The 461,373-nt window shown below is 41.3% G+C and carries 360 protein-coding genes, 1 tRNA gene, 1 other RNA gene, 3 pseudogenes and 1 riboswitch (2 of these 366 running past the window's edge); of the genes and pseudogenes, 184 read left to right on the plus strand and 181 right to left on the minus strand.

What is annotated here, in order from left to right; genetic code table 11:
* Positions 1-1,031 carry the 3' portion of a TRAP transporter permease gene (locus tag A9267_RS14865; protein WP_082972405.1) on the plus strand. It extends 928 nt beyond the left edge of the window, so the window shows 1,031 of its 1,959 coding nt (coding positions 929-1,959); its start codon lies beyond the left edge, outside the window; its stop codon occupies positions 1,029-1,031.
* A gap of 76 nt (positions 1,032-1,107) precedes the next feature.
* On the opposite strand, the gene A9267_RS22175 is transcribed toward A9267_RS14865, so the two are convergent.
* Positions 1,108-1,644, minus strand: a complete 537-nt coding sequence (locus tag A9267_RS22175; RefSeq protein WP_055022777.1) for a prepilin-type N-terminal cleavage/methylation domain-containing protein — start codon at positions 1,642-1,644, stop codon at positions 1,108-1,110.
* A gap of 479 nt (positions 1,645-2,123) precedes the next feature.
* Here A9267_RS22175 and A9267_RS14880 point away from each other — a divergent pair, with 479 nt between their 5' ends.
* Entirely contained in the window at positions 2,124-4,955 is a 2,832-nt protein-coding gene (locus tag A9267_RS14880; RefSeq protein ID WP_065109737.1) for a hypothetical protein, read from the plus strand.
* A 208-nt stretch (positions 4,956-5,163) separates the two neighbouring features.
* Positions 5,164-7,839, plus strand: a complete 2,676-nt coding sequence (locus A9267_RS14885) for a TonB-dependent receptor domain-containing protein (RefSeq protein WP_065110042.1) — start codon at positions 5,164-5,166, stop codon at positions 7,837-7,839.
* A gap of 285 nt (positions 7,840-8,124) precedes the next feature.
* On the opposite strand, the gene A9267_RS14890 is transcribed toward A9267_RS14885, so the two are convergent.
* The 6 genes from A9267_RS14890 to A9267_RS14915 all read right to left on the minus strand — a co-directional run bounded on the left by A9267_RS14890 (position 8,125) and on the right by A9267_RS14915 (position 15,864).
* Positions 8,125-10,059: a B12-binding domain-containing radical SAM protein gene (locus A9267_RS14890; RefSeq protein ID WP_065110043.1), complete on the minus strand. Its 1,935-nt coding sequence runs from the start codon at positions 10,057-10,059 to the stop codon at positions 8,125-8,127.
* Positions 10,060-10,542: 483 nt separating this feature from the next.
* A complete protein-coding gene (locus tag A9267_RS14895; protein WP_065109738.1) occupies positions 10,543-11,283 on the minus strand; it encodes a cupin domain-containing protein in 741 nt (246 codons plus the stop codon).
* Positions 11,284-11,549: 266 nt separating this feature from the next.
* On the minus strand, positions 11,550-12,629 hold the full coding sequence (locus A9267_RS14900) for a hypothetical protein (protein WP_156669179.1): 1,080 nt from the start codon (positions 12,627-12,629) through the stop codon (positions 11,550-11,552).
* 170 nt (positions 12,630-12,799) lie between these two features.
* A complete protein-coding gene (locus tag A9267_RS14905) occupies positions 12,800-13,930 on the minus strand; it encodes a hypothetical protein (protein ID WP_119967721.1) in 1,131 nt (376 codons plus the stop codon).
* A 42-nt stretch (positions 13,931-13,972) separates the two neighbouring features.
* A complete protein-coding gene (locus A9267_RS14910) occupies positions 13,973-14,341 on the minus strand; it encodes a cytochrome c3 family protein (protein ID WP_055022773.1) in 369 nt (122 codons plus the stop codon).
* 11 nt (positions 14,342-14,352) lie between these two features.
* Positions 14,353-15,864: a flavocytochrome c gene (locus A9267_RS14915; protein ID WP_065109739.1), complete on the minus strand. Its 1,512-nt coding sequence runs from the start codon at positions 15,862-15,864 to the stop codon at positions 14,353-14,355.
* Between the two features lie 323 nt (positions 15,865-16,187).
* Here A9267_RS14915 and A9267_RS14920 point away from each other — a divergent pair, with 323 nt between their 5' ends.
* Positions 16,188-16,964 carry a TetR/AcrR family transcriptional regulator gene (locus A9267_RS14920; protein ID WP_065109740.1) on the plus strand — a complete coding sequence of 259 codons (777 nt, stop codon included), beginning with the start codon at positions 16,188-16,190 and terminating at the stop codon, positions 16,962-16,964.
* A 34-nt stretch (positions 16,965-16,998) separates the two neighbouring features.
* Here the strand turns inward: A9267_RS14920 and A9267_RS14925 are convergent, their stop codons facing one another.
* Positions 16,999-17,598 (minus strand): protein tyrosine phosphatase family protein, encoded by a 600-nt coding sequence (locus A9267_RS14925; protein WP_231919159.1) that lies wholly within the window; start codon positions 17,596-17,598, stop codon positions 16,999-17,001.
* A gap of 8 nt (positions 17,599-17,606) precedes the next feature.
* Entirely contained in the window at positions 17,607-18,623 is a 1,017-nt protein-coding gene (locus A9267_RS14930) for an aldo/keto reductase (RefSeq protein WP_065109741.1), read from the minus strand.
* A 514-nt stretch (positions 18,624-19,137) separates the two neighbouring features.
* Between A9267_RS14930 and A9267_RS14935 the strand changes: the two genes are divergently transcribed.
* The gene (locus tag A9267_RS14935) at positions 19,138-20,412 is read left to right on the plus strand and encodes a glycerophosphodiester phosphodiesterase family protein (RefSeq protein WP_065110046.1); all 1,275 of its coding nucleotides are present in this window, start codon (positions 19,138-19,140) and stop codon (positions 20,410-20,412) included.
* Positions 20,413-20,475: 63 nt separating this feature from the next.
* Here A9267_RS14935 and A9267_RS14940 read toward each other — a convergent pair whose 3' ends face one another.
* A complete protein-coding gene (locus A9267_RS14940) occupies positions 20,476-20,823 on the minus strand; it encodes a DUF4156 domain-containing protein (RefSeq protein ID WP_065109742.1) in 348 nt (115 codons plus the stop codon).
* A 118-nt stretch (positions 20,824-20,941) separates the two neighbouring features.
* Here A9267_RS14940 and A9267_RS14945 point away from each other — a divergent pair, with 118 nt between their 5' ends.
* Positions 20,942-21,262 carry a GRAM domain-containing protein gene (locus A9267_RS14945; RefSeq protein ID WP_065109743.1) on the plus strand — a complete coding sequence of 107 codons (321 nt, stop codon included), beginning with the start codon at positions 20,942-20,944 and terminating at the stop codon, positions 21,260-21,262.
* 109 nt (positions 21,263-21,371) lie between these two features.
* Here the strand turns inward: A9267_RS14945 and A9267_RS14950 are convergent, their stop codons facing one another.
* Positions 21,372-22,292, minus strand: coding sequence for a manganese-dependent inorganic pyrophosphatase (locus A9267_RS14950; protein ID WP_055022767.1), 921 nt, complete (start codon positions 22,290-22,292; stop codon positions 21,372-21,374).
* Between the two features lie 352 nt (positions 22,293-22,644).
* Positions 22,645-24,987, minus strand: a complete 2,343-nt coding sequence (locus A9267_RS14955) for an aminotransferase class V-fold PLP-dependent enzyme (protein WP_065109744.1) — start codon at positions 24,985-24,987, stop codon at positions 22,645-22,647.
* A gap of 244 nt (positions 24,988-25,231) precedes the next feature.
* Here A9267_RS14955 and A9267_RS14960 point away from each other — a divergent pair, with 244 nt between their 5' ends.
* Positions 25,232-26,638, plus strand: coding sequence for a sugar porter family MFS transporter (locus A9267_RS14960; RefSeq protein WP_065109745.1), 1,407 nt, complete (start codon positions 25,232-25,234; stop codon positions 26,636-26,638).
* A gap of 105 nt (positions 26,639-26,743) precedes the next feature.
* On the opposite strand, the gene A9267_RS14965 is transcribed toward A9267_RS14960, so the two are convergent.
* The gene (locus A9267_RS14965) at positions 26,744-27,205 is read right to left on the minus strand and encodes a YhcH/YjgK/YiaL family protein (protein ID WP_065109746.1); all 462 of its coding nucleotides are present in this window, start codon (positions 27,203-27,205) and stop codon (positions 26,744-26,746) included.
* A 216-nt stretch (positions 27,206-27,421) separates the two neighbouring features.
* Between A9267_RS14965 and A9267_RS14970 the strand changes: the two genes are divergently transcribed.
* From A9267_RS14970 to A9267_RS14990, 5 genes are all read left to right on the plus strand, one after another.
* Complete coding sequence (locus A9267_RS14970; protein ID WP_065109747.1) at positions 27,422-28,477, plus strand: alpha/beta hydrolase; 1,056 nt, start codon at positions 27,422-27,424, stop codon at positions 28,475-28,477.
* Positions 28,478-28,859: 382 nt separating this feature from the next.
* The gene (locus tag A9267_RS14975; RefSeq protein ID WP_055022760.1) at positions 28,860-29,438 is read left to right on the plus strand and encodes an LON peptidase substrate-binding domain-containing protein; all 579 of its coding nucleotides are present in this window, start codon (positions 28,860-28,862) and stop codon (positions 29,436-29,438) included.
* An 87-nt stretch (positions 29,439-29,525) separates the two neighbouring features.
* Positions 29,526-30,470: a pseudouridine synthase gene (locus A9267_RS14980; protein ID WP_065109748.1), complete on the plus strand. Its 945-nt coding sequence runs from the start codon at positions 29,526-29,528 to the stop codon at positions 30,468-30,470.
* A 57-nt stretch (positions 30,471-30,527) separates the two neighbouring features.
* Complete coding sequence (locus tag A9267_RS14985) at positions 30,528-32,054, plus strand: EAL domain-containing protein (RefSeq protein ID WP_082972409.1); 1,527 nt, start codon at positions 30,528-30,530, stop codon at positions 32,052-32,054.
* 285 nt (positions 32,055-32,339) lie between these two features.
* Positions 32,340-33,344, plus strand: coding sequence for a lipid A deacylase LpxR family protein (locus A9267_RS14990; RefSeq protein ID WP_231919160.1), 1,005 nt, complete (start codon positions 32,340-32,342; stop codon positions 33,342-33,344).
* Between the two features lie 112 nt (positions 33,345-33,456).
* Here A9267_RS14990 and A9267_RS21805 read toward each other — a convergent pair whose 3' ends face one another.
* The 5 genes from A9267_RS21805 to A9267_RS15015 form a co-directional block, all read right to left on the minus strand.
* Positions 33,457-45,888, minus strand: a complete 12,432-nt coding sequence (locus tag A9267_RS21805) for a VCBS domain-containing protein (protein ID WP_065109750.1) — start codon at positions 45,886-45,888, stop codon at positions 33,457-33,459.
* An 8-nt stretch (positions 45,889-45,896) separates the two neighbouring features.
* Positions 45,897-47,222 carry an HlyD family type I secretion periplasmic adaptor subunit gene (locus A9267_RS15000; protein ID WP_065109751.1) on the minus strand — a complete coding sequence of 442 codons (1,326 nt, stop codon included), beginning with the start codon at positions 47,220-47,222 and terminating at the stop codon, positions 45,897-45,899.
* Entirely contained in the window at positions 47,215-49,296 is a 2,082-nt protein-coding gene (locus A9267_RS15005; RefSeq protein WP_065109752.1) for an ATP-binding cassette domain-containing protein, read from the minus strand. Before A9267_RS15005 ends, A9267_RS15000 begins: the two co-directional genes overlap by 8 nt.
* Entirely contained in the window at positions 49,293-50,975 is a 1,683-nt protein-coding gene (locus A9267_RS15010) for an ABC transporter transmembrane domain-containing protein (protein ID WP_065109753.1), read from the minus strand. Before A9267_RS15010 ends, A9267_RS15005 begins: the two co-directional genes overlap by 4 nt.
* Positions 50,976-51,251: 276 nt before the next feature.
* Positions 51,252-51,971, minus strand: a complete 720-nt coding sequence (locus A9267_RS15015; protein ID WP_065109754.1) for an SDR family oxidoreductase — start codon at positions 51,969-51,971, stop codon at positions 51,252-51,254.
* A 192-nt stretch (positions 51,972-52,163) separates the two neighbouring features.
* Between A9267_RS15015 and A9267_RS15020 the strand changes: the two genes are divergently transcribed.
* Positions 52,164-53,072: a LysR family transcriptional regulator gene (locus A9267_RS15020; protein ID WP_065109755.1), complete on the plus strand. Its 909-nt coding sequence runs from the start codon at positions 52,164-52,166 to the stop codon at positions 53,070-53,072.
* 120 nt (positions 53,073-53,192) lie between these two features.
* The gene (locus A9267_RS15025) at positions 53,193-54,419 is read left to right on the plus strand and encodes a conjugal transfer protein TraF (protein WP_065109756.1); all 1,227 of its coding nucleotides are present in this window, start codon (positions 53,193-53,195) and stop codon (positions 54,417-54,419) included.
* A gap of 43 nt (positions 54,420-54,462) precedes the next feature.
* Here A9267_RS15025 and A9267_RS15030 read toward each other — a convergent pair whose 3' ends face one another.
* Both A9267_RS15030 and metJ read right to left on the minus strand, forming a co-directional pair.
* Complete coding sequence (locus tag A9267_RS15030; RefSeq protein ID WP_065109757.1) at positions 54,463-55,203, minus strand: sulfite exporter TauE/SafE family protein; 741 nt, start codon at positions 55,201-55,203, stop codon at positions 54,463-54,465.
* 109 nt (positions 55,204-55,312) lie between these two features.
* Positions 55,313-55,630: a met regulon transcriptional regulator MetJ gene (metJ, locus tag A9267_RS15035; protein ID WP_055022728.1), complete on the minus strand. Its 318-nt coding sequence runs from the start codon at positions 55,628-55,630 to the stop codon at positions 55,313-55,315.
* Positions 55,631-55,852: 222 nt separating this feature from the next.
* Here metJ and metB point away from each other — a divergent pair, with 222 nt between their 5' ends.
* The 8 genes from metB (at position 55,853) to A9267_RS15070 (ending at position 64,829) form a co-directional block, all read left to right on the plus strand.
* The gene (metB, locus tag A9267_RS15040) at positions 55,853-57,013 is read left to right on the plus strand and encodes a cystathionine gamma-synthase (RefSeq protein ID WP_055022727.1); all 1,161 of its coding nucleotides are present in this window, start codon (positions 55,853-55,855) and stop codon (positions 57,011-57,013) included.
* 53 nt (positions 57,014-57,066) lie between these two features.
* Entirely contained in the window at positions 57,067-59,460 is a 2,394-nt protein-coding gene (locus A9267_RS15045) for a bifunctional aspartate kinase/homoserine dehydrogenase II (RefSeq protein WP_065109758.1), read from the plus strand.
* Positions 59,461-59,762: 302 nt separating this feature from the next.
* On the plus strand, positions 59,763-60,482 hold the full coding sequence (locus A9267_RS15050; protein ID WP_082972410.1) for a c-type cytochrome: 720 nt from the start codon (positions 59,763-59,765) through the stop codon (positions 60,480-60,482).
* A 9-nt stretch (positions 60,483-60,491) separates the two neighbouring features.
* The gene (locus tag A9267_RS15055) at positions 60,492-61,541 is read left to right on the plus strand and encodes a c-type cytochrome (protein WP_065109759.1); all 1,050 of its coding nucleotides are present in this window, start codon (positions 60,492-60,494) and stop codon (positions 61,539-61,541) included.
* A gap of 289 nt (positions 61,542-61,830) precedes the next feature.
* Complete coding sequence (locus A9267_RS21635; protein WP_082972411.1) at positions 61,831-62,100, plus strand: cysteine-rich CWC family protein; 270 nt, start codon at positions 61,831-61,833, stop codon at positions 62,098-62,100.
* Between the two features lie 81 nt (positions 62,101-62,181).
* Positions 62,182-62,712, plus strand: a complete 531-nt coding sequence (locus A9267_RS15060; RefSeq protein WP_065109760.1) for an SRPBCC family protein — start codon at positions 62,182-62,184, stop codon at positions 62,710-62,712.
* Positions 62,713-63,016: 304 nt separating this feature from the next.
* Positions 63,017-64,381, plus strand: a complete 1,365-nt coding sequence (locus tag A9267_RS15065) for an alanine/glycine:cation symporter family protein (protein ID WP_055022722.1) — start codon at positions 63,017-63,019, stop codon at positions 64,379-64,381.
* A gap of 52 nt (positions 64,382-64,433) precedes the next feature.
* Complete coding sequence (locus A9267_RS15070) at positions 64,434-64,829, plus strand: hypothetical protein (RefSeq protein WP_156669180.1); 396 nt, start codon at positions 64,434-64,436, stop codon at positions 64,827-64,829.
* Positions 64,830-64,859: 30 nt separating this feature from the next.
* Here A9267_RS15070 and A9267_RS15075 read toward each other — a convergent pair whose 3' ends face one another.
* From A9267_RS15075 to A9267_RS15100, 5 genes are all read right to left on the minus strand, one after another.
* Entirely contained in the window at positions 64,860-65,042 is a 183-nt protein-coding gene (locus A9267_RS15075) for a hypothetical protein (RefSeq protein WP_055022720.1), read from the minus strand.
* A 350-nt stretch (positions 65,043-65,392) separates the two neighbouring features.
* The gene (locus A9267_RS15080; protein WP_065109762.1) at positions 65,393-66,085 is read right to left on the minus strand and encodes a TorF family putative porin; all 693 of its coding nucleotides are present in this window, start codon (positions 66,083-66,085) and stop codon (positions 65,393-65,395) included.
* A gap of 295 nt (positions 66,086-66,380) precedes the next feature.
* Positions 66,381-66,653, minus strand: a complete 273-nt coding sequence (locus A9267_RS15090) for an HU family DNA-binding protein (RefSeq protein WP_055022718.1) — start codon at positions 66,651-66,653, stop codon at positions 66,381-66,383.
* A 185-nt stretch (positions 66,654-66,838) separates the two neighbouring features.
* Complete coding sequence (locus A9267_RS15095; RefSeq protein WP_055022717.1) at positions 66,839-67,636, minus strand: response regulator transcription factor; 798 nt, start codon at positions 67,634-67,636, stop codon at positions 66,839-66,841.
* A gap of 91 nt (positions 67,637-67,727) precedes the next feature.
* The gene (locus A9267_RS15100) at positions 67,728-68,135 is read right to left on the minus strand and encodes a hypothetical protein (RefSeq protein ID WP_065109764.1); all 408 of its coding nucleotides are present in this window, start codon (positions 68,133-68,135) and stop codon (positions 67,728-67,730) included.
* 104 nt (positions 68,136-68,239) lie between these two features.
* Here A9267_RS15100 and A9267_RS15105 point away from each other — a divergent pair, with 104 nt between their 5' ends.
* Positions 68,240-68,749 (plus strand): DUF4240 domain-containing protein, encoded by a 510-nt coding sequence (locus tag A9267_RS15105; protein WP_055022715.1) that lies wholly within the window; start codon positions 68,240-68,242, stop codon positions 68,747-68,749.
* A gap of 65 nt (positions 68,750-68,814) precedes the next feature.
* On the opposite strand, the gene A9267_RS15110 is transcribed toward A9267_RS15105, so the two are convergent.
* Entirely contained in the window at positions 68,815-69,135 is a 321-nt protein-coding gene (locus A9267_RS15110) for a hypothetical protein (protein ID WP_065109765.1), read from the minus strand.
* 315 nt (positions 69,136-69,450) lie between these two features.
* Between A9267_RS15110 and A9267_RS15115 the strand changes: the two genes are divergently transcribed.
* Positions 69,451-69,981 carry a DUF3016 domain-containing protein gene (locus tag A9267_RS15115; RefSeq protein WP_065109766.1) on the plus strand — a complete coding sequence of 177 codons (531 nt, stop codon included), beginning with the start codon at positions 69,451-69,453 and terminating at the stop codon, positions 69,979-69,981.
* A 46-nt stretch (positions 69,982-70,027) separates the two neighbouring features.
* Here A9267_RS15115 and A9267_RS15120 read toward each other — a convergent pair whose 3' ends face one another.
* Together A9267_RS15120 and A9267_RS15125 are read right to left on the minus strand one after the other, a co-directional pair.
* Positions 70,028-71,770, minus strand: a complete 1,743-nt coding sequence (locus A9267_RS15120; protein ID WP_065109767.1) for a GGDEF domain-containing protein — start codon at positions 71,768-71,770, stop codon at positions 70,028-70,030.
* 221 nt (positions 71,771-71,991) lie between these two features.
* A complete protein-coding gene (locus A9267_RS15125) occupies positions 71,992-72,303 on the minus strand; it encodes a hypothetical protein (protein ID WP_055022711.1) in 312 nt (103 codons plus the stop codon).
* A gap of 49 nt (positions 72,304-72,352) precedes the next feature.
* Here A9267_RS15125 and A9267_RS15130 point away from each other — a divergent pair, with 49 nt between their 5' ends.
* Both A9267_RS15130 and A9267_RS15135 read left to right on the plus strand, forming a co-directional pair.
* Positions 72,353-73,267, plus strand: coding sequence for a TraB/GumN family protein (locus A9267_RS15130; RefSeq protein WP_065109768.1), 915 nt, complete (start codon positions 72,353-72,355; stop codon positions 73,265-73,267).
* Between the two features lie 156 nt (positions 73,268-73,423).
* Entirely contained in the window at positions 73,424-74,293 is an 870-nt protein-coding gene (locus tag A9267_RS15135; protein WP_065109769.1) for a MaoC family dehydratase, read from the plus strand.
* A gap of 77 nt (positions 74,294-74,370) precedes the next feature.
* Here A9267_RS15135 and A9267_RS15140 read toward each other — a convergent pair whose 3' ends face one another.
* Positions 74,371-75,996: a mechanosensitive ion channel family protein gene (locus A9267_RS15140; RefSeq protein WP_065109770.1), complete on the minus strand. Its 1,626-nt coding sequence runs from the start codon at positions 75,994-75,996 to the stop codon at positions 74,371-74,373.
* Between the two features lie 107 nt (positions 75,997-76,103).
* Here A9267_RS15140 and A9267_RS15145 point away from each other — a divergent pair, with 107 nt between their 5' ends.
* Positions 76,104-76,427, plus strand: a complete 324-nt coding sequence (locus A9267_RS15145) for a hypothetical protein (RefSeq protein WP_055022707.1) — start codon at positions 76,104-76,106, stop codon at positions 76,425-76,427.
* Here A9267_RS15145 and A9267_RS22180 read toward each other — a convergent pair.
* Positions 76,424-76,549, minus strand: coding sequence for a hypothetical protein (locus A9267_RS22180; RefSeq protein WP_259651232.1), 126 nt, complete (start codon positions 76,547-76,549; stop codon positions 76,424-76,426). The genes A9267_RS15145 and A9267_RS22180 overlap by 4 nt on opposite strands.
* Before the next feature lie 270 nt (positions 76,550-76,819).
* Between A9267_RS22180 and A9267_RS21640 the strand changes: the two genes are divergently transcribed.
* The 6 genes from A9267_RS21640 (at position 76,820) to rraB (ending at position 81,416) form a co-directional block, all read left to right on the plus strand.
* A complete protein-coding gene (locus tag A9267_RS21640) occupies positions 76,820-77,059 on the plus strand; it encodes an ABC-type zinc uptake system zinc chaperone (protein ID WP_231919162.1) in 240 nt (79 codons plus the stop codon).
* A 90-nt stretch (positions 77,060-77,149) separates the two neighbouring features.
* Positions 77,150-78,364: a hypothetical protein gene (locus A9267_RS15150; protein WP_065109771.1), complete on the plus strand. Its 1,215-nt coding sequence runs from the start codon at positions 77,150-77,152 to the stop codon at positions 78,362-78,364.
* Complete coding sequence (locus A9267_RS15155) at positions 78,348-79,256, plus strand: metal ABC transporter solute-binding protein, Zn/Mn family (protein ID WP_065109772.1); 909 nt, start codon at positions 78,348-78,350, stop codon at positions 79,254-79,256. The genes A9267_RS15150 and A9267_RS15155 overlap by 17 nt, the downstream gene beginning before the upstream one ends.
* 3 nt (positions 79,257-79,259) lie before the next feature.
* Positions 79,260-80,030 carry a metal ABC transporter permease gene (locus A9267_RS15160; RefSeq protein ID WP_065109773.1) on the plus strand — a complete coding sequence of 257 codons (771 nt, stop codon included), beginning with the start codon at positions 79,260-79,262 and terminating at the stop codon, positions 80,028-80,030.
* Between the two features lie 208 nt (positions 80,031-80,238).
* Entirely contained in the window at positions 80,239-80,970 is a 732-nt protein-coding gene (locus tag A9267_RS15165; RefSeq protein WP_065109774.1) for a 1-acylglycerol-3-phosphate O-acyltransferase, read from the plus strand.
* Positions 80,971-81,026: 56 nt separating this feature from the next.
* Complete coding sequence (gene rraB / locus A9267_RS15170; protein ID WP_055022702.1) at positions 81,027-81,416, plus strand: ribonuclease E inhibitor RraB; 390 nt, start codon at positions 81,027-81,029, stop codon at positions 81,414-81,416.
* 136 nt (positions 81,417-81,552) lie between these two features.
* On the opposite strand, the gene A9267_RS15175 is transcribed toward rraB, so the two are convergent.
* Together A9267_RS15175 and A9267_RS15180 are read right to left on the minus strand one after the other, a co-directional pair.
* Positions 81,553-82,518, minus strand: coding sequence for a GGDEF domain-containing protein (locus A9267_RS15175; protein ID WP_055022701.1), 966 nt, complete (start codon positions 82,516-82,518; stop codon positions 81,553-81,555).
* Between the two features lie 62 nt (positions 82,519-82,580).
* Positions 82,581-83,576 (minus strand): response regulator, encoded by a 996-nt coding sequence (locus A9267_RS15180; protein WP_055022700.1) that lies wholly within the window; start codon positions 83,574-83,576, stop codon positions 82,581-82,583.
* Between the two features lie 374 nt (positions 83,577-83,950).
* Between A9267_RS15180 and A9267_RS15185 the strand changes: the two genes are divergently transcribed.
* Positions 83,951-84,757 (plus strand): crotonase/enoyl-CoA hydratase family protein, encoded by an 807-nt coding sequence (locus A9267_RS15185; protein ID WP_065109775.1) that lies wholly within the window; start codon positions 83,951-83,953, stop codon positions 84,755-84,757.
* A 145-nt stretch (positions 84,758-84,902) separates the two neighbouring features.
* Positions 84,903-85,403: a YqhA family protein gene (locus A9267_RS15190; RefSeq protein WP_065109776.1), complete on the plus strand. Its 501-nt coding sequence runs from the start codon at positions 84,903-84,905 to the stop codon at positions 85,401-85,403.
* 329 nt (positions 85,404-85,732) lie between these two features.
* Here A9267_RS15190 and A9267_RS15195 read toward each other — a convergent pair whose 3' ends face one another.
* Positions 85,733-86,599 (minus strand): DUF3530 family protein, encoded by an 867-nt coding sequence (locus tag A9267_RS15195; RefSeq protein WP_065109777.1) that lies wholly within the window; start codon positions 86,597-86,599, stop codon positions 85,733-85,735.
* Between the two features lie 82 nt (positions 86,600-86,681).
* Positions 86,682-89,588 (minus strand): RNA polymerase-associated protein RapA, encoded by a 2,907-nt coding sequence (rapA, locus tag A9267_RS15200; protein WP_065109778.1) that lies wholly within the window; start codon positions 89,586-89,588, stop codon positions 86,682-86,684.
* Positions 89,589-89,933: 345 nt separating this feature from the next.
* Here rapA and A9267_RS15205 point away from each other — a divergent pair, with 345 nt between their 5' ends.
* The 3 genes from A9267_RS15205 (at position 89,934) to A9267_RS15215 (ending at position 97,795) form a co-directional block, all read left to right on the plus strand.
* A complete protein-coding gene (locus tag A9267_RS15205) occupies positions 89,934-91,328 on the plus strand; it encodes a PhoH family protein (protein ID WP_055022695.1) in 1,395 nt (464 codons plus the stop codon).
* Between the two features lie 318 nt (positions 91,329-91,646).
* A complete protein-coding gene (locus tag A9267_RS15210) occupies positions 91,647-95,357 on the plus strand; it encodes a response regulator (RefSeq protein WP_065109779.1) in 3,711 nt (1,236 codons plus the stop codon).
* Positions 95,358-95,416: 59 nt separating this feature from the next.
* Complete coding sequence (locus A9267_RS15215) at positions 95,417-97,795, plus strand: zinc-dependent metalloprotease (RefSeq protein ID WP_065109780.1); 2,379 nt, start codon at positions 95,417-95,419, stop codon at positions 97,793-97,795.
* Between the two features lie 68 nt (positions 97,796-97,863).
* Here the strand turns inward: A9267_RS15215 and A9267_RS15220 are convergent, their stop codons facing one another.
* The gene (locus tag A9267_RS15220) at positions 97,864-99,687 is read right to left on the minus strand and encodes a protein kinase domain-containing protein (protein ID WP_065109781.1); all 1,824 of its coding nucleotides are present in this window, start codon (positions 99,685-99,687) and stop codon (positions 97,864-97,866) included.
* A gap of 304 nt (positions 99,688-99,991) precedes the next feature.
* Here A9267_RS15220 and A9267_RS15225 point away from each other — a divergent pair, with 304 nt between their 5' ends.
* Positions 99,992-100,342 carry a hypothetical protein gene (locus A9267_RS15225; protein WP_055022691.1) on the plus strand — a complete coding sequence of 117 codons (351 nt, stop codon included), beginning with the start codon at positions 99,992-99,994 and terminating at the stop codon, positions 100,340-100,342.
* A gap of 136 nt (positions 100,343-100,478) precedes the next feature.
* On the plus strand, positions 100,479-101,135 hold the full coding sequence (locus A9267_RS15230) for a thiopurine S-methyltransferase (RefSeq protein WP_065109782.1): 657 nt from the start codon (positions 100,479-100,481) through the stop codon (positions 101,133-101,135).
* Positions 101,136-101,224: 89 nt separating this feature from the next.
* Here the strand turns inward: A9267_RS15230 and A9267_RS15235 are convergent, their stop codons facing one another.
* A complete protein-coding gene (locus tag A9267_RS15235) occupies positions 101,225-102,280 on the minus strand; it encodes a porin (protein WP_065109783.1) in 1,056 nt (351 codons plus the stop codon).
* 485 nt (positions 102,281-102,765) lie between these two features.
* The gene (locus A9267_RS15240; RefSeq protein ID WP_055022756.1) at positions 102,766-103,824 is read right to left on the minus strand and encodes a porin; all 1,059 of its coding nucleotides are present in this window, start codon (positions 103,822-103,824) and stop codon (positions 102,766-102,768) included.
* A gap of 428 nt (positions 103,825-104,252) precedes the next feature.
* Between A9267_RS15240 and tcdA the strand changes: the two genes are divergently transcribed.
* Positions 104,253-105,047, plus strand: coding sequence for a tRNA cyclic N6-threonylcarbamoyladenosine(37) synthase TcdA (gene tcdA, locus A9267_RS15245; protein ID WP_065110050.1), 795 nt, complete (start codon positions 104,253-104,255; stop codon positions 105,045-105,047).
* A 301-nt stretch (positions 105,048-105,348) separates the two neighbouring features.
* The gene (locus A9267_RS15250) at positions 105,349-105,960 is read left to right on the plus strand and encodes a superinfection exclusion B family protein (RefSeq protein WP_065109784.1); all 612 of its coding nucleotides are present in this window, start codon (positions 105,349-105,351) and stop codon (positions 105,958-105,960) included.
* Between the two features lie 128 nt (positions 105,961-106,088).
* On the opposite strand, the gene A9267_RS15255 is transcribed toward A9267_RS15250, so the two are convergent.
* Positions 106,089-106,220 (minus strand): DUF3149 domain-containing protein, encoded by a 132-nt coding sequence (locus A9267_RS15255; RefSeq protein WP_065109785.1) that lies wholly within the window; start codon positions 106,218-106,220, stop codon positions 106,089-106,091.
* Positions 106,221-106,560: 340 nt separating this feature from the next.
* On the opposite strand from A9267_RS15255, the gene A9267_RS15260 reads away from it, so the two are divergent.
* Positions 106,561-106,645, plus strand: a tRNA-Leu gene (locus A9267_RS15260).
* A gap of 116 nt (positions 106,646-106,761) precedes the next feature.
* Here A9267_RS15260 and A9267_RS15265 read toward each other — a convergent pair.
* Together A9267_RS15265 and A9267_RS15270 are read right to left on the minus strand one after the other, a co-directional pair.
* Positions 106,762-106,992, minus strand: a complete 231-nt coding sequence (locus tag A9267_RS15265) for a hypothetical protein (protein WP_065109786.1) — start codon at positions 106,990-106,992, stop codon at positions 106,762-106,764.
* A 516-nt stretch (positions 106,993-107,508) separates the two neighbouring features.
* A complete protein-coding gene (locus A9267_RS15270; protein ID WP_065109787.1) occupies positions 107,509-108,069 on the minus strand; it encodes an outer membrane beta-barrel protein in 561 nt (186 codons plus the stop codon).
* 531 nt (positions 108,070-108,600) lie between these two features.
* Between A9267_RS15270 and A9267_RS15275 the strand changes: the two genes are divergently transcribed.
* A complete protein-coding gene (locus tag A9267_RS15275; RefSeq protein ID WP_055022685.1) occupies positions 108,601-109,923 on the plus strand; it encodes an anaerobic C4-dicarboxylate transporter in 1,323 nt (440 codons plus the stop codon).
* A gap of 69 nt (positions 109,924-109,992) precedes the next feature.
* On the opposite strand, the gene A9267_RS15280 is transcribed toward A9267_RS15275, so the two are convergent.
* The 5 genes from A9267_RS15280 to A9267_RS15300 form a co-directional block, all read right to left on the minus strand.
* On the minus strand, positions 109,993-113,868 hold the full coding sequence (locus A9267_RS15280; RefSeq protein WP_065109788.1) for a S8 family serine peptidase: 3,876 nt from the start codon (positions 113,866-113,868) through the stop codon (positions 109,993-109,995).
* A 254-nt stretch (positions 113,869-114,122) separates the two neighbouring features.
* Positions 114,123-114,584 (minus strand): transcriptional regulator AsnC, encoded by a 462-nt coding sequence (asnC, locus tag A9267_RS15285; protein WP_055022683.1) that lies wholly within the window; start codon positions 114,582-114,584, stop codon positions 114,123-114,125.
* Positions 114,585-114,984: 400 nt separating this feature from the next.
* Complete coding sequence (rluA, locus tag A9267_RS15290) at positions 114,985-115,662, minus strand: bifunctional tRNA pseudouridine(32) synthase/23S rRNA pseudouridine(746) synthase RluA (RefSeq protein WP_065109789.1); 678 nt, start codon at positions 115,660-115,662, stop codon at positions 114,985-114,987.
* A 128-nt stretch (positions 115,663-115,790) separates the two neighbouring features.
* Positions 115,791-116,081 (minus strand): hypothetical protein, encoded by a 291-nt coding sequence (locus A9267_RS15295; protein WP_055022681.1) that lies wholly within the window; start codon positions 116,079-116,081, stop codon positions 115,791-115,793.
* 36 nt (positions 116,082-116,117) lie between these two features.
* Positions 116,118-116,537 carry a hypothetical protein gene (locus A9267_RS15300; RefSeq protein ID WP_055022680.1) on the minus strand — a complete coding sequence of 140 codons (420 nt, stop codon included), beginning with the start codon at positions 116,535-116,537 and terminating at the stop codon, positions 116,118-116,120.
* 188 nt (positions 116,538-116,725) lie between these two features.
* On the opposite strand from A9267_RS15300, the gene A9267_RS15305 reads away from it, so the two are divergent.
* Together A9267_RS15305 and A9267_RS15310 are read left to right on the plus strand one after the other, a co-directional pair.
* Entirely contained in the window at positions 116,726-117,715 is a 990-nt protein-coding gene (locus A9267_RS15305) for a 2-hydroxyacid dehydrogenase (RefSeq protein ID WP_055022679.1), read from the plus strand.
* A gap of 98 nt (positions 117,716-117,813) precedes the next feature.
* Complete coding sequence (locus tag A9267_RS15310; RefSeq protein WP_065109790.1) at positions 117,814-118,551, plus strand: dienelactone hydrolase family protein; 738 nt, start codon at positions 117,814-117,816, stop codon at positions 118,549-118,551.
* 104 nt (positions 118,552-118,655) lie between these two features.
* Here A9267_RS15310 and A9267_RS15315 read toward each other — a convergent pair whose 3' ends face one another.
* Positions 118,656-119,213, minus strand: a complete 558-nt coding sequence (locus tag A9267_RS15315) for a mechanosensitive ion channel domain-containing protein (protein WP_055022677.1) — start codon at positions 119,211-119,213, stop codon at positions 118,656-118,658.
* Positions 119,214-119,363: 150 nt separating this feature from the next.
* Between A9267_RS15315 and A9267_RS15320 the strand changes: the two genes are divergently transcribed.
* From A9267_RS15320 to A9267_RS15365, 10 genes are all read left to right on the plus strand, one after another.
* Positions 119,364-120,107 carry a spermidine synthase gene (locus A9267_RS15320; RefSeq protein ID WP_065109791.1) on the plus strand — a complete coding sequence of 248 codons (744 nt, stop codon included), beginning with the start codon at positions 119,364-119,366 and terminating at the stop codon, positions 120,105-120,107.
* Positions 120,108-120,287: 180 nt separating this feature from the next.
* On the plus strand, positions 120,288-120,857 hold the full coding sequence (gene ahpC, locus A9267_RS15325; RefSeq protein ID WP_055022675.1) for an alkyl hydroperoxide reductase subunit C: 570 nt from the start codon (positions 120,288-120,290) through the stop codon (positions 120,855-120,857).
* A gap of 204 nt (positions 120,858-121,061) precedes the next feature.
* Positions 121,062-122,675, plus strand: a complete 1,614-nt coding sequence (gene ahpF, locus A9267_RS15330) for an alkyl hydroperoxide reductase subunit F (RefSeq protein WP_065109792.1) — start codon at positions 121,062-121,064, stop codon at positions 122,673-122,675.
* A gap of 261 nt (positions 122,676-122,936) precedes the next feature.
* Positions 122,937-124,046: a GGDEF domain-containing protein gene (locus A9267_RS15335; protein WP_065109793.1), complete on the plus strand. Its 1,110-nt coding sequence runs from the start codon at positions 122,937-122,939 to the stop codon at positions 124,044-124,046.
* A 195-nt stretch (positions 124,047-124,241) separates the two neighbouring features.
* Entirely contained in the window at positions 124,242-125,861 is a 1,620-nt protein-coding gene (locus tag A9267_RS15340; protein WP_065109794.1) for a methyl-accepting chemotaxis protein, read from the plus strand.
* 440 nt (positions 125,862-126,301) lie between these two features.
* On the plus strand, positions 126,302-129,979 hold the full coding sequence (locus A9267_RS15345; protein WP_065109795.1) for an ATP-binding protein: 3,678 nt from the start codon (positions 126,302-126,304) through the stop codon (positions 129,977-129,979).
* Positions 129,979-130,668: a hypothetical protein gene (locus tag A9267_RS15350; protein WP_065109796.1), complete on the plus strand. Its 690-nt coding sequence runs from the start codon at positions 129,979-129,981 to the stop codon at positions 130,666-130,668. Before A9267_RS15345 ends, A9267_RS15350 begins: the two co-directional genes overlap by 1 nt.
* Positions 130,665-131,885 (plus strand): phosphoenolpyruvate carboxylase, encoded by a 1,221-nt coding sequence (locus A9267_RS15355; protein WP_065109797.1) that lies wholly within the window; start codon positions 130,665-130,667, stop codon positions 131,883-131,885. The genes A9267_RS15350 and A9267_RS15355 overlap by 4 nt, the downstream gene beginning before the upstream one ends.
* Before the next feature lie 592 nt (positions 131,886-132,477).
* Positions 132,478-133,722, plus strand: a complete 1,245-nt coding sequence (locus tag A9267_RS15360; protein WP_055022669.1) for a dicarboxylate/amino acid:cation symporter — start codon at positions 132,478-132,480, stop codon at positions 133,720-133,722.
* A 130-nt stretch (positions 133,723-133,852) separates the two neighbouring features.
* Positions 133,853-134,608, plus strand: a complete 756-nt coding sequence (locus A9267_RS15365) for a thioredoxin family protein (RefSeq protein ID WP_065109798.1) — start codon at positions 133,853-133,855, stop codon at positions 134,606-134,608.
* Positions 134,609-134,694: 86 nt separating this feature from the next.
* Here A9267_RS15365 and A9267_RS15370 read toward each other — a convergent pair whose 3' ends face one another.
* Entirely contained in the window at positions 134,695-135,687 is a 993-nt protein-coding gene (locus A9267_RS15370; RefSeq protein WP_065109799.1) for a class 1 fructose-bisphosphatase, read from the minus strand.
* A 234-nt stretch (positions 135,688-135,921) separates the two neighbouring features.
* Between A9267_RS15370 and A9267_RS15375 the strand changes: the two genes are divergently transcribed.
* Entirely contained in the window at positions 135,922-138,192 is a 2,271-nt protein-coding gene (locus A9267_RS15375) for a S9 family peptidase (RefSeq protein ID WP_065109800.1), read from the plus strand.
* 51 nt (positions 138,193-138,243) lie between these two features.
* Here the strand turns inward: A9267_RS15375 and A9267_RS21810 are convergent, their stop codons facing one another.
* A complete protein-coding gene (locus A9267_RS21810; RefSeq protein WP_156669181.1) occupies positions 138,244-138,387 on the minus strand; it encodes a hypothetical protein in 144 nt (47 codons plus the stop codon).
* 48 nt (positions 138,388-138,435) lie between these two features.
* A complete protein-coding gene (gene arcA, locus A9267_RS15380) occupies positions 138,436-139,152 on the minus strand; it encodes a two-component system response regulator ArcA (RefSeq protein ID WP_055022666.1) in 717 nt (238 codons plus the stop codon).
* A gap of 682 nt (positions 139,153-139,834) precedes the next feature.
* Between arcA and A9267_RS15385 the strand changes: the two genes are divergently transcribed.
* From A9267_RS15385 to A9267_RS15395, 3 genes are all read left to right on the plus strand, one after another.
* Positions 139,835-140,269 (plus strand): DUF3293 domain-containing protein, encoded by a 435-nt coding sequence (locus tag A9267_RS15385; protein WP_055022665.1) that lies wholly within the window; start codon positions 139,835-139,837, stop codon positions 140,267-140,269.
* A gap of 451 nt (positions 140,270-140,720) precedes the next feature.
* Positions 140,721-140,897, plus strand: a riboswitch (Lysine riboswitch).
* A 143-nt stretch (positions 140,898-141,040) separates the two neighbouring features.
* Complete coding sequence (lysC, locus tag A9267_RS15390; protein ID WP_055022664.1) at positions 141,041-142,390, plus strand: lysine-sensitive aspartokinase 3; 1,350 nt, start codon at positions 141,041-141,043, stop codon at positions 142,388-142,390.
* 53 nt (positions 142,391-142,443) lie between these two features.
* The gene (locus A9267_RS15395; protein WP_065110051.1) at positions 142,444-143,583 is read left to right on the plus strand and encodes a succinylglutamate desuccinylase/aspartoacylase family protein; all 1,140 of its coding nucleotides are present in this window, start codon (positions 142,444-142,446) and stop codon (positions 143,581-143,583) included.
* Positions 143,584-143,643: 60 nt separating this feature from the next.
* On the opposite strand, the gene A9267_RS15400 is transcribed toward A9267_RS15395, so the two are convergent.
* From A9267_RS15400 to A9267_RS15450, 11 genes are all read right to left on the minus strand, one after another.
* Positions 143,644-144,774: a site-2 protease family protein gene (locus A9267_RS15400; RefSeq protein WP_055022663.1), complete on the minus strand. Its 1,131-nt coding sequence runs from the start codon at positions 144,772-144,774 to the stop codon at positions 143,644-143,646.
* A 99-nt stretch (positions 144,775-144,873) separates the two neighbouring features.
* The gene (locus A9267_RS15405; RefSeq protein WP_065109801.1) at positions 144,874-145,254 is read right to left on the minus strand and encodes a DUF4144 family protein; all 381 of its coding nucleotides are present in this window, start codon (positions 145,252-145,254) and stop codon (positions 144,874-144,876) included.
* Between the two features lie 177 nt (positions 145,255-145,431).
* A complete protein-coding gene (locus A9267_RS15410; protein ID WP_065109802.1) occupies positions 145,432-147,099 on the minus strand; it encodes a DUF342 domain-containing protein in 1,668 nt (555 codons plus the stop codon).
* Between the two features lie 177 nt (positions 147,100-147,276).
* Positions 147,277-148,308: a methyltransferase gene (locus A9267_RS15415; RefSeq protein ID WP_065109803.1), complete on the minus strand. Its 1,032-nt coding sequence runs from the start codon at positions 148,306-148,308 to the stop codon at positions 147,277-147,279.
* Between the two features lie 161 nt (positions 148,309-148,469).
* Positions 148,470-149,975 (minus strand): alkaline phosphatase, encoded by a 1,506-nt coding sequence (locus A9267_RS15420; protein WP_231919172.1) that lies wholly within the window; start codon positions 149,973-149,975, stop codon positions 148,470-148,472.
* 71 nt (positions 149,976-150,046) lie between these two features.
* A complete protein-coding gene (gshB, locus tag A9267_RS15425) occupies positions 150,047-151,000 on the minus strand; it encodes a glutathione synthase (RefSeq protein ID WP_065109804.1) in 954 nt (317 codons plus the stop codon).
* A gap of 37 nt (positions 151,001-151,037) precedes the next feature.
* Positions 151,038-151,772, minus strand: coding sequence for a 16S rRNA (uracil(1498)-N(3))-methyltransferase (gene rsmE, locus A9267_RS15430; protein WP_065109805.1), 735 nt, complete (start codon positions 151,770-151,772; stop codon positions 151,038-151,040).
* A gap of 9 nt (positions 151,773-151,781) precedes the next feature.
* Positions 151,782-152,495, minus strand: coding sequence for an endonuclease (locus A9267_RS15435; protein ID WP_065110053.1), 714 nt, complete (start codon positions 152,493-152,495; stop codon positions 151,782-151,784).
* A gap of 216 nt (positions 152,496-152,711) precedes the next feature.
* The gene (locus tag A9267_RS15440) at positions 152,712-153,221 is read right to left on the minus strand and encodes a SprT family zinc-dependent metalloprotease (RefSeq protein WP_231919193.1); all 510 of its coding nucleotides are present in this window, start codon (positions 153,219-153,221) and stop codon (positions 152,712-152,714) included.
* 221 nt (positions 153,222-153,442) lie between these two features.
* Positions 153,443-154,612: a pyroglutamyl-peptidase I family protein gene (locus A9267_RS15445; RefSeq protein ID WP_065109807.1), complete on the minus strand. Its 1,170-nt coding sequence runs from the start codon at positions 154,610-154,612 to the stop codon at positions 153,443-153,445.
* 53 nt (positions 154,613-154,665) lie between these two features.
* Positions 154,666-155,577 carry a LysR family transcriptional regulator gene (locus A9267_RS15450; RefSeq protein ID WP_055022654.1) on the minus strand — a complete coding sequence of 304 codons (912 nt, stop codon included), beginning with the start codon at positions 155,575-155,577 and terminating at the stop codon, positions 154,666-154,668.
* 124 nt (positions 155,578-155,701) lie between these two features.
* Between A9267_RS15450 and A9267_RS15455 the strand changes: the two genes are divergently transcribed.
* From A9267_RS15455 to A9267_RS15465, 3 genes are all read left to right on the plus strand, one after another.
* Positions 155,702-160,258, plus strand: coding sequence for an ATP-binding protein (locus A9267_RS15455; protein ID WP_065109808.1), 4,557 nt, complete (start codon positions 155,702-155,704; stop codon positions 160,256-160,258).
* A 435-nt stretch (positions 160,259-160,693) separates the two neighbouring features.
* Entirely contained in the window at positions 160,694-162,778 is a 2,085-nt protein-coding gene (gene fusA, locus A9267_RS15460) for an elongation factor G (RefSeq protein ID WP_065109809.1), read from the plus strand.
* A 199-nt stretch (positions 162,779-162,977) separates the two neighbouring features.
* A complete protein-coding gene (locus A9267_RS15465; protein WP_065109810.1) occupies positions 162,978-163,442 on the plus strand; it encodes a GNAT family N-acetyltransferase in 465 nt (154 codons plus the stop codon).
* Positions 163,443-163,544: 102 nt separating this feature from the next.
* Here A9267_RS15465 and A9267_RS15470 read toward each other — a convergent pair whose 3' ends face one another.
* The 5 genes from A9267_RS15470 to A9267_RS15490 all read right to left on the minus strand — a co-directional run bounded on the left by A9267_RS15470 (position 163,545) and on the right by A9267_RS15490 (position 171,509).
* Positions 163,545-163,970, minus strand: coding sequence for a nitrate reductase cytochrome c-type subunit (locus tag A9267_RS15470; protein WP_055022651.1), 426 nt, complete (start codon positions 163,968-163,970; stop codon positions 163,545-163,547).
* Positions 163,971-164,077: 107 nt separating this feature from the next.
* Positions 164,078-166,561: a nitrate reductase catalytic subunit NapA gene (gene napA, locus A9267_RS15475; RefSeq protein WP_065109811.1), complete on the minus strand. Its 2,484-nt coding sequence runs from the start codon at positions 166,559-166,561 to the stop codon at positions 164,078-164,080.
* A gap of 427 nt (positions 166,562-166,988) precedes the next feature.
* The gene (locus tag A9267_RS15480) at positions 166,989-168,215 is read right to left on the minus strand and encodes a lipocalin-like domain-containing protein (RefSeq protein WP_231919174.1); all 1,227 of its coding nucleotides are present in this window, start codon (positions 168,213-168,215) and stop codon (positions 166,989-166,991) included.
* Positions 168,215-170,848 (minus strand): FtsX-like permease family protein, encoded by a 2,634-nt coding sequence (locus A9267_RS15485; protein WP_082972414.1) that lies wholly within the window; start codon positions 170,846-170,848, stop codon positions 168,215-168,217. The genes A9267_RS15480 and A9267_RS15485 overlap by 1 nt, the downstream gene beginning before the upstream one ends.
* Positions 170,841-171,509, minus strand: coding sequence for an ABC transporter ATP-binding protein (locus A9267_RS15490; RefSeq protein WP_065110056.1), 669 nt, complete (start codon positions 171,507-171,509; stop codon positions 170,841-170,843). The genes A9267_RS15485 and A9267_RS15490 overlap by 8 nt, the downstream gene beginning before the upstream one ends.
* A 397-nt stretch (positions 171,510-171,906) precedes the next feature.
* Here A9267_RS15490 and A9267_RS15495 point away from each other — a divergent pair, with 397 nt between their 5' ends.
* Both A9267_RS15495 and A9267_RS15500 read left to right on the plus strand, forming a co-directional pair.
* On the plus strand, positions 171,907-177,186 hold the full coding sequence (locus A9267_RS15495; protein ID WP_065109812.1) for a PAS domain S-box protein: 5,280 nt from the start codon (positions 171,907-171,909) through the stop codon (positions 177,184-177,186).
* Between the two features lie 70 nt (positions 177,187-177,256).
* Positions 177,257-178,276: a response regulator gene (locus tag A9267_RS15500; protein ID WP_055022647.1), complete on the plus strand. Its 1,020-nt coding sequence runs from the start codon at positions 177,257-177,259 to the stop codon at positions 178,274-178,276.
* Between the two features lie 95 nt (positions 178,277-178,371).
* Here the strand turns inward: A9267_RS15500 and ygfZ are convergent, their stop codons facing one another.
* The gene (gene ygfZ, locus A9267_RS15505; RefSeq protein WP_065109813.1) at positions 178,372-179,334 is read right to left on the minus strand and encodes a tRNA-modifying protein YgfZ; all 963 of its coding nucleotides are present in this window, start codon (positions 179,332-179,334) and stop codon (positions 178,372-178,374) included.
* A gap of 182 nt (positions 179,335-179,516) precedes the next feature.
* On the minus strand, positions 179,517-180,746 hold the full coding sequence (gene serA, locus A9267_RS15510) for a phosphoglycerate dehydrogenase (protein WP_065109814.1): 1,230 nt from the start codon (positions 180,744-180,746) through the stop codon (positions 179,517-179,519).
* Between the two features lie 151 nt (positions 180,747-180,897).
* Here serA and A9267_RS15515 point away from each other — a divergent pair, with 151 nt between their 5' ends.
* Entirely contained in the window at positions 180,898-181,503 is a 606-nt protein-coding gene (locus A9267_RS15515; RefSeq protein ID WP_065109815.1) for a DUF2238 domain-containing protein, read from the plus strand.
* A gap of 227 nt (positions 181,504-181,730) precedes the next feature.
* Positions 181,731-182,396: a helix-turn-helix transcriptional regulator gene (locus A9267_RS15520; protein ID WP_055022643.1), complete on the plus strand. Its 666-nt coding sequence runs from the start codon at positions 181,731-181,733 to the stop codon at positions 182,394-182,396.
* Positions 182,397-182,531: 135 nt separating this feature from the next.
* Here A9267_RS15520 and A9267_RS15525 read toward each other — a convergent pair whose 3' ends face one another.
* Positions 182,532-184,070 carry a hypothetical protein gene (locus A9267_RS15525; protein ID WP_065109816.1) on the minus strand — a complete coding sequence of 513 codons (1,539 nt, stop codon included), beginning with the start codon at positions 184,068-184,070 and terminating at the stop codon, positions 182,532-182,534.
* 636 nt (positions 184,071-184,706) lie between these two features.
* Here A9267_RS15525 and A9267_RS15530 point away from each other — a divergent pair.
* The 6 genes from A9267_RS15530 to A9267_RS15555 all read left to right on the plus strand — a co-directional run bounded on the left by A9267_RS15530 (position 184,707) and on the right by A9267_RS15555 (position 194,172).
* A complete protein-coding gene (locus A9267_RS15530; protein WP_065109817.1) occupies positions 184,707-187,208 on the plus strand; it encodes a S8 family serine peptidase in 2,502 nt (833 codons plus the stop codon).
* A 141-nt stretch (positions 187,209-187,349) separates the two neighbouring features.
* A complete protein-coding gene (locus A9267_RS15535; RefSeq protein WP_055022640.1) occupies positions 187,350-187,796 on the plus strand; it encodes a PaaI family thioesterase in 447 nt (148 codons plus the stop codon).
* A gap of 59 nt (positions 187,797-187,855) precedes the next feature.
* Positions 187,856-188,107, plus strand: a complete 252-nt coding sequence (locus tag A9267_RS15540) for a YgjV family protein (RefSeq protein WP_055022639.1) — start codon at positions 187,856-187,858, stop codon at positions 188,105-188,107.
* A gap of 596 nt (positions 188,108-188,703) precedes the next feature.
* Positions 188,704-190,167, plus strand: a complete 1,464-nt coding sequence (gene katB, locus A9267_RS15545; protein ID WP_065109818.1) for a catalase KatB — start codon at positions 188,704-188,706, stop codon at positions 190,165-190,167.
* Between the two features lie 425 nt (positions 190,168-190,592).
* On the plus strand, positions 190,593-191,798 hold the full coding sequence (locus tag A9267_RS15550; protein ID WP_065109819.1) for an amino acid permease: 1,206 nt from the start codon (positions 190,593-190,595) through the stop codon (positions 191,796-191,798).
* A 217-nt stretch (positions 191,799-192,015) separates the two neighbouring features.
* Positions 192,016-194,172 carry a S46 family peptidase gene (locus A9267_RS15555; RefSeq protein ID WP_065109820.1) on the plus strand — a complete coding sequence of 719 codons (2,157 nt, stop codon included), beginning with the start codon at positions 192,016-192,018 and terminating at the stop codon, positions 194,170-194,172.
* Between the two features lie 21 nt (positions 194,173-194,193).
* Here A9267_RS15555 and A9267_RS15560 read toward each other — a convergent pair whose 3' ends face one another.
* The 8 genes from A9267_RS15560 to A9267_RS15590 all read right to left on the minus strand — a co-directional run bounded on the left by A9267_RS15560 (position 194,194) and on the right by A9267_RS15590 (position 204,057).
* The gene (locus A9267_RS15560) at positions 194,194-194,895 is read right to left on the minus strand and encodes a pseudouridine synthase (protein ID WP_065109821.1); all 702 of its coding nucleotides are present in this window, start codon (positions 194,893-194,895) and stop codon (positions 194,194-194,196) included.
* 14 nt (positions 194,896-194,909) lie between these two features.
* Entirely contained in the window at positions 194,910-195,557 is a 648-nt protein-coding gene (locus tag A9267_RS15565) for a hypothetical protein (RefSeq protein WP_082972416.1), read from the minus strand.
* A 211-nt stretch (positions 195,558-195,768) separates the two neighbouring features.
* Positions 195,769-197,097 (minus strand): Na+/H+ antiporter NhaC family protein, encoded by a 1,329-nt coding sequence (locus A9267_RS15570; protein ID WP_055022634.1) that lies wholly within the window; start codon positions 197,095-197,097, stop codon positions 195,769-195,771.
* A gap of 351 nt (positions 197,098-197,448) precedes the next feature.
* Positions 197,449-200,625, minus strand: coding sequence for a bifunctional proline dehydrogenase/L-glutamate gamma-semialdehyde dehydrogenase PutA (gene putA, locus A9267_RS15575; protein WP_065109823.1), 3,177 nt, complete (start codon positions 200,623-200,625; stop codon positions 197,449-197,451).
* A gap of 107 nt (positions 200,626-200,732) precedes the next feature.
* Positions 200,733-200,873, minus strand: coding sequence for a hypothetical protein (locus A9267_RS21815; RefSeq protein WP_156669182.1), 141 nt, complete (start codon positions 200,871-200,873; stop codon positions 200,733-200,735).
* 373 nt (positions 200,874-201,246) lie between these two features.
* Positions 201,247-201,768, minus strand: a complete 522-nt coding sequence (locus A9267_RS15580) for a TIGR04211 family SH3 domain-containing protein (protein WP_231919176.1) — start codon at positions 201,766-201,768, stop codon at positions 201,247-201,249.
* Positions 201,769-202,079: 311 nt separating this feature from the next.
* On the minus strand, positions 202,080-203,348 hold the full coding sequence (locus A9267_RS15585) for an inorganic phosphate transporter (RefSeq protein WP_065109824.1): 1,269 nt from the start codon (positions 203,346-203,348) through the stop codon (positions 202,080-202,082).
* A 25-nt stretch (positions 203,349-203,373) separates the two neighbouring features.
* Positions 203,374-204,057, minus strand: coding sequence for a TIGR00153 family protein (locus A9267_RS15590; protein WP_055022631.1), 684 nt, complete (start codon positions 204,055-204,057; stop codon positions 203,374-203,376).
* A gap of 224 nt (positions 204,058-204,281) precedes the next feature.
* On the opposite strand from A9267_RS15590, the gene A9267_RS15595 reads away from it, so the two are divergent.
* A complete protein-coding gene (locus A9267_RS15595; RefSeq protein ID WP_065109825.1) occupies positions 204,282-205,763 on the plus strand; it encodes a CYTH domain-containing protein in 1,482 nt (493 codons plus the stop codon).
* Between the two features lie 60 nt (positions 205,764-205,823).
* Here the strand turns inward: A9267_RS15595 and A9267_RS15600 are convergent, their stop codons facing one another.
* The 8 genes from A9267_RS15600 to A9267_RS15635 form a co-directional block, all read right to left on the minus strand.
* A complete protein-coding gene (locus tag A9267_RS15600; protein WP_065109826.1) occupies positions 205,824-206,648 on the minus strand; it encodes an ion transporter in 825 nt (274 codons plus the stop codon).
* A 124-nt stretch (positions 206,649-206,772) separates the two neighbouring features.
* Entirely contained in the window at positions 206,773-207,096 is a 324-nt protein-coding gene (locus A9267_RS15605) for a hypothetical protein (RefSeq protein WP_055022628.1), read from the minus strand.
* Positions 207,097-207,126: 30 nt separating this feature from the next.
* Positions 207,127-207,783, minus strand: a complete 657-nt coding sequence (locus tag A9267_RS15610; RefSeq protein WP_055022627.1) for a hypothetical protein — start codon at positions 207,781-207,783, stop codon at positions 207,127-207,129.
* Between the two features lie 7 nt (positions 207,784-207,790).
* Entirely contained in the window at positions 207,791-208,480 is a 690-nt protein-coding gene (locus tag A9267_RS15615) for a PspA/IM30 family protein (RefSeq protein WP_065109827.1), read from the minus strand.
* A 10-nt stretch (positions 208,481-208,490) separates the two neighbouring features.
* Positions 208,491-208,904, minus strand: a complete 414-nt coding sequence (locus A9267_RS15620) for a YjfI family protein (protein ID WP_055022625.1) — start codon at positions 208,902-208,904, stop codon at positions 208,491-208,493.
* An 81-nt stretch (positions 208,905-208,985) separates the two neighbouring features.
* Positions 208,986-210,734, minus strand: a complete 1,749-nt coding sequence (locus A9267_RS15625; RefSeq protein ID WP_082419823.1) for a polyamine aminopropyltransferase — start codon at positions 210,732-210,734, stop codon at positions 208,986-208,988.
* A 4-nt stretch (positions 210,735-210,738) separates the two neighbouring features.
* Positions 210,739-211,638: a DUF350 domain-containing protein gene (locus A9267_RS15630; protein ID WP_055022624.1), complete on the minus strand. Its 900-nt coding sequence runs from the start codon at positions 211,636-211,638 to the stop codon at positions 210,739-210,741.
* A 9-nt stretch (positions 211,639-211,647) separates the two neighbouring features.
* Entirely contained in the window at positions 211,648-212,616 is a 969-nt protein-coding gene (locus tag A9267_RS15635) for a hypothetical protein (protein ID WP_065109828.1), read from the minus strand.
* Between the two features lie 238 nt (positions 212,617-212,854).
* On the opposite strand from A9267_RS15635, the gene glnE reads away from it, so the two are divergent.
* The 3 genes from glnE (at position 212,855) to A9267_RS15650 (ending at position 217,356) form a co-directional block, all read left to right on the plus strand.
* Entirely contained in the window at positions 212,855-215,716 is a 2,862-nt protein-coding gene (gene glnE / locus A9267_RS15640; protein ID WP_065109829.1) for a bifunctional [glutamate--ammonia ligase]-adenylyl-L-tyrosine phosphorylase/[glutamate--ammonia-ligase] adenylyltransferase, read from the plus strand.
* A gap of 210 nt (positions 215,717-215,926) precedes the next feature.
* A complete protein-coding gene (locus A9267_RS15645) occupies positions 215,927-216,895 on the plus strand; it encodes a sensor domain-containing diguanylate cyclase (protein ID WP_065109830.1) in 969 nt (322 codons plus the stop codon).
* Positions 216,896-217,074: 179 nt separating this feature from the next.
* Positions 217,075-217,356 carry a DUF3081 family protein gene (locus A9267_RS15650; RefSeq protein ID WP_055022620.1) on the plus strand — a complete coding sequence of 94 codons (282 nt, stop codon included), beginning with the start codon at positions 217,075-217,077 and terminating at the stop codon, positions 217,354-217,356.
* 70 nt (positions 217,357-217,426) lie between these two features.
* Here the strand turns inward: A9267_RS15650 and zapE are convergent, their stop codons facing one another.
* Positions 217,427-218,623, minus strand: a complete 1,197-nt coding sequence (gene zapE / locus A9267_RS15655) for a cell division protein ZapE (protein ID WP_065109831.1) — start codon at positions 218,621-218,623, stop codon at positions 217,427-217,429.
* 294 nt (positions 218,624-218,917) lie between these two features.
* A complete protein-coding gene (locus A9267_RS15660) occupies positions 218,918-219,538 on the minus strand; it encodes a helix-turn-helix transcriptional regulator (protein WP_065109832.1) in 621 nt (206 codons plus the stop codon).
* Positions 219,539-219,764: 226 nt separating this feature from the next.
* Here A9267_RS15660 and A9267_RS15665 point away from each other — a divergent pair, with 226 nt between their 5' ends.
* From A9267_RS15665 to aroG, 6 genes are all read left to right on the plus strand, one after another.
* A complete protein-coding gene (locus tag A9267_RS15665; protein WP_065109833.1) occupies positions 219,765-221,123 on the plus strand; it encodes a polymer-forming cytoskeletal protein in 1,359 nt (452 codons plus the stop codon).
* A gap of 450 nt (positions 221,124-221,573) precedes the next feature.
* Complete coding sequence (locus A9267_RS15670) at positions 221,574-221,912, plus strand: P-II family nitrogen regulator (protein ID WP_055022618.1); 339 nt, start codon at positions 221,574-221,576, stop codon at positions 221,910-221,912.
* Between the two features lie 10 nt (positions 221,913-221,922).
* Entirely contained in the window at positions 221,923-223,173 is a 1,251-nt protein-coding gene (locus A9267_RS15675) for an ammonium transporter (RefSeq protein WP_055022617.1), read from the plus strand.
* Positions 223,174-223,340: 167 nt separating this feature from the next.
* Positions 223,341-223,625: a hypothetical protein gene (locus tag A9267_RS15680; RefSeq protein WP_119967653.1), complete on the plus strand. Its 285-nt coding sequence runs from the start codon at positions 223,341-223,343 to the stop codon at positions 223,623-223,625.
* A 186-nt stretch (positions 223,626-223,811) separates the two neighbouring features.
* Positions 223,812-225,032, plus strand: coding sequence for a tetratricopeptide repeat protein (locus A9267_RS15685; RefSeq protein WP_065109835.1), 1,221 nt, complete (start codon positions 223,812-223,814; stop codon positions 225,030-225,032).
* 386 nt (positions 225,033-225,418) lie between these two features.
* Entirely contained in the window at positions 225,419-226,471 is a 1,053-nt protein-coding gene (gene aroG / locus A9267_RS15690) for a 3-deoxy-7-phosphoheptulonate synthase AroG (protein ID WP_065109836.1), read from the plus strand.
* A gap of 41 nt (positions 226,472-226,512) precedes the next feature.
* Here aroG and A9267_RS21820 read toward each other — a convergent pair whose 3' ends face one another.
* A complete protein-coding gene (locus A9267_RS21820; RefSeq protein ID WP_119967651.1) occupies positions 226,513-226,686 on the minus strand; it encodes a hypothetical protein in 174 nt (57 codons plus the stop codon).
* A gap of 367 nt (positions 226,687-227,053) precedes the next feature.
* On the opposite strand from A9267_RS21820, the gene A9267_RS15695 reads away from it, so the two are divergent.
* Both A9267_RS15695 and A9267_RS15700 read left to right on the plus strand, forming a co-directional pair.
* Positions 227,054-228,841: an ABCB family ABC transporter ATP-binding protein/permease gene (locus A9267_RS15695; protein WP_065109837.1), complete on the plus strand. Its 1,788-nt coding sequence runs from the start codon at positions 227,054-227,056 to the stop codon at positions 228,839-228,841.
* 138 nt (positions 228,842-228,979) lie between these two features.
* Positions 228,980-229,228 (plus strand): hypothetical protein, encoded by a 249-nt coding sequence (locus A9267_RS15700; protein ID WP_055022612.1) that lies wholly within the window; start codon positions 228,980-228,982, stop codon positions 229,226-229,228.
* A gap of 98 nt (positions 229,229-229,326) precedes the next feature.
* Here the strand turns inward: A9267_RS15700 and A9267_RS15705 are convergent, their stop codons facing one another.
* Together A9267_RS15705 and A9267_RS15710 are read right to left on the minus strand one after the other, a co-directional pair.
* Entirely contained in the window at positions 229,327-229,527 is a 201-nt protein-coding gene (locus A9267_RS15705; RefSeq protein ID WP_231919181.1) for a hypothetical protein, read from the minus strand.
* Positions 229,528-229,739: 212 nt separating this feature from the next.
* Positions 229,740-231,221 (minus strand): FMN-binding glutamate synthase family protein, encoded by a 1,482-nt coding sequence (locus A9267_RS15710; protein ID WP_065109838.1) that lies wholly within the window; start codon positions 231,219-231,221, stop codon positions 229,740-229,742.
* Positions 231,222-231,513: 292 nt separating this feature from the next.
* Here A9267_RS15710 and A9267_RS15715 point away from each other — a divergent pair, with 292 nt between their 5' ends.
* The 6 genes from A9267_RS15715 (at position 231,514) to A9267_RS15740 (ending at position 238,029) form a co-directional block, all read left to right on the plus strand.
* Positions 231,514-232,116, plus strand: coding sequence for a DUF5610 domain-containing protein (locus A9267_RS15715; RefSeq protein WP_065109839.1), 603 nt, complete (start codon positions 231,514-231,516; stop codon positions 232,114-232,116).
* Between the two features lie 58 nt (positions 232,117-232,174).
* A complete protein-coding gene (locus A9267_RS15720; protein ID WP_055022608.1) occupies positions 232,175-232,924 on the plus strand; it encodes a ferredoxin--NADP reductase in 750 nt (249 codons plus the stop codon).
* Positions 232,925-233,246: 322 nt separating this feature from the next.
* Positions 233,247-234,266 carry a Fe(3+) ABC transporter substrate-binding protein gene (locus A9267_RS15725; RefSeq protein ID WP_065109840.1) on the plus strand — a complete coding sequence of 340 codons (1,020 nt, stop codon included), beginning with the start codon at positions 233,247-233,249 and terminating at the stop codon, positions 234,264-234,266.
* Positions 234,267-234,319: 53 nt separating this feature from the next.
* A complete protein-coding gene (locus A9267_RS15730; protein ID WP_065109841.1) occupies positions 234,320-235,951 on the plus strand; it encodes an ABC transporter permease in 1,632 nt (543 codons plus the stop codon).
* 1 nt (position 235,952) lies between these two features.
* A complete protein-coding gene (locus A9267_RS15735) occupies positions 235,953-236,981 on the plus strand; it encodes an ABC transporter ATP-binding protein (RefSeq protein WP_065109842.1) in 1,029 nt (342 codons plus the stop codon).
* Between the two features lie 109 nt (positions 236,982-237,090).
* Positions 237,091-238,029 (plus strand): Dyp-type peroxidase, encoded by a 939-nt coding sequence (locus A9267_RS15740; protein ID WP_055022604.1) that lies wholly within the window; start codon positions 237,091-237,093, stop codon positions 238,027-238,029.
* Positions 238,030-238,147: 118 nt separating this feature from the next.
* Here A9267_RS15740 and argR read toward each other — a convergent pair whose 3' ends face one another.
* The gene (gene argR, locus A9267_RS15745) at positions 238,148-238,618 is read right to left on the minus strand and encodes a transcriptional regulator ArgR (protein ID WP_055022603.1); all 471 of its coding nucleotides are present in this window, start codon (positions 238,616-238,618) and stop codon (positions 238,148-238,150) included.
* A gap of 316 nt (positions 238,619-238,934) precedes the next feature.
* On the opposite strand from argR, the gene mdh reads away from it, so the two are divergent.
* The gene (mdh, locus tag A9267_RS15750; RefSeq protein ID WP_055022602.1) at positions 238,935-239,870 is read left to right on the plus strand and encodes a malate dehydrogenase; all 936 of its coding nucleotides are present in this window, start codon (positions 238,935-238,937) and stop codon (positions 239,868-239,870) included.
* A gap of 62 nt (positions 239,871-239,932) precedes the next feature.
* Here mdh and A9267_RS15755 read toward each other — a convergent pair whose 3' ends face one another.
* The gene (locus tag A9267_RS15755) at positions 239,933-240,793 is read right to left on the minus strand and encodes an SDR family NAD(P)-dependent oxidoreductase (protein WP_065109843.1); all 861 of its coding nucleotides are present in this window, start codon (positions 240,791-240,793) and stop codon (positions 239,933-239,935) included.
* Positions 240,794-240,796: 3 nt separating this feature from the next.
* The gene (locus A9267_RS15760) at positions 240,797-241,186 is read right to left on the minus strand and encodes a thiol-disulfide oxidoreductase DCC family protein (protein WP_065109844.1); all 390 of its coding nucleotides are present in this window, start codon (positions 241,184-241,186) and stop codon (positions 240,797-240,799) included.
* A gap of 141 nt (positions 241,187-241,327) precedes the next feature.
* Between A9267_RS15760 and A9267_RS15765 the strand changes: the two genes are divergently transcribed.
* From A9267_RS15765 to A9267_RS15795, 7 genes are all read left to right on the plus strand, one after another.
* Positions 241,328-242,413, plus strand: a complete 1,086-nt coding sequence (locus A9267_RS15765; RefSeq protein ID WP_055022599.1) for an efflux RND transporter periplasmic adaptor subunit — start codon at positions 241,328-241,330, stop codon at positions 242,411-242,413.
* 1 nt (position 242,414) lies between these two features.
* A complete protein-coding gene (locus A9267_RS15770; protein WP_231919183.1) occupies positions 242,415-243,530 on the plus strand; it encodes an efflux RND transporter periplasmic adaptor subunit in 1,116 nt (371 codons plus the stop codon).
* Between the two features lie 67 nt (positions 243,531-243,597).
* Positions 243,598-246,666, plus strand: coding sequence for an efflux RND transporter permease subunit (locus A9267_RS15775; protein ID WP_065109845.1), 3,069 nt, complete (start codon positions 243,598-243,600; stop codon positions 246,664-246,666).
* 129 nt (positions 246,667-246,795) lie between these two features.
* A complete protein-coding gene (gene folX, locus A9267_RS15780; protein WP_055022743.1) occupies positions 246,796-247,152 on the plus strand; it encodes a dihydroneopterin triphosphate 2'-epimerase in 357 nt (118 codons plus the stop codon).
* Between the two features lie 67 nt (positions 247,153-247,219).
* A complete protein-coding gene (gene folE, locus A9267_RS15785) occupies positions 247,220-247,864 on the plus strand; it encodes a GTP cyclohydrolase I FolE (protein ID WP_065109846.1) in 645 nt (214 codons plus the stop codon).
* A 115-nt stretch (positions 247,865-247,979) separates the two neighbouring features.
* A complete protein-coding gene (gene folM, locus A9267_RS15790; RefSeq protein WP_065109847.1) occupies positions 247,980-248,705 on the plus strand; it encodes a dihydromonapterin reductase in 726 nt (241 codons plus the stop codon).
* A 188-nt stretch (positions 248,706-248,893) separates the two neighbouring features.
* Complete coding sequence (locus A9267_RS15795; RefSeq protein ID WP_065110058.1) at positions 248,894-250,186, plus strand: O-acetylhomoserine aminocarboxypropyltransferase/cysteine synthase family protein; 1,293 nt, start codon at positions 248,894-248,896, stop codon at positions 250,184-250,186.
* A 96-nt stretch (positions 250,187-250,282) separates the two neighbouring features.
* On the opposite strand, the gene A9267_RS15800 is transcribed toward A9267_RS15795, so the two are convergent.
* Positions 250,283-251,047, minus strand: coding sequence for a 5-formyltetrahydrofolate cyclo-ligase (locus tag A9267_RS15800; protein ID WP_082972418.1), 765 nt, complete (start codon positions 251,045-251,047; stop codon positions 250,283-250,285).
* A gap of 68 nt (positions 251,048-251,115) precedes the next feature.
* Here A9267_RS15800 and A9267_RS21825 point away from each other — a divergent pair, with 68 nt between their 5' ends.
* Complete coding sequence (locus A9267_RS21825; RefSeq protein WP_156669183.1) at positions 251,116-251,265, plus strand: hypothetical protein; 150 nt, start codon at positions 251,116-251,118, stop codon at positions 251,263-251,265.
* Between the two features lie 55 nt (positions 251,266-251,320).
* Here A9267_RS21825 and A9267_RS15805 read toward each other — a convergent pair whose 3' ends face one another.
* The 5 genes from A9267_RS15805 to A9267_RS15825 form a co-directional block, all read right to left on the minus strand.
* Positions 251,321-253,207: a hypothetical protein gene (locus A9267_RS15805; RefSeq protein ID WP_065109848.1), complete on the minus strand. Its 1,887-nt coding sequence runs from the start codon at positions 253,205-253,207 to the stop codon at positions 251,321-251,323.
* A gap of 54 nt (positions 253,208-253,261) precedes the next feature.
* Positions 253,262-255,745 carry a hypothetical protein gene (locus tag A9267_RS15810; RefSeq protein WP_065109849.1) on the minus strand — a complete coding sequence of 828 codons (2,484 nt, stop codon included), beginning with the start codon at positions 255,743-255,745 and terminating at the stop codon, positions 253,262-253,264.
* A gap of 58 nt (positions 255,746-255,803) precedes the next feature.
* A complete protein-coding gene (locus A9267_RS15815; RefSeq protein ID WP_065109850.1) occupies positions 255,804-257,255 on the minus strand; it encodes a glycerophosphodiester phosphodiesterase in 1,452 nt (483 codons plus the stop codon).
* 328 nt (positions 257,256-257,583) lie between these two features.
* A non-coding RNA gene (gene ssrS / locus A9267_RS15820) (6S RNA) lies at positions 257,584-257,766 on the minus strand.
* A 57-nt stretch (positions 257,767-257,823) separates the two neighbouring features.
* Positions 257,824-258,129 carry a cell division protein ZapA gene (locus A9267_RS15825; RefSeq protein WP_055022592.1) on the minus strand — a complete coding sequence of 102 codons (306 nt, stop codon included), beginning with the start codon at positions 258,127-258,129 and terminating at the stop codon, positions 257,824-257,826.
* 541 nt (positions 258,130-258,670) lie between these two features.
* Between A9267_RS15825 and A9267_RS15830 the strand changes: the two genes are divergently transcribed.
* The 6 genes from A9267_RS15830 (at position 258,671) to gcvP (ending at position 266,847) form a co-directional block, all read left to right on the plus strand.
* Positions 258,671-259,246 carry a UPF0149 family protein gene (locus A9267_RS15830; protein ID WP_065109851.1) on the plus strand — a complete coding sequence of 192 codons (576 nt, stop codon included), beginning with the start codon at positions 258,671-258,673 and terminating at the stop codon, positions 259,244-259,246.
* 76 nt (positions 259,247-259,322) lie between these two features.
* Positions 259,323-260,663, plus strand: a complete 1,341-nt coding sequence (gene ubiH, locus A9267_RS15835) for a 2-octaprenyl-6-methoxyphenyl hydroxylase (RefSeq protein WP_082972419.1) — start codon at positions 259,323-259,325, stop codon at positions 260,661-260,663.
* A gap of 52 nt (positions 260,664-260,715) precedes the next feature.
* Positions 260,716-261,927, plus strand: coding sequence for an FAD-dependent oxidoreductase (locus A9267_RS15840; RefSeq protein ID WP_065109852.1), 1,212 nt, complete (start codon positions 260,716-260,718; stop codon positions 261,925-261,927).
* Positions 261,928-262,158: 231 nt separating this feature from the next.
* Positions 262,159-263,253, plus strand: a complete 1,095-nt coding sequence (gcvT, locus tag A9267_RS15845; protein ID WP_065109853.1) for a glycine cleavage system aminomethyltransferase GcvT — start codon at positions 262,159-262,161, stop codon at positions 263,251-263,253.
* A gap of 123 nt (positions 263,254-263,376) precedes the next feature.
* Positions 263,377-263,766: a glycine cleavage system protein GcvH gene (gcvH, locus tag A9267_RS15850; RefSeq protein WP_055022588.1), complete on the plus strand. Its 390-nt coding sequence runs from the start codon at positions 263,377-263,379 to the stop codon at positions 263,764-263,766.
* 177 nt (positions 263,767-263,943) lie between these two features.
* Positions 263,944-266,847 (plus strand): aminomethyl-transferring glycine dehydrogenase, encoded by a 2,904-nt coding sequence (gene gcvP / locus A9267_RS15855; protein WP_065109854.1) that lies wholly within the window; start codon positions 263,944-263,946, stop codon positions 266,845-266,847.
* Positions 266,848-267,071: 224 nt separating this feature from the next.
* On the opposite strand, the pseudogene A9267_RS15860 reads toward gcvP, so the two are convergent.
* The 4 genes and pseudogenes from A9267_RS15860 to A9267_RS15875 all read right to left on the minus strand — a co-directional run.
* A pseudogene (locus A9267_RS15860) lies at positions 267,072-267,311 on the minus strand (IS4 family transposase); the annotation flags it as partial.
* Positions 267,312-267,689: 378 nt separating this feature from the next.
* Positions 267,690-268,829, minus strand: a complete 1,140-nt coding sequence (locus A9267_RS15865) for a nuclear transport factor 2 family protein (protein WP_065109856.1) — start codon at positions 268,827-268,829, stop codon at positions 267,690-267,692.
* 89 nt (positions 268,830-268,918) lie between these two features.
* Positions 268,919-269,941: an AraC family transcriptional regulator gene (locus tag A9267_RS15870; RefSeq protein ID WP_065109857.1), complete on the minus strand. Its 1,023-nt coding sequence runs from the start codon at positions 269,939-269,941 to the stop codon at positions 268,919-268,921.
* A 113-nt stretch (positions 269,942-270,054) separates the two neighbouring features.
* The gene (locus tag A9267_RS15875) at positions 270,055-270,255 is read right to left on the minus strand and encodes a hypothetical protein (RefSeq protein WP_065109858.1); all 201 of its coding nucleotides are present in this window, start codon (positions 270,253-270,255) and stop codon (positions 270,055-270,057) included.
* 744 nt (positions 270,256-270,999) lie between these two features.
* On the opposite strand from A9267_RS15875, the gene A9267_RS15880 reads away from it, so the two are divergent.
* On the plus strand, positions 271,000-271,311 hold the full coding sequence (locus A9267_RS15880; protein WP_065109859.1) for a hypothetical protein: 312 nt from the start codon (positions 271,000-271,002) through the stop codon (positions 271,309-271,311).
* A 292-nt stretch (positions 271,312-271,603) separates the two neighbouring features.
* Here the strand turns inward: A9267_RS15880 and A9267_RS15890 are convergent, their stop codons facing one another.
* The 5 genes from A9267_RS15890 to A9267_RS15905 form a co-directional block, all read right to left on the minus strand.
* A complete protein-coding gene (locus tag A9267_RS15890; RefSeq protein ID WP_065109861.1) occupies positions 271,604-271,969 on the minus strand; it encodes a hypothetical protein in 366 nt (121 codons plus the stop codon).
* 634 nt (positions 271,970-272,603) lie between these two features.
* The gene (locus tag A9267_RS21830) at positions 272,604-272,777 is read right to left on the minus strand and encodes a hypothetical protein (RefSeq protein ID WP_156669184.1); all 174 of its coding nucleotides are present in this window, start codon (positions 272,775-272,777) and stop codon (positions 272,604-272,606) included.
* A 112-nt stretch (positions 272,778-272,889) separates the two neighbouring features.
* Positions 272,890-273,582: a transposase gene (locus A9267_RS15895; RefSeq protein ID WP_065109862.1), complete on the minus strand. Its 693-nt coding sequence runs from the start codon at positions 273,580-273,582 to the stop codon at positions 272,890-272,892.
* Between the two features lie 142 nt (positions 273,583-273,724).
* Positions 273,725-274,246 carry a hypothetical protein gene (locus A9267_RS15900; RefSeq protein ID WP_065109863.1) on the minus strand — a complete coding sequence of 174 codons (522 nt, stop codon included), beginning with the start codon at positions 274,244-274,246 and terminating at the stop codon, positions 273,725-273,727.
* Positions 274,247-274,569: 323 nt separating this feature from the next.
* Positions 274,570-275,112: a DUF2726 domain-containing protein gene (locus A9267_RS15905; protein ID WP_065109864.1), complete on the minus strand. Its 543-nt coding sequence runs from the start codon at positions 275,110-275,112 to the stop codon at positions 274,570-274,572.
* A 139-nt stretch (positions 275,113-275,251) separates the two neighbouring features.
* On the opposite strand from A9267_RS15905, the gene A9267_RS15910 reads away from it, so the two are divergent.
* The 4 genes from A9267_RS15910 to A9267_RS15925 all read left to right on the plus strand — a co-directional run bounded on the left by A9267_RS15910 (position 275,252) and on the right by A9267_RS15925 (position 278,193).
* On the plus strand, positions 275,252-275,959 hold the full coding sequence (locus A9267_RS15910; protein WP_065109865.1) for a hypothetical protein: 708 nt from the start codon (positions 275,252-275,254) through the stop codon (positions 275,957-275,959).
* A 134-nt stretch (positions 275,960-276,093) separates the two neighbouring features.
* A complete protein-coding gene (locus A9267_RS15915) occupies positions 276,094-277,161 on the plus strand; it encodes a hypothetical protein (RefSeq protein ID WP_065109866.1) in 1,068 nt (355 codons plus the stop codon).
* Positions 277,162-277,164: 3 nt separating this feature from the next.
* The gene (locus A9267_RS15920) at positions 277,165-277,503 is read left to right on the plus strand and encodes a hypothetical protein (RefSeq protein WP_065109867.1); all 339 of its coding nucleotides are present in this window, start codon (positions 277,165-277,167) and stop codon (positions 277,501-277,503) included.
* A 111-nt stretch (positions 277,504-277,614) separates the two neighbouring features.
* Entirely contained in the window at positions 277,615-278,193 is a 579-nt protein-coding gene (locus A9267_RS15925) for a hypothetical protein (protein WP_065109868.1), read from the plus strand.
* Positions 278,194-278,673: 480 nt separating this feature from the next.
* On the opposite strand, the gene A9267_RS15930 is transcribed toward A9267_RS15925, so the two are convergent.
* Both A9267_RS15930 and A9267_RS15935 read right to left on the minus strand, forming a co-directional pair.
* The gene (locus A9267_RS15930) at positions 278,674-279,822 is read right to left on the minus strand and encodes a lipase family protein (protein WP_065109869.1); all 1,149 of its coding nucleotides are present in this window, start codon (positions 279,820-279,822) and stop codon (positions 278,674-278,676) included.
* Positions 279,823-279,845: 23 nt separating this feature from the next.
* Positions 279,846-280,277, minus strand: a complete 432-nt coding sequence (locus A9267_RS15935) for a DUF6795 domain-containing protein (RefSeq protein WP_065109870.1) — start codon at positions 280,275-280,277, stop codon at positions 279,846-279,848.
* A gap of 157 nt (positions 280,278-280,434) precedes the next feature.
* Here A9267_RS15935 and A9267_RS15940 point away from each other — a divergent pair, with 157 nt between their 5' ends.
* Together A9267_RS15940 and A9267_RS15945 are read left to right on the plus strand one after the other, a co-directional pair.
* Positions 280,435-280,938 (plus strand): hypothetical protein, encoded by a 504-nt coding sequence (locus A9267_RS15940; protein ID WP_065109871.1) that lies wholly within the window; start codon positions 280,435-280,437, stop codon positions 280,936-280,938.
* 429 nt (positions 280,939-281,367) lie between these two features.
* Positions 281,368-283,482 (plus strand): TonB-dependent siderophore receptor, encoded by a 2,115-nt coding sequence (locus A9267_RS15945; protein WP_065109872.1) that lies wholly within the window; start codon positions 281,368-281,370, stop codon positions 283,480-283,482.
* 765 nt (positions 283,483-284,247) lie between these two features.
* Here A9267_RS15945 and A9267_RS15950 read toward each other — a convergent pair.
* The 16 genes from A9267_RS15950 to A9267_RS16025 all read right to left on the minus strand — a co-directional run bounded on the left by A9267_RS15950 (position 284,248) and on the right by A9267_RS16025 (position 307,201).
* Positions 284,248-286,482 (minus strand): ATP-binding protein, encoded by a 2,235-nt coding sequence (locus tag A9267_RS15950; protein ID WP_065109873.1) that lies wholly within the window; start codon positions 286,480-286,482, stop codon positions 284,248-284,250.
* On the minus strand, positions 286,451-287,131 hold the full coding sequence (locus tag A9267_RS15955; RefSeq protein WP_065109874.1) for a response regulator: 681 nt from the start codon (positions 287,129-287,131) through the stop codon (positions 286,451-286,453). Before A9267_RS15955 ends, A9267_RS15950 begins: the two co-directional genes overlap by 32 nt.
* 257 nt (positions 287,132-287,388) lie before the next feature.
* A complete protein-coding gene (locus tag A9267_RS21835) occupies positions 287,389-294,597 on the minus strand; it encodes a choice-of-anchor U domain-containing protein (protein ID WP_065109875.1) in 7,209 nt (2,402 codons plus the stop codon).
* A gap of 495 nt (positions 294,598-295,092) precedes the next feature.
* Complete coding sequence (locus A9267_RS15965) at positions 295,093-295,566, minus strand: Fur family transcriptional regulator (RefSeq protein ID WP_055022573.1); 474 nt, start codon at positions 295,564-295,566, stop codon at positions 295,093-295,095.
* Positions 295,567-295,872: 306 nt separating this feature from the next.
* Entirely contained in the window at positions 295,873-297,573 is a 1,701-nt protein-coding gene (locus A9267_RS15970) for a Na(+)/H(+) antiporter subunit D (protein WP_065109876.1), read from the minus strand.
* The gene (locus tag A9267_RS15975; protein WP_065109877.1) at positions 297,560-297,910 is read right to left on the minus strand and encodes a hypothetical protein; all 351 of its coding nucleotides are present in this window, start codon (positions 297,908-297,910) and stop codon (positions 297,560-297,562) included. Before A9267_RS15975 ends, A9267_RS15970 begins: the two co-directional genes overlap by 14 nt.
* The gene (locus A9267_RS15980; protein WP_055022570.1) at positions 297,900-299,390 is read right to left on the minus strand and encodes a monovalent cation/H+ antiporter subunit D family protein; all 1,491 of its coding nucleotides are present in this window, start codon (positions 299,388-299,390) and stop codon (positions 297,900-297,902) included. The genes A9267_RS15975 and A9267_RS15980 overlap by 11 nt, the downstream gene beginning before the upstream one ends.
* Entirely contained in the window at positions 299,387-300,865 is a 1,479-nt protein-coding gene (locus A9267_RS15985) for a monovalent cation/H+ antiporter subunit D family protein (protein ID WP_065109878.1), read from the minus strand. The genes A9267_RS15980 and A9267_RS15985 overlap by 4 nt, the downstream gene beginning before the upstream one ends.
* Positions 300,865-301,227 (minus strand): cation:proton antiporter subunit C, encoded by a 363-nt coding sequence (locus tag A9267_RS15990; RefSeq protein ID WP_055022568.1) that lies wholly within the window; start codon positions 301,225-301,227, stop codon positions 300,865-300,867. The genes A9267_RS15985 and A9267_RS15990 overlap by 1 nt, the downstream gene beginning before the upstream one ends.
* The gene (locus A9267_RS15995; protein ID WP_269454733.1) at positions 301,208-302,203 is read right to left on the minus strand and encodes a Na(+)/H(+) antiporter subunit B; all 996 of its coding nucleotides are present in this window, start codon (positions 302,201-302,203) and stop codon (positions 301,208-301,210) included. Before A9267_RS15995 ends, A9267_RS15990 begins: the two co-directional genes overlap by 20 nt.
* 26 nt (positions 302,204-302,229) lie before the next feature.
* Entirely contained in the window at positions 302,230-302,571 is a 342-nt protein-coding gene (mnhG, locus tag A9267_RS16000) for a monovalent cation/H(+) antiporter subunit G (RefSeq protein ID WP_065109879.1), read from the minus strand.
* A complete protein-coding gene (locus A9267_RS16005) occupies positions 302,568-302,864 on the minus strand; it encodes a monovalent cation/H+ antiporter complex subunit F (protein WP_065109880.1) in 297 nt (98 codons plus the stop codon). Before A9267_RS16005 ends, mnhG begins: the two co-directional genes overlap by 4 nt.
* On the minus strand, positions 302,864-303,364 hold the full coding sequence (locus tag A9267_RS16010; RefSeq protein ID WP_055022565.1) for a Na+/H+ antiporter subunit E: 501 nt from the start codon (positions 303,362-303,364) through the stop codon (positions 302,864-302,866). The genes A9267_RS16005 and A9267_RS16010 overlap by 1 nt, the downstream gene beginning before the upstream one ends.
* 80 nt (positions 303,365-303,444) lie before the next feature.
* Positions 303,445-303,897, minus strand: coding sequence for a hypothetical protein (locus A9267_RS16015; protein ID WP_055022564.1), 453 nt, complete (start codon positions 303,895-303,897; stop codon positions 303,445-303,447).
* A 485-nt stretch (positions 303,898-304,382) separates the two neighbouring features.
* Positions 304,383-305,912 carry a DUF3360 family protein gene (locus A9267_RS16020; RefSeq protein WP_065109881.1) on the minus strand — a complete coding sequence of 510 codons (1,530 nt, stop codon included), beginning with the start codon at positions 305,910-305,912 and terminating at the stop codon, positions 304,383-304,385.
* A gap of 314 nt (positions 305,913-306,226) precedes the next feature.
* On the minus strand, positions 306,227-307,201 hold the full coding sequence (locus A9267_RS16025) for a methylenetetrahydrofolate reductase (RefSeq protein WP_065109882.1): 975 nt from the start codon (positions 307,199-307,201) through the stop codon (positions 306,227-306,229).
* 487 nt (positions 307,202-307,688) lie between these two features.
* Between A9267_RS16025 and A9267_RS16030 the strand changes: the two genes are divergently transcribed.
* The 5 genes from A9267_RS16030 (at position 307,689) to A9267_RS16050 (ending at position 312,065) form a co-directional block, all read left to right on the plus strand.
* Positions 307,689-308,327: a trimeric intracellular cation channel family protein gene (locus A9267_RS16030; RefSeq protein ID WP_065109883.1), complete on the plus strand. Its 639-nt coding sequence runs from the start codon at positions 307,689-307,691 to the stop codon at positions 308,325-308,327.
* A gap of 613 nt (positions 308,328-308,940) precedes the next feature.
* A complete protein-coding gene (locus tag A9267_RS16035; protein ID WP_197495550.1) occupies positions 308,941-309,726 on the plus strand; it encodes a YrhK family protein in 786 nt (261 codons plus the stop codon).
* A 96-nt stretch (positions 309,727-309,822) separates the two neighbouring features.
* Positions 309,823-310,254, plus strand: coding sequence for a CBS domain-containing protein (locus A9267_RS16040; RefSeq protein WP_055022559.1), 432 nt, complete (start codon positions 309,823-309,825; stop codon positions 310,252-310,254).
* A gap of 73 nt (positions 310,255-310,327) precedes the next feature.
* Positions 310,328-310,696 (plus strand): DUF333 domain-containing protein, encoded by a 369-nt coding sequence (locus A9267_RS16045; protein WP_065109884.1) that lies wholly within the window; start codon positions 310,328-310,330, stop codon positions 310,694-310,696.
* A 598-nt stretch (positions 310,697-311,294) separates the two neighbouring features.
* Complete coding sequence (locus A9267_RS16050; protein WP_065109885.1) at positions 311,295-312,065, plus strand: glycoside hydrolase family 11 protein; 771 nt, start codon at positions 311,295-311,297, stop codon at positions 312,063-312,065.
* Between the two features lie 179 nt (positions 312,066-312,244).
* On the opposite strand, the gene A9267_RS16055 is transcribed toward A9267_RS16050, so the two are convergent.
* The 5 genes from A9267_RS16055 to A9267_RS16075 all read right to left on the minus strand — a co-directional run bounded on the left by A9267_RS16055 (position 312,245) and on the right by A9267_RS16075 (position 317,515).
* Entirely contained in the window at positions 312,245-314,155 is a 1,911-nt protein-coding gene (locus A9267_RS16055) for a methyl-accepting chemotaxis protein (RefSeq protein WP_065109886.1), read from the minus strand.
* Positions 314,156-314,702: 547 nt separating this feature from the next.
* The gene (locus A9267_RS22090; RefSeq protein ID WP_065109887.1) at positions 314,703-315,353 is read right to left on the minus strand and encodes a heavy metal-binding domain-containing protein; all 651 of its coding nucleotides are present in this window, start codon (positions 315,351-315,353) and stop codon (positions 314,703-314,705) included.
* A gap of 114 nt (positions 315,354-315,467) precedes the next feature.
* Positions 315,468-315,887 (minus strand): hypothetical protein, encoded by a 420-nt coding sequence (locus A9267_RS16065; RefSeq protein ID WP_065109888.1) that lies wholly within the window; start codon positions 315,885-315,887, stop codon positions 315,468-315,470.
* A gap of 241 nt (positions 315,888-316,128) precedes the next feature.
* Positions 316,129-316,680, minus strand: coding sequence for a hypothetical protein (locus tag A9267_RS16070; RefSeq protein WP_065109889.1), 552 nt, complete (start codon positions 316,678-316,680; stop codon positions 316,129-316,131).
* Positions 316,681-316,690: 10 nt separating this feature from the next.
* Positions 316,691-317,515 carry a cytochrome c3 family protein gene (locus A9267_RS16075; protein ID WP_055022551.1) on the minus strand — a complete coding sequence of 275 codons (825 nt, stop codon included), beginning with the start codon at positions 317,513-317,515 and terminating at the stop codon, positions 316,691-316,693.
* A 496-nt stretch (positions 317,516-318,011) separates the two neighbouring features.
* Between A9267_RS16075 and A9267_RS16080 the strand changes: the two genes are divergently transcribed.
* The 4 genes from A9267_RS16080 (at position 318,012) to A9267_RS16095 (ending at position 320,741) form a co-directional block, all read left to right on the plus strand.
* Positions 318,012-318,761, plus strand: coding sequence for a winged helix-turn-helix domain-containing protein (locus tag A9267_RS16080; RefSeq protein ID WP_065109890.1), 750 nt, complete (start codon positions 318,012-318,014; stop codon positions 318,759-318,761).
* Positions 318,762-318,824: 63 nt separating this feature from the next.
* Positions 318,825-319,343, plus strand: a complete 519-nt coding sequence (locus A9267_RS16085) for a hypothetical protein (RefSeq protein ID WP_055022549.1) — start codon at positions 318,825-318,827, stop codon at positions 319,341-319,343.
* 227 nt (positions 319,344-319,570) lie between these two features.
* Positions 319,571-319,819 (plus strand): DUF3297 family protein, encoded by a 249-nt coding sequence (locus tag A9267_RS16090; protein ID WP_055022548.1) that lies wholly within the window; start codon positions 319,571-319,573, stop codon positions 319,817-319,819.
* A 280-nt stretch (positions 319,820-320,099) separates the two neighbouring features.
* Positions 320,100-320,741, plus strand: a complete 642-nt coding sequence (locus A9267_RS16095; protein WP_197495551.1) for a LysE family translocator — start codon at positions 320,100-320,102, stop codon at positions 320,739-320,741.
* A gap of 194 nt (positions 320,742-320,935) precedes the next feature.
* Here A9267_RS16095 and A9267_RS16100 read toward each other — a convergent pair whose 3' ends face one another.
* Together A9267_RS16100 and A9267_RS16105 are read right to left on the minus strand one after the other, a co-directional pair.
* Positions 320,936-321,988, minus strand: coding sequence for a flavin-containing monooxygenase (locus A9267_RS16100; protein ID WP_065109891.1), 1,053 nt, complete (start codon positions 321,986-321,988; stop codon positions 320,936-320,938).
* A 178-nt stretch (positions 321,989-322,166) separates the two neighbouring features.
* Positions 322,167-322,775 carry a hypothetical protein gene (locus A9267_RS16105; RefSeq protein WP_055022545.1) on the minus strand — a complete coding sequence of 203 codons (609 nt, stop codon included), beginning with the start codon at positions 322,773-322,775 and terminating at the stop codon, positions 322,167-322,169.
* A gap of 154 nt (positions 322,776-322,929) precedes the next feature.
* On the opposite strand from A9267_RS16105, the gene A9267_RS16110 reads away from it, so the two are divergent.
* From A9267_RS16110 to A9267_RS16130, 5 genes are all read left to right on the plus strand, one after another.
* Positions 322,930-324,330: a TolC family protein gene (locus A9267_RS16110; RefSeq protein ID WP_065109892.1), complete on the plus strand. Its 1,401-nt coding sequence runs from the start codon at positions 322,930-322,932 to the stop codon at positions 324,328-324,330.
* Positions 324,327-325,619: an efflux RND transporter periplasmic adaptor subunit gene (locus tag A9267_RS16115; protein ID WP_065109893.1), complete on the plus strand. Its 1,293-nt coding sequence runs from the start codon at positions 324,327-324,329 to the stop codon at positions 325,617-325,619. The genes A9267_RS16110 and A9267_RS16115 overlap by 4 nt, the downstream gene beginning before the upstream one ends.
* Positions 325,619-328,813, plus strand: coding sequence for an efflux RND transporter permease subunit (locus A9267_RS16120; protein WP_065109894.1), 3,195 nt, complete (start codon positions 325,619-325,621; stop codon positions 328,811-328,813). The genes A9267_RS16115 and A9267_RS16120 overlap by 1 nt, the downstream gene beginning before the upstream one ends.
* 152 nt (positions 328,814-328,965) lie before the next feature.
* The gene (locus tag A9267_RS16125) at positions 328,966-329,673 is read left to right on the plus strand and encodes a response regulator transcription factor (protein ID WP_065109895.1); all 708 of its coding nucleotides are present in this window, start codon (positions 328,966-328,968) and stop codon (positions 329,671-329,673) included.
* Positions 329,670-330,926, plus strand: coding sequence for a sensor histidine kinase (locus A9267_RS16130; protein ID WP_065109896.1), 1,257 nt, complete (start codon positions 329,670-329,672; stop codon positions 330,924-330,926). Before A9267_RS16125 ends, A9267_RS16130 begins: the two co-directional genes overlap by 4 nt.
* Before the next feature lie 102 nt (positions 330,927-331,028).
* Here the strand turns inward: A9267_RS16130 and A9267_RS16135 are convergent, their stop codons facing one another.
* The 4 genes from A9267_RS16135 to A9267_RS16150 all read right to left on the minus strand — a co-directional run bounded on the left by A9267_RS16135 (position 331,029) and on the right by A9267_RS16150 (position 336,567).
* The gene (locus tag A9267_RS16135; RefSeq protein WP_065109897.1) at positions 331,029-333,452 is read right to left on the minus strand and encodes a S8 family serine peptidase; all 2,424 of its coding nucleotides are present in this window, start codon (positions 333,450-333,452) and stop codon (positions 331,029-331,031) included.
* 516 nt (positions 333,453-333,968) lie between these two features.
* Positions 333,969-334,673, minus strand: a complete 705-nt coding sequence (trmH, locus tag A9267_RS16140; protein ID WP_065109898.1) for a tRNA (guanosine(18)-2'-O)-methyltransferase TrmH — start codon at positions 334,671-334,673, stop codon at positions 333,969-333,971.
* Positions 334,674-334,879: 206 nt separating this feature from the next.
* Entirely contained in the window at positions 334,880-335,707 is an 828-nt protein-coding gene (locus A9267_RS16145) for a mechanosensitive ion channel family protein (RefSeq protein WP_065109899.1), read from the minus strand.
* 209 nt (positions 335,708-335,916) lie between these two features.
* Entirely contained in the window at positions 335,917-336,567 is a 651-nt protein-coding gene (locus A9267_RS16150) for a DedA family protein (protein WP_055022534.1), read from the minus strand.
* An 833-nt stretch (positions 336,568-337,400) separates the two neighbouring features.
* Here A9267_RS16150 and A9267_RS16155 point away from each other — a divergent pair.
* From A9267_RS16155 to A9267_RS16180, 6 genes are all read left to right on the plus strand, one after another.
* On the plus strand, positions 337,401-338,954 hold the full coding sequence (locus tag A9267_RS16155; protein ID WP_065109900.1) for an ammonia-forming cytochrome c nitrite reductase subunit c552: 1,554 nt from the start codon (positions 337,401-337,403) through the stop codon (positions 338,952-338,954).
* Between the two features lie 250 nt (positions 338,955-339,204).
* The gene (locus A9267_RS16160) at positions 339,205-339,765 is read left to right on the plus strand and encodes a sugar O-acetyltransferase (protein ID WP_065109901.1); all 561 of its coding nucleotides are present in this window, start codon (positions 339,205-339,207) and stop codon (positions 339,763-339,765) included.
* 18 nt (positions 339,766-339,783) lie between these two features.
* Complete coding sequence (locus tag A9267_RS16165) at positions 339,784-340,176, plus strand: ribosome recycling factor family protein (RefSeq protein ID WP_065109902.1); 393 nt, start codon at positions 339,784-339,786, stop codon at positions 340,174-340,176.
* 197 nt (positions 340,177-340,373) lie between these two features.
* The gene (gene mepA / locus A9267_RS16170) at positions 340,374-341,234 is read left to right on the plus strand and encodes a penicillin-insensitive murein endopeptidase (protein ID WP_082972423.1); all 861 of its coding nucleotides are present in this window, start codon (positions 340,374-340,376) and stop codon (positions 341,232-341,234) included.
* A 298-nt stretch (positions 341,235-341,532) separates the two neighbouring features.
* Positions 341,533-341,898, plus strand: a complete 366-nt coding sequence (locus tag A9267_RS22275) for a pentapeptide repeat-containing protein (RefSeq protein WP_082972424.1) — start codon at positions 341,533-341,535, stop codon at positions 341,896-341,898.
* Between the two features lie 82 nt (positions 341,899-341,980).
* On the plus strand, positions 341,981-342,412 hold the full coding sequence (locus A9267_RS16180) for a GNAT family N-acetyltransferase (RefSeq protein WP_065109904.1): 432 nt from the start codon (positions 341,981-341,983) through the stop codon (positions 342,410-342,412).
* 137 nt (positions 342,413-342,549) lie between these two features.
* On the opposite strand, the gene A9267_RS16185 is transcribed toward A9267_RS16180, so the two are convergent.
* Positions 342,550-343,566 carry an SDR family NAD(P)-dependent oxidoreductase gene (locus A9267_RS16185; protein ID WP_065109905.1) on the minus strand — a complete coding sequence of 339 codons (1,017 nt, stop codon included), beginning with the start codon at positions 343,564-343,566 and terminating at the stop codon, positions 342,550-342,552.
* A gap of 101 nt (positions 343,567-343,667) precedes the next feature.
* On the opposite strand from A9267_RS16185, the gene A9267_RS16190 reads away from it, so the two are divergent.
* Entirely contained in the window at positions 343,668-344,276 is a 609-nt protein-coding gene (locus A9267_RS16190; protein WP_065109906.1) for a TetR/AcrR family transcriptional regulator, read from the plus strand.
* A 74-nt stretch (positions 344,277-344,350) separates the two neighbouring features.
* Here the strand turns inward: A9267_RS16190 and A9267_RS16195 are convergent, their stop codons facing one another.
* Positions 344,351-345,253: a LysR family transcriptional regulator gene (locus tag A9267_RS16195; RefSeq protein WP_065109907.1), complete on the minus strand. Its 903-nt coding sequence runs from the start codon at positions 345,251-345,253 to the stop codon at positions 344,351-344,353.
* Between the two features lie 158 nt (positions 345,254-345,411).
* Between A9267_RS16195 and A9267_RS16200 the strand changes: the two genes are divergently transcribed.
* Together A9267_RS16200 and A9267_RS16205 are read left to right on the plus strand one after the other, a co-directional pair.
* A complete protein-coding gene (locus A9267_RS16200) occupies positions 345,412-346,284 on the plus strand; it encodes an SDR family oxidoreductase (protein ID WP_065109908.1) in 873 nt (290 codons plus the stop codon).
* 468 nt (positions 346,285-346,752) lie between these two features.
* Positions 346,753-348,360 carry an ABC-F family ATPase gene (locus tag A9267_RS16205; RefSeq protein ID WP_082972425.1) on the plus strand — a complete coding sequence of 536 codons (1,608 nt, stop codon included), beginning with the start codon at positions 346,753-346,755 and terminating at the stop codon, positions 348,358-348,360.
* 216 nt (positions 348,361-348,576) lie between these two features.
* Here A9267_RS16205 and A9267_RS16210 read toward each other — a convergent pair whose 3' ends face one another.
* Both A9267_RS16210 and A9267_RS16215 read right to left on the minus strand, forming a co-directional pair.
* Complete coding sequence (locus tag A9267_RS16210) at positions 348,577-349,821, minus strand: 4Fe-4S binding protein (protein ID WP_065109910.1); 1,245 nt, start codon at positions 349,819-349,821, stop codon at positions 348,577-348,579.
* Between the two features lie 375 nt (positions 349,822-350,196).
* On the minus strand, positions 350,197-351,051 hold the full coding sequence (locus tag A9267_RS16215) for a PA4780 family RIO1-like protein kinase (RefSeq protein ID WP_065109911.1): 855 nt from the start codon (positions 351,049-351,051) through the stop codon (positions 350,197-350,199).
* Between the two features lie 179 nt (positions 351,052-351,230).
* Here A9267_RS16215 and A9267_RS16220 point away from each other — a divergent pair, with 179 nt between their 5' ends.
* From A9267_RS16220 to A9267_RS16275, 12 genes and pseudogenes are all read left to right on the plus strand, one after another.
* Positions 351,231-351,746: a VF530 family DNA-binding protein gene (locus tag A9267_RS16220; protein ID WP_065109912.1), complete on the plus strand. Its 516-nt coding sequence runs from the start codon at positions 351,231-351,233 to the stop codon at positions 351,744-351,746.
* A 206-nt stretch (positions 351,747-351,952) separates the two neighbouring features.
* Positions 351,953-352,243 (plus strand): hypothetical protein, encoded by a 291-nt coding sequence (locus tag A9267_RS16225; RefSeq protein ID WP_443018803.1) that lies wholly within the window; start codon positions 351,953-351,955, stop codon positions 352,241-352,243.
* Positions 352,244-352,531: 288 nt separating this feature from the next.
* The gene (locus A9267_RS16230; protein ID WP_231919187.1) at positions 352,532-353,920 is read left to right on the plus strand and encodes a DASH family cryptochrome; all 1,389 of its coding nucleotides are present in this window, start codon (positions 352,532-352,534) and stop codon (positions 353,918-353,920) included.
* Complete coding sequence (locus tag A9267_RS16235) at positions 353,920-355,371, plus strand: FAD-binding domain-containing protein (protein ID WP_065109914.1); 1,452 nt, start codon at positions 353,920-353,922, stop codon at positions 355,369-355,371. The genes A9267_RS16230 and A9267_RS16235 overlap by 1 nt, the downstream gene beginning before the upstream one ends.
* A pseudogene (locus A9267_RS22100) lies at positions 355,371-355,517 on the plus strand (DUF2256 domain-containing protein); the annotation flags it as partial. The gene A9267_RS16235 and the pseudogene A9267_RS22100, both read left to right, overlap by 1 nt.
* 107 nt (positions 355,518-355,624) lie before the next feature.
* A pseudogene (locus tag A9267_RS16245) lies at positions 355,625-357,196 on the plus strand (cryptochrome/photolyase family protein).
* A gap of 119 nt (positions 357,197-357,315) precedes the next feature.
* On the plus strand, positions 357,316-358,026 hold the full coding sequence (locus tag A9267_RS16250) for a flavin reductase family protein (protein ID WP_065110064.1): 711 nt from the start codon (positions 357,316-357,318) through the stop codon (positions 358,024-358,026).
* A gap of 230 nt (positions 358,027-358,256) precedes the next feature.
* Positions 358,257-364,136 (plus strand): response regulator, encoded by a 5,880-nt coding sequence (locus tag A9267_RS16255; RefSeq protein ID WP_065109916.1) that lies wholly within the window; start codon positions 358,257-358,259, stop codon positions 364,134-364,136.
* Between the two features lie 32 nt (positions 364,137-364,168).
* Entirely contained in the window at positions 364,169-365,260 is a 1,092-nt protein-coding gene (locus tag A9267_RS16260) for an HD-GYP domain-containing protein (RefSeq protein ID WP_065109917.1), read from the plus strand.
* A gap of 166 nt (positions 365,261-365,426) precedes the next feature.
* On the plus strand, positions 365,427-366,962 hold the full coding sequence (locus A9267_RS16265; protein WP_082972426.1) for an ATP-binding response regulator: 1,536 nt from the start codon (positions 365,427-365,429) through the stop codon (positions 366,960-366,962).
* 168 nt (positions 366,963-367,130) lie between these two features.
* Positions 367,131-369,317: an OsmC domain/YcaO domain-containing protein gene (locus A9267_RS16270; RefSeq protein WP_065109918.1), complete on the plus strand. Its 2,187-nt coding sequence runs from the start codon at positions 367,131-367,133 to the stop codon at positions 369,315-369,317.
* A 509-nt stretch (positions 369,318-369,826) separates the two neighbouring features.
* Positions 369,827-370,819 (plus strand): hypothetical protein, encoded by a 993-nt coding sequence (locus tag A9267_RS16275; RefSeq protein ID WP_156669185.1) that lies wholly within the window; start codon positions 369,827-369,829, stop codon positions 370,817-370,819.
* 151 nt (positions 370,820-370,970) lie between these two features.
* Here the strand turns inward: A9267_RS16275 and A9267_RS16280 are convergent, their stop codons facing one another.
* The 5 genes from A9267_RS16280 to A9267_RS16300 form a co-directional block, all read right to left on the minus strand.
* A complete protein-coding gene (locus tag A9267_RS16280; RefSeq protein ID WP_065109920.1) occupies positions 370,971-371,459 on the minus strand; it encodes a TFIIB-type zinc ribbon-containing protein in 489 nt (162 codons plus the stop codon).
* Between the two features lie 409 nt (positions 371,460-371,868).
* The gene (katG, locus tag A9267_RS16285) at positions 371,869-374,049 is read right to left on the minus strand and encodes a catalase/peroxidase HPI (protein WP_065109921.1); all 2,181 of its coding nucleotides are present in this window, start codon (positions 374,047-374,049) and stop codon (positions 371,869-371,871) included.
* Positions 374,050-374,729: 680 nt separating this feature from the next.
* Positions 374,730-375,620 (minus strand): sterol desaturase family protein, encoded by an 891-nt coding sequence (locus tag A9267_RS16290; protein ID WP_082972427.1) that lies wholly within the window; start codon positions 375,618-375,620, stop codon positions 374,730-374,732.
* 9 nt (positions 375,621-375,629) lie between these two features.
* Entirely contained in the window at positions 375,630-376,217 is a 588-nt protein-coding gene (locus tag A9267_RS16295; protein WP_065109923.1) for a hypothetical protein, read from the minus strand.
* Between the two features lie 72 nt (positions 376,218-376,289).
* On the minus strand, positions 376,290-376,874 hold the full coding sequence (locus tag A9267_RS16300; protein ID WP_065109924.1) for a TetR/AcrR family transcriptional regulator: 585 nt from the start codon (positions 376,872-376,874) through the stop codon (positions 376,290-376,292).
* A gap of 130 nt (positions 376,875-377,004) precedes the next feature.
* Here A9267_RS16300 and A9267_RS16305 point away from each other — a divergent pair, with 130 nt between their 5' ends.
* From A9267_RS16305 to A9267_RS16315, 3 genes are all read left to right on the plus strand, one after another.
* Positions 377,005-377,205 (plus strand): hypothetical protein, encoded by a 201-nt coding sequence (locus tag A9267_RS16305; RefSeq protein WP_065109925.1) that lies wholly within the window; start codon positions 377,005-377,007, stop codon positions 377,203-377,205.
* A 12-nt stretch (positions 377,206-377,217) separates the two neighbouring features.
* Positions 377,218-378,384: an aromatic ring-hydroxylating oxygenase subunit alpha gene (locus tag A9267_RS16310; RefSeq protein WP_065109926.1), complete on the plus strand. Its 1,167-nt coding sequence runs from the start codon at positions 377,218-377,220 to the stop codon at positions 378,382-378,384.
* Between the two features lie 135 nt (positions 378,385-378,519).
* On the plus strand, positions 378,520-379,011 hold the full coding sequence (locus A9267_RS16315; RefSeq protein ID WP_065109927.1) for a phosphatase domain-containing putative toxin: 492 nt from the start codon (positions 378,520-378,522) through the stop codon (positions 379,009-379,011).
* 369 nt (positions 379,012-379,380) lie between these two features.
* On the opposite strand, the gene A9267_RS16320 is transcribed toward A9267_RS16315, so the two are convergent.
* A complete protein-coding gene (locus A9267_RS16320) occupies positions 379,381-379,599 on the minus strand; it encodes a DUF7661 family protein (protein WP_065109928.1) in 219 nt (72 codons plus the stop codon).
* 255 nt (positions 379,600-379,854) lie between these two features.
* On the opposite strand from A9267_RS16320, the gene gloA reads away from it, so the two are divergent.
* From gloA to A9267_RS16335, 3 genes are all read left to right on the plus strand, one after another.
* Complete coding sequence (gene gloA / locus A9267_RS16325; RefSeq protein WP_065109929.1) at positions 379,855-380,232, plus strand: lactoylglutathione lyase; 378 nt, start codon at positions 379,855-379,857, stop codon at positions 380,230-380,232.
* A 56-nt stretch (positions 380,233-380,288) separates the two neighbouring features.
* Positions 380,289-381,389 carry an alkene reductase gene (locus A9267_RS16330; protein ID WP_065109930.1) on the plus strand — a complete coding sequence of 367 codons (1,101 nt, stop codon included), beginning with the start codon at positions 380,289-380,291 and terminating at the stop codon, positions 381,387-381,389.
* Between the two features lie 458 nt (positions 381,390-381,847).
* On the plus strand, positions 381,848-382,699 hold the full coding sequence (locus A9267_RS16335; RefSeq protein WP_065109931.1) for a DMT family transporter: 852 nt from the start codon (positions 381,848-381,850) through the stop codon (positions 382,697-382,699).
* Positions 382,700-382,974: 275 nt separating this feature from the next.
* On the opposite strand, the gene A9267_RS16340 is transcribed toward A9267_RS16335, so the two are convergent.
* Positions 382,975-383,523 (minus strand): hypothetical protein, encoded by a 549-nt coding sequence (locus A9267_RS16340; protein WP_065109932.1) that lies wholly within the window; start codon positions 383,521-383,523, stop codon positions 382,975-382,977.
* Between the two features lie 118 nt (positions 383,524-383,641).
* Entirely contained in the window at positions 383,642-384,220 is a 579-nt protein-coding gene (locus tag A9267_RS16345; RefSeq protein ID WP_065109933.1) for a hypothetical protein, read from the minus strand.
* 1,473 nt (positions 384,221-385,693) lie between these two features.
* Here A9267_RS16345 and A9267_RS16355 point away from each other — a divergent pair.
* On the plus strand, positions 385,694-386,032 hold the full coding sequence (locus A9267_RS16355) for a cytosolic protein (protein ID WP_065109935.1): 339 nt from the start codon (positions 385,694-385,696) through the stop codon (positions 386,030-386,032).
* On the opposite strand, the gene A9267_RS16360 is transcribed toward A9267_RS16355, so the two are convergent.
* The 3 genes from A9267_RS16360 to A9267_RS16370 all read right to left on the minus strand — a co-directional run bounded on the left by A9267_RS16360 (position 386,029) and on the right by A9267_RS16370 (position 391,395).
* Positions 386,029-388,536 (minus strand): bifunctional diguanylate cyclase/phosphodiesterase, encoded by a 2,508-nt coding sequence (locus A9267_RS16360; RefSeq protein ID WP_065109936.1) that lies wholly within the window; start codon positions 388,534-388,536, stop codon positions 386,029-386,031. The two genes, A9267_RS16355 and A9267_RS16360, sit on opposite strands and share 4 nt — an antisense overlap.
* 139 nt (positions 388,537-388,675) lie before the next feature.
* Positions 388,676-389,518: a polysaccharide deacetylase family protein gene (locus A9267_RS16365; RefSeq protein ID WP_065110066.1), complete on the minus strand. Its 843-nt coding sequence runs from the start codon at positions 389,516-389,518 to the stop codon at positions 388,676-388,678.
* A 323-nt stretch (positions 389,519-389,841) separates the two neighbouring features.
* A complete protein-coding gene (locus A9267_RS16370) occupies positions 389,842-391,395 on the minus strand; it encodes an amidohydrolase family protein (protein ID WP_065109937.1) in 1,554 nt (517 codons plus the stop codon).
* A 329-nt stretch (positions 391,396-391,724) separates the two neighbouring features.
* Between A9267_RS16370 and A9267_RS16375 the strand changes: the two genes are divergently transcribed.
* The gene (locus tag A9267_RS16375) at positions 391,725-392,132 is read left to right on the plus strand and encodes a hypothetical protein (RefSeq protein WP_065109938.1); all 408 of its coding nucleotides are present in this window, start codon (positions 391,725-391,727) and stop codon (positions 392,130-392,132) included.
* A gap of 88 nt (positions 392,133-392,220) precedes the next feature.
* Here the strand turns inward: A9267_RS16375 and A9267_RS16380 are convergent, their stop codons facing one another.
* The 4 genes from A9267_RS16380 to A9267_RS16395 all read right to left on the minus strand — a co-directional run bounded on the left by A9267_RS16380 (position 392,221) and on the right by A9267_RS16395 (position 399,060).
* Positions 392,221-393,123 (minus strand): LysR family transcriptional regulator, encoded by a 903-nt coding sequence (locus A9267_RS16380; RefSeq protein WP_065109939.1) that lies wholly within the window; start codon positions 393,121-393,123, stop codon positions 392,221-392,223.
* Between the two features lie 285 nt (positions 393,124-393,408).
* Positions 393,409-394,881 carry a phospholipase D family protein gene (locus tag A9267_RS16385; protein ID WP_065109940.1) on the minus strand — a complete coding sequence of 491 codons (1,473 nt, stop codon included), beginning with the start codon at positions 394,879-394,881 and terminating at the stop codon, positions 393,409-393,411.
* Between the two features lie 94 nt (positions 394,882-394,975).
* Complete coding sequence (locus A9267_RS16390) at positions 394,976-397,039, minus strand: carboxylesterase family protein (RefSeq protein ID WP_065109941.1); 2,064 nt, start codon at positions 397,037-397,039, stop codon at positions 394,976-394,978.
* A gap of 338 nt (positions 397,040-397,377) precedes the next feature.
* Positions 397,378-399,060: a hypothetical protein gene (locus tag A9267_RS16395; protein WP_065109942.1), complete on the minus strand. Its 1,683-nt coding sequence runs from the start codon at positions 399,058-399,060 to the stop codon at positions 397,378-397,380.
* 677 nt (positions 399,061-399,737) lie between these two features.
* Here A9267_RS16395 and A9267_RS16400 point away from each other — a divergent pair.
* A complete protein-coding gene (locus A9267_RS16400) occupies positions 399,738-400,913 on the plus strand; it encodes a patatin-like phospholipase family protein (protein ID WP_065109943.1) in 1,176 nt (391 codons plus the stop codon).
* Positions 400,914-401,122: 209 nt separating this feature from the next.
* Here the strand turns inward: A9267_RS16400 and A9267_RS16405 are convergent, their stop codons facing one another.
* Positions 401,123-401,983: a patatin-like phospholipase family protein gene (locus A9267_RS16405; RefSeq protein ID WP_065109944.1), complete on the minus strand. Its 861-nt coding sequence runs from the start codon at positions 401,981-401,983 to the stop codon at positions 401,123-401,125.
* Between the two features lie 298 nt (positions 401,984-402,281).
* Here A9267_RS16405 and A9267_RS16410 point away from each other — a divergent pair, with 298 nt between their 5' ends.
* On the plus strand, positions 402,282-402,941 hold the full coding sequence (locus A9267_RS16410) for a nitroreductase family protein (RefSeq protein WP_065109945.1): 660 nt from the start codon (positions 402,282-402,284) through the stop codon (positions 402,939-402,941).
* 158 nt (positions 402,942-403,099) lie between these two features.
* On the opposite strand, the gene A9267_RS16415 is transcribed toward A9267_RS16410, so the two are convergent.
* Positions 403,100-404,302, minus strand: coding sequence for an ammonium transporter (locus A9267_RS16415; protein WP_065109946.1), 1,203 nt, complete (start codon positions 404,300-404,302; stop codon positions 403,100-403,102).
* A 724-nt stretch (positions 404,303-405,026) separates the two neighbouring features.
* Positions 405,027-405,521, minus strand: coding sequence for a type II secretion system protein (locus A9267_RS22185; protein WP_065109947.1), 495 nt, complete (start codon positions 405,519-405,521; stop codon positions 405,027-405,029).
* Between the two features lie 187 nt (positions 405,522-405,708).
* Here A9267_RS22185 and acuR point away from each other — a divergent pair, with 187 nt between their 5' ends.
* Both acuR and acuI read left to right on the plus strand, forming a co-directional pair.
* Positions 405,709-406,353 (plus strand): acrylate utilization transcriptional regulator AcuR, encoded by a 645-nt coding sequence (gene acuR, locus A9267_RS16425; protein WP_065109948.1) that lies wholly within the window; start codon positions 405,709-405,711, stop codon positions 406,351-406,353.
* 47 nt (positions 406,354-406,400) lie between these two features.
* Positions 406,401-407,384: an acrylyl-CoA reductase (NADPH) gene (gene acuI / locus A9267_RS16430; RefSeq protein ID WP_065109949.1), complete on the plus strand. Its 984-nt coding sequence runs from the start codon at positions 406,401-406,403 to the stop codon at positions 407,382-407,384.
* Between the two features lie 76 nt (positions 407,385-407,460).
* Here the strand turns inward: acuI and A9267_RS16435 are convergent, their stop codons facing one another.
* On the minus strand, positions 407,461-409,542 hold the full coding sequence (locus A9267_RS16435; RefSeq protein ID WP_065109950.1) for a M13 family metallopeptidase: 2,082 nt from the start codon (positions 409,540-409,542) through the stop codon (positions 407,461-407,463).
* A 477-nt stretch (positions 409,543-410,019) separates the two neighbouring features.
* Here A9267_RS16435 and A9267_RS16440 point away from each other — a divergent pair, with 477 nt between their 5' ends.
* A complete protein-coding gene (locus A9267_RS16440) occupies positions 410,020-410,703 on the plus strand; it encodes an energy transducer TonB (RefSeq protein ID WP_197495554.1) in 684 nt (227 codons plus the stop codon).
* Positions 410,704-410,796: 93 nt separating this feature from the next.
* On the opposite strand, the gene A9267_RS16445 is transcribed toward A9267_RS16440, so the two are convergent.
* On the minus strand, positions 410,797-411,696 hold the full coding sequence (locus A9267_RS16445; protein WP_065109951.1) for a LysR family transcriptional regulator: 900 nt from the start codon (positions 411,694-411,696) through the stop codon (positions 410,797-410,799).
* A 168-nt stretch (positions 411,697-411,864) separates the two neighbouring features.
* On the opposite strand from A9267_RS16445, the gene A9267_RS16450 reads away from it, so the two are divergent.
* Both A9267_RS16450 and A9267_RS16455 read left to right on the plus strand, forming a co-directional pair.
* Positions 411,865-412,872: an aldo/keto reductase gene (locus A9267_RS16450; protein ID WP_065109952.1), complete on the plus strand. Its 1,008-nt coding sequence runs from the start codon at positions 411,865-411,867 to the stop codon at positions 412,870-412,872.
* Between the two features lie 56 nt (positions 412,873-412,928).
* Entirely contained in the window at positions 412,929-414,755 is a 1,827-nt protein-coding gene (locus A9267_RS16455) for an alpha-amylase family glycosyl hydrolase (protein ID WP_065109953.1), read from the plus strand.
* A gap of 286 nt (positions 414,756-415,041) precedes the next feature.
* On the opposite strand, the gene A9267_RS16460 is transcribed toward A9267_RS16455, so the two are convergent.
* Positions 415,042-415,221: a PA3496 family putative envelope integrity protein gene (locus A9267_RS16460; protein WP_055024806.1), complete on the minus strand. Its 180-nt coding sequence runs from the start codon at positions 415,219-415,221 to the stop codon at positions 415,042-415,044.
* A gap of 623 nt (positions 415,222-415,844) precedes the next feature.
* Between A9267_RS16460 and A9267_RS16465 the strand changes: the two genes are divergently transcribed.
* Positions 415,845-416,834 (plus strand): hypothetical protein, encoded by a 990-nt coding sequence (locus tag A9267_RS16465; protein ID WP_065109954.1) that lies wholly within the window; start codon positions 415,845-415,847, stop codon positions 416,832-416,834.
* Positions 416,835-416,949: 115 nt separating this feature from the next.
* Here A9267_RS16465 and A9267_RS16470 read toward each other — a convergent pair whose 3' ends face one another.
* The gene (locus A9267_RS16470; RefSeq protein ID WP_065109955.1) at positions 416,950-417,825 is read right to left on the minus strand and encodes a radical SAM protein; all 876 of its coding nucleotides are present in this window, start codon (positions 417,823-417,825) and stop codon (positions 416,950-416,952) included.
* Between the two features lie 146 nt (positions 417,826-417,971).
* Between A9267_RS16470 and A9267_RS21840 the strand changes: the two genes are divergently transcribed.
* Positions 417,972-418,148, plus strand: a complete 177-nt coding sequence (locus A9267_RS21840; protein WP_156669186.1) for a hypothetical protein — start codon at positions 417,972-417,974, stop codon at positions 418,146-418,148.
* A 45-nt stretch (positions 418,149-418,193) separates the two neighbouring features.
* Here A9267_RS21840 and A9267_RS16475 read toward each other — a convergent pair whose 3' ends face one another.
* A complete protein-coding gene (locus tag A9267_RS16475; RefSeq protein ID WP_065109956.1) occupies positions 418,194-419,000 on the minus strand; it encodes an SDR family NAD(P)-dependent oxidoreductase in 807 nt (268 codons plus the stop codon).
* A 404-nt stretch (positions 419,001-419,404) separates the two neighbouring features.
* On the opposite strand from A9267_RS16475, the gene A9267_RS16480 reads away from it, so the two are divergent.
* The 3 genes from A9267_RS16480 (at position 419,405) to A9267_RS16490 (ending at position 421,181) form a co-directional block, all read left to right on the plus strand.
* On the plus strand, positions 419,405-419,956 hold the full coding sequence (locus A9267_RS16480) for a type II secretion system protein (protein WP_269454734.1): 552 nt from the start codon (positions 419,405-419,407) through the stop codon (positions 419,954-419,956).
* A gap of 165 nt (positions 419,957-420,121) precedes the next feature.
* On the plus strand, positions 420,122-420,442 hold the full coding sequence (locus tag A9267_RS16485) for a hypothetical protein (RefSeq protein WP_065109957.1): 321 nt from the start codon (positions 420,122-420,124) through the stop codon (positions 420,440-420,442).
* A 340-nt stretch (positions 420,443-420,782) separates the two neighbouring features.
* Positions 420,783-421,181: a YgiW/YdeI family stress tolerance OB fold protein gene (locus A9267_RS16490; protein ID WP_065109958.1), complete on the plus strand. Its 399-nt coding sequence runs from the start codon at positions 420,783-420,785 to the stop codon at positions 421,179-421,181.
* A gap of 105 nt (positions 421,182-421,286) precedes the next feature.
* On the opposite strand, the gene A9267_RS16495 is transcribed toward A9267_RS16490, so the two are convergent.
* The 3 genes from A9267_RS16495 to A9267_RS16505 form a co-directional block, all read right to left on the minus strand.
* The gene (locus A9267_RS16495; protein WP_065109959.1) at positions 421,287-421,814 is read right to left on the minus strand and encodes a hypothetical protein; all 528 of its coding nucleotides are present in this window, start codon (positions 421,812-421,814) and stop codon (positions 421,287-421,289) included.
* A 65-nt stretch (positions 421,815-421,879) separates the two neighbouring features.
* Positions 421,880-422,917, minus strand: coding sequence for a YHYH protein (locus A9267_RS16500; protein WP_065109960.1), 1,038 nt, complete (start codon positions 422,915-422,917; stop codon positions 421,880-421,882).
* 209 nt (positions 422,918-423,126) lie between these two features.
* On the minus strand, positions 423,127-424,161 hold the full coding sequence (locus tag A9267_RS16505; RefSeq protein ID WP_065109961.1) for a putative porin: 1,035 nt from the start codon (positions 424,159-424,161) through the stop codon (positions 423,127-423,129).
* A gap of 289 nt (positions 424,162-424,450) precedes the next feature.
* Between A9267_RS16505 and A9267_RS16510 the strand changes: the two genes are divergently transcribed.
* Entirely contained in the window at positions 424,451-425,125 is a 675-nt protein-coding gene (locus tag A9267_RS16510) for a Crp/Fnr family transcriptional regulator (protein ID WP_065109962.1), read from the plus strand.
* 79 nt (positions 425,126-425,204) lie between these two features.
* Here A9267_RS16510 and tsgA read toward each other — a convergent pair whose 3' ends face one another.
* On the minus strand, positions 425,205-426,368 hold the full coding sequence (gene tsgA, locus A9267_RS16515; protein ID WP_144430181.1) for an MFS transporter TsgA: 1,164 nt from the start codon (positions 426,366-426,368) through the stop codon (positions 425,205-425,207).
* 39 nt (positions 426,369-426,407) lie between these two features.
* Positions 426,408-427,112: a purine-nucleoside phosphorylase gene (deoD, locus tag A9267_RS16520; protein WP_055024784.1), complete on the minus strand. Its 705-nt coding sequence runs from the start codon at positions 427,110-427,112 to the stop codon at positions 426,408-426,410.
* Positions 427,113-427,274: 162 nt separating this feature from the next.
* Between deoD and A9267_RS16525 the strand changes: the two genes are divergently transcribed.
* From A9267_RS16525 to A9267_RS16535, 3 genes are all read left to right on the plus strand, one after another.
* Entirely contained in the window at positions 427,275-427,805 is a 531-nt protein-coding gene (locus A9267_RS16525) for an NUDIX hydrolase (RefSeq protein ID WP_065110069.1), read from the plus strand.
* A 203-nt stretch (positions 427,806-428,008) separates the two neighbouring features.
* Positions 428,009-428,506, plus strand: a complete 498-nt coding sequence (locus A9267_RS16530) for a type II secretion system protein (protein ID WP_065109963.1) — start codon at positions 428,009-428,011, stop codon at positions 428,504-428,506.
* Positions 428,507-428,810: 304 nt separating this feature from the next.
* Positions 428,811-430,007: an alginate export family protein gene (locus A9267_RS16535; RefSeq protein WP_065109964.1), complete on the plus strand. Its 1,197-nt coding sequence runs from the start codon at positions 428,811-428,813 to the stop codon at positions 430,005-430,007.
* 105 nt (positions 430,008-430,112) lie between these two features.
* Here A9267_RS16535 and pdxY read toward each other — a convergent pair whose 3' ends face one another.
* The 4 genes from pdxY to A9267_RS16555 form a co-directional block, all read right to left on the minus strand.
* Complete coding sequence (pdxY, locus tag A9267_RS16540) at positions 430,113-430,967, minus strand: pyridoxal kinase PdxY (protein WP_065109965.1); 855 nt, start codon at positions 430,965-430,967, stop codon at positions 430,113-430,115.
* Positions 430,968-431,314: 347 nt separating this feature from the next.
* Complete coding sequence (locus A9267_RS16545; RefSeq protein ID WP_065109966.1) at positions 431,315-432,931, minus strand: bifunctional aspartate transaminase/aspartate 4-decarboxylase; 1,617 nt, start codon at positions 432,929-432,931, stop codon at positions 431,315-431,317.
* A 105-nt stretch (positions 432,932-433,036) separates the two neighbouring features.
* Positions 433,037-434,740, minus strand: a complete 1,704-nt coding sequence (gene aspT / locus A9267_RS16550; protein ID WP_065109967.1) for an aspartate-alanine antiporter — start codon at positions 434,738-434,740, stop codon at positions 433,037-433,039.
* A 421-nt stretch (positions 434,741-435,161) separates the two neighbouring features.
* Complete coding sequence (locus A9267_RS16555) at positions 435,162-436,049, minus strand: LysR family transcriptional regulator (RefSeq protein WP_065109968.1); 888 nt, start codon at positions 436,047-436,049, stop codon at positions 435,162-435,164.
* A gap of 406 nt (positions 436,050-436,455) precedes the next feature.
* Between A9267_RS16555 and A9267_RS16560 the strand changes: the two genes are divergently transcribed.
* From A9267_RS16560 to A9267_RS16580, 5 genes are all read left to right on the plus strand, one after another.
* Positions 436,456-436,659, plus strand: coding sequence for a DUF1656 domain-containing protein (locus tag A9267_RS16560; protein ID WP_055024777.1), 204 nt, complete (start codon positions 436,456-436,458; stop codon positions 436,657-436,659).
* A gap of 24 nt (positions 436,660-436,683) precedes the next feature.
* A complete protein-coding gene (locus A9267_RS16565) occupies positions 436,684-437,547 on the plus strand; it encodes an efflux RND transporter periplasmic adaptor subunit (RefSeq protein WP_065109969.1) in 864 nt (287 codons plus the stop codon).
* Between the two features lie 82 nt (positions 437,548-437,629).
* Positions 437,630-439,132: an FUSC family protein gene (locus tag A9267_RS16570; protein WP_065109970.1), complete on the plus strand. Its 1,503-nt coding sequence runs from the start codon at positions 437,630-437,632 to the stop codon at positions 439,130-439,132.
* 624 nt (positions 439,133-439,756) lie between these two features.
* Complete coding sequence (locus A9267_RS16575; RefSeq protein WP_065109971.1) at positions 439,757-440,707, plus strand: hypothetical protein; 951 nt, start codon at positions 439,757-439,759, stop codon at positions 440,705-440,707.
* Between the two features lie 226 nt (positions 440,708-440,933).
* A complete protein-coding gene (locus tag A9267_RS16580; RefSeq protein WP_065109972.1) occupies positions 440,934-441,467 on the plus strand; it encodes a hypothetical protein in 534 nt (177 codons plus the stop codon).
* Between the two features lie 14 nt (positions 441,468-441,481).
* Here A9267_RS16580 and A9267_RS16585 read toward each other — a convergent pair whose 3' ends face one another.
* Complete coding sequence (locus A9267_RS16585; RefSeq protein WP_065109973.1) at positions 441,482-442,429, minus strand: LysR family transcriptional regulator; 948 nt, start codon at positions 442,427-442,429, stop codon at positions 441,482-441,484.
* Between the two features lie 174 nt (positions 442,430-442,603).
* Here A9267_RS16585 and A9267_RS16590 point away from each other — a divergent pair, with 174 nt between their 5' ends.
* On the plus strand, positions 442,604-442,819 hold the full coding sequence (locus A9267_RS16590) for a hypothetical protein (RefSeq protein WP_065109974.1): 216 nt from the start codon (positions 442,604-442,606) through the stop codon (positions 442,817-442,819).
* Positions 442,813-443,775, plus strand: a complete 963-nt coding sequence (locus tag A9267_RS16595; protein ID WP_065109975.1) for a sodium-dependent bicarbonate transport family permease — start codon at positions 442,813-442,815, stop codon at positions 443,773-443,775. Before A9267_RS16590 ends, A9267_RS16595 begins: the two co-directional genes overlap by 7 nt.
* A 32-nt stretch (positions 443,776-443,807) precedes the next feature.
* Here A9267_RS16595 and A9267_RS16600 read toward each other — a convergent pair whose 3' ends face one another.
* From A9267_RS16600 to A9267_RS16615, 4 genes are all read right to left on the minus strand, one after another.
* A complete protein-coding gene (locus A9267_RS16600; RefSeq protein ID WP_065109976.1) occupies positions 443,808-445,877 on the minus strand; it encodes a putative bifunctional diguanylate cyclase/phosphodiesterase in 2,070 nt (689 codons plus the stop codon).
* A gap of 4 nt (positions 445,878-445,881) precedes the next feature.
* Positions 445,882-446,421 carry a YfiR family protein gene (locus A9267_RS16605; RefSeq protein WP_065109977.1) on the minus strand — a complete coding sequence of 180 codons (540 nt, stop codon included), beginning with the start codon at positions 446,419-446,421 and terminating at the stop codon, positions 445,882-445,884.
* A gap of 8 nt (positions 446,422-446,429) precedes the next feature.
* Positions 446,430-448,463 carry a TonB-dependent receptor plug domain-containing protein gene (locus tag A9267_RS16610; RefSeq protein WP_065109978.1) on the minus strand — a complete coding sequence of 678 codons (2,034 nt, stop codon included), beginning with the start codon at positions 448,461-448,463 and terminating at the stop codon, positions 446,430-446,432.
* A 469-nt stretch (positions 448,464-448,932) separates the two neighbouring features.
* The gene (locus A9267_RS16615) at positions 448,933-450,756 is read right to left on the minus strand and encodes a polysaccharide lyase family 7 protein (protein ID WP_065109979.1); all 1,824 of its coding nucleotides are present in this window, start codon (positions 450,754-450,756) and stop codon (positions 448,933-448,935) included.
* Positions 450,757-451,799: 1,043 nt separating this feature from the next.
* Here A9267_RS16615 and A9267_RS16620 point away from each other — a divergent pair.
* Positions 451,800-453,266, plus strand: a complete 1,467-nt coding sequence (locus A9267_RS16620) for a carbon starvation CstA family protein (protein WP_065109980.1) — start codon at positions 451,800-451,802, stop codon at positions 453,264-453,266.
* 70 nt (positions 453,267-453,336) lie between these two features.
* On the opposite strand, the gene A9267_RS16625 is transcribed toward A9267_RS16620, so the two are convergent.
* On the minus strand, positions 453,337-453,813 hold the full coding sequence (locus A9267_RS16625; RefSeq protein ID WP_065109981.1) for a hypothetical protein: 477 nt from the start codon (positions 453,811-453,813) through the stop codon (positions 453,337-453,339).
* A 208-nt stretch (positions 453,814-454,021) separates the two neighbouring features.
* Complete coding sequence (locus tag A9267_RS16630) at positions 454,022-455,950, minus strand: putative bifunctional diguanylate cyclase/phosphodiesterase (RefSeq protein WP_055024763.1); 1,929 nt, start codon at positions 455,948-455,950, stop codon at positions 454,022-454,024.
* A gap of 574 nt (positions 455,951-456,524) precedes the next feature.
* On the opposite strand from A9267_RS16630, the gene A9267_RS16635 reads away from it, so the two are divergent.
* A complete protein-coding gene (locus tag A9267_RS16635) occupies positions 456,525-457,775 on the plus strand; it encodes a sensor histidine kinase (RefSeq protein WP_065110070.1) in 1,251 nt (416 codons plus the stop codon).
* A gap of 13 nt (positions 457,776-457,788) precedes the next feature.
* Positions 457,789-458,331 carry a response regulator transcription factor gene (locus A9267_RS16640; protein ID WP_065109982.1) on the plus strand — a complete coding sequence of 181 codons (543 nt, stop codon included), beginning with the start codon at positions 457,789-457,791 and terminating at the stop codon, positions 458,329-458,331.
* 28 nt (positions 458,332-458,359) lie between these two features.
* Here A9267_RS16640 and A9267_RS16645 read toward each other — a convergent pair whose 3' ends face one another.
* Positions 458,360-459,274, minus strand: coding sequence for a LysR family transcriptional regulator (locus A9267_RS16645; RefSeq protein ID WP_065109983.1), 915 nt, complete (start codon positions 459,272-459,274; stop codon positions 458,360-458,362).
* 143 nt (positions 459,275-459,417) lie between these two features.
* Between A9267_RS16645 and A9267_RS16650 the strand changes: the two genes are divergently transcribed.
* Entirely contained in the window at positions 459,418-459,858 is a 441-nt protein-coding gene (locus tag A9267_RS16650; protein ID WP_065109984.1) for a PACE efflux transporter, read from the plus strand.
* Between the two features lie 57 nt (positions 459,859-459,915).
* Here A9267_RS16650 and A9267_RS16655 read toward each other — a convergent pair whose 3' ends face one another.
* Positions 459,916-460,404 carry a hypothetical protein gene (locus A9267_RS16655; RefSeq protein ID WP_065109985.1) on the minus strand — a complete coding sequence of 163 codons (489 nt, stop codon included), beginning with the start codon at positions 460,402-460,404 and terminating at the stop codon, positions 459,916-459,918.
* Between the two features lie 219 nt (positions 460,405-460,623).
* Between A9267_RS16655 and A9267_RS16660 the strand changes: the two genes are divergently transcribed.
* A protein-coding gene (locus A9267_RS16660) for a M14 family zinc carboxypeptidase (RefSeq protein WP_065109986.1) crosses the window boundary here: on the plus strand, positions 460,624-461,373 show its 5' portion. The gene runs 270 nt beyond the window's last position; only the first 750 of its 1,020 coding nucleotides appear in the window; the start codon lies at positions 460,624-460,626; its stop codon lies off the right edge, out of view.

Here is a 461,373-nt window from a genome sequence, read left to right on the forward strand (position 1 = left end):
CAGGTGCCTTTGTAATGGCGCAGTTTACGGGGGTGCCTTATAGCGACATCATGTTGGCCTCGATTGCGCCTGCAATTTTGTACTTCTTTTGCACCTTACTTTATGTGCACTTAATGGCATGTAAGTTAAACCTTCAAGCGGCGAGTCGTACAGAAGCGGTGATTGAAGTGATGAAACACGGTGCTCATCATCTTATTCCATTGGTGATTATCACCGTGTTATTGATGATGGCCTACTCACCATTACTGGTTGGCGTAGCGGGTTGTGCGGCGATTTTAGTGACAGCTGCACTGCGAAAGCATAGCCGTATTGGGATTAACAAGTTTATCGAAGGCATGAAAAACGGTGCACTATTAGCCTTACCCATTTCGGTGGCTTGTGGCGCCGCTGGGATTATTGTTGGTGTGGTAGGGCAGACGGGGATTGGCTTACAGTTTACCCAATTTGTGATGGATTTTTCTGGCGGTTATATGTTGGTCGCGCTGGGGCTTATCAGTATTGTGGCACTGGTTTTAGGGATGGGCTTACCGGTTACCGCAGCTTATATTGTCMTCGCTGTCATGGCTGTGCCTATGCTGGGTGACTTTGGCTTACCATTATTAACTGCTCACTTAATCGTGTTCTGGTTATCACAAACCTCAAATGTGACTCCGCCGATTGCGCTGGCTGCATTTGCAGGTGCAGGGGTTGCCAATGCTAATCCGATGAAGTCATCCGTTGAGGCATTTAAGTTGGCAGGCGGTTTGTTCATTATCCCAATTATGATGGCTTACACTGACTTACTTAACCCTGAAGCTAGTATGCTGGCCTTTACATTCGCTATTGTTCAAACGGCAAGTATCATAGTCGCGATAGCAATTTCGATTGAAGGTTATTTGTTACGTTCGCTTTCAACGGTTGAGCGCTTGGTTGCAATCACCACTGTCCCTTGGGTGTTATTTAATCCATTTGGCACAGGCGTTATTGGCGTGGTGGTTGTACTCGGGTTATTAGCTGTGCAGTGGAAAACACAAGATAAAGCTACGGTTTAATAGGGTGAGTTAACAAAAAATAGGTTTAGCTTGAACGGCTAAACCTATTTTTTATACCTAATAAGCACATTGATGGTTAACAGCCAGTGATATCGACCGTTAATGTGTAGGTCGTTGCTGAGCCACCAGTGCCAGTCGGTTCAATATAGCGTACATGACAGTTAATGGTTTCATCATCTAAATCATAGCCGTAGCGCACATTTGACGAGCCTACTTCTACGTTTGGTGTACAACTTCCACTACCAAAACAAAAGTCTATCTCAGAGCCGATTTCGAGCATTTGCGGTAACCCGCCGCCATCATTTTCGCCAAAGGCTTCTGGGTAGCCCAGTTTCATCTCTATTACTTCGCCGTTGTAATCAATCAAACTGCGGTCATCTTTTTCGACGCCATCAATAGCAGCGCGTGAATAGGCTAAATCAAGTGAAGACTGAATCGCGGCTTTTACCCCTTGTACGGTCGCGATTTTTGCATCACTTTGAAGGTTAATAAATTTAGGTGCAGCAATAACAGCGAGGATCCCTAAAATAATGATAACAATCACTAATTCAATTAACGTAAAGCCTTTAGTGCTTGTGAGTTTAATTGAGCCTGAGGTTGAGTTAATCGCCATCTTCTGTCCTTTAAAGTGAATTAACAGCTTGTTTATTAGGGTTTACTTATGTCTTGTATGTTAAAACACATTGACTAAGATGCATAAGAAAAACTTCAATTAACCTATTTAGGGTAGTAAATCCTCCCCTATTTTGATTGCTAATCTGTGACTTTTTATTGTCATATTGCTTCAATATTTCGTGTAAATAGAGTTAAAAAAGCGTGCTGTTTTTTGGTTTTTTGGTCCAATTATAGTTTGCTCACCCCCTCCTAAATAATTACTTTTGGCGACCTTGGTGAAATATTTGTTAAATATGTGACTAATTAATATCAAGTGTTTATCTGTGTAAGCTATTGTTTTTTTAATGATTTTAATATTTCCTTCATTATTCTGAAATCTTGTTGTCACTTAGGCGAAGTCTTTTTGTCATTTTTGCAGGTTAATTTGTCGACCAGCCAAATTACTTAACACGCTTAATTCCGTCCTCGGAGATGACAATGGAACTGAAAAACATTTTTAAACTTAACGCTGTATCTGCTGCACTTTCTGCAACCTTATTACTTGCAGGTTGTGGTGGTGATATCAATATCGATACAGGTTCAGACACTGAAACGCCAACAACTCCAGATACGCCAACGACTCCTGACGTATCAGATCAAGAAGCGGCTTACGGTGGATTTGCTGAGAAGAGTGCAACAATTGCTGCAATCGACGGTAAAGAAGTTTGGGTATTATCTGGCACACTTGCTCCTTCAACAGGGGCGTCAACGGTTAACGTTGGTGGTCAAGACGGTGACAAGATTATCCTAGGCAATGATGTTGTTTGGATGCTTGATGGCGCAGTTATCGCTGGTGGTGATAAAGCAGATTCAGTTGAGCTATCTGTCATGGCGGGCACTAAAATTGTAGGTGGAAGCGAGTCTTACCTAGTGATTAGCCGTGACTCAAAAATTATGGCAGAAGGTACTGCTGAAGCGCCTATCGTGTTTACATCATTGGAATCTGCACTGGGTCAAGAAGGCCAAGCGGGTCAGTGGGGCGGTTTAGTATTACTTGGTAACGCACCGGTTAACTCTTGTCCTGATTTAACAAGTTGTGATGCCGCTTTTGAAGTTGGCAGTCACAGTTACGGTGGCGATGACACAGAAGATAACTCGGGTGTTATTCAGTATGTTCGTGTTGAGTTTGGTGGCTTTAAAATCAACGACACACAAGAAATGAATGGTATTAGCTTTGCCGCAGTCGGTGCGGGCACCACAGTTGACCATATTCAAATTCATAAAAATAACGATGATGGTGTTGAATTTTGGGGCGGTAACGTTTCGCTTTCACACGTAGTGTTAACTGAAAACTTTGATGATTCGTTAGATTGGACTAACGGTTGGCAAGGTAGTGCACAACACGTTTATATTCGCCAAGAAGATAACGGCTCTAACCGTGGTATTGAAGCTGACAGTAACAGCAGTGCAGAAGCTGAACCACAATCTCGTCCTGCGTTAGCTAACTTTACTATTCAAGTGGCTAACGGCACTAACAGTGGCGGTGATGATGCCGAAGGTATTTTATTCCGTAAAGGTACAGCAGTAGATGCTTACAACATGCTTGTAAAAGGCGATGTTGATTCTGGTGAATGTTTAGAAGTTAATGATGACAACACTGTAACCACAGCTGAAGCGGGTAACTTAAACATGCAACACAGCTTAATTGATTGTGTTGAGCCGTTTAAAGATGCCAAACCTGATGCGGATGAAGGTCGTGAGTTAGCACTTGATGTTGAGCAATGGTTCCTAGAGCAAGATGGTAACTTAGCTGGTGCATCTGATTTATCAGGTTATATGCCTAATTCATCATCAGTCGCACTGACTGGTGGCGCTGCAGATTTAGCTAATATGGATGACCGTTTAGTTGATGCGCAGTACATTGGTGCTTTCGATGGCACAACTGACTGGACTACAGGTTGGACGACAGCTATTCACGAAGATGCTGCGCCTGCACCGACTGAACTGCCAGTATTAACATCTTGTCCTGTTGGCACAACGTCAGAAGAAGTGGTAGCTGGGCTTTATAAAGATGCTAGCGTCACTTTAGTGTGTTCAATTCAAGGCAATATCACTTCAAATACCACGCTACTTGCTGGTCAAAACGTGATGTACAAAGTGGATGGTGGCGCGGTCGTTGTAGGTGGTGATAACACTGATTCTGCAACGTTAGCCATTCAAGCTGGTACGCAAATTTTTGCTACAGATAACAGCTACATTGCGATTAGCCGTGGCTCTAAAATCATGGCGCAAGGCAGTGCAGAACACCCAATCGTGATGACTTCACAGCAAGATGTGATTGCTGGTGCTGAAGGTGAGCGTGGTCAATGGGGTGGTTTAGTGTTACTGGGTAACGGCGAAACCAATACTTGTCCTGATAAAAATGCATGTGACGCTTCATTCGAAGTTGGCGATTTCCCATACGGCGGTAACGACAACACAGATAACAGTGGTCAAATTAGTTATGTGGTTGTTAAGTATGCTGGCTTTAAAGTAAATGATACCCAAGAAATGAACGGAATCTCGTTCGCAGCAGTGGGCAGTGGCACGCAAGTAGACCACATTCAAGTTCATGCGAATGGCGATGATGGTGTCGAGTTCTGGGGTGGTGCGGTCAATCTTAAATATGTTTACCTAACCGACAACTTCGATGACAGCTTAGATTGGACTAATGGCTGGCAGGGTAAAGCACAATACGTGTATATCACTCATGAAGATGGTCAAGCTAACCGTRGTTTTGAAGGCGATAGCCACAAAGGCGCTGACGATACGCCAGTTTCAAATCCTACTATTTCTAATGTAACGATTCTGCCTGGTACCGATATTGAAAATGCCAGTGGCGACAAAGGTGAAGGCATTATCCTTCGTGTTGCAACGGCAGCTTCAATTCACAACTTATTGATTCAAGGTCGTAAAGGGTCAACCTCTGATACTGAGTCGGGCGAGTGTCTAGAGCTAGACGGGACTTATGCAGGTCTTGTGGACAATGTTAACGATGGGTCATTAATGATTTCTCACTCAGTTATCGATTGTAACGAGCCATTCAAGTACAGCTCTGATAATGCAGCCACAACGGATGCTGTTGATACAGAAGCATGGTTCCTTGCTCAAACGGGTAACTCAGCACAAGCAGTAACATTAACAGATGGCATGCCAGCAGGTACTGACACAGTATTGCTAGGTACAGGTCTGGATATGAGTACTGAAGACAGTTTCTTCGAATCAACTGACTACATCGGTGCATTCGACGGTCAAACTGACTGGCGTGAAGGCTGGGCATTTATCAAGTAACTAAAGAGGTTACTTGCTAAGCCCTAAACATCAGGGAGCACCTCCCTGATGTTGCATAAGCGCTCAGTAAGACTCAATTACTGAGCGCTTTTTAAAGTTTGACCAATGAATTAATAAGTTTCTTATCTGCCATTGATACCGTAGACATAAGAGTCAAAGCGATATCGAGATGGCGCTACCTGAACTGTGGACAGGATTGAAAAACGCTATGAAAACCAAGCCGAGTTTTATCGCTAACAAGCTAAGCCTAGCTGTTGTAACTGCTATTTCAGCAGCTTCACTTTTTACAACATTGCCTGCTTACTCGGAAGAAACACCTGAAGTTGATGCAGGTGAAGATTTCCCAATTGAAGTTATTGCTGTTACTGGTCGTTTACGTACCTCTGCGTCAGCTGCTGTTGAAGAACGCCGTGAACAGCCAACGGTTGTGGACATCATGGGATCTGAACAAATTTCCCGTACTGGTGACAGTGACGCCGCAGCGGCGCTTCGTCGTGTAACAGGATTAACCCTAAAAGATGGCAAGTTTATTTATGTACGTGGTTTAGGTGAACGCTATTCAAGTACTTCTTTAAATGGTGCGGTTGTACCATCACCAGACCCTACTCGTAACGTGGTTCCGCTGGATATGTTCCCAGCGTCGATTATTGAATCACTGTCGGTTCAAAAAGCGAGTACCGCAAGTACGCCAGCTGCTTTTGGTGGTGGACATGTTGATATTCGAACTAAATCTATCCCGGCTGATTTTTTCTTCAAAGCATCAATCGGTGGTCGTTACAACACTAATGATTCAGATGACACATATACCTATAACGGTGGCGGCGATGATTGGTTGGGTCAAGACGACGGCACACGCGCCATGCCAAGTAGCATTAATGATGTCACTAATATGTATGGCGGCATTAGCCCAATTGATATCGTGACCGGCTCAAATGGCACCGTTACCTTTCCTGAAGCGCAAGCGATTAACCGTGGTTTAGCCAGTGATATGTACCGTGATATGACGGTATACACCGAAGGTACAGATCCTGGGTTACGCGGAAATATCGCCATTGGCGATCGCTGGGATATCACTGACGATATTATTTTTGGTGCCATGACAGCTGTGTCTTATAAAGAACAAGCAGAAAACTACACCAAAACCGAAGTTGAACTAGCGGGTGATGCTGATAACGTTCAAATCGAAAACGCTAAAGATGTGATGGGAACTGACTCAATTGTGCAGATGTCAGGCATGTTGAATTTAGGTTTAGAAATTGGCTACGACCATAAAATTGAAACCTTCTCAACTTACTTACGTGATACCTCAGATGACGTGTCAGTGGCCATCGAAGAAACCATCGATACCATTTCAGAGCCTAACGCACTGCAGGTTTATGATATGTCTTATGAAGAGCGTAACCTTATCAGTAATCAAATTAAAGGGACGCACTTCTTTGAGTACCTGTGGGATTTAGAAGCCAATTGGATGTATTCCAATGCCAGCTCAAAGCGTTATGCACCTAACGAGCTGTCTTACACTTACAACGTTGTTTTTGACGATGCTAACAACATGACAAGTCGTAACTTGAATACACAAGATGCGCCAAAGTATGTCTATAGTCGTCTTGATGATAATACTGAAAATTACAAAATCGACTTAGCATTGCCGATTGAATTTGGTGATGCAAATATCCTTAAAATTAGCGGTGGTTACGAATACTTTGAACGTACTCGTGAAAGCTATGCGACCCGTTTAGGTTTCGATGTGGGCTTAAGCCCAACCGATCCTAATGGCGACATTTTATCGAGTGATTTTGACAAGATTTTCTCAGATGAAAACATCGCTAACGATACATTAGATTTAGAATTAAAAGACGCATCGACCGATACCGAAGACTATGTCGCAGCAGAAATGATTGATGCTGGTTTCGTTAACTTTGATTTTGATTTTGATGATGTATGGCGCTTTGTTGCGGGTGTGCGTTATGAAGACTTCCGCCGTGTCACTCTACCATTAACTCCAGATGGCGAAATCTCTGATGAAAGCGGTCGTTATGACATTGAGGATTATGCGATAGCAGAAGATGGATGGTTCCCGTCGATGTCGTTAACATGGAAGTCATCAGATCAAAGCCAGTGGCGTCTCGGGGCGAGTAAAACATTGGTTCGTCCTGATTTACGTGAAGTGGCGCCAGTTCGATTCCAAGATCCAGTGACTGGATTCGATTTCTTTGGTAACCCAGAACTAGAAAGTTCAGATATCTACAACTTAGATTTACGTTGGGAATACTACTCAGATGACGGTGCTAACTTAAGTGTTGGTGGTTTCTATAAAGACGTTGATGCGCCGATTGAAGCGATTCAACGTATTTCAGAAGCAGGTCGTCAGCTTAAGTTTTATAACGCAGAATCGGGTGTCATATACGGTATTGAAACAGAGTTCTTACATGACCTTGGCTTTATTGGTCGTGAAGGTGGATTCTGGGAAGACTTCTTTGTGGCTGGTAACGTGACCTTAAGTGATTCAGAAATTGAAATCCTAGGTAATGGTGAAATTGACCCAACCAACAATAAGCGCCGTATGACAGGCCATTCAGAGTGGGTTGCTAACATGCAATTAAGCTTTGATTCTCCTGATGAATCTCACAGTGCCACACTGGTTTATAACGTATTTGGAGAGCGTATTGCCTACGGTGGTCGTGGTGGATTAGATGATGTCTACGAGCAACCTTTCCACAGCTTAGATTTTACTTACAGCTTCTTACCAACAGAAAGTTTTGGAGTGAAATTTAAAGTGAAGAATATCCTTGGTGAAACAACAGAGTACGATCAGCAAGATGTGGTGGTATATGCAAAAGAGCCAGGAACAGAATTTACCTTACAGTTTAATTACGAGTATTAATGGGTAATTAGCAAGGTAAACCAAGTACGGGCTATTGGCATTTTTACTCATCCTTTAAATGCCAATAGCTGTGTACATAGTGTGAGGTGCAATATGACTTCTGGAACAAGTTAAATTGGTTATGCCGAACACGTTTATTTAAGACAAATGTAAGACCAGTGCAATTGGTAACGGTATTACTTCATCCTTTTACTTTTATCAATGCGCGAGGCCACTTTCTTCTGGAACAAGAAAGTGGCCATTTTTATTGTTAGCTTTGGTAAATTAACTGCGTTTTAGCAGCAGTTAAGCTTGGTTGCTGTCAATAAAGTTACTGATAGCCTTTGATATTAAATCTTTTTTCATTTGAGTTTTTGCCACAGGTTGATCAAACCAAAAACTCATTGGCTGATCAAAACCAATACCATGCATGTAGTTGTAAATAGCCTTTCGTAAGCCTTCACCTAGCATTTCATGATCGGTATTGGTTGGGTCTGTAAACTCAACATCATTTTCGGCAAACAAAATTTCTGGCCGTTCGACCAATGTAATTCCGAATTGGTCTGGGTTCATACCGATAGGGCTGTGGACTGTTGCGACAAAACGATGCCAGTACGCCGATTGAAAACAACCTTGAGCCATCATTTGACGAACCATTTCGAGCGAATCAACGGTTTCTTGTTCGGTTTGTGTAGGAAAGCCATACATGAGATAGGCGTGAACCATAATGCCTGCATCGCTAAATGATTTAGTGACTTGTGCAACTCGTTCAACACTGACACCTTTCTTCATGAGTTTTAGTAGTCTGTCTGATGCTACCTCTAAGCCGCCGCTCACAGCAATACAACCAGAGTCGGCCAGTAATTGGCAGCGAGCTTGGCTAAAGGTTCTTTCAAAACGAATATTACCCCACCAACTGATCACTACATTTCGCTCAATAAGGCGTTTGGCAAATGCAAATAAGGTTTTTGGTGGCAGGGCTTCATCAACAAAGTGAAATCCTGTTTGGCCTGTTTCTTCAATTAACTGTTCGATGCGATCCACTAAAATATCAGCGCCTGCAGTATCGTAGCGATCGATGTAGTCGAGACTAACATCGCAAAAACTACATTTTCGCCAGTAGCAACCGTGGGCAATGGTTAACTTGTTCCAACGTCCATCACTCCAAATTCGGTGCATCGGGTTAAGCATTTCGCACAATGACAAGTATTCATCTAAGGGGAGGCCATCATAAATTGGCGCGCCCACATCGACTTGTGGAATATCGTGCAAGGCAGTATTTTCGTTAAAATGCACATACGGATGACCATGCTCATTTTCTGCGAGAAAATACGTTCGGACTAAATCGTCGACTTCCCGCTGACCTTGAAAATATTCAAGTAAGGTCAGAAAAGGGCGCTCGCCATCATCAAGACAAATAAAATCTACAAATTCGAATACACGAGGATCTTTCAGAGCACGTAGCTCTGTATTAATAAAGCCGCCACCAAGTACGACTGGTAACTCAGGGTTAATGGCTTTACAGGTTTGCGCAATACGCAGTGCACCAAGCATATTGCCTGGAAAAGGCACCGTTAATGCAACCACACTTGGCTGAGTATCTTCAAGATAATGCTCAACCAGTTGTTCTAGAATCTCTGAGCTGAAAGTGGGCTCATCCATTAAGGTGTCGTAGAGGTTATCAAAGCTTGGATTCGCTGCAGCAAGTTGCTCGCCATAGCGGCTGACTTCAAAGTAAGGATCAACCCCTTGAGTAATGACATTGGAAAGATCATTTATAAATAACGTGGCTAAATACTTGGCTTTATCTTGTACGCCTAAGTTACCAAAGGCTGCTTGGAGAACATCGCCAGAAACGGCTTCCATCTGCGCAATGGCATCAAAAGCTGGGCCTTCAGGTAAAAATCGTCGTGAGTTGATCCGTAGCGCTAAACTAGGATCTTTACCTTGTAAAAAACGGATCGCAGCTTCAACACACTGATGATAACGTTCAAATTCTGCTAAAAATGCATGTACTGCAGGTGGGAGTTCATCGTCTTCAAAATGCTCGAAATTTGCTTCTACATGTTGACGAATAATTTCCAGTGCAGGGGCGGTCATCATTTCTAAAAACAGCTCAATGGCAGGATCTCGTTGCACCGCTTCATAGCCCTGAGAGCGAAGGAACCCGGTTAAATAGGCCGTAGCTGGATAAGGCGTATTTAGCTGAGTCATGGGTGGGGTCATTAGAAGTACGGTCATAGCCTGCCTTTGAATAATAAAACTTTGCTGCTTTTCTAGCATAGTCATAACACAAGCCCTTAGTAAGCTTTTGAGTTATACATAGCCGCAAAGTCAGGCAGCCGATACAGTTGCCATCAATAATCGAGGGATTCTAGCAAATGCGCTAAAGGGGTTCTACTTCAAGATGAAAGTGGTGGCGAGTCAATGGGAGTTTACTGGTAAAAAAAATGGATTAGCTGATATAACCAATTGCTAGTGAGTATATTATTAATGGTGATTACAGCGACTTGAATTTTAAAGCTGAATGCTTTTATTTAATAACAAGGGGTAAAGTTAAGCCTTGTTGAATTTATATTTAAGGCGCTTGGTTTTAAGACAGTGAGATATTATTGGGGGGACAAGTTTCTGAACGAGTTTTATATAAGAGAATGTAACGGCCAAATATAAATAATAGACCAACTTAGGATATATAAGCTGGCCTATTTTATATTGACGATTTAATTATTTTTTAAAGAATGCTTCGTTAGTGCCATATGGGCCTAAGTTAAGATCGCGCTTACGAATTTCATCAACACGATCAAATGCTTCTTCTGCAGCGTGAAGGTTTTTCACATCACGACGCCAGTAATATTTGAAACCATTAAAGTTAGCATTGTTTGGGTACCAGTAGAATACACCAAGCCCTTCATCATCAAGGATTGGAGTGTTATGGATGGCATTACCCGGAATATAAAAGTACTGTCCTTTCTTTAATGGTTGGAACGTATTTTGAGCTAATGTTTTACTGCCGCCGTTGACCACGTAGTAACATTCAGGTTGTCCGTGGAAGTGAGGCTCATGATCAGATTTACCACCATTAGTAATACCAATAACCATTGGCGAGTCTGCTAGATCTTTCCAGATGTAACCCACTGGAGAGTTCGCTACGTCGCAGTTTTTTGCTTCAAGTACGTTACCTTCATCATCCAATGTTTTACAAAAACGTTGATCTTTAGCGATGCTGTCATTTGCTTGAATAGTATTAAAGTCAATTTTACCCGCTTCCCAATCGGCAATGTATGCTTCAATTTCTGGGTTACTACATTGCACTGGCATCGTGTCTTGTGGTGCATGCACACTGCTGTCAAATGGGACTGGTGTCATTTGTTGGTAAGGGAGCTGTGCATGGTTACATTGAGGACCTTGTGCAACAGCAGCTGTTGATGCTAGCGCAGCAATACCAAAAATCATCTTTAATTTCATTGTTAATCCTATTTAGAACTGTGATATTTGAATGTTAAATTCGTTTTTTATTAATATGTTTTTACTATAAATACAAAAAGGTAAATTAAAGGTGAAATAGATCACGTACCTTTTTCAGTGACAATTTTATTCGTGACAGCTATCGCGATTTTTTATTAATTGAGAATATCTTCAAATAATCTATTTAATTGGGTTTTATGTTTACAAATAATAAAAACACACGTTAATGCTTTTATTATTTTGTTAATTGCAGCAAGACTTAATCATTATTGAAAAGAAAACTGCATACTGAGCTGCAAGTATTGCGATTGACCGTTTTGAACAAGCTCAGTGCTTTCTAACCTAGCTTTGTCATTAATGGCATATTGGCCCACCTCGACACCGACACTGAGTTCGGGTGTTAGGTTAGTGAATAAATTCACCCCCACATGGGTCCGTCGATTGCGTTGTACTTCGGTAGCGGTATGACCGATAAACAGGCTAGTTCGCCAGTTGTGATCCCAAAAGTGACGATAAGCTGCCATGGCTGACAAGGTGGTTTCTAATTCGCCTTCGATCATGTCTTTTGCAGCATCGGTACCCACATAGCGGCCTAAGTTGCCATAGTGCAATTGAATACGTAAATCGTCTTTGCCGAATGTACGCAGTTTGCCTGCAACTGACATTCCAGTGCTGACTTGCTGGGTCTGATCTGGGTCTAAGTAGCGAATAACACCAGAGGCTGAAACATTACCCCAATCGCCTTTCGTGTTATAACGCACAATAAAATCAGGTACATAATCATTGCGAGTGTCAATCCAGTCTGGCTGTTCATTAAGCGATGAACCTGGATTAGTGCCATAGGTATAAGGGTTTTCAAGTGCAAACTGCCAATGATTAAAGGTATAACGTACTAAAGCCTGGCGCACCATGGCTTGACCAACGAGTGGGCCACCAAGATCTGCGGTTTCTGCAAAAGCTGTCGTATTGACTAGTGTCGACCAAGTTTGTCCTGCAACGACATCTTGGTATTCAATAAAAGCATGCCTTAATCTCGGGCTGTATGAGTTAGAGATAATGGCATTACCTTGAGATGAGCCTACGAAGTCAATCTCAATAAAGCCACGAACATCATTAGACGACACGCCAAGGTTTAAGCGACTTTCTTGGGCGCTAAATTGTGTGCGTTGAGTGGGTTCAGATACCGAGCCGCCTCCGGTCCAGCTGTCTTGGAACGCAATATCACCGTTAACATGGCGTGCATTCATTTTAAGAAAACCACCCAGTTCAACTTCCATTGCCTCTGAAAATGGTGCGCAAAAAGCTAAACAGGCACACAAAGGTGTGACAATAATCCGTTTATTCATAGTTAGCGTGTCGGAACGAAATGAGCCCAGTAAAAAGTGATGACAACAAGTGGTCACTCAAAACGGTTGGTTAATAGAAAGAGCACCAGCAAAACGTGGGAGTATGAAAGTGTTTTGCTGATACTCAGTATATTGTCGTTACGCTGGCGTTAATGGCCAGAAGTCATGACTTAGAAGTAATAACCAAAGTTAATGTTGATACGTTTGTCCCAGTCATCTCCGATTTCTGGTAAACCAACATGGTCATTATTTGCCGTTGAGAAGGTCATGTTTTTACCTAAGATGAAGTCAACCATAGTGTAGGTGGCTCCAGCTGCGATAGCACAACCTGTCACGTTTTGCATGCTGTTGTCATAGCTGTCGTCAGCAACGTCAGGGGTCATTAAACCGAAGTCGTTGTAACACTTCACGCTACCAAAGTCAGTGGCGAAAGTTTTAGCTATGTTAGCGCTGTATGCTTGGCCTTTTGAGGCAATTTCGTATTGCCAGCTAACCACTGCGATACCGATTTTATTGTCATCAGCCGAATCGGCAGCGTCATACTCGTATTGCATGGCTTGTAACTGTAGGTTCCATCCTTTATAGGTGCTGTCTAAATGCAGTGCTACAGCATAACGGTCGCCCATGTTGCCTGTTTCACTGTTATAGATTTGACCATATTGAGCTGAACCGCCAAATGTTGTCGAACCACCTTCGTACTCTGCGGTATAGGTTTGTCTGAAGTTAAAACCGTTAGTTTCTTCGTTATGGTATTCAGTGCCATTAATTTCGCCACTGAATAACGAAGCTGAATAACGTTTGTTTTCAGTTGCGCTATAAACTGGGTTTTTGTAGAACGCGATATCAGTATTCCAGCCATTATTGTCGTAAGACGCTTTAATACCCACATCATGGTTGTCTTCAAAACCTAGGTAGTATGGTAGGCCAAACCACCAGCTGTTAGAGATAAACTCTGGGTTACCAAAAGGCACTTTGTTGATACCAAACTGCAGTTGCCAATTGGGGTCAATATCATAAAAGCCGTAACCGTATTTGATGTAGTTGCTACCTGATGTAAAACGGTATTCCGCGGCTAAGCCCCAATCCCCTTTTTTACCATCAAACTTAATTGCAGCCATATCAAAATCAAGTTCACCTAACTTGTCTTTATTTGATTCATCGTAGTCTCTGTAAGCGTAATTAACGCGCACAGCACCTCCGATGTTAATACCGTCTTCCTGCTCTTCAGCCATGACATTTACAGAAGACATTGCTACTGCTGTGGCCACCATCGACAACATAAACTTGGCGGTTTTTTTCATTCTCATTTCCCTTTATATACGTAAATTTTTTATATTTTTTATTTACATTTCTTCAAACCAAGTGCGATGACAATCAGCACAAATCGGTGCTTTTTTAGTGTGCTCGCTATGGCAGGCTAAACAGCTTGCCCCTTCGTTGTAATGTAAAGATTTATGCGGATGTGCTTCAGGTACTGCCAAAATTGATTCATCAATTTCAATTGTTTCAACAGTGCCGTGGCAATCCACACAGGCCGCATCTGTGGTATTCGCTTTTGGTGAACCTTGATGACAGGTATTACAGCCATCTTGGTACAACATTTCATGGTTCACTCTGCCTTGGGTTTTCCCTTTGACGGTATAAAGCTCTCCCGCGTGGGCGGTGGCTAAAAACGCTGACGATACAAAAGCGAGTAATAATAATTTTTTCATGGTGATTCAGCCTACAGATCAGATTTAATGGTTTCAGAAACGATGATGCCCATCGCTAAGCACTCAAGACATGACGTTGAGCTCAAGCGGGCTTCACCATGAATACCGCCAGTGGCTTCACCGATGGCATACATTTTTCTGATAGGTTCCATAGTGCGGCCATCTATCACGCGGCCACCTAAATCTGTTTTTAATCCGCCCATGCAGTAATGCACTTTTGGCCAAATTCGTGAGACAACAAATGGACCTGTCAGTACTTCAGCGGTATCCATTTTGCGGTTAAACAAGGGATCTTTTCTGTCAGTAACATGCTGGTTGTATTCTTTTATTGTCTTTTTCAATTCCGCTGCAGGAATAGTAAATTGCTTAGCAACGTCATCAAGTGTGTCGAGTTTCCACGCCATTTTGTCGCGTAGTGAACGCACTACACGGTCATCTTCGGCGTAGTTTTCGTAGTTAAACAATACAATCGGGTAGGCTGGACTGTTGTCTGCATAACGATTTTTCATAATGGCTTCTGAACACGTTTTACGGTCAGCACGCTCGTCCATAAAGCGTTTACCATTTAGCACACTGATTGCAGCGCCTTGATGCCAACCAATCGACAACAGGGCATTTGACCAGCCGAAACCACCCTCATCAGGAGAACCCCAATGGCCTGTTTGAATCAAATTCATATGCACGGGTAGCGCACCATTAGCCATAGCGGTTAACGTGACTTCGCCTGTCGCGCCATGGGCATTAGTACAATCGAGTGTTGGATCAAGTGAAGGATCGACTGCTTCACGCAGTTTCATGTTTTGGGCAAATCCACCGTGCGCGAGAATAACGGCTTTGTTGGCTTTGATATAGATTGTTGTTCCAGTATTGAGATCTGGGAAGCGATAATTTTTTCTTACCTTAACGCCTACAATTTCTTGACCATCCATAATGAAGTCTTCGATGTAGTGTTGTAAGCGGTATTCAACGCCTTCTTTTTTACCAGCTTCAAACAACTTAGTGGTGATATCACCGCCTGTACCATGTTGGGTTCTAATCGCACGGGCTTTGTTATGTCCGCCCACTTGGATATTAAATCCTTCACGGAATTTAACGCCCGTTTCGATACATAAATCGTAAGAATCAAGAGCACGATCGGCGATCACCTTTAGCATTTCAACGTTTTGCATGCCGCGACCTGAGATGATTTGGTCGTTGACTAACTCTTCTGGTGAGTCATCGTTAATGCCTTGTGCTAATTGGATTGGGTTTTTAGGAATTGCTAACCAGCCACCATTAATGGCTGAGTTACCACCAATAACCTGCATTTTTTCGAGTACAAGTACGCTGCCGACTTGTTGTCTTTTTGCATTAATCGCTGCTGATAGACCAGCAAAACCAGAGCCGACAACGAGTACATCTACTGACTCATCCCAGTTAATTTCATTGCATTGGCGTTGCTGTGCACTTGCTGGCATCGCTGCTGTCAGGCCGCCGATTGCTGCGCCTGCGCTTAATTTCAAAAAGTTACGTCTGTTGTGCATTTATCTTTCCTCGCATTTAGATGCGATTAAGATAAACAAATTGAACTAGGCCAAATTTGAATGGCATCACGCTTTTTTTGGGGGGGCAATATTATTCGTGAACTGGCTCAAGAACATTGTTCATGAGCTGCTGGCTTATCAGCCCTATTTAGCGGGCGAACTTTAGAGGGAGATATCAAAAGTCAGTTAAGTTATGAACTGAATCACAAAGCCTAATAAAACCGGCCCATCAGCGTGAAGTGAATCCCGATTATCTACTGAGTTTATACCTATAAAGTGCAGTAAAGATGATAATTGCGATATTCAAATATTAGGTATTTATTATGAAATGTCCTTCAGAAACCTTGACTCAATTACGATGTGATCAAATTTTAGATGTCGCAGAATTATTGATCGAATCTCAAGGTATAGTGTCATTTAAGTTTTCACAAATTGCTAAGGACGTGGGCTGCTCAACAGGGACACTGTATAAGTTATTTGAGCGCAAAGAAGATGTATTAGTGTGCTTGTTTTTGCGCAGTGCAACATCCAATTATATGCCATTATTTGTACAGAAGAACCCAGAACTGACGGCGCAAGAAAGATTGCTCATGCCGATATTATTTACCTTCGAGACCATTAAAAGAAGCCGCAGCTTTTTTACCTTACGCTCTGTGTCGGTCAATGCGATGATTTGGAAACTGGCCAGTGATGAAAAGGTTAAATTGTTTAAACAACGGATTAATTCATTTTGGCAATGGATGGCTGATGCGGTTCAACTGGCGATTGATAATGACGAGTTAGTTGCTACTCCTTTGCAAGCCAAAGAGTTGGTTCAAGGCATTGCATTTTATTTGACGGGGTCATTGACACAATTTGAAAGTAAACTGATTTCACCTGAGTTTCTGTCCGATCAATCCACAACCTGTTATCGACATTTATCGAGATTAATGGCGCAATATCAATGGAAAACACCACTGAATCATGAGCTATTTACTTGTCTTGAAACTCGCACGGCAGATTTTTTTGAAGCAAATTTTAAAAAGCATCTTAGTTGCAGTTCATGTAAAGCATTATCGATGTCATTGAATGCAAAACAAAGTGGCTGTAACGGCTGTTAATACTACATCTAGCCACTTTGTGTTCGAGTACGGGTTATTGTGGGCTGTACTTGTGTTTTACATCTTCAATCAGTTGTTGCCACTGAGGGTATTTGACAAAGCTTTGTTGTAAGTCTCCCCAAGGAGATAGGGTGTCGTCTAACATTTGCCCTGATACATCGATACCTTGTGTGGCAAGATACAAATAATAGAATGCTGATGCGCGGTAGTTTGCTGCACAGTGCACTAAAATAGATTTATCGTTATGACTGTCCATCACCGTAAAGAATTGTTCAACATCCTCGATGGTGGGCTGTTGCCAGTCGACTTCAATATTTTCGTACTTCATTCCTAGATCTGTGACCAATTGAGATTCTTGCGCTAAATAATTGGGATTATTCTTAGGGATCAAATTGATGACAACTTCTACTCCCGCTTGTTGCAAGGTTTCAAATTCCTCAGCCTTAGGTAATCCGGCAGTGATAACTTGCGTATTATTAATTTTAATCGCTTTAATATCATCTAGCTGGGTTGGATCTATCTCAGCCGCAACGGGATTAATTAATGCCAGCGAAACCATAGCTATTAGCGTTGTCATTTTTAAGGCATTAACTCCAAATTTGTTGAGTGTAGCTTGCGATATAAACTGATACATAGTGATTCCTATTCCTTTAGGATGTGGTTGATGGTGGTGATTTCTTGTGGGGTAAAATGGAGGTTATTGAGTGCATTTACCGAGTCAACAATTTGCGCTGGACGACTCGCGCCAATAAGACAGCTTGTTACCGCATCATTATGTAAGGTCCAAGCTATGGCCATTTGTGCTAACGATTGCTGACGATTTTCTGCCAATGTATTTAATGCCGATACTTTGGATAATTTAGCCGGTGTAAGGTCTTTATCTGCTAAGTAAACTTGATGCTCAAGTGCTGCTCTTGAGTTTTTAGGGATCCCATTTAAATACTTATTGGTTAATACGCCCTGAGCTAATGGTGAGAATACGATTGAACCGACGCCTTCATTTTTAAGTACGTCAGTTAGACCATTTTCAATCCAACGATCAAACAGGTTATATCGAGGCTGGTGGATTAATAATGGCGTGCCAAGTTGCCTTAATATCTCAATTGCTTGTTGAGTTTGTTGGGGTTGGTAGTTAGATATCCCCACATACAAAGCACGTCCTGAACGGACGATATAGTCAAGCGCTTGCATTGTTTCTTCTAAGGGGGTGTCAGGATCCATACAGTGGTGATAAAAGATGTCAAAGTAATCTAATCCTGTGCGTTTAAGGCTTTGATCACAGCTGGAAATTAAATACTTACGAGATCCTCCTACACCATATGGCCCTGGCCACATGTCATATCCTGCTTTACTCGATATTAATAATTCATCACGATAATGCTTAAAATCTTGCTGGTAAATGCTGCCAAAACATGACTCGGCAGCACCATAATGAGGGCCATAGTTATTGGCAAGATCAAAGTGAGTTATACCATGATCAAATGCAGTATTGAGCATATGACGGGCGTTACGTTGTGAGTCATTAGCGCCGAAGTTTTGCCATAACCCTAACGACAATTGTGGCAAGCGGATACCGCTACGACCACAAGCTGAGTATGTCATCTTGCTATAGCGCTCTGGCGCAGCAACGTAGAGTGGGTTAGGTTCGTGAGTAATCATTTCTCTTCCTACAAATGAAATGGAGCAGCAGTATTATTTTTAAGCTAATACATTATTACAGTTAGTCTAAAACGTCACCTTAAACAAAAATGTTTATATTATAAAAACTAGGGCCTGTTGAGCTTTGTTGGTTAAGTTTTGTTCGAAATAAAAGCGTTTTAATTTAGGCGGATGGATTGATGCCTAGTCATCTAAGCAAAATTCATCCAACAAAGAGTAAAGCGCTTTTACTCGAACCCGTTGGGTAGCGCTTGTTGGCCATTTTTACTGCGTTATTAACTTTTTATGTAGAATAACTACACCACAAAGTCTCTTCCTTGTATAAATGGCCAACAATTCGCTGCAAAAATAACCTTGAAAGCTCAACAGGCCTTAATATTGTCATATTTCATTGATTTTATGGTCACACTTCGTCTTTAGCTTAAGCGATTGTTGATTCAGTCATCGACTGAATTTTTCATTCATATCGATATTAAGTTGTCAGAAGATGGAGCTAAAAATGATTAAGGAAGGGATGCACTTGCATGTGCTAACAAGTTTGTTTATGAGCCTGCTACTTATAACAGGTTGTAATGATGATAATGATACGAATACTGATGCTACAGACGAACAGCAAGTCATAGCGGAAACCATTGTCGTCAGCGTTGGCCCTAGGCCGTCATATCTAGTTGGACAAATGCAAGACAGCGATTTAAAAACGCAGCTTGCTCAATGCACGAATAAAACCATGTATCGTCATGATTTTTCTATCGGTCATCGCGGCGCTGCGATGCAATTTCCTGAACATACTAAAGAGTCATATCAAGCGGCAATTGATTCTGGCGCTGGTATCGTAGAATGCGATGTCACTTTTACCCAAGATAAAGAGCTCGTCTGTCGTCATTCGCAATGTGATTTAGCCACTACAACTAATATCTTAGCGATTCCAGAACTGGCCGCAAAATGCTCCGTTCCTTTTAGTCCTGCCGATCTGGTAAATGGTGTGATGGCAACAGCCCAATGTTGTACCAGTGATATTACCTTGGCGGAGTTTAAAACCTTAAAAGGGAAAATGGATGGTGCCAATCCAGCAGCGACAACAGCAGAAGAATTTATGGATGGCACTGCGAATTGGCGAACAGACTTATACTCGTACCATGGCACATTAATGACTCATGCAGAAAGCATTGAGCTATTTAAAACAGCAGGCGTACAGATGACGCCTGAACTTAAATCTGCAAGTGTAACCATGCCGTTTGATGGTTTTAGTCAGCAAGATTATGCTCAAAAAATGCTCGATGAGTACGTTGCCGCTGGAGTTAGCCCTGCATTAGTGTATCCGCAATCATTTAACCTTGAAGATGTGAAATATTGGATTGCGAATACGCCAGATTTTGCCGATCAAGCAGTATATCTTGATGATCGATATGACCTTGCTGATTTTGACCCGCAAAATAACATGACTTGGTCACCAACAATGGACGAGCTTGCTAATGATGGAGTGAAAATCATTGCGCCGCCATTATGGGTACTCGTCACTGTCGATGCGGACAATCAAATTGTGCCATCTGCCTATGCATTAGCCGCTAAAGCTGCTGGATTAGATATTATCACTTGGACACTTGAGCGTTCAGGCGTGTTATCTGACGGTGCTGGTGGWTGGTATTATCAGTCAATCACGGATGCGATTGATAATGAAGGCGATGCATTTGAGCTGCTGGACGTGTTAGCCAAAGACGTTGGTGTGATTGGTGTGTTCTCTGATTGGCCTGCGACAGTGACTTACTATGCTAACTGCATGGCGCTGTAAATATGACGCTTAACCATAGCGGCTAAATTAGGGCTTAGTAAGGTCTGTATTTGTTAACGAAAACTAATTAGGACAGTCATAAGCATTTGCTACAAAAGTCACTGATGTGGCAAATGCTTTTGGCTTATAAAGATAAACAGTATTCGCACCGAGTGTGATGGCTTCATTTCGTAACTGATTAAGCGCACCTTGAGTGAGGTCCTTATTTGAAATAAATAAGTAATCGTACCAATGGCCTTGGGATCCCACTAAGGTTCCTTTTAATTCGCAAACGTCCATATCCCCTTGTTCAGACCATAAAATCGCAATAGCTTCAGTTTGAGGGTTTGGGGTCGTTATACAGCCTGTTAGTCCGATAATCATTATCAGAAATAGCGATTTTGTATAGCTCAAAGACGGGATATATTTCATTATTTTCTCATTCAATGGCTGTTCAGCAGGAGGAAGCTATACTTATAACGTTAACGCACTGATTAAATTATTCAAGTTGGTTTAGTGGTGATAATCGCTAAATAATATGGAGTGGCAAATGAGCACGCTAGATTTTGGTAATGAAACTATTATTAAATCCACCTTTGCGACAGTGCAAAGTGGTGCTTTTAGCGGTGATGGTCAGCTATCACTGACAGCAACACGTTTGTGTTTCGAAGCGTCGAATAAGATTTTTGAAATGGGCCCTTACGAAATCGACTTAGCCGACATTCATAAAGTTGAAAAGTGCTGGGGCACTGGTGGCGGTGTATTACCCGTGACTGCTGATGCCATTAAAATAGAGCTTAACAATGATAAACATTACAAATTCATGGTGGCTGACTCAGAAGCCTGGATAAACTTGTTATTGCCTAAGTAGAAAAGTGGACAGTATTGTTTGCGATTGAATTCATTGCGAAATAGGCAATAAAAAAGCTGAATCTAGGATTCAGCTTTTTTGGTTTTACCTGCTTAAGGCATCATATCAATTAAGCAAATGCATCTTGTAACGGCGGTACAACTTGCTTTTTACGGCTTAGTACGCCATCTAACCAAACTTTGTTGTCTGCTAAAGTTTTACCGTAAGCCTTTTCAACAATGCTAGTGTCATCTGACACGACTAACATTTCAGAGCCTTCTTTCATGATATCGGTTAGCAGTAGTAATACGCTATGACGGTTGCCTTCAGCTTTAAGAGCAGCAATATCGGCTTCTAACTCGGCTTTGATATCATCAAATACTGATAAATCGATGACTTCTAATTGGCCAATACCAACAAGATTACCGTTCATGTTGAAGTCTTTAAAGTCACGCATAACAAGGTCGCGCGCTGGAGTACCATCGACCGCCGATTTCACTTTGAACATTTCCATGCCCACAGCTTTGTAATCTTCAATGCCCGCGATTTCAGCTAATGCTTCAACACAGCGGATGTCTGCCGTGGTGCAAGTTGGTGATTTAAAGATAACAGTGTCGCTTAAAATTGCGCACATCATGATACCAGCGATATTGGCTGGAATCTCAACTTGATAGAAGTCATACATCATCTTGATGACCGTGTTTGAACAGCCCACTGGGCGGATCCAACATTCAAGCGGTGTTGATGTGGTTAAGTCACCTAATTTGTGATGATCAACAATACCGACAATGGTCGCTTCGGCGATATCATCTGGTGCTTGGGTAAGCTCAGAGTGATCAACGATGTAAACTTCTTCACCTGCATAGCTTTCTTTGAACTCTGGCGCTTCAAAGCCAAATCTATCAAGGATGTAAGCCGTTTCAGGTGAAAGCTCACCAAGACGGGCTGCAATTGCAGGCTCATCGATTTGATTTTTTAAGTAAGCTAGTGCGATTGCACCGCAGATTGAATCTGAATCTGGGATCTTGTGACCCACTACATACATTGCCATTTGAAACGCTCCTATAAATTTGCAGCGATTTTAACAAGAAATAACCAAGTGACCAATAACTAAAAAGCTGGAAGTATACACCTTGGGAGATATTTGAAGGTGAACACGGTATTTGGGCTGATATTAAGCGGAATTCCATTGACTGATGAGTTAGTAATTAGGCCCTTGAGATTGGCCAACAACGAAGACCCTTTGCAAAAGAGGGTGGTATCACTGCTTGATGTTGAGTGATATTGAACATGACGTTAATAGGTGTTCAAGCTTGAAAAGGGTTAAACGGTAACTACGCTGAGTGAATATACATTAAGGGAAAGCAGGTTTCCCTTAATATCTAGGTTTTAAACTAAAGCTATCAACTGCTTAATGCATAACCCCCTTTTAAATGAGCGACATTATCAAATCCTAAGCGTTTCATTGCCTGTGCCGCGATAAATGAGCGACTGCCACTGCGGCATACCAATACCCATTTATGTTGTTTTTGATCTTGCTGCTGTTGAATAAATTGCACTAAGCGAGTGAGCGGGACGTTTTCGTTAGAGTCGTCAGTATGTTGTAGAGCATATTCATGGGGTTCACGAATATCGATTAAGGTGACGTTTTCTTGCTGTAATGCAGCGTTCAAACTCTGATGGTTGTATTCAATAATTGATTGCCCATTTAATTGATCGTCAGTTAGTGCTCCGCACATGATTTCGCTGCCGTTTTGATCGCATAGGTGGCTATCTAATTCGGCTTTAAGGCGCTCAAACTCAGTGACATGTAACTGGCCATTTAAAGTGTTTCTTAATAGTGGGTTACGCCCACATTCTGCAGATAGGTGAGTGGTGAATTCATTGTTGTAGTCATGACTTGCGCAAATTAAGTTATTACTGCCAATCAAGCTGTGTAGTCGTTTTAAGCTTGAAAACATGTCGCTTGCACTGCTCGAGGCAAAGTTAGTTCGCCCTAAACTGCCCATTAAAATCGTGTCGCCGCAAAATGCGAACTGGCATTGGTGCTTTATTTGATTAATGTCGGTAAATGGCTGACACAGTAGTAATGACATACTGTCAGCGGTATGGCCTGGCGTTGGCACATTTACCAGCCATTGCTGACCAATTTTTATGTATTGTAATTGGACATCATCAACTGAATTTGTGTCTTTTGGGCTATGTTTTGGACTATTTGGGGAGCTATGTGTCTGGCAATCTTGTGGCCAGCCTAGTAGGTTTGTTTGCTGAGTGGGTAAGTGTTTGTCAGCAAGAAAAGTACGCCCTGATTGGTGATCTGCGTGACCGTGGGTGTCGATGATGGCGACCAATTCTAACTGTTGGCATTGCAATAGGGTATCTAAACGATCGTTAAGCTCTGGCAGAGGATCGATGATAAAGGCTTGTTTACTTTGCTGATCGGCATAAAGCCAAGTGCAATTTGAGCCTGAACGAAGCTGAAGTAAGCCGTTAACTGGCTGCTTTTCATCAATCTCACCAGTGTCTAATATCATGCAGCTGTGGGTGAGTGCTTTTGCTGCTGATTGGATACGTGAGCAAGCAGCATTCACTTGGTCTTGTGTCATTGCAGGGCCAAATGACATTCGAATAGCCGACTCACTTTGCCAAGCTGGTAACCCCATCGCATCAAGAACAAAGCTGCGAGTGACTTTAGATGAGCAAGCTGAGCCAGAGCTTACGCGGATATTGGCGGCGTCAAATAAGTCCATGATCTCTTTGCTGCTAAATCCAGCAATAGCAAAATTAATTGTGGTTGGGACACTGTTTTCAATACTATGATTAAACACAACGTCAGGGAAGGCGCTTTTAAGCGTATCCATTAATTGTGTTTGGTACCCTCTTAACGTATTGATATCGGCAAATTCACTGTGCTGCTGATTCAATAGCATCTCAAAGATGACATTAATAGCAGCCATGCCTGGTAGGTTCTCGGTACCTGAACGAAGGCCGCTTTCTTGGCCACCTCCGGCAATAATCGATGTAAAGGGTGCCGATTGACGAATATAAACAAAACCAATGCCTTTAGGTGCATAGAGTTTATGACCACTAAATGGGGCGTAATCGATTGTCGTTTGGGCAAGCTTTAATGGGGTCTTACCTAAGGCTTGTACGCAATCCACCATCCAGAAAATATCGTTATTTGCAGTGCGTATGATCTGCTCAAGTTTGCCTAAGTCCTGATAGACTCCGGTTTCATTATTGACTGCCATCGTGCATATCATGAGTGCATTGGGCGCTTCAGCTGCAATAAATTGGCAGTCCAAATGACCTAAACGATCAACTGGAATAGCTTTTAATTCTGCATTAATACCTAATATTTCATTCCAGTGTTTTAAGGATTCTGGCACGGCTTTATGCTCGGTTGCGCCATACAATAAACTGTATTTTTTGCTTGGCTCATTCTGCTTATCAATATTGAGTCGTTTTTTGGCTTCCACTAACGCTGAAATAATTGCTGTTTGAATCCCTTCTGTTGCACCACTAGTAAAGATGACTTTGCCATCGTCTGCACCGATAACTTTTTTAGCGTTGTTGCGCGTTGTTTCCATGACATCTTTGGCTTTTAAGCCAGTGATATGGCTACTGCTTGGATTACCAAATAACACTCTCATGCTATTTAAAGCGGCTTCAGCAGCTTGGGGTAATACAGGGGTAGTTGCATTGGCATCAAGGTAGATCTGGCTTAGCGGCGAATGATTTTTCATGGATAGCGGCTCATCTGTTGATTAGTTGTTATATAGCTTTTAGTTATAACTAATTTCATGGGGTTATATTAGCAGTTTGTGATTATTGATCAAGATCACATTTTATTTTGCTGAAAAATCCACGCTGATATTGTCTGCTGGTACAAAAAGACATTCTTATTTCTAAATGTTACCGATAACAGTGTTTTCTAGTAAGGTGATAAAAATCAGAAAGACATGGCGTTATTCGAGAGGGAGAAAGTCATTGAAAACAGCAGAACAACAAGAAGAAAATACCCTGTTTGTGATTCTAGTCAGTTGTGTGGCTACCATAGGTGGTTTCCTGTTTGGATTTGATAGTGGCGTGATTAATGGCACTGTTGATGGGTTAAGGTCGGCGTTTGACTCAGACAGTATGGGAACAGGCTTTAATGTGGCGTCAATGCTATTGGGCTGTGCGGTAGGGGCATTTTTTGCCGCGCGTTTAGCGGATAAATATGGACGACGAGCCACACTGATTACAGCTGCAATCTTATTTATTGTGAGTGCTTGGGGATCAGGTATTGCTGACAGCTCTATGGCATTTATTGTCTACCGTATCTTGGGTGGTTTAGCTGTTGGCGCAGCCTCGGTTATGACACCTGCATATATTGCTGAAGTTGCCCCTGCACGTTATCGTGGGGCACTGGCGACTGTGCAACAAATTGCCATCATCACAGGGTTATTTGCTGCGTTTGTTAGTAATTATTTTTTAGCACAAACCGCTGGTTCGTCGACGGACAGTTTTTGGCTGGGATATGATGCGTGGCGATGGATGTTTTGGATAGAGTTGGTGCCAGCAGGTGTGTTTTTTGTGGCATTATTTTTTATTCCTGAAAGCCCACGTTTTTTAGTGACAGTTGGACGTAAAGAGCAAGCGATGACGGTCTTAACTAAGCTATACGGTAGCACTGTCGCTAAAACCAAATTCATGGAGATTCAACAATCTTTAGACTCTGATCATCAACCTAAACTGGCAGACCTCATTGATAAGCATTCTGGCAAAGTGCGAAGTATTGTTTGGGTAGGGATTGGATTAGCCACTTTTCAACAGTTAGTGGGCATTAATGTGGTGTTTTATTATGGCGCTGTGTTGTGGCAAGCGGTTGGTTTTTCGGAATCTGATGCGCTGTTGATTAATATTATTAGCGGTGCGGTCAGTATTGCAGCCTGCGTGATAACGATAAGTTTGATTGATAAAGTGGGTCGTAAACCATTTTTAATGATTGGTTCTATTGGAATGGCTGTGACTTTAGCCTTGATGGTCTTTGCTTTCGCATCGGCACAGGTCGATATCAATGGCAATTTGGACCTCGGTGAATTAGGCACATTGGCGTTAATTGCCGCAAATGGTTACGTGTTCTTTTTCAACTTGTCTTGGGGCCCTGTAATGTGGGTGATGTTAGGTGAAATGTTCCCAAATCAAATTCGAGGCTCGGGTCTTGCGGTTGCTGGGCTTGCGCAGTGGGGCACTAACTTTGCTATTACCATGACCTTCCCGATTATGTTGGCATCAGTGGGCTTAGTGGGCGCTTATGGTTTCTACTGTATTTGTGCTGTGCTATCGATTGTGTTTGTTGCGAAATATGTATACGAAACAAAAGGTCGAGAATTAGAGCAAATGCAGGGATAAAAGATAAGCACGCATAGTGAAGGATATGAGTGTCGTAATCAGAATGATTTAACCTTAAACATATAAGGCCACGATGATGTGGCCTTTTTGTTTGAGAAAATCCGTTTATATTTTAACTTTAATGACGACTTTTCTTACTGGTACTTCTGTGTCCAGAGTGCCTGGCATATGCATATCACCAGGAAAGAATAAGGCAAACATGCCAGCTTTTAAGGGAATGAAAGCGGCGTCTTCTTTATTTGATTCATAATCAAACTCAGTAAAGTCATGCTCTTGATGGTAAGGCGCCAACAGTGTTTGATTGGCAAGGGGCAAATAGCCAAACTCTTCTTCACCACTCACAACAAACTGCACATCAATATATTGTTGATGAACTTCAAAAGGTTCTGTTTCTTTCGGTTGAGTAAGGTAGTCGTTAACAATCACAAAAATATCTTTTCCATCAAGCGGGTAGGTGCCGACTTCAACTTGAGTAAAGTCTGTTTCTGCTAAATGGGTTAAGGCTTTTGCTAATCTTGGGCTTAAGCCGTGATATAGCGAGTGATGAGCAAGGCTGTCGACAACCATAGTAAACTCTCTGAAAATGAATGAGTCATGATTATCGCTCATTCATTTTGTCGGCGCTATGATTTATCTACAACCAGTAGGGTTACGGAAATAAATTCAACCATGAGGTGGTTTAACCTGCTGACAAACTTAGTTAAGATGCAATGGAGCGTGAAACTCTGCATGGGTTTCATCCTTAAAAACCGATGGAAAATGGATTGATTCATAGGACGCTACGTGACTGCATTACGATTACTCGCCGGTAAAACTGCTTACCAACAAATTGAACAAAATGGTTTGTCTGCATCTATGTTTAGCCAGCTATTTGCTGCATCAGGTGGCCCCAAATGGATTGGGGTTGCTGGGCTTGATAAATATTTATTCGGTGAGTTTTTTGCTAATAGACAAGCGCCACTTTATACCATGGGAGCTTCCTCTGGGGCTTGGCGACTGGCTTGTTTAGCACAGCAAGATCCATTAGCAGCCTATGCACGCCTCGAAGAGCATTACATTGGTCAGCGATATGATCATGTTCCTAGCCGACAAGAAGTGACCGAGCAAGTTGAACGAATTATTGGTGGTATTTTAGGTAAACACGGTGCCCTTGATATTGTTAATAATAGAATGATTCAAAGTCACTTTGTGGTGTGTAAAGCCAAGCACTTAAATGCCAGTCGTTCAAAGGGGAAGTTAGCATTAGGTTTGGCGGCGACAGCGCTAAGTAATGCAGTGAGCCGTCGCAGTTTAGGTTGGCATTTTGAACGGGTGGTTTTCAGCCATCAGCAGGTAAAATCGCCTTTTTCTCAGTTGTCTGATCTCCCTACCGAGCATGCGCAGCTGACACGCAATAATATTAATCAAGTACTGTTAGCAACAGGCTCTATACCTATGCTATTAGCACCAGTGAATAAAATTAATGGTGTGTCAGATGGAGCATATTATGATGGTGGCATTACCGACTATCATTTTGATATGCCAACCAATGAGCCGGAAGGATTAAGTTTATACCCACATTTTTATCCTCATATGAGTCCTGGGTGGTTCGATAAATCCCTTAAATGGCGAAGAGCACGTCAGCATTATCACAATGCGTTGGTATTAACGCCTTCTCAGGAGTTTATCTCGTCGCTACCTTATTCAAAGATCCCAGACCGTGAAGATTTTAAGCAGCTAAGCAGTGATAGTCGAATTGCCTATTGGCGTGAAGCATTGAAACGCAGTGAGCAGCTGGGAGAGATCTTTGCCTCAATTGTAGATAAGCAATCAATAATGGATGTGATTGAGCCGCTATAGTGCGTGTTAACTTGTTAAACTTTCCATTACGATCCCGATCATTAAATTGTGATCATCTAATGAAACTATTTCGTAAAATCCTCTGTCTAATTATTGACCAGGTTGTGAATCTTGTGATGAGTTTTGCGATTGCCTTGATGGTGGTATTTAAACAGTAACCTCAAGCAATACAAGGCGGTATTACAACTAATCATAAAGTGTGATAACCACTTAGCTGGCTGGAAAACTCCATTTTGCCTGCTACACTTGATTATCACGATATGAATGACAACTTGTTGATTTTTATTGGTCCTTGATAGCAGAAAGCTATCGAATCTGCAGCATTCTGTGGCTTACACAGCCTTATAGGGAATTGGTGAAACGCTGTAGTTTGGAGGTTGCAATGCAAACGATAGAAATGGCGTTACTCATCCAAGATACTGTGCTTCTGCCAGGTGGTCGTCAAGAGCTACGGATGGTCACACCTAATCAATTATTGATGGTGGCCAATGTGCTCAAAGGCCATTATCGATTAGCGCTAGCTGCGTCAAAAAGCAACAGTTTTCCTCCATGCTACGAAACAGCAACCGAATGTGAAATCATCGATTTTCATCAACTTGAAGACAATTCTCTCAGTATTGTTGTCGAGGGACGTCAACGAGTAAAAGTGCTCTCGGGCGCGCAATTACGCGATCAAAGTTGGATCGCCAGAACCTTACCTTGTCAAAATTGGCAGCATGAACCCATTGCTGAAGAGTTCGAAATCATCAGTGCTGCACTTGAGCAATTTTATGAAGTGAATCCTGATTTACTGGAGCTATACAGTCAAACTCATCTTGAAGATGCTGCATGGGTCAGTCAGCGTTGGTTAGAAGTCTTACCTATGTACAATAAAGATAAGCTGCTGTTAGTTGAGCAGCCAGATTGTCATAAGACCATGGATTTTGTACTGCAATTATTAAAATCTCATGTGGATGTGTAATGCGGATAAGCTAAAACATGTTTTTTCTTTAGCTGATAAGGCTTTGTTGGGTATACTGTATCAAAATGTAGCTATATAGTATTTTACATGTCTGCTGAACATGCTGCCAAAGCCGCACAACCGTCATATATTGTTTTACCGCAATCTCAAACAACGCCGGAAACTGTGCTGGCGTTTTTAGTTTCTCATTTTAAGCAAATTCCAGAATCAGTGTGGATAAAACGTGTTGTTGATGGAAAGGTTCACTGGGCAGATGGTGAACCTGTAACGCAAACAACAAAGTACCGCCCAGCGACTCGAGTGTATTACTACCGCGAGGTTGAGAGCGAAACAAAAATACCGTTTCAGCAGCAGATATTGCATCAAGATGAGCACTGTATTTTAGTTTTTAAGCCTCATTTTTTGCCTGTCACACCCAGCGGTAATTTTGTCAATGAGTGTCTAATCCATCGCTTAAGAATTACAACAGGTATTGATACGATTTCTCCTGCACATCGGCTTGATAGGCCAACAGCTGGGGTAATGTTAATGACTGTCAATCCAGAATCTCGACATGCTTACCATGCTCTGTTTACTGATGGAAAAATTAATAAACAGTACCAAGCAATTGCAAAGCTCACCCCCGAGCTTTTAACGCGACATGAGCAAGGGAAGTTAAGTTTACCCCTTAAATGGACTGTGAAAAATCGTATGGTGCGATCAACGCCGAGCTTTTTGATGAAAATCACCGAAGGGGAAGCAAATACGCATTCTGAGATCAGATTAATCGCTGTTAATGGCTCAAGAGGCTTGTTCGAGCTGAGTCCAATAACGGGAAAAATGCATCAACTTAGAGTGCACATGATGTCATTGGGAATGCCGTTAGAAAACGATACCAATTACCCAAGGCTACAGCCCAAAGCCACTGATGATTTTACTAAGCCGCTGCGCTTAATCGCCAAGTCACTGACATTTGAAGATCCATTCAGTCAACAAATGATGTCTGTCAATTGTGAAGGCTATGATGTTGAATTCGGCTTAGGTAAAAATTGATAAATGGTTTGTTGATGAATTGACAAGCGTGGCTCATTTACAAAGGACTAATTGCACATGGAAAGAGTGAAATGTTGCGCAATATTTATAGTGAGTTTTTTCGTTTTAATTTTTGGTTTTAAAGCGTTAGATGAGCTAGTTGCCGAAATGCTTATTAAGCGTGACGCTCAAATACTGTCTGAAAAATTGACCATGTATATTGAAGATACTGCAATAGAACTCAAAAGTTTACCAGCAATTAATGATACCTATGTTTGTGACAGCCAAAATGAAGACTTGCTGACTAAGTCGGTATTTAACTCTACGTTTATTCGTTGGTTAGCTGTGATGGATCAATTAAAAGTGATTTGTCGTTCGCAGATTATTCCCCGCCACGTAGAGAAGTTAGTCAGACACCGAATTGGCTCTGATGTAAAACTGGCTGTACTGAATCAGCCAGACTCAGATGTGCACGAGTTATTCTTATCATACGAATCAGGTAAAAAGCAGTATGTGGCGAGCATTGTGCCAATGAATCCTCGTTATTTTATCCCTGTAAATTGTGAAGATTGCCTAGAGTACACCATCACTATTGATGGCATTTATGACTCGTTAGCAGCAGTGCCTGTAATGGAGTTTGGCTTTGAACAGTTTGAAGGTGACCATGTCATTTTAGAAGAAGTGGTTCATAAAAATGATTATTACATTGCCAAGTTTAGCCTGTCTGGCAATGACGACTTTTTTGCTCAGTATAAATCGTTAAATTGGCTGTATAGTGCGTTGGTTAGTTTTGTGGTGGCGTTGGCGTTATCAATTGGCTATTGGTCTTGGAAACAGTCTTATGGTTCAACTCGAGCTCACATAAAAAGTGCTATCAAACATAAAGAGTTTATCCCTTTTTATCAGCCTGTTATTGATACGCAAACAAATGAAATCGTTGGTGTTGAAGTATTAATGCGCTGGCGTCAATCAAGTGGAGAGTTGATCCCACCAAACCAATTTATTCCCTTTGCAGAATCTGATGGGTTAATTGTAGATATGACCTATTCGATGCTTGATGTTATGGCTGAGGATATTGAACAAGCTGGTGAACAAGTTAAGCCGTTATTTATCAGTATTAATATTGTTCCTGAGCATTTAGAAAGTGATCAACTTTACTTGTATATTAAGGCGCTTAAAGAGTCTGGAAAGCTAGGTAAGCATCGGATTTCGCTAGAAATCACTGAGCGGCAACCCATTACAGATTTAGCCAAAGCCCGCGCTATGCTAGATAAATTTTATGCTATTGACGTTGATTTAAAGCTTGATGATGCCGGAATGGGATATGGCGGTTTTAGTTATGTGCAAAACCTAGGTATCAGTACCCTTAAAATAGATAAAGCTTTTATCGATACCATTGGTGTAAAAGATAACTTTAATGAAAAAACCTTAGATGCAATTATTTCTTTTGCCAAAAAGTCGGGCTTGAGCGTCATTGCTGAAGGGGTGGAAACTGAGTCTCAAATTAGCTATTTGAAAGTGCAGGGCGTGGATTTAGTCCAAGGTTATTTTTTCTCTAAACCACTAGAAGCAAAAGACTTTTTTAATGCCTATCAGAATGTATGATGATTGGGTTTTATTTTAGTTAGATGGCTTTTGATAAATACGATAATTGATGTATTCCCAGCGTTAGTGATTAATGTTGGGATACATTTTAAGAGGTTTGCTAGTGTCCAGTTACTGGTGTCGAATGAGATAAGTAAAAGTGCCTAATTGTAATTTGCTGGTAGCGAGTAAGTAATGGCTATTATTTGAATTAAGTCTTTATTTCAAAGGACGTTGTGTGATGCTGATGTTCGGTTAAACTGAATTATCTGGTGCTTTTCACATACTGAACTGAAAGAGGTTAATTTGAGTCAACATCACTTAAAGGGATTACCTGTTCCACTATCAGTATTGGCTGCCATGTCATTAATTTGTGTAGCCTCGCAAGCCTCAGCAGAGCAGATTTATTTTAGTTTTGATAATGATGTGATTATTGGTTCAGATGGTGATTACTCTAGTGGTATTTTACTGGGGTGGCATGCAACACCTGAGCAAGATTTCTCCTCTGCTTCTACAGCTTTTCAGTGGCAATCAGCTTTATTATTTCCGCAACAAAGCCAGCAAGTTCACCGTGGGGCAAAGCTTTATAGCCGAATGTGGACGCCTACTGAAATCGCTTATGACTTTCCTCAACCTGCAGAAAGGCCTTATGCTGGCTTTTTAGAGTTAGAAAGTTATACCGGTGTGTTTAGTTCAAGCCTTGCACAAAAAAACTGGCTGAGTTTGGGCGTTGTTGGCCCTGCATCTGGCGCAGAGTACATGCAATCTTTTGTACATAAAATTACCTCATCGACGACGCCTGAAGGCTGGGATTACCAGATTGAAAATCAGTTGACGTTGCAAGTCGCTTACGAGGTGGAGGCATTGTTGTTTCGTCAGCAAGCATTCGAAAATAGCCAATGGGATGTGAGTGTATTTAACCATACCATGGCAGGTAACTTTCGTTCTCAATCTAGCCTTGGGTTAACTGTCCGTTGGGGCGATGAGCTAAGCCAAACATTTGGTCAGTTATCTAGCCAAGCAGGACACTTTGGCGATTTTACTTCTTCAGCTAATCAATATGGAAGCTGGATGGCTTATGCCAGAATGCAGGCTGGATACCGCTTTAATGACTTAACGATTGAAGGTGATCTTCCCTATGAATCGCCGCTTGAAATTAACAACCAGCAAGCTCAAGCAAGCTTAGGTGTCATTTGGGCTTTTCCCACTTGGTCAGTGCGCTGGAGCTTTGACTTTTACAGCAAAGAATACCAGTCAGATGTGGATGACTGGCATGGCTATGGCGTGATTAGTTATAGCAAGGTGTTGTAAAGAAAATACAATTATAAATGCCCTTAACACAATGTACAGGAATACAAGGTGTTAAAGGCTTTTATACATTAAAGTCACGTCCATGTTTACCGTATTAGATGTTTTGCCACACTTAAAACTGATTATGCATATCGTTTAGCGCTTGGTGTAGCATGTCATCATCGTTATCTTGATTATTGTCACTTTGCTCTGTTGGCGCATCAATTACGCTGTCAGCATCATGAGCTGCATGTTGCGGGTGTTCTTTATGCTCGTCATCTAATGGGTTTTCAAATGCATCGACTTCAACAATATCAAGCATGTCTGCTTGTGGATCAGCAGTGTTAAGCTCATGCATTGTTGGCAACTCCGCTAGGTCTGGAATGCCAGTATCAGGTTTAAGCTCATCATGGCTTAATCCAACCATCTGTAAGTAATGATCGATAGGTGCTGGTGCGGCTAGACTATCGGTACTGTCAATGACTAAACTAACGTCGATATCATCACTTTGATTTAACGTATCTGGTTCATCGCTTTGTGATACTGGTGCTGGAGTAGATATCGGTGCAGGGATAACTTCCACTGCAATCACTTGGCTTGCAGAGTTGCTTGAGCTGCCATCATGGGACGTGGCGCTAATCGTCAAATCAAAATGACCATGAAAGTCAGCTTCAGGAATAACTTTGAGGTTAGTTAATTCGCTTTGTTGTAGTGTCCAAATACCGTTCTTTTCAGTTCCCGCAGATAGCGAAGCCCCTGGTGGAACGCCTGTGATTTCAACTGTGAGTGTTTCATTTATATCAGGACTGGATACGTTAATATTAAGCGCTAAATCAGTATTTTCATTACCCGAAATCGCCATAGTATCGAGTGGCGAAGCTAAATCTCCGACATGCTTAGTAAATATCATGGTAGGAGTATCGGCATCAGGCGACACATGAATTGCCATACTGTTATCTATCGCGACATGACCATCGGTCACCGTATAATTTAAGCGTAATTCCCCATTATAATTTACCCCTGGATTAATAACCCAATGGTCACCTTGTTGGGTAATAGTACCACCACCGACTATTGATAAATGGCTTACATCAAGCACATCTTTAGCGTCTGTATCGTGAACGTTAGCAAGTAAATCAGCTTTACTCAGAGTGAGCAGATGATCTTCAACAACCGTACCCGAAAGCGCGTGGCCAACAACAGGTACATCATTGGTACCGATGATCACTAACTTCATTGCCTGGTCTACACTGTGACCAAGAGAGTCGGTAGCGGTCACCATGACAGTTTCTTCAAGTCGCTCACCCTGAGCCAAGGCCTGCACACGAGCCGAATCGTTGTGGGCCTGATATTGCCAACTGCCATCGCTACTTAAGGTTAGGTCACCGTATTGCGGACGTGTTCCGGCTTGCAATGCCCAGGTGACACCGCTGGCGACTTTGACATCACCAACTAATAAATCGAGTAAACCGTGCGAGCGTGTGACTTTATCTTCGGTGATGACAGACTCAGAAGCGCCGAAAATTTGCGGCCCGGTTTTACCGTCACCAATATGCACGGTCAGATGTTCTTCCCGGCTCTCACCGCTGCTATCGGTAACTTTGATGGTGACGGTTTCGGTATGACTTTTACCTGCAGCCACCTCCTGATTGAGTTTGTCTCGTTCTGGACCACTGTGGCTAAAGGTAAAATCCCAGCGACCGTCAGCATCAATATTAAAGTGACCAATGCCCTGCACATCAATTTTATTGCGGTTGCCTGGCGTGAAATCCAATTGATGGTGACCACCTTGACTATCTATGTACTCGACGTTGAGGTTGTCAGCGTTATCAATGTCATCAATATTGATATAGCCGTAAGAGTGAGTGTGGGTCATTGAGCCCGTGGTAATTGAACGGGATATCTCAAAGGTGCCTGTTAATAGAGGGGCGTCGTTGGTGCCATGAATACCAATATTGACCACGGCATGCTTGGTGTCGCCATGGTTATTGGTGTAACTGATGAAAAAGTTATCTGCATGGCTATCGGTTTGCCCCATTTGCTGAATCGCGGCAGTTTGGTTGTCCAATGTGTAGTGATAGCTACCATCGGCGTTCATGTGTAAGGTGCCATAGTTGCCTTGTAATACGCCTGTAGTGGTAACAGTTTCACTGGCGCCAACAGCAAATAACGTTCCCGTCGCAGTCGTCTTACTGTCTTCCTCGACGGCTTGAGTTTGTATCAGCGTACTGAGATCGGCTGAAACCACCAGTTGTCGCTGGTCATGAGCGCTATCGCCAGTTGCTGTCGCGACAACCTCTGCATGAACTTGATAGGCGTTGTCGCCGATATTAGCAACTTGGTTGGCAGGAATGATCAGTTGCCAATGATCGTTGCTTACGGTGGCGCTATAGTGTTTGCCTGCCACAATCACATCAACCGAATTGCCATCTGCCACATGGGTTGTGGTGCCTGTAATGGTTAAATCCTGCTGGTGGTCATGGTGGTTGACCCAATCGTCGTCCGAAATCGGGTCGATAGATAGAGTGGGTTTAGCTGTATCTATAGTGATTTTATGATGGACTTGGACACAACTGCCGTCGGCTTTGGCTTCAAATACGGTCATGGTATAGGTGCCATCGGCGCGATCTGTTGCGCTAACATCCAATTTCCAATAACCATTTGCATCGACAGTTGCTTTCGAGTGGCTGAGAAGCCCACTTCCCATGATAGTGCTACCGGGCTCGCCAGTACCATATAAGATAATGTGACCGTCACTGGTAACAAAGTCACTATCACTGACACCGGTATCATATTCTAACCGGGTAATTGCCAGAGGCGGCGTGACATCAATTATGGCGTTGGCATCAATCGTGTTATGACCATCGCTGACTTTGAAACTAATGGCTAAATCGTTACCAACAAAGCCTGGGTTTGCAGTAAAGCTATAGCTGCCGTCAGGATTGGTTACTACCGTTCCATGGGGAGAGAGCAGTGAACCTGCCACAATCGATAATCCCGCGGTGCTGGTATCAACATCGGTAACATTCGCAAGTAAATCAGTTGCTTGAAAGTCGTGTGTGTGGCCAGATTCAACCTTGCCTAAATCGGTGGTGACGGTGGTTGGGGCGGTGTCGCTACCAGTGAGGTCGACGCTGATTTGATGTTGGGTGCCATCGGCAGTCTTAACTGTAACGATATCGGTGGCACTTTGGCCCTGTGACAGCGCTTGTGCGGCTTTGTTAGGCGTATATTGCCAATGACCACTGGTATCGATACTTAATTCCCCGTGGCTGCTAGGCAGCACTTGAGCGATGAAGTGATCTTGGTTGGTATCGGGGTCGGTCACCGTAAGTTGACCCGAAACGGCATGGGTTTCGTCGGTAGTTAGCTTGCTATCACCGGTGATGCTGGCATTCCCCACTTGAACTGTTAGGTGCGCTGGTAGTGTTTCTTGCCCATCGGTCACGTCGACTTCGATTTTCAATTCACCGCGATAGTTGGATTGAGGGGTAACGGTCCAAGTGCCATCACCATTATTGTGAATCGTGCCGTGATTCCCAGCAATGGATACGTGGGATACCGATAAGGTATCGCCATCAATATCAGTGGCTTGGTTTAAAATATCATCTTGATTGATGGTAAAGCTTTGATTGACGTTAACTGTTGCGTGAAATTGGTCGTGGTCTATTTGATCGTACTTATGTAGCAGATCATTCAAGTTACTTGCTGAAGCAAGTGCTTTAATTTGTGCAGGAGAAATGACCTGATCAAACACCGCAAAGTTATCAAAAGCACCATGCAGGTTACCATCTTGTGACCAATGGCTCTTGCCAATGAAATTTTGACTTCTAGCGGTAGCGGGAAGCTCTGCACCGCTATCGGTTTCCCCTAATAGCTGGCCATTATTATACAGTGCCATATGCCCATCATGACTAATGGTCGCGGTCAGTTTCATCCATTGGCCCGGGGTGACCCCATGAGGCACCATTAGGTCATGCTTTTGACCCGCAGCGTCGATGAATTCGAGCTGCAGTGTATCGGTGGTGCCACTATGGGTGAGTAAAATATTGTCTTTGGCTTGGCCATTACCAAAATCAAACACTCTGGAATAACTGTCAGCTATTGAGTCAAATTTTACTGTGGCGGATACCGTAATACCTTGGCCATATTGTAAATCCGGGACTTCGATTTTGGCACCGCTATCACCATGAAATTGCACTGCTGAATCTGGCGTGCCATCAGCACCTGTGGTGGCAGTGATGGTACCACTTAGCACGGCATGATTATTTCGGCCTGATAGATCTGTGCCTTGATTACCCGAAAATTCGTAAGCCGCCGAGATGGGCAGTGATGCAAATTGCCCACCTGCTAAGAAAGTTGGCGCATCGTTATCTGCTGAAATGTGGATTGCGCCAGTGTACTCTTTCGAGTCTAGGCTGCCATCGCTTACTGAGTACTTAAACGCAGACTCGCCATTAAAATCTGTTACCGGCGTAAAGACCAATTTATCGATGTTATCAGCATCAATTTGCTGGCCAGCAACCACTGCTCGACCATCTAATAACAAACTACCGTGTGCAGGGTTGGGCAGGTGAGTAATGGTAATGTGCTGCAATGTATCGCCCGTATCAACATCAGCAAAACTGAACTCATTTTTACTGAAAGTATGGCTATGGTCTTCAACATCCCTAACACTTAGATGAACTGAGGTCGGTGCATCATTTCTTGCTGCAATATCAATTTCAGCCGTTGCTACCGATGAGTTGTCATGGCCATCATTAACTGAGTACTTAAAGTTAACTCTACCGTTAACGTCCTGTTCAGGGGCAAATATCAGGTTAGCAATATCCGTTTGGCTAATAACTTGGTTAACCGTTACGGCAGCACCATTTAGATGCAGTACACCTAAACTGGCAGCGGGTAATTCAGTAATGGTGATACTGCTTAAACTGCCGCCATCGCTGTCAGTAAAACCAAAGTCAACATTAGTAAAGTGATAATTAACATCTTCAATAGCATGGATGACTTGTGTCGCAATCGTTGGTGCTTCATTGCTACCTTGTACGTCAAAGTGCATAGTGTGAGTTGTTTGACCACCTTCATTATCGGTAACGACTACATTAAATGTTTCGGTAACGTGTTGCCCTTCGATTAAGGCTTGAGTAGCAGCTAAAGCATTATCAAGTTCGTAATGCCAGCCGCCATTGGCTGCAATTGTAAAGTGTCCATATGTACCCAGTACATCGGTTTGTTCGGTAATGCTATGGGTGTCTCCAGTATCTGGATCGCTGATACTTAGCATGCCTGAAGTGCGAACGTGGTCGTGTCCGCCGTCTTCAATAACGGTTTTAGGTGCTGCGAGTTCAGTAACGATTGGGTTATCGTCACGGCCATCAATGTTGATGGTGATTTGGTGTTGGGTACCATCAATACTAGAAACGGTATAGGTTTCGTGTACCTGATCATTTTTCGTTAACGCATTAGCGGTGGCATTCGGTGTGAAAGTCCAATGACCATTGCTTGACATGTCGAGGTGGCCATAGGTGCCATCTAGAGCAGCAACATTGAAATGCATTTGCGCGGTATCAGTGTCTTGCACACTTAGCACGCCAGAGACGCTGGTATCTTCATCAGTATTGGCAAGATCATCACCACTAATTTGGGCATTGGGAACTGGTTTGGTTGGATCCAGAACTAATGCCTGAAAATGGCTGTCTATCGCTTGAGTATTGTCTGGTCCTTGGGTGGTGACAATGAGTCCTATATTCATATTGTGACTATTGCCACCAGGCAATTGTGCAGTTAAATCGGCTAACGACCAATCTTTAACATCGACTTTATCTGTCATTCCATTAATAGTGTGACTATGCCCATGTCCATCACTGATAACAGTACCTTTTAGTAATCCAGTAATCTCTGTTTTGACAATTTTGTCGTCAGTATCGGTAGGGGGAGTGATGACCGGATTTAAGCGAATGAGCGCATCAGGATTTGGTGGGACCAAGGTGCTGTCGACTTGCACGACTTCTGATATCACTCCAGCAGTTGTTGTTGTGATTTGATGATGGCCAGTAAGATCACTCGCGACCCCATTTGCCATCCTAATATCAATTACCAAGCCATTATTTTTATCCACAACGCTATTTAACGGGGCTTGTGATAATAAGCTGGCATCAACGGGATGATTAGTGACCATTGCAGCACTGAATATTTGCCCATGGAATGCATCTTTGGGCTGAAAACCATGATTTTGATGGTGGCCATCCTCATGGACTAAGCTGCCATCTTGATCCTGCGCCAGCGACAGCATCCCCTTACCTGGCATCGTATCGCCTTGATGTACGTTATCTTGGGTGAATTTTACTTTACCGTCTTGCAATACTTGTAAGATGCCAGAGTGGGAGTCCCACAATAGTGTGTAACGGTGGGTTAAATTGTCAGCTGTAGTGTCAATACCTGTTGCATACTCAGTGCCACAAATCGATACGGTTAGATTTGATGGTTTCCAAGCATAAAGTTCGTTGGTGGAATGGCTGTTACCATAACTAATAAACGTTGCCCCATGTATACCTTGTGTGGCAACCTGGTTGCCACCGATGACGTTGAACTCCAAGGCAATATTGGAGATAGTGTCACCTGTTTGTAGTTCGCCATTGTTCATTACTGAACCTTGACCACTACTATCAAACCTCATTACCTGTTGTTCAGTGGTAAAGCTTAGTGTTGCATGAGCACTATCGGTCACAGAGGCAATGTCTATACTTGCGTGCGCCGTGCTATGGCTGGTGCCATCAGTAACTTGGTAAATAATATCGACATTGTCGCCATGAAAGTTGGCAGTAGGCGTATACGTGTAGCCGTGAATTGCGTCGCCACTAAAGGTTCCGTGGGGTGAAGTTGGGGTACCAACAATCTGCAGTGACCCGTCAGGGTCCGACAAATGTTCAAGTAGCTGCGCTTGTGTAATATGAATTGAATGGTCTTCATCCGTTGTGCCTAAATTGCGGGCGCCACTGTCAGTTAAGGGGTCATTCACTGCTGCGACATTTATGGTTGCCTGAGCGGGAGCGGAATCGGCATGGCCATCATTCACGGTATAACTGAAATGAACATCACCATTAAAGTCTTTCGCTGGAACAAATTGCAGCTTACTGATATCTCCGGCATCGATAATCTGATTTACAGACACATCATGTCCATCAAGTACAAATTTACCTGCTGCTAAGCTTGGCAAGTTAGTTAAGGTAATAGCCTGTAAGGTGTCACCAGTATCTATGTCGGTAAAGCCAAACTGACTTGCTTGCATCTGGTAACTGACATCTTCAGTACCGTTGGTTAAATGTACCTGATTGATCGTTGGTGCATCATTGGTTCCGGTGACATTAATATGGAGATCGTAAGGCGTACCGTCTTTACTATGCACACGATATACTACGGTTTCAGTTTGGCCTTGTGCTAGATGCTGCAGGTTGGCGTTATCAACGCTGTAGGCCCAGCTACCAGCACTGTCAATGCGTAGCTGACCACCAAACGGGTCATGAATTTTTGTTTCGCCAAATTGATTATATCTAAATGCATTTTCACCGCTATCGGGATCAACGACATTGAGGGTACCATTAGCAATCTCGGTGACGGTGCCATTAACATTACTGCTGTGGGCCCCATCTTCAGTAATACTGCCACTGCTGACCTCTGTGATGACAGCAGAGTCTCTCATCGCACTAAGCGTTGTTGTCGCTCCAGTGTGAGTGACGCCGCCATGGGCATCTTTTACGTCATACCTGAAATGGACTTGACCGTTGTAGTCTCTGTCTGGGGTAAAGGTAAAGGTTCCATCTTGGTTAGTGAGAATAGAGCCATGATCAGCATGTAGATTGGCAATGGTGAGTTTGCCTGCATCATTGGCATCCACGTCAACGGTGTTTGCTAACAGATCAACGACAGATATGGTTTGAGCTAGATCTTCTTTGCCACTAGCAAGCAGCACTTCTGAAGAGCAATATGGGCGGTCATTATCACCATGAATGGTAATGATAATATCGTGAGATGTGCCATCTTTAGAGTACACAGTAATGGTATCAGTTAACGTTTGATGCTCACCTAATTTATCAATGACAGTGCCGATCGTTGTCTTACGATTTCCGACCCAATCAACACTCCCTACGGTAACATCGTAATGCCATGTTCCATCTGGGTTTAATAGTAAGTGTCCATATTGTCCATGGTAAGAGTTATTCCAGGCACCGCCTCTAGGGTCAAACTGAGATTCTCCTGTGTCGGGGTCAACAATATCTAACTTACCATCAGCTGTTAATGCTGCTTGACCTAGCTTAGCCATGCCTGGCTGAGCATAGTCTGGCGACATATCTTGTCCAGCAGTTCCCTCGGTGACATCGCCAGTATCAACGCCACCAATAATGGCTTTATCATCACTGCCATTAATAGTAACTGTTATGGATTTTTCTGTGCCATCTACAGTTCGGACGATGATGGTATCTTTGAGCGAATCTTTGCTGGTGAGGGCCTGAATATTAGGGCTATTATTATCAACAACGTATTGCCAATGTCCGTCATTATTTATTGAAAATTGACCGTAAGCTGCGTGATTAACATCCACAATAAATTGGGATTCACCGTGATCGATATCAGTGGCGACGAGCTGGCCTTGTGCGACTAGATTTCCTTGGTGGTTATGAGTGTCTTCTTGAAGCACTGCAGAGATATCGCCGGTGATCTTAGCAATGTCATTACTGCCATGTATATTGACTTCAACTTTGTGGGCGGTGCCATCAATCGAGTGGACTACAAATACTTCTTTAAGCGCTTCAGTTTGAGATAGTTGCTGTATCTGAGGTTGATTGTTGTTAGCAATGTACTGCCATTGGCCATTATTACTGATAACAAGTTGACCGTAATGCCCTTGTTGTAGTCCTGAAGGGTATAAATCTTGGCCGCTATCTATATCGGTAATGGTCAATTGACCTTTGGTTATCAGTAGGCCTGAACTCAGTTTGTCCTCAACGACAACACCCGCATCTACCCCATTTATATTGGCTAAGTCATTGGTCCCAAGTATTTGTATTTGAATACCATGTGGAGTGCCATCGTGACCTTTAATAAAGAACAAGTCATCAACGGTTTCGCCACTTTTAAGACTTTGAACTGCTACACCTTGATTATTGAGCGCGTAATGCCATAGCCCTTTGTCGTCGATGTGTAATTCGCCATATTTGCCTTGTAGCGTTTCAGGCTTGAAATGCTCATCGCCAGTATTAGGGTCGAGAATGTTCAATTGTCCTGTCGCTGTTTGTTTAGTGCCGTCTTCTTTAAATAGTGCGACATCAGTACCTGTGATGATCGCTGGCGTGTTATCACCGACAATGGTGGTTGAGATAGTATGCTCGGTACCGTCAATGGATTTTACGGTAAAGCTTTCGGTTAGCTGCTGCCCATGGGGTAACTTGATCACATTAGCATTGTAATGATCGACTGCATATTGCCATTCACCATTTGGCTTAATCGTTAAAAAGCTCCCATAAGCACCTGCTATTACTTGTGATTGAAAATGCGCTTCTCCTGTATCAACATCAGTGATGTGAAGTTGACCATTAGCGTACAAAATATTGGGCGCGCCAGAAGCATTTGAAATCACTCCAGTATTTGTGCCTGAAATAACTGCACTATCATTGGTGCCATGAATATGAACACAAAGAGTTTGTTCAGTGCCATCAGCAGTTTTGATTATCACCGTATCGGTAATTTCATGCCCTGCATTAAGAGATTGTATTGCCGTTTGTTTGTTGTCTGAGGTGTATGTCCAAGCGCCAGAAGGGGCGATAGTAAAATGGCCATACTGGCCAGTGAGAGTTCCAGCGATAAATTGGGCTTCACCTAAGTCGGGATCTGAAACAATGAGCTGACCATCTGCTCTCAACTGTCCTTGGAAAAGGTTTTTATCTTCAGTGACATCTAATGTGGAAGAACCTGAGATAACTGCTTTATCATCTTGGCCATTGATGATGATTTTTATTTGATGTTCGCTGCCATCGATAGATTTAACAACTATCGTATCAATTAACGACTCACCTGTTTTGAGTTGATTAATTGCAGGTTGATTATTATCAGCGGTATAAGTCCAGTGACCATTATTATTGATGATTAATTCGCCAAATAAACCTTGTGAAGCATTGGCCTGAAACTGATTATCTCCAATATCAGCATCTTTTACTGCCAACATACCGTCTGCATGTAAAAAGCCAGCGTGTAGGTTTTTATCTTCAACTAGCGAAACGATTGATATACCGCTGATGATGGCTTTATCTTCGGTTCCATTAATATTTATCTTGAGAACTTTCTCTGTGCCATCAATCGCATGCACATATAGTGTTTCAGTTAGCGTGGCTCCAGCTTTTAAGCCTTGAATGGCGGCGCTGTTATTATTAGCAGTGTAGACCCAATGGCCAAGCTGATTAATCGATAAGTAACCGTAATTACCTTGATAGCTATCGGCAACAAATTGGTTTTGGCCGTTATCGATATCAGTAATGGTCAATGCACCATCAACCCTTAATAATCCCGAGTGAACACCTTTGTCTTCAGTGAGTGAGGCTGTTGCAGTGCCGACAATCACGGCTTTATCATCGGTACCATTAATGGTGACAGTGATTTGTTGTGATGTACCATCAATGCTGTGAACGATTAAGGTATCGGTGAGTGACTCACCAGAATTAAGACTTTGAACAGCCAGTTGGGAGTTATCAGCAGTATAAATCCAATGACCCAACTCATTGATACTCAGTTGACCAAACTGGCCTTGCAGTGATGCCGCTTGGAATTGATTTTGACCACTATCAACATCGGTCACAGTCAATGCACCATCGACCCTTAATAATCCCGAGTGAACGTTTTTATCTTCAGTGAGTGTTGCAGTTGAAGTGCCTGCAATCAAGGCTTTATCGTCAGTACCGTTAATGGTGACGGTGACTTGTTGCTCGGTGCCATCAACCGAATGAATTAGAACCGTATCAGTTAACGACTCACCCGTTTTCAGTCCTTGAATACTCGGCTGCGAGTTGTCAGCAGTATAAGTCCAGAGGCCTAAATTGTTAATCGATAACGTTCCAAATTGACCTTGCAGGATTTCTGCATTGAATTGCGCCTGACCGCTATCTGCATCGGTAACTGTTAACGCACCATCGACTTGAAGCTCTTGTGATGAGATGCCTGAGTGGAGGTTTTTATCTTCAGTAATACTTCCTGTCGTTACACCGCCAATTTGCGCTGACTCATTACTGCCAGTCACTTGAATTGTTACCTGCTGAGTAACAGGCTGTCCTGAGTTATCTGTGGCTATGACTGTAAAGGTTTCTGTTGCTATCTGACCTTGATTCAGCGCTTGTGTTGCGGAGTTTTGATTGTTGAGATGATATTGCCAAGTACCTGTATCTGGATCAATAGTTAACTCACCCAGTTGGCCGCGTCCATTGGCAATTGACCAATTGATATTATCACCAGTATCGGGATCTGTGGCGATCAAATTACCAGATGCGCTATCTATAGCCCCGTCAGCATTAAGTGCTGCGTGATGGACTCCTGATATACTAGGAAGATCGTTGCTACCTTCAACTTCAACAGAAATGCTTGTTTGTAATTGGTTACCCTCAACATCAGTTGCTGTAACGGTAAATTGCTCTGTGTGGTGCTCATTTTCACCTAGTGCATTAGTGGCTTGGGAAGCGTTGTTGAGTTGGTAGTGCCACTCGCCAGTTATTGGATCGATATTTATCGCTCCAAATTGCCCCTGTGGTTGACTGATACTCCAATTAATTAGATCAGAATGCTGACCTTGAGCGTGTAATGTACCAGTCACCACATCGGTGTTTGAATCTTCTTTAACTTGTTGAATTTTAAATTGACTGTCGATAGTTAGTGGCTTTTCATTCGTGCCAGTGCCAGTGCCAGTGCCAGTGCCAGTGCCAGTGCCAGTGCCAGTGCCAGTGCCAGTGCCAGTGCCAGTGCCAGTGCCAGTGCCAGTGCCAGTGCCAGTCGCTTGGGCTGCTCGAAATTGACTGATATCTTCTGTTGCAGTATTGCCTGCTTTAAACGGCTCAGCATTGCCAATTCCTGTTGTTTCGGTTGAACCTGTCTCTTTGATTAGTTTATTTTCAGGCGTTGCTTGAGTAACCTCTAAAGCGTCATCTGACTGTTCTGCCGATGCAATTTGGCGAGTGGCAGTGTTAGTCTCTGTCGCTTCGGTGGTTTGATTGGTTACTAGTGATTCAACACTCTGTGGGATTTGATCAGAGGGTAAGTTTGGTTTTGTTTTACCATGCGCCAGTGAAGAGCTAACCGATTTATCGGCAACAAGATCCTGATTAATACCTACAGTTGTTTGTGGGGTATCTCGAGCTTCTTTTGCTAGGAGTTTTTTGGCTTCAACGGCAATTTTATTGGCCGCAACCTTTGCTTTTTTATCTCGTTTAATTTGTTCAGTTTGCTTAGCCGTGTTGGGCTTATTGACCTGTTTAGTATCCGTTTTTTGCTCACTATTAGGTGGAGTCTTGCCTTGGTTGTCTTGAGTCATGCTAACCTCTACCTCTCACCGAATGCTTCATTAATATTAGTAAACACGGGTTTCCATAAATATTGGAAAACACTTTTATCCCCAGTCACTATGTCTGCTTCTCCTGTCATGCCTGGGATTAATTCAAATTGACCAGGCGTGTCAAAAAAGTAGGGCTTTTCGATGGACAGTTGCACCTTGTAAAAAACGCCGCCTTTTTCATCTGAGTCAGTGCTGGGAGAGATGCGTTTGACGATGCCATCAAGCGCGCCGTATCGACTGTAATCAAAGGCATCAATTTTGATACGAGCACTTTGGCCCACTCGAACAAAGCCGATATCTCTTGGGGACAGTTTAATTTCCATTAACCCTGTTTTAGTCATAGGAACTATCACTGCAACAGTGCCTCCTGGTTGAATTACACTACCAGTAGAACTCGTAGGAATGGATTGGATAATACCGTCAACAGGCGCTGTCACTGTATTTTGAGACACCAAAGAATCAGAAGATTTAAGTCTTGCGATAACCCCCAATAACTCTGCTTGAGTGTCTGTTCGTTTTTCTCCGACATCTTTAAATAGTGAGGCTTGTTTTTGCTTGAGTTGACGTTCTAAATTAACTAGATTTTTGGAGAGCACTTGCTGTTTACTTTCCATTGATTTTAGCTCACGCATGTAGGAATCAAGCTTTTGTTGTGACTCTAAAATACGCAACTTAGATACCGCTTGTTCAGCAGTAACGGACAGCATCATTTTAAGGGTTTGTTCAGCTGTTTGTATTTGATCGCTTAATGGCGGGATTTCTGCTTTAAGACCGTCAAGTTCAGCTTGGGTTTTGGCAATATCGGATTCTGATAATTGCTCCATTGCAACACGCTCTTCATTCATACGTCTTAAAGCGGAAATATGAAGTCGCAGTAACTCAGGGTACTCGATAGCAAATTCGCTAAAGTCGGCCTCTCTTTGTTCCGTAAAGGCATCATAACGCTCAATTCGCATGATTAAATTGGCACGTTTACTGGTGAGCTCTTCTTCTGCTGATAAGCTATCAATAGAGACAAAGCTTGCTAAAATATCGCCTTTTTTGACGACATCACCCTCTTCAACAACGACTGAGGCAATCGTGCCACCTGCACGGCTTTGGATCACTTGTCGATGACCTAGTGGTACGACTTGTCCTTTAGACTTTGATATTTCTTCAACATCAGTAAAAACAGACCAAATAAGCATACATAATATTGATCCTGTGATGATTAAAATGACATTGCGGATCATTTTGCGTTCAGCAGGTGCTTCAATCGCTTCAGCAAATTCATGCTTAGGCCATATTCGATTAGCTAATTGACGATTATCCATTGATTGAAGACTCCTGTTCGGCACTTGAAGTGGGCTGCTCTTGGGGCGTTTTATCTGGAATAGGGCCCGCGTAAACCACCGCGCCTTTATCTAAAATGATGACTTTATCTGCTTGTTGAATTAAGTCTTGATCGTGGCTAGTAAATAAGACGGTTGAATGTCCTTTTAGGTTTGTTAACGTATTAATCAGGGTGGCTTTTGATGTCGGGTTTCGGTGTGGTAATGGTTCATCAAGCAGCAAAAGTGGAGATTGTTTCACTAGCGCTCTAGCGAGATTAATATAGCTGCCTTCAATGGCCGAAAGCATGGCATTGTTTTCGCCCAAAAGGTCGACAGATAAATCATTATTGATGCTGTTAAAAAAGCTTTGTCCGCCAGCATCAATTAGAGCTTGAATAATTTCTTGGTCTGTAGCGTTAGGTTTAGCAATACGAATATTTTCGGCCAAGGTGCCAGGGAAAATATCCGGTTGTGAGGGACTATAACCAGCCCATTGTCTAAAAATGGCAGTATCATATTGTTTTAAATTTTTACCGTTGATGGTTACAAAGCCTGCTTGGGCATCTAATACTCCTAATGCACTCAGTAGTAAAGTGGATTTACCACATGCGTTTGGTCCAATAATGGCCACTAATTCACCCGGTTCAATCTCTACATTTACCCCTGCTAGTGCAGGTTCACCTTCTGCGCTGTATCGAAGCGTGACATGCTGAAAAGCAACTGCTGGTGGCTTGCTATTATCTGGTGTATCCAACCTAAGTTCTGACTGCTCGGTATTGGCCTGCATGAACCGATCAAACTGTTTGACCGCAATATCCATCATGGTGAATTTTTGTTTAGAGGAAAATGCTAATTGAGCAGGACCGGTAATACGCCAAATCATCATCACGCAGGCAATTAATGCCCCCGGAGAGATGCTCTGATCTAACACTAAAAATATGCCAGTAAATACCGTAATTAATGCGGTAAAAAGACTAAGTGAATGAGCAACTGCTGCATTTAAACCATTACGTTTAGCGTATAAAAAATTCTGTCGGCTATTTTCTCTTGCTTGGCGAATAAACTTTGTTTGCCAGCCTTCGGTGTCACCAGCGGCCTTTAATTGCAGTAAGTTTTTAGATAATTCGCTCATAGCATTTTGATATTCGCCACTGATTGTCGGAGACGCTGCCTGAACATAACGAGTTAATAGTTTCRTCACAAGGTAATAGAGCAGCAACATACCAATAGGCACTAAAACTAACCAACCGCTTAAAAACATGATGGCGAGTAAGGCGATGAGGGTGAATGGTAAATCCACCAAGCCTCCACCGCCGGGGCCTGACAGTAACATCCTGACCTTTTCAGCATTTCGCATTCGGGCAATATGATTGGAAATACCGACTCGTGATAGCACCATAAGAGGCATATGCAACAAACGATAAAAGGTTATTTCAGATAAGTCCCTGGCAAAGCGGTTGCTGGTTGTAGCCAGTATTTGTGCCCGTACTAAACGAGTGCTGACTAAAACACCAATTGCCAAGACACTGCCTAGTGCGATGCTAGGTAGTATTGACGGTGTTTGCCCGCCAATGACTCGATCATATACGGCCATGGTAAATAATGGCACGGCCAGACCTGTAATACTTGAAAGTAAACTGAGCCAAAATACAGGTCGGTACCATTTTGTCCGTTTACTCATTTGCGCGGCAAAAGCTTGCACGTTTTTTTTACTGCTCGGTAATGATTCAACCAGAAAAACATGAGCTTTGTCATTGAGTTGGGTTAAGTCTATTGGTTGCCATGTATTCTCACTTTGCAGTTTCTCGAAAATATTTCCTTGTCGCCTGACAATGAACCCAGCTTCGTTTTCTGGAATCACAAGAAATGGATGAATCGCAAGGTGAAGATTTTTAGCTGAAGGGTGAATGACTGAAAAGCTAATTTGGTGCTTTTTAAGCAAGCGAGAGACTTCAAGAGTGTTAAAGTCATCTTGGCTATTATCACTGGCGATATTGCTGGCCTGTGTATATAAGCCAAGCTGTTTGAACAGGGTGATAATGAGTGGTTTTAATTCTAATGATGCTTGGCTCATGAGCGGTTCTCCTTATTAGCTTGGCTAACCGCTTGGGAAGGCGTTTGCTCTGAAGAAGGCTCGCTATGGCCGATGATATCAATGTTTTGATCGCATATTTGGCTAAGCGCTACATAATGTGATGCGGTCACTATAGTCATGTGCTGTTTAAGCTCTTTGAGTAAAGCGATTAAACGATTTTGCGCATCGGCATCTAATGAAATCATGGGCTCATCTAGAAGCAGTATTGAAGGTTGCTGAACCACAGCTCGCACTATGGCGATAAGTTTTATCGCCCCTTTGTTGAGCATTTGGCTATCACTGTCTGCGACGAGCGTTTGATAACCGTTAGGCAGTTGGGCAATGGCATTAGTTAAACCTAGACTATCAGCAACAGCCATGGCCTGCGGTTCATACTCAGCCCGAAACATGGTCATGTTTTCTAATAAGCTTCCCGCAAATAGTGTCGGCCAAGGCGCAACGTAAGTGACTGATTGTCTAAATTCTGTGGCGCTATGCTGATAGATTGGTGTGCCATCAATAGTCACCGCACCTGAAGTAATCTGCTGAAATCCTGCAATCATGCTTAAAATATGGCTTGCATGACTTAGCGGATTAGATTGAAGATTCACCAAGCTATTAGGTTCAATTTTCGTAGTAAAATTATCAATTACAGTCCCGAGGTTTTGACTACACACGGTCGTAAATTGAATGGGGCCAAAAGGAAGCTTTTGATGATACAGGGTTTCGCCTGTAAAAGGCTCTGCGGGAATTTCAGTTAAGTCATTAACGTGTGACATCGCCGTTTGAGCACTAACAAGTCTTGAGCGTAAACTAATGATGGCACTTAATGGGGCAATAGCTCTACCTGCTAAAATTGAACAAGCGGCAAGCCCACCCGTTGTGAGAGAGCCATTTAACACTTCCAGACAACCAAGCATGACCAGTATCAACGTGGTTCCCTGAGATGCTCCTTGAATGACTTCTTGGAGTTTTGCTGATAGCCAATCTACTCGTTGTTGGTTATCTAATCGTTGATAATTGATATTGTTATAAATACCAGAAAGTCGGTCTTCAAGTGATAAAGCTTTGGCTGTAGTTAAACCTGACAGCACTAAAATCAGCATTCGAGTTCGCTCTGCATCTGACAGTGCTAAATCATGGGTGGCTAAGGCTAATTGTTTGCCTATGTAATAAACTAATGCGCCTACAACAACCCAAACAGCTATTGGAATAAAGACTAAAGGGCCGCCTATATAGGCGACTAAGGCAAGGAAAATCAGGACGAAAGGGAAGTCCATCAAAGCAACGATAGCTTGTCCTGAGTAGAGTTCTCGCATACTAGAAATACTGGCGAGGCCGTTGGCAATACGACCAGTACCCATGGCTTCAACATGGCGATAATTAGCTTTCATGAGCTTATCAACGACATCAGATGTTGTTGATAACTCGAAGTTGGCTGCTGATGCTGCAAGAATCCAACTACGACCATACCTAAGTAGCAGTTCAAGCAAAATAGCGACGGCGACTCCAGATACTAAAATAGTCGCAGTCCCGTAACCTTGATTAGGTAAAATTCGGTCATAAATTTGTAGCATGGTGAAAGGCAAGGCGAGCGACAATAAATTAATAAATGTCGAAGAAAGAAAAAGCTCGGGAAATGCCTTGTTCTTAGAAAGTAAACTGAAGTTTTCCTGCATCTATTCAACATCCTTATAAACACTAATTTCAATCAATTAAGCGTAGTTCACTTTGTGCGAATTACCTTTTAAATTAGTCTTGTGCGGTTAATTTTTCAACAGGAAATATGTTGTATTGGTGGTTATTTGCTTGTTTTAGACTAAAGGCTGAGTCTAAAAATATAAAATGAATGCTAAGTGCTTGGCTAAAAAGGTAAAACAAATATAGAAGTGTATAAAAAAGCCATTCACTGATTGGAATGGCTTTGGTTAGTCATGAGTTAGTTTATCATAGCGTTAAGGCTGCTGACGTGTTGCGGCAAGCGCGATTTCACGAACACAAACGCTTTGTGGCATTTCGTAGGCAAATACAGCCGTTTCAGCAATGACTTCTGGTGCGACTACGCCGCCCATGTCTTCTTTCCAGTCTGCGTAGCCATCTTTAATCGCTTGATCTGTTGTGTGGCTTAATAACTCAGTTTCTACCGCTCCTGGTGCAATGGTCACCATGCGAACATCGTCCATAGCAACTTCTTCACGGATATTTTCCGTTAATGCATGTACAGCAAATTTAGTTGCACAATAAGCCGCATGGTTTGGAAAGGTTTTACGGCCAGCAATTGAACTTACGTTGATGATAGTACCTGTTTTACGGGCTTTCATGCTGGCTAAAACAGCATGAATACCATTGAGTACACCCATTACGTTGATGTTGAGCATCTTGGTCCATTCTTGTGGATCTTGCACATCTGCTTGACCTAGTAACATCACACCAGCGTTATTGATTAAACAGCCAACAGGGCCGTATTGTGTTTCAGCTTCAGTAATGGCTGCTTTCATCGCTTCAGTATCTGTCACATCAACGCTAATTGCTAAACTATTTTCAAGTTGCAATGCCTGCATGGGTTCAAGACGGCGAGCCAATAATAGTAATGGATGTCCCTTAGCGCTGAATGCTTTGGCCATTGCTGCACCAATACCTGAAGATGCACCAGTAATTACGATAAGTTCTTTCATGATTTCGACCTCTCTTTGTTAATGAGAGAATTATAGAGCGCGATTTATTGTTGATATATAATCGATAAAGAACATAATTGTTTACGTATGGCTTCTAATGAGCCAGCGTTAGCGATGACTCATTGACGTATATAGGCGGTGGTTACTGCAGAACTGTTACCATCTTATCTGCAAATGGATATTGAGAGTTAAATGAATACAGAGATAAATTTAGTGGATATCCGTGCTTTTGTGGTGATTGCAGAACAAGGTAACTTTACTCAAGCTGCGGAAGTATTGGGCTGTTCACGCTCGCACTTATCTAAACAATTATTGAGTTTAGAAACATTTCTAGGTGTCAGTTTGATTATTCGCACCACCAGAACGCAACGATTGACAGATCAAGGCGCGCTGTTTTTACAACAATGCCAGCAAGCATTACATCAAATTGAGCAAGCTGTGGCTACCACAGTAGATAGTGCGGAAAAATTATCAGGTAATATTTATATCAATTGTGTGGGTGGTTTTTTAGGGGAAGACATTATCGTTCCCTTAGTGAATGACTTTATCCAACTATATCCCGATATCACTATAGATCTCGATTTCAGTAGCCAACGAGTCGACTTAATTGAAGATCATTTTGATGTGGTATTTAGAATGGGCGATTTATCGGATTCAGGATTAATAGCACGAAAGCTTATTGATATTAAAAACTGTACCTTGGCGTCACCTGCCTATCTTGAAAGATATGGACAGCCGACACATCCGAGCCAACTCAATAAGTATGCTTGTATCGTTGGTTCGATTAATCATTGGCGTTTTAGTCAACAGGGAGCTGTGAAAGAGCATATTGATGTTGCGATTAAAGGTAAGTTTCGGTGTAAAAATGGCCGAGCAATGAAGATTAGCGCATTAGCTGGTAATGGTATTGTCAGGTTGCCTTATTTATATTGCCATCAAGAGATACAAACTGAGAAATTAGTCGAAGTATTTACAGATTGGCAAATACCCGACACACCGTTTTATGTGCTTTATCACAAGGACAAATTTCAACCTGAGCGCCTGAAGAAATTTATACAGTTTACCCATGAACGTTTCAAATCTTATCTGCCTGATTTATAAAAATTTAGTCAATGCAGTTAATTGAAACAAGGTAAAAATGAAAATTTAGTTTGCTGATATGACATCCTTTTTTGATTATTTCTACTATCTTTATTAAACAATAAAAATAGGAAAACTGGGATGCTATCAAGACTAGCGCTACCTTTCTGTTTACTCTTGCTTGCCAATAATGTGCAAGCTAGCGGGCTTTATTTTGAAGCTCGAAGCGACAGTATGGGTGGTACTGGTGTTGCTGCCTCTAATCGAGTTGGCGCCAGTTTCATTAATCCTGCTTTATTGGCCATTCTTATTCCACATAACACCTATACCAATGATGAAATCAACAAGACCCAAGCATTTTCTTTATTACTGCCAACAATTGGCGCCGAAGGTTCTGATAGCGATAATATGATTGATAAGTTTGATTCGTTACAGGACTCTTATGATGGCCTTGAAACGGCAATCAATAACGGTGATTCCGCCGAGGTTGAAGCCTTTCGAGACGACTTGGTGTTAGATTTAGAATCACTCAAAGGCAATGTGGCGAATGTATCAGCAGGAATTGGTGCAGCCTTGGTGATACCAAATCAACGTATGCCGATGGCGGTTTTTTATAAAAGTTATATTGACGCAGTGGGTGTGGCCGATATTGCCCAGTCAGACATTGATACTTTGAACGTGCTTGACCCTAATAACCCGCCAACTGAAATCACTGACCTCGATTCTCAAGGTGTCGTGCTAGCTGGTAGTGTGACTGATTTTGGTGTGGCACTCAGCTTTCCTTTGTCGATTGTAAATATGCCTGTCAGGGTAGGGGTTTCACCGAAGTTTCAACGAATTGATACTTACCATTACTCAGTTAATGCTAACAATTTCGACGCCGATGATTTTGATGATGACAAATATCGTAACGATGAAAATCTCTTTAATTTGGACGTTGGTGTCGCATTTGAACCTATTGAAAAATTAACTATTGGGCTATCTGCCAGAAACTTATTCAGTCAAACCGTCAAAACGGTTGAAGCGCAAGGACGAGAGTTTCACTACCAAGTGGAACCATTAATTACCGCAGGCGCTGCCTACGATTGGTCATCGGTAACCTTGACCACAGATATTGATTTAGTCGATCAAACCCGATTTAAAGAGTTTGATCCTGTGCAGTATTGGCGTGTAGGCGGTGAACTAAAAGCCACTGATTGGCTCTCGTTGAGAATGGGTTATCGACATGACTTAAAAGACAACAGTGTTGATATATATTCATTTGGTACAGGTTTTGCGATTGGGCAAGCATTTAAGTTAGACATGAGTGGTAGCTATGGTGAAGATGACGCCGTAGGGGCAGTATTACAAACCTCTTACCACTTTTGAGTGTTAACTTAGCAGATCGTCAGCGACTTTAATTATGGCGTGATTAACTGATAGATAAAGCTAACGTTGACTTAATTGTTAGCACGATAGCACTCAGGCCACACAGCATTAATGTTGCCATTCTGGTTTTTTCTTTGTCGACTTTATTGGTTAGTTTTCCTGCCACTAGGCTACCTAAAAACACCGACGGCAATAACATCAATGAAAGCCAAACATGTTTTAGCTCAACGAGTCCCGCCAAAATGAGTATCAACATCGCAATCATAGAACTAAAGACAAAAAATATGGATAAGGCTGCACGAAACTGTGGTGCGTCTTTTCCGGCAAGTAATATTGCTAGAGGTGGGCCACCAATTGCTGCGATATTGCCAAATACTCCTGATAAAACCCCTGCTATAAACAAAGTGATCTTATTTACTGGTGCGGTAATTTTATAGATGCTAAGAATGACTGCAGTAGCCACAATAAAGGCTATCGCTAGCCCTAATACTGCTTGTGGGGCAAAAATTAATAATCCAGCACCAAGAAAACCACCAGGGACTCGACCGAGCAAGGCGTATTGTAAGCCATTAAACTTGAGCGGGGTTCGCTCTCGCAATAACGTTATTAATGCAATGGAAAATCCACATGCAATAACTGGAACAGGAACAAGTTGAGGGTCAATAATGTAAAGCAGTGGACTGGCGACCACTGCTAAGCCAAAACCTATTAGCCCCTGAGTTAGTGCGCCCAGAAATATGATAACCGATGCAAGCATCAAGGTTTGCGGATCGATAAATGCCATTCTGTGCTCGTTGACTTAATTAAGGTCGGTGCAAATTTGGTGCGACAAATTTATGCGAATAGAAATGCAGAATAAAATTGAGCTTACATAAAAGTAAGCTCAATAGTGGTTATTCGTCTAAATCTTCCCACTCGATGCCCATTTTATCCATAAGAGCTTTAGCCTCACTTGGAATGCTATCTGGGCCTTCTTTAGATAAATCTTCATCGTTAGGGAGTGGCTGACCAGTATATGCGTGCAAAAATGCTTCACATAATAGTTCACTGTTAGTGGCATGGCGCAAGTTATTCACCTGACGACGAGTACGTTCATCAGTTAGTACTTTAAGCACTTTTAACGGAATGGATACCGTAATTTTTTTAACTTGTTCGTTTTTTTTGCCATGTTCGGCATATGGGCTGATATAGTCGCCATTCCATTCAGTCATTAACTCACCTTTATACGATAGATTCGTGGCAGATTTTAACTGCTTATTTATTACAGTCAAATTATTGCTGCTATTCTATAACGAATACAAATAGATTTCTTTATGTTTAGACGTYTARACGTCTAATATGTGTTGACGATCTAACTTTGCTTAGGTACATTTAGCCATCTAGACATCTCTACGGTGTGTACTCTATAGTGTGTCAATCTTGAGGAGCTTACAATGAAAAAACATCGCGCAGCTACATTAGCAGTTCGCCAAGGTATCGAATCTGATACTCAGTATGGCGCGGTAGTCCCGCCGATTTATCTTTCAACAAATTATTCATTTGATGGACACACCAACCCTAGGGAATTCGACTATAGCCGCTCAGGTAATCCGACTCGTTGTGTACTAGGAGAGGCAATCGCTAAACTAGAAAATGGCGCGACAGGGATTGTAACTTGTACAGGAATGGCCGCGATTACCTTAGTGACCAGTTTACTTGGGCCTGATGACTTAATCGTGGTACCGCATGACTGTTATGGTGGTAGTTACCGACTGTTCACAAATCTTGCCAACAAAGGCCAATTTAAATTATTGGTTGTTGATCAAACTGACGAGAAAGCACTCACTGAAGCGATAGCGCAAAAGCCTAAAATGGTCTGGTTAGAAACACCTTCGAACCCACTTTTGCGGGTTGTGGATATTAAAGCCATCGTTGAAGCAAGCCATGCTGTTGATGCACTTGTTGTAGTCGACAATACTTTCTTATCTCCAATTTTACAGCAGCCATTAGAACTTGGTGCTGATATCGTGATGCACTCAACGACTAAATACATTAATGGCCACAGTGATGTTGTTGGCGGCGCCGTTGTCGCTAAAGATGCAGAGCTTGGTGAGCTATTACATTGGTGGTCAAATACCTTAGGGCTAACAGGTTCTGCATTTGACAGTTACTTAACACTGCGTGGTATTAGAACTTTAGCCGTGCGGATCCGTGAGCATCAAACTAATGCTCAGCGTGTGATTGACGTGCTGCAATCTAGTGATGTCGTTGAAAAAGTGTACTATCCCGGTTTAAAAGACCATCCAGGTCACGATATTGCTGCCAAACAGCAAAAAGGCTTTGGTGCTATGTTAAGTTTTGAGCTTAAAGGTGGCGAAGCGGAAGTGGTTGCCTTTTTAAATGCATTATCGATTTTCAGTGTTGCTGAAAGCTTAGGCGGAGTGGAAAGCTTAGTTGCCGTCCCAGCAACAATGACCCACAGAGCAATGGTGCCTGAAGCACGTTATGAAGCTGGTATTAAAGATACATTACTGAGACTATCTGTCGGGATTGAAGACGCAGAAGATTTAGTGAATGACATCAATGCCGGGCTCGCAGCAGTTGCCGCATTATAGTTCCGTGTCAGTCAGCGTTTTGCACAAAAGTTTAGTGGTTTAAGGAGTACAAAATGACCCGCAGTCATTTACATAAGTTTGGTGGTTCAAGTCTTGCTGATGCAGATTGTTATCGCCGTGTCGCCCATATTTTGTTGACTCATGGAAACTGCGACGATCTTGTCGTCGTGTCAGCTGCGGGAAAAAGCACTAACTTTCTATACAAGCTGTTGTCGCTTCGGGAAACGGGCGAATTATGGCAAGAAGAATTACAAGTTCTCATCAGCTACCAGCAAAACTTAATTGAGCAGCTGCTCTCTAACGAACAAGCCCGAGATTTACGTGAGCGTCTATCAACGGATAAGGCGCAACTGATCAGCCTGTTATCACTTGAGCAGCGCAATGAATTCGAATTAAACCAAGTGCTCAGCTTTGGTGAACGTTGGTCTGCGCGCTTAATGGCTGCGCTTTTACGTGAATCAGGTGTTGCTGCAATCAATGTTGATGCTTGTTCAATTCTCGTTGCTGACGAAGGCTTAGTGCCTAATATTCGATTAGCTCAATCACGTGAAAAAGTGCAAGCACTGCTTGAAGCGCACCCCAATGAGCGATTAGTCATTACTGGTTTTATTTGCGCTAACCAGCAAGGTGATACTCTGTTACTTGGACGAAATGGCTCTGATTACAGCGCAACCTTAATTGCGAGCTTAGCAGATATAGAACGAGTCACTATTTGGACTGATGTTGAAGGGGTGTTTAATGCAGACCCTAATAAAATCAATGATGCCAAGTTACTCAATAGTATGTCATTGGCGGAAGCGGATAGATTGGCTCATTTAGGTTCTCCTGTCCTTCACAGCAGGACATTACAACCTTTATTTGATACCAATGTCAGTTTGGCTGTTCGTTCTAGCTATGCATCTCATACTGATTTTACCTTGATTGCGCCGCAAAGCTCTTCGGCAAGTGCGCCGGTTGTAACGAGTTTAAATGAGGTCGTACTGTTTAAAATTAAGCTGCAATCACCAACAGAAAACCTGATTGAATTATTAGCGCAACAGGGGATCCTTCCTTTAGCTTATTGGACATCTGCCCACCATAAAGTTGAACTTGCTTTTACTGTTGAAAATCAAAAGCAAGTGCACACCTTACTTGAATTACACGCCCAAGCGCTTAATGTCAGTGATATTCATGTGAGCGATGAGCTTGGATTAGTCGCCTTGGTTAGCGCTGATGCCGAGCACTATCGTCGCAGTTTTGCTCGCTTACTCAGTCGTGATGCAAAACCGCTTTATCAAGATGATTTAAGCTTAGTGACCTTAGTGCCAAAATCTCAGGTGAGCTTACTCACTCAAAAAGTACATCGCCGCTGCGCAGGTCCACGAATGCGTATTGGCGTGCTGCTGTTGGGAGTCGGTAATATCGGTGAAGCTTGGATTGATTTATTCCAACGATCTTCAACAGCACTTAATCGTGAGCTTGAAGCCACTGTGCAATTAGTGGGATTACTGAGCTCTAAAGAAGCACTTATCTGCCCTGACGGAATTGATCTTACTCAATGGCAAGATAAGTTTGATACGACTGCTAAACCTTGGGATTATACGAGTCTATTTGAGCAACTAGAGCATCTCGATTGTGATGAATTAGTCGTGCTAGACATCAGTGCCAGCGCCAGCTTAACTTTACAATACCCTGAATTATTTGCCCGTGGAATTCATGTTGTTAGTGCTAATAAACTTGCAGGTTCAGGGCCATTACCATTTTACCGAGAGCTGAAACAACAGCTGAGTAACCGCAGACTATTTTGGCGTTATAACGCAAGTTGTGGTGCGGGTTTACCAATACAACACGCCCTGAATGATTTACGTAATAGTGGTGACAGTATTGAGGCGGTTGGCGGTATTTTCTCAGGCACTTTGTGTTGGTTGTTTGAGCATTATGATGGCCAAAAATCTTTTTCAGAATTGGTGATAGAGGCAAGAGGGTTAGGGATAACCGAGCCCGATCCACGTGACGATCTTTCTGGTCGTGACATGCAACGTAAGCTATTGATTTTAGCTCGTGAGATTGGCTTTGAAATTGAATTAGAGGATATAGTCTTAAACTCACTGGTGCCTGCTGCATTGGCAGACTTATCTTTAGATGATTTTTTAGCACGTATCACGGAACTTGATCAGAGTATGTTGCAGCAGTTCACTACAGCGGCAGAGCAAAATAAAGTGCTTCGTTATGTCGCCTCTTTGGACAAGGTTGATGGCAAAATGCATGCTGAAGTAGGTATCCAATGGGTCGATACAAATCATCCTTATGCCAATTTAACCCCTGGTGATAACGTTTTTGTTATTCGAAGTGCGTTTTATCAAGGTAATCCTCTAATTATTCGTGGATCTGGTGCTGGCAGAGAAGTCACAGCGGCAGCCGTTCAATCCGATCTGGTACAGATTTGTAAGGATTTACTGCAAGAGTAACTTTTAATTGCTTGTTCACCTTATGGTTAGTGTAAATGAAAGGCTTATTTCTAAACGAAGTAAGCCTTTTTTGTTGGGGGACAGTAATGCAGTGGTTGAACCTTGTGCTACCCAAGTGCGTTATTTTCTTTAATGTTTTTGAGATATCGCAGTAAACCAAGTCATTATTAATAAAAAATTCAGCAGTATGAACTTAATTATCTGCATCTTGCTTTTGTATAAAAAACATCCTGCCTAACTGTTCTTTTATTGACTATATTGAGTAAAGCATAGGAAATGGATTATTCACAAAAGGCTGATATATGAATAAAAATCTCTGGTTTTCCAAAGTTCACTCATGGCGTTTCACCAATACAGTTACTTCGCAATGGGTACAAAGTGCAAACTTTAGTGTATCTAGGTTTTGGGCGGCGCTAATTGGCAGTACGTTAAGCCTTAGTGTTTCAGCCAGTATTCCTGAAGCGTCACCTAAAGAGCTCCTTGAAACCGTACCTGCAGCGGCTCAAGTATGCCTAAGTTGTCATGGCGTAAACGGTGAAGGTTTAGGGGTAGCAGGCCCTAGATTAGCAGGCCTTTCTAGTGACTATATGGCCCAGCAACTTTCTCATTTTCAGTCTGGTAAACGTCAAAATCCGACGATGATGGCAATGGCTATGACGGTGCAGGGCGATACCATTAAATTAGTCTCAGATTTTTTTGCTGCAAAACCAGTCGCTGAAATTAGTTTGCAGTATCGAGGTGATAAAGTTGTCATTAGCGATATAGGCGAGAAACTGGCTTTTCAAGGTGATTGGGAGCGAGAGATCCCAGCATGTACCAGTTGCCACGGTCCGTCAGGTATTGGTGCTGGTCAATTTCCGCGGTTAGCTGGCCAAGAACCCACCTACTTTAAAAATCAATTATTGGCATGGCAAAAAGGCACCCGTACAGGGGATGTTGACAACATGATGGGCAATATTGCTAAAAAGCTCACCGTTGCAGAAATTGATGCATTAACTCAATACTTTTCGGCTCAGAAATAAGGACATACTATGAAGCTATATTATTTTTCGGTGGCTGGTGTGTTGCTCAGTATGGGATTATCAGCGACGGAGTTACCCGATAGACAAGCTCAACTTCCTTCTGTTCCAAAAGATGCTAATGCCCAATATTTAACACCGAGTGCGTTATCTGCGATTCCTAAAGGGGAGTTTGGCGACAAAGTCACAAAGGGGTATCAGTTGTTTGTGAATAGTCAGCAAATGCGCAATCAGTATGTTGGCAATGAATTGAACTGTGTAAATTGCCATATGAACGCCGGAAATAAAGCGAATGCTTCGCCACTTTGGGCGGCTTATATGGCCTATCCTGCCTATCGTAAAAAAAATGACAAAGTGAATAGTTATCAGGAGCGTATTCAAGGTTGTTTTACTTACTCAATGAATGGCAAAGCCCCTGAATCAGGTAGCGATGTGTTAGTTGCTCTGTCGGCTTATTCATATTGGTTAGCGATGAGTGGCTTGATGAATCAATTTAATCTTACTGGTGATGTACCAATATTGTCAGATGCTGAGTTGCTAAAAGGAGGTAATCGTCCTGAGTTTCCATTACCTGAGGTTATTAGCGAGAAGCGTGATCAAAAAGCGTTAACGATGCTGCCTGGTCGCGGCTTTCCTAAGTTAGATAAGCCGGAAAAGCCCTACTCGATAGAGCGAGGTAATTCAGTCTATCTTGCACATTGTCAGGCTTGCCATGGTCAAGATGGTCAAGGAGTAAAGATGGCAAAAGTGAGTGCTCTTCCGCCATTATGGGGCCCGCAGAGCTATAACTGGGGAGCAGGTATGCATCGAGTGAATACAGCGGCTAACTTTATTTATGAGAATATGCCATTAGGAAAGAGTATTCAGCTTTCAGTCCAAGAGGCTTGGGATGTAGCAGCATACATTAATGCCCAGGAACGACCTCAAGATCCGCGCTTTAAAGGAAAGATAGAGCAAACGAAAGCCAGTTTTCATCAACATGATGGTTATTATGGCAAAAAGCCTCAAAATGTACTTTTAGGCGAAAAGGCTTATCCTAATTTCCCTGAGGCTAGTCAGTAAGCCTGATTGGAAAAGTCATTGGGAAAGTAGAAACGCTGAATAAATGGCAACGCAGTACAGTAGCATAATAAAACGTATTTGGTTGAGGTATCACCTCTACTGCTAAGGCAGAGGATTATATGAGCTGCATTATTATCTACTGTGCTATTTTTATAGTGTAGTGCCACACTCAATTTCGTTATCAATCATAAAATGAATATCATAGAAAGTTGTATCGCATTATCCTTGCTTATACATCTAGCGTTGCCTGCGAACCAATCGTTAATATTCCTACTATCGAGTTAATCCTGTGAAGACACAAATTGTTGAAATCTATCATCCTCAAGAACAAGTAACTCAAGAGAGGATATCACTGAATCAAGCTAATGTTGTTGAACCTTTAATTTGTCCTATCTGCAATAAGCAAAATGCTTGTGCTGTCAGCAAAGGTTTATCTATTGAGGCGTGTTGGTGTCTTTCTCTTTCAGCTCGTGGCACCATTTCTGCTGCTGTTAAAGCGCAATTGAGGGGAAAAGCTTGTGTGTGTCAGTCTTGCTATGAGTCTCTTTGCAAAAAGTAGTGTTGCTATTTTGTTAAAATAAAATTGTGGTGTCAGGAATGATTGATATACTTAATCATTACTTTAATTAGGAAAAACACCATGATAAAAAAAATACTCCTAGTTGTTGCTATCTTAATTGCAATCCCATTTATCGCGGCGATCTTTATCAAAAAAGATTACTCAGTTGAGCGAACAATTGTGATTAACCAACCTAAAGCGATTGTGTTTGATTATGTAAAACACCTCAAGAATCAAAATAATTTTAGTAAATGGGCGCAAATGGATCCCGATATGGAAAAAACCTATCGTGGGACAGATGCAACGGTTGGATTTGTGTCAGCTTGGGCAAGTGACAATCCAGATGTTGGCGTCGGTGAACAAGAGATAATGGCGATTGTTGAGGGAGAGAGGATTGATTTCGAACTTAGATTTTTAAGCCCTTTTGAAGCAACAGAGCCTGCATATATGACCACTGAAGCCTTGTCTGACAATCAAACTCGACTTAATTGGGGGTTTAAAGGGCATCTCGATTATCCGATGAATTTGATGTTTCTGTTCATGGATTTTGAAACGATTATAGGCAATGACTTACAGCAAGGCTTAGATAGCTTAAAGTTGATTTTGGATTGAATAGGCTTAAGTTTTATTGCATTGCTTGATATTTCTAGGGCGATATAAACACCAAACTGTGAAGGCACTACAATATTAGTAGTGCCTTTTTTATTTATTTAGCCTAATCAATTGACTGATTTATTGAGATTATTGCATTTAATACCTTTGCTTTTAATGATGGTGTTTCCAATTTGTGTGTAATGCAGGTAATCTTAATTTTTCTTTAAATGACTTAGCCCTATTGAGTGAAATAGCGGATGAATCAAAAGAAAAACAACTAAAAATAATAACAAGAAATAATTAACGCATTATGAGGTTTTCAATGGAACAAGTGACGGCATTTGTAAATACAGTTAATGGCATAGTGTGGGGCGTTCCCATGTTAGTGATGATTTTAGGAGTGGGATTATTTCTGTCTATCGGACTGAAATTAATGCCAATCCTAAAATTAGGCACAGGCTTTAAGTTATTATGGTCTGGTCGAGATTCATCCGACGATAAACATAAAGGTGAAATTAGTCCGTTTAACGCTTTAATGACTTCACTTTCGGCAACCATTGGTACAGGTAATATTGCCGGTGTTGCAACCGCGATATTTCTTGGTGGACCAGGCGCGTTATTTTGGATGTGGTGCACGGCGTTAGTCGGTATGGCTACCAAGTTTGCAGAAGCTGTCTTAGCGGTTAAATTTCGTGAAAAAGATGGAAATGGTAATCATGTGGGCGGTCCCATGTATTACATCAAGAATGGTTTAGGCAGCAAATGGGCTTGGTTAGGCACGTTATTTGCGCTTTTAGGCTCTCTTGCCGGTTTTGGTATAGGTAACACTGTGCAAACCAACTCAGTTGCTGACGCAATGAGCAGCAACTTTGGTGTGCCTAACTGGATTACTGGTTTAGTGCTGATGGTGCTTGTGGGTGCTGTATTGATGGGTGGTATCAAACGCATCGCAGACGTTGCCGGTAAACTTGTCCCTTTAATGACCCTATTTTATATCACAGCTGGCTTAGCCGTGTTAGTTGTTTATGCTGACCAAGTACCAGCCGCATTTCAGTTGATTATTCATAGTGCATTTAACCCTGTTGCTGCCCAAGGTGGTTTTGCTGGTGCCGCTGTGTGGGCTGCTATTCGTTTTGGTGTCGCTCGTGGTGTGTTCTCAAATGAAGCTGGCTTAGGTAGTGCGCCTATTGCCCATGCTGCTGCGCAAACCAATGAGCCTGTTAAACAAGGCTTAGTGGCGATGTTAGGTACGTTTATCGACACGATTATTGTTTGTTCGATTACCGGTTTGGCTATTATTGTATCGGGAGCATGGACTTCGGGTGAAACAGGCGCTGCGTTAACATCCTTTGCGTTTTCACATGCACTGCCTATGGGGAATTATATTGTTGCCGTTGCATTAGCTGTATTTGCTTTTACGACCATCCTAGGTTGGAGCTTTTACAGTGAAAAATGCATGCAGTATTTATTTGGTGATAAAGTCGTCAAGCCATTTAGATTAATTTGGACCTTAGTGGTACCGATTGGTGCTGTGAGTTCGCTTGAGTTTATTTGGTTACTTGCAGATACATTAAATGCCATGATGGCTATTCCAAACTTGATTGCATTAGCATTGTTAAGCCCTGTGGTATTTGCACTAACCCGTGAATACTTTGCTAAACAAAAGCAGTTAAATGCGCAAGGATAAAAAAATGGATTAGGCATACACTGGGATGTGTATGCCAACAAAAAGGGATTTTATGAAGATAGATAACATTATAAGCGTATATACAATCTGTTTGCTGAGTGTCGTGCTTGCTGGTTGTAATGGCGTTAAATTTCGCACCAATGCAGAAGAGTATGTAGTCGCTAAGGTTGAGGCTTCAACCGTTGATTTGTATTCACCAAGTGAACTTTATAATCACGAAAACGACCCATTAGGTGAAGTGTTTACTTCTTTTTGCAGTGTGTCGGCAGATCATTTGCGTTATCCGATTCCAAGTCTAAGCGCATTGAAAAACGATTTAAGAGGTCAAACGGCTGATAGGGGCGGCAATGCACTGGTTATCACTGAATGTGGTGAGCAGAAGTATCCGACTTGCACAGTATATCTGGAGTGCACAGGCTTAGCGTATTACCTTAAGTCGTGGGATTAATTTGGCAAGCTAAGTAAGGTTAAGTGAAGTTTAAAAATCATCTTCTAAGTCGTCACCTAAACTTTTACGTAATTCTGCTTGTTCAAGATAGTCATCTAAGCGTCGTTTAACTTGACGTTTTCGTTCAATAATTTCAGCTGAACGTTTATTTCTTGGTGATACCATTGCGTCGATTTCTGTATCGTTAGGAATGCTTTCAGTAATATTAGCCATTATTCTACCCTCTATTTCATGCTTATTTGTGGTGTCCCTGTGTGACAAATAAGCTGTAAATATCAAAGGTAGCCTTTAGCCGTGCTTTGATATCATGGGTATTGAGCGCTGAAGCTTACGATATTCCTGTAAAACAACCACGAAGAATATGCATTCAAATTGCACCCAAAGGTTTACTTACTCCTATAAATTCAATGTAGCAGTTATTTATTTTTTTGCTTAACGCAGTTATCAAAAAGTTTCTTTGACACACAAAAACGCCACTCATTAGAGTGGCGTTTGAGGTGTAACAATTGGCACGATGCCGACCTAAGCCAGTTCGCATTGGTGCCAGATTGAATGACTATGGCTTATAAACCAAAGCTGTACGAGTAGCCTAGTACAATTTTTGCGTCGTCATCATCTAAATCTGTATCAGATGCAGTAAATGAAACAGTACCGTAATCAGTATCAGAGCTTAACGATACATTGTATTCTGAGTAGCTATCAGTACCATACCAGCTAGTAATGATATCGCCATCTGAATAACCGTAATGCACGCCTAAAGACAGTGATTCAGTTAGTGGGAATGTGAGGTTAGCTTGTGCATACATCATGTCTTTTGAATCAAGTGGATCAGAAGCAATATCATCGCCGCCATTGACAGTGTGTGAATAAGAAACATCTAACCATTTCCATGCTAAACCAACAGTGACTTCACCAAAATCAACACTACCAGGAGAATCTGGGTAGGCATAATAAAGGTAGTTAATATCGTAGCTTAAATCTTCAGTGATATTACCACCGTAACCTGCGTAAATATCTAACTCGTAACTTGTGCCATCACCAAAATCAACGTTTGAAGCCCAACCACCGACATAAAAGCCAGAATCAGCGGCATAATCAATACCACCCTGTACAGCTGCACCGTTATCAGTTTGGCTTACACCACGCCATAGGTAGTTTGACGTCGCGCCGATATTACCGGTGACTTCTGCTAATGCAGAACCAGATAATAATAAGCTTGTAGATAGCGCAATAGCTTTATATAAGGTTTTTTTCATTTTCATTCCCTCAAAGTTTTTATTATTCATTTCACCTGTTGCTTGATTATCGGGCAGCAAGGTTCAATGTTGATTTCATCTGTATGAGTTATTGCTAATGATGTGCCATGTTTATAAATGCTTTACTATTAATGGTTTATGTTCTCTCGCACTATGATGTAGCAAAAATGTTGCATGATATTGAGGCAGGGGTGCACTTTTTTTGTGCAGTTTTGGGTCGGATTTCTAATAGAAAGGTGATCAATAGACATAAAAAAACCTCCGAAGTGGAGGTTTTATTTTCAAGCAGTTAATCTTAGTTAACGCTATCTTTTAATGTTTTACCCGCTTTGAACTTTGGTACAGTCGCTTCAGCAATTTGAATTTCTTTGCCAGTCTGTGGGTTGCGGCCAGTACGAGCTGCGCGTACAGAGGTTTCAAAAGAACCAAAACCTACGATAGAAATTTTGTCACCATTTTTCATGGCTTCAGTAACAGCTTCTTCAAAAGACTTTAGTGCGCGGCCAGCTTCTGCTTTAGTTAACTCAGCATTTTCTGCAATTTTTGCAATTAATTCACTTTTGTTCATGTTGATATTCTCTGCTTTCCATAGATGTGTTTATTTAAAACTAGATTAACATGCCATAAGCCATGGGGCTTTGAAAGCATTTTATCTGATAAATGTGTAGCAATAGGGCATTTTGGTGACATTTACGACGTAAATGACCCCTTTGCCCAGCTTTTGGGGCGAAAATGACGAGTGCCACAGTAAAATTAATCTTCTAATAGTTGATACAGCAGCTGCTTAACCAGTTTAGGCTCAAAAGGTTTATCGCAAAGTGCATTCACTCCTGCACTTGATACATTACTAAGATGTGTATCATTGGCTTCAGATGAGACCATTAATATTGGGATATGGGATTGCTGACTTTCATTGCGAATATATTGGGTCAGTGCTAGACCGTCGACACTCGGCATGTTGTAGTCTGTGATGACTAGGTCAAACATCTGTTGCTGCATGAGTTCTATTGCTTGCGCCCCATCTTCAGCTTCGCTAATGATTCTAATGCCTAAGTTGCCAATGGTTCGCTTAATGACATTACGTGCCATTCGGCTATCATCAACCACTAATGTACGAATATCTTGTACATCAAAATGACTTAAATCCAGTTCATCGTTGCTGATTAAATCGATGGTTGAATTGAGCGCAGTCGCTAGGTGATCGGCATCGAATGGTTTCGGTAGAATGGCGACGACCCCTGATTGCCTGAACACTTCAAGTTGTTCGCGTCGACACTCACTAGAAACCAGCATAAATTGAATGTCATTAAATTGAGTGCTTTGCTTGATGAAACTGAGCAAGTCGGTTGCTTCGCCATCTGAAAAGTGTAAAGCGCTGATGACTAAATCAGGAGTATGTCTTGAGATAATGTCTTTCGCATCAGTGATACTTGATGCAGTTTGAATGCTATTTACACCTTCTTGTTGTAGGCGTGCGGTGATAATTTTACGCTGAGTATCTGAAGGCTCTAGCAATAAAATTGATAGTTCACTGGGGGATAGGTGGCCCATAAATGACTTCTTCTTATTTATTATAAATGCGTCTTATGGGCACATTTTACCTTAAGCTTCTACGTGAATATAGCTATTCTTGCACAAGACATTAACAATCAGGTTTCAAATACTGCGTGGTTTTTTGGCTAAACGCGACCCAATATTGGTACCCCAAAATGAGCACCGCACTCAGTGCAATAGCCGGTACAGGTATACTCACTCCGTTGAATTCGACTTTTACATCTTCAGGGGTGATTTGATAGGCAATAATAGCTGTTGTGGATAAAGCTAACATCGCCAATGTTTGGATTGCGAGGTATATTTTTAACACTAAACTGGCCCAGTGAGTGCGTTTAACGAGTCCAAATAGCACTGGTATTACGCCAATCGTAAACAGATCGACTCCTTGAATGGCGTATGAACGTAGCAAAGCCAGAATAGACAATAAGACGTAAAATGCCATCAATATGATCAGTCTGCGAGGGAGCGAATTGTTAACGGTACTGAATTTAGTCATGAGGTATTGTTATTGATAGTAAAGCAATGAGTTCGTTGTGGTGTAGAATAACGCGAGTTGAGATATTTTGGTGAATAGTTTCCAAAAAGATTAGGAAAAGTGACATGACAGAAGCTGAATTTTGGGACTTAGTGACGCGTACTGAGCCGCAACAGTCAGAGCAGCAGTGCCACAGTGAACTGACGGCTAAGCTAACCGAGCTTGATGATGACGCTTTAGCCGCATTTGATAAAATGTTCGGACAGCAGATGCGCCGTAGTTATCATTGGAATATATGGGGAGCGGCGTACATTATCACAGGTTGTGATTCTGATTATGCTTTCGCAGAGTTTAGAGGCTTTTTACTTTCTCTGGGTGAAGACTGGTATAACAAGGTGATTGCTGATCCCGATTGTTTAGGAGAACTGACTTTGTGGCCAACAAAAGATGATTATGCATACCCTTTTATTGAGGACTTTGACTTGATAGCAGGGCAACTCTATGAAGACAGAACAGGTAATGAATTACCTTTTGTTCCTTCCGGGCAGCATACTCCCCAGGGTAAAAAGTTTAGTACCAAGAAGAAAGATCTTAAAAAGAACTATCCAAAACTCAGTGCATTATTTCCATTTTAACGTTCAGAAAACCTAAAATGCAGCCATTAGGCTGCATTTTCATATCGGTAACTAACCTTTAAGGTTTAGCCTTCGCACACTTCAGATTCGTCATCAAAGTCTAATCCACGATTAGCGCATTTTTTTTCCATGAAGTTATGCTCTGCAGTTTCAAGCTGCTGATTAAAGTCTTGTTCAAGTTCAGCGGTATACTCTTGTTCTGCCGAAGCCATGTGCTGGTTCATTAACTGGTGATGTTCTTGAATCGCTTGTTGGCCTTCTGCATCGACATCAAATTGATGAGCAAAGCTTGAAGAAGATAATGCCATTGTGACGAAAAAGGTCGCAGCAAGGGTTATTTTCTTAGTCATAGTTACTTTAGCGTTGTTCATAGTGATGTTGTTCATAGTATTACTCCAGTTAAAACTCGTAGGTTTATTGTTGCGCTAATTCCTTGAGCGTTAATGGCAGTGACGCAATCATCTAATGGGGTTGATATGATGCAGTACGTTTGCTTGGGATGTATATTAGCAATCACTGACTGAACAAAAGCTGAACAAAAAAGCAGCTAATAATATTTATCCCAATTTTACTTGCTTGTATAAAGGTGAATGTCTTACAGCAAAGGAAGTCGCTTTGCGTTAAGCTTATATACAGGTTGGGCTTATTATATTGAGATGCAATGAATACATTGCGACAAATTCACTGCCAGGAGACTATATATGAAAGTTAAACATTTACTTATTGCAGGCGCACTAATGTGTAATGTTGCTATCGCTGATGAAGAAGTGATTGAAAACCCAGTCACAGAAGAGGGCATCGTTAAAGTTGAATGGCAAGAGCCTAAAAATTATCGTGATTTAAAAACGGCTACAGAAGTTAAGTCGCGCTTTGAACAACGCTTTTTTGATACCATGACTAAAAATATCAATAAAGAAGCTGAGAAGATACTCAAGCCAAATCAGAAACTCGAAATGGTAGTTTCAGATGTGGACTTAGCAGGCGACTTAAGACCAACGTTCGGGGCTACGTCTGCTAATGAATTACGAATCGTTAAAGATTTGTACCCACCTAGAATGACGTTTACTTACCGTATCACTGAAGGCGATAACGTTGTTATTGCCGGAGATGAAAAGCTAGTTGATATGAACTTCATGTACGGTGCTAATTCTACAAGAAATCAACGACCATTTGAGTATGAAACTCGTATGTTGAAAGATTGGTTAAAGAAAACCGTAGAGCCAGTACTATAAATCGCGCCATTGAGATAGCTTCAATCAATACAATAAAAACGGCTTATTAAGCCGTTTTTTGTTGCCTATCATCTAAGATGAAAACCTTACTTTGTACATATTTAGCCTGTTTTTTGGCTTCAGCACTGAGCATTGATAATTTATGATCCGTTGTATCATGGGTCATCGCAGGTGGTAGTACACCAACACATAGTGAAATTAAAGGGTGGTCGACCATATTACCTTGGCGATCTTTGGCATGCATCGTTTGAGTTTGCCAATGTTCTGCTGAATAAAAAGTGCGTTTACTTTGTTCAAAGTGTTCTACGATGGCTTTACCGTGAGTGAGTGCATCTTGGCAAGTGCAAATCATCACGAAGTCATCTCCGCCTATGTGGCCGACAAAGCAGCGTTCATTTTGATGATGACTTAGTAAGTTAGCCACTTGCATGATGACTTCATCACCTCGTGAGAAACCATAAATATCGTTATAAGGTTTAAAGTGGCATAAATCGAAATACGCTAAGTAAAATGGCTTTTTCTGGGATCGTAAGCGTTTTAACTCTTCTTGAATAGGAACATTTCCAGGTAAGTTGCTAAGCGGGTTAGCATGTCTAGCGACTTTAATTCTATGTTCGGTTATGCGTTGTAATAGATCTTTTGTGTGGCCAATCCCGATTAATTTATCATGCCGTAATATAATAAATTGTTGTGCAACGGTAGTGGCGGTTTCAGAGGTTAGCAGTTGGCTCACCGCTGACAAAGGTTCACTTGCATCAATCTGCAATACTTGTCTGTCCATTACTGCACTCGCCGGATGGTTTTCATGCAGAGCTCGGCCATAGGGTGTGCTAAATAATTCCAGAATATGGTTGCGACTGACGATGCCTTCAGGATGGCCATTTTGAGCGATGACAATTGCTTGCAGTGCTGGTTGAGCAATAAATTGCTCACTGAGTTGCTTCAGCTTTGTCTCAGGTGGCGCGATATTGGCTGATGAGCATAAACTTTCTGCTGTTTCGCAATAACGTGTTTGCGGTGGCAAAGGCATGCTCACCAAGTTTGAGTCCATGTGCGTATTGGGTTTAATGTTGGGTCTACCCAATAAATAACCTTGGCAATAAGTCACCCCTAACTGCTTTAACATGGTTAACTCTTCTGGGGTTTCGATTCCCTCTGCAATGACTTTGCAAGTCAGATTTTGGCATAGCTCCACAATCGAACGCACAAATTCTTGCTTTACTGCCGTGCTGTCAATTTGATGAATAAAATGGCGATCGATTTTGACATAATCAGGAGACAGTTCAGACCATAAGCGTAATCCTGAGTACCCTGCGCCTAAGTCATCAATTGCTGTGAGAAAGCCCTGATTTCGATAGTGGTTCAAACAGTCTTTTAATAAATCAATATCATCGGCTGGGTATTGCTCTGATAGTTCGATAACCACATCTTCAGGCTTTAGCCCCATTTGTTTAATCAGCTGCAGGGTTAGCCCTTTAGGATGGTCAGGATCGAGTAGCGCTTTTGGCGAGATGTTGATAAACAACTTACCTTTAAGCTGACACGCTTTAAAAGCATTAATAGAAATACTGCGGCAGAGTGTTTCTAATTCACTGAGTTTATTAAGATGTTCTGCAGTTTTAAATAAAGGTACTGGAGAATAAAGCGGGCTATGTTCTGGCCCTCGGCTTAACGCTTCAAAACCATGAACCTTTTGAGTTGATATGTTGAAAATAGGCTGAAAGATAGCATTGATAGATTGTTTATATATTATTTTTTCGAGTTCTTTTTCTAAATCTATAACACTCATTACATCAGTTCCATTGCATTTTTTTCCATCAGTCTATGGCAGAAAAATGACAAAAATATGTCTTTGATAACAAATGTATGCACAAAACTAACAGATAAACTTGAAATCGATTCAAGCTCATTTTTCAAAGGAGTGGATTATTTAAATGTGAAAATCCCAAAGCGGAGTTAATTGATACTAAAACGCAGCCCGTGGGCTGCGTTTTTAACAAGTGGTAGGTGCTACTTAGTATTTTGTTTAAACAAATGCAAAGTTTGCAGTAATGCCCCAATTTTTTTTACATGAGCTTCTAACATTTCTGGAGGTATATGGCTGAGACCTTGAAGCTCTTCAAGTTCATTTGCGAGCTCTTGAACATAAGGTAAAAAGCGATTACTTTTTTGGGTAAAGCCTTGTTCTTCAGTGAAGATTGCAACAAACTTACCATGGCCAGCTTGACGCAGTTCGTCGAGTCTTTTATCGGCATCAATGGCTTGACGATATCCTGTTTGCAGACTTTCTTTTAATTGCTGGATAACTTGGGTATACGGCATGATAGCCTCATTACATCATAAAAATTAAGTTAAATTATAAGGGGCTGGCATGGGACTAACAAGTGAATTACCGTTAAAAATCACCGCAACATTATTAACGAGGCTTAGATTCATTTTCGTTGGGGCTGTACTTGCATTAGTTTTAGCTGTTAATGCGAGTGCAGCAGAAACTGATAAACCACCTTTCTTCAAAGCCAGTTATCAAAATAAACAAATATACCTATTGGGCTCTATTCATATTGGCAAAGCCGACTTTTATCCTTTACCTTTGCAAATAGAACAAAGTTTTGTTGAGTCAGATGCATTAGTGATTGAAGCAGATGTGACTAAAGCCAATATACAACAACTATTGCAGCAGTATGGTTTTGCAAAAGGAAAACAAGCCGACATTACGAGTTTATATCCGGCTTTTTGCGGTAAAAACCAAACCATGTGCGACGGTTTAAAGCCACTTGCTACTTGGCTTCAGGCAAACCAAATCGGTGTTGGGCGCTTTGCTGAATTGGGGTTTTCACCTGAAGCAGGCGTCGATGTGACATTTGTGGCTCGTGATCCGGCCAAGCCATTACTTGAGCTTGAAAGTGTGGAATTTCAGTTCGACCTCATTTCTTCTTTTTCAGATAAAACTCAAGCGCAATTATTGGATGAAGCGATTAACGCAACCGATGGCGAGATGCTTGAGCTGATATCAGCATGGCGATCGGGCGATCATCAAGCACTCGCAGATATTATGGAGCATCAAGCAGAAGAATCTGATGAGCTATTAACTAAATTGCTTTGGCAAAGAAACCACACGATGACGCAAAGAATCATCGAGATTTTACAAGATAGTCATTATCAACGCTTGTTCGTCATTGTTGGCGCTGGGCATGTCGTAGGCCAACAAGCCTTGCCCGAGTTGTTACGAAATGCAGGTGCCGATGTGATCGATTGTTGGAAAATGACCTGTAATGAGTATCGATAATGTAATGTTGTTTTCCATTTGAAGAGTAAAAATTGGCATTTTTTGACTGATGTTATCAATCTAGATGTATAATAGCAGCATTGAAACATTTAATGACGCAGTGTTTAGGTTTGCTAAATACTGCGTTTTTCAGTTAATAAACAAAAGGTAACTCTCTTGAGTCACGACTACTCTATAGAATTAGCTTCGATGCCATCGTTGCTGTCTCTGTATCGAAAGATATTATTATCGCGCAAGCCTGGTTGGGATCAGCAACCGTTGCCAAACATCAATGTGCAGGTCAGTAATATTCACCTCAGTGATAAAAAAATTCAGCAATATGCTGATGTTTGCCAATTTGGTTTTGATGGCAAAGTGTTACCTCCTACGTTTTTATACGTGTTAGCTTTTAGACTTCATGCCAGCATTTTTACCCATAAAGCGATCACCTTTCCATTGCTAGGTATGATCCACCTCAAGAACAGCATTAGCTTATACAGACCCATTAATGCCGATGAAACGTTTGATGTGCAATGTGAGCTGACAAGCAGCCAGACCACAGATGCAGGCCTTGAGTTTGAGCTTGTGTCAAAGGTGTATGTTGGACAGGAACTGGTGTGGGAAGCATTATCAACTTACTTATATCGCATTGAGTCCAAAGGACGCAGAGCAAGACCGCCTAGAGCTTCAGATATGACATGGGAAGATGTGCAAACTTGGGCATTACCTGAAGATTTAGGGCGTCAATATGCTAAAGCCTCTGGGGATTATAATCTGATTCACCTTCATCCTATCGTGTCTAAACGTTTCGGTTTTGAGCGCGTATTAGCTCACGGCATGTGGTCAAAAGCTCGTTCATTAGCGGCATTAATGCAGTTTATTGGTGAGAGACCGTTTAAAGTCGATGTTGAATTCAAGTTACCTGTCTTTATGCCATCAGAAGTCACTTTTGCTTTTGAAAGTATGGAAAATGGTAAACGATTTGAAATGCGTGATATTAAAGGTCGACGTCCGCATTTGCTTGGTAATATGACTTACCTAGATTAATGCTTGTGGTACACCTGTAGATGCGCAAAGAAAAGCCCGAGTTATTCACTCGGGCTTTTTTTATCAATTAAATAGGCTTAATCAGCCGCTTTTTCATGGTAAATATGTACATCCCGTTGTGGGAATGGAATGCTAACCCCTTGAGCGTCAAACTGCATTTTCACTTCACGGGTAATATCCCAGTATACATCCCAGTAATCGATAGGATCTGCCCAAGGGCGCACCACAAAGTCGACTGATGATTCACCTAAGGTGTGAAGCTTAATCGTAGGCTCAGGAAATTGCTTGACCTTTGGGTGAGCCATAACAATGTCGGTAAGGATTTTTTCAGCTTTAGGGATATCATCGCCATAGCCAATACCAAACGTCATATCAACACGGCGTTCTTGTTCAACAGTAATATTGTTAATGGTGTCACCCCAAATTTTATTATTTGGAATGATTAATCGTTGGTTATCTAGGGTTTTAACCGTTGTTGATACCAAGCTCATATGACTAACACGACCTGTTACTCCAGCTGCATTGATCAAGTCACCAACATCATATGGACGGTAGATTAAGATCATCATACCCGATGCAAAGTTAGATAATGTGTCTTGCAAAGCAAAACCAATAATCACACCCGCAATACCAAAACCTGCCAATAATGGTGCCAATTCAAAGCCAAGTTGTGACAGTGCAATTAATAAACCTAAGGCAAAAATCACATTACCTGAAATGGATGTGAAGAAGTCTTGCAACAGCATGCTGAAGTTAAGTTTTGATGAGTTAACGGCTTTGCGCACCACTTTTCGAACGAGCTTAGCGACTAAGCTTGTTAGGAATAAAATGATCAAGAAAATAATCACTTTAAACGTTACGCCTGCACCGTTTTCCAAAGCTTGGTTTTTCGCAATCGTCATCCATTCTTCAATGAGACTAGAAGCCACATCAAAATTCAGAACATCTTGAGTAATATCGCCAGAGACACTGAATAATGTTTGTTTAATTTGAGTGGTATCTTGGCCTAAGGTTTCCAGCATTTCGATAGCAATATTTAAGCTTGCAGTATGCATAGCTAAACGATCTTTTAATATGGAAACCTTAGCTTTTTGCTCAGAGGTAATATCAGCACCAGCATTAGAAGCCGTTGCAACAGCATTTTTCAGTTGAGCCTGTGTATAGGTCACCAAACTTTCAAAATAATCCGCTCTTTGTAATACTTCTGCTGTTAGAGCTGCTTCAGCGTTACCAACATTGATATTTAGGGTTTTGCCCCAATTAATGGTTTCTAATTCAGCCTTTAGGTAATGATCGCGGTCTTCTTCACGTTTGATAATTTGTTGCATGATGACTGCATCATTATCACCGCCTAAAGTTAGCTTTAACTCCGCTACTCGCTCATCGAGGTATTGACCGACTTTATCAAGAAACACCAGCTGCTTATTCACTTGTGGAACCAAGTAAGCTAAATCAGGGTCTGGTTGATTGATTAGCGTTGCTAACTCTTCTCTTAATAAGTTGGTTTTATTGCGGATGCGATATTCGCTGACATCTTTAAGTTCACCTTTAGCAGTTTTAAGCCAAATAATGTCGGTATCGATGGTTTTTTGTAGTTGTTGAATTTTTTTGTCAGTCTCAGGGCTAACTTGCGCCGCATAACTGGTACCAGAAAAGCAAATTACACTGAGTAAACAGCAAATAATAAACAGAATTCTTGGCATGGTAAAACTTCCTGTCAGTATAGTAGAAAGCTAATGATAAGTTATTGCGGGAAGTTTGACGATAATTTGATAGACTAACGCACTTTTTATTTTCAGGTAAATTTAATATGGCAAGAATAGCCTGCCCACATTGTCATCAACCTATTTCGTTGGCGAAAGTGACCGCTAGCCGTGGCAATGGGTTTTCAGCGCAAATACAATGCTACCATTGTCGAGCATGGTTAGGCCGTCATGTGATATTAACTGTACTGAAAGTATTGGGATTTTATGCAGCAGTAATAGCGGGTTTCGTTGGGTATTTTGTCGATGGTGTTGCTAATATCGTTACCCCTATCATCATGATTTCACTGATTCTTACAGGGGTAACGCATTTAATGGATCATCTCATTGTGATTGATGCGCCAGATGATGACGCAACAATAGAAGATTAATCTACAACTTGAACTTGATTTTCTAATGCTGCTTCAACGTAATAAATACCGCCAAGCACAACGACACCAATAATGACCATAGTTAATATAATACCGATGTTATCTTTGAGTAAATTCATCATAGTTAAATCCTCTGTCTTGGCTGACTTTGCAGCAATATATGACTAATATTTTAGCTTTGACAGCTTAAGCTAATCTTAAATAGCTTAACGAGGATTTGTATAAGTTGCTATGTTAAGTCACAAAAATTTAGAAAAAGTGATTTGTAACATTCTTCTGGTTGCTTTTTTTTCAAATTTTTTTAAGATAGTCGCGATTTTTGTTAAACAGAGAACACTTCTTTGCCTCATTCAATGCGAACAAGACAATTAATAGCGATCTGGCTGTCAGCCATGCTCGTGTTATTGTCGTTTGCGGCTTCTGCACATAATTCTGTGCATTTGCATGATGGAGCAAGTACACAATGTACGCTTTGTTTTCATCAACACCAATTGCAAAAAACGCTTCCAAGCACGGATGTCAATATTGCCGTAGTTCGTCAAACTTTCGAACCGACTATTGAATCCATTGTTGCTTCATATTTTGCCCATCAAACGGTTTACCATAGCCGAGCACCACCCGTTTTCTCCTAGTTATATACATACCCAACAAATTTTTACGGATAAATTATTTTTCGACTATTCAAGATGATGGTCGACTACTTGTTGTATTTTGGAGAAAAAATGTCTTACTCAAACAAACGTCTTTCATTGGTTGCAGCTGCTTGTGCCTTGGTTTCTACTCATGCTTTTGCTGAAGATTCTAGCCTAACAAATCCTAATATAAGTGCCGTTTTAGATGGTTTTTATCAAACAGGCGATCGTGGCTTAGGTGGCCGCAGTGAAGGGTTTGGTTTAGGCGAAACAGAGCTTGCTATCAGTGCCAACATCGATGACATGTTCTACGGTAAAGTGACTGCCATTTTAGAGTCTCATGACGGTGAAACTGAAATTGAACTAGAAGAAGCCTTCATTCAAACCATGGGATTACCGGGTGGTTTAGGGATTCGTGCTGGTCGCTTTTTATCTGATGTCGGTTACTTAAATAACCAACATTTACACACAGATGCATTCGTTGATCGTCCAGGTGCTTATCGTGCATTTATGGGCGGCCATTATTTTGATGATGGTGTTCGTTTAACGTATGTAGCACCAACTGATCTATATTGGACAATGGGTGTTGAAGCATTCAAAGGTGACAAAATGCGCGCCGAAGATGAGCATGGCGAGCGCGATTTCGACACGGTAGGGGTTTATTCGGCCTTCACTAAATTTGGTGGTGATATTGGCTTATCAAGTTCATGGCAAGTGGGCTTAAGCTATTTACGTAATTCAAATGGCCAAGGTGTTGTAGAAGGTGAAGATGAGCACGAACACGATGTGATTGCTGATGACGATCATGATCATGAAGGTCACACTCATAGTGCATCTTACACGGGCGAAAACACTTACATCGCCGACTTTGTCTACAAATGGGCTCCAAACGGCAACTATAAGTATCAACACTTAACAGTGAGCGGTGAGTACTTCCGTGTGAATGATATCTTCTCATTTGAAGAGGAACATGATCATGAAGAGCATGATGATCACGGTGAAGAAAGTCATAACGATTACCATGAAGGTTGGTACTTAAGCAGTGTTTACCAGTTCTCTCCTAACTGGTCAGCGGGTTTACGTTACGGTGAAGTTGATACATTCGAAGCTCATGGCGATCATTTAGATGCGCAAAAGCTAAAAGAAACCGAGCTTAGTTTAGCGTGGCATCACAGTCACTTCTCGACAGTGCGTCTACAATATACTAATCAGAAGGGGACCAACTTTGATGGTTTTGAAGACGATAATATCGTAACCCTACAGTATGTCATGACATTAGGAGCTCACGGTGCGCATCAATTCTAAAACGCTAATCGCCATAGGTGCTTTATTTAGTCCCTTTTTGGCGGGTTCAGCAAACGCACAATTGAATGTGTTTGCTTGTGAGCCTGAATATGCAGCCTTAAGCCAAGAGCTAGCACCTGATGCGAAAGTGTATTCGGCGACGAGTGCTTTACAAGACCCGCATCAAGTACAAGCTAGACCAAGCTTGATTGCCAAAATGCGTCAAGCAGACTTAGTGGTTTGTGCTGGTGCTGACCTTGAAATAGGTTGGCTGCCTATGCTGCAAATGAAAGCATCGAACAATAAGGTGCGTTCAACAGATAATGGTTTGTTTTATGCGGCTGAACATATTGAGACGCTAGATCAACTTGAGAATGTTGACCGCTCAATGGGAGATGTTCACGCCAAAGGTAACCCACATTTGCATTTTGACCCTAGCAGGTTGCTACAGGTAGCTGATGCCTTATCTGCCAAAATGACGCAGCTTGATCCTGACTCGGCGACGAGTTACCAAGCAAACCTTGCTGCATTTAGTGAAAAGTGGCAAAAAGCGATTCCTCAGTGGGAAGAAAAAGCAGCAGGGCTTAAAGGTAAGAAAGTGATTGCTTACCACTCAAGCTTTCGTTACTTGTTCAACTGGCTAGGAATGGAGCAAGTTGCTGATTTAGAGCCAAAGCCAGGGATCCCACCTAGCAGTAGTCATCTTGCTAAGCTGGTTAGTCGCAGCCAAGAAGGCGATGTCATGGCTATATTGTTCACTTCGTATCAGGATGATCGTGGTGCCAATTGGCTAGGAGAAAGAACGGATTTACCAGTGATAATGTTGCCTATGTCTGTTGGTGGTAATGATGAAAGCAAGGATTTATTTAGCCTCTATGATAGCGTGATTTCGTTACTCACAGAGGTGCAATAGCCTATGCTTGATCTCGAGCTGCTACCAATACTGCTCCCCGCATTTGTTGCGGGGATATTGGTGCTGTCTACGCATGTGGTCTTAGGTCGTCAAGTACTAAAACGTGGCATCATCTTTATTGATTTAGCCATTGCACAAGTGGCGGCTTTAGGTGCCATTGTGTCGCATATGGATCATAGATTAGAAGAGCTGCCTTTTTCTCATGTATGGATGCCTGCTTTATTTGCGTTAGCGGGAGCGGGCTTTATTGCCTGGCTTTCAAAACGTTTTGCTGATGAGCTTGAAGCTATTATTGGTTGTTTTTATGTGTTGAGTGCTGTGGCCGCGATGTTGTTATTGTCTAACGATCCTCATGGCGCAGAGCTCTTAAAACAATTAATGTCAGGGCAAATATTATGGGTTAACTGGTCGCAACTCGTATTACCAGGTGTGGTGTCTGCTGCGATATTGTTACTGGTAGTCATTAGGCCACAAGTACTTGATGGTGCAGGGTTCTACTTCTTATTTGCGATAGTGATTACCTTGTCGGTTGAATTAGTTGGCGTTTACTTAGTCTTTAGTACGCTAATTTTGCCCGCCTTAGCACTGAATAAATACCATGGTAAAGGGCAACTTGTGCTGACGTATGTGGTTGGATTTGTTGGCTACTTAGCAGGGCTTATACTCTCTGCCAGTTATGATTTGCCTAGTGGTGCCGCAATAGTGGCAGCCTTAGCGTTCAGTGCTATTACTATGCGTGTTTTATTGTCTTTTAATCAAACTAACAATGTCTGATTAAAAGCGGTTTGTGAAGCGTATAAGACTAGCGATTGAAGTCACTAAGTACAGAATTAATGGTGCGTTAATGTTAACGCACCTTTCTTTTATCTGGGCTAGTGTATAATTATTTTAGCTTACAAATGTAAACTGAAATTAAACAAACCATTGAGTCCAGCTACTGTGCTGGCTATACTGTCGCCACTTTCTTCGCAGGAGTCTGCTTGTGCTGTTAATTGCTCGTTCAATTATTCTTGCAGTGTTATTAACACTGGCGTTTTTTTTCGCAATAATCCTTTGTCTTGTTAGACCTATGCATCGTGACAATGTACATGTTATTGCACGTATTTTTGCTTCAGTTGCTCCTATTTTAGGTATCAAGGTGATCACGCGTCACGCAGCAGAAGAAAACCCTAAAGAGCCTAAAATCTATTTAGCTAATCATCAAAATAACTTTGATTTATTTACCCACACTTCTGCTGTGCCTAAAGCAACGGTGAGTTTAGGTAAGAAAAGTTTGGCTTGGATGCCGCTATTTGGACAAATTTACTGGTTATCAGGCAATATTCTTATTGACCGTAAGAACCGTCATAGTGCATTTGATACTATGGCTAAAACGGTCGAGAAAATGAAAAACAAATTATTATCTGTATGGATTTTCCCTGAGGGAACACGTTCTCGTGGACGTGGCTTGTTACCTTTTAAGGTTGGGGCTTTTCATACTGCTATCGCAGCGAAAGCTTCAATCGTACCGGTCCTTGCCTCTTGTCAAAATCACATTAAATTAAATCGTTGGAACAATGGTGTGGTGATTGTTGAGATGATGGCTCCTATGTCGACTGCAGGTGTTGATAAAGCGGATGTGAAAAAGCTATGTGCTAAGGTACATGAAGCAATGTCAGTTCGATTGGCTGAATTAAATCAAGAAGCATCTGCATTAATGGCTAAACCTCAATAGGTTTATCAAGTATAATTGACCATTAGCCGCATAATTTTTGTTAACGGAGTTACTCCATGTCTATTGAAGGTCTACTAAAAGAGCAGTTTGCTGAGAACCGTGAAATCATTCAAGCATTACTTGATGATGGCTCGCAGGCTGATGCTGAATACACGATTGAGCATCACTTTTCTTCGACTAACTTTGATCGTTTAGAAAAAGCGGCTGTTGATGCATTTAAGCTTGGCTTTGAAGTTAATGATGCTGAAGAAATGCAACTTGAAGATGGTTCGTTAATTTTCTGCTTTGACGCGATTGCAAATCATGCTTTAGAAGCTGACTTACTGGATAAAGCATGTGAGCAGCTTATGATTTTAGCTCAAAAGCAAAAAGTAGATTACGACGGTTGGGGCACATTCTTTATTGGTGATGAAGACGAACTTGATGAAGAGTACGACGAAGAATAACGACGACTATTCCATCGCTGATTAAATATAAAAAACCACTCATTTGAGTGGTTTTTTATTGTCGGCTAGTTATCTAAAGAATGGTTTCATCATTGCTGGTCAATCATTAGCGATTCAATTAATCACTAGCGAAGTGCTAAGACTCTTCTTTAAACACTGACGTTTGGTTACGGCCATTCTCTTTAGATTGGTACAAAGCTTTATCCGCACCAGCAAGCCAACTAGCACTGTTTTTTGTTTGTTCTGATAACGCGTTTACCCCAATACTAATGGTGACTTTAATAATTTGGTTTTTATACACCACTTGTGATGCTTCAACTTTTTTACGTAATCGCTCCGTAAAGTACTTAGACTCATCAGCATTAGTATTGGTGAGGACAACGGCAAACTCTTCTCCGCCATAGCGACCTGCAAAGTCTGTTTCACGCAAAGACTGTTTAAGTATATGGGCAATACTCTGAATCACTTTATCGCCCGCGGGGTGGCCGTATTTATCATTGATTTGTTTAAAGTTATCAATGTCTATCATGATCATGCTGCCACTTTCACCGTAGCGCGCATAGCGTTCATACTCTTTTTCAAAACAAGCTTGCCAATGACGACGGTTAAATAACTGGGTTAAACTGTCAGTCTGACTCAGTTTCTCCAACTGTTCGTTAGCAGATTTAAGCTGTAATTTGTTTATAGCGACATCGGTAACATCATAAATAATAATGCTGATGTGAGTAATATTCCCTGTGAGTGATGCCAGAGGCAGCAAGGTGATATTTTGGTACATATGATCTGCCCGGCCTGTAATTGGACGGTAGTTTTTAAACTCGAACACATATGGACGCTGTTCCCAACTGATAAACGAACGATTCTTTAGTAGGAAAACCGATTCCATTTTTTGGGTTAACCACTCTTTTGGCAGGTCGCTAAATGTATCAAAAAGGTTTTTACCTTTGATGCCATTTGGCGAAACTCCACTGTGATTTTCCATGAAACCATTCCAAAGTTGGATATTGTAATTACGATCTAATACGACTAGCCCAACCTCTATGGTTTGCACCATATCAATGAGCCAGTGAAGTTCGTTCATTGCATTTTGATCAGTAGACATGAGTAACATCCAACATTGTTATTATTTTAATGACTAGCGAATATGAATCGCTAAAATCATGATTAATCAAGTAAATAGCCCAACTTAAAATTAAGTGTTGGGATGGAATCTTCGGTGAAAAGCAACAGCAAATCGCATTGAACATTATGATCTTCAATTTGATAGTTGATTTCCATTGCTAGGGTGCGTTGCCATTTTTCCGAATTATCATGAATCAATTCATTGACAGTGCAATGTCTGCCCAATACCACTGGATGTCCTTGGCTAAATTTCATATCCAGTTGTTCTGAGATGCCATTGAGAAATGCGCCGATCAGAACATTGCCAGTATCGATTAATACTTCGACTTCATTGGCTGCATCCTGAGGATCTTTATGGCCCATGAGTTTGGCCATATCGGTAAAACTAGAGTCATGGAATAACAATAACGCTTCACCAGCCACACCTGCACCAATAAACCCTTGGCAGAGAGCTGAAATTTTTGAGCTTTCTTCTGTAGCTTTTAGCGCCATAGTGAGCTCACTGACTTCGAGAACATTCACATTTGGAATTGGCAGCATCACGAACACATCCAATAACGTGGCCAGTAGATCCGCAGCTCGGCCCATTGCGACGTTAGCAATCTCTTGGCAGGCATCACGTAAATCAACCTCAAACATCGGCGTGTCATCAGCAGCATCTTTAAGTGCTAAGGTCAAAATGCCGTACTCTTCTAGGATATTACTGATGGCATCAGCACTGACCGGTTTTTGGATGAAATCCAAAGCACCTAATGCTTTGACTCGCTCATGAGCTTTGATTTGGATATCGCCAGATACCACGATGACGAGGGCGGGTAAGTCCTCTCGCTGAATCGCTTCTAATACCTCGTAACCATCCATGACTGGCATATTGAGATCGAGAAAGACAATTTCCCCTTTCCCAGCACGGATAACCTCAAGACCTTCCGCTCCATTAGTGGCATAGCTGATTTCAACATCCCATTCTTTTGGGAGTGTGCGCGCCATTTGCTTTCTAGCTAATCCTGAATCATCGCATATCAAAATAGGAATAGTCATAGAGACAGAGGATCCTTTTGCAGGGTTATTATTATTTAAGTGTAGTCGTTGCAAAAAAAGACAGTTTTCATCTCTTTTATTCCTGCAGTTCAACATGGTGATATTGCGTTGCAGTGTCTTTCTACAATGTATTAAACAATATTTTACAACTTATTGTTGAGTATTAGCATTAAAAATCGACAGAATTTTGGCGTTTATCATAAAAATGTATCATTTATGGCATTTTAAAGGCTCTATGGCGTAACGTTTGTGTGCTAACGGGTGTATTTGGAGCTGGATGTAAAAATTGTTGCTTTGTTCACCTTGGTTAACTATTCGCCAAATTGCTGGTTTATGATAACTTAAGATCTGGACTGACCAGTAAAGGATGAATCATGGAGAGTAAACTCGTTACGCTAAAGATAGACAATGGCATTGCCTATGTAACGTTAAATCGGCCTGAAAAATACAATGCATTGAATATTGAGTTGTTTCAAGCAATCGATAAAACCATCAAAAAACTACATAAAAACACAGCTGTTAGGGCGGTTATTCTGTCGGGAGCTGGCGGTAATTTCAGTTCTGGTTTGGACGTTAAAAGTGTTTCAAAATCAATGATGCCCGCATTAAAACTTCTTTTTAAGTGGTTGCCAGGTAATGCAAATTTAGCTCAGCGAGTTTCTTTAGGTTGGCAGCAGCTTCCTATTCCTGTGATATGTGTCATTGAAGGTTTTTGCTATGGCGGTGGCGTGCAAATCGCATTAGGTGCAGATTTTCGATTTGCCAGTAAAGACGCTCAGCTTTCAATCATGGAATCTAAGTGGGGCTTATTACCTGATATGGCTGGACTTGCAGGGTTAAGGCAAATCATGACTAAAGACAAAGCCATGCAATTGACCTATACCGCAGATATTATCACTGCTGACAAAGCGCTTGAATTTGGTTTAGTCACAGAGGTGCATGATAAGCCGCTAGAGATGGCGACACGCTATGCAGAAAAGCTAATGCAGCGTTCGCCAGATACTAATGCGGCTATTAAGCTGAGTATCAATAAGAACTGGTCGGGGACGTTACGCAGTTTATTGAGCCGAGAGTCTTTGAGTCAGATTCGACTACTTTTAGGTAAGAATCGTTTGATTGCCAGTCATCGTGAAATTAAGCAGTCAGGTAAACCCTATCAAGATAGGCAGTCGGGTTGGTAATGGTTCGAGGGTGATATTTTCTGAATCCAATTAGATTATTGACTTAACTATCATAGAGTAACAATTCTCACATGATGAGTGCCGATGGAGCTAAAAGCTTGTTATTATCACCGCCAAAATTGATTGTGTAACTTGAGATTGTTTTATGCGTGAAACGTTTGAAAAATTGTTATGGAGCAGCCGATTATCAGTGATGGTGGGTGTGCTTGCCTGTGTTGTTGGCGCCTTGGTTATCTTTGCGGTTGGAATCAAAGATGTAGTGCATTTACTGGCCTTGCTTTGGAATTATATTGTTTCAGGCAGTCACGAAATAAGAAATGACATTATTATGGTCGTGGTTGAGATTTTAGATACTTTCTTACTCGGCGCTGTCATGCTTATTTTTGCTTTTGGTCTGTATGAGTTGTTTATCAGTGATTTAAAAAATGCCGATGACACCAAAAGCGGTGGCCGCATTTTAGTGATTAGCAGCATTGATTCGCTCAAAAGTAAGCTAGGTAAAGTGATTTTGATGATGCTTATCATCAAGGTGTTTTCTTATTTTACTGAAATGAAGCCTCAGTCGATGCTCGACTTACTCTACATGGGAATTATTGTGGTGTTAGTCGCACTGTCTTTGATGTTGAGTAAAGATAAAAAAGACTAACCTCGCCAAGTGTTAGATTGCTGGTTATTGGCTAGGGCCTGTTGATCTTTGCTGGTTAAGTTTTGTTCGAAATAAAAGCGTTTTAATTGAGGCGGATGGAGTAATGCCTAGTCATCTAAGCACTTCTTTTTTAAAAAGATGCATCCAACAAAGAGTAAAACGCTTTTACTCGACCCCTTTGGGCAGCGTTTGTTGGCCATTTTTACTGCGTTATTGACTTTTTATGTAGAATAACTACACCACAAAGTCTCTTCCTTGTATAAATGGCCAACAATTCGCTGCAAAAATAACCTTGAAAGATCAACAGGCCCTAGTAGTTATCGAAACTGTCAGTAACCAGCAATTTTTCTCGCAAAGCCTTCAATATGATCTAACGCTTCATCCCAGCCACCTTGATGGCTCAAATCTAATTGTAATAAATACTGTCGATATAAATTTGCTGATTTAACTAAATTACTATTTTTACGCTCTATGCTTTGCGCTAATGCGGCCTTATGTCCGTTAGCCGATTGCAAGTCCAATACGGGAATGTCTAACCCTGCTAGTTGCTTGGCAATACTCAAGCCTCGGTTTTGTTCATCAATCAATTGTTCAAATTCGCGATAAGGATTAATGATAACGAGCAAGTCAGGTTTAGTTAATTTATCTTGATGAAGTAGATTAACGACCATACCCGCACTATCATCTGCTGCGATAATAATCCGTTTCCCAGGGTATTGCGCAGCCACTCCCTCTATCTGAGCAATAGATTCTTCAATCACTTTTTGCTGGAAATTATTGAGCTCTAATAACTGACTGGAGGTGTACTTAGGCGTCATTTGATGCGCCTCAAGCGTTAGCTGCTTTTCACCTGCCTTGTTAATTTGATCTGCATCAGTTGCAAAATTAGGGCGATATAAGCCTTCGGTTGGCTTGATGCTGATTGTTGCCCAGCCTGAGAGTGGTAATTGCAAGCGCATATAACGGCTGCTTTCCAGTCCTGTAGCGTCTGATTCTGTCGGTCCAAGAATGATAGCGCTGCCACGCTGTTTTCTGCCTTGCCAAGGCTTAACTATGACATCAATGGGTTTATCTTGAACAATGATTTGCTGCTTTTGCTCGTCGCTGACGGGGGCGAATAAAGACTCAGCAAAGGTATTCGTGCCAATGCTTAAGGTGAGGATGAAGGTAAATAGGATCTGCTTGATGAGTGTCATTGCCGCTTTCTTACAGGTTGGATGAAAATCGCCTACAAAAAAGCCCTGAAGTTCAGGGCTTTTGCTTCATCTCTGCAGTGTATTATACGTGACTGACTAATACCATTCTAATTGCGTCTAGCTGGAATTGGCTGTCGTCAATATAGCTGTTTAACTCAGCTATTTGATTACGGATATAATCGAGTTCAGAATCGCGAATATTTGGATTCACCGCTTTTAAAGACTCTAAACGGGTGAGCTCGCCATTTAATTGTGTGGTCATTTTTTCACGAGCTTGCTCAACCAAGTTGGCTAATGCTGCCTGTGCTTGCTCTTCACCTTTTGCTAATAGCGGGTGAAGAATAGGCTGAGATGCATTAACGAGCTTGCTGGCAATATGGCGATTAACTGCACTGAGTTGTTTATCAAAGCTGCTGTAGTCGACTTTTTCTGCCAAGTTTTGACCATTTTTATCCAGTAACACACGGATAGGTGTTGGTGGCATATAGCGGTATAGCTGCGATGATTTAGGGGCTGAAACATCTGCCATATAAATCAATTCTAAGAACAGGGTTCCCGCTGGTAGCGCTTTATTCTTTAACACCGCAACACTGGTAGTGCCGGTTTCTGAATCGGTGATCATATCAAGAGCCGTTTGCACTAATGGATGCTCTTGAGAAATAAACGCAATATCGTCACGAGAAAGTGCGGTTTCACGGTCAAATGTCACTGAAATTCCATCTTCAGGTAACCCAGGATATGACGGGAATAACATATGCTCACTCGGGCGCAATACAATCGAGTTTTCGCCGCGATCTTCTTGATCGACACCAATAATGTCCCATAAACGAATTACAGAACCAATTAAGTGAGTATCAGCATCTCGCTCGGCTAAACGCTCCACTAACTGTTTTGATTGTTCGCCACCATGAGAGTTAATTTCTAATAACTTATCACGTCCTTTTTCCATGGCTTGTTTAAGCTCTTGGTATCTAGCTTGGGTGTGATTAAGCAGTTGCGTCATTAATTCAGGGTCATCATCATTGAGCACTGCTGTTAATTCATCGGCAAACTCTGAATAAAGAATATGACCACTTGGGCAAGTCAGCTCAAAAGAATTAAGCCCTTGGTGGTACCAATTCATTAAGCGCTCTTGCGCAGTATCTTGCAAATACGGTAAATGGATTTGGATATCATTTTGCTGGCCGATACGGTCTAAACGACCGATACGCTGCTCCAATAAATCTGGGTTTAGTGGCAAATCAAATAACACTAAGTGGCTAGCAAATTGGAAGTTACGTCCTTCTGAGCCAATTTCTGAACAAATAAGCGCTTGGGCGCCGCCTTCTTCTTGGGCAAAATACGCACCCGCTTTATCACGTTCAATAATCGACATGCCTTCATGGAAAACAGTGGCCTGAATACCTTCACGAGTACGTAATGCTTCCTCAAGGCTCAGCGCTGTTTCTGCTTGGCTGGCAATGATGAGTACTTTTTTGCTGCGGTGTTCTTTAAGGAAATCAATTAACCAGTCAACACGAGGATCGAACTTCCACCAACTTGCACTATCAGTTTCAAATGCTTGATAAAGTTTCTCAGGGCTTAATGATTGCTTAGCTTGATCTTGTGGTGATTTTTTCGTTCCCATCATTGCATTAACACGTTCAGCAGTAATGTATTCCTGCGGCATGGCTAATGGTTGCGGATTGAAAAAGCGTTTCGGAAATCCGCTGACTGAAGCACGGCTATTGCGGTATAAAATACGGCCAGTACCATGTCGGTCGAGTAATTCTTGTAATAACTCTTCTCGAGCAGATTGTTTAGTATCATCTTCAATATCATCTGCTTGGATAATATTGATGCTTGGCATGATATCTTTTTCACTCAAAAGCTCAGTTAAGCTATTAATGGCGCTATCGGCTAGTTTAGTGTTGGCGGTCAGTGCTTCAGCAGCTTCAGCAACACTTTGATAGCTTTTCTCTTCTTCCAGAAATGCGTTGTAGTCGTAGAAACGATCAGGATCGAGTAAACGTAAACGTGCAAAGTGACTTTGGTGGCCGAGTTGATCTGGGGTTGCAGTAAGTAGCAGTACGCCAGGCACTTCTTCACTCAAGGCTTCAACGATTTGATAAGCACGGCTTGGGGCTGTTTCGCTCCACTCCAGATGATGTGCCTCATCAACCACCATTAAATCCCAATCGGCGTCGATAGCTTGTTCTAAACGACGTTTTTTACGAAGTAATTCAAGTGAGCATATGACTAATTGCTCAGTGTAAAATGGGTTGTCATTATCCGCATAAGCTTCAACACAGCGGTCTTCATCAAAGATTGAAAACTTTAAGTTAAAGCGGCGTAGCATTTCGACCAACCACTGGTGGCGTAATGTGTCAGGCACAATTACTAATATACGCTCAGCACGGCCAGTAAGTAGCTGCTGGTGAATAATCAAACCTGCTTCAATGGTTTTACCTAAACCCACTTCATCGGCCAGTAAAACACGTGGAGCATAGCGGCGGCCAACTTCATGAGCAATCCATTGTTGGTGTGGAATTAAGCCTACCCGTGGTCCTTGTTGGCCCAATAAATCAGATGTTGCTAGCTTATGGCGCAGTAACTGACTTTGGTAACGCATACCAAAGCGGTCTAAGCGATCAATTTGCCCTGCAAATAAACGGTCTTGAGGTTTATTAAAACGGATATTGTGATTGAGTAAAGTCTCACGTAAACGTACCGTTTCTTCAGATTCACTGTGGATACCGATATAGGTAACTAGCCCATCTTTTTCTTCGACTTCGCTGACAGTGAGTTTCCAGCCTTCGTGGCTTTCAATTGAGTCACCTGGATTAAAGATTACACGTGTTAATGGTGCTTCATCGCGTGAAAAAAGACGGTTCTCATCGGCGGCAGGAAATAACACTGTTACCATGCGACCTTCAACGGCGACGACAGTACCTAAACCAAGCTCTGACTCGGTATCACTAATCCAACGTTGACCTAAAGCAAACGGCATTTTTGACTCTCATTTGGGGCTGATTAAAACAAAGGGCGCGTATGTTATAACAAACGCTAGTAGATTTAAATTCTAGCAGCGATTTAAATATTCATGATCGGCAATTTTATGTAATCAAGGCTAACTTTGACACAGTTCTGTCATCTCAATGTCATCTTCTTTCTCGTAAACTGACACAGTGAACATCTGATTAACTATTGAGCGTCGATAAATTTACTGGCATAGTTTAATTGTGCAATTTACGAAATTGTTCACCTATAATTATATGTAAGTTTATTTATTTCAGGAGTTTATATTGGATTAATCCCTTAGTTTACCCTTTGCATTGAGCACTCTGGAGGCGCCATGGAACATGACAACAGAAAGTTGTTTGTACTGGATACCAATGTGTTACTGCATGAACCTTTAGCGATATATTCGTTTAAGGAACATGACGTAACAATCCCAATGACAGTGTTAGAAGAGTTAGATAATATTAAGGACAGAAAACACGATATCAGCCGCGATGCCCGGGTTGCTATTAGAGCGTTAGAAGATATCCTCGGAGGGAAAACCTCTCCAGAACAAATACTCAATGGTGTCGCTCTACCCAGTAGGGAAGGACACTCTGATGTATCCGGCAGTTTATCCATTTTCCCTGACCATCAAATCGATTTCACCACAGGGGCGTTACCTGGCGACAATAACGATAACCGCATCATTAATACCGCACTGCATTTACAAAACCTCAATCAAGCTCGCCAAGTTGTGTTGGTCACAAAAGATATCAATATGCGTCTTAAAGCCAAAGGGGCGGGGATTGAACGGGTTGAAGATTATCGAACTGACCAGCTGATTGACGATATTCGCTTTTTGGCAAAAGGTTTTTATCAGTTTGACGGTGACTTTTGGGCGAATGTGGAAAAGGTATCAACTGACCGAGTGGGTGGGAAAACCTTGCATCAAGTGAGTCTTGATGAGGTGGGTAATGAACCTTTTTACAAAAATCAGTACTTAATTGATCAAGAAACTGAGTTTTGTGGCAAGGTCGAAAGCCGAACTGATACTCATTTATCGATAATCGATTACGGCCGAGATCGACTTGAGCATCTGCAAGCATGGGGCATTAAGCCAAAGAACATTTATCAAGGCATGGCGCTTAATGCTTTATTAGATCCTGAGATTGATTTAGTGATTCTCACCGGTCCAGCTGGTTGCGGTAAAACCCTAATTGCTATGGCAGCAGCGCTTGAGCTTGTGGTAGAGAAAAAGCAATATGAAAAAGTCATTGTCACTCGAAACACGCCTGAGATAGCTGAATCTATTGGTTTTTTACCTGGCACTGAAGAAGAGAAAATGGCGCCATGGTTAGCGGCAATTACAGATACTTTGGAAGTGCTGCATAAAAATGATGTTAACCCGACTGGGAGCATGAATTACATCATGGAAAAAGCGAATGTGCAGTTTAAGTCAGTCAATTTTATGCGTGGGCGCTCAATTCAAAACTCAGTAGTCTTATTGGATGAATGCCAAAATCTAACGGCATCACAAATTAAAACCATGATCACCCGTATGGGAGAAGGCACTAAGTTGATTTGCTGCGGTAACTTAGCGCAGATTGACTCAACTTATCTGACAGCAGTCACGTCAGGGCTAACCTATATTGTGGAACGCTTTAAGGATTTTGATGGCAGTGCCAACATTTATTTAAATGGTGTCGTGCGCTCAAGGTTAGCTGAATTTGCCGAGGAGCATTTATAGCTTATTGGCTTGATGAAGCATAATTAGGTCTGTTGAAAAGCTACTGCAAAGTGGCTTTTTTATTGCGCCGATATTGAGCGATAGCAATATTGAAAATTCCTTGTCTATTTGACTAAATGACCATGAATCTATGATGATAATTTGCTATGTTTTAGAGGCAGTTAATAAACACGATAAAATGACACAATTTATAACGATTGATGCAGGTTATTTATGTGATAAAGCATACCTTCCTGATAATATGCATCAATGAGCCATCATAGCGTTTCTCCTTATGTCTTTTATTAATCGACGCTATGAGTAAATAAAGGGATTTCAATGAAATCGACAGAGCCAGAATTACACTTAAAAGCACTGATCCAAAGAAAATATAACCGAGCCGTTTTTTATACATATATCGGTGTAATTGTGATGGCATTATTGTCGGCTTGGACGTTATTTGAACGCCAAAAAACACAATTGATCAAAGAGCGTGAAGAGCAAGTTCTTCGCCATGTATTGCAGATTGATTTATTACTCGAGTCGAGTATCCGTGCGGTTAAAAGCTTACGTAACGTGGCTGTCGATAATTTACGCTTGGGGGAGCTAGTTCGAAAAGACCGTTTACCTCAGTATGAAAAGTTCAATGAAGATGGTCAGTTTTTTACCTTAGAACCCAGTTATGCTCAAAGTGGTGAACCTTTTACCAATATGGGACGGATCACTGGTATGGGGTCGTTAGATGGTCGAAGTGACACCTTTTATCAAGAATTAGAAATGCTGTTTGAGCTGTCATTATCTTTTCCTGTAGCGAAAGAAGCAGCGCCGAAAGCCTCATCTATTTATTACATTTCAAAGCAAAGGATCATGTCATCGTTTCCATGGTCTAACAACGAAACTCGCTTTAGAGAAGAGCTACTCAATAAAAAACAATTCCAGTTGGCGACGCCAGCAATGAATCCACAGCGAAGTGTATTTTGGCGTGAAGCCTATGTAGACCTTGCTGAACGTGGTCTATTAACCACACTTGGTCTACCAGTGTATTTAGAAGATGACTTTATTGGCTCGATTAACTTGGATATGACCCTTGCGTCTTTAGCCAAGCAAATGCGCATGTATTTTAAGATGCCTGGGACAGTGATTTTATTAGATCAATACAACAATATTTTGTCTCACAGTGATTTTGAAGCTAGCGATATGAATCGGGTTTATCATATTAGCCAGCGTATTCCTTCAGAGCTGCATTCCTTACCTGAGTCAGAACTGTTTGACGCACATGATGGTATCTTGCGAAACGGCTATTATATTCACTCAGTGGCATTACAAAACCCACCTTGGCGTTTACTGTACCTACAAGATGAAGATGTATTGTTCCAAGATGCGTGGGATAAGTTAAAGCTGACTTTCTTGCTAGTGGTTTTGGCTTTATCTGTGTTGGTGACAATTGTGCATTGGCAAACTCGCCGTTCATTCGTCAATCCAGCATCCCGCTTATTAACTCACTTAGAAGAGTGTTCACGCGATCCGATTTCACCGCCAAAGAAAATCACTGAAGGTTGGGAGCCTTGGTTCTTACTCGTAAGCCGTATTTTTGAAGAGAACAAGCAATATACCCGTCATTTGGCAGAGCAAAATAAACGATTGGATAACTTAGTGGCACGACGGACTCAACGTTTGCGTGATACTACAGAGCGACGTGAACGAGAGTTTGCATTATTACGCTCTTTGATTGACTCCATTCCTGAGGCAATCGTTTATAAAGATAAAGAAGGTAAATATTTAGGCTGTAATAAATCTGCTGAGTATATGCTGGGCTGTAAAGAAAGCGAGATGATAGGGCAATACTCTTTAGCCAGCACCCATGAACAAGGGGAGCGGATCAGAGAGGAAGACCAAAAAGTCTTAAGTGATCGCTCACTGTTACGTTACCAAGAGAAAATGGATATTGGCGGGAAAACCGTCTTGCTCGATACCTTAAAACTGCCGTTTTATAACCGCCGTGGTGAGTTACTGGGGTTGATTTCTGTGTGGCGTGATGTCACTCGTGAATATGAATCTGCCGAGCAGTTACGTCTTTCTGAAGAACGTTATCATTTAGCGATGGATGCGGTAGAAGATGGTCTGTGGGATTGGTACTTAGATTCTGAACAATTGATTTGTAATCCAGCGTTTTATTCTATGTTAGGTTATAAACCTAATGAATTCCCTGCACTTATTTCATCAACCGATGCACTCATTCATCCAGATGATCGTATGCGAGTTGAAGAGTACCGAAGTGGCTATGCTAAGCAGCCAATTGGCACTTACGAAATTGAATATCGTATGCGGGCTAAATCTGGTGAATACCATTGGGTGTTATCACGTGGTCGAGCGGTTGAGTTTGCCGATGACGGCCAATCCAAACGTATGCTCGGCACCCATAAAGATATTACGCGTCAAAAAAGTAATGAAGTTGCCTTGCTAGAAGCTAAGCAAGATGCTGAATTAGCCAATATGTATAAGAGTGAATTCTTGGCCAACATGAGTCACGAAATTCGCACACCGATGAATGCAATTATTGGTATGTTGCAGCTTGCACAGCGCACTCAATTGAATCCGCAGCAACAGGATTATCTTAATAAGGCAGGTTTCTCTGCTCAGTCTTTATTGCGCATTATTAATGATATTTTGGACTTCTCTAAAATTGAGGCGGGTAAGCTAGAGCTCGAAAGAGTGTCGTTCCCGTTAGATAAAGTGCTTGATCATGTCATTGATATGAACGCTCAAAAAGCGCAAGAAAAAGGCGTTGAGCTGTTACTTTATGCACCAGTCACAGCAGGACTTATCCTCAATGGTGACCCATTACGTTTAGGCCAAGTTTTGGTGAACTTATTATCTAATGCGGTTAAGTTCACTCRAAATGGTGAAATTGAATTAGGTTGCGAAGATGTGGGTGAGYGAGATCACCGTATAACACTTAAATTCTGGGTGCGTGATACTGGTATTGGGATTAGCCAAGAGCAACAAGCTAAATTGTTTGATGCTTTCTCGCAAGCTGATGGTTCAACCACCCGTAAATATGGCGGCACGGGCTTAGGCTTATCGATCAGTAAACACCTTGTGTCCTTGATGGGCGGTACCATGCAAGTGGAATCAGAGACCAATCAGGGCAGTACCTTTAGTTTTAATATTAGCTTTGAAATCGCTGAAGAGAATGTCGTTGAACCGCTCGTTGTCCCTGAACAATTGAATAACCTAACAACCTTAGTAGTGGATGATAACCCTAGCGCTTTACAGATATATTCAACAGTAATGCGTGACTTTAGCTTTGGTGTCAAAACAGCACAAAGTGGCGCAGAGGCATTAGAAGTATTAGCTCACAGTGACGTCGATTTATTGTTACTTGACTGGATGATGCCAGAAATGGATGGCGCAGATGTTATCGATATTATTGATGAAATGGTTGCTGATGGACGCCTTAAAAAACGTCCGGTGATTATTCTAATGACCGCCTATTCTGCAGAGCCACTTGAGGCTGAGTTTGATGAAAGCCGTGTATTTGCTATTTTGCAAAAGCCGTTTAAAGCGTCAGCCTTATTCGATGAGATTATTGGCGCATTTGCTGCCGAACCTAAATTGAATGTGGCGCCTGTCGTTGAAGAAGATCCTGAGCAAACCAAAGATGCTGGTTTAGTCTTATTAGTTGAAGATAATTTTATTAACCAGCAGGTTGCGACTGAGCTATTAAAAAGTGCAGGTTATGAAGTCGTGATGGCCGATAATGGTCAAATTGCGTTAGATATTATCGACAGTAAACCATTTGATGCCGTATTAATGGATATTCAAATGCCTGTAATGGATGGATTAACTGCGGCGAAAGAGCTGAGAAAACGCTTTAGCACCGAGCAGCTTCCTATTATTGCGATGACAGCTCATGCAATGTCAGGTGATAGAGAGAAGAGTCTACAAGCGGGTATGAACGCTCATATTACTAAACCAATTGTGCTTAATGAGTTGTTTGATACCTTAGAACATTGGATTGATTATAAAAATAAACATAGCGCCTCGTAAGGTTAACGGCTCAAGACGAGCCGTTAAATTTGGCTGACTGACACAATGGAGAATGTTAAATGAACCGCCACAGCATTGCACTTGCATTGGCATTAAGTGCCATCCCCGTTATCGCATATGCGGCAACACCTGCCCAAACTGTGATTAAGCAAAGTGAAAAAGCGACCGGATTTATTAATTTCTATTATCAAAGTCAGTCTGGTGAATTGTATTTAGAGGCCAATAAACTTAACCAGCCATTTTTACTCATCACAAGCTTGCCACATGGTGTGGGTTCTAATGACATTGGCTTAGACCGTGGTCAACTTGGCGAAACTCGTATGGTTCAGTTTGAGCGTCAAGGCCCGTACATTTTATTAAAGCAATTAAATACTTTTTATAGAGCAAGCAGTGAAAACCCTGCTGAGCAATTAGCGGTAAAAGAAGCCTTTGCAGAATCTGTATTATGGCGGGGTAAAGTGGTCGAAGGTAAAACGCCACTTGTGGCCGTTAATCAATTAGTGCTAAACGATCTTCATGGTGTGGGCCAGCGGTTAGCTGACACCAAACAAGGTAGCTATAATCTTGATAGTTCACGTTCTGTCATTTTACCTGAAGGGGTGAAGTCCTTCGAAAAAAATGCTGATGTTGATGTGTTACTGACTTTTAATAGTAGCAAGCCAGGCGAGCAAGTAAGACAAGTTACGCCCGATGGCAAGTTTGTATCAGTTAGGATGCGCTATTCGTTTGTTGCATTACCAGAGCCGGGCTATCAGCCTCGAGCTTATGAGCCGATGAGTGGTTACCTTTCGGGTGAATATTATGATTACTCAGCTCCAATAGACTCACCTGTCAGTAAACAATATCTACTGAGACATCGTTTAGAAAAGGTCACGCCTGGTATTGAACCAAGTGAAGTGATTAAACCAATAACCTATTATCTTGACCCTGGTGTACCAGAACCTATCCGCACTGCATTATTGGATGGTGCTCGTTGGTGGGAGGATGCATTCACTGCTGCTGGATTTATTGATGGCTTCAAAGTGGAAATGTTACCAGAGGATGCAGATCCTCAAGATATTCGCTATAACATGATCCAATGGGTGCATAGAGCAACAAGAGGCTGGTCTTATGGTGCATCCATTAAAGACCCTCGCACAGGTGAAATTATCAAAGGTCATGTGACCTTAGGTAGTTTGCGAGTAAAACAAGATCATTTAATTGCCAGAGGATTAACCGCAGGCTGGGAAGATAGAGATGCAGCTAAAGAAGCATCGATGAACCTAGCATTGGCACGTATTCGCCAGTTATCAGCTCATGAGATTGGCCATACCATCGGACTTGACCATAACTTTGCAGCTTCTACGAACGATAATGCCTCTGTCATGGATTACCCTCATCCGAAGGCGACGTTAAATGGCGACAAAATTGATATCTCAGCGCCTTATTCTGAAGGAATAGGGGAGTGGGATAAGTTTACCATTGCCTACGGTTACGGCAATGAAGCGAATTTAACAGAGTTGGTTCGCCAAGCTAGAACACAAGGTCTACGTTATATTGGAGAAGCTGATTCCCGTTCACCGGCTTCAAGCCATGCCTATGCGAGCTTATGGGACAATGGTGCATCTGCAGCAGATGAGCTTACTCGCTTAGAGCAAGTTCGTAGAGTGGCTATTGAGCAATTTAATGCTCAAGCACTGCTTAGCGAGCAACCTTTAGGTGAGCTAAGTGACGTGTTTGTGCCAGTATACTTTATGACTCGATATCAAATTGATGCCGCTGCTAAATGGATTGGCGGCAGTGATTATAGTTATCAACAGCAAGGCTCTGCTGAGCGATGGCATTATTTGTCGCCTAAATTACAACGCAGTGCATTAGATGCTTTATTGAATGTTATCTCAGCCCAAAGTTTGTCTGTACCTTCTGAGATTACCGATATCTTGGTGCCTAAAGCGGGTAACTATCGTAAGACTCGTGAAAGTTTCGATTCTGGTTTAGGTGTGCTGACTGATCCGATAGGTATGGCAGAAGTCTTAAGTCGACAAATTGCTAACCGTTTATTGGCTCCAGAGCGTTTAAATAGGGTTAATCAAGGGTTTATGACTGACTCAGAGCAATTATCAGTGGTGAACCTAGTCGATAAATTATTAGCGAAAACGGTATATCAAGATCTGCAGCGTGGGCAGCTATTAGCGGTGCAAATGCGCGTTAATACTGTCGTGTTAGACGAAATTCTTGCTAGCTATCACCATGAAAAAACGGCCCCTGAGGTTAAAGCGCAATTGCTTGCAAGGCTGCAATATGTTGAAAAACAGTTGAAACGTCGTAGTAACCGAGCAAGTAATTATCAAGCTGCTCATTTTGACTGGCTTCTACAGGGGGTGGCTAAAGGCATCGCTTCAAACGAGTTTAGGTTTATTGAATCACCGCTTAACATGCCGCCAGGTTCACCTATCTAACATGCGAACGACCCAAAAGCCCAACGAACACGTTGGGCTTTTTAATTCTCTAAGGTGCTTTATGGTGTCTAATTTTGAGCTGGACTTAACCCTGCTTGTTTTGGGTTTTTAGGATAAAAGTGGTCACTTTTACGATCGATATGTGAAAACTGACGAGTATTTTTATAAGGCAGCTTCATAAATCCTGATACGCCATGGCCTTGTATCTTAGTGGCGTGATGTAAAATACGATCTAAAGATGCCCTAAATGCAGCTTGCTTACGTGGGTTTAGTAAACGTAAATAGCTATGGATCTTTAAGTGATTGGGTAAGGCTTCAAAAATAATGCAGCCAGTATGATGAATTTGGTTGATCCAGCCCAGTTCAGTCATGATTTCGGTTGGCAGTTCTAAGTTTTCTTCAGGGTCTTTACCGTCTTCAAAGTAGGAGTGTAACCGTGAGCGACCTTCTGAGGCTGGAACATCTCCCACTTCGAAGCTTAGCTGGGCATCATTCACCATTTGATAGGGTTCTGATGCATGTTGGCGTTCAAGGTGTAAGGTATCCTTTGCGTTAAAAAAGCAGGCTTTAAACACCCCTATTCGTTTAATTCCCCTCGCCAAAGTCACCATATTATTGACTGCTTTAATGAGCACATCTTTGGTTTCAGGATCATAAATCGCAAGGTTTGAATCAATATACACACCACTCTTTCGCCAATGAATAGCCAGCCCGCCAACAATGGGATATTGAGCTAATTTTCCAACGGCAGCGACAAACCCTTTTTCTGTATCGCCCATGCCAGCGAGGAAGTTACGGTAATATTTTTCAAGCTGCACATCGTCCATTTTAGCGATGGGATCTTGAGTGTTATGTTCTTTAAGGAATGACTTCCTTGAGCTGTAACTTACCGTCTCTACTTGTTTTTGTTTAGGTAATACCCACAACGGAATGTCTTCATGTATCGGGTGGGTGGTAATGTTTGGTAGATGCATACGATGGTTATGCCGCATACTTTTTAAAAAGTAGTCGCCGGCAAGGTTACGTCGCTCAAGATCGTCACTCAACATGCCATCCAAAGTGCGGGCAAGCTCAATGGGTAAACCAAGGCTACTGGCAGGAATCACTTTGCTTCCAAAGCGGCTAATCTGCCCTGATGCCAACGCATAAAGCGTTGCGGCAACACCCTGTTCATCAAAGCGTGGGCTGGAAAGAGCACCATTTAGCTGCTCCTCTCCAATAAAGTACACATCGCCCATTCTGGCGTTCGTGTGCTGTTGGTCGTTGGACATCAAAGACATCACGTTATTTTCAACGGAATTATTGTTCTCATCACGCTGAGCAAAGACAGCAGAGCCCCAATCAATAAGCGATAAATGATCGTTTTTAATGTCATACACTAAATTAGACGGTTTAATGTCGCCGTGAACTAAACATTTTCCGGTGCGAAGGTAATACAAGAGGTTGGCTAATTGACGGGCGATGCTGACAATCATCGCAACCGGTAACACCCCCATTCGGTGACATATTTTATCTAAATCTTCTCCTTGAGCACGCTCCATGACCATGATGCCTTGCTTACCGACTCGTTCAAACTTTATCGCATTAGGCACATTGGGATGCATGAGTTGACTGAGCATGAAGGCTTCTTCTTCAAGCCTATCCTGCACACTACGCGGAAGGGTAATTCGGGAGAACTTAAATACATGCGATTCACCAATATCGTTTGTACCAGCAAACACAAAACCATAAGCTCCTTTCCCGATAAATTCGATATCAGCATAACCAAGTTTACTTAACTGCTGATTACACAATCTTATCCAAGCACGGTGCTTTCGAGCATCTTCTGCTTTTAATAAATAAACCGATTGTTCTTCATTAATATAAAAGTGCTGTAGCTGAGGTGTTTGCAAACGCTGCTCCTATTATTACACCCATTGTTATTCATCGAGTGCTTGCTACATCAACGCATATTTCGAATTGTCAGGCAAGTCTTGTGCTTGCATTTAAGGTGTTTTTTGCAGAGCAAGTTCAATGCAGAAACCAGTTTGATTTCAAATAAAATGCGGTAAATGACAAGTTGTTCAGCAAAAACGAATGAAACTGCCTAGCTTAAATAGTGGGAGTTGTAAACTTTGACGTGAATCAAGTTGTTTTGGGCTATACACAGGTACTATTTAAGTGAATCAACGGATTCGGGTTAATCAAGGAGCGCTTATGCCTAACATTAAAAAAGCTGACTTAATTCCACTGTTTTCTTTTCCACGCCAGCGTATTTTACAGTCAATGGAAGTGACTCACTGTCCTCATGCGGTGTTTTATAATGCCAGCGATGAACAATGTACGACTTGCCATCAAGGAGAAGAGTGCATATGGATGAATCACAATGATGAACTTGTTGCGATTGAAAAAAAATCCGTTGATGAACTGAAACAACAGCTACTGATTGCAGTCGATTTTATTGACTCAAATTTAAGTCCACATCATTTATCACGTCGCAACTGTCAATGTGATAACTGTAAATGGCTTAAAAAGGTGCAACAAGTTTTAGATGGTGAAGGGCAGTAAGCTTGCTGTGTTGGCGAGTTGAGTCAATAACATGAGTAAGCGTTTTTACTGATTATCTGTTGTGTCGCTAATCAATTTGCATCCTATGTTCATTGTATTTAGAGTAAAGCTCATTTACATGACATGGACCTTAGATATGGAAGCAAGTTTTTGGCACAGTAAGTGGCAGCAACAGCAAATTGGTTTTCACCAGCCGCAAATAAATGAATTTCTAATTAAATATTGGTCGCAACTGGCTATACCGTCCGCTGCTGAGGTATTTGTTCCATTATGTGGCAAGTCGTTGGACATGTGCTACCTCGCCGAACAAGGTCACAGTGTTTTGGGCTGTGAGTTAAACCCAATCGCAGTTGAAGACTTTTTTAAAGAAAATACCTTGCCTGTTACACAACAAGCGCAAGGTGAGCATCAAGAGTACTCCACAGATCAAATCACGCTTATACAAGGTGATATCTTTACGCTATCAGCGACGACCACACAAAAAATTGGCGCTTTTTATGATCGTGCAGCATTGATTGCATGGCCAGAGGTAATGCGTCAACAGTATGCCAAGAAATTAGCAGAGCTGATCCCATCAGGCGTCAAGGGCTTACTCATTACCTTAGATTATGATCAAGACACACTTAATGGCCCCCCATTTGCTGTTAGCCCATCTTGGATAGAGTCATACCTAGCTGAATCTTTTGACGTTGAGTTATTAGAGTGCGCTGATGTGTTGCATGATAATCCAAGGTTTATTAATAAACAGGTTCCTTGGTTGAATGAAGCTGCGTATATCTTAACTAAAAAGTAATGGCTAAATTTAATGGTAAAAATTGATATAAAAAAAGCGACCATCAGGTCGCTTTTTTATTAACTAAAGACTCTCTAAAGAGGCATTAATTAGAAGTCGTAGCGCATACCAACAGTAAATACGTTGTCATCTTCTAGATCGATGGTTGGGCCACCGTCAAGTTGGTAATCACCTTCGTACATAGCGTAGTGGCCATATACTAGAGTCGATTTAGAGATGCGGTAGTCAGCACCTACAGTGATTTGTGTAATGCTAGCATCGGTTACAACACCTGGCACAATATAATCACCATTTTCATCCACTGCTCGTTGTTTACTTAGGTAACGACCGAAACCACCCTCATCAACACCGTACTCAGCTTTTAAGTTAACGCCGTTTAAGTTGTAAACCACGTTTAAGAAGTAAGAATCACCTTCTTGATCAGTTGTTTGGCTTTCAGTGCTTTGGTATAAACCGCCTACTTTAAAATCACCTAGTTTAACTTGAGCAACGCCACGGTAAGCATCGATGCCACCGATTGTGTTGTAAGCAGCAGCTACATAGTAGTTTTGCGCTTTAAGTTTTTTATCACCGATTGTTGCACTTAATGCGTACTGACTTTCGTAAGACTCATCACCGTTTGCATCAGTGTAGTTATCTTCCATTAAGTAAGTTGCGTTTAACGTGATTAAATCAGCGATTTTTGGAGAGTAGTACCAGATACCGTCAGCAGAACGAGTTTGACCAGCTACTAAACGGTCGATATCAGCATTGGTGTTACCGAAAACGTCAACGCCGCCTTCAGATTGCTTGAATACTGTATCGTTACGGCCCACTAAAACAGTACCGAAGTTAGATTTTAAACCTAAGAAAGTGTTACGTGCTTTGAACACATCAGAGCTAGATGACGTGTTTTCAACTTGGAATTCCATTTGGTAAAGCACTTCGAAAGCATCAGAGATTTTTTCGCTGCCTTTAACACCTAAGTGAGAGAAGTTGTTTTCGAATACAGTGCCAGCTTTACCTTCTTGGGTAGTCACACCTAGATCTGAATCTGTTATTGCTAAGTCTAAACGACCGTAGAAATTTGGACCTTCAGCTGCTGCGCCGAAAGAAGTTAATGCAATCACAGAGGCCACAGATGCTGAAATTAGCGTCTTTTTCATCTTCATACTCCCTTTAGAACCTAAGGTTCTATTCCCATTTTATGGGTTGTTTTAGTGAATTTCAGTCACAGCGGCAATGAATTTACATAGCACTGTGATATGAACTTGACGGAATTTTTGCAGGTTTGAGCTGCTTAAGTTGTGGGCTATGTCAAACTTTTTGGGATAACGTAATGATTTGATGAAAAAATGTGACAAGTTCGAGACTTTTGGCTATTAGTTAACAGTGATTTAGCAAACTACCCCTTTGTGGAGGTTCACATAATTGGCGATATAGTGTAAGTGGCGCTGTAATAGGGTTTAAGCATAGTTAAGGTGTTGCTTAATTGTTAACTCTTTGGCGGTATTTGCATATGCGTTATGCATTTTTGCATAGGAAAAAGTGCGTTTGATATATTGAGCTCAAAAAAAAGCGACCTATTGAGGTCGCTTTAGCATTTGCTTAACAATTCGCTGTTAATTAATTCAACAGCTTATCAGTGTATTTAGAAATCTAAACGTACACCAACAGTGAAGATATCATCACTTAAATCTTCAACAACACCATTTAGCTTCATGTCGCCGTCGTATTTCGTGTAGTGACCGTATACTAAAGTGTTGTTGCTTAAACGGTAATCAGCACCGATGCTGAATTGTTGAATTTCAACGTCAGATACATCTTTACGTGCGTCTAATACGTTTGCACCTTCGTCATTTTCAAGCTGACCAGTACGACGGTCTACAATTTTACCTAGACCTGAATCATCGTAACCGTACATTGCTTTAATTTTAAGGTTACCCATCACGTATGCAGCGTTGATGAAGTAACTGTCACCTTCAAGGTGTGCTAATTCGCTTTTTAGGCTTTCAGTGTTTTGGTATAAACCGCCAACAATGAAGTTGCCAAATTTAGCTTGAACTACACCACGGTATGCTTCGATGTCTGTAATTCCGTCTTGGTAAGCGGCAGCTGCATAGAAGTTGTGAGATTTAAGTGCTCTATCACCAATCGTTGCACTTAATGCGTACATAGAGTCACTTTGTGATTCGTAGTTATCATCCATTAAGTAAGTCGCGTTAAGTGTTAGCATGTCAGCTAACTTTGGTGAGTAATAGCTAATGCCGTCACCAGAACGAGTTTGACCAGCTGCTAATAAGTCGATGTCTGAGTTGCTGTTACCGAATAAGTCAAAGCCGCCTTCAGATTGCTTAAATACAGTGTCATTACGACCAACTAATGCAGTACCAGCGTTGGTTTTAAGACCGATGAAGGTGTTACGAGCAGCGAATGTGTTACCTGAATTATCAAAGTTGCTTACGCCGAATTCCATTTGGTAAAGAATTTCGAAGTCATCGTTGATTTTCTCTGTGCCTTTCACACCTAACCAAGAGAAATTGTTTTCAATGACTGTACCGTCTTTTTGGTTTTGAGTTGCGACACCCAAGTCAGAGTTCGTAAGTGCAAGATCAGCACGACCGTAGAAATTTGGACCATCAGCTAAAGCAGTAAATGAAGTCATAGCAGTACAAGATAAAATAGCTGCAGTGATCAGGTTTTTTTTCATCATCTTAATCTTCCTTTGGTAAGGGCTTGATTTTGTTGGGCACTCATCAGGTGTGCTCAACATTGATAGAAATAGTGACTCATAACGGATACGTTAAAGACACTATTATTCTGGATCCTTTATTTGCGCCCGATATTGACATAAAAGCTTCACTGAAAAGTGTGATAATTATCACTAATGATGTTTTTTATTTGATTTGTATCATATTGGTTTACAAGGCTTATATTGCTTTTTAACAAGCAAGCCGCAACCGTTAACTGCACTTATCATAAAATGATGTGGTTAGTTAATGTTTGCAACAGGTGTGTCGAGAAATATGGCTATCTCAATCTGCAGTATTTATTGCAATGGCAGAGTTTTATTTCGCTCCTCAGCGAATTCGTATAAAATACCGCCCCCGAATAAGTCAGTAGCAAGAGCATCACATGTTGTCAGAATCATATTTAAATCGTTTTGGTGGAATTGGCCGTTTATATGGTCAACATGCACTTGAAAACTTTGCCAAGGCACATGTGGTCATTATTGGAATTGGCGGTGTAGGCACTTGGGTTGCTGAGTCGTTAGCTCGTAGTGGGATCGGGCAAATCACATTAGTTGATTTAGATGACATTTGCGTGACTAATACTAATCGTCAATCTCATGCATTAGCGTCAACCATTGGCGAGTCAAAGGTTGAGGTGATGGCAAAGCGTTTACGTGAAATTAATCCAGAATGCATTGTTTATGAAGTCGAAGACTTTATAACAGCAGATAACTTGGCTGAATACTTGGGCACTAAGCAAGAGCCTCTTGCGATTGATTATGTGGTTGATTGTATTGACGCAGTAAAGCAGAAAGCGGCTTTAATTGCCTGGTGTAAGCGTAATAAGCTGAAAATAGTGACCGTGGGTGGAGCAGGTGGTCAAACTGATCCAACCCAAATTCAGTTAACTGACTTAGCTAAAACCATTCAAGATCCTTTACTCGCAAAAGTGAGGGGAATTTTAAGACGTGAATATAATTTCACTAAAAATACGCAAAGACGGTTTGCTGTTGATGCGGTATTTTCAACTCAACATCTAGTTTATCCGCAAAATGATGGCAGTGTATGTAGTACCAAGGCTGCATCTGACGGTAGCATGAGAATGGATTGTGCTTCAGGCTTTGGCGCGGTCACTATGGTCACAGGTACATTTGGTTTTATTGCCGCGAGCAGAGTGTTAGCAAGACTTGCAGAAAAGTAACTAAAGTTATCGCCCCTCATTTCAGTGTTGCAACATTTTTTGGCGTAATCCAATAAGGTTACGCCATCTATATTAAGACTTTTCTGTATAACAATGAACGATTTGCCATCTTCACATAACGTAAGAGAAGCGTGATAATTAGCGGTCGAAATAGTTCTATTTCAGATGGCCCACATCATCAGCCACGCCCCTGTGCATCTTAAGTCCTATTAAACATTTATTTTTTGCTTACGGATAATCTCTTGGCACTAAAATTGCTCTTGAAGTGATAGATTCAAAAATCTGACACTTTGGACGTAACATGATGAAATTTACATTAGATACCTTAAAGTTAGCCAATATTAAGCGTGTATTGGTAAGCGTGATGCTTTGGTGGGTGGTAGCGTGTGCAGTATTATTATTTGCACCGAACCATGTGTTACAAACTTTGTCCCTTGACGGTTTTGTGTCTAACTATGGGCACTTTATTGGTTTAGGTTTAATTGTTGGTGCCGCTTTCTTTTTGAGTCAGTTATTCACATTTGTTGTTGATGAGTCGATTAGTTACTTACGAGAAAAACGTGCCATAGAAACCATTGAAGCGAAAGTGAAGCTATTAGATCCGGCTGAACGTGCCTTATTACGAGAGTTCTTTCTTCAAGGAGCCACTATTTTGGCACTACCGCAAAACGAGTTAGCCGTAAAAGGACTCGTTGCAACAAGTATTCTTGAGCTTGTCGGTAATGAAAGACATTACGCTATTCAAGGGCCTACTGCTGAATATAAGATTTCAATGAAGGCGCGCGTATACCTCAATCGGGAAGTGCTGCGTTTACCCGCCGGCGAACCAAGTAAAGAAGAGTTAACTCATCTAATCAAAGCAAGGCCGCAGTTTATTAATGGATTAGTGCAGCCAAGAAAACATGCCGCTTAATTGACTATGTAGACTTAAGTCAGTGCTGAACTTTTCAATATGAATTATTGACACAAAAATGGGGGCTAATGCCCCCTAATTATTTGCCAAAAAACACAAAAACTGACTTAAATCTAAATAAGAATTACCTATTTTTTTGGAGCCGACTTCACAATAAACATCCACATCATGTACGACATAATTCCCATAGTGCAGAAGATAACAATCATTGACAGCAAACCAATTGCATTACCAAACATTAAATCTAACCAGAATGCCATTTCATAATCCTCTTTATCGTGAAGTCATAAGTAACATATCGCATACATCTGTTAACAATTATGATCTCGATCAATTAACCTTTCGGTTATTGCTTAATCGCTAATGTAATGTATTAGAAAGGAGTCAATTATAAGCTTCATCACACAAATGCTGGCTAATCCAAGCAAGTTGAGACGTTTAAAGCAGTGTTTAACGTAACTGAATACTTGCTTTGAATGAGATTTGAGCTATTGAAATGAAAACTTCGATTAAGGTGCTGAAAGGGCTTGCCATTGCCATTGGCCTAGGTATAATTCTGATTCTCGATTGAGCCTAGCTCTTTTGAAACATCAATATGATGCCGGTGTGGTGAAATTGGTATACACGACGGATTCAAAATCCGTTGCTTTCGAGCGTGGCGGTTCAAGTCCGCCCACCGGTACCATCTCCTCTTTGAGGAATAAACCGACTTAATGTCGGTTTTTTTGTGCCTGCTTTTTGTTGAAATATGCCAATCTAACGCTTTAAGTTCTAATAACAACTATCGAAAATATTACTTAACTAATTGCTTTTATATGTATTATTTCTTATTTGACGTTTTTCGAATCCAGCGACAATACCGAGTTCATAAAAGGGTATTTGACGTGTTAACGAATCTTGCAGTAGCGCGTAGCCGCCGTTATCGATAGAGAGTTCATCAGCAAGACTTTCGCCTTTAATCCAGCCTAGTCCATACAACAGAACAGCGGTCATGCAGGTGTATTGAATTATGCCTGAAAAATAATGCTTCATAAAAATCTCATATTTATCATGTTCTCAGTAAGAGTTGAGCGGTTTTTTAACGACTCTATAGTATTACTGTTTTATTAAGCTATTGAATATGCTCAAAGTTAATAATGAGCGAATAGTAAAGGTAAGGGATGACATTTTTATGAAAGCTTAGCATGGTTTATCAATAAGCAATCGTACCAATGAGACTGTTTAAGTAGGGGATTTGGCTAATGCATTAAGTGCTAGAGGCTTAAATACTTTTGCTGGCCACATAAAAATAGTTTGTTAATTGAATTGTTATTAACCAAGTAACGGTTATTAACTGCTTAATAAAGCACCATTATTGATTATTACTCTAGAGACTAAAGCTATTGTGAATAATTAAAGTACTTTTATGTCTGGCTAGATATCATTTTCTGATGAATATCATTTTAGGTATTGATGGTTTTATATGTTAATTGGTTAACTAATTGAGTCTCATGCAAATAATAAAGGACACATTAAGTGTCCTCTATTATTTGTATGTTAGTTATTTAACTAGAACTTATAATCAATAGCTAAATAGACCTGCTGGGTATCATTTAATGAGAAGGTACCTGTATTCGCACCATTACCCACATCTTTTTCATAATCTTGCTTTAGGTATTGATAACCAATTTCTGTAGACCAGTTGTCATTGATATTGTACATAAAGCCAGTTTGACCACCCCAAACGAAGTTATTGCCAGAGCTTAAATCAGCATCTTTAATACTCGTGTGTGTCATACCAGCAGTGGCGCCGACAAACCAATTCATTTTATTACTAGCACCGAGTGGAACAAGGTAATCGTATGACAGTAAGAAGTTTTGTTGCTTGCCTATATCTTCAGAGTTGTAGCCATAAGTACCATATACACGGCTGTTGTCATTGATATAGGTACCAACGCGAAGTTGATAAGCCATATCTTTTTCTTTTTCTTTACCACCACCGACTGTTGAGTCTTCATATTTGTTTTGTTGGTAGCCAGCTGCGCCACCAATAAACCAATCAGATGCCATTGCTGGTACAGACATCATTGAGGTGATCACACCTGCTAAAATAAGTTGCTTTGTTTTCATAATCCACTCCAAGTAAAAAATGTAAGTCAGTTCGTTTTGATGGATTCACTATAATCTCGAGATGCTGAATAAAAACTGAATGAAAACATTAAGGTTTATTTTCGGCTAATTATTATTTGTATAAGAATTAAACTTGGATTGGTTTTCAATATTTGTAATTAGTTATTTTTAATATGGCTAATTTGATGTTATTTAGACGAAATTATTTGGTTCATCTTATTGTTGGTGAATGCCTTTTTTGTATATTCGAGTTGATTAAAGATTAGATGATCACAGTTTTACAATTAACTTTGTTTTTTACATGAGCAAGGTCACTGTATCGTTTTTAACTGATATTGAGTGCTAGATTATTGATGTATAAACAAGGTGTAAGGCTGTCAAAAAACATAACCAGTCTATAGCCTTAAAAACGATTTCAGCATCATGGATACAGCGAGCTCCCTACATTAACTCTGCTGTTGACTCTGAAATCAATCTGTTATGACGCAGGAAGTCATACATAAATTAATGTTTGCTAAGGAGATTTAGCTAATGTTCTATATTCATATGCTGTTGCTGCTAGCGGTGATATTCGTTGGTATCCGTCACGGTGGTGTTGCGTTTGGTTTGCTTGGCGGTTTAGGTGTTTCGGTTTTGGCATTTGTGTTCGGTATTGCCCCAGGATCGCCGCCAGTCAGTGTTATGCTGATTATTCTCGCTGTAGTGGCTGCTTCAGCTACCCTTGAGGCCACGGGTGGCCTTAAGTTATTAGTTAAATATGCTGAAAAATTACTTAGAAAACATCCTAGCCAAATTACTTTTTTAGGCCCGTTATGTACTTATTCGTTAACTGTTTTAGTGGGAACCGGCCATTCAGTTTACCCACTATTGCCAGTTATTTATGATGTTGCTTATAAAAAAGGTATTCGTCCTGAGCGTCCATTAGCTATGGCAACAGTGGCATCTCAAATGGGGATTACTGCAAGCCCTATTGCTGCTGCGGCGGCAGTAGTCATGGCCACTGCGATGGATAACAATCTTGATATCAGTTTAATTAATGTGTTGTCGGTAACGATTCCGGCTACGTTAGTTGGTGTGCTAGCAGGTTGTGCTTGGAGTTTACATCGCGGTAAAGATTTAGATAAAGATGAAGCATTTCAAGAACGCCTTAAAGATGATGAATTTCGTCAGAATCTGATTGATCCTGAGGTTGAAACTGATGATCAGGCACATACCGATAGCATTGCCAAAAGAGGTTTAGCATTATTTTTGGCCGGGATTTTATCTGTTATCGTGTTAGCTATGTTCAGTAAAGAATTGCTACCAGAAGGCGTAAAAATGTCTGTAGCGATACAGTTCATGATGTTGTCTGTTGGTGCGGTTATATTACTGGCAACCAAGGTTTCGCCACAAAAGATTGTTAATAGTAATGTCTTTACTGCCGGTATGACGGCTGTGGTGATTATTTTTGGTATTGCATGGTTGAGTGACACTATTATTGGACATCATAAAAGCTACTTAGTGAGTTCATTAAGTGACTTAGTGAGCGCCTACCCTTGGTCATTTGCGATTGCCATGTTTATGGCATCTATTTTTCTTAAAAGCCAAGCGGCAGTATTAACGATTATGTTTCCGTTGGGGTTTGCATTAGGTATACCCGCACCTGTGTTAATTGGTGTTATACCTGCTTGTTATGCTTACTTCTTTTTCCCATTCTACCCAAGTGATTTAGCGGCAATTAGCTTTGACCGCTCAGGTACGACAAATATTGGTAAGTATGTGTTAAATCATAGCTTTTTAGTGCCAGGATTTATCGGTGTCACCACGGCAACCGTATTGGGTTACTTTATCTCGACATTGGTTATTAACCATTAACTGATAAGTCAATCGACATAAAAAAGCCCAGCATATGCTGGGCTTTTTACGTTAAGTGTTAAATAACGATTATGACTTCATTTTACGACGACGGAACATCGCTAAAGGAAGAAGAAGTGTAGTTAACCAGCCCATAGAGCCGCTGTCATCCTTAAGGTCAGGAGCAGAAAGAATATCTATTGAAACTTGTTCAGTAGTACTATCTGCTTCGCCATCATTTGCTGTGACAGTGAAGGTATAGACACCAGTCTTAGTAGAAACAAAGCTAATATCTTTGGCTGTACTATCGAAAGATACATCTACAGGTCCAGCTGTTTGAGTCCAAGCATATGTTAGCGAGTCACCATCAACATCAGCAGCACCAGAACTAACTGTTGCTTCCAGACCTACTAAGATCTTGCTGGCTGAAGGGGATACAGTCGGTGCATCGTTAACATTGGTTACATCAACCACTACTTCAGTTGGAGTGCTTACAGTACCTGCAGCGTCTGTAGCTGAGTAGGTAAACATATCCTTACCGAAGAAATCTTTATTAGGCGTGTAAGTTGCTTCGCCAGACTCTGTGATTGTCACTGTACCATTTGCTGGCTCATCAACAATTTTCACCATACCAAGATCACCTGTAGCGGCAATATTGATAATGCGTTGAGCAGAGGCTGTTATTCCATCACCAGTCACTTTAGAGCGAGCCACTTTTTGAGCTGGCATTGTATCATTCTCTAAAACGTTGAATGTAACAGCTGTTTCTTCAACTGTAGTTGAGCTGTCCATATACCCAAGATCGAAATCTTCCGCTGTTGCTTTATAGTCAATTTTGACTTGTCCAGCAGCTGATGAAACAACTTGAAGGTAGTCATCGTTAGTTACCGCAGTTCCTTCGCCATTGTAGTAATAAGTAGAACCAATCGTGCCACCTATATTTTCTGCACCAATAGATACATTAGCAGGCATATTTGGAATATCTAGGTAGTTAAATGAAACATCTTCAACATCACCAGTCTTAATCCATACACTAAATGAATATGCCGTACCAGATGGGTCGGCATATAATTGGCCATCGTTCCATTCAACAACAATGAAGGTTCCTGATGCAAGTTCGATAATGTTTAAGCCTAATTGACCGCCACCAGTATCAGTTGCAGTTCCATCACTTAAATCAAAATCTGACCAGAAAGGAGCAAGAATGTTATTAGGGTTAGCACTATCAGGTAATTCTTTATTATTCCAAGTACCGCCTGTATTACCGCCACCAACTAAAACAATACCATTGTCTGAAATCGTAATCGTATCGTAAGTTGAACCATTATATTTGAATGATGGAAGACCTTCATAAGTGAATGATTTTTCATCACAGCCTTCGTCACATGTTGGAATAAATGCTAAATCTGCATCAAAAATACTTGGATAAGTACCAGTGAAGGCTTCGATAGACATTTCAGATTGCTCTAAACTTCCAACCCAAGTAATTACACCAGTTTCTTCGTTTACACTAAAACCATTTTGAGAAGCATTGGTTAAAGTAACAGATACATCATCTTCTGAAGTTAACATGGAACCTTCAGGTGCCATTGCTGTGAAGGTAACAGTATTCTCAAACATCGTGTTGTTGAGCACTGCTGAAATTTCCATATCATCTGAAGTCGTCAAATCTGCATCATCAGAAGTTACAGAAATCAATGAAGAGTCGCTAGACTCTTGCGCTAACACTGCGAGAGGTAAATGAGCATCTTGCATGCCTGATGCACTCGAAAGCATCACATTACCGAATATCCAATCACCATATTCTGCAAAAGTAGAATCGACTGTGACCATAAAGGTCGCAGAGCCGCCAGCTGGGATATCTAAAGTACTTGGAGAAACCATGATGCCTGCAGAATCAGAGCTTGCGGCTAATGACCATGAGGTGTCTTCTTCACTCTTATTGTAAACCGTGCGAGTGAAAGTACATGGACCAACACATGAATCAGCAGCAATTGAAGGCTTATCGAAAGTTAATACCGCTTTAGCTGCAGCATCTAAATCCATACGACCCGCACCCATTGCAAACGGTGAAGCTGCAGTAGTTGCATCATCATCTAGGATGCCATCAACAGTTGAAGTTGATGTTAGCGCGGTCTTAATATCATTTGCAGACCAATCAGGATGTAATTGACGCATCATTGCTGCAGCGCCAGCAACATGAGGGCTTGCCATACTGGTACCAGAGATCATATTGAAATCTAGTCCACCATCATCAGGCGAGTAAGCTGATAAGATATTAGTACCTGGAGCAGCAATATCCGGCTTTAAGATATTTTGGTTACCGTTTGGTCCACGTGAGCTAGAACTATTAATGGTATCAGCTAGTTCAGGTACCATTAAACGCTTAATTTCTGAACCAACAGTACCTTCGGTTGCCGTTTCGCCCATAGCATCGATAATATCTAATCCATCACCATTTGAAATCATCACCGATGGGAATGTAACGCCAGGCATAGACATGGTAATCGGTGCACCAGGATTACTGTTATATACTACAAGTGCACTTGCACCAGCATTCATCGCATTTTCAGCTTTCGACGAAAATGCACAAGCACCTCGAGATATTAATGCGATACTGTCTTTAAAGCTATCAACTGGGAAAGCATCACACCCTTCAAAATTAGCTTCATCGATATTTATTGCAGCAACAACAGGTGCTGTAACATCCATTTCGATAACCGTATCAGAACCAGGGATTGCGAGTAAGTCTTCACCACCAGCATTGAAACTGTTGGCAAAGTAGCGGCCTGTTGTGCTGTTGGCTACAGCAATACCAGACTCAATACATGCAGGGCAACCAATAGTGCTTGCGCCATTACCGTCGTTACCCGCTGCAGAAACAACGACAACACCTGCCGCTTCAGCTGCTTCAAACATGGTTTTATATGGGCTACTGGCAGGATCCGCACCAGCGCCACCACCCCAAGAGTTGTTGATAACATCAGCGCCATCATTAACTGCATGCTCCAACGCTTCCATTAACATGATGTTAGAGCCACTACCACCTGAACAGTCTGCTTTAGAATATAACGCCTTGTATGACATTAAGTATGCTGCAGGAGCTACACCTGATAATTCAACATCAATGTCATTAAATTGGGTAGAGACTAAGTTACCTACCGCTGTACCTGCAACGTGTGTACCGTGACCGCCGTAACCTAGTGGACTCATGTATTCATCAGGACAGACTTCAAAAGTCGGTTGAGACCAGCGGGCTACAATCAGTTTGTTATTACAGAATGACTCATCTGTTGTTGAACAGTAATCATCAGTTGGCATGGCGCCCATAGGAGCTTCAAAACCTTCATCGGCAAACATTGGGTTTTCTGGTCGAATACCACCATCGATAACCGCAACTCGAATGCCTTTACCTGCATTTGCCATTCCATTCACAGTTGTCCACATTGCTTCAGTATTAATCACTTGAAGTGATGCATCCATGCTGATGTCATACATAGTTTCAGGGTAAACAGATTTAACCCCAGGAATAGCCATTAACTGCTCAATAGTTAAATTTTGACCTGCGACTGTTACGCCATTGAAAAGCGTTTTGAATTGGCGCTCTACTTTACTGTTGGCAGAGATTTTATTGAGTGCATTTGAAAATGCTTTCTGTTCATTAGCAAGATGTGATGCGTAATTTTGAACAGCAGCAGATTGTATATCTAATTTGGTTTCCTTTGCAGTTACTGCTGTTGCAGCAAGATTTTGAGTACCGCCTTGGTATGATGCTACCGCAGGAGAAGAGAGTTCAACGATAAATCGTTTTGGTGCAGTTACATTGATAGGGCTGACAGCTGGTTTGCTGTATTGATTACTAGACAATATTTCTAACTCATATTTATTGCCTGTCATTTCGGTGTTTGCAAAGCTAGCACTTGATAATAGTGCCGCTGATATAGCTATTGATAATTTAGTCTTCACAACTTCTTCCTTGGTTAAAGCATTGACCACGTCCAAGCATGTGTAGGGTAGAGACTAGGTCGGTGGTAATGCTGTTTTATAATTTTGTTTATAATGCGTATGGCGCATTCTTCGATGCACTCTACGACTTTTTAACACAAAACTTTAACAAAGGTAACCAAAGGTGTTACAAATTTGCAAAATTATTATGAATTTTAACTATCTCTTAAGTGGTATATCATTATTAAGTAAGTTATAAGTCATTATTTTTTGGACTAAGGCTTAACACCACGAACAATAGGGTTTTGTAGGCTGATTAATGTTTCTGTTGATTGAATTTCATCAATTGACTGGATGCGATTGATTAAAACATGCTGTAATCCATCGATAGACTGGCACATTACCTTTACAAAAACACTGTAATTACCAGTGGTATAATATGCCTCAACAACTTCCTCAAGGGCATTTAACTTTGATATGGCAGCAGGATAATCACCTGCACTTTTTAAATTGATACCAATAAAACAGCAAACGTCATAGCCTAAAGCTTTAGGATCTACTGTTATCCTTGCTCCAGTAATAATGCCTGCTTGTTTCATTTTTTCTACTCGGACATGAATCGTCCCTGCACTGACGGCAAACCGTTTCGCCAGTTCAGCAAAAGGGGTGCGGGCTTCTTCCATCAATGCTTCAAGAATTTGATTATCGAGCTGATCTCTTTGAAATGGGGTTTCCATATTAAAATGCCTAATTTAGTTATAATTAGTTATTAATTTAAGACTAAATATAAATAAATGCCATCAAATACTTCTCATGAAGTCATTTTGATGAATACCCCTTCTGTGATTAAGTCGCTTCAGAGGAGGTGATTTTGAATATGACAATCGACAACTATCTAGACATAAGTCATTAAAATAACGATGCAGAGTATGTAGTAAAGACAAGTAAGCTGGAAAACTAAGTATGAGAGCTAAGTATGGTCTCTCAGTAAGAGACCTAAGTAAAAGAAACTAGCGAGTCACAATAAGGGAAACCATATTAATAGCAATAGCAATAGTCATAGGGCTGACAGTGCGACAATCTATGATTGAGTCACTTTATAGTAATATCTCGGTTTTATCGCTAATTAAGCCCTAATTATTGATCATTAATAGGTTCTATAAATGGCACTTCGGCTTTAAAGGTTAATGCTTGCTGATGATACGGGTGATTAAACGAAAGTTCTGCAGCATGCAGTAGTAATCGTGTTGATAATCTTTTGGCGAGTGGATCAGCGTAAAAACCATCACCTAAAATGACATGGCCTATTGCCATCATATGAATTCTTAGTTGATGAGAACGACCTGTAATGGGCGTGAGTTTAACTAAGGTAGATTGTTTGGCGTAACTGATGACTTCTACATAGGTTAATGAGGGCTTACCTAACTTATGGTCCACTTTTTGTTTCGGGCGATTTGGCCAGTCGCAAATCAGCGGGTAATCCACTTGCTTAATCGCAGGGTTCACATGGCCCGCAACTCTTGCGTAATAGGTTTTGGCCGTTTCTCTATCTCGAAACTGACGTTTTAACTTACGCTCTGCATTACGGCGCAGCGCAACGACAATAACCCCAGATGTGGCCATATCTAAGCGATGTACAATTTGTGCATTGGGGTGCTTCTCAAGCACACGGCTATATACGCTGTCATGGTATTGAGCTTCTCTTCCAGGAATAGATAACAATCCTGAAGGCTTATTCAGCACGATGATGTCTTTATCTTCGTGAATGATATCAAGCCAAGGATCGGTTGGAGGAAGGTAAATGAAATCTGCCATGGTAAGCCTTTAACGTAAATGCGCGGCAAAGATACCTTTGCCGTCATATTTGTGCAAGTTGTTCTCGCTACCTTTGTGGCTAAATGACAATTTCAGCCTTTACTTAAATCAAATCGTTAAATTTTGTATTAAGAAAAAGCGTTGCCATTAACGTGCATAATGGTAAAAGTCCAAACAACAAAAGCGAGAGGAACATGAACCAAGGCATAAAAGCTTTGATCTAATCGAGACATACCTTGAGCATTCCAGATTAAATACACATGCGCGATGAGCACTAAAGGAAATAATGACAGTAGCGGATAGAGGGCAAACGGGCTCGCATCAGCAAAAATACTGTGACTAAACAGTGCCCAAAATACCATAAAACTGGTGGTTAGCGGCGGTGCAGCTAACCGATATTGTTCTGGATAAGGAAACATCCTATAACCTTAATAGCAACAAAAGATACTACTAGATTAACCTTTAATTTCCTTTTTGCCATGTATTACTTTTCGATGGACTACAGAATAATGTCTAAGCCCAGCAGGTCCATGAGATACCACAACTGATAACAGCACAATAAAGATAGTGATCTCAGGCTTCCAATTTGCCATTGGGATAAATAGCAACAAGAGTAAAATTTTACAGATGGTTAATACGCCTTTTAATTGAATTAACCAGCGCCAATCGCGAATAACTTCCCATGCAAACAGGGCAACACCACTGGCCATTGCTATTATCCAATAGTTAAGCCACTCACTTTGCTCTATACCCAGTAGCAGACCGCCACCGGCACCGACGACACCAACAATATGCAAGGCGCGTAAACTGGTTTTTCCGAGGCGTTGGATCCAAAATTGAAATTCTGATACTTCTTGTTGCTGCTTTTTAGACATAGAAAATACGTAATTGGTCAGTTATTGACGTATCAGCTTAACAAATTCATTTCGAATGAATAGCGATCTATAGCAAACTCTAAATTATTGCTATGCTGATGTGATAAAAATGCGCAACCTTGATATCCGATTTACTTATTTGATTTCAAGTATAAGCCGTTGTAACGCTTTCTATTAAGGACAATGACATGAAAATTGGCTTCTTCAGTGCCAAAAATTACGATATTCAGCACTTTGATGCAATCAACCAAGATTTTGGTGCAACCATTGAATATTTCGATTATCGACTTTGCATGCAAAACGTTAAATTGGCTGATGGTTTTGAAGTGGTGTGCGCATTTGTTAACGACTCATTGTGCGAAGAAGTTTTAGTAGAGCTGGCTAAAGGTGGCACAAAAATTATCGCAATGCGCTGCGCCGGATTTAATAATGTGGATTTAGATGCAGCGCATCGATTAGGGATCACTGTCGTCAACGTACCAGCTTATTCTCCCGAGTCGGTTGCAGAGCATACTATTGCGATTATGCTGACATTGAACCGGAAAATACATAAAGCATACCAACGCACTCGTGACGCCAACTTCGCCCTATCGGGTTTGGTGGGTTTTAACATGCATGGCAAAACCGTCGGTGTTATTGGCACTGGGAAAATAGGCATTGCTACGATTAAGATTTTGCTAGGTTTTGGCTGTAAGGTGATTGCTTACGATCCATATCCTAATCAGCAAGTAATTGATTTAGGAGTTAACTATACCAGTCTCGATGAATTGTACCCTCAATGTGACATCATCAGTTTGCACTGCCCATTGACTGAAGATAATCATCATATGCTGTGTACTCAAAGTTTTCATAAAATGAAAACAGGGGTCATGGTGGTTAATACTTCACGTGGTGGATTGTTAAATGCAATCGATGCCATGGAAGCGCTAAAAGAGGGGCAACTTGGTGCATTAGGTTTGGATGTTTATGAAAATGAAAAAGAACTCTTTTTTCAAGATAAGTCCAACGAAATAATTCAAGATGATGTTTTTAGACGGCTGTCAGCCTGTCACAATGTTATCTTCACTGGTCATCAAGCGTTTTTAACTGATGAGGCGCTTAATGCAATTGCCTCGACAACCTTAAAAAATGTCACCGACTTACTCTCAGGGCAGCATTCGGCAAACGAGTTAAATTAGATCGTAAGCAAACATGGTGAGACTCATTATTTTAGGTAATGCTCAACGTTTACACATGTTAATAAAACCAGCACTCAGACTGACTAAAAAGAGGGAATATGATAATCACCAAGGAAGTTCATGATATTGACACGCCAACAGGCGTGATGCGCACCTACGTTTATCGCCCAGATGTCGCAGGACAGTTCTCGACAATTATTTTTTACTCTGAAATTTTTCAGCAAACAGCACCTATAGCTCGCAGTGCAGCAATACTTGCTGGGCACGGATTTGTCGTGCTAGTTCCTGAGGTTTTTCACGAGTTAAACCCGATTGGTACCGTGCTCGATTATGATGATATTGGTAAAGATAAAGGTAATGCGGATAAATTTGCAAAGCCATTAGAACATCATGATAGTGATACGCAAGCAATGGTGGATTTTGCTCGTAGCCAAGCCTATTGCACCAGTAAAGTCGCTGCTATGGGAGTGTGTATAGGAGGGCATTTAGCATATAGAGCAGCGCTGAATGCGGATATCAGTGGCGCTTTTTGCTTGTATCCTACAGACATACATTCCAATACCTTACCGTGTGAAGCATTGAATGATTCACTTACCCGCACGGGGGATATTGCTGGTGAGGTGGCCTTGGTGTTTGGCAAGCAAGATCCCCACGTGTCTAGTGAAGGGCGTAAACTGATTTACCAAAAGCTTGAGCAAGAAGGCGTGAGTTTTAGCTGGCAAGAAGTCAATGCTCAGCATGCGTTTATGCGTGATGAAGGTGAACGTTATGATGCGGCACTGGCATTGCAAATGTATTTACAAGCTGTGGCATTTTTTCAGCGCTTATTAAATTAACCCGATACACAGATGCGATAACACTCGTGAAGTTAGCTTAACTAATGAATGCGCTATGGGGGCTCCCCCATGTGGCGCATTTTTTATTAGGGCAATGTGTAAAGCTAATCAGGCGTGATATCTTCATCGACATATTGAGAGGCGGTTTTCTCTGTGGATGAGTTTGGTTCCTTCACTGTTTTAGGTATTTTTATGACTGCCTTTTGTAGCATAAGGTTATTCGGGTAAGTCATCATATCGCCTTGATCGCGTTTAATTATCACATGAAATAAACTGATTTCGACAATCACCCCTGTCATATCTTCATCTTTATCCACGATTTTTATCTTATCGCCAATTCGATACGGAAATGCAAAGAAAATCAGTACCCCTGCAGTAATGTTGCTTAACATTGACCATTGGGCAAATAACGCAACCCCCAAAACGGCAAAGGCTGATGAAACAAATAACGAGACTTCTTGGTACCCCAATCCTAATGACACAGCCATAATGGATGCAGTAATAAAAAAGAGTAGATAAGTTAATAGTCTTGTCACTAAACGGCTGCGTACTTCATTGACCTGTTTTTTCTTGGCTTGTTGGCTGATAAATTGCTTCAGCTGTTGCTGTATAAAGATAAATACAGCAATGCAAATAGCGCAAATTAGGATTTGAATTGTCATAGTGGCTCACTTTAATGCGTCAAGTTCCGACTTATTTAAGCTAAGTTTGAAGTCAAGATGATGTGAGTTTGAATTTATCCTGTAAACTGTCTTTCTTGCAACCAAATTCGTCAGGTTGAAATTAGCTGACGGTATACCAGAGTCAGTTCCATGTCAGATTATCAGCAGTTACATCATATTAGTGATGAGATCGGTCCTATCTATGTCTTAGAAGACAATGAATGTCGAATTTTGTCCTTTGGTGACAATGACGAACAAAGTAAAATCCTTAAAGCCCAGCCCCATATTCCTCAGCATACCTATATTCAAGCGATGTTAGCAGTATTGCTTTTTAGCCAACCTAAAAGTGCAATCATATTAGGTTTAGGTGGCGGTGGGTTAATTCATGCTTTGCGTCGTTATGATGCAGCCATAAAATTGACCGCTGTTGAACTGCGTTCACCTGTTATTGATATTGCTAAACGATTTTTCCAGTTGCCAATTGGCAAAAAGTTGAACTTGGTTCATCAAGATGGCACCGAATTTCTTGCTGAAGGTAATCATAAACGCGTGGATATTATTTTCGCGGATATGTACATAGAGCAAGGCGTCGATGAAAAACAACTTACTGTGGAGTTTATTGCCCATTGTCATCAAAGCTTAAAAGCTGACGGATTTTTGGTACTCAATTGCTGGAAAGAGCACAGCAAAAGTGAACTATTAAAGCAAACATTGTCTATGCACTTTGCGAATGTTTATGCCACATTAACCGGTGGAGGCAATTGGGTTGTGTATGCCAGTAAGCAGCCACACTCTTTTGGTAGTGCAGTCAATAAGCAACATGTGCAGCAATTATCCAAACAGCTTGATTATCCAGTTGGACGGGCGCTAACACGTTTTACCCAATGGGAATAAGCAAGTTTAATATCAGTGATTCGGAAAATCCGATTATCCAAGTCTTTTATCTGTCTTTGTTCTAAAAAACCGATTAGGGTGATAGTTTTTACCCGTTATATTTAATTTTAAAGACTCGCTATTATCTATTCCATCAAACGGATACAGCGACACACTTAATTAAATTATCGGAGTAACACAATGACTCAATCAATTATCAATTCTACAATCAAGCCATTTTCAGCTACAGCATTTCACAATGGCGAATTTGTACCAGTGACTGAGCAAGACCTACTAGGTAAATGGTCAGTAGTATTCTTTTACCCTGCTGATTTTACTTTCGTATGTCCTACTGAATTAGGCGACATGGCAGACCATTACGCTAAGCTGCAAGAAATGGGCGTTGAAGTTTACTCAGTATCTACTGACACTCACTTCACTCACAAAGCATGGCACGCAAGCTCAGACACTATCGGCAAAATCAACTACCCAATGATTGGTGACCCAACTGGTGCAATCACGCGTAATTTCGGTGTGATGATTGAAGAAGACGGTTTAGCACTTCGCGGAACATTCGTAATGAACCCAGAAGGCGAAATCAAAGTTGCTGAAGTACATGACCTAGGTATTGGTCGTAGCGCATCAGAGCTAGTACGTAAAATTCAAGCTGCTCAGTACGTAGCAACACACGACGGTGAAGTTTGTCCAGCAGCATGGCAGCCAGGTGAAGAAACACTTGCTCCATCAATTGACTTAGTCGGTAAAATCTAAGCTTACAGACTTAATACGTCATAATGGCTTACTCATCTCATCATCTGAGTAAGCCATATTGCTAACAAAGGTTAGCAAGCCTGTTTCAAATCATCTCCGGTCAATCTTAGGAGTCCCGATTTCTGTGTGATTCATCACCATGCAGAGATACTAAGATTGACAATTTTTTTGCTCAATCTCATTTTATTTTCCAGGAGCACACGTATGTTAGATACGAATATTAAAAATCAACTGAATACCTACCTGCAAAACCTCAAGCGCCCAGTTGAACTTGTCGTGTCAGCAGATGCAAGCTCTAAGTCTCAAGAGTTGTTATCACTTGCTCAAGATATTGAAGGTTTATCATCTTTAGTGAGTTTACAGCAGCAAACGTCGGATAGAACGCCGTCAATGAGCATTAAAAATCCACAAAATGGATCAAATATTACCTTTGCTGGTTTACCAATGGGGCATGAATTTACCTCTTTAGTGCTTGCGTTACTGCACTCTGGTGGTCATCCGATCAAATTAGATGCGGATGTGATCGAACAGATCCAAAACTTACCTGGTGAATTCCATTTCGAAACCTATGTGTCGTTGAGCTGCCAGACTTGTCCTGAAGTGGTGCAAGCGTTGAATATGATGGCTGCGATCAACCCAAATATTACTAATGTGATGATTGATGGCGCATTATTTCAAGATGAAATTAATGACCGCAATATCATGTCGGTGCCTACAGTGTATATGAATGGAGAGCCGTTCTCTGTTGGCGCGATTTCTGTTGTAGAAATCTTAAACAAGTTAGATGTCAATGCAGCAGCAAGAAAAGCTGAACAGTTAAATAACAAAGAATCGTTTGATGTTTTAGTTGTTGGTGGTGGCCCTGCTGGCGCATCAGCTGCGATATATGCAGCGCGCAAAGGACTTCGCACTGGCGTAGTTGCTGATAAGTTTGGTGGCCAAGTGGCTGAAACTGTTGGCATTGAAAACTTTATTTCAGTGTCTAAAACAGAAGGCCCTAAGCTGGTGGCCAACCTTGAAGCACACGTTAAAGATTATGATGTCGATATCATGGATAATCAACGTGCTTTGTCATTAAAGTCGGGTAAACAATTTGAACTAGAACTTGAAAGTGGCGCTAAGCTAACAAGTAAAACCATTTTATTAGCAACGGGTGCACGCTGGCGTGAAATGAATGTACCTGGTGAGCAAGAATATCGCGGTAGTGGTGTAGCTTATTGTCCTCATTGCGATGGCCCTTTATTTAAAGGTAAGCGTGTTGCAGTGATTGGCGGTGGTAATTCCGGCATTGAAGCCGCTATTGACTTAGCTGGCATCGTTGAACATGTCACCGTACTTGAATTTGACGCTAGTTTACGTGCTGATGAAGTCTTGCAACGTAAAGCTAATTCAATGGGTAACATTGACATTATAACTCAAGCAATGACCACTGAAGTTTTGGGTGACGGTAAGCGTGTAACGGGTCTTACATATACTGACCGCAGCACAAACGAATCTCATCATGTTGAACTTGCGGGTATTTTTGTTCAAATTGGTTTAGTACCCAATACAGAGTGGCTAACCGATACCGTAGACTTAACTTCGCGTGGTGAGATTATCGTTGATGGTAAAGGTGAGACATCTATTCCCGGAGTATTTGCAGCTGGCGATGTGACTAACTCAGCTTACAAGCAAATTATCATTGCGATGGGAAGTGGTGCAACAGCATCATTAGGGGCATTCGATTACTTGATTCGTCATAGTGATGAAGCAGATAACGCAACTGATGATGATGATACTGTTGAGAAAGCATTGAACTCTGATACCGTTGCTGCATAAGTCACCTCCACAAACAAGGCGATAGCCTTTAGGTTACTTTAGCAAATATCGAAAAAGTAAAAGCAGCTAACTTTGTTAGCTGTTTTTTTTTTTGGCGAGTAAATTTAGCGTTAACAGTGAAGTGACTAAACCAAGTGGCAATACTATGTAAGCTATTGTTGTTTAAGTTCAAGTGCTGGTTAAATAAAAAGCAAAAAGCATGTCGCAACAGGTGTGAAAGTCGCTATAATCAATTGAGATATCCTCATACATAAGTGAACGATGCAAAAAACAACCCCGACATTTGAGCAACAGTTACACTTTGAAACCCAGCAATACCTTGCCAAAGGGTGTCGTTGGTTAAGTGTACTGAGCTTTATTTTAGCGGTTGTGATTGGCATTACTCGATTGTTGAATATTCCAGAGCTAAATTTCACCTTCACATTGATTAGTATCCTGCCATTAGCATTAGTATCGCTTTACGGCGCAATGCGTGATTTTTCTCTTCCTTTGTCGCAAAAGATAAATGACTACGGCCGCTTCTATCGTTATATATTGGCGTTACTTTTATGTTGGATCACCGTCTGTAACTGGTTGATATTATCAGCACCATTTGCTCAAGGAAAAGTAGAATCAATATTGCATTTAATGATGTTTGCTTTATCTATCGCATTTTTTCCCCTCCGTCGTTTATTGCTTTTTGCTGTATTCATCATGTCGACTTATATGGCATCGGTGAGAGTTTTCTTTTTTGCTGATGAGTTGTTTTTCCCAATCATGAAAATGTTGAGCTTTCTTGGGATTGTCATTTCAGGTCAGCAAGTCATTGAAAAATGGTTTAGAAAGTCGATTTTTAAAGATGTTGAAAATCAACGCTTAGTGAATGAACTCAATCAATTAGCGTTAACGGACAGTTTGACCAAGCTGAGTAATCGACGTTATTTTGATGCGATGTTAACCAAAGAAATTCAGCATTGCGAGCGAAGCGGCTCTGCTATGTCAATCATTCTAATGGATATAGACTTCTTTAAAAAACTCAATGACTACTCAGGCCATCAGCGTGGTGACGAATGCTTGATTGAGCTGGCAAAGCTATTAAAACATCAGATTAAAAGGCCGAGAGATGTTTGTGCTCGTTATGGCGGAGAAGAGTTTATTGTGTTGCTTCCAGAAACCGATATAGCAGGCGCAGTTGAAGTCGCTAATAATATTAAGTTACGTCTTAACCAATTAGCATTTCAGCACCCAGACTCTTTGGTGAGCGAGTATGTCACTGTCTCTCAAGGGGCTGCGCAATGGCAACCTGGGATCAATGCAGAACAATTAATCAAGCAAGCTGATGATAAGCTTTACGAAGTTAAAGCGACGACTCGAAATAATATTGCTTATTAACTTTAGCAATTTGCCGAGTGGCCGATATACAAATTGTAACGTATTTGTCGTTAATAGCAGTATAAAAGGATTTTAACGCGTTTTAGCAAGGTAAGCTGCGATAAATAATATGGTCACTTTAAAGTGACAGCGCAGTTTATTTATACGTGTTTTATTAAGGCAAATATCCTTTTACGAGTGCTTTGGGGGCAACAAATGAATTGGTTTAGCAACATGTCAATCTTCAAGAAAGTCGGCTTGATTTTCGTACTTTCTGTCATCATCTTTGCCGTCAATTTAACGATCAGTATTATTTCGATTAATAAGAACAACGATGCTATGACGTTCATGCAAGACAAAGTCTCGCAGCGTGTTGAGCTTGCCAATCAAAATGTTATTTATGTTCAAAGGCTTGATGAACTTTATACTCAAGCGGTGTCATTTTCTGATGAAGACTTGATTGATAACGCCAATAAAACATACCAATCTTTGCAAAAAAACATTAATAGCCTTATTAGTCTCGACAGTGAACAGTCGAGTAATTTGTCATTACTTAATAAAGAACTAAATCAATATAATGAAGTGACCTTTGACCTTGCAAAAGGCATGGTTGATAACACGATTGACATGAGCAAAGTCGGCCAGATTATTGCTACTAAAACCCAAGTTTATGACAAATTAATGGTAGGTATTCAGCAATATAAAGCGGACAAAGTTACCGAGTTTAATTATACGATTCAAGAGTCGGTTAGCCATTCAGAAACCGGTTTAATGCTGACGTTATCTATTGGTTTGTCTTTACTATTATTAATGGCTATTGCAACTATCTCTATTGCCAAATCGTTAAGTAGCTCTGCGGGTAATTTAGCTAACTCGCTTGGTGAATTAGCCGATGGTAAAGGTGATTTACGTCATCAACTTGATGTCACAGGGCGCGATGAACTAGGCCAAGTCTCGACCAACTTTAACCGTTTTTTACGTTTACTTGCCGATGCGATTCAGCAAGTGGTAAGCGTTACAGCGCCATTACTACAAAGCGCTGAGTCATTAAAAGAGCGAATGGGTATTGCGACTCAAGCAACAGAAAAGCAAAGTCTAGATGCCAAAACAGTGCAGCACTCAATGGAAGAAATGGGTTTGTCTGTTAATGAAATTTCTCAAAGCGCCCAACAGGCAGCAGAAGCGGCTGATAGTGCAGAGCGTGAAGCCACAAACGGCCTAGCTGTGGTGGCAAGTACGATTAATATTTCTCAAGAGCTTAATGCAGAAATTGAAATCGCTTCAGAGTCGATTAATGAATTAGCCAAAGACACTGAAAGTGTAAATTCAATTCTCAATGTCATTACCTCCATTGCAGAACAAACAAACTTATTGGCGCTTAATGCCGCGATTGAAGCTGCACGAGCGGGTGAGCAAGGCCGAGGTTTTGCGGTTGTGGCGGATGAAGTTCGGGCTTTAGCCTCTAAAACTGCAGATGCCACTAAAGAAATTCGTGAAGTTCTGTCTCGCTTAAAAGGCGCCGCAGAATCATCAGTTACAACGATGGATGTTGCTATTGGTAAAGCGTCTGATAATGAAAAACATGCCCGTGAAACTGGTGATGTTTTAAAGTCTATTCAAGAACAGATTGTGAATATCAATACCATGAATACGCACATAGCAGCGGCAACAGAGCAGCAATCTGCAGTAGCTGCGCAAGTCAGCCATAACGTTGTTGAAATGAATGCTTCATTTGTACAAACATTAGAGATTTTAGCCGAAGTACAAGATGTGTCTGATGGGTTGTTAGATTTCTCTGACGAGCTGAATAATGCCACCTCTCAGTTTAAGCTTTAATGTGCTTCCTAAGTTTATGTCTGAGGTATGTGACTTAGCCTTATGCCTTAAGGGTGTTTCTTAGCCTTTTTCACTGGATATGTTCAAACTTTAACTTAACATTGGCACATTAAATTAATGAAAAAACCACCTCTTAGGTGGTTTTTTTGTGGCTGTAGTTAGCGGTTTTTCGGTTACTACTTTTACTTGGTAGTGGGTTAACACCTTAAAACGCCAAAACCTGCTCACAATTGTATGCTGATTAAGCAAATTATACTTCAACTGCTGCTTTGTTAAGCGCTGTTTTGAGTTATGTTAGCGTATCATTTAGGCCAATTTAATCAGCGAAATTGCTTCACGCATCGCTTTGATTTAACTTATTAGCATAAGAAAATTGCTCACAACAATAACCGTGATAAAACGAGTTTTTGCTTTCGCAGATAGTGCGTAAAAGGATCCCAATGCCAAGCTTGATCAGAATCGTATTAATCAATACCCATTTACCGGGTGTCGTTGAATTACAACTTGATGGACATACCAATATTTGTGGTACCAATGCATCAGGTAAAACGACATTACAACGACTGGTACCTGTATTTTATGGTGAGTACCCAAGTCGGGTCGTTCCGTCGACTAGGGATAGCTTTGAACGTTGGTATTTGCCTCATGATTCAAGCTACATCATTTACGAATATCAAAAGAGCGATGGCAAGCTATACCAAGCGATTATGGCTTCTGCTGGTGATGGTAAAGGGGTTAATTACCGGTTTATTGCCAAAGGCTTTGAGTTAGATGATTACGTAAAATCACGTAATGGCGACACCATTATTTGTCATACCATGGCTGAACTTGGTCGTGAAATGAAGCGTGCCCAAGTGACTCACACTCATTTGCTAAATACCCGAGAGTATCGAGCCATTATTCAGCACGATCGCAGCTTACTCACCACAGGCGGCAATAAAGGCGAGCTACGCACTTATGGGCATCAATTCTCCTTATGTGATAGCGAATACTCACTACGTCATATTGAAAAACTCGCTAAAGCGGTGCATTCCAAAGAAGGAAAAATGGAAACCGTTAAGTCGATGGTGGCGGCGATTTTAGAAGAAGATGGCGTTAATCCACCGACTTCTCGTTTAAACCCTCAACGGGTTGAGAGTTGGATCCGTGAAAGCCAGTTAGTACAAGGTTTTGAACAAATTCGCCCTGAATTTGAAAAACTAGAGCAAGAGTTTAACCAATTACTGAGCGCTGAATTACGACTTGGCAGCCTTGCTAAAGGCTATCGCGGCGATGAAACGTTGGAAGCGCAAAGGCAAGAGCTGAGTCAAAATGAATCTAAAGATGCCAGTTTGCAACTGCGTTTACTCGATGAAGAGTGGAAAGAAGCAAGGGACGAAATAAGCCAAGAGTTATCATTTGCACAAGGTGATACTCGCAAGTATGAGGCTGAGCTTGATGCAATTGAGGACCAATATGAAGGTTTCTTAAATGCCAATATTGAACAAGCCAAAGCCGATTTAGACAGTTTAGATAATTGGCGTAGTGATTTAGAAAATCTAACAGAGCGTCATAAACTCCAAACTGAAAAGCATCAAGATATTGAAGCAGCTTACAGTAGTCGACGTAGCAAGATAGCAGAGCAGCTTCATCGTGAGCTTGAAACGCTCCACGAAGAACAAGATGAACTGCGTGAAAGCCGTGATGCTCAGCGTGAGGCCGCTTCAGAAGATTTAGCTAATCTTGAAAATGTTTGGCGCGAAAAAACTGATGCGGGTAAAGCGACATTTGCGGAACAAGAATATCAGCTTAAATTGACTCGTGGTGAAATTAGCCATCAAGTTGACGGTGTGACGTACACTGAAGAAGAAAAAACCACGTTAGCCATTTTTGATGAGCGCATTAGCCGTGCAGATGAAGAACAAGAAATCTGTAACCAAAAGGTCGATCGCTTATCCATAGACGAACGTAAATTACGTGCTAAACGCGATCAAGTGAGTGAAGCGCTGCGGATTGCGAGTGTCAGAGTGAATGAACGTTTAGCTGATGTTGATGATGTTAAAGGGATATTATTCCCGCAGTCACACACGTTACTTGAGTTTTTACGTAAAGAGTCACCAGGTTGGGAGCAAAGCTTTGGTAAAGTGATAGCACCTGAGTTGCTTCATCGCACCGACTTACATCCTAATGTGGCAGGCAGTAGCGATGACGCGCTATTTGGTATTGGGCTTGATTTAAAGGCGATAGATGTCCCTGATTATGCTGCGTCCGAGCAAGATTTACGCTTACGGTTAACCAAAGCAGAAGAGGCTTTATCTCAAGCTGAAGAGCTAAAGGCTGAACATGAAGATCAGCTTGTTATGATTAATGATGAGTTAGATAACCTCAGCAAAGAACTGACTTTTGCACGAACGGCGTATAAAAATAGCCGTGAAGATGTCAGACGTTTATTTGATGAAAAACGTAGCACTCAGACTCAAATTAACCAAGCGTTAGCAGATAGAAAAGCCCATGCAGCCAAACGATTAGTGCAGCTTGATAATGAGCTCAAGCTGCAACATAACCAGCATCTAGAGTGGCTAGATGAGCAAAAAGACCAAGCGCTTGAAGCTCGAATGGAAAAAAATGCTTATTGGCAAGATGTTGTCGGAGCATTAGATAATCAGCTCGCACAAATCAAAACCAATATTGAAACCCGTCGCAGCAATGCTAAACAAGAGCAAAAAGCCTGTGATACTTGGTATAAAAATGAGCTTAAATCTCGTGGGGTTGATGAAGCTGCAATTGTGGCGCTTAAAGGGAAAATACGAGAACTAGAAGCGCAAATCAGCCATGCTGAAAAACGTCGCAGTGATGTATTGCGTTACGATCATTGGTATCAAAATTCCTGGCTTGTCAGCAAGCCCAAGTTGCAAACAGACTTATCTAAAGTAAAACAAGCCGTGCTTGAACTCGAGCAACAACTTGCGAATAAAACGGCTGAAGTTAAACAGCGTAAACAGCAGCTAGAAACGGTTAAAAAAGCCTCTGATGCAGCACAAGTTGATGCATCAGAGAACTTAACGAAATTGCGTGCAGTGATGCGTAAACTCGCCGAGCTTAAATTACCTAAAAGTAAAGAAGAAGCTGATGGCAGCATTGGTGAACGTTTAAGACAAGGTGAAGAGCTACTTTTACAACGTGACTATCTTCTAGGTTCAGTGAAGCAATATGTTGAACATTTTGATTCCGTTATTGCCAGTAAATCTGGTTCAAGCCTCGCTGAGTTTTGGGAGCGTGCTCGTGATGAGTCTAGCTTTACCAACGATAAAGGTATTCGATTACTGGATTACCGTAAGTTAGTGCCCCAACTTGAACAATTATTAAATGTGATGGTGCCGCAATCACTTATGGCGATTCGTGAACAAGGACGAATTTTTGGTATCGACTTAACCGCTTACTACGATGTATTAGCTGATATTGATAGACGTATTGCATCACAAAGTGCTCGCATTACCCGTGAAGTCGGTGAAGAGTTATTCCTTGATGGGGTATCTGAATCGGCAGTTAAGATTCGTTCTCGCATTAGTGAGTTAGAGTTCTGGCCTGAACTGGAAGTGTTTGTGAAAGCCTTTAAGCAATGGAAAGCAGATGGTTTCAGTCAATTACCTGATGAGCACTACACATCAAGCATGCGTCGTGCGCTAGATATTATTGGTCGTGCAGCGCTTTCGGGCGGTATTGCCAAGCTATTAGAAATTGAGCTGCGCTTAAAAGAAGGTAACAGCGATTTAGTTATACGTACTGATAGACAGCTTAACGAGTCTTCTAGTCACGGTATGGCGTATCTCATTCTGTGTAAGTTCTTGCTCGCATTTACTCGCTTATTACGTGGTAAAGCGGATGTCACGATTCATTGGCCTATTGATGAGCTGGGTACTTTGCATCATACCAATGTGAAAAAAATCTTTGATGCCTGTGTGAATAACAATATTAGCGTATTAGGGGCTTTCCCGAATCCTGAGTCTGAAGTACTTAATCTGTTTGCTAACCGATACATCATTAATAAACAAACCCGCAAATTGCAGGTGGTGAAACCGAAAAGCAATCCGCTGGCTGAGCGATTAAGTCAGCGTGCCAATAATAAGGAGGCGATCTAATGTCTGAATCAATACAATCACCTTTGTCTTCTAAAACCGAAGCGCCTTCAGAAACCACCTTGGTCGGAACCGGAATGCTTATCGAGCAATTATTGCGTGGTGAGTTTATCTGTCGCACTACAAATGAAGATGGTTGGCGTGCTTTAAAAAGCCCGCATACCTTTGAGAAAATTGAACAGTATTTAAATCAAATTAATCGAACCATTTCTTCGGCAGCTGAAGGAGATGTCTTTTTTTGTGGTTATCAGCAGTTAGGTGAGCAAGAAAAGAAAGTGATTTCTAGCCAATTTAAGGATATTTGCTCAGCGCTGGTGCCATTAGTTGAGTGGCTGGTTTTAGTTCAAGAAAGCAGTGGTCAAGACGCTCCTTTAAGTGAAGGTGCACCGATCCGTTTGACTGAACTTCAAGCTCGTATTGAAGACACCCCAGCTTTTATGGAGCAATTGGCTAAGCTAAGTCATTATCGATTGTTTGGCTCCACCAGTCACAATGTTGATAATCAAATCAAGCTGGTATTTAAGCGTTTAGTTGAACTAGGTTATTTAGTTAAACCCAACAGTGAAAAGCAAATTTACATTGCCACAGGTAAGCTTGATTATTTATACGAAGTGATCCGCTTTATTGACGAAACAGAAGGATTAAGCCTTGAAGCTCAAGCTGAAACTGCGACACAAAGGGATTTAGTATGAGTAATAATTTACATCAAGCAGGGGTTAAGCTGCTAAAGCAGTTAAGCCGTCATGCTGATGTGGTTATGGATGCCTATTTAGCGGGTTCTGTCAGTGAATCAACGCATGACGTTGCTGTGATAGAAAAGCTAAAAAAGAGTGGTATTTTATGGCGACCAGAACCCGATGAGGCCTTACGTCTTAAGCGTTCAGTGAGAGCATTACTGGAAGAAGCGTTGAGCGATGAGCGCAATCGTCAGATTGATGCCAATGTTGGCTCAGCGTTTAGTACGATTAAAACGTTAGCCGATCATTATAAAGAAGCACGGCATAATGTTGATTATAGTGCTGCTGAGGCTTACTTAGCCGATTTAAGTGAACATGTTTATAGCTTCACCGATAGCCTAAGATATTCTATTAGGGTGTTGTGGAGCCGCATTAATAACGAGTTCGGTTATGTTGGCAGTATTAGTGCAAAAATTCGTGAGAATGAACTTGCACAAAGCCAAGTGTCTGAGTTGCTTAATGGATTGGAAATGTTCCAGTTCAGTGAATTGAGTGACATTGCTGGTGATATTCGAGAGTTAAGACGACTGCTTGTCACTAACTTGCAAGAAACACTGAGCCAATGCACTCAAGAAATTAGCGCTGTTCAAGGGCGATTACTTGAATTGCTAGGTCGGTTTAGGCAAATTCAGGGTCGTACTCGTCTGCTTAAAGGCTTTTTGTTACATACTGATCTGCATCCAGATTACCAGCCTGAAAACCACGTCGCTCATAAGCTCGTGCCAAACTTATTCAATTGCGCCGACGCAATGATTAAGCCTGCCAGTGTTGACGTTAATAACAGTCAGCACGAACTTGTGTTATTAGATGTGGTATCTAAAGTGAAAGCCATTAGTCGTGACTTATTGCCAACAAAAGTACGTGAGCACAATGTGGCAACGACCATGAGTGATGTAGAAGATTTCGACATCCCTGATAACCCGCTTAAACTGGCTGTGGATCAATACTTTTGCGAAGTCATCGATTCAGGTCTGCGACAGTCAGCGCTAGAGTATCTTCATGCCAATAAGCTCGATTGGGAAGCTGAAAACTGGTTATATCAGGTGATTGGCGGTTATGAAGGTTTACCAGATGAGCATAAGGTTTACTTTGAACTTGAACCGATTGGTGAGCCTGACCCAATCTATAACGGTAACTTTATGATCCATGATGTAGAGCTGTGGCTGGCCTAATCCCGTTATAGGCTCGTTTGATAACATGTTTTTGTATTTAGCGTATGCTTATCGAGTGTGTTAGATAGCCTAGAAAGCGCTCATTGAATTAAAGCAGTTGACTAACCTCAACTGCTTTTTTGTTTTCATGTATTTCCAAAGAGAAATGTAACTGGAGTCTACCTGGTTGTTACAACTTGACCCCTTTTTGTTTTCCTTGTGTTAACTCATATTTCAATTTGATTTAGCAACATATATTACCCATGTGATGCACTATGGGGTGAAGTCGAAATATTAATCCGTATACTAGTGACTTTAACTTTTCAGTCTTTCAAATACGATATGTTTAGCTGTTAAAGGGATGTGTTTTGGTGAGCAAAACTGGCTTCGACTCTTAAATGATTAATATTTTAGTGTAAGGGCTTTAAAATCAGCTGGTTAATTATAGTTGTAAATCTGCCGTTTCAATGGGAGTAACAACTTATTGATCTCTAACATTGAAATGTATTGCAACTTGTTTCAGTATCGTGGTCGCTAAAATAATTAAAACAATTTTATTGTCGTTTTTAGGTGTTTGCTTCTGAAGTCGGCTTGAACTAGGAATACAACAATCATGGTTAAATCATTATCAACTCGAATTTTTATCGGGTTATTCTTAGGGGTATTTCTCGGAAGTATCGTCCAATTTGCGCTAAATGATGTAGCGTTCTTTTCTGGGACATTAGTCGACATTGCATCGGGCATCGGAAAGATGTTCGTCAATATGATCATGATGCTTGTTGTGCCTTTGGTGTTTGTGAGTATTGTTTGCGGTGTCTGTGAGCTGCAAGATTTAAAAAGCTTTGGCAGGCTTGGTGGTAAAACATTTGGTTTTTATATCATCAATACCCTAGTGGCTATCACGGCAGCATTTGCCGTTGCTATGCTCATAGAGCCTGGTAAAGGGATCGATATGACAAGCAATGTCGATGTGGCCATTACAGCGACTGAATTACCCAACTTAATGACGCTTATCGTGAATATCGTGCCGAATAACCCGTTCTCGGCATTTACTTCGGGCAATATGCTTCAGGTTATCTTTATGGCGCTGCTACTTGGCGGTGTGATTAAATCATTAGGTGAAGTTGCCAAAGGTGCTGTAAAAGGCTTTCAAACTGCAAATATTATTATGATGCGTTTGATTTCTGTTGTGATGAATTTGGCTCCTATTGGTGTGTTTGCGTTGATGTTCAAGTTAGGGGCAACGTTAGAGCCAGAAATTTTCTTCAGTGTTGTGCAGTATTTATTACTCATTTTAGGGCTATTGTTGCTGTGGATTTTTGTGGTTTACCCATTCGCAGTCAGCTTCTTCACGCAAGTGACTGCCAAGCAGTTTCGTGAGAAAACCCGCGAGCAAATCTTATTCTCGTTATCAACCGCAAGCTCAAATGCCACGATTCCGGTTACTATGCGAACCTTGACTGATAAGCTTGGTGTTAATCGTGCCGTTGCTGGTTTTGGCGTTCCGCTTGGTGCAACGATGAATATGGGCGGCGTATCGATTTATATTACTATCGCGATTTTCTTTGTGGCGAATGCCTTTGGCATGCCAATCAGTGGCGAGCAAATCCCAGCATTATTGTTCAGTGTGTTTTTACTGTCAGTGGGCGCTGGTGGTGTTCCAGGTGGCGGGATGGTCATGATTGGTGTGCTTATCCATCAGATGGGCTTACCTGTTGAAGCCTTTGCGATTGTGGCAGCGCTTGACCGTATCATTGATATGGTACTAACTTCGTGTAACGTAGTAGGTGATACCGCGGTATTAACTATCGTTGATCAAACTGAGAAGCCGCATCAATTAGAAGCTGAAAAAGCTTAATGCGATGAGTCGATTCACTATTAAATGAATTAGTTCTTTTAATAAGCTAGATAAGAGGTCTGCATTTGCAGGCCTTTTTTGTATATGCTGATAAGGTAAATCAGTATCACTGAGCAAAAGGGAGCGTTAAGTGAGATTAGCTATTGGAATATTATTAATACCATTGATGTTATTGATGGGCTGTCAGTCAACAGAGCACCACGTTGAAGCGTTACCGCAATATACTTTTATCGCACACGATAATGATCTGCAAAGAGTTGAGTTGGCTCAGTCAAAGGCTTTAGAGCAAGGAAAGTTATTGTTAGTCGTGATGGGGGCACAGTGGTGTCATGACAGCAGAGGTCTGGCGGGTAACTTTTCAGACCAAACAATGCAGCCTATTTTAATCTCACGTTTTGAAACCGTATTCGTCGATGTGGCATATTTTGACGATATGCATAGCTTACCGCAAAAGTATGGTTATCCTGCTTACTTTGGCACACCGACTGTGATGGTTATTGATCCAAGAACAGGGCAATTACTTAATGAAGTCAATTTATCAAAATGGCAAAGCGCCGACAGTGTTCCGTTAGATGAATATATCGAGTTTTTCTCAACCATCGGCACTCAGCCTGTTGAATCATTACCAACATCACCGCAACTAGATGAGTTCATTGATGCAAATGTGGCCCACTTAAAGCAAAGTTTTGATTATCTACGTCCAATATGGGCTGCGGTGAGAAATGGTAACGCTGGCGATTCAAAAGAGCTTCAAGCGGTTGCGACAGAAGTGTGGCAATACAGAACGCAGTTGCAAAAAGATATTATAGCAATGAAGCAAGAACTAGCAGCTAACCCGCAAACTGCGCTGGCTTTTCCTGAATATGGTAAATTCAGTTGGGAATAGGGAATCGTTGAGCCAGCGAATCAGTTTGGGTCGATGGCTTAATAAAAAAACCGCCAATTGGCGGTTTTTTTATTAAGTTTGCACGATTATGCAATATCTGGTTCGTTACTATAATCAAGTCCATGATAGCTTAAGCAAGCATCGACTTCGTTAGCACTACCTAAGATAACCGCAACACGCTGATGAATTTCTTCAGGTTTAATATCTAAGATATCGCCATAACCCGTAGAGGCTTTACCACCGGCTTGTTCAACTAATAATGCCATAGGGTTTGCTTCGTACATTAAACGTAGCTTGTATGGCTTCTCTGGGTTCTTATTGTCAGTTGGGTACATGAAGATACCGCCACGACATAATACGCGATGAACATCGCCCACCATCGCAGCAATCCAGCGCATGTTAAATGACTTTTCTCGAGGACCAATGTTACCCAGCAATAATTCACTGATGTAAGTTTGCATTGGTGCTTCCCAAAAGCGCTGGTTTGACATATTGATGGCAAACTCTGCAGTGTCTTTACTGATGTTAACCGCTTCATCAGTCAGTAAAAACTCATTGGTATCAGGGTTTAGGGTGTATAACTGAGTACCTTGGCCAATGGTTAATGCCATCATGGTTGATGGTCCATAAAGCACGTAACCTGCAGCAAGTTGCTGACGACCATTTTGTAAAAAGCTGGCTTCTGTTAAATCGCCATCTTGTGCTGGCAAGATTGAAAAAATAGTGCCAACAAGCGAATTGATATCAATGTTTGATGAACCATCTAAGGGATCAAAACACACAAGGAATTCGCCTTGTTTATTGACTTCAACGACATAATCTTCTTCTTCTGATGCGAGTCCACGCACGTTTCCTTCGGCTTTTAACGCATCTTTAAGCATGTCATTAGTGATAACGTCGAGCTTTTTCTGAGTTTCACCTTGAACATTTTCTTGCTCTGTTGCGCCCAAGACGCCAGCAAGTGCGCCGTGGCGAACCGCTTGACTGATGTCTTTCGAACAGTCGGCTAAGCGTAAAATGAGTTGTGAAAGTGAGTCGGGTACTGCTTGTTTTGTAAGGGTTTGTGTCAAAGTTTGCATGCTTGTTCCTAAGACAGTAGAGGTTAAGGTCGGTAACCAGTGGTTAATGTTTTAATTTATTGGCAACGATAATACCTCAGATTGACGCACAATACAGCGTGAAAAAGTTGAGCAAGTTAGGACGGGATACCGATTTGTTATAAACTCAGGCAAAATAACGAATTCTAGTAGGCATTAGGTTAAATAAATAATTCAAATAATGAAATTTGCCTCGGTTTACAGCAAGGAATAACAATGACAAATAAATGGAAAGCGACATGGTCAGCTGTGTCGGTAATGTCGTTAGCATTGGCTGGCGCACTGGTTTCTTCACAAGCAATAGCGGCGACGAAAATGACAGGAAATTCTACCCCACTCACTATCGAACGTATTCATGCATCGCCTGCCTTAGCAGGAGCAAGCCCAAGAGGGTTAAAGCTGTCACCTGATGGCAGTCGAGTAACCTACCTTGCGAGCCGTGAGGATAACCAATATTTGTTTGATTTATGGCAAATGGATATTAAGACATCTAAACGCAGCATATTGCTTAATGCTGATGATTTAGCGTCAGGCGAGCTTTCTGACGAAGAAAAAGCTCGCCGTGAACGTCAGCGTATTTATGGTCAAGGTATCATGGAATATTTTTGGGCTGATAACAGCCAAGCTTTGCTTATTCCTGCTGCGGGTAAGCTTTATTACTTCACTTTAGCAGACAATAAAACGGTAGAACTGGATACGGGTGAAGGCTTTGCTACTGACGCAAGATTATCGCCAAAAGGAAACTTTGTTTCGTTTGTACGTGAGCAGAATATTTTTGTCCTAGCCCTAGAAACGTCAAAACTCATCCAACTGACTTTTGATGGCAAAGGGCCGATAAAAAATGGTATGGCTGAATTTGTCGCTCAAGAAGAAATGGGGCGCATGACAGGTTACTGGTGGTCACCAGATGAAACTTCCATTGCCTTTACTCGCATTGATGAGTCAGGCGTTGAGCTGGTTACTCGTAATGAGATTTATGCTGATGGAATTAAACTCACCGAGCAGCGTTACCCATATGCGGGAAAAACCAACGTTGAAATAGAGTTAGGCGTTATTACGCTTGCCAAAGAAGGAAAAGAGCAACAAGTTTCATGGATTGACTTAGGCAAAGAAAAAGACATTTACCTGCCAAGAGTGAAATGGTTACCAGATAGTAAGCATCTGTCATTCCAATGGCAGAGTCGCGACCAACAATCACTAGACTTACGGATTGCTGATTTAACCAGTAACAACAAGACGAAAACCATTGTTGCTGAACGCAGTGAAGCTTGGGTTAATCTTAATGACGATTTACAGTTTTTAAAACAACAAAAGTCTTTCATTTGGGCATCAGAACGTGATGGTTTTAACCACCTTTACTTATTCGATTTAAGCGGCAAAGTGCTGCAACAATTAACCCAAGGTGATTGGACGGTTGATGCGCTGGAGTTAGTCGATGAAAAAGGCGGTTGGGTGTATTTCTCTGGCCGTAAAGATACTGTTGTTGAGCGTCACTTATATCGTGTGCCGTTAGCTGGCGGGGAAATAGAGAAGCTATCATCTCGAAGTGGCATGCATTCAGCGGTTTTTGCTAATAATAAACCTGTGTATATCGATTACTTCAATAGTCTTAGTCAGCCACCTCAAGTCAGCCTACATGATGAAAACGGTCAGCGTTTAGCTTGGGTTGAACAAAACGAAGTTAACTCGTCGCATCCTTTGTATGATTTTGCAGGCCTTTGGAAAATGCCTGAGTTTGGCGAGCTTAAAGCTGAAGATGGCCAAGCATTACAGTATCGCTTATTTAAGCCTGTACCATTTGATGACAGTAAAAAGTATCCGGTAGTGGTACGTGTTTATGGTGGTCCACATGCGCAATTAGTCGTTAATAGCTGGAGTGAGGCGGATTACTTTACTCAGTATTTACTTCAACAAGGCTTTGCAGTATTTCAGCTTGATAATCGTGGCTCTGCCCATCGCGGCACAAAATTTGAGTATGTAATTTATCAAAATATGGGCGATGCGGAAGTTGAGGATCAAAAAGTCGGGGTTGATTACCTGAGAAGCTTACCGTTTGTTGATGGTGATAATATTGGTATTTATGGCCATAGTTATGGCGGGTACATGGCGCTTATGGCGCAGTTTAAAGCGCCTGATTATTTTAAAGCGGCAATCTCTGGGGCTCCGGTAACGGATTGGCGTTTATATGATACCCATTACACAGAACGTTACATGGGTCACCCAGAAAAAAATAAAAAAGGGTATGATGCAGCGAGCGTTTTACCATATGTGAAAAATTATCAATCAGGTTTGATGATGTATCACGGCATGGCCGATGACAATGTATTGTTTGAAAACAGTACGCGTGTTTATAAGGCATTGCAGGACGAAGGTAAATTATTTCAGATGATGGATTATCCAGGTTCGAAACATTCAATGCGTGGTGAGAAAGTGAGAAATCACCTTTACAAATCATTGGCTGCTTTCTTGGAAAATGAGTTGAAGTAAATGGCTGTAGTGGTACTCATTGCCCTCAATTTGATTGTGGGGGCATTGTGTTTAAAGAATTTGATAGAGTTGCTCAACAATAATCGTCGCCATTAAAGGGATGTTAGATTTAAGGAAAAACAAGTAAGTGCGTAATGCACTTTGGCGAGATGTCATATGCTGATCATTGTAGAAACGTGACTGATAAAAAGTCATAAAAAAAGCCAAGTCATTGACTTGGCTTTTTTGTATCACTATTAATGATTAGTCTTCTAAGTTACCGCAAAAACGATAGCCTTCACCGTGGATAGTCGCGATGATTTCTGGCGTATCAGGTAAGCTTTCGAAGTGCTTACGAATACGACGGATAGTAACGTCAACAGTACGGTCATGTGGCTTAAGCTCACGGCCAGTCATTTTCATTAACAGGTCTGCACGAGTTAAGATTTTGCCTGGGTTTTCAACAAAGTGAAGCATTGCACGGAATTCACTACGTGGTAGCTTGTAAGACTCACCTTGTGGGCTAACTAGAGAACGACTGTTGATTTCTAAGCTCCAACCATTGAAACGGTAGAATTCAACTGAACCTTTCTCTTCTACTTCTGCGCCAGTGCTATTAACACGAGTTAATAAGTTACGAGCACGGATAGTTAATTCGCGTGGGTTAAATGGCTTAGTGATGTAGTCATCAGCGCCAATTTCTAAACCAAGAATTTTGTCAACTTCGTTATCACGACCAGTCAAGAAAATAAGACCGATGTTGTTGATTTCACGAAGTTCACGAGCTAACAATAAACCGTTTTTACCAGGAAGATTGATATCCATAACAACAAGATTAATCTTATTATCCTGCATGGCTGTGTGCATTTCTGCGCCATCGTTTGCTTCAGTTACTACATACCCTTCTGCTTCAAAAATACTGCGCAGAGTATTACGGGTTACAGCTTCATCTTCAACAATAAGAATGTGTGGGTTTTGCATGTTATTTACCTAAATTAAAAACAATTCGATTCTAGTCATGTTGCACTAGGGCGGTGGCACTGCTTATTTATGAAAGTGCCGATAATTTTTCAATTTCACGATAGGTGTTTATCTATGTCTGCCCTGAACAAAACACGCTTCATGACTAACTACATTATCTACATTCAGCTTAATACATCATTAAAGTGACATACGTGACATAAATGTGATCATAAAAAATCAATACTTAGATTGTATGCTGAGTATTAATTGACTCACAATCAGTCGAAAGATCTATTAAAACAATGATTCATAAAACTATGAGATTAGATTGCTCGTTAAAGTTCCTTGGCAAACTAATAATTGTTCTATATTTATATCATCTAAAATGTAGAACAAAATGTACAAGCTTGAAAATTTAGTAGCAATTAAACTACTGAAGTATGTAACTGCTTGTATCACTGTTAATAGTTATGTAGCAAAATCTAGCTAGTGATGATTATTGTACTCGTTTTAGGCATTTGTTAACAAATGAAATGTTAACAAATTTACTCTCTAGAATTGTTACAAAATTGGTTTTTTAGGTAAGATACTGATTTAAAAGGTTAATATAATTATGGTTCTTGTGACTTGTATCACATGGGCTGTCACTGTAATAAAGGGTTTGCTACTGTAAACTGGGTTCAACAGAGAAAATGAAATAATGGAAAATGCAATTGAGTGCCTTTGGCACAAATATCAAGGGACACAATTCTTACTAACGCAGAGACTTGCGAATGATATTCCTTTTGCAATCGTCACTGCTCATAACCCGTTAGGGAGTATCTTAACTCCTTGTCAAAACCGTTTGCTCGACCGCCAATTACAAACCAAAATCGAACAATATAAGCGTCCATATCGCTCGCTTATTGGAGCCGCTCCCGATTTATCTCATATGGAAAAAAGCTGGGCTATCTTTATTGAAAAAGAACAAGCTTTGGAGCTTGGACGCGAGTTTAAACAGCATGCAATCTATTATGTCAATCAAGGCCGTTTGTCATTAGTTGCTTGTGGGGATGCACCTGATAAAGAAGTGATGATAGGCGATTTTATGACTCGCACTCAGGTGGTCAATGAGTTGCCTGATCTTCATGAGTAATTTTTTGATTGATAAAGCTGTTCCGTCAAGCTGATACTGCTACTCATCTATTATATCAACGCATTAGGGCAGCTGATAAACCCACTTTATATAGATAAGGTTATTTATAATAGCGCTGTATTGATTTGAATTAGAAATGGCTTATGGAAGGCCGACCTATCTAAAAATGCCTTTATTCAGAGTTTGAAACTAAAACTTCCCTTATGGTCTATTTAATATAGCTAAATACTGTATTGTTAGCATTTTACGTTAAAGTTAATGCGTGCTTTCATATCTTTAGTGTCTGTAAATAAAGCTATTTTTATCCAAACTATTTAAATACCTAAGCTGATGTGATGACAGCGAGTATGAATGTCGTATATTCAGTATTCAGTTATTTAGTAATTTTATTACATTCCATAATTGACTTAGGTGGTTATTTATTGGTATTTTTCAATTTCTTCCTGAGGGAAGAAACAGAAGAGGAGCGTTAGCTAGGTAGTAAGTGCGAGGAAAACCAATTCCTAAAACCACTTATGAGGGAGATTAGCGCCGAGGTATGTCAAATGGTTGGTTTCATTTCATATCGGTCGATTAGGCTGAATCCTAACGATTGTCACCTATTCATTGGTGGAGAGCTTCTGGTGAAGATTGCTGTTTCCCTTCTTATAAGGGTGCGTTATCACTGCACCAGGCTCTTCGAACGAAGTAAGTTCGGAGTGTAATCATGTTTTTTAATCTAAGTAGTCAATTCGTATTTGTATGTCATCCTTCAAGCGTGGAGGTGTCAGTATGAGCTTAGTTGTAGCTAAATTCGGTGGAACCTCTGTGGCAGATTACGCTGCAATGAACCGCTGCGCCGATATTATCTTAGCCAACAGACATACTCGAGTCGTTGTTGTTAGTGCATCCAGCGGCGTAACTAATTTATTGGTGGAGCTTACGCAAGCTAATGTGAATGACAAGCGTCGTTTAGCATTACTGACGCAAATTGGCCAAATTCAATATGACATTGTTGATCAGCTCGATCGTCCTCAAGATGTTGCCGCAGGTATTGATAAGTTACTTAGCCGTATGTCAGTGCTCAGTGATGCGCTTGTATTAGATCGCAGTAAAGCAATCATTGATGAACTACTTTCAATGGGAGAGCAATGTTCTTCATTGCTATTTTCTGCTGTTATTCGTGAAAAGGGCACTCCTTCAAGTGCATTTGATGTCAGACAAGTATTACGTACAGACAGCCATTTTGGCCGCGCAGAGCCGCAAATAGAGCAAATAGCATCGTTAGGTGCTGAGCATTTAGCACCACTATTAGCCAATGAAGTTATTGTTACGCAAGGTTTCATTGGCGCTGATGACCAAGGGCGCACCACTACTCTTGGCCGTGGTGGTAGTGATTATTCAGCAGCACTGTTGGCAGAGGGCTTAAAAGCTGATGCGGTAGAAATCTGGACCGATGTAGCAGGTATTTATACAACCGATCCTCGTCTTGCTCCCAATGCTAGACCAATCCCTGAAATCAGCTTTAATGAAGCCGCTGAAATGGCAACATTTGGTGCTAAAGTATTGCATCCTGCGACGATTCTTCCTGCCGTTCGTCAACAAATTCAAGTGTTTGTTGGTTCAAGTAAAGCGCCAGAACAAGGCGGTACTTGGATTCGACATCAAGTAGAAAACGCTCCCGTATACCGTGCTGTTGCATTAAGACGTGATCAAACCCTGCTTAATTTGCACAGCCTGCAAATGTTGCATGCACAAGGCTTCCTTGCTGAAACATTTGCGACATTAGCCAAGCACAAAATCTCAGTTGATCTGATTACCACTTCAGAAGTGAATGTTTCATTAACGCTCGATAAAACAGGATCAGACTCTAGCGGTCAGGGGTTATTGAGTGAATCATTACTGCAGGAGTTATCACAGCATTGTCGAGTTCGTGTTGAAGATAAATTGGCGCTAGTGGCTATTATTGGTAATAAAATTGCCTCAACAGCAGGGATTTGTAGCCGTGTTTTCTCAGTATTAGAAAAGCACAATGTGCGAATGATTTGTCAAGGCGCAAGCCCGCATAACTTATGTGTATTAGTAGCAGAATCTGAAGCGGCAGATGTGGTTAATTCATTGCACCAAAATTTATTTGAATAATAGGAAGTGTTCACCAAGTAACAATGCTTGGAACATATGAGGCTAAAGAATATATGACAGAAGCGAATCGCACCTCCAACGCTCACGTATCTACAGTTCAATTAGGTGAATTGGCTACTGGCCAAGCGCTAACAGCTCCTATTTATACGTTTAAAGGAAGTGATAGTGCTGCACCATCTGTCTATATTCAAGCCAATGTTCATGGCGCAGAAGTGCAGGGTAACGCGGTAATTCATCAGTTGATGACGCTATTAGAAGGCCATCAAATCTTAGGTGATATACATTGTGTTCCTTTAGCTAACCCATTGGGGATTAATCAAAAAAGTGGTGAGTTTACTCTTGGGCGATTTGATCCTATTACGGGAGTGAACTGGAATAGAGAATATTTTGAACATGCCGCAATAGTGGCTGACATTCCTAATTGGTATCAAGCAAACAAGGCTTTATCAAATAATGAGTTGTTCGCCGCATTTCGAGTGTTATTAGCACAAAGCTGTCAGCAACGTTTAAATAACTCTTGGGGAATTAGCACGGGGCATCAACTCGCGGTGACACTACAATCGATGGCGCATCAAGCGGATATTGTATTGGATTTACATACCGGCCCTAAGTCTGCAAAACATCTATATTGCCCAGAGTATGATGTCGCATCTGCGGCTTATTTCTCAATTCCTTATTCATTGGTTATTCCTAATGAGTTTGGCGGTGCTATGGATGAGGCTGCATTTTACCCGTGGTGGCAGCTCCAACGCTTTTGTGCGCGTCAAGGGAGACATTTTGACGTCCCCGTAGCGGCGTTTACGCTTGAATTGGCGAGTCAAGAGCGTGTCGATATGGCTGATGCAGAACTCGATGCGATGGGGATCTTGGCGTACTTAAGTCATAGAGGTGTAATCGCAGAAAAAGTGCAACCTGCACCAATGAAGCGTTGGGGATGTGATTTAGCTAACTATAAAAAATTCCATGCACCAAAAGCTGGATTAGTGGAGTATTGCGCAGAGGTAGGACACCCTTTGAAAGCTGGTGAGCCGTTAGTGACCCTTTTACGACTTGATCAATACGGAACTGAGAATGCCGTGACGACAATCAGTTTACCTTGTGATTGCGTTCCTGTACTGCATTTTGCCTCAGCTTCTGTGCATCAAGGGACAGAGCTTTATAAGGTAATGACCAAGGTTTTTGAGATCAGTTAATGGTGAGTCGCTGGCAATAGCAAAGATATTGCAAACTGCCAGCGATAGCATATTGAAGTATTAACTCTTTAAAATTTCAAGCGGCATAGCCAGCATCTCGTCGCCTGAAGCTGCAAAATACCAAATAATAGCGATAAGTAGACCAACCGTTAAAAAGTACCAAACCGTTGAGAAAATTTGCCCATACCTATCTAAGGGCAACAGGTGACTTTGGTGCCGAGTTTTCCACTCAAATACAATCTCTAAACTACCAATTAGCAACAAGAATCCTAATAAAGCCAGCCCTAAGCTGTAACTGATAAATACGCCTATTGCCGCTCCAGCGATACAGGCTATTAACCCTACCATGCTGTTCATTGAAAAAGTGATGCTTTTAAGAATATGGCCGCCATCTAAGGGTAAAATTGGCAGTAGATTAAACAGATTTAGTAAGGCGTTAAAACTGGCTAAACCTGCAAAAAAGATATTGCCGGTGATCCAATAAGCGACCATGCAGGCTATTGACATCAAGAGGCCAAATGTTGGCCCCATGATAGAGATGACGACATTTTGCCATCGAGTATTTATTCGCTCATCGCTGACAGCTAAACCGCCCATGAATGGGATAAGGTAAATCCCTTTGGTTTTCATACCAAAGTGCTTCATGGCTTTAATATGGCCATATTCGTGAACAACCAGACAGGCAATTAATGCAAGTGCAAATTCAATTGAGAATAGCCATGAATAGGCCGCGACACTTGCCGCAGCGAGCATAGCTTTGACAACTTTGGCACTTTTTAATAGCTTGAACCCAAGTGAGGCTAAGCCAATCATACTGAATTTTTGCGTTTTAACAGGAGCGACTTCAGGCACTTGTTGTTCGATATCTTTAGTATTTCTCTGCCCTTGAGCTACTGTGTCATTATCAACCAAAATCGTGTAGTTAATGATAAAAGGCTGCCACTGGACATCAGCCTCTACTCTTACTTTTACAATGGTTTTACTGGTTTCAGTAATAATGTCATCAGTCGTTGCTCCCGCCATTGAAGCCGGGCGCGATAATTCGAATTCGTGCACATTGAAAGCCTGGTTATCTGCAGATGCCGATTTTTGAGAGACTAATTGATTATCCCAATAAAGTTGTTGCCAACCGGCCATAGAGCCTTCTAATCGTAGACGTTTGCCAAGGCATTCTATATTCAGCAGTTCCATATCTTTTACTGTTCCATTGTTGTGTGATGAGTCATGATGAGTGAAGTAGCGATGGTGAAATTGCTAGGCATTTTGCCCGATAGGTTGCAGTGACTCAAGCTAAATAGATTCAAGATATGCCACAGTGTCGATACCTTGCTTGATATCCGTAAACACCAGTTTTGCACTGCAGCAATGACCATTAAGGGTTGCATGTGTGCGTACGTATTGAATAAAGGTCACTAAATCTATGGGGTGCTGGCTTGCTCTAAATTGTGGTAATTCCGCTGTTGGGTGATGAGCCTGATGTTGTTGAGGGTGAGCTTGCGCCTCGATAACAATATCGAATGTAGAGCCCTCGCTATCTAATAATCTATCGTTACTACCTATGAGGTGCAGTTGTAAACAACAATACTCTAGCCAGTCAGTCTGATTAGCGAGGTAAATGAGCTCTTCACTTGCTTGCTGTTTTATAATTGCTGGCCAACAAATCGCTAGCATCGAATTCTTCTCTAATGGTCAATAAATTCAGTCAACTTGTTAACTGTTTCCTAAGAACGATTTTTAGTAAAAAATGATTAGATTTTTCACGTTGAATGTTTTATAAGTTACTGTTTTATAGTGATAATTATCATGCTAATTGCTGCATTCGCTGATCGCAATCGGCCAAGTTAGAAATTAATGGCTACCATAATCGAAACTGATTTCATTATGGAGGTTTTTAACATGACAAGGGCCATGTTCACGCTGGGTGCGATTTTGCGCTGGGCCAATATGAATCTCTACATTGGCAAAGATGTGTTTCTCTGCTTGCACAAAATATTTACTGTAATAGCCATCCACTTCTTGCTGAAGTTGCTTACATTCTGCTTCAGCTTTCGCACGGCGATTGGCGATTTCTTTTTTCTCATCAAGCATCATTTTCACTTGCTCAATCATTCCCGCATCTGTTTGCCACTCCGTTTTAGGAGGCAGCTTTCTCAAGCGAGACTCGATATCTAATCCTGCGACAACAAGCTGCTTAGCTTGGTCATCACTGGCTTTAGCCTCAGCTTTGAGCTCAGTTTGATCCATGGCGCAATAAAGCTCAGTCTTAGTGCCAGCCGTTGCGCCAAAGGCTACAGCTTTAATGCCTTTTTTAGCGGTCGCTCGCCCACCGACAAGATCGCCTCGTCTGGCATTAGGATCGCTAACGGTAATGACATTGTCTGAGACTGAATGGCTATGAAGCAGTTGTTTAGTGACTAAGATGTCACTTTTGGCGGTTAAATTGGAATATTGCACAAACTGAGCACAGATTTGGCCACGGGCAGTAATATGGGTACTTAACTCATGCTCTTTAATTTGTCGGCCAATGACTCCTTTACTGACAATTACATCGCCTTGGGCTTCAAGGCTAGCTGAGTCTACAAACCCCATAACAGTAATGTCACCAGTGCTTTTTACTTTCATCCCCTCGTGGACATCGCCTGTGATTAAGACACTACCTTCAAAATCAACATGGCCGTATTTTACGTCAACATCTTTAATTTGCAGCACATCATCTACTTGCATACCTTTTGGTGTTTCAACAGGTTGACCAGATACTGTTGCAACAAGTTGGTTGGTATCGCTACTTAATAATTCAGTGCCATTACCCGGCTTCATTTGCAGATCTTTGCCCTCAATCTGCATGATAGGTTCCCCGTGTACGTTATAGCCTGGAGTACCGGTAGTCGCAGGCGTTTTTATCATTAAAACGTCGCCTGGCTTCACCATGATCATTGCGCCCAGATTTCGCATGTCGACAGAGCCATCTTCACGTTCTTGAGGTTGTAATAACCGTTCACGAGCAAGGGGGACTTGTCTTGTTAATGTTGCATTAATGCCATTTACAGCCAATTTGCCAATGGCGATTTGGCTACTGCAACTTTCACCCGGCGGTAAAATCGCTAATTGCTGGATCAGAGATTGAATTTTAGGTTTGCTTAATCCCATTTTGACTTTATGGGATTTTAGGGTGTTAAGGATCATTGGCAGTGAAGGGTCTTTCCCACCCCATGCTGATGCTAATGTCATAGAGGCCGACATTTTATCTTCGCTGATTTCTATGGTCACACTGCCATCAGTTCGTTCACCAATGATAAAAAATAACTCATGCTTACCATTGTCATGAGTGCTGAGGGCATTAACTTCAGCGACACAATTATGAATGTTGTGGGTTAACGGTTTCAGCATGGCAAACTCTGCCTGCGTCAGTAGCTGTTTTACGTCATCTTCAGAAATTGGCCCATGAATATTGGGCGTAACACGAAACTCTACTTGGGTTTGAGTTTCATTAAAAACAGCCATGCTCCAATCCAGCATAAAAACCCTTATTAGCCATGAGACTTAAATGCGTGTTAGCTCATGTATTGTTTTTCATAATGTGTGGTGTTGATATCAAAATGTAGCTGTTTTTATGAATAAAGACTAGATAATTATCAAGCTTATGAGCGCAAATTGAGAATTAGCACTCATCTTTCTTTAGTTGTTAATTTGTTGTTACTTATGGAAAAAGTACAATTTGTACTTATTATTTTCAGCAGGAACATTAACTTGGCCAAATTCAGCTGCAATTGTGTCTGCGTATGGAAGGTTACGGTTAGCCACAATTTGCCATACACCCTTGGCAGATAAACTGCTGGCGCTTTGTTTGACGAAATCTTTGGCAATATGTGTGGTGGCGGCTAATCCATCGTGAAACGGCGGATTAGAAATTATGCCGTTAAATTGCCCTTGTATTTGTTTAAAGCCATCTGATGGATAAACTTTAGCAGTCATCTGATTGGCAGCTAAGGTCAGCTCGCAGGCTTTGAGCGCCATTGCATTAATATCAATACATTCAACGTTAAGTTGTGGGTTTACTTTAAGCATTGCTGCACTTATAACGCCAGCTCCACAGCCGAAATCTAGAACTCTTCCCGATAATTCTGGCAGGTTTGACAGTAGTAATTCAGTACCTTGATCGAGCTTTTTCTCACTGAACACGCCAACAAGGTTACAAATAATAATGTCTCCTTGTGGTGTCGATAATGAATAGTGGCTGACCCAATCTTCAATCGAGAATATTGGTGCAATTGCGGTTAATTCAGCAATGAATAGTAAACAATGACGAGCATTATCGCGCTTTAATGGCGCAGAATAATAGTCAGGCAATAGTTTTGCTAAGGATTTTACTCCGCCTTTATTGTCGCCAATAACGATAAGCGTACCGCCAACAGATAGATGTTGAGCTGCTAATTGAAATAGGTAGGGCGCCAATGCTTTTGCTTTTGGAAAGTAGACAATGACAGTATCAAATTTCTGTTTGGTATCGTCAGGCAGTTGGTGACCAAAGTAGCTCGTAAGATGCGCTTTATCCTGTTTAGCCACATATTGATAATGATTAAAATCAAGCGCTAAGCTTGTAACTGATGCAGCATGACTAAGGAGCTCTGATGCGAGAGTATCGGCTTCATGGTTTAAAATCAGCAGGTGCTGGTTTTCGATGAATTGAACATTGCGCATTAAAACTTGAGAAGTGTTGGTGAGCACAGAATCGACCTTAATAAATTAACTCAGTTGTTATGAGGGCGATTATAGCAAAGAAGTGCTGAACTGTTTACGTTATCAAAGCGTGTTTATTAAAGGTAAACTTGCATAAAAAAGGGCACAGCTAATACTGCGCCCTTTCATCAAGAGATGAGATTTAGGGGTTATTGAGCAGCTTTAGGCAATAAACTCATCATCTTGGTGGCGATATCAATATTATCTTGGTGACCACTGAATAAAATTGCTCCCGGTCCAGCGGCAAACACTTGTACGTCATCAGCAGTGTGTCCTAAAGATGTCCAACCTGTGTTTGTACGAAGATCTATGACAGATAAAATGGTTGTAAATAGCTGCTTTTGTCCCTGCATTCTTGCAGCGCTAAGCTTAGCGATTTCTTCGTCTGTTGCCTCAAAACCAATGAGCTCGTTAAAACGTTTTTGCCATTCATCAGTTGCGATTAGTGCTTTTGCAATCATTTCAGGTGAAGCCGTTATCTGATGAAGAATCGCGGGCTCCCAAGCGTATTCATTATTTGCGCCGATAGATAGGCCACCGGTATTGTGGTCAGCAGTAACAACCATTAGCGTATCTTGGCGTTCACGAACAAATTGCTCCACAACCTCGATAGCATTAGCGAACTCATCCATTTCTCCCATGGCCGTGGCGATATCATTTGAATGGCCAGCCCAGTCGATTAAGCTACCTTCAACCATTAAGACAAAACCTTGCTCGTTTTGAGATAATAAATCTAATGCTTTTTGAGTTAAGGTGCTGAGTTTATGTCCTTGTTTGTCATCGATGACCCAAGGCAATTGCACATCGGCAAACAGTCCTAGCACTTTAGGTTCGGTTATAGAGTCTAATTGAGCAAACTCTGTGATGTGCTGATAACCTTTATCGGTAAATTGCTTCAGTAAGGCTTCTGAAAAATATTTTTGTCCGCCACCTAAAATGACATCTGCATCAGAGTTAAGGTAGTCCTCAGCGATTTCGACGTAGTTTCTGCGGTGTTCATTATGGGCAAGAAAAGCCGCTGGTGTGGCATGATTTACCTGAGATGATACAGCTACGCCAGTCGATAAACCTCGCTTTTTAGCCATTTCCATAATGGTTGTCAACGGACGTTTATTTTCATCAACAGCAATGGCACCGTTATAGGTTTTAAAGCCCGTCGCTAAGGCTGTGGCTGATGCGGCTGAATCTGTGACATATCCGCTAACAGGTGCTGGGTAAGTGCTTGACATACCGACAAGTAAGCGATCAAACACTGTTTGTTCAATCTCTTGTGTTTCAGGGTTATCTTTAAAATAGCGGTAGGCGGTGGTGTATGCGGGACCCATACCATCACCAATCATAATGATCATATTCTTGGGTTTAGCCGGGCCTGAAGTTTGTTTTGCTTTTTTATTAGGAGTATTAGTGATGGGCGCGACAATAGGTGTTGATGAGTCCTTGCTTGGAGCTGTGTCAGAATTTGTGGCTTGTGGTGTTGTGCTTGGAGCACTAGAAACAGTGGTATCAGAAACGCTAGAAACTTGAACCTGTACTTGATTGGTCTGTTTGGTTGCTGCAAGCATATTGGCTTCTGCTAATGGCTGACTTGCCATAGAAACCGATGAGAAACACAGAGTCATCCCAAGCATTAAGCTCAGTGTTGTTCTTATTGTCATGATAAATCCTGAAGTAAAATTAAGGCTCAACTTGATGGTAAATGACCGTCATTATTGAGCCTATAATATTGTTAAGCTTGTTTATTGATTCGTGCTTCAATTGCGTCCATTAGCATGCCGGTAATATCGACATCAAACGCAGCTTCAATTTCTTTGATGCACGTTGGACTAGTAACATTGATTTCGGTGAGCTTATCACCGATAACATCTAACCCAACAAAGATGAGGCCTCGCTTTTTAAGTTCAGGCCCTAATGTGCGTGCAATATGAAAATCGCTTTCAGATAGCGGCTGAGCAACCCCGCTGCCACCTGCCGCTAAATTACCTCGGGTTTCACCTTTCATGGGTATACGTGCGAGTGAGTAAGGGACTGGCTCACCATCAACAACTAAAATACGTTTATCACCTTGTTTAATTTCAGGGATAAAGCCTTGCGCCATGGCGTAACGAGTACCGTGTTCGGTTAGCGTTTCTAAAATAACGCCAATGTTCGGGTCATCTTGCTTTACACGGAAAATTGATGCGCCACCCATACCATCAAGTGGTTTAAGAATAATATCGCCTTTTTCAGCGAGGAAAGCACGGATGCGTTTGGCATCACGAGTTACCACGGTTTCAGGGGTAAACTCTGGAAACCAAGCAGTGAACAATTTTTCATTCGCATCACGCAAACTTTGTGGTTTGTTGACGATTAAAACGCCTTCTTCTTCAGCGCGTTCAAGCATGTAAGTGGCATAAATGAACTCAGTATCAAATGGCGGATCTTTACGCATTAAAATGACATCTAAGTCAGCAAGTGGCGTATCTTCGCTGTCGCCTAATTCAAACCATTTAGTGGCATTATCTTCAACTGTCAGTGAACGCATGGTTGCCATTGCCTTGCCATTTACCATAGCGAGATCTTGCATTTCCATATAATACAGTTCGTAATCACGAGATTGGGCTGCCATTAACATTGCAAAGCTAGAGTCTTTTTTAATGTTAATGTCGCTGATTGGATCCATTACTATGCCGAGCTTAATCATACTTTATCCTTATTTTCTCAATGCTTATTATCATTGATTAACCGATATCACCGAAACGTAGTTGCAACGCGGTAATCGCAGTCAGTGAAGCTGTTTCTGTGCGTAATACTCTAGGGCCAAGTAACACATCCGTAAATTGATGTGTTTCCGTCATGGCGATCTCTTCTTCTGATAGACCGCCTTCAGGGCCAATTAATAACCGAACCTTGGTATTTTCTAGCGATAGTCCATTAATGCCATGTGCAGCACGCGGGTGCAGATTTAACTTTAATGCGTCAGTTTGCTCAGCACACCATTGATTAAGTGTCATTGCAGGCCTGACTTTCGGTACGAAACTACGTCCCGATTGTTCACAAGCACTGATGACAATTTTTTGCCATTGGCTGATTTTCTTTTCTAAACGTTCGCCACTGAGTTTAACGCCACAACGGTCAGAAAATAATGGAGTAATTGTCGTTACACCTAATTCAACGGACTTTTGAATGGTAAAGTCCATTCTGTCACCTCGAGATATCACTTGACCTAAATGTAAGTCTAGTGGTGACTCTGAATTATTTGGCGTATTTTCAACGATTTCAACGGTGACGTTTTTTTTGTTTGCACTGATTATTGTTGCCAAATAATCGTTGCCATTTCCAGTAAATAAACGGATGTTTTCGCCTTCGGTCATTCGCAGAACACGACCAATGTGCGCAGCACCATCTTCGTCTAGTTTTACGAGCTGATTAACAGCAAGATCATTGATTGGTTGGTAAATTCTTGGGACGCGCATAGTAAATCCTTAATCAATGAGGCCGAGATTCTGACATTGTTTTAAGACAAAATTATTATGATTGCCTTGATTCTCTGAAATTAATTTATCTCTTAAACATTCAACCTTATCAACTGGATAAGTTTTATCCCATGCGTTGAATAAGCGTTTCTGGCTAGCAGAGATAGCTAAACCATAGGTTTGCTGCATGTAAAAGTAGGTACGAGCAATTGCGCCGCGGCTTTGCTTTGGCGGCTGTGCTTTGCGGCCTTTAAAGTCAACAACCATAGCACATTGGCCATATTGTGTGGCTTCTCCATTCCATTCGCTAAAGCGGTAGTTGCTTCTATCGCCATTAACTTCACCAACAGCAGGGGTTAGATTGTGTAAATCGGCTTCCATTTTCTTAAATTCTGCACTGGTTCTGCCGCAATTCTTTCGACCGCCATTTTGCCAGCACTGCAACTGATGACCAAACTCCCATGCAGGGACAACATGCTCCCACTCGATTCGATTTGCTCGTGGAATTTGTTTGCGTACTTGGTAACCACAGCTGTCTAGGTTTGGTTTCCATTGTTTACCAATCACTTCAATATCACAACCGCAATAAAAGCTACTCATTGGTAATGACTGACTATATATCTTTTGGGCAATTTTTTTCGCACTTCTAAAACTTGATGGATGTTGGGCTGCTTGCGCACTAGCACTCGTAATAGTTGTGATAACAAATAACACGATACCCATTTGGAACAGATTTGAAACTTTTAAATACGGCACAATAAACCCTAACGACATTCAATACGGCACAGGCTATACGGGTTGGTTTAGCCTGATATTTGCAAAGGATGGTAAGGGATTGAAACTTGGGATGCAATCAGAACTGTGGATTGTATTTTGGATTTTAACTTCCAGACCATAAGCACATATTTTGCATTATTAAATAGCAGATTATTGCGGAAGTTATTGCGAAAGAGTTAATGGCGTTAATACTTGCTGACAAGATTTGCAGCGGTACTGTGTTTGATGACGTTGCACTTTATTGTGGCGCCTAATGGATAACATGATAGGACCACAGTCACAACGATATTGAAATTGCTTACCTGCAACGGATTGAGTATTCAGCTGATGGGTCGTATCGGCAGGTACATTAAATATATTAGTCATGATGTTTTGCCACTCTTGCCCGTGGGGCTTAACCCGACCATACAGTTGAAAACTGAGTAAATGGCTGATTTCATGAGGCACAACTTGATCGATAAATTCAGTGATATTTTCTTCAAGTAATACAGGGTTAAACCTGAGCTTATTTAATTGGAGGTGAGCCGTTCCTGCGCTTTTTCCTCTTAAGGTAAATTGGATAGTAGGGCGAGGGAATTGACGTTTCAATAAGCTTTCTGCTTGCAGATAGTCAGCTTCTACTTTGCGTAAAATTTGTTGTTGCGCCTCAGTTTTAGGTAAACAAGTTTTCATCGATGCTTTATCGTTGGGAATACTTGGTGCAGCGTGGTTTATTGATGACTGCGTTTGACGACGGAACAATGATTTAAGCATATTTGGCTTGGCTAAAAGGCTTGTTGAAAACGTTTATAGTGAATAAGGAAATGAAGACATCGAGCTTGATTATAGCGTTCAGAATCGTCCTGCCGCAAACCTTGAGATAATAGCATGCGGCAAGATGAGTGATGCTGCAGTTATTCTGCAGCGGCAAGTTTTATCATGTCGACGATTTGTTCAACAATGGCCCATTCCGTATCGGCATCATAACCACTGACTCTCGGGGTATGAATGTGCCCAACAGGAATATCACGGTTAAACTGCTGTTTTAACAAGATACTACGATAAGATATTTCATTGGACAAATAGCCGCCGCCAGAACCTTCAACTGATGTTTCATTGGCTAATTCGTAAATGTTTTTCGCATCAAATTGTCCACGGCTCACGGTGGTGACTTGATGATTGTCATTGACCTTCCATTTACCCTCTACTTGTTGCATTGCGCTAACAGGCAGTGAGAACTCAACAAATTCAGGACCGTTTAATGTTCCTCCATTGAACAGCGGAGCTTGTGGAGCAGTTTTACTGGCACCAGTATAAACATTGAGATTATCAGGCGCTGCAGCACTTCGACCTCTTGCAGGAAAACGCTCAATATCAAAATCATCTCGCCCCATACTGACGGTGAAAATCATATCAATACTGTTATCGCGATACATAGGTGTCAGTAGAGATTCAATCATACCGTCATCGAAATCAGCAAAACGAACTGGGATCATCACAGTTTCGATTTGAGCTTGTTTACCATTAACGTCGAACGTCATGCCATCAAGTGCTAATGCAGTTAATCCTGAAGGGTTACTTTGAGTGATGTCTTTGTCTAAAAAGAAAGGGTCAAAGCCAGTGACTAGGATCTTTATTCGAGTTTCTGGCTTAAAGTGAATATCGCTTAACCCGCGAGATGACTTCTCAAACGCGTTAATCAGAATGTCGCGCTGCCAAGGCACTATATTGTAACCAGCATCTGCTGTTTTTAAGGTTTTTCGCATTGCTAAGCGGCTCCAGTAGAGCGCGCGATCATCGTAGTTACCTGCTTTAACATCGGCGACTGCCTGTTGCCAAAGCTTGGTTCCTTGTGATGCCACCATTTGCGTAATGGCCAGTTCATCCGTTGATGAATTGAGCTTATCATCTAATTGTGTATTAAGGTTATCAAAGCGGTTAGCCACATCTGCCATCACTTCCATCACATTAGGAAGGCGCAATTCTTCTACATTTAGGCTGCTTGATTCATTTTGCGCATAGGCGGGATTAACACTGAGCAACATTGCTGCAGCTAATGTGCTTGTGATTAAGGGCTTGAACATGGCTATTCCTTTAGAATGTCTTTGTTATTGTTTAATTTAACACGGCTAGATCGCTAATTCATTATAGATTGTAATGATTCCTGACTACTATAACGTTTGGCGAAGAAGTCTAAAAATGCACTGATATTACTGGCTAACTGGCGGCGGCTTGAGTAAACGCCATAAACTTTAAATGGTTCCATCGGCCATTCTTGCAACAGTGGCACTAATGTTCCTGCGGCTAACTCTTGCTTGCAACTGGTATTTGATAACATCGCAATGCCAAAGTCATCTTGAGCGAGTCGCTTAACCATACTGGCACTATTAACGCGTACTTTGCGTTTAAAGGTGGCCATTGTTTTACGGCTCCCTTTACCGACAGGCCATATTGGTGCTGATAAGCTTGTTCCTAATAATATCCCACTGTGCTGAGCTAGCTCTTGGGGCGTCGCTGGCGTGCCCGATTTTTTGAGATAACCTGGACTTGCGACTAAAATAGGTTGGCGCTCAAAAAGCAATCGAGCGACTAAGTCAGAGGATTCTAACGGCCCGTACTTGATGGCGATATCATAGCCTTCACCCACTAAGCCTACATTACTGTCGGTAAATTGAACATCCAGTTCAATGTTGGGGTAAAGACGCATGAAGCTACTACATAAGTTAGCAATGACTTCTTGAGAAAATGACACTGGAATTGCGATACGCAAAGACCCCGAAATATCACTATGGGTATTTTCAATAATGGCCTTGGCGGCATCAATTTCTTGGCTAATCGAATCGCAATGCTGAAAGAATAATGCACCAACTTGAGTTAGGCTTAAATTACGCGTGTCCCGTTGCAATAAACGCACGCCAAGTTGCTCTTCTAATTGAGCTACTTTGCGACTTATGGTTGATTTTGGTTGTCCGATGTCTCGGGCGGCTTGCGAAAAGCCTTTTGCTCTAACTACTGCTGCAAACAGCATCATACCGTTTAAATCAGGCACTTTAGCCTCACTGTCTCAAAAATGGAACAAAGCGTCTTCGACAGTTTAATGGTAATTGGACAGCGAACAAAGTTATATTTACCGACTAAAAATTTTAGAGGCTATAAAAGCAGAGGATCTAAGGATGACTAGCAAAAAGCAGCCCGTAAACAAGACAGTACAACAAGTGGCTGATCCACTATTTTTACAAGCGGAACATTTAGCTAAAGATTTTTCGCTTTTCCCAGCCCACAGTAAGCAGACATTAGCTGAAGAAGTTAAAGGTCTACTTTCTGAAGATGCTATCCAATCGAATTTAAAAGAATTGTCGACACTTGATGTTGACAGTTATGTATCTAAGGTTATTCAACCGACTCAAGATAAAAACCGCCCAAGTGCCAAGCGTGTGATTGCAGACCTTAAAGGTAAGCTGATCACTGAAGAGCATTTAGGCTCTTTTTACAGTGCTGAAATTGAATTAAATTTCGGTTCTCGTACTCGCCGTGTTGGTTTTATCGCTCAAGAAAGAACCACATCTAATGGCGCGTGGATGCCAGAGCATCACTTAGCGGCATGTAAAGCGATTCGTCATTTTGCTGAGTTATCAATGCCAATCGTATACCTCATTGACACTCCAGGTGCTGATGCGGGTGAAGTGGCTAACAGTCAAAACCAAGCACACTCGATTTCAAAAGCGATTGCTGAAAGTGCCAACGTTGATGTTCCAACCGTTGGTATTGTCATTGGTGCAGGTTACTCAGGCGGTGCAATTCCATTAGCTGCAGCCAACATCTTATTGTCATTACGTGATGGTATTTTCAATACTATTCAGCCTCAAGGTTTGCAATCAATTGCCCGTAAATACAACTTGTCTTGGCAAGAATGTGCTAAGTCAGTCGGTGTATCACCAGAAGAGTTACTTTCTGCAGGTTGTATCGACGGTATCGTTGATTTCTCACCATACGATAAAGATGAGCGCCAACATAATTTACGTCGTGCAATTATCAGTGGTATTGAAGCAGTAGAGAAAGCAGCAATTACTTTCGTTCGTGATTCTGATGATTTACGTGAGCATTATGACCGCAGTTTGTCGCGTTTCTTAGACCCATCTAAGAACTTAGCTGCACTTGAAAATAACCAAGGTTTGGCTGTGGCGAACAGCCCGACCATGCACCATAACTTATTTGGCAGTGCATATCGTTACCTACGTTATTTAACCTTACGTAGCCGTATTCATTCTATTTCTGTTGAACAGTATGGTCGCTTGTCGAAAGTCAGTGTGCCTGAAGGTGATTTATTAGCACGTATTCAACAAGAACAAGACAGTGTTTTCCAAGCATGGTTATCAACGCCAGATAAGCTAGTTTACGATGAAGAATTGAATAAGCTTTGGGGCACATTCGACAGTAAACGAAGCGAAATTTCAGCTGAACGTAACGTCATTACTCGTTTCATTCTTGGTGAGCCAAAAGAAAACTATAAAAAAGCACGTAAGGCATTGTTATTCAATATTGGTTGGTCGCTATATCATCGCTGGAAAAGCAATGCAGCGAACAACTTTAAAGGCTTAATCAAGTACCTTGAGTCTTTACCTGCTTCAACAACACAAGCACCATGGCCTGAGCTTAATCAGTTAACCGTGCTTGATATTGTTGTTAATGATGAGCTGCGTGAAGACTTTATTTGGCAATGTCACAACGTACTTATCTTCAATGCGTTATATGACAATGTGGTTCAAAATTTAGCATCGATTTCTAAAGAAGCGATGATGTCTAAAAGCTTATCGCGTGAATCAGTTGATAAGCTATTACATACCTCTATCGACACTGCATTATCTACTAATGATGATGCCAATGATAAAAGTAAGTTCTACAAGTGGCTTAAATTCTTCATGGGTCAATCGAACCGTGCTGAACTGCTGACTCGTGTTGAGCAATGGAAGAGTGTTGGTTTCCCACAATTAAACGACAGTTTATTCGTGATCTTAACTTACTTCTTTGAACGTTTATTACCAGAATACTTTGACAGCGAAGAAGACCATTCTAAGTACACGGGTGCAATTAACCCTGTGCGCATTGGTCGTCGTAAAGACTTCTGGAACCGTTTGACTATGGGTTACCAAGATTTACTTATCCAAAAAGTTTTACGTGATGAAAAACGTCAAGGAAAAATGGGTTGGGAAAGTGTGATTGCTAAGTTCTTCACAGAATTCGAAGAGCTAAATGGCGACAAAATGTCGGCCAACCAACTTAACTTCCCTGGTTTCCGTTTATCTATTGAAGATGCATTAGATAAAGGCATTCGCCCATGTGGTTTAATCACAGGTCTTGCTGACTTTGAACATGGCGAAAGCAAATTACGCGTAGGTGTTGCGGTATCAAATATTGCATTCCAAGCGGGTGCATTTGATATGGCGAGTGCTGAGAAGTTCAGCGCGCTATTGATTGAATGTGCTAAGCGTAAATTACCTGTCGTTTGTTTCATCAGTTCAGGTGGTATGCAAACTAAAGAAGGTGCAGCGGCGCTATTCTCAATGGCTGTGGTTAATGACCGTATTACTCGTTTTGTTCGTGATAACGAATTACCAGTATTGATGTTTGGTTTTGGTGATTGTACTGGTGGTGCTCAAGCAAGTTTTGTAACGCATCCTTTAGTGCAAACTTACTACCTATCAGGTACAAATATGCCGTTTGCGGGTCAAATGGTTGTTCCTGCTTACTTGCCGTCTACTGCAACGTTATCTAACTACTTATCAAAAGTACCTGGTGCAATGACGGGGTTAGTGCATAACCCATTCAGCGACACACTCGATAGCCATTTATCAAGCATTGATCCATTAATGCCACTACCGACATTACATGCCCATGATGTCATTGCGAAAGCATTATCAAGCTTAGTGCCGGAAGTGAAAGCGATTGAAGAGAAAATCGTTCAAGACGATCCTCGTATGCTGATGAAACCAATTGACAAAGTCTTGGTTCATGCACGTGGCTGTACAGCGGTTAAATTGATCCGTAAGGCACATGATAATGACATCAATGTTGTTCTTGTTGCTTCAGATCCTGATATGACCTCAGTGCCAGCAGATATGTTGAAAGTTAACGATAAGCTGGTTTGTATTGGTGGTAACACCTCAGATGAAAGTTACTTAAATGCATACTCTGTTCTGAAAGTGGCTGATTACGAAAACGTAGATGCACTTCACCCTGGTATTGGTTTCTTATCTGAAAGCCCGCAGTTTGCTGCATTGTGTGTAAACAATGGCGTTAACTTTGTTGGTCCTAGCGTTCATTCAATGACGACTATGGGTAACAAGTCGAATGCAATTAAGACTTCGCAAGCGCAAAATGTGCCTGTTGTACCTGGTTCACATGGTATTTTAACTAATGCTGAACAAGCAGTGAATGTGGCCATTGAAATTGGTTACCCAGTATTGCTTAAAGCGGTACAAGGTGGTGGCGGTAAAGGTATCCAGGTTGTCACTAAGCCTGAAGACATGATTGGCTTATTCCAAAAAACCTCTACTGAAGCGGCTGCAGCATTTGGTAACGGTGATTTATACCTTGAGAAATACGTGACTTCACTTCGTCACATCGAAGTGCAATTGTTACGTGATAAGTTTGGTAACACCAAAGTATTGGGCATTCGTGACTGTTCAGTTCAACGTAATAACCAAAAAGTAATCGAAGAGTCTGGTTCAACCATGTTGCCTGAAGAATTGAAGCAACGTGTACTGGAGTATACGCGTGCTTTAGGTGATGCGACTGATTACATGGGTGCTGGTACGGTTGAGTTTATTTACAACCTTGATGCTAACGAAGTGTACTTCATGGAAATGAATACACGTCTGCAAGTAGAGCATCCAGTTACTGAAGCAACATCAGGTATTGATATTGTTAGCGCTCAGTTCGATATTGCTGCAGGTCGCTCAATTGAAAATTTACAGCCTGTTGAGCAAGGTTACGCGATGGAAGTACGTGTCACTGCTGAAAAAGCAGCTTTAGACAGCGAAGGTGTACTTCAATTATTACCAAACCCTGGCATGATAACTGAGTGCGTGATGCCAGAAGGTGAAGGTATTGAGATTATTTCTATCGCTGAAACTGGTAAGGAAGTATCGCCATACTACGATAGCTTAATCGCACAAATCATTATCCGTGGTGAGTCACGTGAAGATGTTGTCTCTAAGATGTCTGCATATCTAGACAGTGTCGTTATCAAGGGTATTGCGACTAACATTCCATTACTGAAGCTAATTCTGAAAGATGCCACCTTTAACCAAGGTGTTTACGATACGAATTATCTGCCACGCCTAATGGCAGAGCTAGACGTACCTGCATTGGTTGCTGAAATGGAAGCAGCGGCTGAAACTGTTGGTTTAGATACTGAATCATTACGTGTTGCAGAGAGTAATGAACTTAAAGTACTCGCACAAGGTGCCGGTATCTTCTATACCTCTCCAGCGCCAGGTGAGCCTGACTTCGTTAAAGAAGGTGACATTGTCACTGTCGATCAAACTTTAGCGCTTACAGAAGCGATGAAGATGTTCTCACAAGTCACATTAGCCGGCTTTAACCGTCAAAATGCGATTCTTTACCCTGAAAATCAGAAGTACCGTATCGAACGTATTCTGAATGGTAACGGTCAGCAAGTATCACAAGGCGACTTACTGTTTGTTATTTTACCGATTGACGGTGAGTAATAATGAACAAGCCATAATGTAATGTTTATGGCGATGATATAGCAAAAATCCTCAGTTTATGGCTGGGGATTTTTTTATGGAAATTACCAGCAAGTTTTAACGAATAGCATGTTTGTTTTGATACAAATTGGCTTTTTTGTTGCTAATTGCACGAAATTTACCTCGGTTGAGCTAGCCATTGTCAAAAATGCGGCGTTTTAACATAAAAAATTAAGTTGTTTGAAAAATAAACAATAACTTTTATTTTGTTGTTTTATTTAGAAATATTGAAATTAATGACAATTTTTTTATGCGAAATGTGATAAATTTTGCAAGTCTCATTTGCGCATTTGAAGGTTCCCACTTACAATATGCGCCTTAAATAACCAGATGTGCGGTGTGTCTAGCTTTTTTACATACTCCGTTTACCTCTTAACTAATCATTAAAGTTGAATCATGACCGAATTATCCAAATACAGAAACATTGGTATCTTCGCTCACGTTGACGCGGGTAAAACCACGACCACCGAGCGTATCCTAAAGCTAACCGGTAAGATCCATAAGATCGGTGAAGTACATGATGGTGAATCTACTACTGACTTCATGGAACAKGAAGCTGAGCGCGGTATTACTATTCAGTCAGCAGCAGTAAGCTGTTTCTGGAATGACCACCGTTTTAACGTTATCGACACTCCAGGCCACGTTGACTTCACAGTTGAAGTATATCGTTCGCTTAAAGTTCTTGATGGCGGTGTAGGTGTATTCTGTGGTTCTGGTGGTGTTGAGCCTCAGTCAGAAACTAACTGGCGTTATGCAAACGAATCAGAAGTTGCGCGTATCATCTTCGTAAACAAATTAGACCGTATGGGTGCTGATTTCTTACGTGTTGTTAAGCAAACTCAAGACGTTCTAGCTGCTAATCCATTAGTTATGGTTTTACCGATTGGTATCGAAGACGAATTCTCTGGTGTTGTTGACCTACTAACCCGTAAAGCATGGGTTTGGGATGAAACAGGCCAAGCAGAAAACTACAAGATTGAAGACGTTCCAGCTGACATGGTTGACTTGGTAGAAGAATACCGCGAAATGTTAATCGAAACTGCTGTTGAGCAAGACGACGATCTAATGGAAGCTTACATGGAAGGCGAAGAGCCATCTATGGAAGACATCAAGCGTTGTATCCGTAAGGGTACTCGTACAATGGACTTCTTCCCAACATACTGTGGTTCTGCGTTCAAGAACAAAGGTATGCAGCTTCTTCTTGATGCTGTTGTTGATTACTTACCTAACCCAGTTGAAGTTGATCCACAACCTCTTACTGATGAAGAAGGTAATGAAACTGGCGAACACGCGATCGTTGATGCAGATGCTCCATTAAAAGCGCTTGCATTCAAGATTATGGATGACCGTTTCGGTGCACTAACTTTCGTACGTATCTACTCAGGTCGTATTAAGAAGGGTGACACTATCCTTAACTCTGCAACAGGTAAAACTGAGCGTGTTGGCCGTATGGTTGAGATGCAAGCAGATGAGCGTAACGAATTAGATTCAGCTCAAGCTGGTGACATTATCGCTATCGTAGGTATGAAGAATGTTCAAACTGGTCACACTTTATGTGATGTTAAACATCCTTGTACTCTTGAAGCAATGGTATTCCCAGAGCCAGTAATCTCTATCGCTGTAGCACCTAAAGATAAAGGTGGTTCAGAGAAAATGGGTATCGCTATCGGTAAAATGATTGCTGAAGATCCATCTTTCCGCGTAGAAACTGACGAAGATTCAGGCGAAACCATCCTTAAAGGTATGGGTGAGCTTCACTTAGACATTAAAGTAGACATCCTTAAGCGTACTTACGGTGTTGACTTAATTGTTGGTGAGCCTCAAGTTGCTTACCGTGAAACTATCACTAAAGTTACAGAAGATAGCTACACGCATAAGAAACAGTCTGGTGGTTCTGGTCAGTTCGGTAAGATCGACTACGTTATCCGTCCAGGTGAGCAAAACTCTGGCTTCACTTTCAGCTCTTCAGTTGTTGGTGGTAACGTACCTAAAGAATTCTGGCCTGCAGTTGAGAAAGGTTTCGCTAGCATGATGAACACCGGTACTGTTGCTGGTTTCCCTGTGTTAGACGTTGAACTAGAACTTACTGATGGTGCTTTCCACGCAGTTGACTCGTCAGCTATCGCGTTCGAAATCGCTGCTAAAGGCGCATTCCGTCAGTCTATGCCTAAAGCCGGTGCACAACTTCTTGAGCCTATCATGAATGTTGACGTATTCAGCCCAGAAGACAACGTAGGTGATGTAATTGGTGACCTTAACCGTCGTCGTGGTATGATCAAAGACCAAATGGCTGGTGTTACTGGTGTTCGTATTAAAGCTGACGTACCGTTATCAGAAATGTTCGGTTACATCGGTTCACTACGTACTATGACATCTGGTCGTGGCCAATTCTCTATGGAATTCGCTCACTACGCACCATGTCCAAACAGTGTTGCTGAAAAAGTAATTGCTGAAGTTAAAGAGCGTGAAGCTAAGAAGTAATTCTTAACTAAACCCTTTAATTAAAAACCGCTGCCTTTGCAGCGGTTTTTTTATGCTTAAAATTTAATACTGAGAGTTTGTCTATTCGGTTTTTATTAAGAGAAAGTAACGAGCATCTTTACGTGTTTGAAGCGTCGTAGCGCCTTGTGACTTATATCAAGATGTAAAATGTAGGCAAAAATAGTATCAAGGAAGAGTCATGATTAAAGTAAGGCGCTTTACCWCAAGCGACATAAAGCCTTTATGGCAGCTAAAGCTTAACACTATTCATAATGTTAACCGTCAGCACTATTCGTTAGCTGAGGTGACCGCGTGGGCGCCCCATGAATACAATGAAAGCGCTTGGGTAGAAAGAGTGACAAAAATTAATCCGTTTGTGGCTGAGGTTAATCATGTGATTGCAGGTTTTGCAGATCTTCAAGATGATGGTTACATCGATCATTTCTACTGTAGCGCAGACTTTCAGAGACAAGGTGTGGGTGCTGCATTAATGCAAGCCATCTTCAATAAGGCTACAAAGTTAAAGCTTAACAGTTTGTATGCTGAAGTGAGTATTACCGCAAAACCATTTTTCAGCCGATATGGCTTTGTGGAAGAAGAGGCTCAAAGAGTGGAAGTTAGAGGTCAGAAGATTAATAACTTTGTCATGCGCAAAGTACTGTAAAAATACTTTATAAAGTGCTGTAGAAAATTAACGGCCATAAAAAATGCCACGGTCATGGGACGGTGGCATTTTATTGCGAGCAGTATTCTGACTCAATAAAGCTTAGTTAGTGTGAGTGTTACCCACTAACGCTTCTTTATTATCAGCTTGTGCAACGTGACACTGAACACAGAAGTAATATTTATCATCAAACTTACCGTCTGCACTTAAGTGAGACTCATGCACTGGTGTCGCTTTCATACGCGCTGCTTTTTCTGTGCTGTGACAGGTTAAGCACCCATTTTTCTTGGTTGTTAGTTTATAAGAGTCTTTATGCGGAATGAGCGGCGGCATATGTACAAAATCTCTTTCTAAAGCTGTCCCACGACTTGGGTAAGTCGCTTTAGCTTCTGCAGGTAACGTATCAGTAATGGCTACGTCTCCGGCAAGTGATTTAACATTTACAGGTGCGGCAGCTTCTTGTGCTTGTTGGCCTGAGCAAGCGCTAAGACTGAGCACTATCGCAGCAAGGCTGAGTATTTTCTTCATGATTTACACTCCGTCATATCCATTATGTTTCATCATCAATGGATAGAGAAAATTAGTGATGTTGTCATGCCTCAATATCGTTTAAAGAGGCATGACAGTCAGTCAAATTAGGCTTTAACAATCTTCACAGGACACTTCTTGAAGTCCGTTTCTTTAGATAACGGATCAGTCGCATCGAGTAATAACTTGTTTACCAGCTGTCTAGCGTCAAAGAATGGCATAAATACCACGCCGACAGGCGGTTTGTTACGGCCTTTGGTTTCAACACGTGTTTTAACTTCTCCACGTGGAGAAATCACTTTCACTTCATCACCATTTTTAAGACCACGACTACTTGCATCTTTAGGGTGCATGAATACCTGTGCATCTGGATATGACTTGTGCAGCTCAGGTACACGTGCAGTCATACTTGCTGTATGCCAGTGTTCAAGAACACGTCCCGTAGACATCCATAAGTCGAATTCTTCATTTGGCTCTTCCGCTGCTGGCTCGAATGGTAGAGCGAAAATGACTGCGCGACCATCAGGCTTTCCGTAGAAGTTATAACCTTCACCCGCTTTAACGTATGGGTCACTGCCTTCAACGAAGCGACGAACTGTTTCAGTACCGTTAACAACAGGCCAGCGTTTACCGCGGTTTTCGTGGTAGTTTTCAAAGGTATCTAAGTCATGACCATGGCCACGACCAAACTGTGCGTACTCTTCAAACAGACCTTTTTGCAGGTAGAAGCCGAATGCATCATTTTCATCGTTGTAGTCGCCTTTACACTCAGAAGTAGGGAATTTATCCACTACACCATTTGCGAACAAGATGTCATATAACGTTTTTTCAGCGTATTCAGGTTTTTTAGCAATTAATTCAGCAGGCCATACTTCTGACACTTTGAAGCGCTTAGAGAACTCAACAAGTTGCCACAAATCAGACTTAGCGCCTTCCGGTGCTTTAACTTGCTGATGCCACATATGAGTACGACGTTCAGCGTTTCCGTAAGCCCCTTCTTTTTCTACCCACATTGCTGTTGGAAGAATCAAGTCAGCGGCAGTTGCGGTAACCGTTGGGTATGGATCAGATACCACGATGAAGTTTTCAGGGTTACGGAAACCAGGGTAAATTTCATCATTGATATTAGGACCAGCCTGCATGTTATTGGTACACATAGTCCAGTAACAATTTAACTTGCCATCTTTAAGCATACGGCTTTGAAGAACGGCGTGATAACCTGGTTTAGGCGGGATAGTGCCTTCAGGTAATTGCCATAAATCTTCAGTCATCGCACGATGTTTAGGGTTAGCAACGACCATATCTGCAGGTAGACGGTGAGCGAATGTACCGACTTCACGAGCCGTACCACAAGCTGATGGTTGGCCAGTTAACGAGAACGGGCTGTTGCCTGGGGTAGCAATTTTACCGGTTAACAAGTGAATGTTATAAAGCATGTTGTTTGCCCAAACACCACGAGTATGTTGGTTAATACCCATGGTCCATAAGCTCATGATCTTGATGTTAGGATCAGCGTAAGCTTTTGCCATTTCCTCAAGATTCTCAACAGGTACACCACTCATTTCTGAAGCGTATTCAGCAGTGTATGTGCTAACGAACTTCGCGTATTCTTCAAACGAGATAGGCTTAGATTTACCGTTACCTGGGTTTTTCGCTTTCTTCTCTAATGGATGCTCTGGACGTAAGCCATAACCAATGTCAGTGACACCTTCAGCGAAGTTTGTGTGTTTGTTAACGAAGTCTTTATTAACCGCATCGTTTTGAATGATGTAGTTAGCAATATAGTTCAAGATAACTAGGTCAGACTGTGGCTTAAATACCATTGCGTTGTCGGCAAGCTCGAAGCTGCGGTTTTCAAACGTTGATAAAACGTGAACCTTGCTGCCTGCGTGGCTTAAACGACGGTCAGTTAAGCGAGACCATAAAATTGGATGCATTTCTGCCATGTTCGCGCCCCAAAGCACGAAATGATCTGCCGCTTCGAAGTCGTCATAACTACCCATTGGCTCATCAATGCCAAAAGTACGCATGAAACCACCCACTGCAGATGCCATGCAGTGACGTGCGTTAGGATCGATGTTGTTGGTTAAGAAGCCAGCTTTATGCAATTTAGATGCAGCGTAGCCTTCCCAAATTGTCCATTGGCCAGAACCAAACATACCAACTGAAGTTGGCCCTTTTTTGGCGATGCTTTCTTTCCACTTGTCAGCCATAGTGTCTAGAGCAACATCCCAACTAACAGGAGTGAACTCACCTTCTTTGTCATACTTGCCATCTTTCATTCTTAATAATGGCGAAGTTAAACGGTCCTTACCGTACATGATCTTAGACAGGAAGTAGCCTTTAACACAGTTAAGACCTTTGTTAACTGGGCTTTCTGGGTCACCTTGAGTCGCAACAACTTTACCGCCTTTTGTTCCGACTAATACACTACAACCTACACCACAGAAACGACATGGGGCTTTATCCCATTTAATTTCTGCAGATTTCTCTTCTGCTTGAACCATTTTGATTGGTAAGGCAAGCCCAACAGCCGACGCGGCTGCAGTAGCGGCATTGGCTTTTAGAAACTCGCGACGGCTTATGCTCATGGTGTTTCCTCACTCTTTGCTGTTAGTTGATAACCTTAAAAGGTTAATCATCGTTTTATATGCCAAATAATGGCTTTATTCATCTCTATAATGTTGAGTTTAAACCTCACATTTATCATGGGTATACCTCGCAATGAGTATACTGATAGTTTGTTGTTGTAGATCACATTTTGCAACGTGATCTAAGACACATTTTAGAAGTTACTCAGTCACTTAATTAGGTGATGATAATTTAAGCGATACATTGATTCTAGGCCAAGATGAGAGAATTTGAAGGAAATTAGCGGGATAAAACACATTAAATTAATTGTTTTTATTTTATACAGAGTTTGATTTAAATATAAACATACATCCAATAAGCCCAGTGCCAAGTGGATGGCACATATTCATATCGTATTTGGTATATATTACATAGTGAGTAGTTAACCTAATAACCAGTTAACTCCATATAACCATTGCCTTTATGGCTACCAGAAACCTGAATCGGTCCTTCCCAGTAAGGGATTGAAAGTGACATATTACTGTCAGGGTTGAGTGCTGTTACTGTCACATCGATTTGTTCGCTTTCAATAGATAATTGCCAGCTAACGGGATATTTTCCGCTGTCAGTTTGCTGCCAGATTATCGGTCTCATGGCAATATCGTTCGTTCTCTGGTTAGTGATATTTCGGCCACTACCGTCGGCAAACATTCTCCTAGCACTGTAAAATGCTGGTGTATTTTTGTCTGCTCCACGTAGCTGAAATACCATTAATGCAGAATCATCATCAAGACGGATGGAAAACCAATCCCAACCTTGTTGCGCCTTGGTCAGAAATTGCGAACTCCATTCTCTATCTAACCATGCTTTGCCTGTGACGGTTTCTTGTTTTCCGTTACGAGTAATCGTGCCAGTTAAATCAATAAATGGTTGGCTGTAATAATAAGAGGCAACTGCGCTATCAGCACTTTTTATGCTATAGCCACTTTCGCCCTGTAATTGCATAGGTGAAGAGCTTGATAAGGATAATTGATAACTAAAGGTATCAGTTGCGATCTTGAGTGTTGCAGGAAACATTGCTGATGATTCACTCATCCATTGCCAATTATCTAGTTTCACTGTGAAAGGGTTTGCTGTTACATCGGCAAATTGGGGGTGACCTCGTGACCATTTTTCCGCGGCTTGATGAGTGTCAATTGATGTTAAAGCTGCATGGGACATGTACATCTGTGATGTTGCCCATTTCGAGTGGTCAGTTTGTTGCTGAAGTGGGGCGGATTCATTGGCTTGATCGTGGCTGCTTTTTTCAGTCACTTCTGCGTTAGCTATTGCACTCATTACCCCACTTGGCTCTTCACTAGTGAGCGCAATACGAAATTGAGTCCATTGTAGGCCAAGCTGTTCACCAGATTGAGTTTGCATATTGGCAGTTAAATACCACCACTCTTGTCGAAAATCATCATGGCCTAAATGATCTGCTGGAAATGTAAATTGATATCCCGGTTCGACCTTAGTGTATTGAGTCAAACTCGATGAAGCGTCTCCTAATATCCCGCCCATGTTAATTTGACTCGATTCGGGTTCAGGCTGGCATGCGCTGAGCATTAAAATCGTCATACAACAGAGGCTAATTTTATGAGCAATTGAGTTCATATTTTGCTTGTTATCGTTCATCACAACGCCTCCTGCTGTAAGCTACTAATTAGCGGTTTTCTGGTTTGCCAATATAGTGGAATCGCAATGGCGATAGCGCTGGTTGTTAGTGCGATAACGACCACTCGAAAATAAGCTGGCCAATCCCATAGCATTGCAATGCTCCAACCAAACGCTTGCAGTGTCACTTTATTAATGAGCAAGTAACCCAAAACAGCTCCTGTAGGAAGCGCAACTAAACAGGTTAGCAATACAATCAACTGCATTTGCACAAAGGTCATTAGACGTAACTCTCTTTTATTAATTCCTAGTGCGTAGAGCTTGGCGAGTGGAGCTTGCCTTGCCTGAATCAGCATTAAACAAGCGCTGAATAATCCTATGGCAGCAACAATCAGAGTTAAACTGTTTAGTACCATGGTTATCGAGAAGGTTTGCTTAAACATGGCAATGGCTTGCTGCTTGATTTTGGCTTGATTGTACATTTGGGCATTAGAGATCAATTTGCTTTCTAACAGCAATGATTCAAGTTGACCTATATCGCCTTGATAACTTGCTGCAATACTTTTGGGTTGCTGTGGTAATTGCAGTTGTTGCCATAAACTTCTATCTATAACGACTTGCCCCTTGGGATTACCATAGTCAAAAAAAATGGCTCCAATCGTTGGAAGTTGATGTGTACTGGCATGATTGAAGGGGTTGATGTTGAAACTATCACCAATGTTTAAGCCATATTTTATTGCGATGGGTTCACTGATTAAGATTTGCTTACCCGCGACAAATTCTGACCATAGGTTATCCGTCTGACTCTTCAAAGAGCTTGTGACTTTGGTTGAATAGAGGTCTCGACTCACTAACTCAATTGGCATTCCTTGGTAGGTCGAGGCGATAGTCCACTGTGTGTAAATACCTGAAACCTTTTCTTGTTTTGATAACAAGTCTTGGATCTCAAGAATTTTGTCGCTTGCAGGGCGCATATACAAGTCTGCATGAAGACGACTTTCAAGCCAGTTTTTCAGTGTGATTTCAAAACTGCCCACTAATGTATTCATTGATATATTGGCAGTTAATGCCAGTAGCATAGCCATCATAGCTAATGATAGCGGGCCGATTAGCTCTTTTGTTTCTGCAATCATGTAATGCCATAACCCAGTAGGAAAGAGGTTGGTCATCCATTCACTGATACGGTAAATCGTCAGTGGCAATAGCAGTGGAATCGCAATGATCACAATCCCCATTAACCCCAAACTGACCTGATACTGTTTAGCAAAGGGAAATGCTAATGCACAACCAATTAATGCAATGCAGGCAATCATAAATTGCATACGATGGGTTTTGACCAAATGCGATACTTGATTGCTTTTGGCTATCATTCGAGCAAGTGGCTGGTTAGTGAGTTGGCGATAAAGAGGTAAACAGGCCAGTAATCCTGCAAATAAGGTTAATGCCATTGCTTGAAATAACCATTGCCATTGCCATGAACCAGGCATTAAGCGTGCACCGTATAGTTGCTCAAGTGTCATCGCAACCATAGGCTGCAACCAGAGACTTAACTGCAAACCAAGTATGAAGCCAACGACTGAACCGACAAACACCAGAAAACTGAGCTCAACCACAAGTGCCAGTAATAATATGTGCTTTTGGACACCTAATTGCAGCAGTTGAACTAACAGTTTTTGCCGTTTCATCAAGCTGTAACGCACACCGTTGTAGGCGATAAACAGGCCGACAACAAAGGCTAACATACTCATCGCATTTAAATTGAGATGGAAACTACGGGTTAACTCTTGGAGTGCCTGTCCTTGATCTTGTTCTGTTATCGTAGCTTGTTGTAATAATAATTGTGCTTGATTAATTTGAGTTATCAAGCTGCTGGGTTCGTCAAATAAGGCAATATAAGATAACTTTTGAGAATGATTTAGCAGAGACTGCGCAAGAGAGATATCAGCAACAATTGCATTTCCTAAGCCAAACTCATCGTCTAAGCCTACGACTTCAAGTGAAATAGGCGACCCTTGTTCATTTAATGGGTCTTGAAGGTAAAACAGGCCATCTGGGGCGACTTTATCGGCTAAGGATTGGCTCATGAGCAGAATATTTTTAGCGCCGAGTAATTTCGCTAAGGGGATATGTGGGTTAATTGCAGAATCTGTTTTCTGATTAGTGCCACTATGCTGCTGGAGGTTAATTGCTGCAAACAGGTCGCTACCTTGAAGTTGCCAGCGTCGTCCTTCACTATCGACCACTAACCCATTAATGACAGCGAGTGCTTGGCTTATTCCTGCTTGACGAAGGCGAAAGTAAACTTGCTCATCCAGATACTGTTCACCTGTATTAGGTGTGATGAGTAACGAGGCTCGTTGGCTTAAAAGTTCCGTAGCTTCACTGTAACTTCGGACTGCGTTTTCGTTGGTGGATTTAACCCCAATTAATAGCGTAACAGCCAAAATAATACCAAGTAAGATAGCACCAGCTTGTAAAGGTGCATGGCGATAATGCGCAGCAAATACGGCCAAACTATTGTATAAGCTATAGCCAGAAGCAGAGTCTTGCTCTAAACGATAATCAAGTTCAGTTGGTGTGCAGCTTATGGTACCTAGATTCGTACCTGTATCTAGTTGAGGCTTATTGTCTTGATTGCTTCGCTTATCATTCATGCACTTTACCTTGCTCAAGGTGCCAGCGCCTTTGCATAAACGCAGCACAAGTATCGCTGTGCGTTACCATAAGTACTGTTGTGTTAGCGGCTTTGGCTAGATCGCACAACAGTCCCATGACTTGTTGTCCTGCTTTTTCATCAAGATTACCCGTTGGCTCATCAGCTAGCAGTAGTGCAGGCTTATGGATTAAGGCTCTTGCAATCGCTACTCGCTGCTGTTGTCCACCAGACAAGGTCTCAACGGGTCGGTTAATGACTTCAGTAAGTGTTAGTTTTTCAATGAGTTCATCACCCCAAATGTTCCATTTTTGATTATTCAGCTGAAGCGGAAATCGAATATTATCAATGACATTAAGCGGTGTGAGGAGGTTGAACTGCTGAAATACGACACCTAATTGTTGGCGCCGAAATAATGCCCATTGGTTATCAGTCCAGAGGTGTGTGTCTTGTTCTAGCAGTGTTAAGTGTCCGGCATCAACACGCTCAAAGCCTGCAATAATGTTAAGCAGGGTACTTTTACCTGTACCACTAGGCCCTGTTAATGCAATGGTATCACCGAGATGTAACCTTAAGTCGACATCATTAAGAACTTGATGACGTTGCTCGCCGTCGGTAAAGCTTTTAGTGACTTGTGATAATTGACAGACAACAGAGGACATAACATGTTCCAGTAATTCTCGTAATAACATCATCATACGGTATTTTTAGCAGAATAGATCTTTATATGCTGCATGCGATGATGCGCTTTAGTTAAATGAATCGACATTAAGGTTTGCATGAATAAAAAAATTGCAACTTAAGTTGTAGTGGCTGGAAACTCTTACTAGGCTTATAAGGGCGTTTACAAACAGATAAACGAGTCAAATTTAAACAATATTTACAATTGCATTCATAGGGTTAACCGTTATAGTAGAGTGGGTGTTTTTTATACAGCGCCGCATCGTGATAGTGAACATGTGCTGATGAGGCTTGTTGCGCCAATATCAGCATTGAATGTCAGGAAAGTGAAATGTCGTGATGAGCTAAAATTTGACTGAGTAAATGAGACTTATATTTATGGATAAAAATGAGCGCAAGTTACATAGTTTTCGAAGTCGAATATTGGCATATATTGCATTGCCATTAATCCTTATCATGGGATTAGTTTATGGTTTTCATGGCTGGATTAATTATCAAGAATATGAAAGAGATACCTACCTTCGCTTAGAGCAACAAGCCGTTTTATCTGCCAATCATCTTAACTTTGTGATGGACTCGATTCAAAATAATACGCGAGGCCTTTCTGACTATCTCACCTATGTCGACAGTGATGATTTATATGACGATGTTCATAAAATAGAAAACCTGCTTATCAATCGTCTTGGACGCAATCCGAGTATTTTTGGCAGCGCCATTGCCTATCGTCCTAACTTTTTAGCAGAAAAGCTACGCTACGCACCTTACGTTTTTCGTGATGGCAATGAAATAAGCATGCTTGATATTGGTGCTGAGGCTTATGACTATACCGATGGCAGTTGGAGTTGGTGGAGTGATGCAATAGCCAGTACAGAAGGTGTATGGTCAACACCTTACTTTGATGAAGGTGCGGGCAATATTCTTATGATCACCTATTCAAAAGCGTTTGGTGAAATAGATGATCGCATTGGGGTCGTCACTGCCGATATTGCGTTAGATAACTTACCTAGGTTGATGCAAATTCCCAGTAAGAATTTAGTGGTACTGGATAAAGATGACCAAGTCATTTTTTATGATTCTGAAAATAGTGACTTAAAAGGCAGTAGCGATAAGTGGCTGTCTAAAAGTGGCGTTAATAATGAACTAAGAAACCTACTGGAAAATAATCTAACAGGCCAAACTAATGCCATTACTGAATCGGGACATCGTTTTTTAGTCAGTGTTGCTAATGTTCCAGTATTAGGCTGGCAGGTGGTTATTGCGACAAGTGACGAAGAGTTAAGTCAGTACTTCTTAACGAACATATCAAGGCTCGCCCTTATTTTATTATTACTATCAATTGCACTGCTTCTAACAAGTATTATTGCTTCTAAACGCTTAAACCGCCCGCTTGAAAACTTAGCAAATGGCATTATTGCGTTTGGTGAAGGTAAGGTGAACCGATTAGATACCAGTGGCAATAATATTTTTGAAGTTGCAACCTTAACCAATAAATTCAATCAGCTCGCTGAGTTACTGGCTGAAAGGGAACTCGCATTAAAAGATTCAACCGGAAGTCGCTTTGCCAGTCTCATTGATGGTATGAGTGATAAATCATTTTATTGTTCTTTAGATCCTCAAGGGCAATTAGCGCAAGTGAGTGACGGTGTTCAAAAAGTATTAGGTGTTGACGTTGATACGTTAAAACGAAAATACCAACGCATGTTTACCAATGATCCAATCAATGAACAAAATTGGCATTACACTGAACAAGCATTAACAGGTAAAATCGTTCCGGCTCATCAAGTTGAGATGCTTGCCGATGATGGTCATATCAGACGGCTCGATGTGTTTATGCAGCCATTAATTTCAGATGCTGGCGAATTAATTTCTGTTGAGATGTTATTTACTGATGTGACGGAGCAATTTTCTGCAGCTCTATGGTCCAATGCGGTTATTGAGTCATCACCACAAGCGATGCTAATTGTTGATGAATTAGGGAATATCATCTTTACCAATAGCCGCTGCCAAGAGTTGTTTGGCTATAGCGCTGAACAAATTTTAGCCCTCAATGTTGAGTTACTTTTTCCTGAACGATTTAGGAAAAAACATGAAGCTGTTCGAACTGTCTTTTTAGAGCAAGAGTTAACCCGATTTGCCACCCCTAAAGAAGGCTGGGTAGCGTTAAAGTCAGATAACACCGAAATGCAGGTTGAAATAAACTTAGCATTGTTACCAATACGGCATGAAGGGAGAAAACAAATTGCGGCGACGATTCGAGATCTTACCAGCCAGCTAGCTATCGAACGTAAAATAAAAGACAGTGAAAGCCGCTTTAGAGGGCTGGTGGCTAATATTCCTGGTGCGATTTACCGTACTCGAATTGAAGACCATTGGATAATGGAATATGTCAGCGACAATATCGCTGATATGACAGGTTATTCAGCCATAGATCTCATTGAGAGTAATAAGCTTAGATTTAACACCCTTATTCACCCAGACGATGATGCGGCTTGTTTTGCCGCTATCAGTGAGGCGATTAAAACTCAACAAAGTTTTGATGTCGAATATCGAATTTATCATCGAGATGGCAGCATTAAATGGATACATGAGAAAGGTAAAGCCAGTTACGATGAGCAAGATAATCCGCTGTGGTTTGACGGTAGTTTACATGACGTAACAGACAGCAAGCATGCATTGGAAGCGATTAAAAACTCCCAGAAACAGCTCGAAAATATCACCGAGTCATTACCCAACTTAGTTTATCAAATGATTTGGCACTCTGATTCAGAGCGCGAATTTAGCTTTTTATCAGAGGCTTGTGTGAGCATTATTGGCTTCCCTCGTGACATGCTAATGCAAAACTTTGATTTGCTCATTGACAGAATTGTAGATAGCCAGAAACAAACGATTTTGGATGATTTAGCCGGTAAAGGTGTTGATGGCTTGCAATGGGTGACAGAGTTTCAATATCTGCATCCGTCAGGTGAGACTATCTGGTTAGAAGCTGGCGCGAAAGGGCAGTCATGGAATAACGATTCGATTATGTGGAATGGTTATTTAATGAATATCACAGATAGGAAGCAAGCAGAAACACGCTTAGCGGATCGTGAAAAACATTTAAGAGCATTATTAAATACTGCCGAAATGGGCATAGTAAATATTGATGCTTACGGCGTGATTTTGAATTGTAACGAGCACTTTGGCCGCAATATCGGAATAAATTCAAATGCGCTAGAAGGAAAATTATTCTTTGAATTTATGGCGCCTGAAGACAAGGTACTAGCAAAAGAGCAGTTTAATAAACTGATCAATAATGAATTTGAAAACTTTAATATTGAGCCAAGAATACTGAGCCAATCAGGTGATGTTATTTGGATGGATATGACCTTTGCAGCGCTCAATAATGACCAAGGTGAAGTGACCTCAGCAGTTGTGTCTATGGCCGATATTACTAGCTTAATGACGGTTTCCAATGAGTTAAAAATTGCTAAAGATGAAGCTGACGCAGCAAGCAAAGCAAAAAGTGACTTCTTGGCTAATATGTCCCACGAAATACGCACTCCTATGAATGCCATTATTGGTATGTCACACCTTTGTCTACAGACCAATTTAGATAAAAAACAACATAACTTTGTGGAGAAAATTGAACGTGCATCTAAGTCATTGCTGGGCATTATTAATGACATTTTAGACTTTTCAAAAATTGAAGCTGGCAAAATGGAAATCGAAATCGTGCCATTTCAGCTTGATACATTGTTAGAAGATCTCAGTGATATGTTTGCTGTAAAAGCGGCCGATAAACAGTTGGAGTTATTGTTCTCTGTCGCACCTAATATTCCTAGTCATTTAATGGGCGATCCCCTTAGATTAAGCCAAGTGCTGATTAACTTAATGAACAATGCCATTAAGTTTACCGAGCGTGGTGAAGTCATTCTGACTATCGAGACTTTAGTTCAACAGGGTGATGAGATAGAACTTAAGTTTAGCGTAAGAGATAGTGGAATAGGTCTTACCCCAGAGCAATGTAATAAGCTTTTCCAATCCTTTAGCCAAGCTGATAGTTCAACAACCAGAAAGTATGGCGGTACTGGTTTAGGTCTTGCTATTTGTAAGCAACTCGTCGAGTTGATGGATGGACAAATAGGAGTGGAAAGTAAGCGTGGAGTCGGAAGTACATTCTACTTTACTGCGCAGCTCAGCCAAGCCGATGATCTACAGCTAAAGGCAACTCAAGAGCTAGAAGGGATGGAGCTTTTAGTTGTTGATGATAACCAAACCGCACGGGATATTTTACAGACCATGCTAAAAGGTATGGGCTTCAGTGTTTCCTTGGCTAAAGATGGGACTGAAGCAATCTCCATGTGTCATTCAAACAATTACAAATTGGCCTTAATTGACTGGAAAATGCCTGGCATGGATGGTTTGGAAACGGCTGAAACCATAATGAAAGAGAGTGCGAATCCTCCGTTAACGATTATGGTATCAGCTCATGCGACTCCTGAGTTTACTCAGTCAGTAAATGAGCTAGGAATCAACGGTTATATCACCAAGCCCATCAGCGCTTCACGACTACTCGATGCCATAATGTCGGCATTTGGTAAGCAAGGACACATGCCAGTTAGAGCAAAGGCGACCAGCTTAAATGCAGAGTTGCTTGAACAGCTAAATGGCAAAAAAGTGTTATTAGTTGAAGATAATGACATGAACCAAGAAGTCGCAGCAGAGTTTCTACAGCAAGTGGGTATTGAATTAACTATTGCTGATAATGGCCAAATCGCTTTAGACATGGTAGCGAAACAAGGTTTTGACTTAGTGCTAATGGATTGCCAAATGCCAGTAATGGACGGCTATACCGCAACAGAGCAAATTAGATTACAGCCAGAGTTTGAAAATCTGCCGATTATTGCGATGACTGCTAATGCCATGGCCGGTGATAAAGAGAAATGCATTAACGCTGGGATGAACGATCATGTTGCCAAACCAATAGAAGTTTCTCTTCTATATCAAACCTTGCTTAAATATTTAGGGTCAAACATAGCAACAGAAAACCTGACATTCACCGCAAAGGGTTCAACTAAGACTGATGAAACTTGGCCTCAGCATCCTGACGTCGATGTCGATCGTGGTTTGCAATTAGTGCAAAACTCAGCTCGCCTATATCGCAAAATATTGACCCGATTTGTAGAGGGTAAGCGTCACATTGTTAAAGAGATAACGAATGCTATCGATAGCAATGAACGAGAAGATGCTATCAGGTACGCACATACTCTTAAGGGGTTATCCGGTAATTTAGCTTGCGATAAGTTAACTGCTCAGGCAAAAGAACTTGAAAAGAACTTGATTGACGAAACTGAGCTTTCAGATGAACTTAGTCAATTAGACAGCTTAGTTAGCTCAATTTGCGAAGCTATCGATGTTTGGTTAAATAACAATGAAACTGGCGATGAGGCTACTCAGCTTGAACTTATCAGCGATGAATTTTTTGCGGAATTACTCGATAAATTATTGGCGCTGTTAGACGATGGCGACGCATCAGCTACCGATATGATCGACAATCTACAGTTACAGGTGAATCAGCAAACTTGGGCTAAACTTAAGCCCGTAGGTGCAATGATTAAAGGTTACCAGTTTGAAGATGCTGTCGAACATATTGAGAAAATTCGTAAGAGTATTGGCTGATGTGGTTTTTACAGCTTACCGAAAAAGTATTTTAAGTCATATTCACTAGGAAGAGTTATAGGGATTTAACATGGAAAAAGCGACGGTGCTGATAGTTGATGATACACCTGAAAATATTGACATTTTAGTTGGTATTTTAGGTAAAGATTACAAGATCAAAGTCGCAATTGATGGTCCTAAAGCGTTAGCTTTGGCTCAAAAGTCGGCTCCAGATCTTATTTTGTTAGACGTTATGATGCCTGGCATGAACGGCCATGAAGTTTGCCAGAAACTCAAAAGTGAGCCACTAACCTGCCACATTCCGGTGATATTTGTTACGGCATTATCTGAGACTGAAGATGAAGCACAAGGCTTTGAGTTAGGCGCCGTGGATTATATTACTAAACCTGTCAGCCCCGCAGTGGTAAAGGCGAGAGTAAAAACCCATTTATCTTTGTATGATCAAAAACGCTTACTTGAATCAGAAGTCGCCCAACGTACTAAAGAATTGAGTGAAACTCGATTTGAAATCATTCGCCGTTTAGGCCGAGCAGCAGAATACAAAGATAATGAAACTGGATTACATGTTATTAGAATGAGTCACTACGCTAGATTATTAGCGATTGCATCTGGTCATTCTTCTCGGTTTTGTGAGTTAGTCTATAACGCAGCGCCCATGCATGATATTGGCAAAATAGGCACGCCAGATTCGATATTAAAAAAGCCGGGTAAGTTAGATGCCGATGAGTGGAAAGAGATGCAAGCGCATGCGCAAATCGGTGCTGAAATCATCGGCGATCATGATGACCCTTTATTGCAAATGGCTAAACGCATTGCCATTAGCCATCATGAAAAATGGGACGGCAGTGGTTACCCCCACGGTTTATCTGGTGAAGATATTCCAATAGAAGGACGTATTATTGCCATTGCCGATGTATTTGATGCTCTGACTTCTGCAAGGCCTTATAAAAAAGCGTGGACGGTTGAAGACACGATGGCGCTAATTGAGAAAGAGTCAGGCAAGCATTTCGATCCTGATTTGGTAAAACAGTTTCGTTCAGTACTCGATGATGTGAAAGAAATCAAAGCGAAGCACGAAGAAACTTTTTAATACTGCCGCTATTTAGAATATAAAAAGGCTGCTAACCCTTATTGGGTTAGCAGCCTTTTTTATATCACGTTTGATTAGCGCAACTACTTACGCTGTTACTCATCGTCTAATGAATAAGGTAGTGGTACAACTGAAAGTAGGCTATCACTGTCATCGCTAATACGAAGTACAGCATCATTATCAGTGTCGTTTGCTAGGACTGCGGTAAGCAATACTTGGCCATTATACTGAACTGACTCAATGACTTTACCTGCACGGCGATAGTCACCATCCATTTGAACTTCGATTTGTGTTTCGCTATTGACGGTATCGGAGGCTGTTCCAGATAAAATATACAAGGCACGTTTATTACCACCTCGGTATTTCATTCTGGCGATAGTCTCTTGACCCATGTAACAGCCTTTTTCAAAACTAATCCCATTTACAGCTTGTACATTACACATTTGTGGCACAAATTCAGCGCTATGATTAGCGTCAATGTTGGCATAACCCGCTTTTATCTCTAGTGCTTGCCAAGCAGAAGCATTAAGTAATGGCTGCTTAGAAGCTGCAATGACTTTGCTTGCTATATCTTCGTTTAGAATCAATATAAATCGGTCATTATCTTTTAAAATAATCGAGTTATCGACGACAGTTAATTCGTCATTTATCGCACCAAATTCTTGTTCAACGAACTGGCTTGCTGTGTTACCTGCTATCCCTATAATACATTTACTCGCACTGATATCAGTTAATTCAGCTTTACTGAAAACAGCATATTTTTGCCACTGAGCCAAACTTAGTGGTAATGCGGATGCTGTGTGAAGGGTGAATAAGCTGTCATTGCATGAGAATGTTCTGAAGCTTGAGATCATTTTCCCTTTTGCATCACAATGAGCTCCCCAACGCCATTGCTGGTCTGTTAGTGAGGTGATATCAGTGGTGACTTGGCCGTGAATAAAGGTTTTACCTTGCTCACCAGTAATTTCAATTAAGCCTAAATGCGTGAGATTGGCGACAAATAAGTCAGGGGAAGTATGTAGAAAGTCCCAATCAGGCTGTGTTGTTGCAAGTGTCATAAACTGATCCTTAAGATGACCATCAAAAGATAGACAGTGAGTGTAACGGAATTCATTAATGCTCAAAAGAAAAAGCTACCTTCAATTGAATGAAGATAGCTTTAGTTCACAATATTTTCGTGATGTTATTGGTCAATTCGTCATCAAGTTTAAATGGGCTGATTGACCGTTTAACTTAACGATTAAAACAATACACGAGTACGAATCGTACCATCAATCGCTTTCAATTCACCAAGAGCTTGTTCAGCTTGATTAGAGTCAACTTCCATCACTACATAACCAATGTCTGCTGTGGTTTGCAGATATTGCGCTGCAATGTTGATACCTTTTTCAGAGAAGGCTTGGTTAATTTTGATCAATACGCCAGGGCGGTTATGGTGAATATGCAGTAGACGTGAAGTGCCTTTGTGTTGTGGCAAGGTCACTTCTGGGAAGTTAACTGCAGATACAGTTGAACCATTATCTGAGTATTTAGCTAACTTGCCAGCGACTTCAATACCGATATTTTCTTGCGCTTCAGCGGTGCTACCACCAATATGCGGAGTAAGAATCACGTTATCTAAGCCTCTTAATGGGCTAACAAATTCATCATCATTAGATTTTGGTTCTACAGGGAATACATCAATCGCAGCACCTGCAAGGTGACCAGACTTTAATGCCTCAGATAACGCTTCGATATCAACAACGGTGCCACGAGACGCATTAATGAATATGCTTTTTTCACGCATTTGAGCAAACTCAGTTGCGCCAAACATGTCTTTTGTTTGAGGCGTTTCAGGTACATGCAAACTGATTACGTCAGCTTCATTCAATAGGGCTTCTAATGAGTGAATTTGACTCGCGTTACCGAGTGGCAATTTGTCTTCGATATCAAAAAATACGACTTTCATTCCTAAGGTTTCTGCAAGAATACCTAGTTGAGTACCGATATGACCGTAGCCGATAACGCCTAAGGTTTTACCACGAACTTCGTAACTGCCAGCTGCACTCTTCAACCACCCACCACGATGTGCATGAGCATTTCGTTGCGGAATGCCACGCATCAGCATGATAATTTCACCCAATACTAATTCTGCAACACTTCGCGTATTAGAAAATGGCGCATTGAATACAGGCACACCTAACTTTTCAGCGGCAGCAATATCGACTTGGTTAGTACCAATACAGAAACAGCCAATAGCCACTAATTTCTCAGCATGATTTAACACATCAGCAGTTAATTGAGTACGGGAACGCAAACCGACAAAATGGGCATCCTTAATGGATTTTAATAGCTCATCTTCTGGTAACGAAGCTTTGTGATATTCAATGTTTGTGTAACCTGCACGCTCTAGTACATCGACCGCAGTTTGGTGGACGCCCTCCAACAGCAGGATTTTGATCTTATCCTTGTCAAGCGAGTGTTTCGCCATGATATGGGTACCCTCTTATCAATAGTTATGCTTATGTTATGCTGATAGTAATGCAAGACCAAAATAGCACTTTTTTAACTGGTTGTAGAGGGCTAGATGGCTAAAGTTAATATTCTAATTCTAGAACAATATCATCTAAGAGGGATTTAGTTTGAATAAGAAAGTTATATGGCTAGTGATTTATTGCAGCGTGCTCTGTTGGTCTGTTATCTCACCTAAGGATATGTTTACTTGGTGGCTTGAAGCGCTTCCTGCGTTATTGGCTATTCCTATCCTATTTTTTACTCGAAATAAATTCCCCTTAACCTCACTGTCTTATCTGTTAATTTTAATCCATTGCTGTGTGCTGTTGGTTGGCGCTAAATACACTTATGCAGAGGTGCCGTTATTCGATTGGTTAGCACAACTGATGGATAGTGATAGAAATRACTACGATAAAGTTGGCCATCTCGCGCAAGGTTTTATACCTGTGATGTTAGCCCGTGAAGTGATGTTGAGAAATCATGTGTTACAACCAGGCTATTGGTGCCAGTTTTTATCTGTGTGTTTTGTGTTAGCGTTTTCAGCTTTCTACGAACTCATAGAATGGTGGGTTGCTTTATTAACGGGAGAAGATGCAGAAGCCTTTTTAGGCACTCAAGGTTACGTTTGGGATACCCAATCTGACATGTTTATGGCATTAGTAGGAGGAATTAGTGCATTAGTGTTGCTTACTGGACTACATAATAAGCAGTTAGCATCACTTAATCGTCACTAATTTTTAGGTAAATAAACTAAATTAGGCAGTGCGGAAAGTTTTTTTATGCTATTAATAGAGGACTTTATAAGGACTTAGATGATTAATTCATACATTAGTATTGCAAAAATACCTTATGGACTAGTTAAAATATACTATCATTGAACATTGTTGTTACATGTTTTCAACATTTCAGGAAGAAACTCGCTGACGCGAGATGTGATGGATACTTTTCAGGGAGAAAAGTGATGAATTCAAATATTGATGAATTAGTTTTTTTGCACCAAGTCGCAGCGCCATGTCATTTGGCCATTTTAGCTGAGTCTATTGGTCTCAAAACTCGCATAGTTAAACATGCGAGTGAACTAGAGGTTGAGAAAAATACCAATAGTTTTTATCTAATCGCTCAAAAAGGAGCGGCTTTAGACAGTAAAGGTATCCCTTTACTGGTTTCTCGGCTCGTCAATCATGTCCCTGTTGCTTTATATCAAGTTGAGCGTGGCTCGCTTGATCAAGAGTCAGCGCTATTGTTAGGAGTAAGAGGCTTACTTTATGCCGATCAGCGTATGGATCTGATGTTAACAGGGCTGAGAAAAATGGTCGCAGATGAGCTTTGGTATGATAGACCGCTAATTAGTAAGATTTTCCGCAGACTGGTTCAGAAACTGGATGCAAATATTGATATTCCGCCTGATACGGTTGCTATGCTACAAATGCTAACAAGCCGAGAAAGAACGATTATTCAACTTGTTTCTAGCGGTGCTCGTAATAAAGAAATTGCCCACAGGTTGTGTATTAGTGAGCATACAGTCAAAGCCCACATTTCATCTATTTTCCGTAAAACGCAATCACGCAATCGGGTTGAATTATTGCGTTGGGCGCAAACTTATCAAGCTCACTTTGAGTTCGCTTAAATCTGTATACTGGTAGACGTTACAGTTACTGATTTTCCATTAAAATTGCAGTCAACAACAAGTTTGCATAAAAAGGGAGCCAAATGGCTCCCTTTTTCATCACTATATCTACAAATTATTTGTAAAAAGCAATAATTAGTTTTGGTAAATAGTTGCTGTATTAAAGTCGCCAGACTGCGATACACTGATCATATCGTTACTGCCTACTTGCATACCCGTTACTAAGTTATCATTGCCTACTTGAGAAATAGTTAAGCTGTTGTTAGTACCATCGACAAGGAAATAGCCGTCATCGCCACCAACCCAGTTACCAGCGCCTTCTTGTGCAATATCGATGATATGATCTTCACCAAGAGACACAACATCAGCTAAGTTAAATTCGCCTTCTTGTACGATATCAACACTTTGGCCAATCCCAACGACGCTCACAGTGGCTTCGTTGTCAGAGCCGACTTGTTCAAGTGTCGTGCTGTTTTCAAAACCAAAGGTATCTGAATAAGCAAAGTTAGTGTCGCCTTCTTGGCTAACTGAAACTGTATTTTGATCAAGTTCAACAAACACAGCAACTTCATTACTGTTACCTGTTGAGCTAATTTCTACCATGTTATCAGCACCATATGTACCTGAAGCAACGTAGTTATCTTCGCCATCTTGAACGACACTAATCACGTTTAAATCGCCGATTGTTTCGAACTCGGTTAGGTTGGCAGTACCTGACTGATCAATATCAATCATGTTGTCATTACCAGAAATTACAGCAATGTTGCTATCACCAACTTGGTTGCCTGTACCATCTTGATAGATGAATACTTCATTACCATTGCCAGTAGCAAACTCAATAACGGCGCTGTTCAAGTCACCGCTTTGATCGATAACAATATCGTTATCTGAGCCCGTTAAACTTGCAACAACCCCTGTGTTAGCAAAGCCAGATTGGACGATTTCAAAACTGTTATCATTACCTGTGACACCTAATACAGCGCCAAAGTTTTCATCACCTGATTGGTCGACAAATAAATCGTTGTTATTACCAACGTTTGTACCACCTGCAGCAGATACTAAGCCAGCTTGGTTATTGTTACCTTGCTGAGAGATAATGCCGTCATTGTCATTACCTTCTACACGAAAAATTGCCAAGTTAGTTTCACCAACTTGTGTGGTTTGAGTTAAGTTGCTGTCACCCACTTGCTGGATAATGCTGTTGTTTCGAAACCCATCTTGAACTGTATCAGCGATATTAGATGCGCCTACAGAAGTGGTTTCACTTGTATTCCAAAACCCTGATTGGTCAACAGTAACTTGGTTGTCATTACCATTCACACTTACGTTTGAAATATGCCAGTCATCAACCTGATTGGTTAACACAATATTACCATTACCTTCAGAAGTAATGTATGACTCCTGCCAATCACCTGTCTGTATCACTTCAGCAATTTGGTCATCACCAACTTGAGTGACCTCTGCAACATGACGAGTACCAGATTGACTAACTAAAGCATCTTGCCCTAATCCAGTTTGAACAACAGTCGATTGACTGTTAACTGCTGCAGCGACTTCTGCTGATTTTTCTACAGCAGTGACACCAGGCAGAGATAGGCCAGTAGCGCTGACCGGTAAAGCAAGACTTGCTGTAATAGCGAGAGAAATTAACGATAATTTTGTTTGCGACTTCATTAGACGCTCCCTGTTTGAATATTGATTCAAGTGATAGTGCTGGTAACTACCTTCTCAATAGTAAAATTCGCTTCCTAGCACAGATAATGCATACAGAATTAACCGCTGCAGAATGAGTCCTGACTGCGAGCATGAAGTGAACTTGGTACCCGTACATTTCAAAAAGTCTGTTTGAGAAAATGTCGAAAAGTCCGCATTGAAATCTTCCGTCTTTCTTTGCAAATCTTTGGCACTCTCGTGAACCTTGATGACTTCCTTTATATGAACTGAGACAAGCTACATGGGTTAACTTACGGACAGATACTTGATAGCTCAATCGGAAGAATGGCTACTTTTATTTGCCCTGTTAACAACAATACTTTAGTGCTATTTTTGTTTAAGTTAATGTTTATAAAAGATTTAATTTGTGGGCTTTGGCTGGTTGATATTTTATCTAGACTAATAGGGTTAGTAGTTTATTACTATTTCACGATTCGCCACTTTTAAAACTCCTTTTGCTATGACAACAATCACAATGCAACAACAATTCCGGGTTTCACTTAGTGGAATGTCAACTCGCTTATAAGGCTAATGGATAAGCTACCAGTGTTGAGGTACCGGTTCTGGAATTAATAATGGAAGATAGGAAGCCAGAAAATGATCAAGAAAATGTCACCAATTGCAATCGCAATTACTTCAGTTATGGCGTTAAATGCCGCCCCTGCAATGGCAAAAAATACCGTTGAATATAAAAAGGATCAATTGCTCGTTGTTTATAAAGACAACGTGACTAAATTTGAAAAGTTATCTGCTCAACGCTTAGTTAGCGGTACGTTAACCGATAAAAATTTAGATGGTGTTGATGATAAATTTCAGCATTTATTATCAGGACGCCTTGCAAAACTGCAACTAAAAAGCGGTAGTGATTTAGATGCTGCAATCAAAATGATCAGCAAGCATCCAGCGGTAAAATATGCAGAGCCAAACTACACATACAGAGCCTTAGGCATGCCGGATGATCCTAGCTTTGTAGACCTATGGGGCCTGCATAATACTGGTCAATCTTCAGGCACTGCAGGGGCTGATATTGATGCCGTTGCTGCTTGGGATATTACTACGGGTAGCGACAGTGTTGTCATTGGCGTCATTGATACTGGTGTTGATTATAATCACCCAGATCTTGTCAGTAATATGTGGGTTAACCCTGGTGAAATTGCAGGTAACGGCATAGATGATGATGGTAATGGGGTCATCGATGATGTACATGGTTATAATCCGATAACTGGATCTGGTGATCCAATGGACGGCAACGGTCATGGTACACACGTTGCGGGTACCATTGGTGCAACAGGTAATAACGGCGTCGGTGTCGTGGGGGTTAACTGGGATGTAACGATGATCGGTTGTAAGTTCCTATCGGACAGTGGTACAGGAACAACCGAAGATGCAATTGCTTGTATTGATTATTTCACAAATCTCAAGGTCAACCATGGCGTTGATGTTAAAGCGACCAATAACTCTTGGGGTGGCGGTGGTTTCAGCCAAGCATTAAAAGATTCTATTGATTCAGCTGGTGATCAAGGCATTTTATTTGTTGCTGCAGCGGGTAATGACGCGATTGATAATGACGTTAACCCGCACTACCCATCAAGCTATGACTCTGATGTTGTCATGTCTATTGCGAGTACTGACAGAAATGATGCCATTTCTAGCTTCTCACAATGGGGTTTGACCAGTGTAGATATGGGCGCGCCAGGTTCTGCGATTTTATCTACTTTCCCTAATGATTCGTACGGCACTATATCAGGTACTTCAATGGCGACCCCTCACGTTACGGGTGCAGCTGCTTTAGTATGGTCGGTTGAACCAGATATTACCCCGACTGAAATGAAACAGTTGCTAATGGATTCGGGTGAAGTCAATGGTGATTTAACTGGTATCACAGTTGCAGGTACAAGATTGAATGTGGCTGATGCGTTAGCGGCAGCTGATCCAGACCCATCATTTAAGTTATCAGTGACGCCAGCTTCACAATCTGTTGAAGCAGGAAGTGCAGTAAGTTACGACTTCTCTGTAGGCAGTATTGCAGGCTGGAATGATCAAGTAAGCCTAACGGTATCGTCTTCACCAGCGCTTGATGGTGTGAGCTTATCAACAGACACAGCGATGGCTGGTGATGACTTTACATTGGATGTTGCTACCCTTGATGACGCTGCTTGGGGAGACTATGTATTAACTGTTTCTGCTGATGATGGCGTAACTGTTAAAGATAAAGCGGTTGCGCTTACTATTTACCCTGCTGGATTGAATGATTACAGCTATGGTAATGATTCACCTGTTGATATTGGCGATAACAGTCTAATTACTAGCACGATTGAAATTGTAGATCCTGTTCAAATCTTTGATTTAGCTGTTAGCGTTGATATCAGCCACACATGGATTGGCGATTTAATTGTTAGCTTAACATCGCCTGATGGGACTGTTGTGGTATTACATGATCGTGAAGGTGGTAGTGCTGATGATCTTGTTAAAACTTGGAGTCTATCAGACTTTAACGGTGATATAGCAGCTGGTACATGGACACTATCTGTATCAGATAATGCCACTGGCGATACGGGTACACTTAATAGCTGGGGATTAGATATTTCAGCATTAGGTGAAGCGGCTCCAGCTGCACCTGTTGCCGGTTTTGAATATGATGTTGATGGGCTAATGGTTAGCTTTACTAACACAAGTTCAGATATCAACGATGATATCGTTAGTTATGAGTGGGACTTCGGTGATGGCAGCATGTCATCAGATGAATCTCCAGCATACATGTATGCTGCTGGTGGTATCTATAATGTCTCGTTGGTTGTAACTGATAGTGAAAACCAATCTGACACTGTATCTATGGATGTAGAAGTATTTGATTATTCAATTGATGCAGCGGTGACTCGTACAATGAAGTCTCGTCGAGGTAGTGCTTTAGTTGATCTAACTTGGAGTGGTGCAGTTGGTGACAATGTGGCGATTTATCGTGATGATGTCATGGTAGCGACAACAGCGAATGATGGCCGTTATCGCGATCGCTTTACTAATGCTCCAGCTGAAGTGACATATAAAATCTGTGAAACAGAAACGAGCTTATGTTCTGATCCAATTGTTGCAGCATTTTAATCAACACTAAACAGTAAGATTACTGTAGAAAAAGGGATGGCTTGCCATCCCTTTTTGTTGTTAAAAACTTTATCTGTAAAAGCGTTGATATTAAAAAGCGAGCCAGTAGACTGAAGACAGTTTTTTGATATGGATGACAAGATGAGTATTTGGTTTAGAGAAGTTACCTTAGAGAATTGCGCCAAAATGGACAGTGGGCTCCATGGTAAAGGCACCTTAATGAAAACGTTAGGCATTAAAATTACCGAAATTGGTGATGATTATATGGTTGCAACGATGCCAGCAGACCCTGCAGTTCACAATCCCTTAGGTATTGTTCATGGCGGAGCTAATGTCGCATTGGCGGAAACAGTTGCAAGCTATGCTGCTAATTTTGTTGTCGATTTTGAGAACTTTTATTGTGTGGGCCAAGAGATAAATGCCAATCATTTAAAAGCATCGCGTAAAGGTGAGCTGATTGCTACAACCAAACCTGTTCATATTGGCAAGCGTAGCTCAGTCTGGGAGGTTCTTATAACCAATAGTGCAGGTGAGTTGTGCTGTATTTCTCGAATGACAGCTGCTGTTGTAGCAAGAAAGGCAGGCTAGCAGCATAACTTATGAAGATTAGCTACACTGAAGTAATAAAGACAATTAAGGATTAATGAATGGAATCTGCAACAATATGGGAGTGGGTGGGTTATTTAGCATCTGTAGTGGTGGCTATTTCACTCATGATGTCGAATATTAAAAAGCTTCGCTGGTGGAATTTAATTGGTGCAGCTTTGTTTGTCGCTTACGGACTCGCAATTAGTGCTATACCTGTGGCATTAGTGAACTTTTTTATTGTATTGATTGATATTTATTACTTAGTGAAACTGTATCGAGAGCCCGAACCTGCTTCAAATGATAAGGCCTGATAAGACAGGATGAATCAACTAGCGTTCTTTTGGCATTGGTAGTGGTGTTACTTGCGCCTTTGATTTGAAACAAGCTTAAGCCTTTTCAGTACCTGGATAGGCTTTCTTTTTTGAGCCAACGTCTTGGCTAGTTTAAACCATAGTTCAAATCACAGTTCAAACCACAAAAGATTACTCTACAGTCAAATTACACCAGAAAACTGCGTGGTATTTGAGTGCGATTATTAAGTCAAACTATCGCATTTTTTCTGAATCATTTTCGGCAATCTTCTTAGCACGTTTTAAGTTTTTTCTTTGTAGGCTCAGTGTCGCCTATTGAAGGAAAAACGTGGCTATTTTTATCAATACTTTCCTTTTTAATGTGAATGAATCTCAATTACCAACTAATTTACACACTTTTACTATATAAATCAGATATTAAATCTGAATCGTTATTTTCTATTATTATTATCGTATTTAATCGCTTTAGCTAATTTTCTTTTGTCACTATTATTGATTTATCGCAATAAATACTGAGCCAGGAGAGAGCATCATGGCAACCGTCCACGATTTAATTGAAATGTGGCTACAAGATAACTAAAAGGAATAAATAGAGAATGACTACTTCACATTATTTAACTAGCCAAAGTGGCGCACCAATAGCTGACGATCAAAATGCATTAACAGCAGGAGAACGAGGCCCCGTTTTACTCCAAGACTGGCATTTAATTGAAAAACTAGCTCATTTCAACCGTGAAAGAATTCCAGAGCGTATTGTTCATGCTAAGGGAACGGGGGTTTACGGTAAATTTACCTTAACCAAAGATTTAAGTGACTACACCATTGCTGAGCACTTCAATGGCGTTGGAAAAGAAACTGAAACATTTGTTCGATTTTCAACAGTAGGCGGTGAGATGGGATCTGCTGATGCAGAACGCGATCCTCGTGGCTTTGGTTTACGTTTTTATACCAAGCAAGGTAATCACGATATTGTGGGTAACAATACGCCAACTTTCTTTTTAAGAGATGGTATTAAATTCCCTGACTTTATTCATACACAAAAGCGTAACCCACATACAAACCTAAAAGATCCACAAGCCATGTGGGATTTCTGGTCATTAAACCCAGAAGCAATGCATCAAGTGACAATTTTAATGTCAGACCGTGGGATCCCTGCTAATTATCGCCAAATGCACGGCTATGGTTCGCATACGTTTTCTTTCTGGAATGCCAAAGGTGAGCGTTTCTGGGTGAAATTCCACTTTAAATCGCAACAAGGTGTAGTTAATTTAACTGGCGAGCAAGCGGATAAATTAAAAGGGATTGACCCTGATTCGTCGCAGCGTGATATGGTTGCCGCAATTAACGATAAAAACTTCCCTAAATGGACTGTAAATGTCCAAATTATGCCGGAAGCTGAAGCGAATACTTATGCGATCAATCCATTTGATCTAACAAAAGTATGGCCACATGCTGATTATCCTTTGATTGAAATTGGTGAACTTGAGCTTAATCGCTTACCTGAAAACTACTTTGCAGAAGTTGAGCAAGTGGCTTTAGCACCAAGTAACCTTGTACCAGGTGTGGGCGCGTCTCCAGATAAGATGCTGCAAGCCCGTTTATTCGCTTATGCAGATGCACAGCGTTATCGAATTGGTGCCAACTATAATCAACTTCCAGTTAACTGTCCGCATGCAGCGAAGGCTAACCACCATCAACGTGGCGGCGCGATGGCAGGAACGCAATGCCCTTATAACGGTAACCAAACAGGCGGCGATGCAACACCTAACTATGGTCCAAATTCAGTTGACACGGGTTTACAAGATGCGAGCCAATTTGCAGAGCCACCGCTAAGACTTGATGGAGAAGCTGATAGATACAGCCGTTATGACCAAGATGATTATACTCAAGCTGGTAATCTATATCGCATCTTCAGTGAGGAAGAAAAACAACGCCTTGCGGAAACGATTGCAGGTACACTCGGTCAAGTGACTCAAGATGTTCAGCAAAAAATGCTAGCACATTTCACTAAAGCTGATCCTGACTACGGACAACGCATTAAAGCATTGTTAGAAGCGTAATCATGCTCTTTAATCTTGTTAATGCTGTTTAATAGTATTAAACAGAGTGTTATGTTCAAAATATAAGGGAAGGCAGATGCCTTCCCTTTTTTGCGTTTATTTTTCATTTCTAAGCTGTTAGCCTAATTGTTCTATTCCTTAACGTAATTCCTCTTAGTTGCTTCAGTTGTCTTCTTATGCCGATTTAGTGTAAATATTGATTGTAGCGGCGTAATGCTACGCCATTGCAATATTATTGCATTTAAGTTTTTAAATTAATGTTGCGTAATTGTTTATTAACAGGCTTGTAAGCCTTTATATAACTAAGTGTCTTGCTTGTTACAAGAAGCATCTGATACTGTCAAAACAGCTCGATGAAATGTTATACACACTTTCAATCTAGCCAAATAACGACCAATAAATAAAAATTAAACGGGACTCATGTTTTGAACTTAAAAATGCTTGGCTCAATAGCCATTGTTGCAGGTACTGCAATTGGGGGAGGAATGCTAGCGTTGCCGCTAGCGACTGCAGCATTAGGGATTATGCCTGCGATTATGTTACTGGTTGTCATTTGGGGATTATCGGCTTATACCTCTTTACTCATGCTTGAGATTAATTTACGCGCTGGTGTGGGTGATAATGTTCACGGCATAACGGGTAAAACCTTAGGCAAAGTGGGTCAGTTAATTCAAGGTGCTTCATTTTTAAGCCTGCTATTTGCTTTGACAATGGTGTATCTAATGGGCGGTTCTTCATTACTTGAAACCCGTTTAGAGCCGTTATTAGGTGTGGATTTAAATAACCAAGTCTCGGTATTGCTATTTACTTTAATCTTCGGTGGTTTTATTGCTATCGGCGTGACTTGGATTGATAAGGTTTCAAGAGTCTTATTCACCGCTATGGTGGTGTTGCTTGTACTTGTGGTTGCCTTTTTATTGCCAGAAGTGAATATTGTTGCTTCATTGACTAACTTCTCTGCCAATGTCGCTGAAGGCGATAAATTGGATCAACTGTGGTTAGCTGCCATACCTGTGGTATTTACCTCATTTGGTTTCCATGTGTGTATTGCAACGATCGTCAGATACCTAGATGGCGATGCGGTATCGTTACGTAAAATATTGCTGATTGGTTCTACAATACCGCTATTTTGCTACATATTGTGGCTACTTGTGACGCTGGGTACTTTAGGTGGGGAAACCGTTCATGGTTTTGCTGGTTCTTTACCTGATCTCGTTAATGCGCTTCAAGGTGTTGCTCAGTCAGCTATCGTAAGTCAGTTTATCGACTTATTTGCTAACCTTGCGTTAATTACATCATTTTTGGGTGTGACCATGAGTTTGTTTGATTATGTGGCTGAATTAACTCGTGCAAGAGATGATAAAGCGGGCCGAGCTAAAACATGGTTAATCACGTTTGTTCCACCTTTGTTATGTGCGCTTTACTATCCTGATGGGTTCTTCCAAGTGTTGGGTTTTGCGGCTATACCGCTAGTTGTCATGATCATATTCTTGCCAATTGCAATGGCATTGAAGCAACGTAAAGCGCAAATGGGTGGCTATGAAGTCGCTGGTGGAAGTCTTGCGCTGGGCGTAACAGGGCTCTTAGGTGTGATGATTGTGCTAGCGCAATTAATGGTCGCACTGGGCTAAAATGTAAACGTCAGTTAACGTTTTTTATAAAGGAATGTAACTGAGTTTGTCTAAGGCTATTATTCCTTTGTTTCAATATGATAAAGTCAGGCTATATGCCTGACTTTTTTATTGGCCTAAAAGTAAGTTTAGTGGTCTGCTTTTGTTCACCTTTTTGCTATTAAATAGGTATAACAAACAACACACTCACTATTGTGAATCAAATGGAATTAACAACATGAAAAAATGGTTATTAAGTGCCGCAATCTTGGCATCTTTTTCTGCACAAGCTGATGAGGGGATGTGGCAACCTTATCAATTACCAGCAATGGCTGATGAACTTAAAGCAAAAGGGTTAGAAATTGATGCAAAATCAATCTCTAAGTTAACGGAATTTCCAATGAATGCTGTGATAAGCCTTGGTGGTTGTACTGCATCATTTGTGTCTCCTAAAGGCTTGGTTGTAACCAATCACCATTGTGCGTATGGCTCAATTCAATACAACTCTACCCCTGAAAAAAACCTGTTAAAAGAAGGCTTCTTAGCGAAAACTTACGCAGAGGAATTGCCAGCAACCCCTGGTTCACGAATTTATGTTACCGAGGCGGTAACTGATGTGACTGATAGAGTGAAGTCAGGTCAAATGAATAAAGTCGGTAATGAGTTCTATAAAGGTATCGAGCAACAAGAAAAAGCATTAGTTGCTGAATGTGAAGCTGAAGATGGATATCGCTGTAAAGTTTATAGTTTCCATGGTGGTCTAGAGTATTACCTTGTGAAACAAATGGAAATTCGTGACGTTCGCTTAACCTATAATCCAGCGGGTAGTGTTGGTAAATATGGTGGTGATATCGATAATTGGATGTGGCCTCGCCACACGGGAGATTACTCTTTTTATCGCGCATACGTAGGTAAAGACGGTAAGCCTGCTGACTTTAGTAAGGATAACGTTCCTTACGAGCCTAAAAGCTTTTTAAAAGTCTCTGCTAAAGGGGTTAGTGACGGTGATTTTGTAATGGTTGCTGGTTATCCAGGTCGCACTAATCGTTACCGCACAGCTAATGAAGTTGAGAACCAATTTGAATGGGCTTACCCAGAAGGGAAAGTTCTTCGTGAGCGCCTAATTGAAATCATCAAAGAGACCGCGCCAGAAGGCAGTGATGAACGAATTAAGTATGAGAGTGCTATCGCTGGGTTAGCTAACTATGCGAAAAACTTTACCTCAATGATTGAGTTTTATGGCAAGTCGACCATGCTTGATGATCGTAAAGCGCTAGAGTTAAAACTGTCGCAGTGGATAAAAGCTGACAGTAAGCGTAAATCACAATATGGCGAAGTCTTAGCACAACTGGATAAGCTAATTAAGCAAAGCCAGCAACAGCAAGAGCGCGATTTAATCATGAGCTATATGGGTTACAGTTCAATGATGTCGACAGCTGAACGTTTATATCGTTTAGCGAACGAGAAAACATTGGCTGATATGGATCGTGAACCTGGGTATCAAGAGCGAGATATGACTCGCTTTACTTCTGGTATGGAGCGTATTGAGCGTCGATATGCTGCCAGTGTTGATAAAGCGATGTTATTAGACTTAATGAGCCGTTACGCAGCATTACCTCAAGCTGATCGCTTACCAGCATTTGATAAAGCATTCGCTATTGGTAAAAGTGCCGATAACGCTAAATTGAGCAAGACCCTTGATAAGATGTATGCCAAAACTGAACTTTCAGATAAAGCGGTTCGATTGGCGTGGATGGATAAGTCTGTTGCTGAGTTTAAAAAGTCAAAAGATCCGTTTATTCAATATGCTGTTAGCACTTATGATGAAAGAATGAAGCAAGAAAAGGCACGTAAACAACTTGCTGGTGATTTAATGAAGGTGCGCCCTCAATATATGGATGCAATCATCGCGTACAATAAAGAGTTAGGTAAGCCAGTATATGCTGATGCTAACTCAAGTTTACGTGTGACTGTAGGTAATGTGAAAGGTTACAGCCCACAAGATGGACTAGTTGCAGTGCCATTTACTCGCTTAGAAGGTATCCTTGCTAAAGACACTGGTGCAGATCCGTTTGATGCGCCAGCTAAACAGCTTGAGCTAATCAAAAACAAACAATATGGCGATTACTACGTTAAATCGTTAGATTCTGTTCCGGTTAACTTCTTATCGACGCTTGACACCACAGGTGGTAACTCTGGCTCTCCAACACTAAATGGCCGTGCTGAATTAGTCGGTCTGTTATTTGATGGTGTGTATGAATCAATTATTGGCGACTGGGGCTACGACCCACAAACTAATCGCTCAATTCAAGTTGATAGCCGCTACATGCTATGGGTGATGAAGTACTTAGATAATGCTGAAAACTTATTGGAAGAGATGGAAATCGTCCATTAAGCAAGTCTTATTTAACGGCATCTACAGCTTAAGTTGATGCCTTAATAAGCTAATTTCTGCGGCCTCTAATGGCCGCATTTGTTTTTCTGGCAAGTCTAATAATTCACAATTCATCATGCTTAATCTGATCAAATCAATGACAGTATAACCTAAGGCCTTAGCCATTCTTCGGATCTGACGATTCAGCCCTTGAGTCAGTGTGATTTTAAATTGGTTGCTCGAAACTGCTTCTACATCGCATGGTTTAGTGGTGACGTCTTTGTAGCTCACCCCATTTGCCATTTTTTCAATAAATTCAGCTGAAAAGTCTCGATCTACAGTAACCAAATACACTTTTTGATGCCCGTAGTCTGGGTGCATTAATTTATGGGTAAGCTCACCATCATTAGTCAGCAATAACAAACCACGGGAATCCTTATCCAATCGTCCTGCAGGATACAGTCTAGGGGCTGCTGGTAGAATATGAATTAGGCTGGAAGGTAAATCGGGTAATAAACGGCAATCAATACCAACCGGTTTATGGTACAACCAATATTGCTTGGTTTCGATGGGAGCGATAGGGGCGCCGTCTAATAAAATATTCGGATTGATAGCGTTGGCATTGACCCTATCAAGAGGGCTAGCTAATTGACCATTAAATGTCACTCTTCCTGCCGCAATGAGGCGCTGGGCCTGACGACGTGAACTGACGCCGCAATGAGCTAGATATTGTTCTAAACGCATGTTTACTGGCAAGGCTAGTTACTCGCAAAGGTCAGTGTAGAGAGCTGGCGTTGCTGAGTTTTTATCATTTTTCTCATAGTTAATCCAAGCAGTACACACCATAAAATATTGGCTTGAGTGAGCACCCACATGACCAGTGAGACCCAACAAATTTCGTGAGCCTTATGAGAACATGGGTCAAAATCCAATGTAGACCAATTCAGTAAATACATCAGTGCGACTGAAAAAATCAGGCCGATGATATTGAAAGCGAATAAGGATGCGGAAAGAGAGCTACTCTTGCGGAAATAATCAATAAAACAAAAGCTGTGTAGCACAAAGGTGCAAATCAAATATCCGGTAGAAAAGAACCGATGTTGTTCTAAAAAGTTGATCGGAAAGATACCAATTAACACAATGAGCACGCCTAATGTCGCCCCGGTTACGGTGATTGTGCGGCTATAAAAGTCCTCAAAAACATAATAGCGAGCTAACATAGATAGCATTAAGCAAGCGCCACCAATAACCAAGCCCATATTATAAACGATTGCTAAAGGGGAGGTCATATAATCGCCCAAGGTGTCTGCACGTATACTTAACGGACTGACGCCCAATCGTGCCACTTCAGCGATTAATGCGGTTCCAATTCCTAGTCCACTGATCACAGCCGTCGCTAACGACATGAAAATAATCATTAAATGAAGGTCGTAATGTTTATTTGATTCGATTGAACTAGACATGGGGCCATTGTTAACTAAATGTTTAACTCAGAATATCACTGTTTACGTGTTTTAATCAGCAAAAATAACGAAAAAAGCCTGATATTGCTCCAGCGTTGCGGCAGCGATATCAGGCTTTAAAGATGTATTGTTGACGTGTATTAGATAGTTTTGATTAAGCTCGCTTACGCAGAATTACAATAGCGATAGCAACAACGGCTAAGATCATGCAGTACCAAGCATTTGAAATTGCAGCAAGTGGACTAATGGCAAACGTCGATGCTATTAGTAGTGCTTGAGCGCCATGTGGAATTAAGCCTTGAATAATACAAGCAAAGATATCCAGTACACTTGCTGCACGTTTAGGCGCAACACCATGCTTTTGAGCAAGCTCTTTAGCAATATCACTGGCGACAACAATTGATACGGTATTGTTAGCAACACAGGTGTTGGTTGCTGCAACAATACTTGCCATCCCTAATTCTGCCGCGCGGGTTGAAGTGCCACCTTTCGCCTTTGAGAAACGTTTAATCAGTGCTTCGATTTTCTCGCTAACAAACTTCAAGCCACCTTGTTGTTGCATTAACGCAGCTAAACCACCAACTAACATTGAAAGAATGAAGATTTCTTGCATGTTAGTAAAACCAGCATAGATATCTTGACCGAACTGGATAACGCTGTAATCGGCGATAAACAGTCCAGTTGCACCAGCAAGCAATATACCGACAGTTAGCACGACGAAGACGTTTACGCCTGCGACAGCTAAAAATAAGATAGTTAAGTAAGGAATGACATTGATTAAGTCGATTTCTTGTGGCGCAACTTCTGCTTGTCCTTGGCCTGCAAAAGCAAATAAAACCAATGTAATTATCGATGCAGGCAAGGCAAAGATTAAGTTTTCACGGAACTTATCTTTCATCTCACAACCCTGAGTGCGAGTTGCAGCAATGGTAGTGTCAGAAATAATCGATAAGTTATCACCAAATAATGCGCCAGACATAACAGCACCCGCCATTAAGGCATAATCAATTTGGGCTTGGTCGGCAACGCCTAAAGCAATAGGTGCAACGGCGGCAATGGTGCCCATTGATGTACCCATTGCAGTTGCAATAAAGGCGGCGATAACAAAAAAGCCTGGTAGCAACATGCTAGATGGGATCATTGACAGCCCCAAAGCAACAGTTGCATCAACGCCGCCCGTTGCTTTTGCAACAGAGGCGAATGCGCCAGCAAGCAAATAAATAAGACACATTGCAATGATATTGCTATGGCCGATACCCGCAATAAAGGTATCAATAGATTGGTTTAGTTTCTGCTTAGAAAGCAGAAGCGCCAGAATAATCGCTGGTAAAATGGCGATTACACTTGGTAGTTGATAAAACGCAAAGTCTACACCTTGGCTTTGAAAGTAAACGCCCGCGCCAATAAATAATGCAAGAAAAGCAAATAGAGGCAATAAAGCAATAAAGGAGGCTGGGCTCGTTGTTGTTTGTTGTGTCGTCAAGGTTGTCTCTCTTATTGTTTATTTAGTGTCAAAAGTGCAGTGTTCTAGTCTTTCGAAGTTCAAAGCTACTTTAGCAAGCTCTGTATTAATAATCAGTATTATGATGACTTCTTAAGTTCTGGCAAGCATAGGAGATCTATAAATTAGTGTCAATCTAGACGTCTAGACTTCTTTGCTTCTCTGGTGACTTTTACATTGTTCATTATGTTTTGTTTAATTGGGTTAACAATTGAGTGCAAAAACTCAGCGTGGCGATGCTATTTTGAACATAAATTCGTAGGCAAAAAAAAGCTCGCACTGTGGCGAGCTTTAAATGAAGGCTTAGATAGTCAACCTTATCTTTGGATAAGGTTAATCCGCATCGCCTAAAGACAATAATGTCGCATTACCGCCAATGGCAGTAATGTTATTAGTACGTGTTTTCTCAGTGATAAAGCGAGTAAGGTAATGCGGTCCGCCTGCTTTAGGGCCAGTACCAGATAAACCTTGGCCACCAAAAGGTTGTACGCCGACGACAGCGCCAATCTGGTTACGGTTGATATACACATTACCCACATCAACTTTATCCGCTAAATTAAGTGCATGGCTTTCGTTACGGCTGTGGATCCCTAAGGTTAAACCAAACCCTGTGCTATTAATTTCATTAATTACCTCTGCAAGGTTGGCAGCCTTGTAACGTATAACGTGCAGTATTGGTCCAAAATGCTCTTTATCAAGCACTTTGATTGAATCAATTTCAACCGCTGTTGGTGCAACAAAGTAACCATTTTCTGTGCCTTCAGGAAGTTGATTTTTCTTAATCAATTTGCCCACTTGGCTGATATGATCAATATGCGCATTGAGGTTAGCTTGAGCTGTTGCATCAATCACAGGCCCTACATCGGTTTTAACTGAACTAGGGTTACCAATACTGAGCTCTTCCATTGCCCCTTGCATGACATCAAGCACACGGTCGGCAATATCTTCTTGTAAGAACAGCACTCGTAACGCTGAGCATCGTTGTCCAGCACTCGTAAATGATGAAGCAACAACATCAGCAACCACTTGCTCAGCCTGTGAAGTAGAATCGACAATCATGGCATTTTGGCCACCAGTTTCAGCAATTAATGGAATAATTGCGCCTTCACGATTTGCTAAAGTACGATTAATTAATTTTGCAGTGCCTGTTGACCCTGTAAAACACACACCACCAATACGTTCATCAGAGGTAATTGCTGCGCCTACCGTTGCACCTGTACCCGGTAAGAATTGTAAAACATCAGTTGGAATACCCGCTTCGTGAGCCAGTTGAACTGCGCGATAGCCGACAATTGATGTTTGTTCAGCTGGTTTTGCAACTACAGTGTTACCTGCAGCAAGTGCTGCTGTTACTTGGCCTAAGAAAATCGCTAAAGGGAAGTTCCATGGGCTAATACAAACAAAAATCCCACGTCCTTGAATGAATAACTCATTTAGCTCACCCGTTGGGCCTGGGAGTAGTTCTGGTTTTGCCATCATTTTTTTAGCTTGAATGGCGTAGTAGCGACAAAAATCGACGGCTTCACGGACTTCATCAATCCCGTCTTGAATACTTTTTCCCGCTTCGCGGGTACAAAGTGCGATTAACTCTTCTCGATTTTCTTCGAGCAAATCCGCCAGTTTTTGAAGAGCGTTGGCACGTTCTTCAACTGGAGTGTGGCTCCAGCTGTGGAACGATGCTTGAGCAGAGCTTAGTGCTAATTCAACGGCTTGGTTATTTGCAAAGGCCACTTTACCAACAGCTTGGTTAGTATCAAAAGGACTGACAACATTAATCGTTTCACCCGTTAGCGTCTCGCCATTAACTAATGGGCCAGCTTGCCATTGAGTTTGGCTAAATTTTTCAATTCCTGCGAAAAATGGCTCGGATTCGGAGATGATATTCATGTTGAGTCCTTTAGAGTTTTTACGTTCTTCGCCGAAGATATCTTCCGGCAAGACGATTTTATTATTGGCTAAAGTTTTATAGGATTTGAGTGTGATAACAGGGTGAACCACTAAGCTGTCAATAGGGGTTTTAGGGTCAACTAATTTATGCACAAAAGAAGTGTTGGCACCATTTTCAAGTAGTCTTCTGACTAAGTATGGTAAGAGATCTTTATGCGCACCGATCGGTGCATAAATTCTGACAGCTTTAGCGCCAGCTTCAGCAAGCATGGTGTCATAAAGCTCTTCGCCCATGCCATGTAAACGCTGATATTCATAGTTTCTATCACCGGCCATCGCACTGATACTGGCAACAGTTTGTGCATTATGAGTGGCAAACTGTGGGTAAATAGCCCCACGAGTGGCTTCTGACAATAAGTATCTTGCACAGGCAAGGTATGACACATCAGTACCTGCTTTACGGGTGAATAGTGGGTAACCGCCATCGCCTGCTTGTTGAGCCCATTTTAATTCACTATCCCAGTAAGCGCCTTTTACTAGACGTAATGGGATTTCATCTCCTTGCTCACGAGAAAGCTTCGTCAACCAACATAGAACGGGCAGAGCACGCTTAGAGTAAGCTTGGACGACAATACCTAATAATCCCCATCCTTTAATTTCTTCAGCGTTATACAGCTTTTTAAATAGCTTTAACGATAACTCTAAGCGATCCATTTCTTCTGCATCGATAGAAATACCGATATTTAGCTCACGCGCTTGAACACAAAGTTTAATCACAGTGTCATAAAGCTCGCTTAATACTCTATCCTCGTTGGCGACTTCATATCGCGGATGAAGAGCTGAAAGCTTGATCGAAATAGTCGGTAAAGGTGTATTTGATTCTTCATATGACTGAGCGCCTAATTGACGAATGGCATTGCTGTAGTCGAGATAATATTTTTGTGCATCTTTAGCTGTGAATGCGGCTTCACCTAACATGTCGTAGCTGTGGGTATAGCCTTGTTGACGTTTAGCTGTGCTGTTTTTAAGGCCCTCTTGAACGGTTTGCCCTAAAACAAATTGCTTACCCATGATTTTCATTGCGGCATTCATGGCTTGACGAATAACAGGTTCACCTGCGCGATTGATGAGTTGATTTAATAAACTGCTTGGCTTACCATCAATATTCTTATCGAGCTTAACGATTTTACCTGTAAGCATTAATCCCCAGGTGGATGCATTGACTAACAATGAATCGCTTTTCTTAAGGTGTAAATCCCACTTAGCACCAGAAAGCTTATCTTCAATTAACGCATCGGCAGTCGCCGCATCAGGAATACGCAACAGTGCTTCAGCAAGACACATTAAAATAATGCCTTCTTGTGTTTCTAAACTGTATTGCTGCAAAAAGGCATCAATGCCTACCGTTAAGCCTTTCTTTTCGTACTGACGAACTTTAGTGACTAATTCATGGGCTCGATTCGTCACTTGTTTAATATCGGTGTCAGATGACGGTACTAACTTCAAGAGTTCAGTAAGATATTGCTCTTCATCAACGATGTAATTATTTGTTATGGCTGAGAATAGCTCATCTAGGCTGGCATTGTCGTAATGGCCGTTTAGTACTTCACTAGCTTTAAACATAATTTTCATTCCGTCTTTAGCTGTTTACTACCTGATGTAAACAAGTTGTTTTATTATGATATTTTTTATTTTGTATACAATGTACGAAAATCGAGGCGATTATAATATTAAAATGTGACATTGAGCAATGTTTGCAAAGAAATGTGATTGTAAATAAAAGTGTCGACTGTTTTATGCTCAATAATTCGGATGATAATGGCTAAGATCCCATCAACATTTTTAGGTAAATGCATCAGAGTTGAGTTCATTGATGCCTGCTAAAACACGTTAAAAGACAATCAATTACTTTGCGCTGCAAAATATCAAAGCTCGCTTCTTTACGGCTTTTTAGCGTGTTAGTTACTATCACCCGATAGCATGTTTTGGTACAGGGGACTTTGGTCGTACAACCCGTTGATCAGGATTAATGGTAGTGAAATGTAAGGTGGAAAGTTTCAAGATAACTATTTTTAATAGAAATTTACCAGAGGCAAGCAGGAGACAATAAGCAATGCAAAAGTCTCATGCTGTCTACAAATAAAAAAACCAGTGCAAGCACTGGTTTAATCGTTGATTGAATCTAGTTGGGCAGCTTGTCGTAATACAAGCCTGGAGCAATAGATTTCATTTAGCCGTTAAAACTTACATCCAGCGGCTTTTTTGTTTGCGTTGTGGTCTTGGCAAGTAAACCAAGATAATACCAATCAAGGCGCCTAAACCGGCAATCATTGCACCTTGCTGCCACATCTTTGACTGGGCGTTATCTTTCATTGATTGCAGTTGTTGATTACTGCTATCACGCTCATTTGTCACTCTTGATAATTCAGACTGTAAAGAAGCAATCTGATTGTTAGCTGATGTCAGCTCCTGAGCAACAGACTCTGAACTTTGATCAAGTTGAGATAAGGTGGTTTTAGTTTTTGCTAACTCAGCTTCTAGTAGCGGTAAGCGATTTCGTAAACTCGTTCCTGTTTCAATTAAATCAGACTTTACCCAGCCTTCACGATTTTTATGATCACGAATTTTACTGTATTCATTTTGAGTTTCATTTAATAAGGTAATCGTTTGACCAGCCTCAATGCTGCCTAAAATACGATATTGGGTACCTGGACCACCGTGGATGTAAATAAACACATCGTCAGTAATGTAATGCGTCTGAGCCATTAAACCTTTTGAGAGCAGTAGCAAAGCTACTATTGTAAGCATTCTGAACACGTTATTTTTCCATACCATTAGAACTATCCGTCATGCTATTTATTTACTGTCTTGATTGCAAGGAAGAACCGCAAAGTCTTATTTAAATAAGCGGGATTACTGATTTTTTGACGACTTTTACGTGAAAATTGCTGCAAAAGTGTCATCAATTAATAACTGGGTGGATTTTTTTATGCTCCATAATCTGTTCGGTTTGTTTTAGGCAATAAAAAAGCCAGTCACAAGGACTGGCTTTATTTTGGCTATCTATCTCAGCAATCTTAGCTGAATACACCTTTGATGGTGAAGAAGAACAAGATAGATAATGCAGCGCCGGCTGGTAACGTTACTACCCAAGAAATAACGATGTTACGAACTACACCGATATTAATTGCAGCAATACCACGTGCCATACCCACACCTAATACCGCACCAACTAATGTTTGAGTTGTTGAAATGGGTAAACCAGTACCAGAAGCAATTACCACGGTTGATGCAGCAGCTAATTCAGCGGCAAAACCACGGCTTGGAGTCAGATGAGTAATGTTTTTACCAATGGTCTGCATGACACGCTTACCAAAGATAGCTAGACCCATTACGATACCGATAGCACCTAAAGGAAGAATCCACCATGCAAGTGCTGCTTTCGATTCAATTGCACCACCACTGTTAACAACAGATACAACTGCAGCTAATGGGCCAATTGCGTTAGCAACGTCATTTGAACCATGAGCAAACGCCATACAACATGCTGTAACAACCATTAAGATTGCGAAGACTTTTTCAACGTTTGCATATTCAGTTTGACGATTAATATCAGTGCTCATGTTTAAGCGAGCAATAGCGACTTTACCGAAAATACCAACACCAATAGCAACAGCAATTGCTAAGCCGTACGCTTCAACGGTTGAGAAGTGTAGACCAACATGTTTTAGACCTTTAGTAATGGTAACAAGTGACATAACGAAGCCAGCAAGTGCCATATAGAAAGGAACGTAACGTCTTGCATTAGCTAAAGGGTCGTCAGTATTAAAAATTAACTTTTGAACACTTTGGAAAATCATGAAAGCAATAAAGCCGGAAATCGCAGGTGTGACCACCCATGAACCGATAATGCCAACAACTTTACCCCATTCAACCGCTTCAGTACCTACACCTACTGCAGCGAAACCAACAATCGCACCAACAATTGAGTGAGTTGTTGATACTGGCCAGCCTAATGCTGATGCCGCAACTAACCATAAACCCGCAGCAAGTAGTGCGCCGATCATGCCGTAAACCAGAAGTTCTGGTGAATCGACAAAGAAGCTAGCGTCAATAATCCCTTTACGGATAGTACTGGTAACTTCGCCACCGGCTAAGTAAGCCCCAGCGAACTCGAAGATCATTGCAATAATAATTGCTTGTTTGATTGTGATGGCGTTGGAACCTACTGAGGTACCCATAGCATTAGCAACGTCATTCGCGCCAATACCCCATGCCATCAAAAATCCAAATACAGCCGCAATACCAATTAGCATTGGGCCATTGGTGACTAATACATCAACCATGTTGTTTCCTTGATAACTTTTTTAGTTATGAACTGCGAGCTAACATTAGCTCTAGGCGAGAGCCTACACGCTCAGCTAGATCAGCTAAGCCTCCAACCCATTCGATGATCTTGTACATAAACATGACATCGACAGGATTCAAATCTGCTTCCAAGCTTAGTAGTAAACGACGTACTTGGATCTGCAAATCATCAGAATCAGCTTCAATTAGATCTAATTCATTGATCATCTTGGCTACTAATTCGACTTCACGACCACGGAAACCTGTTTCAAGAAGGTCATCGAGTTCGTTAATTGCTTGCTTAGCAAGAGAGACAGCATCTAAACAACGTTTGAGGTAAGCATTAAACGGTGCTTGAACTGGTTGAGGGAACACTAATTGGCGACCGATAATACGGCCTGAGATGTCTTTAGCTTTGTTGGCAATTTTGTCTTGCTGAGTTAACAACTCAAGCAAGTCAGTACGCTCAACTGGCATAAACAACCCACTAGGAAGGGTGAGACGGATTTCACGCTTTAGCGCGTCAGCGTCATTTTCTAATAAGCTAATTTGCTTACGAACACTTACAGCTTTATCCCAATCTCCAGCAGTGGTTGCTTCAAAGAATGGTACGAGTAAAGATGCACATTCATGCACTTTATCTATATGCTGTTCTAATGGTTTAAGGGGTGATTTTGCAAACACACCTAAAATAGAGTTTACTGGCATTGCGGTTAACCTATTTAATGATTCCAATGTTGGAAAAACGGGCGCATGTTACCTCAAGCGTCCGCATAATGAAACTGTGTTTTTAATTTAATCTACAGTTAATACGGCTCAGTATATAGAACTGAGTTGCGCAATCCTAAGGGATTTTTATGACAGAAATGTGACATTGTGAATTTATTATGACGCATTGATGAAGATTTAATGACAAGATGAGTAGAAAGTCAATGGACGCAGAGATTGAACTTAAGCTGTTTATGCAGTCGCAACACAATGATTTGCTTGTTAAATTACTTAACGGAATGAGTGATTCAACACCACAAAATATCACAAGTTTAACAAATGAATATTTTGATACAGCCAAGTTACAACTTCGCAGCTGGAAAATGGGCTTGCGTATCAGAAAGGGTGAAAATTTCACCGAGCAAACCATTAAAACAGCTGGAACAGTTTCGGGGGGGATTCACTCTCGACCTGAATATAATGTGCCGATTTCCCAAGATACACCCGAGTTGGCGCTTTTTCCGAAAGAAGTATGGCCTCAAGAAGCGGATATTGATGCGCTACAAACTGAGTTAACCTGCGTATTTGAAACGAACTTTACCCGTCAGGCATGGCACATATACATTGAAGGCAGTTTAGTTGAAGTGGCGTTTGATGTTGGAAAAGTGATCGCAAATGGTGAGGTTGATCCGATTTGCGAGATTGAGTTTGAATTACTGGCTGGAGAGACATCGGCGTTACTGCACCTTGCAATTGAAGTTGCTAAGCATATACCTGTCCGTTTAGGTAAGGCGAGTAAAGCGCAACGCGGCTATCATTTAGCAGGACACTTACCTGCCATAGCACTAGAACAGATTGATTATATTTGTTTGCCTACTGATAAAAGCTTATCTAAAACATTAGAGGTGTTACTTGAAACTGGTATTGAGCGCTGGCAGGTTATAGAAGCCTTACTTATTGATACTAATGATATTGTTCAACAAGCAAAATTATGGAGTCAGCTCAGAGCATGTGTCAGGTTATTAAGATTAACCTTGATGCAATTTGGCTTACTTAATAGCGATGTATTAACCCACTTTGATGTGATTGAACAAAAATTACAATTTATCGAGCCACTGCAGAGTTTGAGCTTATTACTCGATGAGCCACAAAAATTGCTGGGCAAACGCATCGATAAAACTCAAATCATTCCACTCGCGCAGCAAAGCGTCAATGAATTGGTTTTAAACCAACGATTAAGCTGTTTATGGCAACTGCCAGAATACGGTCAATTACAATTGGCACTGGTTGAGTTGTTACTAAAAACCGCGAATGGGAGCCACCAATTAGTTGATTATCCCGAATTAGGTTTATTTGCTAATCATCTTCAGCAGGACTCTTGGCAAAAAATTGTTGATTTAATGCCAATATCTGCGGCAATGGACAGTTTAGATTATCAACAAGTCGCACAAGGGTTAGATGAAAGTATTTTGGTCGGTTTTGCTTATGGCGAGCTGTACCAATCTGATGATCGAGAAGCATTTAGAGCGCCATGGCAAGATCTGGCATTAGGTATTCAAACGTTAGGTTGCTATCAGCTTTTAGCTAAATTAACTGAGCAAAGTGAAGTGGATATTAGCGATTGGCTTCAAGACAAAGAAGCCAGTTTACTCTTTGCAATGGAGCACTCACGTAAAAGCGCGCTTAATAATCAGCCTTATTGGTAAGCATTGGATTAGCGCCCATAAAAACCTATCATTACGATAGGTTTTTTTATGTCACTTGCGCTATTCACGAGTCTTGTTTTGTTGATTAAGTTCTTCCCGTAATCGACTGATTTCAGCTAACATGACTTGCTGGTTTTGCTCCATTTGCTGCTGATTTTCTTCCATTCTCAATAAGGCTTTTTCAAGTTCAAATTTAATTTCTTTCTTATTATTCTCGCTTCGTTCATGGTCATCTGGTGCGACAAAGACTGAGGCCATGTAGCCCGATATCACACCAAAAAAACTTACGCCGCTCATAATAACAAGGGCGCCAACGACATGCCCCACAGTGCTTACAGGGTAGTAATCTCCATATCCCACGGTTGAAATGGTAACCAAGGTCCACCAAATGGCTTGTTCAGCGGTTTCTATATTGGCGCCTTCTGTACCTGCTTCAACTAATAAGATGACAATAGAGGCAGTGGTTAAAATGAAGACCATTGCTAACAACAAGCTTGCTAAAGTGGTTTGTTTACGTTGTCTAATCAGTGGAATAATTAAGGTGCGACTAACACGTATTAAGCGTATAACCCGAAGAATTTGGAATACACGCGCAATACGCAGTGCTTCAATGGCGGGAATACTGGCAACGAAGTCAATCCAATGATGTTGAAGATAGAATTTTTTGTTGTTGGCTTTTATGAGACCGTAAAAAAAACGCGACATAAAAATCATACAAATACTGAGATCGATAAACAGTAATAGCCTGCGTGTTTCTGCGTCAACGTTTCCAAATGTCAGGATTAGCACCACGATGACAGAGAACAGCGACAGGATCATCATAGCTAAGTCAAAAGGGCTCGGGCCATTTAATGCTTTTAGTGACCAACGTTTTTTTTCGATCATAGTAAAATCCGTTTTGAGAATATTGCGTTGTGGTGATGCTAACAATGTAACCTTTTAGAGACAATCTAAAGGTATAAAAAAACACGCCAAAGGGCGTGTTTTGCATTTAGCTTGGTTGTAGTGCTTATTCATCAACAAATTGAACTAAATCATCTAGCACACGTTTTTTGATTTCTAGCTGAGCATCAGCTTCTAAACCATATCTGTGTGCCAAAATTGCATAGTCATCTTGGCTTAATGACACTGTTAACCTTGGACGCTTAGGGCGTTTAGTCACTTCCAAGCCTAGGATTGAGCGAATTTGATCTGAAGGGCTAACACCTGCATCTAGCGCTGCTTTACGAATTAAGTATTGAAACTTTTCATCGAGGTCAAAAGCCACTTGTGTCGCTTTTGCTGCTTGCTGATTTTTAATCCATGTATCTGGTAATGATTTACCTTTACTCATGTCAGGTGTTACTCCTTTATACTGCCAGTGTTAACTCGCTGGCCAAAACTCACGAATGTCAGTTACTGGGCGGTACAGTGTTAACATGACATCGGTATCGCCACCTTCGTAGACCTCAATATCGACAGCCTGAGAATCTTCATTATTGACTAAAGAATAGCTTTCAAAGGCATTTCCGCGGTGTTGGCTGCTATCATCTTGAGGTGGTTTTTGGCCTCGATAATCTTCACGGTGGAAGTATCCAAAACAACCAAACTCTACTTGATGGTATGCGCTAGCAAGCCAACGTCCGTATTCGCTATCTAACTCATTCGACAATGAAAGTGTCGTGAGCTCTGCATTGCCCGGTTCTTCAAATATTTGGCTAAACTGCTCCAAGTCAAACAGCTGCTCTACCACCGCTCGGTTTACTTTGATTGAAAAACTCAAGTAAGCCTCATCTTCTTGATGATACGAGAGATAAATTGCAGTACCGCTGTGGCCTCTAAGTAACCACTCACATTGCTGAGAGCGTTCATACTCATAAGTATGGACTTCTTCAACTTTAAGCTGCTGCCCACGTAGTTGCTCAGGTAAAGCAAAGCTATCATCAAGGGAGATCATATCTCCCTTGAGTAGCTTGTTCACATGGTCAAGCTGACGTTTTGGGGCTTCTTTCTTGCCGAAAAGGCCACTTAGAAATCCCATAGCTTAATTAACCTTTTTTCGCTTTAAGGCGATCAAGAACTGCATTAGCACTAGACTTTTGCTCACCAATGCCTGCTTCAGCTAGCTTGGCATGTAATGACTTATCGCTGTTTTCTTCAGCTAATGCTTCAGAGGCTTGTAAGCGATCATCGAATGATTGCTGACGGGCTTTGATGCGCTCTAAAGAATCTTTCGCATTCATTAGCTTCGAGTTACTTGACGCAAATGAGTCAGTAATCGTGGCAGTGGCTTTTTGAACACTTTCAGTGGTTTTCACCATGCTTAGCTGACGCTGGTAATCCGTTAACTGACGTTCAGTTTTCTTAACTAAATCTTTAAGGCGAACGGCATGAGCAGAAAAGCTTGCGTTAGCGGCTTCTTGGTCAGCGAGTTCTTGATCCAGTTGAGCAATCTTTTCAGCAACTTCGATAGCCAAAGCTTCGTTGTCTTTTTCAAGCGCTTGTGTAGCGTAACCTTCGTGCTCAGTGATGCTGCGCTTTAAGCGGTCAACTTCACGGCTAGCTTGCATCTCTTTCGCCATTACGTCAGTTAATTCACGCTTAGCTTTGGTTAAATGCTTTTCTGCATCACGGATTTCTTGTTCAAAAATACGGGTAGAATTTGCATCGACAATGTTTTGGCCGACTTCATTAGCACCGCCGCGAAACGCCGTTAAAATTTTATTTAAAATGCCCATGTGTGGCTCCTTACTTCAAAAATTCGACGAGTTCGTCGATGACTTCTAAACAGTTATCAGACAATACTGATAATTCTTGTTCAATCTCTTCCATGCTTGAGGTGACTGAAAGTGCACCGTAAACCACATATTTATCGTCAATTTTTGCAAACGATGATAGTGGCATTGGAATGTTTAATTCCAACATGGTTTCAAACATTTGAGTGCGAGTTTCTTCTTTCACTTCGCTCTCATCCCATAAGTAACTGATACACAAAACTTGGTTGTCAGTTACTGATACAAATACTGGTAACTCTTCGCGACCAGCAACGTTGACTTGTAACACCTCAACATCACCATCAATTGGGAAACAATCAAACTTCAACCCTGTGTGGCTCTCATCGCCTAGTTCCGTTAAGTGGTTAGCAATCTTATGGATATTCATATTTGTCCTTATTGACATATTATGTCTTAGGTTTCAAAGATAGCACTTAGACATATTATGTCAAGGCTATTCTTTATTAGATTAAAAAAGATTCATCCCTTGGTTATCAGACCAAGACGCTAAGTGATAATGGTAAAGCTGTAATGAGCCAATTTTGTTGGTCTTAATCTTATCTTTATCGTCATAAAAGTTGCCAGGAAACTCAAAAGCACCATGAATTAAGCCCGGTGTTAACCAGTCTTCTTCTATTGGCAGTGGCTGATTATGGGCTAAACGAGACTTGGCATCTTTTCCTGCGCGAGTTGCGATACTCCAGCCCCATTCACCAAAACTTGGCACATTATGATGATATTGCTGTACGGTAAAACCAGCCGATTCTATGGTTTTTCCGACAGAAATGAATGCCTGCTGCGCATGGTATGGCGAGGTAGATTGTACTGTCATAGCACCATCGGCACTCAATAATTCAGCGAGCTTTCGATAAAATAAATCAGAGTATAGTTTGTTGAGATCGGGATGACTTGGATCTGGAAGATCCACGATGATGACATCAAACTTCTGATTCTCTTTAATCAGGTTATCTACGCCATTAAATGCGTCATCGAACACCAAGTTGACTCTAGGGTCATTTAACGCATTGCCATTAAGTGACAGCATAGCTTGGCTGACATGGGCTGGCATTTTTTCATCAGGGGCTGCAAATAACTCGACTAATTTCTCGTCTAAGTCCATTAAGGTGACCGACTTAGGTTGCCATTTGAACACTTGCTTAAGGCCTAACCCATCTCCACCACCAATGATGAGTACCTTGTCTTGTCTAGCACTGGCTGCCATCGTTGGGTGCACTAAAAAACTGTGATAAATATGCTCATCAATGCTGGAGAACTGCAAACGGCCATTAATATAAAGAGAGTAGACAGGTTCTTGGCCATTACCACGTAGGCGTTCAGTAAAGGTTAATTGCTGAAAACGGGTCGCTTCGGCATAAACAACCTTGTCTTTGTACAATAAATTATTGAAGTTTTGTTCCCAACTTGGGCCGTGCATCGCCAATAGCACCAGTACACCACTGGCAACAAAGTGACCAATAAGAATCAATTTAGCCCAGCGAATTTGTTGCCAAAAACGCCATATAAAAACAAACCCTGCCAATAAGTTAACACTGGCAGTTAATGCTGCTGCTAACTGAATATCTAGCGAGAGCATAAACATTACCCATATTGCAGCGCCTGCACCAGCGCCGATGTAGTCAGCACCATAAATGGTACCAGCATTATGGAGAAGGTGTTCTTCAGATAGGGATTGGCGAACTCGAGCAATGAGTGGAATCTCCATACCAATCATCAAGCCTAAAATGACGCCCCAAATATAAGGTAAATACTCACTGAGATTTTGTAGTGTCCCGATAAAACCGCCATCAGGAATATGATCGGGTGGCAGGCCTAATGTGTTGGCGATTATCAAGGGTAATTGCTGGCCAAAACCAATAACGGCCGCTGTGATTAAAATGGCGAGCGAACCGCAAAAAGCGACGGTGAGTTCAAGCAAGGCGAAACCGGTAAACGCACAGCGAATTTTACGGGCGGCAAAAGCGCCAATACCCATAGATACGATCATAATGCCAATCATGGTATAAATCGCAGCTTCTAGTGCGCCAAGAATGCGGCCGGCATAGTGAGATAATAGGTATTCGTAGATAAGACCGCAGCCTGCAAGTAGCGCCATGATGCCCAGTAAAAGGGCATCATCGAACCATGCTAAGCTGCGTTTAGAAGGACTGCTTTGCTTGTTGCAGCCCTCCTGGCCATGTTCAAGCAAAGTATTATTCATCGAATTAAGCCATTAATGCCGCAAGAATAAGTGCGATACCAATACTGATAGCAAGCTCTACAGCTGCTACGCCAACGTTATGCTGCTTTTCAACTTCATCTGTGAGGTTAATTTGCGCTAACACTAACTTTTTGACGATGGCTAATAACACTGACAGTGCGATAAGCATGATCACTGAGAATGTCAGCCAGCCGACAATATTCATTAAATAAGCAGTCGGATCATAAATGATAAAGTGACTTGCAGCATTAAAAGTAAATGCCATTGCAATCATGTAACCACTGTGACGAACAGCAATAGCAACTTGACCTTGCTCTAACGCCTTTTGCATTGAGTCACCCTGATTACGCTTAGCGTACTGGTGTTCACGGAATCGAGTTAGCAGCACTAGCATTAATTGGGAAATCAAGAATGCAGTGAAAATTGCGATAAAGGTGTCAACCGTAATATCTTCAGCCCACATTAATACTGAGCGAATAATGATAGCCGTTGCTATTGCAGCTGCTGCATCTACGATAGCAACAGACATATTGCCATTAACAATTTGGCTGTTTTTATCAAATTCATTGAGTGCCACTTTGTCATGTAAAAAACGGCCAAATTTAATTAGCACTAAACCAAATACGCCGTAGCAGGTCATGCCGATTGCTTCCATTGCGTATGAGTTTGCTGCTTCACCTGTAATGGCGCCAGTTAACACAATGCCTAAGGCTAATACTGCACCAGCGGTGCTAACACCAAAGGCAAAATTATCACGGTCTGCTAATTCTGCACGGCTGTTAACACGCACACTCCAACCTTGTAAGTAGCGCATTAATGCTAACAAAATTACAGCAATGGTAATGTCGATAGCTAAAATAATCGCTAAGTCTAGGGTAAGTCCGAAGTCACTTAAAAATGTCATGATTGTTCCTTATTTGCCTCGGCGTACACCGCGAGTTGTGCGGCTAGATGAATTACGAAAACTGCTGTCTTTTGAATAGGTCGAACGGAATTTACTTGAGTTAGCACTTCTAGTGCCTGTGGTACTTGCTTTGGGAGCAGAAGTACTTTGACGTGATAAGCTCGTTGAGCCAGTACGGGATTTAGCGTACGGGCTATTAAATTGTTTACCCTGAGAGTTAAAGGTTTTCTTGGTGTTTTCATAAGTGCGATTTTGAGCACTTGCTTGTTTTGGAGACGTGTAGCGATAACGACCAACGTCATTGTAATAGCTGTAACCACGATTGTTTGACCAACGATCATAACGCACTGGGTTCATGATATTTGAAAACATCGAGTACATGCCGTACCACGCCCAAAAAGACATGCCACTTGAATTCGTTTGCCAGCTACCATATGAAGGGTTACCGACGAGTTGACTACCTGCACCAAAATCTTCACTGCCATTAGCCAGTGCAGCGGCTTCACGACTTATTGAGTTCACCCGTGCTAATTGCCCGCCAGATAAGTCTGCTACAACGTTAACAGGATCAGACAACATGTCATTATAGAGACTTGAGTCTGCAGCTTGATAAATGTTCTGCGCTTCTTCGAGCTGTTGATCTAAATCGATAAAGTTGGCTGAATCAGAAAGCTCGCTTGTGCGTCGTTTTAGCGATTGAAACATTGGCCCTGTGGTGCCAGCATCTTTTGCTAACTCATCTAAAAGCGGCACCAGATCGGGTTTGCTGCTTTTTAATAATTGCGTGTATTGCTTTAATAAAGTGGCATTACGCAATTCACCAGCATCTAGCATGGCGCCAAGCTGAGTTATTCGTTGTTGAGACAATTGCTGATATTGCGCAATTTTTTCAGGACGGTCATCGCCGCAACCTGAAAGTGAGATGCATAATATCAACCCGGAAAATACTGTGAGGACACGGGGTAACAAACCAGCCATGTTTTCTCCAATGCTATAAAAATCAAATTAAAATAATTAACAAACCGAATAAATATGTATTCATATTCGACCAAATATTTATACGGTTAGGTATAACTGCTATACAGGTTATAGTAATCTTAATGCTATATACAATTAAGACTTACATTAAACTTTTATTATGAATGGTATAGCATAATTCGACATATTATGTCGAATTAAACCTGCCATATCATGTGTAAATTGCCGAAGGGATCGAATAATAATGCTAATCGAAAGTAACTCTATTTTATCTGCCGAATTATCAGAAATTGCAGAACGTTACTGGTTGAGGTTAGGTAATTCTTCCCCGGAAGTCATTGATACGTTATCAATCGACGAGCAAAAGGCATTAAAGTCAGTCTTTGGTTTGAGTGACTACATTGCAGAACAATTGTGTCGCCACCCTGAATGGATAAGCTTGTTACTTGATGGCTTATTAACAGAAGTCGATAGGCAAAGCTTTGCGATTGAATTAGCAAATAAACTTGCTTCGATAAAATCTGAAGATGAAGTTAAATCAATCCTGCGTCAATATCGTAACTTCCAGATGGTGAGATTAGCTTGGCGCGACTTTGGCAATTATTCAGCATTAGAAGAGTCATTACTGGATTTGTCTGCGTTAGCTGAAGCCCTCGTTATTGCCGCGAGAGATTGGCTATATCAAGATATGTGTCAGCAGCTTGGTACACCGTCAGATGAACAAGGTAATCCTCAGCCATTATTAATTCTCGGTATGGGTAAACTTGGTGGGCGCGAGCTTAACTTTTCATCTGATATTGATTTAATTTTTACTTTTCCTGAGCATGGCGAGACTGTCGGAGGCCGTCGTGCCCAAGCTAATCAGCAGTTTTTCATACGTATGGGTCAGCGATTAGTTAACCTACTTGATCAAGTGACCGTTGATGGCTTTGTTTTTCGGGTTGATATGCGTCTGCGCCCATATGGTGAGAGTGGCCCATTAGTGGTGAGTTTTAGCGGTCTTGAAGATTATTACCAAGAACAAGGGCGAGATTGGGAAAGATATGCCATGGTCAAAGCCAGAGTATTAGGCCCGTGGACTCAATTTAGCGATGACTTACATGACTTATTAAGACCCTTTATTTATCGACGCTACATCGATTTTTCAGCAATCGATTCATTACGTAAAATGAAGCAATTAATTGCGCAAGAAGTGCGCCGTCGTCAGCTTACCAATAATATAAAATTGGGGGCGGGCGGGATTCGAGAAGTGGAGTTCGTGGTGCAAAGCTTCCAGCTTATTCGAGGTGGAAGGGAGCCAGCACTGCGTCAGCAAAGCCTTTTTGGTGCTATTGATACGTTATATAACTTAGGTCAACTCGAGTATCTTGCCGTTGATGAACTCAAAAAGAGCTATATCTTACTTCGCCGAGTAGAAAACTTACTGCAAGCTATTGATGATAAGCAAACTCAGACATTGCCAGATAATGATGTCGACTGGCAGCGTTTATGTTTTGCGATGAACTGCGAAAATGAAACGGTGCTGCGTGCTGACATTGATAGAGCAATGCAACAAATTCATAGACACTTCAACGATACTGTTGGTGGCGATGATGCACATGAACAAACGGAACATTGGACTAGTCAATTATGGGTCATTGAAGATCCCGACAACGCCGCAGCGCTATTAGAAGAACACTTAGTGGACGATGCTAATTTTTGGCCGACATTAACTGAGTGGCGATCTATAACGGTTAAACGTTCAATTGGCCCAAGAGGAAGAGAGACCCTCGAAAAGCTGATGCCAAGATTATTGTCCGAGCTATTAGAGCATGCTTCACCTAGCGCGGCATTAACTGCCGTATCAGGGGTTTTAGAACAGATTTTAACCCGCACTACCTACCTTGAGTTATTGTGCGAAAACCCTGGTGCTCGACAGCAATTAATTAGTTTATGTTGTGCTAGCCCATGGATTGCCCAAGAACTTGCCAACTTCCCAATGTTATTGGATGAGTTGATTGATCCTGCGCAATTATACGACACCACTTCTGTTGATGATTACCCTAGTGAGCTAAGACAATATTTACTGCGGGTGCCAGAAGAAGATATGGAGCAGCAAATGGAAGCGTTGCGCCAGTTTAAGTTATCTCAACAATTAAAAATTGCAGCTGCGGATGTCACAGGTGTATTACCGGTAATGGAAGTCAGCGATCACCTGACTTTTTTAGCGGAAGCAATCATTGAACAAGTCGTATTGCAAGCATGGCACCAAGTGGCGAGTCGACATGGTGTTCCTGCTGGTACCAGCCCAGACAAAATGGGCTTTGCGGTAATTGGCTACGGAAAACTCGGTGGAATAGAGCTAGGGTACGGATCCGATCTGGATTTAGTGTTTCTGCGAAATAGCGTCAATACTGGTGAAACTGATGGCAAAAGACCCATAGGTATTGGCCATTTTTATTTGAAGCTTGCTCAACGAATTGTGCATTTGTTTGCAACACGTACGACATCGGGTGAATTATATGAAGTGGATATGCGTCTTCGACCTTCTGGTGCATCTGGTTTATTAATTACTGAAGTTGAGCAATTTAAAGAGTACCAACAAGCTGAGGCGTGGAACTGGGAGCATCAAGCATTAGTTCGCTCCCGTTTTGTTTATGGTGATAATGCGTTGGCCGCCCGTTTTAGTGAGATTAGAACTGAGATTTTATCTAAACCACGTGATTTACCTGAGTTAGCTAAACTGGTTCGGGATATGCGAATTAAAATGCGCGATCATCTATTAAAGGTAAGTCCTGATAAATTCGATTTAAAACAGAGTCCTGGCGGCATCGCTGATATTGAATTTATGGCGCAGTATTTGGTGCTAGCCCATGCTAGCAGCCATAAAGAGTTGGCTATTTGGTCTGATAACGTGCGTATATTTCAAATGTTAGCTGAACTAGAAATGATTCCATTTATGACTGCGCAGCACTTAACGCAGACCTACTGCTGGCTAAGAGATGAAAATCATCGACTGACATTGCAACAGCAAAAAGGACAAATTGATGTTTCAGAGGCAGAAAAACACGTCGCTCAGGTGATTGATATTTATCAGCATATCTTGGGAGAGGCGGATTAATAATACGCTTAATACGAATATTGAAACCCGAAAGGCAATAATCGAATTCGCATATTCTAGTGGCTTTAACGTTGATATTGCTAGCTACATACTTGTTAGTTAGTCAATTCGTTCACCCTAACTAGTAAATTTAACCTATTGATTTATTGCCATATCTGCTATTTGATATTAACGTTAGTATATTGTGTTTAATATTGATTGGCAGGGATTATGCTTACCGCACCAATACCAGAAAATGAAGCTGCGCGTTTAGCGACACTGCGAAATTTAAATGTGCTTGATACTGCCGCTGAAGAACGGTTTGACCGCATTACCCGCCTAGCAAAACGGTTATTTTCAGTTTCTATCTGTCTAGTCAGTTTAATTGATGAAAATCGACAATGGTTTAAATCCTGCCAAGGGTTAGTCGCAAATGAAACTCCTCGAGATATTTCATTTTGCGGTCATGCCATTCAATACTCTGAAGCATTCGTCATTACCGATGCCTCAAAAGATGTACGCTTCAGCGATAATCCTCTGGTTACTCAAGCGCCTCATATTCGTTTTTATGCAGGTCACCCACTGACAATGCCAAATGGGATGAGAGTCGGGACCTTATGCATTATTGATGATAAACCCAAAGAGCTAGATAAAGACGAGATGCTAGCGCTACAAGACCTTGCAGAGATGGTCGTATCTGAGCTGATTTCTATCCAGCAAACAACCCTAGATCAGCTGACAGGTATTTCCAACCGTCGTGGATTTGAAGTGCTAGCAAAGCAAGCATTATCGACATGGGATCGCAATCATATTGATAGTTGCTTAGTGTTTTTCGATTTAGATTATTTCAAAGAAATTAATGATAATCATGGTCATGAGGCGGGCGATCGAGCCTTAAACCAGTTTGCTCAGCTGCTTACCTCAGAATTTCGCGATTCTGATGTGATCGCTCGTTTTGGTGGTGATGAATTTTTAGTATTGTTTAGTGAGTGCAGTAAGGGCCAGGTTGACGTCGCACTTGCTCGTTTTCAAACAGCATTGAATGCCCATAACTCTCAGAGTGAAGACGTATTTGAGCTGGCGTACAGTGTGGGAGTTGCGACTCGACATGCTAATCAAAAACTTGATATAGCCGAGTATTTAGAAATTGCAGATCGAGAAATGTATCAAGTGAAATCCAAGCATCATCAACAACGTTGATTCAATTTGTTACACCTTAATCCCATATCATTGATGTTTTCTTGCTCTCTATCACTGTTCTGAATTGCGATTATTCTAGACTGATCTAACTATGAGCTCGTCTCGTATTCACCTCAATGGTGCAATCGTCGAGTCTGTTTATAGAAAGCATCATAGAGGTATCAATCAGGAGATGTAGCATGCGAAATGCAATCGATATTTATCAAGCGTTAAAGGTCTTTAATAAAATCGTTGAATGTGGTGAAAAGCATAAAGCTGAAAATGGCTACAACTCTCGCTATCATTTATGTGGACTGCAAGCTGAAACAGGCTTTGATGGTTACACAATAACGCTGAGTGATGGCAGAACTTCGCTTAATATCTACTTCCATAATAAATATCAATTTGATTACCCTGATAACGAAGCGTTTGAAAACTTCATGCGTCGCTTCGGTGATGTGATAAAACACACTGTGCAATAATCGACAGCATGAAACACCTTAGCTAGAGTTGTTATGCTTTATCAGTTAAATCATAAGTTACTGATAAAGCTTATTTGGTTGCTGGTTTGAGCCAGCGTTGCATTTCAACTAAGCGACTCACCGTTCTACGAAACTCAAATGATAAGGCGCCGCCTGAATACAATTCTGTAATGGTCCATTCTGAGCAGACCGTTAACGATACGCGTTGATCGTAGAGTTCATCGACTAAACTAATAAACCGTTTAGCAGGATCGTCACTGGTTGCATATTCTAATTGACGCTCGCTAGTTTTATTACTTTCAGCCCCATCTTCCGTACCACGTGCTTTTATCCAAGTTCTAATTTCACCTCCTAGTTGGGGCACTTCATCAATAATCACATGCTTAAATAAGCCTGCGAGCTCGATATAGTCTAAAGCAGATCGAGGCCCGTCACACAGTTGGTCGAATTTAAACCAAATCACTTGATTCACTTTAGCTTGAAAAGCAATTGTACGATGACATATTTCGATATAGCTATGTGTTTCACACACAGCGGCTTGATGGGGATAATGCAGTCCTGCAATAGTGACAAAATCTTGGTGACTCATGTGCTTTGTTAACTGTATTTGTTGTTCAAGCGAACGGTCAGATTGCGCAGCTATTCGATGGTCAGTGGCGCCAGTTAAGTTAATTTGGTCTACATTAGTTTGTAAAATATCAATAAAAGGTAAAAATCGCTCACGCTGCAATCCACCTTCATATAAACGGCTAATTTCAATATTGGAGGTGGCGACTAAGATGACTCCATGAGCAAAAAGGTGTTCGAACAACCTAGCAAGAATAATTGCATCTGCAATATCATTGACAGAAAACTCATCAAAACAAATGACTTGATATTGAGCCGCATAATGACGGGCAATATGCACTAAAGGATCGGCAATCCCTTTTGTGAGATTGAGTTCTTGATGCACCATAGCCATAAAGCGATGAAAATGTAATCTAAGCTTATTTTGCTGTTTAAGATGATTAAAAAATAAATCCATCAAAAATGTTTTACCACGACCAACATCCCCCCAAAGGTAAACACCTTTGGCAGCTTGCTGCTGAAGACTGGTATCACCGAGTTCTGCTACTTCTTCTTGAACATTCACATTATGTTGGAGTTGAATAAATAGCTCGTTGAGGGCAAGTAGCGCTGTATGCTGTTCAGCATCATCGTGTAATCGCAATTGAGATGATTGAGATTGTGCTATTTTGCTTTGATAGAGTTCTAATAACGTTGTCACGCCAAGACCATATTGATTGGTTTATGAGTCACAATATATCAATTAAAAACAAGCTCAAGTATTTAAGGGAAATATAACTTGCGCTATGTGTGAGCCGTCGAGTTGAAAAACAACTTGAAGTCGTTTGCTACCCTTATAGGCATACCCATGGTTCAGGCTTCATTACTATCTTGTCTATATCGAGCGACATAAGACGAGAATAAGAAAGTACTAAAACCAATCGGCTGCTAAAACGCGATCAACTTCGTACACTCCGTTAGTACGTCAGACATCTATATAAGCGACTAACCTAAATTACACTTGTGTAAAGACGTAAGAAAGCTGTCCACGGCTTGAAACATTTGTTTTTTTGAAAATGTTTTGAATGTGCATTTTGACTGTATTAATCGAAATACTTAAGTTTGCTGCAATTTGCTCATTAGATAAGCCTTGGCAAACCAAAGACAGCACTTGCTGTTCTTTTTTGGTGGTTAATGACAGTAGCTCAGTTTGACGTTGTGTAATAGGTTGGCGGTTTCTTGATTGAATATAATGAGACATCGCATCATGACTGAAATACAATTTATTGTTGTCCAGATTCTTAAAGGCTTCGATGATCTCAATAATCGATGCATCAAAAGACAGTCCACCATGAAACCCATTTGCGATGAGCAAACTTTCAGTGTCAGAGGTCAATTGAGGGCAAAAAGCCAAATGTTTGCCGTCTGCAAGTAATTCTGCCGATAAGTTAGGGATGTGTAATTTGGGATCACTGACATAGTGCAGTAGAATTTTTTTGTGGTGCTCTGTTTGTTGCCACTGGAGGTTAAGCGGGTCGTGGCTAATGGTATTACACTTTAAAAGTTCAGTAATCTGGCAAAGCTGTTGGGTCAAACTTTCAGGTATTTCACCTAAAAAAATATCCGATACAATCATGTCACATCCTTGTTTATAAAACTCGACTATTGAAGATCCTTAACAATAGGTTCGTGAATAATAATTATTCTTAATCACAGTGTCCAGCAATAAGTGATGAGTTAGCAATTTAATTGATCCGAAATGTTTACAAGGTGAATTTTATGTAAATGCAATGTTATTTGTTGTTTTTAATTAGTTAGTTTACTATAAGTCGAAAATTTATAATAAAAGGATACTGCTGGGTATGAATAACAAAGGAAATGGGGTGACTTTTATCGGTCCCGAGACTTCATTGGATGGAGAAATGACGGTAAAAGGACCTGCTTTGATCGCTGGTCAAGTCAAAGGTGTTATTCGTTCAACAGACCAAGTTAAAATTGAAGTAGGTGGCGAAATTGACGGTGAACTTTACTGTCAAGAGTTACGTGTTTGTGGTGTTTTCAAAGGAAAATTACACTGTAACAGTCTCGTTATCGTAAGCTCTGGTGTGGTTGAAGGTGATGTTTCGAGTCATAAAATGGAAATTTATGATGGTGGTCAATTCTTAGGTGCAAGAACTAAAGGCCCTGAGCAAGGTGTATTACCTGAGCTAGCAGCTGATGAACAGCCTGTTGCTCCTTATTCTCAACCTTTTAATGACGAGCCGGCTTACGCATCCCCAAAGCCTGAAGCGCCTATTGCAGAGGCGCCGATAGCTCAGGCTGCAAAAGTGAGTAATGTTAATGTAATGGCCGAGCCTATTACTAACGTTGCTGTTGACACTCCTAAAGTAAAAACTGAAATAAAGCCTGATGTAACGCCTGAGATTAAGCCAGAGTTTGTCGCTGATGAAATGACAGTTAAGACCGAAGTCAAGTCAGAAAAACCGACTCAAGCACAAGAGATTCGTACTCCTGCACCATTAAATAGCGTGCCAGAAAGCGAACCAATGCCAGCGCCTAAGCCGATGTCAAAACTTGAGATTAAGCCACAACCAAATCCTCAAGCTCAGTTAGCGGCAAAAGCAGCAGCAGAAAAAGCGCAACAAAAGAAATCAGGTGCGACTAAATTTGTTGTTGCCGGTGTGGTATTAGCTGCAGCGGCAGCTGGTGCAGTAGTTATAAAGCCTGAATTAGGCGAAGCCGTGATGGCGAAAATTAATTCAACGACGAACACGCAATCAGCAAAATCTGAACCAGCAGTAGAAGATGCAAGTATTGCCAACGTTGAAACTACTGCAGCAGTTGAAGTTATTGATGCTGAAACAGCCCTCGCTGAGTTAGATCAAGCTGCAGCAGCTAAAGCCGTTGAAGCTGAAGCGGCGACAGAGCTTGTTGCAGACGTTAGCGAAACGTCTTCTGACAGTGTTGATGAGTCTATCAATGAGACTTTGGCTGATGAACAAGCTGATTTATTAGCAGAACTAGAAGGCGTTGACAGTGAATTGACTGCCGACATCAATACAGAAGCTGATGATATTGTCGAAAGTGCTGCAGCGTCAGTTGAAGATGACAAAACAAAAGTTGATAGCCTACTTGCTGATTTATTAGCAGAAGAGCGAGCTGACTCTACAGAAGCGGCTGAAGCGACTGAAGAAGCAACGACAACAGCGGGCAATTTATAAGCCTTAAAGCTTAATTTTACATGTTTAAAGGCCCTCATTTGAGGGTCTTTTTTATGCCTGAAACCCAGTGTGATACCACTCGGCGCAACGCTTTTTTTCCTCAGATTTTGACAACATACCAACTTCTTTAGCCCATCCTTTAATCTATCGTTGTTTTGATTTTTATCCGTTAGTTTACTTTTCTTCTTGGAGTTTCAATTGTTATTGAGTGCTTATTTCTATTAGAACACGAATGAATTAATAGCTCTTTTGAGTCAATTTTGGAGACGAGAAGGATGCGCTAATCTTGTGCGCACCGAAATAGCGCTGCACTTATATGGTGCGAAAGTTTGAGGTTATTGACTGCAATAAATTAAATATTTCAACAAAAACATTATCTTACAAGTTTGGCCTAATGATTGAATTGTTATTGCAAACAAATTTATAACAATCACACTTTTGGAGGTCGAGATGAAACTCGTCAGCGCTATCATCAAGCCGTTTAAATTGGATGATGTCCGAGAAGCAATTGCAGGAATGGGCATTGAGGGAATGACTGTTACTGAAGTTAAAGGCTTTGGACGTCAAAAAGGTCACACAGAACTTTATCGTGGCGCAGAATATCAAGTTGATTTTCTTCCTAAAGTAAAATTAGAAATTGCGACAAAATCTGAAAATTTAGACATGCTAATTGAAGCTATCACAACAGCAGCTCACACCGGCAAGATTGGTGACGGCAAAATTTTCGTAACTGATCTTGAACAAGCAATCCGTATTCGTACGGGTGAGCTTGATAACGAAGCATTATAAGGGGGCTGAAATGGAAGAGTTAGCAGCGTTAGGAACAACAGTAACAGAATTACGATTTGCACTAGATACATTCTACTTTTTGATTTCAGGTGCGTTAGTGATGTGGATGGCAGCAGGTTTTGCCATGCTTGAAGCGGGTTTAGTTCGTTCAAAGAACACCACTGAAATTTTAACTAAAAACGTTTGTTTATATTCAATTGCCTGTGTCATGTACCTACTTGTCGGTTACAACATTATGTATGTTGATAATGTTGAAGCGGGTTGGTTACCTTCATTTGGTTCATTAATAGGGTCACAATCAGCCGATGCGGATCACGCACTTGAGTCAGATTTCTTCTTCCAAGTTGTGTTTGTCGCTACTGCAATGTCGATTGTGTCTGGTGCCGTTGCTGAGCGTATGAAGCTATGGTCATTTTTACTTTTCTCAGTGGTATTAACAGGTGTTATTTACCCAATTGAAGGATACTGGACATGGGGTGGTGGTTTCATTTCTGCTGCTGGTTTTGTTGATTTTGCTGGTAGTGGTATCGTGCACATGGCTGGTGCAGCAGCAGCGATTGCTGGCGTACTGTTACTTGGGGCTCGTAAAGGGAAATACGGCGCGAATGGCGCAGTAAACCCAATTCCTGGTTCAAACTTACCAATGGCGACATTAGGTATGTTTATCCTATGGATGGGGTGGTTTGGTTTTAACGGTGGTTCTCAGTTATTAGTATCAGATGCTGAAAATGCATCAGCAGTAGCAAAAATCTTTGTTAACACAAACTCTGCAGCCGCATTTGGTGCAGTATCAGCACTCATTGTTTGTAAAATTGTTTGGGGTAAAGCTGATTTAACCATGATTTTAAATGGTGCATTAGCTGGTTTAGTTGCTATTACCGCTGACCCATTATCGCCTTCATTATTGATGTCTGCAGTTATCGGTGTCGTTGCTGGTGGTGTGGTTATTTTCTCAATCGTTGGTTTTGACCGCATTAAAATCGATGACCCAGTAGGTGCAATTTCGGTGCATGGTGTATGTGGTTTCCTAGGCTTAATGCTAGTGCCATTATCAAATGCTGACGCAAGCTTTGGCTCGCAGTTATTTGGTGCTGCAGCAATCTTCACTTGGGTATTTGCCGCTTCATTTGCTGTTTGGTTTGTCCTTAAAGCAACTGTTGGTATTCGTGTTACTGAAGAAGAAGAGTATAACGGTATGGATGCATCAGACTGTGGTGTTGATGCATACCCAGAGTTTGTATCGATTAAATCAGCGGGTTAATAACTGAAAAATCGTTTATAAAATCGTGTATAAAAGCAGAGCTATTTAGCTCTGCTTTTTTGTTATACTGATGAAATACCAATGCTCTTATTTGAATAGGTCTCACTATGGCTAAGTCACTTAGGTTAACGCTTCTTATTAGTGTTATAGCACTTGCGGGAATAACGATGACTACGCTAAGCCATGCGGGTAAAGTTGTGGTTCGTAAATCATCTGAACCCTTTGATGCCTTTGCCGTTAGAGATGCGGTTCAGCAAGATCATCAGTGGCAAGAAATGCTACGTATGCAACAACAAATTCAAATCCTTCAAGCGTTGCCTTTAGGGTGCCTCGCAGTCGCTGTTCCATACCATTATTATAATTGTGCAGGCAGTATGTACCGACCTTATATGCATCAAAATCAAGAGTTATTTATTCAAATTGACCCGCCTAAAATACCACAAGTAAAGTAATTACTATCTTCTTGGTAATGTGCTTCGCTATGTTCTTAGCGATATACATTGCCCAGTTTATTCCGTTTCAGTTGATTGTTGCTGAACAGCCTTAACCTTATTGAAAATATTTTTGTCACATTTATATATCTCAATTTTCGTACATGCATCTATGCTTAATAAAGGTGTTTTGTACGGAGCATAAATATGTTTCAAAAATATGAAAGTAACAAAAAAAATAATAATGCAATTTTACCTCGCAATAATATACAGCTAAGCCTTTGTTTGGCATTGCTATTACCTCTCTTTCTTTTTGGCTGCTCTAGCACTCAACCCCATCAAAGTTCAGCCAATGCCACGGAGTTGTTTAATGACAGCTATTTCACACCAACGGCAATACCAGCAACAGAAACAATCTATGAGTTACCTGAGGGCATGGTTAATGAGATTAAGAAAGCGTATGCCCGCTCAGGTGGAGTTGTTGGAAATAAAAAGCCGGTTAATGTTTGGCTTGCTGAGTACATTGATGCAGAAAATGGTGGATTTGAATATCGTGATCATTATACGCGAATGGCCAGCGTTACCGCACAAGAACGAGCAGGCAATTGCATGTCTTTAGTTGTGCTGTCTACTGCAATAGCTGAGGCATTAAATGTCCCTGTTAAGTATCAAGACATAGATGTTGAGCCTATTTGGGATAGACGTGGCGGTTTTTATCTTGTTAATGGTCATGTGAATATGAAGCTGCTTCATCGAGACGACATCAACTCATACAGCTTTAGAGGGTCTGAAATTTTAGTCGACTTTTTACCTGAGCGTTCAATTAGAGCCTATAGAATAAAGCAGATAAACAAGCAGACTTTATCGAGTATGTACTTCAATAACGTTGCAGCAGAAGCATTAGTTAAAAACGAGTATGACTTAGCTTATGCACTATCTAAAAGAGCGATAGAATTAGATCCATATTATGTAAATAGCATTAATACGTTAGCTGTGATTTATCGCCATAAAGGTTTAAACAAACTCGCAGAGCAAGCGTATCGGCATGTATTACAGCTTGAGCCTGAGAACATTACGACTTTATATAACTTAGCCTTGATATTAGGTGAACAAAACAGATTAGATGAATGGCAACAAGTACATAAAGTATTGGAGCTTGCACGGATTAAAAACCCTTTCTACTACTTTGATATGGCGCAACAAGCTTATTTTGAAAAGCAGTATCAAGAGGCGCTAGTCTGGTATAAGCGTGCGGTTGAAAGAGCCGACTATCGACATGAGTTTTATTTTGGCCTGTCCCGTGCTTACTGGGCGACAGGTGATGAGAGACGTGCGAAAAAGAATATGAAAAAAGCGCTGGATTTGAGTATTGATGAAGTAAACCAACATCGCTACAAAGGTAAGTTGCAAGCTATGATGCGCCATTAGTCCGATAGCTCTGCAAAGAAGCGCGAAAAACAAAGGCCTCATCGATGGCCCATTATAAAACCATGCTCAACATGTGTTGCTCATGGTTTTTTCGTTTATGACTTTGAGCACGCTGTACGATATTAACTCAATCTAGTCAAATAAACGCAGATAATAAAAATTTCATATTTATTCAACTAAACCGAACTTAATGAATTTATTATATATTTTATTTTTGTTTATCTAAACTTATTGATTAACAGTCATTTAAATACATAAAACTGATAAAACCATAGATTGAACGAATTATTGTGTGGTACTGTTTGAATTATAGAGCTGATCGCTATGCTTTACTGCCAATGTTAAACGTTGGCATAAATAAACTGTTTGCTGGAGTTGTATAAACTATGTATTACCAAAATGATGACGTTAGAATTGATGAAATAAAAGAACTATTGCCTCCAATTGCCATTTTAGAGCGATTTCCAGCATCAGAAACTGCATCAGCAACAGTCTTTAACGCACGTGATGGCATTCACCGTATTTTAAACAGACAAGATGATCGTCTACTTGTCGTTATAGGCCCTTGCTCTATCCACGACCCTGTTGCCGCGTTGGATTATGGTAAACGCTTATTAGCATTACGTGAAAAATATAAAGATCAGCTTGAAATCGTCATGCGAGTGTATTTTGAAAAGCCACGTACAACTGTTGGTTGGAAAGGTTTAATTAATGATCCTTACATGGACAATAGCTTTAAATTAAATGATGGCTTACGTACTGCACGTAAACTTCTCGTTGATTTAAACGAAGCAGGTATTCCTACCGCGGGTGAGTTCCTCGATATGATTACACCACAATATGTGGCGGATATGAWGTGTTGGGGCGCAATTGGTGCTCGTACTACTGAGTCTCAAGTTCACCGTGAGTTAGCATCGGGTTTATCAAGCCCTGTCGGGTTTAAAAATGGTACTGACGGCACAATTAAAGTCGCTATCGATGCTATTGGTGCAGCAAGTGCACCTCATCACTTTTTATCAGTGACCAAGTTTGGTCACTCAGCCATTGTATCGACAAAAGGTAATCCTGACTGTCATATCATTCTTCGTGGCGGTAAAGAGCCAAACTTCAGTCAAACTCATGTAGCAGCGATTGAAAGCCAACTAGAGAAAGCCAAGCTTGCAGCTAATATTATGATTGATTTTAGTCACGCTAATAGCAGTAAGGATTTTAAAAAGCAGATGTTAGTGGCAGAGGATGTGGCTAATCAGATTAGTGCGGGCAATCAGAATATTTTTGGTGTGATGGTTGAAAGTAATATTGAAGAAGGTCGCCAAGATTTAGTTGTTGGTAAAGCGCTTTGTTACGGTCAAAGTATTACTGATGCTTGTATTGGCTGGGCCGATACCGAAAGCTTATTAGAGACACTTAGCCAAAGCGTACAAAAGCGTCGCAGCTAATTAAGTGCACTGATTTGATAAAAAAGGCGCTGAGAGGCGCCTTATTTATTGGTATTTGCTAAATATTCGTTTGCTTTAGCTAGGCTTCCAAATGCCGAGATGAGGTTGTTTCTTCCTTTGTCTTGTAGCTCAGGGTTACCTGATTCGATCATCATCCATACCCAAGTTTGTATTAGTTGTAATGGTGGGTGCTGAACTTTTGTTGCGTCTAACATGTTACTTCCTTTGAGCTGGGAAAAAATGTTAATGGCTGGTAATAAATGCCAAAAAGAATCAAATAAAGAGTACCAAATTCTTTTTCGTTTCAGAACTAGAAACAAGCCAAAATTAGCTAAATCTGCGTTTTTTTCTAAAAAAATAGTCTTTTAGACTAGTCAAAAAAAGCAAAAGTAATTCTAAAGTATTATTTATCGGATATCTTACCGATATAATGCCGTAAAATCATGCAATTTTTATCGTGCTTTTTTGATTTTAAATAAGCTATGTAAAGCCGTTATAGTGTTAACGTTATGTAGAACTTAATGTCTTGCTTAACTGAAATTGTTGCATTGTGCTTTTATTCCCTCCCTATGGTGAAATTTAATGAGACCCTCTTTATATTTTGATGGCCCTGTTGGCAAACTTAACTGGAAAGTTGTGGGGCTATTGTGGCCTTACTTATTCGAGTTCAAAGGGCGTATTTTTCTGGCAATGTTATGTCTTGTTGTTGCCAAACTTGCCAGTGTGGGCCTACCGTTTATTTTAAAAGATTTGGTTGATAGCTTAGATGCTCAAAAAACGGCAACAATCGTGGCCGTGCCAATTGCTTTGGTGTTGGCTTATGGCTCGGTTAGGTTTCTTAATGTCATCATTGGTGAAATTCGAGATACGTTATTTGGCCGAGTCACTGAACGTGCAATTCGGCGCCTAGGTTTAGCGGTATTTGAGCATCTGCATCGTCTTGACTTGGATTTCCATTTAGATAGGCGGACAGGTGGATTGTCTCGGGACATAGAGCGTGGCACCAGTGGTGTTAGCTTTTTGATGCGCTTTATGGTGTTCAATATTGTTCCGACCTTGCTAGAAATCAGTCTGGTCATCATTATCTTTTTTATTAACTATGGAATCGGTTTTGCGTTAATCACTTTGATTGCGGTCGTTGCGTATATTGGCTATTCAATAGTGGCGACTGAGTGGCGTACCGGTTTTGTTCGTGATGCTGCCAATGCAGATTCATTATCCAATACACGGGCAGTTGATAGTTTACTTAACTATGAAACGGTTAAGTATTTCAATAATGAGCGCTATGAATCACAGCGTTACGATGAAGCATTGGATCAATGGGAAGTCGCCAAACGTAAAAACAGGTTATCGCTATTTGCTTTAAACGCTGGCCAAGCACTGATAATTGCGGTCGCGATGACAGCTATGATGGGGCTTGCTGCCTATGAAGTGACTGAAGGCAATATGACATTAGGTGATTTCGTATTAATTAACGCATTTATGATGCAGCTGTTTATCCCACTTAATTTTTTAGGTTTTGTTTATCGAGAGATTCGAGGTGCACTAGCTAATATTGAGCGAATGTTTTCTTTGTTAGATAAAGTACCAGCCATCCAAGATATTCCGTCAGCGTCTAATGTGACGCCAACTCAAGGTGAACTAGCGTTTAATCATATTTGCTTTAACTATGATGAGCGGCCGATCCTAAAAGATGTCAGTTTTAGCATTCCAGCAGGTCAAAAAGTGGCTGTTGTAGGAGAAAGTGGCGCGGGTAAATCTACCCTGATAAAGCTGCTATTTCGGTTTTATGACGTTGATAGTGGCTTAATAACCATTGATGGGCAAGATATTAGACAGTTAACTCAGCAGGCACTGCGTCAATCAATCGCCATCGTGCCACAAGATACAGTGCTGTTTAATGACACCATCTATAACAATATTCTTTACGGCCAGCCAACAGCAACTGATGAAGCGCTCAAAGAGGCGGTACACTTGGCTAACCTGACTGATTTCATCGAGTCATTACCCCAAAAATGGCAAACTAAAGTTGGGGAGCGAGGCTTGAAGTTATCAGGCGGTGAGAAACAAAGAGTCTCCATTGCCCGAGCTATTCTAAAAGCAGCCCCCATTTTAGTGTTTGATGAAGCAACGTCATCACTAGATAGCCAATCTGAGCAAGCCATTTTATCTGCCCTAAAAGTGGCGGCAAAAGGACACACCAGTTTGGTGGTCGCTCATAGGTTATCTACGATTGTTGATGCTGATAAAATCGTGGTGTTAAGTGAAGGCCGAATTGCAGAACAGGGGACGCATAAAGCGTTATTATCGCAAAATGGCGTGTATGCAAAGTTATGGCGAATCCAAAATGAGCAAACTATCACACATTGATCGCATGCTTGTGTGTGTTTTCTCTCTTTGAAAGTGCAGTTTTTGTGTATAATTAACTTTAATTGCCTGGAAAGGATTGAGATCGTTTAGGTAAATAGGGAATTATCGGGTAATTAAGCCTAAGTATGGAGGTCGTTAGTGCAAAACATTTCTTTAATAGCAGCCCTAGAGGGGACACAACATAAAGTGACCACCGATTGGTTTGCGATTATGGCTACGCTTGAAAAGCGAGAAATGAACCAAGATGAACTGCAGGCTGTTTATGATGAACTATGTGCAGGATTAATTGTGACAACCCGTGGACTGACATTAGCTAAAATTAATGACAATGAAAGCGAAGACAGTTTATTAAAAGCGGATGATAGCGCAGCCGATATCTTAGTCTAATGGCACTTTATGCCTTAATGAAAGGCAAAGTGAATGGTATTTATCCAATAAAAAAGCAATCATAATGATTGCTTTTTTATTGGATAAACTGAGTCGGGTTAGCTGTTTTTAGACCAACTGTTACACACCATTTTTATTATTGCATCGCTAGTATTTAATTCCGTTAGACGAGTAATCTTGCCATGATCGAAGCAGACTTTTTCACCTTCGATTTCTGAAAGGCGCTCACAATTGGTACAAGTTAATGACATTGCTTTATGGGTATCATTATGTGCCATGATTGAATTTGTCTCTTTCAAATCTATATCCCTTCGCCAATATGCTTAACGTGATTAAAAGTGTGGTTTACGTCACAATTTTATACTTAATCTAAAGATAGTTCAAAGTATTACCTTGTCAATATATTAGCAATTGGTCTAATAGTTTTTTCTAATGAGCCGCAGTGTTGCTTAAGTTTATCATTCTACAGTGATTATCTATTAGGTTACGACTTAGTTTGCGATCAATGTACTCAATACTGTTGATAAAATTTGTCCAATGACACCGATATACCGCGCTCTGTGACAATTCTGGCGTGGTGCCGTGTTAACTGTCTTGCTTCACTTACTCCACATGAATGGGCAATAATTTTCAAGTCATGATGCAAAGATCGATTATAATTCGCCACCCTTGCAGATTTGTTATGGGGATCTAACCCTTGTTGAAGATGCTTATTATGGGTAGTGATGCCGGTTGGACAAGTATCTTTATTACACTGTAAAGCTTGTATGCAGCCTAGTGCGAACATATTTCCCCGTGCTGAGGCAATAAAATCGGCACCTGTCGCCAAGGCCCACGCAACCTGAGAGGGCAATATCATTTTGCCGCTAGCAATCACTTTGATTCGTTGCTTCAATCCTTTTTGTTTAAACAGATTGATGACTATAGGCAAGCTTTCTTTAATCGTTAAGCCGACATGATCCATTAATGCTTGAGGCGCGGCGCCTGTTCCGCCTTCAGCGCTATCAAGGGTAAAAAAGTCTGGTGCACTCTCAATGCCTCGGTGTTTTATTTCTTCACATAAGTCTATTAACCACTGTTCATCACCAAGCACAGCTTTTATGCCTGTGGGCTTTCCTGTGATGTCACGAACATGGCAAATCATGTCAATAATATCCACGACGCTATTAAACTCAGCATGGCCATTAGGACTAATGGAATCTTGCCCTACCGGGATCCCTCTGATAGTGGCAATTTCTTCAGTGACTTTAACGCCAGGTAAAATGCCGCCTTTACCAGGTTTTGCACCTTGGCTTAGTTTAATCTCAAACATTTTGACGTTGTCATGGGCTGCAATGTTACGGAGCTTGTCATCATCAAGTTTTCCTTGCTCATCACGTACGCCATATTTAGCAGTACCGATTTGAAATACTAAATCACAGTTGCCTTTAAGGTGATGCTCGCTTAAGCCTCCTTCGCCAGTATTAAGCCAGCAACCAGCTTGTGCTGCACCATGGGATAATGCCGTAACGGCAGGGCGAGATAATGCACCAAAGCTCATCGCAGAAATGTGGCAAACTGTTGCTGTCCTATACGGGGTTTTACAGTGCTCACCTACAGTAATAATGCTGTCTTGATGTTCATCTGAATCATATTTAGGAAATGCGGCATTAAGAAACATTACCGTGCCAGTTTTGTCGTGCACTTGGGTTGAGCCAAATGAGATGGTGCGATCGACATCTTTTGCGGCGCGATATACCCAGCTACGCTCAGCACGATTGAAAGGCAACTCTTCTCTATCTTGAGCAAAAAAGTATTGCCTGAAAAACTCACCTTGTTTCTCAAACAAATATCTAAATCGACCTATTACGGGGTAATTGTGACGAATAGCTTGTTTAGTCTGTAATTTATCTGCGATGTACATATAAATCACTGAGATAAATAAAATGGCAATACAGGCGAGAAATAACCCTGTAAATATCTCTAATCCGACGATAAACCAATGTGGCTGCATTTTTGTTCCTTAAAAATGATCGATTGATATTGAGTAGATAACAGTTATTAGTGATTGATATTCGCTAAATTGTTTATTTTTTGACTATCATCATTATGAATGAAGGTCGGTTTTTGTTCTAGGTAATTTAAAGGTACCGATAGCGACAAATGGAAATAATAACTCGCCACCATAAAGCTGCAGGTTTTTTGGTCGATAAACTCGCAAGCGTTTTTGGTTTTATCACATCATTTTTGACATCGGTATACCAAAGGTTGATACCCATTGTAAAAGTGATTATGAGGATACACTGATGGAAATTTATAACCCAACGCAGCTAAATGCTCAGGCTGCTAAAAATCAACAGCCTAGTGCTGGTGCTAAAGATATTCCCAGCAATAACGATGTCTCTGGGAGCAAAGCATCAATCAGCGAGATAAGTAGGGATTTAAAAAATAGCAGTATTTTGGCTGCGCAAGAACAAGTGAGTATTCAATCTGGCGATAAATCCATGGCACTTCTTTATCGAGCAGCTATTGATTCAATTAACAGTGAATTGGCTCCAACCTTAGGCGAAAATGTCATTCAAAAAAATGCTGAAAATGAAGTGGATTATTCGCCAGAAGCCACTGCAGAGCGTATAGTCAGTTTTGCGACTAACTTTTTTTCGGTGCACCAGCAGCAAAACAGTGGCATGGCGTTTAATGAGCAATTAGATAGCTTTATGGACATTATTTCTGGTGCAATTGATCAAGGTTTTAGTGAGGCCACTGAGATTTTAACTGGTCTGAATGTATTTGAAGGTGACATTGAAGCTGGCGTGGATAAAACCTATAGCTTGATACAAGCTGGGCTTGAAACCTTCAAGCAAGAGACGGCAACACAAGCGGACGTAGAAAGCGAGCAACTAACATAGAATTAGCGCATAAAGTTAGCGAATTGACATAGAGAACTGATTTTCTAAGGAACAGCTTATGTGGACAACAGGTACTGTTATTGAACGTATTGAATGGAACGATAAATTGTTTTCGTTACGCATCGAAGCCGATGTTGAGCCATTTATAGCTGGGCAATTTATCAAGCTCAGCCAAATTCGGGATGAAAAACGTATCGCAAGAGCTTATTCACTGGTCAATCCGCCAGGAAAACCTTATATCGAAGTGCTTGCCGTCGCAGTTGAAGATGGTCAGTTATCGCCAGATTTACAAGCATTAAAAGTAGGAGAGCAAATCGAAGTCAGCACCAAAGCGGCAGGCTTTATGACGCTTGAAGAAATTCCCACAGGGGCAATACAAGGACCGCATCTTTGGTTTTTGGCAACAGGTACTGCAGTAGGGCCTTTCATTTCAATGATGGAAACTGATGAGCCATGGCAACGTTTTGAAAAAGTGGTGCTGGTTTATGGCGTTCGGTTAATCGAAGATTTAGCTTATTTACCGCAAATTAAGGCGTTACAACAAAAGTACCCGCAGCAATTTATTTTTATACCGTCAGTGACACGAGAGCATTATCCCGAGGGGTTGTCTTGTCGAATTCCCGATGGCCTTCAAAGTGGGTTAATTGAACAAACAGCAGGCATCGCGCTTAGTGCCGATAACTCTCAAGTGTTAATTTGTGGTAATCCTGAAATGATTGTGGATGCGCAATCAACGTTAACTGAAAAAGGATTAGTTAAGAACTTACGCCGAGCTCCTGGGCAAATTACGGTAGAGAAATACTGGTAAGACGCAGTGGTAGCCTGCGTTGATAACGGTTATTTTTCGCTCACTATTAGAGGCTGTATTTATCCTTAATACAGCCTTCAAAAACCCTTGTTTTACTCACTAATTAACTTACTTATTCCAAATAATACAGTCAGTAATCTTTAAAGAATACTTGCTCAAAAAGCGCCGATCTATTATCCTTTCCGCAATTGATAATTATTATCATTTCCATGGGTGATAACCTAATGCAATATAAGTAACATTTTAATTATTGGTTAAGAAAAGTGCTTAAATCAGGTTTTTGCAATAATAAAAAGCGCCGTAAGGGCAAGGAGAAATTGGAATGAAATCGTTAAAGAGTTTTGCGCTGTTAGGTCTTGCAGCTGTATCTTCAATGGGTTCTATCGCAGCACAAGCAGCAGATGATCTTACTGTATATTCTTATCGACAAGCGTTTCTTGTTGAGCCGATTTTAGAACAATTTACTAAAGACACTGGCATTAAGGTCAACGTCGTATTTGCTAAAGATGGCATTGCTGAGCGTATTGCCCGTGAAGGTCGTCTTTCTCCTGCTGATGTTGTGCTTACATCAGATTTTTCACGTTTAATGGAATTGGTTGAAAAAGATTTAGTTGTTGACGTTAAAAGCGATACGTTAAGCAGCAATATCCCTGAGCAATATCGTTCTCCAGACAATGACTGGTATGCGTTAACCATGCGTGTTCGTAATGTTTACTCTTCAAAAGATCGTGTGGGTAAGCTCGATCTAAACTATGAAGATTTAGCATCAGAACAGTACAAAGGTAAGATTTGTACTCGTAGTTTCAAGCATCCTTATAATATTGCGCTAGTTGCTTCAATGATTGCTCACCATGGTGAAGCTGAAACTAAGACTTGGCTTGAAGGCGTAAAAGCTAATCTAGCACGTAAACCTCAAGGAAATGACCGCGCGCAAGTGAAAGCGGTTAAAGAAGGCTTATGTGATGTGGCCATTGGTAACAGCTATTACTTTGGTAAAATGTTGACAGATCCTAAGCAAAAGAGCTGGGCTGATGCGGTTTACATTAACTTCCCGAATCAAAAGAATCGCGGTTCACACATCAATGTTTCAGGTATGGCTCTCGCTAAGTTTGCACCGAACAAAGATAATGCTATAAAATTAATGGAATTTTTATCATCTGATGTTGCGCAAAAATCTTATGCAGAAGTGAATATGGAATATCCAGTAAAAGCGGATGTTGCACCTTCTGAAATGGTTGCATCTTGGGGAAGTTTTAAAGCTGATGACCTTCCGATTTACAAGCTAGCAGAAAATCATCAAGCAGCTGTTAAACTACTTGATGAAGTTAAATTTGACCTATAAGAATGCAGCATTTCACCGCATAGTCATTATGCGGTGCTAACTGGAATGTATTTATGATTTTAGGCTTAACCAGAAGCTGGTCGCTCACTGGTTATGCGATTGCGGCAATATTAATATTGCCGCTTTTTGCACTTATAGTACAAGCAACAATTCCTGACGAAGCAGTATTTAGTCATTTATTTGATACTGTTTTACCAACCTATATCAGCAATAGCTTGTTACTCATGCTACAGGTTTGCATCGGCTCTTTGCTCATCGCTGTGCCTGCGGCTTGGCTCGTAGCACGTTGTGATTTTCCTGGACGGCGCTATTTCCAATGGGCACTACTGCTACCTTTAGCAATGCCTGCCTATATCGTCGCGTATGTTTATACCGACATGCTTGATTATGCTGGACCTGTGCAACGTATGTTAAGGCAAGTCTTTGGTTGGTCATCCCCACAAGATTATTACTTCCCCGATATTCGTACGCTAACAGGCGCAGCTATCATGCTGTCTTTAGTGTTATTTCCATATATTTACCTGTTAGCCCGCACAGCCTTTATGGAGCAATCGTCTAGCTTATTACATGCCTCTCGCATTATGGGCTGCAATCCTTGGCAAAGCTTTTGGCGCTTAGGTTTACCCATGGCAAGGCCAGCCTTAGCGGTGGGAATGGCGTTAGTGGCAATGGAAACCGCTGCTGATTTTGCCACGGTAAGTTACTTTGCTGTGCCGACGTTAACGACTGCGGTTTATGATACTTGGCTTGGCTATGGCAGCTTATCTGCCGCAGCAAAACTTTCGGCAATCATGTTGTTGGTGATTTTTGCCATGGTAGGGGTAGAGCGCTTTGCTCGCCGTAAACAAGAGTTATTTCAAAAGCAATCAAAACTGACAGAGTCAGACCGTTATTATTTAACAGGCTTTAAAGCTTGGAGCTCATTTGCTTACTGCGCTTTATTGATTGTATTGGCATTTTTATTACCTTTTATGGTGCTTGCAGGCTATGCAATCGACTATTTTGATGAAAGCTGGAATAGCCGCTTTTGGCAATACAGTTTTAATAGTTTATATATCGCAGCCGTAGTGAGCTTTATCTGCGTTGTACTGGCATTAATTATGATGTTTGTTCGCCGTGTTAGCCCACGTAAAAGTGATTTGCTACCTTCACGATTAAGCAGCACGGGTTATGCAATACCTGGCACGGTACTGGCAATTGGCGTTTTGGTTCCACTGACTTATCTCGATTTTGCCATTAATGATGTTTATGCCTACTTTGATAGCAGAGGACCTGGCTTATTATTTACGGGCAGTGTCATTGCGCTTATCTTTGCTTTTTGCGTTCGCTTTGTGGCGATTTCAATTGGCAGTATCGAAAATAGCTATAAGCGAATGTCTCCTTCGTTAGATATGGCAAGTATTACTATGGGGCAAACCCCAAGACAGCTGCTATGGCGTGTGCATTTACCTTTGTTACGTAAAGGCATATTTGCAGGAGCACTGTTAGTATTTATTGAAAGCATGAAAGAGCTGCCAGCAGCGTTACTATTGCGTCCTATCGGTTTTGAAAACCTTGCGACTCATGTTTTTCAGTTTGTTTCTGATGAGCAACTAGAGCATGGTGCTTTGGCTGCAATTGTCATCGTAATCGTTGGACTTATCCCATTGATTTACCTTAATCGTTCGCTGGAGCAAGAGAGCTAATATGTCCACACTGACCATTAAAAATGTTAAAAGTGACTACCAAGGGCAGGTCATACTTAATGGGCTCAACCTAACCTTAGAGCAGGGAGAAATCGTTGCGCTGTTAGGGCCTAGTGGCTGCGGTAAAACCACGTTATTACGTGCTATTGCTGGTCTTCAAGCGATCAGTGAAGGTGAAATTATCATAAATGGTCAATCGCTAAGTGCTGATGGCGTATTTGTTCCCAGCGAAAAGCGTGGTATTGGGATGATTTTTCAAGATTATGCATTGTTTCCCCATTTAACCGTCAGTGATAATATTTTGTTTGGCGTTAAGGGGTTATCTGAAAAAGATCGCCAAGACCGCCTTGAGGATATGCTCGCTTTAGTTAAGCTTGAAGGCTTAGGGAAACGTTATCCTCATGAGTTATCAGGTGGCCAGCAACAACGTGTTTCGATTGCCAGAGCCTTAGCGTATCAACCCGAGATTTTACTTCTCGATGAGCCTTTTTCTAATATCGATTCTCAAGTGCGTAGTGAGATGATGCTGGAAATCAGACAGATCTTAAAGCAGCGTAATGTCAGTGCAGTTTTTGTAACCCACAGTAAAGATGAAGCGTTTGTATTTGCAGATAAACTGGCTTTGTTTAAAGAAGGCGGAATTGTTCAGCATGGTATTGCAGAAGACTTGTACGGTGAGCCAAACGATCGTTACGTTGCAGAGTTTCTTGGTGAAGGTAACTACATTACTGTCACCATTAAAAGCGCCACGCAAGTCGCCTCCATATTAGGCTTAATAGAAAGCACTAGCCTGATAAAAAACGTGGTTAATACTCAGGGGCAATTACTTCTCAGGCCGCAGCAAATCGAGATTCAACCTGCAGCACAGGGGCAAGGTGAAATTGTCGAGCGACGTTTTCTGGGTACAATTTGTCATTATTGGGTTAAAGTAGGTCAACAGACGCTCGAAGTGAGAAGTCAGTTAACCGAACTGACATTAGGCCAGAAAGTTAATTTGTCCATATCAGCGCATCCGCTAGTGATTTTTTAGTGACCTAAGTCTAAATTGATTAAATATTGCATAGAGCAGTAAGGAATAAATTGCTCAATTGCCTTAAACTCTTTATATCTTATTATTGTTAAAGGTGATTGATTCCAACATGGAAACACAGAATATGCCTCGCGAACAGTTAGGGATTTGTGCTGAAGGAAATCTGCATAGCGTCTATTTGATGTTTAATGCAAATGATGGTGTCGAAGATCAGCTTCGTCCATGTTTAGCCAATGTAGCCCAATATATTTATGAATTATCTGATCAATATGCAGATAGTGCATTTAATGGCTTTGTTGCTATTGGTGCGAATTATTGGGATACCATTTTTGACGGACAAAGACCTGCTCAATTACGCCCTTTTCCTGCGATGAATGAAGGTAATCGAGATGCACCAGCAATCGAATACGACTTATTCATGCATATCCGCTGCGATCGTTATGACATTTTGCATTTAGTTGCCAATGAAATTAGCCAAATGTTTGAAGGTTTGGTTGAGTTAATTGAAGAAGAACGTGGCTTTAGATTTATGGACAGCCGTGACTTAACTGGCTTTGTCGATGGTACAGAAAACCCGAAAGGGCGTAGCCGTCAAGAAGTTGCTTTAGTGGCTGATGAGGATATTTCATTTAAAGGCGGTAGTTATGTTCATGTGCAAAAATATGCCCATAACTTGAGTAAATGGAATCGCCTACCGCAGAAGAAACAAGAAGATATCATTGGCCGTACTAAGCAAGATGATATTGAATACGCTTCTGAAGATAAGCCATTAACCAGCCATATCAAGCGAGTTAATTTAAAAGATGCAGATGGTAAGTCGATGGAGATTTTACGTCAGAGCATGCCTTTTGGCTCGTTAAGAGAGCAAGGGTTGATGTTTATCTCGACCTGCCATAATCCAACTCATTTTGAAGAAATGCTACGCAGCATGATTTATGGTGACGGTCATGGTAATCACGACCACCTCATGCAGTTTACTAAAGCGCTGACAGGGTCATCATTCTTTGCGCCATCATTAGATTTTTTAGCGCAGTTTGCTAACGACTAATTTTGCAAAATACGCGTTCTTGTAAGCTTGGGTAGATTAAAACCAAAAAAAGCAATGCCAAGGCATTGCTTTTTTATTGGGTTTTCGTCCGTACTACAGACTCAACATGACGCTTGTTTTACTCGCTGTAGTTAAACAGTGATTTAACCGTTTCTAGCGTATCATCGATGGTTTTAATGCTTGATGGACAAATGAAGATCGTGTCGTCACCAGCAATGGTACCTAAAATGCCTTCAGGCTTACCTATTGAATCAAGTAATCGCGCGATGAGTTGTGCTGCACCTGGACTGGTACGCACTACAATCATAGCTTGGTTATGATCAACATCTAATACTAAGTTTTTAACTGGGCTACCTGCTGTCGGTACACCTAATTCAGCGGGCAAACAGTACACCATTTCTTGCTTAGCATTTCGAGTTCGCACCGCGCCAAACTTACTGAGCATGCGCGATACTTTAGATTGGTTTATGTTGCCAAAACCTTCTGCTTGTAGTGCGTTGACGATCTCACTTTGGCTACCAAAGCGTTCTTCCTTTAATATCGACTTAAACGTTTTAACGAGTTCATCCTGATTCTTGGTCGCTGGCATATTTTTTTTCGTCTTATAGTAATTTTTAAATTGAATACAATATATTCACAAAACGGGTTCATTTTGAATATATAAACGTCACAAGTCAAGAAATAAGCTAAATCGGTGAATAAAAATTCACTTTACAGTGTAAGTGCTAAATCAGGGATTATTGATATATATATCATAGAATAAGTTAATTGCTTTACTCCACTAAGGGATAATTGAAATTGTCTCGCTGATGCAGTAATGTGACGCCACAAGAAATATGATCTATGTCACAGACTGAGAATCATAAACTTAGAAGTCAAACATAAGAACGTTATTGGAGATAATTATGAAAGTAGCTGTACTTGGTGCTGCTGGCGGTATCGGCCAGGCCCTAGCTTTACTATTAAAAACTCAACTTCCTGCAGGCTCAAAGTTGTCTCTGTATGACATTGCTCCTGTAACACCTGGTGTTGCTGTCGATTTAAGCCACATCCCAACAGATGTTGAAGTGGCTGGTTTTGCTGGTGAAGATCCAACGCCTGCGCTAGTTGACGCTGATGTTGTTCTTATTTCTGCTGGTGTTGCACGTAAGCCTGGCATGGATCGTTCAGATCTATTTAACATCAATGCGGGTATCGTACGTAACCTTATTGAAAAAGTCGCTGCGACTTGCCCTAAAGCATTAATTGGTGTGATCACTAACCCAGTAAATACAACAGTTGCTATTGCAGCTGAAGTACTTAAAAAAGCGGGTGTTTACGATAAGAATCGTTTATTCGGTGTGACGACACTTGATGTTATTCGTTCTGAAACTTTCATCGCTGAGCTTAAAGGCCTAAACGTTGCTGATGTTAACATTAACGTTATCGGCGGCCACAGTGGTGTGACTATTCTTCCACTTCTTTCACAAGTTGAAGGCGTAAGCTTTACTGATGAAGAAGTTGCTTCACTTACAACTCGCATCCAAAACGCGGGTACAGAAGTTGTTGAAGCTAAAGCCGGTGGTGGTAGTGCGACACTTTCAATGGGTCAAGCGGCATGTCGTTTCGGTCTATCATTAGTTCGCGGCCTACAAGGTGAAGCAAACGTGGTTGAATGTGCATACGTAGATGGCGGCAGCGAGCACGCTGAATTCTTCGCACAACCTGTTGTATTAGGTAAAAACGGCGTAGAAAAAGTACTTCCATACGGTGAAGTAAGCGCATTTGAAGCAAACGCACGTGATGCAATGCTTGATACGTTAAAAGGCGATATCGACCTAGGTGTTGAATTCGTTAAGTAAGCTCATCGTTTACGACAAAAAGCGAAGCCTAGGCTTCGCTTTTTTGTGTCTGTAATCTGCAGTTACCATTGCACTGTTTGACCTTGCCAATCAAGAAACTCTGCTTGGTTGTTAAATTCAATACCTTGGTGAATCGTGAGTAATTGCTGGGCGACGAAGCCTGCGGTGAACAATTTCCCTTCGGGAACGTTGGCCTGAAAAGGTTTAGATAACTCGGTATCGGTTGTACCGGGGTGAAACGCGATCAATTTTGTATTTTTAGCTCGGCGTGCATATTCAATCGCACTGGTTTTTATTAACATATTCAATGCCGCTTTTGATGCTCTGTAGCTATACCAGCCTCCTAACTGATTTTCACTGATACTGCCAACTCTGGCACTCAACACACTGATGATGCATGCTTGCTTGCCGTTTACGAGTTTAACGAGATGTTGAAGCCACATCATTGGCACTAATGTGTTGGATTGAAAGACTGACAGCATAGAAGCTGGGGTAATATCTTCAAGGCGCTTTTCTGGCGATAAAACAGTTGATGGCTCAATTTGTTGATTTTCTGGACTCTTTGAGGCCTGTGGATTATGTGTATGGACTGACATTTGATTGTTTAATGAATGCAATCTGCCATTACAAATAAACACCTTGCTGATATGCCCTTTAATTGATGATAGAGCAAGGCACACCCTTACTATGTTTTCGTTAGCGTCATTACTGGCGTTATTACCAAAGCCATTCATGGTGTAATCGCAGCAGATGTGGTGATGAATGTTATTGCTAACATTAAAAACCAATTCTTTTTGACTGATGGTAATGATTTGCTCAATCTCAGCATTATCAGCGAGCTCGGTGACAATCGCTTTTGCAATACCTGAAGATGCGCCAATAACAATGGCAGTGTTAACGGCTTGAACACGACAGATATCCATAGGCTACTTCAACTTACAGCTACCGTCTTCACAACGTTGCTGTCCGGTGAGTAGATAAGAAATTTGGTAGCGATTTTTCGCAAATCCACGATAAGCGATATCAGCAAAAGGTTTAACACAAGGTAAGCGTAATAATTGAATCCACTTATGCTTACCTGTTAATGCCCAAGCTTTAGCTGTCACATCTAACCCCGTTAGAATTGTGCCGTCATTTGTTTCTGCATGCAGGATGTTATTGGCCACAGATAAATCAATATGGGGGTATTTTTCTTCGAAATTGTCTTGGTTTAAATCAGCCAATTCAATTTTGTGTAATCGATCGTGCTTCTTTAGTTGCGCCATTTCGTTAGAACATAATGGACAAGCGCTATCGTAAAAAATTCGTAACTCCATAGTGCACCTCTGCCTGTTTGGGTTAAAAATTAATACGTCGACTGTCACAAGTTAGATCTTTTTTGTGCTCTAGTGCACCTATTATGGGGTGTCATTGAATGTTAGTATCGTACTAATTGCTCACTTTTGACGGAACAAAACATGAAGAAACTCAGCCAGTTTAGTTCTTTTTTAGTTATATTCCCCTCGATAATTTCCAGTGTTTTACTCAGTGTTGCCAACGCAGAAGAAGGCAGTGAAGCCACTAGTCGTGATATCCCTCGTCCAGTCAAAGTGCTGCAAGTTGATGTGGGCTCTGAATACCGTGAGCGCTTTTTACCTGGCGAAGTTAAAGCCTCAGAAAAAGCGGCATTGTCATTTCGAGTCTCAGGTGAAATTGCTGAAATTTTTGTTAGACCTGGAGATGCCGTTGAACCAGGAGATATATTAGCCACACTCGATAGTGATATTTATCAGCAACACTTAGCCATGGCGCAAGCACAATTCGAGTTAGCTAAAGTGTTGTTTGAGCGCAATGAGTCTTTGGTTGAGCAAGGGGTGGTATCACGTAACGATTATGACCAAGCTAAAAGTGATTTCACCGTAGCTCAAGCTGCACTGGATAAAGCCAAAACCGATGTGACCTACACTAAGTTGCGTGCCCCCTATCAAGGGGTGATTTCTAAACGCAGTAAGCGTGAGTTTGAGTTTGTCCAAGCACAAGAAGAAGTCATGGGGATTCGAACTGATGCATCTGCAGATATTAGTTTCCAATTGCCAGAGCAATTTATAGGTTTTTTACAAAAATCTGATAAAGGCTTAGAAGATATAGACAACATAGAAGTTAAGTTTGATAGCCGCGATCAATGGTATGTCGCTCGCTTAAAAGAGCTTAATACCGTTGCCGACCCTACAACCAGTAGTTACACCATTATATTAACTTTACCAATGCCAGATGAACTGAATGTTCTACCTGGCATGTCAGCACGAGTTAAAGTTAAGTTGCCCGCAAGAACGGCCGATGCCCATCCGAAAATCCCTAAAGGCGCAGTGGTCAAAGAAAACCAACAAGCCTATGTATTTACTTGGTCACCGACTCAGCAACGAGTCAAAAAGGTACCTGTTACCTTACAGGGAACTCGAATGATGTCAGGGCTAAATGATGGTGATTGGCTCGTCGTCGCAGGAGCCGCTGAGCTTAAAGATGGCCAAGCAGCGGTGAAGTGGATTAAAGAGCGAGGCTTATAATATGCAACGGATTCAACATTCTAGAATGAGTTCCATCATTAATCGTCTAGGGGTCGTTGCCTTAGGCCTATTGGGCTTATCCGCCTGTGAGCGCACTGTAGACATTGAGCCAACAAAAACATTAGTGAAAACTTATACCTTGCCTCATGCTAATAATGAAGTGATGCGTGAATTTAATGGTGTGGCTAGAGCGCAAGATTTAACGAACCTGTCTTTTAGAGTTGAGGGGCGAATAGAGCGTATACCAGCAACAAAAGGTAAGTCGGTCGAAAAAGGTGAGTTACTCGCCGTACTTGAAAAACGTGACTACACCATTGCCCTAAGCGATCGTCAAGCACGTTTAGAAGTCAGTTATAAACAGGCCCAACGAGGCAAGCAGTTAGTTGAAAGCAAGTTAATGGCACAATCTGACTACGATGAAATGAATGCCCAATATTTAGTGGCCAAAGCAGAAGAGCGCCAAGCTGAGTTAAACCTGCAATACACAGAATTACGCGCGCCATTTTCAGGGATTGTCAGTGATGTATTTTTAGAGTCTTTTGAAAATGTGCAGCCGGGTGTATCTGTACTCAGTATTCAAAAAGTTGAGCGTATAGAAGTGGATGTGCAAATTCCAGATATGCTGATTGCTGTTTCAAAAAAGCAAGAAGACAGAGAGAATCAAGCCAAGTTGAATGTCAGCTTTGAGGCTTTTCCTAATACTCAATTTAACGGCCGTTTATTAGAGGTCAACACCGAAAAAGATCCCACCACATCAACTTATATTGCCACCATTGCAGTGGACTTAGACCCCAAATATAAAGTGTTAGAAGGCATGCCTGCAAAAGTACAAGTTAACTTGAGCGACATGACTTACACCTATCATCGAGAATATTTAGTGCCAATCGAAGCGGTTGTTATGCAAGATGGTAGTGATATTGATGCACAAAATAGTGGTGTTTGGCTTTACAACGCTGCCGATAATTCGATTCAGTATCAACCAGTAACACTGGGGGTTATTGTCGGTGATGAAATTGAAGTTATCAGTGGCCTTGATGATGGCCAAACCATTATCACAACAGGCGCAGCCCGTTTAGTTAAAGGCCAGCAAGTACAGTTATTAGAGGAGGGAGCATGATGACTCGGTATCCAAAAGTACTCCTTAATAACGCCAATCACTCAACTGATACAAGGGAAAGTGTGTAATGAATATAGCAGGCTACTTTGTTAAAAATACTGTGATCAGTTGGATGTTTACCTTAATACTGCTTATTGGTGGTTTGATGGCATTTACTGGACTAGGCCAATTGGAAGATCCGCCTTTTACCATTAAAGATGCTGTGGTTGTCACCTTATATCCTGGTGCAACGTCCACAGAGGTGGAAGAAGAAGTCACCTACCCAATTGAAAAGGCAATTCAAGCATTGCCCTATGTCGACTATATTCGCTCACTCAGTACCTCGGGTATGTCGCAAATTACGGTAACCATGAAGAACATCTATGGCCCTGAAGAATTGCCACAAATATGGGATGAACTGCGCCGTAAAGTCAACGACATGTCATCAAGTTTACCGCCAGGAGTACAAGCGCCTATCGTCAATGATGATTTTGGCGATGTGTACGGCATCATGTTGATGGTGAGCGGCACGGACTACAGCTATCGAGATATTCTCGATTACGTCGACTATGTAAAACGTGAGCTCGAATTGGTACCAGGTGTCGGTAAAGTGTCATTGGCAGGGAACCAGCAAGAGCAGGTGTTTGTTGAAATGTCGCTTAACAAAGCGGCGAGTTCTAACATCGACCCCTCATTGATTCAAAATCTACTTAACTCGCAAAACATGGTGTCAGATGCGGGTAATATTCGGGTATCTGCCGATAATTTAAAAATTCGTACCAGTGGCGGCTTTAAGTCTGTCAGTGAGCTTGAAGAGTTAATCATTCCCGGTACCCAAGGTGACAAGTTAATTTATTTAAAAGATGTCGCTACTGTTTCTCGTGGTTTTCAAAATATCCCGACCAATTTACTCAAGTTTAATCAGCATGACGCCATCAACATAGGTATATCGTTTTCGACTGGGGTCAATGTTGTTGAGGTGGGTAAAGCCATTGACGCAAAACTTGCCAGCATTGAAAGCGTGCGCCCTGCAGGTATGGTGATTGAAACCATGTACAACCAGCCTAATGAAGTTGATGCCTCCGTCGGCAGCTTTGTGTGGAACCTCATTGCAGCAGTGGTGATTGTTGTAGGGGTATTGCTGGTATTTATGGGCTTTAAATCAGGGATATTAATTGGATTAATCCTATTTTTAACCTGTTTGGGCACCTTTATGCTGATGTTGCAGGCAGAGATTGAACTGCAACGTATCTCCCTCGGGGCATTAATTATTGCCTTAGGGATGCTGGTGGATAATGCCATTGTGATTGTTGAAGGCATACTCATCGGTCGGCAACGTGGACAAACAACCCTAGAGGCAGCTCAAGGCATCGTTAAACAAACAATGTGGCCATTACTTGGCGCAACTGTCATTGCGATTACAGCTTTTGCACCCATTGGGCTCTCGCCAGATTCGACCGGTGAATTTGCAGGGTCGTTATTTTGGGTATTACTGTTTTCGCTGTTTTTATCTTGGATTACTGCGATCACGATTACGCCATTTTTCGCGCAATTATTTTTTGGCTCGGAAGCTGAAAAAGTGGAAGGTGAACCAAAAGATCCGTATGGCGGTGCCTTCTTCATGTATTACAAGGCACTACTTGATGTGTGTATGCGCTTTCGTTGGGTCAGTGTTATTGCCGTTGTTATCGCGTTTTGCGCCTCTATTTATGGCTTTGCTTACGTTAAGCAATCGTTTTTCCCACCGTCTACCACACCTATATTTTTAGTCGATGTGTGGATGCCAGAAGGGACCGATATTCGTGAAACTCAAACCGTCGTTGAAGGGATGGAAGCCATCGCGTTTAACCTTGATAATGTCGAGTACGTGGCATCTACCATAGGTAAAGGTTTTCCTCGTTTCTTATTGACTTATTCGCCTGAGAAAAACTACGCATCCTATGCGCAAATTGCATTAAGAACATCAGATTTTGAAACCTTATCTGATGTGATGGTGACCTTTCGCAGGGACGTAGAGCGCAGTTATCCGCAAGCGCAGCTTAAATTTAAGCGCTTAGAAATTGGTCCATCAACGGATGCCAAAATCGAAGCGAGGATCAGCGGCGCCGATCCTGATGTATTGCGTAGTATTGCAGCGCAAGTGATGGAGATATTTAATGCTACACCAGCCACAGTCAATGTACGTCACGACTGGCGTGAGCGGGTGAAATACATTGCCCCACGGTTTAATGAAACCCAAGCTCGTCGTCTAGGTATTGTAAAAAGTGAAGTCGATGAGGCATTAAAATTTTCGTTTACAGGCTTACAAATCGGGGTTTACCGTGAAGGCACCACCTTGCTGCCGATTATCGGTCGCTTACCTGAAGATGAGCGCATTGATATCGAATCGTTAGAGAGTATTCGTATTTGGAGCCCAGCGCTAAGTGCCTTTGTACCTCTGCAACAAGTGGTTGATGGTTTTGAGGTGAAGTTTGAAGATCCTATAATTCAACGTCGGGATCGAAAACGTACCTTAACTGTATTTGCCGATACCGATTTTGAATACGGCATTCTCCCAGCTGAACTGTTTGCCAAAATCAAACCTAAAGTAGAGGCTCTCGAGTTACCAGTAGGGTATGAGCTGCAATGGGGAGGGGAATATGAATCATCGACAGATGCACAAGAGTCATTATTTGCGACCTTGCCATTAGGCTTTTTATTCATGTTTTTGATTACCGTGTTCTTGTTTAATTCGGTAAGAAAACCCCTGGTTATCTGGGCTTGTGTACCATTAGCTATTATTGGTATTACATCTGGATTATTAATCCTTGATAAACCATTTAGCTTTATGGCGTTGTTAGGCATGCTCAGCTTATCGGGCATGCTACTGAAAAACGGGATTGTTTTATTGGATCAAATTAACACTGACATCAACGAAGGAATAGAAACCTTTGAAGCCGTGTTTAACTCAACGGTGAGTCGTGTGCGACCTGTTTGTATGGCCGCCATAACCACGATTTTAGGTGTGTTGCCGCTGTTAACCGACGCTTTCTTTGAGTCGCTTGCTGCGGTAGTCATGTTCGGTTTAGGGGTAGCAACCATGCTGACTCTGATCATTGTTCCAGTGTTTTATATCATCTTCTTCAAAGTTAAGTACCGAAACTATAAAGAGTTTTAGTTAGCAAAATTGGCGTTTTATCGCTATAACTATAAGAGTCAGCCATTAACGGTTGACTCTTTTTTATGTGATCTAACTTGCTCATTGTCACGTACTACCCAGTGAATTTATAAGAGGCTCACTATGTCCATTAGCCAAGCAATCATTAAAGTGACCAATCTTCGTTTACGAACGTTTATTGGTTTTAATCCTGACGAACGTGAAAAGCAGCAAGATGTTGTGATTAATATCGAAATCCAATATCCCGCCGACAAGTCATTTGAAACTGACGATGTTGCAGATGCACTTAACTATAAAGTCATTACTAAAAAAGTTATCCAACATGTTGAAGAAGGGCGTTTTTTACTGCTCGAAAAGTTGGTGGCAGATGTGTTGGCTATTTGTAGTGAGCACCCATCAATCACGATGTCACGGGTGACAATTGATAAACCTCATGCTTTACGTTTTGCCGACTCTGTTTCGCTGTCTTTAGAGCAACGCAAATAATCGGTAGCCGCTGGCTATCACGTAATAGTGTGGTTTTATTTGGCACGGGTTGCCATAAGGAAAACACATGATTTCAGATGAAGCACGCAAGGTGCAGCAAGTTCTTATTGAGCGAGGTCTTGAAACGCCATTGGTCGAAAATCAGATGACCAATGACCAAAAAATAGAACGCATTCAAGGATTGATGACTGAAGTTGTTTCAACATTAGGTCTGGATTTAACCGATGACAGTTTATGTGAAACACCACATCGAATTGCCAAAATGTACGTGAATGAAATTTTTTCGGGGCTCGACTATCAGCATTTCCCTAAAGTAACCCAAATCGATAATAAAATGGGCGTTGAAGAAATGGTTAAAGTCAGCGATGTCAGTGTTGTGAGTACCTGCGAGCATCACTTTATCACCATAGATGGCGTTGCCAATGTGGCTTATATGCCTAAATCAAAGATCATTGGTCTGTCTAAAATCAATCGGATTGTGCGCTTCTTTGCCCAGCGTCCCCAAGTGCAAGAGCGTTTAACGCAACAAATTTTAGTCGCACTGCAAACGCTTTTAGAAACTGAAGATGTCGCAGTCAGTATGAATGCCACTCATTATTGTGTGAAATCTCGTGGCATCATGGACACCCAGTCGCACACCACCACATCAGCATTAGGTGGCTGCTTCAAAAGTAACCCTGCGACCCGAGCAGAGTTTTACTCAAAGGCTTGATTCACTCAGCTAACTCATGAATGATGGATAACAGACACGAGGTCATTAGTCGCTGCTAATGACCTTTATTATGTGAGTTTAACGACTGGCTCAATAAAAGAATAAGAGAACTCAAATGAAACACACCATATTGATTACAGGGGTTGGTAAACGTATCGGCTATGCGTTAGCAAAGCATTTTATTGCCCAAGGCCATCAAGTGATTGGCACCTTTAGAACTCATTACCCAAGTATTGATGAGTTGGCTGAACTTGGGGCCGATTTATATCAGTGTGACTTAACTCTCCCTGAAGAAATAAACGATATGTTACAGCGCATTGTTGCGCAATATAGCCAGCTAAATTGCATCATCCATAATGCATCTGATTGGCATAATGATAAAACCTCAAATGAGGTGAGCTCTGCGGATATTATGACAAGAATGATGAATATTCATGTGAGCGCACCTTATCAAATCAACCTTGCTTTAGCGCCATTATTAACAGCCAGTGCTAAGCAACAAGTTGGTGCCAGTAATATTATTCATATCACCGATTATGTCGCCGAAAAGGGCAGTAAAAAGCATATTGCTTATGCGGCCAGTAAGGCGGGATTGCATAATTTGACGCTATCTTTTGCGGCAAAACTTGCACCTGAAGTTAAAGTGAACTCTATTGCCCCTGCGATGATTTTATTTAACGAAGGTGATGATGACGACTATAAAGTGAAAGCTTTAGCAAAAGCGATTTTGCCAGTCGAGGCCGGTAATCATGAAATGATATCGCTGGTGGATTATTTAACTTCCAGTCATTATGTGACAGGCCGAAGCTATGCGGTTGATGGTGGCAGACAATTAAAATAATGGATTGCGTCACTGTTAGCACTAATTAAAAAAAAAGTTTTAGACTTCTAGATGGCTAATTGCTAATGTGGATACAGATTTGATTGAGCAATGCGATCAACAATCAGCAATGTTCAATCAATTTTCCGTTATCAACGATGAACGATTAGAAGGGGTCTATCATGGCAGCAGACAATAATGCTCAAGGGATGAAACTGGAGTCACTGGCTTTACACCACGGCTATCAATCAGAAGCCACCACCAAAGCCGCCGCAGTGCCCATTTACCAAACCACTTCTTATACCTTTGATGATACCCAGCATGGTGCTGATTTATTTGATTTAAAAGTGCCTGGTAACATTTATACTCGTATTATGAACCCCACAACAGATGTGCTAGAACAGCGACTTGCAGCAATCGAAGGCGGCATAGCAGCTCTAGCTGTTGCATCAGGTATGGCAGCCATTACCTATGCGATTCAGGCACTGACACAAGTGGGTGATAACATCGTTAGTACAAGCCAGCTTTATGGCGGCACCTATAATTTATTTGCCCATACTTTACCTCGCCAAGGCATTGACGTGCGGATGGCTGCTTACGATGATTATGCAGGGCTTGAAGCATTAATTGATGACAATACCAAAGCACTTTTTTGTGAATCTATTGGTAACCCTGCTGGTAACGTTGTTGACCTGCAGCGGTTAGCAGAAATTGCGCATAAACACGGTGTACCGTTAGTCGTTGATAATACCGTTGCGACCCCGGTACTGTGTCGTGCTATTGATCACGGCGCTGATATCGTTATTCACTCATTAACCAAATACATTGGTGGTCATGGCACCACCATTGGTGGGGTGATTATTGATTCGGGTAAGTTTGATTGGGTAGCGAATAAAGCGCGGTTTGCTTTACTGAATGAGCCAGATCCTTCCTATCATGGTGTGGTGTATACCGACGCTTTTGGGCCTGCAGCCTTTATCGGTCGATGCCGTGTAGTTCCCTTACGCAATACTGGCGCAGCCTTATCACCGCAAAGTGCATTTTTATTACTTCAAGGGCTAGAAACACTCAGCTTACGAATGGAGCGCCATTGTGAAAATGCATTGGCACTTGCTGAGTATCTAGCGGATCATCCATCGGTTAGTTGGGTGAATTACGCCGCCTTACCCGACAGTCCCCAACACGAGCGCTGTCAAAAAATTACTCAAGGTAAAGCCTCGGGTATCATTAGTTTTGGTATTAAGGCCAGTGATGCACAAGCGGGTAAAATTGCTGGTGGAAAATTCATTGATGCACTGCAAATGATTTTGCGTTTGGTCAATATTGGTGATGCTAAGTCATTGGCATGCCATCCTGCTACGACGACACATCGACAGTTAGACTCAGACGAGTTGGCTAAAGCTGGAGTATCTGAAGACTTAGTGCGTATCTCTGTCGGTATTGAGCACATTGACGATATTATTGCTGACGTATCTCAAGCATTAGCGGCAGCAACGCAATAGGCCGTTAATCATCAATATTCGCTGAGTTGGCGATTAGCTGAAATAAAAAACCGTTATGAAAATAACGGTTTTTTTTATGTGAACTGCAGCCATTGGTCAGTCGTTGGCGATACGTTTGGTTGGGGTAATGATGATTGGTAATGGAATATCCCAATACTCCACGGGTAAATAACTCACCTGTTGGCAATCATGGGCATAGCCCACTGCTAATGGTTTATTGTCTTTTACCTGAGCTAATGTGCGATCGTAAAAGCCGCCACCCATTCCCATTCGATTGCCTTTATCATCAAACGCGACTAAAGGCGTGACGATCATATCGAGTTTATCTACCGTAATAATATGGCGAATATCCAGTTTAGGTTCGGCAATATCAAAGCGGTTATTCACCATTACGGTATCAGGGCTGTAGCGGACAAATAATAAATGCCCTTTAGCAAAAGGATGTATACGAGGTAAATACACTTCTACATCTAGTTTCCACAATGCTTCAATTAATTTATTGGTGGCAAGCTCGCCATCAAATCCCAAATAAATGGCCACTCTTTTGGCTGAAATTTGCTGTATTTCCGACAATAAATGGCGACTGGCAATTAACGCTAACTGATTTTGCTCTGCTTGATCCATGCTATTTCGTTCTTGACGAATATGGCGACGAATACTATCTCGGCTCATATTTCGACTGTCGAATAACGGTTCAGCATCCCTTGGGCTATTAAAAGAATGCGGGTAAATGACCTCGGCAGATACTGATGGTTCTGCTGATGCTGGGCTAGCTGATGAAAAATACGTTATTGAAGGTTGTTTCGCTGTTGTAGCTGACTGATACTGGCTCGAACCAGTCATAAAGCGCGTCATGCTCATCGGTGAGAAGTTCTCCATCACATACAAATGAAAGATAAAATAGCGATATGAACAAATGATGTTACAAGATGCAGATTATCCTGATATGTGAAAATATCAAAGAAGATAATCAATGGATTGACCAGCTTGAGTGTAAATGGGGAAAAATCAGCCGCTGGTATGATAAAAAAACGCCGATGATAACCATCATCGGCGTTGTCTTATATCGCATACTGTAACTCAGGTTTGTAATGAAAGCGGTAAGTTAGCTCTCCACTCAAACCGTGTTTCTCGCTACTTTTCCATGTTCATTGATTTTAACAATACAGGGCTGTCGTAATCAGCGACTTCAGTTTTTGCTTTTAACCAGAACTGACGACGAGTTAAGAAGTAGGCAAAAATGACAGTCAACATTGCCCATTCAATCAGGTTTTCAGCCATAAACAGGGTGCCAGGGCGTAAGGACTGCAACATCTCGAACGGGTATCTGTCATGGTTTTCGATAAAACCAATACGTGAATTGAGAATAAATAGGCCATAGTGCAAGCCGCAATACACGCCAATACCAGCGATAAATCCAGCTACTTTTGTGTACCACTTATTCGGCAATTTTGTGCCAATGACGACAACATATAGGCCGACTAATAACGATGCTGCCATCAATGCATTGGTGATTTCAAGGGTATGTTGAATCACTTCAATACCGTTGTAATACAAGGTGAATCCAATATGAGGTACCAATAAGGTTAAACTGAGCGCCAAAAGCCATATTTTGCCTTGGCCAATGTTCTTCCAATACCACTTTTGAATACCTTTATAGCTTAACCAGAATAAACCAATGATGAACAGATAGTTACACCATGCAGGTAAGCCAAATAAGCCAAACTTCATGGTGACTAATGCCAGCATCCATTCAGGGATTTGAGTCACACTCATACGATAAGCCGTTTCTTGGGCAAACGTTGGGTACATGACAGCAAACAATATTCCTACTGTTAGGAATAGAAAGGCGAATTTAAACATACTGCCAATCATTTTAGGCGCAATGCCTTTCACACTTTGCTTTTTAAGCTGAGTCACTAAGGTTTGATAATTAGAAACAACCGCATCTTTAATATCACTTGAAACCCAGTTCTCCTCTAATAATGCAATCGAGGTGTTAGTTTCATTGGCTTCAATAATGTTTTTAACCGCGGGTGTTGAAAGGGCAGCTTTATCATTAGATTTACTGCCGCCAGCGAGTTTTTGTGCCACGCTCCATACCGCAGGATCGTATACCCCACCTGCATCATGAGTGCTGTTTTTGTTACCACCAAAACACAACGTCGTGTCGACGTTATCGATGTTGGCAGTAAATTGTAAAGTCGGTAATTTGGCCTTAAAAGCATAAATAAAGGTGCAACCGTCCAAAGCGCCTTTAACATCGACTTCGGTGATATCATCTAAGTGGTGAACGATTTTAAGTCCCGTCTTTTTGACGTAATCAGACGTCCACTCATGGTAATCACTGGTGTTATATTCCCACTTTGTACTCCGTTTAGCTTCACCATCAATGGTGTAACTGAAATAGAGGTAACCACCACCATCACAGGTACGACAGGTCACCTTGCCTGAACCACCGCAGTTATAGCAGGTTTTACTACCACTGCCCCAGCATGATGAACATGTCTCAGTGGTATGAACCGTGCGGTTATTCTCGTAGCGAGTCACATGATTTCGGCCACTGCCACTACAACCGCTACAGGAAGTGCTACCGTTGCCATGACAACTGCCGCAGTTTTGTTTACCAGAGCCACTACAGTTATAACAAACCTTGCTACCGACATAGGTTTCTGGCGCCGACTTTAAGCCACGATCTTTGATTAAAAAGTTTTCAGCAACGTCAGGGCCAAGTATTTTGATGAAACGATCGTTAAATAATGAATGTTGACCGCTGACATACTCTTTTGCTTTATTGTTAGCATCGTCGTAAGCGTTCGAGGCGCTGCCACACTTGATGCCTGATGGACAATGCCCGCCATGTTCATGTTCGCTTACACCAATCTCAATGGTCCAGCCAAAGGTAAAGTTAAGCTCCGGTAACTTAGCTTCTTCATTACTCAATACAACTGGTACATCAACACCAGTTAAGTCTTTACCATTACTTCGTATAAAGTCCTGGAATTGCGTTAGTTTACTCACGTAATACTTCCTATCAATCAATGCGTGAATGGTGATTTAACTCAGTTAAATACGTTATAAATTAATCGTGAATTCGGTTTCTTCGGGTTTTAAATAAACCCAGGTTCGAATAGCTTGATAACCACTGGCAGAGACTTTAATGTCATAGCCTCCTGGTGGCAGCATCATGCCTGTTTGATATTTGGGTTTAATATTCATTACCGCGATGCTGGCATTAGCCACATTGGTATTAATGGTTAATGGTAATAAGGCTTTTGCTGCTGAAGCAGGGCTAGACTGAGCACTCGTGTCATGCTCAGGTAATATGGCTAAATCGAATCGATTAATAGGTTCGCTAATTGCATCAAAACCTTTGGTGATTAACAGGTATTCATCAATGCTGGCACCAATAGGTTGCACTATCGGTTGAGTGACCAGTAACCATTTAAGCGCAAAAGAAATACCGGCTGAATCATTATTTTCCATTTGCTCAAAAAAGTAATGCATAGCAGAGTCTTTAACTGTGTATTGATTGCTACTTAGGGTAACTGGCACCACAAAAATCGATAACAGTAGCACAGCAGAAATCCCCGCTTTGATATAGCCAGCTTTGACTTTATTTTGGCCTTTTTGCGACTCACCATCATCCTTGGTTTTTCTTCTGGCTTGTACTAACTCAGCAGCTTTCATTGGCAGCTTTAACACGGTTAACAACACCAAGGCTAAACTAATCGACATCGATATCGGCGGCACTATGGTCGCACGTAATGCCGACTTACCTGTGGACTCAAAGGCACCGCCATCAGCAAATTCGGCTTGTTGGGCTTCAAGTACATTGAGATATTCAGTGGTTTTACGCTGAATATTGGGCTCAATAATGCGTTGTTTAAATTCTCGGTTATTCCAGTCAGCAAGCGTTGGGCTGATATACAGCTCTTTCATTTGGCGCTCAATACGTTTTTGAATATCTCCTTGCTTTTGGAACTGCTGCCAACTTAAATTAGGTGGCATATCCAAGCCTTTGTTTTTCATAGTCGAGCGCCAGCGATTATCCGCCTCTTGGCGGACTTTGCTTGCTACGGCATTATCAAAGCTTGTTCGGTCTGCCATCACCCAAGTTGATGGTAATGTCAGCCCTTTTTGTTTAAGGGTGTTTTTGACCTTAGTGCTAGTCAGTTGATGATGTCTAAATTCATGAATAGTGCTGATACCTAGCGGGTAGCCGCCAGATTCTTTAACAAAATCAGGCTCCATTTTGACCATCAAGACATTTTTATAATGGTTAACATCATTGGTATACACCATGCGATGATCTTTAAAGCCAGCGTCACCACCAGTAGCAGCGTCTACTGCTTGCAATGCAGTGAATAAACCAAAGGTCATTACGCCAGTAATAATAGAATTACCCACGTTTTGAGAAGTTGATATTTCTTCTCGGATTAACCAATCATCAGGTGGTATGTAAGGTATGCTGTATTTGGCGATTTCCTTGTCATAACCGTTTTGTAGACGTTCATAACAATTGTCTTTACGACTGCCTTTTTTCATATCTCCGCATTTATTGCGTCGCTCAAAAAAGTCATACATTTTAGGGGCAATTTTTTGCGCTCTCGACTCGACTCTTCCTTCGTAAGCACTGACGCCTTTTTGATATTTTTCCCAACCTTGTTTAACTTGGTTTTGGGTATCTAACCAATATTCATCAGAGCGGCTTGGAGCGGTACTTAGAGCTTGGTTATAATCGTTTGAACCTTGAGCATATTCTTTATAGTGGCTACGTAGGGTTTGACGAAAATCATCGTAGTTTGCGTAGTGTTCATCAAATCGAGACAGGGCACGATCACGGACAAATTTCTCCATGATCATCCGTTTCTTTTCTTTGATATCATCAACTAACTTATCGTCAGCATAAACAAGGCCACCAAAAACCGATAAGAAGGTTTTTTCAGTCGCGTTATGTTCTGAATCGGGGTCGTAATTAATCCCTTCAAATTGAATCGACTTTTCAATGAGTGCGCTACGCAGTATTTGCGACAAATAAGCTTGCTGGCGTTCAGCAGGGGTTGAGGCATCAATGATAAAATGATCAACCAACCACTTTTGTCCAAAAAATACTGTCGGCCATACCAAAATCGCAATCAATGCAAAGTGGCCCAAGGCTCTACCGACTCGAGCGACACGCTTACCCTTGAGCAGCATATCGGCGAGTAATAATGTGACACCAATACCACTGATAGTACGACCAAATAGCTCCACTGCGCGTAAGTCTTCTTCTGAAGAGTTTTTACCGCCTGCGACTTCGGTTAAAGCCGCATTGAACACGGCTTCTGGAAACAGATACAGGATTGAGCAAATAAACATGAAAAGCATCCACCAAAAGGGCTTACCTAATTTGGTGATTTGCGCTTCACGCTCTTTATGGATTGCCGCTTTTGTTGCCTGAGAATGCTGTTTCTTTTGTACTTTTTTTAATTGTTTTTCAGCAGCCTGCATTTTTTGCTGTGTTGGTGTTTGGTCGAGTAAACTCGTCGCAAATGGGCTTTTTTTATTGTCAGTCATTTTTTAGTTTTATTATTGTTTGTTGTTTTTATTGGTTGTTTATCTAACAGCTAAACGGCTATTGAGTGCCATTTTCTGGCAAGGTTAAAATAATGGTTTCACCCGTTTTGTGTTCCAGCTTTTCATCTGTAATGGTTGGAAAACCATGCTCTAATAGCGGTGTTGGTGTGGTGTTTTTAGTGGTCACTTTCTTGGCCTTAACAATGGATTTAAGCCCAGAATTGAGTGATAAATAATACCCTTCTTGTTGGTAGCCCAACATTTCTTCAAAGCGATCAAAATCAGCATCTTGAGGCAACGATGCAATATAACGGCCGATATTACTTAATGGTTTGTAGCGTTTAGCGGGGACAGAAGCGGTAAACAGTCGCTGACAAATTTTGTATGGCGTAGCATCAACAATGACGCCGTCAGGCAAAGTGTTACGGCTAAGTGTTAAAAGCTGTTGTTGATGATAATCGGTGCCATTAATCGAGTAGGTATACACCTTCATACCTAAACCCTTAGTACGACTTTTTACCCCTGGGTTTTGCATATAACTACGAATATCAAGGTGTAAGCCTGAGTTAGTCCCTAACTTACTTTGCAGCTTTTTAAGCGCACTTGTGCTTGTATAATCTTGATAACGAGAGCGATAGCGCTTCGTGCCATATCGACCCGCTAATTCAAGATCGTCTTGATTATCTAAGTAGTAAGCATCGTTTTTGACCCCTTTGCGTAAATCGCTGCGAAGCTTTTCTACGCTAGTTGGGTGACCGCCTTGGACAAAGCCAAGGTAAACATATGGGTTAATACCTCGTAGTTTATATAAGGTATCTTTATCTGCTGCGGAGTAGTAAAAGCCACTCAAGCCAATGTACTTACGCAACATGTTATCAAGGTCAACTAACGCTTGGCCGTTAGCGTCGGATTTTATTTCCACATTTAGCTTTTGTGATGGGGCACGGTATGCCGCAAAAACCTTAAATGATTCAGCAGCGGTGATCGGGCGTTCATTTAAAAGCGCGTTAGTGTTTTTATCACGCAATTTTAATTGGCCGAACTCCTTGCGGTTCATGCGCTCAATCTTGTATTGCTCACCTGTATAATGCACTGTTGCACGCCCAGTTTGGCTATCGTGATGATTGACCCAAGTACCATCTTTAAGCAGCATGACGTCAATTTCGACACTGTTAAAGTTGTCATTCAGCGCCGCTGCTATCGCATTGTAGCTACTTTCTGGTTGACGAAAGTCACCGCGATGGGCTGAAATATCGAGCGGGCATTGCGCCGTCGATATCATTTTGATGTTACCGTTTGCGGCAAGGTACAAGTTGCGATCGCCAAGGGTTAATTGTATATCGACAATGTCTAAGCCTTGATTTGCAGCATCAAGGGGTAAATGCGAGATTGCAGCAGGAATAACATAAGCGGGTTGTTGAGGTTCTGGCGTTGACTTACATGCGGTTAAAAACAACGTTGAAGCTAAAAGTGAATAGAGAACGGCAGAATTTAAGAGGCGACTTGTCATAATCCCTAAGTGCAAGTTATTAATTTTGAAAACTTTATACCGCATTGTTTTATGTAAAACAATATTAACCTTAACTTTAACAAGTGTATTTGAAAGTACATTCCAAGTTGCTTACTTTGTCTCACATAGACGTTATCTTTTGATACATTTTATTATCAAGCTAGGTGTTTTAATAAGCGATGTTAATCGGTGTTTTATGATTGGCCTTATAGATGACAGATTAGGGCAGATGAAGCGAACTATCGTACCTCGTTAGGGCAAACATGGATTAGCTTGGCTAACCACAGATATAAAAAAGCCACCTAGTTAGGTGGCTTGTTTTATTAGGATGCTCCCCAGAATACCGACCGTCGGTGTAGCCCTTGAACCGTAGGTTCAAGGCGGGAAAATGTTCATCTCCTAAGGTTTCTCGGTACAAGCCGAGCATACACAATGTCAATGAAAACATTCACCCTGGGTTTGTAAATATCGGCACAGGGACATAACCTACAAGCGCATACCCCAGGGAGCAAAACCAGTGCGAATCATGTTGTTAGTCATCATACTAGCAACACAAGTCAAAATTTATTTAATCTTCCTTGGTACGTTCCAGTAACGAGTTTTCTAACGTTGACTGAAGTAAAGAAATACGCTCGTCCATTTGCGCCATATATTGTTTATTTTTTTGCTGCTCTTCATGTAACTCGTAACCAATATTCAGCGCGGCCATAATGGCTAATTCTTCACGGCTTAAATTATTGGTACGTGCCTTCAAGTTAGTTAGCTGTTGCTCAACGCCTTTGGCAATCGAGCGCAACGCTTCCTCTTGTCCTTTCGGGCAAGCGATAGAGTAGGTGCGCCCTAATAGGGAAATATCAATAGCACTGTTACTCATAAGTCGCTGAAGATCCTTATTTGTCTAAAATAAAAATTGTAGCAGTTTACTCTTCCCTCTGACTGTAACGCTTTAGCATGAAAGCGATTATCGGTGTGATCCAACCGTTGTTTTGCATCACTAATAGAGGAACTAGCCTGTTTGCGGACTATATAGCGCCCATATTAAAAGTGCAAGGTAACTTGCCCGCTTTAGCGCTATTTGCTTGATGAATGAGCATTTACTGTTTGTTCACTCTCGTTTAGCCGCCAAGCGCTTTTGTTTTAGACACTATTAAGGATACGTTGTTTATTGAAAATCGTTTAGTTCATCGAGTTATATTTGAGACGGTTAATATTAGCTTTTGATTTATTAAATCCCTTTTAGCCAGATGCTGATTCTTGGCGGCATTGTAAAACAGCCTGAATTACGCTAATTGGCTTAAGGTGCTTTATACTTAACAGATTGACGAATTATTTTAACGACTTTCGCTGTAGCATTTGGTGGCAGTTATTAACTCTGCTAGCATTGCAGCAGATTGTTTATTTATTGGAAAAATACCATGGCAACCCCTCCTTCTTTATGTATCGAAAAACTAAAAAAAGCCCTAGATTCTGCAGAAATAGGTCAGCACCCAGTTGAGGTGCATGGCGCATTAGTCGGATTAATTTGTGGTGGGGTAGAGCAAGCGAATACGGCTTGGTTATCACCGTTACTTGAACTGATGAATGACGGCCAACCTTTAACCACAGAGTTGCAGCAATTAATTGGCGAGTTATTTAAAGATACTGCAACCCGTTTAAGTGATGCTGAATTTGGTTTCTCGCCATTACTACCTGAAGAAGAAGAGCCATTAAGCCAACGTTTAGAATGTTTAGCTTTATGGGTTCAAAGTTATTTAACTGCCATTGCACTTATTCAACCAAAGCTCAATGGCGCATCATCTGATGTACGTGAAATCATTCAGGACTTAGGTGCAATTGCTCAAGTTGAATTTGATGTCAGTGATGATGATGAATCAGAAGCCGCTTTCATCGAGCTTCATGAGTTTGTCAGAATGGCTGCGGTATTATGTTACTCAGAATTTGGTCCAGAAATACCACTTGATGAAACAGACGCGACCTTACCATTACATTAATGGTGCGAGTAAGGCATAGATAACCTATGCCTTTTATTGCTAAAAGTACGCCCTAATAATAAAAAGAATTTGTGTTATGACCCAGTCAATAAACCAAGCTGACAACGACGCTACTGAGCTATCCCATTCTTGTTCTAGTACCGAGCGTCGCGCTAATTCAGCACCCGCAGTAACGCACGTTGATATCACCATTGTTGGCGGCGCAATGGCAGGTGCCAGTTTAGCTTTAGGACTTGCGCAGCTATCGGCTAAATACCAACAGCAATTAGGGCGTCCGTTATCTATCGCCATCATTGAAGCCCAGCAACCAGACTCACAGCACCCAGGTTTTGATGCTCGCTCAATTGCAATAGCGCATGGCTCCGTGTTTGAGTTAACGCGGTTAGGCATTTGGCCAAAGCTTGCCAGTCTTGGCACAAGTATCGAAAACATTCATATCTCTGACCGTGGTCATTTTGGTATGACCGAACTGAATGCTGCACAGTTTTCACTCCCCTCAATGGGACAAGTGGTGGAACTGGCTAAAGTCGGCAAAGTGCTGTTTGATGAGTTAAAGCAGCAGGATATTCAACTGTATTGCCCTGCAAGGCTTGAGCAATTAGACACAGATACCAGTGGCCATACCTTAACATTAAATAACGGTCAGAAAATTCGTACCGCCTTGCTGGTGGCTGCTGATGGTGCACAATCAAAAGTGCGCCAAGCATTAAAGCAAGACATCGAGAAAGTGGATTTTGAGCAAGTTGCATTGGTTGCCAATGTGCAAACTGATAAGCCACATGATGGCTGGGCGTACGAGCGCTTCACAGGCACTGGCCCATTAGCCTTACTGCCAATGTCGTCCGTATCGCTTGAGTCAAATGCACAACAGCCAAGGCTTTCTTTAGTATGGGCGCTTGATAGTGAACAAGCGCAAGCAATGAAAACCGCCTCTAAAGCTGAGTTTTTAGCCAAACTACAACAGGCCTTTGGCAATCGAGCAGGGCGTTTTACCGATGTCGGAGAGCGGGTAAGCTACCCGTTAACCCTATCGTATATGCCAAGGCCGATTTACCATCGCAGTGTATTTATTGGTAACGCTGCGCAAACACTGCACCCAATAGCAGGTCAAGGTTTTAACTTAGGTTTACGTGATGTAGTTGGGTTAATTGATGCCATCGAAACGGTTATTTGTGACAGCATCACAGCTAAACAAGCATTGGATCTTGGTCAACACTCGCTAATCCATCATTATTTGAATCTGCGTGAAGAAGATCGCCGTAATACCATTAACAATGTTGAATTTTTAGTGCGTGGCTTCTCAAATCAGTATTGGCCATTAGTGGCAGGGCGCAGTTTAGGGTTAAGATTATTATCTTGGTGCCCACCGTTGAAAACGCCAATTGCCCATAAAGCCATGGGCTATAAAACGGCATAAGCCAGTTAACGTATATTGGGTTTACACTCGCTGAATCAAATGAAGGACTAACATGTTTCAAACTCAGACCTATGATGTAGCCATTGTTGGTGGCGGTATGGTTGGTTTAGCCACTGCCATTGGTTTAGCTGAGGCCGACTTAAACGTCGTGGTGATAGATGCTGGCCAAACACAGGCCGTAACAGGTGAGCCACGCCTTCGAGTAAGCGCGATTAATAAAGCCAGTGAGCGATTACTTACTAACTTAGGTGCTTGGCAATACATTGACTCAGCCCGCACAGCCCCTTATCAAAAAATGGCCGTTTGGGACAAAGACGGTTTAGGCAAAATTGCTTTTGATGCAGCGAGTATTAGTGAGCCTTCTCTTGGTGCTATTATCGAAAATCAGGCTATTAGTTACGCCTTAGCTAAGCGCACCGCGGAGCTTGCCAATATCAGCCACCTTGAAGGCCAGCGATTAGAACGTGTGGCTTTTGGTGAACGTGAATCTTGGCTGACGCTAGATAATGGCGATAATTTAAGTGCAGCCTTGGTGGTTGCAGCAGATGGAGCAAACTCTTGGGTGCGCAGTCAATGCCAAATTCCACTGACATTTTGGGATTATGGTCATCATGCCATTGTGGCCACCATTCGCACTGCACAGCCCCACGAAGATACCGCTCGTCAGGTCTTTTTGGCCGACGGCCCGTTAGCACTACTGCCGCTGTATGAAGATAACTTGTGCTCAATTGTCTGGTCAGTATCACCGCAAGAGGCTGAAAGGCTCCTTGCTTTAACGCCTGCAGAGTTTTCAAAAGCATTAACTGCCGCGTCTGATGGTCGTTTAGGCATTTGTGAACTGGTTAGCGAGCGTCAATCACATCCATTACGTATGCGCTATGCTCGTCACTTTGCCCGCCATCGTTTGGTGCTAGCAGGCGATGCGGCGCACACCATTCATCCATTAGCTGGACAAGGGGTGAACCTAGGCTTTTTAGATGCTGCGAGCATTGTTGACACTGTCACCAACTTGCATGAGGCAGGTAAAGATATTGGTGACTACGCCAATTTACGAGCACTGGAGCGATACCGTAAAGCCGAAGCCATTGAAATGATAACCGCGATGGAAGGGTTTAAACGACTCTTTGCTGGCAGTAATCCATTCAAAAAAGCCTTTCGTGATCTGGGCTTAAACCTAATTGATAATGCCGCTGGACTAAAAACAGTGTTCATCAAACAGGCTATAGGCAATAAACTCAAACTTCCTAAGTTATGTCGTGACTAAAATATCACCTTCCCTTCGGCCTAAAACTTGTTATATATCAGGGGATCGGCCGAAGTGGATGAAATACTTGTAAAAAAACTACACCCTTCGCATTAGTTAAACTAATGTTAATTCCCTCGGATTAGAAAATTTCCTACTATACAAAATTAACCCTATGGGTATAATTTTGGCGCATTTATAAAATGCCTTCATTCGTTTCACCTCCAGAAGGCTCATAAAAAAGAGATAATAATGGCTAATAAAACTGTACTCTTTAACAAGCACTTAGAATCAAATGGCAAGATGGTCGATTTCCACGGTTGGGATATGCCACTTAACTATGGTTCTCAAATTGAAGAACATAACGCAGTGCGCCAAGACGCAGGTATGTTCGATGTATCACACATGACGGTTGTCGATGTGACAGGTACTGAGGCTTGTGCATTCCTACGTAAATTATTAGCAAATGATATTGCTAAGCTTAAAGTGCCTGGCAAAGCCCTATACAGTGGCATGCTTGATGACAACGCAGGTGTTATCGACGACCTTATTACTTATTACCTTAACGATACTCATTACCGCGTGGTGGTTAACTCAGCGACGCGTGTTAAAGACTTAGCGTGGATGGACAAGCAATCAGCAAGCTTTGATGTAACGATTACAGAGCGTCCAGAGCTGGCGATGATTGCCGTTCAAGGCCCAAATGCTAAAGCGAAAGCGGCTGAAGTATTTAGTGCTGAGCAAAACGCTGCTGTTGAAGGCATGAAAATGTTCTTTGGTGTCCAGTCTGAGTCATTATTCATTGCGACTACTGGTTACACCGGTGAAGCAGGTTACGAAATTATTGTACCTGAAGCTGAAGCTGAAGCTTTATGGCAAGCACTATTAGACGCTGGCGTTAAGCCATGTGGACTCGGTGCACGTGACACCCTACGTTTAGAAGCAGGCATGAACCTTTACGGTTTAGATATGGATGAAACCATTAACCCATTAGCCGCCAACATGGGCTGGACAATCGCGTGGGAGCCAGAAGACCGTGACTTTATCGGTCGTGAAGCATTAACTGCGATTAAAGCTGCGGGCCCAGACAAATTAGTCGGCCTAGTGATGGAGCAAAAAGGTGTTCTTCGTCATGGCATGCCAGTGTTTTTCACTGACGCAGACGGTGTTGAACATGAAGGTTCGATCACCAGCGGGACTTTCTCGCCAACTTTAGGCTATTCTATTGCCATGGCACGCGTACCTAAGGGTATTAGCGACACCGCAGAAGTTGAAATGCGCAAAAAACGCGTAGCGGTTAAAGTTATCGCACCAAGTTTTGTACGTAACGGTAAACAAGCATTTTAATATCGTTCAGATCAAATAATTAAGAATTAATCCTTTGAGGATTAAAAACTTAAAATATTATCTATAACAGTAGATAACCGTATTTGAACAATATGCAGAACATGAACTAAAGGAACAACGACAATGAGCAACATTCCAGCTGAACTTAAATATGCTTCATCTCATGAGTGGATCCGTAAAGAAGAAGACGGCACCTTCACAGTGGGTATCACTGAGCATGCACAAGAGCTATTAGGTGACATGGTATTCGTAGAATTACCAGAAGTTGGCGACACAGTAACAGCAGGTGAAGATTGCGCTGTAGCTGAGTCAGTTAAAGCAGCATCAGACATTTACGCGCCTATTTCTGGTGAAGTTGTTGCCGTAAACGAAGCATTAGAAGATTCACCAGAATTAGTAAACAGTGAAGCGTTTGGCGAAGGTTGGTTCTTCCGCGTTAAGCCATCTGACGAAGCTGAAGTGGCTAACTTGTTAGACGCTGACGGTTACCAAGAAGTGATCGACGAAGAATAATCGTCGACGCTAACGAGAAGCTCCCTTGGGAGCTTCTTTTTGTTTTGCCTTTTAACTTTTTTTAAAGGTTTTAGCGATCCTTCCGCTCACCTTTAAAGTATTGCACAACAACATTTTTCCCTAGACCAGTTTAATGCCCTACAGCTTGATTCTGGCAGATTTGGAACACGACTTCTCATGACAAAGCAAACCCTAACTCAATTAGAGCAACACGAATTATTTTTAAGCCGACACATTGGCCCTAACGAAACTCAACAACAAGAAATGTTGAACTACGTTGGCGCTGAGTCGCTTGAAGACTTAACCGCGCAAACTGTGCCTGGGTCAATTCGTTTACCGCAAGAGTTAACCATTGGTGATTCATGTGGCGAAGCGGAAGGCACAGCCTACATCCGCACCATTGCTGATAAAAACAAAGTATTCAAAAGCTACATCGGTATGGGCTACTACGGTACTGAAGTACCAAACGTCATTTTACGTAACGTGTTTGAAAATCCGGGTTGGTACACAGCGTACACCCCTTACCAGCCAGAAATCGCTCAAGGCCGTTTAGAAGCCATTTTAAACTTCCAACAAGTGTCGATGGACCTAACTGGTCTTGACCTTGCTTCAGCGTCACTGCTTGATGAAGCAACCGCAGCCGCTGAAGCAATGGCCATGGCTAAGCGTGTGTCTAAAGCCAAAAAAGCGAATATCTTCTTTGTGGCAGACGATGTGTTCCCACAAACATTAGATGTTGTGCAAACTCGCGCAGAATGTTTTGGTTTTGAAGTGATAGTAGGGCCAGCTGAAGACGCCGCTAACTACGAATTATTTGGCGCATTATTCCAATACACCAACCGCTACGGTGAAATCACCGACAACACAGAACTGTTTGCCAAGCTTGCTGAAAAGAAAGCCATTGTCACCGTTGCTGCCGACATTATGTCACTGGTATTACTTAAGTCGCCAGGCTCAATGGGCGCAGACATCGTATTTGGTAGTGCACAGCGTTTTGGCGTACCAATGGGCTACGGCGGGCCACACGCCGCGTTTTTCGTTGCTCGTGACGCGCACAAGCGTTCAATGCCAGGTCGTATTATTGGTGTGTCTAAAGACACCCGTGGTAACAAAGCACTGCGTATGGCAATGCAAACGCGCGAGCAACATATTCGCCGCGAAAAAGCCAACTCAAACATTTGTACCGCACAAATCTTATTAGCGAATATGGCATCGTTTTACGCCGTATTCCATGGCGCAGTTGGCCTTAAAAATATCGCCAGCCGCATTAACCGTTTAACTGACATTTTAGCGGTAGGCTTAAAGGCTAAAGGTGTTGAGCTAGTTAACAATACTTGGTTTGATACGATTTCTTTAAAAGGGCTAGATGTTGATGCCGTTAATGCCCGTGCGTTAGCTGCTCAAATGAACCTGCGTATTGATGCTGACGGCATTTTAGGTGTTAGCTTAGATGAAACCACGACTCGTGACGATATTGCGCAATTATTTGATGTTATTTTAGGTGAAGGGCATAGCCTTGACGTCACCGCTATTGATAACGATATCATTAATGGCACTGCATTTGGCGAAGGCAAAGGTTCAATCCCTGCTGAGCTTATCCGTCACGACAAAATCTTGTCTCACCCAACATTCAGCAGCTACCAAAGCGAAACTGAAATGATGCGCTACATCAAGCGTCTTGAGAACAAAGATTTAGCCCTTAACCATTCAATGATTTCGTTAGGCTCATGTACGATGAAGCTGAACGCGGCTGTTGAAATGCTACCGGTAAGCTGGCCAGAATTTGCTAACATGCACCCATTCTGCCCACTTGACCAAGCTGAAGGTTACACTCAGCTTATCAACGAATTATCTGACTTCTTAGTCAACATCACAGGTTACGATGCCGTTTGTATCCAGCCTAACTCAGGCGCACAAGGCGAATACGCCGGTCTGCTTGCGATTAAGAAATACCACGAGTCACGTGGTGATGGGCACAGAGACATCTGTTTAATCCCACAATCTGCTCACGGTACCAACCCAGCGTCTGCCCAACTTGCAGGCATGAAAGTGGTTGTGACAGCGTGTGATAAAGACGGCAACGTTGATTTAGAAGACTTACGTGCAAAAGCGGCTGAGCTTGCTGACAGCTTATCGTGCATCATGATCACTTACCCATCGACTCACGGTGTGTATGAAGAATCAATTAGCGAGATCTGTGAAATCGTCCATCAACATGGCGGTCAAGTGTACCTTGATGGCGCCAACATGAACGCACAGGTTGGCTTAACGTCACCAGGCTTTATCGGCGCAGACGTATCGCACCTTAACCTACACAAAACCTTCGCGATTCCACATGGCGGCGGCGGACCAGGTATGGGCCCAATCGGTATCAAAAAGCATTTAGCGCCATTTGTTGCAGGTCACCAAATCGTTAAACCAGGCCGTGAAAGCGACAACAACGGCGCAGTATCTGCAGCGCCATACGGCAGTGCTAGCATCCTACCTATTAGCTGGATGTACATTAAGCTACTTGGCACTAAAGGGGTGAAACAGTCTACGCAAATGGCACTGTTAAACGCTAACTACGTGATGAAAAAGCTATCAGGCCATTACCCAGTGCTATTTACTGGCCGTAACGACCGTGTTGCTCACGAATGTATTATCGACCTGCGCCCACTTAAAGAAGCGTCAGGTGTGACCGAAATGGACATCGCTAAGCGTCTTAATGACTATGGCTTCCATGCGCCAACCATGAGCTTCCCAGTAGCGGGCACCTTAATGATTGAGCCAACAGAATCTGAGTCAAAAGTTGAGCTAGACCGCTTCGTTGAAGCAATGATCTCAATTCGCGGCGAAATCGCTAAAGTCGAAGCAGGCGAGTGGCCAAGTGATAACAACCCACTGCACAATGCACCGCATACCCTCGCTGATATTATGGACAGCGAGTTTGACTCACGCCCATACAGCCGTGAAGTAGCCGTGTTCCCAAGTGCAGCGGTTAAAGCGAATAAGTTCTGGCCAACGGTGAATCGTATTGATGATGTGTACGGAGACCGTAATTTGATGTGTAGTTGCGTACCTCTATCTGACTACGAATAATAATGGCTACTTAACCTCAGCTATGCTGCGTTAGTTGACACTTTTGGCTATTCATTGACACCAGTCAACTCCGTGGCCAAAAGCATCAACTGCCTTGCCTAGCTATCGGCAGTAACGCCATTATGGTGTAGTTGAGGTTAATGGTAGTTTCAAGAATTAAAAAGCGAACCGATTGGTTCGCTTTTTTTTGGCAGAGTTTAAGTTTACTCTGACCCCACTAAATTCCGGGTGTATATAAACGTGATATCACGATGTAAGTGGTCATTACTACATAGCCTATCAACACGTTTAATCTTATGTTTTTCCATGGCTTTACTATCAATATCACGACCAAGGCCAGTGATAGAAAGCGAACCACCATTCATTGAGCTTACGATTGTACAGAACAAACTTTGTCGGCGAGTTTTGTGCATTAACGGAGTGACAAACGATAGGCATTTTGATAAAACTTGTTTCGCATTCATGGCATTTACTCGTGATAATTTTTGTTTGGCGATAAATCTGATCACCAAATGCCATGAATGTTCCAACTTAGTTTAAATATCTTATTGTTTCTGGTTAGTATTTAGTGGGGATTCGTCAGACTCTGACCCCACTTAATCCCATGACCCCACTTAATCGCAAAGTTACCAAATTCACTTAGCCACTACAATCAGTCTACATTAGCTTAAAATTAGGTTTGTACTCGGTTCTGAGAGATGATATCTACACTAGGCGATATCACTTCTTGAACAAGAACTTTGTGCAATTACAGACCATTCTAGCTCTTATAGCCCTTTAAAAGCTTGAAATAACTTCAGCAAAACTCACCTAACATATACATTTTACAACGTACCTAAACGTTACATTTTGTTCATTTCGGCTACCATTGCCAAAGCAACGCCCTTAGACGATTGATAGTTTGTTCCGGTGATTACTCTGCCGTCTATTTGTACATAAGGCTGATTACGTGCACCGTAATAGAACTTGCCACCACGTTGTTTAATCGTGTCTTCAATGTCGAATGGAAATTGCTGATAATAATTGGCATCTGTCTTTTCAAATTCCGTCGGGTAGCCACTTATTTTTCGTCCTGCAACTAAATATTTGCCATTACTAAGCTTTAGATTTACGATACCAGCGGTGCCATGACATACAGAAGATACAATACCGTGATTTTTCTCATATACCTGCATGGTAATAGCTTGAAGAGTTTTGTTTTCTGCTACTTGATACATAGCATTTCCACCTCCGACATAGTGCACCGCTAAATACTGGCTGGCATTAACTTGTTCGGGTGATAACGTGTTTGCTAATAAATACATAAAATCTTGATTATAGAGGTATTGTTTGTGCTTTGAGTCAGAAGTGTTGATATAAGCAAGCGGTAATTTACCACCTTGCGTACTAACTATATCTACTTGATATCCCGAATCTATAAAAACTTCATAAGCTTCAACCAACTCTGAAAAACTTGTACCCGTAGGCAGTGTTGACTTACCGTGTTGATCTGCACTTGAAGCAATAAATAGCACTCGCTTATTCATCGCACTTTCTAGCTGGGCTTGCTCTTGTTGTGTATCTATTTGTGTCGCTGATTTACTGATAATCAGCCAGCCTTTTGCAAATCGTTTAAGTAAAAATTGATCAACATATTTTTTAACAGGTTTTGCGACGGTAATTAATGCGCGAGCAGTCGCTATATCACCATCAAGAGTAACCGATAGAATATAGCCTGAACGAGTAGTTTTGGGAGATTTAAACCAACGTGCAAATTCATTTACTGAAACCTGCCAAAAAGGCTTTTTAGGATGGCTAAGCATCAAGGAAGCTTCTGAATGAAATGCATCTTCAATTAGGCTGGGGTTACCTTTACTAGTGCCATCAATATATTGCTGAACTACCGCTTCAACCTCGAGCTGCTCTTGTGCCTTATCATTCGCAAATACTGAAAATTGTACTGCTAAAAGCAGTAACACTAAGGCTTTATACATTATTTTCATTAAATTAAACTCTCTATGTGTCGATCGAATTAAATTTAACTTAAATGCAGCAAAAACAACAAGCAAAGTTATACTTCAGTAGTCTGAAATTATAAATGCATAGTGCGAAATCGATTTGGTGTTAATCCTGTTTGTTGTTTAAACGCATTGTAAAATGTTGATGAAGCGCCAAAGCCACTTTGTTCAGCAATATCGTCAATACTTGCGTTAGGTTGCTCAAGCAAGAGTTTTTGGGCAAGCCCTACTCTTTGCCTATTGAGGTATTGTTTAAAATTCATTTGATAGTATTCATTTAAAAGCTGTGATAACACAGTGTGTGATGTACTCAAACGCTTAGCTAAACGAGGTAGAGTAAGCTGAGGATCAATGAAAACCTGCTCTTTATCCATAAGTTTTTCAAGCACTAATGAATATTGCCGTATTTGTGATTCGGTAAGTTTGTTATTGGCATACTTGTCTACTTCTTCAGCTTTATGTTGTTTAAACTTAAGCATTACAAGCAATGACAAATAGAGGATCAGAGAGAAGCTTAATGCCCCCATAATGTATGAAGTATATGAAGCAGTAAAATAAGCAACCCAAATTAAAGTACTACCTACTAAAGTGATAAAAGTTTTATCAGCAAAAAGCTTTTTCCATTGACCTTTTAAGTCACGTATTTGAACTCTGTAAAAATAAAAGGCTAACAGCAAACACACTAGCCACAAATAACTGGAACCACGGTATATCCAAAACTGCCATAAATCTACATAAGCGCTATAAGGAAATACAACCCCTAAAATAATAATGGTTGAAGTAAGCGTAATGAAAGTCCATTTAACCGAAAAATGCACTGCGTGAGTTTTAACCTGTTGGGAAATATATGCTATCAAACATGGTCCAATCAGAAAGCAGGCAGTAAGACCAAGCTGTAAAATGTTCTTATCTAGATCTGGTGCAAAATAAAACGCGACTGATTTTCCTATTCGCACACTTAGCAACAACAACAATATGGCAAACCAAGTATCTCCTGTATTTTTATTCCCCCGGATTAGCATCCATGAAGCTAAAATAACCCCATTGAACACACCTAAAGTTGAAAAGAAAAATAATAAATAAGATGTAGCAATCATAAAAACTAGAATCCTTTGCTTAACGTCAACCATTCTAAATCAGTATCTCACTACATTTGAACTACTCTGCGTTTATTCTAATGTAGTGATGAATAATTGGGGTCAGAGTAAACTTAATTTTCCATGTCATTTTTAAGTACTAATAGCATTAAAAATATAATCCCAAGAGGTGGGAATAATCCGCTTAGTGCTCCCCAAACACCTGTAATAACTGGTGTGGTTGTTTTTCTTTTACCCAAAAAGTATGCCAATACGCCAAATAACAGCATGAATGGCAATAACAGGGTGGCAAGTAACTCTCCGTTTATCGACATAAGAAGTTCCTCTAAATAACGTCAATTAAAGTGGGTTTCTACACAGTTCCAGTGTTGCTTGAGCAATCAATATTTCTAATTGTGCCTAAATAAGTAGGGGCAGAATAAACGTTTCACTTTGTGCCTGTGTAGTACAAATGAACTGGCTTTTACAAGCGAATGATTGGCTTCTTCTTCCCTGAAAGGCGTTCTCTTATTGGATTAAGAGCTTGGCCTGCGTTTGTTCTATTGGTGATACATTACGCTACTTTTTCTGTTTAGTGCAATACTCAATCACATAAAAGCATTTAAAAATAATGTGTTAGTTACCATTGCTAGTTCACACGCGCACATGCGGTTTCTTTTTGTTTCTATAAGTCTTCACTGTTGTTTTGCATCGACGCGAGGATGAGTTGATTCCACAACTTATCTTGTAACTGCTGCGAGGTTTTCGCTTTAGGTTGACTGATTTGAGCGACCATAGGCTTGTAGTTGAGGGGGAGGGCTTTAATTTACTCGTTAGAATAATTCCATTTATTGCTATTCACGGTGTCTGTTGCTAATTCCATGCTGAATAAGTGAGTGCGTTTGTTGGTAGGATGTTTGTTTTGCGGGTTGCTTTTGAGGCTTGTTACTAATTAAGTTAACAGATTTGTCGAATTAACGGCTTTCTCGATATTTATTCATGCTCCAGTAAGTTTGGGAATATACAATATAAAACTTTCGTGTTTCGGTATTAGTAAAGTTTCTATTTAAGGGCGAGTAATGAATAATTTTGTATGGAACGACTTTGGTACTTTAGCGAATGTGAGCAAAACCGATTCAATGATATATATCGAAAATACTTCAGGCGACGTTCGTAAAATGAGTATCAGGAGTTATCAAGTTTCGGCTATGTCTGTTTATGAGAAAGCGTTGATGCTTAAAGGTCGCAAAGTCAGAATCCGCACAAGCCAAAACACTGATAACTGGAATACAAATGAGTGGTTTAGTGAAATAGTCCTGATAGACAATGAGCATTCTTCTGATTTTTTGAGTGTTGGTGAAAGTGAACCAAAACCTGATAAGCCGTTTTAAAACCAAATAGCTTTTGTTTTAGGCATAATATTATGAATGACTTAACAAGTTTAAACACTGCAATTAAAGAGCATGTTATTAGTCATGGCTATAACACTGTGCTAAGTGCGCCAGATCTAAGACTTATTAATCCAGAATTGCCTTACAAGAGCTGCTTAGTGATTAGGTGTGAGGGTGGTTACTATATTGAGAAACATAGAACGACAAGTTTAACCAACCGATTTAAAGGCAGGCGTGCAATAAGTGGGGTCAGAGTAAACTTAATTTTTTATCTTTGAAAGGGTGTGTATTGCTAACGTTTTCGAATAGATGGTCGTCTTATGTGCACTATTGTCATTTCGCTGCCAAGCTCCCAAAAACATGCTTCATCGATATGTGGGCAACGATATCTAACTTCGTAACTACTGTAGCCATAATCATGGCAACCAGTACGAACTAAAAATACTCCATCTTTATCACGTCCAATCCTACATACGGTTGTCTTTTTCAATGTGCGAACATACATGCCTAAATAATATTCTGGAAACCCTTGTTCGAAATTGCTGACTATTGCGTTTACTGCTTTTTCGCTAACGCCTTCTTCAATTTCAAGCTCAGTTTCTGAATGTGCTATTGGGCTGAAAAAGAAAAATAAAGTACATAGGGTTCTTAACATCATGTAATCACATAATCCTTTAAGTGAAACGAGAATAAGTGAGTCCACTTATCGCCGTAATAAAAGTTCATAGTTAACCGATTTAGCCTAAGAACACTTCATAATAGCCATAATGAGAGTTCATAGTTAACAGATTTAGCATAACAACTTTTCATAGTTAACTGATTTAGCCTAAGAACACTTCTTAATAGCCATAATGAGAGTTCATAGTTAACCGATTTAGCATAACAACATTTCATAGTTAACTGATTTAACCTAAGTACACTTCATAATAGCCATAATGAGAGTTCATAGTTAACAGGTTTAGCATAACAACATTTCATAGTTAACTGATTTAGCCTAAGAGCACTTCTTAATAGCCATAATGAGAGTTCATAGTTAACCGATTTAGCATAACAACATTTCATAGTTAACTGATTTAACCTAAGTACACTTCATAATAGCCATAATGAGAGTTCATAGTTAACAGGTTTAGCATAACAACATTTCATAGTTAACTGATTTAGCCTAAGAGCACTTCTTAATAGCCATAATGAGAGTTCATAGTTAACCGATTTAGCATAACAACATTTCATAGTTCAATGATTTGTCATAATAAACTTCATAGTTAATGAAGTTTTATCATGGGTCTTAGCAGTTACTTTTGAGAGGATTGTTTTGAAGTGGGTTTTGTTGCTTGATTTTCTGGTAGTTGTTCAGTTTTTGTTTTTTCACAAAGGGTGTCAAACTCATTCATGATTGACTGTTCAAGTAAGCCAGCGTTTTTAAGGCCTGCTACGCTATCATGTACTGCTTTTAATATGTCAGTCATATATTAGCCCTAAAATTAAGTGAAATAAGTGAAATAAGTGAAATAAGTGGAGCAGAATAAACCTTTTCACTTTGTGCTTCAAATGAACTGAATAAGTGGGGTCAGAGTAAACTTAATTTTTTGTCTTAATAGGCCGTCCCATTTTCTTTGGTTTCATGCTGTTTCCTGTGAGTTTTTCTATTTCTTCTTTAAATCTATCATTCCCTATCGCCATACCTTTGTTGGTTGCCTGACGTATATCTTCGATGAGTGTTGTATTGAGATGATGCTTAAACATGTCTCTATATGATGATTGTCTTGTTTCTGCTTGTTGATGAATTGCGAGGTATACATCATGTGGTGTGCAAAGTTGTGAGTCTTTGCCTAGTGCATTTATTTGATAGCTAGACCACTGATATTCAGCGGGGTCATTGACCATGCTAGCTCTAACAGGGTTAAGCTCTATGTAACGATATAGCAATAGTAAGTATTCTTCTGTTTGTACTAAACAAGACTTAAAGCGTCCTTCCCGCAATGTACCTGAGCGTTTGTAAGTGTAATTAAAATATCTTACATATTGCCTACCTAAGGATTGCATCATTTGGCTAATAGCATCAGCTTTTCTTGGGGTGCAGAGTAGGTGTACGTGATTGGTCATGAATACCCAAGCATGAATTTCAACATGACACTTTGTGGCATAGTCTTTTAGCCATCCAGCATAGGCAATGAAGTCTTGTTCTGAGGTAAAACAGGCTTGGCGGTTATTACCACGCTGAATAATATGTTGAGGCACACCAATAGGGCTAATTCTGAGTTTTCTAGGCATCTGCAAGTTCCATTTGCAAGGTCGAGTAAGCTAAAGAGTATAGTTGAGTTATTTAAGTTTACTCTGACCCCACTTATACCACTTATATGTATATGAGTGAGTAGTTACAGAGCCTTAGATATTGCTCTGTCTACAGATTGCATCATTTGACTAAAAAGCACTCCGGCTCTATAGCATCATTTTCATAATCGTCATAAGTGTTTACACTTAGGTAAACTTCTTGACCTTCATCAACTGTAATTATTTTGATGTTGTAACCACTATAGATAGGATAAACAAGCTGTCCATAATCAATAGAATCTTCGGTATAATCCCTTAAATCAATTTCATGTCTAACTGATTGTCCAACTGAAAGTGGGAACCAATTAGAACCATAATAATGTTCTGGTTTTAAGCGTTTTGTTCTTATTGACTCTCCATCATAGTAGCCAATGGATATACCCGCATTATGAGCATCAAATAGCTCACTATCCAAAAATCTAGGGTCAACAAGTAAATCCTGATCTGACGTATTTGTATATTCGAGTATAATTTGGCCATTATCTGTACATAAAGGAAGGATATCTACAGAAATATATTTGTGGTTGTGGTCGAACACGAGAGCTTGTAGTGAACAACTGAAAAGTCCACCAAGAACAATTAATCTCTTAAAATAACTAATCATAGGTATTTACCAACTATTTATACAAAAAAGTACGCAAATAAGTGGGGATCCGTCAGGAGCAGAGTAAATTTTCACTTTGTGCTTGTATGGTTCAAATGAACTGTAATCTACAAGCTAATGATTGGCTTCTTCTTCCCTGAAAGGCGTTCTCTTATTGGATTGAGAGCTTGGCCTGCGTTTGTTTTTTATTGGTTATACATTACGCTATTTGTTTTGTTAAGTGCAATGCTTTAGTCCATAAAGTTGATATAAAATCATTTAAAAATAATATGTTAGTTTTGGCTAAGTCGGTTTGTCTGGTCTTTTATCTGTAGAGGCACTGTTCATTTTTTGCCTGTAGCTAAAGGCGTACTTTGGGTTTCAGGCGTTAAAGACTTTTCTATGACTTGTTTTACTTCTTGCATTGAATATCTTGCTTTGGCTTGAAATCGTATGAGTGGCAGTTGGGCGCTTTTACAAGCATCGTTAATGAGTGCATCACGTTTCTGAGCGCGTTTGCTGTTGTGGCTTTTGTCGTCTAGCTCTATGGCTGCAACAAATTCCATGGTGTCGGGTTTACACAGTAAATAGTCGAAGTGCTTGGCAGAAATTCGGTTGAATGCCGTTTGCCAGTTGCTACGGTTTAAGCCTTTTTCAGGGGTAAGCACATCGGCAACACGTACTTTTGCAAATACACGATATTGAGCTGCACAGGCGGTATCAAGTACACCTAAAAATGAGCGTTCTGCATGGCTGAATAATTTACTTTTTTGGCGATAGCTTAACTGCTGAGGTCGGTTAATAAGGGCGGTGAACAGCTTGATAAACACGATAAATATCAACACTAAAACCAAAACGAAAACTAAAACAAGGTTGGTGATATCCATGATTCATCCTTAAATTGGAAAATGAGTTGCCTTCGATATTAGGCTTTTTTTTCTATTTATTGCAATGGCTTACCAAGTTATATAAGTTTACTTTTACCGTTTTTATTGAGCCGTATATCTCGGACGAGGAAAGTTTTCAATGTCAGTATCGAGCCGAATAACTGAGCTGAAAAACGTTTTAGAAGATTTAGATAGAACCTATGATATTGCGTACCCTTCAAGAGAGTTGATTGCTCCTTATGAAGCGTTGCTAATACAAGTTGAGTCTTTATATTCCAGTACAGCTAATACTGACACAGGGTTAGCTAATGCGGCAGCAGGGCAATCTGAGCGATTAGAGATTATTGAGTTGTACGTACAAAACATCAGCCAGCTTGCTTGCTTGTATCGCCAATTCTATCGCCCACATAATGTGGTTGCGCTTGCTGAACGTTCATTAACTTTGACTCATTCCTTACTGATCGATACTTCAGATAAAGTCAATTTCTTAAATCATTCTTCGAATCAAATAACATTGCCAGATTGCTTTGCGCATCTGTACTTCACATTATTACAGTGTTTCTCAAGCGTGCATGAACTCAATAGTAGGGAATTTGATTTAGAGCCGCTGTGTAAAAAAATGCTTGCGATAAGTGAGTCTGGCTATCAATCTCAGCCACGATTATGGGCGGAAGCCTATGCTTGGAATTTAGCGACTTTAGCAATGAGCATTACAGAGCAGTCACGTAGTAATGAGCAGAGTCATTTCTATCAAAAAAGCTTCATGGTTTTTAATTTTTACGAGCTTCGAATTCCTCACTTTTGGCAACAAGAGTATGCGAACCATTCTGATACCGTATTTCATTAGCTTCCCATATAACTACGGGGTCAATTAACTTTCAATTTGTGTTGTTTGATTTTTGTTCAATATGTTGTGTCGTAAAGGTTTTCGTGTAAAATCTGTTTAGAAATTATGGATAGCTCAATTAGAAAGGAATTCTAATGCCTCAAGAATATGATCTGTGTTTTAGTACACAAAGCCGCGCCTCTTTACCTATCGATGCTAATGATCTTGAACAAGTAAAAGCATTTCGCACAAATAACCCGCATATATTAGGTAACTTTCTACCCGCTGGGACTCCGTTTGTATTGCCGACAGATAAGACGCAAGCAGTTCAGCAATCTCGCCCTGATCTCGCCTGTGCTTTGTCAGAAGTGTATAACTGGCCTTCGCAATCCCAACGTAAAGTTGCTCAAATGAATAACTTTTTTGGTGATGAACAACTCCAAGCAATTGCTGCAGTATATGAAAAAGAGATAAAGCCTTACGTTGCGACAGCAAGGGAGATGACTGAAGGGAATGTTGATTCATTAACGGGTTTAGGCGCGGGCGCGACTGCAATCGCTGCTAAAGAAGGGCGCCTAAGTAGTTTTGGTAAAGCGATATTCAAATATCAAACAGCTTTAATCGATATTCATCATGCTTCTAAAAACAAAGCGAATAAAACGACGTTAATTAAATTAGGCCAAATTGCGAAAGCGGCTCATTTAGACCTCAACGAAAAATTTGCTCGAGAAGTTAAACATTTCAGTGGTGTGGTTAAGGCAAATAAACGTGGCAATATCTGGTCAAGTGCTGAACGAGGAAGCAACATCGCTAGAAGTAGTCGTAATACCTCACGATTAAGACTGACCTCTTTATCGGGTATACGCAGTATTCGTGGTTTAGAAATGGCGTCTGACATAGCAGGTAAAGGGATTATCGCATTAGATGCAGGTATTCGAGCAGATAGTGTTTATAACGATTATAAAGCAGGCAAAGACTGGCAGCGCCGAGCTGTTGTTGAGACGACTGGTTTTGGGCTTGGGACTACAGCTGGTCTTGCGGCTGGTATAAGTGTTGTAAGTGCGGGTGCTGGAATAGCATTAGCAATGGGGCCTGTAGGTTGGGTTATTCTTATCGGCGTGGGTATAGGTGCAAGTTATGGTGCAGGGAAACTTGGTGATGCTTTTGGAAAAGGGTTGTCAGGCTATATTTACGATATTAGTTCATCTGTAGATTGGTTTTGAGGCATGAAAGAATTCGTATTAATCACGGGTGGTGTTGCTACTGTGCTATTTCTGTTTAGCTTTTTAGTTTTTAGCAGAACCTCAATGAAAACGATAGAACGTAAATTGCTCGCAGAAGGGATTGATATTCCGTGGTGGGATGAAAAAGGGTGGGGATTTAGAATTTCCATTTTTGTATCTGTACTCGCTCGTGGTAAACCTTCCAAACACCCTGTGTTAGCTGATGAATTGATTCTACGACATTCGCGAACATATGATCGAGTACTCGCAATAATTGTAGAAATATCCTTTGTTTTATTTATGATTTTTGCAGCAATTTATTACTTTCTTTATGAAAACTAGATTGCTTTCCTGAAATGTTTTATATCCCTGTTAAGGGCAAAAGAATTGTGGATTTTAAGTCCCTTCCTTTGTGTCAGCTAGAGGTATCCCATATTTTATTAATCAATCTCGATGAGCAAAACATTGAAAGAGGATGAAATCAGAATTAGCCCTACGCAAGGCCTATTCTTTATTGCTGTATTACTGTTATTTATCCTTGGTTATTTCTACGGATTGATTCAAGAAATAAGTATGTTAAGCCGCATTGAGGAAGGGGCTGCCTTAGTTAAGGTTAGACCCTCAACACCGGCATTGTTGGTCATGGTACCTGCGTTGATGGTACTCATCGCAGGGATTGTTTTACGCTTATTAAATAAAATGACAGCGAAGCGTCAGAAGGTCGGGCTTGTCATCATTTTTGCTAGTTTCCCATTATTTCTAATGACTTGGTTTATTTTTTTACTACAACTCTCTGACAGACTCGAAACGCATGGTTATAGCGAGTGTGGTTGGTATTCTGGAGCGTCTTTTGGTGCTCCCCAAGTCATGGTGTTAAACGAGCAGTTTTGTATTAAAGAAGGTTACCAAGTTCGTATCGATCTTTTAGATTGGTTTGAGCAACAATATCGAACTGGAACAGAAGTCACAGTTGAAATGGTGTCGAAAAAACAACAGCAATTATTAGATGATTTTCAGCGAAAGTTTAATTGATTATTCCATCAAAGGTCTGGCTAATTATAAAGAGCAAACTGTTCATATTTGTGCCGTAAAAAACAGTTTTTCATAGCCTAAAGGTAAATTTATCTGCTTGTTGTTTGCATTTTCAACAAACGCTCAGCAGGGGGGGGTGTAAGTTCAAGCTCAACTAAATTGAAAAGGCTAGACCCATTCGGGCCTAGCCTTTTAGTCATTGTCTGTTTGTATTTGTATAATTTACAAAGGTAAGTGCTACAAGGTGGTTGGATTATTGATGCTGATTAATACCAATTTCATGGATTACTGTTTTTGCTAAATATGAAAGGTCAATTTCGTATTGCCATTACTCCATTGGCACTCCACTTATAATATCCGCATATCGATAAATTTTCTCGCATTGACAAATGCTGCTGGTTTGGTGTTTGAGGATGTTTTGCGGTGTTAGAACAATAAAGCCAATTCCTGTTTGCAGTTATTGGCTTATTTAATCAAATATTAGCTTAAAGCTTCACGTGCTAGACGGTTGACTGTTTTTATTGTTTGTTCAAATACCCACCTAATAAAGTCAAACGTTAATGTTTTAATTTGGTGGCCTTTATGACCTGCAAATACTAGCATATGTGCGAGCAAGCCATTAAGTTGGCCTGTGAAGGTGGCATTGTGTAAGGTTACATCCGATAACACCATGGCTATTTGATCGTAAAAATTCAAACCATTAGCAATGCCACTTTGTATTCTTGAAGCGATTCCGTTTCCTAACTGGCGTAGTAAGGTTAAAAGCGCCTCGCTGAGTCTATTCATCCAAAATAAATCTCTGCTCACTTGATGGCTCAAGCGTGCATCTAAGGTCACTCTTTTATGACTATTAAAACTCACTTTTCGCTGATATGTGTTCCAATCAGTATTTTCCATGTCTTGCATATAATACTTAACTTTGTGCTTGATTGGATTGACAAAACCTGAGTTGTCGACTCGATATTCATAGCCATTATAGGGCGCATGTACAAAAGGCCAAACTGGCACCATAGGGACGGGATCGCAGCCTTTAGTACAGCGGAATATATTCTCTTGCCCTAATGAATTTGTGTTTTTAAGTGCGAAGTCGGCAAAGCCAACTTTTGGTGCACCAATACTATATAGCTTTACATTGAGAAGTCTTTGCTTAGCCCAATCAGCAATTAACGTTGCTATGGCGCCACCTAAACTGTGGCCAACACAATGTAGTGTTGCATTGGCAGGAACTAAATTAATATATTCGCTTAACTCAGTTTTCATTGATTCAAATACAGAGTTAAAACCTGCATGCACTAAAGCACCGCGCTCAGTAGAACTTGTTGAAGCTCGTGCGTCAGTAGATAAGTCATTTAAGCTTGCAAAATTAGTTCCACGAACGGCGATAACGATATCATTTCTATATTCTTCGCTTTTACCTTGTCCAACTAAGGCAAAACCGGTTTGTTGATTTTTAGCTTTAGCAACAAAACCGCCAGATGTACCCATCACTGGTTTAGTGAATGAATTAAAATTGAAGTGATTTGATAAGTTTTGTGTCAACGCAACTCTAAAAAATCCAGTACTGTTATTAGTAGCTTGATAAGCAACGTTTGATAATTCGGCTACTAACTGTGGTGTTAAAGATCCCATTATATGTCCTTATATAATTTAATTTACCATCTACAAATTGAATGGATTTGGTATGACTTAGTAGCGTCATCTGGTTCGTAAATACGAAAGCTTTCTTCTTCACTCGTTATATCAGCAACTAACGTGTTTAAATAATCTACATATAGTAAGTTTATAATTATGTCATTTTGATTAGAAAACCAAAGTAAATACGTTTCATTTTCAACATTTGTTGTTATGTATAATTGAACGTTATCTTCGTGGAAAATATTACCAGGTAGTTTTGATTTTATTGATTTTTCTGTAAAGCTAAAACGCCCTTTAGCATCAGTTATAGTTTCATCAACATATTCTTCATCACCATAAAGAAGACTTCGTATTACTTTTTGATTTGTGATAGGTATTTTTTGATTTGAAAGCTGCCCATTAATTGTTGGGCTTAATTCGACTGTATATTTCTTCAGCATTCCTAGCATACTTTTGCTCCTTGCAATTTAGCTGGTGATTATATGTACCGAGCTTTATCATGTAAACCCATTTTTAAAATCCACAAGTTGTCAGTTTAATTACTAATAAATAAGGATAATTTTTTATCTAGACTAATACTTTTGGATGTCTAGGAGGGTGAAGGTGATGGGCATTGAAAACATCGATATCAGCGAATCTGTACCTAAGCTTAAATATGTCGCTCCCGTTGTTAGCGCCATTATGGCTTCGGTTTTTTGTTACGGTATTTTGTCGATTCTTCTGAGCTTTGTATTATTTCCTTTCGAAAATATTGAAGAGGTTGGCCCACGCTATATCGCTATTTTTCTGGGAATATGGCCGGTTATTGGCGTTGGAGTGGGATTATCGTTTGGGCGCCTTTGGGCGAGAAAAGTTGTCTGCGGAATCGTTATTGCCACGTTACTAGTGAGCTTAGTGAGTATCGCGGTGGTTATGTCATCAGCAGTAAGTGGGTCTTCTGGCAATAATCAACTGAGTTTTGTTATTGGATGCGGTTTGTGCTCAGTACTTGCGTTATTAATTTGTTTCTCGAAAAGAGTTTCAACCAGCCTACATGTGATGCGCAGACATAGGCGACGTCGTCAAAAAACTGTGGATTACATAAAGAAAAATCTAGAAAGAAACACTTAGTAACTAGATGCTGGTATTCGAGCAGATAGTGTTTATAACGATTATAAAGCAGGTAAAGACTGGCAGCGCCGAGCTGTTGTTGAGACGACTGGTTTTGGATTTGGGACAGCAGCTGGGCTTTATGTTGGTGCGAAAACTGTAGCTCTAGGTGCTGGAATCGCATTAGCTCTAGGGCCTGTTGGTTGGGTTATTCTAATTTAAGTAAGTATTCACTATTGTCCGCGCCTTCAAATACTATCTATTGAACCGCTACTTTTATCGTTATGCATTCTTTTTGAACATAAAAAACTTCAAGCCTTTTTAAAAGGTTTATTGCCCAATATTGCGGTTGCTCTTTTTTGACGATTTGTTGTGAGACTTGGCTTTGACGAAGGTAATGATATGTTGTAACATTGCGTTTTTTTAATCAGCCCTCATCGAGAAAAGCACGTGAAAAAGCATTTTCTATACTCAATACTTATCATTTCTAATGGTGCAATTGCACAAGATAATATAACCCCAACGTCAGAAAACCAAGATGACATTGAGCGTATTGAGGTGAACAGATTATGGCAGCCTTACCGAGGTAATGTGCCATTGATTGAAACGCCGCAAGCCGTAGATAGAATTAATGCAGAAACCTTACAAAACGAGGGCATTACTCGTTTTATGGATGCCTTAGATTACTCCCCTAGTGTGGTAAGACAAAACAATTCTGGCGGTATGTTTGATAGTTTTGCTATCCGTGGTTTCTCTGGTGACGAGAATAACCCAACGGGTTATTTAGTGAATGGCTTTAATTCACGTGGCTACAACGGTAATCGAAACACGGCTAACATCGAAACCATTGAAGTGATGAAAGGGCCTGGGTCAGCGTTATATGGTCAAGGAGAGCCAGGTGGTACTGTCAATATTATTACCAAAAAGCCTCAGTTTGTTGAGCAGGGTTATATTCAAGGTACTTTAGGTAATTACAATACCAAGCAAGTCGAGTTCGACCATACGAAAGGGATAAGCGATGATGTTGCTTACCGTATTAATGGTTTTTATGAAGATTCAGAGACATTCCGTGACCATGTTGATGTTGAAAGCTTAAATTTAAGCCCATCTTTATTGTGGAATATTTCTGATGCGACAAGCCTAAGCTACGAAATGGAAATCTTAGATCAAAGCAAACCATTAGATCGCGGCGTGTATGTGCTAGATAACGACTTTGATTCTGTTGATACATCGGCTTTTTATGGCGACACGCGTGACGGCGCTCATGAAGTGAAAGCCTTAGGTCATCAGTTATTGTTAAACCATCAATTCAATAACCAGTGGCATTTATTAACGGGTTTAGCGTACAGAGATTCATCTTTTAAAGGCCAATCGTCTGATACTGAGCTATCTGACGGTCGACAGCTGATTTATACCAATCCAGACCTGTTATCAAGACAGCGACGAGAGCGAGATTATCAAGCGCAGGATTTTTCAGCTCGCTTTGAAGTTAGCGGCGACGTTACGTTAGGCGGCGTTAAGAATAATCTATTAATCGGGTTAGATTACTATAACTTCCAACTTGATACTGATTACCGAGTGTGGAGAACGGCTTGGGGATCGGGTGATACGACTTATGCCATCGATCCGAATAATCCTGATTACACAATGGATCAACCTGAAACCTCACCAACTACATTGACCTCTGAAGAGCAAAAAGGCTTGGGCTTTTATGCACAAGATTTGATTGAGTTAACTGACAGAGCCAAGTTGTTAGTGGGTTTTCGAGTTGATCAATTTAACCAGCAAATCTTGAATAAACTGGATAACGAATTCCAAGAACAAGATCAAACGGAAGTGTCTTCTCGTTTTGGCTTTGTCTATGAGTTAGATAACAATATCAACCTATATACAAGCTATGCAGAAGGTTTCAGACCCAATCCAGGTTTAGATTCAGACAGAAACCCATTCGAGCCAGAGCAAACCAAATCGTTTGAAGTGGGCCTTAAGTGGCAAGATGTGGCGGACAGGTTTTCAGGTAGCTTAGCGCTGTATGATGCGAGTAAAACCAACATGCTAACCGCAGAGCCAGACACTGGGTTATCAGCAACACTAGGTGAAGTAGAAAGTCAGGGTGTTGAGTTTCAATTAACCACAGCACTCACCGCCGATACCAGCATTGAACTCGCCTATGCTTATACGGATGCCAGAACTGCTAAAGACTTAATTGATAACGATTGGGGCGTGCCTATTCCTAAAGGTTCTCGCTTAATTAATGTTGCAGAGCATGTCGGTCACGTTGCATTAAGACATTACACAGACATCATGGGTAAAGAAGCTTACTTTGGTGCGACGGTAAACTATGTTGGCGATCGTTTGGGTGAGACCACTGATCCAGACTACATTTTGCCTGCATACACATTAGTGAATTTGTCAGCAGCAGTCGATCTAACTAGCCGATTTAGTCTAATGATCGATGTGAACAACTTATTTAATGAGCAGTATTTTGAAAGCTCGTATCATAAGTTGTGGACTATGCCGGGTGAGCCGATTAACTTTACGGCGAGTGTCAAATACCAGTTCTAACTTATTGTATTAATTGCTGCTTAGGCTTGTTATTACATCGTTGAACCTCGACTCTAGTCCTCATTGACACCAGTCAACTCCGGGCTAGAGCCATCAGTTCGCCTTGTACTAACATCGCCAGCGACGCAATTTCAGGTGTATAGCTAGTAAGACTGCATCAGCCGCTACTTTTTGCATAGCTCGAAATAAGGAGTTTGACACCAGTCAACTCCGTGGCAAAAAGCAGCGGCTTTTTTGTCTTACTATCGGCAGTAACGCTACTCGGGCTAATTGGGTAGGCACCACCGATGCAATTATGATTTAACTGCAACTTCCACCTTCACTAAGGTTGTATCAGCCGCTACTTTTTGCATAGCTCGAAATAAGGAGTTTGACACCAGTCAACTCCGTGGCCAAAAGCAGCGGCTTTTTTGTCTTACTTTCGGCAGTAACGCTACTCGGGTTAATTGGGTAGGCACCTCTGGTGCAATTATAATTTAACTGCAACTTCCACCTTCTACCTTCCAACTTCACTAAGGCTGTACCAGTCGCTACTTTTGCATGGTTTGAAATAAGGAGTTTGACAGTAGTCAACTCCGTTTCGTAACGCTGCGGCTTTTATGCTTGTGTTAACAGTGACTTTCGCCATTAGCACTGCTTAGGGTTGGGTTTCCAGCGTTGCAATCAATGTAAAGTTATTAATAAGCGACTGTCGAGCTGCTTTTTCTTGGCTGGAATTTTATAAAGCTTAAGTGGGTTTATTCAGTGATAATCTGAGTAAAATTATTACTGACAAAGTGGAATGCGAATAGTGACGGCGAGGCCGCCTAAATCACTCGCTGAGGCGAAGATAGTGCCTTCGTGAGCTTCGATGATGTTTTGACTGATAGACAAGCCAAGGCCTGAGCCGCCTGTGCGTCTATTGCGAGACTTCTCCACTCGGTAGAGTCGTTCAAATATCTTTTCGAGTTCTTCATCTGGTACGCCGGGGGAGCTGTCTTTTAATACCAGTATTAAACTGTTTGAATTAACCGCTAAACTCAATGAAATTTGACCGGGTGCATCCGTGTATTTAATGCTATTAGTGAGCAAGTTAGATAGCACTTGTTTGATGCGGTCTGTGTCGATATTCACCAGCGCTGTATTGGCGTTAATAGCCAGATGCCACTCAAATCCTTTGGCGCTAGCATAGTGTTCAAATTCTTCGCCCCAGTTCATTAAGATAGGGACAAAGTCGACTTGGCTTGCTTCAAACGATAAACCATTCACATCAGACAAGGCGAGCTCGTATATATCGCTGATCAGGTGGTTTAAATCATCGATTTTAGTACCGAGTTTTTGATAACTTAAGTCAACATCATCAACCAGTTGATATTTAAGCGCATCTACCTGTAATTTGAGTGCGGTTAATGGGGTACGCAGCTCGTGAGAAACATCTGCTAGAATCTGATTTTTTTGATTTAAGGCATCTTGGTAAAGATTGGCTTTTAATATTGCCAATTTACGGCGTTGATAGAAAAAGTAAATCAGAACCGTAAACAAAAAAAGCAACACTAAGGCGATAAATATCACGCCTTGAGAGATAGTTTTATGGACCTCAGCTTCTGCTTCAACCGCTTTATTTTCTTCCTGTAATTTTGCTACCTTGATTTGTTCTTCTAGTAAATCAATATCACGCTTATGCTTTTCTATTTCTCTTATTCTTTGTTCTGAATAAAGTTGTAGTTTGATATTAAAAGCGGCTTCTAAATGCTGGTGGGCATCATCGTATTCGCCTAATTGATGATGGGCTTTACTTAACAGTTCGTTGTCACTCAGTTGGTGTTCTAGCAGGCCCAGTTTGTTTGAGATGATAAGTGATTTTTCAAGATAGTGCTTAGCACTGGGGTAATCTAAGGTATCTATATAGTATTCGCCTAAGTCATGCCAAACTTGGCGAGACTGATGATCAGTTGGTGCCAGTTTTGCTGTGTCGTCCGCTAAAGATAGCTGCTTAAAACGCTGGGTATTATCGTTTAGGCCGTTGTAGATCATGGCCATCTGTAGGTGAGAGCGAGACAACAGCTGATTAGCCGACTCGCGCTTAAATATAGCAATGGCTTTATTAGTGTAATCGATGGATTTTTCATAGTCTTGGGTTTTAAGGTAGATACTGCCGAGTCGATGGTAATCAAAGCCCATATCTTGAATGCTGTTTAGCTGCTTATCGTAATCGAGTGCCTTAAGATAAAAGCGCAGTGACTTACTATAGTCTTGAGCGCTGTAATACAGCTCCCCAAGATTAAAGTAGTTGCTTGCAAGCTCTTCAATATCGCTGGTGCTTTCAAAGTAGCGCATGGCTTTGATTTGATACTCTGCGGCTAACGCTAAATTTCCTTCTGATTCGTAAAGCACGCCTAGTTGGCTGAATATCTGTGCTTCACTGTTGTAGTCTTCGTTTTGCTGAAAAATCTCTAGTGCAATTAAGTAGTATTCTTTCGCTTCTTTAAGCTTCATTTGTAAGCGAAGAAATACGCCAGCGAGTTGATATAAACGCCCTAGTTCGATGGCCTCAGGTAACGCGATAGGCAAGGCCTGATTGACGATGATATCAGTGGCTTTGGCATAGTTGTTTTTACGTCTTTCAACAAAAGCGGCGCTGATCAGTACTTTGATTTTAAGTTCATCGTGATAAGTGGGAAGCGCTGTAACTAACTCATTTAGTAACTGTTCTGATTTGGCTTGTTGGCCGCTTTTACGATAAATGGAGACCAATTTTAATTGAGCGCGCACAAGATCATCGCCCGCCGCGGTTTTGATGATTTCTTTAACTTGCCACTCTGCCTTTTTAGATGATGACGTAATGTCATTTAGTTGAGCTTCGATATCAGAGCTGGAGATAGGCTGACCTTGTGCTTGCACAATACTGATACTGTGAATACAGCCAACAACCAGAAGCACTTTAATGAATAAACCTAAAGTGCTGCTGATGAGTTGGATAGTGCTTGTTTTAGCGAAGACAGAAGCGATAGCCTGCTCCATAGACCGACTCAATAGGGTTTTCAGTAATGCCAGCCTCTTTAAACTTATTGCGAATTTTTTTTACGTGACTGTCGATCGTTCTATCTGTGATATGACGATATTGAGGGTAGGCCAGATCCAATATTTCATCTCGTGAATATATCCTGTCAGGTTTGTTATACAGCAGTGAAAATAAGCTTGCCTCAAGAGTAGATAGCTCGACCTTCTTGTCTTGATAAACCACTTTGCCTTTTTCTGGGTCGACGGTGAGCTTTGAAAAGCTAACCGTTCCCTGACTGCGGGCTAAAAGTGACTTCGAGCGGAGGATAAGCTCCATCGTGTCAAAAGGTTTGCACAGATAGTCATCAGCACCCGTACTAAGGCCAATATTTTTATCAGTTTGATTGACCTTGGCGGTGAGCATGATGATGGGCACATTGCTAAATTGCCTTATTTCTTCGCAGCATGCTATCCCCGTTTTATTGGGTAGCATGATATCTAAGACGATAAGGTCAGGTTGGTATGTTGAAACCGCTTGAATCACATTAGCACCATCATCAATATGAAGCGTTTCTAAGTTATGGTGGTGATAAAATAATGCCAAGCTTTCGGCAATATCAAGATCATCTTCAACAATTAAAATTTTTTGTTTTTCTTGTGTTTCGTTCATGTGGTATACCGCAGCTGGTCGTTCCTTGTTCCAGCATTACCCCTTTAGTTATTACAAAACAGCTAAGTATTGTAAAACGTCCATGGCTATTACAAGTTTGGATTTTATTCTCCCACAGTAAATAACTTATTGCCATCTTGTTGATTTATTGTGTCACCATCTTCTTTTGCGGTAATAAAGAAGATGGCGACGTTGTTAAGGCGATCCGCTATGTTTTATGCAGTACTGTCGGCTTGTCTAAGCTTATTTGTACTTTCTTATTTGTACCTTCTGCGACTGAAGCTGATTAGCATCAATAACATGAACCAAATACCCAAAGCACCACCACTGCTCGACTTTGACTCTGGCTCAGGTTCAGGCTGCGTAGGTTCTTCTGTTTCTACCTCAGTTTTATTGGTAACGGTTAAACTGGTCGTTACTGAATAACTGAGTTCGCCATCAGATACCGTGACTTGAACCTCAATCACTTCATCAGTGCTGACTTCTGGTGTTGTCAGAGTCAGTTGATTGGTTGTTTGATTTTCAAGTAATACAGCTGGGCCTGATAACTGCTGCCATTGATAACTCAGTGAGTTATTCTCTGCATCACTACCGACAGCTATCAGGGTAATACTGCTGTTTTCTTCAACTTCATTGTTGTGGCTCTCAAGCACTAGCGATGGCGCAGTATTCACAGGAGGTGTGCCTGTTTGCACGGCAACCACTCCGGGATCTTCAATTGAGCCATTCGCGAGACCGTCGATATCGTTAGGACCACCGTCTTCAATGAGTAATCGAATACAGTTGTTACCTTCAATTAATCCTTGCGCCGAGGCCTGAGCATAAGTTGCATCATTAACAAGTGGGCAGTTACCGTTTTCATCCGCCAATGCAGAGCTGATGCTGTTATTGGCATCAACAACAAAGCTATACCAGCCTAGTGCTGGGTTGTACTTACGGTATATAGCATCAGCTGGTAATGTTTGACCTTCTGCTAATGGAATTACCACTGCAACAGATTCACCTTGCTCACTTAATCCATTAACGATGAAGTTATAAACAGGCGTGATAGTCTCAAAATACGCATCTTGAGGATCGGCATCGCCAGCTTGTAATAACGCGATTAAGTCTTCAATTGAAAAACTTGCTGAATCTGCGGTAATACCGAGTCGAGAAACAAACAATCCAAGCGTCATTGATAAGCCGTCTTCGGTGTGAGCTGGCTCTGCATCGTTCTGCGTCGGTAAGCGGGTGTCGTTAGCATCATTATCTAAATAATCAGCAATACCGTCACCATCACTATCAGCATATCCTTCATCGCTATCTGGGATACCATCATTATCTGAGTCAACATCACTGCCTAACGCTGGCAAGTCGGCAATCACCAATTGCGCCGTGCGAGAGACAGAGAAGACATCAGAAGTATTGGTTTCAGTAGCAATAGCATTAACTTGATAAACACCAGACTGTAATAAGCTTGGTTCTATTTCGAATGTCATTAGGTTTTCGTCAATGGCTGCATCAACGAGCCCATCAATACTTGACCAGGTGAGGTTGTGAGTATCGTTTTGGTTAATATCACGCACATTTGCAGTGATGGTAACCATGCCATTATTGGCATCGATAACACTAATTACTCGGCCATTTTGGCGCATTGTGAGGTTCATTCTAGGCGCAACATTTCGTTCTATCAGGGTGAATTCAGTTATGTTGGCATCACCAATAAATGCATTTACACCATAATCTAACTGAAGCTGCAATTGATCTTCGTTAGTCACGCTTTCAGGAATCGCTATGTCGAGCTGCCCAATTTGACCTGCTTCAATATCTGCAACCAGTTGATTATTAACAAACCCATTAACGAGTAAGCTATATGAAATCTGCACTGGGTAATGTGCCGCTTCACCATTTAAGTAAGCATTAATAGTGTATTCGCCGCCAGCTTCAACAGGGCGTTGAGAAGGCAAGGTTAGCATTGGCACAATGTCGAGATTAAATGACGATACTGCCATATTGCCAAGGGCATCAGTTGCTTCTACTTCAACAATATGACTTCCTGAAGCCAGTAAAGTGTCACCCATCATATTTACAGTGATGTCACCGTCGACCAAGTCAGTCGCAGATAGCGACACTAAGTTAGCAATATTGGTTAAACGCCCCTGGGCATTAATTGACATATCGATTAAATCGTCAAAGCTTGGCGCTGTAGTATCGACAATGGTGATAACTTGTTCAGCACTTGAATGGTTGCCCGACATATCAGTCGCTGTCCAAGTGATGACATGCTCACCTAAGCTAAAGGTGAAGTTATCCGTATCCACAGTTAGTTCAGGTGAAGCATCGTTATCATCCATCACTGATGGCTGAGGTACTTGCACTTGAGTTAACTCACCTGTTGCTTCAAATGTCATACTTTCAACATGACTGATCACAGGTGCTTGTGTGTCTGAGTCATTAGGATCGAGCGGGTTAGGGTCATTTGCATCGATAACACCATCACCATCATCGTCATTATCAGCATTGTTACCAATACCGTCGTTATCCGTATCTAACGTTTCAGTTGGATCCGTTGGGAAGGCATCCGCGTTATCACCGACACCGTCGTTATCAGTATCTAAGGTTTCAGATGCGTCGTTAGGGAAGGCATCTGCATTATCACCGACACCGTCGTTATCTGAATCTAACGATTCAGATGCGTCATTCGGGAAAGCATCTGCATTATCACCAACGCCGTCGTTATCAGTATCTAAGGTTTCAGATGCGTCATTCGGGAAAGCATCAGCGTTATCACCGACACCGTCGTTATCAGTATCTAACGTTTCAGAGGCGTCGTTCGGGAAAGCATCCGCGTTATCACCGACACCGTCGTTATCAGTATCTAAGGTTTCAGATGCTTCGTTCGGGAAAGCATCCGCGTTATCACCGACACCGTCGTTATCAGTATCTAAGGTTTCAGATGCGTCGTTAGGGAAGGCATCTGCATTATCACCAACGCCGTCGTTATCTGAATCTAACGATTCAGATGCGTCATTCGGGAAAGCATCTGCGTTATCACCCACGCCGTCGTTATCAGTATCTAATGTTTCAGATGCGTCGTTAGGGAAGGCATCTGCATTATCACCGACACCATCATTATCAGAATCTAACCATTCACTGCTGTCGTATGGGAAGGCATCTGATTGATCGCCATAGCCATCGTTGTCGGAATCAACTGTTTCATTAGCATCAAATGGGAATGCGTCAGTATTGTCACCGATACCATCGTTATCTGAATCTAACGTTTCAGTTGGGTCAAGAGGGAAGGCATCGCTGATGTCTTCAACGCCATCCGCATCATCATCTCGATCATTCGAGTTAGTTAAGCCATCGCCGTCTAGGTCGTAGTCATTAAGCATATTGACTAGGTGAATGCCAAAACCATTCCAGTCAGAACCGGCGATTAACAAGTTACCATCGTCTTGAAGGATTAATTTGATTGGGTCGTAATCTTGTACATCTAAGCGAACATAGCCTACGGTATTGAATTGACTATCTAATTCACCATTTTCAGTAAAGCGAACAACATGGGCGTAATCAGCTGTTAAACCGCTTAATACCAGTATACGGCCGTCACGTTGAATCTGAATATCTTGAACATTCCAGACGCTAACATCTTCGTCAAAATCGTTGGCCGAATAACCATTGTCTGCAAATGTGCTGTCAAGTTGGCCATCAACAATTTTCAGTACACTGAGTCGTTTAGCAACGTTTGATGTTGTACCCGCAGCGTAAACATTGCCTTCTGCGTCTTTAGCTAATTTAATAGAACGGGTAAACATATCGCTATCAAGTGCGAGCTCGCCATCCGTACCAAAGCTAGTATCAATGTTGCCATCAACGTCAATTTTGGTCAGATAGAAAGTGCGATCTTGTTTCTGCATTGCTAACACTTGGCTATCATCATCAAGCATGATGGTATCTAGCACATAAATGTAGCTACCTAATTCTGGCTCACCAATTGCCAAGCTACCAGCATCACCAAAATTGGTATCAAAAGTGCCGTCACTGCTGAGCTTATGTGCGAAGTTTTGATAGGTGTACTTACCGTAAATTACCGTGCTGCCATCAGATAATGTTGAAGCAACATCAACACCACGGGTAATGAAACCATCTTCATTATCGTAAATACCCGTTTCATTGAAGCTAGTATCTAAAGCACCAGTTGCATCATACTGAGCGATAAATACTTGATTGTCTTTATCACCTGCGACTTTAATGCCGCTTTCATTTGTTAGTGCTAGTTTAAAGTGAGTCGCTAGATCTTGGTTTATTGCATAAAGAATACCGCTTTCAGCAAAATCTGTGTTAATGGCACCTGAATTATCCATATCAATGATCACACCACTATCATCAGTATGGACGTCGTAATATGCACTACCGATAAGGTACAGACCATTATCGTGAGCAATGGCGTCAGTAATATAAATTTCTCTATCGCCGTTAWGCACATAAGCTGAAGCAATACCGTTTAAGCCATAAGCAGTGACTAAGTCACCGGCATCATCGTTATCTGCATTGTTACCAACACCATCAGCATCGGTATCGTATTGTTCATTACGATCATTAGGGAAGGCGTCTGCGTTATCACCCACGCCATCGTTATCAGAATCTAGGTATTCAGTCGCATCGTTATCAAATGCATCTTCAAACGCCCAGTAACCGTCAGCATCAGCATCGCGGTATAAATTGCCACTTAATAATAATGCTGGATATTGCTCAGACGTGCCGAAATCCCAGTTGGCTGAAGACCAGTCATTTGTATAAGCGGTACTGTTACAATTAATATCAACAGGTGTTGTAGGGCATTGCAGTTCTTCAGATGTATAACCCGCGCCTGAATTGTTGAATGTGCTCGATATGCCAGTTGCTTCGGTATCCCAAAGGGCATACACAACAGATAATGTATTTGATGTGCTGTAACCTAAAAGGCCACCTGTTTCGGTATTTTGATCATCATTGGTGTTAATAGCACCATATGCCAAGACACGCTCAAATGTTGAATCTGCATTTAGGTCACCTGCGATACCACCAATAATCGAGTCACCTAACAGTGAAACATCAGCGTATGAGTCAACCACCTCTGTCGCACCATCAATATCACCAATTAAACCACCTAGAATCTTGGGGGCAGTAATGCTGCCTTGGGCAAACACTCGGGTTAACACGCTTGTGCCTTCAACTTTACCGATAAGACCGCCTGCGACTTCAATATCTGTCTCAATGCCAGCTTCATCAATCAGGGTAATATCTACAATCGCGTAACTATCGTTAATCGTGACACTTTCAGCATCACCAATTAAGCCGCCTGCAGACGTTACGGCCTGGATATCGCCTTCAAAACTCACGTTATCTAAGGTGTTGGTCCCTGATAATTGACCAAACAAACCACCGGTATCAGAACCTGCGTCATCAGTAATAGAAATCGACGTGATATTACCTTGTGCATGAACTTGATCCGCATCTAAGTTATAAAGTCGACCTGCAACTAAACCGCTGTCATCATTACCAAGGATGGTACCTTGCACGTTAATATTGCTCAGCACCGCTGAATCAGCGCTGCTGTTTCGGGCAATTAAGAATGCTGAGTTATTCAAGCCTGTGACGCTAGTTAAATCACCGTCGATATTAATATTCGTGACACTCACCGTGGCTACATAACCCAATAGTGCTTGATAGTCTTCATCTGGGCGATTGATAAATAGGTTATGAATGGTGAAGCCATTACCGTTAAAGTTGGCAGCAAAGCGGTCATCGGAAGTACCAATAGGCTGCCAACCTTCACCTGCGTTGTAGTAGGTTTCATCAGACAGATCACCGTCAGAATCAGTATCGAAGTCTAAATCTGTGGTTAATTCGTAACCAATGCAACCTGTACCGTCAGTTAAACCGGCACAACCTGCGGTAACACCGCTTAAGCTATTACCTGCTAAGTCATCACGTATCGCGTGTAACTGAGCCAACGTTGAGATTTCAATTAAGCCATCGTCATCGATGTCAACATCGTGTGCAGCAGTTGAWCCTGTCGCATCAAATGGGTATAGATCTGATTCATTGGCAACATTGTCACCATCAATATCAGGATCTGAATTATCACCAATTAAATCGCCGTCAGTATCTGACCATTCTGTTGGATCATTAGGAAAAGCATCAGCATTGTCACCGACATTATCGTTATCAGTATCTGCCCATTCTGCGGCGTCATCAGGGAAAGCGTCTAATGAATCTGGAACGCCATCATTATCTCTATCGTGAAAAGCAACACCGTTGATAATAGGTGAAGGGTACTGACTAGATGTACCAAAATCCCAATAGGCTTCATCCCAATTGGCATAGATACCAGCGTTAGTAACCGGCGCTTGTAACTCAGTTGTGGTATAGCCAGTACCTGAGCCACTTGTCGCGTTGCCACTGGCTTGGGTATCCCAGTATGAATCTGTCACAGTCCCAAGTGCAGAGCCTGTTAGTCCGCCTTTATTAAATGCCTGCTTAGCAGAGCCTGTTGAGAAGCTATTTGTAATGGTTGACGATGAAGAAGCAACGCTGCCAATTAAGCCGCCCACAGCATTATTCGCCTCGGCTTTAGCATGAGAGGCGACATTAGTGACGTCTGCACTTGAAAGGTTACCAATAAAACCGCCGCCGACTGTGCCAGAGGTAATGACAGAGCCATTGACTAGACAGTTTTCAACGCTACCATTTACTAACTCTCCTGCAAATGCACCGGCATCACCTTGGCCTGTTACATCAACAGTGGCTAAACATTGCTTAATCGTTGCTTGGCTCGCACGAGCAGCAATACCGCCGGCATAAGCCCCAGCTTGATTACTTTCTACTGTTCCGGTAAATGAGATGTTGGTCATGACACTCGGGGTACTACCATAGATGTAACCAACTAGGCCGGCAACGTAATAACCGCTAGCTGTTACCTGACCATTAACATGAAGGTTTTCGATAGTGGTATTTTCAGCATGACCGAATAAACCAAGACTGTCGTCATCGCCTGTTAAAGACGTATTGTTGATGTATAGGTTTGCAATCGTGAAATGATTACCGTCAAACGTACCTGTAAAAGGTGCAGCGAGGGTGCCAATAGGTGTCCAACCTTCACCCGTATTGTAGGTGTCGTTTTTAACACCATCATCATTTTCATCAAAATCTAAGTTAGTGGTTAACTCATAACCAAAACAAGCAATAATGTCGTCGTTATTACCACAACCTGTTGTGTTCTCACTAATACCGTTGTCATAAGCTGTGCCCGCTAAGTTATTACGGATATTGTTGAATTGCTCAAGGCTATTGATTTCGATTAACCCATTGCCATCAATGTCCACATCAACTGCGTCGGCTACACCATCATCGTCAGAGTCGATTCCACTGGCTTTTACTGGTGAGGTTAAACTAATAACACCAAAGAAAGTGGTTAACAGAAGGGATAATTTGAACTGCATATTAGACACCAAGGTTATAATTATTTTGAAAAAATGTTGGGTTATTTTGATTGTGTTTAACAAATAAGGAAGAAATAAGGAACAAATATGCAAGTTGGTTGTATTTTAACTTTTTAACACCACATGAATCTGTGTTGTCGTTGGGAGCAAGCGCGTTTTTATAGGGAAGAGCAATTGTGACAGGAGTCGATAAACAGGAAAATATGAACGATGTTAAAGGGCAAAGTCAGTTAAATAGAGGGGCAATTAAGTCAACGAAAGAAGGGGGGATTCAGCTAGGCTTGGGTAAGCACTAGTCACTTTTTTGTTTAGAAATTGCCAGCTTAAGGCTTGATTAGCTTAGTTGTTTGTTTAATTTGGACGCTGACATAAGCGTTAAGCAAGCGTTGGGCTCACTAGGAAATAGCCTCGTTAACCGTTATACAGTTATTATCAATCTAACGAGGCCATCACTGTTTTTTTAGTATCTCTGGCAGAATGCTGCCTTGTGAAGAATTAGCCTTTCTCGCTTGGATTAGCGCAGTCATTACAGAGGCACTGTAATTCTATTTGAGAGTTTAGAAGCTGAAAGTCGGCTTGGTTAATACTTTCTTTTAATGCTTCGATTACACTAGTTTGAATGCCTTTTTCTGCAACTTTGCCACAGCTTTTACAGATTAAAAACTGCGGGACTTGATGCTCATGAGTACAAGTGATGTGTGAGCAAGCAAGGTATTTGTTTTCTGATGATAGTTTATGAACCAGTGCCAATTCACTCAATATATCCAGCATTCGGTAAACAGACATTGGCGCTAATGATTCATTATGAGTCGTGCGATATATATCGACAATTTCATAAGCAGATAAAGGCTTACTAGAATCAAGTAACACACCTAATACATTTTTTCTTTTCGCTGTAAGTTTAACGCCTTTGTTGTGACATATTTGTTCTGCCTTAGCAAAAATTTCAGCGTTATTAGTAGTAGACATAGTTCAGCTCAAAAGAAATCATAATGGGCGTTATTATTTATTGTCGTGATGACATTGTAAATGATAAAGAGTGAAACATTGCTTCTAAAGCACAACCAGAATCGAAATTGTGTGAGCAGATTAACTGATATCGACTTAATCGGCGTAAGATCAATGTTCAAAACAGAGGCTAAAAATACGAAAGCTTAAGGATATGCTAAGTGAAAAATGGCAAATGAAAAATGACAAGTGCGCTAGCCTGTATGTAACCCTTGTTAGCAAAACAAGCTAGCGTGCTCTTTATTTAAATCAACTCTACCAGTTAGGTTAATTTACAAAGCCAATAAACAGATAGGTTGCAAGAATAACAGCAACCCAAAGCACCATGTTGCCAGACGGATAGTCGCTTGAGATAAAGCTACCACCTTCTTTGTATTGGCGGGCTAAAAATGCCTGACATTGACTTAGTTTGCCACGAATTGACTGACGTACATCAGCATCGACTTTCCAAATAACCGCAAACATACGTTGCAATATATTAGGGACTAAACGTCTATATACCCAATCGACATCAAGGTGAGTTGAGCGCAATTCTGGCGGATATTTACCTTTAAGATTTAACCACACAAAGGCCAGCGCCGAGAACAATAACAGCTGTGTTTGTGCGAGTACGTGGGTCGCATCATAAGGGTTATAACCCGTATCATATGGCAATAATGAGTAAAGCGCCGCTGGGTAAATACCAATCCCAATACACAGGCAGGCAGCAATGAACATTGCCAATAGCATGTTGTTTGGCGGATCGTTTGCTCTAATGCCTGAATCATGGGCGAAGAAGGCAAAGTAAGGAATTTTAATACCAGCATGATGGAACACACCTGCAGAGGCGAACAATAGCATTAACCAAACCCAATCATGGCCCGTTTCCATTGCAGCCGTCATCACCATCGATTTACTGACAAATCCGCTAAACAGAGGGAATGCTGAAATAGAGGCCGCACCCACAATACACAGTATGGTGGTCTTAGGCATGGTTTTATAAAGACCACCAAGATCAGAGCCGTTTATTCGCCCTGTCATATGCAGCACTGCGCCCATGCTCATAAACAGTAAGCCTTTGAATATCACATCATTAAAGGCATGTGATACCGCGCCATTTAGTGCAAGCGAGGTGCCGATACCAATACCGACCACCATAAAGCCCACTTGGTTAATCAAGCTATAAGCCAGTACGCGACGTAGGTCGTTTTCAATGACGGCAAAGAAAATTGGGAAGCAGGTCATCGCAGCGCCAATATATACGAGTAGCTCAGTGCCAGGATAGGCTCGAGCCAGTGCATAAACGGCTACCTTAGTGGTAAACGCACTAAGCAGTACAGTGCCTGTTGGTGTCGCTTCTGGATAAGCATCGGTAAGCCAAGTATGAGCAAAAGGAAAAGCACACTTGATGCCAAAAGCGATAAAGATAAGCCAGCCCGCTATGCTGTCTAAGCCGATAAAGTCAAAGGCGATACTGCCAGTCTCACTGATATAAAACAGTGCGCCAGCCAGTAAAATGACACCCGAGAGAACTTGCATAATGAGGTAACGCATCCCAGCGCTATAAGCAGCAGGGGTTCTACGAGCCCAAATCAAAAAGACTGAAGTAAAGGCTAATAACTCCCAAAACACAAATAGGGTTAGCAAGTCGCCGGCGAACACCGCACCAATGGCGCTACCCGCATAAAGCATTGCAGCAACTTGCTGCACAGTGTCTTTAACGTGCAATGAGTAGACGATGCCAATAAATGCGGCGATATGGAAAATATAGCCAAACATCAGGCTTAATTTATCAGCTCGATAGGGGATGAGTTCATAGTCTAAAAACGTTAATTGCAGGTGGATGCCTTCTGGCACTGTCCATAAATGCAACCCACTGATGATTGGAATCGCAATCATCAATGCGCCACGGAGCTTTCCTCGCGTCGTTGCAGCGATTAATCCGCCAATCAAAAAGAGTACAAACGGCGGTAACTCAAGCATCCACATTGCGATCACCTTCATTGTTATTGTTAGCTTCTTTGGCATGGCCATCGCTGACGTCGACTATTTCAATTTTACTGTCATCAGGCGCTTCAACGGGGCCATAATAGTCTTCAGGTCGCATCAAAAAGGTACGCATCCAGCTGGCAATTAATACCAAAATGACACAGCCGACAAAGCCATAAATAGGATAGAAAATGGGGAGGTTTTCCCAGCTATGATAAACGTGGCGATGGATCACAAAATCAAGCACCACAAGCACACCGCAGCATGCGTATAGCAGATATAAAATAAGCTGAATGTTTTTGGGCTTATCGAAAAAATACAGCTTCTCATTGTCCATGGCTAACTCCAGATACAGTCAAGATAGCTTTCGCCAATTCATAAAAGGGCTGAGGATGGATAAACATAATCAAGCAGCCTAACGTAGTAATAGTTAATGCGATCAAAGAAGGTAAAGGCGCTTCTTTTATGCCGCGATGTTCAGGTGCCTCACCTTTACCAGGGAAAAATGCGTGATAAGGGATAGGCAGTAAATACGCGATATTGAGTAGAGAACTGAGCATTAAGGTTACCATCACGAACCAGTAACCTGTTTCGATGGTGCCCATTAGCAAGAACCATTTACTCCAGGTCCCTCCAGCTGGTGGCACGCCAATAATACTCAAGCTAGCAATGAAAAAAGCGGCCATAGTGACAGGCATGGTAAAACCTAGCCCACGCATTTCACTGACTTTAGATTTATGGCTGGCCACCAAAATGGCGCCAGCACAGAAGAACAAGGTGATTTTGCCAAAAGCGTGAGAGGCAATATGCATTGAGCTGCCGATAACTCCCGACTGTGTGGCAAGGAGTGCTCCTATGGTGATATAACCGAGTTGGCTCACAGTAGAGTAGGCTAGTCTGGCTTTTAAGTTGTCCTGCCTCATTGCTACGATTGAGGCTAACAATACTGAAATAGCCGCTAGATAAAGTAAAAATTCAGTGGTTGGCAATGTCGGTAGTAGGTCGAGACCAAAAATAAAGATACAAACTTTAAGTACAGTAAATACCCCAGCTTTTACCACAGCAACCGCATGGAGTAGTGCACTAACTGGGGTCGGAGCAACCATCGCTGCTGGTAACCAGCGATGAAACGGCATCATTGCAGCCTTACCAATGCCGAAAATAAACAACACTAAGATAGCGCCAGCAATTGTGGTATCAACATTGGCATCAAATACGCCGCCAGCGGTAAATTCAAGTGTGCCACTGATTAACCAAGTTAATACAATGGCGAGCAAAAAGAAGGCGATAGAGGTACTGAGTAAGATCCCTAAATAAACACGACCACCTTGTTTAGCCTTATCTGTGCCAGCATGGGTCACTAACGGATAAGTTGATAGGGTTAACACTTCGTAGAAGATAAATAGAGTAAATAAGTTAGCAGAAAAAGCGAGCCCCATTACAGCACTAATCGCCAAAGCAAAGCAGATATAAAAGCGGGTTTGGTTATCTTCATTATGACCACGCATATAACCAATGGCATAAATGGTGGTAATTAACCAAAGGAAGCTGGCAATCAGAGCGAATAGCATGCCAAGCGGCTCAATCACAAAGCTGACTTCTAAGCCAGGCATGAGCTCCCACCATGATACCTCAATGTTCGCACCAGCTTTAAGTGCTTGATAGAGGTTAACAACACAGTAAAGCACCACAAGGCTGATACTGATGGTAACAGCCTCTCGAAGATTAGGTTTACTGCCTGTTGCTGCAATAGCAAGTGTTGCCAGCAGAGGCAATAATATAGTTAGCTGTAACATCAGCGCCAAAGATGGATTCATGGGTTTATTCCAAACAAGCTTTGAGAAGCCGCCTGTGCAACTTGCACACTCAGGCGAGTATCGATACCGAAATAGATATTAGCGATGACAAGAGCCCAAATAGGACCAAGGAAAGTCCAAGGAGCTTCTTTAACCGTTTCACGTCCAGGTAATGGCGGCTTAAAGTAGGCCATTTCTACAATGCGCCAGATATACACAATGGCCAATAACGAACCTAAGAGGATCAGTGCGGCAACTGGCCACATACCTGCTTCAACACTGGCGATGAGCAAATACCACTTACTGACAAAACCGACCGTCAATGGCACACCAATAAGGCTTAATCCACCGATGACAATTGCAGACATGGTTAATGGCATTTGTCGGCCTAGCCCCTGGAATTGGCTTAGTTGAACACTACCAATGCGGTACATGACGGCGCCTAATGCTAAAAATAATGCACTTTTCATCAACGCATGGTTAAACAGGTGAAGTAAGCTTGCCATGACACCCGTGCTGGTGTTGATGGAGTAACCGATAATCATATAACCGACTTGAGCAACACTTGAGTAAGCTAAGATGTGTTTGACATTTTGCTGATAAATCGCAGTGATAGAAGCAACAAAAACACCTACGAGTCCAAGTACCATTAGAATGTCTTGTAAAGGCAAACTGGTAAATGAGAAGCTGATGCCAAATACGGTAAAGGTAAACCTAATTAATAAATACACTGCTACTTTGGTTGAGGTTGCCGCTAAAAAGGCGGTTACAATTGAAGGTGCATAGGCATATGCGTTTGGTAACCAAAGATGAAGCGGAAAAAGCGCCAGTTTTAAGCAGATGCCAACAATCAAGAAGGCAAAGGCCGCAAACACAGTACGGGTATGGCCAACATCAACTAAGCGAACAGCAAGGTCACTCATGTTTAATGTGCCAGTCATTTGGTACAACATACCAATGCCAATCAAGATAAACGTGGCACCAATCGTCCCCATAATCAGGTATTGAAATGCAGCCCACAGTGCGCGTCTGTCTTTACCTAATGCAATTAACGCATAGGCAGAGAGTGAAGAAATTTCTAAAAAGACAAAGACATTAAAAGCATCGCCGGTCGCAACAATCCCGAACATACCTGTTAGTGATAATAGGTAGAGGCTATAAAACAGGGTGTGGCGATCTTCGCTCAATTCTTTTTGTATGCTGGTATTAGCGGCAAACAGGACGACAGTGCCAATGGTTGAGATAATGAGCAACAATAAGGCATTCAGCTTATCTATGCGGTATTCAATCCCCCAAGGGGCTTCCCAACCGCCGAGTTCATAGATGATGGTCCCTGATTTCATTACTTCTATCAGCAATAGTATGCTGTTGACACAAGTTGCAGCACAGACCAATAAGGCAAATATCCACACCAGTTTTGAACGGTTTAAAAACCAACATAGTGGGGCCGCCATTAGCGGCAGCACGACTTGTAAAATAGGCAGGTGAGCTAGCACTATGATTTTTCCTCGTTTAGCTGATCTTGTTTTTGGATCTCATCTTCTTCAATACAGCCATACGACTCTTTGATTCTGATGACCAGCGCAAGCCCAAGTGCTGTGGTTGCAATACCAACCACAATCGCGGTTAGGATCAGAACATGGGGCAAAGGATTAGAGTAATCACTGATCCCTTCAGCTAGGATGGGGGCACTGCCTCGTTCGACAACGCCGACACTGATATAAAAGATAAACACCGAGGTTTGGAAAATAGTGAGTCCGACTAACTTCTTCACTAAGTTACCGTGGGCGATGACGATATAAAAACCAATCATCATCAACAGGACTACAATCCAGTAGTTATAGAGTCCGAGAAACATCTTGCTCCCCTTTTTGCTTGTTATTGTTTTGCTGGGCTTGTCTGCGGGCATCAAAATTAAAAAAGATACTCAGCATGACCGATGCAACCGTGATACCGACTCCTAGTTCAATCAATAGGATCCCGATATGTTGACCATCGAGTGGATTTTCGGCTAAAACGTTATAATCTAAGAAGTTTGCGCCATTAATCATTGAAACAACTCCAACGGAGGCGTAAAGCAATAGTCCAACAGCGGCAAGAAGTTGAATGAGGGCTGGATTAAATACCTTTTGAGCGGTTTCTAAGCCAAATAACATGGTGTATAGAATAATCGCAGCAGCAAAAATTACCCCTGCTTGGAAACCACCACCAGGGCCGAAATCACCATGGAATTGCACATAGAGTGCAAACAATAAGATGAAAGGAATGAGGGCTTTACTGACAATACGCACGACCATATGACGTTCGTGCATTTGCTCTTCAGTCGCTTCATCTGATTGAGGATTTTTACGACGACGTGGTAATCTGAGTAATGACAGCACACCAATACCAGCAGTAAAAATAACCGCAACTTCGCCTAACGTATCAAAGGCACGGTAACTGCCTAACACTGAGGTCACAATATTAGGAACGCCGACTTCTTCCATAGAGTCATGGATATAGCGAGGGGCCACATGCTGGTGAACTGGGGCATCAACGGCGCCAAAGTAAGGCATATCCATTGTGCCATATATCAACATGCCGCCTGTAACCAGTACGACAAATAATGATAAAAGAGGCTTATGACGCCTTGGCGCTTCTTTTCGGCCTGTCATTGTAATGGCCGCTAACATGAGTAAACCCGATATTCCCGCACCAACAGATGCTTCGGTAAAGGCCACATCTACTGCATCGAGTACAACAAAGAAACAGGCAGATAATAAGCCATAAATACCGCTTAACATGACAACGGCTAATAGGTCAGTCATGCGCACGATTGCAATGGCAATCACCACTAAAAATACTAATAGTATGATATCAACTAAAGCTTCGATGACTTGTTCCCTCCCAGATTTGCACGCTTAGCTTCTTTTGGTATTAAGCCATTATGTAGTGCCGCTTTTGCTAATGCATGACTGGCAGATGGGTTAATGAACAGCGTACAAATTAAAATCAATATCAGTTTAATTAAGACCATACCATTGGGGCTTTGCAGCATAAGGCCAATGAGAATTAAGCCTGCGCCTAATGTGTCGGTAACACTTGCAGCATGCATGCGGGTGTAAAAGTCTGGGAAACGTATAATGCCTATCCCACCCGAAAAGCATAAAAAACTCCCTATTAGCAGGCATATACCGCTGCAGATTTCGAGTAACAAGCTCATTCTTTAGTCTCCTTGGTTGGATGAGATTTATAAGGAGCGACTTTAAATTCGGTAGAATCTGAGTAACGTAATACGCCGATAACACTGATAAAGTTAATGAGGGCGTAGACGAGGGCGATGTCGAGAAACTCTGGGCGACCCATTAAAAACCCTAAAACGGAAATCAACAAAATGGCTTTAGTGCCAAAAAAGTTGAACGCTAATATCCGATCGTAAAGGGTGGGGCCGACGATGCAGCGAATGATCGCAAGTAACATAACAACTAGAATGGCGATTGTGGCAGCGGCTAACATTAGTTTTCAAGCTCCCTTACCCGGCGATCCATCTCTCCGGTTTTAAGTGTGTCGATATCAGCATTATCTAAAGCATGAACGGTGAGTTGGTCATCAATTAAGTCTATCGCTACGGTTCCTGGGGTTAAGGTGATGGAGTTAGCGTAGATCACTTTATTAATATCTGAGCATTGTTGCGTGTCTATGGTGGTCAGGACGGGGGTAATACTTTTATTACCCATCCAAATATGTTTAACCACACTGATATTCGACAAAATGACCTGTTTAACTAGCCATAGAGCGTAACTGGGCATGTGGGCATTAAGGCGAATAGGATGAGTTTCTTGATCGATTACATCCATTTTTTGCGCAATATAGAGCACCAGCATGATTGAGCCAGCCCCTAAAGATAATAATAAAGGGTTGCTGTAATTGGAGTTAATCCACCAAAATAGCGCCAGTGTTAATATCAAGCTAAGCCGATGGCTTGGCACGACGCTGCGTTTAATTTCTTGTGTCATATTAATCAATACTTAGTGTGAGTTATTGCTAGCTAAAACTTAGCCTGCCGGTAAAAGTTATTTTTTAATTTCTGTTGCCGTTAATCTTGCTGCTCGCACGACGATTCGTTGGCGATTGCTTGATAAATTTGACTGTGCAGCCCTTGCAATGAATCTGTAGTCGGTGACAATTGCTCAATTGTTCTATCGACGATACGCCCAACTAACTGCTCTTTGGTTTCATTTGCAGGTATGCACACCTCAGTTGGAAGTATTTTTGATGTCTGTTTACCGACTCGGGTGCGATAGGCTCTATCGGTGAATCCGCCCGATGTGTTCTTTAGTTCATACTGTTGACTGGTGTTGAATGAGCCAGCAAGAAAGCCTTGAATATAGTAGGAACATGCTTGAGTCGACATCTCAGATGCGGTTTTATTAACTGATAAACAAGATGAAAGAACGAGCTGCTCTTCATTTTTAGCGTTACTCGAAACTGCTGATAGTGAAAAAGTGAGTGTGAACGTTAATAGCGCTAAGAGTTGGATGATCCTCATATGAACCCCTTTTTTATAATTCTATTGATTGCACATTCATAAATTGAACGGTATCAGCGCAATACGCTTTAGGTACCTTTGGTTTACTTTATATGGTTATTCTTTGCTCGTTTTAAGGCGATATATGCCGACACTATTCAAGCAAACCATAAAAGTTTGTGATTAACATTGATTTAACACAAAGATTTTTAAATTAACATCGAATTGTTTTTTATTTAACCCTGTTATTCGTTTATAACACAGTTTGTTTTAATTTAAATACTAAGTAAGTGTAAATAGACTGTTTTTTTATAATGTCGAATATTTTTCAAGTTGGTGAGTAAGCTCGATAAGCTGGGGGATTGGCGGTTATTGTTAATATTTGGATCTACAAAAGCAGTTTGGCGGCTTTATTCACAGAGGCTTGTAGGTTCAAGCCTCTGTCTGTTTATTTCTCAGTTATGTCATTGGCGCTCAGCTAGCTTGAATTTTTGGCGAATGAACCGTTAGTTTAATCCTGAAATGATGGCTGGAATACCTGGTAGTAAGCCAACTAATGCCATCACCCCTGTAAGAATGATAAACATAACGCTAGGGGCTATCCAGCGGTTCATTTTGGTGAGTTTAGCACTGCGATCTTTACAGCCTATTAAACCTAAATTATCCAATAGCATTGTCAGTGACCAACCAAAAGCAGGGTTAACTAATACTGACGAAAACACCACAATCGCAGCTGATTGAGTGGTTTTTCCTTCTCGAGTCATTTCCATACCAGCCTCAAGAAGTGGGATAAATACCCCAACGACTAAGGCGACACACAATACGGGTTCCCAAATGGCTAAATCCATTGGATAACCCCAAAGTGCGGCAATAACACAGAACAAGGCTGTCAGTAGCGCACCTGCAGGAATGGGGCGTTTAGCAATTGCCGCAGGGACTATGTATGTGCCCCAAGATGAAGTGAAGTTGGCCCCCCCAAGCATTGAACCAAAGGTTTGACGAATTGAAGCGCTGGTCATCGTGTCATCTATATTCATATGCACTTTTTCAGTGCGCAACGGGTAGTTAATCTTTTGAAATACTTGATGACCTAAAAAGTCTGGCGACCACATCGCGACAGCGAGCACAGCGAAGGGCAAAACCACGATAAAGCTTTCAAGAGTCGGTAAGCCAAGCATCCAACCTGAGCTTTCTCCCCACCAGTACATTGGGCTCATGTTCGGTAAACCTGGCGCAGTTTGAAACTCAAATGGCGCGCCGAGGGCAAAGGCCAACGTACCACCGAGTAAGCAACTTAATGGCACGGCTAGCCAACGTTTTCGCCAGTGCTCTAGTAAGGCATATAAAATAATGGTGCAGAAAATCACGATAAATGCGATGTGTTCCATACCGATACTGTTGGCCCATGCATACAGTTTTTTTACTTGTGATGCAGTACCAACAAACCCCAGATACAGCAAGAGTCCGCCACAAACCCCTTTACTGGTGAGGTTGGCGAGCATACTCCCGCCTTTACTGATGGCAAGAATTAAGCCTAAGGCGCCAATGAGTAGTCCAAATGCCATTGGGTGGCCGCCTGCTGCAACCACAATTGGAATAATGGGAATAAGCGGTCCGTGGGTGCCAGCTAAGTTTGCTGTAGGCAATAAAAATCCTGAAAAAATGACAATGAAGAAAGCGGCAATAATGAGTTCGTAACGAACATTTTCCAGAATAAAGCTTTCTTCAAGGCCAAGTGAGGTTGCAAATGTGGTGGCAATGGCGCCGACCATGACCACTTTACCTATGGTTGCAGCCATTGCTGGAATGGTGTCTTCCAGTTCAAAGCGATAGTCTTTGCCTGGGAGATTAGGGCGCCAGCGCTTTGGATCCATAATCGTTAATTCATGCTCTAAATACTCATCTCGAGAGTTAAAGGTTGAACTGGGTTTATGTTGCTGTTGATATTGATATTGTTTGTTGGATGGATTCGTTTGCGATTGACTGGGGGTAGATTCACTTTTCTGTTCATGTATGGATTTTGAATTACTGCTCATATCATTCCTATTGCTCACTCACTAAAAGTGCTACTGCTTTAAATTAGAAGCACCTTATCTGAACCCTATAGCCATAGCGAGTAATAATCGGCGTTTTAACCTCAGACATTAGTCGTAGGTAAATATTTGTTTACATTAGTAAAATAGGTTTCGGTGAAGTCAGTGTCGCTAGCGTTGTGAGGTAAAAAAGCGATATATAGGGGAGTTTGATGCTTTGTTAGCAAGAAGCCTGTTAATAAAGGTGTTAGCTAGATGAAACTTAAAGGAGTCTCTATGGCGTATCAGCACCATAGAGAATGATAGTTTCTGTGTGATCACTTATTCAGCACAAATTGATCAATTTGATTTTGTGCTAAGGCTTGATCCATGGTGCCTTTCAGTAATTTATACATCAAAATAGATGCATCAATTTCAGTCTTGCGATTGGTTAAACTTTCAATGTTTAACCCTAACGGGATATTTAGCTGAATCACCGCATCTAAAATTTGCAGTAGATTACTGTGGTTTATTTTAATCGACTCATATAAAGGATCGGCTGCAGATAGAATACGCTCACTGGTTTCTTCTGGTACTGAGACCCCTAACCAGTTGATAAATTCTAGGGTTTTGGCGCTGCCACAAGGTGAGAACGTTAAGATAACTCGATTGGGTTTAATGTTGTTTAACTCACATTCTTGAGCATAGCTGGTTAGCATATCAATTGTCGCTTGGGCGTTATATACCGCTTGAGTAATGTAGTACTCGCAGCCTTGAGTCGACTTACCTAATAAACGAATGTGCTCATTCTTTTTGCTTAAGTGGCGCTCTGCAATGGCAACACCACCAAGATAGAAGTCCTGAGAGTGCGAAGCTAAGACCTTATAAGCATCATTAAGTGGTAATGAACTTTTTACCTGAGTAGAGGGGGAGCCCACCAAGACGAGATCTCTGACATTGTTTTGATACCAAGCGCGAGATAACCATTCATTAAACCCTTGCTCATCCAGCCCTGCAACACTCTTATAGGCTATAACAGGCTTACCTGACTTTTGGTTGATTAATTGTGCATAGGTGCCAGAGTCATGGGTGGCTTTGAATGGAAAAGGTCTAGGGGTGTCAGTTCGACTGGTTTCATCTTGAATGTCATAAATGATCAAACCGTCAAAACTTATCTCATCAAGGCGAGCGAGTAACTTATCGGCAATAATGCTGACCGACTCAAAATCAGTATCGATTTTCGGTGGGGTAGTACCAATAAAGTATATTCCACGGTGATGATCGGACGATCGCTGTTTTAATGATTTTCTCATGTTTAGCCGTCTAGATGGATGTTATCTACATTGTGTCTTAAATCAGGGCGGTTGTTAAGGCTCAATAAGATAATTTTTAGATATAACTAAGGTCATCGTCATTCAGCGGCTAAATGATAAAAGCCTAATCGTTTTGTGTTGCCAAACCCTGACTGAAATTACTGTCGACTCTAATAGTAATTCAGTGTGTTGAATGGCGGCAGTTGGAATACACAACAACATAATAATAGCGAATAGGATAAGGTTAATGTAACTTTTGGTGTATCTAGTGTCCTTATTTATTTTGGTTGCATAAATACTATGTTAGCTATTTTATTTATTACTAAATTTTGTTTTTAAGTCTGTCTACCTCATATATATCGATACCTGCATAATTTTTTACTGTAAAAGCATTAGAAAATGTAATGGTAAAGTTAGAAATTATATCTGTATTTTTAGCGGGGATGAGCGCAATATTTGCTTCCTTTTTTATTTGTTAGTGCGTGTTATGTTAGAAGTTAAAGTGATCAGTGCCTTATGGCTAGTTGGTATCCTAGCTGAAGCGATGACAGGCGCGTTGGCCGCAGGTAAAAAACAAATGGATTTGTTTGGTGTCGTTATCATTGGCTGTGTTACTGCCATTGGTGGTGGCACATTACGAGACATGTTACTGGGAAATTATCCCATTATATGGATTGAAAACGTGCACTACTTGTTAGCCATCGCTACCGCATCTTTACTGACGGTGATGATAGCACCGTTAATGCGTTACCTTTCGCGCCTATTCTTGGCAGTTGATGCAGTCGGGTTAGCGGTATTTTCTATTGTGGGTGCACAAAAAACCTTGATGCTTGGTTATGGTCCTGAAATTGCGATCGTTATGGGAGTTGTTACGGGTGTTTTTGGTGGCGTCATTCGAGATATTTTATGTAATCAGGTGCCGCTTATCTTTAAAAAAGAGCTCTATGCACTTGTCGCTCTCGCAACTGCTGCCTTGTATGTGGTGATGAAATTCAGCGGTGTTGTTGAATGGATAAGCTTATCAATTGCTGTGATATTTGGCTTTAGTTTCAGAATGCTGGCGATTCGATATCAGTGGTCAATGCCCAAGTTTGATTACCAGACTCCTTCAGATAGCCTTCATTAACAAGAGCCGTTATTGACAAGAGCTGTCATTTACAAGAGCCGTTATTGACAAGAGCTGTCATTTACAAGAGCCGTTATTAACAAGAGCTGTCATTGACAAGAGCTGTCATTGACAAGAGCTGTCATTGGCAAGAGCTGTTATTGACAAGAGCTGTCATTAACAAGAGCTGCCATCTATAAGGGCCGTCATTTGCACGGACTGTCATTGACAAGGCCTATTATTTACAAGAGCTGTCATTGACAAGAGCCGTTATTAACAAGAGCTGTCATTGACAAGAGCTGTCATTGGCAAGAGCTGTCATTGACAAGAGCTGTCATTGACAAGAGCTGTCATTAACAAGAGCTGCCATCTATAAGGGCCGTCATTTGCACGAACTGTCATTGACAAGGCCTATTATTTACAAGAGCTGTCATTTATAAGATTTGCCATCAACCAGAACAGTCATTCGTCATCAGTGGGGTGTATTTCACCCCATTCTGGTTTTTTCTATTTCTTTTCTAACTACATCTGTGTTTGTGATTAAGCCAACGTTGTCTTGGTTGAGTGCTAACCAAATACGGTTATTTGTAGGGTTCGCTCCTTCATATAAGATTCGCACTAATCCTTATTATCGATGACGATAGCATTAATCACTGGCGTTAGTGCTGAATTGAGCAAAGACAAAACCTACCGAGATATCAAACCTATGCCACATGCTTTTTCAAATCGTCGCCGTATCTTAAATTTAACCGCGGATAAAAAAGCCTTAAGATCTCAGTTTCGCTGGGAAACGATCAATGCTATTGCCTATAAATTAGGTGGCATTTTATTTGTTATTGGCAGTTTCTTCTTTTTTCCTAGCCGAGCTGAATACGCTTATATTGGTGGGTGGATTTTTCTAGTTGCATCGTTAACTTACTTAGTGGTTAATATTCACGATATGGCAGAGATCCGGCGTTATTGGAAAAGTCATACATCCCATCAAGTGGACGAGGTTGTTGAGTATTTTGCAGGGGCGACATACCTGTTTGGCACCTTATGTTTTGTATTTGGTCGGTTAGCGAGTTTTCCTCAAGTGGATTGGCCGTTAATCAGCACCTGGTTGTTTATTATTGGTAGCACGTTATTTGTTGTTGGCGCAGCGGCTAACGTATTTTTGATCGTCAAAGCAGACTCAGTGCAGTTACTTCAGTTGATGAACCTTACTTCGATTTGCTTCATCGTTGGTTCAGTTCTTTATGGCTTGGCTTCCGTGCCATATTTATGGGCTTTTGAGTCATCAAATGATCACTTACTTATTCTTAACTTTCTTGCTTGGCAGTACATGATTGGCAGCTTGTTATTCTTATTGGGTGGTGTATTTAACTACTGGCGAGCATATTTGTTGGTAGAAGGTGAAATAGCGAAAAAGCAGCTATAGTCATCATTGTTATTTGGCTGATTTGCTTGTTAATTACTCGCTATTCATGACGGGTTTGATTAGAATTTATACATAATCTGTATAAGGAATAATACGATGAAAGTAAGCGATATCATGACCCCTAATCCTATTTGTATTAGTAATGAGGCCAGCCTGAAAGACGCTCACCAATTAATGCAAAGCCGTAATGTGCGTCATCTTCCTGTTATTTCTGAATCCGATGGCAAATTTGTTGGCATGTTGACCCATAAAAAAATGATTGCAACTGTGCTAAGTGTGCTCAATAAATACGGTCAAGGAGCGTTAGATAGAAAAGAGCGCTATACCCCTATCGCCGATATTATGGATACCCAAGTCGATAAATTAGGATTAGATGAGCCACTTCCTGTTGTCGTGCAATATTTTATCGACAATAAACTAGGTTGTTTGCCTGTTTTAGACAGAGACAACAGAGTGTTAGGGATTGTTACATCATCTGATTTTATTAAACTCTGTCAGCGCTTATTAGTCACTCAGCAGTTATCATGAGCGTTGAAAACCTTTGCTAAACGCTGCTTAATCAACTTATGTGAACACATTAATTTTCAAGGATGGAACAACAATGAAACGTTATCAAATCATAGGGCTGGTTGGCTTGTTCTGTATGATGTCTGCTTGCAGTGACAATAAACAAAGTCAGGTTGAATCAAGCCAGCAAAAACTTACCAATCCTGCCGCTGTATTTTGTGCTGAGCGGGGTAAATATGATATTTCTTCTGGGCAATGTATGCTTGAAGACAATACCCAAGTGGATGCTTGGGAGTTTTATAGAAAATATCATGCAGATCAATCTGTAGGGCTAGAAAATCCTGCTGCGGCCTATTGCATATCATCCCAAGGAGAATACGATATCAACACTAGCGAATGTAAGTTCGCTGATGGCCGTATTGTTAACGCTTGGGATTACTTTAAGCAGCAAAGCAGTAAATAGCCGATGACAGATTAATCATGGTGAGTATAAAGCCTATTTATATTCGCCAACTTTACTTGCTTATTGACTCGCCATGTTTAGCATCATTTTTTGTTGATTTCTAAGCGCTTTACTTTGGCTGGTCATCTCCCTTCCTATATTGCTTTGTTTACCCTCTATAACGTTATTTATTTCAACTTCTTAAGTTAATTTTGACGAGTGTTTGTCGCCTCGTTATTAACACAGCTTTAGCCGCCTACACCTAGCCAGTTGTATTCATACTTTTGATGTATATTCGCCATTGCTTATGTTGACACAGCTTATAGTCATATGTACTAATAGATCGTCGAGTAATGAAGCAGGTCTATTTTGTTGTCTTAATTAAGTAAATAAATTCATTGGCGATAATCATCAATTTTTAGGTGGGCAAGGTAAAGTAATTTTGCTTTTTAACAGACGAGATTATTACAATCTAGGTTGGCGTCACAGGTAAACCCTGTTTTCTGTTTGTAGAACACGGTGTCGTTATTAAGCATTGATTTATGAGGATAAATAACCTCATGCGGTACTTGAGATAACACCACCTTTTAATATATTTAGATATATAAATGGGGAAACTATGAACTCACATACAAATACATATATAAGGGCATTGTTGGTTGCCGCAGCCTTTTGTGTCACCTCTGGGAATATACAGGCCGCTGAAACGTTTCAAACTTCCGAAGCCAGATTTCCAAATACTGAGCAAGGGTACTTCACCAGCCACTATGAATTGAACAACGATCCAAATACTTATCTTTACACCACTAGCTATACCGCAAGTTATATAAAAATGTCTGGAAACTCGCAAAACGTGGTGTCAGGTCGAGGTTGGCAAACTGGGCATCAATGGCGCAAAGTCAACTTTAGTATTGAAAATTACTATCCTGATAACAGCAGCCAAAAGTCAGTTTTTGCATTGTATGGTTGGACTAAAAGCAATAACACCAATTACGATGGTATGGCCGAATACTACATTATTGATAAGCACAATGGTTGGTATCCCGAGCATCAAAATGATGATGGCAAAGACAATGGTGCACGTTGGTTAGGAACTAAAAATGTAGATGGTGCTAAGTACGACTACTATGTTTCAACACGCACCGATAAGCCCCATGCCTATGGGCCTGGGCTAACAACATTTAAACAATACTGGGCAATTCGTGACTATTACAATCAGCGTGACAACGGTGAGATTAATGTCGGTCAGCATTTTCAAATGTGGATAAACCCGCAAGAATATAAGCATGAAAAATATCCGTATATTGGTAATTGGGGTTATCAAATTTTTGCGATTGAGCTGATTGGTGGCGGAGGTTCTGTCAATTTAAATGCTTGGTCAAATAACTAGGCCTTGTACATAAACAGGTTTGATAGCACTCGTTAGGTTAATCTGAACCCTTTTTGTGTGGTGAGTGATGCTCAGTATAATAAGCAATTGATAGGTAGATAAATCAAGCGTTGTGCAACAAAAAAGCCAAACAATGTGTTTGGCTTTTTTATTTTGCTTACTGTTAAATGGTGGCGAAGTTAGGTTAATTTAAATCGTCCCACAAGTCCGTCTAAATCATTTGCCATTGATTTTAGCTCATTGCTTGAGCTTTCAATGCTGGCTGAAGCTTGGGCGCTGCTTTGGCTGCTGTCACCAATGTTGACCACATGCTGATTAATTTCGTTAATCACCACAGATTGCTCTTCAGTCGCAGTGGCTATTTGGGTATTGAGATCTGAGATATGCTGAACATTACCTGCAATCTCTTCCAGTGCCTGATGCGTTCGCATTGACGCTTTAACGCCTAGTTTTGCATGCTCACGTCCTTCGTGGACTGATGCTACGGCAGCTTTGGCGCCGTTTTGTAGCTCAGAAATCATAGCGTGAATTTCATCAGTTGATTCACTGGTGCGCTGGGCTAAGTTCCTCACTTCATCTGCAACAACGGCAAAACCACGGCCTTGTTCACCAGCGCGAGCAGCTTCAATAGCGGCGTTTAATGCTAGCAAGTTCGTTTGTTCTGAAATCCCACGAATCACATCTAACACGCTCGATATTGAGTCACTTTTTTCTGCTAACTTGACAATATTTTCTGAGACGTTTTCCATATTAGACGCCATATCTGTGATGGTCGTGTTTGACTCTTCAACCACAGTTTGCGCCCGTTGCGCTTTTATGGTCGCATCATTAGTGGCTTGAGCTGCAATGGAGGCACTGTTTGCTATTTCTGCAATTGTGCTGCCCATTTCGTTAATGGCTACAGAAACTTGATGCGCTCCATCACTTTGGATATCCGCAGATTTTTTAGAATGTTGTGCATCGCTATAGACATGTTGAGAAGCGTCATTCACCTTGTTTGAGGTTGTAGCAAGCTCTTGAACTACAGAGTGCAATTTACTAATAAAGGCATTAAACCCTTGAGCTAAACGGCGCATTTCTTCATTGCCATTTTCGTTAATACGCTGAGTTAAATCACCTTCACCCTCGCCGAGCTCTTTAAAGGTATCAGCTAATTGATTTAATGGACGCACTAAGCTGTTGCCAAGGTAAATACTGATCGCAATAAAGAGGACGGCAATGATAAAGAACGTAATTAAGATATTATTACGTGAAGTATCTAAGCCAGCGTATAGCTCCTCTTGAGGGACTTCAGCGATGACATACCAGCCTAAACTTGAGATATAACTTGAAGCAATGAGTTGCTCATCAGCCATTGCAAAAGCATAGTTGTTTTGGTTTAACAATTGACGACTGTTAATGCTCGGATATATATCAGCTAATGTTTTACCCGATTTATAATCGATACTGCGGTGAACTTTAATGACACCGTCACCATCAACGAGGTAAACAAAACCCGTTTGTTCGATTTGAAAACTGTTGAGGTAATCAACCATTTCATCAAAAGATTTAGACACACCGCTTAGGCCTTGGCCATTTTCTTGCTGATAATTGATGAAAATATCAGTTTGGCCAACACTGTCATGGTAAATACTCGTCGACTCGTTTTTGCCGCTTTCAGTGAAGCGAAAAAACCACTTATCATGGCCGGGATCCAGTACGCGTAAAAAGCCATTTTGATTCCAATATTTGTGACTGTTTTTATCGACAAATGAGGCATTACTAAAGCCGTTATCACTGGCTGTTTTCGCTAAGTAATCGATTAAGTACTGCTCACCTTCAACACTTTCACCTTGGTCTATCCAAAGTTGGATCATGCTGTTATTTGCGATAGCTCGAGTGACGACTTTCATCTGATTAATTTCGCCATCGATAGCATTACGAATACGCTGGACTAGGTTAGGCATATCCGACTGTTCTAATCGCTCTGATAATAAGGATTTAGCGCTATTTTGGCCTACATAAGCAACGACGCTGGTGGATACAATGACAGCAAATAACATTGCAGTTATTAACTTATTCCGAATGGATAATGTAGATAAAAAGCTCATTAACATAACTCCTACACACCGATTAACTGGGTGTGTTGATACATCTAGGCTGCCTTTGGCTAACCTAATCAAGGGTGCTGACTATAACGGCATTTATACTAAAAACATGAGGAAGTTTCACAATTAAATATAATAATCTAACAACGTGCGGTGTTTTTTCGCGCTGATTGGTTAGACTTTGTTCAGTTGGTAGCCGTGATACGATTTTTTAACGGTTACTTTTTGTTGAATAAAAAGCCGTTTTGTACGTTTCGTGACAATCATTTTATTGGCAAAAATAATAATTTGAATAAGTGTAAGATGATTTAAACAAAGCCCGTTGAGCAGAGTCAGTTGAAAGAGTCAGTTGAACAGAGTCAGTTGTACATAGTCCGTTGAACAGAGTTAGTTGAACAGAGTCCGTTGAACAGAATAAAGCAGAAGGCGTTGGGCGAAGAAAGTCATCAAAGCCTTACGATAGTCAGATGTATATGTAAGGCTTTTAAAAAGTATCTATAGTCAAAATGTAAACCGCTAATTAATCGTTAATTAGCGATATCAGATATGCCTAATGGTGAGCGTGTTCAGTTTTTTCGGCGCTCATTGGCATCAGTTTCATGCCGCATTTAGGGCAGCTATCACCTTCAACACCTGTAATACTGGCATTCATTGGGCAAGCATGAGTATGTTGCTTGGTCTTATGATCTTTGTGTGCATGTTTTGCTGAACAGCATTTGCAGTTAGCTTTATCAGCACACTTTTTACAGTTATCACAGTTGGTTTTACCGTTACAGCCTTTGCAGTTTTCGCATTTAGCTTTACCATCACAGCCTTTGCAGTTTTCACATTGTTTACAGTTTTCGCATTTGGCTTTACCGTCACAGCCTTTGCAGTTTTCGCACTTTTTACAGTTTTCGCATTTAGCTTTACCGTCACAGCCTTTGCAGTTTTCACACTTTTTACAGTTTTCGCATTTGGCTTTGCCATCACAACCTTTGCAGTGGCCTTTATTAGGGCAGTGATCACCGTCAGTTTTATGGGCTTGTTCTAAGTTCATTCCGCATTTAGGGCAAGTATCTCCAGCGTTACCTGTGACTTCGGGATGCATAGGGCAAACATGTGATTGATGCTGCTCGCTAACGTGATGTGCGGCTGTGGCGACTTGCACAGTAGAGCTAATTAAAAAGAGGCTCAGTACGATATAGATAATGTTTTTCATTGCTTAATTCCATGAAATAGTCGGACGATAACCTGCGTCATTTCGTCCGTAAATTGTCGTTTGTGTAGATATAAAAGTGTTATTAGTCGTTGTTACTAAAACGGTTATATAGCGTTAACTGATAGGCGGCTTAAATGCTTGCGACGCATCGATTGATTGAAAGTAAGGCGGGGTGGTGGCAATGACATGCCCCAGATTTTGATTGAAATGCCAAGGCGTTTGAATGGATAAGGTATCTGCTAGGCTGATATATAAGCAGTTTTCACAATTGAATTGACAAGTATTATTGCTTTGGCAACTAACTGTTTGTTGGTTTTTTTCATGTTCATGCTGACAGTTTGAACAAGCTTGGCATGATGTGTCGCTTGCCTCTTGATGATGGCTAGACGTTATTACTGAAGTTGAAATTGATATTTGAGTTGATGGGGTATTGCCCTTAGGTGTCATTGCTGTTGGATTAGCAAATACCAGCTGACTGAAGAGCGTCAGTAAAGTAACAAGGTATATCAACGGATGACGTAAAAGGGTATGCATATCAATTCCATAAAAAAAGATGTTCGGAGCTTATCACCATTTTTTTACGTGGAATCTGACCCAATTCACAGTTACAAACACAGTGACAGTGAAGGTATAAACATCGATTCAATTTGTTACCTTGATCACTCTTATCGACGAATTCATCGCAAAAATCGTCACAAAAAAAGCCGTAGCAACACGCTACGGCTATAAATGCCTAATGCCTTTGTATGGGGATTGGTATCAGGCTGGGCGACGATTATTCTTCGGCTGTAATTAGCTCGAACTCATTACTCGCCTTAGCCCCATGAATCAAAATGGCCACTTTATATTGCTCGACAGCGCCTGCTGCAGCTTTACTATCAAGATCTAAGTCTGTGGCATTAAAGGTATATTGCCCAGCAATATCTGTTTCGGTTAATACCCCATTACATGCATCTTCAGTACTCGTATCACAGCTATAACTTTGACTCACATGCCAACGCTTCCATGCTTTAGCATTATTAGACCCAGAAATAGGATAACCAAAATACATAATCTGATAACTAGAGGCATCGGTTATTGCTTTGTCTTCATCATTTGTCAAAGTAAAAGTGAGTGTGCCAGAGTCGGTGTCGAATGTTTCTAATGTTAACGTTACCGCTTCTGCTTCATCAATGGCTACAGATTCACTGACGGGGGGATCAACAGGATCAGTTACCGGTGGTTCAACTACAGGCGGATCGACAGGTTCCGTTGTATTGTCATCATCACTACAACCTATGAGTAGCAGTGAGCTCGTTAATAAGGCGCTCAAAAGTTTGCGTTTCATGATGGGCTCCTTAATTGAAATGTCCGGTATGACAAGTTTCACACTCTAAATCGCCTTTAACACTCGCAGCTGAGCCCATAGTGTCACTTGTGCCGTGGCAAGATTGACAACTTGCTGTTGCTTCTGATGCCATAGACTCTGGTAATACGCCAATATCTTCTCCAGCGTATGCACGATTGAGCAAATCGACGATGTAGTAGGCCATGCTCGCTGATAGACGTTTACAACGTTCGCCTTTTTCAACAAAAGGTTTGCCGCCATTGATTGCTGACCAGTTACTGATTGATGAGTGACATAATGGACTGTTGGCGATAGAAGTAAGGCCGACTAACAGGCTTTTTTCCGCAGTTGATCCAATACCAGCAACAAACTCATCAGAAGAAAGTGGAAGATCTTCTCTTTCGTAATATCTAAATGATGCGCTGATGACCGCTGAATTTTGATCGTTAATATCATCAAGGATATTAATCAGCATCCCTGCGGCATTTAAGTTGCCGCAAATGGTGCCTTGACCAACAATACCTGCCCAGCCGTAACCAGCTAATGCTGTTGGGATTGAGGCAAAGTTAGCCGCATCTGCACTTGATGACTCTGCAAGTTTAGTAATAATGGCGTGAAAAACTTGATGCATACAGCCCCCACCTGTTTCGTAGGCGAGTTTAGCTGTGGCCATCGCATCTAATGGTACATACTTTAATTTATCACCGAGTTCTAAACGGAAATTTCCATCGGCATCAGTGGCAGCAAATGCTGAAGTACCCACTAAAGTAGCACCTGCTGCGACACTACTGATTCCAATAATTTGGGTTAAGGCTTGACGTCTAGTTATGCTCATAATAATCACCCTATTTGCTGTTTTCTTATTGATTAAGTTCAAGCTTGTCATGCTTGTTTTGTTGTTAATTGTTCATCTCTTCGAGTCAGTGCCTTACTGGCTTTTATCATCTTGGTAGGCGTTGCTCGATAGAGTTAATGTAAGCAATGTGCAGATAAATTTTGTGATGATTAGCCAATTAATGTGGAGGTAAGAAAAACGGCTTTTGGGAGCGTTAACTCCGTTACTCACTGATGATTTTTTGAGGCAACGTGCTACTTTTCGTGAGGGGGATCACGCTATTAATGAGATTAATCAAGATTAATGGCACTATTAACGGTTAATTGGTTTTATTTACATTATGAATTTAAGTGACTTGCCTCTCACTTTGTTGTGCAAAGGTAAATAAAAGCCCTTTAGCTTGTTATAAAAAGGCCACTAAATTAATCAGGATCACAGAAAAATTTATACTTTCTTTTTACACTGTATTTATAGAAGTGTGGTTGGGAAAAGATGAATGCATTTAGGGCATTGCCGGTTTAATAAAGCTAAGGGTGAGCTAACTAACCAACAGACAGGAGATGTGTGGCATCTTCCTCGAGCTGAACGACAAGTGTTGAGCTTATTGATTGATTATCAAGGGCAAGTTGTGGCTAAACCTTTGCTGAAAAAAGGGGACGAACAAGCGCCACCATTAAGCGATGCGTCAGTCACTCATGCGATTTTCACGCTTAGAGCTTTTTTAGGCCCGCAGTATGAAACGCTAATAGAAACAGTCAAAGGACAAGGGTATCTATTAAAACCTCACCGAAGTCGCAAACATCAATCTCAGCGCTTACCCTCTAATGTGATCATCTTGGCGACATGCATTGGCATCTTTGTCATCGTCTCCATAATGACAACGATCATATTATGGGGACAGTTTTCGGAAACTGCGACATCGCCAGCGCAGCCGTTTAGTGAATCTACGGTGACATTGGCCTCAGGCAAAACTGTTGATGTGATTTTGTACTCATCATCGAAAACAAATAATGCCTTACTAAAAGAGCAGGGCGCCCAATTAGAGCAAAGCTTAGCTGAGTGTAAGCAGTCTTCATTGCAAAGTGTTTATTTGTCACTGTCACACGATGAGCAAGTACTTAATATTACGTTACGTGGTGAGCTTATTGGTCAATCTGTTATTCGTAACCTCAAAATAAGCGACCTGAGACAACCCAAAAAGTTTGTCAGCCAACAATGGTTAAAAGGGGTTGAGATTTGTGATTAACGTAATTGCCATGACTGACGTTTACCGATTCATGGCTTGGCTTCAAGAACAGGAGGAACACCAATGAGTTTTTCATGGCGTTGGTTATTAGGCTTGGTAGCAATATTACTCTTCACAACGGGGATCGCTGGCGGGTATCAATTGAATACAACTAGCCCAAGTTTTATGTTGAGTTGCAGTTCTGAGTTATACAATCGCAATAATGAAACACAAGACAGCAATCATTATCTTTTGGTGGATTTATTATCAAAAGATGGCCAAGTACAAGTGCATTATCGCTATTTTAATATCGATGGCACCACTGCGGGCACTGTCTCTATGCAAGGCCAAGTAAATCATATTGATAATCAAAATCGGATTTATGATATTTCGGTGAATACTAAGCAAGAAAGCCCACTGGCTGAAGATCAGCAACCGCCAGAGCATTATCGTTATCTTTCCTACGTCAGTAACTTAAATTTAAGCCGAGACGGTATGCATAATCTGAGCTTACAAGTTCTTGAACAAGATGATGCCAAAGACTTTGCTGTAGTCTTGTTTCAGCCAAGTAATACCGTCTGTGGTTGCCGCTTAGTCAATTAGCCAACAATAAGCACTGTCGTTGCGACTCCCTAGTGGGTTAGTCATTACTTACCTGTAAACGCCGGCTTGGCAATAATTGTGTTGTCGAATAGCAGGATGAGACTTGAATATGGCGTTGTTAATGTCTTATTAACCGCAAATTGGGACACACCAAAAGATATATTCATTGAGCAAAGAGTTGGTATTGCCTACAATAGCACTAGATCTTATTACTACAGAGCATGACCATGAACGATACAACTTCACAACCCGCTTTACCTGATCGCTTATCTGTTAATCCACGCAGCCCACATCATGTTGAGGCGATTTTTCAATTTGATATTGGCATTAAGGTTAATGGCAAAGAACGTTTTGATGTTGAAGAATACTGTATCAGCGAAGGTTGGGTTAAAGTTCCAGCTGGTAAAGCATTAGACCGTCGTGGCCAACCTTTACTTATGACTGTTAAAGGTACTGTGGAAGCGTTCTACCGTTAAACACCTTGGTATAACTTGCTTAAAAAAGGCTTAGTGATAATCACTAAGCCTTTTTTGGTTTACTAGGGTGTGTCTATGTTGAGTGAAGCGATAAGTTCCCCCTGCCTACAGATGTTGTTCTGGAGGCGGTAACGAGAGTTGAGTGTCACTTAGTAATGATCATGTAGCTGGCGTAAACAAACTTTGCCGACCATAGCTCACATTTAAAAACAACATGACTTTTATTCATGTTGGATAGCTGTAAAATCCGCGCCTTGTTTAATCACTTATCTAATTCATCATGATCGACTTGGCTTTACTCCCTGTTTATTTAACCACTGTGGTCGCTTTATTGTTGATCCCTGGGCCTGACATGCTGCTGATTGCCAGTTCAAGTCTGAGTTATGGCCGAAAAGTTGGCGTATATGCAAGCTTTGGTAATGCGACTTCAGGGTTAATTTTAACCTTACTTGCGGCAATGGGTGTATCAGCATTAGTGGCGATGAACCCAATAGCGTTAGAAGTATTAAGAGTTCTGGGCGGCGCTTACTTATTAAAGATGGGGTGGGACTGCATGCGCAGCAGTGCAGCGGATGCACCTGAAATTGAGCAGCAAAATAACTTAGCCAAGTTACTTTATCGCCGCGCAGTTTTTAGTAACCTACTTAACCCCAAAGCGCTGATCTTCTTTGTGCTTTTTTTACCTCAGTTTGTGTCTACTCAGCTTACAGCCAGCTCTGGCGAACAAATGCTAGCACTGGGATTATTGCTTAATGTGATGGGGCTGTTGTTCAACTTACTGCTGGTGGCACTCGTTGGCAGCTTAGGTAAGCCATTACTTAAAAATGAAAAGTTCCGCACTTACCAAAACAAGTTTATGGGGTTAATATTTTTCGCGCTAGCGATTTGGCTGTTGGCTTCACAAGTGCAAAGCCTTAGCTAAACGATTTGGCTTTTCAGTTAGTCGCTCCCAAGTTAACTAGAGACCGAGTTAAATAGAGCTCAAGTTAAGTCAGTTGAGTCAATTCAAATAAAGCGCTTATTGCTGATAAGTCATCATAGAGGTTCAATAATAAAGCGAAATAAGGACTATCTTATTTCGCTTTATTTATGGGAAAGTCAGCAGCCAAGGTGATTTTACGCCGCAACCTTGTTGTTAGAAATGTATTTCATTAGGTAATCGGCATCCTTGTATACACCGCCAAGCGTAGCTGAACCTCGGGTGTAAAGCCAAGGTAGGCCGATGAAATATAAGCCCTCAACATCATTGCTGACGCCGCGATAATTACTGGGGTAATTCGTTTCATCAAATGAGATACCATCAATCCAAAAGAAATTAGGTTTAAAACCCGTAGCCCAGATAATGTTTTTAATCGTGCTGATGCTGCCTTTTTGAAACGTTATTGTCTCTTTTTCTGCTGATAAGGTTCGCCCCATGTGGATGACATTATCTTTAGCGAGTAGTGACTTAACATCTGTACCAATAACGGGCTGAACCCCTTTACTTAACCATTGGCCAATTTTACTGTAGCGATTAACCGATAAAAATCCGATTTTAGTAAACCACCACCATAAGGTTTTACCCAAAAAAGTTTGCGGTATTGCCTTAATTTGATCGGTACCTGAAAAATATGCCGTTCGGCCGGTATCTGCAATTTCCGATAAAATTTGCACACCAGAATCACCCGCACCAACAACTAAGCAATCACCGTCTTGAAGCTGTGAAGGATTTTTATAATTCTCGCTATGCAGTTGAGTTACCCCTTCAGCGATATCGACATGGCATGGTGGCGTATAGGGCGTGTGAAAAGGCCCCGTGGCAATAATCACTTGTTTGGCTTTATATTTTGTTGTGGCACTGGTGATTTCAAAAATCCCATTTACTTTAGTGACGGCAGTGATTTTTTGATTAAACTCGATAGGGATATTGTAGTGTTCTACATAGCTTTTCAAGTAGTCAGCGACTTCATATTTATTGGGGTAATAGCCCTTAGGGAAGGGGAATTTCATGCCGGGCAAATGGTTATATTCAGTGGGGGTAAACAGGGTTAACGAATCCCAACGTTTTAACCAAGGGGCACCAATACAATCATTAGCATCGAGAATCAGATAATCTTTATTTTGTTGGCTTAAATTGTAAGCCATAGATAGCCCAGATTGGCCAGCGCCAATGATGATAAATTCTTTCATGAAATCCAATCTACTGCGTTTTGATATTATTATGGGCGACATTCTAACAGAACCAGCCAGCGGTAATTGATTATTGGCTAAATCAATTGCCTAAGGCTGTGTAAACCTGTGCAGAAAGCCGGTGTTATTGGCATAAAAAAACACGGTATAAACCGTGTTTTTTTAATTGATATTGGCGTTATTTAAAAGCTGCAATTTCTTTTTTAACGGCATCAACAACGGCAAGTGGCGTGCTGATGTATTTTGAGTGGTCTATGAAAATCGCGTTGTCACCAACTGTCATCACTAACGCAGGAAAGTTTGCTGTGCCTAACATCTGCTGAATTTCTGCAATCGCTTCAAGTACACATTCAGCATCGACACTTAGCTCATCCCTAAATATTTTGTTTGATGGAGACAGCTTATATTCGGCGACAATGTCCATAAAATCATGTTTGGTATCCAGTGGATTACCTTCAATAAAATGGGCTCTTTGCAATGCATTAAGTACAGGTAATTGCTTGTCGGCTTGTTTGCTTTGCAGCCAGCCCATTAAGTTTGCTGTTTTGACAGAGTTTTTGGGACTATTCACATAACGAATGTGCTCACGACCAAATTTAAGGCCACTGGCTCTGGCTGCTGCTTCCATTTGCTCTTCGCCTGCACTGTCTTTGCCCATGTAATGTGCTGTGTGCAGCAGGTGTACCTTCATTTTTGGGTAGGCATCTTGTAAGGCATTCACTATCGGAGTGGTAGCATAGCTCCAAGGGCAGTGTGAGTCGTAGATAAAATAAAGCTCGGTGGTCATGAGTTACTTCTTAAATGAATGTTGATAGCAAGATCCTAAATAGTTTGAAGTCATTATTCAATCCTTGTCGTGTGTTACTTAGAACTTAACGACGTTAACCCTGCCTTAACCCACACTTCATTATGCTTATCCCAATATTAGTGGGAGAGCATCAATGACGTTTCGACATTCCATCATTGCAATCGTGTTAACAAGCCTCGTCGGCTGCGCTGCCAATGACAGTGCAAACTTTGCGACTCAAGCATCAGACAATCGTACTCAAACTATTGAAAAGTTGATTAAAACAGTCAATGAAAGTACGGGGAGTCATGCGGGTGTGCAACATACAACTAACGCCAATGTGTTATTGACTGATTTAGTCTGTGTACCCGCATTGAATACCTACCTTGAAGCGGCGTTAAACCATAGTCCAAGCTTACAGCAAAGCATCATTGCCCTTAAGATTGCTTATGCACAACAAGGGGTGACCTCTGCTAGTCGCTTGCCAAGCGTGAGTGCTGGATTTGATGCCCAAAACGCCGAAGACAGCGATGAATCTTATAGCGCTGATGTCACCGTCAGTTGGGAATTGGATATCTGGCAAAAGTTGGCTGATAGCTCTGCAGCAGCCACAAAAGATATTGCTGCGACTCAAGCCAGTTTAGATGCGGCTAAAAATCTGCTTGCAGCTAATATCATGCGAGGTTGGCTTGAGATCAGTGTTAACCAACAATTATTAGATATTGAACAGCGCCGTTTAGTCATCCTTGCGCAAAATGAAACCTTAGTGCTTGAACGTTACCAAGCTGGCCTAGGCTCATTAGAAGAGTTGGATAATGCTAAAACGAGTACAGCTTCAACTCGCGCTACAGTGGTTCAATACCAAGAGAGTGTCGCCCAAAGCAAGCGAAGCTTGATGTTACTCACTGGTCAGTGGCAGCCAGAAAGTGAGATGCCAGCGCTTGATGTTGTCAGTGAGTTTCCCCATGTCATTAACCCGCTAGATGCTGTGCCTGTGCAAAATATGGCAGGCCGCCCCGATTTACAACAAGCCTTCTTTAATATTGAAGCTGAAGCCTTGCGCACTGACGCAGCTTATAAAGCAATGTTGCCTTCATTTAGCTTGTCGGCAAGTTTAACTGATATTGCTCAAACCCCAAGTGAAGCATTACTGACTAACCCACTTTGGAGTGTGTTAGGACACATGTCGGCACCGTTATTTCAAGGTGGTGAACTTAAATCACAAGCTGAAATAGCGCAACTGACGACAGAGCAAAGCTTTTGGGCTTATCAAGAAACCCTGTTGACTGCGGTTAACGAAGTTGAGAATACGATTGGCCAAGAAAGCGCTTTAACCTTGCAGCAAAGCCATCTTGACGATGCGTTTTTAAGTGCACAGCGCAGCATCGTCAGTTACCAGCAGAAGTATCGCCAAGGTTTAGTCGACATATTGGATTTATTGACTGTTCAGCAACAGGCATTCGATATCGAAGCGCAATTAACTAACACCACTTATCAAAGATTATTAAACCGAATTGAATTAGGTCTAGCGCTAGGTTTAGGAGTATCAGCATGAAGCAAATCATTACCCGTAAATTAAAAAAGAATGCCTTAACGATTGCGATCACTTTAGCTGCTGCTGGTTCAATATTTGTCGTCGCGGCTTATAACGGCAGTCAAATGGGACCGGGACCTGGTGAGAAAGGGAAGGGGCCAGCAGCATCGACTCAAGCGCACCAACCTGAGCGCCCTGAAGGTAAACCTGCTTCATCGTCAAATACCACCTTGTTATCGCAAGTGGCGGTACAGCTGACGGCTGTGGAGTCTTATCAGGCGCAAGTCACCGGATATGGCGAAACCAAACCACGCTTTGAGCTGACCTATACCAGTGAAATCAGTGGTCGAATTACGTGGTTAGCTGACAGCTTTGAGTCTGGTCGAGTTGTCAAAAAAGGCGAACTGTTAGCAAGATTAGATGACACCAGCTTTCAGCAAGCTGTGTCACAGGCTAAAGCCGATGTCGCAACAGCAAGACTTGCACTTCTAGAAGAGCAACGTGAAGGCGAACAGGCAAGAAGTGAGTGGCAACGCTCAGGGTTAAGTGGAGAACCTAGTTCACCGTTAGTGCTTAGAGAGCCGCAACTGGCCAGCGCTGAAGCTGCGTTAGAGAATGCGCAAAAATCGTTAGAAAAAGCTGAGCGTGATCTTCACTATACAGAAATAAAAGCCCCGTTTGATGGGGTGATTGTCAGCCGTAATGTGCAATTAGGCAGCTTTATTAATGTCGGTGGTGAAGTCGCAATCTTGTATAGCGTTGACCGCATAGAGGTTGAGATCCCGTTATCCGAAAAGCAATGGGCTAACTTACCGCAAGCTGTAATGAATGCGGTTAATGACACTAATGCTGCCACAGCTAATACTGATAGTGCGCAGCAATGGTATGCAACAATAAAAGCAACAGGCAGCGACACCACACAAGGGCAACAGTGGTCTGCCTATGTTGAACGTACTCATCAATATGTTGCCAAGGACACACGTCAACGTTCATTAGTGTTAGTGGTCGAGAAACCACTTGAGCAAGGTGCGCCGCTTTATCCTGGCACCTTTGTTGAAGCGACCATTGAAGGGATGACACTAGATTATCTATGGGAACTGCCTTCATCAGCTCGTTCACAGCAAGGAGAAATTTGGACGGTTGATGCCCAAGGGTTATTGCAAAAATCAACAGCACATACCTTGTTCGAGCGCCAGAATAAAATCTATGTCACCCCAACAGAAGAGGCTGAATTAGCCCAAGTGGTTAAGCGTCCACTAAGCAACTTTAAAGCGGGTATGAAAGTTGTACCAACAACTGAGGAGCTATAATGAGTCAGCATGTAAATGACAAAGCGCCATTGCCATCAGGCATTATTTCTTGGTTCGCTCAAAACTCAGTCGCGGCAAACTTATTAATGATGGGCGTGATCATTGTCGGCCTGTTTTCATTCAATGATATTCGCAAAGAAGCTTTTCCAAGCCTTGAACCAGATTTAGTAACAGTATCGGTCAGTTACGACAGTGGTGACCCTATTCGTGCTGAAGAAAGTATCGCAATGAAGATTGAAGAAGCGCTTGAAACCGTTTCGGGTGTTAAGCGTATTACTTCAACTTCTAATGCATCAGGCAGTAATGTTTCAATCGAAAAAGAAACTAACTATGACCTAGATACGTTACTAACTGACGTTAAAACCAAAGTTGATGCGATCAATAACTTACCAACCGATGCTGACAATCCGGTTATTGATAAAGCCCGTCGTCAAGAGCATGCCATATGGGTGCAACTATACGGTGATGCTGACCGCAAAACCCTACAAGACTTAGCAGAGCAGCTTAAATCAGATTTGTTAAGTCAAAGTGCTATTCGTGACTTATCGATTAGCGCCAAACTTGATCCAATGATTTCAGTTGAGGTGAATGAGGTCAAACTACAGGCATATGGCCTGACTTTGACCGATGTCTCTAATGCTATTAATGCTGAGTCATCAAGCAGTATCGTGACTAGTTTACGTAATGCCGATAAAACCGTGCGCCTAAAAGTGTCTGAGCAAGCTTATGAAGTTGAAGACTTTAAAAATATCTCAGTATTAACCTATGCCGATGGCAGTCATATTCTACTGTCTGACATTGCCGTGGTTACCGATACGTTTGAAGAAGATACATTCAGTTTATCTCGTTATAACCAACAAAACGCGATGGGTATTCAGGTCGTCATGGATGAATACAGTGATGTGGTTGATATCGTTGCACAAGCAAAACAGGTTATCGAAACATGGCGTAGCAGCAACCTATTACCTGAAAATGTTGAGATTGAAAGTTGGTATGACAAGAGTGATCTGATCACTGAACGACTATCGCTGTTAGCGAAAAATGCATTAAGTGGTATTGCATTAGTCTTTATCATTTTGGCGTTATTCTTAAATATCCGTGTCGCATTTTGGGTGGCAGCCAGCTTACCGTTTGTCTTCAGCGGCACGTTATTTTTTATGACGGACACCTTTGCTGGGTTTACCTTAAATGAAATGACCACCTTTGGTTTTATCATGGCCCTTGGGATCGTGGTTGATGATGCGGTAGTGATTGGTGAAAGTATCTATACCACGCGTAAGCAACAAGGCGACTCAATCCGAAGCACTATTATCGGTACCCATAAAGTTGCCGCACCGACGATTTTTGGGGTACTCACAACGGTTGTGGCCTTTATGTCGATAGCCGCAATTGAAGGTAAGCTAGGGGAAATTTACGCACAGTTTGGCACGATTGTGACCATCTGTTTATTGCTGTCTTTGGTGGAATCTAAATTGATTTTGCCTGCCCATTTAGCGCATATGAATACACAGCGCAGTGATAAAAAAACGTTTTGGAATACGATTCAACAAGGCGCTGATAATAGCCTAGATTGGTTTAACAACCATGTTTATAAAAAGGTCATTAGCCAAGCCCTTAAGTTGCGTTATGCGGTGGTGATGGTATTTATCGCACTGTTTTTGTTAGTGATTGGTATGCCATTTACCGGTGGCGTTCGCGTGGCCTTTTTCCCTGAAATTGCAGGCGATACAGTGCGAGCTGAAATACGCATGGTTAACGACAGCAGCTACGGCCAAACTCAAACCAATTTGATGACACTGGAAGCCAATGCCATTGAGCTTGATAAAACCTTGCGTTTAGCCGCAGGCGAGACGGAGTTTTCAAGTGATTTTGGTGCTGATTCACACTCTGATATTAGCAGCATTCAGGTTACCGCTAGCGCCGATAAGTCAGGTTCGGTGATCATCGAATTAGACAGTGATGCCGCTTATACCGCGCGTGATTTTGCCAATGCATGGTCAGATATGTCAGCGCAAATGGAAGGGGTAAGTAAGCTTAAAGTATTGTCGATGCAGGAAATGGTCGATAACTTTAAAGTTGAGCTTAAAGCCAATGATGATGGCTTATTAACTGAAGCGGCCAATAAACTTAAGCAAAAACTGCAAACCATAGATGGCGTGAGTGGCATCGATGATAACCTTGATTTAGGTGAGCCGCAGTACCGTTTTGAGTTAACACCTCAAGGGCGCGCTTTAGGGATGGATACCGCTGACTTAGCCAAGCAAGTATTGCAAGCGTTTGGTGGTGATATTGTCCAGCGTTTTCAACGTGGTAAAGATGAAGTGAAAGTGCGAGTTCGTTACCCTGAGGAAAACCGTCAGACGTTTGCTGATGTCACGACCGCCAATGTCAGAACCGCTGATGGTACTGTTGTGCCGTTAATTTCGGTCGCCAACGTTTACTCTGATTATCAGCAGTCAGAAATCACCCGTATTGATAACCAGCGCGCGGTATACATTACCGCTGTGGTTGATAAAGAAGTGATTGCGTCTAATGAGTTGGTCACGCAATTGCAGCAAAGCATGGTGCCACAATTAAATGCTGACTACCCCACGGTAAAAATTGACTTTACAGGTGAAGCAGAGCAGCAAAAAGAGTCCACCGACTCAATGCAAGCGACCTTTGTATTGGCGCTAATATTAATTTTTGCGCTGTTGGCGATACCGCTTAAATCGTACGTGCAGCCAATGATCATTATGATAGCGATTCCATTTGGTATTGTGGGGGCGATTTTGGGGCACTGGTGGAATGATTTAACTATCAGTATCTTATCGCTAAATGGTATTTTGGCGTTAAGTGGCGTGGTGGTGAATGACAGTCTACTACTGGTATCGCGTTTTAATGAGTTAGTACGTGAGAAGTCGATGTCGATTGGCGATGCTATTGAGCAAGCTTGTACAGGACGTTTACGTGCTGTGTTACTGACCTCAATTACCACATTTGCAGGTCTTGCTCCGCTATTAAGTGAAACCTCAATGCAAGCGCAGTTCTTAATTCCTGCTGCAGCGGCATTAGGTTACGGTATCCTATTTGCTACAGTGATAACCTTAGTATTAACACCGTCGTTGCTGATGATTAAAGCCGATACTGAAAGCGGCATTAAAAGGTTAAAGCAACGTTTGTTTGGCTCAGCTAACACTTTGCAAACGCAATGATAGTAACGCATCGTTCGATTCAGTTAGACTGAGTATGTGATCTTATTGCTCAGTGAATGATGCTCGTTATGTGCAGCGTAACGGCTATTGAATACACAATTATTCGCGAGTGATAAAGCCTCGCACTGATATGGAATCTAAGAGGGAAAACAATGTCTGATCATTTGCAGTTACTTCTGGTTGAAGATGATATTGACCTAGCAACAGCGATTATTGATTACCTTGAACTGGAAGATATTCAGTGCGATCACGCAGCCAATGGCGCTGTCGGCGTTAATTTAATTGAAACCAATCAATACGATGTTGTGGTGTTGGATTTAAACCTGCCGAAAATGAATGGTCTTGAAGTGTGTGAACGTATACGCGCTCAAGGCATTGATGTACCAGTGCTAATGCTTACCGCCCGAGATACCTTAGATGATAAGTTAGTTGGCTTTTCAAAAGGGGCAGATGATTACCTCATTAAACCCTTTGCGATGGAAGAGTTAATTGTACGATCGCAAGTGCTATCACGCAGACGCAGCGGCGAGGTAAGGAAACTTATGGTAGCGGATTTAGCATTAGATCTGCACAGTAAAACGGCTACACGAAAACAGCAGCCGCTTAAATTGTCACCCACAGCGACTAAAATACTTGAGTGTTTATTACGAGAAAGTCCTAAAGTCGTTTCACGAGAAAAGCTCATGCAAAGTGTGTGGGGAGATGAGCAGCCAGACAGTAATAGTCTTAAAGTGCACATGTTTAACTTACGTAAAGCGGTGGATGGAAACTGCGAAGAAGCGCATAAGTTGATTCATACGATAACAGGTCAAGGCTTTGTTCTTAAAGTTGAATCTGAAAAGAGTGTGCCCACATCATGAAGATAAGACCCAGTATAAAAATATACTTTTTACTTGCCATGTTACTCACTGGCACTGTTATCGTTGTCGGCATGTCAGCTGTTGCGGTCAGTTATTTTTTTTCTGGGTTAGATGTTGCGATGACAAACTTTGTTCGCTCTCAAGCGAATGAAATAACATTAGAGGGCGACAAGTCCTTAACGATAGGGGAACTTACCGTCGCGACTCGTTGGGAGTCATTGCCCCAAGTGATCCAAGATAACATTGATGTTAATGACCTAGAGCCTAATCAGTTAACCAAAAAAATCGATGGGTTACCGATAATCGATCAACCCAAAAGAGCCTTGTTTGCAATGAAGGTAATATCTGGCGATACAGTGCGTTATGCCTCTGTCATGCTAGATAAGAAATACAAACAAAAGCGCAGTAATAAACCGCCGCAATTTATCTATATTTTACTTGTCGGACTGATTGCGATTATGTTGTTTTCATTAGTGCTTTTTTTAGTACTGCGCAAAGTCGCCAATCCCGTTGAACAGTTAAAAGAGTGGGCTAAATCGCTTGATAAAGACAAGCTAACTCAGCCTCGTCCTAATTTTCATTACAGTGAATTAAACACGTTAGCCGATATAGTACAGTCAAGTTTAAGCTCTGTGCAGGAAACCTTAGACAGAGAAAAACGCTTTTTAGGCTATGCAAGCCATGAGCTGCGCACTCCTATTGCCGTTTCTCGTACCAATGCTGAGCTATTACGTAAAATGATAACGAAGCAATTGCCCGCAGAAAAACAGCTGGCTGTGCTTGATAGAATAGAGCGAGCAGGGCTAACAATGACTGATTTAACTGAAACCTTATTGTGGTTAAACCGTCAAGAAGGCAAGTCATTACCGACCAGTGATGTGGCCGTTGGCACGTTAGTCGAAGCGATTACAGCAGAGTTACATTATCTTTTACAAGGTAAAACGGTAGAAGTCACTTTGAGTACAGACGATACTGAATTAACCATGTCTGAAGGCTTATATCGGATCGTTATTACTAACCTTATTCGTAACGCATTTCAGCATACTTTTAACGGCAAGGTGGTGATTGAGCAGTTAAACGATCACTTATCGATTACCAATTATAACCTTGACCCTGATGATCAAAATCAAGCGGATGATTTGGGCTTTGGATTAGGGTTAGAGTTAACTGAAAAATTAGTGAATCAATATGGGTGGCATTATCAAGTGACAGAAGTCGAAGGCGGCCGCAAGGTTGAACTTAACTGTAAGTGATTGATAAAAAATGCCTGCCAAAGGGGAGCTGGCAGGCATAAGAAAGATATAGTGCTACAGCAACATAGGCACTATAACTTGCCCATTACGGACAGGGTCGAGCTATTGAAAACTTAACTCCCAAGCGTTTATTGTGCCAGTATCTCGTCGTGCACTATCAACCGCTTTTAGCGTCCAATCTCCAGATGACTCAACACCTGACATATCAACCGTATAGGTGTTAACAATGTCATTGGCACTGCCGCCACTGTTGTCATGCAATACAGCAACTTGACCAGTAGGGCTATATAGCTCGACTTTTAAATCACCGATGTAAGTATGACTAATATTGACGCTGACGGTGATTTCACCTGAGTCACCCGTGCGTGTTGCAGATAAGGTGCTACTAGCGCCTACACTGCTGTTATCAGGGATGTTATAGCTAGTATTGTTTGAGTAAGTTGCAGCGCCGCCACTGCCACCGCCAGTCGAATCAGTGTAGTTAGCCACTAAGCTCACGCCACTAAATGCACTATAACCTCGCACCATGACATGGTATGTACCCGTTTGCGCTGAAGCGATAGGACAAGATTCAGCATTTCCGCCTTTCCAAGGACGACAGTCATAGCTGCTGGTGGTTGGTGCTGCGCCATATTGCACGTATAAATCAGCGTCACCGCTACCGCCGCTCATAGTAAAGCTTAAGTCTGTAGCACCTGCTGGTACATCAATTGTGTAAAATAACTCATCACCTGTCGCGCCACTTAAATTAGATTTAGCCACACCATTGACCAGCTCATTATCACCGACACCTGTGCCAGGATCTGTTGGTCCATTACAAGAAGCATCCAAATAAGCTTTAGCTGCTTGGGCATCAACCAAACCATAACCGGTTCGGTTATCACGACCTGCAACATCTAAGTCTTCAGCTGTTGCATTAAGCGCAGCACGTACTTGGGCCGCACTACATTCTGGGTGATGACTCCACACTAAAGTAGCGACACCTGATACATGTGGTGTGGCCATAGATGTACCATTGTAGTACTCGTAATCTTCATTATCGGTATTGCTGACAGTTGCAGTAGCGCCGATTTGATTTCGCAGTGCCAGACCTGTAGCGCGATCGACTGAGACAGACACAATAGGGGCTTCGTTATTACTGTCGACTAAAAATGGGTTTTGTAGTCCTGGTAAGGCGGTATTACTGTAGACAATTGACGCGCTAGCACCTGCGGCTTCACAAGCTTTAACAGCGTTAATATCAGGGTAACTTGTCCCTTGGTTGCCAATACGTTCAACTAAACAAATTTTATTGTTCATGTTGCCACAGTTAAAACTACTGCCGTTAACGGTACATTCTGCCAACTCACCCGTTGCAGAGCCGATAAAAGGAGTACTGACATGGTTTGAACCAGAAAGTACATAGCGGTTATGCGGCACAACGCCATTATCAAAATACGATTGACCGTTAATAGTAATATCGGCTAAACGACCTTCGCCTCGGGTCACCGTTGATAAAATTGCTTCACCGGGACCTGAGATTTCGACTTGCGCAGTGAACTGTGAAAATGCCGCATGGTCTTTATTGCTATCGACCGCCGCTACTGACATGACAGAGTCATAAGATGCTGGGTAGCTCAGAGTTGAATTACCATCATTACCTGCAGCTGCAATCAATAACACACCGTTATTTTCATGGGCAGCGAGCGCATTTCTCTCTGTGTTACTAGAGCCTGAACCACCTAAACTCATGGTGACAACATCAGCGTTGTTATTCACACAAGTATCGACAGCTGCGACTAGATCGGATGAGTAACCCCAACCAGAAGCATTAAACACTTTAATCACATGGATGTTCGCGTTTTGATTTGGCATAACACCAACAACACCTTCATTGTTAGCGATAGCTGCAATGGTACCTGCAACGTGAGTACCGTGGGCATTTCCTGCTCCAGGCTCATACCAATTGTTAGTGCCAGAGTTATTGGTGCCAGTGACATTGTTGGCATTTAAGTCGTTATGACCCAAGTCGTATCCAGAATCAATAATACAGATTGTACGATTGCCCGCTTGGCTATCACTGACAGCTGTCGCGCCGACATAAGTCTGACCCCAAGGAGTGCTTTCGCTTAATAATCGACGTGGTACATCTTCTTCAACGTAATCAACATCGGCACGATATCTCAGTGCTTGTAGGTTTTTACTATCGAGCTTAACGCTATAGCTATTGCTGCGCCCAATTCGCTTCATTTCTTTCGCTGAAACACTGTTCATGGCGCGAAAGTGAGAAAAGACTTCATTGCTTCTAGGTTCGTATTGGGCATCACTTATGGCATCGGAGGATGCAGATGTTGAAAAGCCAGCTGCTGCAGCATTGGCGTTTTTAAATTTAACGATATAACGCTTTGGTAGTGGGTTTTGTTGGTCGAGTTGAGGTGAATTACTATTCACATTTGGTGTAAAAACAGGTGCTGCGTTGATGCTGGCAGAGATCGAAAGTGCCAACACAGACAGTCCTAGCACTGTTGTGGCTTTATTTTTTGTCATAACTATCTTCCATGTTATTCAGAGTAAAAAATTGTTTATTATAATTTTTGCAGCGTAAAAAGCTGTTTTATCTCGCTGCGACGATCAATGTATCTTTAGTTGTTACAGTTGTAAAATAAATGTAAATGAAATTACATAAAGGAGTCGTGCTCGATGAAATGAATTTTTGATGAATAAATATTCAAATTGAGATGAGGTTTATTGTTCTGTTTTGCGAAGTGTGTGATTTAATATTCAGTGATATGCAGTTTTTATTTGAAAAGGGGGAGTGGGTTTAGATATTGAGTTAAAATCAATAAATCAATCTAACTATATGATTTATTTGGTTTATATTTTTTGTACATTATTTTTGTAAATTATTTTTAAATTGGTCGTCGCAATAGCGTTATTTTGCTTAGGTAATCAAGAGGTCATTCAACTTTGGCGTAAATCGGTTTTGATCAATATCCGCTCCGGCAAATATATGGCAGAGCGGCGATGTTGAGTTAACGTGATGAAGCTAATACGAGTAAGAATTTACTCATCCAATGCTTCATTTGGATCGGGAGCGCGCATGCGATCCCACCAGTCATCATCAGCACTGATTTGTCCTAATTCATCTATCGCTGGGTAAGGAATATTCTTTCTTCGACAGGCTTTAGCGTAAACAGGGTGACCTTGCTCAAATAACTTAGTTTGGCAATATTCATGGTCTAATTGCCTGTTGTTATACAGTCCAGCCTCTTGGCGTTGACGCTGCGCCTCATACATGATCAAAGCACCAGCAACAGAGACATTCAGTGATTGCACCATGCCTACCATAGGAATAATGATATGTTGATCGGCGGAGTCAATTGCTTCTTGGCTAACACCATCTCGTTCGTTACCCAGTACAATTACCGTCGGTTTAGTGTAATCAATCTCACGAAAATCCACGGCAGTGTCTGAAAATGTCGTCGCTAATACCTGCATTCCCTGTGCTCTAAACTGCTGATACGCTTCTTGATAAGTTACATGCTTAATCGTGTTAACCCAGCGGTGACTACCTGACGATGTATTACCCGACACCCATAATGAATCTTCTGGCATGACAGCATGAATTTGATGAATACCTACGCTATCGGCAGTGCGGACTGTAGCAGCGATATTATTGGTTTTATGAACCTTATCGAGACACACAGTGAGGTCGACTTGGCGGTTATCAAGCATTTCATTGATGCGGGCTAAACGTTCTGGCGTCATGGGGTTATTTCTACTTCTTTGAATAATAGGATGAATCGTTATCACGATTTTTTGCGCAGGGATTATAACGTTAAAACGGCGATAAACTCGACTGAAATGTGCTTTAAGCGAAGGATTGAGGCTCAAGGGTAATAATTGCAAGTTATGATAAATAGAAAACGAGCAAGGCTATAGGCGCTTGCTCGTTAATGATAATTGCTAATTGACTATTTTTCTTTCTCAATAATGACTTTTCTGTGTGGGAAAGGAATTTCGATTCCCGCTTCATCGAGGGCTTTTTTTACCAGCTCAGGGATCGAGTACAAGATGTCAAAGTAGTGTTCACCATGACAAAATGGTCTTACGAGAAAATCCACTGAACTGTTATTGAGGGTTTCAACTTCAACAAAAGGAGCTGGGTCTTGTAACACATGAGGATGAGCGGCAAGCACTGCATCAATTACTTTTCTGACTTCATCGGTATTCTCTTTGTAAGCCACGCCAAAATGCATATCAACACCACGAATATCATGGAAGGAATGATTAACAATTTGCGCGCCCCAAATTTGGCTGTTAGGAACAATAATATGTTGATTATCGAAGGTTTTAAGAATGGTTGTGAATAAATCAATTTCTTGAACATTACCGAATCGATCGGCTGCACTAATAAAGTCGCCCACTTTATAAGGGCGGAATAATAACAGCATAACGCCGGCAGCTAAGTTAGACAGCGTCCCTTGCAGTGCTAAGCCAACTGCTAAGCCTGCTGCACCTAATAAAGCAACAATGGATGCGGTTTGTACCCCAAAGCGGTTTAATACGGCAATGGCCACAAATGCAAGAATGACATACTTAGCGACACTGCCTAAAAAACGAAATAGGGTGTTGTCGAGTTTATCGTAGCTCTCACCAATTTTATTAATAATTGCGCTTGCTTTGTTAGCGACATATAGGCCAACGATGAGTATAAGCGCAGCGAGTAATACATTGATCCCGCCATCGATGATGATGGGCAAATATTGATTAATATCGATTTGACTCACATAGTCTTGCATTTAATGCCTCCTGCATAAAAGGGATACTTACCTTAGATTCAACAAATATGCTGTATTGGATTGAACATAACTGAGCTGCTAGTTAGGCAAGTTATTTCAAGCTAATGACTTGATATTATTGATATCAAATGAAGCTTAGCACAACCCTGTGCTATATGTGATGACAAGCGCTTTACGCTAATACTTTTGCTTTAGACAATCGGTAGAAATCATTGATTATGACTTTTAGACTTTTTTGAAAAACGAAACACCATGGCTGCAGTAGCTGATAGCATTAAGCTCATACTCACCACTAAAAATGCTTTATTTAAGGTTTCTTGATAGTCACTTAACAGGGGGTTATTCATTACCCATTGACCGATAAATAACAGGGTTGTGGTCCATATCAGTGCACTGGTAACGCTCATTAATACAGTGCGTTTAACGCCAAGCTTTCTGATCCCCATTAGCATTGGAGTGAGTACTCGCACAAAAGGTATAAACCGTGAAAAAAACAATGCGAGGAAGCCATACTTCTCGAGTAAATCAGATGCCCGCTGTAAGGTATTGTCTGGTAGTCCTTTTTCGATTTTGTTGACCATAGGGTGGTGTGACAACCATCGTCCTTGCATATAGGCAATAAAGGAACCTAGACCCGCAGCAACGGTCAGTAATGCGATGGCCAATTGCAGCTCAACAACACCTAAACCGACTAAGCCGCCAACAAATAGCACTAGACCATCACCGGGAAGGGGTAAGAATACAAAGCTTGATTCTAGAAATAAGATTAACGCTAATATCAACATTAAGTGATATATCGAAACAGTTTCCATTAAAGCATCAAAATCTTGATGCCAAATTGAAAGCAGTACATCAAACATTAACTATCCTTAAATTATATTTAAGCCAAGCAAATAAATAGTGAAGACATTGGCATATTAGGGAAAATATTAATTGTCTAGGGTATCACTCAATATCGTTTTTTTTATATTAAATAACGGTCATCTTTATACAGCGTAACCATTAACGAATGTGTCATTTTGTTATTGTTTACTGATACTAAATTAGGTTCTTTTATTATATTTTTTACTAAATTTGCTGTTAATAATATAAGCTGAAATGATAATTAATTTATATTTAAGGTTAAATTAAGTTTGGTGATCTAGTAATTTTATTTTCTGAAAATAATGCAAGTTAGATAGGTTGTTTAACTTGATCTTGATTATATTTAAATGATTTTTGTGAGGTAAAAATGTGCTAACTGTTACCCATTTAAGATTCGAGTGAATTTTAATTACATTATTTTTAATAAGTTTAAGTCACTGTTTTTTATGGTTTTTAATTTTGTTCTATTTGATTTTCTACTTCGGATAAACGTTATTGCTGTTTTTTTACCTTAATAGGTTGAAAGTTAGCCACGGCCATTTTGAATTTATTAGCAAACTTTACCCCTAAAGGGGTATCTCTTTTAGGGGTAAAAATTTGAACTGAGACAAGTAAATAGCGTTGGTTTGTAGGGGGTCACATTAATATAGCAAAGCCCTGTTTCACCTAGCTCATTATGATAATAATTGTTTTAAATATTTTAGATTTTTAAATTTTAAAAAATCTCTAAGAGCACTAATTGCTTTAACGAGAGTATTTAAAATGTGTTTGGTAATTGTAGGGGATAACAATGCCAGCATAAATATAATAATCCTAATGAGGAATGATGATGAAATTAAGAAAACTAGCTGTTGCAGTAATGCTTACTACCGCATTTACTGGCTATAGTGTTGCTGGCGAAGTTGATTTATATAAAAGTGAAAACTGGCAAAAAACTTTCCCAGAGCAATATAAAACTTGGGCTGAAACAGAAGAAAGCACGCCAGCATCGGGCAAACTTGATGACTTACTTGCCAGTAATCCAAATCTCGTGAGTGCTTGGGCTGGGTATGGTTTCGCTAAAGACTACAACCGTGCACGTGGTCATCACTTTGCGCTAACAGATATCATTAAAACCTTACGTGTAGGCCATCCAATGGTCGGCCATGATGGAAAAATGGTCGGTGAAGCAATGGCTGCAAGTTGTTGGTCATGTAAAACCCCTGATGTAGCACGCATGTATGATGAAGTAGGTGAAGGCAAGTTTTCAGACAATGCATGGTCTACTTGGGGTCACGAAATGTCGAACACCATTGGTTGTGCGGATTGTCATGAGTTAGGTAAAGAAGACTTACGTCTTAGCCGTCCTTATACTGACCGTGCAATGAAATCCATTGGTAAAGAGTTTTCTAAGCAAGATGCAACAATGCAAGCAAGCCAAACTTGTGCCCAGTGTCATGTTGAGTACTACTTCGATGGTACTGATGAAAAGAAAGTGAAATACCCAATGGATTACTGGGTGCCAGGTGAGAAAACAGACTACAAACAGTTTGTTGGTTACACAGGTACAGACGGTTTATATGAAGGTTTTGCAGCTGAAGCGCAACTCGCTTACTTTGATAACCGTGGCTTTAAAGATTGGACTAATGCCGTATCAGGTGCCCCAATGCTTAAAGCACAACATCCAGAATATGAGAACATGATGGATCGTACCGAACACGCTATGGATAACCATTTAGAGTTTGGTTGTACGACGTGTCATATGCCAAAAGCAACAAACGACAAAGGGGCTAAATACTCGAACCATAAAGTGACATTTGAAGCAGATACATTACCGAAAAGCTGTATCGGCTGTCATGATGGTGCTGACTTCAAAGAAATCTTTGCTGAACGTAAAGCTGAAATCAATAAGTTACGTTTTGAAGCTGACGGTACCGACCCTCGTTTGACTGAAGTTCACTTCAAAGCACAAGCTATTTGGGCTGCCAATGGCGTTGAAGGTTTAGAAGCGAATAAAGGTATTGCTGAAGCTAAAGCGAACTATGAAGCTGCGCTAAAAGCGAAAACACCACTAGCAGGTGAAATGAATAGCTTACTGATTAAAGTCAGAAATGCGCAATGGTTCTGGGATAGCGCAACAGCCTCTCATGGTATCCATGCTCATAACCCTGAAGAAGCAATTCGCCTACTTGAGAAGTCTAATGCCATCCTAGATGCAGCATTAACTGAAGCAAATACGTTATTGAAGAAGTATGCGCCTGAGTACAAGTACGATGCGACTAAATACGACACTAAAGAGAAGGTTCAACCTCTTGTCGGTTTAGACTTAGAAGCAATGAAAGCGTCAAAAGCATTGTTCCTAGAAAAACGCGTTGAGAAAGAATGGCCAGCTGAACTTAAGTAATTAAGTTTAGGCAGTGTGATTTGAATACATAGACACTCCACTATCACCGTTCAAATCAAATACTGTTACAGCCTAATGCCAGTTGATGTAAATTGACTGGCATTTTTTTATCTTCAAAAACACAATTCTATTATCTTTAAAAGTTTAGACATGTCGCTAAACTCACACAAATTGAAAGCATCTCAACCCATTCCCAAGTATTATCTTTGGAAGTGATGAAAGGTAAATAATTGACTGACGAAGGATTAACATGAGCGAGTTTGAAAAAATGACATCGGGTCAGGCATTTAATGGTGGCGATAGTGAGTTAAATGCCATGCGTGATGATGCAACCTTGATGTTAGTAGAGCTTAATCAGACCGTTGATGACGCAAGTCGTCTTGGGCTATTTAAGCGCTTATTTACTCACTTTGGTGAAGGCAGTGTCATTCGTTCACCTTTTTCATGTGAGTTTGGTAAAACGATTTCGATAGGTGATAACAGCTTTATTAATCTTAATGTCACCATGCTTGATGGCAGTTTTATCACACTGGGGAATAATGTCCTTGTGGGGCCGAATACTCAGTTTTACTCGGCAAGCCATGATTTAGACTATCGTCAGCGCCAGCAATGGCAGACCCATTGTTTGCCTATTGTGGTTGAAGATGATGTATGGATTGGTGGTAATGCAATTATCAATCAAGGGGTGACCATTGGCGCTCGCTCAGTGATTGCTGCAAACTCTGTGGTGACAAAAGATGTGCCTGCAGATTGCCTCTACGGTGGCACCCCTGCTAAGTTAATTCGACATTTATCTGAAAATAACACCTAAGAATAAAATCTAAATCCTATGCATAAAGACCCTATCACTATTTCACTGCCTTCGCTTATTCATCGCATCGGCAGAGAGAGTGTTAATCAAGCAAAAGTGATAGCTGTTGAGCATCATTGTGAGCTTAAGCGCGTGCGCCGTTCAAGAAACTGGGCTCTAGTAGGAGAGGCGATTAAGGTTCAATCTTTTAATAGTCAACTTAACTCAGTAAGCCAAGAATCCTTTGCCTACCTAATCAAGAAAATTTCCGCCGCTCTTTTATTGCATGTCGATAAACTGGAGCCTTTAGAAGCTAAACTGATCCGATTAATCACCGAAACCCCTAGTATTACGCTTGCCGAGCTTATCCAGCAAACACAATGTACCGAAGTGCAAGCTAGAACTGCCAGATTTGAAGCGGATACTTGGTAACTGCGCAAAACGTTTTGACAGCTTTTTTCATTGTTAATTCGACTTGCTCTATGGTCTGCTATAGCAATCTTCTATTAATTTTTATCAAACAATAACCACCTTCTTGTGATTCCCCTCTACACTTATAAAACTGAAGTTTAACTTAGCTTTGAGCCTTGCTAGTACCTTGCTTTATGTCCAAATAAAAGAGAGTCGTTATGCGGTATTTTTCTGTTGTTATTATTTTGATGCTACTTATGGCGAGCTCAAATATTCAGGCACGCTTTAATCCTTGGGAGCATACTAAAACACCTTTTGAAGGGCCCGCTGTAGCTATTGGTGAGTATGCAAATGGCTGCTTATCTGGCGCAGAAGCTTTGCCCTTATCAGGCAAAGGGTTTCAAGTGATTAGGCCGCAACGAGATCGATATTATGGTCATCCGAATTTGGTGAACTTTGTGCAGCAATATGCTGTTCAATTGCAAGCTGAAGGGATTGAGCAAATTCTAGTGGGGGATATGTCGATGCCCCGTGGTGGCCAGTTTGATTATGGCCATAACAGTCATCAGATTGGTTTAGATGTTGATATCTGGTTGAGACTAACTGAGAAGCCGCTTAGTAAAGCTGAGCTTAAATCGCCGCGTGCGCTGACAGTGGTAGATAACCAAGAGTTTGCAATCGATACCGCTGCTTGGAGCACACAACATAAACTGATGATAAAAGTTGCAGCTCAAGATCCACAAGTTGCACGAATATTTGTTAATGGTGCAATCAAACAGCAGCTGTGTAATGAGCGCACACAAGCTGATGATGCTTGGCTTAATAAAGTCCGCCCTTGGTGGGGGCATAGTGCACATATACATGTTCGCCTTAACTGCCCCGAAGATAATCCAGACTGTAAGGCGCAAAAGCCGATAAACCCAGGTCATGGGTGTGAAGACATCGCTTGGTGGAAACAACAATTTTACACCGCTAAATCAGCGCCTAAAAAGAAGCTTGATAAACCTACACCACGCAAACCCAAACCACTACAAGTTAAACCCCAGCAGTGTGAACCATTAACATGGGCAGCACCGTAATAAAGAGGCTTAGCAATGTATGATGGCGCGTTATGCCTTGTTGGCCATTTGAAAAAGTCAACGTCGTAGTGCTTCGCCCCCTCTTTTGTTAAGTGTACGTCGAAGAGTGACCCAGCTTCCCCCTTTTTGTATCAGCCATGTCGCTTCGGCTTTTTCACTCTTTATTGATAGAACGGCAAAAGTGACAACACTCGAAATAGACAAGAAGAAATAGACAAGAAGAAATAGACAAGACGAAATGAACAAGATGGCGAAAGAGTTCCAGTGAGGGGGTATTTAGCTTTGCTCTTCGTTTGCTGTGCTAATTCTGTTTTTGCCTCAATCAGTTTCTATTTCAATCTGTGAAAGCGTTGCTATTCACTCCTGCGATGATGCTTGGTTTATTGCCGAACAAAAGCAAAGTCGGCTAAAACAAAGTCGGCTAAAACAAAGTCGGCTAAAACAAAGTCGGCTAAAACAAAGTCGGCTAAAACAAAGTCGGCTAAAACAAAGTCGACAAAAACAAAGTCGACAAAAACAAAGTCGGCTAAAACAAAGTCGGCTAAAACAAAGTCGGCTAAAACAAAGTCGGCTAAAACAAAGTCGGCTAAAACAAAGTCGGCTAAAACAAAGTCGGCTAAAACAAAGTCGGCTAAAACAAAGTCGACACAAGCAAAGTCGATAGTACATGGACGGTTATCTATTTTGTCGATAAAATACACTCTCGCGGCTGCACATAAATTTCAGTCAACGATAGAGAAACCATAATGATTGTAGAAAATGTGCTTCCCGAAAATTACGCAGAAATGCTTAATGTTTGGGAAAACTCAGTCCGAGCTACGCATGACTTCATAACAGAAGCAGACATTGAATTTTTTAAACCTATTATCATTGAGCAGGCTTTTCCTGCAGTCACGTTAAGATGTGTTAAAAATGAAACGGGTTCAATACAAGGTTTTGTGGGTATCCACGACTCAAAGATTGAAATGCTTTTCATCTTAAACGAGGCAAGAGGGCAAGGCGTTGGTAAAGTGCTACTGCAATACGCACTAGAGCAGTTAGGTGCATCCAAGGTCGATGTTAATGAACAAAACCCACAGGCAGTAGGCTTCTACGAGCATATGGGGTTTAAAGTCGTTTCGCGATCGCCACTCGATGATATGGGAAAACCTTTTCCAATTCTGCATATGACACTTTAAAGCTCGGTTTGTTGTAACCAAATTTGTAAGAAGAAACGCCCAAAGCTGATAATCACTTTGAGCGTCTCAGTATGTATAGGAAAGGTCTATAGCTATCTCTAAGCTATGACTTATTGAATACCCATACAGCATGAGGATTATGACTTTCCCTGAATCTTTATAATCGATTTTGCAGCATCAAGTACAGTTTCTGAAAATGGACGAGGACTCCAGTCAAATAGCTCTCGTGCTTTACTGTTGTCGGCACCGATATTCATACCCAGTAAACCCACCATACCTTTTGCTTCACTATCAAATAGAGACATAAAACGTATTAATAGGTTTGGCGCGATGCGTGTGCTTGGGCCTTTGTAGCCATGTTCTTTGAGTATTTTTGCAATCTCTTTAAGGTGAATTGGCTCTGAACGAGAAGCCACAATGCGCTGACCTGCAGCCTTAGCGTGAGTCATCGCTTGTACGTGGACGCTTGCCACATCTCGAACATCGACCATTGGAATTGCCACATTGGCGAGCATTGGAATTTTTCCACGTAGCATCTGATCAATCATTGTCATTGATTGCCCAGTAATATCGTCACCCAATGCAGGACCAAACACACCACCGGGGTTGACCGTCACAAGCTCCATAGCAGAATCTTGTTTTTCCATAAATTGCCATGCCGCTTGCTCTGCTAGCGTTTTGCTTTTTGCGTAGGTGCCAATGTCTCTAGAGTTGGTATTAGCCCAATCATTGGGTCCGATTGTGCCAGTCTTCATTGTTGCCATCATCGTCATCGTAGAGCTTGTTAATACCACTCTTTTTACGCCTGCCTTTTTCGCAGCACGTAATGCGCGAAGTGAACCATCGACAGCAGGCTTGATCATCTCATCTTCATGTTTTGGCTCAGCTGCTGCATATGGCGAAGCAACGTGCATAACATAGTCACACCCCTCTGCGGCGTTATCCCACCCTTTATCTGACGTAAGGTCTAGTTCAATGAATGACAATTCACTTACATCTGCAGATGCTTTCTCTAACGTATTTTTAATGCTCTGTGCTTTTTTTAAATTACGAATAGAGCCACGGACGTGAAAACCCTTATCTAAAAGTTGTTTTGCAATGTGAAGACCAATAAAGCCCGATATACCAGTAAGTAAGACGATTTGTTTTGCCATAGTAGATGCCTTTGAAGTTTCTTGTGCAATTAAGTACTGGGTGGTATCTTAATTGCGAAGTAGTAAACTGTCAACAATAAAATACCACTTGGTACTAAAATATGAATGAAGAAAAAAAAGCATCACGTGGTCGTCCTAAAAAGTTCGACCGTGATCATGTGCTAGATATCGCACAACAAAATTATTGGAAACTCGGTATCAATCAGGTATCGATAAATGAATTGTGCAAACTGGCAGGCGTATCAAAGCCTGGTATTTATCGCGAGTTTGGTGACGAAGATGGTTTGATGCATGCTGTGCTAGAGCGTTACGACAAGACAATACTCGGCCCAATGCTCAGTTTTTTGAGTTTAGACGCCACATTCAACGACACCCTACAAAATCTAGCATTCCACAGCACGAGTGAGGATGAAACCTCTGAAATGCCCAAAGGGTGCCTGTTTGCGAATATGAAAGAATCGCGCTTGAGTCTAGGAGAATCAACGATCGAACAAATTGATAAAACCTATGAAAATGTCGTCATGGCGTTCGAGCAGTGGGTTGATGCGGCAAAAGAGAAAGGTGAGTTCAAAACGATTGATATGGATAGCCGATTTGCTGCTATCTATATTTATGCCCAAATCAGCTTTGCTCAATTACAGATGATGAAGGGCGAAACCAGTGACGATGTTAGGGCAATATTGCAGGTTGCTCTCTCCGTTCTTAGATAGCAAACCAATAACCTCATAAATGTTTAGCTCCTTACGATGCCCATTTATTGATGAGCATCTTGGAGTTAAACAAATTAGCCATTCAACAATACTGCAATTTCTTCACGTTTATTTTTGATAAAGTGGATGAACGCCTTAGATTTTGAAGGCAAATGTTGTTTGTCGGTGTATACCAGATATAGCTCTCTACCTCGCGGGATCCATTCCTCACACAAGCTTATTAGTCTTCCTTCGTCGATATACTGTTGAACTAATCCAGTCGGCAGATACGCCGCTCCTGCACCTTGCAAGGCCATTTGAACGGATATGATAAGATCATCCGATAGTAAGCTGTGATCCATATTAAGATCGATAGACTCTCCCTGAAACATGAAGCGCCAAGGCAATATCAAACCATCATTGTGGTTTAGAATGCAGGGCCACTTTAACAAGTCTTCAGGTCTACTGATTGGAGGATGTTTCTCTACGAGCTGTTTATGGGCAACAAGTGAATAGTGTAATAGTGATATGGGGATCGCAATGAGTGATGAATCATTCAGTGGTCCGAGGCGAAGGGCGAAATCGGCTCGTTCTGCCGTTAAGTCTTTGGTTCGACTTGAGGAGTCAAACTCTAGTTTGATACTTGAGTATTTGTTTAAAAACTCCGAAAACAGCGGAGCAAGAAGAGAAAATACCGTTGCAGGTGCAGAAATATGTAAAGTGCCTACAGGATTCGCTTTGTGAAATGTCGCTTCATCTTTCAATTCGCGCATAGTATCAACCACTAATTTTGCCCTTGGCAATAAGCGCTCTCCAACCTCACTAAGAGATAGCGATCTGGTGGTGCGATTAAATAATCGAACACCTAGCTCTGTTTCAAGTAGTTGAATCTTCCGACTGATGGTTGTTGTAGGTAGGTTAAGTGAACGTGCAGCTTCTGCAAAACTGCCAAGACGCGCCACCTCAATAAAAGCAACTAACTCATTGCTGTATTTCATTCTGTTCTCCCGATGATTGAGAGTGACTTATTGACCCATTGTTCGGGATTATGTTGCCCATTAATCAGCGTACTAAAATTTATCGGTTCAATCTATAGTTGTTTTGTTCACGAGCTGTCGGGCTCGTTATTTCGTTATAAACCACAGGATAATTCACAATGACAATCTTAGTTATGGGCGCAACAGGCAATACAGGTTCAGCCATTGTTAATCAATTGAAAGAAAAGCAAGCAGACTTTAGTGCTATGGCGGCAACATATGAAGAGGCGTCAAGACTTAATTTAGAAAAAGAACGTATTCGCATTGGAAACTTCAATGATGTCTCTTCACTGATTTCCGCGTTTAAAAATATCCAAAGAATTTATTTGTTAACGCCTATTCATCCTATGGCAACAACTTGGGTGAAAAATGTCATTCAGGCTGCAAAAGAAGCTGGCGTAAAACACATTGTTAAGCAGTCGGGCCTGAAAGCAAGTTTAGATGCAACTTCAGAAGTGATCAGAGAGCACGCGTATACAGACAACCTGATCAAAAAATCGGGTTTAGATTATACGTTAATTCAGCCTAATACTTTTTTTCAGAACTTCTACGCTAACCTTCCAAGCATAAACGCAGAGGGTCGTTTTTACTCTTCACTTGGTGACACGGCACTCAGTCTCGTAGATATCAACGATGTTGCAGCGGTTGCTGTTGCAGCGTTAACAGAAAGTGGGCATGAAGGAAAAACGCACCATATTACAGGCTCTGAAGCGCTGACTTCATCTGAGCACGCTAAATTACTGAGTGCTGCAAGTGGTAAAGAGATTACTTACATTGATATCCCAGAAGTTGCACTTGTCGGTGCATTAAAAGAGGCAGGTTTAGGTGACTGGTTGTCGGACAAATTAGGGGAAATGATCACCTGGTTCACTCAAGGTGACTATGCCCTGACTACTAACACCGTTGAAGAAGTGACAGGTCGTAAGTCTCGTACATTCGCTGATTTTGCTCAAGAGCTTTCTCACTCTATTGAAGTTGTCAAACATGACTAAATCACCACCAAGTGAGCGGCTTTTCATATCTGTAGTTATTTACTAGTTGCCAAATTCCTATTTTCCGAAACTCACTTTTGTCCAAAAGTGAGTTTGGAAATGATCAAATCTTATGATCAAATCTTATTATCAAACATTAATATCAAACATTAATATCAAACATTAATATTAAACATTAATATCAAACATCTCATTCATGCTCAGATAAACGATTAATCCATTGCTTTGTTAGCGTTCATGAGGGCGGGAATTTTTTATCATGATCGTGTCTATCAATTTACAACTTGGCTTTTGGGACACTAGATCGATAGCTAATCGTAACCGCTAATATTTACCCTACTTTCGCAATCCATGCCCCAAGTCTCTATTAAACTCATCTTTCGGGTATCTAATACACAGTAGAGTCTGTATACTGCCGCGCTGCTTTTAAGCTCACTTTTTCTACTATTTACCCCGAGGGTTACCACTATCATTAGTACAAACAACATCACCATGCAGTTTGGCGCAGAGCCATTGTTTGAAAATATCTCCGCTAAATTTGGCCACGGTAACCGTTATGGTCTAATTGGTGCTAATGGCTGTGGTAAATCAACATTCATGAAAATCCTTAGCGGTGCGTTAGCACCGAGTTCTGGTAATGTCTCGATTACTCCCGGTTTGAAAGTCGGTACATTGAGCCAAGATCAGTTCGCATTCGAGCAATACAGTGTGGTTGATACTGTGATCATGGGTGATGCAAAACTATGGGAAGTGAAGCAAGAGCGTGACCGTATTTACTCGTTACCAGAAATGAGTGAAGAAGACGGCATGAAAGTCGCTGAACTTGAAAGTGAATTTGCTGAAATGGATGGCTACAGCGCAGAATCTCGTGCCGGTGAAATCCTATTAGAAGCAGGTATTGAAGAACATTATCATTTTGGTTTAATGCAACAAGTTGCACCGGGCTGGAAACTGCGGGTTTTACTGGCACAGGCGCTATTTTCAAACCCAGATATTTTGTTACTTGATGAACCGACCAACAACTTGGATATTCATACTATTTCTTGGTTGGCAGGTGAACTTAATCAACGTAAGTGCACCATGATTATCATTTCACATGATAGACATTTCTTGAACTCCGTTTGTACTCACATGGCCGATATTGATTACGGTGAGCTGCGAATTTATCCTGGTAACTACGAATACTTCCTTGAAGCTTCTGGGTTAATTCAAGAACAATTATTAGCAGGTAATGCTAAAAAGAGTGCCGAAATGGCAGAGCTGCAAGACTTCGTTAATCGTTTCGGCGCCAATGCCTCGAAAGCAAAACAAGCAAGCTCTCGTGCTAAAAAACTTGAGAAAATCAGTTTAGATGAAGTGAAGTCATCGAGCCGTATGACGCCATCACTGCGATTTGATGAAAGTAAAAAAATGCATCGTCAGGCATTAGTGCTTGAAGAATTAGGTCATGGCTTTGACGGTGAAAGCTTATTTGCAGGTGGTGATTTAATATTAGAAGCGGGGGCTAAGCTTGCGGTTATTGGCGAAAACGGTGTCGGTAAAACCACATTACTGCGTTGTTTAGTCAACGAATTAGCTAATAACCATGGCACCATAAAATGGTCTGAAAACGCTGCTATTGGTTACTGCCCACAGGACAGCAGCAAAGACTTTGATAATGACTTGTCTTTGTTTGATTGGATGTCGCAATGGCGAACGCCAAAGCATAACGATTTAATGGTGCGTGGCATGCTAGGGCGTTTGTTATTCACTGAAGATGATGCGAACAAGAAAGCCCGTAATTGCTCAGGTGGTGAAAAGAATCGCTTGTTATACGGCAAGTTAATGATGCAAGACGTTAACGTATTAGTCATGGATGAACCGACCAACCACATGGATATGGAAGCGATTGAAGCGTTAAATAACGCCCTTAAATTATTTGAAGGTACGTTGATTTTTGTTAGCCATGACCGCGAGTTCGTATCGTCATTGGCAACGCATATCATTGATGTGAAAGACAAGCAGTTAGTGAGCTTCCACGGTACGTTTGATGAATACTTAGCAAGCCAGGCAGAAGCTGCCAGTAAAGCGGCATAGTACCTCAAATACAGTTTAACTGAACGAGTAAAAGTAATGCCGCTAACCTCAATGACGTTAGCGGCATTTTTATGGATGATATTGTGGATTCATTGATATCACTTTGAATTTAACAAATAGCTGTTAATGACCAATGCTGCCTCAATGACGTTAGCGGCATTTTTCTGGATGATATTGTGGATTCATTGATATCACTTTGAATCTAACAAATAGCTGTTAATGACCAATACTGCCTAAATGTTGTATTAACATCATTCTTATTTCTGTTGGCGTTTCGCTATGCCAAAAACCACCAACATATGCCCAAAGTGGGATCATAAATAGCAATGACAGCAGTAATATTGTTAAGCCTCTGGCAGACATTTTAGTTCCCCAACGAGTGCTAAAATGCAGCGCCTCTTGTTTAGGGCAAGCTGAGATGCACTTCATGCAAGCTTGGCATTCGTCGCTACGAATTGTCGTTTGAGTGTGAACGATAATGTTAGCTGGACAAGCGCGAGTACATTTATCGCACTTCATCCCTTTGCCTTCAATTAAACATTGCTCAGTGGTGCGGCGTATTTTGAACGGACTTAAAAAACTGAGTAGCCCTAAAAATGCACCATAAGGGCAAATATATCGGCAAAATCCTTGTTTCTTCCAAGCGGCAATACCAAGAATAATACTGAAACAGATAAGGCTTATGATAGTCGGTTTTAAGAAAAACAGCGCCATCTTTAAGTCCGCGACTTTGTGATAATAACCATCAAGATAATGAGGAATACTGGCAAGCGGCATAGTGAAGACTAATAAAATCAGCGCTGCCATTAGCAAGTATTTAAGCATGCGCAATATCCAGTCTAACCAAGCTGGTGGAGCAAACTCTTGTTTGATGAACTTCTTTCTAAGGGCGTAAAGGTAATCGCCAGCTAATCCAAGTGGGCATGCCCAGCCACAAAAGGCGCGCTTACATAATAAGCCTGTGAGTAAAACCACCACTAACATGACGGCAGCAGAAGGGTGGTTTTTATCCCATAACCCCAGCCCTAAAATGGCTTTAAGTTCTATTCCGCCTGCAATCGGTAAAAAGGCATCGCCAATATCTGGACGAACCAATATGGGTTCGACTCCTGCTTTAAGCATGGCGGAATTGATGGCAAATTGTACCCCAACAAGCAGCATAGATAACGCCAGTAAGTGCCTTATCATTTCTCGTAATTGGTTGGCTTTGTTATTGCCTCTTGAGCTTTCGCCAGCAGCAGCGCCGCCTTGGGCCAGTGCAGGTTGAAACTTATTTAACATTGTCACCGCAACCAGTGCCACGACTAGGCCGACAAATAACGGCCAATGGAGAGTCATTAACAGGGCAGAGCCAAGTAATACAGCGCTAATAGCCGCGCCCCATTTTTGTTTACTCCAGTAAAGTAAACTGATGCTATAGACTAGCGCTAGCATTAAGGTGATTGATTCGATAGTACTCATAAGATGACTTATTTATTGTGTAAGTGCTTATGAGAGCCAAGCTCGCTAATCTAAGTTCGTTATCCCATTTCAGATTGTGAATGAGTTCGTAAATTTAATATAAAAATCATAAATAAAATGCGCAATATCACTAACCTGAAATTAACATTGTTAACGGGGGTAGTATTTTCAAATTGATTTGATAGGAGGGGAGGAACTTAGCTAAATAGGCAGGCTGTATGATGAAGCACAATGTTCAACACGCTTGGGCTTTAGTGATTGCTTTAGCGATTATTTTAGTCGTGTTTTATGGTTGCCAAAGCGAGTGAGTAAGTTGTTTCACTCGCTGGTAGATACGGTTTGCATTCAGGTTTCTCTTAACAATCTTCATTGGCATCAATCTTCATTCGCATCAATAATGCGCTGCAATCTTTCTTGCTCTTCTTCCCGTGCTGCGTTGATTTCTTCAAGCACAGAGTCAACATCAGCGATGTGTTCGCTTTCTGCAAATTCACCTGTAAGTTCAGTGTCTGGCGTTAGTTCTCCTGCTTCAAATAATGCCCACATTTCTTTGGCATATTGGGTGTTAGCAAGCTCTGGGGCAAACTGGCTGTAGTAGTTTGTCATGTTGTTTACATCACGGGCGAACATCCACACAGCATTATTGTTGGCTGCGGCATCAACCGCTTGTGGCAAGTCGATAATCACCGGGCCTTTGTCATCAACCAGTACGTTAAACTCTGATAAGTCTCCGTGAATAAGCCCAGCACATAACATTAATTTAGCGTATTCAATCATACTGGCGTGATCGCGTATGGCATCTTCTTTTGAAAAGACAACATCATTAAGTCGAGGGGCGACAACCCCCTCACTGTCAGTGACGAGCTCCATTAGTAACACACCAGAAAAACAACCATAAGGCTCAGGCACGCGAACACCCGCAGCGGCTAATTTATATAGCGCATCAACTTCGGCGTTTTGCCAAGCTTCTTCTTGCTGGTCTCGGCCGAACTTAGAGCCTTTCTCCATCGCTCGGGCGCGACGGCTATTACGAACTTTTCGTCCCTCTTGGTATTGAACGGCTTGTTTAAAGCTGCGCTTATCAACATCTTTATAGACTTTGGCGCAGCGAATATTATCGCCGCAGCGCACAACATAAACACTGGCTTCCTTGCCGCTCATTAATTGGCGCAGGACGTCGTCGACTAAGCCTTCTTCAACCAGAGGTTGGATTCGTTTTGGGATTTTCATTGCGCCGTTATACCGAGTTTATTAGAACAAAGAAAGACCAATTATCGCCATCAGAGTAAAAAGTATCGTAGTGAACAGAAAAAGCTTTTGGGATAAACACCCAGCGAGATAGCTAAGCGTGTCGATTGCTTGCTATTATGAGGTTTATATTTCGCTCATCGGCATTTTTGGGATCTCTTATGGTTGAACTACAACGAAACAATCCACTGCATGGTTTAAAATCAGAAACAATGGTCGCTGAGCTAGTCGATTTTTATGACTGGAAGATTTTATACGCAGCCCTGCGCTTAGAGTGTTTCAATAATAATCCCAGTTTAGAGTCATGCCTTAAGTTTTTAAAGAAAACCGAATGGGCGCGAGAACGCGTTGAAAGCTTTTATCTGTATCGTTTTAAAAGCATGCCAAAAGGTAATGCTGCCCAGTTTGAGCTAAAACCCCGTGAACGTGGTTTTGCTGATGGCATCGTGCCACGTAAGCCGCAAGAGCTGACTGTTGAGTTAATTGCAGAAATGCGTGAAAAGGCCACAGCTGATTACGAAGAAATGAAGCGTAATAACAGTCGCCCCAACAAGTACGGAAAAGATAAACCCAGAGCGCAAGATAACTATGCTCAAAATAATCATGCTCAAAATAAATCTCGTAATAAAAACCGCCCAGCGCCATCACAAGATCCAAATAACCCTTGGGGTAAATAGGTTGGTTACTTTAGCACTAAGCGTTTTGCTAGACGATATAAGTTACCGTTTAAAAAACTTAGGCTAAGGATAAGTTGCTTAATTTGAATGGGTAGATCAAGCGTCTCATGTTTACCTAGAATAAGGATGTAGAGCACCTAAATACCGATATACGCTCGATTCGAGATATAACTTGCTCAGATTTATTATCAAGGACGTGAACCATGATAAAAAGCTCAACGTTAATAGTGATACTTAGAACTTGTATTTGTTGTGGCATTTGTCTGATTTTACTTGGTATTTATCTACATAATTTTAACCACACTGTTGAAGTGATGGGAGTGAAGGGGATTATTCTCAGCGCCATGTGTGTGGCATTTGGGATGGTGTTGTCATTGCCGACGAAAATGTATTTAACCCTAGTACTGGTTAATCATGAAAACCATCAACGTGAACTTGAGCAGCAACAAAGTGCCAGTCGCAAGTCTCACACCAAAGCGCAGCCAAACGATCCCTAACATCTCCTTTAGCTGTGAATCAAAAGCCGTAGCAAAGCGGCATAAACCTCAGCAGAGCGACATAAACCATAGCAAAGCGGTATAAACCATAGTAGAGCGACTTAAGCCTTAGCAAAGCGCTATAAACCATAGCAGAGCGACATAAACTTTAGCAAAGCGGTATAAGTCTATTTGCTATTGATGAATACAGATCTTCCCTCCTCTCACTTAGCAGTTCACTTTTCTAGTAAACCTTTCTGGTGTGCGCTTCGTATCAATAGCATGTTTGAATAATCTCTAGGGTGTGTTTTGTCAGACAATCGCTGCTTATTTGTGTTTACTCAAGACCTTCGCTTACACGACAACATGGCGCTGAATTCGTTATTGCGTCACGCGCAATCAGTGCAGCATGGTGGTCGCTCAAACCAGCAAACGCCAAGTTTGGCTTTTGCCTATGTGTTTGATGAGCAATGGTTTACACCAAGATGTTACCAGCAGCAATCAATGGGACCACACAAACTCAGTTTTTTACTGCAATCCTTGGCAGATCTTCAACAACAGCTCAGTGTATTAGGGCACTCATTGCAGTTATATTTTGGTAATCCAGTTGCAGTGGTTACTCAGTTGGCCGAACAAAACCGCATTAATGCGCTAGGTTACAGTAAATCAGTGGGCTGGGATGAAAGGCAATCTTGGCAGCAAATAGGTAAAAACCTGCCAGATGTCACTCTACTTGCACAGTGGAATAATGGTTTGTTCAATCAGCAGCAAATGACGCCTTATATTGATGCAATGAACAGCTTCTCGCAGTTTCGCCGTAAAGTTGAAAAGGCGAAGTTACCAGTGGAGTTACCTTGCGATACCTTCAATGGTATTTCGCCACAACCAATCACCTTAGTCAGCCAATATGAAACCGACTTCAGTCAGTTTCAAGCGCCATCTTCCGCTCTATTTTCTGGCGGTGAAAATGCGGCTAATAAGCATATTGAACATTATTTTTCGAGTCATTACGCCAGCGACTATAAACAAACTCGTAATGCACTCGATGGCTTTGAAAATTCGACTAAATTCAGTCCATTTCTCGCTTTCGGCAATGTGTCGGCAAGGGCGTTATGGTCACAGCTAAAGCAATATGAGCGCATACATGGCGCGAATGAGTCGACATACTGGATAGGCTTTGAGCTGCTTTGGCGGGAGTATTTTCATTGGCTTGCTTGGCAACATGGCCCGCAGTTATTTCATTTTAAAGGCCAAGCGGCAGTCAAGCCTCTGACAAGTTTTTTCCCTGAGCGATTTAAAAAATGGTGCTTAGGTAATACCCCTTATCCTTTGGTCAATGCTTGCATGAAACAGCTTAATACGACGGGTTACATGTCTAACCGTGGGCGACAGATTGTAGCCAGTTGTTTAGTGAATGAATTAGGCCTTGATTGGCGCTATGGCGCTGCCTATTTTGAGCAACAACTGATTGATTATGATGTGGCATCTAACTGGGGAAACTGGCAGTACATTGCTGGCGTTGGTGTCGATCCACGTGGTGGTCGCCATTTCAATATCGAAAAACAAACAGCCATGTACGACCCTCAGCATGTTTTTATTCGCCATTGGTTGGGCGAGCAATGGCAGCAAGAGCTAGCGTTAAACTTAGATAGCCTTGATGCTGCCGATTGGCCACAAGAACATCAGGAGGCTGGCTAATGCCTATAGCGGTTGTGTGGCTTAAACGAGACCTACGCTTGTCTGATCACGCGCCATTATTGGAGGCAATTAACTCGGGTTTGCCTGTATTACTTTTATATTGTTTTGAGCCCATAGTCGTTAACGACAAACACACTTCCGCTCGCCACTTACAGTTTATCAATCAATCCTTACAGGATATCCAGCACCGAGTCCCTCAAGGCGCATTACGTTGCAGCCTTGATAACGTGACAGAAACCTTAACAGATTTACATCAGCAATTTGGTATATCGGCGTTATATTCACATCAAGAGGTGGGGCTTAATAGTACCTTTGAACGCGACATTGAGGTGGGGCAATGGTGTGAAATTCAAGGCATTGATTGGCATGAAACACCCTATGCGGCAGTGATACGGGGGTTAACTGATAGGCAAAATTGGGACAAGCACTGGCAAAAGGTCATGCGTGCGCCCTTAGCAAATATTGATTTATCGGTAATTGATTGGCTGATTGATGATGAAGCGAAAGGTTCATTGAGTCGATGTGCTGCCTCGCTGCCCAACGCTATAGGCACATTTCAATATGGTGGCGAACAATCAGCTTGGCAAACGCTAACGTCGTTTTTTGAAGGGCGTGGCCAGTCTTATGCGTATTCATTATCAAGCCCTGTATTAAGTCAAACACATTGCTCACGGTTATCGGCATATTTAGCGTGGGGCAATATAAGTTTGCGTCAGGTATACCAGCAACTTTTACAGCACTGGAACACCAAAGGCTGGCGGCGCAGTTTGGTGGCGTTAAGCTCAAGGCTGCACTGGCATTGCCATTTTATCCAAAAGTTTGAAAGTGAATCAGCAATGGAGTTTAGACCAGTTAATCGTGGCTACATTGATCTACCACGAGCCGAAGGGGTCGCTGCTATGCTCAAGTTAGAGGCATGGAAAACCGGTAAAACAGGTATTCCTATGGTGGATGCGTGTATGCGATGTTTAATTCACACGGGCTACATCAACTTTAGAATGCGTGCCATGTTAGTGAGTTTTTTGACCCATCATTTACAGCTTGATTGGCGTTTGGGTGTGCAGCATCTTGCCCAGCTGTTTTTAGACTTTGAGCCAGGGATCCATTACAGCCAATTCCAAATGCAAGCTGGGGTTACTGGCATCAATACCATTCGGATTTATAACCCTGTAAAGCAAGGTATCGAAAAAGATTCTGATGGCGAGTTTGTCAAAAAATGGTTACCTGAACTGGAAGATATTCCAGCTCCTTTAGTGCATTCACCTTGGATGTTGTCACCAATGGAGCAAATGATGCATCAAGTCCAACTCGGTATTGAATACCCTGAGCCAATTGTTGATCTAACTGAAAGCTATAAAGCTGCGCAAAGTCTGTTGTGGCAATGGCGAAGCCGCCCACAGGTAAAACAAGAAGCGCAGCGTTTGTTGCTGCGTCATGTTAGGCATGATTAATGAGAAAATCCGTTGGCGTAAAAAGCACCCTTGCTGAAAAAATTTGTTTGGTTTGTCAGCGGCCGTTTAGTTGGCGTAAAAAATGGCAGCGAGATTGGCCAAATGTGAAGTACTGCTCTAAGCGCTGTGCGGGTGAAAGACGATCAGTTAATGCAAGCTTAGCGAAAACCTTACCCGCAAATACCTTACTCGTGAATACAACACTGACTAAGGCTGAATTAGCTAATAAGCCATTAGTTAAAAAGGAAACGTCATGAAAACAGCCAATCGATTACGACTGATTTTAGGCGATCAACTTAATGCGTCACATTCTTGGTTTCGTCAGACCTGTCCAGAGACTTTATATGTTATTGCTGAGCTAAAACAAGAAACAAACTACACCCGTCATCATGGGCAAAAGGTGTGTGCTTTTTTTGCGGCAATGGGTGCCTTWGCTAAGGCACTACAGCAAGCTGGGCATCGTGTGTGCTATTTAACGTTAGATGACACAGCGTCATTTATAGATTTACCTGAATTACTCCATAGCCTGATTGAGCAATACCAAGCTACACAGTTTGAGTATCAGTTACCTGATGAGTATCGCTTGCGAGAGCAGTTAGCGAATGATATGAATTTCAACACAGGTTTTACGACTCAAGCCTATGAAACAGAACACTTTTATTTGTCTGATTCAGAGCTCAATGAGTACTTCAAAGCGGGTAAGAAACACCGTTTAGAGCACTTTTATCGCAAGATGCGTAAACGGGTTAATTTACTGATGGATGGAGACAATCCAGAAGGTGGGCAATGGAATTATGATRCTGAAAACAGGAAAAAGTTAACCCCTGCTGACTTTGAACATGTACCCGAAGCATTAGTCTTTAGTCATGATGTTAGCGAAATAATTGCACGGCTAAAGCGCCATGACATTCACACCATAGGTAACATGTAACAGACCTTGCTTTGGCCTGTAACGCGTCAGGAGTCACAGGATTTATTAGTGCATTTTTGTCGCGTTTGTTTAGTGCGTTTTGGTCAATTTCAAGATGCGATGACAGGCCAACTTGATACCTTGCTTTCTCAGCGACAATGGAGCTTATACCACTCTCGGCTATCCTTTGCCATTAATAGCAAAATGCTCAGTCCACAACATGTGGTCGACACCGCAATTGCATCTTATCGCCAAGCAGAGGGTGCCATCTCAATAGCTCAAATTGAAGGGTTTGTTCGTCAAATTTTAGGTTGGCGTGAATTTGTCCGTGGCGTGTATTGGGCCAATATGCCCGAGTATCAACAGCTAAACCATTTAGATGCTACTCAAGCCTTGCCCAGTTGGTTTTGGGACGCTAATACCAAGATGAATTGTCAACACCATGCCATTAAACAATCCCTCGATTATGCCTATGCTCATCATATTCAGCGTTTAATGGTCACGGGTAACTTTTGCCTGATTGCTGGCATTCACCCTGATGAGGTAGACCAGTGGTATTTAGGTATTTATATCGATGCGATTGAGTGGGTTGAAATGCCTAATACGCGAGGTATGAGCCAATTTGCTGATGGCGGCATTGTCGGTTCTAAAGCCTATGCCGCTAGCGGTAACTATATTAAAAAAATGAGCGACTATTGCACAGACTGCCACTACAAGGTGAATCAAATTGACACGGAGGATGCGTGTCCGCTGAACTCGATGTACTGGCACTTTATGGATAAGCATCAACACCGTTTTAATGCCAACCCTCGCACTAGAATGGTGTACGCCAATTGGCTTAAAAAACCAGAGGCTGACAGGGCTCGTATACTTAAGCATGCCCACGGATTATTAGCCAATTTAGATAATATCTAATGTTCAGCTCGGCACACTGGCATCGAGAAACCTTACTTTGAATCAGCGCTAACCATAGTCAGAATGCATTTTACAACCTACTACTTACAACCTACAGGAAACGTCATCATATTATGGCAATGAAGCATTTTAGTTCAGCAGATATTAATGGCTTTGCAGCTCGTCAACGAGCAAGATTTATCAATAGCTTATCAGGGTTTAAAAGCGCCAATCTAGTGGCAACAATTGACGAACAAGGCATCACTAATTTGGCGATGATAAGCTCGGTGTTTCACATTGGCGCGTCGCCTGCGTTAGTCGGCATGATAATTCGCCCCACGGCTGTGCAGCCCACACCAGAAAATAACACTCCAACAGAGAACATCAGCGCCGCTGAGAATAAAGCGGTCCCCCGAAATACCTTAGCCAATATCAAACGCACTGGTGGTTACACCATCAACCACGTATCGGCAGATATTTATCAGCAGGCACACCAAACTTCGGCTAGGTACGATGATGCTATTTCAGAGTTTGATGCAGTAGGGCTTACAGAAACCTATATCGATGGTGTTGCTGCGCCATTTGTTCAACAAAGTCAGCTTAAGTTTTCTTTGTCTGTACGAGAAATTGTGCCATTAACAATCAATAATACGATACTCGTCATTGGAGAAGTCACCCATGTGTTAGTGGATGATGCTGCGGTGAAAACTGATGGTTATATTGATATAGAGTCGCTTAATACAACAACAGTGTCAGGGCTTGATAGCTATCATACTACGCAGCGAATAGCTCGATTAAGTTACGCAAAAACCAATGAGAGTCTTTATCAGTTGCCAATAAATGGGAAGTAATTCTAAAGACCTTGAACTGCATAATAATGACAAATCAGTGATTTATATTCTTCTGAAGAATTAGGTTTTTTTACTACCATTTCACTGCGTTTTTATGTTTATTGTATAACTTGTATATGGCTATCAAAATCATGAGTTTAACAATTTTGCTTCATGTTTAAAGTCTTGTTAACCAATAATTTTAAGTGTAGATTTAAGTGTGGTATTTTTTGATGTAAGGATGCATTACTATGCCCTCAGGCAATCTTTCTACTTCTTCATTCCGTTTGTTATTGATTGTATTGGCGGCTGCTTTTTTATGCCTATATCTCCCTTCATCAACGGCTGAGCCCGCTCCTACTGCTTACAAGCATTTATCTGAAGCCGAAATTAAAAGTCTCACTACAGAATTACAATACTATGACGAGATTTTGACATCGTCAGTATTAAGCTATGCATTTTCGGGAGATGAAAAATGGTTAAGTCGTTATCATGAATATGAGCCTAAACTAACAACACTTATTAGTACCTTATTGTCTAGGCAACATGTTGATGACAAAGTACTGATTGAGAAACTTGAACAAACCAATGAACAGTTAATTATCCTTGAAAACCGCACCTTATCGCTGATTAAAAACGATAATCGTAAACAAGCGATGGATATCATTAATAGTGATATTTATCACGAGCTAAAACAAGACTACCTTGAATTATTGTTTGAATTTGCAGATAAAATCATATTGCGTTCTTCTGCGAATGAGCTTGTTATTAAACAGGTTGAAAAAGTCGGCTTAACAGCTGAAGAGCAACAATGGATCAAAGATAATAAAGTGGTTATAGCCATTGATGATTGGCCACCTATGCTCTTTATGCAGGAAGATGGAAAGATAGGCGGTTTCGCAGGGGCTGTTGTCAATAAAATTGTCAATAAGACAGGTTTGCAGCTTGAAGTGGTTGAAGGCGAGTGGAATAGCAACATTGAAGCATTCAATCGTGGAGAAATAGACTTAATCCCTGACGCCTATATGGAAGAAGCTCGGAAAGAGTTTGGCTATTACACCACGCCGTTTTTTTTAGTTAGGGAACTGTTTCATGTAAAAGCAGATAACCTTCGATTTAAAAATAGTATCGATTTAGCCACCGCAAAGATTGCCATACCAAAGGGTTATACTTCAATCAGAAAGTTGCAGAACTTTTACCCTAAAATGATCATTGTCGAAACCGCCAGTATGCAAGACTCTATTGAACGGGTCATATCTGGAGAAGTCGATGCCCTGCTAGATTCAGAAATTGCGATACAACATTCACTTAAGCAAGATGAACTGAGCTCATTAATAAGGGCAATCGATGAAGATATTTTTCCACCAACCTCGGTTCACTTATACAGCAACATACAGCATCCCATTCTACATTCGATACTACAAAAAGGCTTAAATTCACTTAAATTACGTGACTTGATGTTAACTAAAAATGATTGGTTATCCAGCAATGTATCGACGACTGAAGACTCGGAGCCCCAAATCATTTACTCATTTCTCACGGGTATTTTGGTTGTCATAGGCTTGTTTGTGCTAGGAATGTTGGTTAGTTCAAGAATTTTAAAAACGAGTGATAGTGATTTAGCGAATAAATTTGGCTCTAATAGCTTTAAGCGTTCAGTCTTGATTGGTTTAAGCATATTAGCGCTGATTTTATTAATGCTTATTGCGATTATCACCCAATATACGGAACACAAAAATCGTGGAGAAGTTGAGTACAATTTACACACCTTGCTTACTTCCACTCATCAGCGGTTATTTTACTGGGTTGACTACGAATTAGATGGTTTAGAGCAAGTGGCTCGTAATAAAGAGCTGGTCAAAATGGTGGAACAGTTGTTGGTGATCCCACGTGACCGTGATGCGTTATTAGAGTCGCCCATTCAATCAAAAATTAGACAGTTTTTCAGTGATAGAGAAGGCGAACCAGGCTCTTATGGTTTCTTTATCATCTCCCCCAATATGGTGAATTTATCATCTCGACGTAATTCTAATATTGGCGACATTAACCTTATTAACCAACATCACCCTGAATTACTCAATAAAGTGCTTGCTGGTGAAAGCGTCTTTATTCCACCTATTCGATCTGATGTGTATTTTTCTGAAAGTGTTGAGAGCAAAGTTGATGATAAACCCACGACGATGTTTTTTGCATCCCCAGTCGTTGATAGTAATAACCAAGTTATTGCCATTTTAACTAAGCGAATCAACTTTAATGGTGTTTTCTCATCAATTTTGTCTGCTGGGTTTATTGGTCATAGTGGTGAAATTTATGCTGTCGATAAAGCTGGGTTATTACTCTCTAACGTGCGTTTTGAAAGCCAGCTGCGTGACATTGGATTAATTGATCAAAATCAAGATGCCTCGCTTAATATTCGTGTTGCCAATCCTGGTGTTAATTTACTTAGAGCAAACAACATTATTCCGCCCAATCCCGACTGGGAATTGACAGAAATGGCGCAAGGTATTAGCAACAAAACATCTGGGAAGAACCTTGATGGATATAATGATTATCGAGGTGTAAAAGTCATTGGTAGTTGGCTATGGGATGAGAGGCTATCGATGGGCTTAGCGGCTGAAGTTGATGTTGAAGAGTCTTTTGCACTTATCAATACCTTCAAGAGAACCGTGTGGTCTGTGGTGTTTATTTCATTGGCTTTAATGCTCGGTAGTACCTTGTTTACCTTAAGAGTCGGTACACGAGCGACAAGGGCATTAACTCGTTCAAGAAAAGAACTTGAATTGTTAGTCCATGATCGCACTAAAGCGTTGGAAGTCTCAATGCAGCGAACTCGCACCATTATTGATAATGCCTCTGACGGAATCATTGTGGTAAATACATTAGGTGTAATTGAAGAGTTTAGTCCAGCCGCTGAGGCAATATTTGGTTATCGCTCTGATGAAGTGATTAATACTAATATCGACCAATTGATACAACCGGCATTTCACAGCCACTACTTGCTGAATAAAGCGAGCAGCGGTGATACTTCAGTATTTGAACTAACAGGTCTTCGCCAAAATGGCCAAGAGATTACGGTTGAGGTCGCTGTTGGTGAAGCGGTGATTGATCAAGAGCAGATGTTCACCGGTATTGTGAGGGATACCACTGAGCGTAAGGAAGCAGAAGATGCATTGAAAAACGCGATGCAAAAAGCTGAACAGGCAACAAGCTCACTTGCTGAGCAAATGAAATTACAGCAAATATTGATTGATACCGTTCCTCTGCCATTATTTTATAAAGATGCTGAGGGGAGATTCTTAGGTTTTAATAAAGCCTATGAAGAGACCTTCAATGTTAAAGCTAAAGAGCTAGTAGGACTTAAAGTCGCTGATTTAACTTATTTAAGTGCAGATGATCGCAAGTTATATCAAGCGGAAGATACTGACGTCATTTGCAATCAAACGACGTTAAAGAAAGAAATGCGCATTCCATTTGGTGATGGGAAAGTCCATGACACTCTCTATTGGGTGACAGGGTTTAAGGACAGCAATGATAAGCCTGCTGGTTTAGTCGGTAACTTCATTGATATAACCGATGAGAAAGAAAATGCCCGCCAGTTAGAAGACGCGGTTAAAATTGCTGATGAAGCGACTAAAGCTAAAAGTGACTTTTTAGCGAATATGAGTCACGAAATTCGCACACCGATGAATGCCATTATCGGTATGAGTTATTTAACTCAACAAACCGATCTTACCCGCAAGCAATCAGACTATGTTGCCAAAATTCAAAATTCGGCCGAATCACTATTAGGTATCATTAATGATATTTTGGACTTCTCAAAAATCGAGGCCGGTAAACTTGATCTTGAAGTGATCCCGTTTAATTTAAACGATAGCTTTGACAGCCTAGTGCAGATGATTTCTCATAAAATCCAACAAAAAGGCCTTGAGTTATTAATCGATATTGAGCCGAATATGCCCACTGGCCTTAAAGGTGATCCATTGAGGTTAGGCCAAATACTGTTAAACCTTGCCAATAATGCTATGAAGTTTACTGAACGAGGTGAAATTATTGTCAGTGCTCGTTTGGTTGAACAATTTGATGATGTTGTCACTGTTGAATTCTCTGTCAAAGACACGGGGATTGGAATGACACCCGAGCAGCAGTCGCGACTATTCCAGTCATTCAGTCAAGCAGATGCTTCTACAACCCGTAAGTATGGCGGCACAGGACTGGGGTTAACTATCTGTAAAACCTTAACTGAAATGATGGGTGGCGCTATTGGGGTGAAAAGTGAAGCTGGAAAAGGCAGTACATTTTTCTTCACTGCAACCTTTGAACCGACTGATGAAGCTAATATTGAGCAGTCAGTATCAAGTAAAAGTTTATTGAATTTACCTGTTTTAGTGGTTGATGACAGCGTAGCAGCGAGAGAGATTTTGTTTTCCTTGTCTGAAAGCCTTGGCTTTTTACCTGATGTGGCTGCATCAGGAACTGAAGCAATTGAGAAAATCAAAATAGCAGATGAGCAAGGTAAACCCTATCAGTTGATATTGGCAGATTGGAAAATGCCTAGTATGGATGGGGTTGAACTGTGTCAACTTATCCGTGAAGATGCGATGTTGTCAGAACAACCTAAACTTGTGATTGTGACTGCATACGACCGTGATGAAATGCTTAAAAAAGCCAGTGATGTTGGTATTGATAGTGCGATTACTAAGCCGGTAAGCGCCTCAACATTATTGGATACCGTATTGAGTGTCATGGGGAAAACTGCGGCAATAAAGTCTACCAGTAATCATAATAAAATGGATGTATCTGCGGCGAAAGATATCGTCGGTGCTCACGTATTATTGGTTGAGGATAATGACATAAATCAGGAGATCGCCACAGAACTGTTGCATATGGCAGGCTTGAAAGTGTCATGTGCGTGTAATGGTGAAATCGCGGTGAATATGGCGCTTGAACACGAATATGCTGCAATATTGATGGACATTCAAATGCCAGTGATGGATGGCTATGAGGCAACCAGAACCATTAGACAACATGCCCATATGCAATCTATACCTATTATTGCTATGACAGCAAATGCGATGAGCGGCGATAGAGAAAAATGTGAGGCTGCAGGTATGAATGATCATATACCTAAGCCAATTAATCCTCAGCAAGTTTACCAAACATTAGCCAAATGGATTGAGCCAACAGGGCTCACTTTAGATGAGTCTTCACAAGAAGAACCGCAAGCGCAATCAAAGGTTCCAGCGTTAATATTGCCTGATTTTGATGTTGAAACTGCTCTTGGTCGAATGTCAGGTAACGTAAAAGCTTACCGAAAAATGCTCGCTAAAGTGGCGGCCTCAGAATCAGATGCAATTGAGCGGGTAAAACAAGCCATTGCAGCCAAAGATATCACCACAGCGATTATTGCCATTCACACTGTAAAGGGAGTGGCGGGTAATGTTGGGGCTAATTTTGTCGTGCCTTTAGCCGCTAAATTAGAAGCTGCACTGAACGAGCAAAAACAAGCTGGTGAATGTGTGGAATCTGAGGTCATTATTCAACTGTTTAATGAATGCAGCACTCAAATCGACAAAATGGTGACTCAGATTGAGCATGATATGGCACATGCCAATCAGCAAGATGCAGAGCAAGCTTCCCCCTTACTAGGAGACAATTGGCCAAGCCAAGCGGTTTTTTTAACCCAAGTAGAGGCGCTCAGTGAGCAAATCGATATGATGGATAGCACTGCTGTGGACAGTATTGAAGAGGTGCTTAATGGCCTTAAAGGGATGAAGCAAGATCTTGGGCAAGCACTCTATGAGGCATTATCTGAATATGATTTTGATGCAGCAGAAGTTTTATTGCCACAGTTTAAAGAGCAAGTTATTAATTCATTAGGTGCAGCCTCCCATAGCGAAAGTCAGCTTTTTATCAGTGATGAAGATTTGCTGGTAAAACTGGGTTCGATTTCCGAGCAAATTGACGATTTTGATTCAACAGTAGGGGACAGTGTCGAACTGTTACTTGAGCAAACCATTACCCCTGAACTAAACGGACTATTAGAGGCGCTGTTAGTCACACTCAGCGAATACGATTTTGATGCTGCGTCAGAACAACTTAAACATATTTTGGTGACAGTTAAAGGGACTTAGTGCCCATGAATAAGTATAAATAAGGATATAAAATGGTTGATTCAAAGAAAGCGACGATTCTGGCTATTGATGATACTGCGACTAATATCGAAGTGGTTAAAGGTGTATTGTCAGATGACTACTTAATCCAAGCAGCCCTTAGCGGCAAAGTTGCGTTAAAGATTATTGATAAGCGTAAACCTGACTTAATTTTACTGGATGTGATGATGCCCCAAATGGATGGGTATGAAGTATGTCAGTATCTTAAGTCTCAAGATGAGACCAAAGATATCCCTATTATATTTTTGACCGCCAAAGTACAGGAAGAGGATGAAACCAAAGGGTTAGCCTTAGGTGCGGTGGATTATATTACTAAGCCCATTAGCCCGGCGATTTTAAAAGAACGGGTTAAAAACCACTTATTATTGAAAGCATCTCGTGATTTAGTTGAACGTCAAAATGAAATTCTAGAAGAGCGAGTGATTGAGCGAACCAAGCAGCTTGCTGAGATTCAAGATGTGGCAATGGTGGCAATGGGAGCGCTAGCTGAGTCTCGTGATCCTGAAACAGGAAATCATATTAGGCGAACACAGCATTATGTAAAAGCCTTAGCTATTGCGATGGCTAAAACCCCAGATTTTAAGGATATCTTAACCCCAGAAATCATCACTGCAATGTATAAGTCAGCACCACTTCACGATATTGGTAAAGTCGGTATTCAAGACAGTATTTTACTGAAGCCTGGTAAGCTTACTGATGAAGAATTCGACATAATGAAAAAGCATACCACCTTCGGTCGAGATGCACTGAATGCAGCTGAAAAGTCGATGGATATTGCAGATAACTTTCTTATTTTTGCCAAAGAGATTGCCTATTATCATCATGAAAAGTGGGATGGCTCAGGTTATCCCGAAGGTTTGGCTGGCGAAAATATCCCGCTTTCTGCAAGACTGATGGCCATTGCCGATGTATACGATGCACTCATTTGTAAACGTGTTTATAAGCCTGCATTTAGCCATGAAAAAGCCGTGAGTATTATTAGTGAAGGCAAAGGGTCTCATTTTGATCCTCTGATGGTTGATTGCTTCATGGAGATCACACAAGAGTTTGATGATATTGCTCAAAAGTTTTTAGATGAAGAATAAGACCCGCCGTCGCAAGAGTAAAAGCAAGAGACTTTATTAATACCAAGTGCATGTGATTTAGATAGACGCTATTACAGAACGTATGGACACTATTACAGAACGTATGGGCAGTGGGGCTCGCTTATTTAGGCCTTTATAATAATAGAAAGTGTTGGAGAGTATAACTGTGCAGCCATTTCAACTTGTAAATCAGTACGCTGATAAAACGGTACTCATCGTTGATGATTTTCCTGCGATGTTAAAGACTGTTGGAAGTATGCTTATTTCTGTAGGGTTTAAAAAAGTACACAAAGCTGCACATGGTAAGGAAGCATTACAGATATTAGAAGTTGAGCGGGTTGATTTAATTATTTCAGATTGGAATATGCCCAAGATGACTGGCATTGAGCTGTTGAGAGCGGTTAGAGAAAGCGAACAAGCATTTTCAACCGTGCCATTTATGATGCTCACCGCCAATGTCAATCAAGATGATGTTAGAGAAGCGGTCAATCTCGGTGTTAGTGAATACTTGATAAAGCCTTTTAATCAAACCACGCTTAAAAATAAGATAGCCAATGCGTTTAATCCTTCACTTCGTAAAATACAAACTCAGACCAAGCCATTAAGTAGTGATACTAAAACACCGAGCCGCTCACCGGCATCGATTCTAATTGTTGATGATAATACGACCAATGTTGCCGTTCTGACTGAATTATTGAAGAGTACCTATAAATTAAAAGCCTGTTTGTCAGGTGAAAAAGCGCTAGAGATATGTCAAAAAGAGGCTAAACCCGATCTTATTTTGCTGGATATTATGATGCCGGATATTGATGGGTTAAGTGTGTGCAAACAACTTAAGTCCGATCCGTTAACAGAACATATTCCGGTGATATTTATCTCAGCATTATCTCAAGATAAAGATGTCATAAAAGGCTTAAATCTTGGTGCTGTCGATTACATCACTAAACCGATTTCCCCAGAAATTACTAAAGCCAGAATTGCGACCCATATTCGCTTGGTTGAGCAACGACAGGATATGGTTCAACAGCTTGATACCATGATTGAAAATGTACGCTTAAAAGATGAAATCGACAGGATTGTTAATCATGATTTCAAAGGGCCTTTATCCACCATTATCGCTGCAACTGAGATGATTGACCAAAAGAATGTTGGCTGCGATGAAGAAGTACAAATCTTGCAAAGTAGTGTGTTATTTATCGAGAAAATGGTCGATGACAATATGTTGGTTCACCACCTTGAAAAAGACAGTACTAAGATTCAGCTAAGCCCACAAAATGCGCAGCAACTTTTGCATGAAATCATGGTTGGTTTAAAGAAAAAGCTAACGACAAATCAACAAGTATTATCTGTTGATATTCCAGCTGATTTGCAGTTTGTTGGGGATAAAACCATCAGCTTTAATTTATTCCATAATTTACTAGTAAATGCAGTTGAAGCCGCACCTGAAGGAAGCGAAATTCAGGTAACTCAAATTGCTGACGCTCAGTGGGTTAAATTTAATATTCACAATGAAGGTGAAATTCCGCAATCAATTCAACAGACATTTTTTAATAAGTATGTGACTTCAGGAAAAGCAAACGGTACAGGAATAGGCACCTACTCAGCGTTACTTTCTGCTAAAGCACAGGGAGGGGATATTCGTTTTTCTTCTGATGCTAGCCGTGGCACGACGTTAAGTGTCAAACTTAAACGGGCAACATAATGTTTATTTATAACGTTAATTCGTTTTGTTTGCTGCATTTGCTACTATTTTTTAATTAATCCAAGACTAATGGAGCAAAAACACCGATAATTCACCCCATTCGATAGATAGGCGCGATCGTTAGCGCTGATTTAAACATATTAGCTAAGCAAGTTGTGGGTGTATTCAATGGAAATCAAAGTTAACTTTCTCGATAACTTAAGGCTCGAAGCCAAGTTTGACGATTTTACGGTGACGGCCGATCAACCTATCCGCTATAAAGGGGATGGCTCTGCGCCAAGTCCGTTTGATTACTTCCTTGCATCATCTGCGTTATGTGCGGCTTACTTCATCAAGGTTTATTGTAAAGCCCGCGATATTCCGACCGATAATATTCGCCTATCGCAAAACAACATTGTTGACCCTGAAGATCGTTATAACCAGATTTTTCAAATTCAAGTTGAACTCCCTGATGATATCTCAGAGAAAGATCGCACAGGCATATTGCGTTCCATTGACCGCTGTACGGTAAAAAAGGTCGTGCAAACAGGCCCTGAATTTAAAATTGAAACGGTTGAAAATCTCGATAGTGATGCCAATGCGATGTTAATGGGCCAGCCAGATGGTGATGACTCTACCTACATTTTAGGTAAAGACTTACCGCTTGAAGAAACCATCAAAAACATGACGGGTATGCTCGCTGATCTTGGAATGAAAATCGAAATTTCATCGTGGCGTAACATTGTCCCTAACGTGTGGTCTTTGCATATTCGTGATGCTGCATCACCGATGTGTTTTACCAATGGTAAAGGCGCGACGAAAGAAAGTGCATTATGTTCAGCGTTAGGTGAGTTCATTGAACGTTTGAACAATAACTTCTTTTATAACGATCAGTTTTTTGGCAACGAGATCGCTAATAGCGAATTTGTGCATTATCCCAATGAAAAGTGGTTTGAACTCGAAGAAGACGATGCTTTGCCTAGTGGCATGCTCGATGAATATACCCTTGAGATATATAACCCAGATGATGAACTCCACGGCTCACATCTAATAGACACTAACTCGGGCAATATTGAGCGCGGTATTTGCACCATTCCTTACACACGTCACAGTGATGGTGAAACGGTCTATTTCCCATCAAACTTGATTGAAAACTTATTTTTAAGCAATGGCATGAGTGCGGGCAATAACCTGCAAGAAGCGCAAGTGCAGTGTTTATCTGAAATCTTTGAAAGAGCCATTAAACGCCAAATCATTGAGCAAGAAATTGTCCTTCCTGACGTGCCAATGGCCGTATTAGAAAAGTATCCAAGCATTCTTGCGGGTATTAAAGGGTTAGAAGAACAAGGTTTCCCAGTTGTGGTAAAAGATGCCTCACTTGGTGGTGAATTCCCAGTGATGTGCGTGACCTTAATGAACCCTAAAACAGGCGGCGTATTTGCCTCATTTGGCGCACACCCAAGCTTTGAAGTGGCATTAGAGCGCAGCCTTACTGAGTTACTGCAAGGCCGCAGCTTTGAAGGCTTAAATGATGTGCCAAAGCCGACATTTAACAGCATGGCAGTGAGTGAACCTGAAAACTTTGTTGAGCACTTTATTGACTCAACCGGCGTGGTTTCATGGCGCTTCTTTAGCAGTAACTCTGATTATGAGTTCTGTGAGTGGGATTTCTCTGGTACATCGGAAGAAGAAGCCAACGGCTTATTCGGCATCTTAGAAGCATTAGGTAAAGAGGTGTATACCGCTGAGTTTAATCAATTAGGTGCATCGGCTTGTCGTATGTTGGTACCTGACTTTTCAGAAGTGTACCCAGTGGAAGACTTGATTTGGGACAACACTAATAAAGCGCTGGATTACCGTGAAGACATTTTAAATCTGCATTCTTTATCAGATGAAGAATTAGTGGATTTAGTTAATCGTTTAGATGAAAGCCAGCAAGATAACTACACTGATATCCGTACCATGATTGGTATCGTATTTGACGAAAATACCGTCTGGGGACAGTTGACGATTATTGAGCTTAAAATCTTAATTTATCTAGCACTAGGCGCACATGACGAGGCGCTTGAGTTAGTCGAAGACTTCTTACAGTTTAACGATAACACGGTAGAGCGCGGCTTATTTTACCAAGCCGTGAATGCGGTATTAGAAGTTGAATTAGATGAAGATCTTGAGCTGGAACATTTTATTCATAACTTTACTCGCATGTTCGGTGAAGAAGTGATGCAGAATGTGGTTGGCAGCGTAACAGGCGAAGTCAAATTTTACGGCCTAACCAAAACCAGCATGAATCTTGAAGGCATTGAGCCTCATTTACGTTTGATTGAAAGCTATAAGAAGCTGCATCAAGCGCGTAAATTGGCTGCTAAGTTATAAGCTCAACGCTGCTTAATAATGCTAAATCGCGTTTTATTGAAATGAATTTAATGCCCGTTAGTGACTCACTAATGGGCATTTTTATTGTTATTTTATCAAGTTATTGCTTCATTAATTTTCAGCATTCATTTCATTTGATTTCAGTTCAGTTCAGCTCAGCTCAGTTCATTCCCTTGCACTAACAAAAGCACTCTTTATCGTCAAAGCACTACTTATTCCCAAAGTACTATTTATGATGATTTACATCGCGTTGCGGTAATGTTCGTGTGTGCTTTGAAGTTGTAACCTTGTTGTTCGACCATAGTGATTGCACAAATATACAATTGTTTGAGTAAGGTTTGCTGGTGGGTGTTATTTGATGGTTATGTTGATATTTTCTCTTTGTTTTTGTAACTAAGCTGTTGAATAAGAATGTTTTTAGCGGTTTTAGGCTTGTTTGTCTTTCAGGTTGATTAACATGATGAGAAATAACAATAAACTCAAAATATTTCTTTCAGAGTGACATGATAATGACAAAGATAAAAGTGACGATGTTAGCTGCTTCAGTAGTGTTTTTACTGGGTTGTGATGATGTTGATATCAATAATAGCTACATTCAAAAAAGTCTAACCGCATCAAATGGCGCTTTATACGATCAAAACACCGCCTTTGAAGGTCGTGCGTATATGGACTACGACTTGCCAAGTATTAGTCCTCGTTTAGGCTATTGCTTCAATGGAAGCCTTGCTGTGCAAGTGTGTGCAGAGACATCATTTGATGGCCGACTAGGGTACGATGAGGATTGGGTAGAAAACTATCAGGCGCTTGATTTAGATAATAAAACCGTGCGTTTTAAAACCTTCAATGAAGCCACAAATCCTGAACAAGATTTGATCCCACTGATTATTAATAAAGGCTATTCCTATAACAGTGACTGGGAAAGCCGATTAATTGATTCTGCAAAACGTATTGAAAGCACAATTGGTCAGCGGATTTTTCAACGTGAAATACTGTATGTCGATATTCATGTAGAGGATGAATTCGCTGTTAGCCGAGATGATTTATATAACGGCAGCTATGTGACGAATGACAGTAAGTTGAGTGCTGATGGTGTTGCCACCTCTTATAAACAACTGATTAAAGAGAATCCACATGTTGCAGGTGGCATTATTATGTCTGTTGGCTCCAATGTGGTTTACAAAAACTGTGGTGATTCTAAAGGCTCGGTGAGCTATGCACCTAAAACAAACTACATTCCATCACAAGTCATAGACTCAGAGGGGTATTTGAGTAATGAAGGCTTTGTGTGGGTCAATTTAGGCGTAGTATCGGGCACGTGTAATAACCTGAATAATGTCAGTAATAGCATTATTGATCATGAGTTGGGGCACTTGATCGGCCTTGCCGATCATTTTGAAGATTATGGTCATGGCGCAGCTTGGGGGGATGGAGCCAAAGCAGTGCTTAAAGCGTTATACAACAATCCGCTCGGCACGCCTTATGACTTAATTGAAAAACCATAAAACTGATATCATATCAATGTGAGTCACTAACAGTGTCGGCTGTAGTAACTTGTTGATTATGAGTTGATTTTGTCACTGACTTACATTAAAAAGCGAACCTCATGGTTCGCTTTTTAAGTTTATAGAAATTCGTCGGTATCACGAATATTTTTTAAAAAACGCTTATAAAGAATCGTTGTAACTTTTGAGCTAATGCGTCTTTTTGTTGTATTTTCATATCATGGCTTTTCTGAATATTAGTCTCTAGCATAGCAAGAACAAAATCTTTGCCAGCTTTGTCTCGATCCTGTTGATTAGGGAAGAGCTCCCTAATTTTTGCGAGTTCATTATAGTCAAACCACATCCCCCCACAGCCAGGACATTCATCCACTTCTACTTGATTTTTCGGACTGTAAAAATATCGGCGCATGACGATATCGGGACATTTCGGGCAATTAATTCTTTGGCTATAATCTATTGCAGATGGGGTAAATTGAGATAAATGCTCTACCAGCACCGAACCGCGCTTTTCATGTTCTTCGTCAAAATGCATCAGCTCATAATTGTCAAAAAAGACACCACCAGAGGCTTTGGAAAACTCGACCGTTATACCGCCGACTTTGATAGGTGTTAGTTCAGACGCCGTTCTTGGGCATTTCATGTCGTTACTCCTTTAACTGCTAGGTTTATATGCTTCATTATAAAGATTAATTTGCTGTTAAGTTACTTTTAATGGGTGTATTGGTAAAGCTTTAAAATAGAGTTAGGTTTAGTCAATTGATTACGAAGGCAGTTAAGGGGCTCAGGGTTAGTCAACTGCCAAGAGAGGTATGTTGAGAGTATGGAATGGTGGTTAAACGGGTAAGCGTTAAAAGTGTTTCGAATAAGAGAGTAATGGCGAATAATCATTTCAGTGGCGGAAACTGTCACTAATGACTAGAGCCAGTAATAGATAGAGTCTGTGAGGTAAATTAACCTTGCGAAAATACTAACTTGGCAAAATACTACCTTGGTAAAATAGAACCCGCGCGAGCATAAGGGGGCTCGCGCGGGTAGCTTAATCCAATAAATTATAAATCAAATCTATCGGCATTCATCACTTTGACCCATGCGGCAACAAAGTCATTCACGAACTTGGCTTTATTATCATCTTGCGCATAATGCTCACAATAAGCACGTAAGATGGAATTAGAACCAAAGACTAAGTCAACACGTGTCGCAGTCCATTTCTGAACCCCAGTTTCTCGTTCAACAATATGATAGAGGTTGTTAGCAACAGGCTTCCAAGCATAGTTCATGTCAGTGAGATTAACGAAAAAGTCGTTAGTTAACTTACCGACATTATCAGTGAACACGCCATGAGTCTCACCGCCATAGTTGGTGCCTAATACTCGCATGCCACCAATTAAGACCGTCATTTCTGCTGCTGTAAGCCCCATGAGTTGACTGCGCTCTAACAATAGCTCTTCAGCGGTCACAACATAGTCAGACTTTAACCAGTTTCTAAAGCCATCATGAATAGGCTCAAGAACATCGAATGACTCAGCATCTGTCATTTCAGCGGTTGCATCACCTCGACCTTGGCTAAATGGCACTGACACATTAACGCCTGTTTGAGCGGCTGCGTGTTCGACAGCGCAGCTACCGGCTAACACAATTAAATCAGCCATCGAAATGGATGAATTCTTTTGTGCTTTAATCGCTGCTAATGCCGCGAGAACTTTATTAAGCCGTTCAGGTTCATTGCCTTGCCATTGGTTTTGCGGCGCAAGTTGAATACGAGCGCCATTTGCACCACCACGTCTATCAGAACCACGATAGGTTCTGGCGCTATCCCATGCGGTAGTAATGAGTTCAGCCGCCGTTAACTCGCTTTGTAAAATAGCCGCTTTAAGCTCATTAATTTCAGTTTCACTGAGAGTATGAGGATTACTAGGGATTGGGTCTTGCCAAATTAGCTCTTCATTTGGCACATCATTACCTAAGTAGCGAGCTTTAGGGCCAAGATCTCTGTGAGTAAGTTTAAACCAAGCTCGGGTGAACACTTTGGCAAAGTAGTCGGGATCGTTATAAAAGCGCTCGGCAATTTTTCGATATTCAGGATCAAATTTTAATGCCATATCGGCATCGGTCATGATGGGATTATGGCGCTTAGTTGGGTCTTCAACATCAACTGGCATATCTTCAGGTTTGATATTGACCGGTTCCCATTGCCATGCACCAGCTGGGCTCTTGGTTGTCCACCAATCGTAGTTTAATAATAGGTGAAAGTATCCGTTATCCCACTGGGTAGGGTTTGTTGTCCAAGCGCCTTCAATACCACTGGTGACAGTATCACTGCCGATCCCACGGTGTTGTTTATTGAGCCAACCAAAACCTTGATCTTCGATTTCAGCCGCTTCTGGCTCAGGGCCTAATTGCGCTGCATCGCCATTACCATGACATTTACCCACAGTGTGACCGCCAGCCGCTAAAGCGACGGTTTCTTCATCATTCATGGCCATACGCGCAAAGGTGATGCGAACATCATGGGCGGTTTTAATTGGATCTGGCTTACCGTCGACCCCTTCTGGGTTAACGTAAATCAGCCCCATCATGACCGCTGCTAATGGATTATCTAAATCTCGCTCGCCAGAATAACGGCTATTTTCGTTATCACTGGTGGCGAGCCATTCTTTTTCAGCGCCCCAGAAAATATCTTTCTCTGGACTCCAGATATCTTCCCGTCCGCCAGCAAAACCGTACATCTTAAGGCCCATTGACTCGTAAGCCATGTTACCAGCAAGAATCATTAAATCTGCCCAAGATAAACTGTCGCCATACTTCTTTTTAATTGGCCAAAGTAGGCGGCGGGCTTTATCTAAATTGCCGTTATCAGGCCAGCTGTTCAAAGGAGCAAAGCGCTGGTTACCGCGGCTTGCACCACCGCGCCCATCGGCAATACGGTATGTCCCAGCTGAGTGCCACGCCATGCGGATCATTAAGCCCCCATAATGTCCCCAATCAGCAGGCCACCAGGATTGTGAGCTGGTCATTAGCTCAATTAAATCTTGCTTAACTGCATCTAAATCTAATGCATTAAACGCATCGGCATAACTAAAACTGTTGGGCATAGGATCGGTTTTAGTATCGTGTTGATGCAAAATATCGAGGTTAAGCGACTTGGGCCACCATAGCTGATCTTGGCTTTGTTGATTGGTGTTGCCCCCATGCATGACAGGGCATTTTCCGGCTGACTTTGAGCTATCCATAACGCTATTTCCTTGCTGAGTGATGTGATAAACATAATCAAGAACTCCCACTAAACTGGGTGACTTCTTGATTGAACGTACTTAAATCGTTGTTACCATTAAAAAAGACAGAGAAATGAAACGGTTATACAGGCTCGGCTAGTTAACAGATGGCTGAGCCTACATGTTAAAGCTGACTTTGAAGCCGTACTTGTGTTTTACCTTTTAGCGTGGGGTAAACACAGTAAGAAATATTTCAAAGCGGAATTATTGTATACGGCTGTTTTGACGTTTTATAAATCTAGATCAATATTTGGCCAATATCCTGTTGTTCTTTGCAGTCATTTACATTGGCAAGTCTTTAATATCTAAAAACAGTCAGTTAACGGGTTGGTGATGTATTTGGAGAGCGGCTCAAGTTGTAAGGCAAACGAGATTAATCGCTAGTTTTCTCGTTGCTATGTGTCAGCTGTTGCTTATGAGCCGCTATGAAGCTGGTCTGCGTCAATGAGGTTGATATCGAYGCAAAAACAAAAAAAAGCGAACGACAAGGTTCGCTTTTTGTGTCTTCATTTGCCAATCAAACGAAACGAATGCGGAAGCTTGAGGATAACCCGATTGCTAACTGCGGCTTAACCAAGACACTAAATGCCTGAACAAGACACTAAACCCCTTAACTAAAGACACTCAGTCTAAGCAGGCTAGTTTTTATTTATTTGTTCCTGCTGCCAAGCCCACGTTGGGGACTTTATCAGTAAGTGAATGCGGTAACGCCAGCTAGGGGCATGCCATAGCCGCTTGATAAGCGTGACGTAACCAGAAAAGAACACCTTAATGGGGTTTACTGTGTTTATTCTTGGGTAAACACCATACTTCACTGGTTCTTTTTCTTCCGCAAAAGTACCAAACATTTTGTCCCAAATAATGAACATGCCCGCATAGTTTTTATCGAGATATTGTTTATTGGTCGCATGATGCACTCGATGATGAGAAGGCGTATTAAATATGGCTTCTATCGGGCGTGGAAGTTTTTTCACTGTTTCAGTGTGCAGTAGTGTTTGGAATACTTGCACAATGATTTCTGCTAAAAAAATAACAAAGGGGTGAAAGCCTAAAAAGACTAATGGTAAGTAGAAGAACAACGGAAAAAACCAATCCATTGGTCCGTGTCGGTATGCCACCGAAATATTAAAATGGGGAGAGCTATGATGCACAGTATGAGTTGCCCAACCAAAGCCATTCATGTGTAAAAAGCGATGTTCCCAGTAATAGGCAAGGTCGGCAAGTAAAATACAACACAGTATTGTCCATCCCGTTATAGGAAGTTGTACTAGGCTAAGGTGTTCATAAGAAAAAAGAAATACGCCAGCATAACTCGCAGCAACAATCGTAATAATTAACCCAAATAGTCCTAGCGTGACAAAATTGGCTACGCTGTCCCCTAACAGGTTTTTAGTGAACTGCTTCTTTATTCCATATCGAAGCAGTTCAATAATAAATAACCCAATGGCGAGGACAAAAAACCAATTATCAATCCAGACCTCTAATCCCCACACATCATTAGGCGTAAACAGTTGTGATAAATAATCCATCATTGCTCCCTATTGATATGAAACAAGCATCGTTGTCGATGTTGCATTGCCGGAATTATCTAAAAAGTGAGTTTCAAGGACAAAGTTGACCGTTTTACTATAGTCAATTTTCTCCCAGGCTGTTGCCAATTGCGCAGCGGTATAAGCGTGTTCTGGCAAAATAATGTCGCCATTTTTTGTATCAATACTATATGTGTTGGGATGTTGTTTTAGTTCTTTTACATCATAGCCAATGGTGACATCAGCTCGCTGAAAGCTATTTGTCATTGCTGAATATAAGACAAATACTTTAGTGGGCTGCACAACTAATGAGGCATGTAACTCTGCTTGCTCATTGAATGTTTGCCAAAGCTGGTGGATATCAGCTATGGCAATGTTTTGTCTAATCCCCGCGATGTTAATTTGCTGATTAACCTTGATTGCAGGGGTTGAGTTTGAATCAACTGATGTAGGCTCGATAGTGTTTGACGTTATCGATTTATTGGGCTGTGGAGATGCTTGTATGAGCGCATTGGCATCAGGGCTTTGAAATAGAGCAGCGCCCCAGACTAATATCACTATCAATACCGAGGTTAATATCGAGTTGAACAAATTCATAAATGACACCTATACAAAAAATAGTCAGTGCAATTTACGTTTTTGGATATTTATTGTCAATATGAAAATTAACTATTTTAAAACAAGTTGCTCACACAGCAGAACAGATGATTGCTTTAACTTGTACATTTCTTCAAACATACCAAGAGGTAACAAGGATTCACTCATTAAATAGTTTGAATAAATACCATATGCAATTAATTCAATTTTTTCTTGGCTGATTTCTGGGTATTGAGCCGTAAACTCGGTAATTAAATGCTGTATAAACTCATGCATGATTTGTTGCTGATGCGCTTTAATGGTCTCTAACCTTTTAGCCTCTGAAAATATCGCTTCACCTATGACGGTGTTATTGACCATTTCCTTAGTTCTCGTGCTAAAAAGGCTATCTACAAGGGCTTGAGCTCTATTTGTTTTGGGGAGCCAATTGAGTACTTCTTGCCATTGTTGCGTGTATCGCAAGGTCCAACGTTCACTTAATGCGCAGATAATATCATCTCTATTACCAATATAGTGCCTCAAAATAGTACGCTTCATATTTGCGGTTTCGGCGATATTTTCTAAAGACGTTGCTTGAATACCTTTATCCAATATACACGCTTCGAGGGCATCGAGAATTTCTTCTCGACGTTGAGTCGCCATGCTCGGCCTTGCCATACCATTCTCCCTAGTCATCAAAGCTAACATGATAGCATTTTGATTTTAATTGTCACCTTGACAATTAACTTTGGTTCAATATAAGCTATAAATTGTCACAGTGAAAATAAACGTATTGGGGAGTGTGGTTATGTGGTTATCTTTACCTTGGTCTTATTGGTTAGGCTTTGCGTTAATTCTTTGGTTGCTATTCGACCTCGTTAGAGGGGAGGCGTATATCTGGGAGTCATATAAAAGAGACACTCAACCAGCCATGTATTGGTTTACCATGCTGATATGGACTGCCGTTGCAGCGAGTTGTTTTATTTATCCTTATTGGCCGTTTGTGTAGTGGCAGGAAAAAATGAATTCAAATAATGGTTTACCTATTGAAGCTTACATTGACTCTCACTTTTTTGAGTTAGAGCAGAAGCATATATTTTCAAATACATGGGCATTTGCTGGATTAATTGAGGACGTAAAAATCCCCGGTGATTACCTAACGGTGCAAGCTGGACTGAGTAACATCGTTATTATTAAAAATGAACATGGAGACCTGCTTGCTTACCATAATATGTGTCGCCATCGAGGGACCCAATTATTGGAAGGTAAAGGAAGTGGCTTGAAAAAGTTAACCTGCCCCTATCATGACTGGACATATCAGTTATCGGGTGAGCTTGTGTCCTTACCAAAATTCAGAAGTGAATTTGCTGGTATTGAAAAAGATTGTTTGAACCTGAAACCTGCCAATGTTGGGATTTGGCGAGGCATGATTTGGGTACACCCAGATCCCAATTCCACTTCTTTACAAGATTGGTTTGGACCAATAGAAAATCAATTAGGCCCCCACGAGGTTGAATCGTTAGTAGAATTTAAAGACAGTGTGGTTATTGAAGACATAAATGCTAACTGGAAGGTGATTGTTGAGAACTACATCGACCATTACCACCTTGCTCAGCTTCATGCTGGCACACTTAATATGTATAACCATAAAAAAGCTCAGTTTGGTTTTGTGGGTCAACATTTTAAATTCTGGGAGCCACTGACTGATGATTATCAACGCAACCTGCAACAAAATGCTGCCTCACCATTGGTTTATCAATCTGGACTGAACAATATTGGCGTGTGGGTGCCGATGTTATTTCCTGGAATCGGTTTAGCTGAATTGGAATCCTCTTGGTCTGTTTTTCACATTACTCCTATTTCGCCATCCAAGAGCAGGGTTATTGTTCGAACTAAAATGAAGGACAGTGGCACACTTGACTACCTTAAACAAAGTCTAAGTTCAGCGGCTTTTTGGGACAAAAAAGTGAAACCGAAATACGCAAGTTTCGATCAAAACCATCCTTTAGGATCGGCAGACTTTATGCGAGAAGATATTTACATATGCGAGCAACTGCAAAAATCATTCACTAGCCCACAATTTGAGTTTGGACCTAGTGCAAGTTTTGGAGAAGCGCCTATCCGGCAGCATCAGGAGCTTATTTGGAACATCATCAAACCCTATTGGGACTCAAGATTCGTTTCGTAAAAAGTTTAAATTACTTGTACAAATGAATGTATCAAGTGACATAATCTACTTAATACAACCTTTGAATTTTGGCAAACGATCTTACATCAATGTCGCCAATTACTGAAAATAATTCGCTAACATTAGGAGATGATAATGTCGACACATCCGTTTGATGCATTAACTTTGGATAACGGTGCTCAGCTGATTTTTACCCCTTGCCCTGGCACCAAAGAGGCGTCGTTGAGTGACTCTGTTGCCACATTAAAGCAAGCCGGCACAGATATGTTACTGACACTGATGTTTGATAAAGAAATGGCTGCTAATAACGCTGAATCTTTACCGACTGTGTGCAGCGATAATAATATCGTTTGGGCGCAACTTCCGATCCTTGATGATGCGGCACCGAGTGATGATTTTGAAGCTGCATGGGCAACATATCGATCGCAAATTTTGGCGCTGATTGCCAATAAAGGTAAAATTGCTGTGCACTGTAAAGGCGGAACTGGCCGAACAGGTTTGGTCATTGGATTGATTTTATTAGCTCAAGGCTGGCCAGTAGATAAAGTGGTTGCTGAAGTGCAAAATATCAGACCGAAAGCGCTAAAAAATCTTGTCCAAGTGGCTTATTTACATGCCTATGCATAGCTGATTTATTCAAGCTTGCCCTTGGGCGATGTGAGCGCGGATTTAAGTAAAAAAGCGAACCCAATGGTTCGCTTTTTTTGCGTGTAATATTCTGTGTCCAGTTCGAATAAGTCAATTTACTGAGTGGTTAAAAACCCTACATAAATGTCGAGCTGACAAATAATTAAACGTAATTAGCTCAATAGCGAACAGTAATCCAACAACGCTAGCGCATTAAAAAATCAGGTGACCGACCATCCTAATTAAATGGCTGAAACCTAGCACTGGTAAGGGTTTATGGCATAGTTTGTTATCTGAGCAATGAAGAGGGCACAGGCGAAATCAAGATAGATTAATGATTAATCTGTTGTGGTAAACCAAGATAGAGGATTACTTAATCCGGCTGACAGTTAGCTGATTGCCTTTGGCGTTCTCATGAAAGATATCCGCTAAATACTTATCCAGTTCAGATTCTGCTAAATCGGCGGGGATCACCACATCATAAATCCGAGAGCGCAATCCCGTTCCTGAATCTAAAAATAATTGCCATTCTTCGTTTTTACGCAGTACCGCCATGGGTTTGCCAAACACATCAAACGTTAAAAACATAAACCACTCCGATCTAAACCTTAGCTACAGTGTAGTGAAATGATCCCATGGGATCCATTGATATCGCAGGCACAATTTAAGTGATTTTTCCTGCTATTGAATGTCTCAGTTGATAACAAAAAATTATGATTATAAGAATAAATGCTAATTATATTTTTATATTTGATAGGCGTAAAATGATGTTATTCCCATTGAGGCACACTCAAGCAACAAGCTTAATGACTTTTGTTTGAGGCCAACTTTGTAAGGCAAATTATGAAATTTTTACACACAATGTTACGCGTCGCTGATCTTGATGCCTCTATCGAATTTTACACGAATGTGTTGGGTATGAAGGTACTTGAGCGTCACGAGAATAAAGACTATCGCTACACCTTAGTGTTTGTCGGTTATGAGCAAGGTGGCACCACAATCGAGTTAACCCATAATTGGGACACCAATGAATATGAAATGGGTAATGCTTTTGGTCATTTAGCCTTAGGTGTTGATGATATTTATGCCGCTTGCGACAAGATTAAAGCATTGGGCGGTAATGTCACTCGTGAGCCTGGCCCAGTTAAAGGCGGCGAAACTCATATCGCCTTTATTACAGATCCTGACAAATATCAGATTGAATTAATCCAATTAGATTAATTCAATCATATTTGCTTTCAGATTATTTTTGCCGTTTTCGATTTTAAGGAATTCCCATGAAAGACTCACTATTTCAAACGATACAGTTAGGTGAACATGCCCTAAATAATCGTATCGTCATGCCACCAATGACACGTTCACGTGCATCACAGCCAGGCAATGTCGCCAATGACATGATGGCGCAGTACTATGCTCAACGTGCGCAAGCAGGTTTGATCGTCGCCGAAGGCACGCAAATTTCAGCAATGGGCCAAGGTTATGCGTGGACGCCGGGGATTTACTCAGCCGAGCAAATTGCTGGTTGGAAGAAAACCACTGACGCAGTTCATGCTAAAGGCGGAGTGATATTCGCTCAGTTATGGCATGTAGGCCGTGTGACGCATCCTGAAAATATTGGTGGTCAGCAACCGATTTCATCGTCAGCGCTGAAAGCTGAAAATGTGAAAGTATTTATTGATGATGGCACAAACGCACCAGGCTTTGTTGATGTGGTTGAGCCGCGTGCAATGACCAAAGCTGATATTGAAGCTGTTATTGCAGAGTACCGTCAAGCGGCGCTGAATGCGATTGAAGCAGGTTTTGATGGTATTGAACTGCATGCTGCGAATGGTTATTTGATTAATCAATTTATCGATTCAGAAGCCAACAACCGCACTGATGAATATGGTGGCTCGATTGAAAACCGCCTGCGCTTTTTAAGCGAAGTGGTTGCAACCATGGTTGATGCTATCGGGGCTGATAAAGTGGGCGTGCGTTTAGCGCCGTTTACCTCGCTTAATGGCACCGTTGATGCAACACCTGTCGAGACTTACACCGCAGCTGCAGCATTATTAGAGACTCACAAAATTGTATATCTGCACATTGCTGAAGTTGACTGGGATGACGCGCCTGAAACGCCAATCGAATTTAGAATCGCGGTTCGTGAAGCTTATAAAGGGGTATTAATTTATGCGGGTAAGTATGATGCTGAAAAGGGCGGAGACGCCATTGATGATGGCTTAGCTGACATGATTGGCTTTGGTCGTCCGTTTGTCTCAAACCCAGATTTACCGAATAGAATTAAGCATGGCTATCCGTTAGCGGCACACGACCCAGCTACCTTATTTGGCGGCGATGAAAAAGGCCTAACCGATTATCCAGAGTACAGCCCGTCTTGAAAATTACTGGTTAGTTAACCCAGCCGTATTTAGGCTAACATAGACTAATAAATAGCAACCTCGCAGATGCAAGGTTGCTTTTTTATGTTTAATACGCCACACAATTACTGACAAATGAATTAACACAAACTCGATATAATTGTTGATTTCACAGTTTATTGATTCATTGTTCGTCAGCTGAGTCTTTATCGTTTATAACAACCTCAGTTTATTATTCGTCACTAGGGCCTGTTGAACTTTGCTGGTTAAGTTTTGTTCGAATTAAAAGTGTTTTAATTGAGATGGATGGATTGATGCCTTGATGCTTAGATGCCTAGTCATCTAGTCATCTAGTCATCTAGTCATCTAGTCATCTAGTCATCTAGTCATCTAAGCACCTTTTATTCACAAAGGTGCATCCAAAACTTGCGACAAAACAACCTTGAAAGATCAACCGCCCAGCCATTAAGAGTCTTTTTATGCGCGGAGCATTGTTTTTATTTATCGCCACCTTGTTGGCAGCATTTGGCTGGATTGCCTCGAAAATTGTGGTCGCTGAAATGCCCGGTGAAAGTTTTATTGCAAGTCGTTTTTTGCTGGCAAGTCTAGTGCTGCTGCCATTTTGTTATAAAAGTTTATGGCGACTTAGAGCCAAGCAAATCTTACTTGCTTGCTGTGTCGGCGTCTTTTTGGGGTTAGCTCTGCTGGTATGGGTACACGCGGTATCTGTGACTGCAAGTTTATCGGAAGGCGCATTTATCATGAGCCTAGCGATGATCATTGCACCGATGACAGCATGGCTATTGTTTAAGATTAAGCCCAACAAAGCCTTTTGGTACGCACTGCCACTCAGCGTAGTGGGGATGATGTTGATGACCTTGACCAATGGTTGGCAAGTGGATGAATCTCAGTGGTACTTTTTATTTGCATCAGCACTTTTATCGGTGCATTTTGTATTAAACAAAAAAATCAGTAGTCGTATAAAACCATTAGATTCCATTTGTTTGCAACTATTTACCGTGGGATTAGTGGGTGGCATTTACGTGCTCTTTACACAACCCGCCGCTTTAGAGCTAAACAGCACCTTACTGGCGTGGTTTGTTATATCGACAGTCTTTGCCACATCGATGCGTTATTTGCTGCAAACACTAGGACAATACTCGGTGAACATGGAAACAGCGGCACTCATCATGATCCTAGAGCCGATATGGACACTCATGCTGAGTGTATTGGTGCTTGGTGAAGCGATAGAAATTCAAAAACTGGCAGGTGGTTTGATCATCTTTTTATCTTTGTTTATGTATATTAAGTTATCTAAACGACCCAATTGATACCCGCTTAAAGAGTAGGCTTCAAGCTTGTTGGCACACTTTCACTGCTTTGAAATTGCACTCACAGCTCACTCATAAGCGAGTAGTGGGTGAGGTAGAAGAAGGATATTACGAGCAWTGCTAACTGATTTTTGGACAAAAATGCGTTAGAGCTTAAGCTCTGAAAAATGATTATTGGGATTAGGGACAGTATGGTAATCGGACATGCGATAACGCCTCATTAAGAGGCAAATAATTGTTGGCTAAAATCAGCGACGCGGGAGCAAAGCCAACTATTATTTGTCCTGCTTTAATGACTTGTTATGCTTTTCAAACTCGTCGGCAATGTAATAGTAGTCTTCAGCTAAAGCCTCTACCATTAAGTCGATATCTGCTTTGATAAATCCTAAAATCTGACTCTCAGAACCAGAAATAGATTTGGTTAATTTATATAAATTAACTCTATTAGTTCTGTGTATATTAGCCTCAACTCTTAGTGATATTAGGCCGGTATAAATTTTTTGTTTATCGTTATATCTGTCTAACTCAAGTTCAACAGACATAAAGTTATATTTAAACTCAAAATCGTCAATTTTTTCATTTGGTTTGATGGCACTTACCAGATTTCTGATTTTGAGTTTCACATATCTAGTTAAAGAATCTTGGCTTATAAACTTTTCTCCTGTTTCATTCACGTAAGCAGAAAAAGAAGTCTGACTATAATCTAGTAACCACCCATAATTTTTCAGAGCCTGAACTGGGTATTTTTGAGAAGGACGTTCCAATACAGCTGCATTCAATGTTAATGAACAAAGAAAAGCTACAATGGTGGTTATAAATTTCAAGGTAAACTCCTTTTCAGATAAAAAGCATAACGCCTCGTTAAGAGGCAATAAAATAGTTGGCTAAAATTAGCGACGAAGGAGCAAAAGCCAACTGTTTTTTGTCCTTTTAAACGACTTGTTAGGTGCTGACCTGGCTGTGTACTTGTTTTACAAGTGATTTTTCTGCTTTTAGTAAATTTGAATAAACTTTTTCAGCTGCTCCATTAGCATCTTTAGACACTTCATTTTGTTGTGTTTCATGACTGTAGTAGCTAGCCAATCCAACGCATTCAGTAAGTAAATCTTTTTGTTCGTCGTTCAGTATTGCGCCGTGACTAGATAAAAATTTATCTATAGATTTATTAATACGGGGAAAGCTTTGAGCAATTTCATCACATGCATCATACCAATCCATATTTTGGTCTCTTAGTGGTGGAAGAAAGCTCCGAATTATTGCTGTTAACTCTGATGTTGCCTCATATTCCTTTTCAAATAGAAACTCTGACTTTTTTAGCTTTATTTTATAACTCTCTGTTTCGTTAACTAACCCATTCTTAAGGTTTTCGAGGTCAGTTAAGAACTTTGATTTATCCTTTTCCATTAATCGATTAGCCCAAACTTTACCTAGCCAGCTAGATAGTCCAAATACAATTAAAGAACCCCCACCCAAAGTGGCTAATATTGAAGCTGATATTTTTAAAATTTCATCTAAGTTCATTGAAATACTCTTAAGCACCTAACAGCTTATTATATAGCTGCTCGATAATGTTCCTGTTAAAATTTAACTTAGTAGCAAGGGTACCAAGCCAACCGACTGTTTAGTAAAGATAAAAAGAAAATTTAACACCTGTTTTATTAATATCAAACCCGCAAAAGTGAGCGCTTTGATGTAGAGGTCTCTACAACCTTTTATCAATAACTTTAGATTCAACAACTTATCAAAAAACTAGAAGTTTATCGAGCATAAAGTACGCGATTTTGGCTCACTTTGCTCGCGAATCATCTGCGTACATTTATAACTGTGTATTTATCTAGTACTTTAAAGTCAGATATAGTGCGCAATAGATTAGAAAATATAAGGTGATATTTTCGCGAAGCGCCACGACTTTGATTTTTCAAAATAATAAAACAGACTTTGGGCACCAACTCGTTATAACTACAAACGAAGTTTAAAGCTGGATGATTCTCCGTTGGAAATTTTTCGCCGTCTTGTCAATAAAGAATGAAAATTTCGCCGGGGATGCTGGGACTATGGTTTATAAAGAATCAAGAGGGGTGAGCAGTTTCACCCTTCTTGCTCTGGTGTGGGCGAAGCGCCACGACGTTAATCCAAACGGAGTTTGGAAATCCTGTGTGAAATCCATATGTCTAAACCTAATATTAACTAAGCGTCACGACGTTGATTTTTCTTCCAATTTTAAACAAACTTTGGGACATAAAATTGTTACGACCACCAACCTTATACTTCATTTATATTGGATCTTTTTCAGTAGTCCATTAATTCAATTTAACTAATTGCCTGCCGCAGGCTTATGTGCAAGCACGACTGTGACACGCTACAAGTTCGTCCCTGAAAGCTCGGCCATGACGTCCATGTCATGGACGGTCACAGCCTTGCTTACACTGGGATTATTTTCTCTTCGATTTGACTGCATTCGTGGCAATTTAAAGAGCTAGAAAGCTCAATTTGAATTGAGGACTTTGAAGGAAATCGCGTGAGCCTGACAGGACGTCAGGCTAGCTTTCGCGGTGCATGGATGCACCATCGGAAGCGTTAGCATTTTCGAAGAAGTCTGAAGCTGTCTACAAACGAAGTTAAAAGCTGGATTAAACCCCATCGAAAATCATGCGTTTTCCAGCATTTTTCGTTAGGGGCGCTGAGGGTTTGTTAAGGGGAACAAGCGCTTTCCCCCTTGACTCTGGTGTGGGCGAAGCGCCACGACGTTAATCCAAACGGAGTTTGGAAACAGAGATAACCCCACGACGTTAATCCAAACGGAGTTTGGAGATCCAGTGTGAAATCCCTATGCCTAAAGCTGATATTAACTAAGCAACAGGATGTTGATTTACCAAATAATGGCTTAGTGAATATCCCAAATGGCACAGAATGACGCGCTTTAGTAACTAAACCGCTACTAGGTTCTCCCCTGATAGTGATAAAATCTTTGCATCAGAATTAACGAGACACTCTATGTTTATCCATCATGTTAACGGCATCGACTGGCTGGTGATTACCGCTTTTGAAGAACTGAAAACGATGTTTATTGAAGAAGCAGGCGCTATCCCATCTTGTTTCTCAAGCGCCAGCGAATTGAGCCTGATTGATCAAGCCAAGCGCAGTTATGGATATTTGCCTACATTCAGCGGCGTAATCACTGACACGGGAACCTTTCAAAGTCAGGATAACGAAGAGGATTTGAACCCACAGCTTGCCTGCATAGTTGAAGGGCGTGGTCGGGTGTTTATCTATCACGGCGGCTATGTTGCTTTTGTGGATGACGAACACACGGTTATTACCCGAATGGACTAACCATGTGATGCAAACTCAGGGGTAAAGTACTTTTGTTGTAGTTGCTCTACTGTCAGCGGCTTATCGAAGTAATACCCTTGAATGAGGTCACATCGGTATGATTTTAACGTTAAGAACTGCCTTTTTTCTTCAACACCTTCAGCGACAACACTGATGTTGTAAGCTTCACTTATAGCAAAAATTGCTTTTACGAGTGCATTACTTTGCTTACTGCTATTAATATTATTAATAAAGCATCGATCAATTTTGATTTCAGTAATCGGTAGCTCGTTTAAATAACTCAATGATGAGTAGCCAGTGCCAAAGTCATCAAGGGAAATGCCAAACTTTAGTGCCTTTAATTCATTTAAAATTATGGCGGTCATTTTTAGATCTTGAAGCACTAAGTTTTCAGTAATTTCTAATGTAATACGATGAATATCAATACCCACTTCACTGACGATTTGAGTCACTGATTCTACGAAGTTGATATCCACTAATTGCTTAGGTGAGATATTGATTGAGACATTGATTGCACCGTGGCCATTGGGCGATGTTGCTAAGATATCTTCACAGGCTTTACGGAAAATAAATAAGCCAATATCAATAATCAGTCCGGTTCGTTCTGCAAGGTTAATAAACACGTCGGGTGAAATTGAACCAAGCTTTGGGTTATTCCAACGAGCAAGCGCTTCAACGCTTTGTATTTTCACATTGCGGGTATTGATTTGAGGTTGATACAAGACGCTAATTTCATTGTTGTCTAATGCCTCCCTTAGTTGCTCTTCTAGCTGATACTCATAACTGACCTGAGCATCGACTTCTGCATTAAAGAATGTGACTGAGCCGTTTAAATTGGTTTTAGATTTATAAAGTACGATGTCAGCTTTTCGGATCAAGCCTTCAGGATCTTGGCTGTCTGAGGGATACATACTAATACCGATACTGCACTTAATCATATGTTCAGTGTTATTTACCGTATAGGCTTTATTTAAGATCGTTTGTATTAGCGCAATTTTTTGATGCACTTGTTGGTTGTTATCTAAGTTAGGAAAGCAAAATGCAAACTCATCGCCACCAAAGCGTGCCAAGGTATCGATAGGTTCAATTGATTGCGCTAGGGCTTGGCTTAATTTTTTAAGTAATTCATCTCCTGATGATTGGCCATAAATATCATTAACCTTTTTGAAGTTATCAATATCAATCAGCACCAGCGCGAGCTTTTTATGGTGTTTTTTAGCAGATTTAAGATCTTGGTTAATCTTGTCTAATAAACACATTCGATTAGGAAGCCCAGTTAATGCATCATGCATTGCCATATGTTTCATGGTGGCTTTTGAGTTGGCTAACTTAGTAAAATCCTTTTCGATACGGTGTTTAAACTTTTTGAATCGATTCGCAATAAGGTTACTTGCAAATAAACAGCCTCCCACCATAAGAAAAGTGGAGATGATGCTTAATGTCAGTACCTTCATTAATTTCTCGTGGTTATTGAGCAGCAAGGCTTCTTGCTTGCTCATAAGGTAAGTTTCAAAGTCATGGGAATTGAAGTGAGAGCCAACAACCCAGCCCCATGGTTCAAACAGTTTGGCATAAGTGATTTCTACTGGGGTTAATGCAAACTCTGTTTGGCTCGATAAATCAAACTCCACTAAGTTACCTTCAGTGGTTACTTGGGAAAGTATCTGTTTCACCATTTGTTGCGTTGTATCTTCATGGCGCTCAATAAAAGCATGCTCGTTATGCGTGATAGGGTTAGCGAGTGAGTGACCTTGTTTGTCAATGACAAACAGGCGTTGATGATTACCGTAGTCGTATTCAGAAATCCAATTCAGTAAGGTTGCCTTTACATCATTTTCAACATCGGCGACATACTCTCCAGTGCCGATAAACCAATTAAATGGGGTAAATTGTTTACCAAAGCCGACTTTTTCGAATTCTTGTGTGGCTGGGTACCCCGGTTTTTGGTACCACCAATGATAAAAGGCTTCACCTTGTTGGCGTTTTATTTTATTGATGTGCTCTTGCAGGATGAAAGTGCCGCGTAAATCTTGGGCATCCCATACTGAGGTGCCTTCCAGATGGGGCTTTAATCCATGCAGGATATTATTGCCCTGCATGTCAAAAATGAAAAAATACCCTCTGCCATCATTAAAGCGTATCGGCCTTAACGCATTGATAATCATTTTTATGACGTCTGATTTCGGCTTGTCAGGGTTATTAACGAATATACTTTGCGCGATTGAGTGGGCTTCATCGACCCGTGATTTGGACTGCTGTTTTAGCTGTGATAACACCAAGTTGTTTTTGAATTGAATGACATTGATGACTTGATTTACTTGTTGATTAATCTCTTTTTTCTGGCGTGAAATAACGTCTTCTCGAAGGGATAGGATGCTTTCATTTTCTTTTTGTTGGTTGTCATGAATGATGACCGCATTGATCACTATCATAAAAAAGCATACCGTTAGCGCAGGGGCATACTTGATTAAGTTAATCAGTTTTTGGTCATTCCATAGCAGCATAATCTTCCTTGAATATCCTTGTATTTCTGTTTTAGCTTAGACTAAACATAGAACAAAACTCAACGCCTCTTATTAAGATAAATAATATCGATATCAATTACTTTGGATTATGTGAGAATCATCAAGCTATTGATGGTATTTAATGAGGCTTGGTTGCTTTTTCATCAAGGTTAAGTGCTGAGTTAACATGCCCCATGATATTTCGATAAGTGTCGACCCACAGGATGTCTCGGTTATCGCTCAAATACTGCAGTAATTCATTGTGAGCTTGATTGCTGACGCTTAAGTAATCTTCTTCAATGCCGTGAAATAATATGTTGGCAATGCCCCCTTGTTGCAGGGCTTGCTTGACAAAATTAATCAAGGTTTCGCCATCTACATTTTCAGGCATTAATAGCAAATTGAACTTTGGAGCCAGTTGTGGATTGTAACCTTTTATTGCGACAAAGTTTTCACGTATGGCATCAATATAATTACCATCTGCGGCATAAAAATCACCGCATGGCGGCGTAAAAGTACGCTCAGTTTGTTGGTCTATGGCTTCAAGGAAGGTATTGGCGGTTTCGATTTCTTGCTGCATTTGTGCGACGGTTTTAGTATCAAGATTATTGTGAGGCTCGACCCACTCACGTCCTTCAATACTTTTACTGCAGGCATGGAATAAGGTGTGGTTGCCCAGTTCGTGGCCATCAGCGGCAATATCACGCCATCGCGCTAGGGCGGTTTGGGTACCAGAATTAGATAGCGTGAGATAAAAAGAGGCTTTAAAACCATGCTTATTTAACGCTGGAATCGCGTAGTCTAATTGGCTGAGTAAAGCATCATCATAGGATAAGCTTACCGCAGCTTGATAATGATAAGGCCAGTTAATATTCCTTTGGCTTGTAGTCGCTTGGTTTGTTGCAGCATATGCAGTGCTAGTGATTTGAAAGCTCGATAACACCAAAAGGGTGATGGCTGATGCAAGATATTGGCGCAACATAACTAATCCTTGTACTTGTAATGCTGTATTGAATTGTAATGGTGTATTGAATTGCTTTTCCAGCTTATAGACATCAAGTTTCAACACCACTGACTGAAGCGGCTCATTAAGAAAAAAGCTGGTTTGGTCTTAGTCGTCAGCGTGAACGTGTTTATAAAGTAACAATGCCAGCCATGAAAGCAATCAAATTTATGGCATGGGGCTATTCATGTAATGAATGGTGCTTAGAGATATAAATAAATGATGCGCAGTGAACACAATAAAAAGGGGCGTTAATGCAATTATTAACGCCCCTATACGTTTTGTTGAGACTAGTAAAACGCTTAGTTTCTTACCGCTTGACCTGGGTAGATATCTTTTAATACCACAGAGTCATTAACAATGACGGTACCGTTAATCAATACATAAGGAATACCCGTTGTTGGTAAACCTGCATCGGTTAACGTGGCGTTATCTGTTACGGTTGCAGGGTCAAAAATAGTAATGTCTGCATCTTTGTTCACTTGAATACGGCCTTTATTTTCCATCGCATGCACACCGTTTTCTTGTAAGTATTTCGCAGGCTTGTAACTCATTTTAGAGATAGCGGTCATGAGTGGCATGATGTTTTTCTCACGCACTAAACGTAATACTTTGCCATGAGTTCCCGCAGCTCTAGGGTGACCTTGTAAGCCTTCATAAGGGGTGTCAAACTCAACAGCCATTTGCCCTGTAGCTGCTATGGTTAGCGGCATAGCGTCGCTGCCAACATGAACATTCTCATCAACGAGTGCATCTAGCATGCCTTGTTGAGATATTCCTGCAAAAATCACTGATGCACTTGGGTTGCTCGCCACTAACTCATCGTAACGTTCTTTAGTTAACGGCTTCATGGTTTCCACTTCAATGATATCTTTATACGTTCGCCCCATGTTGGGACCATAGTTATCAGGAACGAGGTAATCTGCACCAACAATGGTTGCACCTTGATAATATGGGTAAACTTCTGCTGAAACTTTTAGACCAGCTTTACGGGCATCTGCAATCATTTTTAATGCTTCAGGTGTTTTCTCTAATGACTGTTGGTGGATATGTTGGATCAGTAAGCCGCCGCCATAAATACCTACATTTGAGATCATTTCTTGGAAGCCTAGAATGCCAGTCGTTGAAGGGTTTTGACTTGAGAATCGACCATGTAAATAGGTTGATGAACCATATTGGGCTGCGGTTTCTTGCCAAGAGATCGTTTCTGCAGAGGTCGTGCCTGCTGACATGTAACCGACAGGGACACCAACACCAATGGCACCTTGCCCCATTTCTTGGGCGACCTTGTTATTAATTTTTTCTATTTGCTCTTTGTTAGGCAAAAATGTTGCTACTTCCAATGTCGCATGAGAATGCTCATGTTCGTGTTGTTCAAATAAGTCGGTGACCAGTGACCCTGTTCGCGAGTTATAATCAGGGTTCACAATTGACTCTCTAATTCCTGCTGGTGATACCGATGTACCATAGTTGGTTATCGATTTTCCTTCAAGGCGATCGTAGAAAGCATTAACAGGGTAAGAACCCACCTCTAAATCTAACGGGGTCGTCACACCATCACGTAAGTGTAATTTTTGGCCAAATGGAATGTTTGATACATGAGAGTGAGTGTCAATAAACCCTGGCGCAACCACTAAACCTTTGGCATTGATTGATTGTTTACCCTCGATGATGTCTTTGGTAATGCTTAAAATTTTACCATCTTTAATGCCAATATTGGCGACTTGATCAAAACCTGTTTCAGGATCCATCACGCGTCCTTCGTTGATGACAATATCAAAGTCTTGTGCTTGAACTTGACCACCAATGAGTGCCATTGCGATAACCAATGGAGTGATTTTGCTGACTTTTTTCATGATTATTCCTCGAGTTAGAAAGATGAACATTAAATCCATCGTATTCAGGCAGCGTGTTTGCCTGTTGAATGACGAGTAATTTACTGGCTAACTGCAAAAAAGTGATATCTCTTAGGGAGGATTTAATCATCATCTTGGAGGGGGGAACTGCCCCCTTTTGTGTACCTTTTTGTGTAATAGAAAGGCTTTATTCCCAAGTGGCGGGTTTTTGGGTGCATGTTTTATCTGCATTGAAACCTGTGGTGATGAAATTGTCATCGCTTGTCGATTATCTGGATTAAGAAGTGATTTGACTATCTCGGTTTACACCAATACCGAAGATGGCACTAATGAAACGATCGACCTTAGCAACACTTTTATTGAGCTCACTAATGTTTACTGGCACTTATTCCTCGGCAATCGTTGCCGAAGAAAAACCTGAACATGCCCCTTCTGATTTAACCAAAGCAACGACATCTGGCTACGCCGCGATGAGCAATAAAGGGGACTTGAAGGTGTCTATTGCAAGTTCGTTTAGTGTCAGTCCCACCCAAGAAGGAACGCTGACGCTTGAAGGGACGATGAACAATGAAGGTGAGTATAGCGACAGTCGTTTACAATACTTTCATGTGTTTGACTTAGAAAGTACAGCCGTACCTAAGGTCGTGATGTCATTGGATATGATTAACAATGATGCTTTTACCACGGCAGCTGCTCACGATGTATGTGCGGTTTTTCCGTGTAGATTACCGTGTTGAACGCCATGTAACTGATGTAAAAAAGCGACGTTGAGTCGCTTTTTTATTGCGTGTTTTTTATGACGAGCATGTTTTCAGTAAAGGATTGCTATTGAACCTGCTGGCCTAACGATATGTATCGATCAAACGCCGCTTTTATCGACTTTTTCACTTCAATGATGGGCTTTGTTTTTAAACTCCACAAAGCCAGTGGGACGTAATAGTCATCGCTAATTTGCGGACATTGTATTTGCAGTAGCTCATTGGTGGCGTTGGCATGGTCTTGATGTTTTGGGAGTAAGGTCCAGCCTAAATTATCGTTGACTAATTTGATGGCGAGCGACAATTGATCCACAACATCATAATGGGGTGACAAGGTGATTTTTTTTGCCATATTTTCATCTAAAAAAGATTTTAGAATAATTTGTCTTGATGATTGCAGCGCGGTAAACACTTCATTGCTATCGAGCTTGGCGATATCACTATTGCGATTAACATACGGAGCAAAAGGCATTTGGCCGAGTAAGACATAATCTAAATTACTCATGGCGCTGGCATTCGTGATATTCACAATACCAAAATGAATAGACTCATCTTCAATTCCCGCTCGGATCTCTTGCTGAGTCCGCACTAATAGACGCACCCGCATATTAGGAAAGTCAGAGGTGAGCTGCGCTCTAATCAATGACAAGGCTGTGTGTGGAATAAAGCTGTTATAAGCGATTGTAATTGAATCAAGTTCGCCGTAGGAAAGACTAAGCGCGACTTTATCGAAAGTTTTGACTTGTTCTAAGGCTTGCTTAGCGTAATGGTACAGTAAACTGCCTTCGTGTGTTGGGGTGACATTTCGAGCGCCTCGTTCAAACAAGGTCACTGCTACTTGGTCTTCTAAATTGCTGATCACTTGTCCAACAGTCGTGCGGTGTTTATTGAGTTTGATTGCGGCTTTACTGATGGATTGTTCCTCATAAACAATCACGAAAGCTTGTAGCTGCTCTAGACTAAAATTCATTCACCGCTCCGAGGTTGGTTGCATCAAGCTCTAAATTATTAATATAACTGAAGACTGGATATTATTAGCATAACTGAACTCAAGTTATGTTGCTGTTTGATTTACGCTGTTTTCAATAAAAATGGCTGATGATGCAATGACTGAAGATAGTAATGGCTGAAGAGTGTAATGGGCTGCGTTAGTTTTAAAACGTTGTTGCTTTTTTAGGGCAGATAAAAATAGGGCATAACATGGAAATGTTATGCCCTAAAATCGTGAGCGGTAAAGATGCATTGCAGTATCACGTTATAACTCTGACTCACCATCCATTTTTCTAAACAGCCAGTCTGGTAATTTATGCCAGCTTCCATAATTAGGATTGCTATTGAGTACCTTATCTTGACTTCGCCACTGGATATCCCCGTTTTCTTGTTGGGTTACATGCCAAAAAAGCGTGGCTTTTTGTTGTAAAAGATACTGGTGTAGATGCTCGGCAAACTCAGTGCTGTGAACGAACAAGCCAAACTCTATGTTTAAGAAATCTGAGCGTGGATCAAAGTTTGATGACCCCACATAAGAGACATGATTATCTAGAATAATGGTCTTGTTATGGTAGTAAGTATCACCATGGTAAAAATGATCGTCATTTTTGGCCGTGTCTTTATATTCATAAATATCGACTCCCATATCCAATAAGGTTTGACGGTGCTTTTCATAATATGCCGGGATAAATAGCGAATCATTTGACGCTGACGAGTTGGTCACTAACGTGACTTTTGATGCTTGGGCTGTCAGGTTTGCAATGACCGTAAATTCGTTATCTGTCGGCACAATGTAAGGGGTTGAAATAACGACATCCTTGGCTTGTTGTAACTCTTCACTGACCGTCATTTCAGCTCGTGTTCTGAAGTAAGGTAAACGGTCATGCATTTTTTGCAGTGAATCGAAAACAGGTGACACTGTCACATCAATAAACGCTGGATTTGTCATATTATTGATTGTTAATTCAATATCTTGTGTTATTTTTGGGTGCTTTTTTTGGGCTTTAGCTAAGGCTTTAGAAAAGTGGCGTGTGTCGCTAATATCCGTATTCACCTTAATTAATTCACTCACAGGGACAACAAAGTCACTTTGCCATTGCTGTTCATAATTGGTTGCAAATGGCGCAATAATATCGCCAGTGAACAGCACATCTAAGTCGAAAAAGTTAGCCTCTTTACTGTAACCAAAATACTCGTCGCCAATGTTTCTACCGCCGAGGATCATTTGCTGATGATCGACGTTAAAATACTTTTCATGCAAACGATTATCTAGCACTTCTTGATGGATTTGGAAATCAAAAGCACGGCCAACCCAGCCCATTTTTCGCGAGTTAAATGGGTTGAAAATTTTGATTTGGACATTAGGGTGCTTGTCGACATCCGCCAGCCATTTTTCATTAAAAACCAGTAAGTCATCTAAGGTTAGCCTGACCTTCACGCCACGGTCAGCTGCGAGTTTGAGCTCATTCAATAAGGTGAGGCCTAAGGTATCGCCATTCCACGAAAAATAGGTCATATCGATGCTTGATTGTGCTTTTCTGACTAAATCAATTCGACGGGCAAAGGCTTCATTTGCCGCTGGAATTAAGTAAGCCTGTGCTTGGTAATTACGTTTAACAAAGTGAGCTTCAAAATCTTCAGGTACGCTAGGGTTTGGGGTTGCGCAACCCGTTATGAGCAGTACGCAACACGCTAATGACCAAAGTGTGAATGCTTTATAAAACGGGGAGAAAAACATAAGATATCCGTTACAGTTAACTATTAAAGTCGTAAAAAAGGCCAGCGAACTGGCCTAATAAGAATCTTGCTTACCTGCGGTGATAAAGGGATATTTACAGATAACCTAGAATGAGATCTAAATCTTCAAGCCCTTGAAGGCGACCTTGTCTTAATTCAGGATCTTGACCTGGTTGCTGGCTATCCCAGTCTGATTTGAAAGTATCGATACCATCTTCATCAATGATCAAGACGCTATCATTGTTGTATTGGTAATTTTCGAATAGTGCGTCGCTAAACCAAAGACGAGACATTTTATCCATTAACGCTTGGTCTTTACTGCTAACTGATGCCGCAGAACCATCGAGTTTTAGTGGTTTGTTAAATACAAATGGCAGTTCTGAACCATTACATGCACCACTGATACAGCTGATAGTTTTAATCACATCACCAATGTCGACAGTGCCATCTTCACCTTCAGTGTTATAAGTCCATACGTTGAAACTTGCATGGTAACCAAACTGGTAAAAAGTGGCGTCTACGTTATTTTCTTGAGTCTCACGTGCTTGTTTACGTGAAGGGCCTGCAAACAGCATGTCATTTAACATCATTCTAAATTGCGTCATGTTAGCTATTGCGCCCGATAACTCACCTTCATTGTTTGGATAAAAGTCGGTTAAATCGAGTAACGCATTGGTGGTATCACCGTTGCCAAGGCCAAAGTGAAATTTAACAATGGCTTCGTAAGCTGTGCTCGGTAAAATATCACCTAACTCCACTTGCGCTTTAATGTCATCAGCGGTTAATTGGGCAATCTCTTGCTCAACTAACGCCATGTTTTTCTCATCAGCAAGCCAAGTCAGCATATTCTGATTAATGTCACCTTGCTCAATGAGTTCAGGCTCTAATTCACTGATTAAATTGATAATCGTTGGAATTAAGAATGTTAAACTTGGCAGCATACCCATGGTATTTGCTTCATCAGTATTGTTACCAATAACAGTTGGTACGGTAAAATGATCCAATGATGGCTGAGTCGTTAAGTGATATCCCTTAATCGTCGTACCCAAAAGTGGCTTTTTGTATTCAATATAGGGCGCAAAAGGCATTAAATTTGCCATAGGCGTAATTTCACCTGACAATTTACTGGTCAAGCATAATCCGCTACCGACTAAGTTATCTAAATCTACACATGACAAACCTGTCCAATCACCGATACGCGATAGTGCTGATGACGCTTTAGCTTGTACTTGCATCAACTGGTCAAGAGGAAGAGCTTTTAAGTCCACTTGATCTATATCTTCCATTTCGGCCTGATAATCAGTGATTTTTGTGGCGAAATCACTGGCTTGATCGTAACTGCGGTAGTCAAAACCTGCAGGGTTACTTTGCATAATTGCACGAGTAAAGTACTCGCCAGCCATAGGCTCTTCAGTTGCTTCTTGTTGTAAAATGCCTACCGACATTGCACCAGCGCCTTGACCGATTAGGGTGATGTTTTCAATATCACCGCCAAAGTCAGCAATATTGTTATTGACCCACTCTAATGCACGCTTTTGATCGCCAAGGCCATAGTTGCCGCCTTGATTATCTTTAAGCCAGTGACTGCCTAACATCCCTAAGCGGTAGTTAAGGGTAATCGCAATAAAAGGGTTACCTTCAGCTGCGCCTTGAGCAACGACAGTATCACCATGAATCAAAGGTTCAGAGCCTGCGCCGTATTCAAAATCACCACCATGGATAAATACATAAACCGGTAGTACCACATCCGTTGACAGATCCGCTGGACGCCAGATGTTCAAATTTAAGCAATCTTCTGACTGTGGTTGTGATGTTGTTTTAAGCTGTGGACAAGCAAAACCGAAGTCTTGAGCGTCAACTTCTTCGCTCATATCCAATACGCCACTGTGATCAAAACGCTCAGCTGTTGCGTAAGTGATGCCTTTAAACGTTTCGATACTGGCTAGTGTTTCTTCACCGTCTGGTGATGTCACTACGTGAGATTCTTTTAATGCTTTTACATTGCTATTACCGACTTCTATTGTCACTTTTTCTGTCGGTAATGGTGATAATTCTGGTGGTGGCGTCGGGGTGGTTTCGTTGTTATCGTCACTGCTCCCGCATGCAGCTAATGTCAGCGTGATTGAAACCGCAAGTATTGTTTTATTAAATAACGTCATCTTCGTATCCTGTATTGGGCATTGCCCTTGTTAACGCAGCCGCTGTTCGCCTTGTCTGGCTTACTCTTTTTTGTTTAAGTTTGTTGGCTGCGTTGTCAATGAATGTGGTTGTATATTAATTGCTCAACCCCTACATGCGTAATCGCTTATGTAGGATGAAGTCCACATGATGTAACGTGGCTTTCGTTTCTGAGTTTTCGTTCGTTTTTTATTGTGAGCACTTAGCTGTGATTGTTTAGCTAGCTTGATTAACGCTAGCTAAACGATTAGCCCAATTAGCACAACAAAATCGAACGTCGAGTTACTGGCAATGAATAAAGCGAGTAACGGTGAACACGTTAGAAATGGTAACCAAAGTTCAGTGTCACTGAGTTGCGAGTTTCACCTTTGTTATAAAGCACACTTAAATTGTAGTTTTTACCAAATTGCTTATTAAATCCGACTAGGTAAGCCCATTTTTCTAGGTCGACACCGACGTTATAGAAAAACTCTTCTCCGCCCAATTCAACACCTGCAATAGACCCTTCCATATTCGGCTTTAGACCTTGATATTCGGCACCTATAAAAAACTGGGTTCGGTATTCTGCTAACTGGTAGCCCAACATAGGTTGTACTGTTAAGATGCCGTCACCCCATTTACCAGTGCCAACCATTCTTGTTTTTGAGTAACTACCTGTAACAGATGCGAAAAACTGTTTGTAACCGACAGATAAGGTTGTACCAATCCCCATCAAGTCGTATTCGAGATGTAGTGGCACGCTTAAAGTGCCAGATTGACATAACGCCGATAACTCATTACAAAAAGCGTTACCTAAACCAGGTAATTTATTGTTAAGTTTTTCTTGTAACTGCAGGCCAATTTCGCCTGTGTACTCAGCATCAACTTTGGCATCAACGTTGATTTTTCCGAAATATCCAAACACGTTCCAAAATGGCAAGATGTTGACATCACCGCGTAAACTCAAGCTTTCAGCGTTAACTTGTGCCACCGATTTAAATGGGTCGAAAAGGTCATTTAAATTCGCTCCCATAATGTCAAAATCACTGAAACCAAAATTCATATCTTGATTACGGTAGGCAACCGAAATACCAAATGGCAATGGAACATCAATACCTTGGCGACGTACCATGTCACCCATTAATGGAAATACTCGGTCTAATTTAACGCTTTCTTCGTTGAAGCGAGGGTTAGATACTTGTGATAGTCGCTTTTCGTTTATCACACTTTCGCCATAAACATCGTCGTAAAAAGCCACAGGCTCAGTTAACGTAGTGACATTGACTGGTATGTCTTTTTTATTGACGCCCGTTGCCTCAATACGCTTATTTTTAATCTTGACAGAACCGTCTGCCTGAGTCGTAAAGTTCACCACTTGCTGGTAGTCATCAATACGGAACTCTTGATATGTAATTGGACGATTGTTCTTGATGATCATTTTTATTGGTTGGTTATTCTCAACCGTGATTTTGACTCGCATAAAACGAAAGTATGCGATGTCTTGCGGCAAGCCATATTTTGAATAGTTAAACGCAATTTCTACTTGGCCGTTATCCAGTTCTGTAGCGGTAACCGACGATGGATCATAGCTTTGTGCATAATTACGTAAGCGATATTCAATCCTTGTATTGGCTTCAATTTCATTGATGATGTCTTCATTTTCATCAAGTTTGGCAGGGTCATATTTGATTCTAAGGTCGATGTTGCCCTTTTCATCGGTACTTTGAATAAGAAAGACTTCAGAGGTGCGCTCTTCGTCACCAACAGTGGTAGTTCGGTTTACATGCTCAACTAAGTGCTCGCCTTGAACTAACGAGTTAAGGCCTAATTTTGGTAAATCATCAGCAATACCATATTTGGCAAAAATAGCCTTACCTGAGAGGTTAACTTGCTGTTGTTCTGATTCTGTAATGCTCAGCTCTTCGGCATTCAGTTTCAATGGGATATTTAGTGCTAATGCACCAAAGCCAATTGATAAAATGTGTTTCGGGACGGATGTCATCCAGTTTTTTGCAAAATTCATTTAGTTGCTGCTCCTACTGAACCACAAAACTATGTGTATTCAATCGTTATTGATGTCAACTAACCGTTCATTTGTTAGTCGTGAATCTCATACAAACCTCGCTAAAAAGGCTGCAGTTTTTTTTGTGCCGCTAGCGCTTTTTGCATTGATGAAACTGTGTTGGCGAGCATTCTAGGGAGAAAGATTAAATTTAGTTAATCGCGTTTGTAGGACGAAACCCTCGGTTTGTTTTTTATACAAACTGATTGATAAATGACGAAACACAAACTGTTGAATGGGTTACTTGAGAGAAGGAATGAATTCCGTTTGCAGCTAGGAGTTAAGTGCTGAGGAAATGGCGTTGAGAATGGAATTAGGGAAGTGATGCATTTTCCATTGAGTCATTGGGGCTGTAACACGAAACGCTAGAGACTTGGTCAATACAGGATGAGGGTTTGATCCTTCATATGTGATTCTGCTTAGGTCATTTCAGTCTCTATAATGCGTCAAATCAACCTGCTAACCTTAGGTGTTTCACTATAAAGTTACTGATTTAAAAGCTTTTTATAATAAGTGGTGTGTAGGTGTGACAAAGTGGATTTACCCCATTAAGCGTTATTTTCTGTGTTGTAGCCACAAACGGCGGACCAACAGAAGAGAAGGCTTGTTGCAATAAACAGAACATATAGAGAGAAGCAATGAATCACGTTAAACAGATAGCAGCCATTTTATTATTGATGCTTATCGCTGGCTGTAGCACCACACATACTTTGGATCTTCGAGTTCCTGAACAGGGTTATGAGCAAGCGACCGTTGGCGGTGAAGCAAAATCACCTAATGCTGAACCGCTGCGCTTTTGGGCTGGGGAACCATCCACTTTTTTATATTCTGATTTAACAAAATCCACCCCGTTAACTGTTCAGGGCGATGCGTTAAACATTTTAGTGTTATCAGGAGGCGGGGCTAAAGGTGCGTTTGGTGCAGGTGTCGTTAATGGCTTATACGATCATGATCAACTTGAACAATACACAATAGTGACAGGCGTTAGTGCGGGGGCATTAATCGCACCATTTGCGTTTCTAGGTGGCGATGAAGTGCCTAGATTAAAGCAGGTGATGCTAGGCATTAATGACAAAGAAATCATGGGCAAACGTAACTTTTTAAATACGCTTTTTAAAGATGCTTTTACCAACGGTGACAATATGCTGGAGTTCATTGCTAGCGTGTACACCCCAGAAATGATAGCTGACATCGCTAAGCAACATAATGCAGGACGTCGATTATTTATCGGCACAACACAGTTTGATTCTGGCCGTTTATCAATATGGAATATTGGTGCGATTGCTAACAGTAATATCGACAATAAAGCTGGTTTTATTCATCAAATTTTAGCGGCGAGTGCATCGATCCCTGGTGTGTTCCCACCGCAGTTTATCAAGGTCGACTATCAGGGTGAAGCGTATGAGGAATTGCACGTCGATGGTGGTTTATCTGCACAAATGTTCTTTGAGCCAGTGACAACAGATTATGGAAAGCTATCAAAGGCACTTGGGCTAACTCAACAGCCATATATTCATGTTATCCGCAATGGCATGTTAACTATGCCTTATGAAGTGATACCAGATAAGGGCATGGCATTACTGACTCGAAGTTTAAAAAGTTTAACAGTGCTGCAAAGCAGAGGTGACTTATACAAAATGCTTTATGACAGCCAATTACAACAAATCGATTTGAGCTTCACCTATGTGGATAACGAATTTGATGCACCAGTAGAAACTAAGGCAATGTTTGATTTTGAATACATGCAAGCACTTTACAATTACGGCTATGACAAAGCAGTGAAGGGGCAAGTGTGGTCTAAGCAATTACCTTAATAGAAACGGGTTTTAAGCCAATTAACAATACTCAGTTTAACCATAAAAATACGAGATAAATCGACTTTTCATTACCAACCCTAATCGTTGATTACAGCTTTACCTGTCCATGTGTTGTGGCACAAGGTGTAGCAAATTTGCGTCAAAGCACTTTTGGTAATCAATGCACGGAAGCAGCTTGTTAGCCGGACATCTTGTCCGGCTTTTTTTTAACTAAAACAGGGTTTCGCAAGCAAGGTATCTGCAGCTGTGATTCCCATTTGATATCCTGCCTCTAAAACCGCTTTATCAGTGGTTAATCTACCGACGTTAAAATCATCTGGCGGGGCGATAATATGGATTTTGCAGTCTGCTGGTGGCTGCATGATAAAGTCGATGGCTTGGTTATAATTGGTTGCACGGTTCACCATGGCTTCTGCAAGTTTAGGGTGTCGTTTGAGAGTTTTAGTGATTAGCCAAGGTATTTTGGGCGCCTTTTTGCGATAACCTAATGGTCTAGATAATACTACTGTGATCTCTTTGGCGCCCATTTCGTAGGCTTTAATAACAGGTATTGAATCGGCAATGCCGCCATCTGTCATAGGAGCACCTTGATAAGTAGGAAAGTCTCGATAAGCGATAGGCACTGAACAGGATGCTTTTAAAATCTGTTCGAGATTGTCTTCAGTGCTTTTTATATAAACCGCTTCACCTGTATTGATGTTGGTTGTGACCACAAATAAAGGGATCGGCTGCTGCACAAACGCTGCCATATCGTAATAGCATTCTTTTGCCAAAATATCCCATAACCAGTCAAGCTCAAGCCAATGACCACCACGAATAAAACGACCAAAATCAATAAATTCAGGCAGGCATGAATAATGGGTAATGATACGGTAATTGCGCTGCTTTTGATGAGATAACCAAGAGGCTAAATTTGTTGAACCAGCTGACACGCCGATACAAAAGTCGAAAGGACGATATTGTTGTTCAATAAATCTGTCTAACACGCCAGAGGCAAAGATCCCTCTCATTGCGCCGCCTTCTACTACAAGGGCGTGTTGATTTTTCGTGGTGGTATATGCATCCATTGCGGTTTCTTTATCGCTCAATGCGATTATCTGATTCGAGTGATGTCATTATCTTAATGTTGATAGAGTAAAGACTCAATATTTGTCATGGGATCCGCTAATGATAGCGTCGATTATTATGGATTAATAAGTCCATAATGTTTGGTGCTGGTGGCTATGTCGAAATTAGCCATTTTTAACTAGTATTACTGCAACAAGATTTTAAGCGACTTTATTCATGGGGATGGCAATAACATTCTCTTGATTCATTTTTGTCTCTTGATTCATTTTTTGACATTGCTTATTGAGGAAATACTTTATGTCTCATCAAATTATTACAGATCTTAACAGCCGCTATACAGCTAAAAAATATGATGCTTCTAAACGGATTTCTGCAGAAAATATGTCAGTACTTAAAGAGGCGATGCGTTTATCTGCTTCTTCGATTAATTCGCAGCCTTGGAAATTTATTGTGCTTGAAACGGATGCTGCCAAACAACGTTTCCACGATACTTTTGCAAACATGCATCAGTTTAATCAGCCTCATGCGACTGAAGCATCACACATTATTTTATTTGCTCACAACCCGTATTACACCAAAGATGACTACCGTAAAGTGGTTGACGCAGAAGTGGCATCAGGCCATTTACCGGCAGAAATGTACGACAACATGTTAAATGGTGCTTATGCCTTTGCTGATTTAAATACTGATGAAAGTGGGTTTAACGGCAACTGGACTAAAGCGCAAACATACATTGCGATTGGTAATACACTGCACGTTCTAGCGCGTTTAGGTATTGACTCAACGCCAATGGAAGGGGTCGATCCTGACTTAATTGGCGAGATTTTCAAAGAAGAATTAGCAGGTTATGTATGTCAATTTGCATTAGCGATTGGTTACCATAAAGGTGGTGAAGATTATAACCACGGTAAACCTAAAGCTCGTTTACCTGAAGCTGATGTGATAACTGTTTTATAATCGCATTGGATTACTAAAAAAGCTCAAGCAAATGCTTGAGCTTTTTTGTTTTCGTCACTATTTTATGCTGTCACTTATCGGGCTGAAAACAGGGCAGAACCTTTTTCATAAAACAGTCATAAAAAAAGTCATAAAAACAGCCATAAAAACTGACAGAGTTACTTGTCAGCATTGGTTGAGCCAATTTTGTGAATGGCTAAATCAGCGCCTATATATTCATCTTCTTGGCTCAAACGTAAGCTAGCTATTTTATGAACAATACCGTAAACAATCACGCCGCCTACGATGGCAAAACCAACGCCCACAAGTGTGCCAACCAGTTGCGACATAACGCTTACACCACCAAGACCACCTAAGCTTTGTTGTCCAAATATTCCAGCTGCTATACCACCCCAAACACCGCATAATCCATGCAAAGGCCACACACCTAATACATCATCAATTGTGGTGCTGCGTTGAAGTTTTGTGAATACAAAAACAAATAAGCCACCGGCAACACCACCGACGACAAAAGCGCCAACTGGATGCATTAAATCAGAACCCGCACAAACAGCAACTAACCCAGCTAGTGGACCATTATGGATAAACCCTGGATCATTTTTACCAACAATTAACGCGATAATCGTGCCGCCCACCATGGCCATTAAACTGTTTAGGGCCACAAGGCCACTTATGCCATCTAAGGTTTGTGCTGACATGACATTAAAACCAAACCAGCCGACAATTAATATCCACGACCCTAATGCCAGAAAGGGAATGTTAGATGGAGCAAAGGCGACTCCTGGCTTACGGCCACCACGAACACCTAAAATGTACACAGCAACTAATGCTAACCAACCGCCCATTCCATGTACTACAACAGAGCCTGCAAAGTCATGAAACTCTGCGCCAAAGGTGTTGCCTAACCATGCTTGAAATCCATAGTTACCATTCCATATCATGCCCTCAAACAGTGGGTATACAAACGCCACAATCAATGCAGAGGCAAATAAGAAGGGGCGAAAGCTACCACGCTCAGCAATACCGCCAGAAACAATGGCGGGAATAGCGGCGGCAAAGGTGAGTAAGAAAAAGAACTTCACTAAGTCATAGCCATTATTAGCTGCTAATGTCTCTGCGCTGACAAAAAAGTGGCTGCCGTAAGCGATTTGATAGCCAATGACAAAATAGGCTACAGCTGAAAAAGCAAAGTCGGTTAAAATCTTAACTAATGCATTTACTTGGTTTTTATGTCTGACAGTCCCCACTTCTAAAAATGCAAAGCCTGCGTGCATCGCTAGCACCATAATTGCACCAAGAAGGATAAAAACGGTATCCGCACTTTGTGCAATTACCCCGATCGCGTCACTGATATTGTCCATTTATGCTCCCCAAAGCTATTCTCTTATTTATAATTCAGTCACTTAGTGAAGCAAGAATTATTCCTATGTTGGGATAATGTTAAATTCAGGAGGGGCTAAAATGGTGCGACTAGATAAAAATTCCATCATAACAATAAGTTCTATGATCGATATCGGTGCGATTTTTCTGCAGCTTTAGGTTGAATGATTAAGTTCTGTTCAGTAAATGCGTGCATTTTGTTTCATAATGGTGCGATGGCTGAGTCACCATAGTGCAGCGCGTTATCTAACAGTGCAGCGTTATCAAATAGTGTGGAGCGGTTTATTAAGGCCATTTAATTTGATGTGTTCTAATGCGCTAATCGCTTTTAAGATGCCATCTGAATTATCAACAGCGTTGAGATCAACATGGGTTTGTTGGCGGACTTGTTCTAGGATTACAGATCGCTTAACTCGATATTTTTCAGATACGCAAACGGCACAAGAGCGTGCACTCGATGCTCGATAAGCAATAGGCGGCTTGTATCTAATGCACGTTTACGGCTAGAGCTAAATGACATTATTAACGGTATTTCATCGGCTTAGGTATGCCACTCATGGCTGAAGGCTCATCGCTTAAGGCTCATCGCTAATGGCACTTTACTAAGAGTGCCAAGTTAGCTTGATGATATATCGTTTATTGCTTTGTTTTACAGCAGTATTAATAACATTTACAAATGGCTTTTAGCCGTTTTTTCATCGAGGGCTAACAATCGTCAGTATATAAAGTGGTTTTAGCGGGATAAGTTGCTCCACGAGCATCAGTCCACTGGTGGCTGTATTGTACGAAGCAGTTGCCAGCCCCATCACCAATGGTAGGGTGGTCAGCAGGATGAATTCTCATGTTTACTTCATTGGTTTTTTCCATTTCCCATGCACTTGGGTCATCAATGCCTTCGACAAACATCGCTAAGCTTGTTTCATCTGCCTGCATGCTGCCATATATGAGCGTTGCACCTGCGTATTCATCGCCAATTGCTGCAGCATCAATCGATGCTTCTTTTTCAACGCCATTAATCGCTGATTTTGAGTAAACCAGACTGTTGGTACTATCAATTGCACCCGCCATGGCTTCAACGGTGGCCTTATGAGCATCACCTTTAAGGTCGATAAATTTTGGCGCTGCGACCACAGATAAAATACCCAAAATAATAATCACGACCACTAATTCAATTAGCGTAAAACCATTACTGCGCTGCATTATAAAACCTCAAATAGTGAATTTGTGGCTATTATTCCTCAATGAAAACTTGAAGAGTTACCATTTGGTGCCAGATGCAGGATTTATGGCATATCGCAAGGAATCATAGTGAGAGCAACTAAACAAAAAAGGCAAAGGATCTGAAATAACATTGCATTTTAATAGACGATCGGTCTAATATAATTTTATGACAGAATCAATTGTAGAAAACATCACTAAACCACGACGTGGTAGGCCGCCCAAGCAGGCGAGAGACAGTCAAGATACTCGGGCGGAACTAATTCGCAGTGGTCTTGAGCAACTGACTGAGAATGGCTTTGCCTCTTCTGGAATCGATCACATTCTTAAAAAGGTCGGGGTGCCCAAAGGTTCGTTTTACTATTACTTTGCGAGTAAGGAAGCATTTGGTCAGGCGGTGATTGAAAACTACGCCACGTATTTTGCTTACAAACTTGATAAATGCTTGCTAAACGAAGCTTACTCAGCGCTTGAACGTATTGGCCTTTTTGTTGATAGTGCGATGGATGGTATGGAGCGCTATCAATTTAAGCGTGGTTGTTTGGTTGGTAATTTAGGCCAAGAAGTGGATTTATTGCCTGAAAGCTACAGACAGCAATTGATTGATATATTTTTAGATTGGCAGCAAAGATTAACGGCTTGTCTAGAGGCTGCCAAAGTTGAGGGCGAATTATCCCCAACGGCTAACTGTGCTTTATTGGCTGAGCATTTTTGGGTTGGCTGGGAAGGGGCGGTAAGCCGCGCAAAGTTAGTTAAAAGCACTCAGCCACTGCAAAATTACCTTGAATGTTTTATCGCAGGATTACCACGATAAAATTTTTTAACTATTTATAGACGAGCGGTCTATATTGAGGAGTGACCATGTTTAACGGCTTATTAATTGAAAAAGATGACCAAGGATATCGCGCGGCAGTTAAGGAAATTGATGAGAGTGTTTTACCCGATGGCGATGTAAGCGTAAAAGTGATTTATAGCACGATAAACTATAAAGATGCATTGGCAATTACCGGTAAAGGTCCTGTGGTCAGGCAGTTTCCTATGGTGCCTGGTATTGATTTAGTGGGGCTTGTTGAAGCGTCCGACACTGATAAATTCAAAGTTGGCGATTACGTGCTACTCAATGGCTTTGGTGTTGGCGAAGTGCATTGCGGTGGTCTTGCTGAGCGGGCGCGTTTAAAAAGTGAATGGTTGATCCCATTGCCTAATGCCTTTACACCAAAGCAAGCTATGGCGATTGGCACCGCAGGTTATACCGCAATGTTGAGTGTGATTGCGCTGGAGAAAAATGGCGTCACTCCTGAAAAAGGTGAAATTCTGGTGACAGGCGCTAATGGCGGTGTCGGCAGCTTTGCTATCGCCATTTTAGCCAAACTTGGCTATCAGGTTGTGGCATCAACAGGGCGAGCAGATCAAGCCGCTTATCTTGAAAAGCTTGGCGCTGCAGAAGTGATTGACCGTAACACCTTATCGGAGCCTGGTAGACCATTAGCCAGAGAGCGCTGGGCTGGGGCGATTGATTCTGTTGGTAGTCATACCTTAGCCAATATCTGCGCCAGTACAAAATATGGCGGCACTGTAGCGGCTTGTGGCTTGGCCCAAGGGATGGACTTTCCTTCTTCTGTCATGCCATTTATTTTACGTGGTGTGACGTTAGCGGGTATCGACAGTGTCATGCGTCCTCTTGAAGACAGACTTGAGGCATGGCAACGCTTAGCTGAGATTATTGAACCACAAATGTTTGATGATATTTCAGCAGATATTGGCTTAGATGAAGTGATAAGCACGGCAGAAGCGTTAATGGCTGGTCAAGTTCGTGGCCGCGTTGTGGTCGATTTAACTAAGTAGCAAAAGTACACTTTCATCGACTCATAAAAAAGCCAGTCAATTGACTGGCTTTTTTATTTATCGGGTGATTGACCGATTACCAAATACGAACGCGCTGGTCTTCTGGTAAGTAAAGCTTGTCACCTGGTTTCACGTCAAACGCTTTGTACCATGCATCATGGTTACGAGGCGCAAGTGCGCGGTAACGGCCTGGTGCGTGAGTACCTGCACGCAGCTGACTTAACATGCTTTGCTCGGTGCGTTTTTCTTTCCACACTTGTGCCCATGCTAAGAAGAAACGTTGATCGCCCGTCAGGCCATCAATAATCGGTGCTTCTTTACCATTTAAGCTTAACTGGTATGCATGATAGGCCATGGCTAAACCACCTACATCACCAATGTTTTCGCCTAAGCTGTTACGGCCATTTACGAAGTTGTCCGGTAGTGGCTCGTATTGACTGTATTGATCTGCAAGCATATCGGCTTTCGCCTCAAATGCAGCTCGGTCACTGTCGGTCCACCAGTTACGTTGAATACCGTTAGCATCAGATTTAGAGCCTTGGTCATCAAAGCCGTGTCCCATTTCATGACCAATCACAGCGCCAATGCCGCCATAGTTCACCGCTGGGTCGGCATTTGGATCGAAAAACGGAGGCTGTAAAATGGCTGCTGGGAACACAATCTCGTTAAATGAGCTATTGTAGTATGCGTTGACGAATTGTGGCGTCATGCCCCAACGGTTACGGTCAGTCTTTTTCAATTCTTTAGCAACGCTATCGGCATGGAAGTACTGGCGTAAGTTTTGGATATTAGCGATTAAGTCTTTGTTGGTTAATGTTAGGCCATCGAATTCTTGCCATACATCTGGGTAACCAATCTTAGGTTTGAAAGCGGCAAGTTTAGCATGGGCGTTTACCTTAGTTTCATCACCCATCCAATCAAGACCATCAATACGTTGACCTAACGCAGTGCGAAGATTTTCAACCAATTCAGCCATTTGCTGTTTTGATGACTCTGGGAAGTAACGCGCTACATACACTTTACCAATAGCAAAACCTAACGATTGGGTGCCAGACATTTCGGCTACGGCACGTTTCCAGCGCGGTTTAGGCTCTTCTTGTCCGCTCAGTTCTTTGCCATAAAAAGCAAAGCTTGCGTTGTAGATATCTTCAGATAGTAAGCCTGCATTGTTACTGACAGTGTGGAAGGTCAGGTAGTCTTGCCATACATTTAACGGCTCGTTATTGATTAGCTCAATCATCGCTTTGATCGGCTCAGGCTGAGACACGTTAAGTTGTGGGATTTGGTAACCTGATTGCTCAAAGAATAAGTCCCAGTTGAAGTTAGGGTACTCATTATTTAAGTCTGCACGTTTAACCTGATTTAAGGTTAAGTCACGGTTACGGCGTTTCTCACGTGGCCATTGACCTTCAGCAATTTTAGTTTCTAACGCAAGAATAGCTTCTGCGCGAGCTTGGCCATCTTTAATGCCAGCAAAAGCTAGCATTTCAGCAATGTGGCTCACATAAGCGGTGCGAATTTTTACAAAACGCTCGCTGTCTTCTAGGTAGTAAGAGCGATCAGGTAAACCTAAACCGCCAGCGCCAATAGACAGTTCATATTGGTTTGGATCTAAACGGTTGAACCACATGCCGCCAGAAATTGGCGATTCAGCATCGGTGAGCCACGCGTTACCAAATACCTTGGTTAAGTCATCAGTGTTTTTAACTGCGGTAATAGTATCTAATGTGCCTTGAATAGGGGTGATACCCAATTTATTGATGGTATCAGTGTCCATGTAAGACTGATAAAAATCTGCAATTAACTGCTCTTCAGCATTTAAATCACTACGACTAGCGATATCATCAATGATTTCTTTAACTTGTTTCTCGCTGCGCTCACCAAGAGCGGTAAATGCGCCATAACGAGTTTTATCCGCGGGCATTTCAAAATTGTCATACCATGTGCCGCTGGCATACATAAAGAAGTCGTCACCCGGTTTTACCGCTTCATTTCGGGCGGTTAAATCAATCCCGAAATCACCTAACTCAGCGTGGGTGTTGGTGGCTTTTGTTACTGTAGCTTCTGCCTTATTCGTGTCATTGACTTTGACATCTGAACTGCCGCAAGCACTCAAAAAGGTTGAGGCTAGTGCAATTGCAATTAGCGTTTTTTTCATTGTGGTCTGCTTCCTTACAAAAAATGGGGTTCATTTTTGTTTTTTATTGGTTTTATTTTGATTTTTATTCGGGCGATCTTTTTACAACGACAATTTTTTACTGCAATTATCTATAGGATCCATATCTAATAATCGCCACCATATTCTAAGACTGAGCCAAAAAGTCAATCTTATAATTGTTAGCAAATCTTGTTACGTATATAGCCAGCTTGAGCTTAATACTTAGGTATGAATCTAAACTGAAACAATCAGGCGAGCATTTGGGAGATAAGTGTTAAATATTAATGCGAAAAATAATGTTATTTTGAAAGCGCTTTCTGTGTTTATTTTTTGTTAATTAATTGTTTTATTTTGTGTGTGGTTTTGGTTGTTTTGGCTAAATGTAACAAAATATTTGGTAAGTGCGTTAATTGACGACTACAGGTTAAAAGGCAGCTTAATTGTTTGTATTAATTCTACATTACACAAGGAATGTCTATGACCTCAGATCAAACTGCTTTTCAAAATAGTTCAGCTTTTTACTCAAACTCTGTGAATTTTTTCCATTGTATTACCTCATCTCGCATAGTGAGCCATGTGAGTATTTTACTCGTTGGTGGGGCTATCACGCTTGCCTTGTTTGTATTCATGGCCCAGTTGATAAAAAGCGATGATGTTTATGTGGAAGAAGTGCAACCGAGCCCAATCATTGATTATTTTGAGAGGCCAGCAGAGCCGTCAAAGCCGATAAAAAAAATTAGATTGGAAAAGAAATCAATACCGCCCTTAGTTAAACGCGATACGGTTGCGACAACCAGCTCGGATACGAATAATACTTTTGATGACATCTCGCCAGAAATGACGACGCCGATTCAAGAAACGTTTACTCCGGGCTTTAATGAAGGGGACGCAATGCCTGTAGTACAAGTCTCACCTCAGTATCCTATGGATGCTGCTCGTGACGGGAAAGAAGGTTATGTGATAGTGATGTTTGATATCAGTAGCAGTGGGGCGGTTATCAATGCACAAGTGCTGGAGGCTGAACCTAAAAGAACCTTTAACCGTGCAGCTTTGCAGGCGATTAATAATTGGAAATACAAACCAAAAACGGTCAAAGGTCAGGGCGTGATCCAACGTCATCAGCAAGTAAGATTAGACTTTACGCTCGATCATTCTCAGTAATTGCACTCAGTAATCGCACGTAGCCGTATTGGCGGTTTTATTCGGGTTAACCTAGCTCATTAAGCTGCAGAGTTAGGTTAATCTGCTAAACCACTATTGTCGCTGTGATGGCGGCAGGTGACGACTTATCCAGTCTGACGTAAAGGTAATAAAACTCGCTAATCTTGCTGATTGATGTATCAGTTGTGGATGAACAAGGTAAGTAGAAGAGGCCTGTGTGGGCTCATTGACGAGTAAAGGCATTAAGTTGCCAACTTCAAGTTCTCTATCAACCAAATACTCAGGCACAAAAATGATCCCTTGGGCATCAAGTGCTAACGCTTTTAGCATGTGATTATCATTAATGCTTAAATGACTTTTCACCATCATCGGTTCTTGCCCTATATGCCACAGGCTTTGCTCTTCAGCGGTTAAGCAAAGATGTTGTGTCAGCTCTTCAATTGTACTTGGAGCACCGTGTTGTTCAATATAAGCGGGCGCTGCGCAGCATACATACTGATAAGAAAATAACTTTTTAGCCACCATATTTTGTGGTGGTGTTTTGGTTGCTCTAATGGCTAAATCAAAGTCATTTTGGGTTAAATCGTAGGTGGTGTAACTACTGTCGAGCGAAAACTCAATGAGTGGGTTTTGCTTTTGAAAATCACGGCAAATAGTCAATAGGTAACGTTGGGTAAACTGGCTGGGTGCTGTAATACGAATTCGACCCGCAATACTGTCATTGTCATGGCGTATCTGCCTATCTAACTCCAATAACGATTGTTTTACCTGTCCCATCTTCGCCAATATTAATTCACCTTGGGGAGTGAGCTTTACACTGCGCGTACTGCGGATCAGCAAAGGTCTGCCAAATTCCTTTTCTAATTGGCGGATCTGTTCCGAAAGATAGCCTCTGGATATGCCTAAAGTCGCCGCTGCTTCTGTAAAGCTGAGCTGTTTTGCGACTTCATTAAATAGAAATAGTCGCTCAAATTTCTTGTGCTCTCGGCTCATTAGCTTAGTCCTTCATAAAATACGGATGATAGTTTTTGTTCTTTAAAATGAATTGTATTTTGTTATTGGTAGCTATATCAAATAATGATTTTGGAGAATACGGTTCCACTGTTGGGCTTAATGTTGAGAATATGCATCATCTTAATACTTAACATCAGTGATTAAACCATGAAGTCTGTCGTTAAACCTTTGGCAAATGTTAGCCCTAATACTTTACCTCTTAATCAGCACTTACCTCACGCAAGCCCTTTAGTGTATGGCTGTATGGGGTTGGGAGGGGGGTGGAATAATAATGGCATAAATGCAAAAGACTTAGCGCAGGCTCATGATGTGGTGAATACCGCTTTAGACCAAGGGATAAACTATTTTGACCATGCGGATATTTATACTTTTGGTAAAGCGGAACAAGTATTTGGTCAAGTTTTATCGTCTCGACCTGAGCTAAGAGAGCATATGTTGATTCAAACTAAATGCGGTATTCGATTTGCTGATGATAAGGGGCCTAAACGCTATGATTTATCGGCACAATGGATAGGCCACAGTGTGAATCAAAGTCTGAAACACCTGCAAACTGACTACCTAGATGTACTGGTATTACACCGACCAGATCCGCTAATGGATGCAGAAGATGTTGCCAAAACCTATCATCGACTTCGTGACGAAGGCAAAGTGAGATTTTTAGGTGTCTCGAATATGCAGCACCATCAAATGCGTATGCTGCAACAGCATTTAGATACGCCTTTGGTCGTGAATCAGTTAGAGCTGAGTTTACACAAACAGCATTGGATAGATGAAACCGTTTATGCCGGAAATCAGCTTGGGGCTGATATTAATTTTACCCCTGGCACATTGGAATATTGCCAACAGCAACACATTCAAGTGCAGTCGTGGGGAAGCTTATGCCAAGGACGATACAGCGGCGCAGATCTCAGTGATGAGCCAATGCGGGTTAAACAAACCTACGCATTAGTTTGTCAGCTTGCCGCTGAATACAGTGTCAGTAAAGAGGCCATCATTCTTGCTTGGTTAATGCAGCATCCGGCTCGAGTTCAGCCAGTGGTTGGAACAACCGACTTGCAACGTATTGCAGCATGTCAGCAAGCAGTGGGGTTACAGCTAACTCGAGAACATTGGTATGCCTTATATGTCAGTGCAAAGGGGCATGAACTGCCTTAATTTCAGCACGTTATTGGGCAGATTTGGATTATTCATTAATGGATTAAGAAGGTGTTATGAAACAAATATTTTTCACGAGTTTGGCTTTACTGTTATTGGCCTTCCACATACACGTACACGCTGCGCCTAAGGTAAACGATGCGAAAGCAACGGGCGACAAAGTGATATATCAGGATTATCTTCAGCGTGATATTCGAGATGACATTTTTTATTTTGTTTTACCAGATCGTTTTAACAATGGTAATCAAGCCAATGACAATGGAGCCGTATCTGGTGTATCTCATGGCGGGTTTGATCCCCTTACTGAGCGAGGTTTTCATGGCGGTGATATTAACGGTATTGAACAGAAACTTGCGTATCTTGAATCGCTTGGCATTACAGCAATATGGATGACACCACTGCTAAGAAATAATGCGATTCAAAAAGACGGCATTGCTCACCATGGATACTGGATTGTCGATTTTACTGAAATCGATCCGCACTTTGGTACAAACGATGACCTGAAACAATTGATTGATGCGGCGCACCGACGTGGCATGAAAGTATTTTTTGACATTATCACTAATCACACTGCAGATATCATTCGTTATAAAGAGTGCCACCAACTTGATGGTCGATTTATTGAAGGGCTAACGCGTTGTGAATATAAGCCAGTAAACACAGCTGTGAGTGAGCAGTATTCGCCATTTCTATTGGATGATGAAGCCAATATCAAAACACCATCTTGGCTAAATGACCCACAGTATTATCATAATCAAGGCGACAGTAATTTTGAGGGAGAAAGTTCATTAAACGGTGATTTTAATGGTCTAGACGATCTGAATACTTTGCATCCTAAAGTGCTGTCTGGGATGGTCGAGATATATCAAAATCTCATTGCTGAGTTTAAACCTGATGGATTCAGAATCGATACCGTGCGTCATGTTGATTTATCATTTTGGCAAACCTTCAGCCCTGCTATTGTTGAGTTTGCCAAGCTGCAGGGGATCCCTCAGTTTCATGTATTCGGTGAAGTCTATGATACCAACCCTGTTAATTTGAGCTTATACACCACAGATGGAAAACTGCCGTCGGTATTGGATTTTGCTTTTCAAGACGTGGCAGCAAAAATCTTTTATCAAGGGCAAAGTCCGCTGCTTGCCAAGCAATTATTTGAGCAAGATGATTTGTATAAAGATGAAGATAGCCAAGCAGATTTACTGATGACTTTTTTAAGTAATCACGACATGGGACGAGCAGGTTACTTCATCAATGAATCTGGCATTGCCAGCACAGAAGCAGAAAAATTACAGCGCAGTATTTTATCCCATGCCTTTATGTTTTTATCTCGAGGGATTCCGGTGGTGTATTACGGTGATGAGCAAGGGTTTACTGGCGATGGTAATGATATTGATGCCCGAGAAGACATGTTTGCCTCCCAAGTACCAAGCTATAACGACAATTCGTTATTGGGCACTTTGGCAACAACGGCTGATGACAACTTCGATAAAGTGCATCCTTTGTATAGGGCCATTGCCGCACTGAGTGAGTTACGCAAGACTGAGCGGGTTTTACGCCGTGGTGAGTATCAAGCTCGATTTTATGCTGATAAAGAGAACGCAAGTCATGCCGCTATGTTTGCTTTTTCAAGAATAGATAACAGCACTGGTGAGGAGTTATTGATGGTATTTAATACTGGTACCAGCTTGGCTTCGGCAACGATTCCTATGCAGGTTACTGAAGTGGATTCACTCCTTAATACGCAGGCTTTAAAAGAAGCGGCAACATCATCAAAGACTGCTATATCAACGAGTCAAGTCAGGGTTAATGAGCATGATATTAAGGTCTCACTCGCTGGTTTAAGTTTTGAGGTGTATCGAGTGACTCATCGCAACGACTATTAGCAAGGCAACGACTAATAGCAAGGAGTCAATATAGGCTCAGATTGACGATAAAACCTCACTAAGGAGCTTTCCCCTTTTTACTCCTGACCACTGTAGGCATGAGTTTACAGTGGTTTTTTATTGGATAAGCGTGATGCAACGATTGCGCAGTGATTAATGAAACTAAGTGGGGATTATTGGATAATTCATTAAGCTCAGAAACCAATGAGCTTAATGAATAACAAAGCGTGGTGGGAGATGAACGCCTGTATTGGAAAATGAAATAGTTAGTTAAGAATGCTAGGGATTACGCAAAAAAATCATCCTCACCCATTGCACGTTTGAGTTGTTGTGCTTCAAGGTAGTCTTCAAGACGTCTTTTTACTTCGCGTCTGTGTTGTATATCTTCTTTTGCTTTTGGATTAGATGGTTTTTCAAACCCATCTATTTCTGTGTTACTTGGAACAAATTCAATAATTTCAGCCATAAAATATCCTCATTATCGAGTCGAATTTTCTTGGTATTTCATGGGCCAAATGGCGCTGATGGTATTCAAGAAAACCTGTCGATATCAAACATAGAGACCAAACTACAAGCATTTAGTATTGGTAAAAATAAACACTACATTAGTGTATGCTTAAGCTGGAATTTATCAGGAGTTTCAAAATAAAAATGCGATCCGGATAACAATTTTATTTTAAAGTTTCAAAAGGAGATATTCGTCATATTTTAAGGGGATAGGCGAATTATTTTGCTAACTATCTAGGGCATGTTGCTCTTTCAAGGTTATTTTTTCGAAGTAAAACATAACCAGCAAAGAGCAACAGGCCCTAGTCACTATATTCATTTATTCAATACAAGATTAAGGTCATTAAGACACGCATGACTAACAGAGGTGGCAAAGGGTCAAGTGAGTCACTTCATCATTCATCATCTGCGTTTTTTAAGCTCAATACGCAGTAATTCTCATTGTGTGCCACTTATGTCAAAGCTTAAAAGACTGTAAAGCTGCTAGTGATTAGTGTCTTGCTAGGGTTAAATAACCTTATTCAATATTTTTATGAATAGCCTATTATTAACCAACGCACTTATTGATTGACTGAAGGGCCTATGAAAAACGAATTGTTTAAAAACATCCTATTTTCAGTTGGCGGTATCGTCATGATAGGAAGTACAGCGATGAGCTGTGCTTCTGATGATATTCAAATGCACCATGATGACTATCTCGGCTCAGGGAGTATTACCCAAGGCGCTGCGACTACCGTCGTCACTAATTTGTTTACGTGTCAAAATGGTCGCAGTCGCGTTGCTGGTATAGGTGAGATTACTGATGCGCAGGGCGGAGTTTGGACTGTACCAGGCAGTAATCAATATAGCAGTGCACCCAAAGCAATGGATTTATATGAACAATGCGCTGGTATTACCCCTAGAAATTTAGCCGGAGTTAATCAAGATGATGTGCCTGTGGTGACAGTTGACCCGCAAGGTGAGGTGATTACTGGGTATATTTTTGCAGATAATTACTTTGAACTTTATATCAATGGCAAATTAATCGCCGTTGATAGCGTGCCATTTACGCCATTTAATTCAAGTATTGTAAAATTCAAGGTCAGTAAACCTTATACCATTGCCGTTAAAGTCATTGATTGGGAAGAAAACCTAGGTTTAGGTTCTGAGAATAATAGAGGTAATGCATACCATGCTGGTGATGGGGGCTTTATTGCCAGCTTTAGTGATGGCACTGTGACAAATCGTGATTGGCAAGCGCAAACCTTTTATACCTCTCCAATTTTAGATTTAAGCTGCTTATCTGAAAAAGACGGCGCGAGATTATCTACTGATTGTGGTGTTACGGATGAGAAAAATGGACAACAAGCGTATGCCGTGCATTGGACGATGGCTGATAATTGGATGAATGAAGATTTTAATTCAAGTACTTGGCCGCAAGCAAGCTTATACTCAGAAGATGAAATAGGAGTGAATAATAAAAACGCCTACATGAATTTTATCGAAAAATTCAGTGGGGCGGGAGCCAGCTTTATTTGGTCTACTAATGTGGTGTTAGATAATGAGGTATTGCTACGGTATACCGTGAACTAATGCGTGGTTGATATAATATTCAGTAAAGTAAAAACAGTGGCTTAAATAATGGCAAAGTGTTGAGGGTGAATCCCAACACTTTGCAAGGTTATAGCTGTTAAATTAGCATGTTAGCCTACCAAGAAAACGTTTGAATGATGTCTTGTTTTGTCACTGGATTAGTTGCTATTTCATGCTCAATTCTATCTTTAAATGGCACTCTAGCTTGAGGTAACATGCCTCGCATTGGCGAGATATTATTACCGTGATCGCCCCAGTAATAGCAGTCAAAGTCCGCTAAATTTTCCAGTAAGTACTTCTCTTCTTCCAGCACTTGTAATGGACTTGGCATAACAAATTCACCACGCAGTACTTGCTGTTCGAGTTCAGTTCCTGGCTGAATTGCAATGGCCATTGGCGCAATTTCTTCCGGTTGCATAATGTTTAAAATATCTGTAGTCGCTTTAATGTGTTCTTTTGAGCGATGACGGCCACCTAGTCCAAATATAAATGAAGCCAGCACTTTAATCCCTGCCTCTTTTGCCATCGCCATGCCTTCAATGGCATGTTCAGGTTTCATCGCCTTTTTGATGTTATCGAGGACAATAGGATCGCCAGACTCTAAGCCTGCGTATGCCATTGTCAAACCCGCTGCCCGCATTTGTTTAAGTTCCGCCACTGTTTTACGGCGAAAATCATTAAAGCCTGCATATAAAGCAATATTTTGAATTTCAGGGAAAGTCTCAGTAATTTTATTGAGAATCGCCAATAAAAATTCGGTTCTTACAGCCATGACATTGCCATCAATCAAAAAGATAGATTCAACGTGAGCGTGAATTTTTCTGGCCTGTTCAATATCACTAAAAATATCTTCTAGTTCACGAATTTTAAATCGTTTATCGCTGAACATATTGCAGAAAGTACATTGGTTGTTACTGCAACCTAATGTGGTCTGAATGAGGATGCTGTCAGCCTCTGGCCATGGACGATAAACTTTGCCTTCATAACGCATAACGTTTCCTTAAGACTGTCGTCTTATTGAGAATACATCACCTAGAAGTGGAGACACTCTAGGTCAACGCTAGATGAAAAGACACCTAGCAATACAATGAAGGCGATCTTAGCAGTAGATTTTTAGCTTGATAATTAAGCTCTATATTGAATCAGTTTATCGATTTTGTTGATAATCGCTTTATTGCAAAGTCACAGGACTGTTATGCAACTCAGGGTTTTACCGTGATGAAAAAGCGTTGTGCTGATGCAGAAGATGACAGGTTTTATCAAAAGAATGAGTCATCGCAGGGCAATAAAAAAGCTAAAGGCACGGGCCATTAGCTTTTTTAATATTAAGGTTTTTGTAATTGAAACTGAGCTTAATTATTAGCTTAGCTCTGTAAGAACTTGCTCAAGCACAGCAACCACTTTTGCGGTTTTAGCTACATCAAGTGCATCAGGGTGAGGTGATGCAAATTGGCCTCTGTCATTATCAAAATATTGCCCAGTTGCTTGAGCAAACTCTTCTGATAATGCCGCTCTGGTTAGAATGTCCGCACCAATTGATAAATCTCCGCCAGCCACACCGTATGCTTGTTTAACCATTTTACTGCCTAACATCGAAGCAGGATTGACCGAGACAATCATAGGTCCATGACCTTGAACTGATAAGGCGAGATCTCGTGACCACATGGTCAGCGCCAGTTTACTTTGGGCATAGACAGTACTATCAGATAACTGACTTGGCTGTGCCATGTCGCTTGCTAAAAAAGCGGCTTGTGCAGCTGAAGATAAATTCACAATGCGGCCGCTATTATCCATGATCGGCATTAACAACTTACTAAGCAAATAAGGCGCAAAAGTGTTTACTGCATAGCGTGAATCTAAGCCGTCTGAGGTGATTAACGTCGTAGGGTTATAAACCCCTGCATTGTTAATTAGCACATCCAGTTTACTGTGTATTTCTTTAATGTTTGCTGCTAACTTTTTGACATCAGTCATGCTAGATAAATCGGCAACATACGTTTCGATTTGTGCAGCAGAGGAGCTGTTAGTAAGCAGCGTTTCCACATCGGCAAGTTTGTTAGGGTTACGTCCATGAAGTAATACTTTATGGCCTTCAGCGAGTAACATTTTTGCTGTTTCTAATCCAATTCCATCTGTTGAACCAGTAACAAGAATGATTTTTTGCATGGTGTATTCCTAATGATATTAATCGCCGCTGGGGCGCTGTCCACTGTTTTGATTCATTAATATTAGCACTTATTGAGTGTTTGATAATGGCACTAAATGCAGAATCACTTTATAGATTCGGTTGATAATAGAGCACTGTAAATAGCTGCAATAGATTGGTTAAATATTAACTTTATTTAATTTGCACAATCACAAAATTGAGTCCAATGTTGATTTAGAGTCTTTACTCTATTTGGTTTTGTGGTTGATACACTTGTCGTTTCAATTAAGTCGTTTCAATTAAGAAAAAAATAGAGTGATGGTCATAAGGTGGATTAACTCCAACGCTAGGATGGCATTCTAGGTTTAAGATGACTTAAGCCTTCATCAGAGAGACGAAAATGTCTCTATAGCGAGGTATCACTATGAAATTATCAATGGTTACAAAACCGAATTTTTCAATGTCGACAACTCAAGCGCAAGGCGGCTTCACTTTAGTCGAATTAGTGGTTGTCATCATTATTCTTGGCATTTTAGCTGTCGTGGCCGCGCCCAAGTTCATTAATTTACAGGGTGATGCTCGCGTGAGCTCGCTTGCTGGAATGAAAGCGGCGATTCAAAGTGCTAATACATTGGTGTATTCAAAAGCCAGTCTTGCTGGAGTGGAGAAAGATGCAAATGTGACGGATTTAGATATCGGTACAGGTAATGATTTGTTCACAGCCTACGGTTATGTGGTTGCTTCTGAGCTAGATTTAGATAATTTGCTACAAAATGACTTTAACTCAGCCGTTTCTGAAACCGATCCTACCATGGCTGTTGATAGAGGTGCTGAATGGACAATGTATGAAGGCAATGGGCAAGCGACTATTTGGCAAGTCGGTGCCCCTGCAGAATGTAAGTTAATCTATAAGGAGGCAAAAAGTACAACAGAATTACCAGAGTACATAATAGAAACTGATCCAAACAAGTGTTAAGGAGGCTGAGATTTATAGATTGAAATATAAAGCAGTCTCATGTGTTGAGGCTGCTTTTAGTTTTAGCTAAATCCTATGTTTTTCGAACTGATTTAGCTTAGTAGCGATTGCTTTTCACTATTAACCGCTTATGCTAATGCCATGTTTATTTTTCGCTAAATTATTATGCCTACAGCTAAAAACGCTAACCTTGTATCTGTCGTCGTTATCATCGGCTTGCTAATTGCTGTTATCACATCAGTTGTGATGATCAATCAGTCTCATCAACATAAAGGCCCTGAAGTTTGGAGCTCATTTGTGTATAAAAATGGTTATGATTCTGCCGCTTATGAAATGGATACAGATTTTGTAGATTACCCTTCATGTAAAGCTCATGCACAGACAGTATCGGCAGAATATAACAATGCACCATGGCAGTGTGGTTTATACTGTCGATTCGATTCTATGAGACAAGGCTTCGAATGTGAGTCGATGTTAAATGACTAACCCATATCGTTGCTTCTCTTTTTGTTGATATATTTTCTATTTATCTTGCTGACATCATATGAGACCACAGTGGAGTAAAGTGGTAACTAGGTTTCAATAATTCTTCATATCATAGCCACATCAAGCATAACTTTAATGGTTGAGGCGCTAATACACCTTAATAAACCAATGATGAACAATGTTTCACATTAACAATCGGTCATCTTGGACTTTAACACTCAGTAATCGCGTATTATTCCGCCAACAACAAAAGGTGTTAACCAATGTTTCAGCTTGTGCAAAAAGAACGTGTTTGTCGCAAACCTTAATCTATTAGCCAATGATGTTAATGAGGATAGAAATGAAAAAATTATTAGTATGCAGTGTGTTATTTATGTCATCAGCAGCAATGGCAAATCAGTCTGAAGGTTATTCTGATAATGCTGCCGTAACGACACTAGCGTTAAATCAAGCTGGTGGATTCAGTGGGCCAGTTGCTGGCTCTGCTCATACGGTTGCTTCTGCATTAGAGGCAAAAGACGATGCTCCAGCCATACTAACAGGGTTTATCGTCGAGTCTTTAGGTGATGAAGAGTATCGATTTAAAGATGACAGTGGCGAAATCATTGTCGAAATTGATGATGACAAATGGAGTGGTATTCATGCGACTCCAGAAACCAAGCTGACTTTACAAGGTGAAGTGGATAGTGAGTGGACTACTACGTCTTTAGATGTCGATGTTGTTCGTTTAGCTGACTAATACAGGTTAACCGAGTTTAATAACTAAGATTATTAACGAGGTTATTCATTAAGAAAATAAGAGGCGAATCATCCTAGCGATGGTTCGCCTTTTTGTTTTGAAAAATTAGTCTGCAGAGGCATTAAGTAAGGTTTTAGACGATTGATCTTTATCGATAATAACGGTCTGTTTTTGCTTATCATGTTGGCGGGTAATCGTCATATCCATTTGTTGCTCAGACAAGTGACGACCAAATAAGCGATTGGTAAACGTTAATTCACCATTGATGTTATCTAGGGGATATTTACCCATCACAATTAAGTGTGATGACGGCTTTTTGGGATTGCCATGAGATGCTAATGAAATGATTAACCCTTGCAATGGTAGCTTGGCTTTTGAGTCACTAAGCTGCACATTTTCATGTATTAATTCAGTTGCTTGGTTTTTGTATCGCGTAAGTTCTGCAGAGGATGCTTTGCCATCATTGTCCATATCTAAACCTTCAAAGGCAGATACGGGTAAGGACAGCACCATAAAGGCGCCTTTATCAACAATATTGATGGTGCCGTGCTGCGCAACCATCATATGTGCGAGTGCGTTGGCACACATTAGAATACAGATTATTAATATTGTGATAATTTTTAATAACATCATCTTGGGTATTCTCTTAATTGATGTAAGTGTAATCGTGTTATTGGCTTCAATCAGATAAATAGAGACTAAACCTCGCCTTTGACACAACGCTGAAAGTACGGGTAACTGTCGGTGGCGTAATAGTGGTAAATGCCATTAGGGAATTCAGGTGTGACTCCAACTCGTCCATTGCATTCATCTAAGTCACCGAAACCCGCTATATATTCCCAATCTTGAGCAAAGGTCCCGAGTGGATAAATCTCGGTCGAAGGCCTGCTTTCACTCACCGTGGTGACTAGCTGATAACTCCCTTGTATGGCTTTGAGCTCTGAACTGGCGTCATTGGCATCGCTGTAACCATATCGAGCATATATAGGAAACCCATCAGCAGCCCAACCTATGAGGGTCATTTTGTCGTTACCGCCTTGCTGAAGTTCGATAAAGCCTTCTGGCATTCCGTGATAATGGTATTCGCCTCCAGGTTGAACGTGGGCGTTATTATCATCGGTACCAAAGTTAAAGTTGCTTTGGCCTAATGCCTCAATATTCCAATTACCCTCGTTGCCTACTAAGCTGCAGTTATTTCCAGAATCATCACAAGTACCCGCTGTACTGGCATCAATTTTTACTCCATTGAGTACATAACCTAGGGTGCCTCTTGGGCCGCCTAGTACGGTGGCAGTATTAGTTTCGACAGGTGTTAAGCTGAAATTAGCTGAGATATCTTGCTCGAAAATCATATTTGGGTTGTTGGCATTGGGGAAAGTGCCGACATCATGGTCAGGGATCCCGTTTGCTTCTAATAAGCGTTCACCTCCCTCGCATGACCATTCGGCGTTACTGGTGTTATAAACTGATTCAGATTCGTTATAGGTGCTATTTGCATAGTCGCAAAGCACCCCATCAGTTGAATCTGCTCCTTCATCATCAGCACCTGAGCCGTTAGAGTCATCACCTGAGTTGTCATTGGGGGTTGTGACCGTTTCTTGGGTTTCATCTGCAATCTCTGCATCACTATTACTGTCACTACCGCCACAAGCAGTTAATGTGCAGATAAGTAATAAAGATAACCAGTGCAGTATTAGGTTGGCATTTATATTATTTGAATTAACAGTCAGTTTCATCGCAACGATTTCCTATGTAATGCAAAGGGTAAGTTAGCGTTTGCTCATGTAGTAAGGTCTATCGTAGCGATGAAATGTGCAGCAAATGTGTAGAAACGAAGGAGAAAGTGGATAAATGTTAGTTTTTTGTTGTTAAGCGGTCATCGCCATCAAAGTCATGGCGATGACACTAAGCAACTCATTGGCCGAAGAGCATTAACTTACTGGGTTTAAAATCTTGCATTTAAATCTAGGCCAAATAGCAAGGAGTCTTGGTTATCGTCATTGTCATTAAATAGCTTACTTGCACTAAATTTGGCAGAAAAATGGGGTGATATCTGCCACCAGTAAGCCGTGTTAAGACCGTAATTATTGACACTGTCAGAGACTTCAATTGTATCCCCTTCAGGGGTGAAGCTGCTGCTATTAAATTGCTTGATATCAATATCTTGCCAATCGTATTGCGCGCCTATTGACCACGACTTATTGATGTAAAAATCAGCGGCTAGGAAAATGTGGTTGAAGGTATTATCAATGTCAGTGGTGAAGTAGCGTTCTGGCAAAAAACCGTCTTGCGCGAGTCGATAATAGTAATATTGACTCGCATCAGTGTACTGCCAACGTGCAAACAAATTCACCCCATTAATTGACTCCATTGGGATATAACTTTGAGTTTCTATGCCGAAGGTATCGGATTGGTTATCAAAATTAGCTGCTAATAAGCCGATTTGGAAATTCTGACCACTGCCACTTGTGTGTTGATAACTATCTGATCCACTCTGGTTTTGGTAAAAAATGGAGATTTGCGAGCTTTCGTTAAAGTAATAACCTAACTTAAGACCATAAAGTGACTCGTCGTAATTATATGGCCAGGCAAAGGAGTCATCGTCATCATTGATTTGCTGATAATTTGCGCCAATGAACCAGTTTGATTCAAAAACATAAGTGCCATCGACTTGATAACTGCTGGTCTCGGCTAGATCTGATTTAAGGTAGTTTACGCCGAAGTTTGAAGATTGAGCCAAAAAGGTATTTAGGGCCCAAGGACCTAAATCAGTGCTCACGGCATCAAAATAATAACGATAACTGGCAAATAGATAAGCGTTGTCGCTGTTGTCTGTATCAGTGATATATGAAGCACTAGTATCGTGATGAAAACTGTTGTTAGCTGATGCTAGCGTATCATTAGCTTGAGCAGAAAAAGCCACAAAGCTAATAGCAATCGCTGCGGTCAGTTTGAGTGGCTGAGAGTGGCATCGTTTCATATCTTACATCCTTGTTTGTTTACTGATTTAAATAACAAGATTGACCATTACTATTTGGTAACACTTGTGTGTAATTGTATCAATTGTTGTTATTTATCAATGTGTTATGTTTTATTTAATTTATATAAAAGTGTGAGCGGTGTAAAGAGTGAAGTGGTGAGGCTTGAATTGTGTGGTTTCGTTTCTTAGCGAATTTAAGCTATTTATTGGGGTTGAATGGCAGTGAGATTACGTAAGCTATCAAATAGCCGTTATAATCGAGAGAAAATGAGCTTATATAGACGTTGATATGCAATTAAAACCGCTTGCGAAGGGAAGGTTTCGAGATCAGTGGCAGCAGCATCATGATTCGATTGAGAAGATCATGAGGCAATGTATTACAGAAACGAAAACGGTAGAGCGTCACTATAAATTAATGGAGCAAGGTCAGCAGGTGAATGAGCTGATTTATGTTCCAAGTGGCAGAATTTCTATGGGGTATACCGCCAGAAATGGTCGTAGTTTCCAACTCGGTACCATGACATGTGATTCGCAAATATTTGGCGAAATGGAGTTTTTTACTCAATATCTTTGTCAGTTGGATATTCTTGCTGAAGAACCATTATCTATATCAACTATTAATGGCGATAAGTTACATGAGGCATTAGTTAAAACCCCACAGTTTGCATTATTTTTTGCCAGCGCAATTGCAATAGACTACCAAGATACCGTGGATATTTTGACTCGAAGAATGCTGTATCCCATTGCCTACAATATTGCCTACGATTTATATCATCAGTATCTGCATGACCAGCCCGTTGAAGGATTTAATCGGTGTTACTTAGAGGCTGAGCGCTTTGCTACCACTGACAGAGTATATCGAAGAGCAGTTAAAAAGCTGGAAGATTTAGCACTGATCAAGCGTGAAAAAGAAGGCATTATTATTCAAGACTTAGCTGGACTGAAAGCTTTCATAGCACAATAAAACGATTACATTAACGGTTTATATAAAAGCCTCTTTATCATTCTGATATCAGAGGCTTTTTTGACGATTTATTTTCCGCTTATGCTGTTGCTAATGACGCTTGTTGGCGACGAGAAGCAATTAACATCATAATAATCAATGCATAAATAACAGGGATAGCATACATCACAGTTTGCAGGCCAATGATGCTTTCAAACATTGAACTAATCGCTGGGCTGAACATTGCGCCAGCACTGCCACTGATTAAGATATAAGACACATTTTTGCTACTTGCTTGTTTGACGAATGATACGCCGTAAGCAATGAAAGCATTATACAGCGCCGCACAAGCAAAACCGTAGCCATAGGTTAAGTAGCCAATCCACTCTAAGTTAGTTGTCGTTACAATTAAGCTGGTAATCACTAACGCAAGGGAGATCATTCCCATAATAAAGTGCTGAATTTTAACTCGCGATACAATGGCTGTTGAGACTAACGCACCGATTAATGCTGCTGACCAGTACTGAGTAATAATATTGCCAGCTTCTTCAAATGGGATAGTAAATTTTTGCGACACAAATGTCGGTGCCCAAGTGAGGAAGGTATAGAGGCTCAGCATGCCCAGAAACAAGCCTACACCACCACTAATGATGCCAAGGTTCCATTCTGACTTTTCTTCAGCTTCATCGGTAGCAGAGGTAGACTCACAGAGGTCAAAATTGGTTAGCAGCGCAATAGCAGCTGTAGCGAGTGCAACGATACCCACAGCTAAATAACTGTAACTCCAAGAGAGTGCATTAGTTAGGGCGTATGTGGTTATCATTGGGAAGATGACACCTGCAACATTGAAGGTGGCATCTTGTACTACAAGCATGGTGCTTTGAATTTTATCTTTCCAGACTGATACCACAATGGTGCCCGCGATACATAGCCCAACACCTCCACACAAACCAATGACTGTCATGGCAATCATGACAACGGATAGTGAACTGGTGAAATGCAGCGCTGCAGCACTTAATGCGATAGATACGTAACTGATCAGTGTGATGCGTTTGACGCCGATTTTTTCAATCAAAAAGAAAGCGGCAATGGTACCTGCTAATGCGCCGCCATTGAGTAATGAAAAAATAGAAGCTACTTCATTGATGTTAGCGGAAAACTTATTGGCAATTGGCTCGATTAGCATGCCAAATTGCGTAGCAAAACCTGCCATCACAAAGTTGGCTAAGAAACTGAGCAGAGTTAAGGATATTTTATTTTTCATAATTGGTGCCCTTTATGCTGTAACAACCCTAATGTTGTTTTATTGACTTGCTGTTTCTAATGCCAGCTTTATCATTTGGTTAAAGGTTAATTGTCTTGCTTCGGCGGTGGTTTCTTCGCCCGTTAAGCAGTGGTCTGATACAGTCAAAATCGCTAATGATTCAATTCCGTGTTGATGGGCTAACCCATAAAGGCCTGCGACCTCCATGTCGATGCCTAATACACCAAAACGTTCAAGTGCTGGGATCATATCTTCGTCTGGATCGTAATACAGATCGCCAGTGAAAATATTGCCCACCTTAACGTTAATCTGTTCTTGTTGAGCAATAGTGTAGGCTTTGTTTAATAGGCTGAACGTTGCCGATGTAGCCATTTGATAACCACTACTGCGTTTTGCGTTGGTTGGTGAGTCGGTGCCTGCTGCTTGGGCTAAAATAACGTCGTTAATTTTTACATCATGTTGCGTCGCACCTAAACTGCCTACTCGAATAATGCGCTTTACGCCAAAGTCATTTACTAATTCATGGGCATACAGCACCATCGACGGGATCCCCATCCCGTGCCCCATGACTGAAATTCTTTGGCCGTTATAAAAACCGGTATAACCCAACATGTTTCTAATGTTGGTCACTTCGACTGCATTGTCTAAGAAGGTTTCTGCGATGTATTTAGCGCGTAGCGGATCGCCCGGCATAATAATGGTTTCGGCAAAATCACCCAGTTTGCCATTGATGTGTGCGGTCATTGTATTTCCCCTTTTTTTAATTAACTCGATAATAAGTGGCGAGAACTTAAGCTGTGAGGACAAAAGTCCGCATAGATTGAAAGAGCAGCAAAAACTATCAGTGGATCACAAAATTGACGTATGATGCGTCTTTTCAGCTATCGTGATTCTCGTTACTTGCTTATGCGCCATTTAAAAACCACTCATCATCCAGATACCCCCATTGAATTTGTGAACGATACAAATAACGTCATGCTAACTCGACGAGCGGCTAGAGCGATTGTGCTACAAGGTCAGAAAATACTGATGTTGTATACCGCCCGCTATCATGATTACTCATTGCCAGGCGGTGGTGTTGATGATCACGAAGATATTGAGCAAGGCTTAGTCCGTGAGTTGAGTGAGGAAACGGGCGCGCGTGATATTCGAAATATTAACGAGTTTGGTTTATATGAAGAGTACCGCCCTTGGGCTAGGAATGGGGCAAACCTCATGCATATGCTGTCTTATTGTTATACCTGCGAAATAGATCAAGAGTTAGGTGATACCCAATTTGAGCAGCATGAAATTAATAATGGCATGAAGCCTGTCTGGATGGACATTGAACAAGCCATTCAACATAACCTTGATACGATGGCCAATAGTGACAAGAAAGGCTTATCCATTGAGCGTGAGACCTTTTTGCTGAAGTTAATTCAACAAGAGCTACTGTAATACGCTGGATGTTTGATGGCTTAAAAGTACGACTTGTGTAACAAAAGCGTAATTCTACCAACAATTTAAAACCTTTTTGTTACGTATGTAGTGGTTGAGTGTACGGACTTCATATATGCTGCGGCTATTATTAATCTTATTGATTTTGATAGCGGTTGGCTTGTTTTAAACCTATTGAAATATCATGTTATTTGAGAAGTATTATGAGAAGCAGTTATTCACAACGTGGCTTTACGTTAATAGAACTTGTGGTCGTCATTATTATTTTAGGTGTGTTAGCTGTTGTGGCTGCACCTAAGTTTTTAAATCTGAAAACAGACGCAGTGACTGCCAACTTACAAAGCTTACAAGCGAGTTTACAATCGGCGAATTCACTGGTTTATTCAAAAGCGGCTATCGACTCGCAAACAAGTCTGGAGTCAGGTGAAGTTGAGGTTAACGGCGTAAAAATCGCAACGACAGTGGGCTACATTACTGCATCTAAAGTGAATATTCCTAAAGCTGTAGAAGGGGACTTTGCTGAGTTAGCCAGTCCAGCGGAAGCATTTACTCAAGATTGGGGGATCTATGATGTACCCAACTCTGGTGTGTACATTTTCCCACAAGGATACGATATCAGCAGCAATTGTAACTTACGCTATAGCGTGACAGCGAACGTTGCAGAGCCAGCGTTTTATGATTTAACCGTTACGGGTTGTTAATTTCATCGAAAATGATAAAGCCTGAAATTTTTATTTCAGGCTTTTTTTTGGGTGTTTATATTCGGATTACATATTTTGTTAGCATAAAACTAAAATCGATATTGGTTATTTAGCAAATTATATATGAGGTATTACTAAAAATACCTATTTCGAGGTATGCTAAATTAGTATTAGTTAATGATCTTGCTCACAATTATTGATACGCAATTGTAGTCTTTTTGTAACATTGTTTTAGATCAATATTTATAGTTTATTTCACCTATATAACATCACTCGAGATGATGAAATATAAGGATTACAATAAATGAAATTAACTACCCTCACATTAGCTGTTCTTGCCGGATTAGCGACATCTGCAGCTTACGCTGAATCAGAAAGCGTCGATCCATTAAAAAAAGCGTTTATCGATGACTCTTCAGTGAATGTGCAGTTTAGACTTCGCTATGAAGATGTCGATGTGGCGAATGTTGACCAGCAAAATCAAACCACATTACGTACTCGTTTAACTTATCAAACCGGTGATATTTATAATCTATTTGCTTTAGCAGAAGTTGATGATGTGCGCTCAACAGACAACGAACCTTTGATTGGTGATTACAAATATACTCAAATTAACCAAGGGTTTATTGGTTATAAAGGTCCAGCAGAAACCTTAGCTAAATTAGGCCGCCAACGTATTTTATTAGATAACCAACGTTTTGTTGGTGGGGTTGGCTTCCGTCAAAATGAACAAACTTACGATGCGGTATCTGTTAAAAATACGGCGATTGAAAACCTCACTGCCTATTATGCGTATGTGGCCAATGTGAACCGTATTTTCCCTGAAGGCTCAGGTAAAGAAGAACACGAGAACGAAACCAGCTTAATCAATATTAATTACAAAGGACTCGATTTTGTTAATTTAAGTGGTTACGGCTATTTGATTGATAATACAGATGTTGCTGCATTCTCAACTGATACCTTTGGTGTTCGTGCAACGGGTAATATTAAGTTAGATGCACTGAAAGTGAGCTATGAAGCTGAATATGCTCAGCAGTCTGAAGGCGGTGATAACCCAGTCAGTTACAGTGCAGATTATTACAAATTAGGTGCCGGTATTGATTTTGATGCTTTTGGCGCAAAAATTGGCTACGAAGTACTTGGCTCTGACAGCGGCAAAGCTGGCTTTATTACACCATTAGCAACATTACATGCCTTTAACGGTTGGACTGATAAGTTTTTATTTGGCGGTAAAGGTAACTGGGATAATGGTTTGGTTGATACCCATGTGATTGTAACGGGTAAAATTGCCGGCCTTAAACTTTTAGCTAAATACCACCAGTTTGAGTCTGATTATGGTGATATCGATATGGGGACAGAGTGGGGCGTTGCTGCTACATACCCATTTGCGAAGCATTATAGCCTAGGCGTTAAATATGCAAGCTTCAGTGGTGCTGACGAAGGTTATGATTTCTCAAATGATACCGATAAATTATGGCTGACATTCCAAGCTAACTACTAAGTTGTAAACATCTAACCAACGGCAGTTTAGGTGAACTGTCGTTGTTGACGCTCCCCCACCTAGTTTGCAGGAATCGATTAGATTCCTGCTTTTTTATGCCATTATTTATACCGCTTTAGCGCGAAACTTCTCGCTCGGATTAACTAATTCATTTTGCGCAGCAATGGTTTGCAGTTCCCATTCTTGTCTTTGGTGAGTCTCTTTTAATACGCCGTAACAGGCATTAGTTGCATGCTCAAATGCATCGACTTCGCTCATGCCATTTAATAATCCACCAGTGAATAAAGCGGAGATTAAGTCACCGACACCAACTGGTTGTTTATCAAATTCAAGTTGTGGACGCTGGGTAATATAACAACCTGATTCAGTGGCGAGCATCATGGTAAAAGTGTCATCAGCAACACAGTGCAGGTGTTTTACCAACACCATTTTAGGCCCCATCGATAACGCTTTTTGACAAGCGGCTTTGGCTTGCTCAAGGTTGTTGATTTCCATTTTGGTAAACTGAGTTAACTCAAATTGATTCGGCACAATCACATCTGCAATCGGCATCACTTCATTTATCAATTGTTCGGTAATACCATCTGCGAGAATGCAGCCCTTTTCAGGATCGCCCATCACAGGATCGCACACATAAAGTGCAGCTGGATTTTGCTGTTTGACTGTATTGACCGTGTTAATAATAGCTTGGCATTGTTCTGCGCTACCTTGGTAGCCTGATAATACCGCCTGACAGTCTGCTATTTTGCCGATATTGTCGATACCAGTGACTAGCTGATTGATATCATCTGCTGAAAAAGCGCGGCCTTTCCATCCTTGTGAGTACTGGGTGTGATTCGAAAATTGTACGGTATGAATAGGCCAGACTTCCATTCCCATGCGTTGCAGTGGAAATACTGCAGAGCTATTGCCAGCATGGCCAAATACCACATGAGATTGAATTGAAATAATGCCTTTCATTTATGACCTACTTTTATTGAGTTGTTTGATGCAGTTATCGCTTGAATTGAGCTTAATACACAGTCTGATGTGCAGACTGAGCTAGTTACTTTTTACGTGTTATAAGTATTAGCTTTTAAGATGCTAATTCATGGTTAGCTTATAGTCGCTTAGTATGGATATATCAATATTAGTATGGATATATCAATAATAGACATAGTAGTCTGTGATCTTGAAGTGTTTAAGCTACACATAAACCACAACTTAAGCGCTGAGCGCATGGCAAACCTGCTTGAATAAACGTAATAAAACGCCAATCTTATGATTGGCGTTTATCGTCATGCTAATAGATTAACTTATTAAATCAATTAAGCTTGAGCGGCTTGGTATTCAGCAAAGTAGTCATCTAATACTGAGCGAGTTTCACGGCCAATTAACTCATATTCGTAATGAGTTAAGTTAGCTAGAGAAACACGTACAGACGGATGAACAACATCAAAGCCTTTACCTGGTAATAAGATAACCCCAGTTTTATGGGCTAAACGGAATAGGAAGTCTTTACCTTTACCGTGCTCTTTAAACCAGGTGACAAACGCGTCACCATAAAGCTTGCCACCTAAAGTATCTAGCTCAAGTAAGGTGTAGTAATCAACACGGTCTTCGTTGTCTTCAACTTCAACACCCATGTTTTTATAGAGTGTGATGTAACGTTCACGAATAATACGTTTACAAGCCGCTTTGTAGTTATCTTCTAAATCCATTAAACAGTTTAGAGAGAATAACGCCATTTGCACTTGCTGTGGTAATGCTAAACCGGCAGTGTGGTTTAGTGCTACCGCGCGGCTATCTGCAACGATACGATCGATGAATTTGATGCTACGTGGATCTGGCGTGATTGTTTTGTAACGGTTATCCAACTCTAGTTGATGTGCTTCAGGTAAGGCGCGCATAGCATCATCAAAGACATTGCTGTGGTGAATACCAATAGTGCCTAAGCGCCAACCGGTCGCACCAAAGTATTTTGAGAATGAGTAAACACATAAAGTGTTGTATGGCAGTTTGGCAAACAAAGACACAAAGTTATCAGCAAAAGTGCTATATACGTCATCAGTAATGATGAATAAGTCGCTACGTTGGGTGTTTACAAAGTCAGTTAAACGGTTAAGTGTATCGTTTGAAAACTTAACAGATGCTGGGTTAGCTGGGTTAACAACACATAATAGCTTGATGTCAGTATCCGCTAATTTTTCAATTTCTGACTGTGGTAACTGCCAAGTGGTTTCGTCTAGACGGATCTCAACAATTTCAAGGTCGTACTCAGCTAGCTCTGGGATCTCTAAGTAAGGCGTAAAGATAGGCGTGATTAACGCGATTTTATCGCCTTTCTTAAGTAAGCCATTGTTAGCCATTGTCGCAAAAGTATAAGTCATTGATGCTGTGCCACCTTCGGTAGCAAACAGGTCAAAGTTAGTGGTCATTGGCATATCGCCATACATTTCTTCACCGATGTACTGTTTTACGACTTTCTCGATGTTGGTTAGCATGCGTGAAGGGACAGGGTAGTTACAGGCTAAAAATGCGTTTACAAATTCGTGTAAGAAAGACTGCTTTTCAATGCCTAAACGATCTTTTGCGTAGCTGATGGCTTTTTGTAAAAACTCAACGCCTTCTTTGCCTTGATTCGCTTTCGCAAACGTATCGAAACGTTCAACAACGCCTTCGCCATCAGGGATACCACCAAAGCCTTCATTTAAGTAAGAATAGCTGCGCTCTGATTCTTCTAATGCAAAGTCACCTAAGCGTAAAAATGCTTTACGTGGCAGGGTTGCTAGGAAGTTTGGGTTACCACGACCTGCATCTAATAAGGTGCGATCAGGTACTGTTTGTGCCACTTCAATTAACTTATCTTTTAGTTCAAATGGGCTTAAGTTAGCGAATTGGGTGAAGTCGATAGCCATTGCTGTATCAGTGTGTTGGTTATTCATAATGTTTACCTGTTTATATTTAATAAAATTAATCTGTTGGCGAGTAAGTTGAGTTGAACTCACTCGCCGAATTCATGCTATTGAGTAGGAATTAATGAGTAGAAACTATTGAGTTGAAATGATGCCGACAATGATTGGGCCCCAAAGGGTGAGCAATACATTGGCAATGGCATAGGTCACGGTGAAAGCAAAAACCGGTGTTGCGTTACCTGCTTTTTCAAGTAAGGCTGCGAATGCTGGGTTTGCGCTTCTGCCACCAGATACACAAGCTAATGCTTCAATTGGGTTCTTAATTTTCAATACGTAGTAAGAAATAAAGAATGAAATGATTTGCGGAATAATGGTTACCGCCATACCCAAGAACAATAAAGTTAATCCATGTTCTTTAATGGTATTAATGGCTTCTGGCCCCGCTTGTAGGCCGACAATACCGACAAAGACTGCTAAACCAAAATCACGTAAGAAGTTAGACGCACCTAAAGGCAGAGAGCCTATTGCTGGTTTACGACTACGTAACCAACCCACGAATAAACCTGAGATTAAACAACCTGCACCAGAACCGATAGTGACCGGAATGCCAGCAATTTCGAAGCTGATTAGGCCAATTAACAGACCTGCAACCATACCTAGACCAAAGAAAATAAAGTCTGTAGTAAAGGCTGAACCCAAACGTTTACCGATAGATTTTTCAACACGGTTAATGTCTTTTGCGTTACCAGTTAGTTGGATGATGTCGTCTTTCGCTACGACGAAATCAGCACTGATAACTTGTGAATGACCACCACGGATAATATCGGTGATATACACACCACGGTATGTATCGATATTGGCTTGTGCTTTTATTTGCGCAATTGTTTTACCGACCAATTTGGCATCTTTAGCAATCAGTTGACGATTTTCTTCGATTAACACTGTGCCTGTCGGAATAGCGACTTCACTAGTGGCTGCACCCATATGACCCGCAATCGCTTCACGGCGACCCGTAACAATCACTATGTCACCGGCCTTGATTGAAACCGCTTTGTCGAGCTCTATGTCGCTGCCATCTCGAGCAATCATTTCGATAGCAATAGCAAGCATGTCTTTATTGATTTGCTGAATCGTTCTGCCAATAAATGGATTATTCTCATCAACTTTATAAGCACGTGAAACTAAATCAGTGATGGCGTTAAACTCACCAGGTGCCAGTTCAGGTTTACCCCCTGACATTGATTCAGCTAGTTTGATTGCTTCACCACGGATATCCCATTTCATAAAGGTAGGAATTAACCATGACACCATCAAAATTGGACCTAAAGAACCAAAAATGTAGGTAACGGCATAACCGACAGCCACATTGGTCTGCATCATTTGTTTGGCTTCTTCAGTGACATTACCTAACTGAGATATTGCATCACCAGCGGTACCAATGATGGCTGATTGAGTGAGACCACCTGCAGCAAGACCTGCGGCGGTGCCACTATCAAGATCAAACATCATTGCTGCAGCAAGTACACACAATAAGCCTGTTACAGTCATGACAACTGCTGATAGGAGGATATTAATGGTTCTAAAGTTGAGCGCACTGAAAAATTGTGGCCCGCCTTGATAACCGACGGCGTAGATAAATAACGCGAAAAAGATGGTTTTTACACCAGGATCTATTTGAACTCCGAATTGGCCAATTAGTACACCCATGATCAAGGTTCCTGCCACACCACCTAGCACAAAGCGGCCGATAGTGATTTTACCAATGAGGTAACCTAGAGCGAGTGTTATAAATAAAGCGATATAAGGAGATATGGCAAATAGTTGTTCGATAATGCTCATAGTATTTGCTGCCTTAAAAATTAATAGTTCTTTAGTGAATGTTCACTGATTTAGTTGAAACTCAAACCAATTCACCGAAGAACTGAACTTGTAAGTGAGGGGCGTGGTTTCGGCAGCAATGTTAGGGGGATAAATTAAACATGTTTAATCTTATATGAAGGATCAAACCCTCTATAAATTATTGGTAAATTTGATGAACAACTGGAAGTGATTTTTAAGCTAATGATTATAAGAGATAAAGTCTCTAACCTTGGTAAGGTCGCCGAAAATACATATTTAGAGTTTTTACTCAAATATATCCATTAAGAGATATAAAAAAGCTAGATAAATATTGAAGATGACAAAAAAAGAGTGGATTTAGATAAAAAAAGACTGCAGCTTATCCGAAAATAAGCTGGTGCTAGAAATGGTGCTAAAAAGCTTAACCTTGGTAATTGGCGAATACCTTAACGATATTCTTTTTAATCGGTGCTACTTGTTTTGAGTGTGGGGACCACATTGCAATCGGGACGTTCAAATGGTCTTGTATTTCATCGCATTCAAAGGTCACGAGGTTCTCTTTAAAAAGTTGAGAGTTGATGACTGAACTCGGTAACACTGCCCAGCCAATATTCTGCTGCACAAATTTTATTACCAATGCCATTTGATCTATAGCTTCATAATCGGCTGATAAAACCACTTTTTCTTCCATGTCGTCATCAATCATCGACTTGAGCACGAGCTGTCGTGATGATTTCATCACGGATAAGGCTTTACTCTTTGGGGTTGTTGCTAGTGGGTGTTCTTTACCAGCATAGAGAAGAAACTGTAAATTTTTTAAAAACGTAAAGTCGATGCTATTGACGATTTTACTGCTATAAACGTTGACTATCGCAACATGGATAGTCCCATTTTCAATGCCTTTCTTAATTTCCGGTTTGGTTCGCACAATAAAGTGAACTTTCATACTTGGAAATTCGATATCAAGACTTTTACGTATTTCAGCTAATATCCCTTGGGGTAAAAAACTGCAATACGCAATAGTGATAGATTCAAGCCCACCATAAGATAAACTCAAGGCGACTTTATCAAAGGTCAGTGCTTGTTGTACCGTGGTTTTAGCGTATTGATAAAGTAACTCACCATCTTCAGTGGCTTCAACACTTCTACCAATTCGATGAAATAACTCTACAGCAACCTGATCTTCAAGGTTAGTGATAACTTGACCGACAGTGGTGCGATGTTTTTCAAGTTTGGCAGCTGCTTTGCTAAAGGAGCGCTGCTCATATACTGCAACGAAAGCGCGTAACTGCTCTAAGCTAAAATTCATTGGTTATTGGCTCCTTTATCAATTAAGTACACAAGTTGATGCTGTGCTATTTTTTACGAGATTAAACACAAAGTTAATTAAGTTTTTACTCATCGTTTTAGTGTAATCAAGCTTGAGACTAAATGATACTGTTTGGCTATCACTATGCCGTGAACGGACTATTCTTTATCGGTTTGTGAACTGGGTGAGTGCGGTGTTAGGCAGCTTGTTTAAAGACTGGTTACATCAGGTTACGCATCCCTCACTAATAAGCGGCAGAAAGTCATCGTTTAGCTTGAAGGGTCAAGTCCTCCCAAAGCGATTTCGGCAATGTCCCATACTCTCATAAAATAATGCCATTAATGAGTGAAATGACATTGTGTCCTCTGTTTTTGCTCTTTCGTATATAACCTTATTGGTGACTCAGATGCCTCATGAATTTGCTATTGGAGAAGTGTATTTTCCGCCCCTGCTCATTACTGTGATGTTGGCTTATTTTATAACCGTCGCGTTGGTGTTTATTGCAAACAAACTCGGTTGGCAAAGAGTGATCGTTATGCCTGCTTTAGTCGAGCTTTGTCTGGTGGCGATTATCACCGTGTTATTAAGCAGATTTATTGCATTTACCTAATTCATCAGATTTTTGGAGTTTGTTATGTTTCGTATAATTACTACGCTGGTGATGGTTGCGATTGCTGCCGTTGCAGTGTTAAGCCAATACCAAGATTATAGCGCTAATCCGTGGACTCGAGATGGTCAGGTAAGAGCGCATATTATTCAGATAACCCCAAGAGTGACGGGACCTGTGACTCAGGTGTTAGTGGAAGACAATAGTCAAGTAAAGCAAGGACAGCTGTTATTTGAAATTGACCCAAGTTTGTATCAAGCAGAATTGAGTAACGCAAAAGCCAAGCAGCTTCAGGCTAAAGCGTTATTAGATAAAGCTAACAATGAAAATCACCGTGCAATGGCGCTTGAAAGCCGTAAACATGGCACGGTATCTGAACTTGATTTAAACAACTTTCAAAATGCTGTGCAAACCGCACAGGCTAATTTGGCCGCTGCAGATGCTGTTGTAGAGCAAGCTGAACTCAATATGGCCTATACCCATGTCATAGCACCTACCGATGGCTTTATTACTAATCTGAATTTAAGACAGGGGGCCCAGGTTGTGGCAAATAATCCTGTTGTAGCCTTGATTGATCAAAATAGTTTTTGGATTGAAGGCTTCTTTAAAGAAACGGACTTACAAGGCGTCAATATTGGAGACAAAGCTCAAGTCACTTTAATGATGAATCCAAATAGCCCTATTAATGCTCAAGTAGAAAGTATTGGTTACGGTATCGCCAAATCAGATGGCAGCACGGGCAATACATTATTACCAAACGTGAACCCTAACTTTCAGTGGATCCGTCTCGCACAGCGCATTCCTGTCAAATTGCATCTAGAGCAAGTGCCTGAGAATGTGCAACTGCGAGTGGGTACAACGGCATCTGTACAAATATACACCGGCGTTTAATTTCAGGTTAACCGAACCGTTTATATCGGTGAGTTGAGCTGCATGAGTTGGTTGTGATACTCACTGAAATTGGGGATAAAAAATGTTAAGTCGCGCAATGAAAGAAGCGATTAAGGTTTCGTTAGCCTTTACCAGCGCAATTGTACTGGCAATATTTTTTGGCTGGGATAAACCCTACTGGGCAGCAGTCACAGTCGTGACCTTAGCTTCAAATGAATCATTTAGCCATTCCATTCATGCGGCTCACAATCGTATTATGGGGACGTTTGTTGGTGCAAGCTTGGCAATTGGCATGGTTGCTTTTTTTGCTCAAGATCGATTTCTGTTTATTGGCAGTTTTATACTTCTGGGTGGCTTATTTACTGCCATGTCTTATGATCGTAAGAATGGTTACTTTTTCAGAATCGCATTTGTTGTCTGTGCATTAATTAGCTTTATGGGCAGTTTTGATGATGCAATATCAGTCAAGATAATCTTTTTAAGGCTGCAAGAAACCATATTAGGGGTTGTTGTATTTTCATTGGTATATCAATTTTTATGGCCAATGAATTCAGAGGTAGAGTTTTACGAGCAGCAAAAAAGCACATCAAAAGGGCTACATGACTTGCTGGTGGAGTTGACCGAATGTGTTAGTGGTAAAAGAGCCTACACCCAAGAGACAATAGCTGACTATCAAGCAAGATTATTGGCAATGTCGAATAATATTAAGTCTCACAGTTTAATTTTAGATTTACCTGCTGCAGGTAGTTATCAGCTGTCACAACAGCGTAAGCACTGGAGAAAACTGACTCTTGCTAGCGATGAAGCCATTATTAAATTACAAGCTTGGTTAGATAAAGCGGCGCCATTAGTGAATAACACAAAGTACCCATCTGACTCTGAACATCAACAGGGTCGCACTTTACTTAGTGAACTTGCGAATGAAGCATTAATTATTGAGCTTAATGAGGAACTGGCTGAGATTAATAACACGGTTAACTTAATTCAAGAGGCAAGGCATGCGTTACACAATTCAGCAGGCCAAGTTAATAAATCTTTTGGTGCAGTAGAAAAGATTAACATTACGAGTCATTGGCAACATGTTATTAAGCAATGGAATAATCCAATACCATTATCAACACGGCTTAAAGACTCGGCGATTGTGATGGTGTCGCTAATGGCCAGTTTTGCTTTATGGATATATGTGCCGTTGCCAAATGGTTATATGTTCCCAATGTTGGCGGCAGTATTTGCTATGAACCTTATTGCGATGCCAAAGATCATCGTGGATCAAGCCTTGGTTGGGATGTGCGTAACAGGCACGTTAGTGCTACTACAATATACGTTCATCATGCCAGCATTGACTGAAATCTGGCAGTTAGCGGCATTCTATTTTATAAATTTACTGATTATTTGGCGGGTATGCTCAACACCAGAACTCGCTGTTCAAAAAGTGGTTGGTGGGAATTTATTAGTTGTATTAACCATGAGCGCACTGTATCTCACGCCGAGCTTTGATATTACCGCCTCACTTAATATGTTCGTGCAGGTATTTTTAGCTGTAGGAGTTACTCGCTTTTTTATTGCTTTGTGCAAAGAGGGCTAAACAATTTGATGAGTCTAGGGCCTGTTGATCTTTCAAGGTTGTTTTTGCAGCGAATTGTTGGCCATTTATACAAGGCAGAGACTTTGTAGTGTAGTTATTCTACATAAAAAGTCGAAAACGCAGTAAAAATGGCCAACAAACGCGGCCCAAAGGGGTCGACTAAAAGCGTTTTACTCTTTGTTGGATGCATCTTTTTAAAAAAGAAGTGCTTAGATGACTAGGCATCAATCCATCCGCCTCAATTAAAACGCTTTTATTTCGAACAAAACTTAATCTGCAAAGATTAACAGGCCCTAGTGACTTAATAATCGCTAGGCTTATTTTGTCATTGGGCTAGAAAAAGCCATATTTAGAAAAGCCATAAAAGCTGACTTCTAAATGTTAACTTCAATTAATTTTTGCGCCTTTAAGCTTAATAAGATGTGGTTATTTATTGAGCTTAACTTTGCAAGGCTTAACAAAAAATCGTTTTACCTACGCTGCTTTTTTACACAGTTTACCCTCGGTTAACATTAAAGGTAATAACGCTTTAATTCTCAAACTACTCTTGTAGCATGCCAACAAATTATATTGTTCCTTCGTTTTTTTCGTAAAGATGATGTGTGCTGAGTTGGGAATAACACCATGCTTATTGAGCATCAAACTGTTCGTTTACAAGTTGATAATGTACTAGTGCAGTATCATATTTTTGATACGAATGAACCCGTGATGGTGACTTTCCCACCTAACTGCCAAGCTTTAACACAAGATCAAGTTGATGTCGATAAGCAGGCTTGGAGCTTTCAATTTTTTAGCAAGCGGAAAATGAATATTATCGCCTTTAATCATATTGGTGGGGACGATCATTATTTTGATTCTTTTATTTTCGCGCAATTTCTTCAAAAATTGTCACTCGCGTTGCAGCAATTCCCGAAAAGAATAGGCTATGGCGTGAGTAAAGGTGGTTTTGCTACCGCCTTTCATGCCGACACGTTAAAGTTGGATAAAGCGTTATTGTTAATGCCGGTGAGTACCTATTGGCAGCCTGCAGCGCCTTGGGATCCTAAACTCGAAAAGCATTTTCAACTGCAAAAAGGCAATATGTCCCATCTCAATGCGAGTGAGTGCAAAACGCCTTTGACCATCATTTATGACCCTTTATACAAACCTGATGCTAATCATAAAGCCAGCTTCAAAAGCTGTATTGCCAGTTATCGATTACCTGGTGTTGGGCACCGAATAGCAAGAGCATTGGCTGATATAGGTTTATTAAAAGACATTATTCTAGCATTCAGGGAAGGTGATATTGATTCTGCTCGTTTTTACCAAGCGGCGCGCAAGAGAAGGTATTTATCTTATTACTTTCGTTCTCTTGATAAAGTGCATATCGGAACCGTTTCCAAAAAACGTTTAGCAATAATCTACTTACACAAGTTTTACCGATATAAAGAACAAAGTATTGATCTTGATAAAATCAAAGCTAGATTACAAGAAAGTGTGTGTAAACGCCTAGATTATGTATGTTGCCTTGTACACGGGAAAAAAATACTTGCCATAAGAAATGTTGCAGCCGGGTCGGCATTGGTTTTCTGTTAACGGGTGTAATTATGAAAGGATTAAGTTGAAAACGAACTAAGGTTCGTTTTTTTATGTCTGTCTTTTCTAGTATTTAAATTTATATTCTTCCTCTTTCGTTGATTCTGATTCTGTTCCTTTATTGATTATTGAGATAGTTATTGCTCATCTGGCGTAAATTGATAACTATTGCAGTGATAAATAGGTGATTATTTGTTCATCAAATACGTCGCAAAAAGGAAATAAGATGCCTATTACTTACAAAAAGTCGCTGACTACACTTGCGGGAATATTGTCGACTTTTGCGTTTGCCACCGCGATTAACTTATCAACGGTAAATCACAGTTTGGCCGCCCAATATGTATTTCCTCAGCAAAACCAAAGCACAGAACAGCAAGCGGCGGATGAAGCCAGCTGTGATACCTGGGCGACGATTCAAACAGGCTTTGAGCCAAATGCAGCACCCTCGACGACACAAGCGGCTCAAGCAGTTGAACCAACAGCTGAGCGAGGGTCGGGTATGCGTGGTGCGATAGCTGGGGCAGCAACAGGGGCGATGATTGCTGAACTAGGAGATGATGACCGCAGCAATGCCGCACAAAACGGTGCTGCAATAGGCGCAGTGGCGGCAAGAAGACAAAGCCGCCGCGCATCAATCCAACAAGCCGAACAACAGCAAGCTGCTGAGCAGCAAGCACAAGCAGCTAGTACTGTTGGAGAAGATAACTTTTATCAAGCACGAGCGGCGTGTTTAGAAGGCAAAGGTTACAGTGTCAATTAACGGCATTAACTTGATTACGTATCAATGCCGTTTCGTTGAAGCTCATCTTCAAGTAATTGTTTGCCGTTGGTTTGCACATGATTTAAGAATTGATCCGCGATTAAGGTTTGTCTTTTTGATTTAGACCAAACAAAAAACCATTTAGCATTAATGGGTAAAGCGCTGACAGGAAGACGAACCAAGCCATGTTGTCCGCCGTATGTCAGGGTATGGGCAGACAATATAGAAATACCTAGCTTTGCCATCACACAATGTTTAATTGCTTCATTACTTTCAATGGTCATCTTTACATTGGGAGTCACATCATGCTCCTTAAAGAACCCTTCAATAGCATGACGCGTGCCCGAACCTGTTTCTCGAATTAAAAAGGGGGCTTGGCATAATTGCGTTAAGCTAACGTGTGGCTGTTTTGCTAATGGATGATCTTGATGTGCAATGGCGACCAGTGGGTTTTGTAATAATTCAATACTGTTAAAGTCTGCATCGATTGGTGGGTGACTGAATACGTAAAAGTCATCAACACCTTGCTTTAAACGCTCAATGGTTTGTTCACGGTTACCCACATTTAATTGAATATMAATTTCAGGAAACTGCTCGCAAAAAGGGCCCAACAAATGCGGAATAAAATATTTGGATGTCGTGACAACGGCAATACGTAACGTCCCCGTTTTACATTCACGTAAATTGCCTAACGACATATCGAGTCTGGCAAAACTGTCTAATACTTCTACCGCTGTTTTGACCATTTCTAGGCCAACATCGGTAAAGACAAGCTTTCTATTTGATAAGCGGTAAATGGGTTCACCGACAGCATCAGCAAGCTTTTTCATTTGAATTGAGACGGTTGGCTGAGTCAGAAATAATGCTTTAGCGGCTTCGTTTATGCCACCTTTATCATGAACAGCTAACAGAATTTCTAATTGCCTGATGGTGCCAATGTGGGCGTGTAACCTTGATTGCATGTTAACGACTCTTAGATGTGAACGATTACTTTTCGATTCAATTTGCTTTGTAAGCTTACTTTAAAATCTAATATAGATAATAGTCTATTTAGCCTATAGGTAATATCAATTTTTATCTATTTGTATCTGTTGTCATAATACCGTCATAAATATCATTGAGCAGAGGTGGACATGATGGATAGGCAATGGGTGTTTTGTGTGGTGGTGGCAGTGTTAATGATGTTGCTCGGTGCTTGGGTCGCAAAAACAGACGCTGTTGGTCTAGGGTTAATGGCTGCTGGATTAGGCTTGCTTCTATTGAGTTTTTTTACTGCATATTTAGACCGAGATAAGCTAAAAACACCTGATTTAGCTCAGTCCGTTATAAAGGATAAAAACGAATTATGTTAATTAACATTGGTTTTTTTCTGTTGGGTGTTTTTGCTGTTTTGTCAGGAACCAAAATCGCTTTCCCTAAAAGTTTCTATCAAGCCTTAATGCTGTTTTTAATGATTGCCATTGGGTTAAAAGGGGGCGTGGCACTGGCTGAACACGCGTCATGGACATTATTTACTCAGTCTTTATACATATTAGCTTTTGGCTTGATACTACCGTTTATTGCCTTTGCTATTTTGTATTATATCGGTTTGTTTGAACGTCATGACGCCGCATCAATCGCTGCACATTATGGTTCGGTGAGTGTTGGCACTTATGCTGTTGCCGTGGCGTATTTAGAAAGTCAGCATATACGCTATGAAGCTTACATCCCGTTATTTGTCGTCCTACTTGAAATGCCTGCAATTGTGGTGGGCATTATGCTGGCCAAACCGAGTTTGTTTAGGCAGAAAAAATCAATAGCCCAAGAGGAAAATGATAACCACGCTAGTAAAGCCTTATTACATGAAATGTTTTTCAATCAAGGGATAGTGTTGATGGTGGGCAGTTTAGTGATTGGGTTTGTGGCTGCCGATGAGATTAAATCAATTACACCAGTATTTTTTAGTTTATTTAATGGTGTATTGGCATTGTTTTTACTGGAAATGGGCATGGTTGCAGCAAGTCGTTTAGAAGATATTAAGCGAGCTGGAAGCTTTATTTTAGCCTATAGCATGGCAATGCCGCTCATTGGTGGTGTGTTAGGTTGTGGTTTAGGAGTGTTGATGGGGCTTTCAAGTGGCGGGGCGATATTAATTGCAGTCTTGGGGGCAAGCGCGTCATATATTGCCGTACCCGCGGCGATGCGAGTCGCATTGCCACAAGCAAATCATAGTTTATCCATTAGTGCCTCTTTGGGGATTACGTTTCCGTTTAATGTGATGATTGGGATCCCTGTGTATACCGTGATGACACTGTGGTTTGTCAATTAACGTCCCCATTACTGCGATGGCAGGGAAGCTATTTAATGGGATGAAAGGTTATTGCTAGTTGAAGCGATATCTTCACAGCCTTTTACATAGAGTCGGTAAAACTCTGCTTTAGTGAGCGGTTTTGAAAACATAAACCCTTGTAGATAATCACATGACAGCTGTTTTAATAACTGTTGCTGAGCAGGTGTTTCAATGCCCTCGGCGACGACTTTAACACCTATGTTATGTGCCATTGTCGTGATTGCTCTGACTAGGGCTGCACTGCTCTCATTGGTGGTGATGTTGGTGATAAATGAACGATCAATTTTAATGATGTCGATATCGAGTTCTTGTAAATAGGCTAACGACGAATAACCTATGCCAAAATCGTCAATAGCGACTTTGATGCCGTTGTTATTGAGCAGTTTTAATTGCTGCTTTATTGATGAGTCCGGTGTCATTAAGGTATTTTCAGTGACTTCAATGAGAAACGAGCCATGGGGAAGCTTGGACTTGTTACAGTCTAAAATCCATTGGTCAATCCATGTGCCAGAACGATCTATTTCAATAGGGGATGTATTGACACTAATTTGAATGACGTTACCACTGGTTTGATAAAACTCAATTGCATCGGCAATGACTTGCTTACGCACCCAATTGCCTATGTCGACAATTAAGCCGTTCTCTTCAGCTAGAGGAATAAAATCATCGGGTTCTATTGTGCCGAGTTCAGGGTGCTGCCAGCGGATTAAGGCTTCGACTTTTTTGACTACAGAGCCATTAATATCAAGAATAGGCTGATACATTAATAGGAATTGCTCTTCTTTTACAGCTTGCCTTAACTCCTCAGTTAATCGCCTTTTACCAAGGGCTTGTTCTTCCATGGCGAATGAGAAAAACTCATAACGATTACGGCCTTTATTTTTTGATAAATACATGGCTTGATCGGCATGCTTGACCACATCTTCTATGGTTTCCCCATCGCTTGGATAGAAGGTCAATCCGATACTGCTGGTAATATAAACCTGCTCATCTTTAATGGTGATTGGCTGCACTAAGCTGTTTTTGATGACTTCTGCAATTTCGCTAGCGCGGCGCTGATCATTGATGCCTTCAACAATTAATGTGAATTCATCGCCACCTAGGCGAGCGACAGTGTCATGGCCTCTTACACAGTTTTTCAAGCGCTTAGCGACTTGCTGTAATAGTAAGTCGCCATAGTCATGACCAAGGGTATCGTTAATCTCTTTAAAGCCATCAAGGTCAATAAAGATTAATGCGAAAATCATATTGTCAGTGTCAATTAAGGACTGAAGTTTTTCATAAAAATAACGGCGATTAGGTAGGTCTGTTAAGCCATCTTGATAAGCATATTGGTGTAACTTTTCATTGGCGCTTTCAAGTTCTTCAGTGCGACTTTTTACTTGGCTTTCTAGGCGTTTGTCCCGTTGCTCAATGGTTTCAAGCATGTCGTTAAAGTGCGAGCTTAATTTTCCGACCTCGTCATCGGATAGCTCCTTCGCGCGTAAGCTATAGTCGTTAGAGTCAGACACTCGCTCTGCAATGGTGGCTAGATGTAAAATAGGGCTTAAAAAGCGTCGACGTAAAATTAACGATATTGAAAAACTGATCCCGAGTGCGAATATCAATAAAATAATAATAAATTGACCGTAAAATTTCACTCGGGTGTTGATGTAGCTGTCATCGGCTAATATTTGAATTTGGCCATATTCTTGTCCRTCTAAGGTCAGCGCATTACTAATCTGTGTCACATTTAGCGCAGTTCTGAGTATGCTATTGGAGTCATCGGTTTCTTGGCTGACAAAAGCAATGACGTTGCCTTGGTTATCTGTCACTGTCACTGAAACAATGTCACCACGAAGCAAGATAGGGGTAATTAATTCATTGATGGCATCTTGATCATCAAATAATACCGCCGCAGTAATATTAGGAGACATCATCTTAGCTAATGTACTTAACCCATCAATTTGTTCTCGTTTTGCGGTAGTTAATTCGTAAGCACTGAACACAAAAGTGACTGTGATAATGGAGGCGAAAGACACCCCCATTAAAATCATGAGTAACTTTTTGCTGATGGTGTTCATTGAGAATAATTTAGTCATCACATCACCTTTCCAGCACACGACCAAGTCGCAGTACTTTAGAACTCATAGTGATGCCAGATTGCTGTAATTGCTGCGGGGAAACTTCAAACCTGACTTTACCGCTAGCAATGAAAAAACGAATATGTCCGCCAGCCTCAATTAACCCCTTTGATTCGCCCACAACCATTGTGTTTTCAGCAATATAGTCTTGCTGTTTTTGCCAGCTTAACCAATCAGAAAGCGACGCAGATGAAATGAAAAGTAATTGGCATTGATTCACTTGCTCTAATTCAAATTGAATATGTCGAATAGTAATCGGGCGTTTATCGACTGAGCGTTGGTTTAATACTGACTTGGCGGTTTCTGTAAATGATGCATCAGGGCTACATATGACAAATTTATCAGGACTTAATGCACTGTCATGCCATTCACCGTAACGGGCAAAATTATATAAAAAGCCGGCTTTAAGTGCGTATTCTTGCTCAGCAGCAGCTGCACTTTGGCTAGAGAATAGCAAAAATGAGAATAGTAATACATGCAGAAGCTGAGTGATTTTATGCATTAATTCATTTAAAAATTAGCTGTGACTTTGAACAGCACGCTTTCATCTATGTAGTTGGGGATTGTGTAAGTTTCTTGTCGGTTTGCATATTCAAGATGACTACCAGCAAATAAATTCTTCCCAGTGACTGAGACTCCCCAATGCTGACTTACTGCCCAATTCCAAGTTAAATCTAACAAGGTGTAGTTTTCCGTAAGGTATGCATCGCTATTTTCTACTCTGACAGTGGCAAAGATATTATGGCTGTCAAATAGGTGAACATCGGCTTTAGCAAAAATCTGTCGAGTCGTAGAGTCTCTGCCAATGGCGGGAAACGTATTTTCAGGAAGGTCGTACTCAAAGGTGTTATAGCTATAACCAAGTTCAGCGTTAAACATATCTGCAGGTACCCAAGATAAAACGATATCGCCACCTTGGGTTGTTAGGTCGGCAGTCGACACAATATCAAATTGAATTGTCGTTTGCGTTAAGGCTTGTAATGCTTGCTGTAGTTGGCCCGATTGAAATAGGGCAAGGGCTGGGTAAAACTGTTCAACATTAGGGTTGATATCAATAACGGCAACGTCTTCAGCCTCGGTATGATACAGCGAGACATCAAGGTTCCATGATTGCTGTGATAATCGATAACCTAACTCGTAGGATAACGATGTTTCAGCTTCAACGTCATCGTTACCGTTTAAATAGGTTTTAATATGGTATTCATCAATCGCTTCTATGCCTGTAGAAAAAGGTAAAACCTCACTGACTTTTTGACCATTAATCGCGTAATTGTCATTAAATTCAATTAAAGATGGAATACGAACGCTTTGAGATACTGCGCTCCATAACACTTGGTTGTCCTGTGGTTTCCATAATAACCTTGCTAATGGTTGGTATTCCCAATCAGTTAAGTCATTGTGCTCGGCTCTTGTGCCGAGAACAAGGTCAAGCTCCTCTGGAATAAGAGCAAACTGAGCTTGTATAAAGCCACCATATTGCTGCAGGTTATCGAACTCTTTGTCGCTATGCAGGAATAAACTGTCTTCAAAAGAAATGGTACTGTAGCGGTAATTTAAACCCCAATCGAGTTGTAATGCTTGATAAATAAAGTTCATCTGATAGTCGACATCAAATGATTCGAACTCTTCTTGTAGGTAGGTTTGCGAGCCAGATTGATTAAGCCAGGATACTTGCAGCATTTGATTCGCTGAGTCCGACATTCTGTTTTCAAGTCGCGCCATAACCCGTGAGTCTGTTCGCTCTAGTTTGTCAGTAAAAGTGATGTTTCGGTTAGTGTCATCAATCACACCACGATAATTTTGCCCCAATTTTGATTCAGTTATATCGCCTTGCACGAAACCTGACCAATGGTCGCTGGTTGAAAAATCCATCCTCCCACCAAACGAGTACTGCTGAGTGACATCATTAGGCTCTAGTACCAAGCCTTTTTCAGATGCGTCACCATCTTTTACATGACCATAAACCCGATAGCTGCCTATATCACTGATGTCATTACCATAACGGATATTTGCATCAATATTAACTTGGCTGCCACTGGCGGCATCAGCATATAAACCTCGTGTATCTAAACTGTTTTTGGTAATGATATTAATCACGCCATTGTTGGCGTTACTGCTCCAAAGCTGTCCACCTTGGCCACGAATGACTTCAATGCGTTCAATATCATAAAGCGGTACGTTTAACGTTTCCCAGTACACCGCGGAAAACTGTGGCGTGTAAAGGCTTTGACCATCAATCATGACTAACATTTTACTGGAGAATCTTGATGCAACTCCGCGCGCTGAAATTGCCCACTGATTGTTATCAAGTTGACGTACAACTAGGCCGGGTACCATTTTTAATGCTTCTGGAATAGAGGTTGCGCCGGAGTGGGTAATTCGTTCTTTACTGAGGACATAAATTGAGGTGGCAGTGTCAAATGCGGATTGAGATCGTTTCATTGCCGATGTCACTTGAATGTCCATCGCCATCAGTGACTCTAAATCTAAATCATCGAGGGAACCTGCGGCATAAGTCATTGGTGACAAAATCACTAGAGGCATTAAAAAAGGTAAATGTGTTCTCAATATTGCATCTCCGACAGTCTATATATGCACAAATTACTTCATGGCGCATTGTGTGCGGCTGTTACATTTTACTTTATCATGTTGAGAAAATGTTAGCAGTCTCGTATGGTGAAATTATTTCCTTTTGCGATATGGATCGGCTAAAACATTGACCAAGCTGAACGTTTGAGTATTGTTGATGCTGACACCAATGTTGATGTTACCAATAAGTGTATATCAAACATCGTCTTTTTGCGTTTTCTTGAGGCGTGAATGTAATAAAAGCCAACAAATGATTTTTGTTGGCTTTTAAGTCAGATACAACGTAGACCGCTGGACTCAATAAAATCAATAGTAAAACAATCAACCTAAGTCAGGCAGAGTAGACCGTTTGAATGGTTTAAATGAGTTTCCACTTGTTTATATGCTCAATATGTTAATGAGTCAGCTTTCAATCTGTYATTGATTAATAGGCATACCCATCATGCTTATTGCTCAAACTATAAAATGTCGCTTGAACATAATCATCTGCGTCACCAGTATTGTTTTGGTTATAAACACCCGCTTTGAAGTACATGTATTGATTGCCAGCATCGTAAGAGCTTGCACTCATATCGACTTCTTCAACAACATCAGCTTTACCTTCGCGCATAATTGTTACGGTTAAGATATTACCCACCACTTTGACTCGGTAACTGAACTTTTCATCAAGGCTGATACCATCAGCTGGGTTTGAAGCTGAGCTGCTACGTGAACCAATCATTTCGTAGTATTGCTCAGATCCAGTAATAGGTTCATGGGCAATGTAAATTGAGCCTTTGCTATTCGATGGCAACTTACGGTAATAAAGGCGAAGAGGTTCGTCATCATTAGCATGGATCTGCCCAACAATCACACGTCCCACTTGGCTACTATCTCCGGTGGTGGTGACATGGTTGACGGCAAGCGTTGCTTCTAATGTACCGTCGACACCACCTGCTTCGTTTTGATCTGATGAAGGAGCGCTGCTGAACACCCAGTTATTGCCTCCGACACCTTGAGTGCTATAACTGGTATCTCCGCGGCGTAGCATTTCACGTAACTCAGTACGAGCATAACTGGTGTTAGTAGAGGTTTTTGGTGCATCAATAGGGCATCTGAACACCATGCCGCCATCTGCTGCGGTGTAAAAGTACGGGCTTCGAGTATATCCACTGGATAATTCAATTTCTTTAATGGTGTCTGACTTACCATCGTTGTTTTCATCAACAGGCACACCCAATGTCCAATCCACTAACTCGAAGTTACCTGACGGTGGTAAGTCAGGGTCTAAATTTCCTACAGGGTTGCTGGGTTCTGTAGGCTCGGTTGGCGCACTGCCATCAGAACAGCCATTGATTTTGGTTTCAACAATGCTGTTCCATGTATTTGAAGAGTTGCCATAGCCTATGATTTGGACATACTGCGCGCTTGTATCAGTAACATCATATTCTTCAAGGCCAGAATTACTTCCGCTAGACTCCCCTGAAGCTAAGACGGAAATCCAGTTATTGCCATCTAATGATGTTTCAATATCAAAGTAAGATGAGCGTTCATTACCTTTAAACCATGCTACTGAGACAGATTTAACTTCTGATTGGACACCTAAATCGTAAATAATGGTTTTGCCCTCACCATTGGATGACCAGCGTGATTCAGTGCCAAAATTATTGTCGATGGTATTCGCAGGTCCATGGCCATCGTTGCTACCATTATCGGTTGCTGAGGCAATGGTTAACGCACTGCTACCTGTGCAGGTGACTGGTGTGATTGGCTCTGTGGGTTCTGTGGGTTCTGTAGGCTCTGTGCTGTTTGATGTTTTTTCTAATCCAAATGAGTCAAAGCGACCTTCACTACCAAAATACTCTCCATAAATAGTGATAGTATTTGCTGAGCCACTATTAAATGACACACTGACTTGTTGCCATTCACTTGTGCTTACCGTAGTTGATTCACTGACACCGCTGCCTGAAACCCCTAGCTTTCCGCCACCAGACACATACGCTGTAAGGGTATAGTTACTATTGGCATCGACAGTGACGTTTTGTTCAACCCTGCCGTTATTTCCAGACATTTTTGCTGATTTACTGCCTTGATAAGCCACACCAGAGACGGATGAAGGATCGATATCGGTCCAGCCATCAAAGCTATTTTCAAAGCTAGGGTTGTTAATGTTGATGGTTTCAGTGTGAACAACACCGCAGCTGAAAGTGCAAGTAAGTGCTGTCGCCAGGGTAATGGCAAGTTTATGCTTTTTATGATGTTTTATCATTTTTGTACCTTAGGTCGTTTCCCCATTTGAGTTAACAACTTATTCAGTAAAATCTCTTACTTTATCTCAGCATTTAGATCAGATCATTGTATGAAAAGCGAATACAACTGAATAAGTTGTTGCTACCTAATACATAAAATGACCTCAGTAATGTAATACACTATTTGAAGCATTAGGTATTACTGGTTATATGATCTTGTTACCAATTTGTAAAACTTATTTGTGTCTGAATAACGTAAATTGGTTATAATTAAGAGTGGATTGAATAGGTTTTATATTGTTGTCACGTGCTAGGTTTCTGATTTTAAAGGGTGTGAATATTTTTTATAGCCTTGTTATTTACATGGCTGATTCTTATATCATTTTAGAATAACTATATAAGCTATTGCTTATTTTTGCTTTGCAAGTCAAATTGGTAAGGTAGGTTTATGCTTTTGAACGGTTCTTTAACTGTTAATCAGGAAAGTCTCTGCATATTCACAATCTGGTAAGGTTTAGAGTGACAATGTTGAGCTTGATAGTGCGGAAGAAAGCGTTAAGCGAAAATCGCTCAACTTTGATTAAGCGTCAAATCGCTAGTGTATCCAGTCTGCTGATATCACTGACGAGGTAATCGTTTAGCGGGTGAGTTAGTTCATTTTGCAATAATACGCCGCTGGATTAATCATTTTTTATTAGAGCTTGATCTAATTTTTGGACATTAGTTGTACGTATTTTCGCCCTAACCGAGTGTGACAGAATTAACTGTTTTGAAAGAAAATTTAATTAACATTTTTGGCACTTGCAATCGTGCTAAACGAGGCGGGTATGGCACTTTTGCTAGTAAAAGCCTTGTGGCTAGTGCATGTGCCTAGCATTGGCTTGTTTGGTAATATATTGAAGGTTTTCTGAGTTTACAATTAACTAACATTCCCCTTCGGATAAGGCATATAGCCTGACAACCCCTACTTTAGTATAAGGTCTAGCTACTTGACCAATGGCACGTAGTGCATGACACTCAAAGCTATTCTAATACCCTACACAGTTACGGATGGCTCAATAAAATGCTAATTTTCCTCATTTGTATTGCGTTATTGATCCTCGCTTACAAGTTTTACAGCCCTTTTGTAGAACGCCAAGCAGGCATTAATCCCAACGCAAAAACCCCACAACAACGTTTTGAAGATGGTGTCGACTATGTTGAAGTTCACCCTGTTAAAGCGTACTTAATTCAATTCTTGAACGTTGCAGGTGTTGGTCCAATCTTTGGTCCCATCTTAGGTGCCTTATATGGCCCAATTGCACTTGTTTGGATTGTACTGGGGAATATCATTGGTGGGGCGGTTCATGACTACTTCTCTGGTGTATTAAGTATCAAAGAAGACGGTAAGAGTTTACCTGAAATTGCTGGACATTATTTTAATGTTTACTTTAAAGGTGTCATGCTGATATTCACGGCAATGTTATTGTTCTTCGTGGGTGTCGTATTTATTATGAGCCCAGCAGGATTATTAAGTAACCTTGATTATTTTGAAGGCACTATTTTAGCCAATAACGTCTTTTGGGTATTAGTGATTTTAGGCTACTACTTCTTAGCGACCTTACTGCCTATCGATAAAATCATTACTAAACTTTACCCGTTGTTTGGTTTATTAATGATTGTAATGACGACATCTATTGCGGTGGCGTTATTAATTAGTGCTCCTCAGTTGCCAGAAATGGGCGATATTTTCGCTTACTTTGACCATAGCCATTACAACAATGATTTATTAGAACCAAACCCAGATGGACTACCTGTATGGCCATTGCTGTTTGTGACCATTACTTGTGGTGCAATTAGTGGTTTCCACTCGACTCAAGCCCCTATCATGGCGCGTTGTTTAACCAACGAAAAATACGTGCGCCCAGTTTACTACGGTGCAATGATGTCAGAAGGCATTGTTGCTTGTGTATGGGCAACTGCTGGTATTGCGGCTTTCCCTGGTGGATATGCAGAGCTTAAGAGTATTCTTGATGCTGGTGGTCCTGGACTTGTTGTTAATCAAGTTGCAACCAGCTACTTAGGTGTTGCGGGTGGTATTATGGCAATTATTGCTGTTGCTATTTTCCCTATCACGTCTGGTGATACAGCATTCCGTTCATTACGATTAACCATTATTGATGCATTTAAAATTCCGCAAAGTATACGTAACCGTTTACTTGTGGCATTGCCAATTTTAGTGATTGCTTACTTCATGACTAAGATTGACTTCTCGCTGATTTGGCGTTACTTCGCCTTCTCAAATATGCTGCTTTCTACCAGTGTTTTATGGTTGGCGACTAAGTACTTATTTGACCGTGGAACTTTCCACTGGATTGTGAGCTTGCCTGCGATTGTCGGTACTTGTGTCACCGTATCTTATATTATGACTGCGGGTATTGGTTTTGGTTTACCACAATCATTAAGTCAACCTGTCGGGATTGCCACCGGTATCGTTTGTTTAATTGGGTTAATCATTGCCCATAATAAACGCAAACCTGTGACTGAATAACCTCGATAAGAAAAACAAAAAGGACTGCAATTGCAGTCCTTTTTTGTATTTGTTCGCACTAGAAGTCATTTTACGTTTTATTGCTGATGAACGCTTTGAGACGTTCGCTCATATCAGAAAATATGCTAAATATCCTGACAAATCCGTAATAAAGATATCTAAGCTGAAAGTCCCCCAAATAATACAAAAACACGTCATCAGCTTGTTTTCGAGTAATCGGAATCTCATGCCGGTACTGGCACAAAACGTCATGAACCATCGAAGCGTAATAGGTGATAGGTTTACCTGTATTAACCAGTTTTCGACCATCTGGTACACCCAGTAAGCATAAATCAAAACAATTCACTTTTGGTGTGCAACCATCCCAAGCATAACCCTTTTCACGGCTTCCTTTCACAGTGATATCGCCAGCGGTATTGATCTCTAAAAACGTTTCTTCTTGGCTGAATGCTTGCTTAATTGTAGTTGCGTGGAATACCACATCTTCATGGACCACAAATTTATAAATGCCTTTTCTTTTTTTAGCGGGGCTGGCTGTAAGACTCATGGTTCCTCTCCTCCTTGAAGATGGATTTATGGTGCATCGTTGTTGTGCTAGTGATTAATCTAGCAGACTTGGTCAGTAAAAAAATCAGTAGAGAGGATGTTTTAAAGCGCTAGTGAAGTGTTAAAGCAAGTTACCACAGCCTCAAGTAAGGCTATGGGGCGAGTAAAGTGAGTTTAGGTTGTGTGCAGGTAATAATAAATAAAGTGGCTTAGGCCGCTTCTGTAGGTGATTTAGGAGTACAAACTCCAGTTCCAGTGAGCGCAATATGATTTAGATTATTGCGAATAACCTTGGAGCCGACATTGTAAGATGATTCAGGTCGGCTAATTAAAAATCCTTGCACGCAATGAATGCCTAGATTTTTAACTAGTTCAAATTGCGATGCGACCTCGACACCTTCTGCAACTATTTTTAAATCTAACTGCTTGCCTAAGTCACTAATGGAATTAAGAATTTTTTCATATTTTGGGTTGATAGTCGCTTGATCGATAAATAGTTTATCAATCTTAATAATATCTACGGGGAGATTACCTAACGCAGATAATGAGCTAAAGCCGGTACCGAAGTCATCAATGGCTATCTGCACGCCTTGTTGGCGAAGGCGCTCTAAATCATCAATGATTTTTTCTGAAGCATGGATCAAGCAAGACTCAGTGATTTCCAATAGAAGAGCGGTTGGAGGTAAGCCTGTTTTCGCTAACGTGTCCATCACCCACTCATAAACGGGTAAATGTTTTAATTGAATCCCAGAAATGTTGACAGACATTTTGACTTTATTCATGCCTGCATTATGCCACGCGGACATTTGGCGGCAGGCTTCAAACAAGATCCAATTACCTAACTCAATAATGAGGTTAGAGTCTTCAGCGATAGGAATGAATTCGGCAGGTGAGATCGGGCCTTCAACAGGATGATTCCAACGAGCTAGTGACTCGAAGTAATCAATGCTGAAATCATCCACATTCACAATCGGTTGGAACGACAAAGTAAAACTTTGACTGGCAATAGCAAGGCGCAGCTCTTCAATCAAGTAATGGTAACGTCTAATTTTATTACCCATTTCTGGCGAGTAAACTCTAAAAATACCTCGGCCATCCGTTTTAGCACGGTACATGGCAACATCAGCCATTTGTAATAGGGTGTTAGGGCTAGAAGCACTATCAGGGTATGTAGCAATACCGATACTGGCGCCAATTTTAATCACCTTATTACCGAGTACAAAGTCACGTTCAATCTCATGTAATACATTTTGGGCAACATCAATGGCACGATTTTCATCTTCAAAGTCTTCGATAAAAATGGAAAACTCATCACCGCCAAGTCGTGATAAATTGAGCTCGAGTTTTACGGTTTCACTGATTTGACTTAAGCCTTGATTGCGAACAACCGTGGCTAAACGCTGAGCGACCTGAATTAAGATTTCATCACCAAAGCTGTGACCAAAAGAGTCATTAACCTGTTTAAAACCATCAAGATCGATAAATAGTAGGGCTTGTTTCTTCTGCTTTTTTTCTGCCAGTGCTAATTGCTTCTCAAGGTGTTCTAGATAGGCGTGACGGTCTATTAGCCCTGTTAATTTATCTTGGTATATTCCTAATAAATTCTGAGTGGTTTGCTGCTTAACGTGCTTGTTTAATTCATTAAGAGCCACACTGATATGCGAGAGGGTATTTTGTCCGTCATTTTCAGGCGGAGCGATATTGTAACTTTTGAGTAATTTATTGGTTTCGTTGTTAATAAAACTCAATGATGCACTGTTTTTACGATCGGAACGTGATTTTATATAAAAGGGAATCAAATAAGCTAAAAAAGCCAATAACAATAATGGAATATTGCTGAACATCATCATCTCACTCAGTACATCTTTAATTTTGACGACTTCTAGTACATCTGATTTTTTAGATAATACGGCGTAGTAATACTGGCCTGATTGAACCAAATTGTTATCAATAAATAATAACTTTTGCCAATGAGTGGGTAGGTTACTGGCTTCACTCAATGGGATTTGAGTAATTTTATGATGGAAAATATTGCTATGAATACCTTGCAATCCATGATTAAAACTTAGCACCAATAATACGTACAGCATGCAAATAAAGCTGACGATGGTAAAGGTAAACTTAGATAATTTAGTCATAAACAAACTTCATATTCTTGATGGATTGCATTGCCATGTAAGTGACATGTTGCACAAGGTTAATTGCGTTATTATATAGTTTAACCATTGTAAGTACAATTGTTTGTGACATGTTAAGCGGTTAAAAGTCTAATAAAATTAGTTGTTTACCTTGTTTTTACTTGTGAGTGGGCTTTAGCAGGGGAGCTAATTGTAAAAACGTGAAGAGCGGTGTTTAGCATGCAATATTTGCAAGCTTGTTTCGGGGTAAAGAAACGTTAAGTTTTTATCGACTGTGTAAAAATTACCTTGAGAAAGAATTGATAAAAATCGATTCTGATAATTGGTTTTTAACGCTTAGTATTGGTTTTTATTATAAAAATTGATTAAAAAATATTCTTTGATTTCGGTCAGTTTAATTATTTCTCTTGCCTGTGTATGTTATGTAAATTACATATTTGTTGTTTTTGTGGTGTTAGGTAACGATTTTTTAAATTGATGAGGTATAAAAGTCGACTGAGTAGCGTTTTTATTTTTGGGTTCGTGATTAAATCTTTGGTACTTATCTATGCTATTTAAAGGTATCGAAGTATTCATGTTTGAAAAAACAAGTGGCTTTGAAAGGAACAAAGAGCAACTCGCACTACTTAGACTCATTAATTGGTTATTGAAATTAGGGCTGATTTTTTTCGGCACAGAGTTATTCGATTTGACTTGGCCGCCCAAAGAGTTGAGCTATGTACTTTTAGTCGAGTTCATTTATGTCGTTGCCTGCTTTCGATATCGATTCCAATGTATTAATACACCTTCCATTTTATTTAGTACCTTACTGTTAGATACATTGTTCTGGGCTATCTGGCTGTTTTATACAGGTGGTGCCACGAATGCGTTTGTATCATTATTGCTATTACCCATTGCTATAGGTGCTGTCACCCTTTCTCGCTGGGCGCCGTGGGTACTGACGTTTCTCTCTACTGGGTTATATACCTTGATGATGTTTACTATGCCTGAAAACCGTATCCGTCATCATGGTATGGACATGAGTTCGCATTACCTTGGAATGTGGTTTAATTTTGTTATTTCAGCCTTGGTGCTCACAATTACTGTCGGTTATATCGCTAAGCGAGTCAGACAAAAAAATGCCCAGCTCAGCTACTTACGAGAGGCGCAACTTAGACAAGAAAAGTTGCTTGCACTCGGAACTGCCTCTGCCCAAATAGCACACCAAATGGCTACGCCTCTGGCTACGTTACGCTTACTTGTTGATGAATTAGCTGAAGAAGGTGTCGCAACTGATATCGAACCTGATATGCAACAAGCCTTACTTCGATGTGAGGCGACATTGGCTGATTTGCGTCATGCAACAGAATCGATAAGAGAGCAAAAACGTGTTGCCACACCTATTCATCATTTTGTTGAAGATTTACGCGATAGAGTGCAATTACTGATGCCAGAAACGCAATTGGTGATTGAGCAAAATGAATTGCTCCATTCAGCCACAATCAATACTGATGCCAGTGTACTGCCTGCTTTTTTAGCCTTAATCGACAACGCTGCTCGTGCGAGTGTTGAAAATATCAATATTGCTAAAGTGATGCTGACTGTTGTGAGCTCTTCTCCACAAGAGGTGTGCGTTAATATTCGCGACTTTGGCAAAGGTATGGGGGCACAGCAGTTGGCTGAACTAGGACAGAATGTCGTAAGCGATCCAAAAGGAATGGGAATAGGGGTGTTATTGAGCCATGCCAGTTTTGAGCGTTTGGGCGGCCAGTTTAGTTTGTGTCAGCATCAAGAGGGCGGAACCATTGCATCAGTGACCTTGCCTGTGACCAATAATAATTTATAAGGTGGTGTGCAGTATGAACAAATTACTGATTATTGAAGATGACCAAGCATTATCATCAACTTTGGCAAGGCGATTAACTAAACAGGGATTTGAATGCGTTCAATGTCATGATGCAAGTAATGGGCTACTCATGGCGAGGCAGTTTATGCCGAGCCATATTTTACTTGATATGAAAATTGCTGATCACAATGGCTTAACCCTGATTAAACCGTTACGTCAGCACTTGCCAAAGGTCAAAATGGTACTGCTTACTGGATATGCCAGCATTGCCACAGCGGTTGAGGCAATAAGGTTAGGGGCGGATAATTACTTAGCTAAACCCGTAGATACGCAAACCTTGCTAAATGCGCTTGCAGCAGAAGTCGAACCAAAGGTTCAAGCTGAATTTACAGAACAACCATTAAGTCCGAAGCGATTAGAGTGGGAGCATATTCAGCAAGTGCTGGCGAATAATAATGGTAATGTGTCAGAAACTGCCAGAGTATTGGGGATGCATCGCCGTACATTGCAGCGTAAGTTACTTAAAAAGCCGGTAGCGGATAATCGATGTGCCTAATACGATTCTCCTTGTATTGTTTATTTACTTAGTGGTTAATTTGGAAGTTATTGTGTAAGTTTTGCTGGTTCATATAGTCCTTAATCAGCACCATAGCACGTTCATAAACTGGGCCTAATGGATGGCGGCGACTAGACAAGCAATCGACAGTGTTTATCCAGCCGTTGGGTTCGTAATCAATATCGAGTTTGATAAGCCTTCCTTGTTCAATGGCGCTTTGCACCATCTCCTCAGGCAATATCGACCAACCAATGCCTTGCTGAGTTAATTCATTAATGATGTTGTGATTGCTGGCATACCAATGTTGCGAGCTAATACCATTGCTAAACCAAAGCTCTTGCCCTTGAGTAGCACGAAGGACTACCTGACGATGATGGCGAAGGTCTATATCTTTAATGCCGTGCATGTTTGATAACGGATGCTCAGGCGCCGCCACCGTGATAAAACGTGTATAACCCACCGTAGTAAAGTCAACTTGATGGTGGATTTTACCATCCGCGTAAACAATGCCGATATGAGCGCTACCTTCTTCAATGAGTTTGCCGATATCTAGTGTCGATTCAGCAATGATTTCAATATTGGTGATAGGAAACTCATCAGCAAGCAATGCCAGTTGCCCCAGCAGTGCAGGGCTAATTAGACTTTCTTCAATGGCGATAACTAGCTCATGTTCATGTTGCTGCTCAAGCGAGGCAATTTTTTGCTCTAAATGGAGTTGTTGCAGCATCAATGCCTTTACTACAGGTAAAAGGGCTTCACCTTCAGATGTCAGCTCTGGAATATTGCCACTTCGGTCAAATAAGGTTTGATTGATACTAATTTCTAAATTGGCGATCGCTTGGCTAATGCCTGATTGAGCTCGGTTGAGTTTTCTTGCAGCAGCTGAAAATGACCCTGTTTCACATACTGTAATAAATATTCTTAGTTGCTCGAAACTATACATTGCCCGCTCTCAATCTTTATCTCAACCCTGTTAAGGTATCACTATTCGTGATGGCTGTTAACTTTTGTTGATGGATTACGCTTGCCATAATCTCGCTTGTTTTCAGCTATAGAGTCGAATCTATAGCATCAGCAGAGGTTAATATGTCTACGTTAGAGCGTGTGTTTCATGCGGTGTTGTTTGAGTTTTTGGCCATTATTGGTTCCGTGATTGGATTGATGTTGTTTACTGAACATGAATTGGCTTCCCTTTCAGGAACAATGATAGCTATTGCGACAATCGCCATGGGCTGGAATTTTGTATTTAATCTTGGGTTTGACCGTTTCTTTACTGGAGCTCGTGAAAAGAGAACCGTAAAACAGCGAATAATACAAATTGCCTTGTTTGAAAGTGGCTTATTGATACTGACCATTCCTGTGATGGCCTATATTTTAGACATTAGCCTGATAGAGGCTTTTTGGCTAGATATCAGTGTGACCTTGTTCATCACAGTCTATGCCTATGTTTACAATTATGCTTATGATCATATTCGCGCCAGCATCATCAGTAAACGGCAAGCTCATGAGCCCTTAGAGCTATCATGATATTGCCGCTTACTAAGCGCATGTGCATATTGTCGTTAGTCGTATGCGCTAAAGGTGTTACTTTGGCGCATCGGCTTTTTTACTTGCGACCACTTCAGAAGCCAGCTTAACAATAGGAACTAATGCGGCGATTCCTCCTTCACTAAAGGCTTTAATATCTTTGCCAATGCGCTGCATTCGCTCGACCGTAATGGTGACATCTTCAGCAGTGTTCGTGAGTTCTGTTTTGAGGCTGTCAGCAAGTGCATCCCTAATTTCCATAGCAGCGGCATCAGGTTGGTGATTTGAGTGGGCAAGCAGCAATAATCCAGGAATAACTGTAAATGTGCCGTTCAAGGCCACTAACCACCATGCTTTTTGTGCATATATACCCAGGTCAGCAATGCTTAGATAAATAGCGACATTTAGCGCTAATACGGTTAAGGCAAAAAAAGACATGGCAATGGCCAGTAAAAAAGCGGCTTTGCGTTGATGTTTAAGCTCAGTTTTTAATAAGCTTTTTTCAAGGCTATACAGCATTTGAATTTTTTCAAAATCCATCTTCATGTTGAGTCCTTTTGGAAAATTCTGTTGCAAAAATTAAATGAAAATATTTAGTGAATTTAATCTGTTATGGCAATCAACTATAGCTGAGTATGGGGGAAATGTAACTTTGCTCGCTGATATGAGTCATTTAACGCATTACCAGTGTTTGTCATCAAGTTGTATTACTGCCTCAATAACCTTATGCCAAGGTGACAAAAGTAAGTTAATTAGGCATAGAACATGGGAAAGTTTTCGTTTGAGCATTCTTTTGAAATAGACACTTTGCAGCGGCTGATTGCTAAACACCAAGGGCTATTTCGTCACCAATCATTATTTGATACCCATTATCGAGGAAAGCCGCTTTCAATTACCGCCATTGAGCTTGGACATCAAGCGTCACCTTGCCCGACAGTGTTGTTTGTTGGTGGTATTCATGGGGTAGAGCGCATTGGCGCCCAAGTCGTATTGTCATTTTTAGACAGTTTATTGAATCGATTAGCGTGGGATAAGCACTTACAAATCTTGTTAAAGCGAGTGCGGTTAGCCTTTGTACCAGTGGCTAACCCTGTGGGCTTTTTACAAGGCTCACGCAGTAATGGTAATCATGTTGACTTGATGCGCAATGCTCCCATCGATGCGGAAGAAAAAGTCACCTTCCTAGTCGGCGGACACCGCATCAGTAGCAAGTTGCCTTGGTATCGTGGTCAAAATGGCATGGAGGCAGAAACTCAAGTATTAGTTGATTATGTGCGCGAGTTACAGGGCGCCAGTACCAGTGTCATCGCGCTAGATGCGCACTCTGGTTTTGGTTTAGCTGATCATATTTGGTTCCCTTATGCTCATACTCGCAAGCCCTTTGAAGGCATGGGCTATATCTACCACTTAAAGCAATTGTTCGACCGTGGTTATCCGCATCATGGGCATTATAAAGTTGCACCGCAAAGTCACTATTATCAGACACACGGTGACATTTGGGATTACCTTGCCAAA

The organism is Shewanella sp. UCD-FRSSP16_17 (assembly GCF_001675935.1).
GTDB lineage: Bacteria > Pseudomonadota > Gammaproteobacteria > Enterobacterales > Shewanellaceae > Shewanella > Shewanella japonica.

What these genes read in the sequence shown, in the direction of transcription:
- A9267_RS22175 (WP_055022777.1), bottom strand. Translation starts at nt 1,644, where the DNA reads ATGGCGATTAACTCAACCTCAGGCTCAATTAAACTCACAAGCACTAAA.
- A9267_RS14885 (WP_065110042.1), top strand. Translation starts at nt 5,164, where the DNA reads ATGAAAACCAAGCCGAGTTTTATCGCTAACAAGCTAAGCCTAGCTGTT.
- A9267_RS14890 (WP_065110043.1), bottom strand. Translation starts at nt 10,059, where the DNA reads ATGACCGTACTTCTAATGACCCCACCCATGACTCAGCTAAATACGCCT.
- A9267_RS14895 (WP_065109738.1), bottom strand. Translation starts at nt 11,283, where the DNA reads ATGAAATTAAAGATGATTTTTGGTATTGCTGCGCTAGCATCAACAGCT.
- A9267_RS14900 (WP_156669179.1), bottom strand. Translation starts at nt 12,629, where the DNA reads ATGAATAAACGGATTATTGTCACACCTTTGTGTGCCTGTTTAGCTTTT.
- A9267_RS14905 (WP_119967721.1), bottom strand. Translation starts at nt 13,930, where the DNA reads ATGAAAAAAACCGCCAAGTTTATGTTGTCGATGGTGGCCACAGCAGTA.
- A9267_RS14910 (WP_055022773.1), bottom strand. Translation starts at nt 14,341, where the DNA reads ATGAAAAAATTATTATTACTCGCTTTTGTATCGTCAGCGTTTTTAGCC.
- A9267_RS14915 (WP_065109739.1), bottom strand. Translation starts at nt 15,864, where the DNA reads ATGCACAACAGACGTAACTTTTTGAAATTAAGCGCAGGCGCAGCAATC.
- A9267_RS14920 (WP_065109740.1), top strand. Translation starts at nt 16,188, where the DNA reads ATGAAATGTCCTTCAGAAACCTTGACTCAATTACGATGTGATCAAATT.
- A9267_RS14925 (WP_231919159.1), bottom strand. Translation starts at nt 17,598, where the DNA reads ATGTATCAGTTTATATCGCAAGCTACACTCAACAAATTTGGAGTTAAT.
- A9267_RS14930 (WP_065109741.1), bottom strand. Translation starts at nt 18,623, where the DNA reads ATGATTACTCACGAACCTAACCCACTCTACGTTGCTGCGCCAGAGCGC.
- A9267_RS14940 (WP_065109742.1), bottom strand. Translation starts at nt 20,823, where the DNA reads ATGAAATATATCCCGTCTTTGAGCTATACAAAATCGCTATTTCTGATA.
- A9267_RS14945 (WP_065109743.1), top strand. Translation starts at nt 20,942, where the DNA reads ATGAGCACGCTAGATTTTGGTAATGAAACTATTATTAAATCCACCTTT.
- A9267_RS14950 (WP_055022767.1), bottom strand. Translation starts at nt 22,292, where the DNA reads ATGGCAATGTATGTAGTGGGTCACAAGATCCCAGATTCAGATTCAATC.
- A9267_RS14955 (WP_065109744.1), bottom strand. Translation starts at nt 24,987, where the DNA reads ATGAAAAATCATTCGCCGCTAAGCCAGATCTACCTTGATGCCAATGCA.
- A9267_RS14965 (WP_065109746.1), bottom strand. Translation starts at nt 27,205, where the DNA reads ATGGTTGTCGACAGCCTTGCTCATCACTCGCTATATCACGGCTTAAGC.
- A9267_RS14975 (WP_055022760.1), top strand. Translation starts at nt 28,860, where the DNA reads ATGCAAACGATAGAAATGGCGTTACTCATCCAAGATACTGTGCTTCTG.
- A9267_RS14980 (WP_065109748.1), top strand. Translation starts at nt 29,526, where the DNA reads ATGTCTGCTGAACATGCTGCCAAAGCCGCACAACCGTCATATATTGTT.
- A9267_RS14985 (WP_082972409.1), top strand. Translation starts at nt 30,528, where the DNA reads ATGGAAAGAGTGAAATGTTGCGCAATATTTATAGTGAGTTTTTTCGTT.
- A9267_RS21805 (WP_065109750.1), bottom strand. Translation starts at nt 45,888, where the DNA reads ATGACTCAAGACAACCAAGGCAAGACTCCACCTAATAGTGAGCAAAAA.
- A9267_RS15000 (WP_065109751.1), bottom strand. Translation starts at nt 47,222, where the DNA reads ATGGATAATCGTCAATTAGCTAATCGAATATGGCCTAAGCATGAATTT.
- A9267_RS15010 (WP_065109753.1), bottom strand. Translation starts at nt 50,975, where the DNA reads ATGCAGGAAAACTTCAGTTTACTTTCTAAGAACAAGGCATTTCCCGAG.
- A9267_RS15015 (WP_065109754.1), bottom strand. Translation starts at nt 51,971, where the DNA reads ATGAAAGAACTTATCGTAATTACTGGTGCATCTTCAGGTATTGGTGCA.
- A9267_RS15020 (WP_065109755.1), top strand. Translation starts at nt 52,164, where the DNA reads ATGAATACAGAGATAAATTTAGTGGATATCCGTGCTTTTGTGGTGATT.
- A9267_RS15025 (WP_065109756.1), top strand. Translation starts at nt 53,193, where the DNA reads ATGCTATCAAGACTAGCGCTACCTTTCTGTTTACTCTTGCTTGCCAAT.
- A9267_RS15030 (WP_065109757.1), bottom strand. Translation starts at nt 55,203, where the DNA reads ATGGCATTTATCGATCCGCAAACCTTGATGCTTGCATCGGTTATCATA.
- metJ (WP_055022728.1), bottom strand. Translation starts at nt 55,630, where the DNA reads ATGACTGAATGGAATGGCGACTATATCAGCCCATATGCCGAACATGGC.
- metB (WP_055022727.1), top strand. Translation starts at nt 55,853, where the DNA reads ATGAAAAAACATCGCGCAGCTACATTAGCAGTTCGCCAAGGTATCGAA.
- A9267_RS15045 (WP_065109758.1), top strand. Translation starts at nt 57,067, where the DNA reads ATGACCCGCAGTCATTTACATAAGTTTGGTGGTTCAAGTCTTGCTGAT.
- A9267_RS15050 (WP_082972410.1), top strand. Translation starts at nt 59,763, where the DNA reads ATGAATAAAAATCTCTGGTTTTCCAAAGTTCACTCATGGCGTTTCACC.
- A9267_RS15055 (WP_065109759.1), top strand. Translation starts at nt 60,492, where the DNA reads ATGAAGCTATATTATTTTTCGGTGGCTGGTGTGTTGCTCAGTATGGGA.
- A9267_RS15060 (WP_065109760.1), top strand. Translation starts at nt 62,182, where the DNA reads ATGATAAAAAAAATACTCCTAGTTGTTGCTATCTTAATTGCAATCCCA.
- A9267_RS15065 (WP_055022722.1), top strand. Translation starts at nt 63,017, where the DNA reads ATGGAACAAGTGACGGCATTTGTAAATACAGTTAATGGCATAGTGTGG.
- A9267_RS15070 (WP_156669180.1), top strand. Translation starts at nt 64,434, where the DNA reads ATGAAGATAGATAACATTATAAGCGTATATACAATCTGTTTGCTGAGT.
- A9267_RS15075 (WP_055022720.1), bottom strand. Translation starts at nt 65,042, where the DNA reads ATGGCTAATATTACTGAAAGCATTCCTAACGATACAGAAATCGACGCA.
- A9267_RS15080 (WP_065109762.1), bottom strand. Translation starts at nt 66,085, where the DNA reads ATGAAAAAAACCTTATATAAAGCTATTGCGCTATCTACAAGCTTATTA.
- A9267_RS15090 (WP_055022718.1), bottom strand. Translation starts at nt 66,653, where the DNA reads ATGAACAAAAGTGAATTAATTGCAAAAATTGCAGAAAATGCTGAGTTA.
- A9267_RS15095 (WP_055022717.1), bottom strand. Translation starts at nt 67,636, where the DNA reads ATGGGCCACCTATCCCCCAGTGAACTATCAATTTTATTGCTAGAGCCT.
- A9267_RS15100 (WP_065109764.1), bottom strand. Translation starts at nt 68,135, where the DNA reads ATGACTAAATTCAGTACCGTTAACAATTCGCTCCCTCGCAGACTGATC.
- A9267_RS15105 (WP_055022715.1), top strand. Translation starts at nt 68,240, where the DNA reads ATGACAGAAGCTGAATTTTGGGACTTAGTGACGCGTACTGAGCCGCAA.
- A9267_RS15110 (WP_065109765.1), bottom strand. Translation starts at nt 69,135, where the DNA reads ATGAACAACATCACTATGAACAACGCTAAAGTAACTATGACTAAGAAA.
- A9267_RS15115 (WP_065109766.1), top strand. Translation starts at nt 69,451, where the DNA reads ATGAAAGTTAAACATTTACTTATTGCAGGCGCACTAATGTGTAATGTT.
- A9267_RS15120 (WP_065109767.1), bottom strand. Translation starts at nt 71,770, where the DNA reads ATGAGTGTTATAGATTTAGAAAAAGAACTCGAAAAAATAATATATAAA.
- A9267_RS15125 (WP_055022711.1), bottom strand. Translation starts at nt 72,303, where the DNA reads ATGCCGTATACCCAAGTTATCCAGCAATTAAAAGAAAGTCTGCAAACA.
- A9267_RS15130 (WP_065109768.1), top strand. Translation starts at nt 72,353, where the DNA reads ATGGGACTAACAAGTGAATTACCGTTAAAAATCACCGCAACATTATTA.
- A9267_RS15140 (WP_065109770.1), bottom strand. Translation starts at nt 75,996, where the DNA reads ATGCCAAGAATTCTGTTTATTATTTGCTGTTTACTCAGTGTAATTTGC.
- A9267_RS15145 (WP_055022707.1), top strand. Translation starts at nt 76,104, where the DNA reads ATGGCAAGAATAGCCTGCCCACATTGTCATCAACCTATTTCGTTGGCG.
- A9267_RS22180 (WP_259651232.1), bottom strand. Translation starts at nt 76,549, where the DNA reads ATGATGAATTTACTCAAAGATAACATCGGTATTATATTAACTATGGTC.
- A9267_RS21640 (WP_231919162.1), top strand. Translation starts at nt 76,820, where the DNA reads ATGCTCGTGTTATTGTCGTTTGCGGCTTCTGCACATAATTCTGTGCAT.
- A9267_RS15150 (WP_065109771.1), top strand. Translation starts at nt 77,150, where the DNA reads ATGTCTTACTCAAACAAACGTCTTTCATTGGTTGCAGCTGCTTGTGCC.
- A9267_RS15160 (WP_065109773.1), top strand. Translation starts at nt 79,260, where the DNA reads ATGCTTGATCTCGAGCTGCTACCAATACTGCTCCCCGCATTTGTTGCG.
- rraB (WP_055022702.1), top strand. Translation starts at nt 81,027, where the DNA reads ATGTCTATTGAAGGTCTACTAAAAGAGCAGTTTGCTGAGAACCGTGAA.
- A9267_RS15175 (WP_055022701.1), bottom strand. Translation starts at nt 82,518, where the DNA reads ATGTCTACTGATCAAAATGCAATGAACGAACTTCACTGGCTCATTGAT.
- A9267_RS15180 (WP_055022700.1), bottom strand. Translation starts at nt 83,576, where the DNA reads ATGACTATTCCTATTTTGATATGCGATGATTCAGGATTAGCTAGAAAG.
- A9267_RS15185 (WP_065109775.1), top strand. Translation starts at nt 83,951, where the DNA reads ATGGAGAGTAAACTCGTTACGCTAAAGATAGACAATGGCATTGCCTAT.
- A9267_RS15190 (WP_065109776.1), top strand. Translation starts at nt 84,903, where the DNA reads ATGCGTGAAACGTTTGAAAAATTGTTATGGAGCAGCCGATTATCAGTG.
- A9267_RS15195 (WP_065109777.1), bottom strand. Translation starts at nt 86,599, where the DNA reads ATGACACTCATCAAGCAGATCCTATTTACCTTCATCCTCACCTTAAGC.
- rapA (WP_065109778.1), bottom strand. Translation starts at nt 89,588, where the DNA reads ATGCCGTTTGCTTTAGGTCAACGTTGGATTAGTGATACCGAGTCAGAG.
- A9267_RS15205 (WP_055022695.1), top strand. Translation starts at nt 89,934, where the DNA reads ATGGAACATGACAACAGAAAGTTGTTTGTACTGGATACCAATGTGTTA.
- A9267_RS15215 (WP_065109780.1), top strand. Translation starts at nt 95,417, where the DNA reads ATGAACCGCCACAGCATTGCACTTGCATTGGCATTAAGTGCCATCCCC.
- A9267_RS15225 (WP_055022691.1), top strand. Translation starts at nt 99,992, where the DNA reads ATGCCTAACATTAAAAAAGCTGACTTAATTCCACTGTTTTCTTTTCCA.
- A9267_RS15230 (WP_065109782.1), top strand. Translation starts at nt 100,479, where the DNA reads ATGGAAGCAAGTTTTTGGCACAGTAAGTGGCAGCAACAGCAAATTGGT.
- A9267_RS15235 (WP_065109783.1), bottom strand. Translation starts at nt 102,280, where the DNA reads ATGAAAAAGACGCTAATTTCAGCATCTGTGGCCTCTGTGATTGCATTA.
- A9267_RS15240 (WP_055022756.1), bottom strand. Translation starts at nt 103,824, where the DNA reads ATGAAAAAAAACCTGATCACTGCAGCTATTTTATCTTGTACTGCTATG.
- A9267_RS15250 (WP_065109784.1), top strand. Translation starts at nt 105,349, where the DNA reads ATGATGAAATTTACATTAGATACCTTAAAGTTAGCCAATATTAAGCGT.
- A9267_RS15255 (WP_065109785.1), bottom strand. Translation starts at nt 106,220, where the DNA reads ATGGCATTCTGGTTAGATTTAATGTTTGGTAATGCAATTGGTTTGCTG.
- A9267_RS15265 (WP_065109786.1), bottom strand. Translation starts at nt 106,992, where the DNA reads ATGAAGCATTATTTTTCAGGCATAATTCAATACACCTGCATGACCGCT.
- A9267_RS15270 (WP_065109787.1), bottom strand. Translation starts at nt 108,069, where the DNA reads ATGAAAACAAAGCAACTTATTTTAGCAGGTGTGATCACCTCAATGATG.
- A9267_RS15275 (WP_055022685.1), top strand. Translation starts at nt 108,601, where the DNA reads ATGTTCTATATTCATATGCTGTTGCTGCTAGCGGTGATATTCGTTGGT.
- asnC (WP_055022683.1), bottom strand. Translation starts at nt 114,584, where the DNA reads ATGGAAACCCCATTTCAAAGAGATCAGCTCGATAATCAAATTCTTGAA.
- rluA (WP_065109789.1), bottom strand. Translation starts at nt 115,662, where the DNA reads ATGGCAGATTTCATTTACCTTCCTCCAACCGATCCTTGGCTTGATATC.
- A9267_RS15295 (WP_055022681.1), bottom strand. Translation starts at nt 116,081, where the DNA reads ATGTTTCCTTATCCAGAACAATATCGGTTAGCTGCACCGCCGCTAACC.
- A9267_RS15300 (WP_055022680.1), bottom strand. Translation starts at nt 116,537, where the DNA reads ATGTCTAAAAAGCAGCAACAAGAAGTATCAGAATTTCAATTTTGGATC.
- A9267_RS15305 (WP_055022679.1), top strand. Translation starts at nt 116,726, where the DNA reads ATGAAAATTGGCTTCTTCAGTGCCAAAAATTACGATATTCAGCACTTT.
- A9267_RS15310 (WP_065109790.1), top strand. Translation starts at nt 117,814, where the DNA reads ATGATAATCACCAAGGAAGTTCATGATATTGACACGCCAACAGGCGTG.
- A9267_RS15315 (WP_055022677.1), bottom strand. Translation starts at nt 119,213, where the DNA reads ATGACAATTCAAATCCTAATTTGCGCTATTTGCATTGCTGTATTTATC.
- A9267_RS15320 (WP_065109791.1), top strand. Translation starts at nt 119,364, where the DNA reads ATGTCAGATTATCAGCAGTTACATCATATTAGTGATGAGATCGGTCCT.
- ahpC (WP_055022675.1), top strand. Translation starts at nt 120,288, where the DNA reads ATGACTCAATCAATTATCAATTCTACAATCAAGCCATTTTCAGCTACA.
- ahpF (WP_065109792.1), top strand. Translation starts at nt 121,062, where the DNA reads ATGTTAGATACGAATATTAAAAATCAACTGAATACCTACCTGCAAAAC.
- A9267_RS15335 (WP_065109793.1), top strand. Translation starts at nt 122,937, where the DNA reads ATGCAAAAAACAACCCCGACATTTGAGCAACAGTTACACTTTGAAACC.
- A9267_RS15340 (WP_065109794.1), top strand. Translation starts at nt 124,242, where the DNA reads ATGAATTGGTTTAGCAACATGTCAATCTTCAAGAAAGTCGGCTTGATT.
- A9267_RS15345 (WP_065109795.1), top strand. Translation starts at nt 126,302, where the DNA reads ATGCCAAGCTTGATCAGAATCGTATTAATCAATACCCATTTACCGGGT.
- A9267_RS15350 (WP_065109796.1), top strand. Translation starts at nt 129,979, where the DNA reads ATGTCTGAATCAATACAATCACCTTTGTCTTCTAAAACCGAAGCGCCT.
- A9267_RS15355 (WP_065109797.1), top strand. Translation starts at nt 130,665, where the DNA reads ATGAGTAATAATTTACATCAAGCAGGGGTTAAGCTGCTAAAGCAGTTA.
- A9267_RS15360 (WP_055022669.1), top strand. Translation starts at nt 132,478, where the DNA reads ATGGTTAAATCATTATCAACTCGAATTTTTATCGGGTTATTCTTAGGG.
- A9267_RS15370 (WP_065109799.1), bottom strand. Translation starts at nt 135,687, where the DNA reads ATGCAAACTTTGACACAAACCCTTACAAAACAAGCAGTACCCGACTCA.
- A9267_RS15375 (WP_065109800.1), top strand. Translation starts at nt 135,922, where the DNA reads ATGACAAATAAATGGAAAGCGACATGGTCAGCTGTGTCGGTAATGTCG.
- A9267_RS21810 (WP_156669181.1), bottom strand. Translation starts at nt 138,387, where the DNA reads ATGACTTTTTATCAGTCACGTTTCTACAATGATCAGCATATGACATCT.
- arcA (WP_055022666.1), bottom strand. Translation starts at nt 139,152, where the DNA reads ATGCAAAACCCACACATTCTTATTGTTGAAGATGAAGCTGTAACCCGT.
- A9267_RS15385 (WP_055022665.1), top strand. Translation starts at nt 139,835, where the DNA reads ATGGAAAATGCAATTGAGTGCCTTTGGCACAAATATCAAGGGACACAA.
- lysC (WP_055022664.1), top strand. Translation starts at nt 141,041, where the DNA reads ATGAGCTTAGTTGTAGCTAAATTCGGTGGAACCTCTGTGGCAGATTAC.
- A9267_RS15395 (WP_065110051.1), top strand. Translation starts at nt 142,444, where the DNA reads ATGACAGAAGCGAATCGCACCTCCAACGCTCACGTATCTACAGTTCAA.
- A9267_RS15400 (WP_055022663.1), bottom strand. Translation starts at nt 144,774, where the DNA reads ATGGAACTGCTGAATATAGAATGCCTTGGCAAACGTCTACGATTAGAA.
- A9267_RS15405 (WP_065109801.1), bottom strand. Translation starts at nt 145,254, where the DNA reads ATGCTAGCGATTTGTTGGCCAGCAATTATAAAACAGCAAGCAAGTGAA.
- A9267_RS15410 (WP_065109802.1), bottom strand. Translation starts at nt 147,099, where the DNA reads ATGCTGGATTGGAGCATGGCTGTTTTTAATGAAACTCAAACCCAAGTA.
- A9267_RS15420 (WP_231919172.1), bottom strand. Translation starts at nt 149,975, where the DNA reads ATGACAATAAGAACAACACTGAGCTTAATGCTTGGGATGACTCTGTGT.
- gshB (WP_065109804.1), bottom strand. Translation starts at nt 151,000, where the DNA reads ATGATTAAGCTCGGCATAGTAATGGATCCAATCAGCGACATTAACATT.
- rsmE (WP_065109805.1), bottom strand. Translation starts at nt 151,772, where the DNA reads ATGCGCGTCCCAAGAATTTACCAACCAATCAATGATCTTGCTGTTAAT.
- A9267_RS15435 (WP_065110053.1), bottom strand. Translation starts at nt 152,495, where the DNA reads ATGGGTATCGTGTTATTTGTTATCACAACTATTACGAGTGCTAGTGCG.
- A9267_RS15440 (WP_231919193.1), bottom strand. Translation starts at nt 153,221, where the DNA reads ATGAAAACTTGTTTACCTAAAACTGAGGCGCAACAACAAATTTTACGC.
- A9267_RS15445 (WP_065109807.1), bottom strand. Translation starts at nt 154,612, where the DNA reads ATGTTCAAGCCCTTAATCACAAGCACATTAGCTGCAGCAATGTTGCTC.
- A9267_RS15455 (WP_065109808.1), top strand. Translation starts at nt 155,702, where the DNA reads ATGACTAGCAAAAAGCAGCCCGTAAACAAGACAGTACAACAAGTGGCT.
- A9267_RS15470 (WP_055022651.1), bottom strand. Translation starts at nt 163,970, where the DNA reads ATGAAGAAAATACTCAGCCTTGCTGCGATAGTGCTCAGTCTTAGCGCT.
- napA (WP_065109811.1), bottom strand. Translation starts at nt 166,561, where the DNA reads ATGAGCATAAGCCGTCGCGAGTTTCTAAAAGCCAATGCCGCTACTGCA.
- A9267_RS15480 (WP_231919174.1), bottom strand. Translation starts at nt 168,215, where the DNA reads ATGAACGATAACAAGCAAAATATGAACTCAATTGCTCATAAAATTAGC.
- A9267_RS15485 (WP_082972414.1), bottom strand. Translation starts at nt 170,848, where the DNA reads ATGAATGATAAGCGAAGCAATCAAGACAATAAGCCTCAACTAGATACA.
- A9267_RS15490 (WP_065110056.1), bottom strand. Translation starts at nt 171,509, where the DNA reads ATGTCCTCTGTTGTCTGTCAATTATCACAAGTCACTAAAAGCTTTACC.
- A9267_RS15495 (WP_065109812.1), top strand. Translation starts at nt 171,907, where the DNA reads ATGGATAAAAATGAGCGCAAGTTACATAGTTTTCGAAGTCGAATATTG.
- A9267_RS15500 (WP_055022647.1), top strand. Translation starts at nt 177,257, where the DNA reads ATGGAAAAAGCGACGGTGCTGATAGTTGATGATACACCTGAAAATATT.
- ygfZ (WP_065109813.1), bottom strand. Translation starts at nt 179,334, where the DNA reads ATGACACTTGCAACAACACAGCCTGATTGGGACTTTCTACATACTTCC.
- serA (WP_065109814.1), bottom strand. Translation starts at nt 180,746, where the DNA reads ATGGCGAAACACTCGCTTGACAAGGATAAGATCAAAATCCTGCTGTTG.
- A9267_RS15520 (WP_055022643.1), top strand. Translation starts at nt 181,731, where the DNA reads ATGAATTCAAATATTGATGAATTAGTTTTTTTGCACCAAGTCGCAGCG.
- A9267_RS15525 (WP_065109816.1), bottom strand. Translation starts at nt 184,070, where the DNA reads ATGAAGTCGCAAACAAAATTATCGTTAATTTCTCTCGCTATTACAGCA.
- A9267_RS15530 (WP_065109817.1), top strand. Translation starts at nt 184,707, where the DNA reads ATGATCAAGAAAATGTCACCAATTGCAATCGCAATTACTTCAGTTATG.
- A9267_RS15535 (WP_055022640.1), top strand. Translation starts at nt 187,350, where the DNA reads ATGAGTATTTGGTTTAGAGAAGTTACCTTAGAGAATTGCGCCAAAATG.
- A9267_RS15540 (WP_055022639.1), top strand. Translation starts at nt 187,856, where the DNA reads ATGGAATCTGCAACAATATGGGAGTGGGTGGGTTATTTAGCATCTGTA.
- katB (WP_065109818.1), top strand. Translation starts at nt 188,704, where the DNA reads ATGACTACTTCACATTATTTAACTAGCCAAAGTGGCGCACCAATAGCT.
- A9267_RS15555 (WP_065109820.1), top strand. Translation starts at nt 192,016, where the DNA reads ATGAAAAAATGGTTATTAAGTGCCGCAATCTTGGCATCTTTTTCTGCA.
- A9267_RS15560 (WP_065109821.1), bottom strand. Translation starts at nt 194,895, where the DNA reads ATGCGTTTAGAACAATATCTAGCTCATTGCGGCGTCAGTTCACGTCGT.
- A9267_RS15565 (WP_082972416.1), bottom strand. Translation starts at nt 195,557, where the DNA reads ATGTCGTTAGCGACGGCTGTGATCAGTGGACTAGGAATTGGAACCGCA.
- putA (WP_065109823.1), bottom strand. Translation starts at nt 200,625, where the DNA reads ATGTTTAAAGCTAGTGAAGTACTAAACGGCCATTACGACAATGCCAGC.
- A9267_RS21815 (WP_156669182.1), bottom strand. Translation starts at nt 200,873, where the DNA reads ATGAACTCAACTCTGATGCATTTACCTAAAAATGTTGATGGGATCTTA.
- A9267_RS15580 (WP_231919176.1), bottom strand. Translation starts at nt 201,768, where the DNA reads ATGGCTCAGACGCATTACATTACTGACGATGTGTTTATTTACATCCAC.
- A9267_RS15585 (WP_065109824.1), bottom strand. Translation starts at nt 203,348, where the DNA reads ATGGTTGATGTATTAGTCACCAATGGCCCAATGCTAATTGGTATTGCG.
- A9267_RS15590 (WP_055022631.1), bottom strand. Translation starts at nt 204,057, where the DNA reads ATGCCAGTAAACTCTATTTTAGGTGTGTTTGCAAAATCACCCCTTAAA.
- A9267_RS15595 (WP_065109825.1), top strand. Translation starts at nt 204,282, where the DNA reads ATGGACGCAGAGATTGAACTTAAGCTGTTTATGCAGTCGCAACACAAT.
- A9267_RS15600 (WP_065109826.1), bottom strand. Translation starts at nt 206,648, where the DNA reads ATGATCGAAAAAAAACGTTGGTCACTAAAAGCATTAAATGGCCCGAGC.
- A9267_RS15605 (WP_055022628.1), bottom strand. Translation starts at nt 207,096, where the DNA reads ATGAGTAAAGGTAAATCATTACCAGATACATGGATTAAAAATCAGCAA.
- A9267_RS15610 (WP_055022627.1), bottom strand. Translation starts at nt 207,783, where the DNA reads ATGGGATTTCTAAGTGGCCTTTTCGGCAAGAAAGAAGCCCCAAAACGT.
- A9267_RS15615 (WP_065109827.1), bottom strand. Translation starts at nt 208,480, where the DNA reads ATGGGCATTTTAAATAAAATTTTAACGGCGTTTCGCGGCGGTGCTAAT.
- A9267_RS15620 (WP_055022625.1), bottom strand. Translation starts at nt 208,904, where the DNA reads ATGAATATCCATAAGATTGCTAACCACTTAACGGAACTAGGCGATGAG.
- A9267_RS15625 (WP_082419823.1), bottom strand. Translation starts at nt 210,734, where the DNA reads ATGAATAATACTTTGCTTGAACATGGCCAGGAGGGCTGCAACAAGCAA.
- A9267_RS15630 (WP_055022624.1), bottom strand. Translation starts at nt 211,638, where the DNA reads ATGACATTTTTAAGTGACTTCGGACTTACCCTAGACTTAGCGATTATT.
- A9267_RS15635 (WP_065109828.1), bottom strand. Translation starts at nt 212,616, where the DNA reads ATGGCTGGTTTGTTACCCCGTGTCCTCACAGTATTTTCCGGGTTGATA.
- A9267_RS15645 (WP_065109830.1), top strand. Translation starts at nt 215,927, where the DNA reads ATGCTTACCGCACCAATACCAGAAAATGAAGCTGCGCGTTTAGCGACA.
- A9267_RS15650 (WP_055022620.1), top strand. Translation starts at nt 217,075, where the DNA reads ATGCGAAATGCAATCGATATTTATCAAGCGTTAAAGGTCTTTAATAAA.
- A9267_RS15660 (WP_065109832.1), bottom strand. Translation starts at nt 219,538, where the DNA reads ATGATTGTATCGGATATTTTTTTAGGTGAAATACCTGAAAGTTTGACC.
- A9267_RS15665 (WP_065109833.1), top strand. Translation starts at nt 219,765, where the DNA reads ATGAATAACAAAGGAAATGGGGTGACTTTTATCGGTCCCGAGACTTCA.
- A9267_RS15670 (WP_055022618.1), top strand. Translation starts at nt 221,574, where the DNA reads ATGAAACTCGTCAGCGCTATCATCAAGCCGTTTAAATTGGATGATGTC.
- A9267_RS15675 (WP_055022617.1), top strand. Translation starts at nt 221,923, where the DNA reads ATGGAAGAGTTAGCAGCGTTAGGAACAACAGTAACAGAATTACGATTT.
- A9267_RS15680 (WP_119967653.1), top strand. Translation starts at nt 223,341, where the DNA reads ATGACTACGCTAAGCCATGCGGGTAAAGTTGTGGTTCGTAAATCATCT.
- A9267_RS15685 (WP_065109835.1), top strand. Translation starts at nt 223,812, where the DNA reads ATGTTTCAAAAATATGAAAGTAACAAAAAAAATAATAATGCAATTTTA.
- A9267_RS21820 (WP_119967651.1), bottom strand. Translation starts at nt 226,686, where the DNA reads ATGTTAGACGCAACAAAAGTTCAGCACCCACCATTACAACTAATACAA.
- A9267_RS15695 (WP_065109837.1), top strand. Translation starts at nt 227,054, where the DNA reads ATGAGACCCTCTTTATATTTTGATGGCCCTGTTGGCAAACTTAACTGG.
- A9267_RS15710 (WP_065109838.1), bottom strand. Translation starts at nt 231,221, where the DNA reads ATGCAGCCACATTGGTTTATCGTCGGATTAGAGATATTTACAGGGTTA.
- A9267_RS15715 (WP_065109839.1), top strand. Translation starts at nt 231,514, where the DNA reads ATGGAAATTTATAACCCAACGCAGCTAAATGCTCAGGCTGCTAAAAAT.
- A9267_RS15720 (WP_055022608.1), top strand. Translation starts at nt 232,175, where the DNA reads ATGTGGACAACAGGTACTGTTATTGAACGTATTGAATGGAACGATAAA.
- A9267_RS15725 (WP_065109840.1), top strand. Translation starts at nt 233,247, where the DNA reads ATGAAATCGTTAAAGAGTTTTGCGCTGTTAGGTCTTGCAGCTGTATCT.
- A9267_RS15730 (WP_065109841.1), top strand. Translation starts at nt 234,320, where the DNA reads ATGATTTTAGGCTTAACCAGAAGCTGGTCGCTCACTGGTTATGCGATT.
- A9267_RS15735 (WP_065109842.1), top strand. Translation starts at nt 235,953, where the DNA reads ATGTCCACACTGACCATTAAAAATGTTAAAAGTGACTACCAAGGGCAG.
- A9267_RS15740 (WP_055022604.1), top strand. Translation starts at nt 237,091, where the DNA reads ATGGAAACACAGAATATGCCTCGCGAACAGTTAGGGATTTGTGCTGAA.
- argR (WP_055022603.1), bottom strand. Translation starts at nt 238,618, where the DNA reads ATGCCAGCGACCAAGAATCAGGATGAACTCGTTAAAACGTTTAAGTCG.
- mdh (WP_055022602.1), top strand. Translation starts at nt 238,935, where the DNA reads ATGAAAGTAGCTGTACTTGGTGCTGCTGGCGGTATCGGCCAGGCCCTA.
- A9267_RS15755 (WP_065109843.1), bottom strand. Translation starts at nt 240,793, where the DNA reads ATGGATATCTGTCGTGTTCAAGCCGTTAACACTGCCATTGTTATTGGC.
- A9267_RS15760 (WP_065109844.1), bottom strand. Translation starts at nt 241,186, where the DNA reads ATGGAGTTACGAATTTTTTACGATAGCGCTTGTCCATTATGTTCTAAC.
- A9267_RS15765 (WP_055022599.1), top strand. Translation starts at nt 241,328, where the DNA reads ATGAAGAAACTCAGCCAGTTTAGTTCTTTTTTAGTTATATTCCCCTCG.
- A9267_RS15770 (WP_231919183.1), top strand. Translation starts at nt 242,415, where the DNA reads ATGCAACGGATTCAACATTCTAGAATGAGTTCCATCATTAATCGTCTA.
- A9267_RS15775 (WP_065109845.1), top strand. Translation starts at nt 243,598, where the DNA reads ATGAATATAGCAGGCTACTTTGTTAAAAATACTGTGATCAGTTGGATG.
- folE (WP_065109846.1), top strand. Translation starts at nt 247,220, where the DNA reads ATGATTTCAGATGAAGCACGCAAGGTGCAGCAAGTTCTTATTGAGCGA.
- folM (WP_065109847.1), top strand. Translation starts at nt 247,980, where the DNA reads ATGAAACACACCATATTGATTACAGGGGTTGGTAAACGTATCGGCTAT.
- A9267_RS15795 (WP_065110058.1), top strand. Translation starts at nt 248,894, where the DNA reads ATGAAACTGGAGTCACTGGCTTTACACCACGGCTATCAATCAGAAGCC.
- A9267_RS15800 (WP_082972418.1), bottom strand. Translation starts at nt 251,047, where the DNA reads ATGAGCATGACGCGCTTTATGACTGGTTCGAGCCAGTATCAGTCAGCT.
- A9267_RS21825 (WP_156669183.1), top strand. Translation starts at nt 251,116, where the DNA reads ATGCAGATTATCCTGATATGTGAAAATATCAAAGAAGATAATCAATGG.
- A9267_RS15810 (WP_065109849.1), bottom strand. Translation starts at nt 255,745, where the DNA reads ATGACTGACAATAAAAAAAGCCCATTTGCGACGAGTTTACTCGACCAA.
- A9267_RS15815 (WP_065109850.1), bottom strand. Translation starts at nt 257,255, where the DNA reads ATGACAAGTCGCCTCTTAAATTCTGCCGTTCTCTATTCACTTTTAGCT.
- A9267_RS15825 (WP_055022592.1), bottom strand. Translation starts at nt 258,129, where the DNA reads ATGAGTAACAGTGCTATTGATATTTCCCTATTAGGGCGCACCTACTCT.
- A9267_RS15830 (WP_065109851.1), top strand. Translation starts at nt 258,671, where the DNA reads ATGGCAACCCCTCCTTCTTTATGTATCGAAAAACTAAAAAAAGCCCTA.
- ubiH (WP_082972419.1), top strand. Translation starts at nt 259,323, where the DNA reads ATGACCCAGTCAATAAACCAAGCTGACAACGACGCTACTGAGCTATCC.
- A9267_RS15840 (WP_065109852.1), top strand. Translation starts at nt 260,716, where the DNA reads ATGTTTCAAACTCAGACCTATGATGTAGCCATTGTTGGTGGCGGTATG.
- gcvT (WP_065109853.1), top strand. Translation starts at nt 262,159, where the DNA reads ATGGCTAATAAAACTGTACTCTTTAACAAGCACTTAGAATCAAATGGC.
- gcvH (WP_055022588.1), top strand. Translation starts at nt 263,377, where the DNA reads ATGAGCAACATTCCAGCTGAACTTAAATATGCTTCATCTCATGAGTGG.
- gcvP (WP_065109854.1), top strand. Translation starts at nt 263,944, where the DNA reads ATGACAAAGCAAACCCTAACTCAATTAGAGCAACACGAATTATTTTTA.
- A9267_RS15865 (WP_065109856.1), bottom strand. Translation starts at nt 268,829, where the DNA reads ATGAAAATAATGTATAAAGCCTTAGTGTTACTGCTTTTAGCAGTACAA.
- A9267_RS15870 (WP_065109857.1), bottom strand. Translation starts at nt 269,941, where the DNA reads ATGATTGCTACATCTTATTTATTATTTTTCTTTTCAACTTTAGGTGTG.
- A9267_RS15875 (WP_065109858.1), bottom strand. Translation starts at nt 270,255, where the DNA reads ATGTCGATAAACGGAGAGTTACTTGCCACCCTGTTATTGCCATTCATG.
- A9267_RS15880 (WP_065109859.1), top strand. Translation starts at nt 271,000, where the DNA reads ATGAATAATTTTGTATGGAACGACTTTGGTACTTTAGCGAATGTGAGC.
- A9267_RS15890 (WP_065109861.1), bottom strand. Translation starts at nt 271,969, where the DNA reads ATGATGTTAAGAACCCTATGTACTTTATTTTTCTTTTTCAGCCCAATA.
- A9267_RS21830 (WP_156669184.1), bottom strand. Translation starts at nt 272,777, where the DNA reads ATGACTGACATATTAAAAGCAGTACATGATAGCGTAGCAGGCCTTAAA.
- A9267_RS15895 (WP_065109862.1), bottom strand. Translation starts at nt 273,582, where the DNA reads ATGCCTAGAAAACTCAGAATTAGCCCTATTGGTGTGCCTCAACATATT.
- A9267_RS15900 (WP_065109863.1), bottom strand. Translation starts at nt 274,246, where the DNA reads ATGATTAGTTATTTTAAGAGATTAATTGTTCTTGGTGGACTTTTCAGT.
- A9267_RS15905 (WP_065109864.1), bottom strand. Translation starts at nt 275,112, where the DNA reads ATGGATATCACCAACCTTGTTTTAGTTTTCGTTTTGGTTTTAGTGTTG.
- A9267_RS15910 (WP_065109865.1), top strand. Translation starts at nt 275,252, where the DNA reads ATGTCAGTATCGAGCCGAATAACTGAGCTGAAAAACGTTTTAGAAGAT.
- A9267_RS15915 (WP_065109866.1), top strand. Translation starts at nt 276,094, where the DNA reads ATGCCTCAAGAATATGATCTGTGTTTTAGTACACAAAGCCGCGCCTCT.
- A9267_RS15920 (WP_065109867.1), top strand. Translation starts at nt 277,165, where the DNA reads ATGAAAGAATTCGTATTAATCACGGGTGGTGTTGCTACTGTGCTATTT.
- A9267_RS15925 (WP_065109868.1), top strand. Translation starts at nt 277,615, where the DNA reads ATGAGCAAAACATTGAAAGAGGATGAAATCAGAATTAGCCCTACGCAA.
- A9267_RS15930 (WP_065109869.1), bottom strand. Translation starts at nt 279,822, where the DNA reads ATGGGATCTTTAACACCACAGTTAGTAGCCGAATTATCAAACGTTGCT.
- A9267_RS15935 (WP_065109870.1), bottom strand. Translation starts at nt 280,277, where the DNA reads ATGCTAGGAATGCTGAAGAAATATACAGTCGAATTAAGCCCAACAATT.
- A9267_RS15940 (WP_065109871.1), top strand. Translation starts at nt 280,435, where the DNA reads ATGGGCATTGAAAACATCGATATCAGCGAATCTGTACCTAAGCTTAAA.
- A9267_RS15950 (WP_065109873.1), bottom strand. Translation starts at nt 286,482, where the DNA reads ATGGAGCAGGCTATCGCTTCTGTCTTCGCTAAAACAAGCACTATCCAA.
- A9267_RS15955 (WP_065109874.1), bottom strand. Translation starts at nt 287,131, where the DNA reads ATGAACGAAACACAAGAAAAACAAAAAATTTTAATTGTTGAAGATGAT.
- A9267_RS15965 (WP_055022573.1), bottom strand. Translation starts at nt 295,566, where the DNA reads ATGTCTACTACTAATAACGCTGAAATTTTTGCTAAGGCAGAACAAATA.
- A9267_RS15970 (WP_065109876.1), bottom strand. Translation starts at nt 297,573, where the DNA reads ATGTGGATGCTTGAGTTACCGCCGTTTGTACTCTTTTTGATTGGCGGA.
- A9267_RS15975 (WP_065109877.1), bottom strand. Translation starts at nt 297,910, where the DNA reads ATGGACAATGAGAAGCTGTATTTTTTCGATAAGCCCAAAAACATTCAG.
- A9267_RS15980 (WP_055022570.1), bottom strand. Translation starts at nt 299,390, where the DNA reads ATGAATCCATCTTTGGCGCTGATGTTACAGCTAACTATATTATTGCCT.
- A9267_RS15990 (WP_055022568.1), bottom strand. Translation starts at nt 301,227, where the DNA reads ATGTTTCTCGGACTCTATAACTACTGGATTGTAGTCCTGTTGATGATG.
- mnhG (WP_065109879.1), bottom strand. Translation starts at nt 302,571, where the DNA reads ATGAGCTTGTTACTCGAAATCTGCAGCGGTATATGCCTGCTAATAGGG.
- A9267_RS16005 (WP_065109880.1), bottom strand. Translation starts at nt 302,864, where the DNA reads ATGTTAGCCGCTGCCACAATCGCCATTCTAGTTGTTATGTTACTTGCG.
- A9267_RS16010 (WP_055022565.1), bottom strand. Translation starts at nt 303,364, where the DNA reads ATGACACAAGAAATTAAACGCAGCGTCGTGCCAAGCCATCGGCTTAGC.
- A9267_RS16015 (WP_055022564.1), bottom strand. Translation starts at nt 303,897, where the DNA reads ATGAGGATCATCCAACTCTTAGCGCTATTAACGTTCACACTCACTTTT.
- A9267_RS16020 (WP_065109881.1), bottom strand. Translation starts at nt 305,912, where the DNA reads ATGAGCAGTAATTCAAAATCCATACATGAACAGAAAAGTGAATCTACC.
- A9267_RS16025 (WP_065109882.1), bottom strand. Translation starts at nt 307,201, where the DNA reads ATGAGAAAATCATTAAAACAGCGATCGTCCGATCATCACCGTGGAATA.
- A9267_RS16030 (WP_065109883.1), top strand. Translation starts at nt 307,689, where the DNA reads ATGTTAGAAGTTAAAGTGATCAGTGCCTTATGGCTAGTTGGTATCCTA.
- A9267_RS16035 (WP_197495550.1), top strand. Translation starts at nt 308,941, where the DNA reads ATGACGATAGCATTAATCACTGGCGTTAGTGCTGAATTGAGCAAAGAC.
- A9267_RS16040 (WP_055022559.1), top strand. Translation starts at nt 309,823, where the DNA reads ATGAAAGTAAGCGATATCATGACCCCTAATCCTATTTGTATTAGTAAT.
- A9267_RS16045 (WP_065109884.1), top strand. Translation starts at nt 310,328, where the DNA reads ATGAAACGTTATCAAATCATAGGGCTGGTTGGCTTGTTCTGTATGATG.
- A9267_RS16050 (WP_065109885.1), top strand. Translation starts at nt 311,295, where the DNA reads ATGAACTCACATACAAATACATATATAAGGGCATTGTTGGTTGCCGCA.
- A9267_RS16055 (WP_065109886.1), bottom strand. Translation starts at nt 314,155, where the DNA reads ATGAGCTTTTTATCTACATTATCCATTCGGAATAAGTTAATAACTGCA.
- A9267_RS22090 (WP_065109887.1), bottom strand. Translation starts at nt 315,353, where the DNA reads ATGAAAAACATTATCTATATCGTACTGAGCCTCTTTTTAATTAGCTCT.
- A9267_RS16065 (WP_065109888.1), bottom strand. Translation starts at nt 315,887, where the DNA reads ATGCATACCCTTTTACGTCATCCGTTGATATACCTTGTTACTTTACTG.
- A9267_RS16070 (WP_065109889.1), bottom strand. Translation starts at nt 316,680, where the DNA reads ATGAAACGCAAACTTTTGAGCGCCTTATTAACGAGCTCACTGCTACTC.
- A9267_RS16075 (WP_055022551.1), bottom strand. Translation starts at nt 317,515, where the DNA reads ATGAGCATAACTAGACGTCAAGCCTTAACCCAAATTATTGGAATCAGT.
- A9267_RS16080 (WP_065109890.1), top strand. Translation starts at nt 318,012, where the DNA reads ATGCATTTAGGGCATTGCCGGTTTAATAAAGCTAAGGGTGAGCTAACT.
- A9267_RS16085 (WP_055022549.1), top strand. Translation starts at nt 318,825, where the DNA reads ATGAGTTTTTCATGGCGTTGGTTATTAGGCTTGGTAGCAATATTACTC.
- A9267_RS16090 (WP_055022548.1), top strand. Translation starts at nt 319,571, where the DNA reads ATGAACGATACAACTTCACAACCCGCTTTACCTGATCGCTTATCTGTT.
- A9267_RS16095 (WP_197495551.1), top strand. Translation starts at nt 320,100, where the DNA reads ATGATCGACTTGGCTTTACTCCCTGTTTATTTAACCACTGTGGTCGCT.
- A9267_RS16100 (WP_065109891.1), bottom strand. Translation starts at nt 321,988, where the DNA reads ATGAAAGAATTTATCATCATTGGCGCTGGCCAATCTGGGCTATCTATG.
- A9267_RS16105 (WP_055022545.1), bottom strand. Translation starts at nt 322,775, where the DNA reads ATGACCACCGAGCTTTATTTTATCTACGACTCACACTGCCCTTGGAGC.
- A9267_RS16110 (WP_065109892.1), top strand. Translation starts at nt 322,930, where the DNA reads ATGACGTTTCGACATTCCATCATTGCAATCGTGTTAACAAGCCTCGTC.
- A9267_RS16115 (WP_065109893.1), top strand. Translation starts at nt 324,327, where the DNA reads ATGAAGCAAATCATTACCCGTAAATTAAAAAAGAATGCCTTAACGATT.
- A9267_RS16120 (WP_065109894.1), top strand. Translation starts at nt 325,619, where the DNA reads ATGAGTCAGCATGTAAATGACAAAGCGCCATTGCCATCAGGCATTATT.
- A9267_RS16125 (WP_065109895.1), top strand. Translation starts at nt 328,966, where the DNA reads ATGTCTGATCATTTGCAGTTACTTCTGGTTGAAGATGATATTGACCTA.
- A9267_RS16130 (WP_065109896.1), top strand. Translation starts at nt 329,670, where the DNA reads ATGAAGATAAGACCCAGTATAAAAATATACTTTTTACTTGCCATGTTA.
- A9267_RS16135 (WP_065109897.1), bottom strand. Translation starts at nt 333,452, where the DNA reads ATGACAAAAAATAAAGCCACAACAGTGCTAGGACTGTCTGTGTTGGCA.
- trmH (WP_065109898.1), bottom strand. Translation starts at nt 334,673, where the DNA reads ATGACGCCAGAACGTTTAGCCCGCATCAATGAAATGCTTGATAACCGC.
- A9267_RS16145 (WP_065109899.1), bottom strand. Translation starts at nt 335,707, where the DNA reads ATGCAAGACTATGTGAGTCAAATCGATATTAATCAATATTTGCCCATC.
- A9267_RS16150 (WP_055022534.1), bottom strand. Translation starts at nt 336,567, where the DNA reads ATGTTTGATGTACTGCTTTCAATTTGGCATCAAGATTTTGATGCTTTA.
- A9267_RS16155 (WP_065109900.1), top strand. Translation starts at nt 337,401, where the DNA reads ATGAAATTAAGAAAACTAGCTGTTGCAGTAATGCTTACTACCGCATTT.
- A9267_RS16160 (WP_065109901.1), top strand. Translation starts at nt 339,205, where the DNA reads ATGAGCGAGTTTGAAAAAATGACATCGGGTCAGGCATTTAATGGTGGC.
- A9267_RS16165 (WP_065109902.1), top strand. Translation starts at nt 339,784, where the DNA reads ATGCATAAAGACCCTATCACTATTTCACTGCCTTCGCTTATTCATCGC.
- mepA (WP_082972423.1), top strand. Translation starts at nt 340,374, where the DNA reads ATGCGGTATTTTTCTGTTGTTATTATTTTGATGCTACTTATGGCGAGC.
- A9267_RS16180 (WP_065109904.1), top strand. Translation starts at nt 341,981, where the DNA reads ATGATTGTAGAAAATGTGCTTCCCGAAAATTACGCAGAAATGCTTAAT.
- A9267_RS16185 (WP_065109905.1), bottom strand. Translation starts at nt 343,566, where the DNA reads ATGGCAAAACAAATCGTCTTACTTACTGGTATATCGGGCTTTATTGGT.
- A9267_RS16190 (WP_065109906.1), top strand. Translation starts at nt 343,668, where the DNA reads ATGAATGAAGAAAAAAAAGCATCACGTGGTCGTCCTAAAAAGTTCGAC.
- A9267_RS16195 (WP_065109907.1), bottom strand. Translation starts at nt 345,253, where the DNA reads ATGAAATACAGCAATGAGTTAGTTGCTTTTATTGAGGTGGCGCGTCTT.
- A9267_RS16200 (WP_065109908.1), top strand. Translation starts at nt 345,412, where the DNA reads ATGACAATCTTAGTTATGGGCGCAACAGGCAATACAGGTTCAGCCATT.
- A9267_RS16210 (WP_065109910.1), bottom strand. Translation starts at nt 349,821, where the DNA reads ATGAGTACTATCGAATCAATCACCTTAATGCTAGCGCTAGTCTATAGC.
- A9267_RS16215 (WP_065109911.1), bottom strand. Translation starts at nt 351,051, where the DNA reads ATGAAAATCCCAAAACGAATCCAACCTCTGGTTGAAGAAGGCTTAGTC.
- A9267_RS16220 (WP_065109912.1), top strand. Translation starts at nt 351,231, where the DNA reads ATGGTTGAACTACAACGAAACAATCCACTGCATGGTTTAAAATCAGAA.
- A9267_RS16235 (WP_065109914.1), top strand. Translation starts at nt 353,920, where the DNA reads ATGCCTATAGCGGTTGTGTGGCTTAAACGAGACCTACGCTTGTCTGAT.
- A9267_RS16250 (WP_065110064.1), top strand. Translation starts at nt 357,316, where the DNA reads ATGAAGCATTTTAGTTCAGCAGATATTAATGGCTTTGCAGCTCGTCAA.
- A9267_RS16255 (WP_065109916.1), top strand. Translation starts at nt 358,257, where the DNA reads ATGCCCTCAGGCAATCTTTCTACTTCTTCATTCCGTTTGTTATTGATT.
- A9267_RS16260 (WP_065109917.1), top strand. Translation starts at nt 364,169, where the DNA reads ATGGTTGATTCAAAGAAAGCGACGATTCTGGCTATTGATGATACTGCG.
- A9267_RS16270 (WP_065109918.1), top strand. Translation starts at nt 367,131, where the DNA reads ATGGAAATCAAAGTTAACTTTCTCGATAACTTAAGGCTCGAAGCCAAG.
- A9267_RS16275 (WP_156669185.1), top strand. Translation starts at nt 369,827, where the DNA reads ATGACAAAGATAAAAGTGACGATGTTAGCTGCTTCAGTAGTGTTTTTA.
- A9267_RS16280 (WP_065109920.1), bottom strand. Translation starts at nt 371,459, where the DNA reads ATGAAATGCCCAAGAACGGCGTCTGAACTAACACCTATCAAAGTCGGC.
- katG (WP_065109921.1), bottom strand. Translation starts at nt 374,049, where the DNA reads ATGGATAGCTCAAAGTCAGCCGGAAAATGCCCTGTCATGCATGGGGGC.
- A9267_RS16290 (WP_082972427.1), bottom strand. Translation starts at nt 375,620, where the DNA reads ATGGATTATTTATCACAACTGTTTACGCCTAATGATGTGTGGGGATTA.
- A9267_RS16295 (WP_065109923.1), bottom strand. Translation starts at nt 376,217, where the DNA reads ATGAATTTGTTCAACTCGATATTAACCTCGGTATTGATAGTGATATTA.
- A9267_RS16300 (WP_065109924.1), bottom strand. Translation starts at nt 376,874, where the DNA reads ATGGCAAGGCCGAGCATGGCGACTCAACGTCGAGAAGAAATTCTCGAT.
- A9267_RS16305 (WP_065109925.1), top strand. Translation starts at nt 377,005, where the DNA reads ATGTGGTTATCTTTACCTTGGTCTTATTGGTTAGGCTTTGCGTTAATT.
- A9267_RS16310 (WP_065109926.1), top strand. Translation starts at nt 377,218, where the DNA reads ATGAATTCAAATAATGGTTTACCTATTGAAGCTTACATTGACTCTCAC.
- A9267_RS16315 (WP_065109927.1), top strand. Translation starts at nt 378,520, where the DNA reads ATGTCGACACATCCGTTTGATGCATTAACTTTGGATAACGGTGCTCAG.
- A9267_RS16320 (WP_065109928.1), bottom strand. Translation starts at nt 379,599, where the DNA reads ATGTTTTTAACGTTTGATGTGTTTGGCAAACCCATGGCGGTACTGCGT.
- gloA (WP_065109929.1), top strand. Translation starts at nt 379,855, where the DNA reads ATGAAATTTTTACACACAATGTTACGCGTCGCTGATCTTGATGCCTCT.
- A9267_RS16330 (WP_065109930.1), top strand. Translation starts at nt 380,289, where the DNA reads ATGAAAGACTCACTATTTCAAACGATACAGTTAGGTGAACATGCCCTA.
- A9267_RS16335 (WP_065109931.1), top strand. Translation starts at nt 381,848, where the DNA reads ATGCGCGGAGCATTGTTTTTATTTATCGCCACCTTGTTGGCAGCATTT.
- A9267_RS16345 (WP_065109933.1), bottom strand. Translation starts at nt 384,220, where the DNA reads ATGAACTTAGATGAAATTTTAAAAATATCAGCTTCAATATTAGCCACT.
- A9267_RS16355 (WP_065109935.1), top strand. Translation starts at nt 385,694, where the DNA reads ATGTTTATCCATCATGTTAACGGCATCGACTGGCTGGTGATTACCGCT.
- A9267_RS16360 (WP_065109936.1), bottom strand. Translation starts at nt 388,536, where the DNA reads ATGCTGCTATGGAATGACCAAAAACTGATTAACTTAATCAAGTATGCC.
- A9267_RS16365 (WP_065110066.1), bottom strand. Translation starts at nt 389,518, where the DNA reads ATGTTGCGCCAATATCTTGCATCAGCCATCACCCTTTTGGTGTTATCG.
- A9267_RS16370 (WP_065109937.1), bottom strand. Translation starts at nt 391,395, where the DNA reads ATGAAAAAAGTCAGCAAAATCACTCCATTGGTTATCGCAATGGCACTC.
- A9267_RS16375 (WP_065109938.1), top strand. Translation starts at nt 391,725, where the DNA reads ATGAAACGATCGACCTTAGCAACACTTTTATTGAGCTCACTAATGTTT.
- A9267_RS16380 (WP_065109939.1), bottom strand. Translation starts at nt 393,123, where the DNA reads ATGAATTTTAGTCTAGAGCAGCTACAAGCTTTCGTGATTGTTTATGAG.
- A9267_RS16385 (WP_065109940.1), bottom strand. Translation starts at nt 394,881, where the DNA reads ATGTTTTTCTCCCCGTTTTATAAAGCATTCACACTTTGGTCATTAGCG.
- A9267_RS16390 (WP_065109941.1), bottom strand. Translation starts at nt 397,039, where the DNA reads ATGACGTTATTTAATAAAACAATACTTGCGGTTTCAATCACGCTGACA.
- A9267_RS16395 (WP_065109942.1), bottom strand. Translation starts at nt 399,060, where the DNA reads ATGAATTTTGCAAAAAACTGGATGACATCCGTCCCGAAACACATTTTA.
- A9267_RS16400 (WP_065109943.1), top strand. Translation starts at nt 399,738, where the DNA reads ATGAATCACGTTAAACAGATAGCAGCCATTTTATTATTGATGCTTATC.
- A9267_RS16405 (WP_065109944.1), bottom strand. Translation starts at nt 401,983, where the DNA reads ATGGATGCATATACCACCACGAAAAATCAACACGCCCTTGTAGTAGAA.
- A9267_RS16410 (WP_065109945.1), top strand. Translation starts at nt 402,282, where the DNA reads ATGTCTCATCAAATTATTACAGATCTTAACAGCCGCTATACAGCTAAA.
- A9267_RS16415 (WP_065109946.1), bottom strand. Translation starts at nt 404,302, where the DNA reads ATGGACAATATCAGTGACGCGATCGGGGTAATTGCACAAAGTGCGGAT.
- A9267_RS22185 (WP_065109947.1), bottom strand. Translation starts at nt 405,521, where the DNA reads ATGCAGCGCAGTAATGGTTTTACGCTAATTGAATTAGTGGTCGTGATT.
- acuR (WP_065109948.1), top strand. Translation starts at nt 405,709, where the DNA reads ATGACAGAATCAATTGTAGAAAACATCACTAAACCACGACGTGGTAGG.
- acuI (WP_065109949.1), top strand. Translation starts at nt 406,401, where the DNA reads ATGTTTAACGGCTTATTAATTGAAAAAGATGACCAAGGATATCGCGCG.
- A9267_RS16435 (WP_065109950.1), bottom strand. Translation starts at nt 409,542, where the DNA reads ATGAAAAAAACGCTAATTGCAATTGCACTAGCCTCAACCTTTTTGAGT.
- A9267_RS16440 (WP_197495554.1), top strand. Translation starts at nt 410,020, where the DNA reads ATGACCTCAGATCAAACTGCTTTTCAAAATAGTTCAGCTTTTTACTCA.
- A9267_RS16445 (WP_065109951.1), bottom strand. Translation starts at nt 411,696, where the DNA reads ATGAGCCGAGAGCACAAGAAATTTGAGCGACTATTTCTATTTAATGAA.
- A9267_RS16450 (WP_065109952.1), top strand. Translation starts at nt 411,865, where the DNA reads ATGAAGTCTGTCGTTAAACCTTTGGCAAATGTTAGCCCTAATACTTTA.
- A9267_RS16455 (WP_065109953.1), top strand. Translation starts at nt 412,929, where the DNA reads ATGAAACAAATATTTTTCACGAGTTTGGCTTTACTGTTATTGGCCTTC.
- A9267_RS16460 (WP_055024806.1), bottom strand. Translation starts at nt 415,221, where the DNA reads ATGGCTGAAATTATTGAATTTGTTCCAAGTAACACAGAAATAGATGGG.
- A9267_RS16465 (WP_065109954.1), top strand. Translation starts at nt 415,845, where the DNA reads ATGAAAAACGAATTGTTTAAAAACATCCTATTTTCAGTTGGCGGTATC.
- A9267_RS16470 (WP_065109955.1), bottom strand. Translation starts at nt 417,825, where the DNA reads ATGCGTTATGAAGGCAAAGTTTATCGTCCATGGCCAGAGGCTGACAGC.
- A9267_RS16475 (WP_065109956.1), bottom strand. Translation starts at nt 419,000, where the DNA reads ATGCAAAAAATCATTCTTGTTACTGGTTCAACAGATGGAATTGGATTA.
- A9267_RS16480 (WP_269454734.1), top strand. Translation starts at nt 419,405, where the DNA reads ATGAAATTATCAATGGTTACAAAACCGAATTTTTCAATGTCGACAACT.
- A9267_RS16485 (WP_065109957.1), top strand. Translation starts at nt 420,122, where the DNA reads ATGCCTACAGCTAAAAACGCTAACCTTGTATCTGTCGTCGTTATCATC.
- A9267_RS16490 (WP_065109958.1), top strand. Translation starts at nt 420,783, where the DNA reads ATGAAAAAATTATTAGTATGCAGTGTGTTATTTATGTCATCAGCAGCA.
- A9267_RS16495 (WP_065109959.1), bottom strand. Translation starts at nt 421,814, where the DNA reads ATGATGTTATTAAAAATTATCACAATATTAATAATCTGTATTCTAATG.
- A9267_RS16500 (WP_065109960.1), bottom strand. Translation starts at nt 422,917, where the DNA reads ATGAAACTGACTGTTAATTCAAATAATATAAATGCCAACCTAATACTG.
- A9267_RS16505 (WP_065109961.1), bottom strand. Translation starts at nt 424,161, where the DNA reads ATGAAACGATGCCACTCTCAGCCACTCAAACTGACCGCAGCGATTGCT.
- A9267_RS16510 (WP_065109962.1), top strand. Translation starts at nt 424,451, where the DNA reads ATGCAATTAAAACCGCTTGCGAAGGGAAGGTTTCGAGATCAGTGGCAG.
- tsgA (WP_144430181.1), bottom strand. Translation starts at nt 426,368, where the DNA reads ATGAAAAATAAAATATCCTTAACTCTGCTCAGTTTCTTAGCCAACTTT.
- deoD (WP_055024784.1), bottom strand. Translation starts at nt 427,112, where the DNA reads ATGACCGCACACATCAATGGCAAACTGGGTGATTTTGCCGAAACCATT.
- A9267_RS16525 (WP_065110069.1), top strand. Translation starts at nt 427,275, where the DNA reads ATGCGCCATTTAAAAACCACTCATCATCCAGATACCCCCATTGAATTT.
- A9267_RS16530 (WP_065109963.1), top strand. Translation starts at nt 428,009, where the DNA reads ATGAGAAGCAGTTATTCACAACGTGGCTTTACGTTAATAGAACTTGTG.
- A9267_RS16535 (WP_065109964.1), top strand. Translation starts at nt 428,811, where the DNA reads ATGAAATTAACTACCCTCACATTAGCTGTTCTTGCCGGATTAGCGACA.
- pdxY (WP_065109965.1), bottom strand. Translation starts at nt 430,967, where the DNA reads ATGAAAGGCATTATTTCAATTCAATCTCATGTGGTATTTGGCCATGCT.
- A9267_RS16545 (WP_065109966.1), bottom strand. Translation starts at nt 432,931, where the DNA reads ATGAATAACCAACACACTGATACAGCAATGGCTATCGACTTCACCCAA.
- aspT (WP_065109967.1), bottom strand. Translation starts at nt 434,740, where the DNA reads ATGAGCATTATCGAACAACTATTTGCCATATCTCCTTATATCGCTTTA.
- A9267_RS16555 (WP_065109968.1), bottom strand. Translation starts at nt 436,049, where the DNA reads ATGAATTTTAGCTTAGAGCAGTTACGCGCTTTCGTTGCAGTATATGAG.
- A9267_RS16560 (WP_055024777.1), top strand. Translation starts at nt 436,456, where the DNA reads ATGCCTCATGAATTTGCTATTGGAGAAGTGTATTTTCCGCCCCTGCTC.
- A9267_RS16565 (WP_065109969.1), top strand. Translation starts at nt 436,684, where the DNA reads ATGTTTCGTATAATTACTACGCTGGTGATGGTTGCGATTGCTGCCGTT.
- A9267_RS16570 (WP_065109970.1), top strand. Translation starts at nt 437,630, where the DNA reads ATGTTAAGTCGCGCAATGAAAGAAGCGATTAAGGTTTCGTTAGCCTTT.
- A9267_RS16575 (WP_065109971.1), top strand. Translation starts at nt 439,757, where the DNA reads ATGCTTATTGAGCATCAAACTGTTCGTTTACAAGTTGATAATGTACTA.
- A9267_RS16580 (WP_065109972.1), top strand. Translation starts at nt 440,934, where the DNA reads ATGCCTATTACTTACAAAAAGTCGCTGACTACACTTGCGGGAATATTG.
- A9267_RS16590 (WP_065109974.1), top strand. Translation starts at nt 442,604, where the DNA reads ATGGATAGGCAATGGGTGTTTTGTGTGGTGGTGGCAGTGTTAATGATG.
- A9267_RS16595 (WP_065109975.1), top strand. Translation starts at nt 442,813, where the DNA reads ATGTTAATTAACATTGGTTTTTTTCTGTTGGGTGTTTTTGCTGTTTTG.
- A9267_RS16605 (WP_065109977.1), bottom strand. Translation starts at nt 446,421, where the DNA reads ATGCATAAAATCACTCAGCTTCTGCATGTATTACTATTCTCATTTTTG.
- A9267_RS16610 (WP_065109978.1), bottom strand. Translation starts at nt 448,463, where the DNA reads ATGCCTCTAGTGATTTTGTCACCAATGACTTATGCCGCAGGTTCCCTC.
- A9267_RS16615 (WP_065109979.1), bottom strand. Translation starts at nt 450,756, where the DNA reads ATGATAAAACATCATAAAAAGCATAAACTTGCCATTACCCTGGCGACA.
- A9267_RS16620 (WP_065109980.1), top strand. Translation starts at nt 451,800, where the DNA reads ATGCTAATTTTCCTCATTTGTATTGCGTTATTGATCCTCGCTTACAAG.
- A9267_RS16625 (WP_065109981.1), bottom strand. Translation starts at nt 453,813, where the DNA reads ATGAGTCTTACAGCCAGCCCCGCTAAAAAAAGAAAAGGCATTTATAAA.
- A9267_RS16630 (WP_055024763.1), bottom strand. Translation starts at nt 455,950, where the DNA reads ATGACTAAATTATCTAAGTTTACCTTTACCATCGTCAGCTTTATTTGC.
- A9267_RS16635 (WP_065110070.1), top strand. Translation starts at nt 456,525, where the DNA reads ATGTTTGAAAAAACAAGTGGCTTTGAAAGGAACAAAGAGCAACTCGCA.
- A9267_RS16640 (WP_065109982.1), top strand. Translation starts at nt 457,789, where the DNA reads ATGAACAAATTACTGATTATTGAAGATGACCAAGCATTATCATCAACT.
- A9267_RS16645 (WP_065109983.1), bottom strand. Translation starts at nt 459,274, where the DNA reads ATGTATAGTTTCGAGCAACTAAGAATATTTATTACAGTATGTGAAACA.
- A9267_RS16650 (WP_065109984.1), top strand. Translation starts at nt 459,418, where the DNA reads ATGTCTACGTTAGAGCGTGTGTTTCATGCGGTGTTGTTTGAGTTTTTG.
- A9267_RS16655 (WP_065109985.1), bottom strand. Translation starts at nt 460,404, where the DNA reads ATGAAGATGGATTTTGAAAAAATTCAAATGCTGTATAGCCTTGAAAAA.